We start from the raw sequence: 461373 nt of genomic DNA, 5'->3' as shown, positions 1-461373 counted from the left end.
AGCTGGACGCCGACGCGGCGCGCACACTGGTGCGCAACGGCGTCGCGGCGGTGGCGGAGGGCGCGAACATGCCCACCACGCCCGAGGCGGTCAAGGTGCTGCGCGAGGCCGGTGTGCTGTTCGCGCCGGGCAAGGCGGCCAACGCCGGCGGTGTGGCCACCAGCGTGCTGGAGATGCGCCAGAACGCGCGGCGCACGTCGTGGTCCTTCGAGCACGCCGAGGCCGAGCTCGCCGAGACGATGGCGGGCATCCACGACCGCTGCGAGGAGGCGGCCGAGCGCTACGGGGCCCCGGGCGACTACGTGCTGGGCGCCAACGTGGCCGGGTTCGAGCGGGTGGCCGGCGCGATGCTGGCCCAAGGCCTCATCTGACACGGACCGGTCAAGTAATTCCAGGAGAAGCCTCCGTTACGAGGAACCGTAGCGGAGGTTTTTCCTTTACTCCGAAGAAAAGGCCGTGATCCGGCCGGGGCAGCGACGTGCTCCGCCTTTGTTCCGGACGACTTGTGAAGAACCTGTGTGGGGTTTCGGAGGATATTGACTCTCCGAGCGCTGAGGGTGAAGGATGTGAACGCACTTCGTTCCGACATCTGGAGTTCGCGCGTGCCGAGAGACGTCGCCGTTTCCCTTCTGCCACACATGACCTCGCCGTTGTCCCCTCGCTATCCGGGCAGGAGCGTGTCTTCGGGGCAAGGCCGTGGAAGGGCGCGGCGGTCCCGCCGACACGGGCGCGGGGCGGGCCGCCACCCGTTCTCCGCCCGAGGAGGCACGGAATGCCGGACAGGGCTCACCGTGAAGTTTTCCCGCCGTATCGTCCGCCGTTCCCCGAGGTGAGAAAGCATTTCCGGAGAAAACGGCCGCGCTCGGCGAGCACGCGTGCCGCACGCCACTCGTCCCGTGCCGAAAACTCAAAAGCCAGCCAAACCGGAAGAACCGCACGACGGGCATCGGATTCCGGTGATCAGCCCCGCCGCGAACACTTGTTGACGCACTTCACCCGGGCCGTCGAAGGAAACGGAGGATGACCGGCGCCTCGGTGGTTTCGGCGCCGCCGCACACGACGCGCCCGTGACGCATCGGCTGGCAGGTCCCCGCTCCTTGGAATCCGGACCGCCCCCGACCTCCCCGCCCCGTCATCCGACCACAGGTCGTCCCATCACCATGAGGAGACGCGTATGTCCGCTGACCGCGCCAACACCGCCCCCCGCCGCAGGTGCACGGCCGCGGCGCTCACCGCGCTGATCGCCGCAGGGTCCGCCGTCGCCCTGCCCTCGGCGGCCGCCGCCGACATCCGGCCGGAGCCCGTCTGCGTCTCGCAGACCCACCCCGAGGTCGCTCGGCGCCTCGACGAGCGGATCCGCCAGGAGGTCGGCCAGCGCGCCGGGACCGTCGCCGTGGGAGTCTCCGCCTACGGGGGCGACCTCACCTGCGCGCTCGGCGCGGACACCGGGTTCGACGCCGCCAGCGTCGGCAAGGTGGTGGTCCTGGGCGCGCTGCTGCGCACCGCCATGGAGGAGGGGCGCGAACTCACCCCCCGCGAGGAGGAGCTCGCGACCGACATGATCACGGTGTCGGGGAACGACTCCGCGGTGGAGCTGCGCAACCAGCTCGGCCTGGAGCGCCTCCAGCACTTCCTCGACCTGACGGGGATGGACAACACGACGCTGCATCCCGAGGGGTACGTCGGGCTGATGAAGATCAACGTTCGGGACCAGCTCACCCTGCTCGACGTGATCGGCTCCGACAACGACGTGCTCGGAGCCGAGGAGCGCGCGTACGCGCGCGGCCTCATGGGCGACGTGGTCGAGTCGCAGCGCTGGGGTGTCCCCACGGGTGCGCCCGCGGGGGCACAGGTCTACCTCAAGAACGGCTGGCTGCCCTACGACGACACCGACACCTGGCGGATCAACAGCATGGGCGGGTTCAAGGACACGCCGATCGGCGACTACGAGGTCGTCGTCCTCACCGACGGCAACGACGGCATGCAGTACGGGGTGGACAGCATCGAGGCCGTGGCCGCCGGTGTGCACTCGGTGCTGACCGGCGAGAGCGCGAGGACCCTGGTGCGGCCGACCGAGATCCCCGAGGCGGTCTCCGACGGTTCCGACCGGGTCTGACCCGCTTCCCCGTCCGCCGGTGCACCGGCGGACGGGGAAGCGCGGGACCGGGGCGCGCGTCTGGGCCCCGGCCCTCGCGGACCTGGGGCGGTCACCCGTGCGTCACCACAGGTGGTGGACCCGGGGCCGGACGAGTTCGTCGTAGACCTCGGCCACCCGGGCGCGGACCCCGGGGTCGAGCGGGGCCAGCTCGGCGGCGGAGGCGTTGCCGCGCGCCTGGTCGGCGTTGCGGGCGCCGGGGATGACCACGCTGACCCCCTCCTGGTCCAGGATCCAGCGCAGCGCGAACTGGGCCATGGTCACGCCCTCGGGCACCAGCGGGCGCAGGCGCTCCACCGCCTCCAGCCCGGTGGCGTAGTCGATGCCGGAGAAGGTCTCGCCCTTGTCGAAGGCCTGGCCCTCGCGGTTGAAGTTGCGGTGGTCGTCCTCGCCGAAGGCGGTGTCGGCGGTGAACCTGCCCGACAGCAGACCGCTGGCCAGGGGCACGCGGGCGATGATGCCGACCCCGGCCTCGCGGGCGGCGGGCAGCACCTTCTCCAGCGGCTTGTGGCGGAAGGCGTTGAGGATGATCTGCACCGTGGCCACGTTGGGCCGGGCGATCGCCGTCAGCGCCTCGTCCACGGTCTCCACCGACACCCCGTAGGCGCGCATGCGGCCCTCGGCGACCATGGCGTCCAGGTCGTCGAAGACGGCGTCGGTGGCGATGACCCGCGGTGGCGGGCAGTGCAGCTGGACGAGGTCGATCGTGTCCACGCCCAGGTTCTGGCGGGAGCGGTCGTTCCAGGCGCGGAAGTTGTCGGGGTTGTAGTTGTCGGGGGTCTGGTCGGCGCGGCGGCCCATCTTGGTGGCCACGGTGATGCCGGGGCGCTCCTTGAGCAGCTGGCCGACGAGCCGCTCGCTGCGGCCGTCGCCGTAGACGTCGGCGGTGTCGAAGAAGGTGACACCGGCGTCGGCGGCCGCGTGCAGGGCGGCCAGGGCGTCGGTCTCGCTGACCTCGCCCCAGGAGGCTCCGATCTGCCAGGCGCCGAAACCGATGACGCCCACGTTGTTGCCGGTGCGGCCGAGTACGCGTGTTTCCATGGGTGCGATCCTAGGCCCTTGGGAGCGTTCCCATCTGCGCGGACTCCCCCTGATCGCGTTCCGCACCCCCAGGGCTTCGGGAGCACCTGGGCCAGAGGCCGTCGGGTTCGGGGACGACCAGTCCAGAGGCCACGGCACGGAACCGCCGGGTTCGGGGACTCTCGGCTTCGGAAGCCACCGATCCGGAGTGCCCGGTGAGGACAGCGCCGCGGGGCCACCGGCACGGGAGCCGCCGGTGACGGCGGCGGCCCGGTACCCTGCGCCTGTGACAGCGGTCACGCCAGGCGTTCACCATGCCGCGACGGAACGTCCCCGGGCGTTCACACCGCGTTGCGCGCGGGCGGCTACCTTCGCTGCATCAGCGTTCCCCCGGCAGAAAGGCGCCCCCCCGTGTCCCGCTTCGCCGCTCGCCCCGCTCCCGCCCTGCTCGGCACGGCCCTGCTGGCCCTGACCCCCGTCGTCGCCAACGCACCCGCCGCGTCCGCGGCCACCGCGCCCGAACGGGTGATCCTCTCGCCCACGGCCGACCCCGCCACCTCCCAGACCATCGCCTGGCGCTCGGACGGATCGGGCTCGCCGGTCATGCGGATCGCCCCCGCCACCGACCCCGGCCGGGTCACCACCGTCGGGGGCTCCGACACCGGCTCGGCCAACGGCACCTTCCACGCCGCCACCGCCACCGGCCTGACCCCCGACACCGCCTACCGCTACCGCGTGGGCGACGGAACCGCCTTCAGCCCCTGGCGCACCTTCACCACCGCGGCCTCCGGCGCCGAGGCCTTCACCTTCCTGCACTTCGGCGACGTCCAGAACGGCATCTCCACCGGCGGCGCCACGGTGGCGCGGGCAGCCCTGGCCGCCGAACCCGACGCCGAGCTGGTCGTGCACTCCGGCGACCTGGTCGACTCGCCCAACAGTGAGTCGCAGTGGACCGAGTGGTTCGACGCCTTCGGAGCCGAGGCCACCGGCACCGTCAACCACCTCGCCGCCCCCGGCAACCACGAGTACTCGCTGCTCTCCTTGAGCCGGTACTGGAACCCGCAGTTCCCGGGCGCGGGCAACGGGCCCACCAGCGGACGCCACCTGCCCCAGACCGTCTACCGCACCGACTACCAGGGCGTGCGCTTCGTCGTCCTCAACTCCAACTACCGCAACGCGGCGCCGCTGAGCACGGACTCCTGGCTGGACACCCAGCAGCGCTGGCTGGAGGAGGCCCTGGCCGCCAACCCCCACCCCTGGACGGTGGTCACCTTCCACCACACCGTCTTCTCCAACAGCCCCAGCCGCGACAACGGACCCCTGCGCGACTCCTGGCTCGACACCCTGGAGGAGCACGACGTGGACCTGGTCCTCCAGGGCCACGACCACTCCTACGGTCGGGGGAACCTGACCGCGAACCGCACCGACGACCCCGACGTGCAGACCGGCCCGGTCTACACCGTCGCGGTGACCGGCACCAAGATGTACGACGCCTCCGCCTCCAACTGGACCGACAACGGCGCCGAGGTGCGTGTGCAGCTGACCGGCACCTCCACCTTCCAGGCCGTGGAGGTGGACGGCGCCCGACTGCGCTACACCGCCCGCACCGCCGACGGCGCGGTCGTGGACTCCTTCACCATCGACAAGAACGACGGCAAGCGCGTGACCGACACGCTCTGAGCCCCGCCGTGGCGCCCCGGCCCCTCGCCGGGGCGCCAGGCGTGACGAAGGCCCCCAGCGCCGGTGCGGCCGGGCGTTAGGGTGAGGGCCCGCCACCCCGGCCCCCGAAGGAACCCCGTTGCCGTCCGCCTCCGTCTCCTCCTCGCCCGGCCTCAGCGCGGCCTTCCACCGTTTCTGGGCGGGCAGCGTGTCCAGCAACCTGGCCGACGGCGTCATGCTCACCGCCCTGCCCATGCTCGCGGCGGCGCTGACCAACGACCCCCTGGCCGTCGCGGGGCTGACGACGGCCCGCTACCTGCCCTGGCTGCTGTTCGGCCTGATCGCCGGGGTCCTTGCCGACCGTGCCGACCGGGTGCGGATGATGGTCGCCGCCAACCTGGCCCGGGCCGCGGTGATCCTCGTCCTGGCCGTCCTCATCGCCACGGGGCAGGCCACCGTCGTGCTGCTGTACGCGGTCATGTTCGCGGTGATGACCTGCGAGATCTTCTACGACGTGGCGGCGCGCGCGGTGCTGCCGTCCCTGGCGCGGGGTGCGCTGGACCGGGCCAACGGGCGTCTGGTGGGCGGGCGCGAGGTCGCCCAGGAGTTCGTGGGGGCGCCGCTGGGCGGGTTCCTGTTCGTGGTGGCCGCGTTCCTGCCGCTGGCGGTCAACGCCGGAGCCTGGGTCCTGGGAGCCCTGGTGCTGCTCGGCCTTCCCCGGGCGGCCCGGGTACCGGGAGCGGCGCCCTCCCCGGAGCCGCACGTGCGCGGTGGTCGCGCGGCGGCGGTGCGGTCGGTGCTCTCCGACCTGTTCGAAGGGCTGCGCTTCGTGTGGGGCGACGTGCCGCTGCGGTCGCTGGTGCTGTTCGTCGCGCTGGCCAATCTGGGCGCCGGGGCGCTGGCCGGGGTGTTCGTGCTGGTTGTCCAGGACCACTTCGGAGTGCCCGAGCACTTGTTCGGGGTGTTCCTGTCGGTGGCGGCGGTGGGGGCGATCGCGGGGGCCGCGCTGGCGGCGCGGGCCGGTGCGCGGTTCGGTCGCTTCCCCGTCCTGGCGGCCGGGTTCCTGTGCCAGGCGGCCCTGAGCCTGGCCTTCGCCTTCGCTCCGAACGCGTGGGTAGCGGCCGCGGTGTGGTCGGTCTTGGCCGGGGCGAGCACGTTGGCGGGCGTGCTGGCGGCGGGGGTGGTGCAGTTGGTCGTGCCAGAGCACCTGATGGGGCGGGTACTGAGCGTGAAGAAGATGCTGTCCTTCTCTCTGCTCCCGGTGGGCACGCTGCTGGGCGGTGTTCTGGGCCGGGTGGACCTGCGGGCTCCGGCGGTGCTGGGGGCTGTGGTGGTCGCTGTGGCGACGGTGTGGGTGTGGGGCCGCATGCGCGCGCTGTCGGCCCGCGCGGACCAGGTCGAGCGGCTGGCGCGCCGGAGCGATCCGGCGGAGGGGTGAGGCGCCAGGCGTGACGAAGGCCCCCAGCGCCGGTGCGGCCGGGCGGCGGGGGCCAGCCGTGGCGGGGAACGAGGCCGGTACGGCGGGTATCCGGAACGTCCTCGGAGCGGCCCTCAGCCGTCGAAGCCGGTCAGCGCGCCCCGGCCGTCGAACCTGACCACCGACGCCCAGGCGATCCCCCAGCGGTTGCCCTCGGGGGCCGCGACGTACGCGGACCGCCCTCCCCATGAGCGCTCCACCGGTTCGGCCACGACCGTGGCACCGGCCCGCACCGCGGCCGCGAGGGCGCTGTCCACTTGCTCGGGGCCGTCCACGTTGCAGGCGAGCGTGATCCCCGACCAGCCGCCGGGGCCTGGAGCTCCGTCCGCCGCCTCGGCGGCCAACTCCTCCACGGGGTACAGGGCCAACAGGACGCCGTCCAGGAGGAAGGCCGACCAGCCGTCACCGCTGGCAGGGACCTCCTCCCAGCCCAGGGCCCTGTAGAAGCGGCGGAGCCGGGGCAGGTCCCGGGCTGCCAGCGTGACGACGGACAAACGCACGGGCAGGTCGGACATGCCCGGAGGCTACGCGGTCGGCCTCGGCTGAGGGAAGGACCGCAGGGCCTGAAGTCCCGGCCGGCTGCCTCGGCCCGAAGCGCTCCCGGTAGGTGGAGGGGCTGACTCCGGTGTGGGCGCGCATGCTCGCGCGAAGGTTGGCGGTGCTGCCCAGGCCGCTGGCGCGGGCGACGGTCTCCAGCCCCATTCCGCCCGCCTCGATCAGGCGGCAGGCCAGCAGCACCCGCTCGGCGCGCAGCCAGGCCAGCGGAGTCGTGCCCAGCTCGGCGCGGAAGCGGCGGTGCAGGGTCGCGGCGCTGACCGACGCCCGGGCGGCCAGGTCGGCGACGGTGAGCGGGGAGTCCAGGCGCTCGCGCGCCCAGTCCAGGAGCGGGGACAGTGAGGTGTCGGCCGCCTCGGGGACGGGTCTGGGCACGAACTGGCGCTGCCCGCCCTCGCGGTGGGCGGTGAACACCAGTCTTCTGCTGACGGTGTTGGCGACCCCCTCCCCGTGGTCGCGGCGGATCAGGTGCAGTCCCAGGTCCAGGGCGGCGGCGCTGCCCGCCGCGGTGAGTACCCGGCCCTCGTCCACGAACAGCACGTCCCGCTCCAGCCGGACGCGGGGGTAGGTCCTGGCGAACAACTCCTCGAACCGCCAGTGTGTGGCGGCGCGGCGGCCGTCCAGGACCCCGGCCGCCGCAAGGGTGAACGCGCCGCTGCAGAAGCTCACCAGACGGGCGCCGCGCCGGTCCGCCGCGCGCACGGCCTCCACCACCCTCCGGGAGGGCGGCACCTCGGGGTCGGGCCGGTTGGGCACGATGACGGTGTCGGCTTCGGCCACCGCCTCCAGCCCGGCCAGGCTTCCGAGGGTGAACATGCCCAGGTGCACGCGCACCTCGGGCACGGCCGCGCACACCGTCAGGTCGTACCAGGGTCGGTCGATCTCGGGGCGGCGCAGTCCGAACAGCTCGGTGGCCACGCTCATCTCGAACGGGTTGGAGCCCTCGTCCACGACGAGGGCCACGCGGTGCGAGGATTCTTGCGGCATGTGCGATTCCTAGCACTTCCCCGGGCGGCGCGCCATCGCCAGGATGGCCCTCATGAGCGAACAGCCGATCAACCTGAACGACGCGCTGGACTCCTTCGAGCAGCTGTGGAGCCCGCGCATCGTCACCCGGGTCAACGACTACGACGTGCGCGTGGCCAAGGTCCGTGGGGAGTACGTGTGGCACGCCCACGACGACACCGACGAGTTCTTCCTGCTGCTGGACGGGGAACTGCGCATCCGGCTGCGCGAGCACGCCGGGGGAGCTGAACGGGTGGTCACCCTCGAGAGGGGGGCGGTCTTCGTCGTGCCGCGCGGGACCGAGCACCGGCCCGAGTCCGACGCCGGGGCCGCCATCCTGCTGTTCGAGCCGACGGGAACCCTGACGGTGGGCGACCGGCACGAGGAGGTGCCCGACCACGTGGACGCCACCACCGGACACGCCCTGGACGCGGGCTGACGCGGAGGGCCGTTCGCACAGGCCCGCACTCGGAACGCCTCATCGCGTCTGCCCCGTCCTCCTGCCTCCTGCGCTGACCCGGCGCGGGCCCCCTTTCGGAGCGGAGCGCGGACCCGCCTCGAAGGGTCCCGTGCCGTGGTCGCTCCGCGCCTCAGGAGCCGTCCCGCAGTTCGGCCAGGCGCTCGCCGGTGAAGCGGATGCGGTCGAAGGTGACGGCGCAGCCGTCGCCGGTGGGCGACTGGGCCTCGAACCCGATCCGGGCGCTCGCGGCGGCGTCGACGGCGAAGAACCGGATCATCCGCCAGGCCGTGCCGTCCAGGTCGGCGTGGCATGGCGCACTGCGCCCCTCCAGGCCGGAGCACACCGTGCCGGGACCGGGCTCCGGGCCGGTCCGCGAAGCTTGGCGGCCGTTTGCGGGGTCAGGGGCGGGTCTTGGACAGGTCCTGGACGATGGTCCGTTCGGGGACGAAGCGGACGAGCCGTGTGTCGTCGTCGAAGTCCTTGAAGTCTGTGGGCCAGGTGGTCTCGTCGTCGCCGAGGTAGCGGCGGAGCTTGCGTCTGGAGCGTTCCTCGTCGTAGGGCACGACCTCGGCCTTGCCCCGCATGATCACCTGGAGGAACTCCAGTCTCTCCAGGTCACAGGTGTCCACGACCAACGCGACCCGGGGGTCCTTGGCCAGGAACCGCGACATCCGCGAGTAGGCGCCGGTGATCCACCAGACCGCGCCCTCCTCCCACAGGAACCACACCGGACGCACCGTGGGCGCACCGGAGGAGTCGGAGGCGGCCACCCTGGCGACCAGGGGCCGGGCCAGGAAGGCGTCGACGTCGAAGGGGTACTCGTGCTGACTGAAGGTGCTGGGGGTATCGCTCACACCTTCAGGCTAGGCAGCCCGGGACGGCGGGAGAAGGCGCATTTTCGGGCTGTGGACAACCCGTCGCGGGGTGCGCGGCGGCGGGCCGGACGGAGCTGCGGCCCGCCAGCGGGAGGGCGCGGGAGCACCCTGAGGCCCTGGGGGCTCGGGAGGCCATGAGGCGGGTGAGCTAACGCCTCTCTTGAGACCCGGCGCCCCTGTGAGCCGGCGGCACCGCCGCGCACGGTGGTGCCGCCCGTTCGCACGGTCTGTCCGGACCGCCGCAACCGTGAGCGCCCCGCCGGACCCGGCTCCGCGCCCGGAGCCCGCCCGGTTCAGGGGTGAGGGGCCTGCCGCAGCTTGGTCAGCTCCTCCTCGTCGAAGTCCCCGGCGAAGCTCGGGATGGTCGAGGCGGCCCTGACGTCGGGCGCGGCCAGTTCGGGGTCATCGCGCTGGAGTGCGAACGCCGGTGCCCAACGGGCCATGTGGTCCAGGGCGTCCACCACGGAGTGGAAGTACAGGTGCTGTTCGAAGCGGTCGTTGGCGATGTGCATGAAGAAGGTCCTGCCGTCGTCGCCGACGAACAGATGGGCGTAGGAGAACGCGCAGGGCCCGCCGTACTCGGCGAACGGATGGTTGTCGAACCCGGCACGGGCCACGCAGTCCGTCCAGTCCTCCTCGACGGTCTGGGTGGCGCACGCTTCTTCGACGGGGTCGGGCCCCGGCGCCCACGCGCCGTCCCGGTAGTGCAGTGCGGTGGTGGTCATGGGGGCCATGCTCGCAGGTGGAGCCGGTTGGCGGGCGGAGTTGGCGGTATCGGCCGGGCCCGGACGACAGCCCGGGTCCGAGGGGGTCGCGGTGCTCCCCGCCCGGGCCGCAGTGCCGGAAACCGGTGGGTGTGGCGACCGGCCCGCACACCCTTGGGTAGCGTGCGGGAAATGACTCCCCACGTGACCATCCGCACGGTCCGGACCGCCGACGCGGACGGGCTCGTACCGCTCTACGCGGCGCTGTCGCACCCCGCCACGGCCGCTCGGGTGCGCAGTCGTCTCGAACGGCTGGCAGGCGACCCCACCTACGGCTTCTGGGTCGGTGAGGCCGCCTCGGGAGAGCTGCTGGGCTTCGCCGCCGGGCACCTGCTGTTCCCGGTGGAGGACGACAGCCCGGCCGCTCAGCTCATCGCGCTGGTCACCGCCGGGGACGCACGGGGGAGGGGCGTGGGCACGGCGCTGTGCGCCGCGTTCGAGGCCTGGGCGGTGGAGCGGGGTGCGGCCCGGGCCATGCTGAACTCCGCGACGGGGCGGACCGAGGCGCACGCCTTCTACACCCGGCGCGGCTACACCGCCTCGGGAGCGCGGTTCTCGAAGCCCCTGTAGCACCGATCGACCAGCAGGCGGCGAGGATCTCCACCGGTGGCGCTCCGTGTTCGCGGGCGCGCGAAAATCCGGTGACGGCGGGGGAGCGGTCGGCCACAATGGCCCGATGGTCGACCGACACTTCTCCCAGCCGGACCTGGCCGAGCTCTACGACTACTTCAACTTCTGGCGGTCCTCACCCCAGGACGACTTCTACCTCGACCTGGTCATGGACGCCCGCTGCGTCCTGGACGTGGGCTGCGGGACGGGCAAGCTCCAGCGGGTGGCGCGCGAGCGCGGCCACACCGGGCGCCTGGTCGGCCTGGACCCGGCCGACGCGATGCTGGAGGTCGGGCGGCGCGACCGCGACGACGTCGAGTGGATCCTGGGTGACCTGCTCACACGTCCCTTCGAGGGTGAGTTCGACCTGGTCGTCATGACCGGCCACGCCTTCCAGGTGTTCCTCACCGACGACGAGTTGCGGGAGTTCCTGGCGGCGGTGCGGCGCGCCCTGACCTCCGACGGAAGGTTCGTGTTCGAGACCCGCAACCCGGCCGCGCGGGGCTGGGAGGCGTGGACCCCCGAACGGGTGCGCACCGTGGACGGCCCCGGAGGGCGTGAGGCCACCTGTGTCCACCGGCTGGAGAGCGTGGAGGGCGACCTGGTCACCTTCACCTCCGACTACGGCGTCGAGGGGTGGGACCGGCCCAAGAGCAGCCGCAGCACGCTGCGCTTCCTGGACGCCGAGCCCCTGAACGGCTTCCTGGCCGAGGCCGGATTCGACGTCAGCGCGCAGTACGGCTATTGGGACCGCGGTCCGCTCACCGACGCGAGCACGGAGATCATCACCTTCGCTCGGCCGTGCTGATTCCCGGTACGTGCATCACTTTTGGATGCATCAATATGAGGCATGGAAACCGAGAAGGGGAAGTCCGTGCCGGTGCGGGCGAACGCCGCCTTCCCGGCCGAGCGGATCCAACACCCCGATACGCCGGAGCGCCGTCCCGCCTCCGGTCTCGTGGGCGGGCTGCCCGAAGGCGGGCTGTCCGAGAGCGCGGCCCCGGCAGCTCTGCTGGAGGCGGGTCGGACCGCTGTCGCCAGAAGGTCCTGGCCCAGGAGTACGCGGCCGTGGCCCAGGAGGACACCAGAGAGGACGGGGAGGCCAGAGCGGCCGTGCGCGGTCGTGTCAGCCGCCGCCAGCGGGCCGACTGATGGCGCCGCTGGTCCCGGTGCGCGGCCGGGTCTGCGCCGTCGGCATCGACTCCGGGCGCAAACCCTGGGTGGTGGTGTCCAACGACCACCGCAACCGGGCGTTGGGAGACTGCCTGGCGGTACGGCTGACCACGACACCGCGCACTCCCACCACCACGAACGTGGCGTTGGGACCCGCTGATCGCCCCTTCGTCGGGCGGATCATGTGCGACGACATCGCTCTGCTGGGCGGCGAGGATCTCATCGAGGACCAGGGAGCCCTCAGCTTCGCGACCATGACCTGCGTGGCGAACGGGCTCAGGGCGGCGCTGGGTCTGTGAGGCGCCCAACGCGCCACAGCACCGCTCGTCCGGTGGCTGTGGCGGGTGGTGGCCGCCTCCCCGGTGGTTCTCCGACCCCGGCCGCGCCGGCCGCCCGTCCCCGGACGGCCGAGGGGCGCCCGGCGGGCTCACCCGCGCGGGCCGAGGCTGGCCTGGAGCCCGTCCAACAGGGCGTTGAGCCCGAACAGGAAGGTCTCCCACGCCTCCTGTTCCAGGTAGGGCTCGTCCTGGTTCTCGTTGCTGAACGCCCCCTGCTCCGACAGCAGGGTCAGCACGGGGAAGCGCTGGCCGAAGTCGGGGGCGACCCGGTCCAGCTGCGCGGAGCGCTCGTACCACCACGCGTCCTCGGCCATGCCCGTGACCTCCGGAGCGCGGCGCGACTCCGAGGCGATCTGCACGGGTCCGCGCACGAGGGTGAACAGGTTGCCGTAGGCGCTGCGGATCTGCGTGGGGCCCAGCCCGGCGCGGTGCAGGACCACGGCCAGCGACTCGAAGAGCCGGTACTCGTTGGGGCCCAGCACCGGCCGGGCCTGGGAGACCTCCAGGGTCCAGGGGTGGTCCAGGTAGAAGTCCCACAGCCGGGTGGCCCAGGACGTCGTAGCCGTGCGCCAGTCCGGTTCGGCGTCGGCCTCGGCTGCGTCGGCCAGTTCCGCGAAGACGTGGTCGTACATCAGCTCCACGAGTTCGTTCTTGCTGGCCACGTAGGTGTAGAGCGACATGGCGGTGCGCCCCAGGCGCTGGCCCACCGCGCGCATGGACAGCGCCTGCATCCCCTCCGCGTCGGCGAGGGCGATGGCGGTCTCCACCACCAGGTCCACGCTGAGTTCGGGCTTGGGCCCGGGAGCCGTCCGGCCGCCGTCCCCGCCGCGCGAACGCCACAGCAGCTCCATGGCGCGACGGGCGTCACCCTGCCCGGCGTAGACCACCACTTGCATCTCCTTACGCCATAAACTAACGTTCTCCAGCCATCAGCTTACGCCATAAGGACTCCTGAGGAGCAGTGTGTCTTCCCACCCCACCACAGCGGACACCCACGACACCATCCAGGTCCGGGGAGCCCGGGAGAACAACCTCGCCGACGTCTCGGTGGACATCCCCAAACGGAGGCTGAGCGTCTTCACCGGCCTGTCCGGCTCGGGCAAGTCCTCCCTGGTCTTCGGAACGATCGCCGCCGAGTCCCAGCGCCTGATCAACGAGACCTACACGACCTTCGTCCAGTCGTTCATGCCCAGTCTGGGGCGGCCCGACGTGGACAGCCTGCGCAACCTCAGCGCGGCGATCATCGTCGACCAGGAGCGGATGGGCGCCAACTCCCGCTCCACCGTCGGCACCGCCACCGACGCCGCCGCCATGCTGCGGATCGTCTTCAGCCGGGTCGGCACCCCGCGTCTGGAACCCTCCAGCGCCTTCAGCTTCAACAACTCCGAGGGCATGTGCGGTGAGTGCGAGGGTCTGGGTCGCACCAACCAGATCGACGTGGACGAGCTCGTCGACCGCGACCTGTCCCTGAACGAGGGCGCGATCACCGTCCCCGGGTTCGCGGTGGGCAACTGGTACTGGCAGGTCATGGTCAACTCCGGCCTGCTGGACCCCGACCGCAGGCTGAGCGACTACAGCCCCGAGGAGTGGCGGGTCCTCCTCCACCAGCCCTCCACACGCGTCAAGACGGACAGCCACTCCTTCTCCTACGAGGGGTTGGTGGTCAAGGTCAAGCGGACATACCTGGCCAAGGACCGCGAGGCGATGCAGCCCCAGATGCGGGCCTTCGTCGACCGCGCGGTGACCTTCTCCACCTGCCCCGAGTGCGAGGGCGCCCGCCTCAACGCCCGGGCCCGGGCCGTCGAGGTCGCCGGACGCACCATCACCGAGTGCTCGGCCATGCAGGTCGACGAGCTGGCCGGCTTCGTGCGCTCCCTGGACGAGCCCTCGGTCAAGCCCCTGCTGGACAACCTCGGGCACACCCTGGAGTCCCTGGTGCAGGTGGGGCTGGGCTACCTGAGCCTGGACCGGGAGTCGGGCACGCTCTCGGGCGGCGAGGCGCAGCGGGTCAAGATGGTGCGCCACCTGGGCTCCAGCCTCAGCGACGTCACCTACGTCTTCGACGAGCCGACCACCGGCCTGCACCCGCACGACATCGAGCGGATGAACAACCTGCTGCTGAGCCTGCGCGACAAGGGCAACACGGTGCTGGTGGTCGAGCACAAGCCCGAGACGATCGCCATCGCCGACCACGTGGTGGACCTGGGCCCCGGCGCCGGGCCCTCGGGCGGACGCGTCACCTACACCGGTGACGTGGCCGGACTGCGCGCCTCGGGCACGCTCACCGGCGACCACCTGGACCACCGGGCCGCCCTGCGCGAGCGGGTGCGCACGCCCCGGGGACACATCTCCATCACCGGCGCGAACTCGCACAACCTCAAGGACGTCAGCGTGGACATCCCGACCGGGGTGCTCACGGTGGTCACCGGCGTGGCGGGCTCGGGCAAGAGCTCGCTCATCCACGGCGCCCTGCCCGGGCGCGAGGACGTGGTGGTGGTCGACCAGTCGGCGATCAAGGGGTCGCGGCGCTCCAACCCGGCCACCTACACCGGGCTGCTGGATCCGATCCGCACCGCCTTCGCCCGCGCCAACAACGTCAAGGCGTCGCTGTTCAGCGCCAACTCCGAGGGCGCCTGCCCCGAGTGCAAGGGCACCGGGGTCGTCTACACCGACCTGGCGATGATGGCCGGGGTCTCCTCGCCCTGCGAACACTGCGGGGGCAAGCGGTTCCGGGCCGAGGTGCTCACGCACAAGCTGCGCGGCAAGGACATCAGCGAGGTGCTGGCGATGTCGGTGGTGGAGGCGCGGGAGTTCTTCTCCGGCGGCAACGCCCGCACCGTCCTGGACCGGCTGCACGACGTGGGCCTTGGATACCTGGGCCTGGGCCAGCCGCTGACCACCCTGTCGGGCGGTGAGCGCCAGCGCCTGAAGCTGGCCATCAACATGGCCCGCGACGGGGCGGTGTACGTGATGGACGAGCCGACCACGGGCCTGCACCTGGCCGACGTGGACCGGCTGCTGGCGCTGCTGGACCGGCTGGTGGACGACGGGAACACGGTGGTGGTGATCGAGCACCACCAGGCGGTGATGGCGCACGCCGACCACGTCATCGACCTGGGGCCGGGAGCCGGGCACGACGGCGGCCGGATCGTGTTCGAGGGCAGTCCCGCCCGGCTGGTGGCGGAGGGCGACACCCTCACCGCCCGCCACCTGCGGGCCTACCTGGAGCGCTGACCGGCGTTCGCCGGGAGGGCCTGAGCGGCGGGCACGCGCGCCGGAGCCCCCACGTGCGGCGGGGACAGCCGCGCTGTCCCCGTGGCCGCCCCGGCGCCGCCAGTGCCGGGGCGGACGGGCCGTGCTGCCCGTCCGGGGGCCGGTCTCGGTGGGCCCCCGGCTCGACACCCGGGTCCTAGGCTGGTCCGGTGAGCGAACCGATCATCGTGGCCCGTGACGTGGACGTGGAACTGGGCGGCGTCCCGGTCCTGCGCGGAGTCGACCTCACGGTCGCGCCCGGGGAGGTGGTCGCGGTGCTCGGCGCCAACGGCGTCGGCAAGACCACCCTGCTGCGCTGCCTCGCGGGGCTCCAGCGGACCGCGGGCGAGGTCAGCGTACTGGGCCGACCGCCCGTGGACGAACCCGGGTTCTGGCGCGAGGTCGCCCTGGTCGGCGACGAGCCCACCTGGTACCCGGGGCTGACCGTGCGCGAGCACCTGGAGCTGATGCGGGCCGTGCACGGCCCCGGACGGCTGGAGGTGGCGGCGGCCGTGGAGCTGTTCGAACTGTCCGGCTGCGCGGACCGGGCCCCGTCGTCGCTCTCGACCGGGCAGCGTCAGCGGCTGTCCCTTGCCATGGCGCTGTTGCGGCCGAGCCGGTTGCTGCTGCTGGACGAACCCGAACGCGGGCTCGACACCGCCTTCCGGGGACGGCTCGCGGAACTGATAGCCGAATACGCCGCGGACGGCGGCACGGTGGTCATGGTGACGCACGACCCGCGGTTCGCCGAGGACGCCCGCCACGTCTTCCTGGAGGCCGCCGCGTGAACGGGACGACACGGGCGGGAGCGGCGCGCACGGGGGCGTCCCGGGTCCGGGCGTTCGTGCGGGCCCGCAACCTCCGGCACCGCAGCTGGTCCGACCGCTACGTCATCCTGCTGGCCCTGGGGCTGCTGGTCGTGACGGTGTCCCCGGTGGTCGGCCGCGCTGTGGCGGCCGTGCCCGACGCGGTCGATCCGGCGCGTGCGGGCGCGGGCTTGGCGCTGGTCGCGCTGCTGCTGGCGGCCTCCCTGAGTCTGGCGCGCGCGGTCGGTCCGGTGGCGGTGTCGGCGGCGGACGCGGCGTGGCTGGTGCTCTCGCCGCTGCCGCGCCGCGGAGTGCTGGCCCCCGCCCTGCTGGTCCTGGCCGTGGTGTGCGCCGTGGTCGGCGCGGTGTTCGGCCTGGCGCTGCTGAGCGCGCTCGGCGCCCCCGACGCCCTGGCGCTCCGGCTGCTGGCGTCCGTGGTCCTGGCCGTGTCGTGGACGATGGGCGGGACGGCGACGGCCGTGCTGGCACAGGCGTCGCAGCCCTGGGACGACCGGCTGAGCGCGCTGATCGTCGCCCTCGTCGTCGCGGCGGCCGCCGCGACGGTGATGGGCGCGGGCCCGGGTCGTGGAGCGCTCGTGGGCATCGCGTCGGCTCCCGTGTCGGCGTGGGGCGCGGCGGTGTGCGCTTCGGCCGGGGTGGCCGCCGCCCTGGTGCGGCGGGCCTGGCGGGCCCTGGCGCGCATCCCGGCCCGCGCTGTCCTGGAGGCCTCGTCCAGGGCGGAACTCGCGGCGGGTGCGCTCCTGGTCATGGACCCTGGTTCGCTGTCCTGGATCGCCGAGGACGCGCACTGGCGCTCACGCGTGCTGCGCTCGCGGGCGTGGCCGTCGCGGCTGCGCGGTGCGGCGGCGGTGGCCTGGCTGGACTGGCGGCGGCTGGTGCGACGGCCGGGGATCCTGGCGCTGGTGGCGGCGGCGACCGTCCTGCCCGTGCTGGCCGCCCGTGCGGGCGCCGGGGAGGCGGGCGCGCTGGTCGTCCTCGCCGTGGGCTCGCTGGCGGTCGCCGCCACGGGCACCGCGGGGGCGCGCCGGGACGCCGGGGACGCGGCGCTGGCGCGATTGCTGGGCGCCGGTCCGCGCGCGCTCCTGGCGGCGCGGGCGGTGCTGCCCGCCCTGCTCGGCGGCCTGTGGCTGACCCTCGCGCTGGCCGGGCTGGACCTCGCGGGCTCCGGGGGGCTCCTGTGGCCGCTGGGGTTGCTGTGCGCCCCGGCGCTGGCGGCGGGAGCACTGAGGCTGGCCCGGCGCCGACCCGTCGAGCACACGATGCCCGTCGTGGACACGCCCCTGGGCCCGGTGCCGCTGGGGCCGGTGGTGTGGGCGCTGACCGGTGCCGACATCGCCGTGCTCGGATGCCTGCCCGCGCTTTCGGCGTTCGCCGCCGGGGTGACCTGGCCGCTGCTCGCGGCGCAGGCGCTGTGGGGCGCGGCGGTGCTGGCGGCCTACTGCGCCGCCCCGAGGCGCGGGTAGGGGCGCGCACCGAAGAAGACGGTCGGGTCCTGCCGAGGCGCGGCCCCCGCACGCGGGGAGGGAGGCGGGGTCGGGGCGCGCGCGGAACAACGTGGTCGCGTCGCAGGAGCCGGGGCAAGGGCCGTCCCCCTCGCGGGCGACCGCTCAGGGTCCGGATTCATCGCCGTCCTGCCCGGCCGGGACCGCCGCGCCGGCCGACAGCAGTCTTCGCGCCATCACACGGCAGCGTCCCGCCAGCTCCGGGGGGTCGAGCACCTCGAAGTCGTGGCCCAACAGGAGCACGTGCATGAGCACGAAGTCGAGGTCGTGGCCGCCGCTGACCACCTCGCAGCGCCCGTCGTCCCGGCCCCGCACGACCGCCGCCGAGGCGGGGATCTGCGCGCGTACCGTCTGGGCCGACGCGCGCACGAGGAAGCGCGCCCGACGCGGGTAGACCCGGCTGGCCACGCCCTCCTGCACGTACGCCGCCGCGTCGGGGGCCGCGCGGGGGTGGAAGCGCCAGGTCCGCGCGACCACAGCGGTCATGCGGTCCACGCGGAAGCTGCGCCAGTCGTCGCGGTCGAGGTCGTAGGCGAGCAGGTACCAGCGCCGTTCGGAGGCGACCAGGCGGTGGGGCTCGACCCGCCGCCGTCGCACCCCGCCCCCGGACGGGTAGTCGAAACCGGCCTCGACCTCGTCGCGGCAGGCCCGGGCCAGCGTCATGAGCACCTCGGGATCGACCGGCGTGCGGCCCGAGCCGAAGGACTCCACCGAACCGGAGAGCGCGCGTACCTCGTCGCGCAACCGGGTGGGCAGCACCCGGTCGAGCTTGGTCAGCGCCCGCAGCGCGGCGTCGCCCGCGCCCCCTTCCGCACCGCCCGCTCCGGCGAGCAGCGAGACCACGGTGGCGATCGCCTCCTCGTCGTCCAGCAGCAGCGGCGGCAGGTCCTTGCCCGGGCCGAGTTGGTAGCCGCCGCCGACGCCCTGGCTGGCGTGCACCGGATAGCCGAGCGCGCGCAGGCGGTCGACGTCGCGCCGCACCGTGCGCGGCGTGACCCCGAGCCGGTCGGCGAGTTCGGGACCCGTCCACACCCGGCGCCGCTGCAGCAGCCCGAGCAGGGTGAGCACCCGTTCCGTCGTACCGCGTTCGTCGCCGCCTGCCGTGTCCATGCGCTCCACCCTGCCAGAGATAGCGGACCGATCCTGTCCGCCAGTGGTGCCAGGGTGGCTGCATGGACACGACAGAACCCGACTGGAACCAGACCCTGCGCGAGCAGTGGGAGTTCCACTGGAACCACCACATCCGGCCCCGCTTCGAGGGCCTCACCGACGACGAGTACTTCTGGTCGCCGGTGCCGGACTGCTGGAGCGTGTGGCCGCGCGGTGGCTCGGCGGCGCCCACGCAGGCGGGTTCGGGGGACTTCACGATCGACTTCGCCTTTCCGGAGCCGGACCCCGCGCCCTTCACCACGATCGCCTGGCGGCTCGGCCACGTCATCGTCGGCGTGCTCGCCATGCGCAACGCGGCGCACTTCGGCGCACCGGCGGCCTCGTACGAGACGTGGGAGTACGCCGGAAACGCGGCCGACGCGCTCGACCAGCTCCAGACCCAGGTCGACGTGTGGCTCGCCGGGGTGCGGGGCCTGGACGCGGCCGCGCTGCGGACCCCGGTCGGCGACAAGGAGCCCTACCCCGAGGCGCCCATGGCGGACCTGGTGCTGCACATCCACCGCGAGCTGATCCATCATCTGTCCGAGGTCTGCCTGCTGCGCGACCTCTACCTGCACACGGCGGCAGCCGCGAACGGAGCGAACCGATGAGCCTCGACGTCCAGATCACCTTCGACACGCACGATCCCCGGGCGCTGTCGTCCTTCTGGCGCGACGTGCTGGGCTACGTCCACCCCGGGCCGCCCGGGGCCGTCCTGCCCGAGGGCGCCGACCCGCTGGCCGCGTGGGACGCCTTCCTGGAGCAGGTGGGCGTGCCCGAGGACCAGCGCAACACGAGGTCGGCCATCGAGGACCCCGAGGGGCGCGGCCCGCGGCTGTTCTTCCAGAGGGTGCCGGAGGACAAGGTGGTCAAGAACCGCCTCCACCTCGACGTCCGCGTGGCGCCCGGGCTGCTGGGGGAGGAGCGGATGGCGGCGCTGGAGGCCGAGTGCGCGCGGCTCCTGGCGCTGGGGGCGACGCGGGTGCGCCGCCACGAGCCCGAGCCGCCCATGGAGACCGGCTTCATCGTGATGGCCGACCCCGAGGGCAACGAGTTCTGCCTGGACTGAGGCCCTCCGGCGTGGTCGTGGTGCCCGTGTCCCCCGGGGACGCGGGCACCCTTGTGCGTCCCCGCGGTGCTGTCCGCACGCCGTGTGGCGGACCCGGAGCAGCCGCGGGCTTCGGGCCCCGGCGTGCCGATCCCGGCGGAGGCGTCCTCCGGGGGACACGTGCCCTTGGGCCCCGACCTCATCCCGTACCCGGCGGCGACGGCTCCGGTCGCTGTCGGCGGGCGCCCAGGAGCCGGTCGAGGACCACCGCGACGCCCTCGTCGTCGTGGCCGGGCGCCACCTCGTCGCTCACCGTCTTGAGCTCGGGGTGCGCGTTGCCCATGGCCACCGCGTACCCGGCCCAGGTCAGCATCGGAGCGTCGTTCGGCATGTCACCGAAGGCGATGGTGTCCGCGCCGGACAGCCCGAGCAGACCGGCGGCGTGGGCCAGCCCGGTCGCCTTCGACAGTCCGAGCGGCAGGATCTCGATCTCGCCCGGTCCGGCCTTCGTCGTGGTCACCAAGTGCCCGGCGAGCCGCGACGCGATCTCGTGCAGCCGGTCCCCGTCCAGTTCGGGGTGCTGAACGTAGAACTTGCGCACCGGTGCCGCCCACAGGTGGTCGGTGTCCACGGGGACAGTCGGCAGACCGTCGAGCGGGTCGGGACGGTAGCCGGGACCGGCCAGGACGGCGCCCTCCAGACCGGCCCGGTCGGCGGCCAGTGACAGCGGTCCGGTCACCGCCTCGATCCCGGCGAGGGCCGACCGGGCCACATCGCGGTCCAGGACGTATGACGTGAGCTCGCGGTTCGCGTCAGCGTCGTACACCTGGCCGCCCTGACCGCAGACGGCCAGACCGGTGTAGCCCAACTCGACCAGCACCGGCCTGGTCCAGGCGACCGAGCGACCGGTGACGACGATGTGCCGACCGCCGCGCGCGGCCGCCGCCTCCAGCGCCGCCCGGGTGCGGGCACCGACCGTGCCGTCGGAGCGCAACAGGGTGCCGTCCAGGTCGGTGGCGATGAGCTTGTAGGGCAGGTCCGGCGGTGTGTCGCGTGACGGGCCCGGTGGCACGGCCGTCACCGCTGGTAGAGCTTGCTGAGCGTGCCGATGTCGGGAAGCTCGCCGGACAGGTCGGGGCGGTCCAGCGAGGCCATGGGGGTCTCCCAGACCTCCCTGGCCGGTGAGCGGTCCGGCGGCACCGGGGTGATCGGGGCCCAACCACCGTCGTCGGAACGCAGACCCAGCCGGGCCGCGACGGTACGTACCGCCTGCCGGGCGGCCAGCGGCGCCAGGGTGAGCTTGGACGGGCTGGCGACGACGGCCCTGCCGTCGAGCAACTCGGCCCCGAACTCGTGGGCCACGGTGCCGCTGCTCGGCAGCAGCCCGGACTTGACGGCCGGGTAACCCGAGACGGCTTCGACACGGGCCAGGATCGCCGCGTCGACGACCCTGCTCAGGGTCAGCAGCACCCGGCGGGCCCACCAACCCGCGAGCTGGCCGGGGTCCCGGCCACCGCTGTCGAACGACTGGAAGTCGGAGACCAACCAGGTGGCCCGCCCGTCGTCGTCGGCCCGGCTCGCGAGGAACAACCCGTGCTCCTCACGTTCCGGGAACAGTACGCTGACCGCGGGCAGACGGCCGCGCAGCACCAGCATGTACGCCCTGCGGAGCTGGACCGTGTCGGGCAGCCCTGAGCGGGCCAGCAACCCGGGCGTGCCCGCGCCCGCCGCGAGGACCGCGCTTCGGGCACGGACGACCGCTGTGCCGCCGTCCGGCTCGGTGATCCTGGCGCTGACGCCGTCGCCGGACCGTTCGACGCGCTCGACCGCGCCCGGCCACCTCTCGATCCCGGCCGCGGCCGCCTGCGCCCCCAGTCCACGCAGGATGTCACCGACGTTGTACGTGGGTTCGGCGCTGCCGAAGCAGGCGACTGGCGTCCCGGACAGCCACCCCGGGGTGGACCGCGGACGCACAGCGAGCCCCGATGCCCGCCAGTACCGTTCGGCTCGGAGCACCGCGTCCGGGTCGGAGAAGGCGATGGTGGAACCGGCTGTCACCGGCGGTATCCGCGTGAGCAGTTCCCGCCAGTGCTCGCGCGCGCTGCCCAGCAGGGCCGGCAGGCGCGGTTCGTCCGGGCCGTACGCGTAGCCACGGTGCAGATAACCGTGTGACTGCCCGGACTGGCCCGCTCCGTCCGCCAACGGCTCGACGAGCACCACGCGGGCGCCGCGGCGGGCCAGGCCCAGGGCTGACAGCAGACCGGTCACGCCCGCCCCGGCCACCATCACGTCACCGTCGCGCACCGGTCACCCCCGTGCGGCTCGGAGCGGACGCCGATGGCCGGTTCGACCGCGGCGACCAGTCCGGAGACCGGCGACATCCGCACCAGCCAGCGCTCGCCCGGCACGGTCTCCAGCAGCACCGTCTCCTCGTCGAAGCGGATCGCGAAGCGCAGCGGACCGAGCCCGGCCAGCAGCAACCGGTCCCGGCTGTTGCTGGCCTTGGCCATCAGATCACCGCTGAGCAGACTGACCCGTATCTCGGTGGCGAGGCCGACGACGACCTCCACGCCGTCAACAGTCATCTCCGGACGCTCCCATCACGGCCAGCGCGGCCAGTGTCGCCGAATCCTGGATGGCCCCCGCCGCGGCCAGTTCCCGCAGCTGCGACCAGGACAACCTGCGGACCTCCATACCGGCCTCGAACGCGTCCCGGTCGGGCTCACCGACATCCGAGACGTCGGCCGTGAAGGCGTGGCAGGAAGACGTCGCGAAGCCGCTGCTCTCCGCGAACGTGACGAGGTGCCGCAGGCCGGTCAGTTCCAGACCGGTCTCCTCGCGCACCTCGCGCCGGGCGGCCGCCTCGGGTGACTCGTCCCCGGCCAGAGCGCCCTGCGGGAACTCCAGGCTCCGCGCGCCGCCCATCGTGGGCCGCTCCAACTCGACGAGGACGTACCGGCCCTCCTGACGCGGGGCGACCAGTACCGAATCGGGCCTGCGGACCACGAAGTACGGATGCAGCGCACCGTCCGCCGTCTCGTACTGCCGGTGCTCGACCGCGAACCACGGGTTCCGGTGCGCCGTGCTCACACTGACCTGGCGCATGGCGGCCGGGCTCATCGAAGCGGGGACAGGTAGGCCGCCGCGAGCGGGCCCTCGCCCCGGCACAACCGGCTGTACCCGTCGTTCAGCGCGGCGACGGTGTCCGCCGCGCCGGTGTCGTCGGCCGCGCGTCCGTCCACGGTGTCCACCGTGCGCAGCCCCAGCAGCGTCCCGGCGAGCACCACCCGCGCCGTGTACAGCTCGTCCTGCTCGACCGGCCGCTCCTCGACCTGGTGGCCGAGTCCGCGGGCGAGGTCCAGCACGATGCGCTTGGTGATCGAGTCGAGGATTCCGGAGTCCACCGACGGCGTGGTCACCCGCCCGTCCCGCACCAGCAGGATCGCGGCGCCGTCGGCCTCGGCGACGTGACCGCGCTCGTTGAGGAAGAAGACGTGCTCCACGCCCTGCTCGACACGCTCACGCTCGAAGACGCGGAAGTCGAGGTAGGAGCCGCCCGTCTTGGCGTGCGGCCCGATCGGCCCGCCGAAGCGCCGGTGTCCGCTCACCGCCGCCCGGACCTTCGGCGGAGCGGTGGGGCGGAACGGAAACCCGCCGATGTAGGTTCCGCCCTCGCTGTTCGGCGCCAGCGCGGAACGACCCTGCTTGGCGTAGAAGGTCGGACGCAGGTAGACGTCCGAGCCGCCCAGCTGGGCAGCTACCTCGGCGAGCGCGCCGAACACCTCCGCCCTCGTCATCGGCACCGGGATGTCGGCCACCCGCGCGGATTGGAAGAGCCGGTCGAGGTGCGCGTCGCCGGCCAGCATCTCGTGCCGCTGCTCACGGGCGTTCCAGAACGCCGTGATGCCCTCGAAGACGTTGGCGCCGCGCAGCGCCGACTCGTCCCAGACGTGAACTCTCGCGTCCTCCCAGGGCACGCATGCCCCGTTGAACCACATCACGCGGTCAGACATCTTTCCCCTCTCCCTCGATCGGTTGTCGCACGGCCTCGTCGCCAGCGGTCGCACGGCGCCCGGTCACGGGCGCGCCGCGGTCCCGGTGCGGGGCGTGGGAGGCACGTCCACCGGTCCGAACGCACCGTTGCCGCAACCGACCCGCGAGGGCGACGAGGCTCGTCGGGCTGCGTAGGTCCGCGACCCCGATGCCCTCGAACCCGCTGTCCCGCAGAAGGGACAGCACGCGGGGGACCAGGTGGAGGCGCCCGCCGACCGTCAGATAGGTACCGGCCATCGTCGGGTCGGTCAGCTCGTTGGCCCCGGCGACCGCGTCCTTGAGCGCCTGCTCGGCCGCGCCTTCCGGCGCCAGCATCGGCCGGTCCACACCCGAACCGGCGACCGTGGCCGCGTCCGTCCGGCGAATGACGAAGCGGTGCGGACTCAGGACGGCGTTTCGGCCGTTGTCCGTCGAGAGCAGGAAGTCGCGAAGCTCCCATGGCTGGAGATCCGCGCTGACGTAGGCGGTGAGCCGGCCGTGTTCCTCGCGGACGTCCGCGTGGTGGACCGCGGGATGCTCCTGGAGGCGTTCGGTGAGGAAATCCAGATCCACCCAGACACCGTCGACCCTCACCCAGCGTGCGCCCGGCCGCCAGGGGTCGGTCGCCAACGCCTCGGCCTCCCCGAAAGCGAGGTCGCCGGACGCCGCGGCATGGACCAGGATCGCCTCCGTCAACTCGACGAGTCCGGCGCTGTCCCGGTCGCCCACGACGGACGCGTCGATGGCCGAGTCGATGTGCAGCCGCCCCTCGACGAGATAGGCGCGAAGGTACAGATTGCAGGCGTCCCAGGAATCGTTCGACCGGCTGGTGGACACCCGCGAGTCCGCCAGCAGGGCACGCGGATCACCACCCGGCTCCGCCGGTATCGATTCGATGCCTTCGAGCGTGCAGCTGATCGACTCGGGGCCGGGCAGGAAGGCGCCCCGCTCGGCCTCGACGCGTCCCGCGCGCTCATGGAACTCCAGGACGTCGAAGCTCATGTGCCGACCGGCGACGAGGACCGCCTTCTGCAACCGCCGCAGTACCTCGGAGAACGACGGCCTTCCTCGGAGGTCGACGATCAGCGGCATGTCCCGGAAGAGCGAAGCGACCATGCCACGGGTGGTGGGATGTTCCCGGAACGACCAGGTCAGGTTCAGCCCCAGTCGGTCCCGGTGGAACTGGATCGCCAGCGCGGTGTACGCGGCCGCGGTGAAGATCGACGCCGGGGCCGTGGCGAGTGTCCTCCGCAGGGTCGCCAGCGCCAGGCCCGCGGCGGGCGATTCGAGGTCCGCGCGCACCACGTCGGCTCCGGTCCGGCCGCGGCTCACGGGGAAGACCGTCACCGGAAAGTCCTGGAGCGCGTTTCCCCAGTGCCGCAGGGAGGACTCGACACGGGGCCGGCCGCTCTCCCGCTCGTGCCGGGCCTGGTCGACGGGCTGCGGCGCGTTCGAGCTCAGGCGGGCGGCTCGGTGCTGTGCCTGCGCGGCCAGCAGCTCGGTGAGATCGGTGACGAGGATCCAGGCCCCTCCCCGGTCGGCCACGATGTGGGGCACGACGAATACCAGGTCTCCCCGCGCGGTACGGCCGAACCGGATCGGGGGTTCGGACGCGACGTCGAAAGGGGTCTCGGTGAAGCGGCGCAGGGCGTCCTCGCCCTCGACGCGGGGAAACGCCACATGGACGCTCTCGTGCACGCTCTGCCGTGGCCGCCCTTCGCCGTCCGCGTCGAACCTGGTGCGCAGAACCTCGTGCCGGAGCAGTAAGGCGCTCACCGCACCGCTCACCGCGTCGTCCGACAAACCGTCCGGCACGGCGACGACCCAGGAGAAGATCGGGAACAAACCGGGGTCGCCGGTCTGGTACGCCAACCACTCCAGTTGGCAGAGCCCCGACTGCAACGGGCCCGTGCGCCGCACTCCCTCGGAAAACCTCACCAGCTCTTCTCCCACTCGGGCTCCCCCCGGTCGCAACATGGACAGCTACCTCCTCCGAGGCCCCAGACCCGCCGTACCTCTCAGACGAAGTACCGGGCCTGGAGGCGGAACAGCTCGGCGTAGAGCCCGTCGGCCCGGCTCAGCGTGTCGTGGGTACCGGTCTCCACGACCCGGCCACCGTCCATCACCACGATGAGGTCAGCCGCCCGGGCGGTCGTGAAGCGGTGCGTGACGAGCACGGTCACACCGCCCTCCTGACGGCTCAGGTCGGCGTACTGCTGGAACAGCCACTCCTCGGCACGGGCGTCCAAGCTCGCGGTGGGCTCGTCCATGATCCGCAGCAGCGGCGCCCGCCGCATCGACGCCCGGGCGTTGGCGACCGTCTGCCACTGGCCGCCGGACAGCCCCTCCCCGTCCCACGACCCGCGCCCGAGCCGGGTGTCCAGGCCCTCGGGCAGCGAGGCGAGGAGCCTGTCCCCACCGGCCGTCCGCAGCGCCTGGAGGATCCGCTCCGCATCGTCGCGGTCCTCCAGCCACCCCAGCCCGACCGCGTCCCGCAGGGACATCTCGATACGCACCGGGTCCTGGAAGGCCGCCGTGATCCGGGCGCGCCACTGGTCCGGGGCCAGGCGCGCGAGATCGGTCCCGTCCACCAGGACGCGCCCCTGACCCGGCCGGTAGAGGCCGCTGAGCATCTTGACCAGCGTCGACTTGCCCGCGCCGTTCTCACCGACCAGCGCCACCACCGAGCCGGCCGGGAGTTCGAGGTCGATGTCGCTCAACGCGGGCTGATCGCGGTTCCAGTACTGGAAACCCAGGCCCTCCACCCTGATGCCGCTCTCCAGGCGGGCGGGCACCGCCGCCGGAGCGGTCGGCACGAGGGCCGCGCGCTCCGCGTCGCCGTCCCGCACCACGTCGAGGAACGCCCGGGTCGCGCGGAGCGACTCCAGCGTCCAGAAGGACAGGTTCAGCAGGCTCTGCACCTGACCGGTGATCTGGCTGCTGACGGCGACGGCCGCGACGATGAGGCCGAGCGGGGCGTCGCCGACCAGTCCGGCCCGCACCATCAGGGCGACCGCGGTCGCGTACGCCAGCACGAAGAGCAGCCAGGCCAGTGCGACCGGGACCCGGGACAGTCCGTCGGTCCGGGCGATGTCGCGGCCCGCGGAGTCCCACTCCCGGCGGTGCCTGCGCCGCAGCTCGCCCGCCAGCCCGAAGAGACGGGTCTCGCGACCGGGCGCGGCCGCCGTGGCGAGCGTGAACAGGTGACCGGCCAGCCGGGTCCTGGGCGTGGCGCGCTCCTCGGCCCGGCCGCGCCTCCTGTCCGCCGCCCGGGTGGCCAGCACGGCGGGGAGGGCGAAGAGCGGCAGCAGTGCCAGGACGGGGACGACCGACGCCATCAGGGCGGCCGAGGCGACCAGGGCCAGCGCTGCTCCGGCCAGCCACATCAGCCGGTCGAAGCCCGGGCCGATCTCGCCCCGCGCCCCGCGTACCACCGCCGCCCTGTCGGAGCGGCTCGAACGCTCGTGGACCTCCAGCGTCGGCGTCGTGCCGACCGCGTCGACGAACCGGCGGTCGACGTGGCTCTGGATCTGCTCCTGGAGCCGGAGGCGGGTGAAGTAACCGGCGATGAAGGTGCCCTGGGTGAGCATGATGAAGACCGCCACGCACAGCGCGATCACCACCAGGCCGCTGGCCGAGCCTCCGCTCGCCGCCTCGCTGAACAGTCCGATCGCCACGGCGAGGCCGATTCCGGTGGCCTGTTCGAGGATCGCGATCGCCACCACGATCAGGGAGCGGAACCCGTCGACGCGGGGTCCTGTCGTGAGGACGAAGCGCAGGGCGCTGATCATGACGGTGCCTCCTCGAAACGCTTCGCCTGCAGGCGGAACAACTCGGCGTACCGGCCGTCGGCGCTGATCAGGTCCTCGTGTGTGCCGTCCTCGACGATGCGGCCCCGGTCGAGCACGACCACCCGCTCCGCCTTGCGCACGGTCGCGAACCGGTGGGAGATCGCGATGGTCGTGGCCCCCGCGGTGAGTTCGTGGAACGTGTCGTAGAGCCGTGCCTCGGCGCGGGCGTCCAGGCTCGCGGCCGGCTCGTCCATGATCAGCAGCCGGGCGCCGTGCCGCAGGCCGAACAGGGCCCGGGCGATGGCGATGCGCTGCCACTCGCCGCCCGACGCGTCGACCCCGCCCTCGTAGCCGCTGGACATCACCGTGTCCCAGCCCTTGGGGAGTCCCTCGACGAACTCCAGCAGTCCGGCCTGACGCGCCACTTCCCGCAGGCCCTCCTCGTCGTCGGCGTGGGCCAGGGAGCCGAAGGCGATGTTGTCCCGCACGCTCAGCTCGTAGCGGCCGAAGTCCTGGAAGACCGCGACCACCTGGCGCTGCCAGCTCCGGCGGTTGGCGTCCTCGATCGCGGTCGCTCCGACGCGCACGCGGCCCCCGCTGGGAGCGTCCAGGCCGGCGAGGAGCCGGGCCAGCGTCGTCTTTCCGGCCCCGTTGAGGCCCACGATGGCGAGCGACTGCCCCTCGGGTACGTCGAGGTCGATGCCGTGCAGCACCTCGTCGGCGGCTCCGCCGTAGCGGAAGCGCAGTCCCTCACAGGAGACGGTCGCGACCGGCTCGGTCCAGGAAGCGGTGTCGGGTGCGTCCGGCGGGTCCTCGGCCGGAAGGGCGAACGCCTCGGCGGCCGCCTTGGAGCCGAAGCTGGTGCGCAGGTCGTCCTCGTCCGCCCGGAGCACCTGGAGCAGGGCACGCAGGGCCAGGCCGCCCAGCGCCAGGTCGCCCACCGTCGTGCCTCCGGTGGCGGCCCGCTGCGCCAGGTAGTAGAAGACCGAGGCGACCGTGACGCCGGTGACCACGACGACCACGACGACGAACACGCGGTGCTCACGCCGTCGCCGCCAGACCTCGGTCATGTTCACGCGCCACTCGGAGTGGTAGGCGTCGCGGAAGAAGGCCGTGAGCCCGAAGAGGCGCACCTCCCGGGCCGCGTCCGCCGTGGTCGGCACGTCGCGCAGGTAGGACGTGCGGCGCAGCTTCTGAGTCTGGTTCACGGTCTCGATGACAGCGGTCCGGTAGTTGCGGACCAGCCGGAGGTGGAGCACCACGAAGACCGCGAAGACGATGAGCCCCAGTCCCCAGGTGACCTGGGTGAGCAGCGCCGCGGAGCCGACGGCGGTCACCCACAGCGAGGCCTTGGTCGACAGGCCGAAGACCGCTTCCCCCGGCGGCATGTCGATGGTTCCCTCGCCCCGCGCCCGCCCGAGCCTGCCCTGGTAGGACGGGTCCTCCAGGTGGCCGACGGTCGCCGGTCGCGAGGCGGCCGCCATCACGCGCTCGCTCAGCCGGCCGGTGACCCGGCGGCCCAGGGCCCGTCCCAGGGCCGTGCGCGCCGACTCGGCGACGTGGGTGAGGAGGAAGAGCACGGCGATGAGGGCGACCCAGCGGTAGCACTCCCGCGCCGCCGGGCTGTCCAGACCCTGGCCGGCGGCCGAGGTGAGCCCGTCCACCAGTGCGCCGACCCCGATGGTGATGCCGACCGGGGCCGCACCGGCGAGGACGGCCAGCGCCGTGGTCAGGGCGGCCGTGCCCGGTGCCACGGAGAAGGAGTACCGGACCAGGTCGGGAAGCACCCACCGCGCGGCCGGGGGCTGGAGGCGGTCGGTGTCCGCGGTCACTCCCGCCCCCGGTCGTCGAGGTTGCGGGCGGTCGTGCCCCGTGTCTTGCTGCTCGGCATGCTTTCCTCCTGGACGGCTGGGGGTGCTTCCTTCGCGGCCGGTTCCGGTATCCCGGACCGGCGAGGCGGCGTGTACCCGGGTGGTGCTACTGGTGTTCGTCTCACCGTGACGCGGTGTCGTGGGCTAATACGCTGGAGCGGACCACCCCTGTCCGTCCGGCTGAGCGGTAGCGGCCGCGTACTCCTGGCGGAGCCTGCGTTTGAGCACCTTGCCGGTGACACCGACCGGGACCGATCCGGCGTCCGTCGCCCGGAGGTCGGTCAGCGGTGGACGGCCCAGACCGTCGAGGGCCTCGTTGGCCCGGGCCAGCATTCCGTCGGTGTCGTGGCCGTCGCGGAGATGGACCAGCGCGATGGCGCACACCTCGCCCGCACGTTCGGCCGCCACCACCACGCAGTCGTCGATCTCGGGAAGACGGGCCAGCAGGATCTCCTCCGTGAGGACCGAATAGACCGTCCCGTCGGCGGTACGGATGGCGTCGACCGCCCGGTCGACGTGGTAGTACCGGTCCGCGTCATCACGGAAGACCAGGTCTCCGGAGAGCCAGTAGCCGCTCAGCAGGCTGCGGTAGGTCCTGTCCGAGTCGTTCCAGTAGCCCGGTGTCACCGTCGGTCCCCTCACACCGAGCAGCCCGACCTCGCCCGCCTCGGCCTGCGTGCCGTCCTGTCGCAGGACGGCGACCTCGGCGAACGGCTGCGGGACTCCGATACAGCGATGCGGCGCCGCGACCCCGGGGATGGTGGTCATGCTCAGCACGCCGCCCCAGCCGAGCTCCGAGGAACCGAAGCCGTCGACGAACACCGAGCCGGGCACCGGATCGGCACCGACCCAGTGCCGGCCCCGCTCGACCAGCCGGGCGACGTGTGCTCGGTGTGAGGCGTCACCGACGCTGACCCAACGCTCGACCAGGTCGAGACCGGTCGTGTCGGCCTCCCGCAGCGCCAGCTCGGAGAGCGTCACCGGGAAACCGACCACGATGGTCGCGCCGTGACGGCCCGCCGCGGCGGCCACCGCCCGGCCGCTGCGGTCGGACATGAGCACCAAGGGCACCCCGGAGAGCATGGCGAGCAGCGCATAACCGATCGCCGACCCGTGCGACTGGGGAAGGGCGGACAGGATCAGCGACCTCGGGTGGTCCCGGAACCGGGTCAGGTGCGCACGGATACCCGCCATCATCTGTGCGTGGGCCCAGATCACCGGCTTCGATGTGCCGGTGGTGCCCGAGGTGTGACAGATCAGGACGGGGTCTTCGGGGGAGTGCCGGAACGGCGGCGGCACCCGTGCGTCACCGGGTGGAACGGTCGCACCGATCGACGAAACCCAGAAGCGGTCGGCCTCGGGCTCCAAGGCACCGGTGATCCGCGCCAGCCTGACGTCGTCCGTCTGGAGGCCGACGGGTGCGGTCGCCCGGAGGTGGGCCAGAGCGAGGTCGGGGTCCATCTCACCGTTGACCAGCACGGCGATGGCCCCCAGGCGGCTGAGCGCCAGGTAGTGGACCAGGTCGTCGGCGCCGTCCCGGAAGTAGACCCCGACCCGGTCCCGGGGACCGACTCCGCGTCCGGCGTACCAGGCGCTCCACGCGCCGACGAGGTCTGCCAGCTCAGCCAGGCTCAGCTGGTCGCGCAGGGTCCCGTGGGCGTCGCGGACGGGCAGCTCCGCGTGGAGGTACGGAGCATGGACGTCCGGGCTGACCCGCAACGCGGTCTCCAGGGCGTTGCCCCCGCCCACCGCCGGGTCGGCGGCGATGTCGTGGCGTACGCCGGACGGGACAAAGGTGGCCCCCACGGTGACGTCCTCACTATTTGTCATCGGGTACTAGCTCGAGAAGTTGGTAGTCGACGCCCGGGACGAGGTCCTGGGAGGTGCGCAGAACCGTGATCCGGCGGCCTGCCCGAGCGGCCAGACGGCGCAGCGAGTCGTGGTCGCCGAGATCACTGAAGCCGAGCAGCAGCCGGCCGGCGGCGGTCAGCCGCGAGCGCGCTCCGGAGAGGTAGCGCTCGTGCGCCCGGTAGCCGGGGTCGAAGACGGCCCGCCGCAGCTGTCCGCGCTGTTCGTCGCGGTCCGGTCGTGTGGCCGACCCGGTGTCGGCGCTGGCGTCGATGAAGGGGGAGTTCCAGAAGATCAGGTCGAACCGCTTCTCCGTCCCGATCCCGTCGAACACGTCACCGCGGTGCAACTCGATCCGGTCGGACAGCCCGTGCCGCGCGGCGTTGTAGGCGGTGTTCGTGACGGCCGCGTCGTTGATGTCGGTGGCGACGACACTCCTGCAGCCCTTCGCCGCGGCCGTCACCGCGGTCACGCCCGCCCCGCAGCCCACCTCCAGGAACGATCCACCGACCGGGAACGGGATCGACTCGGTGAAGAACCCGGTCGAGACGCAGTGGGTCGGGGCGAAGACTCCCGGCAGCAGGTCCCAGTCCCGGCCGTGAAGCCGGAAGGTGGTCGGCTCGGTCACTCCGGCAAGGGTGCTGTTCACCAGCCAGGACCCCCGCACCACGGCAGCCTTCGAGGGCCCGGGCCCGCCCGAGGCCGTCACGGTGTCCTCCCGTCCGTCGGCCCGGGTTCCGATCGCACCAGGTCCGCTCGGGCGAAGGACTTCACCGGGACGGGATCCATCTCGACCGTGAGGCCGAGGACCCACTCGGCGCTCCCCTCGGCCAGGAGCAGACGGGACAGCTCCAGGACCTCCGCGCGGGCGTCACCGGTCACGGCCACACAGCTCACCGGGCCGGTGAGACGGTAGTCGCGGGCGATGTGGCCGAGGACGGCGGTAGGCACCACCTGGTAGAAGAGGATCGGGCTCACCCGGTCCTGGTCGATGTGTTCGACGGACAGCTCCAGGCTGGCCGTGTCGAACCTCTGCGAGCCGAGGACGATCCCGACCCGGCCGTCGGAGCCTTCGAGGAGGTGTCCGGACCGCGGGTCGCCGAGGCATTCCCGGACGGCGGCGTACACCAGGGGAGCGAAGTCCGACGCGAAGAATCCGGCCAGTGGCGGCAGTCGCGGGCCCGCGTGGGCTTGCGTGCTGGCGACGAGCTCGAAGCCGGGCGATGACGTCGTCATGCTCCCACCAGGAGAATCGCGGAGTTGACGCCGCCCACCGAGGAGTTGAGGCTCAACGCGGAGGTCACCTCCACCTCCTCCGGCACGCTGACGTGCCGGAGCGGGTGGCGTGTGTCCGGCCGGTGCAGGGCCGCGGTCGGCGGCAGCACCGAGGAGCGCATCGCCAGCAGCGTGATGACCGCCTCCAGGGCACCGCTGGCCTCCAGAGCGTGGCCCGTCGTGCTCTTCGTCCCGCTGACGAACGTCTTCTTCGTGTGCGGGCCGAGCGCGGTGTGCAGGCCAGCGGCCTCGGCGGTGTCGTTGAGGGGGGTGCCCGTGCCGTGGGCGTTGACGTAGGTGAGTTCGTCGGCGCCGATGCCGGAGCGGTGGAGCGCCTGGGTGACCGCGGCGGCGACTCCGGTCCCTGCCGGATGGGGCTGCGCCACGTGGTGGGCGTCGTCGGTCATGGCCCAGCCCGCCATACGGGCCAGGGGCGGGGCTCCGCGTGCCCGAAGGCTCTCACCGGACTCCAGCAGTAGCATCGCACCTCCGTCGCCGAGCAGCACCCCCTGCCGTTCCTGGTCGAACGGGCGAAGCCGTCCGTCGGCGGCCAGCGCCCGCGCGGAGTCGAAGAGGCTGAACGCCTGCCGGTCGACCAGGAACGCTCCACCCGCGAGCACCGCCGAACTGACACCGCTCCTGATCAGCTGCGCACCGTGGATGATCGCGTTCGCCGCGGCACAGCACGCGTTGACGAACGTGCGCCTCGGTCTTCCCAGACCGAGCCGGTCGGCCACCAGTTCGGTGAGTTCGGCGGGGGACTCCGGCTCGACAGAGGGCGCTCGCAGTTTGGTCGCCAGGACGATGGGAAGCGTCGCCGGGCTGGGCCAGCCGGCCATGTCGATCGCCTGGCTCGCGCAGGCGATCGCCACGTCGACCGTCCCCGGGGCGGATCCGGTGCCGTCCTTCTCCTGGTAGGTCGCCGCCTGGTCGGTGCGGCACCGGGAGACGTCGAAGCGGGTGACCGGGCCAAACGCCGGCGTACCGGAGAAGACCCCGTCGACGAGGGCCTCCTGGCCGAAGCCGAAGGCGCTGAACACGCCGAAGCCGCTGACATAGACCTCAGCGGTCATGCGTGCCCGTCCCCCAGATCACGGTTGACGAGGGACAGCAGGGCGCCGATGGAGTCGACTCCGGTCGTCTCTCCACTGATCTTGGCCACGACGCCGTGCCGCTCCTCCAACAGGTGCTGGATCCAGATCGCGGTGTAGGAGTCGATGACGAGCAGGGTGTCGTCGTCGACCGCCTCCGGCAGGTCGACGCCCTCACAGTCCGCCAGGATGTCGCGGATCTCGTCCCTGCTGACCGCCTTCGCCCGGGGCTGTTGTTCTCTGGTGGTGGATCGCGGAGAGGAGCTGTGCTCGGTCACGGACAACCTTTCCGGTTGGTGTCGCGGGAAGTTTCTCTTGCAGGTAGTACCGCTTGGGGGCCTTCAGGGAGCTCAGCCGTTCCCGGCTCCAACCCGCGAGCTGGCGGTCCGTGAGCCCGTTACGGGCCGCCACGTGAGCCTCGATCACGTCCTTGAACGTCACGACCGCGTGGGCGACGTCGGGGTGCTGTTGCAGCACCTGCTCGATCTCCAGCAGGTCGATCTTGATGCCGCCGATCGCGATCACGGAATCGGCGCGGCCTAGGACGCTGACCGAGCCGCTCGCCTCGTCGACCGTCGCGCGGTCGAAGGTCCGCAGCCAGCCGGCGGCGAACCGCGCCACGCCGTCGTCGACGAGGTAGGGCGTCTCGTCGAGACGGACGTACAGCTCTCCGTCCGTCTCCCGGACGGTGATGCCGGGAGCGGGCCGACCGACGTGGGGAGCGGGGAACCGGCCGGTGAGGTCGGCGGTGATGACGCCGACCTCCGTCATGCCGTACACCTGGCCCAGTCGGCATCCGCTGGCCAGCCGGAACCGCTCGGCCACGGCCGGACCGGTCGTCATCCCCGCGCTGGCGGCGACGCGCAGTCGCGGCAGCCGGGGAAGCTCCGCCGTGCTTCCGAGCAGTTCGAAGTGCGTGGTCACTCCGAAGATCGCCGTGGGTTCGAGCGCCACCGCGGCCCGGGCGATCCCCCGACCGTGCTGCGCGGAGGGAAGGAGGACCGGCATGCCCGTGGCCAGCCCGTACAGGATTCCGCCGATCAGACCCCAGGTGTGGACCGGCGAGCACAGCAGGAGGAGCCGGTCGTCCCCGCCCGGCATGTCGTCGATGGCGGCGTACCGGTCGATCTCTTCGTTCAGCGACGCGGCCGACCGCCCCACCACCTTGGACTGCCCGGTCGACCCGGAGGTGAACTGTACGAGGCACACCTTCCCCGGAAGGGCGGCCGCCCCGGTCAGCGGCACCACCTCCGGCTGGGACCGGCCGGTGAAGTGGGTCGTCCCGGTCGCGGCGCGCACGTGGAACGCCGGCGGGCACAGCCGTGTCAGGGAGGCGGACTCGGCCTCGGTCAGCCGGTGGTCCAGGAGCATCGCGCGGGCGTCCAGCTTCCAGATCGCCAGGAGCAGCGCGAACAAGGTGGCGTTGGGGGAGAGCTGCACCGCGACGCAGTCGCCCGGCCGGACACCGCTCGCCACCAGCAGGTCCAGGCACCGGTCGACCTCACGGTGCAGTGCCCGCCGGTCGATGGTCCCCGTTTCGTCGGTCCACAGCGGATCGTCCGAGCCCACCCCGCACAAGCGGTCGCTCAGCTCCCGCGCGGACAGCACGGGTTCCGGTTCCGTATCCCCGTGCATCGTGAATCCCCCTGAGAGATCGACAATCCGCTGATGAAGTGGTGGTCGACGCCGACACCAACCCGTCCTCCGCCCGGACAGCTGGTTCGATTGGTCGCTGAAGAGCCCAGTCGAAATCCAGCAATGCTTCGTCGGTGAAGCCCTCTTCGGTAGACCTCGGCGGAGGGGCGCAGGATCGGAAACTACCCGATCGAATCTCTCCGCGACAACCTGTTTTATTGGCCTAAAGTGGCCGCGGACCCCGGAAACGGGGCAGGACTCCGAGGAAGTCCGTGCTCCCGAAAGCTCTGCCTTTTGCGTTCCAGAAGCACCGCTGAACTGGCGGTTCACCGCCGGCGGGGCGTGACGCGACCGAGCCGGACCGCCGGGTGGCGAACGGGGCCCCGGGCCGGGAGGCGCTCTTTTGCGATCATGCGAACGCGTGTACCGTCAGGGCCGGAGATCTCGTACGCCGATGGGCTGTCAGCTCCGGAGGCCCTGATGAGGGGCAGCCACGCGGGGCCGTGCGTGTCCGGCGAACAGGGAATTGAACTGGTGTTATTCGAGATGGACGATATCGGGAAAGAGACCCGGAAAGGGCTGGGCCGCTTACGCGACCTCGGGTTTTCCACGCGGCCGCAATATTGGTGACCTCGCCCGCCATGTTCGTGTGACCGGTCCGGGTATTGGTGGCGAATCCCCATCGGCCATGCCGGCCGTCCAAATCTCACTGGCCCTACAAGGAGGGTGTGTGCGCACGGCAGCACGACAACGCGGGATGTCCGTCGTCATTCCGGTCAAGGGCCGGGTACAGCTGTTGCGGGCCCAACTGGCCTCGCTCCGCTCCGCCATGGACCGCAGTCCCGAACCCGCGGAGGTCATCGTTGTCGACGACTCGGAACCGGCCGACGCCGCCAGTCACCGAGCGAACTGCCGTGAGTTCGGCGCCCGCTACGTGACCGGCCCCCGCCACGTCGGCGCGAAACGCAATCTGGGCGTCGAACAGGCCGCGTACGACCTGATCCTGTTCACGGACTCCGACTGCCGGGTGCCGCCGGACGTCTTCGAACGTCATGTCAAGACCCTGCGCAGCGCTGACGACTCCGTCGGGGGCGTCACGGGCCCCACCTTCGTGGAACAGGGCCGGGCGCCGGCGAACCGCGTCATGCGCTGGTCGAAGTTGATCAACGACGACCTGGAACGCCCGCGTCGATGCGCGAGGGTCACCTGGGCGACGGCCACGAACCTCGCCGTGCGCCGGGAGGTGTTCGAGGAGGTCGGCGGTTTCCCCTCCGAGAGCCTCGACCACGTGGGCGGTGAGGACTGCGACCTCGGCCTCAAGATGTCCGATGCCGGATACGCGATCGTGTGCGACCCCGAGGCGGTCGTCGTCCACGACCACGCCATCACGGACTCCCTCGCCACCGCGGGCCGCCGGCTCTACGGCTACGGTCGCTCCGAGCAGTGGGTGTGCAGTGTCCACCCCCGCCGCCGTCGGCTCGTGGTGAACGCCTTCACCGTCGGAGCGGCGGCCACCGCGGTCGGTATGGCGCTGGCACCCCGCACCGGCGGGCGAAGCCTGCTGGCGGGGCCCGCGAGTCTCCTGGCCGTGGTGGGCCTGCGCGCCCGTCGGCTGCGCGATGACGACAGGTCCGTCAGCGGCTCCGTCGAACGCTTCGTGTGCGCGTCGGTCGACCTCATGTTCGACCTCGGCGGTTTCGTGGCGGCGCTGGAACTCCGCCGTCCGAGCATGTTGTTCACCGGCCTGGAACCGGCCGACGCCGACTGAGACCGGAAGCGCGGCCCGGCCGCCCGTCCCTTGGCCGGGAGGTGGGCGGGGCCGCGCGAACACGCGACGGCCGGAGCACGGCGGTCCCCGGGTCCGCCATGGCCGGTTGCCGTTGTCCGGCGGCGTTTCACCGTGAAGACGGGGATGCGAATAGATAATGATGACGAACGACGAAATGACCGCGATCATCGTCGAATGCACGGCCCTTCAGGCAATCGAGGGGCCCATCGGGTACGACACGAAGATATCCATCGACTCCTTCAGTTTCGTCTGGCTCCAGCATCTGCTTGAACAGCGCTTCGGATTCGACCTGGAGCAGCCCGGACAGGACGTCCTGGAGACACTGGACTCGGCGCGTTCCGTGCACCGGTACCTCGCCGGGATCAGCCCGGACCGCTTCGCCTCGGCGGACTGAGAAGAATCGTGGGAAGAATCCGCCACCCCGACAACGCGCGCAAGGACGTTCCATGATGCGAAGGGAGAATCATGTGCGCTCAGATGACGCACCCGCATTCCATGCCACAACAGAATTCTCGGCGGCTTTTCGTCGCACGCGAGAACCGTTCGCGAGGGACAGCGGGCTCCACGGCAGCGGGGAGGAACACCGGTGAGTGAGCAGCCTGCGGCCACCGCACTGAATTCCGAGTTCGAGACCGTGCTGCGCCGGTGCCTGGACGAACGGATCGACCCGGAAGCGCCGTTGCGGGAAGACAGCGACCTGACGGCTTTCGGTATGGACTCGCTCACCGTCGTCCGACTCCTGGTGACGATCGAGGACGTCTTCGGGGTGACGATTCCCGACGAGGACCTCGCGTTCGAGATCTTCGCCTCGCCCGGTGCCCTGTGGACGGTTGTCTCCGGTCTCCTGGAGGAAGCCAGGTGAACGCTGAGCTGCTCCGGGACGTCGCGGAAAGAGTACGGCTGGTTCCTGACCGGCACCGGGTCTTCAACCAGGGCACACCGACGGTCCTGAAGGTTTTCGGGATCGGCGCGCCGGTCCTGTCCGACCTGCTCGATCTCGGGCTCCCGCACCGTTCGTCGGGGGGTGAGCGGTACTTCGACAAGCTGGACCTGGAGAACGTCTCGCTCTCCCTGGGGCTGCCCTCGCCCCGCTACCTCGCGATGCGACGGTGGCCCGAGGTGCTCCGTGCCGTGGTGGAGCGCCGCCCGGTCCGCTACGACCTCGAAGTCGTCGCGGAATGCGATCCCGAAGCACCCGTCCATGTGTGCGACTTCCGCCTGCCCGCGGAAGTGCTGGCCCTGGGGACGGAGACGGACCCCGCTGTCCGCAGGCTCACGCTGAGCCGCGAGGTCGGGGCCACCGGCCGCCCCGGCGAGGCTCCTCGGGAACTGCAACGGATCTTCTCCGAGGTGTCCGGGTTCCGGTTCCACATCCTGCCCGAAGCCCTGTACGGCGACCTCGCCTTCGTCGCGGAGACCTCGCTCGCCGACTGCGAACTGGCCACCCGGTACCTGGCCCGGCGGGCGGCCGAAGAGGGTTGGGAGGCCCGGCGCAGCTTCGGACTGCTGCTGTCCAGCCCCTACTCACTGCCGCACTACTGGCCCGAGATCCGACTCGACGGGGTGTGGACCGCCTTCGACCCCCACCTGGTCAACAGCCTGGTCCGGTGGGGGGTGCTGGCGCCCTCCGCTGTCTCCAGCGCCCAGGTGCTGAACTCGGTCTTCTTCCGTGTCGCCGAGGACTGGATGCCCCTCGTCCAGGACGCGGGACGCCCCGCGCGGGTGTCCGTGCTCACCCGGCGCCGAGCCCTGACCGACGGCGCCGCGAGCACCGACCAGCCGGTGAAGGAGACCGCCGATGACTGAGCTCGGGGGCGTCACCGCCGTCGTCAGCGGTGACGCGCGAGCTCGTTCCGGGGCACGCGCATGACGACTCTCCTCATCGACAACTACGACTCCTTCTCCTACAACCTGGCCCACTACCTGGGCGAGGTGACCGGAACCGAACCCACGGTCATCCGCAACGACGAGCCCGGGTGGCGGGTGCAATACCTCGACGGTTTCGACAACGTCGTCATCTCCCCGGGTCCGGGGACACCCGGCGTCCCGGCCGACTTCGGCATCTGCCGGGACGTCATCGCGGCGGGCAGCGTCCCCCTGCTCGGTGTCTGTCTCGGGCACCAGGGCATCGCGATGCTCGGCGGCGGGTCGTTGGCACTGGCCCCGGAACCCCGGCACGGCCGAAGGTCTCCGGTCCTCCACGACGGCGCGGGGTTGTTCGCCGGGATCCCGTCCCCGCAGGAGGTCGTGCGCTACCACTCGTGGGCGGTCGACCGCCTCTCGGACGATCTCGAAGCGCTCGCCTGGACACCCGACGGGGTGCTGATGGCGCTGCGCCACCTCAGCCGCCCCCAGTGGGGGGTGCAGTTCCATCCAGAGTCCATCGCGACGGAGTACGGGCACCGCCTGCTGGCCAACTTCACGGAACTGAGCGCGGAATGGAACCTCCGACACGGCAGGCGCGTGCGCGCTCGGCCGCCGTCGACGGCCCTCCCGAGCGCCCCGGAGGGCCGAGGACGGGTGCGGTACCACCTGATGGTCGAGGAGTTCCCCACGCCGTGCGACGCGGAACAGATCTACGAGGCGCTGTTCCTCGACCAGTCGTTCGCGTTCTGGTTGGACAGCAGTCGTCCCGATCCCCGGCTGGGGCGCTTTTCGATGATGGGGGCGGCCGACGGCCCCCTGTCGGAGGTGGTCACGGCCGACGTCGCCGACGGCACGGTCACCGTACGCTCGGGGCGGCACGCCCGGACGGAGGTCCGGCCGCTCTTGGACTGGCTGGACGACCGTCTGCGCGCCACCGAGGTCGTCGGCGGCGATGGGCTGCCGTTCGACTTCCGGGGTGGCTGGGTCGGCTACCTGGGTTACGAACTGAAGGCCCAGTGCGGCGCCCGCATGGGCCACCGTTCCGATACGCCGGACGCGTCGCTGCTGTTCGCGGACCGGTGTGTCGTCCTCGACCACAGCACCTCCAGGACCTACCTGCTCGCCGTGCACGAAGGGGACGGGGCGTCGGCCCGGAGCTGGCTCTCGGCCACCCGGGCCCGTATCCGGGCCCTTGCCGGTGCTTCCCGCACCTCGGTGGCGAAGCGGGAGGGTGCCGCGGCGCCTGTGTCGCCGCGGCACGGCCGCAGCGCCTACCTGGAACTCATCGAGTCCTGCCAGCGCGCCATCACCGCTGGTGAGAGCTACGAGGTGTGTCTGACCAACATGCTCGACGTGGAGTGCGCGCTGGACGTGTGGTCCGCCTACACCTCGCTGCGCCGGGACAACCCCGCTCCGTTCGCGGCGCTGCTGCGCCTGGGGGACCTGTCCGTCCTGAGCACCTCCCCGGAGCGCTTCCTGCGCGTCGACGCCGACCGGCGCGTGGAGGCCCGGCCGATCAAGGGCACCCGCCCACGGGGCCGCTCGGCCGAGGAGGACCGAAGGCTCCGGGAGGAGTTGGCCTCCTGCGAGAAGGACCAGTCCGAGAACCTCATGATCGTCGACCTGCTCCGCAACGACCTGGCCAAGGTCGCGACGACCGGTTCCGTGGCGGTTCCGGAGCTGTTCGTCGTTGAGACCTACGCGACCGTCCACCAGTTGATCAGCACCGTGACGGCCCGGCTGCGCCCTGACCGCAGTCCGGTCGACTGCGTCCGTGCCGCCTTCCCCGGCGGCTCGATGACCGGAGCGCCGAAGCTGCGCACCATGGAGATCATCGACCAGTTGGAAGGCCGGCCCCGCGGAGTCTACTCGGGTGCCATCGGGTACTTCTCGCTGTCCGGAAGCGTTGACCTGAACATCGCGATCCGCACCCTCGTGGCGCAGGCCGGTCGGGTCGGTTACGGGGTCGGTGGCGCGATCGTGGCGATGTCCGACCCAGCTGAGGAGTTCGAGGAGACCGCGGTCAAGGCCGCACCTCTGCTCTCGCTGCTCGGCACCCGTTTCCCGGAACGCTACACGCAGACGGCGACGAGCGGAGTCTGAGAAGGCACCGGGGAGGGTCCGCGCCGCTCGCCGAGGGCCCTCCCCGACGACGGCCGTGACCGACCCCGCTGCCGACGGTCCTCGTCCCCGCGCACGCGGAAGCCAGGCGGGGCGGGGACGAGTTCACCGGCGGGGGAGGAACGGCCCCGGGGTGCCGGGACCGCCGCGAACAGCGGTCGCAGTCGGCACCGGGCGCTCATCCCAGGGCCTCCCGCACCTTCGCGGGCCAACTCCCGGGGTCGGTCCCGTGCTGGCAGAACAGCGCGTAGCCGATCCGTTCCAGGCCGATGCCCACACACGCCGAGTGCGCCGGCGAGCCGTCGGGCAGGCTGATCCGGAAGGGGCCGCCGAAGGTGGTCCCGTGCAGGTTGAACGAGCCCGCCGCGATGGTCCTGCCGGGTTCGACGGGGACTCTCAGCTCGTATTTCGTCTTGGTCAGGCGCTGGGCCAGAACCTGCTGCGGGCTGGTGTCGCTGCCGAAGAAGGGGTCGTTGGCGACCTCGACGTGCGCGGCGAGCGCCAGTTCGGCGGTCAGGTCGCAGACGGCCTCCAGGAACGCCTGACGCCGCCGGGCCACCGTCGCGGCGTCACCGAGGAAGACGATCTCACGGATGGTGAAGTCCCACAGCCGTTCCATCGAGCGGGCATAGGACGACTCGAAGCGGAAGGACTTGCCCCGGGAGGTGACCACCGCGTGGTCTTCCGGCAACGGCGCCCCGCGCAACTGGTGGTAGGTGTGGAAGCACATGGTCGGCGGCAGGCAGTACCCGGAGTGCGCCGAGTGCTCCTGCAGGTGCGCGGCGAGCCCGTCCGGGGTGGCGGCGTGGTCGGGCAGATCCGCGAGGAACGCGTCGTAGGTGTCGGTGTCCGCGTGCAGCCGACCGGCCGTGAACAGGTACTGCGGGAACGCCCCGAGATAGCCGCCCGTGTGCAGTGACCGGGTGGATATCAGGGTGGGGTAGCGGTACTCGACAGCGCCGAACCCCATGGCGACGGCCCTCACCCGTCGGTCCACGGCCTGCAGCACCCCGGTCATGGTCTCGCCCAGGGCCACCAGTCCGGGACCCATGTCCTGTACGGTGCCCGCCGCTTCGAGCCGTTCGTAGGTGTCCGGCGTCGTGCGGTCGGGATGCGGAGAGGTCCACACGACCTCGCCCGCGCTCAGCCGCTGCGGTGCCACCTCGCGCCTGGTGATCAGGTTGATCTTGCGGGACAGCTCAGCCTGGTCCGCGTCGCCGACCGTGGTCACGTCCAGACCGATGATCTGGTCTTGGTCCGTGATCAGTTCGAACGTCTCGATGGCTTCGGAGGTGTAGTGGACACGGGACGCGAGTTCACCGCCCCGGGCGACCGGAACTGCGACTTCGAGGGGGATGCGATAGGCCGGCACGGCCCTCCTTCGGACGGGTCTGATACGGCGACAGGGGTCCCCGGACCGGGCGCGGCGAGGTCCGTACAGGCTGCACCGGTGCGCCGGATCCGAAGCCGTCACCGTCCGGAGCGGGCCCCTCGAAACGGTCGTTCCCCTCCCCGGCGGCGCGGCGACACTCGAACAGCTCGGTGGGGTAAAGGGTACTCGAGCGGTCTGGTAGGGACTTCGCGGAGTCGGCGGTAACGGCGGTCCTGACGCCCCGGTCGGCATGAGCACGCCCTCACCAGCGGGATCCGTCCGAGGTGTCGGGCACGTGTCGGCCTCTTCGGCGCCCCGCACTTCCGACGCGACGCCCGCCGACCAACCCGTTCCACACCGGTCGCGCGGAACGCAGCCGTGCGTTCGTGGCGTGGGACGAGCCTTGTCCGATGCCCCGTCGGGCACGCGGCCGGGGTGGAGCCGCGGCTCCGGGGCCCTGGCCCGGCACCCCGAGCGGACGGCACCGGCCGTTCCCGAGCGCGACGAGTTCGACGTCGTGCGCGGCTGAAGGCAGGGTCGGGCCCCGGGGCGGGTGGGTGGCGGTCCGGGGTCGCGTCAGGGACATCCCCGATAGCTTCCTGACCGTGCGTGCTAGATTCTGGCCATGCGGTCAAAAAACGAACCAGGCGGACAGAAGCGGTCCTTCATCGAGGAGGCCCGCAGGGCGCAGATCACCGCGGCGGCGGTCGAGACCATCGCCGAGGCGGGCTACCCCAACGCCTCCCTGGCGCGGATCGCGCGCACGGCCGGGATCAGCAAGGGCGTGATCTCCTACCACTTCGCCGGAAAGGACGAGCTCATGGACCAGGTGGTGACCGACGTCTACACCGAGATCGCCGAGTCCGTCTTCCCCGGGATGCTGGATCAGGCCGACGCCGCCGACATGCTGCGCGCCCACGTGCGCGGCGTGGCCGAGTACGCGCTGTCCCACCCCGAGCGCATGGCCGCCCTGGGGCAGATCTTCACCCACGCGCGCAAGGCGGACGGCACCCCGCGGTACGGGGCGGCGGAGTCCGACGTGCTCTACGAGTCCCTGGAGGGCCTGTACCGGTCCGGACAGGAGAGCGGCGAGTTCCGCGACTTCGACGTGCGGGTGATGGCGGTGACCCAGCAGACGGCGATCGACGCGATGTTCGCCTACTGGAGCGCCCATCCCGGCCACGACCTCATGGCGCACGCCCGCGAGCTGGGCGAACTGCTCGTGCGCGCCACCCGCGCCGACCGCTCCCCACCCCAGGACGACTGACGAGGACACCATGACGCAGCACGCCGGCCCACCCCTACTCCCGGACCCCGCGCCGACCGCGCGCGGGCGCCTGCACCACGTCGACAACCTGCGGGGCGCGTTGACCGTGCTGGTCGTCCTGCACCACGTCGCGCTCACCTACGGCAACATCCCGGTGTGGTTCTACCTCGAACCGGCCCAGGACCCCTCCGGCGGTCTGCTGGACCTGCTCGTCTTCCTCAACCAGACCTACTTCATGGGACTGTTCTTCCTGCTCGCGGGCTACTTCGTGCCGGGAGCGGCCGACCGCCGGGGCGGGCGCGGGCTGGTCCGCGAGCGCCTGGTGCGCCTGGGTGCGCCGTTCCTGCTGTTCGTGCTGCTGGTCCGCCCGTTCCTGGTGATCCCCAACTACGCGCCGGCCGTCGAGATGTTCGCGGCCGGGGGCGGTGAGCTGCCGTTCTGGCTGTTCCTGATCGTGACCTACGACCCCGGGCCCATGTGGTTCGTGGAGGTCCTGCTGGTCATGACCCTGGCCTACGTGGCCGTGCGGAGCCTGCGCGAGCGCCGCGCCCCGCAGGCGGGCACGGAGGTCGAGCCCCCCGCGCGTCCCGCCGACACCGCTCCGCTGCGCTGGGCGGCGCCCGTCGCGGCCCTCACCCTGGGGCTGGCCCTGGTCACCTTCGCCTGGCGCTACCTGGCACCGGCCCCGTACTGGCCGATCGTGGGGCTGCCCAGCCCCGGCTACCTGCCGCAGTACGCCACCCTGTTCGTCCTGGGCGTGCTGGCCTACCGGGGCAACTGGCTGACCCGGCTGCCCGGCGCCGCCGGGTGGTGGGGCGCGGCCCTGGCCCTGACGGGCCTGGCGGCGGGGGCGGCGGTCACGATCCTGCTGGGCGAGATCACCCCGGGCACCTGGCAGGCGCTGGCGCAGATCACGTCCGAGTCCGTCCTGGCCACGGGCGCGGTGCTCACACTGCTGGTTGGCTTCCGGCGCTTCGCCAGCGGGAGCAACCGCCTCACGCGCTGGCTGTCCGACAACGCCTTCGCCGTGTACGTCCTGCACCCGCTGGTACTGGTGGGGCTGGGTGTGACCCTGAGCGGTTGGGAGGCCAGCGCGCTCGTGAAGTTCCTCGGCATGGGAGCGCTCGCGGTTCCGGCCTGCTGGGCGCTGGCCACCGCCGTGCGAGCGGTTCCCGGAGCCCGGCGGATCCTGTGAGGGACCGGCCGGGGCCCGTCTCCGGATTTCGCGGAGACGGGCCCCGGCCCGCGTGCGCGCCGGGCTAGGGTCGGAGCGCGACCGACACGAAGGGACCGTGGTGACCAGCCAGAAGGAACGCATGCTCGCCGGTGAGCTCTACCAGGCGGACGATCCCGACCTCCAGGCCGACCTCGTCCGGGCGGAGAGGCGCGCGGAGGCGTTCAACAACGCCTCCGTGGACGACCCGGACCGCCGAAATCTCCTGGCCGACCTGGTGGGCGAGCTGGGCGAGGACGCCTGGGTCCGGCCCCCGCTGCGGGTGGACTACGGCTCCATGATCACCATCGGCGCGCGCACGTTCGTCAACTGCGGCGCGGTGATGCTGGACGTGGCCCCGATCAGCATCGGCGCGGACGTGCAGATCGGCCCCAACGTCCAGCTGCTCACCCCCACCCACCCCGTGGACCCCGAGCAGCGGCGCGACAAGTGGGAGGCGGCCGTGCCGATCACCATAGGTGACAACGTGTGGCTGGGCGGCGGGGTCATCGTCTGCCCGGGTGTGACGATCGGGGAGAACACCGTGGTGGGCGCCGGGGCGGTGGTCGTGCGCGACCTGCCCGCCAACGTGGTGGCCGTCGGCAACCCGGCCCGCGTGGTGCGCCGGATCTGACCCCTCTCCGGCCTCGGCAAGGGCGGCGCTGAGGCCTCCGATGAGGATCCCCCCGTCATCTGACCCGTCCCGGCCTCGTGAAGGGTTCCGGAGCGTCGTCAAGGGTCGTCGCGGCGCTGCGCGAGCTGCTCGGGAAGCCTGCACCAGTGTCCTGGCGTGCACGGAGAACCGTCCCCCGGTGTGGCGCCACCGGGGGACGGGGTCTGTGGCGGCGGAAACGGCCCTCTTCGGGGACGCCCGCCCGAAGACGGGGGGAAGGCTCCGTCCGGGCCTTCCCCCGCGACTCCTCTAGGACGCCGCGCGTCCGGCCGGAACCGCCGCGGAGTCGTCGGCCGCGAACTGGGTCCGGTACAGCTCGGCGTAGCGGCCGCCGCGGGCCAGCAGTTCGGCGTGGGTGCCGCGTTCCACGATCCGTCCGGCCTCCACGACCAGGATGGCGTCGGCGGCGCGGACGGTGGAGAGCCGGTGGGCGATGACGAGCGCGGTCCGACCCTCCAGCGCCTCGGCCAGGGCGGCCTGCACCGCGGCCTCGGAGGTGGAGTCCAGGGCCGAGGTGGCCTCGTCCAGGATGACCACCTCGGGTCCGGCCACCAGCAGGCGGGCGATGGTCAGGCGCTGGCGCTCACCGCCGGAGAAGCGGTATCCGCGCTCGCCGACCACCGTGTCCAGCCCGTCGGGCAGGGCGGCGACGAGATGGTCCAGGCGGGCGCGGCGCAGCGCGTCCCACAGCTCCTCCTCCGTCGCCCCGGGCCGGGCCAGCGACAGGTTGGCGCGCACGGTCTCGTGGAACAGGTGCCCGTCCTGGGTGACCATGCCCAGGGTGGCGCGCACGGAGGCGAAGGACAGGTCGCGCACGTCCACCCCCGCCAGGCGCACGGAGCCCGAGTCCACGTCGTACAGGCGCGGGGCCAGCTGGGCGATGGTGGACTTGCCCGCGCCGGAGGAGCCCACCAGGGCGACCGTCTGCCCGGGTTCGATCCGGAAGGACACCCCGTGCAGGACCTCGCGCGGCTCGGCGGTGTCCAGGACGGCGACATCCTCCAGGGAGGCCAGCGACACCCTGTCCGCGGAGGGGTAGGCGAAGGAGACGTCGTCGAACTCCACCGACACCGGCCCGGCGGGGACCTCTCGGGCATCCTCCCCCTCCTCCACCAGGGGCCGCAGGTCCAGGATCTCGAAGACCCGGCTGAAGCTGACCAGCGCGCTCATCACCTCCACCCGGGCGCTGGCCAGGGAGGTGAGCGGGGCGTACAGGCGGGTGAGGAGCATGCCCATGGACACCACGGTTCCCGCTTCCAGGCGTCCAGTCAGGGCGTAGAAGCCGCCCAGGCCGTAGACCAGGGCCAGGGCGAGTGCGGAGACCAGGGTCAGGGCGGTGAAGAAGACCTCCTGGACCATCGCGGTGCGCACGCCGATGTCGCGGACCCGTCCGGCGCGGCGGGCGAACTCGGCCGATTCCTCCTCGGGGCGGCCGAAGAGCTTGACCAAAGTGGCGCCCGGAGCCGAGAAGCGCTCGGTCATCTGGGTGCCCATGGCCGCGTTGTGGACGGTGCGCTCGCGCTCGATCCTGGCCAGGCGCGCGCCCATGCGGCGGGCGGGCACCACGAACAGCGGCAGCAGCACGAGCGCGAGCAGCGTGATCTGCCAGGACAGGGCGAGCATGACGGCCAGGGCCAGGAGCAGGGTGACCAGGTTGCTGAGCACCCCGGAGAGCACGTCGCTGAAGGCGCGCTGGGCGCCGATGACGTCGTTGTTGAGGCGGCTGACCAGGGCGCCGGTGCGGGTGCGGGTGAAGAAGGCGACCGGCATGCGCTGGACGTGGTCGTAGACGGTGGTGCGCAGGTCCAGGATGAGCCCCTCGCCGACGCGGGAGGAGAGCCAGCGCACCCCCAGCCCCAGGGCGGCTTCGAGGACCGCGACGGCGGCGATGAGCCCGGCCAGGAACAGCACGGGTTCCAGCGGGCCGCCCTCGGTGATGGCGGTGACGACCCGTCCGGCCAGGAGCGGGGAGGCCACTGTCAGGACGGCGGTGACCACGCTCAGGGCCACGAACCAGGCGATCTGGCGCGCGTGGGGCCGGGCGAAGGCGGCGATCCGGCGCAGGACGGGCAGTGAGAAGGGGCGCTGGTCCTCGCGGGCGTGCATGGCGTGGTACATGGAGTTCCACGCGGCCATTTCCATACTCATGGTCGTCCACCGGATCTGTCGGAGTTGATGCCATGAACCGTAGAACCTCAACAAATATTGAGGTCAAACTCCCGCCCGCCACCACCCGGAGGCCGCTGCGAGGAGAAGGCGTCAGGAGGAGGTGCGGGCGATGGTGCCCGCGGTGAGTGTGGCCAGCATGTCCTGCAGGGCGGCGACGAAGTCCAGCTTGAACGCGGTGAGTGACGGGTCGGCCCGGTAGGCGGCGAGCATCGCCTCGGAGGGGTGGGCGTGCGTCCACACGGCGCCGATCGCCATGATCATGGCCGCGGTCAGGCGCGGGGCGTCCTCGCCCAGTTCGGGCAGGTGGCGGCCGGTCAGCGTGGCGACGGCGGCGACGTTGGCCACGGCCGCGCGCTTGTAGCGGGCGGCCGCCTCGGCGGAGACGTTGTGCTCCAGCACGCCCGCCTGGGAGCTCAGCAGGTCGCACAGGACCCGGCGCCCGGCGAGGGAGCGGGCGACGGCGGCGGCGAACTGCTCCGTGCGCCGCTCCACGGGCGCCGCCCGGTCGATGCCGGCGTCGAGGAGGGCGGGCAGGTCGGCGATCCACTGCCGCCAGGCGCGGTCCAGCAGCTCCAGCAGGATCGCTTCGCGGGATTCGAAGTAGCGCAGCACGTTGGACTTGGCCAGCCCGACCCGGCGGCTCAGCTCGTTGAGGCTGACGTCACCGGCGGGAGCGGCGGTATCGGACTGGAGACCGCTCGCGTCCTGGCCCGGCACGGCGCCCGTGTCATCCTGGCGGGACGCAGCCGGAACAGACTGGACCAGGCCGCCGAGACCGTGCGCGCCGCCGCGCCCGGGGCCCGGACCGACACACTGGTACTCGACCTCGCCGACCTCTCGTCCGTCCGTGACGCCGCCACGCGAATCGCCGAGACCGAGACGATCGACCTGCTGTTCAACAACGCCGGCGTGATGAACCTGCCCGAGCGGCGGCTGACACGCGACGGTTTCGAGATGACGGTCGGCACCAACCACCTCGGTCACTTCGCCTTCGACGCCCGGGTCTGGCCCGCCGTACTGCGTTCCCCCGCGCCGCGCGTGGTCACGGTCAGCGCCATCGCCGCACGGTGGCGTATGGGCGGACTCGACGACCTGATGAGCGAGAAGGGATACCGCGCCATGGGCGCCTACGCGAAGTCCAAGCGCGCCAACATCGTCTACACCCTCGAACTCGCCCGCCGGACCGCGCACAGCCCCCTCGCGGCACTCGTCGTCCACCCGGGATCAGCGATGACCGGACTCCAGCAGCACGGCACCGGGACACTGAGCCGCATCGTCACCCCGGTCGCCGCGCGCCTGCTCATGGGATCGGCGGACGGTGCCGCCTGGCCCCTCCTGTACGCGGCGACCAGTACGCACGTCAGCTCCGGGCAGTTCATCGGCCCGGCCGGCCGCGACCAGACCTCCGGCGCCCCCAAACCCGCCAGACTTCCCACGGGAGCGGACGACGCCGATGAGGCCGGGCGGCTGTGGACGGTGAGCGAACGGCTCACCGGCGTCCCCTTCGACACCGGGACCGGAACAGCTTCCTAGCCCCCGCCAGTCGGCACCCGGAGAGCACACACCCTCGGCCGGCACCCCACCCACGCAAGGAGACGGACTTGAACACCGGACTGATCCTCGGCGGAGGCGGCTGGGGCGGCATCGCCTGGGCGACCGGCGTACTCGCCGCCCTGGGCGAGCACGCGGGGTTCACCCCCTCGGCCTGCTCGGTCACCGTCGGCACGTCGGCCGGCGCCCACGTCGCGGCGATGGCCATGGGCGGAGTCGACCTGGCCGAGCCCGCCCGCGCCGAACAGAGCGGCGCCCTGCTCACGTCACTGGCACCGCGACCCGAACCGACCCGCGACACCACCGCCGACACCGGTGGCGGCACCAGCGCGGTGCCGCCGGAGATCATGCGCCTGATGCCCTCCCCCGAAGGACCGAGCACCGAGCGGGCACGCGCCATCCGTGACGGGTGGGCGGTTTCCCCACGTCCGGAACTCCCCGGTGCGGCCTGGGCGCCCGCCCACCAGGTGGCGGTGAGGCAGGAGCCGACCACGGACACGGGCGGCAGCACCAGGCGTCCAGCCAGCTCTGCGGGCAGGCCAGCGGAGTCAGGGGCCGACGCGGGGACCGGCTCCTGGATCGGGGGAGCGGTAGGGGCGGCGCGGCACCGGTCGGCGGCCAGGGCCGTCAGGACGACCGCGAAGGCGATGGGGGCCAACGGCAGGCCCAGGAGGATGTGGCGGGTGTCGGCGAGGAGCCGGGCGACGGGGTCGCGGGTCGTGTCCATGGCCCCGAAGTCACGCCCGGCCGGGGCCGGAGTCAGGGCGGTACGGGTGCGGGCCGGGGGTGGCGCCGCCCCGTCCGGGGCCTTCTGTCACAGGGCGTCCAGGAAGGCGACGGCCCCGTCGAGGATCCCCGTGAGCCACAGCCCGTGCCGCAGGACCAGGAAGCCGACGATGCCGATGATCCAGCCCAGGGCCTCCCGGGAGCCGGACTCGACCTTGGCCCGCCAGCGCTCCATCCGGGGCCGCAGCCGCTCACCGGAGGCGCGATAGGCCAGGTAGAGCAGGATCGGCGGGAGCACCATGACGACGTTGTAGGCGGCGAGCAGCGGCACCCAGGCCGTGGCGGAGAGACCGGCGGTGGTCATGATGCCGACGGCGCCGAAGTAGGGCAGCGCGGTGCCGCCCTCCAGCAGGCCGGTGGCCAGGCCCAGCGCGACCATCGCGCCGGTGCGCAGCGAGGCGGGTCTGCGCTGCCGGCGCGGCCCGCTCGGCATGAACAGGGCGTAGGCGAGCGTGCCCCCGCCCAGCACCACCATCACCCAGCCCAGTACGGGGCTGTCGGCGAGGTCGTCCAGGGCCTCGAACGCGAAGCCGAGGCCGAGCATGAGCGCGCAGCCCAGGGCGAAGTAGAAGGCGGCGACGGTGGCCAGGTAGACGAACAGGGGACGGGCCACCGACCGCGCCCCGCTGAGTAACACGTACAGCGAGACCCCGATGGTGGCGGGGCTCAGGGTGTCCAGCAGCGCCAGTCCGGCGACCGGCAGCAGCACTTCCGGGGACGGCATCGGGATCTCCTCCGCTATCTTTTTCATACGCCTGTGCCAAATAAAATAACACAGATGTGTTAGAAAGGTGGGGTGCCCAAGATCGTCGACCACGAACAGCGCCGCCGGGAGCTGGCCGAGGCCCTGTGGCGGGTCATCGCCGAGTCCGGCCCGGCCGCCGTGTCCATCCGCTCCGTGGCCGCCGAGGCGGGCTGGTCCCCCGGAGCCCTGCGCCATTACTTCCAGACCCGCGAGGACCTGCTCGTCTTCGCCATGAACCTGTCCGAGGAGCGCGTCACCGCGCGCGTGACGGCCCTGAACGGCGCCCAGGACCCCGACACCCCGTTCCTGGACCGCCTGGCCGAGTACGCCGAACAGCTCCTGCCCCTGGACGCGACCCGCCGCGCGGAGTACCGGGCCTGGGAGGCCGCCGGGCTGCTGGGGGAGTACGACCGCGACCGGGAGCGGCGCTGGAACAGCCAGCGCAGGCTCTACCGGCTCCTGACCGCCGCCCTCGCCCAGCAGCCGGTGGAGGACCCCTTCCAGCCCCACCCCGACCCGTGGGTCGAGGAGTGGTCCGGCTACCTGCACACCCAGGTGGACGGGCTCGCCCTCCAGCTGATGGTCACCCCGGGCATGAAGGGCCCCGAGGGGGCGCGGCGGGAGCTGCGCGCCTTCCTGGCCCGCACCGAGGAGGCCTGGCGGCACCACCAGGCCTCCTGAGCGGTCGGCGTCCGGGGGACGTAGTGGCCCACCGCGCCCCGGCCTCCGTGTCCACAGCCTCTCCCGGCGGGGCTGGGCGGCGCCTCCGTGCTGACCACGGAAACCACCACGGACCGCGGGCCCCGTACCCACGCGGCGCCGGCTTCCGGACGTCCCTTGAGTCCCTCTTGCCCCAGGGGTCCGTGTTCTTCGCTATGTCCGGTGGTCGATACTGGGGGTGCCAGCGGCCGGGACCAACGGGGGAGATGCGTGTGACCACCAGCAGTGAGACGGCTTCCGGGCCCTGGACCGACCTGGCCTACAGGACCGCCGTCACCGATGACGTTCCCGCGCTCGTCGAGCTGGTCAACTCCTGCTACCGCGGCGACTCCTCCAAGCAGGGCTGGACCACCGAGGCCGACCTGCTCGACGGCCAGCGCGTGGACGCCGGGGGCATGGCCGAGCTGCTGGCGCGCACCAACACGATCGTGCTGGTCGCCGAGGCCGAGGGTCGGATCGTGGCCTGCTGCGAGCTCCAGCGCGGCGTCAACGGCGCCTACTTCGGCATGTTCTCGGTGCGACCCGGCATCCAGGGCGGGGGCCTGGGCAAGCGGGTCCTGGCCGAGGCCGAGGACACGGCGGTGCGCGAGTGGGGCTGCCGCCTGATGCGGATGAAGGTGCTCAAGCAGCGCCCGGAGCTGATCGCCTGGTACGAGCGCCGCGGCTACACCAACACCGGCAAGACCGAGCCCTTCCCCTACGGTGACGCGACTTTCGGTCTGCCCAAGCGCGCGGACCTGGCCTTCGTCGAGCTCACCCGGGAACTGCCCGCCCCCTGACCGGAGCGCGGTCGGGCGGGGGCCGGCCGCGTCAACCCTGTTCGAGGTTGGCCGACATCCGCTCCAGCACGTCGACCGCGGTCCGGTACTCCTCGTCGCTGATCCCCCGCGAGATACGGCGGCGGGCCTCGTCGACCCTGGCGAAGAGGGCCTCGTGCGCGTCCTCTCCCGCCGCGCTGAGGTTCAGGGAGACCAGGCCCTCCACCCAGCCGCGCCGGCGCAGCTCCTCCACCACCGGGGTGACGCTGTACTCGTCCTCGTCCAGGAACGCGGCGAGCCTGCGGTCCAGGTCGGCGATCGTGCCCGGTTCGGTGTGCAGGGAGTTGAGCACCTGCCAGTGGCGGCGCCCCAGCGACTCCGCGGCCAGGGTTCGGTCCAGGTCGTTCTCGATGAGCCGGTCCAGGTGCTTGAGCCAGTAGCCGATCGGCAGGTCGGACATGGTGCTCCTTCCAGCGGGGACTGCGCGGGCGTCCACTCTCCGAGACACGTCGAAGATAGATCGCCGCACCGCGCACCGCCAACGACCGGCGGCGGTGTCGGCGCGGGGGCCCGGGCCGCGGATCCCTCGTGGCGGGTCAGGCCCGGCACAGGATCGCGCCGCGCGGGACCACGAACACCCCGTCGGGGTCCTGGCTCCAGGCCGTCCAGCCCGCCGAGACGCGCTCCAGCTCCTCCCGGGTGGCGTGGCCCTCCGCGACCGCCTGGCGGCCCATGTCCGACTCCAGGATGCGCCGGGACCACATGCCGCCCCACCAGGCGCGGCGCTCGGGGGAGGAGTGGTTCCACACCTCGGCCACGTAGGTGACGTCCTCGAACCCGGCCTCGCGGGCCCAGGAGGCCATGCGCCGCCCCGCGTCGGGCTCGCCGCCGTTGGCGCGCGCGACGCGCTGGTACAGGTCCATCCACGCGTCCAGCTCGGGCAGGCGCGGGTACCAGTACATGCCGGAGTAGTCGCTGTCGCAGGCGGCCACGACCCCGCCCGGCCTGGCCACGCGGCGCATCTCGGCCAGGGCCCGGACCGGGTCGGCCACGTGCTGGAGGACCTGGTGGGCGTGGACGACGTCGAAGGCGTCGTCGGGCAGGTCCAGGTCGTGGACGTCGCCGACCCGGAACTCGATGTTGTCCGCTCCGGCCTCCCGCGCGCTGGCGCGGGCCAGTTCGACGGCCTCGGCCGAGGCGTCCACGGCGGTGACCCGCCCGGGGGCGACCCTGCGGGCGAGGTCGGCGGTGATGCTGCCCGGGCCGCAGCCCACGTCCAGCAGCGAGCGGCCGGGGACCATCCGGTCCAGGGCGTAGGCGGCGGAGTTCTCCGCGTTGCGCCAGCGGTAGGAGTCGGTGACCGTGGGGTGCTGGCCGTGGGTGTAGCGCGTCATCGGAACGCCCTCTCGTGGGTCGCAGGCGGGAGCGAACACCTGGGACCCTACACCGATATCTCTTTGAGTGAGATTCCATTCTCGCAATATGAGACAAGGGGTGGGGTGGCCTGTTCGGAGTGTCCCTCCCGGGGCCGCGGAGGCGACCGGCCACGGAACCGGCGAGAGGGGTGAAACTCCTGGGAAAAACCCCGCCCGGGCCGATGAGTTCCGCCGCCCGGACGCGTCATCACGGATAGGGCGGACGCGCGCAGGGCCGCGCCGCGCACCGAGAGGACCAGACCATGACACGGCTCAACAAGATCACCCCCTGCCTGTGGTTCGACACCCGCGCCGAGGAGGCGGCCCGCTTCTACGTGGGCCTGTTCGACAACTCGCGCATCCTGCGGGTGCGGCACTTCGGCCCCGACGGGCCCCGGCCCGCCGACATGGTGCTGACCGTGGACTTCGAGATCGACGGCCAGCAGATCACCGCGCTCAACGGGGGCCCGGAGTTCACCTTCTCGGAGGCGGTCTCCCTCCAGGTGGTCTGCGACAGCCAGGAGGAGTCCGACCACTACTGGGCAAAGCTCGGCGAGGGCGGCGAGGAGGGCCAGTGCGGCTGGCTCAAGGACCGCTTCGGCTTCTCCTGGCAGGTCTTCCCGGCCGAGTTGGACGACCTGCTGGCCGACCCCGATCCCGGCCGGGCCGGACGCGCCATGCGGGCCATGCTCGAGATGGGCCGGATCGACCTGCCCGAGATCCGGCGGGCCGCGGACGCGGCCTGACCCACGGCGGCCGTCCGCGCCGGGAGACGGCGGCGCGGACGGCCGCGTCCGGTCTCAGACCCGGGCGAGGGACAGGTAGGCGAAGCCGAGCGTCTCCCGGGCGCCGCGCAGCCAGAAGTGCCGGTGCCGGTCGGGCCTGGCCCGGACCTCGCCGGCATCGGGGGAGTCGGGGTTGCGCTCCAGCCGCTCCTCCCGTCCCCGGGCGTGCCGGGACTCGAAGTCGTCCCATTCCTCAAGGGTGGCCTGCGACCGCGCCCGCAGCCGGAAGCCGTGGGAGAGGGCGGGGTCCACCAGGTCGGGCAGCGACCGGTACTGGGCGCGGGGGATGTCGGTCATGGCCTCCCGCTCCCCGGGCGTCGGAGAGCGGGCCGTTGAAGCCGACGTCGCGGTACAGGGGAGGCACGGGCGGTGTGGCCGTCCGAACACCCTGGCGGGGGAGCCGCTGCCCGTCCATCGGTTTCCGGCGCCCCGCGAGGACCCTGTAGGCGCGCCGGGCCCGCCCGTCATACCCGGGTCTGACGCCTGGATCCAGCCCCCGCTCCGACGCCGAGGACAGGCCCGGCGGGGCATCGTCGGGGCATGACTCCTCCACCACGCACCACCCACGGCACCCCGCACGCCGCGAGCGGCCCGGGCCGCGTACTCCCCGTGGAACGCGCGGACGCCTTCCCCGGCCGCCGGGTGGGCGGCGTCGCCATGGTTCTGGGCCCCTGCTGATGCTGGCCGGGGCCCTGTTGCGCGTCCGCTTCGACTTCTTCTTTCCGGGGCAGCTCGCCGCGTACGCCCTCTTCGCGGTCGGCAGCCTGCTGCTGTGGCCCGCCGTGGCCGTGCTCGCCGCCCGTGTCGGCGCACGCGGTCCGGGATGGGGACTGTGGGGCGGGCTGCTGGCGATGTCCGGCCTGTTCGCCCGTACCTTCCACGCCGGAGCGGACCACATGGCCTTCCGGCTGGCCGCCGCCGGTGTGGCCCTGGCCGCCTGGCGGTCCGGCCGCGCCTGACCAGTGCCGCCGCCCCTCCGGGGCCGCCGCGTGACGGGCGGCCCCGGAGGGGATCCGACCGCGGTCAGATGTGGCGGGCGCCGCTGGACCCGTCCGCGGAGCCGGGGCGGTCCACGTAGTTCATGACCACGTCGCAGCTGTACTGGAACTCGTCCATGAGCCGCTGCGCCTCGATCAGGAGCACGCCGTAGGGCAGCCGGAGGTCGTCGAAGGGCGGGGAGTCCTCGGCCTCCTTGATCCGCACGAGGTCGTCGTGGTGCTCTTGGGCCTCCTCCGCGAGCTGACACAGCCTCCGGGCCTGGGAGCCGAGGCGGTCCTGGTCCAACCCGCTGAGCTCGCGGGTGATCTCGGCGACCGAGGCGAGGAAGTTCCCGTAGAGGCGGAGGAAGTCCTGGTAGACGGAGCGCTCCTCGTCACGGCTCCACAGGTGGATGCTGCGGGCCAGGGAGCCCAGCTGGTGGGTGGTGCGCTCCAAGGCATCGACGAGCTGCTGGTAGCCCTCGAAGGCGACGTGGTGGCGGTGCCTGCGCAGGAGCCTGGCCGGGTTGAGGTAGACGCTCTCCCAGGCGGTGTCCACCGCCGAACGCGTCTGCTGGACGGTGGACGCGAGCCGGTTGGCCCGCCGCCGCCAGTCCTCGGCCTCGTCCTCGGTCAGGTTCCCCCGTTCCATTCCGCGCCGGATGTCCCCGATCAGGTCGCACTCGGAGTGCGCGAGGGAGCGGATGGCGTACTCCGCGCTGCGGAAACGCATGGGTGGCAGAACGAGGACGTTGACCGCGGTGCCGATGGCGCAGCCGATGAGCACCAGCAACAGGATCTGGGAGAGGTCCACCAGGCGCCCGGTGTAGCCCTGGGAGGTCAGGAAGGTGGAGAAGGCGAAGAACGCGGCCGTGACCACCTGGGAGCCCTGGCTGCCCAGGGGCCTCCACCGGCCGATGATCAGGGCGATGAGCGTGACCACGACGAAGGTCAGCATGTCCGGGCCCGCGGCGAAGCCCAGGACGGCCTGCACCGTGATCCCCAGCGCCACCGCGCCGACGTAGCGCAGCGACTGGACCACCGACTGGTAGACGGTGACCTGCATCATCAGGACCGCGGTGAAGGGCGCGAAGGCCGGGGAGCTGGCCTGGATCAGGTGCTGTGCGACGAACCACGCCAACGAGGCGGCAAGGGCGCTCTTGCCGATGGACAGCGCCGTGTGCCGTTCGTGCCCGTCCGAGCCCACCGCACGGCTCACCCACGCGCGTGCGCGGGCCACGGCCCCGTCCGCGCCCGTCCTGTCCCGACCCGCCACTGGTTCCTCCTACCGGTTCCTTCGCCGACCTTCTTCCACGGCCCCAGCTACCCCGGGCCGGGGGCCGCGAAGCGCGGTCGGGGAGACGGGCGTGGGTCACTCAGCGGCGCAGGGCGCAGTCCCCGCAGTACCCCCCGTCCGGAACCCGGTAGTACAGGCAGCACGTGGTGCGCCGGAACACTCCCAGCCCGGAGGCGTCCACTCCGGTGTAGCCCCCCGTCCCGGCCAGGGACGCGCGCCCCAGCAGGTCCGCGGCCACATCCCCGGCCCGCGCGCGCACCGCGGGCCGGTCCGCGCCCAGGGCGCGCACGGCCCCGGCCAGGGCGGCGGCGGTGTTGCCCCGCAGCAGCCCCGGCGCCACCCCGCCCGCGCCGGCCAGTCCGCGAGCCGCACGGGCCAGGACGCCGAGGACCACGGTGCGCTCGACCCAGTCGGCGAGTTCCGCCGTCCCCCCGGTCACCGCCGCGGCCTCCTCCTGCGAGGTGCGCAGCACCACCGGCCCCTCCCTGTGCGGGTTCCAGTGGAACCGCGCCGCGTCCACCAGCGCCCCGTGGCACAGCCCGGCCGCCAGCACCGGCGAGAGCAACCGCGTCGCCAGCCCCTGCTGGAACACCGACGCCGCCACCCGCCACTCCACCACCGCCTCCGGCCGCCCCGCCAGCTCCGCCAGGCGGTTCCGCGTCCGCTCCACCTCGGCCGCGAGGACGCGGGGCTCCAGAGCCCCGCCGCCTCCCAGCGGCAGCCACCCCGGGCCGGGAGGGGCCGCCTCCACGGCGAACAGCGTGTTGACCCGGCCGACCTCCGCCAGAACCGGCCGCACCGCAGTCGTCCCCGCTCCGTCCACCCCGCACCCGTCCTTCCCCTCGACCGGAAACACGCGAGTGGTGCCAGCACCACCGGCACTCCACGTGCTGTTGGGTTCGTGCTCCGGGGCCGCCGAACCTAGATTGGTCGCGTGACCGGTCAGAGCACGCGCGCCAGCGCCAGGAACGGCGGGGGAGGGGGGTTCCTCACCGCCCTCGCCGCCCTGCCCCGCGTGGCCGAAGCCTACGGGTCCGGCTGGCGCGTGCGCGCGGTCGAGGTCCTGCACCTGATGACCTCGCTGGCCCTGGCCCTGTGCTACCTGGTGCCCGCGTTCATGCTGGTGGTCTCGGCCACCTGGATCGGCTTCGCGGTCTCCGGCCCCTGGCTGCCCGAGGTGTCCCGGCTCGTCCCCGACCGGATGCTCTCGGACTCGCTCGCCTTCCTGGTCGGTCTCCCGGCCCTGGCGACCCTGCTGGCCCGCCTGTCCTGCCGGGTCCAGCGCAACCGGCTGGACAACGTGTTCGGGATCGTGGAGACCAGCCCGCCCGACCCCCTGGCCCACGACAAGCCGCTCGTGCGCACCTGGCGGTTCGTGTTCGGCCGCGACGCGTGGTCGGCGGTCGTCTACAGCACCGTCGCCGGACTCCACGGCCTGCTGGCCGGGGGCGTGGTGGTGGTGCTGGTGGTGTGCGGCGGGGCCTCGGTCGCGGGCGCCCTGATGGGGATCGTGTTCGTGCTGGTGATGGGCTCTCCCGGCGACCTGGTCGGCCCCCTCGTCCTGGTCGTGTTCGGGCCGTTGTGCGCCCTCGTGGGCCTGCGCCTGGCCCCCTACATGGTCGCCACCGAGGTCCTGCTGCACCGCAGACTGCTGTTCGAGGCGCCCGAGGTACGCATCCGCCGCCGACTGCTCCACGTCCAGGACAGCCGCCTGCGCATGGTCGACGCCGCCGAGGCGGAGCGCCGCCGCATCGAACGCGACCTGCACGACGGCGCCCAGCAGCGCCTGCTCGCCCTGACCATGACCCTGACCAGGGCGCGCTCGCGCGTGGCCACCGACCCCGACACGGCCCTGGAGCTGATCACCGAGGCCCAGCGCGAGTCCCGGGAGGTCATGGACGAACTGCGCCAGGTGGCGCGCGGACTCCACCCCCGGGTCCTGACCGACCACGGACTGGGCGCGGCCCTGCCCGTGGCCGCCGGACGCGCCCCGGTCCCCGTGCGGGTGGACGTCGAGCTGGGGGAACGCCCCTCCCCGCGCGCCGAGGGAGTGGCCTACTACGTGGCCTGCGAGGCGCTGAACAACGTCGCCAAGCACTCCGGGGCCACCGGGGTCACCGTGGCCGCGGAGCGGGTGCCGCGCCCCGCGCGCGGCGGCGGCGACCTGCTGCGGCTCACCGTCACCGACGACGGCTCCGGAGGGGCTGCTCCACGGGCGGGCACGGGCCTGAACGGCCTGTGGGACCGCGTGGACGCGGTCGACGGCGTCCTGACCATCCACAGCCCGGCCGGCGAGGGCACCGTCCTGACCGCCGACATCCCTTGGGAGGCATGACCGTGTACACCGGTGCGAACCCCGTCCAGCCCGCGGAGAGGGGGCCCAGGGTGGTCATCGCCGAGGACTCGGTGCTGCTGCGCAGCGGGATGGCACGCCTGCTGGAGGACGCGGGGGTGGAGATCGTCGCACAGGTCGGCGACGCCGACGCGCTGATGCGGGCGGTGGAGGAGCACCCCGACGTGGACCTGTGCCTGGTAGACATCCGGATGCCGCCCACCTACTCCGAGGAGGGCATCCAGGCGGGTATCGCCATCCGCCGGAGTTATCCGGAGGTCGCGGTGCTGCTGCTGTCCCAGCACGTGGTCAGCCGCTACGCCGCCGACCTGCTCGGCAGCGGGGCCAGCCGGGTCGGCTACCTGCTCAAGGACCGGGTCGCCGACATCGACGAGTTCCTCACGGTGCTGCGCCGCGTCGCCGGGGGAGGCGCCGCCATCGACCCGGAGGTGGTCTCGCAGCTGCTCAGCCGCCGACGGGACAACGCCCTGGCCCGGCTCACCCCGCGCGAGACGGAGGTGCTGGAGCTCATGGCGCAGGGGCTGAACAACGCGGGCGTGGCCTCGCGGCTGACCGTCACCGAACGCGCCGTGGAGAAGCACATCCGCTCGATCTTCACCAAGCTGGACCTGGGCCACGACGACCACGACCACCGCAGGGTGCAGGCCGTGCTGCGCTACCTGCGCGGCGCGGACCGGGACTGACCGCGGACACCAGAGGGGGCGCGAGCCCAACGAGGAAGGAAGAACAGTGACATTCAAGGCACGGGGCCTGTACGCCTCGTCGAGCAAGGAGCCGCGCGGGTTCCGCGTGGGTCCGTGGCTGCTCCTGGGCGCGGTGCTGGTGCTGGGCGTGGTGGTGGCGACCGCCTTCTCGGTCCTGGGCAACGTGGGAGTGGACCGCGGTACCCGCAGCGACGCCTACGACGCGCCCCAGGCCCTGGAGATCGAGAACGGCACCGGCGGCGACGTCGTCCTCACCGGCGGGGCCGAGCGGGTGCAGGTGGACCGCACCCTGCGCGGGACCCCCCTCACCGAACCGGAGGAGGACATCGAGGAGGACGACGGCGCCCTCCAGGTGGAGGCCGAGTGCCTGGGAGTGCCGTTCTTCGACGGCTGCCGGATCGACTACGAGGTCGCGGTCCCGGTGGGGACCGCGGTGACCGTGGAGACCATCAGCGGCCGGATCAGCGTGGAGAACGTCGACGGCGAGCTGGAACTGGGCAGCACCAGCGGCGAGGTGCGGGTGGACGGCAACAGCGGCGACGTCAGCGCCGAGTCCCTCAGCGGCACGATCGACGTGACCGGGGTGGAGGGTTCCGTGGTCGCGGAGACCACCAGCGGCCGGATCATCGCCGAGGGGGCGGGGGAGCACCTGCAGGCCGCGAGCACCTCCGGTGACGTGGACGCGTCCGGGTTCGACGCGCGCACGGTCGTGGCCGAGTCCACCAGCGGCGACGTCCGGGTGGGCGGCGGCTTCACCGAGGCCCAGGTCTCCACGGTCTCGGGGGGCATCGGGGTCGCCACCGACGAGGCCTTCGACCTGCTGAGCCTGGAGAGCGTCAGCGGCGGGGTCGACGTGCGGGTGCCCGAGGGCGTCTACGAGGTCACCGGAGAGTCCGCGTCCGGGGAGCGCCGCGTGGACGTGGACACCTCCCCGGAGGCGGAGGCCCGCATCCAGGCCGACACCGTCAGCGGCGCACTCAGCGTCACGTCGGGTTAGACCGGCCCGCTCCGGCGCGCTCGAAGCGCAGTGCCGCCCAGTCCGAGTCGATCGGCACCTGGGCGGTACCGCGCCACCCCGAGTCCAGGAGCGGGCCCCAGCCCCGGTCCGCGGCCAGGTCGGTGATGATGGTGCCGCCGCGCCGGGGGTAGCACGCCCACAGGCGGGTGTCCGGTCCCACCGCATCCAGGACGCGGGGAGCCTCGCGGCCCACGGTGCCCCGGTCCAGGGCGAACAGGTGCACGTCGTCGTAGTCGGCGCCCTCGATGGGGCCCAGGTCGATGTGGATGTCGGGGGGCGGTTCCAGCAGCCGCAGGTAGCGCTCGGGGGCGTTGAGGACGAGCAGCCGGTCGCCGGGGCGCACCCCGAGCCGCTGGGCGAGAGTGCCTGGGTTGTCCGACATATCCCCCTCCGTTCGTGGCCTGCGGGCGCCCTCGCCCGTCTCCTGGCCACCGTACGGTCCGCGGCCGCGGAAACCGAGCACCTTCCCCGCCCGCACCCCGACGGGACCCTGTTTTTTAGGATGCCCCCATGACAGATGAAAACGGCGTACTGCGCTGGGGCGTGCTCGGGACCGGCGGCATCGCCCATTCCTTCGCCGAGGCGCTCGGGTCCACCCCCACCGCCCGGCTCACCGCGGTCGGCTCGCGCACCCCCGAGCGCGCCGAGGAGTTCGGCCGGGCCTGGGACGTCCCCGAACGCCACGGCAGCTACGAGGACCTGGCCCAGAGCCCGAACGTGGACGCCGTGTACGTGGCCACCCCCCACCCCTGGCACCACCCCAACACCCTGACCTGCCTCAGGGCGGGCAAACACGTCCTGGTCGAGAAGCCCATGGCGATGAACGCCCTCCAGGCCTCGCAGATGGCCGAGGCGGCCCGAGAGGGCGGCCTCTTCCTGATGGAGGCGATGTGGACGCGCTACCTGCCGGCCTCCCGCCTGGTGCGCGACCTGGTGGAGGACGGCGCGATCGGCGAGGTGCGCTGGCTCTCGGCCGAGTTCGGCTTCAACGCCCCCTACGACCCCGACCACCGCCTCTTCAACGCCGACCTGGGCGGCGGCGCCCTGCTCGACCTGGGCGTGTACCCGCTGGCCTTCGCCTCCCAGCACCTGGGCGAGCTGACCGTGGTGGGCGCCACCCGCCACCTGTCGCCCGACCGGATGGTGGACACCGCCACCACCGTTCTCGTGCGCGGCGAGAACGGGGGCACCGGCTCGCTGTCGTGCGCCTCGCGGACCACGCTGCCCAACCGGGGGGTGCTGGCCGGGACGAAGGGCCGGCTGGAGATCCCGAACTTCTGGATGGCCACCGACGTGGTGCTGCACCGGGACGGCCACGAGCCGGAGTCCTTCTCCCGCCCCTTCCGCGCCAACGGCTACGAGTACGAGGCCGAGGAGGTCGCGCGGTGCGTGGCCGCCGGTGAGCTCGAGAGCCCCGACATGCCCTGGGCCGAGAGCCTGCGCCTGGCCCGGATCATGGACCAGATCCGCGACGTGGGCGGCCTGGTCTACAGCCCGGCCACGGTCAAGGCCGTGCCCCTGGCATGATCCCGGCCGCTCCCTGCCTCTCCTTCCTGGGAGCGGTCCCACGCTCGAGTTCGGCGGCTCCCGCGGGAAGGTCCCCGGCCTGCTGCGGGCGCCGCCGGGCGTGCAGAAGACGTGCCGCGCTGGCCCGCGCCAGGGCGGGCACGCTCATGCGGACCACCATCAGCAGGGCGTCGCGGGGGCCGACCTCGTGGGCGAAGTAGTCGTCGAGCGCGAGATGGCCGCTGCGGGGCCGGGTGCCGTAGATCCGGCCGTCGAACACGCGATAGGCGTCGTGGATGAGCAGCGTGTCGGGGTCCAGGTTCGGCTTGTCGCCCAGCCACTCGGCGGCCTCGCCAGCGACGCGCCGGACCCGAGCGGGGAGGGACCGGAGCTCATTGGGGAAGACGCGCGCGTCGCCCAGGCTCTGCCGCCACGCGGCGTAGACGGCCGGGTGGCGGGTGCGCAGGACGACGTAGGTGGTCCGCAGCGGGTGGGCGAGGACCTCACGGGTCAGGAAGTGGATCATCAGGGCCGCGGACAGGCCCGAGCGGCGGTGGGCGGGGACCACGCCCGCCGCGTCCAGGTACACGGCGCGCCGGGAGGCGAAGCGGCGGCGGTGGTAGCCGCCCCAGCCGACGGGGGAGCCGTCCGGCCCCAGGATCAGCGCCAGGGAGGAGACCTGGTCGAAGAAGCCCGCGTCGATCCGGGCGCGCCAGTAGGACGAGTGGTCGGCTCCGAAGGCCCGCGCGGCCAGGTCGCGCAGGACGCGGTGCAGGCGTTCGCGGCAGCGCGGGGACAGGGTCGCCGGGGAGTCCCAGCGGGCGAGGCGGTAGCCGGGGCACAGGTCCCGGACGGTGGGCGGCGCGCTCAGGTCGCGCAGTTCGGGGCCGTGGTCGTGGACGGTCACCTGCACCACTACTTTCACTACTCTCCGGAAAGAAACGACTCCCTAAAGTAGTGGTTTTGGCGCGCGTTCGGGCGAACTCCGCTCGAACGGGAGGGGGTCGGGCTACGATTGCCACACAGGTGTCCTCCCACGAGGGGTAGGCGGGTATGTGCGGACAACCGGTACCGGACTGGCTCTTCCCCCGGACAGAGGCTTCGGAGCCGAGGACCTGGACTCTATACCTGATCTGCCCCATACAGAACTGATCGACGGAAGCCTCGTTCTCGTTAGCCCCCAGAAGGTGTTCCACAGCGCATTGCTGGATGTGCTCGTGGCCGGACTGTACTCCTCGACTCCGTCCAGGTACCGCGTGCGCCGCGAGATCTCCCCGACCCTGGCACCCAGGCAAAGACCGGAGCCGGATCTCATGGTTGTCGAAGCCGAGAGTTCCACTGGCAAGGACCAGACGGGTTACACACCAGAGTCTGTGTTGCTCGTTGTCGAGGTGGTTTCGCCCGAATCAGCGGTACGTGACCGAAAAGCGAAAGCCCCTTCTGTATGCAGAAGCGGGTATTCCTCACTTCTGGCGCATTGAGGACAATGACGGCAATCCTGTTGTCTACGTCTATGAGCTGGATCAAGTGAAGACATGCTACGTCCCGATGGGAATCCACCACGGGCGCTTGAAGGTCGAACAGCCCTACCCCATCGACATCGATCTCAGCGAGCTACAGCGGCGCATCTGAGGCCCTCAGCCCGAGGCCGCCGCGCGGCCGAACCTCTCCGAGAGGCGGGACATGTGCCCGCGCAGCTCGGCGGGCTCCTCCACCTCCATCTCCACGTCGAGCATGCCCAGGTAACAGGCCATGTGGAGCAGCGAGTCCCCGGAGCACACCAGAACGCACGTGCGCTCGTCCAACGGCTCGATCCGCCCGAAGCCCGCCGCCGTGCGCTCGGCCTCCTCCGCCGGGACGAACAGCCTGATCCGCGCCCGCACGGGCCACATGTGCACGTCCATGCGCTCCCGCAGGTAGGCCGCGACCCCCTGCTCGGGCGGGTCGCGCGGGGGTACCCGCGGCCCGGTCGGCGTGAGCGGGCGCATCCGGTCCACCCGGAAGGTGCGCCAGTCGTCGCGCTCGGTGTCCCAGGCCACCAGGTACCAGCGCCGCCCGCGCGCGACCAGCCGGTGGGGCTCCACCACCCGGCGCGAGGCGCTGCCGTCGTGGCGCTCGTATTCGAAGCGCAGCCGCTCGCTGTCCCGGCAGGCGGCGGCCACCAGCGCCAGCACGTCGGCGTCCACCGTGGGCCCGTCGGAGGGCATGGGAACGGTGAAGGCGCCCAGAGCGTCCACCCGGCGCCGCAGCCGCGAGGGCAGCACCTGCAACAGCTTGGACAGGGCGCGCACCGAGGTCTCCTCGATCCCCGACACCCCGCCCTGGGCCGCGGTGCGCAGCCCCACCGCGACCGCCACGGCCTCGTCGTCGTCCAGCAGCAGCGGCGGCAGGGCGGCGCCCGCGCCGAGCTGGTAGCCGCCACCGGTGCCCATGGTGGCCCGGACGGGGTAGCCCAGCTCGCGGAGGCGGTCCACGTCGCGGCGTACGGTGCGCGGACTCACCTCCAGCCGGTCGGCGAGTTCGCCGCCCGGCCAGTCCTTGCGGGTCTGGAGCAGGGACAGCAGGCGCAGCAGGCGCGCGGAGGTCGCTCTCATCCCCGCAGTGTGTCAGGAGTGGAGGACGCTTCCGGCCCCGCACTCCTGACGCCGGCCGGTCGGTCAGGATGCCCAGTCCGGGGGAGGGGGCCTCAGCCGGTCACCGCGACCGCCTCCACCTCGACCAGCTGGTCGTCGTAGCCGAGCACGGCCACCCCGAGCAGGGTGCTGGGCGCGTCGTGCCCGCCCATGTGCGCGCGCACCACCTTCCAGGCCGCCACCAGGTCCTCCTGGCGGGCGGAGGCGACGTAGACCGTGGTCTTGACGACGTCGGCCAGGTCGGCTCCGGCGTCGTTCAGCGCGGTGCGCAGGTTGCGCATGACCTGCTCGGCCTGGCCCGCGTAGTCGCCGACCGCGACGGTGCGGCCGTCCTCGTCGAGCGGGCAGGCGCCCGCGGTCCACACCACGCGCGCGGGCTCCTGGACCGTGGCGGCGTAGGCGTAGTCCACGGCCTCGGTCAGGTTCTGGCTGCGGATCAGTCGGACGGCGCTCATCGTTCTCCCGTGGGCTTCGTCGGTCTCCGGCACCCCGCCAACGACCGCTCGGGGGCCGCGGGTTCCGGTTCTGCCCACGGCAGAGGACCCGCCCTCCCAGCAGGAGGGGGCGGGCCGCCGACCTTTCAGGCCCGGTCCGGGACCAGGACGCTCAGACAGGTCACGCACGCCTCCAGCTTCTCGAACTCGGAGATGTCCACCGGCAGCACCCGCCACCGGTCCGCGCTCAGCCGGTGGATCGTCTCGTGCGCGGCGGCGCTGACCAGCACGTCGCGCCCGCCCAGGGGCAGCACGTGCGCGCCCTGTTCCTCGGTCGCCCGGCGCACCGGAGGCAGCGCGTCGGCCTCCACCAGCTCGGGCAGGCCCACGAGCGTGCCGTCGGGCAGCGCGGTCACCGCCGACTTCAGGTGCAGCGCCGCGCCCAGGCCCACGCGCACGACCTCCCGGCCCAGCGGCTTGAGCAGCTGTTCGAGCTGGGCGGCGCCCTCGGCGTCGGTGCGCCCGCCCACCCCCACGTAGACGGTCGACCCCACCTGGAGCACGTCACCGCCGTCCAGGGTTCCAGGCGCCTCGATCCGCGCCACCCGCAGGCCGAGCGTGCGCGCCACCACCTCGACTCCCTCCACCTCGCCGCGGCGCTCCTGCGCGCCGGGGCGGGTCAGGACCGCCAGGTCCTCGCACACCACCACGGTGTCCTCCACGAACACCGCGTCGGGGTGCTCGGGCGCCGGTTCGACCTCGCACACCCGCCACCCGGCCGAAGCGAGGGCCTCCTGGTAGATCGTGTACTGGCGCGCGGCCAGGACCGGGTCCACCTCCGCGCGGGGAACGTGGGTGACGATGCCCCGTGCCAGGTCGGGGCCGGGGCGGCGCATCAGGGCGACCCCGTAGTAGGTGTATCCGTCCACGTACACGTCCTCCAGGGGTGCGGCACCGGGATCTGGGAAGAGCACAACCTATCGCGCACCCGTACCCGTTTCCCGGACGCGGCACGCGGGTCTTTCGGCTTGTTCGCCGGTACGGGCGGGGGCAGGCTGGTGGCCATGGACGTGATCATTGTCGGCGGCGGGATCGTGGGGACGAGCGCGGCGTTCCACCTGGCCAGGAAGGGCGTGTCCACCGCGCTGGTGGACGCCCCGCACCCCGGGCGGGCAACGGACGCCGGGCTGGGGGTGGTCTTCCCCTGGCCTCTGCCGTGGGACGAGGCGCCGGTGTGGGACTTCAAGGCCCGAGCGGCCGAGCACTACCCGCGGCTGATGGCCGAGCTGGCCGAGGACGGCCAGGCCACCGGTTACGAGGTGGTCGGGGGCCTGTCCGTGGACCGGGAGGGCGAGGACGCCGGGTTCGACCTGCTGCGCAACCTGTCCGAGCGCCCGGAGTTCGCGACGATGGGCGCGGTGGAGCACCTGGCCCCGGGCGGGCCGCGCGAGCGGTTCCCGCTTCTGCCCGAACCCTACGGCGGGGTGTTCGTGGAGGGGATGGCCCGGCTGAACGGAGCGGCGGCGCGATCCGCCCTGTTCAACGCCGCCGAGGAACGGGGACTGCGCTACTTCAAGGGGGAGTGCCGCCTGCTGTGGGACGGCCGCCGGGTGAGCGGTGTGCGTGTGGGCGGTGAGGCCCTGGAGGCGCCCGTGGTCGTGGTGGCCGCGGGCGCGTGGTCGGCGGGGCTGCTGGCGTCCACCGGTGTGGACCTGCCCGTGCACCCGGTGCGCGGGCAGGTGACGCACTTCGCGCTGCCGGGGCGCGACACCCGCGCCTGGCCGGTGGTGCGGTTCGGCGAGCGCGGGTACTTCGTGTCGGCCTTCGGCCCCGACAGGGTGGTCACCGGCGGCACGTGGGAGCCGGAGGCCGGGTTCGACCGGCGGGTGACGGCGTCGGGTCTGCTGCACAACCTCTCCACCGCGGTCGAGGCGCTGCCCGCACTGGCGCACGCCACGGTGGTGGAGACGCGGGTGGGGCTGCGACCGTGCACGCACGACGGACGGCAGCTGCTGGGGCCCGTGGAGCGGGTGCCCGGTGTGGTGGTGGCGACCGGGCTGGGCGGTGAGGGGCTGACCTTCGGACCCTTCCAGGGGCTGGTCGCGGCCCGGCTGGCCATGGGGGAGGACCCCGGGGTGGACCTGTCCCCCTTCCGGCCCGACCGGCCCATGACGCCCGCCTGACCCCGTCCGCGCAGGCAGCGGAACGGACCGGTCGGGCCCTGGGGCGGGTACGGCGAGGAGTTGAGTAGCGGTACTCAGGCGTGCGAGCGGGGGAGCCGACAGCATGGACGCATGAACCCCTACACCCCCCAGCCCCGGTCCACCCCGCAGTTCTTCCTCCAGTCCGCCCTGTCCTTCGGCGCGGCGTCGGTCGGAGTCGGCGCGGGGATCATCTACCTCCCCGTCGACCTGTGGATCCGGGCCTTCCTCGGCCTGGGTCTGCTCTACGTGATCACGTCCACGTTCACCCTGGCCAAGTGCGTGCGCGACCGGCAGGAGGACGCGCTGGCCGCCGAGGCGGCCCAGAACTACCAGCAGATCCCCATCTGGAACGGAGAGCAGCCCGTCCCGCGCTCCTGAGCGGGACGGGTCGGCGCGGTGCGCGGGGACGGAGCGCGGCGCGCCCCGGGCCGCGCCGGTGTCAGGCGTTGGGCGGAAGAGCGGTTCCGGCGCCCCTCCGGCGCGGCCTGAGCAGGTCGTGGCGTTCCCCGGGCGGAGTGGGCTCGCCCGCGCCCTGCACGGTGAAACCGGCGTCCTCGATCATCTCCAGGTCGGCCCGGCCCGCCTGCCCCTCGCTGGTGAGGTAGTCCCCCAGGAACACCGAGTTGGCGATGTGCAGCGCCAGCGGCTGGAGCGAGCGCAGGTGGATCTCGCGGCCGCCCGCCAGGCGCACCTCCACGTCGGGGAAGACGAACCGGGCGGCGGCCAGGACGCGCAGGCACCGCTGCGGGGTCAGCTCCCAGGTGCCCTCCAGCGGGGTGCCCTCGAAGGGCATGAGGAAGTTGACCGGCACCGAGTCCGGTTCCAGCTCGCGCAGCGCGAACAGGGCGTCGACCAGGTCGTCGTCGCTCTCCCGCATCCCCGCGATCAGCCCGGAGCAGGGGGACAGCCCCGCGTGCTTGGCCCTGGTCACGGTCTCCACCCGGTCCGCGAACTCGTGGGTGGTGCAGATGTCGGCGTAGCGCTCCTCCGAGGTGTTGAGGTTGTGGTTGTAGGCGTCGGCCCCGGCCAGGCGCAGCCGGTCGGCCTGGCCCTCGGAGAGCAGGCCCAGGCAGGCGCAGACCTCCACGCCGGGGTGCTCGCTCTTGATGCCCTCGATGGCGGGGGCGAGCCGCTCCACGTCGCGGTCGGTGGGTCCGCGCCCGCTGGCCACCAGGCAGACCCGGGTGGCGCCCGCCCTGACCCCGTGGGAGACGGCCTCGCGGGTCTGGTCGGGCTTGAGCCAGGTGTACCTGACGATCCCGGCTTCGGAGCCCAGGCGCTGGGAGCAGTAGGAGCAGTCCTCCGGGCACAGCCCGCTCTTGACGTTCACGAGGTAGTTGAGCTTGACGCGGCGCTCGAAGTAGCGCTGTCGGACGCGGAAGGCCGCGGCGACCAGGTCCATCAGGTCGTCGTCGGAGCTGCTCAGAACCCCGAGGAGTTCGGCGCGGCTGGGCGTCTCGCGGCGAAGGGCCTTCTCGGCCAGGGGAAGGAATGTGGTCACGGGGACGATCCTGGTTCCCCGGACGCGGGCGGCACAGTCACCGAACCAGCCAAAAACGCGGCGGAAGTCTTGTGCGGGGCGGCTGTTTGTCGCCGCGTCCCGGCCGGGGCCGGGTGCCGCTACCGGCCGTGGGGCCGGGCGCCCCGCAGGAACTGCTCGACCGCGGTCTCGACCAGGCCGTCGAGCCGGTCCGCGTCGATCATGCCGCCGTTGACCATCGTCGCGATGCCCTGCACGGTCGCGTACAGGATGATCCCGATGCGCTCGGGGTCGCCGTGTTCGAGCGCGCCGCGCTCCTGACCCTCCTCGATCAGCCCGCTCACCTGCCCGAAGGCGGCTTCGGCCGCCTCGACGAGCCGTGTTGCTCCCGGCCGGTGCTTGCCGGAGTTCATCAGTTCGAGCAGCGCGGCGTTCTCGGTGGCGAAGCGTGCGAAGGCCAGCACTGCTCCGTGCACACGAACGTCGAACGCCTCCCCGGCCTCCGCCAGCGCGGTGCGCAGCGCGTCGCCGAGGCGGACGAACCCCGCCTCGGCCAGGGCGTCGAGGAGTGCCTGACGGTCGGCGAAGTGCCGCCGCGGCGCGGCGTGGCTCACGCCGACCTCCCTGGCCAGGTCCCGGAGTGAGAGCTGGTCCGCGCCGTGCTCGCGCAGTTGGCGCGCGGCCGCGTCGAGGATCGCGCTGCGGAGGTTGCCGTGGTGGTAGGGGCGCTGCCCGGCGGGTTGGGTCACGTCCGCCATCCTAACATGCGATGTTTGCATTGACATCATTGTTTGCAATGACTACATTCGGGGTTCATGTCAGCGTTCTGCGTCCAAGACGTCCCTTCCATGACCGGTCACACCGTCGTCGTCACCGGCGCGAACAGCGGGATCGGACGCGTCACCGCGCGCGTCCTCGCCGAACGGGGCGCCCGGGTCCTGCTCGCCGTCCGCGACCCCGACAAGGGCCGCGCCGCCGCCGCGACCATGACCGGCGACGTCGAGGTCGGCGAGCTCGACCTCGCCGACCTGTCCTCGGTCCGCTCGTTCGCGCGCTCGCTCACCGAGCCCGTCGACCTGCTCGTCAACAACGCCGGTCTGTCGCTCCCGCCGCTGTCCCGCACCGTCGACGGTTTCGAGTCGCAGTTCGGGACCAACCACCTCGGCCACTTCGCGCTCACGAACCTGCTCCTGCCGCGAATCCGGGGGAGGGTCGTCACGGTGGCATCGCTCGCGCACCTGATCGGCTCGATCGACTTCGCCGACCCCAACTGGGAACGAAAGCCCTACCGGGCCTATCCCGCCTACGGGCAGTCCAAACTCGCCAACCTCCTGTTCGCCTCGGAACTCCAACGGCGCCTCGACGAGGCCGGTTCCCCGGTGAGGTCGACGGCCGCCCATCCCGGGATCTCGGCCACGAACCTGATGAGGACCGAAGGGCGCGGCCCATGGCTGCGGGCGAGCCAGGCGCTGATCGGCCTGGTCACGCAGAGCGCGGAACTCGGCGCCCTGCCGACGCTCTACGCCGCCACGGCGGACGTTGCCGGCGACAGCTACGCCGGTCCCCGTCGCCTCATGGGGCTCCGAGGCGCCCCGAAGCTGGTCCGGCGCGCGGCGAAGGCGCGTGACACCGACGCCGCGCGCCGACTGTGGGAGGTCTCCGAGGAACTCACCGGAGTGGCCTTTCCGTTGAGGACGCCCCGCGCCGCCTGACATCCCCCGCGGCGCCATGAGGTTCACGGATTCCGCCGCCGTTGCCATCGTCGGGCCCAGGAAAGGAACGTCCGACGACACAGCCACACGAGACGCGGCCGCACGACACCGAGCTCCGGCGCCTTCTGGAGCGGGCCGAGATCAGCGAGGTCCGGACCCTCGACGTCACCGGAACCGGCTCCCGTGACCGGGAGCTGTTCCGTTCCTGCTTCACCGACGAGGTCGAGGCCGACTTCAGCGAGGGCGTGGGCCAACCGGTCATCCGCTTCCGATCCGCCCTCACCGGTGAGGACGCCGCCTGAGGCGGCACCGCCCGGACCGCGCGGCGGACGGGGCTCAGCCCGTGGGGGCGGAGCCCCGGCGCGCGAGGTCCTCGCGGAACCCGTCGGCGGTGGTGAACACGTGGCCGCCCATGCCCAGTGCCTCGGCGGCCCGGACGTTCTCCTCGCGGTCGTCGACGAAGAGGATCCGCCCGGGCTCCACGCCCAGGGCCTCCTGGCACCACCGGTAGGCGTCCGGTTCGGGCTTGGCGCGGCGGATGCGGCAGGAGAAGGCGCGCACGTGGAAGCGCTCGAGCCAGGGGTGGTGCGCCTCGTAGTGGGCGGCCAGCTCCTCGGGGATGTTGGACAGCAGCCCGATCCGCCGACCGGAGGCCGCGAGCTCCCCGACCAGGGAGACCATGGTCTCGTCCACGGCGCTCCAGCTGGCGACGTCGGCCTCGACGAGCGCGGTGACCCGCTCCCCGTCGAAGCGTGTGCCCAGGTCCTCGCCCACGCCGCGCCAGTACTCGGCGGCGCTCACGTCAGCGCGGTCGTAGGGCTGGCGCCGCGCCCAGTACGCCTTCCAGAAGGCGGGGGCGGGCGCGCCCGCGACCCGGACCAGCCGGTCCTTGCCCTCCTCGGACTGGTGGCGGGCCAGGACGCCGAACAGGTCGAAGAGCACGGTCAACAGGACACACCTTCCTCACGGCACCGTCGGGAACCCGACCAGATCGTACGCGGTCGGGCGGGGTGCGACCGATACACGTCGCGGGCCAAACGATGGACATCTTTTGGCCCTTGGGCGTTTTGTCCGTGACCCCCGGCTTCCCGGCGTGTCCACTCTGGGAACGGACGAGCACTGTGCGACGTGGAAGGGGCACCAGACGTGAGCGGAGCCACACAGGCCGGGGACGAGTCGGTTCCGGCGGGGGAGGGCAACATCGTCCACGTGACGATGATCGCCGCGGCCGCGGCGATGGGGGGTTTCCTGTTCGGCTACGACAGCGCCGTCATCAACGGAGCGGTACCCGCCATCCAGGAGTACTTCGGAGTGGGACCGGCCACGCTCGGCTTCACGGTGGCCGCCGCGCTCTTGGGCTGCGTGGTGGGCGCCGCGGTCGCGGGGGCCCTGGCCGACCGCCTCGGCCGCATCCGCACCATGCAGATCGCCGGTGTGCTGTTCGCGGTCAGCGCCATCGGTTCGGCGCTGCCGTTCAACGTGTGGGACCTGACCGCCTGGCGGATCCTGGGCGGTGTCGCCATCGGCCTGGCCTCGGTGATCGCCCCGACCTACATCGCCGAGGTGTCGCCCGCGGCCTACCGCGGCCGCCTGGCGTCGTTGCAGCAGTTGGCCATCGTGCTGGGCATCGCCGCCTCGCAGCTGGTCAACTACGGCATCGCCCAGATCGCCGACGGCACCGCGAGCGGCATGCTGGGACCGGTGCAGGCCTGGCAGTGGATGCTGGGCGTCGAGGTCCTGCCCGCGCTGGTCTACCTGGGGCTGAGCGTGCTCATCCCGGAGTCGCCCCGCTACCTGGTGCGCGTGGGCCAGACCGAACGCGCCCGCCGCATCCTGGCCGACGTGGAGGGCGGCGGAACCGAGCGGGTGGACAAGCGCATCGGGGAGATCCGCCAGGCTCTGGGCTCGGAGGTCCGGACCAGGCTGAGCGATTTGACCGGCCGCTACGGTCTGCTGCCCATCGTGTGGATCGGCATGGCCGTCTCGGCGTTCCAGCAGTTGGTCGGGATCAACGTCATCTTCTACTACTCCAGTTCGCTGTGGCAGTCGGTGGGGGTGGAGGAGTCGGCCTCGCTGCTGCTGAGCCTGTTCACCTCCGTAGTGAACATCGTGGGCACGTTCGTGGCGATCCTGCTGGTGGACCGGGTCGGCCGCAAGCCGCTGCTTCTGGTGGGTTCGGCCGGGATGACCGTGGCGCTGGCACTGGCCGCCTACGCCTTCAACCACGCGGTGGTGCGGGGCGAGGAGGTGACGCTGTCGTTCGGCTGGGGCGCGGTGGCGCTGACCGCGGCCAGCCTGTTCGTGCTCTTCTTCGCCCTGTCGTGGGGCGTGGTCGTGTGGGTGCTGCTGGGGGAGATGTTCCCGCTGCGCATCCGCGCGGCGGCGATGGGCGTGGCCACCGCGACCCAGTGGCTCACCAACTGGCTCATCACCGTGAGCTTCCCGAGCCTGCGCGACTGGAGTCTGAGCGGCACGTACCTGATGTACGCGTTCTTCGCGCTGGTGTCGTTCTTCTTCGTGCTGAGGTTCGTGAAGGAGACCCGGGGCAAGACCCTGGAGGAGATGCGGGGCTGAGGGCTCAGCGCTCCAGGTCGATCTTGCGCTGGAGGAACTCCTCCCGGTCGATCTGGCCGCGCGCGTATCTGAGCCGCAGTTCCTCCTCCGCCGCGTCCACGGCCTGCGGCGCGGGCGCGGCGGGGGCCCGGCGACGCCCCGGTCGGCCGAGGTCGGCGCGGGCCGCGCCCGCCACGGACGCCACCGTGACGACGAAGAAGACGCCCAGCGCCACCATCACCATGATGACGACCGCGGCCATGATGTAGGTCATCGTCTGCTCCCCACTCCTGGAAGAACCGCTCCTCTCCTTCCTGTGTACTCCTGCCCGGGGCGTTTCTCCAGGGCCCCTCACGTCTGTGGACAACTGCTCCGCCCGGATCCCCGTAATCTGGATTGTCGCGATCCGGACGAAAAGGGTGGTCATGCGCGTCCTCCTCGTGGACAACCACGACTCGTACACCTACAACCTCTTCCAGCTCCTGGCGCGCGTCCTCGGCCGGACCCCGGCGGTGCTCACCCACGACGACCCCCGTTGGGACCGGCTCGAACCGGCGGACGTGGACGCCGTGGTCGTCTCACCGGGACCGGGCCGTCCCCAGAACCCCCGCGACCTGGGCCGCGTCCCCGAACTCCTGGCCCGCACCCGGCTGCCCGTCCTGGGAGTGTGCCTGGGCCACCAGGCCATCGCCCACCTGGCCGGGGCGGACGTGGTCTCGGCCCCCCAGCCCCGCCACGGCCACCTGTCCCGGATCCGGCACACCGCCGCGGGCCTGTTCGCGGGCCTGCCCCAGGGCCTCACCGCCGTGCGCTACCACTCCCTGGCCGTCCCCGAGCCGCTGCCCGAGGCGCTGACGGCCACCGCCTGGGCCGAGGACGGCGTGGTCATGGGCCTGGAACACCGCGCGCTGCCCCGTTGGGGCGTGCAGTTCCACCCCGAGTCGGTGGCCAGCGAGCACGGCGCGGAGCTGGTCGCGAACTTCCTGGGCCTGGCCCGCCCGCACACCTCCCTCGCGGCCGTGCCCCCGGACCCGTCCCCGGAGCGGGACGCGGCCGCCCGGGTCGGGAAGGTCCCGGGGGAGAAGGCCCCGTCGACGCTGCCCGGAGAGCGTCCCGACGCCCCAGCGGCCGCGGCCGCCCCGACCGTCCGCCTGCGCGAACTCCCCCTGTCCGTGGACACCGAGGCCGCCTTCGCCCACCTGTACGGCGACGCCGAGTACGCGTTCTGGCTGGACAGCTCCCGTCCGGAGGGGCACGCGCGCTTCTCCTTCCTCGGCGCCGCCACCGGCGAGGTGCTCACCTACCGCGTCGGCGGACCCGTCACCGTGCGCGCCGCCGACGGCACCGAGCACCGCGAGCCCGGCAGCGTCTTCGACGCCCTCGACCGACGCACCCCCCCGCCCTCGCCCTCCGGCCTGCCCTTCGACTTCGCCGGCGGCTACGTCGGCTACCTCGGCTACGAGCTCAAGGCCGACTGCGGCGGCGACAGCGCCCACACCTCCCCCGAACCCGACGCGGTGTGGCTGCGCTGTGACCGGTTCGTGGCCGTCGACCACCACCGGAACCGCACCTACGCGGTGTGCGCCGACGACCTCCCAGACGGCGACGCCTGGCTCGACGCGACCCTGTCCGCCCTCACCGACCTGCCGCCGCCGCCCGCGCCCGCCCCGGCCGCCCCGCCCGCCGACCTGGCCAGCCTGCTGGAGCGCCCGCGCGAGGACTACGTCGCCGACGTCAAGGAGTGCCTGGCCGAGCTCACCGCCGGGGAGAGCTACGAGATCTGCCTGACCAACCGGGTCCGGGTCCCCCACGGCGGGAAGGACCTGGACTCCTACCGCCGCCTGCGCGCCGCCAGCCCCGCGCCCTACGCCGCCCTGCTGCGCCTGGGGTCCACGAGCGTGCTCAGCGCCTCGCCCGAGCGCTTCCTGCGCGTGGACGGCGAACGCACGGCCGAGAGCCGCCCCATCAAGGGCACCGCGCCGCGCCACACCGACCCGGCCGCCGACGCGCGCGCGGCCCGGGAGCTGCGCACGGGCGCCAAGACCCGCGCCGAGAACCTCATGATCGTCGACCTGCTCCGCAACGACCTGGGTCGTGTGTGCGGGGTCGGCAGCGTCGAGGTGCCCGCGTTCATGTACACCGAGTCCTACGCCACCGTGCACCAGCTGGTCTCCACCGTACGGGGCGTGCTGCGCCCGCGGGTGTCGGCCGTGGACGCGGTCCGCGCCTGCTTCCCCGGGGGGTCGATGACGGGCGCGCCCAAGGAGCGCACCATGCGCGTCCTCGACCGCCTGGAGACCTCCGCGCGCGGGATCTACTCCGGCGCGCTGGGCTACGTGTCCTCCTCCGGCGCGGCCGACCTCAGCATCGTCATCCGCACCGCCGTGCTCAGCGGCGGCGAGCTGACCATCGGTGCTGGCGGAGCGGTCGTGCTGGACTCCGACCCCGAGGAGGAGTACGAGGAGATGCTGCTCAAGGCCGACGTGCCCGCCCGCGCGCGCTGACCGGTCCCCGGCCGGGTCGGAAAACCGCTTGCCGCGCCCGGGTTCCCAGTACCACCCTGGGCTCCATGGACGTCCCCAAGCACCAGATCCGCGCGCTGCACACCGACACCACGGTCACCGTCTACCAGGCCTACGCCCCCTACCTCGGGCTGGCCGCCGCGCGCGGGGGACGCTTCCCCTCCGCTTGGAAGCGCGAACGCATGACCTGGATCAAGCCTTCGTTCCTGTGGATGATGTACCGGTGCGGGTGGGGGCTGAAGAAGGACCAGGAGACCGTGCTGGCCGTGGAGATCACCCGCGAGGGCTTCGCGTGGGCGCTGCGCAACGCGTGCCTGTCGCACCACACGCCCGCCGTCCACCCCGACCGGGAGACCTGGCGCGCGCGGCTGCGCGAGGCGCCGACCCGCGTGCAGTGGGACCCCGAGCGCGACCTGTACCTCGCCCCGCTGAGACACCGCTCCCTGCAACTGGGGCTGGCGGGTGGGGCCGCGCGGCGCTACGCGGACGAGTGGATCGTCTCGATCACCGACGTCACCCCGCTCGCGCGCCGGGTGCACGCCCTGGTCCAGGAGGGGGACACCGCCGCGGCGACCCGGCTGCTGCCCGCCGAGCGCCCCTACCCGGTCGCGCCGGGGGAGCTGGACCACCTGCGCCCCGCCCGCGAACACGACGCCGCGGTGTGACGACGCACCGCTCTGGTCGGTGCCGCCCTAGTCGGACGGTCCAGGTGAGGGGCAGGGTGTGTACGGAGCCGGAGGCGGGGCGGGCGAGGCGGTCCGGTGGGTGATCGAGGGTGAGCTGCGGCTGCTGGAGCCCCACGTGCGCGCCTCGCGCAGGCTCGCCGGGGAGCTGCTGGACCCCGAGTTCACCGAGGTGGGCAGGTCGGGCAGACGCTGGGACCGGGAGACGATGCTGGCCGAACTCCCCGCCATGGACGGCCCGGACACGACGGGGCCGCAACGGCGCCGGGTGCGGGTCACCGACATGGTGGGGCGGCTGCTCGCCCCGGACCTGGTACACCTGACCTACGCGACCGAGGCCGACGGGGCGCGGGCCCTGCGCAGTTCCCTGTGGCGCCGCAACGCGGACGGCGCGTGGCGGCTGTACTACCACCAGGGCACGCCCGCGCCCTGAGCACGGCGCCGAAGGGCCGGTTCCCCGGGGCCGGTGGGGCCCGGAAAATCCCGGCGGGGCGGGCGCGCGGAGCTGCACCATCGGGCGGCGCGTCCGGCGTCCGGCACCGTCCCTCGGCGGGCAGGGCGCGGGTGCGGGCGGGCGCCGCCCGCCCACGCGCACCACTTCCCGCGTACACGGAGAGAGGCGGCCAGACGTGAGCGAGCACGCCAGGGCGATCGCCCGGAACCGGGCGAACTGGGACCAGCGCGCCGACGTCCACGCCCGGTCCGCGATGTACGACGTCGACGGGCTGATCGCGGACCCCTCCCGCCCCTCCCCGGTCGTGCTCAACGACCTCGCGGTGCTCGCGCCCCACCTGGAGGGCGGCACGGTGGCGGGGAGGTCGCTGCTGCACCTGCAGTGCCACATCGGCACCGACACCGTCTGCTGGGCCCGGCTGGGCGCCGTGGACGTCCACGGGCTGGACCTGTCGCCGAACTCGCTGGCCCACGCCCGGCGCATCGCCGACGCCGTCGGCGCGGACGTCACCTGGGTCGAGGGCGACGCGCGTACGGCCTCCCAGGTCATCGACCGCGCGTTCGAGGTGGTCGTGACCAGTGCCGGGACGATCGTGTGGCTGCCCGAGCTGCGCTCGTGGGCCCGGTCGGTCCACGACCTGTTGGAGCCGGGCGGGGTGTTCGCGATCCGCGACGACCACCCGATCCTGGGCGCCATGGACTTCGAGCCGTGGCAGGTGAGCGGTGACTACCTCAGCGGCGGGGGCGCCAACGTCTACGACGACGCGGCGACCTACACCGACGGGCCCACGGACTCGATCACCCAGACCGTCAACTATGAGTGGCGCCACGACCTGGCGGAGGTGACGGGCGCGCTGTTGGAGGCGGGACTGGTCGTCGAGGCGCTGGGGGAGCACCCGTTCATGGACTGGCCCGCCTTCTCCGGCCTGGTGGAGTGCCCGCAGGGGTGGCGGCTGCCCGAGGGCGCCCCCAGGATCCCGCTGAACTTCTCGGTGGTCGCACGCCGCCCGGAGTGACCCCCCACGCGAGCCGTCCCCGCCAGGGCGTGGCAGGGGGCCAGCGGCACGGGGCGACCGGTCGGGGCTTCCCGGCGTGCCGGCCGCTCACGGGTCGGCCCGCCCGCTCCGCGGCGGCGCCGGTTCGGCCGTCGCGCCGACGCGTCCCAGCTCGGCCCTCAGCTCGCGGACCTGCTCGGTCAGCTCGCGCAGCTGCCGCGCGGTGTTCTCGTCGGCGGCCCGCTCGCGCGTCCCGTTGTCGTCCTCCACGCGCTGGACCAGCCACGTGGACAGCGTTCCGGTGATGACGCCGAGCAGGCCGATACCCATGACGAAGAGGAAGGCGGCGATCAGGCGGCCCGTGTCGGTGACCGGGTACAGGTCTCCGTAGCCGACGGTGGACACCGTCACCAGCGACCACCAGAACGCGTCGGTGAGCGTGGTGATGTTGGCGCCGGGGGCGCTCTGCTCCGCGCGCAGGACGCTCACCGAGGCCATGACGAGCATGACGACGGTGATGCCCGCGGTGTAGAGCAGTACGTGCCCGCGCAGGGACACCGACATATGCCGGTGCAGCAGGGACACGACGGTCAGGAGCCGGACCAGGTGCAGGGGGCGCAGCACCGGCAGTACCACGATCAGCAGGTCCAGAAGGTTCTGCCGTACGAAGGTCCACCGGTCCGGTGACAGGTACAGGCGTACGACGTAGTCGATGGCGAAGACCGCCCACACGACCGCGATGAGCACCCCGCACAGATCCCGCCAGCGCGGGGACAGCTCGGGGTCGACGGCGGGCCAGGTATAGGCACCGATGAACATCAGGGCCGCGAGGACCAGCGGCAGTTCGGTCGCGGACCGCCAGCGTTTCAGGCGGTCCGCGGCTGGGGAAGGGGATGTGCTGTGCTGTTCCACCCCTCGATTCGACCAAACCCCTTTCTCCCAGGTCGTACCCGGGTGCCCTTCCGCCCGCCCGTGTTGTCCACAGGGCCGATGCGCACATGGTGGCCGGTGAGCCGTCCGCGATACGGTTGGGGCCATGGACAACGCACCGACACGACCGTCCACGTCGGTTGAGGACTACGTGAAGGTCATCTACGACCTCCAGGAACGCGGCACCGGGCCGGTGACCATCTCCGGTATGGCCGAGCGCCTGTCGGTGTCCAACTCCTCGGTGTCGGGAATGCTGCGCAAACTCAGCGAACTGGGCCTGGTGGAGCACCGGCGCTACGGCGCGGTCAACCTCACCGAGCCGGGCACCAAGGCGGCCCTGTCGGTGCTGCGCCGCCACCGCCTGCTGGAGACCTACCTGGTCGCCGAGCTGGGCTACTCCTGGGACGAGGTGCACGACGAGGCCGAGATCCTCGAACACGTGGTCTCGGACAAGTTCGTCGACCGCATCGCCCACCACCTGGGCGATCCCGTGGTCGACCCGCACGGCGACCCCATTCCCACCCGCGACGGCCACATCGTCGAGCGCGAGAGCCTTCTGCTTTCGGAGGCGGAGAAGGGCGTCAGCGGCGTGATCGTGCGCGTCAACGACACCGATCCCGACCTGCTGCGCTACCTGGCCGACATCGAGATCGGCATCGGGATGCGCGTGGAGGTGGCCGAGCGCCGCCCCTACGCCGGGTCGATGCAGATCACCGTGGGCGCCGACGCGGGCGCTCCCCAGCGCTCCCAGGCCCTGGGTCTGGTGGCCGCCGAGGCACTGTGGATCAGCCCCGACGACCAGGGGTAGGACCTTCCCGGAAACACCGTCGCTACCCGAAGGACGTGGCTACCGTGGGTGACGAGAACGATCCGACCACCGGAGGCAGCGACATGCCCGTTTCCCCTGTGGCCGAACGCCAGCCCTCCACCGAATCCCGGTACGAGCCGCTGACCCCGCCTCCGGAGGGATTCACCGCCGACGACCTGGACAGCATCCCGGATCTTCCGCCGCACACCGAACTCATCGACGGAAGCCTGGTACTGGTGACCCCTCAACGCAACTTCCACACGGTCGTGCTCTCGGTCCTGGACACTCGCCTGTTCGAGCAGGCCCCCGACCGCCTGCGCGTGCGCAGGGAGATGACCCTCAAACTCGGTCCGCGGCAAAGGCCCGAACCCGACCTCGTCCTGGTACAGGCCCAGGCGACCGGGGGACGGAACAGACCTGGTTCGCACCCGAGGCGGTGGAACTGGTGGTCGAGGTGGTCTCTCCCGAGTCGGAGCTGCGCGACCGTGAGCGCAAACCGCAACTGTACGCCGAGGCCGGTATCCCCAACTTCTGGCTGATCGAGCAGGACCGGGGCGAAGTCGTGGTCTACGTGCACGAACTCGCGCCCACCGGCGGCTACACCAGGCCGACCGTCCACCGACAGCGCCTCAAGACCTCCCGGCCCTTCCCCGTCGACATCGACCTGACTGAGATCCAGCGCCGCTGAGCCGGTCGCCCCGTTGGTCCGGGCGGCGGTTGGCGCGCACCCGCCGCCCGGACCCGTGTCAGGGTTCATCCCTCGGCGCGCACGCCCGCCACACCGTCCGCGATCACGAACCGCGCCCGGTCGCGGATGGGCGAGCCCGGCTCGCTCACGCGGTCCACGACGCGGTAGTCGGCCGTCCACTCGGTGGGCGTGACGACGTTGCGCACGTAGCCCCGCTTGCGGTTGACGAACCTGATGTGCGGGTTCTCCCGCAGCTGCACCTCGTCTCCGGGGGCCTGTTCGGTGCCGTCGCCGCCGCTGGTGACGGAGGTGCCCACCAGCTCGGTGGCCACCGTCGGCGACTCGGGGGCGTCGAAGTCGGCCTTGACGTCGCACACGTAGTTGGCGTGCACGTCACCGGTGATCACCACCCCGTTGCGCGTGCGCGCCAACTGGTCGCGGACCTCGTCGCGGTCCACGAGGTAGTTGTCCCAGGCGTCGTTGCTGAAGTCGGTCGCTTCGCCCCCGGCGAAGTCGCGCTGGGAGAAGAACACCTGCTGGGCGAGTACGTTCCAGCGGGCACGCGACGAGGACAGCCCCTCCCTCAGCCACTGCTTCTGCCGGGTGCCGAGCAGGGTGCGCGAGGGGTCGCCGCGTTCGGCGTCCGACACCTGCGGGTCGCGGTACTGGCGGGTGTCGAGCAGGTGCATGTCCACCAGGTCGCCGAAGGCCAGTCTGCGGTAGAGCTGCATGTCGGGGCCGACCGGCGTCTGGGCGAAGCGCAGCGGCATGTGCTCGTAGTAGGCCTTGAGCGCCTGGGCGCGCCGGCGCAGGAACTCCTCGGGCGGGACGTCCTCGCCGTTGGAGCGGTCGTCGGCCCAGTTGTTCTCCAGCTCGTGGTCGTCGAAGACCACCGCCCACGGGAAGGCGGCGTGCGCGGCCTGGAGGTCAGCGTCGCTCTTGTACTGGGCGTGCCGCACGCGGTACTCGGCCAGGGTGCGGACCTCCCGGTCGGGGAGGTGGCCCCGGCCCAGGCTCCCCTGCCCGCCCGTCTCGTAGATGTAGTCGCCCAGGAACGCGACCAGGTCCAGGTCCTCCTCGGCCAGGTGCGCGTGGGCGTTGTAGTGCCCGGCGGTGTAGCTCTGGCAGCTGGTGAACGCGAAGGCGAACCGGTCCGTGCGGATCCCGGGGGGAGGGGCGGTCTTGGTGCGGCCGACCTGGCTGACCTCGTTGCCCGCGCGGAACCGGTAGAAGTACTCGGTGCCGGGCCGCAGCCCCTGCGCCTCCACGTGCACCGAGTGGGCGGCGTCGGGACCCGTCTCCACGGTTCCGGAGGCGGAGAGCAGGCCGAAGCCCTCCTCCCGCGAGACCTGCCACTCGACCTCCACCCGCCGGTCGGGCATGCCGCCCAGTCCGTCCTCCGCGAAGGGGTTGGGGGCCAGACGGGTCCAGAGCACGACGCTGCTGTGGAAGGGGTCGCCGGAGGCGACGCCCAGGGTGAAGGGCTCGGCGAAACCGCCCGAACGGACGGGGGCGTCGGTGCGGACGGAGGCGTCGGCCCGCACGCCGGGGTTCCAGGCGGTGCCCAGCGCGACGGCGCCCAGGGTGGCCGCACCGCCGACCAGGGCCTGGCGCCGCGTGGTGCTGCTGACGGTCTCGGCGGGGAGGGGAGCGGGGGTGCGGGGGGTTCCCGGCATGGGCGGTCTCCTGATCGGGTCGCGGGGGAGCCCGGCCCCGTGTCGGGCCGGGCGGGGGACCGTGCTCTATCCGGCCACGGCGGGCGGAACTCCCCAACCACCGGGCGGTGAACGTTGGACCCCTTAGGGTGACTAACAGGTGACAGCCCGTTGCGGCGCAGGTCAGGCCCGCAACACGCCGGAGGGTCGGAAAACTCGTCGCGCGGACCGCGGGGCCGCGGCCGTTGATCGGCGGGCTCTTCCGCGGCGCCTACCTCGACCCGGGGCGGATGGAGGCCGCCCCGGAGGCCAGCGGCGCCGCCTGGTCCGTCGTGCGCCGGCCCCAGCCGACCGACGCCCCGGCCAGGGGGAGTACCGCCTGGTCCTGGACCGCAACGCGCCCTCCGGTTACCGGATCTCGCGCGTGGGCCTGGCGCACGCGCTGCCGCGGCTCCCGGACGGCCCGGCCACCGTGCGCCGGGCCGTCGGCGTCGCCGACCGAGCCCCGAACGACCACGTCACACCCCGGTAGCATCGGCGCATGGACCACGGGGCGGGCCGGGAAGAGGCCGAGGACACGCGTGTGCCGGACCGCGCGGTGCTGGAGGGGGCGCTGCGCTTCGTGCCCCTCATCGAGACCTACTACCGCCGCGCCCACGCCGAGATGCCCGCCGAACTGCGGCGGCTGTTCACCGACCACCACCTCACCGCCCGGCACGGCGCGGTGCTGGCCCAGCTCGTCCACGGCCAGGAACTCGGCATGGGAGAACTCTCCTCCCGCCTGGGGGTGGGCCCCTCCACCGTCAGCGAACTGGTCGGCGACCTGAACCGGGTGGGACTGGTGGTGCGCCGTGAGGACCCCGCCAACCGGCGGCGCGCCCTGGTGTCACTGGCCGACGAGCACCGCGACCTCATGCGCGCGTTCGTGGCCAGCCGGGCCCGGACCCTGCTGCGGACCTTCGACCGGCTCTCACCGGAGCAGCGGGAGGGGTTCGCCGCCGGGCTGGAGGCCTGGGCCCGCGAGCTGCACGGGATCTGATCCGCGCCCCTTTGGAAGCGTCCGCCGCGGCGGGGTCTCCCGGCGCTCACGTCGGTTCGTACACGAGCTCGCGCAAGCGCGGTCCTCCTCTCGGTTCCCGCGGGGCGGTCAGGGCGTTGGTCAGCGGACACCGCCCGGCTTGGGCAGCGGCCTGGCGCGCCGCACCGAACGGGTCCTAGGCGTCTGGCCGCGGTGCCCGCGCCGGGGCTGGGGCGGGGTGAAGGGCGAAGTGATCTTGGGGCGGACCTCGGCGGACGGCGCGGCGGTCAGGTCCAGACGGATGGAATCGGCACGCATGGGTTGCCTCTCAGATTTACTTACTGCGTAGTACTCTGCTTGGAGTGGTAAGAACGTAGTACTACGATTGAAGTTATGTCAACTCGGTTCTGAGGAGAGATCTGGCATGAGGCAGAATCCGGCACGACGGGCGGCACTGCTCGACGCGGCCATCGAGGTGCTCGCCCGCGAGGGCGCGCGGGGACTGACATTCCGGGCCGTGGACACCGAGGCGGCCGTCCCCAACGGCACGGCGTCCAACTACTTCAGCAACCGCGACGACCTGCTCACCCAGGTCGGCCACCGCTTCTACGAGCGCCTGGACCCCGACAGCGACGTGATGGCCGCGGCCCAGGCGGGGCCGCGCGACCGCGACAGGGTCACCGAACTGATGCACGAGATGGTGGGACGCCTCACCGAGTTCCCCTCCGGCTATTTGGCCCTGCTGGAACTGCGCCTGGAGGCCACCCGGCGACCGGAGCTGCGCCAGTTGCTCACCGAGCGCGTCCGCGCCGACCTGGACGCCAACATCGCCTTCCACACCGGGTCCGGCATGCCCGGCGACGCGACCACCGTCGTCCTGCTCTACCTGGCGCTCAACTGGCTCATCCTGGAGCGGCTCACCCTGCCCGACCTCTTCTCCCAGGACCGGTTCCACGACCTGGTGACCGACGTGGTCGAGCGCATCGTCCCCGGCCCCGGCCGAGCGGACTGACCGCCACGCGCGCGGGGCCGACGGGGCCGCGTCCGCGGCCCTGCCCGACCCGTGCGGCGATCCGGCGCACCCGTGCACGACCTCCGCGGCCGGGTCGTCCACAGCCCCTGTCGCGGCGGCCGGCGCACGCCTATCCTGGAGGCATGTTCCAGCGACATTAAGTCCCCAGCCGGTCCTCGGTCCGAGCACGCGGTCCACCCCGGGCGGTCCCCGCCCCGGTGCCCGTTTCCGCTCGACCGAAAGACCTCCATGACCACCCTGTCCTCGCGTGCACCCGGCACGCGTCCGTCCCGTCTGACCCGACCCCTGTACGCCTACGCGGCCCTGGGGGAGTTCGTCCTCCTCTATCCGCTGTACGCGCTGCTGTTCGACGAGACCGGCCTGACCGTCGCCCAGATCAGCTCCCTGTTCGTGATCTGGTCGCTGTCCTCGGTCCTCGCGTCCGTCCCCGCCGGGGCCTGGGCCGACGTGGTGCCGCGGCGCTACCTGCTGGCCGCCGCCCCTCTCCTGGCCGCTTGCGCTTTCGTGCTGTGGCTGCTGTGGCCCGGTTACTGGACCTTCGCGCTCGGCTTCGTCCTGTGGGGCGCGGGCGGCGCGCTGTCCTCGGGCTCCCTCGAAGCCCTCGTCTACACCGAGCTCGCCCGTCGCGGCGCGTCCGACCGCTACGCCCGTGTCATGGGCGTGACCCGCGCCCTGGACGTGGCCGCCGTCGGCGCCGCCACCCTGCTGGCCATCCCCGTCATGGCCCACGGCGGCTACGCGGCGGTCGGCGCGGCCAGCGTCGCCGCCTGCGTGCTGTGCGCCCTGGCGGCCCTGGCCCTGCCCGAGCACCGCGCCGCCGCGGGCGGCTCCGCGGGGGCCGCAGAAGCGGAGGAGGCACCCTCCGGCTACCTGGACGCCCTGCGCGGCGGTCTGGCCGAGGCGCGCTCCAGCCGCCGGGTACGCGGCGCGATCCTGCTCGTGGTCGCGGTGACCGCGTTCTGGGAGGCTCTGGACGAGTACGTCCCCCTGCTCGTCGCCGAGTCCGGCGTCCCCGCCGCCACCGTTCCCGTGGCGGTGCTGGTGGTGTGGGCCTTCGTGCTCCTGGGCGGGCTGCTGGCCGGACCCGCCTCCCGGCTGCCCGTGCGGGCCCTGGCCGTCCTGGTGGGCCTGACCGCGCCCGCCATCGCCGCCGGGGCCCTGCTGGACGGCCCGGTGGGATGGGTGCTGATCGGCGCGGGCTTCGGCCTGTGCCAGACCGCGGGCGTGGTCGCCGACGCCCGCCTCCAGGACCGCATCACCGGACCGACCCGGGCCACCGTCACCTCCCTGGCCGGCCTGGGCACCGACGCCCTCACCACGGCCTCCTACCTGCTGTACGCGGGGGTGTTCGCGGTGACCGGGCACGCCCTGGCGTTCGCCCTGTTCGCACTGCCCTACCTGGTGGCGGCACTCGTCCTGGGCCGCGTCACCCGCGGGGCCCGTCCGGCCCGCCGCTCCCCTGACCGGAAGGGGGCGGCGCGGCGGTGAACCGCCTCCGAACCCGACGGCGTCCGGGCGCGTCTTCCCTGTAGCCGGGCGCCCCGCGCCCGGTACGGCGTGGCGGGCGCGCCCGCCACGCCGTACCGCGCCCGAGGACGGCGGGACGCGGTACCCGCGGGCCGTAGGTGTCGAGGGACCGCCTACGGCCCGGCCGCGACCCGGCTCTGGGGGCCCCTCGGTGGCCAGGGCCCTTGCACGCCTGAATAGCATCGGTTCCTGTGGCACACCAGACGACGAACACGGCGAGCAGCGAAGGCCCGCGCATCGCCTCCGTGCGCGGGATCAACGTCACCTACACCGACCGCGGGGCCGGGTACCCCGCCCTCCTGATCCACGGTCACCCCTTCGACCGCACCATGTGGGAACCCCAGGTCAGGGCCCTGGCGGGACGCGGTTACCGGGTGATCGCCCCCGACCTGCGCGGGTACGGGAACAGCACCGTCGTCCCCGGGACCACGACCCTGGACACCTTCGCCCGCGACCTGGACGCGCTCCTGGACCACCTGGGTCTGGACGTGGTGAGCGTGGTGGGGCTGTCGATGGGCGGCCAGATCGCCCTGGAGCTGTACCGGCTCTTCCCCGACCGCGTGGACTCGCTGACCCTGGCCGCCACCAACCCCAGCGCCGAGACCGAGCGGGGGCGGGCCGCCCGCGTGGCGCTGGCCGAACGGCTGCGCGCCGAGGGCATGCGCGGCTACGGCGACGAGGTGCTCGTGGGCATGATGACCGCCGCCAACGTGCGCGAACTGCCCGCCGTGGCCGACCACGTGCGCGCGATGATGTACGCCGCCCCGCCCGAGGGGGCGGCGGCCGCCCTGCTGGGCCGCGCCAGACGTCAGGACTACGCGCCCCTGCTGCGCCGGGTGTCCGCGCCGACCCTGTTGGTGGGGGGCCAGCACGACGTGTTCACCCCGCCCGACCTCGCCGAGTCCATGCACGTGCTGGTGCCGGACTCGGTCGTGGAGATCGTCGAGGGCGCCGGGCACCTGCCCAACCTGGAGCGGCCCGAGCGGTTCAACGAGGTGCTGCGCCGCTTCCTGGACCGCTGCCGCACCCGCGTCTAGGAGACGACCGCTGCGTCCGGTCCCGTCGGCGGCCGCGCGCGGTACCCGGCGGGTGGCGACTCCGCGGCGCCTCGGGTGCCGCGGGGCTCGTCAGACGCGCTCGACGGGCAGCCACAGCTCGGCCTCGGCGGTGGCGCCGTCCCCGGTGTAGGAGACCCGCAGGATCTCCGGACCCTCGGTGGCCCGGTAGGCCGTGTTGGAGGGGAACCACCGGCCGAAGGCGTCCGCCCACATGTGCTGCAGCCCCTCGGGGCACCGCGCCACGGGCACCGGCTTCGGGAAGACCACCCAGGTACCGCTCGGCACCTCCAGCGTCTCCATACCCTCCGCGCCCCTGGCGCAGGTCGCCGCGGCCTCGTAGTAGTCGATCAGGCTCCCCTCCCCGCGGTCGGGGGACAGGGCGGCGGTGACGCCCAGGACACCGCGCGGTTCCTGGTCGGAGAGCTCCGCGACGCGCGCCCGGACCTCCTGGTCCAGGCCCCTGACGAACTCCTCCATGGCGTGGTTGCGGCCCTCGTGGACGATCGGCACCCGCGCCTTGGGGCCCACGAGGCGGAAGGGCCCCTTGTCCACGATCCGGTAACGCATGGTGGTATTCCCTTCGACGGTCAGGCGGAAGGACATCCTCGGTTGTGCGGCGAGCACCGCGCCGGTCCGGCGGGCCTCGCCCGGCCCCACACCGTGCATGGCGCGAAAGGCCCGGGCGAAGGCCTCGGCCGACCCGTAGCCGTGGCGCACAGCGATGTCGAGCAGGCTGTCGCCGCTCCCGAGCACCTCGGCACCGGCGAGGGTGAGTCTGCGCCGCCGCACGTACTCCGACAGGGGCATCCCCGCCAGCGCCGAGAACAGACGGCGCAGGTGGTGCTCGGAGGTGAGCGCGATCCGCGCCATCTCCGCCACGTCCACCGGCCGTCCGGTGTCCTCCTCGACCTTCTCCAGGGCCCGGTTGAGCCGGTCCAGCATGGTGTCCTCCTTCTCCGGGTCACCGACGCTAGCGGCCCGGGCCCCTCCGCGCCCGACAGTCGGCGGCCCCCTTCCGTGTGTTCGTCGGTCCTCTCCACCCATGTCCTGCGGCCGACGGGGTAGGGGGCCCGTCCAAGGACGGGAAATCCTTGGGCAAGAAGCGCGTCTGTGCCGACGTGGCGTGCCCCGAAGCAAGCATCATGGGCCCGAGGATGGCCCGCAGACCGACCCCGAGAAGGAGGTGGGCGGGGCGGGGACACACGCCCCGCGGACACATGGACCTGGGTTTTCTGCGACCTCTGTACGAGAGCGACGCCCCTGTGGCCTCGGTGCACCTGGACACCAGCCGCGACAGGACCGACGCCGGCAAGGAACTCGAACTGCGCTGGCGCCACCTGCGGGACGAACTCTCCTCGCTGGGCACCGACAAGGCGACCCTGGACGTGCTGGAACAGGCGGTCAGGGACGGCTCCTCCCGGGCCTTCGGCAGCCACGGCCACTCCCTGTTCGCCTCCGAGGGGCGCCTGCTCGGCGCGTACACGCTCTCCGAACCGCCCGCGCAGAGCCGCGCCCTGCGCATGCCGGTCCCCGACCCCCTCCCCGTGGTCGTGGACCGGGGGCGCTACCTGCCCCACGTCCTGGTGGCGCTGGACCGGGTCAACGCCAAGGTGTTCTCCTACACCGGCCGGCCCACCAGCGGACCGGCCTCCGAGAAGGACTTCTCCGGCGCCGACCTGCGCAACATCGACCCGATGGGCCGGGGCGGGCCCGGCGTCCTGAGCGGGTACAACGGCCGCTTCGACGGCAAGCACTACCCGATGGAGACCTGGCGGGAGAACACCGCCCGGATCGCCCAGCAGGTGCGCGAGGCCGTCGCCGAGGTGGACGCCCGGATCATCTTCGTTGGCGGTGACGAGGAGGCCATCGCCTACCTGCGCGACAACCTGGGCGAGCGCAAGCTGAGCATCCCGGTCAGGCTGGTGGCCGGGGGTCGGGGCGGCCCCGACGCCGAGGAGCGCCTGCACGAGGCCGCTGCGGAGGCGCTGCGCGACTTCGTCATCGACGGCCACGACGACATCATCGCCGACTACCACCAGAAACTCGCCAACGACCAGGCGGTGCGCGGCACCGAGCCCACCCTGCCGATGCTGTCGGAGGCGCGGGTGCGCACCCTGCTGCTGGGCGCAGACCGCGACGGCGAACCCGATCTGTGGGGCTCACCGGGCGAGCCGGTGCTGGTGTCGAAGGATCCGGCGGACCTGGACGACCCCGACGCGGCGTTCCGGGCACCGGCCAGCGCGCTGATGCTGCGTTCGGCGATGGCCGCCGACGCCGGTTTCGGCGAGGTCCTCGACCACGGCCACACCAGCGCCGAGAACGGCGCGATCCTGCGCTTTCCCACGTCGCCGAACGAGAGGGTCTGACCGACCCCAGCGAGCCGCCCGCGTCCGTCTCCGGGCGCGGGCGGCCCCGTGCGCGGTACCGGCCGCGGGCGCACGGACCGGCGCGGTGCGGCACCCGGCGTCAGGCGGCCCCGGCCGGAAAACGCACGTCGGTGACCGCCGCCGTCCTCAGGCCCGCGGACGCGGGGCGCGTCCCGGTCAGGGGCGGGTGGTCATCCCCAGCAGGGCCAGCAGCTCGGCCTCGGTGACCAGGTCGATGCGCTGGCCCCGCTCGCGGTAGGTCTCGGCCCGCAGGTGCTTGGCGGTCTTGCCGGGGCCGCCGTGGCCCCCGAGGACGAGTACGTCGGTTTTCTTGGTGACATTCTTGGCGGGCCGCCCGCCCGCCTCGGCCACGCGCCGCCACACCTCGGGCTTGTCCATGGACGCCAGGTCCCCGGAGACGCACACGGTGCGCCCGTACAGCGGCCCGGTGGGATCGGCGTCCGGGGAGGGCTCGGGCAGCGGCGTCTGGGCGTCGCGCTGCCACCGTCCGAACCGGTCCTCGGGCGCGGCAGCTGCGGCGGACGCGGCGAACAGCGCGGGCTGGGCGGGCGCGGCGGCGGCCGGGACCGGAGCGGGTACCGCGCTCCCGGCCGAGGCCTCCACCCGGCGCAGGTCCGTGCGCGCGGCACGGGCCAGATCGGCCAGCGACGGGGTGCCGTAGCGCTCCATGGCGGCGATCACGATGCGCGCGGCGGCCTCGGCGTCGGCGTCGGCGCGGTGGTGGTGCGTCACCCGGTGCCCGATGTGGGCGCACACGGTCGGCAGCTTGTGGTCGGGCAGCCCGCCCCAGGTGCGCCGGGCCAGCGCCAGCGTGCACGCGTACTCCCACGCCGGGTGGGGCAGCCCGGTGTGCCCGCAGGCCTGGCGCAGCACCCCCATGTCGAAGGCGGCGTTGTGCGCCACCAGGGGGCTGCCGTCGGCGAACTCCACGATGCGCGCGTGCGCCTGTTCCCAGGAGGGGGCGTCGGCGACGTCGGCCGCGGTGATGCCGTGCACGGCGATGTTGTGGCGGGAGAAGAAGTCCACCTGCCTCGGCGGCCGGATCAGCGTGGTGTACCGGTCCACGACCGCGCCGTCGCGCACCCGCACCAGGCCGACCGCGCACGCGCTGCCGCGGTCGTGGTTGGCGGTCTCGAAGTCGATCGCGGTCCAGGTCCGGGACACCGCGCACCTCCTGCAAACGGGGAACGGACCGAGGCTATCCGGGCCCGGACGCCTTCGGGGACGAAACGGCCCCACCGGTCCGGCGCCGAAGGCGCTGCCCCGCCCGCGCCCTGAGGAAAACCCCACCCCCGCTCTGGCGCGCACCGCACCCGACCTGGCGGTACGCCCCATGGCCCGGCCGGGGTCCCCTTTCCTAGCGTGGTCACCGCCGCACGAACGACGAGACGAGGACCGCACGTGATCGGTTTCGTTGCGGTGCAGACTCCGTCCTTCAGGGCGGGGTGAGCCGCCCCCACCACAATGTCGTAGGGCCCGACTACGGTGTGTGCTGGTTCGAAGGGAGGTGTGCACACTGTGTTGACGGGGTTTCGGTACCGGCTCGCGCTCACCGACGAGCAGACCGAGTCGTGCCAGGTCTATGGCGATATCTGTCGGGCGGTGTGGAACACCGGCCTTGACCAGCGCCGCGAGGCTGTGTCCCGCTGGCGGCGGGGTCAGCGCCTGCCCTACTGCGGTTACCACCTCCAAGCCCGTGAACTGGCCGAGGCCAAGGCCGAGGAGACCTGGCTTCAGGCCGCCCCCTCCCACATCCTCCAGCAGACCCTGCGCGACCTGGACCGAGCCTGTCAGGACCACGGCACGTTCAAGGTGCGGTGGCGCGCCAAGGACCGGTGGAGGCCCTCCTTCCGCTTCCCCGACGGTGGGCGGATGAGCATCGAACGCCTGGGCCGCAGGTGGGGACGCATCAAGCTGCCCAAGCTGGGATGGGTGCGCTTTCGCTGGTCACGCGCGCCCCGGGGCACGGTGCGCTCGGCCACTGTCTCCCGGGATGGGGCCCACTGGTATGTGGCGTTGTTGTGCGAGGACGGCCAAACCACCCCCGAGGCGCATGAGCGCCCCGACAGCGCGGTGGGCATCGACCGGGGTGTGGCGGTAGCGGTGGCCACCAGCGATGGCGACCTGCTCGACCGCACCTTCCAAACCCCCAAAGAGGCCGAGCGCGAACGCCGTCTGCGCCGACGCCTGTCCCGCCAACGCCGGGGGTCGAACAACCGGGCCAGGACCAGGGCCGCTCTGGGCAAGTTGACCGGGCGGGTGCGGGCTCGGCGCGCCGATTTCGCCGCGCAGACCGCGCACGTGTTGTGCGCCGAGAACGCGGTCGTGGTGCTGGAAAAGCTCAAGACCAAGAACATGACCGCCTCCGCGAAAGGCACTGTTGAGGCACCTGGTGTCAACGTGCGTCAGAAGGCGGGGTTGAACCGGGCGATCCTGGCCAAAGGGTGGCACGGGTTCGCACTCGCCTGTCAGAACGCGGCCCGGCGAACCGGGAGTCGGATCGTGGAGGTCGATCCCGCGTACACGTCCCAGACCTGTCACTCGTGCGCATACGTCGCGGCGGAGAACCGAGAGAGCCAATCGGTCTTTTGCTGCGGCAGATGCGGGCACACAGCTCATGCGGACGTGAACGCGGCCCAGAACATTCTCACGCGCGGATGGACTAACCCTTCGGGGTGAACCGTGCCAGCCTGCCGAGACCTCTGGGATGCCATGTCGACGAAGCAGGAACCAGCTGCAGCCGCGAGGCGCGCAGCGCCACCGCCCCGTCGAGGGGTGGTCGGAATCTCCCTCGTTCACGAGGAAGAGGAAGTCAACGCTGACGACTCGGTCCTGCTCAGGGAGGGCCTGGTGCGGTTGTTGGAGGAGGAGGGGCACGAGGTGGCGGCGGCGGTGGGCGACGCCGAAGCGCTGCTGTCCGCGGTCGCCGAGCACGCGCCCGACGCCGCGGTGGTGGACGTGCGGATGCCGCCCACCCACACCGACGAGGGGCTGCGGGCGGCGCTGCGCATCCGCGCCGACCACGAGAAGGTGGCGGTGCTGGTGCTGTCGCAGTACGTGGAGCAGCGCTACGCCGCCGAACTGCTGGCCGGGGCCTCGGGCAGGGTCGGCTACCTGCTCAAGGACCGGGTGTCGGAGGTGGGGGAGTTCCTGGAGGCCCTGGAGCGGGTGCGCGCGGGCGGGGCTGCCTTCGACCCCGAGGTGGTGCGCCAGCTGCTGGCGCGCACCACCCGCACCGACCCGCTGGCCCGGCTCACCCGGCGCGAGCGCGACGTCCTGGAGCGCATGGCGCAGGGGCTGAGCAACGCCTCGATCGCCGAGCGGCTGTACGTGTCGCTGAGCGCGGTGGAGAAGCACGTCAACGCGATCTTCGACAAGCTGGGGCTCGGGCACGCCTCCGGCTACAGCCGCCGGGTTCTGGCGGTGCTGCGCTACCTGGGCAGCTGAGCCCGGCCTCGGCGGGGTCCGGGCGGCACGGGCCGCAAAGGGGCACCCGTACCGCGAAGTCCCTCGGGCGCCGGTGAGGGGCGCCGTTCTCCGCGGCCGGTCGCGCTCACCCGCTTGCCCACGGCCTAATTGTCAAGCTAAGGTTTACATGTGCAAGAAAGATTGACAGAGGCGCTGCGTGTCCTGAAGACGCGAACGGAAGCGTTCCTCGCCTCGCGCGTCCTGACGAGGGACGACGACTGGACCGACTCGCTGGGGCGTGCCGTGAGCATGCGCGCGGCCGCCGACGACGTCGTGCGCGCCGTCGTGGGGCAGGCGCGCCAGGACGGCGTCACGTGGCAGGTCATCGGTGACGCGCTCGGCGTGAGCAGGCAGGCGGCGTTCCAGCGCTACGGAAAACCGATCGATCCCAGAACAGGAGAGCCCATGAACACCACACCGCTCCCCGGAGCCGCCGAACTGGCCGTCTCGGTGATCGAGGACCTCGCGTCCGGGCGATGGTCGCACGTCACCGAGCGGTTCGATCCGGCCATGAGCGACGGCCTGTCGCAGGACGCGCTCGCGGCCGCGTGGGCGCAGATCATCGGTCTGGTGGGAGCCTTCGAGGGGCATGGGGAGCCGGAGGCCGCCCGGGCCGGCGACGTGACGGTCACGAACACGCCGCTCTCGTTCGAGGCTGGCGACTACACGGCACGGATCGCGTTCCGCGACGACCGCACCGTGGCAGGTCTGCACATCCTCGAAGGGAAGCCGTCGTGACCGGCGAATCCACGAACGTGTCGATGACGGCCACGACCCGGGGCGGATCCCGTATGAGCGGCCGCGACCTGCGCTCCATCGGCGTGTTCACCGCCCTGGCGTTTGCACTCGCCTGGCTCGTCGCGCTCCCGCTCTGGCTCGGCGACGGACTCACCAGCCCGTGGTTCCCGTTCGTGGCCACCGCCGTGATGATGACCCCCGCGATCGCCGCCCTCGTCGTCGTGTTCCTCGTGGAACGGCCGGAGCGGAAGGCGTGGACGCTCGGGCTGTGGCCGCTGCGACCGGTCCGGAGGCTGCTCGGCTACGCGGCGCTGGGGGTCGCCGTGCCCATCGCGCTCGTCCTGGCGGCGCTCCCCGTCGGCGCGCTGCTGGGGGTCTATCCGGCCGACTTCGCGAACTTCTCCGCGTTCCAGCGGGTCCTCGCCGAGCAGGCGGGCGACGCGGGAGCGGCCGAGATCCCGATACCGGTCGGCGCGCTGATCGCCGTCCAGCTCGCCGCGCTGCCGGTGGCGGCGTTGGTCAACCTCATCCCGGCGCTGGGAGAGGAACTCGGGTGGCGGGGGTGGCTGCTCCCGAGACTGATGCCGCTCGGCACGTTCCCGGCACTGCTGGTCTCGGGCGTGATCTGGGGCCTCTGGCACGCCCCGCTCATCCTCCTCGGGTACAACTACCCCGACGCGCCGGGCTGGCTCGGCCTGACCGCGATGGTCTGCATGTGCGTTGTGGTCGGCGCGGTCTTCGGCTGGCTGCGGCTGCGGTCGGGGTCGGTGTGGCCCGCGGCTCTGGCGCACGCCGCGTTCAACGGGGCGGGTGGGACCTTCCTCCTCTTCGCGAAGGCGGGCGAGCACGTCGACACCACGCAGGCCACGATCCTGGGCTGGAGCGGGTGGATCGTACCGTTAGTGCTCGTCGCGGTCCTGATCGCCACGGGACAGTTCTCCTCCGCGAGGCACCCGTCGGCCCCGCCGTCCGGGGAGGGGACCGCCGCCGACGACGGGCCGGCCGAACGGGTGGGCGGCCGGTAGGCACAGCGGACGCCGCGTCCTTCGCGAACGGGCGCGGTGGCGCTGTCCTTCGAACACCGGCCCCTCGCACGGCCCGATCCCGGGGCCGGCACCGGCTCAGGCCGGGTCGAAGGACTCCATGACGGCTGTGCGCTGGGCGTCCTGACCGGCCCACGAGGCGTCGGTGGAGGCCCAGGCCAGCGTGTAGTACTCCCCGGGCGCCACCGCGATGTTGCGGGTCAGTACGCGGCGCGTCTCGCCGGCCTCGTCCCGCCAGGTGAACTCCCACTCGGCGGCCGAGTGGAAGCCGGTGTCGCCGGTGACGTCCCCGATCCGCACCCGCTCGTAGCCCGGCAGCCGTCCCGAGCCGTACACGCCCTGCTCCTGGTCAAGGACGTGCTGGTACTCGTCGTCGGTGGGGTGCTCGGCCATGTCGACCTGGAGGTAGCCGGCGTCGGCGGGGGACTCGTAGAAGACGCTGCTGCCGTCCACCCGGCGGATCCAGCCCTCGGGGACGCGCAGGCCGAAACCCTCGGGGTCCTCGGTCCAGGACGTCCCGGGCACGGGGGCGCCGTCGGCGCCGTCCTCCGGGGGCGCCCCGGTCTCCTCGGGTTCGGTGACGTCTCCCCCGTCCCCGGTCCCGGCCTCCTGCTCGTCGGCGCCGGGGCCGGAGGGTTCCTCGGAGCCCGATTCCCCGGTCCCCGCACCGGAGGCCGCGACACTGGTGTCGGAGCCCCACGGATCGAGCACCACCACCAGCGCCGCCACCGCCACCAGCGAGGCCAGGCCCAGGGTGAGCACCACCATCGGCCAGGACAGCCGCCCGCCCCGCTGCGGTACCGGCGCCGTCGTGACCGTCGTCTGGGGCGGGAGCGCCGCGGGGGGACCCGGAACCGGCCCCGGGGCTTCGGGCCGCACCGGTCCCGGGGTGACCGCGTGCGTGGGGCCGCCCACCTGCCGCGTCGGCACGGACACGGTCGTGGCCGAGGGGGCCGTGAAGACCTCGGCGTCGGTGCCTCCCCGCACCTGCGCGGTCAGCAGCGCGCGGCAGCGGTCGGCGTCGATCCGCCCGGCCGGGTCCTTCACCAGCAGGCCCCGCACCGCCTGGGCCAGCGGACCCCGCCCCAGGACGTCGGGCGGCTCCTCGGAGGTGACGGCGTGCAGCGTCGCGGGGATGCCCTCACGGCGGAACGGGGAGTCGCCGGTTGCCGCGAAGTACAGGGTCGCGCCCAGCGACCACAGGTCGCTCGCAGGGGTCGCCGGGCTCATCGCCAGCCGTTCGGGGGCCAGGTAGGCGGGGGAGCCCATCACCCCGGCCGTCTGGGTGACGGAGGAGGTGTCGGCGATGGTGGCGATACCGAAGTCGGTGAGCACCACCCTTCCGGTGTCGGTGACCATGACGTTCTCGGGTTTGACGTCGCGGTGCGTGATCCCCTGCCCGTGCGCGGTGCTCAGCGCGCTGAGCAGGGCGAGCCCCCACTGGGCGGTCGCGCGGGCGCCGCGCGGGCCCTCCCGGCGGACCAGCGCGCGCAGGGAGCGCCCGCTGAGGAACTCCATGACGATCCACGGGCGCCCGTCGTCCTGGACGATGTCGTGCACGGTGACGATGTTGGGGTGTCCGCCCATCGCGGTGGCCTGCGCCTCGCGCCGGGCCCTGGCCGCCATCCGGTCGCGTTCGTCGTCGTCCAGGCCCGGGCCCGGGAGGATCTCCTTGACCGCGACGGTGCGGTTGAGCTCGGTGTCGTGGGCCCGCCAGACCCGGCCCATCCCGCCCCGGCCGATCTCGGCCAGCAACTGGTAGCGGCCACGCAGTGCGCGGTGCGGCTCGGCCCCAATCGGACTCCCTTGCGGTGCGGGCCCTCGTGACCCCGTGGACGTCGACAAGCCCGCAGGGACAGCGGTTTCCCATGCGCGCCGAGCGACCATGGTACTGAGGTACGACGGTGCTTCGACCCTGTGGAAGAGCCGTCCCCGGTCAGCCCGCCGCACCGGAGCCCGGGGCGGACCGCGACGCTCTCCGGGGGCGTGGACCGGTCAGCCCAGGCCGGCGAGTTTGCCTTCCAGCACCTCCCGCTCGCGCTCGTTGCCGCACCGGCGCACGGCCAGCTCCAGTTCGGTGCGCGCCTCAGCGGTGCGGCCCAGGCGCACGAGCAGCTCCCCGCGCACGCTCGGCAGCAGGTGCGAGTCCGCCAGCGCCCCGGCCGCCGCCAGCTCGTCCACGACCCGCAGCGCCGCGGCCGGTCCCCGGGCCATGGAGACCGCCACCGCCCGGTTGAGGTCCACCACCGGGGAGGGCGCCAGACGGCCGAGCGCCTCGTAGAGCAGCACGATCCGCTCCCAGTCCGTCTCCCGCACCGAGGGGGCGAGCGCGTGGCACTCGGCGATCGCGGCCTGGAGGCCGTAGGCGCCCAGCCCCCGGCCGGCGCTCCCGGCACGGGCCAGGGCGGCCCGCCCCCGGCGGATCGCGGCGCGGTCCCAGCGGCGGCGGTCCTGGTGCTCCAGCAGCACCGGCCGCCCGTCCGCCCCGGTGCGGGCGGGAAAGCGCGCCGCGGTCAGCTCCAGCAGCGCCAGCAGGCCGTGGACCTCGGGCTGGTCGGGGACCAGCCGGGCCAGAACCCGGGCCAGGCGCTGGGCCTCGGCCGCGAGATCGGGCCGGATCAGGTCGCCTCCTGAGCTGGCCGAGGAGCCCTCGGTGAAGATCAGGTAGACCACGTTGAGCACCGAGCCGAGCCGCTGGGCCCGCTCCCGGGCCGGGGGCACCTCGAAGTGCACCCGGGCCGCCCCGAGGGTCTTCTTGGCCCGGGTGATCCTGGCCTGCACGGTCGCGGTCGGGACCAGGAACGCCCTGGCGATCTCGTCGCTGGTCAGACCGCCGACCACCCGCAGGGTGAGCGCCACCCTGGCCTCACGCGACAGCGCGGGGTGGCAGGCGGTGAACATCAGCGCGAGCACGTCGTCGTCGATCCGGTCCGGATCCCACAGCACGTCGTCGGCCTCCCCCGCGGGGTCGCCGGGCGCGCTGCCCGAGGCGGCGCCGCCCTCGCCCAGGTCGCGGGCGAGGACGGCGTACCTGTCGTCCAGAACGGAGCGGCGGCGGAACGCGTCGATCGCGCGGCGGCGGCCGACGGTGAGCAGCCACCCCGTCGGGTTGCGTGGCACGCCCTCGCGCGGCCAGGTCACCAGTGCCTCGGCCAGCGCCTCCTGGCCCAGGTCCTCGGCCAGCGCGAAGTCGCCGGTGTAGCGCGCGAGCGCGCCGACGATCCGCGCCGAGTCGATCCGCCAGACGGCGGCTACGGCCTCGCGGCCTGCGGGGTCGGCCATCTCCGGTCGGTCCGCTCAGAGCTGGCCGGTGGCCTCACGCCAGGCCCGCTCCCTCTGGATCCACTCGTTGTCCTGCGGGAACTCGTCGATGGTGGTGACCCGGCGGATCTCGGTCTTGAACCCGGGACCTCCCATCGGCGCCCGCTTGGCCCACTCCACGGCCTCCTCCTTCGAGGCCACGTTGAGGATGTAGAACCCGCCGAACAGCTCCTTGGTCTCGCCGTAGGGGCCGTCGGTGACCACGGGCGGCTCGGAGGAGTAGTCGACGACCACGCCCTCGGCGGCGTCGTCGAGGCCCTCCGCGGCGACCAGCACCCCGGCGCGGATCAGCTCGTCGTTGTACCGGCCCATGGTCGCGAGCATCTCGTCGAAGTCGACCTCGCCCATCTTCGCGAAGGCCTCGTCGGTGGCGCGCATGATCAGCATGTACTTCATGGCTCTGTCTCCCCGGGTGTCGCGGGCCCCTTCCGGGCCCCTTCACCCCTAGGTCGAACGGGGGGTGCCGCGGATCGACACGTCCACCGGTCTCTTTCCGAGGAATTCTGACAGAGCCCGCCCGCGACCCGGTCCCGCGACCCGCCTACCGGGCCAACAGGTCGCGCAGCGCCCCGACCACCTCGGCCGGGGCCTCCTCGGCCATGAAGTGGCCGCAGGTCACCGTGCTGTGGTGCAGGTCGGGGGCCCAGGCCCGCCACACAGCGGCGGCGTCGTAGCCCAGCGCCGCGCCCCAGTCCTGCTGGAGCACCGTCACCGGCATGGACAGACGCCGCCCGGCCGCGCGGTCGGCCTCGTCGTGCTCGACGTCGATCCCGGCGGAGGCCCGGTAGTCGGCCACGATCGAGGGCACGGCCTCGCGGGAGGCCCGCAGGTAGGCGGCGCGCACCTCGGCGGGGATTGCCTCGGGGTCGCGCGTCCAGATGTCCAGGAAGTGTCCGAAGAAGGCGTCCGGGCTGGCGCCGATGAGCTGCTCGGGCAGGCCCGGAGGCTGGGCCATGAGGTACAGGTGGAAGCCCACCGCGGCCGACGCCCCGCGCATGACCTCCCACATGTCCAGGGTCGGCAGCACGTCGAGCGAGGCCAGGTGGGTGACGGCGTCGGGGTGGTCCAGACCGGCGCGGATCGCGACCAGGGCGCCGCGGTCGTGGCCCGCCAGGGCGAAGCGTTCGTGGCCCAGGGCGCGGGCCAGGGCGACGACGTCGGCGGCCATGGTGCGCTTGGCGTAGGCGTCGCCGTCGGTGCCGGCGGGCTTGTCGCTGTCGCCGTAGCCGCGCAGGTCCGGGCAGATGACGGTGTGGTCGGCGGCCAGGTCGGCCGCGACGTGCCGCCACATCAGGTGGGTCTGGGGGAAGCCGTGCAGCAGCACGAGGGGGCTGCCCGAGCCGCCGACGGCGGCGTTGAGCGCCACGCCCTCGGCGACGGGCACGCGCTGGTAGTCGAATCCCTTGATCCTGGGTTCCACGGTGGTCTCCTCGGTGGGTCGGAGCCGCGTCCCCGGCGGTCGCCGGGGATCTCGGTCGTCCACGAGCCTGCCGGGGCCCGATGAGCAGCTGATGAGCAACGGTTGAGCGGGGGCGTCGGCGTCCCCAGGCGGTGCGGACGGCCGGATAGATTTGCTGCCATGGAGGGGGAGGTGACACGGGCGGCGGTGTCCTTCCGCGTGCTGGGTCCCCTGGAGGCCGTCGGCGCGCACGGACCGCTCGCCCTCAAGGGGCCGCGACACCGCGCGGTGCTGGCCCGGCTCCTGGTCGCCGAGGGCCGTGCCGTGCCCGTGGACCGTCTCGTGGACGACCTGTGGGAGGTGCCCGCCGAGGGCTCCGTGGCTGCGGTGCGCACCTTCGTCTCGGCGCTGCGCCGGTCCCTGGAACCGGACCGGCCCGCCCGGCGGCCCGCCCGGCTGCTGGTGACCGCGCCGCCGGGCTACGCGCTGAGGGCCGACCCCGAGGCGGTCGACGCCCGGCGCTTCGCCGGGTCCGTGGCCCGTGGCGGCGCGCTGCTCGCCGAGGACCGGCCCGGTGCGGCGCTGGACGGCCTGGAGGAGGCCCTCGGGTGGTGGCGGGGCCCGGCCTACGCCGAGTTCGCCGCCTACCCCTGGGCGCGCGCCGAGGCCGACCGGCTGGAGGGGCTGCGGCTGCTGGCGGTGGAGCGGCACGCCGAGGCCCTCCTGGCGCTGGGGCGTGCGGGTGACGCGGTGCCCGCCCTGGAGGCGCACGCCCTGGCCCATCCCCTGCGCGAGAACGCCTGGCGGCAGTGGGCGCTGGCCCTGTACCGCTCGGGCCGTCAGGGTGACGCTCTGGCCGCGCTGCGCCGCGCCCGCCGGACCCTGGCGGAGGAGCTGGGGGTGGACCCCGGCCCCGAACTGCGGCGGCTGGAGGCCGACGTCCTGGCCCAGGCGCCCCACCTCACCCCGCGTGCCGCCGCCACCGTCCTCCCGGCACGGGCGGTGGGCGCGCCCGACCCCGTCCGGCGCCCGTTCGTGGGCCGTACCCGGGAGCTGGAACTGCTGGAGGGGGCCGCGGCCTCCGCCGCGCCGCACGCTCCGGCCCGGGTCGCGCTGGTCTCCGGCGACGCCGGGGCGGGCAAGACGGCCCTGGCCGAGGAACTGGCGCGGCGGCTGGCCGGGCGCGGGTGGACCACGGCCTGGGGGCGCGGCCCCGAGCACGAGGGGGCGCCCGCGGCCTGGCCCTGGACGCAGATCGCCGCGGTGCTGGCGGAATCCGTGGACACCGGCCGGGACGCCACGGGCCACGGGGACCCCATCGGCCTCACCACGGACGACGACACCACAGCCCCGGCATCCAACACGAGCCCCACCGGGACGGACGGTCCCTCCCCGGGCACAGGCCGGGGTGCGGCCACCACGGAGCCCAGGAGCATCGCCGCCCCCGCCCGCGACAACGACACCGCAGCGCCGGGGGGTGCTGCCTCCGACCCCGCGGCGGCCCGGTTCGGCGTCCTGCGCCGAGCCGCCCGCCTGCTCGCCTCGGCCGCGCGGCGCGGTCCCGTCCTGCTGGTCTTCGACGACCTGCACCGAGCGGCGGAGGAGACCCTGGAACTGTTCACCTTCCTGGCCGCCGAACCGCTCCCGGGGCCCGTGCTGCTCGTGGGGACCCACCGGACCGGCGAGGTCCACCCCGCCCTGACCGCGACCCTTGCCCGGCTCGCCCCCCGCGAACCGGCCCGCGTCTACCTGGGCGGACTGGCCGAGGACGCGACCGAGGCGCTCGTACGGGCCCTGGTCGGCCGCGACGTCGGCGGGCGGGCGCTGCGCGCCGTCCACCGGCGCAGCGGCGGCAACCCCTTCTTCGTCCGTGAGCTGGCCCGGCTGCTGTCCGGCGGGGACGGCGCCGCGCTCGACGCGGTCCCCGCCGGGGTGCGCGACGTCATCCGCCACCGCCTGGACTCCCTGACATCCGGGGCCCGGGACCTGCTGCGCCGGGCCGCCGTGATCGGCCGCGACGTCGACCCCGACGTCCTGTCGGCCCTGTCCCCGGACGGGGACGCCCTACTCGACGCCCTGGACGAGGCGCTGGAGGCGGGTTTCCTCACCGACCGCGCCGAACCGGACGAGCCCGAGGGCGCACCCGGCCTGCGCTTCGCGCACGTGCTGGTGCGCGACACCCTCTACCAGGACCTCTCCCGGCCCCGCCGGGCGCACTTGCACACGGCGGTGGCCGAGGCCGTCGAGGCACTGCGTCCCGACCGGGCCGACGTGCTCGCCCACCACTTCGGGCGGGCGGGCACCCGCGCCACCGCGGCCCGGGCCGCGCACCACTCGCGCACCGCCGCCCTGCGGGCAGAGGAGCGCTTCGCCCCGCACGAGGCGGCCCGGCTGTGGCGGGAGTCCGTCGCCGCCCACGACCGCTCCGGCGAGGACCGGCCCCGCGAACGCCTGGAGGCGGTCATGGGCATGGTCCGGGCGCTGGCCGTCACCGGCCGTCTGGAGGAGGCCCGCCACCACCGCGCCCGGGCGGTGGCCGCGGCCGAGGGGCTGGGAGACGCGGAGCTGACGGCTCAGGTCATCACCGCCTTCGACGTGCCCGCCCTGTGGCCGCGCAACGACGACGAGGCGCTGGCCCGCCGGGTCGCCGGGGCCGCCGAACGCACCCTGGCCGCACTGCCCAAGGACCGCCCGGAGCAGCGCACCCGCCTGCTGTGCGCCCTGGCCCTGGAACTGCGCGGCGCCGCCACCGGCCGCGGCCCGGACGCGGCCCGCCTGGCCGAGGAGACCGCCCGCGGGCTCGGCGACCCCGCCCTGCTGTGCCTGGCGCTCAACGCCCGGTTCATGCAGTCCTTCCAGGGCGCCGGGCGGGCCCCGCAGCGCGTGGAGATCGGCGCCGAACTGGTCGACCTGGCCTCCCGACACGGCCTGGTGACCTTCGAGGTGCTGGGCCGCCTCGTACTGGTCCAGGCGTACTCCGCGCTCGCCGACTTCGGCGCCGCCGACGCCCACGCGGCCGGCGCCGACCGGCTGGGCTCGCGTTACGGGATCGCCCTGGTGGGGGTGTTCACCCGCTGGTACGAGGCGCTGCGCACGGCCGCGCGGGGATCCGTCGAGGAGGCCGAGGCCGCCTACCGTGCCGCGAGCGTGCGGCTCGCCGACACCGGCATGCCCGGGGTGGAGCAGGGCATCCTGCCCCTGGCGCTGCTGTGCCTGCGCCTGCGGGAAGGCCGTCCCGCAGAGGTGGATCCGCGTCAGGACTGGGGCCCCTACGCGCTCTGGGCCGACGCCCTGGCCCGGCCCGGATCAGCGCCCCTTCCGCCCGACGCTCCGCCAGGCCTGCTCGGGGAGGCCCTGACCTGCCTGGCCGCCCGGGCCGCCACCGCCGTCGGCGACCGCCCAGCGATGGAGCGCGCCCACCGCCTGCTCTCACCCGCCGCCGGGGAGCTGGCGGGCGCGGGCAGCGGTCTGCTGACCCTGGGGCCGGTCGCGCACCAGCTCGGCGACCTCGACCGCGCGCTCGGACGCCGCGAGCGGGCCGCGGAGCACTACCGGCTGGCCCTGCGCGTGGCCGCCCGGGCGGAGTCGCCGCACTGGACCGCCGCGGCCCGGGCCGCCCTGGCCGAACCGGACTGAGCCGCACGCGCCGTAGGGGCGGGCCAGCGGTGCCCGGGACACGAGACCCGGGCGACGACCGCGACACGCCACCGCGATGTGTAGTTTGGCCCTCTTGTGGTAAAAAGTTAGGCGTGCCGAACTTTCAAGATGAGGCTTCTTCACACTCCTGGTCGGCGAAGCTCCCCGCCGCCTCCCTCGCCCTTGTCCTGGGCCTGACCGCCTGCTCCTCCTCCGCCGGACAGGAGCGCGACGACGGACGGCTCCTGGTCCTGACCACGTTCACCGTTCTGGCGGACATGGCACGCAACGTCGCCGACGGGCGCGTGGAGGTCGCCTCGCTCACCCGGCCCGGAGCCGAGATCCACGGCTACGAACCCACCCCCGACGACCTCGTCCGCGGCCAGGACGCCGACCTGATCCTGGAGAACGGGCTCGGGCTGGAGGCCTGGTTCAGCCAGTTCACCGAACGCGTTCAGGCCCCCACCGCCGTGCTCAGCGACGGCGTCGAGACCATCCCCGTTTCCACGGGGGAGTACGAGGGCCAGCCCAACCCCCACGCCTGGATGTCGCCCGACAACGCCCCCGTCTACGTCGACAACATCCGCGACGCCCTCACCGAACTCGACCCCGAGGGCGAGCAGGTCTACGCCGAGGCGGCCGAGGCCTACAAGGACGAGATCAGCGAGGTCGGCGACTACCTGGAGGAGGAGCTCGCCGGGGTCCCCGACAGCTCCCGCGCCCTGGTCACCTGCGAGGGGGCCTTCTCCTACCTGGCGCGCGACGCGGGGCTGACCGAGATGTACCTGTGGCCGGTCAACGCCGAGACCCAGGGCACCCCCCGGCAGACCGCCGCCGTCACCGAGTTCGTCCGCGACAACCAGGTGCCCGCCGTCTTCTGCGAGAGCACCGTCAACGACGGCTCCCAGCGCTCGGTGGCGCGCGAGACCGGCGCCGCCATGGGCCGGACCCTCTACGTCGACTCCCTGTCCGAGGAGGGCGGACCCGTCCCCACCTACTTGGACCTGCTGCGCCACGACGCCGAGGCCATCGTGGCCGGGCTGCGGGGGGAGGAGCGGTGAACGCCGCCATCGAGGTCACCGACGCCACCGTCCGCTACGGCGACGTCCTGGCGCTGGACGGCGTGAGCCTGTCCGTCGCACCCGGCCGCGTCTGCGGTCTGCTGGGCACCAACGGGTCGGGCAAGTCCACCCTGTTCAAGACCGTGCTGGGCCTAGTCCCCACCGACGGGGGGCGTGTGCGGATCCTCGGGCGCACCGGGGCCGCCGCCCGCCGCCGCGGGCTGGTGGGCTACGTGCCCCAGTCCGAACAGGTCGACTGGGCCTTCCCGGTCCGTGTGCGCGACGTGGTGATGATGGGCCGCTACGGGCGCATGGGACAGCGCCGCCGCCCCCGCCCCGCCGACCGGGAGGCGGTCGAGCACGCCCTGGACCGCACCCACCTGGGCGACCTGGCCGACCGCCAGATCGGCGCGCTCTCCGGCGGCCAGCGCAAACGCGCCTTCGTGGCCCGCGCCATCGCCCAGGGAGCCGACGTGCTCCTGCTCGACGAGCCCTTCGCCGGGGTCGACAAGCGCTCGGAGGGGCGCATCACCGAACTGCTGCTGCAACTGCGCGGCGAGGGCCACACGCTGCTGGTGTCCACCCACGACCTGGCCCAGGTGCCCGCCCTGTGCGACGAGGCGGTGCTGCTCCAGCGCCGCGTCGTGGCGCACGGCGCACCCGAGGAGGTCCTGCGCCCGGAGACCCTCATGGAGGCCTTCGGGGTCCACACCGACGAGGAGGGAGCGGCATGGACGCGCTGACCGCGGTCGCGGAGTGGTTCACGGTGCCCCTGGGCTTCGACTTCGTCCGGCGCGCCCTGCTGGTCAGCGTGGTCGCCGGGGTGGCGTGCGCCGTCCTGTCGTGCTGGATGACGCTGGTGGGCTGGTCGCTGATGGGCGACGCCGTCTCCCACGCCGTCCTGCCCGGGGTGGTGCTGTCGTACCTGTTCGGGCTGCCCTTCGCGGTGGGCGCGCTGGTCTTCGGCGCCGGGTCGGTCGCTCTGATCGGGGTGGTCAACCGCACCTCCCGGGTCAAGGAGGACGCCGTCATCGGCGTGGTCTTCACGGCCATGTTCGCCTTGGGCCTGGTCCTGGTCTCGCGCGTGCCCAGCCAGACCGACCTGGGGCACATCCTGTTCGGCAACGTGCTGGGGGTGTCGGACACCGACATCTGGCAGGTGCTCGTCCTGGCCGGGGTGGTGCTGGCGGTGGTCTGGTACAAGCACCGCGACCTGACCTTGTACGCCTTCGACCCGGTCCACGCGCACGCGGTGGGCATCAACCCCCGTCTGCTGGAGACGCTGTTGCTGGGACTGCTGTCGGTCACGGTGGTGGTGGCCCTCCAGGCGGTGGGGATCATCCTGGTCGTGGCCATGGTCATCGTCCCCGGGGCGACGGCCTACCTGCTCACCGACCGCTTCGAGCGGATGCTGGTCGCCTCCGCGGCGGTGGCCGTGGCGGCGGCCGCGGCGGGGGTCTTCCTCAGCTTCCACCTGAACGTGTCCACCGGCGGGGCGATCGTGCTGGCCCAGTCGTCGGCCTTCACCCTGGCCTACCTGTTCTCGCCCCGCCAAGGCGTGCTGCTGCGGCGGCGCGCCGCACGAGGGGCCGGAGCCCGGGCGGTCGGCCGTGGGCGGGCCCGCCCCGCGAAGGAACCGTCCTAAGGTCTGTTTTCTTGCACCGGTCTCGGCTTGCGGAGGGTTGGTTCGGGCGCCCCCGGGGTTCCGGAGGTGCCGGAGACGGGTTCCCGTGGGGGAACCGCGCCGTAGGCGTGAGTTGGGGGTGGTGGCGGGCGACGGGTGGGCACGGGCGAATGGGGGTGGTGGCGGGCGACGGGTGTGAGTGCGGCGTTGGCGTGGGCAGTGCGGGACATCGAGGGCCTGCCGGTCCGGTGGTAGATGTCGCAATCCACACCGTTACCGGAGGCCCTCTCTGTGTGTGTCAGGTGGGGTGGGTGTCACCGACCTCAGTGGTCAATACACCTGATATGTGGGGTCCTTGCGTCAAGAGAGCAGCGTTGACCTGCGGTGATGCGTAGGGTCTCACCACCGCCGCCGACGGGCGCGGCCCGCCGCGTCGCCGCTACGGGCGCCGCACGTCGATGACGTACTTCCCGCGGACGCCGCCCGCCTCCAGCCTGCGGTAGGCCTCCGCGACGTCGGCCATGGGGAAGACCGTGTCGACCATAGGACGGATCTTCCCCTCCTCGGCGGCGCGGGTGAGCTCGGCGATGCGCTGCGCCGACGGGTTGTTGCTGAAGAGCTTGGTCCGGCCGGGCCGCACGACGGCCCGGAGTCCGGTGCCGAGCAGGGACCTGAGGACGCGGTCCGGGTCGAAGGCGAGCGCGACCATGCGCCCGCGCCGGTCCAGCCGCGCCTGGTAGGCGCCGAGGTCGGTGCCGACCAGGTCGAGGATGACGTCGAAGCGGCCGAGGTCCTGCGGCCGGGTCGTGCGGTAGTCCAGGGCCTCGTCGGCGCCGAGTCCCCGGATCCAGTCGAGGTTGCGGGCACCGGCGAGGGCGGTGACCTCGGCGCCGAGCGCCTTGCCCAGCTGCACCGCGACGCTGCCCACACCTCCGGTGGCGCCGCGGACCAGGAGCCGTTCACCGGGCGCGAGGCGGGCCTTGTCCGTCAGCGCGGTCAGGGCGGTGGTACCCGCGCCCGGAATGGCCGCGGCCTCCAGGAGGCCGAGGTTCCCGGGTGCGCCGGCGAGCCGCTGCTCTGGGACGACGACGTAGTCGGCGATGGCCCCGAAGGCGAAGTGCGGCATGACCCCCCACACCGCGTCCCCGGCCCGCCAGGCGCGCGCTCCCGCGCCCGCCGCCGCGACGCGGCCCGTGAAGTCGACGCCCACTCCCCGGGGGAACCGGGCACGGGTGATCCCGCTCATCCTGCCCGAGCGGAAGGCGACCTCCCCCGCGTCCACGCTCGCGGCGTGCACCTCGACGAGCACCTCGCCCTCTCCCGGATCCGGCGTGGGCACCTCGTCGACGCGCAACACCTCGGGCGGGCCGAATCGGTCGTACCGCACAGCGCGCATGGTCGTTCTCCCCAGTCTCGCGAAGAAAGTGGGGTGGCCCCCCACTTCGTTTCGCTAAGATAACCGGAGAGGCACCCCACTTAGCAAGCGCAGGAGGTCACGGTGGTCGAGAGCGCGGCGCGAAAGCCCCTGCGCGCGGATGCCAGGCGCAACTACGAACGCATCGTCGCCGTGGCCGAGGAGGCGTTCGCGGCCCACGGCGTGGACGCATCGCTGGAGGAGATCGCCCGCCGGGCCGGGGTGGGCTCGGCGACCCTGCACCGGCACTTCCCCTCCCGGCGCCGTCTGCTGGAGGTGGTCTTCCACGACCGCGTCGAAGCGCTCTGCGCCAGGGCGCGGGAGCACTCCCGCGCCAGCGGGCCGGGCCCCGCCCTCTTCGCCTGGCTGCGGGACCTCAAGGCCTACGCCGAGGCCAGCCGCGGTCTGGCCGCCTCGCTGCTGCGGGACGGCCGCGACGCCGACCTGCTGGAGCGCGACGACGGCTGCGCGGCGCTGATCACCGCCGCGGCCGGTGAGCTCCTGGAGCGCGCCCGTCGGGCGCGGGAGGTGCGCCCCGGTGTGCGCGCCGAGGACCTGGTCACACTCGTCAGCGCCATCTCGCTCGCCACGGAGGACCACCCCGACGGCGGGCAGGCCGGCCGTCTGCTGGACATCGCGTTCGCGGGCGTGCGCCCGCAGGCGCCCGCGGCCACCACCGGCGGGGATTCCTGAGACCGGGGCCGGACGCGGTCCCGCCATGACGCGGGGGCGGGCCGCCGATTCGGAGGGGCCTTCCCTCGCCGGGGGCGCGGGCCCGAAGGACACCGGTCGGCCGACGGCCGGGCGCGGGCACGAACAGAGACGGCGCGGCGGCACGGGGAGTGGTCCGTGCCGCCGCGCCCGGGAGGGGCCGGGCCGGAGTCAGCCGCGGCCCGCCTCCACCGGGGTGTGGTCCTTACGCGCGGCCCGTCGGGCTCGCAGTCGGCCGACGGCCACGACCAGGCCGATCGTCAGCAGCAGCCCGTAGATGCCCAGGGTGATCCCGCTGTCCACGAGCACCGACACGTCGCCCTGCCCCACGGCCAGGGCGCGGCGCAGCTCCGTCTCGGCCACCGGGCCCAGGACGACCGCGATCAGCACCGGGGCCAGCGGAATGTTGAAGCGGCGCATCATCAGAGCCACCAGACCCAGGAGCAGCATCAGCCACAGGTCCACCATGGACGACGCGGCCGCGTACACGCCCAGGGAAGAGAACACCGCGATCCCGGCGTACATGTACGGCTTGGGGACCAGCAGCAGCTTGGCCCACAGCGGCGCGAAGGGCAGGTTGAGGATGAGCAGCATGACGCTGCCGATGAACAGGCTGGCCAGCAGCGCCCACACCAGGTCGCCGTCGCGCTCGAACAGCAGCGGACCGGGCTGCATCCCGTACTGCTGGAAGGCGGCCAGCATGATCGCGGCGGTCGCCGAGGTCGGCAGGCCCAGACCCAGCAGGGTGCCCATCGCGGTTCCGGCGGTGGCGCTGGCGGCGGCCTCCGGCGCGGCCACGCCCTCGATGGCGCCCTCACCGAACTCGTCCTCGCCCTTGCCGCGTCGGGCTCGCCGCGCGGCGAGCTTGCGCTCGGTGCCGTAGGCCAGGAAGGTCGGGATCTCCGAGCCGCCCGCCGGGATGGACCCGAACGGCAGGCCGAACAGGGTTCCGCGCATCCAGGCCGGAAGCGTGCGCCGCAGGTCGCGTCGGCTCAGCCAAGGGGTGCCGCTGCGCCGTAGGCCGCCGCGCGCCGCGTCGCCCGCGTGGGCGGTGGCGGCCACGTGCAGCACCTCGCCGATCGCCAGCAGCGCCACGGTCACCGTGATGATGCTGAAGCCCTCGAAGAGCTGGGGCACGCCCAGGGTGAAGCGCTCGGCGCCGCTGAGTCCGTCGATGCCCACCATCGAGATGGCCAGGCCGATGCCCAGGGCGATCAGGCCGCGCACGGCCGAGTCCGAGACCACCGCGGAGGTGGCCACGAACGCGAAGACGGTGAGCGCGAAGTACTCGGCGGGGCCGAACTGCAGCGCCAGCTGCACGATGACCGGCGAGAAGAACGCCACCAGCGCCGTGGACACGATCGCGCCGATGAACGCGCCGATGGCCGCCGTGGCCAGTGCTTGCGGCGCCCGCCCGCGCTTGGCCATCTTGTGGCCCTCGATGGCGGTGGCGATGGCCGAGGCCTGCCCCGGCGTGTTCATCAGGATGGCGGCGGTGGAGTCACCGAACAGCCCGCCGTAGTACACACCGGCGAACATGATGAACGCGCCGGTGGGGTCGAGGTGGAAGGTGACCGGCAGCAGGAGCGCGACGGCCATGGAGGAGCCCAGGCCGGGCACCACGCCCACGGCCGTGCCGAGCATGACGCCCAGCAGCGCCAGGAACAGGTACTCGGGGCTCAGCGCGTTGGCGAACCCCGCCATGAGGTTGGTGAGAACGTCCATTTAGAGGATGCCCCCGAGGATTCCGGCCGGCAGGTTCAGGCCCAGACCGGCGACGAAGGCGAGCTGGATGACGGAGGAGAACACCAGCGACAGCACGGCGTCGAACAGGTACCGGCGGCTGCCCAGGGCGTGGGCGACGCCGAAGAACAGCAGCGCCGCGGACAGCAGCCAGCCCACCGGCTGGAGCAGCAGGATGAACACCGTCAGCGAGGCGACGACGATCCCCAGGCAGCGCCAGTCGATGCGCACGGGCCCCGCCTCACCGGCCGGGGCGCCCCCGTCGGTGTCGGCGGTGGCGGCCTCGGCGTTCTCCCCGGTGGTCGGCGCGTCGGCGGTGCGGGCCGGGCGCAGCAGGACCTGCGCGGCCAGGGCCACGCCCGTGGCGCCCATGAAGATCGCGACCAGGGTGGGGAAGAAGCGCGGGCCGGGCGGTTCGGTGCCCGGCGGCACCGGCATGGCGGCGGTCTGCACGGCGATGAACCCGGCGATGCCCAGCACCAGGGCGGCGACCAGCAGTTCTGACCTGCCCCGCCACCAGGAGGGGCGGGGCGGCGGGGCGGCGGGCTCCGTCGCCCGGGTGGGGGTGGTGGCGTCGGTACTCAAGACAGGCCCAGTTCCTCGGTGATGGTGGTGATGCGCTCGGTCTCCAGGGCGAGGAACTCCTCGAACTCCTCGCCGGTCTGGAAGGTGTCGTCCCAGCGGTTGCGCTCCAGCGTCTGCGCCCACTCGGGTGTGTCGTGCATCTCGGTGACGATCGCGGTCAGCTCGGCGCGCTCCTCCTCGGTGATACCGGCCGGGGCCACGAACCCCCGCCAGTTGGGCAGGACCGCGTCGATGTCCTGCTCGGCAAGGGTGGGAACGTCGATGCCCTCGACGCGCTCGTGCGCGGAGACGCCCAGGGCGCGCACGTTGCCCGCCTCGATCTGGTCGCTGAACTCGTTGTAGCCGCTGATGCCCACGTCGACGCTGCCCGACAGCAGCGAGGTCAGCGCCTCGCCGCCGCCGGAGAAGGCGATGTAGTTGACGTCCTGGGGGTCGACGTCGACGTCGGAGGCGATGAGTCCGGCCAGCAGGTGGTCGGTGCCGCCCAGGGAGCCGCCGCCGATCGCCATTCCGCCCGGGTCCTCGCGCCAGGCCTCGGCCAGGTCGCCCATGTCCTGGTACGGGGAGTCGTCGGGGACCACGACCACCTCGTAGTCGTCGGCGAGTCGGGCGATGGGGGTGACGTCCTGCAGGTCGTGCGAGGAGTTGTTGACGATGATGCTGCCGATCATGACCGTGCCGGTCACCATCAGCATGTTGGCCCGGCCCTCCTGGCGGACCGCCTGGGCAAGGCCGATGGTGCCGCCCGCGCCGGGCACGTTGACCACCTGGTTGTTGGCGACGATCTCCCCCTCGCGGAAGGCGTTCTGCGCCTCGCGTCCCACCAGGTCCCAGCCGCCGCCGGGCGCGGCGGGCACGATCGTGGTCAGTCGGCTGCGTACGGCCTCGGCGCCGTCGCCGCCGGTCGACGAGGCGTTGACCGCCGCGGCGCCGATGACGACGGCCGCGGCGACCGCGCCGCCGACGCGCAGAATGCGCTGGATGCTCATGGGGTGGCTCTCTCCGTTGCTGCAGGTCCGCGGTGCGGGCGGGCGCTCGCGGGCCGACGGACCGCCCGAGGCGGGAACGTGGCGGCCGTTACACCGCTCCGTGGCGCCGGTCGCATCCGCACCGGTTTCGAGAGCATGACCCACGGTTTGCCGACCGGTAAATCTTCTGGTCGTTTTGAACACAGAGATTGTTGTGGTCGCCCCGGGTTCCGCCCGGGGCCGCGGCCGCCGAACGCGTGCGGGCAACCACCCTGTCCCGCTCGCGGCGCGCGCAATAGCCTCGTTCCACCCGACGGGAAACGGCCGGTCAACGGCCTGGGCGGGCACGGTGCGGAAGCCGGGGGTCACCGGCCGCACGGGTTCAGTGCGCCCTCCCAGCGGCGGAACCGGCAGGTCCGCGCGGTCCCGGAGGGCGCAACGCACCCGCGACCGACGAAGGACGGCCATGACGCTCCTGCTCGCCCACATCAGCGACCTGCACCTGGACGGGACCGACCGCACCACCGGGCGCGCCGCCCGGACCGCTGAGTACCTGCGCGGCCTGGCCCAGGAGCCGGACGCTCTCCTGGTCACCGGTGACATAGCCGACCACGCCACCGCGGAGGAGTACCGTGAGGCTGCCCGGCTGCTGGACCTGCCCTTCCCGGTGCTGGTCTGCCCCGGCAACCACGACGACCGCGGGCGGATGCGCGCGTCGCTGCTGGGCCGGGAGCCGTCCGAGGAGCCGTTCAACCAGGTGCACGAGGTGGGCGGCGCGGCGGTGCTGACCTGCGACTCGACGGTTCCGGGCGAGGACGGCGGCCACCTGGACACGGCCACCCTGGTGTGGATCAACGACACGCTGAGCGCCCTGCCCGACGACCGGCCCGCCCTGCTGGCCCTGCACCACCCGCCCGTGCGGGTCCACCACCCGCTGCCCGACTCCATGCGGCTGGACAACGCCGACGACCTGTCCGGGCTGCTGCGGGCCCACCCGCGGGTGGCGGGGATCCTGGTCGGGCACGCCCACACCGGCGGGGCGACCACCTTCGCCGGTCGGCCCCTGCTGCTGGCACCCGGCGTTACGTGGACGCTGAGCATGCCCTGGGAGGCAGAGCCCGCGGCCGACCGCGACCAGCCCCCGGGGGTGGCCTTCCACATCCTGGACGAGGACCGGCGCCTGACCACGCACTTCCGCGCGGTGGTCTGACCCGGGCGCGGGGACGGCGGAACCGGCGTCGCGACCACCGGTCCCGCCGGTTCTGGCCGCTTCGTCGGCACCGGGAATCGCGCCGACGGGGAACAGACGGCGAAAACGGCTCCCGCGCGACACTTCCGTCGCGCGGGAGATCACGCCGCGGCCTCGTCTTCCCCGTTCTCCGGCGTATCTTGTCGGGCCCCGATCAAGGAATCGACCGGCGCGAACCGGCGACCCCGGACGGGGTAGGGCGTCACAGGAGCATGGCCAGCTGGCGGCACTGGGCGACCAGCGTGCCCGTGCCGTCCCAGATCTCCATGTCCTCCTCGTGCAGGCCGCCGGAGACGTGCTTGGTGAACACCCGGCAGGCCAGCCACCCCGGGGCGGGCCTGGCGCGCACGTGCACGCTCAGCTCGACGGTGATCGTGGCGAACTCGCCGATCTCCAGCACGGCCGGGGGAGCGAAGTCCACCATCGAGACCAGCGCGTGGGTGTCGGCCTCGCGCCCGTCGGCGAAGCGCATCCAGAACTCGGCGTACGGGCGGCCGTCCTTGCGGCCGTCCAGCCAGCCCGGCCGCCCGGGATAGCGGTACTCGACGCTGCGCGCGATGCCCAGGCCCTCGGGGTTGTCGAACTCGGGCGGAACGGGGCAGTCCTCGGGGGCGGGCAGGCGCGGCGGCTCGTCCAGGGTCAGGACGCGGGCCGAGGGGTCGGGGGACAGGTCGCCGTAGGTGGCGGTGGCGCGCACGATCTCCTTGCCGCCCTGCTCCAAGCGGACCTGGCCGGTGGCGGTGCGGCGCCCCTCGCGCACCACCTCGGTGCGCGCGGTGGCCGCGCCGGGGGCAGCGGGGCGCAGGAAGAACGCCGAGACGGCCAAGGGGTCGGGCTGGCTCAGGCTCTGGCGCAGCGCGTTGAGGGCGGCGCCCAGGACGTAACCCCCGTTGGGGTGGGAGGTGAAGGTGGTCCAGGCGTCGGTGAGGGTGGCGGCGAACTCGCCGTCGGCCAGCTTCTCGACACGGGTGTCCCGGTCGAACCGGAAGTCCTCGATGGTGGGGTCAGGGCTCATACCCCCAGATGTTACCGGCGAGTAAGGCCCGGTGGTGGACACGGGACACCCCGGCCGGGGAAATCGGTTGACCCTGACGCGGCGTCAGGCCCTAGCTTCGGGCACACGTCACCACCAGCGAGGAAGCAGCGGGACAGATGGGACACACCGTCGGCGAGGCCGCCCGGATGAGCGGGCAGACCGTCCGAACCCTGCACTACTACGACCGGATCGGACTGCTCGTTCCCGCCGGACGCACCCCGGCGGGCTACCGCAGCTACAGCTACGAGGACCTCGAACGGCTCCGGCAGATCCTGACCTACCGGGCACTGGGCTTCGGCCTGGACCGGATCGCCGCCCTGCTCGACGACCCCGACGCCGACGCCCGCGCCCACCTGGCCCGACAGCACCGGCTGGTGACCGAACGCATCGAACGCCTGCGCACGATGGCGCGCGGCATCGAACGCCTGATGGAGGCCGAAACCATGCAACTCGACCTGACCCCCGCCGAACGCCTCGAACTCTTCGGCGACTTCGACGTGGACGCCCACTCCGAGGAGGCCCGCCGGCGCTGGGGCGGCACCGAGGCCTACGCCCGGTCCCAGCGCAGGGTCGGCTCCTACACCAAGGCCGACTGGGAGCGGCTCAACGCCGAGGGCGAGGAGATCCACCTGGCCCTGGCCGCGGCCATGAACGACGGGCAGGCGCCCGACAGCCCCGCCGTGATGGACCTGGCCGAGCGGCACCGCGCCCACATCACCCGCTGGTTCTACGACTGCACCACCTGCGTCCACCGGGGACTGGGGCGGCTGTACGCGGACGACGAGCGCTTCACCGCCACCGTCGACGCCCACGCCGAGGGGCTGAGCGTGTACCTGCGCGACGCCTTCGCCGCCAACGCCGCCCGCCAGGAGGCGTGAGACGGCCCCGCGCACGCGGGGCCCGAGAGCGCCCGGCGCGGAGTCCGGGAAACGGCGGAGGCCGGTGACCGGACGCCCGGTCACCGGCCTCCGCCGGATGAGCATGCGAGAGCGGGGTTCGCAGGCTCCGCTGTCTGTCTAGGAGCGGTCTGTCACCAGAGGTGGTCCACGATGGTCTCGGCGTCGTCTACCTGGTGCTGGTACCGGTCGGGGTAGGCCGAGCGCTGCACGTCCTGGGCGACCTCGCCCAGCGGGGTGTCGTCCCAGCTGCCCTCGGGGTAGACGCGCTCAAGCTCGTCGAAGAAGGCGTTGGTGGCCCAGGTGGGGTCGAGACGGTCCTCCTGCGAGCCGTAGTGGTCGCGCTGCTGGAACAGGCCGACGCTGTCGCGGTCGCCCCAGTCGAGGTTGTCCAGGTGGGTCTCGACGATGGAGGTGGCCACCGCCATGGCGGCGGCGTCCTCGTCCAGGTCGCGGTCCTTGGCCGCGTCGACCATCGCGCGGGCGTTCTCGACGTGCTCCTCGGTCATGTGACCGGCCATGTCGTCGTTCAGCTTGTCGTTGAGGGTGTCGGCGATCTCCTTGGCGGAGGCCGTGTCCGCGGCTGCGGCGCCCGGCCCGGCCAGAAGCAGCCCGCCGGTGATGAGCAGGCTGGAGGTCGCGGTAAACGTCAGCTTGGGTATCGATCGCATAAAGTTCACCCGTGCAACGTATGCGCTGGTCAGGGCTTTGGAAAGTGTTTGAAACCACTTGGGGTGAGTGGGAAACGCAACACCAAGTCCGGGCAACCCCCCGGTCAGGCGGCGTGGGCCCGTTTCCGTGCCTCGTCGGCACCCCACCACGGGCCTGAACAGCGCGAACGTGACCGTGCCAACAGTGGGGCACGAGCCCGGGCACATCCGGACCACGGCATGAAGCCCGCGTAGCCGCGCTGCGCCGCGCTCGCGGGGGCGGGGCGGCCGGGTAACGGGCGGTAAACAGCACGCCAGCACCCGGCCGGGCCGCGTGGCCCGACTCCCACACGCGCGCACCTGACCCCGGCGGGCCCGCCCACGGCCGCCCCGACGGCCACGCGCACGCGCGCGAACGTGGGATTCTGGCGGTTCCGCTCTTCGCCAACGGAAAGGGTCGCCCGTGCGCTGGACCGTTCACTCCGAGAAGCCCCTGTACACCGATCCGTGGATCGACGTGCGGGCCGCGGACGTCGAACTGCCCGACGGGCACCGGTTCGACCACCGGGTCGTCCGCCGACCGCCCGGGGCGGGTGCCGTGGTGCTCGACGGTCGGGGCCGGGCGCTGCTGCTGTGGCGGCACCGGTTCATCACCGACACCTGGGGTTACGAGATCCCCATGGGCGGCGTGCACCCGGGGGAGAGCCCCGAGCGGGCCGCCGCGCGCGAGGTGCTGGAGGAGACCGGGTGGCGGACGGGGCCGCTGCGCCCGCTGGTCTACGTCCAGCCCTCCAGCGGACTGACCGACAGCGAACACCACGTCTTCGTCGCCGACACGGCGGAGAGGGTCGGCGAACCCCAGGACGCCTGGGAGGCCGAGCGCGTGGAGTGGGTGGCGCTGGACCGGGTCCCCGAACTGGTCAGGCGGCGCCAGCTGGTGAGCGGCACCTCCGTGAACGCGCTGCTGTACCTGTACGCCACCGGCCGGGACTGAGGGGCGCACCGGCGGCGCCCCCGTGCGCCGCGCCGGGCACGGCCTTCGCGGAACCGCGGGGGATCGCGGTCCGTGGCCGCGGCCCCTCGTCGTTTCGCTCCCGTACTCGTCAGCGCTGTGCCGTCACCGGGGCGCCACCGGCGTCCGATTCTCCCGAAGTAGCGCGGAGCCGAGAAGCGGCCTCGGGCCGGGTCCGGCGAGGGAGGCCTCCGGGTTCAGCCGCTCGAACGCTTCGAGCCGAGCGTCCCGCCCGTCGCTCCAATCGCGGCTCCCAGCAGCGCTCCGAACACGATCCCCAGCGCCAGGTTGTCGAAGACCGTACCCAGGACGATGCCCAAGGCGAGACCGATCGCGACCCCCGTGCCCGATGCGCGATGTCTGCCGTTCACAGATGAACCCTCCTTTGTGTTTGTCTTTAGACGCTTTGCCCACCTTTGGCGTTCCAGGAAGCACAACGCGCGAGGCGAAGAGGACGGGCACCTCCCGTAAATCCTTTCCGTCCGCGCGGACCCGTTTGTTACGGTTGCCGTATGCATCTGCCTCTGTACCTCTGATCCGAGCCCGAGCACCCGCCCCGCCTTCACGTTGCCGCGGGTGCCCGACGTGAGCACCGACCCGCTTCGCGGGTCTTTCCGTCAGCTCGAGGAGCTCCGCGCACCCCGCCGCCACCGCGCCGGGCGGAGCTCTGTTCGGAGGAACAGTGAACACCCTCAACCCCAGACTCGTGCTGCCCGCCGGTGAGCGGGCGCAACTGACCGCGAACGGCGTCCACATCGACCGCGGCGGCCGCACGGTCCTCTCCGGCGTCGACATGACCGTCACACCGCGATCCCGCTGGGGAGTCGTGGGCGAGAACGGCCGCGGCAAGTCCACGCTGCTGCACATCCTCGCCGGCGCGCTCGAACCCGACTCCGGGACCGTGCGGCGCATCGGCACCCTCGGCGTCGCCGAACAGGAGATGCGGGCGACCGGCGGCCGTACCGTCGGGGACCTGATCGACGTCGAACTCGCCGACGCCCGCGCGGCACTGGCCGCGCTCGACGCCAGCGCCGCGCGGCTGGCCGGGGGCGATCCCCTGGCCGCCGAGAGGTACGCCGCGGCCCTGAACGCCGCCGAGGTCCTGGACGCCTGGGACGCCGACCGGCGCGTCGACCTCGCCCTGGAGAACCTGGGCGCCGTCACCGACCGCTCCCGGCCGCTGGCGGAGCTGTCGGTGGGCCAGCGCTACCGCGTCCGGCTGGCCTGCCTGCTGGGCGCCTCGCACGACTTCCTGCTGCTGGACGAGCCCACTAACCACCTCGACGCCGCCGGGCTCGACTTCCTGACCGCCCGACTGCGCGGGCACGGCAACGGCGTGGTGCTCGTCAGCCACGACCGCGCCCTGCTCTCGGACGTGGTCACGACGGTGCTCGACCTCGACCCGAGCCGCGACGGCGCACCCCGCGTCTACGGCGGCGGGTTCGCCGGGTACCAGGAGGGGCGGCGCGCCGAACGCGAACGCTGGGCCGCCGAGTACGAGCAGCAGCAGGCCGAGCACGCCCGCCTCACCCAGGACCTGTCCGAGGCGCAGCACCGGCTCGTCAGCGGCTGGCGGCCGGACAAGGGCACCGGCAAGCACCAGCGGGCGACCCGCGCGCCCGGGCTCGTGCGCTCCGTCCACCGTCGGCGCGACGACCTGGAGGCGCACGCGGTCACCATGCCGCCGCCCCCGCTGCGGTTCCGGATGCCGGAACTGGCGGCACTGCCCGGCGTGACCCTGGTCAGGGCCGAGGAGGTCACCGTCGCGGGGCGGCTGGAGCAGCCGGTCACCCTGTCCCTCGACTCCGGTTCGCGGCTGGTGGTCACCGGAGCCAACGGGGCGGGCAAGTCGACGCTGCTGTCGGTGCTCGCCGGGCGGATCGGGCCGACCGGCGGCGGTGTGCGCACCGCGCGCACCGCACGGGTGCGACTGCTGACGCAGGAGTCGCCCCAGGCCGGAACGCGTCGTGCTCGGGAGGTTTTCAACGCCCACCTGGGACGCCTCGTCAGCGAGGGCGTGCTCGGGGAGGGCGAGACGGTGTCGTTGAGTTCTCTGGGGCTGCTCTCGTCGGCGGACGTGAACAAGCCGTTGCGTGAGCTGTCCATGGGGCAGCAGCGCAGGCTCGACCTGGCCCTCGCGCTGGCGTCCCGGCCGCACGTGCTGCTGCTGGACGAGCCGACGAACCACCTCTCGATCGCCCTGGTCGACGAGCTCACCGAGGGCCTGGGCGCCACCGGGGCGGCGGTGGTGCTCGCCACCCACGACCGGCAGTTCCAGCGCGACGTCGCCTCGTGGGACCGGCTGACGCTGGCACCGCGGGCGTCCGCGTCCGATCTGGTCGGCCGGTCGGCCGCGCCCGGCGGCGGCTGATCCGGACGGTCGACGTGACGGGGCCCGGCGGGTCGCGCCGGGTCCTCCGTGCGGCGAGTCGGATAGACCCCCGTCTCGAACCGGCTGACGGTGCCCATGGCCCGTTGGAGGTAGTCGGCGACCTCCTCGATGGTGCGACCGTCCGCCACCCGGTCTGAGCCGGGCCGGTTCGGTGACGGGGGAGGACCCGGTGGTAAGTGGAGGAGGGCGGGGAAAACTCATGGCACGCGACGGTACGACCGGGTTAGCGTGCAGCGCATGACACCCATCCGCGACGGCTGGCGCACCCCGGAACTGGCCGAGACGATGCGGCTCGTCCGCGCGGAGACCGACCGCGCCTGGGCCGAGGCGTGCGCGGAGTGGAACGCCGAGCCGGGCGGCGACTCCGAACGCGAACTGGCCGAACTCGTGCTCTCCGACCCAGGCCAGTTCGCCTGGCGGGTGGTGGACGCGGCCATGGACCGCCTGGTGTGCCCCGAGTGCGGCCGGGCCCTGGGCTCGGGTGACCCGGGTTGCGGGCCCTGCGACCTGGCCGACGGGCACCGCTACCTGGCCCGGGAGCCCGACCGCCCGAATGTTCCCCCGGGCAACGAGCACGCGCTCCGGGTCGGCTCGGTGGTCGTGCGCCAGTGGTACCGCTACCCGGCAAGGGCGGTGTGCGGCTGGGAGCTGGCCCTGCCCGAGATCCACCGGGGCCTCCTGCCGACCGGGGCGCAGGGGCGGGCGGCCAGGGCCCGGATCGACCGCCTCACCGAGCGGCAGGTACGCACCGTGTCCTCCTACCGGGAGCTGGAGGATCTCACCGGGGGCGTGTGACCGGCCCTGGAGTCCCCGCCCGTCCGACCCCGCCGATTCACCGGCCGCGAACGGCGCGTGCTCCTCCCGGGGCGGCGGGGCGCCGATCCCCCGATCCGCGCCCCGTCACACCACGACCACCGACGTCAGCGCATCAGCGCATCAGCGCCAGCTTCCCGGTGAGCTTGTTGACGGCGTTGCGCGCCCCGAAGACGGCCACCCCCACGTACTCGACGTCCTGCGGTTCGGTGGCCGCGAGGGAGTCCAGGTACTCCACGTAGTCGCGGGAGCGGCGTGCCACCTCGTTGAAGCCCACCACCGTCAGGTCGCGCTCGTCGGCCCCGGCCTTGAGCTGACGCAGTTGCTCCGCCGAGGCCACCAGGGTCGGCACCGGGTGCGGGTTGAGCCCGGCGTGCACGCCGCCGCCCGCGTCCTTGCCGTCGGCGGCCAGCGAGTTCTCCATCCGCCCGCCCAGCGCCAAGCCCAGCACCACCCCCGCGTTGGCGGCGAGAGGGGGCTCCAGGCCCTCGCGCAGGACGACGACGATCTTGGTGGACATTCCCATGGTTACCCCGTTCATATGGCTTGTGAACGGTGCAGAACCTAGCCATACGGTCGCACTCATGGTTGTGGGGCCGAACACTATTCGACCGAGGGGCTACCGTGGGGGCCATGGACGAACTTGATTCGGCGATCGTGCGCGAACTCCAGCAGGACGCGCGGCAGACCAACCGCGCCCTCGCGCACAAGCTCGGCGTGGCGCCCTCCACCTGTCTGGAACGGGTGCGCCTGCTGCACCGGCGCGGGGTCATCCGGGGCTACCACGCCGACATCGACCCGGCCGCGCTCAACCGGGAGGTGGAGGCCTTCGTTTCGGTGCAGCTGCGCCCGCCCAGCCGCCAGGTCATCGAGGGCTTCAAGGGCGCGATGTTCGCCCTGCCCGAGGTGCTGGCGGTCTACGTCGTGGCGGGGGAGCAGGACTTCCTGGTGCACGTGTCCGTGCCCTCCCTGGACGCGCTGCACAGCTTCCTCATCGACCGGCTCACCCAGCGCCGCGAGGTGGCCAGCTTCCGCAGCCAGATCATCTACGACAGCGCCCGCAAGCACGTCGCCGCACCCCTGGAGCCGCCGCAGTGAGCCGGAGCCCCGTCGCGGGGAACCGTGGACGGCAACCCCGCGTCCAAGAACCGACACACGGCCGCGAAGGGGACGCATGAACAAGGACAAGGACAAGGACAACCACCTCGCACTGGGGCTGGCGCTCGGCGTCTGCTTCGGCACCTCCTTCGGCCTGCTCATGAACAACCTGGCGCTCGGTGTGGCACTGGGCCTGTGTATGGGCGTCGCCTTCGGCGCGGCCGCCGGCAAGAAGACCACCGACAAGGGCGAATAGCCGTCGCCGGAGGCCGTGCACCCGGCCTTCGCCCCCGGGAGGGGCCGCGGCACCCCACGGCGACGGTGGCCCCCGCCCGGACCTCCTGACCGGTCGGGTCCGCCCCCTCACCCCTGGGCCGCGGAGTCCAGCAGCCAGTTGTAGCGCAGGCGCAGGGCGCGCTCCGTGCTGGCCGCCGCGGCGCCGAGCGAGAGCGCGGTGTTGAGCCACACGGGCAGGTCAACGGGTGAGGTGAACGTCCCGAAGCGCTCGGCCACGGGCGGCAGCTCGAAGGCCACCTCGACGAGCTGGGGGACGAGCAGCACCGCGGGCACGACGAGCAGGAGCAGTGAGAGGACTCCGATCCAGCGGCTCAGCGCGGGGTGCTCCCGCTCCAGGCGCGCGCGGCGCCCCTCGCCGGAGCGCGGGTCCGGAACGAGCCGGTGCTCGGTCCCCTCGTCGGTGACGTAGTGGCAGCGCCTGAGACCGAAGGCCGTCGCCGCCACCTCGATCACCCCGCCCCGCACGGGGAAGACGGCGGGGAGCCGGGACTCGGCGTGGTGCCTGCCGTCGAGGTACAGGTCGGCCCTGCCCTTGCCGTCCTCCGAGAAGAACCGCTGCGTGTGGTCGACGTGGACGGCGTAGACCGTCCGCCGACCGTCGGCGTCGCCCAGCGCGAGGTAGAACAGGGCACGGGAGGTCAGCTGCCACCAGCGGAAGGGCTTAAGCGCGCGCCCGTTCCCCGGCCCGACCCGCCGCACGGCCCGACGCCGACGCCGTTCCTCGAACATCTCGGGCTCCCTGTCGCCTCGTGGACCGCCGTTCCCTGCTTCGAACCTAGACCGGAGCAAGCCCGTGACTGAGTGCCACGGATCATGTGTTGCCCGTGCGGATCGCACGGTCCGGGCATGACGGATGTCATGCGGTGGGAGAGCGCGACCGTGCCGGTTCCGCGTCCGGTACGAACCCGTGCGTCCACGGACTTGCATCTCAAGCCGCTTGAGGTACCACAGTGGCTCCCATGCACGACCACGAGCTGTACCCCATCGGAGACGCCGCGCGCCGCAGCGGCCTGAGCGTCAGCGCCGTCCGCTTCTACGCCGACGCCGGAGTCGTCGAGCCCGCGCGCCTGACCGACGCGGGCCACCGCCTCTACGACATCGACACCATCGCCCGTCTGGAACTCGTCCGCACCCTGCGCGAGTTGGACACCGACCTGGAGGAGATCCGCCGACTGATCGAAGGCGGCACGACACTGCACGACCTGCTCACCACCCACCTGGAGGTGGTCGAGCGCCAGGAGCGCACCATGCGGGCCAGGAGGGCGGTGCTGCGGACCCTGATCAAGCAGGGTGCCACCACCGCGCGGGCCGACCTGATGCACAAGCTCGTCTCGATGACCGACGAGGAGCGCGAGCAGGTCATCGACGACTTCTGGAACGACGTCGGCGAGGGCCTCGACGTCCCCGAGGGCTTCGTCGACCGACTGCGCGAGATGCGCCCGGTCCTGCCCGCGGACCCCACGGCCGCCCAACTGGAGGCGTGGATCGAACTGGCCGACCTGGTGCGGGACCCGGAGTTCCGCGAGGCGGTCCGCACCTACCTGCGCGACACCTACTCCGCGGACGTGGGCAGGAGCATCGCCAGCCCGCGGTTCCAGGACTTCATGTACGGGAGCGGGACCGAGCTCATGAAGGAGGTCCTGGCCGCGCACCGCGACGGCGAGTCCCCCCGCTCCCCTCGGGCCCAGGAGGCCATCACGCGCTTCATGGAGGAGGCCGCGGGGGTGTCCGACACCTCGCTCACCCGCGAGGTCCGCGACCGGATGGCCGAGGCGTTCCGGCGGATCCCCGATATCGAGCGCCAGATCGCCGAGGAGGACGCCGCCTCCGAGGACCCCGTCTACGACGACACCCACGGCCGGTACCTGTCCCTGGTGGCGGCGGTCAACGGGACCCCGCCCGAGGAGGAGACGCTGCCCTACTCCTGGATCGCCGACGCCATGCGCGCCCCGGACGCCGACTCCTGAGCACCGCACCGCCCCGGGCACGGCGCCCGGGGCGGTGTCCCCACGTGTCAAGGAAGGCCGCGATCGCCGCGCCCGGCCCAGGACGGCGCGCGGGAGCCCCGCGCCGCCGGGTCCAGCGCGGTGGACCTGGTGACCGCCTCCAGCGCCGCATTGGACGTGCCGTAGCCGGTCTGGCAGGAAAAGGCCCGTGCGGCGTTCGCGGCCTGGGAGCCGGGGCGCGCCCGACAGACACGCGGGAGCGCGGCACCCACGGGGTCAGAGCAGGGGCCGCAGCTCGTCCTGGCACCAGGCGGCCAGGGTGGTCGGCGTCGTGGTCGCCGCGGTGCGGGGCTGCTCGGGTGTGAAGTCCTCACGCAGCCCGGTGGACATGCCCATGACCGCCTCGACGGAGCCCGGCCCCAGGCCCGCGTCCGCGAGCACCTCGCGCATGCGCTCGTCGGGAACGCGTTGGGCCCGCACGCGGCGCCCCGTCACCTCGGTGACCACCGCCGCGGCCCGCTCCCAGCTCAGGTCGGCGGGTCCGTGCACGGCCCGCACGGTCCGGCCCGCCAGGTCGGGGTTGAGCAGCAGGCCCACGGCCGTGTCGGCGATGTCGCGCGGCGCCACCCAGGGCATCGGACGGTCCACGGGCAGCACCACCGAGACGGTGCCGGAGCGGATGGCGTCCAGCTCCATCAGCAGGTTGGTGAAGAAGAAGCCGCACCGCAGGTGCGCCACGGTCGCGCCGGTCTCCTCCAGCAGCTGCTCGGTGCGGGCCAGCCCGTCGATCTCCCCGGCCCCGCCGCGCTTCTCCGCGCCGACGCTGCTCTGGAAGACGACGCGGGAGATCCCGTTGGCGGTGACGGCGCGGGCGGCGTGCGCGCCCATCCGGGCGTGCGCGGCGACCGGGTCCTCGGCCGGGACCGGCGGGCTCACCCAGTACAGCGCGTCCACGCCCGCGGTCGCGGCCAGGACCGCGTCCGGGTCGCGCTGGTCCACAGCCACCGGGTCGACCCAGTCGGCCAGCGCCGGGTCCAACCGGGCCGGATCGCGCAGCAGCACGAGCGGGCGCACGCCCGCGCGGACCAGACCGGCCACCACGTGGCGGCCGACGTTGCCGGTGGGCGTGGTCACGGCGATACGCTTGACTTCCTCTTCCTCGTGAACGCGGGAGATTCCGACCAGGCCTTGCGGCACGGTCGGTGCTGCGCGCCTCGCGGCCGCAGCTGGTTCCTGATTCACCGACATGGCACTCCAGAGGTCTCGGCGGGCTGGCACGGTTCACCCCGAAGGGTCAGTCCATCCGCGCGTGAGGATGTTCTGGGCCGCGTTGACGTCCGCATGAGCTGTGTGCCCGCACCTGCCGCAGCAAAAGACCGATTGGCTCTCTCTGCTCTCCGCCGCGACGTATCCGCACGGATGACAGGTCTGGGACGTGTACGCGGGATCGACCTCCACGATCCGGGTACCGGTGCGCCGGGCCGCGTTCTGACAGGCGAGCGTGAACCCGTGCCGTCCCTTGGCCAGGATCGCCCGGTTCAACCCCGCCGTCTGACGAACGTTGACACCCGGCGCCTCGACAGTGCCTTTCGCGGAGGCGGTCATGTTCTTGGTCCGGAGCTTTTCCAGCACCACGACCGCGTTCTTGGCACACAGCGTGTGCGCGGTCTGCGCGGCGAACGCCCCTTGGCACGCCAACGCACCTTGGCCTCGCGAAGCTGTTCAAGGCCGGTGTTCCACACCGCCCGACAGATATCGCCATAGACCTGGCACGACTCGGCCTGCTCATCGGTGAGTGCGAGCCGGTGCCGAAACCCTGTCAACACAGTGTGCGCACCTCCCCCTCGAACCAGCACACACACCGTAGCCACGCCCTGCGAAATTGTGCTGAGGGGAAACCGATCGCAAACTCCTCGTGCTCGACGGAAGGTGCTCCCACGCTATGAAGGAAAGCGGTCGGTTTCCGGCCACAACCCACGCTTCCCGTTCACCCGGCGGCACGGATGTCCGGTATCTTCCGGGGGCGGCGCCCGCTCACGGCGGTCCGCCGCACCCGGGAGCCCCGGGGCGGGAACGCCAGCGGGCGGCCTCCGCCACCGGCGGTGATCCGCGCCATAACGCCCACCAGGAGGTCCGCCGCGCCGTGAACGCCCCTACCCCCTCCCACCAGGAAGGACAGGGCTTCTCACCGCGGCCGCGCACTCCGGGTGAGCCGACTGTTTCCCGCGTGTTACGGCTGGACACCTCCAGGCAACGCGGGCTCCCTACCTTCGGTTTCGTCAGCAGCCGTCGAGCAGGAAGGCACGGCCGTGGCCTCTGAGACTGGCCCGCGCGCACCGCGCACCGGTAAGAGCTGGATCTCCGCCTGGGACCCCGAGGACGAAGGGTTCTGGGACGGCGGCGGGCGACGCGTGGCCCGCCGCAACCTGTGGGCCTCCATCGCCTCCGAGCACATCGGCTTCTCGGTGTGGAGCATCTGGTCGGTACTCGTGCTCTTCATGATCCCCGAGCACGGCTTCTCCACCACCCCCGAGCAGAAGTTCCTGCTCCTGTCGGTGGTCACCCTGGTCGGCGCGATCCTGCGCGTGCCCTACACCCTGGCCGTGCCCGCCCTCGGCGGACGCAACTGGACGGTCATCTCCACCCTGACCCTGGCCGTGCCCACCGTCGCCGCCTTCTTCCTGGTCCGCGACCCCGACACCCCCTTCTGGCTGCTGCTGGTCCTGGCCGCCACCGCGGGCGTGGGCGGCGGCAACTTCTCCTCCTCCATGGCCAACATCAACTCCTACTTCCCCGAACGGGAGAAGGGGTGGGCGCTGGGCCTGAACGCGGGCGGCGGCAACATCGGCGTGGCCACCGTCCAACTCGTGGGCCTGGCCGTCATCGCCCTGTTCACCACCTCCGCCGGGTACCTGGTCCCGCTGTTCTACGCGCCGCTGATCCTGCTGGCCGCCTGGTGGGCGCACCGGTCCATGAACAACCTTGTCCACGTGCGCAACGACCTCTCCGCGCAGCTGTCGGCCGTCCGCGACCGCCACTTCTGGATCATGTCGCTGCTGTACGTGGGCACCTTCGGTTCCTTCATCGGCACCGGTTTCGCCTTCGGCCTGCTGCTGCAGTCCCAGTTCGGGCTGGCGCCCGTGCAGTCCGCCGCCATCGCCGTGCTCGGCCCGGTCATCGGCTCCCTGATCCGCCCCGTGGGCGGCAGGATGGCCGACTCCCTGGGCGGGGCCCGCGTCACCCTGTGGGTCTTCCTGGCCATGGCCGCCTGCGCCGCCGTCCTGGTGCTCTCCGTCCAGGCCGCCCAGCTGGCCCTGTTCATCGGCGCGTTCGCGGTCATGTTCGTCCTCACCGGCCTGGGCAACGGCTCCACCTACAAGATGATCCCCTCGCTGTACGCCGCCCGCGCCGAGGACGCCGTCGCCGCCGGGGAACCCCGGGAACAGGCCCTGGCCCGCACCAAGCGGGTGGCCTCCTCCGTGCTCGGCCTCATCGGCGCGGTCGGCGCCCTGGGCGGGGTGGGCGTCAACATCGCCTTCCGCGAGTCCTTCGCCGCCACCGGCTCCACGGCCCCGGCCTTCGTCGCCTTCGGCGCCTTCTACCTGGCGTGCGCCGCCGTCACCTGGGCCGTCTACCTGCGCCGCCCCGCCCCCTCCCCGGTCGGCGCCGCCAGCGTGGAGAGCGCCGACCGATGACCACCACGCACTGCCCCTACTGCGCGCTCCAGTGCGCCATGCACCTGGAGGCCGGCCCCGACGGGCGTCTGGCCGCCCGCCCCGCGCCCTTCCCCACCAACCGCGGCGGACTGTGCCGCAAGGGCTGGACCTCCGCCGAGGTCCTCACCGTCCCCGACCGGCTCACCCGCCCCCTGGTGCGCAAGGACCGCGGCGCCGACCTGGTCGAGACCGACTGGGACACCGCCCTGGACCACGTCGCCGAACGCCTGCTGGCCCTGCGCGCCGAGTCCGGACCCGACACCGTCGCGGTCTTCGGCAGCGGCGGCCTGACCAACGAGAAGTCCTACACCCTGGGCAAGTTCGCCCGCCTGGCCCTGGGCACCTCCCAGATCGACTACAACGGCCGGTTCTGCATGTCCTCGGCCGCCGCCGGGGGCACGCGGGCCTTCGGCCTGGACCGGGGGATGCCCTTCCCGCTGACCGACGTCGGCGAGGCAGAGGTGGTCCTGCTGGCCGGGGCCAACCCGGCCGAGACCATGCCGCCGATGATGGGCCACCTGTCCGCGCCCACACTCATCGTCATCGACCCCCGCCGCTCGGCCACCGCCCAGGTCGCGCTCTCAGGCGGCGGCACGCACCTGGCCCCCCGCCCCGGCACCGACCTGGCCCTGGCCCTGGGACTGCTGCACGCCGCCCGCGTCCAGGGCTGGTGCGACGAGGAGTACCTCGCCGAGCGCACCACCGGGTTCGAGGCCGCCTGGGAGCACGCCGCCGCCTGGTGGCCCGAGCGCACCGAACAGGTCACCGGCGTCCCGGCCGCCCGCATCCGCGCCGCCGCCGACCTGCTGGGCCGGGCCGCCCGCAACCGCTCCGCCTACGTCCTGACCGGACGCGGCGCCGAACAGCACTCCAAGGGCACCGACACCGTCTCGGCCTGGATCAACCTGGCCCTGGCGCTGGGCCTGCCCGGCCGCCGGGGCTCGGGGTACGGGTGCATCACCGGCCAGGGCAACGGCCAGGGCGGGCGCGAACACGGCCAGAAGGCCGACCAGCTCCCCGGCTACCGCAGGATCGACGACCCCGCCGCCCGCGCCCACGTGGCCGGGGTGTGGGGCGTGGACCCCGACGCCCTGCCCGGCCCGGGCCGCTCGGCCTTCGAACTCCTCGACGCCCTGGGCAGCGGCGGCGGACCGCGCGCCATGCTGCTGCTGGGCTCCAACCCCGTCGTCTCGGCCCCCGACACCGCGCGCGTGCGCGCCCGCCTGGCCTCCCTGGACCTGCTGGTGGCCGCCGACTTCGTGCTCTCCGAGACCGCCGCCATGGCCGACGTCGTGCTGCCCGTGGCCCAGTGGGCCGAGGAGAGCGGCACCATGACCAACCTGGAGGGGCGCGTCCTGCGCCGGACCCGGGCCGCCGACCCGCCCGAGGGGGTGCGCACCGACCTGGAGGTGCTCTCCGCGCTGGCGGTGCGCCTGGGACAGCCCGCCGACCGCTTCCCCGCCGACCCCGACGCCGTCCTGGCCGAACTGGGCCGCGCCTCGGCCGGGGGCGCCGCCGACTACTCCGGCGTCACCCCCGAACGGCTGGCCTCGGGCGAGGCCCTGCACTGGCCCGTGCGCGCGCAGGAGCCGCCCACGCCCCGGCTGTTCCTGGACGCCTTCGCCCAGCCCGACGGGCGCGCCCGCCTCGTCCCGGTCGCCCACCGCCCGCCCGCCGAGGACACCGACGCCGACTACCCCCTGGTGGCGACCACCGGACGGCTGATGGGCCACTACCAGTCCGGCGCCCAGACCCGCCGCGTCGGCGAACTGGCCCGGGCCGAACCGGAGGCGTACGTGGAGGTGCACCCCGACACCGCCGCGCGCGCCGGACTCGCCGCGGGCGACTGGGCCCGCGTCACCTCCCGGCGCGGCCACACGCGCGCCCGGGTGCGCCTGGCGCCCACCGCCCGCCTGGACACCGTGTTCCTGCCCTTCCACTACGCGGGTGCCCAGTCCGCCAACAACCTGACGAACCCGGCGTTGGACCCCACCAGCCGCATGCCCGAGTTCAAGGTGAGCGCGGTGCGGCTGGAACCCGAGGACACGCACACACCAGGAGGCAGTAGTTGAGCACCGTGCAGGGAGCGTCCCCGCGTCGGATCGTGGTCGTGGGCAACGGGATGGTCGGCGCCCGCTTCGCCGAGGAGACCGCACGCCTGGACCCGACCGGAGAACGGGTCCACGTGAGCGTGGTCGGCGCCGAGCACCACCCCGCCTACAACCGGGTACTGCTCTCGGGCGTGGTCGCCGGGGACTACACCCCCGAGCAGATCCGCCTGCCCGTCCCCGACACCCCGGGCGTCACCGTGCGCACCGGCACCACCGCCACCGCCCTGGACACCGAGCGGCGCACCCTCACCCTGGACGACGGCAGCGCGCTGGGCTACGACGAACTCGTCCTGGCCACCGGGGCGCGCGCCTCCTTCCCACCGGTCACCGGGGTCGCCGGACCCGACGGCGCGCCCGGCGACGGGGTGACGGCCCTGCGCGACCTGGACGACTGCCGGAGGCTGCTCGCCCTGGCCCGTCCGGGCGCCCCCGTGGTGGTCCTGGGCGGGGGCGTCTTGGGCCTGGAGGCCGCCCGCGGCCTGGCCGGACGCGGCATGCGCGTGTCGGTGGTGGAGTCCTCGCCCTGGATCATGCGCCGCCAGATCGACCAGCCCGCCGCCCGCATCCTGGCCGAACGCTACGCCGCCCTGGGCGTGACCGTGCACTCCTGGCGGGTGGCCGCCCGCTGGGTTCCGGGCACCGGCTTGGAGCTGGACGACGGCCGCGTGCTGCCCGGCGACGCCCTGGTGGTCACCGCCGGGGTGCGCGGCAACATCGAACTGGCCAAGGACGCCGGTATCGAGGTCGAGCACGGCGTCATCGTGGACGACCGCCTGGCGACCTCCGACGCCCGCGTGCACGCCATCGGCGACTGCTCCCAGCACCCCGGCGGCGGCGCCGGACTCATCCAGCCCGGCTGGGAGCAGGCCGCCGTGCTGGCCCGGCGCCTGACCGGCGCCGCGCCGCACGCCCTCTACTCCGGAGCCAGGCCGCTGACCCGGCTCAAGGCGGAGGGGATCGAGCTGACCGCGTTCGGGCGTGTGCACGAGGAGGACGCCGACGACTTGGAGACGGTGACCATCAGCGACCCCTACGGCGGCCGCTACGCCAAGCTGTCGGTGTGCGAGGAGAAGGTGGTGGGCGCGGTACTGCTCGGCTTCCCCGAGGCCGCCGCGACCCTGGCCCAGCTCTACGACACGGGCGCCCCGGTGCCCGCCGACCGCCTGGCGCTGCTCCAGGGGCTGCCGACCGCAACCGCGGAGGAGGCCGACGGTGCGGCCGCCGAGGCGCTGGTGTGCCGGTGCAACGCCGTCAGCCGCACCGAGATCGAACAGGCCTGGCTGGACGGGGCGCGCACCCGCGAGGCCATCGCCGACCGGACCCGGGCCACGACGGGCTGCGGGGGGTGCGTGCGGGACGTGCGGGCGCTGCTGTCGGGGATGCAGGGCCAGGCCACTGCGGGGGTCTGACCCCCCGGGGGGGGACGCGGCCCGGAACTTCGCCTGGGCCGGACCGGACGGCTGGTCCGTCCGGCCCGGGGGAGCCGGACGCGCAGGCCCCGGCCGCGCCCGGGCGGAGCGTCCGGCCCCGAGGGGGCGGGAGGGGAGGGCCGGGTTGTCGCGGCGCCCGGGCCGGGAGCCGTAAGTGTCCGGCCTGGTCAGCGCAGGGCCAGGACCGTGCACAGGAGCGCGGTCAGGGAGGTCAGGGTGCGCACGTTGTTCCAGCGCACCCACACCGGCTCGAAGGCGGCGCGTACGGCGGCCGGGTCAGCGATCCGCTCGGCCGGGCCCTGCCGGTCCAGGACGTTAAGGTGGACACCAGGGCCGCCACCAGGCAGAGCAGCGCCGCCCCCGACCACACGGCGGAGGCGGTCGCGCCGACGCTGGCGTAGAGCACGGCGCAGGCCAGCACCGCCACCGGGGCGCCGATGAAGACCACGGCGAAGAACGGGTTGAGGATGGCGACGTTGATCCCCTGCATCGCCTCGATCATCACCCGGTCCCCGGATCTGCGCAGACCCGGCATCACCGCGATCGAGAACGCGAAGAACAAACCGGCGAACAGACCGGTCGCCACCACGGCGAGCACAGGAACGACCACGTGCACCATCTCCGCCACGCCACACCCCGGATTCTGTTGTCCTGCCCGCGTGTTATGGGCGGATTCTACGTGTCGTGCGGAGCGTCCACGGCCCGGCGACCGCGCCCGGCCGCCGCTGCGGACACCCGTAGCCGCGCGAGCCGGAGACCACCGCGCTGGCCGCGAGGGGCACACCAGCCGGGAGACCGCCGACCTGCCGCGCCTGTCCCCGCGCAAAGCGGGGACCCACGCGGCCAACGCACCGGCCGAAATGGGGCCGCGCTCACGACGGGAACTCCAGGTCAGCCGCGCCACTCGCAGAAGAGCACCGTGGCGTCGTCCTCGAGCCTGCCGTGGTGGTAGGCCATCACAGCCTGGATCAGGCGCCGCAGCGTCTCGGGGACAGGCAGGTGGTCGGCCTGGTGGCGGATGACGAAGTCCACGAACCGTTCCAGACCGAACTCGCGGCCCTCGGAGTCGCGGGCCTCGATGATGCCGTCGGTGTACAGCAGCAGCCGGTCGCCGGGTTCGAGCTGCTTGCGGCACACCGTCACCGGCAGCCCCAGGTCCATCCCCAGAGGGTGGGAGGGCTCGCACTCCAGTTCGTGCGTGCCGCCTCCCCGGATGAGCACCGGCGGCAGGTGCCCGCAGTTGACCCAGTACAGCTCCCCGGTGGCCATGTTCAGCTCGGCCAGGATCGCGGTGGCGAAGCGGCTGCGCACGAACTCCTCGGTCAGGATGGCCTCCACCGCCCCGGGGATCTCGTGCAGTTCGGTGCCGCTGCGGCGCTGGTTGCGGAAGGCCCCCACGGTCAGGTTCGCGACGAGTCCGGCGGCGGTGTCGTGGCCCATGGCGTCGAACATCGCCAGGTGGATGACGTCGCCGTCCAAGGCGTAGTCGAAGGAGTCCCCGGCGTTGTCGTAGGCCGGTTCGGTGGCGGCCGAGACGGTGACCCTCTGGTTGGCGAAGGTGCCCGGCGCCATCAGCGTCCACTGCATCTCGGCAGCGACCGACATGGGCTCGGTGCGGATCAGCCGGGCGTAGGCGTCGCTGTTGGAGCGCTTGTCGACCACCAGAAGGCCCACCATGGAGGCCAGGGTCCTCACCGCCAGAACGTCCTCGACCGATCCCACGTGCAGCACGCCCAGGCGTTCGGTGCCGTCCAGGACGGGCATCCAGTAGCGCGGCTCGTCGCCGATCCGCACGGGCTCGCTCTTGGTGTAGGCCAGGCCCGCCACCGTGCCGTCCACGCGCATCTCCCGACCGCCCCGGTGCGCGTCCGGCCCCTCACCGGTCACCTCGCGCAGGACCCGCTCCTGGCGGTCGGACAGGTAGACGCTCACGTCCGTCAGCCCCACCCTGGCGGTTTCCTGGGACAGGAGCGCCGGCAGCTCCGCGAAGGAGCTCAGATGGCTGGCGACCGCCAGAGCCGACACCACGCCGTCGATTTCCGTCTGTGCTGACATACGGGTACCTGGGATTCGTCTCGGTTGCGCCGTCCTTACCGTTTCGCCCCTACCCCGTCCGCTTCCCCGGCTCAGCCGTGCCACTCGCAGAAGAGCACCGTGGCGTCGTCGCCGAACCTGCCGTGGTGGTACTCCAGCACCGCGTGCACCAGGCGCCGCAGGGTCTCGGGAACCGGCATGTTGTCGGCCTGGTGGCGGATGACGAAGTCCACGAACCGCTCCACGCCGAACTCGCGGCCCTCGGAGTCGCGGGCCTCGATGATGCCGTCGGTGTACAGCAGCAGCCGGTCCCCGGGTTCGAGCTGCTCGCGGCACACCGTCACCGGCAGCCCCAGGTCCATCCCCAGAGGGTGCGAGGGCTCGCACTCCAGGTCGCGGACCTCCTCGCCGCGGATGAGCACCGGCGGCAGGTGCCCGCAGTTGACCCAGTACAGCTCCCCGGTGGCCATGTTCAGCTCGGCCAGGATCGCGGTGGCGAAGCGGGTGCGCACGAACTCCTGGATCAGGGTGTTCTCCACCCCCCGGCAGATGTCGGCCAGCGGGGTGCCCTTGCGGCGCTCGTTGCGAAAGGCCCCCACGGCCAGGTTCGCGATGAGCCCGGCGGCGGTGTCGTGGCCCATGGCGTCGAACATCGCCAGGTGGGCGGTCTCCCCGTCCAGGGCGTAGTCGAAGGAGTCCCCGGCGTTGTCGTAGGCCGGTTCGGTGGCGGCCGAGATCGTCACCCGCGAGTCGGCGAAGGTGCCCGGCGGCATGAGCGTCCACTGCATCTCCGCCGAGACCGACATGGGCTTGGTGCGGATCAGCCGGGCGTAGGCGTCGCTGTTGGAGCGCTTGGCGATGACCAGCAGCGCCACCATGGAGGCCAGGTCGCGCATCGCCGAGCGGTCGGGGTCGCCCGGATAGCTCACGTGCAGCACGCCCAGGCGCTCGGCGCCGTCCAGGACCGGCACCCAGTAGCGCTGTTCGTCCTCCATCCGCACGGCCACGCCCGTGACGTAGGCCTGACCGGCCGGGGAGTCGTCCACCAGCAGGTCCTCACCGCCCCGGTGGGCGTCGGTGCCCTCTCCCGTGACCTCGCGCAGGACCTGCTGCTGGTGGTCGGCCAGATAGATGCGCGCCTGGGAGAGCCCGGCGCCGTCGGCCTTCTTGGCCACGAGGGCGGGTAGCTCCTCGAAGGTGGCCAGGTGTCCGGCCCGCACGAGGGAGACCATCAGCTCGTTGGACGCGTGTTGCACCGACATGGCAGCACCCCGGAATCCGGCACGACAGCCGTTCGTCTCACGAATCCCTACCCGCCGTGCCATCTTTCGACCAGAAAATACATCTTCGCACGTGAGAGCCCGACCGAACAGGCCACGGCCCCCACCGAAACCTCCCTCGCGGCGCACGGTCCGAAACCGCTTCTGCGACCGGGAAGGGCACTGACCCCGCGCCCGCTCACCGGCCGGCGGTGCGTTCCGCGCGTTCCTCCACCGGGCGTTCCTCCACCGCGCGGGCGTCCGGCGCGTGGGGGACGGTGTCCGCGAGGGCGAGTCCGGGGGACGTGCGCTCCGGGGGCCGCGGACGCCCTTCGGCGGGGCCGACCGCCTCCCGCGCCCGCGGGCCGTCGAGTGAGCGGAACACCGGGGCGACCAGGGCGGCGACCGCCGTGACGCCCGCCAGCACGGCCAGGACGGCTCCGGCCACGGGCAGCCCGGCCGCGGTGGCCACCGCCGCGAGCGGGGCGCTGGTGAGGGCGGGCGCGGCGAGCATGACCGTGTTCTGCGCCCCCAGGACCCGGCCGCGCATGTGGTCCGGGGTGGCCTCGACGGTCAGGACGCCGAGCACCGCCGAGGCCGGCGCGAAGGTCAGCCCGACCAGGGCGGCGGCGCCCAGCACCAGCCACGGGGAGGCCATCGTGCCGACCGCGCCGAACCCGACCAGGGTGCCGCTCATACCGAGGACGAACCAGCTGCGGCGGCGGACCCGCCCGGCGGTGGCGGCGTAGAGCGCGGATCCGGCGATGCTGCCCGCAGCGAGCGCGCTCAGCGTCAGCCCGGTGAGCCCGGGAAGCCCCTGACCGGTGAAGTAGGCGGGCATGAGGGTGGTCTGCAGCGAGCTCAGGACGGCGACGAGCACCGCGCTGATCAGCGTGGTGCCGAGCAGGAGCCGGGTGCGGCCCAGGAACCGCCACCCGTCCAGCAGGTCGGTCACCGCCCGGCGCACCGGGCCGCCGACGGCGGCCGCACCGGAGGCCCCGGCCGGGTCCGGGTGCCCCCGGACGACCCGGCCGGCCCGCGGATCGAGCAGCAGGGTCATGGCCGCGGCGAGCAGGCTCGTGGCGGCGGTCACGAGCAGCAGCGCCGAGGACAGCCCGAGCACTCCCACGAGCAGCCCGCCCAGGCCGGGACCGGCCAGCAGCAGGACGTTGCCCATGGTCTCGCGGGTGGCGATCATCCGGTCCAGCCTCCCCGGCCCGGCGGCCCCCGACCGCCCGCGCCGACCGCCTCGCCCGCCCGGCCGGTCGGCTCCGAGCCGGGCCAGGGCGGGCAGCAGCGTCTCCTGGGCCGTCATCCCGGGTACGCGGATCAGCGCCCCCACGACGGCCAGGGCCAGGAACCAGCCCATGTTCAGGCCCCACAGGGCGTCGACGACCGGCAGCGCCGCCACCGACAGGGCGGCGAGCAGGTCGGAGACCACCGAGACCCGGCGGCGGTCGATCCGGTCCACGATCAGACCGCAGACGAGCCCGGCCAGGGCGGAGGCCGCCGTGGACGCGGTCGCGAGTACGCCCGCCGCCAGGACGTCGCCGGTGCGGTCCAGGACGAGCAGCGGCATCACGACGCCGGCGATGCCCTTGCCCAACAGGGACAGCCCGTACGAGGCGAAGTAGACCGTGGCGCTGCGGCGCATGACCGTCTGGCCTCCCATCGGTGTTCGGGTCGGGTGGTGGCGTTCCCCCCGGCCCGTGCCGGGGACGCGGGGTGAACCGCGTCCCAGCAAAGGCCGTGCCGTAGCGGCACACTCAAGGCCCCGGTCCTGTGGCGTGGGCCACTCCACGGGGGAGGAGTCGACCGGACCGGACGCGCGAAGAGGGCCCGCGCCCGGCGTGAACCCGGACACGGGCCCTGGTCGGGACCGCGACGCGCCGTCTACCCCCGGCCGGCCTGGTGGGCCTTGTCCAAGGCGGACAGCACCACCTCAACCGACTGGGCCCCAGAGATGCCGACGGCGCGGTCCACGACGAAGAAGGGCACCCCGGTCGCACCCAGCCGGCGGGCCAGGGCGATGTCCTCGCGCACGTCCTCGGCGTGCTCCGCGCCCTCCAGCACCCGCCGCACCTCCCGGGCCTCCAGACCGGCCTCGGCCGCCACCTCCACCAGGGCGGCGGTGTCGCTGAGGTCGCGGGCCTCCACCAGCTGGGCGCGCATGAACCGCTCCTGCGCCCGGGCCTCCAGGCCGCGGGTCCGGGCCAAGTGGATCAGGCGGTGGACGTCGAAGGTGTTGACCATGACCCCGCCCGCGAAGTCGTAGTCCAGGCCCTCCTGGGCGGCCACCCGCGTGACCTGCTCGGTCATCGACCGCACCTGCTCGCGGGGCGCCCCCATCTTGCGCGAGAGCGAATCGTAGACCGGCTCGCTCACACCCGGCGGGAAGGAGGGGTCCAGCTGGAAGCTGCGCCAGCGCACCCGGACCCGGTCGGCGTGCTCGAACAGCTCCAGCGCCCTCTCCAGGCGCCGCTTGCCGATGTAGCACCACGGACAGACGACGTCGGACCACACCTCGACCTGCACAGGCCAACCCCCCACTCACCCACACGTTCCCCAGACGCATTCGCCGCTCCGGCTCCGAGCCACCCTAGCCGGGACCCGGTACCGGCAGCCGCGCCCGGCCCAGCGGCCGCCCGGTGGCGGCGCCGTAACCGCGGTCGGCGTCGCGGTCGCGGGCTAAGGAGAGCGCCAGCCGGTCGGAGTCCACCCCTTCGCCGCGCACCGCCTCCGCGTGCACCGCCTCCGCGTGCGCCGGCACCGCCGTCTCGGACCCGCGCCGCGCCCCCGGTGTGACCAACCACCCAGAAGCGGCCCGCCCGGCACCCACCCTGGCGCTTCACCCCGCATCACGCACCCGCCACCTGGGGTGGCAGCACATCGAAACAAGCGCGACACATACGGCTGACCGTCGGGAAACACCCGGGAGGTTGCCTGAAACCCGTCCGACCCCGCAGCAGGAGGAGCCCATGGAAGAACTCGTCGTCATCGGCAACGGCATGGTCGGCCACCGCCTCGTCGAGGCCCTGCGCGACCGCGACACCGCCGGGCACTGGCGCATCACCGTCGTGGGCGAGGAGCCCCGCACCGCCTACGACCGGGTGGCCCTGTCCTCCTACTTCGACGGCGCCAGCGCCCAGGACCTGTCCCTGGGCGACCTGAGCGGCCCCCACGTGGACGTGCACGTCAACGAACGCGCCGTGGACGTGGACCGCGCCAACCGCACCGTCACCACGGCGAGCGGACGCGTCCTTCCCTACGACCGGCTCGTCCTGGCCACCGGCTCCACACCCTTCGTGCCGCCCGTGCCCGGCCACGACCTGCCCGGCTGCCACGTCTACCGCACCATCGAGGACCTGGACGCCATCACCGCCTCCGCGCGCGGCGCCAGCACCGGCGTGGTCGTGGGCGGCGGCCTGCTGGGTCTGGAGGCCGCCAACGCCCTGCGCCTGCTGGGCCTGCGGGCGCACGTGGTCGAACTCGCCCCCCACCTGATGCCCGCGCAGATCGACGAGGGCGCCGGAGGCCTGCTGCGCACCCTGATCACCGACCTGGGCGTGGGGGTCCACACCGGTTCGGCCTCCACCGCCGTGGAGGCGGGCCCCGACGGCCGCGTGGCCCGCCTGAGACTGGGCGAGGGCTCCCTGGACGCCGACCTGGTCGTGTTCTCCGTGGGCATCCGCCCCCGCGACGACCTGGCCCGCGCGATCGGACTGGAGGTGGGCGAGCGCGGCGGCATCGTCGTCGACGACACCTGCACCACCAGCGACGCCCACATCCACGCCGTGGGCGAGGCCGCCAACCACCGCGGCACCGTCTACGGCCTCATCGCCCCCGGCAACGCCATGGCCGAGGTCGTCGCCGACCGGCTCGTGGGCGGCCGGGCCACCTTCACCGGCGCCGACACCTCCACCAAGCTCAAGCTCATGGGCGTGGACGTGGCCAGCTTCGGCGACGCCCACGGCCGCACCCCCGGCGCCCTGGACGTGGTCGTCAACGACGCCGCCAGCGGCCGCTACGCCAAGCTCGTGGTCTCCGACGACGCCGCCACGCTGCTCGGCGGCGTCCTGGTCGGCGACGCCTCGGCCTACGCCACCCTGCGCCCCCTGGTCGGCTCACCCCTGCCCGGCGACCCCTTGTCGCTCATCACCCCCGAGGGCGCCGCCCTGGGCGCCGACGCCCTGCCCGACACCGCCCAGATCTGCTCGTGCAACGCCGTCACCAAGGGCGAGTTGACCGAGGCCATCTCCTGCGGCAACCACGACGTGCCCGCGCTCAAGGCCTGCACCAAGGCGGGCACCAGCTGCGGCTCGTGCGTTCCCATGCTCAAGCAGATCCTCGCCCAGGCGGGCATCGAGCAGTCCAAGGCCCTGTGCGAGCACTTCCCCCAGTCGCGCGCCGAACTGGTCGAGATCGTGCGCGCCACCGGTACCACCACCTTCTCCGGGCTCATCGCCGCCCACGGCACCGGGCACGGCTGCGACGTGTGCAAGCCCGCGGTGGCCTCCATCCTGGCCTCCCTGGGCAACGGGCACATCCTGGAGGGCGAACAGGCCACCCTGCAGGACACCAACGACCGCTACCTGGCCAACATGCAGCGCAACGGCACCTACTCGGTCGTGCCGCGCATCCCCGGCGGCGAGATCACCCCCGACAAGCTCATCGTCATCGGCGAGGTCGCACGCGACTTCAACCTCTACACCAAGATCACCGGCGGCCAGCGCATCGACCTGTTCGGCGCCCGCCTCGAACAGCTGCCCGTCATCTGGAAGCGGCTGGTCGACGCCGGTTTCGAGTCCGGACACGCCTACGGCAAGTCCCTGCGCACCGTCAAGTCGTGCGTGGGCACCACCTGGTGCCGCTTCGGCGTCCAGGACTCGGTGGGCCTGGCCATCCGCCTGGAGGAGCGCTACCGGGGCCTGCGCTCACCCCACAAGCTCAAAGCCGCCGTCTCCGGGTGCGCCCGCGAGTGCGCCGAGGCCCGGGGCAAGGACTTCGGCGTCATCGCCACCGACAAGGGCTGGAACCTGTACGTGGGCGGCAACGGCGGCTTCACCCCCCGCCACGCCGAACTCCTGGCCTCGGACCTGGACGAGGACACCCTCATCCGCTACGTCGACCGGTTCCTGATGTTCTACGTGCGCACCGCCGACCGCCTCCAGCGCACCGCCCCCTGGATCGAGTCGCTGGACGGCGGACTGGACCACCTGCGCGACGTCGTCGTACAGGACTCCCTGGGCATCGCCGCCGAACTGGAGGAGGCCATGGCCCGCCACGTCGACGCCTACGGCGACGAGTGGGCCGCGGTCCTGGCCGACCCCGACAAGCTCGCGCGCTTCGTCTCCTTCGCCAACGCCCCCGACACCCCCGACCCCACCATCGCCTTCACCACCACCCGCGACCAGCCGGTCCCCACCGCTCCCGTCAGCCTGGGCATGCCCGCCCGCCGACCCCAGGAGGCCACCCGATGACCGTCACCACCCCAGCCCAGCCCACCACCTGGATCGACGCCTGCGCCCCGGCTGGCCTGCGCGTGGAGGACGGGGTGGCAGTGCTGCTCCCCGACGGCCGCCAGGTCGCCGTGTTCCGCACCCGCGACCAGCACCTGTACGCCGTCGACAACATCGACCCCTACACCGGCGCCGCCGTCATCTCCCGCGGTATCGTCGGCGACCGCGCGGGCGAGCCCACCGTCGCCTCACCCATGCTCAAGAACGTCTTCTCCCTGCGCACCGGCCAGAGCCTGGACGACGAGCACGTGCGCCTGACCACCTGGCCCGTGCGCCAGACCGACACCGCCGTGCAGATCGGCGCGCCCGCCCAGGAGGGCACACCGTGAACACCTCCCTGGACGACGACACCACGGCCCCGCCCGCCCGGCGCCCGGCCGAACCCGCCACCACCGCGCCCCTGGCCGGGTTCACCGTCGCCGTCACCGCCGCCCGCCGCGCCGAGGAGATCAGCGCCCTGCTGCGCCGCAAGGGCGCCCAGGTCCTGGCCGCACCGGCCCTGCGCATCGTGCCCCTCAGCGACGACCAGCGCCTGGCCGCGGTCTCCGAACAGCTCGCCCGCCGCCCCGCCGACGTCGTCGTGGCCACCACCGGCATCGGCTTCCGCGGCTGGGTGGAGGCCTGCGAGACCTGGGGCACCGTCGACCCGCTCCTGGCGAGCCTGCGCACCTCGCGCCTGCTGGCCCGCGGCCCCAAGGCCAAGGGCGCCATCCGCGCCGCCGGGCTCACCGAGGAGTGGTCACCGCCCTCGGAGTCCTCCGCCGAGGTCCTGGACTACCTGCTCGCACGGGGCGTGCGGGGGCTGCGCGTGGCCATCCAACTGCACGGCGAACCCCTGCCCGACTTCACCGCCGCGCTGCGCCTGGCCGGAGCCGACGTCGTCGAAGTCCCCGTCTACCGCTGGACCCTGCCCAAGGACACCGCACCCCTGGACCGCCTCATCGAGGCCGTCACCAGCGGGGGAGTGGACGCGGTCACCTTCACCAGCGCCCCGGCCGCGGCGGGGCTGCTGTCCCGCGCCCACACCACCGGCCACCACGCCGCCCTGGTCCGGGCCCTGCGCGGAGACGTCCTGGCCATGTGCGTGGGGGCGGTCACCGCACGCCCCCTGATGGCCCACGACATCCCCACCGTGTGGCCCCAGCGCGCCCGCGTCGGCGCCCAGGTCCGCGCGCTCGCCGAGGAACTGCCCGCACGCTTTCCCACCCTGTCCGTGGCCGGACACCGCCTGCGCCTGCGCGGCCACGCCGTCCTGGTCGACGGCACCGTGCGCACCCTCTCGCCCACCCTGATGCGGGTGCTGCGCGAGCTGGCGCGCAGGCCCGGCCAGGTCTTGGACCGCACCCGCCTGCTCACCTGCCTGGGCGAGGACGCCGACGCCCACGCCGTGGAGACGGCCGTGGCCCGGCTGCGCACCGCGCTGGGCGCCCCCAGGATCATCCAGACCGTGGTCAAACGCGGCTACCGGCTGGCCCTGGACCCGCCCGAACGCGCCCTCTGACGAGCGCACCGGCCCATCCGACCGAGGGAGAGGAAGAAGCGGACCACCGGCCCCGGCCGTCCGCGCCAAGCGATGCACCGACACCCCACCCTGCTGCTGGCCGTCCACGGCACCCGCGACCCCCACGGCGCCGCCGTGGCCCACTCCCTTGCCCTGCGCGTGGCCGAGGTGACGGGCCGACCCACCCGCCTGGCCTTCGCCGACGTGCTCGCGCCCAGCGTCGGCGAGGTCGCCGCCAGCACCCCGGGTCCGCTGGTGGTCGTGCCCGCGTTCCTGGCCTCGGGCTACCACGTGCGCACCGACATCCCCCACCAGCTCGCCCGCGCCGGACGCGCCGACGCCGTCATCACCCCCGCCCTGGGCGGGCACCCCGCCGTCCTGGACACCGCCGTGCGCCGCCTGGTCGGGGCCGGGTACCGGCCCGGGGACGCCGTGGTGCTGGCCTGCGCCGGGACCTCCGACCCCTTCGCGGGCGCCGAACTGGAACAGGCGGCCCAGCGCATGTCCCAACGCCTGGGCGCCCCCGTGGAGCTGGGGTTCATCGCCACCGGCGAACCCACCGTGGCCCAACGGGTGGCCCGCCTGCGCGAGCGGGGGCACCGCAGGGTGGCCGTGGCCAGCTGGCTGCTGGCGCCGGGACTCTTCCACGACCGTCTGGCCGGGGCGGGCGCGGACGTGGTTGCCCGCCCGCTGTGCCCGGATGCGGCCCTGGCCGACGCCGTGGCCGCGCGCTACGACCGGGCCGCCATCGCCCAGCCCGTCTGACCCGGGGGGGTGCGACACCGGCGCGGGGGAGCGGCGCCCCCGCGCCGGGCACCGGCCCGCCCGCGCGCTGCCCGGGCATGGCCACAACCGGCCTCCGGGTGCGCCGGGTCACCGGGCGGGGAAGACCATCCGTGGGTTCCCCACCCATCCCGGTCCGCACCGCCCCGAGGACGGCCATGCCCGCAGTACCCGCCCCCCTGCTCGACTTCCACCACCCCGCCAGCGACCGGGCCGTCGGCGCCCTGTTCGGCGCCCCGGCCGCCGCCGCCCTGGTCGGCGCCTCACCCTCCCTGACCGCGCACACCACCGGACCCGGCACCGCCCACGCACGCCTGGTCCGCGCCGCGCTCACCGACCTCGGCGGATCCGAACAGCCGCCCCGACCCCCCGAGAACCCCGTCGAGCGCGCCTGGGCCGCGGCGCTGCGCACCGCCGCCCGCACCGCCGCCCTGCCCCGCTCCGCCACCGCCCTGGAGCACACCGCAGCCGAGGACCCCCTGGGCGCCTCCTGGCGGGCCCTCACACGCACCCCCCGCCCCGCCGAGGACCCCGCCCGCGGCTCCTTCGCCTGCACCCACCTGGTCGACTCCGTCTGGTCGGCCTACGCCGCCGCCGGGGACCGGGCCGCCCTGTACACCGGCACCCTGGCCACCGCCCTGTGGGGCGCCTCCGCCCTGCCCCTGCACGCCCTGCGCCGCCTGTCCGAGACCACAGACCCCCACACCCTGACCACCACCGCCCTGACCACCGCCCGCGGCCCCCACCCCACCCTGTGGCCCGAGCACCCCGTCCTGGTCGCCGAACCCCGCCGCCTGCCGCCCTTCGCCGTCCCCCACCCCTTGGACCCGGGCGTCCTGCTGGGCAACCTCGACCACCTGCGCGCCCGCCCCGACACCGTGGACGCCGCGGTCTCGCTGTGCCGCACCCATCCCAGCGACGCGCCCCACCTGCCCCCAGCCGACTGGGTACGGGTGTGGCTGCACGACCGCAGGGGCGCCAACTCCCACCCGCACTTCACCCTGGACGAGGCCGCCGCCGCGGTCGCGGCCCTGCGCGCGGAGGGCAAACGCGTCCTGCTGCACTGCTGGGCGGGCGCCTCGCGCACCCCGGCCGTGGCCACCCGCTACGCCGTCGCCGCCCTGGGCGCCCCCGTCCTGCCCACCCTGGCCGCCATGATCCGCACCGTGGGCGGGCACTTGGACAACCCCAGCCTGTCCACCGCCGTCGCCCGGCTCAGCGGCGTGGACCTGCCCGACCCGGCCGCCACCCTCTTCCCCGAGGGCGTGCCGCCCCGGCGCCCCGAACTGCCCGAACCCCACATCACCGGGTGACGAACACCACCGGCCCCTGAGGTGACAAGTTCCACAAACCCTCCCTTTCCGGTACCGTTACCCTCGCGTTACCCCTAGGATCTGCGCCCAGAACCCCGCGCACCACCCGGCGGCCCGCTCCAGGCGCCGCGCCCTCCCGTGACCCGGGGCGCCGCGCCACCCGCGCACCCCGCCACGGCAACCGCGCGCCCCGCCCCGGAGCACCCGCGCCGCCACGCCCTGTTCCCGTTCGAAGGACTATCCGTCGTGGGCACACACCAGCCCCAGAACCCGCCGGCCGAAGAAGAGGCCACCCGCGCCGACGCGCCCGTGGGTCCCCGCGTGGCCGCCAAGCGCTCCCGCCGCAAGCGCACCCTGATCCTGGCCTCGGCCACCGGGGCCGCACTGCTGGTGGGCGGCACCGCCGCCGCGGCCGTCATCGCCACCGGCGCCGACCCGGGCAGCGCCACCAACGCCGCGGGCGCCCCCCAGGCCGACCCGGACCCGCTGGTCGCCGACGACGCCACGCCCAACGCCGGGCAGGAGCAGCGGCAGCTCGCCGAGGAGGCCGTCGGCTCCGCCACCCAGCGCTCCAGCACCGACGCCTCCGACATCCTCGAAGAGCCCGAGGAGGAGGAGACCGAGGAGGCCGAGGAGCCCGCCGCCGACACCGGCTCCGAAACCGAGTCCACCGGCCAGGGCGGCTCCTGCCAGGCCTCCTACTACGGGGCCGACTTCGCCGGACGCACCACCGCCAACGGCGAGACGTTCGACCCCAACGCCATGACCGCCGCGCACAAGACCCTGCCCTTCGGCACCCAGGTCCAGGTCACCAACCCGAACAGCGGCGCGTCCGTGACCGTGCGCATCAACGACCGCGGCCCCTACGTCGACGGACGCTGCCTGGACCTGTCCACCGCGGCCTTCGACCAGATCATCGGCACCGGAGCCGGTGTGGGCCAGGTCGAGTGGCAGGTCGTGGGCTAACGCCCCCGCCGCGCGTGTGAGCCCCCACACGTCACCGCTTCATGGCACAATCCCCAGCACCCACACCAACACCACACAGGGGAGCAGGGGCGTGTTCCGCACCACCACCGGCTGGGTCGTCTCACCCACCGACCTCGTCGACACCCTGGAGTGCGACCACCGCAGCGCCCTGAAGACCGCCCTGGCCGCCCGCGTCGAAGGCGCACCCGCACCCGCCGACATCGACCCGCTCGTGGCCCAGCACGGCCTGGCCCACGAACAGGCCGAACTCGAACGCCTCAGCGCCCTGGTCGAGGTCGCCCGCATGCCCGACCCCCACCCCGATGACGCCTCCCTGGCCGCGGCCGCCCAGGCCACCGCCGACGCCATGGCCGCCGGAGTCCCCGTCATCTACCAGGGCAGCTTCCACCACCGCCTCACCGAACCCGACCCCGACGGGCGCACGGTGTCCTTCCACGGCCGCGCCGACTTCCTCATCCGCTCCGACCTGGACCCCGCCACCGGCCGCACCCGCACCCCCGCCCCCGAAGACTGGACCTACGAACCCTGGGACACCAAACTCGCCCGCCGCCCCGGCCCCGGCGCCGTCGTCCAGCTCGCCGCCTACGCCCACGCCGTCAGCGTCGCCACCGGTCGCACCCCCCAGCACATGCACCTGCTCACCGGCGACAACCACACCCACACCCTGCCCACCGCCGACTTCACCCCCATCCTGAGCACCGTCACCACCCGGCTGCTCACCCTCCTTGCCAGCGAACCCGCCCTGCCCGCCCCCACCTGGGGCCAGCCCCGCCCCGCCTGCGAGGGCTGCGGCTACCAGGCCTGGTGCTCCCAAGGGCGCACCGCCGCCCGCCACCTGTCCCTGGTCGCCGGACTGCGCACCGACCAGGCCGCCAAACTCACCGACTCCGGCCTGGACACCATCGACGCCCTCGCCCGGGCCGACGACGACCAGCGCCCCGCCACCCTGCCCCGCCGCTCCTTCGACCAACTGCGCGCCCAGGCCGCCCTCCAGGTCCGCCAGGACCGCACACGCACCCCCGACAACCCCCAGGGCACCGTCACCGCCGAGGTCTTCGCCCCCGACGGCCTGGCCAGCCTGCCCGCCCCCAGCCCCGGCGACGTCTTCTTCGACATGGAGGGCTACCCCTACCACTCCCGCGAGGGCGAACGCGGCCTGGAGTACCTCTTCGGCGCCACCACCGAGGACGCCCACGGCGCCGAGACCTTCCACGCCTTCTGGGCCCACGACCGCGCCCAGGAGAAGAAGGCCCTGGAGGACTTCGTCGACTTCGCCACCGCCCGCGTGGACTCCGACCCCGGCGCCCACGTCTACCACTACGCCTCCTACGAGGTGGACCGCCTCAAACACCTGAGCTCGGAGTTCGCCACCCGCGAGGAGGAGGTCAACAGGCTCCTACGAGAGAACCGCCTGGTGGACCTGTACACCGTCGTGCGCAAGAGCCTGCGCGTGTCCCAGCGCTCCTACTCCATCAAGTACCTCGAACCCCTCTACCTGCCCGCCGCCCGCTCCGGCGGCGTCACCACCGCCACCTCCAGCATCGACGCCTACGCCGCCTACCTGGCCGCCGCCGAGGCCGACGACCACGACCGGGCAGCACGGATCCTGGCCGACATCGCCGCCTACAACCGCGACGACTGCCACTCCACCGCGCGCCTGCGCGACTGGCTGGAGGACCACCGCACCCACCAGGGCATCACCGACCGCCCCCTGGTCCAGCTCGAACTCACCGAGGCCGAGGCCGAACGCGCCCGCAAACGCCAGGAGAAGGCCGCCCGCCACGCCGCCCTCACCGAACCCCTGCTCGACCAGGTTCCCGACCAGGCCCAGGACCGCGAACCCGACCACCACACCCGCGCCCAACTGGCCGCCCTGGTCGGCTACTACCAGCGCGAGAACCTGCCCCCCTGGCGCGAGCACTACCGCCGCACCAGCGCCCCCCTGACCGACCTGGAGTCCGACACCGACTGCGCCGTGCCCTGGCAGGTGCGCGCGGGGGAGTGGATCGAACCCGCCGGCCGCCAGCGCAAGTCCCGCCGCGAACTCTCCCTGCGCCTGGACACCGCCCACCCCCACCCCTTCACCTCCGGCCAGGACGTGCACCTGCTCTACCCCGGCGCCCCCGGCCAGCCCGCCACCACCACCCAGGCCAAGGTCGCCGAGGCCGACGCCGACACCCTGGCCGTCACCGAGACCTGCGACCCCGACTCCACCTACTCCCGGCCCCCCGTCGCCGTCCTGCCCGGCTCCCCGGTCAACCCCGCCCCCAAGGACGGCGCCCTGGAAACGGTGGCCCGCACCGCCCTGGACACCCTGCCCCAGTGGCCCCACCACCCCGGCCTGGACGTGCTGCGCCGCATCCCGCCGCGCCTGAACACGCCCGGCCCGCTGCCCGACCCCGCCGACCACGACGGCGACCTCATCAACGCCACCATCGCCGCCGTGGACCGCCTGGAGGGCTCCTACCTCGCCGTGCAGGGCCCTCCCGGCGCGGGCAAGACCTACCTGGCCGCCCAGCTCATCACCCACCTGGCCCGCCAGGGCAAGAGCGTGGGCGTGTGCTCCACCGGCCACAAGGCCGTGGAGAACGTCATGACCGCCGCCCTGCGCGCCGCCGAGGCCGCCGGGGTGGAGGTGGCCGCCGCCAAACGCGCCAAGGGACGCGGCAAGGACACCGACCGGGACCTGCCCTGGGAACAGCCCTCCAGCCCCCAGGCCCTGGCCAGCTGGCGCGACAAGCACACCGCCCAGGGCCACCCCGTCCTCATCGGCGGCACCGCCTGGGCCATGTCCAACGCCGCCATGCTCGCCGACCCCCTGGACGTGCTCATCATCGACGAGGCCGGACAGTTCGCCCTGGCCGACACCCTCGCCGTCTCCGCCGCCGCCCGCAACCTCGTCCTGCTGGGCGACCCCCAACAGCTGCCCCAGGTCGTCCAGGGCACCCACGGCGAAGGCGCCGACGCCTCCGCCCTGCAGCACCTCATGGCCGGACGCCAGATCATCGACCCCTCACGCGGCTACTTCCTCGACCAGACCCGCCGCATGCACCCGGACGTGTGCGCCACCGTCTCCGCCCTGTCCTACCAGGGCCGCCTCCACGCCCACCCCAGCACCGCCGACCGGGCCCTGGCCGCCCTGGCGCCGGGCGTGTACACCCTGCCCACCCCCCACCAGGGCCGCACCACCCACAGCCCCGAGGAGGTCCAGGCGGTGGTGGAGGTGGCCACCCACCTGGTCACCGACAAGGTCACCGACTCCGCCGAGGCGCACCCGCGCCCCCTGACCGGCCACGACATCCTCGTGGTGGCCCCCTACAACCTCCAGGTGCGCGCCCTGCGCCGCGCCCTGGCCCAGGCCGCCCGTACCCGCCCCGCCCTGGAGGGCGTGCGCGTGGGCACCGTCGACAAGTTCCAGGGCCAGGAGGCCACCGCCGTCATCTGCTCGATGACCACCTCCAACGCCGCCGAGGCCAGCCGCGGCACCGCCTTCGTCCTGGACCGCAACCGGCTCAACGTGGCCCTGTCGCGGGCCCAGCTGGTCGCGGCGGTGGTCTTCTCACCCGACCTGCTCACCACCGCCCCCCGCAGCATCGACGAACTGCGCCTGCTCTCCTCCTTCACCCGCCTGACCGAGGGCGCCCGCCCCTGGCCCGCCGCGCGCTGACCCGCCAGGCGCCGCGACCGCGCTCACCCCCGACCGCCGCCCCAGCCCACACGCACCCCCACCCCCAGTTCAGGCCCGGTACGGCGGCCGGGACGACGCCGCACCGGCCCCCACCGCGCGGTTTCGGACGCCTCGCGAGTGGAGTACGTTTTACACAGCACCGCACGCGCCCCGGACCTCACCGGCCAGGGGCGGTGCCCTGCGTCTTCTGACGGCAAGAACCACCACCCGCACCCCGGTGCGGGCGTGCCCCCGCCCGCCCTGGACCGCCACCCGTTCTCGAAAGGCACCACGGCCCCCGTGTCTGACCGTCCCTCCGCCCCCGGCAACGGCCGCAACACCCGCCACCCCACCGGCATCCGCGTCGTCATCGCCCTGTTGGCACTGATGTGCCTGGTGCTGGGGCCGGCCGGCTACCTCCGAGGGCTCAGCGTCCAGGCCCACGCCGGCTCCGCGGCCGAGTGGTTCACCCTGGCCTTCGGCGCCGCCGTGGGCATCCCCCTGCTGGCCGCCGCCGTGGCCACCGTCGCCGGGGACCGCAGGGCCGCCCTGTGGTCACTGGCCCTGCTGGTCTGGCCGGTGGTCTTCGTCGTCGCCATCCACCTGGCCCAGGCGCTGTGAACCCCGCCCGTCCGGCGGGACCCGGCCCCCGCCCGAACCGGCGGTAGGCTACCCACGTGTCACCCAAGAAACGCAAGCGCCGCAAGGCCCAGCGCCCCGACACCGCCCCGCACCAGCAGGAGGGCGCCGCGGAGACCGGCCCGCCCCCGCCCTCGGCGAGCGTCAGCCGCACCCCGGTGGTCGTCGCCGACCCGCCCGACCGCAGGATCACCGCCCTGTGGGTGGTACTGGCCCTGGTGTGGCTGCTGGGCACCCCGCTGGCCCTGGCCAACCTGCTGTTCGTGTTCATGGACCTGCAGGAATCGGTCGTCTACGCCGCCCCCGACGCCCCGGTACCCCCCGAGAGCCTGGACCCGGTGGGCAACGCCCTGGTCTGGGTCCTGGTCCTGGCCCTGGCCGTCCCGGCGGCCTCGGCCGTGGCCGCCCTGGTGCTGCGGCGCAGGATCGCCGCGATCGGCTTCACCGCGGCCCTGGTCGTCTCGGCCCTGCCCCTGCTGTGGGTGATGCCCCCGGCCCAACTGTGGGACGCCCTGACCACCCACCTGTTCGGCTGACACCCCGCCCCGCCCGCTCCGCCGCCCCCGGGCGCCCGCGCCGCCTCACGCCTTCGCGCGGGCCCCTGGGCCATCATGGATGACCGTGAACACACCCCAGCCCACCCCCGACCCCGAACCCGCCCACGAGATCGCCCTGCCCGGGGCCGTGCGCGCCCGACTGGAGCAGGCCACTCCCAGCGTCCTGGTCGACACCCGCGCCCTGGCCCGGGTGCGCGAGCGCTTCGACACCGAACAGGCCCAGACCCTGGGCCGCTACCTGGCCAGCGCCCAGTCGCCCAACACCCTGCGCGCCTACCGCGCCGACTGGACCTCCTTCACCGCCTGGTGCCTGGCCCAGGAACGCCAGTCCCTGCCCGCCGACCCGGTGGACGTGGCCGTGTACCTGGCCGCCTGCGCCCAGGAGCGCACCCCCGACGACAACGGCTGGGCCCTGGCGCCCTCCAGCATCGAACGGCGCGCCGCCGCCATCGCCGCCGTGCACGGCGCCCACGGTCTGGAGTCGCCCACACGCGCCGAGGTCGTGCGCATGACCCTGCGCGGCATCCGCCGCACCCGCCGGGCCCGCCCGCGCCGCAAGGAACCGGTCGTCCTGCCCGTCCTGGAGGCGCTGCTGTCGGTGCGCCCGGGCCCCGAACACCCCCACGGGGTGGCCCGCAGACGCGACACCATGCTGCTGCTGACCGGGTTCGGCGGGGCCCTGCGCCGCAGCGAACTGGCCGCGCTGACCTTCGACGACCTGACCCTGCACACCGACCCCGCCACCGGCGCCCCCGCCCTGGTGGTGGCGCTGGGCGCGACCAAGACCGACCAGGAGGGCCGCCACGGCCACAGGGTCGCCCTGCCCCGGGGCAGGAACCGCCAGACCTGCCCGGTGTGCGCCTACGCCGACTGGGCCGCCCTGGTCCGGGCCCACCGCGCGGGCGGTGAGGAGGCGGCGGCCGCCCTGCTGGAGCGCCCCCGGCCCGAGAGGGACCTGGCCCACCTGTGCCAGGACTGGCCGGGCACGGACCTGGCCGACGGCTCCGAGCGCCCCCTGCTGCCCACCGTGGACCGCCACGGCCACCTCGGGTCGCGCCCGATGTCGGGCCGGGCCGTGGGGGAGCTGGTCAAACGCTACGCCCGCCGCGCCGGACTGGACCCCGACGACTTCGGCGGGCACTCCCTGCGGGCGGGGTTCGCCACCCAGGCCGCGCTGGGAGGGGCCAGCGACCGCGAGATCATGCGCCAGGGCCGCTGGACCAACCCGCGCACGGTCCACGACTACATCCGCACCGCCAACCCCTTGGAGGACAACGCCGTCACCCGGCTGGGCCTGTGACCCCGCACCCTGTGGCCCCTTGGGCATCTCAGCTTGCCAACAAACACACCAGCAGTACTCGAAATCACCAGTTAAAGTGCGATCCTTCCCTGATGAGACATTAGGTTGGTTCCGTAAGAAAGGGGACGGGCCCATGGTCGACGAGTTTCGCGCGGCGTTCCAAGAACTGATCGACGCCTCCGTCGCCACCGACCCCCAACACTTCCCCCCAGCCGTCCACAAGGTCTACGTGCTGGCCTCCCAGATCCCCGCCTCCGAACGAGAACTCGCCCTGGAGGCCCTGGCCCCCCTGCTCTCGGGAGACCACGCGGCCCCAGGCATCATCGCCGACCTGTCCCTGGTCGCCGGAGCCCTGGTCGAGATGGGCACCGAACCCGGCCCCACCGGCATCGAGGTCCTGCGCCGCCTGCGCACCATGGGCCGGGGCGCCATCGTCTTCGTCCGCGCCTGGGAACGCACCGGCACCGACGCCCCACCCGACCCCGACGCCGTCACCGCCGACGCCGAGGCCCGCGTGACCGCCGACCTGGGCAACGACGCCCCCGGCGCCACCATGTGCTGGTGGACCATCCGCCGCCACGGCCTGGCCGCCAGAACCATGCTCAGCGAGGCCCCGGTCCGCGCCCACATGCGCCGCGACCCCGCCCTGCACGCCGAGCTCCTGGCCATCGCCAACCAGCTCTCCGAGCTGCTCACCGAGTTCGGCCAGGTCCACGACCTGCTGCGCATGGCCGAGGCCACCGACACCCTGGTCCTGGACCGCGCCTCCCAGCGCGCCTTCCGCGTCCGCTTCGAAGGCGTGGGCGACAACGCCCAGCTGCACACCCTGCTCGCCGACGCCCTCATCGGCCCCCACCGCCAGGGCCTGCCCGGCGACCCGCCCGACCCGCGCTGGGTCGCCGCCTTCCGCGACAGCGCCCCCGACCCCGCCGCCCAGACCGTGCGCGGCTGGTGGAACCTGGTAGCCCACGACGGCACCTGGGTGTGGAACGAGGGCCTGCCCGCCGATATCCCCACCCTGGAGGGCGAACACCTGCTGGTCCTGGACGAGCAGCCCTACCCCCGCTCCTGGAACGCCGCCAGGCGCCACCCCCAGGTACGCGGCTGGCTGGAGGTGGAGGCCGAACTGCCCCCCGAGGAGGCGGCGCTGTGGTGGAAGCGCGTCGCACCGGCGGAACCGGCCATCCCCAGCGCCGACGAGGACCAGCACCCGCCACTGCCCGAACCGGTCGTACTCGGCAACGAGGAGGCCGAACCCCTGCGCGTGCGCGGCTTCCTGCCCGAGGAAGCCCCCGCCCCCGAACCGGCGGCCCCACCGGAGACGCACAGCGCACCCCGCCCCGAACCCGCGCAGCCCTCCACCCGCCCGCAGCGGCCCGAACCGCCCCGCGCGCCCGGGCCCCCCGCCGAGCCCGGCGGCGGCAACGGCATCCTGCCGCCCCTGCCGCCCGGGGTGTCCAACAGCTCGGGCTGGGGACCCGCCTGGCGCTGACGGCCCGCGCCGCACCTCACCCGACCCCACACCGGCGTCCCGGGACCCCGCGAGGGGCCCGGGCCGCCTTGCCTCAGGCCCGGTGCCGGGGGGTGTGGGGCACCGACTCGGTCGCGCTCCGCGTGCGCCGGGGGTCGCGCTCCTCCTCGTACAGGCCCTCGAAGTACTCCTCCTCGCCGGGACCCTCATCGTCCTCACGGCGCCAGCGCTGCCCCACGAACACCGGGGCCACCAGCACCACCACCAAGGGCACGAACACCCCCAGCGGCAGCAGCACCAGCGCGCCCTCGGTCCCGGGCAGCTGCGGCAACCGCTCCAGCAGGTACATCCGCCACACCGACAGAGCGCTCAGCGAACCCACGGCCAGCGCCGCGCCCAGGGGCAGCATGGGCGTCAGCCGCGGCGGCACCGCCACCATCGCCACCAACAGCCCCGCACCCACCAACCCGGCCACCGCCAGGGGACCCGAGCCCTGCAGGACGCCCAGACCGACCGCGTGCAGGCCGCGCAGGTGGGTGAACGCCCACCCCACCAGCAGGATCAGCAACGGACCCAGTATCAGACCGGACAGCAAGCCGACGAAGTGACGCACGGGGGTGCTCCTCTCAGAGGTTGCGCAGCACCCTAGCGACAAAAACCAGAAACGGCATCACATCACCTCAAGACTGGCACTCGTTCCAGGGAGCGGACAAGATGCGCCCGAAAGGGGGCGACGACCTCCCCCGTATCCTCCGTATCCGCCACCGCGGCGTGTTTCCACGGCGTGTACCGGCCCCAGGCGCGCACCCGGGGCGACGTCCCGCTGCCCCGCTTCCGCTGGCGGGTGCCCACGTTCCAGAGCCCCAGGGCGCGCCGCCGCGGGTGTGTGACCCGGTGTCGGCGGGACCGACCGCGCTTGCCCCCCAGATCATCGGTCCTGCCGTGCGGGCCCCTGTCCGCCCGCGAACCCCCGAGGACCCCGGTTTGTCGCTCCCGCCCGGTAGAACCGGTGTGACCGTACACCGCGACCCCGAAGAGGCGCCCTGATGTACCCAACCCTGCCCCCGCCCCCCGAGGGCGAGACCGAGCACGTGCCCGGCGCGCTACTGATCCGCGGCGACTGCGACGACACCGCCTGGAACGACGTGCTCTCCCGCATGGGCGAACTGCCCGGCATGGTCGCCCACACCCCCGGACAGCCCCTGCCCCCGGCCCAGGGGCCCATCCTCCGGCGCCTGCTCGTGGCCGGGGACCCCGCATGGCGGGGCGCCACCCCGGTGGAGGTGTCCCGGGCGCTGAGCGACGAGGACGCCTGGGTTCCGGACCTGGTCCTGATCGCCGACGGCGGCACCAGCCGCGACCCCCACCTGCGCCCGCTCACGGCCTTCCTCCCCGGCGACGACGACCTCTACCGGTTCCGCGTCACGCCCCGCCAGGCGGCCATGACCTACCTGGTCGCGCACCGCCCCAGCATCGAGGACACCCTGGAGCACCACAAGGAGCACGGTGCCGCCGAGGTCGAACTCGAACCCGGAGAGTCCTACGAGGACTGGTTGGACGGCTCCCCTGACGTGGTGGGCGAGGTCCTGGAGACAACGGCCAACCCGCCCCGTTACCAGCCGCCCGCCGCCCCCCTGCCCGTGATCACCCAGAACAACTGGGGGTTGCTCGTGCGCACCGACTTCAGCGACGACCGCGCCTGGGCCGCGCTCACGGCGGACGCGGACCGCCTCGACCCACGGATCGACACCCCCGAGGACTACCAGCCCTACGTGCAGATCGTGGACGATCCGGCCTTTGCGGGGGCCACACCGGAGCAGGTGATGGCAGTCGTCCGCCCCAACGATGACGAGGACGGCGAAGAAGAGGAGACGGGCGAGGAAGTGGTGGCGATCGCCGACCAAACCTCCATGGCCGGCTCCGAGCCCACCGTCCTGGTGGTGCCCCTGGCGGACGAGGTCGGGTGGTCCTTCCGCCTGCCCTCGTACAAGGTGCGGAGCATGGCCGCCAACCTCTTCGTCGCCAACAATGACATCTTGGACTGGATCAACCAGGGCTTGCCGGACGGGCCGGCGGTCATGATGGGGGAGCAGGGGTAAGCCTGGCGGCCCCGGCGACCGGGCATCGCCGCTGGGTTGCGGAGCAGGGCACCCGTGGAGCGGCAGGGCCCGGCGGACACGGGCCCGAGGACCGAGCCGGCGCCCGTCGGGTACCGCCCGTGTCTACACGGGTGCCGGGTGAGGAGGATCGCTCCGGGACCCGGCGCCGGAATCCGCCCGAGGCCGCGCACCGGCCACAACAGCCCCCGCACGACGCCGCGTCGCGCGGGGGCTTGCTCGCACCGGATGCCGTCGCACCGGGGCGGGCCCCCTGATGAGGTTCACCCATCCTGCCCGGTCGGGACCCGCTCGCGGACGAGGTTCGCCGCCGCGCACCCCTTCCCCGGGCAGGAGCGGACCTCATCGTCGAGCAGCGGTGGCCTCCCTCGTCACACCCCGCTGCGGCATCCGGCCAGGAGGAGCGCGACCATGCCCTTGGCATCAGCCTGGCCGTAGTCGGGCCCGGTGATACAGAGGTTTCCGATGGCGCGCAGGAGCGTGTAGGCGGTGACACCGGGGCGAAGTTCCCCGGTGGCGGCGCAGGCGTCCAGCAATGACGCGCAGGCCGGGACCAGGGTGTCGAGCATGAGGGCGTGGAGGTTCTCCAGCCCCGGGTCACCGGACCCCAGCGCCGCGCCGAGGCCGTGCTTGGTCACGAGGAAGTCCACGAACGCGTCCGTCCACAGGGCCAGGGCGGTGAACGGCGAGGCGGATTCCTCGAGAAGCCGGGGCGCGAGAGCGGTGCAGGCGTCGATCTGGTGCCGGTAGACGGCAGTGACGAGATCCGCGCGGGTCGGGAAGTTCCGGTAGACCGTGCCGACACCCACGCCGGCGCGTTCTGCGATATCGCGGACGGGCGCCTGGACGCCCCGCTCCACGAAGACCGCCGCAGCGGCCTCCAGCACACCACCGCGGGTGCGCTGAGCCTGTGCCTGGCGTACCCCGACCGACTCGGGCACGGATGCCTCCCCTTGCTAGCGGAACAATGTTCCGTTATTTTGGCGGAACGACGCTCCGCCAAATTATGGCATCCCGGAACCCACAGAAAGCGCAGGACCCCCATGTCCTCGTCCCACTCCCTCAGCCAGCAGATCGTCTCGGTCAAGCCCATCGTCGTCCCCTCGCCAGGGCGCGGCATCGACCTTCAGGTGAAGGTCACTGCGCCCCGATCCGGCCACAACCTGCCCGTGATCGTTTTCTCCCACGGGAACGCGTGGTCACTGGACGGGTACGGGCCGCTCGTCGACCGGTGGGCCGCCGCCGGATTCGTCGTGGTACAGCCCACCCACCTGGACTCCCGCCGCAACGCCATCACCTGGGACGACCCGCGCTTCGCCACCATCTGGCGCGTGCGGATCAACGACCTGCACGCGATCCTCGACCACCTCGCGCACGTCCTGGCCCAGGCCGGCCTGGAGACCCGCGCCGACCGCGGGCGCACCGCAGTGGTCGGCCACTCCTGGGGCGCGCAGACCGCGGGCGCACTCCTCGGCGCGCGCGTGCTGGACGCCGAGGGCACCGCGGGAGAGGACTTCTCCCACCCCGCCGTTTCCGCCGGCGCGCTGATCGGGGCGACGGGAACCGGCGACACCCTCACCCCGTTCGCCGCCGAGAACCTTCCCTTCATGAAACCCGACTTCTCCACCATGACCACCCCGACCCTGGTCGTCGCGGGCGGCAAGGACGACTCACAGCTCTCCACCCGCGGGCCGGAGTGGTTCACCGACGCCTACCACCTCAGCCCGGCGCCCAAGAGCCTGCTCACCATCACCGAGGCCGAGCACACCATGGGCGGAATCGCCGGCGAGAAGGTCGCCGAGACCACCGACGAGGACCCCGCCCGCGCCGCCCTCACAGCCGACGCGATCTCCGCCTACCTGCGCGCGGCCCTGGACCTCGACGACACCGGGTGGAACACCCTCCACGACACAGCCCAAGGCAGTGACGGTACGTGGAGCCTCGCCAGCAAGTGAGACCAGCCAGACCGCCGGGGCACGCCCGGCGGTCACCGGCGGGCGGGGCCACGTCCTGGCCGGGGCCTTCGGCCACGAGCTTTCGAGCATCTGCGGTACGGGTCGGGATCGGTACCCAGCACGGCCATGTCGGCCCAGACCGACAGAGCGCCCATGGGGGAGTGGGCGTGGCACTGGCGAAACCCGTCGTCGGCCACCAGCCCTGGCTTTGCCCCCGCCGGAGGGAGGGGACCGTATCCACGACGAACGCCCCCAACGGGTGAAAAACCCCCACAAGCACACCGCGTCACCCCGACAAGCGCTACCGGAACACCACCGCGCTAGTCGACGCCCTGGTGACGGCGCAGCGCCTCCGCGTCGGGCCGGTCCGGCACCGCCAGCACCCGGTCCGTGGGCGGCGTACGCCCCCACCGGCGCCGGAACTCATAGGCCACCAGCGCCACCAGCACCGACCCCACCGAAGCCAACAGCGCCTGACGCTGGTCGGGGATGACCACCATCGCCACGAAGATCGTCACCAGACCCCCCAACACCACCCACGTCAGGTACGGAAACGCCCACATCCGCAGGGTCAACCGCTGCGGCTCACGCCGACGCACCCGCGCCCCCACCACCAACTGCGAGGCGCAGATGGTCAGGAACAGCACCAACAGGATCGCGCCGATCGAGGCCACCAGGAACGGGAACACCCGGTCGGGCCACAGGTAGTCGGCCACCGCCGCCCCGTACCCCACCACGGTGCCGAGCAGGATCGCCCGCACCGGCACACCCCGCCGGTTGGCCCCGCGCAGCACCCGCGGAGCGTCCCCCTGCCGGGTCAGCGTGAACAGCATCCGCGAGGAGGTGTACATCGCCGCGTTCAACACGCTCAGCACCGCGACGAAGACCACGATCTCCATGATCAGCGCCGCCCCGGGCACACCCACGTGCTCCATCACCGCCACGAACGGGCTGCGCCCCGGATCCACGCTGCTCCACGGCAGCACCATCACCACGACCAGGATCGAGGCCACGTAGAACAGACCGATCCGCCAGAGCACGTTGGTCACCGCCGAGGCCACACCGCGCTCGGGCTCGGAGCTCTCACCCGCGGCCACGGTGATGATCTCCACCCCGCCGAAGGCGAACAGCACCACCACCGTGGCCGCCAGCACCGCCACCCAACCGTTGGGCGCCACCCCGCCGTGCTCCCACAGGTTGGCCACACTGGAGCCGCCCGAACCGCTCCACAGCCCCAGCGCCCACAAGCCGCCGATCAACAGGAACGCCACGATCGTGGCCACCTTGACCAACGAGAAGAACGACTCGGTCTCGGCGAACACGCGCACCGAGACCAGGTTGGCCACCGTCATCGACGACAGCACCAGCAGCGCCAGCGCCCACCCGGGCACACCCGGCACCCACTGACCCAGGATCGCCGCACCGGCCACCGACTCCGCCGCCACCAGCACCGCGTACATCCACCAGTACACCCACCCGATGGTGAAACCGGCGCGGGGACCGAAGGCCAGCCGGGCGTAGTCGGAGAAGGAGCCCCCGGCCGGAACCGCCACCACCATCTCGCCCAGGGCGCGCAGGGTGAAGAACACCAGCGCGCCCGCCAGGACGTAGGAGAACACCGCCGCCGGGCCCGCCATCTGGATGACCGACCCGGAACCGATGAAGAGCCCGGCGCCCACCGAACCGCCGATCGCGATCAGCGCCATGTGGCGGCGCCGGAGCGAGTGGGCCAGTCCGGCACCGGAGGTCTGCGTTTGGTTGGCCGCGCTCGGAGGCGGCGTCGCACTGCTTGTCACCTGGCCAACCTTAGGGAGCATCCCACTCCTTGGACAGTCCAGAACCCACCGAAAACAGCGGATGACCCGATCATGTGCAATATGTAACAAACACCGACCGGCCATCACCCCCGCACCGGCCCCACCCACCGCCCGCCCAACGCGCACCGCGGCCCGGCCCCGCACACGACGACACACCCACCCCCAGGTGAACACAAGGCGACAACACTGCTACTTTCAGCAACCACACCGTGTCAGCGCCACACCCGGGGAAACCACATGCCCACCACCATCGACCTCGACCACATCCGCCACCTCTACCGCACCCACCGCGACGACCTGGCCCGCGTCCGCGACCAGATGCGCCACCACCACACCGCCGACCCCCGCCTGCGCCCCTGCACCGACGACATCGAAGCCGAGATCACCTACCTCCTCCTACGCGAGAACACCCCCGCCCACACCGTCCAGATCGGCACCGACCACGGCTGGTCCACCACCTGGATCCTGTCCGCCCTGCGCGACAACGGCACCGGCCACCTGCACTCCTTCGACACCCGCGACCACGCACCCCGCCACGTCCCCACCGACCTGTCCCACGACCGCTGGACCTTCACCCACGGCGACATCCGCACCAGCACCGCCCACCTGCCCCCGCGCACCGACCACCTGCACATCAACGCCACCCACCAGGGCTGGTTCGCCCGCTGGTACCTGCACCACCTGCTGCCCGCCCTGCCCCCGCACACCACCGTCACCGTCCACGACGTCTTCCGCCGCCACTCCACCCCGCCCTTCACCGAAGGCGCCCACGTCATGGCCTGGCTCACCGCCCACACCACCGGCTTCTTCACCGCCTCCTCCGCCCGCGCACCCCACACCCACCGCGCCCTACGCGAACTCAAGGAAGAACTCGGCCTGACCGCACCCCTGCGCCCCGGCCACCACAACCCCGCCATCTACTTCCGCCTGCCAGCACCCACCCCTTGACACGGCGAAGGGGGCGAAGGCACACCAACCCCCGCCCCCGTGACCGCCGCGGCCTCAGCCCTCCCCGGCCTCCAGCGCACGCCGCGCACGCTCACGCCCCGACACCACATCAGCCGCGTCCGCGACGATCCGCGAGAAATTCACCGGCTGGTCCAAACTCACCATGTGCCCCGCCCTCGGCACGTTCACCAACCGGCCGTCCGCACACGCGTCGAAGAAACGCTTCTCATGGATCCGGAAGTGGTCCCGCGCCCCGTTGATCAACCACACCGGCCCCTCGTACGCCGACAACGCCGCCAACACGTCCATCTCCGAGACCGCGTCGATCACCGCCGTGGCCGCCTCCACCGCCAAACCACCCCCCAACACCGCCTCCGCCGCACCATCACGCAACGTCAACCGGTGGAACCGCTCGTTGACCGCCGCGCCCTTGTCCGGCAACCGGTCCATCAACACCGCCGGAATCCGGTACACCTGCGCCAACAACTGCGCCGGCTTGGCCGTACACCCGGCCGCCACCAACCCCGCCACCCTCCCCGGAGCCGCGGCCGCCGTCGCGATCGAGACGAACCCGCCCAGGCTCAGCCCCACCACCAGCGCCCGACCGCCCACGCCGTCGACCGCTGCCAACACCGCGTCCACCGCACGCCCCAGCGAGAACTCCTCCCCCCGACGCGACCCGTGCCCCGGAAGGTCGGGGACCACCACCGTGCGCCCCTCGCTCTCCAACAACTCCACCTGCGGACGCCACATACTCCCCGACACCCGCAACCCGTGCACCAGAACGATCGGCACACCCATGACCGCCTCCTCCTACCGCACCCGGTAGCGCACCGTCACCGGAGCATGATCCGACCAACGCCCAGCGTGCTCAGCAGCACGCTCCACCCGCGCCTCCACCGCACGCCCCGCCAACCCCGGCGTGGCCACCTGGAGATCGATCCGCCACCCCGCGTCGTTGTCGAAGGCACGACCACGGTAGGACCACCACGTGTAGGGCCCCTCCTGATCCGGACGCAACGACCGCACCACGTCCACGAACCCCGCCTCGCCCAGGACCCGCGACAACCACTCCCGCTCCTCGGGCAGGAACCCCGCGTTCTTGCGGTTGGCCCGCCAGTTCTTCAGATCCACCTCGGCATGGGCGATGTTCCAGTCACCGCACACCACCAGCTCACGACCGCGCTCCTCCACCTCGGCCCGCCGCTTGACCAGATACGGCAGGAACGCCTCCATGAAGCGCTCCTTCTCCTCCTGGCGCTCGGTGCCCACCTCACCCGAGGGCAGGTACAGGCTCGCCACCGTCACCTCACCCAGGTCCACCTCCACATACCGGCCCGCGTCCTCGAACTCGGCATGCCCGAACCCCACCCGCACCTCGTCGGGCTCACGCCGCGAGTACACCGCGACCCCCGCACGCCCCCGCGCCGCCGCCGGAGCCAACACCACGTGCCACCCCTCAGGCGCCACCACACCCGCCGGCAACTGCTCGGCCTCGGCCCGCGTCTCCTGAAGGCACACCACGTCGGCGTCGGTGTCCGCCAACCACCCCACGAACCCCGGATCCTTCTTCGCCGCGGCCCGCAACCCGTTCACGTTCACCGATGACACAGTCAAGTAAGTCGTATCCACAGGCAAAGCCTAGCCACACCCCGGCTCAGCCGCCCCCGCCCTCGGCCACCAGACGCCGCAGCACCCCGTACGTACGGTTCGACGACGCCGCCTCCCGCTGCGCCCGCGCCGTCACCTCGATGTAGGCCTGCGACGACGCCACCGACGCGTGCCCCAGCAGGTGCATGATCTCCGACACCGACGCCCCGTCCTCCGCCAACCGCGTCGCGAAGGTGTGCCGCAACGCGTGCACCAGCGTCCCCCGCGCCACCCGGTCGTGCACACCCGCGTGCCTGTAGCACTGCTGCACCAGGTACTGCAGACCGCCCCGGCGCAACCCCTCACCCCGGTTGTCCACCAACAACGGATCCGACCCGCGCACCACCCCGAACCGCTCACGCCGCGAGACCAGATAGGCCTCCAACAGCGCCTCCAACGGCACCTCGATCGGCAGGACCCGCTCACCCCCGCCCTTGCCCACCACCCGGATACGGCGCTCACCCGAACGCCCGCCCACCGACTCCACCCGCAGCGACAACATCTCCGCCGACCGCATCCCCGTCAGCAGCGCCAACGCCAGCACCGCCAGATCCCGCTCCGGCCACGGATCACGCGCCTTGCGCGCACCCCGCGCCAACGCCTCCAACAACCGCTCCGGCGTGTCCTCACCCATCAACGGCTTGGGCCCCGAAGGACGCACCCGCGGCCGCGGCACCGCCGACATGGGGTTGCCCGCCACCACCCCCTCCGCCACCCAGAACCCGAAGAACCCGTTCCACGTCGACCACGCCCGCACCACACTGGAGGCCGCCCGCTCCCCGGCGAACTCCGCGAACGCCGCCCGCAGCACCCCCGCCTCCAAGTCCTGCCACCCCACCCGCTCGGGTTCCACACCCACCACCTGCGCCACACACCCCAGCACCCCGCACAGATCACGCCGGTAGGCGGCCACCGTGTGCGGGGAGGGCTTGGCCGCCCGACGCGCCACCAGGTACTGCTCCACAGCCTCGGCCACAGGCCCCGTCTGAGCACTCATACCCCCAGCATCCCCGATTCCGCGGGCGCTGCCACCGCCTCCCTCCACCGCGTCCGAACGCGTTCGACACCGGACAGCGGGGGAGAGGACGCCACGACGCACCCGGCAACCGCGCGGCGGCGGGGAAGAGGAGGAGGAACCCGACGGCGACGGCACCCCGACACCCCGCACCCACCAAGAACCCCTGAAGCGAAACCGCACGAAGAACACAGACAAGGCGCAGGAACCGGGGGAGGGGTACTCACCCCCCGCCCAGCACCCGCCGCACCCCCGCCGCGATCTCCACGTCCTCACGCGAGGGCACCACCAACGTGCGCACCCGCGCACCCGCACCCGTCACCTCCGCCTCACCCTCCACAGCCGCATTCACCGCACCGTCCACACCCACCCCCAGGAAACCCAGCCCCAGCGCCACGCGCTCACGCACCGGAGCCGCCGCCTCGCCCACACCACCGGTGAACACCAACGTGTCCACCCCGCCCAGCGCCGCCGCCATCGACGCCACACCCGCACACAACCGGTGCACGTACACCCCCAGCGCCAACCGCGCCCGCGCGTCCTCGCGCTCCAACACCTCACGCATGTCCTCGGTCCCCGCGAGCCCCAACAACCCCGACTCGCGCTCCAACCCCCGCTGGACCTCCTCCACCGACAACCCGCCATGGCGCACCAACCACAGCACCAACCCCGGATCCACACTCCCCGAACGCGTGGCCATCACCACCCCCTCCAACGGGGTGAACCCCATCGTGGTGTCCACACACCGCCCGCCCGACACCGCCGCCAACGACGCACCCGACCCCAGATGCGCGCTCACCACACGCTCACCACCGGTCAACTCCGCCGCCCGCCGCGACACATAGGCGTGCGAGAGCCCGTGGAACCCGTACCGGCGCACCCCCCACTCCCGCCGCCACCGCTCGGGCACCGCGTACGCCGACGCCACCTCCGGCAGGTCGGCGTGGAAGGCGGTGTCGAAACACGCCACCGCCGCACACCCCGGCAACGCCCGCCCCACCGCCTCGATCGCCTCCAACGCCTTGGGCTGGTGCAGCGGCGCCAACGAACCCCACGCCCGCAACCGCTCCACCACCGAGGCGTCCAACCGCACCGGATCGACGAACTCACCGCCGCCGTGCACCACACGGTGACCCACCGCGTCCACCTCGGGCACACCCTCCAGCGCCCGGCTCAGCTCCCGCGGGTCCCAGTGCCCCCCGCGCGCCGCGAGCGACTCCGAGGCCAGCACAGCACCGTCACCGTCCACCACCCCCAGCTTCAGGCTGGAGGACCCCGCGTTGACCACCAGAACACGCATCAGTACGGCCACACCCACTCACGGATCTCCGCCGGATCCTCACCGAACTCCCGGGTGTGGGCCCGGTGCCGCAACCGCTCGTCCGCCATCCGCTGACGCACCTGCGCCGCTCGCTGACCCAACCCCGGAACCCGGTCGATCACGTCCATCACCAGATGGAACCGGTCCAGGTCGTTGAGCATCACCATGTCGAACGGTGTGGTCGTCGTGCCCCGCTCCCGGTATCCGCGCACGTGCAGGTTCGCGTGGCCCGACCTGCGGTAGGCCAACCGGTGCACCAGCCACGGATACCCGTGGAAGGCGAAAACCACCGGCTTGTCCGTGGTGAACAGGGCGTCGTACTCGGCGTCGGGCAACCCGTGCGGGTGGTCGCTGTCGGGCAGCAACCGCATCAGGTCCACCACGTTGACCACCCGCACACGCACCTGCGGCAGCCACCGGCGCACCAGGTCCGCCGCCGCCAACGCCTCCAACGTGGGCACGTCCCCCGCACACGCCAGCACCACGTCCGGTTCCGCCCCACCGTCGGTACTGGCCCACTCCCAGATCCCGATCCCGCGCGCACAGTGCGCCACCGCCTCGTCCATCGACAGGTACCCCAGCCCCGGCTGCTTGCCCGCCACCACCACGTTCACGTAGTCACTGGAGCGCAGGCAGTGGTCGGCCACCGACAACAGCGTGTTGGCGTCCGGCGGCAGGTACACCCGCACCACCTCCGCGGGCTTGTTGAGCACCACGTCCAGGAACCCCGGATCCTGGTGGGTGAACCCGTTGTGGTCCTGACGCCACACGTGCGAGGTCAACAGGTAGTTCAACGACGAGATCGGACGCCGCCACGGCAGATCCCGGGACACCTTCAACCACTTCGCGTGCTGGTTGAACATCGAATCCACGATGTGCACGAACGCCTCGTAACAGCCGAACAGCCCGTGCCGCCCGGTCAACAGGTAACCTTCCAACCACCCCTGGCACAGGTGCTCGCTGAGCACCTCCATCACCCGGCCGCCGGGCCCCAGGTGCTCATCGGTCGCCAGCCGCTCGGCCTGCCACTCCTTGTCCGAGGCCTCGAACACCGCGTCCAACCGGTTGGAGGCCGTCTCGTCCGGCCCCACCAACCGGAACGTCCGCGGATTGGCCCGGATCACGTCCCGCAGGAAACCTCCCAGCACCCGCGTCGCCTCACCGGTCTGGGTCCCGTTCCGGCCCACGTCCACCGCGTACCCGCGAAAGTCCGGCAACACCAGTTCCCGCCGCAGCACCCCGCCGTTGGCGTGCGGACTCGCGCTCATCCGCCGTTCGCCCTCCGGCGCCTGTGCGCGCACCTCGGCCACCGGAGCGCCCGACTCCTCGAACAGCTCCTCTGGCCGGTAGGAGCGCATCCACTCCTCCAACTGCCTCCGGTGCCCCTCGTCCGAACGCACCTGGTGGGAACGCCACGTCCCCTCCACGGGCTCGCCGTCCACCTCCGCCGGCCCCGTCCACCCCTTGGGCGAACGCAGGATCACCACCGGCCACACCGCTCGCTCGCGCACACCCGACACCCGCGCCCGGTGCTGGATCCGCGCGATCTCCTCCAGCGCCTCGTCCACCGCCTCGGCCATCCGCCGGTGCATGTACTCCGGATCCTCACCGCTGACCAGCAGCGGGCAGTACCCCAGCCCCTCGAAGTAGGACAGGAGTTCCCGCTCGGGGATACGCGCCAGCACCGTGGGATTGGCGATCTTGTACCCGTTCAGGTGCAGGATCGGCAGCACCGCGCCGTCGTGCACCGGGTCCAGGAACGCGCTGCCGTGCCAGCTGCCCGCCAGCGGGCCCGTCTCGGCCTCACCGTCGCCCACCACGCACGCCACCACCAGGTCGGGGTTGTCGAAGACCGCCCCCTGGGCGTGCGCCAGCGAGTACCCCAGCTCCCCGCCCTCGTGGATCGACCCCGGCGTCTCGGGCGCCACGTGGCTGGGCACCCCGCCGGGGAAGGAGAACTGCCGGAACAGCCGCCGCATCCCCTCCACGTCCTGGCTCACGTGCCGGTACACCTCGCTGTAGGTGCCCTCCAGCCAGGCGTTGGCCACCGCCGCGGGACCGCCGTGCCCCGGCCCCATCACGTACATCATCTCCAGGTCCCGACCACGGATCGCCCGGTTCAGGTGCGCGTAGCAGAAGTTCAGCCCCGGGGTGGTACCCCAGTGCCCCAGCAGGCGCGGCTTGATGTGCTCGGGCCGCAGTTCCTCACGCAGCAACGGATTGTCCAGCAGGTAGATCTGCCCGACCGACAGGTAGTTCGCGGCCCGCCAGTAGGCGTCCACGCCTCGCAGTTCGTCCTCTTGCAGGGCCATGCCTCGTCCTCCCAGGAGGGTGCCTTCGTGCGCTGAGGGGGAGCGGCGGGCCGGTGGACCGGGGGAGTGCGCACCCGACCCGACCACGCTGACCCTGTGTGCTCTCCCGATCACGGCAGGCGTGCCGCGGGGCCGTCCGGCCCGGGCGGGGAACCGTTGTTCGCCACGCCGCCCTCCTGCCCGGGGAGGGGGAGGCAAAACGCGGGGCGCCGCCTCGCGGGCGACGCCGGACCCGGAGGTCGGGACGGGGGAGGGGGAGCGGGCGGGGTGGGACGAGCGCACACGGGCCAAGGAGCGCGGCGGGGCACGGGAAGCGCGTCGAGCACGGGAGGGGGCGGAGGTCGCCGGTGAACGGCTCGACGGCCAACCAACCGCCACGAAACTTCGCATAGAAGTACAAAACCCTACAAAATCATGCATAACACTGTTTATGCATGAAACATGGAGGAGTCGGGAGAGGAGTGCCTTCGCAGGGGGACACCCCGCCACCCACCGGCGCCTTCTCCCCGGACCCGACCTGCCGCACCGGGGCGTCACGCCCCGCCCGGATGGCCAGCCACGGCGCAAAGGCACCCAGGTCACGCGTGACCGCAGGTGAGGCCCTCGGGGCGCCCGCACAGCGGCCCCGACGCCGAGGCCGACCCGGACGGGGCGAACCCGTCAGCGCGCCCGAAGGAATGGGGCCTTGCGGCAGACCAGCACGCAGACGCTCCAGGCGTCCGGCGGCTGGCCACGCCGACCGCGCGACGGCGTTCTCAGCGCCGAACCCGGACCGGCGCGCACCGCCACCCGGCGGCCCGGCCGCCCGACCGCGCCGGCGCGGCCAGCCGCCGGACGCACCGACGCACATCCCGGCCGCGCACGTCCCGCAGACCCGAGAACCCCTTCCCCGCAGGCTCTCCCATATCGCCGATAATGCACATTATGTAAAGTAGAGGTGATCAGCCCCTCCTCCGCCCGCCCTCTCGTGCCACCAGGGCCGAACGGCGCCTCTCAGCCGCAAGGCCCTTCGGCCCGCCCCGGCAGAACCCTACGGGCCCTCTCCCTCCGCTCCGGCACCCGCAGGCCCGCCTTCCCCGGGGCCCGCGCCGCCGAGCCCCGGGAAACCCGCGCACGAGCCCTACTCGGGCAGCCGCAACCACCCCGTGCGCACCTGCCACGCACCCCCCGACTCCAGCCGCTCCACCACCGCACGCTCCAACCGCGTACGCCGCCCGGCCGCCGCCACGTCGACCACCGGCATCCCGAACACGAACCGGAACACGTCCGACTCCCCCGGCTGCCCGCGCCCCACCAGCGTGAACCTCCGCTGGAACCCCACGATGTTGGAGTCCTGCCCCAACACCTCCTCCCACTGCGGGTCCAGCAACCACGACGTACACGTGGCCACCACCGGATCGAACCCCAGGTGCGCCCGCGCGAACCCCCGCGCCCGCCCCAGCGCGTCATCCACCGACGCCGGGTCCAGGCCTCCCGAAGGGATGTGCAACCGCAGCGCCAGGTCCCCGCGCCCCATACCCGGACCCAGCCGCGCCGCCTCCCGCTCGGCGTACCACTCCACACCGCCCTGGTCGGTCAGCACCCCCGGCTCCAGCTGCAACCCGCCCACCCAGTACAGGCGCCCCCGGAACTGCGCCGCCACCCACGAGGCCGTCTCCACGCTCAACCGGCCGAACATCCGCCGCGACCGCGCCACCTGCACGCCCACGTCGGCCAGCGTCGCCGCCGTCACCGCCGGGTCCACGCCCAACTTCGCGTGCGCCTCGAACTGCGCGGGCACCCGCGCCGCGAACGCCCACAGCGACGCCGCGCGCACCCGCGCGTCCTCGGCCTCCACCAGCGACGGCCAGTCCCGCCACTCCCCCAGCGCCAGGTCCGCGTCCGCGCACAGGCGCCGGTACATGCACTCCACCAGGTACCACAGCTGCGGCGGCCACTCCCCCAGCTCAGAGCCCGAACCCGGCCAGAGCGCCGCCACCTCGGCCCGGTCCACCGCCTCCAGCGCGAACAGGTCCAACACCCGCTCCGCCTCAGCACCCACGGGAACCTCCAGAGCCCTCACCGGCTCCGGCAGCCGCTCCGCCTCCTCCAGCCACAGGCGCGCATCCGCCCCCAGACCGAACCATTCCACCACCGCGACGCTATCCATCCCCACATCATGTCCCAGCGCCCACGCGACGCGCGAGTGAGGCCAGGCTCACAGGTGGGCATAGTGTTGACGTAACCCGCGAAAGCCCCACACCAACCGAAAAAGAGGACCGTCACCGATGCCCGTGCCCGACCCGGAGCACCACGTCCGCGACTGGCTCGCCACCTACGACACACCCACCACATCGGTGGCACACCTCCTCTGCGACCGCCACGACCCCCACGCCACCGCCACCACCGAGATCGGCCCCACCCTGGAGGCCACCACCCTCACCTTCGGCGAACTCACCCAGCGCTCCCGCGACCTGGCCACCGGCCTCGCCGACCTGGGCGTCACCCGCGGGGACCGCGTCGCCACCCTCATCCCCAAGGGCGTCGACCTGACCGTCACCGCCCTGGCCGTGTGGCGTCTGGGAGCCGTGCTGGTCCCCCTGCTCTCCTCCTTCGCCCCCTCGGCCATCAACGAACGCCTCACCGACTCCGGCGCCCGCCTGGTGGTGTGCGACGCCGAGTACCGCGCCAAGCTCGTCCCCGGCGCCGACCGCCCCTGGCACATCGTCACCACCGCCGCCGAGCCCGCACACGAGGGCGACCACACCCTCACCGGGCTGGCCGCCCGCGCCGCCGCGGCGCCGCCGGTGCCCGACGCCGCCGTGGGCGGGGAGGGTCTGCTGGCCTTCGTCTACGTCTCGGGGGTCATCGGTCCGCCCCGGGGCGTGCGCGTGCCCGTGCGCGCCCTGGCCGCCATGCACGCCTACCACCACTACGGTCTGGGCGTGCGCGAGGACGACGTCTACTGGAACACCGCCGACCCGGGTTCGGCCTACGGCCTCTACCACGGGCTCGTCTCGCCGCTGCTGGCCGGGCACAACTCCCTGGCGCTGCGGGCCGGGTTCTTCGATCCGGAGCTGACCCTGGACGTGCTGGGCGTGCACGGCGTGACCAATCTGGCCGCCGATCCGACCACCTACCGGACGCTGCGCGCGGCCACCAAGACCCTGCCGCCCGAGGTGATGGTGCAGAGTCTGGCCAGTGCGGGCGAGCCGTTGGCCCCCGACGTCATCGACTGGGTCACCGACGTGTTCGGCGTCCCGGTGCGCGACCACTACGGGCAGACCGAGTTGGGCTGGTGTGTGGGCGTGCCCAACGGCGAGACCGGTCAGGAGCCGGCCGATCCGCCGCCGGGGGCGATCGGTCCCGCCCTGCCGGGCTGGCGGGTGCAGATCCTGGAGGCGATCTCCGACGACCCCGCTCCCCTGGGCGCCTACGGGCGTGTGGCGGTGGACCTGGCGCACAGTCCGCTGGCCTGGTTCGAGGGCTACGTCGGCCAGGAGGGGGCCTCGCAGGTCCGGTTCACCCCCGACCGCGCCTACTACCTGACCGGGGACACCGGTATCCAGGACCGTCAGGGGTCGTTGTTCTTCTCCACCCGTGACGACGGCGCCATCTTGACCTACGGGTACCGGATCGGTCCGAGCGAGGTGGAGTCGGTGCTCAACGCCCACCCCGCGGTACAGGAGTGCGGGGTGTACTCGATCCCCGACGAGTTGGCGGGACAGGTGATCGGTGCGCGGGTGGTTCTGGGCGCCGACCGTGAGGCCGATCCGGAACTGGCCGAGGAGCTGAAGGGGTGGGTGCGCGAGCGGTTCGCGGCGCACGCCGCTCCGCGGGTGGTGGACTTCGTGGAGGAGCTGCCGCGCACGGCCTCGGGCAAGATGCGCCGGGCGCGGCTGCGCTGACGGTGGGCTGCGTCCTGTGGTCCGGGTCGGTGGGGCGCTCCCCCTCCGGGACCGGGCGCCGGGGCCGCGGTGTCAGGGGACGAGTTCGTCCACGCGTGCGGCCAGGGACATGTCCTTGTCGGTGACGGCTCCCTCGGAGTGGGTGCTCAGCGCCAGGTGCAGGGTGTCGTAGCGGATGTCGATGTCGGGGTGGTGGTCGACCTGTTCGGCGGCCTGGGCGATCTCGTTGACCAGGGCGATGGCGGCCGGGAAGTCGGGCAGGCGCACGGTGCGGCGGATGGCGGGTGCGGCGGGGTCCAGTTCCCAGTCGGTGAGGCGGGTCAGGCCGTCGCGGATCTGTTCCTCGGTGAGTCTCATGGCGGGTCCTCTCCCCCGGTGGCGGTCGCGCGCGCCGGTGCGCGTGCGGGTGGTCGCTGGGGGCTACGTACCCGTGTGCGGGGCGGGGGTCACATGCGGCGTGCGTGTCCCCCGACGTGTGAGCCTGTGGTGGTCGGTGCGGCGGAGCCGCGCCTTCTCTCTCTGTTCTCTTGTTTCGTAGAAAACTGAAGGCCCGGCTGTACGACGTAGATTTTAATGTACTTAGTAGCTTCGCAGTTCGCGTTACCAAGCTGAGGCCAGACCTCCCACCTGCACCGATCCTGCCCGTATGGGCCACGATGTCCCCCTCAGGCTTGCGCAATCCCCCGTTGAGCGGTTCACTCTGGGGAACTCCGGCCCTCCCCCACACCGGTGGACGCCCCCGCAGGTAGCGTCCACCGCCCTCCCCCAAGAGCGAGCCCATGCAACACAACAAGCGCCGTTCGCTTCGCGCCCGCATGATCACGCTGGTCCTGTTCCCCAGCACCGTGCTACTGGCCCTGTGGGCCGCCTTCACCGCCCTGCTCGTCGGCGACATCGGAGAGCTGCGCACCACCGCCACCTTCACCGAACAGGTCGGCGTCCCCGTCGAGGAGACCATCGGCGCGCTCCAGCGCGAACGCCGCGCCACCATGGACGCGGCCTGGGGCACCGAGCGCACCGCCCTGTACCTGACCTACTCGCGCCAGCAGACCGACGAGGCCGTGGACGCCCTGAGCCGGAGCCTGGACGCCTTCGACGTCCAGGACCTGCCCGAACAGGCCCTGGCATTCCGCGCCGCCGTCAACCGCGTCGACACCCTGCGCGCCCGGGTGGACGCCTCCTCCCCCACCGAGATCGACTTGGAGGAGACCTCCGCCGTCTACGACGAGGTCATCGAACAGGGCCTGCGCGTGTGGGACGGCCAGGTCGAGCGCGCCGACCCCGCCCAGGCCCCGCACCTGCGCTCCCTGACCTCGCTGATGCGCACCCGCGAACTCCTCAACCAGCAGGACACCGTCCTGGCCCACGCCGTGGCCACCAACTCCTTCCCCGTCCAAGCCCACGCCCAGTTCGCCGCCGCGGCCGGGGCCCAGCACTACACCTGGGAACGGGTCGTGGTCGAGATGAGCGAGGAGGACAGCCAGGACTACATCGAACTGGAGTCCTACACCGAGCTGCAGCGCATCTACCAGCTACAGGAGAGCATCATCTCCATGCCCGTACGGGGCGGGGCCACCGTGCCGGTCAACGCCACCGCCTGGCAGGGCGCCGCCGAGGCCGTGGACGCGCGCATGCGCGACGTCGAGCAGGGACAGATCGACCTCGTCATCGCCTTCAGCCGCTCGCAGTCGGCCGAACTGCGCACCAGCGTCCTGCTGGTGAGCGTGCCCGCCCTGGTGGCCGCCCTGGTCTCCTCCGCGGTCGCGGTGGGCGCCACCCAGCGCCTGGGCAGGCGCCTGCAGGACCTGCGCACCGCCACCCTGGAGCACGCCCGGGTACGCCTGCCCGAGGTGACCGCCCGGCTGCGCGCGGGCGGCAGCGTGGACGTGGACGCCGAGGTTCCCCGGCTGCGGGTGGAGAGCAACGACGAGGTCGGACAGGTGGCCGAGGCCTTCAACGACGCCCAGCGCGCGGCCGTGGCGGCGGCGGTGGAGGAGGCGCAGGTGCGCGCGGGCGTGCGCAACATGTTCCGCAATATCGCCCGGCGCACGCAGGCGCTGGTGCACCGGCAACTGGGGCTGTTGGACGCGCTGGAGCGCGCCGAGACCGACCCCAAGGTGCTGGAGTCGCTCTTTCGCATCGACCACTTCAGCACCCAGATGCGGCGCAACGCCGAGAACCTGATGCTGCTCAGCGGGGACGCACCGGTACGGCGGGGGCTGGCTCCGGTGCGTCTGCACGAGGCGGTGCGGGCCGCGGCCAGCGAGATCGAGGACTACGTACGGGTGCGGGTGCTGGCGGTGCCGGGAGTGGCGCTGCGCGGCGAGGTGGGCGCGGACACCGTGCGGCTGCTGGCGGAGCTGTTGGAGAACGCCACGTCCTTCTCGCCCCCGGGCACGGAGGTGACGGTGCACGGCCGAAACGGCGAGGCCGGCGGATGCGTGCTGGAGGTGCGCGACCGGGGCCTGGGGATGACGCGGGAGCAGGTGGAGGCGGCCAACGCGCTGCTGCGCGACCCGCCGCGCTTCGACCTGGCCCGGATGCGCGAGGACTCCCAGCTGGGGTTGTTCGTGGTGGCCACCATCGCCGCGCGCCACGGCCTGGAGGTGACGCTGAGCGCCGGGCCCGAGCACGGCACGTGCGCGGTGGTGACCGTCCCCGCCGACGCGCTGGCGGACCGGGACACGGGCGCCGAGGGGCCCGAGCCGACCGGTGACCCGAAGGCCGCGCCCGCGCGGGAGAGCGCGCGCCCGCAGCGGCTGGTCCTGGCGGGCGGCTCCCCGGCCGCACCGGGCGGCGCCGGGGAACGGGCCGCGCGCGAGAGCGGCACCCAAACCCCGCGAGGTGCGGCGGACCAGGACACGGGCGACACCTACAAGGGTCTGCCCCGGCGTCGGCGCAAGGGCGTGCGGCCCTCCCCCGCGCCCGCACCGGCCGCGCCCGGGGAGTCCGGGGGCCGGGAGGCGGCGGCCGAGAGGTCGCTGACCGAGATCCGGTCGATGATGAGTGCTTTCCAGTCCGGGAGCCTGCGCGGGCGCGCACAGCCCCCGGACGGGGATGGAGACGGCGTGCGCGGTGCGCGCCCCGGTGAGAGCTCGGAAGGGTGATGTCGATGACGGCGGACGCTGCGGCGGGAGGCCGGACGGCCGAAGCGGCGGAGGAGCAGTCCCCGGCCAGGACGCTGGACTGGCTGCTGGGCGACCTGGTGCGGCGGGTGGCGGGGGCGCGGCACGCGCTGTTGCTGTCGGCGGACGGGCTGCTGCTGTCGTGCTCGGACGACCTGGGGCGTGAGCAGGGTGAGCGGCTGGCCGCGATCGCGTCCGGTTTCGCGAGCCTGGCCCGTGGCGCGCGGGGGCAACTGGGCGCCGCGGAGGTGCGTCAGACGGTGGTGGAGATGGACAACGTGTTCTTCTTCGTGCTGGCCGCCGGTCAGGGCGCGTCGCTGGCGCTGGTGGCCGAGTCCACGTGCGACATGGGCCAGGCGGCGTTCGAGGTGAACCGTCTGGTGCGCCAGGTGGGCCCGCACCTGTCGGCGCTGCCGCGGCGCGGGAGCGTGAGGAGGTGAGGGCGTGGACGCTGAGCCGTCCAGTGGGGAGTCGGGACGGGAGTGGTCGTTCGAGTCGAGTCTGATCCGGCCGTACTCGTTGACGGGTGGGCGCACACGCCCTTCGCGTACGGACTTTTCGATGACCTCGCAGGTGGTCGCGGTCGCCTCGGCCGCCGGGGCGCGGTTGGACCCGGAGCTGGAGCTGATCCTGTCGCTGTGCGCGCAGCCGGTGTCGGTGGCCGAGGTGGCCTCGCGGTCGGGGTTTCCGCTGGGAGTGACGCGGATCCTGCTGGCGGACCTGTTGGACCAGGGCCGTGTGGTGGTGCGCACCTCCGACTGGGAGCGGCACCGGCCCGACGCCGGGACTCTGCGCTCGGTGCTGGAGCGCATCCGTCAGCTGTGAGGGGCAAGGTGGTGTCGAGGTGGAGTGGATGTGTCGTTGGTCGTGATGGACGCCGAGGGTGCGGGACCGGTTCCCGACACCCTCAAGATCGTGGTCGCGGGGGGCTTCGGGGCGGGTAAGACCACCCTGGTCTCGGCGGTGAGCGAGGTGGAGTCGCTGCACACCGAGGAGGTCATGACCTCCGAGAGTGTGGGCGTGGACGATCTGGACGGGGTGGAGGCCAAGGCGACCACGACGGTGGCCCTGGACTTCGGCCGGATCACGCTGGACGGGTCGACGGTGGTGTACCTGTTCGGTACGCCGGGTCAGCGGCGGTTCTCGTTCATGTGGGAGGAGTTGACTGAGGGCGCGCTGGGGGCGGTGGTGTTGGCCGACACCCGGCGGTTGGCGGACTCCTTCGACGCGATCGACTTCTTCGAGTCGCGCGGGGTGCCGTTCGTGGTGGCGGTGAACTGCTTCGACGGGCAGCGCACGCACCGGGCGGACGACGTGCGGGTGGCGCTGGACCTGGAGGAGCGGGTGCCTTTGCTGTTGTGCGACGCCCGGGACCGGGAGTCGGTCAAGGAGGTGTTGGTGGAGCTGGTGGCTCTGGTGTTGCGCCTGGAGCTGTCGGGCGCCTGAGAGGGGACGCCCCGAGGGAGGGGCGCGGTGGGGCCCGGGTCGCGTGGTGCGCCCCGGGCCCCACCGTATTGCCCGCCAGCCTGGGGACCGCGTGCCCCTCCCCCGCCTGGGCCTGCGGCGGCCGAGCAGGTCGGCGGCGGTCGTGGGGTCAGCGGGTGGCGCCGCGGCGGTCGAGGGGCACGATCATCGGGGTGTCGGTCTCGGGGTCGGGGATGATGCGCACGGGCAGGCCGAAGACCTCCTCGACCAGGGTCGCGGTCACCACGGTGGAGGGGTCGCCCTCGGCGACGATGGCGCCCTCCTTCATCACGATCAGGTGGGTGGCGTAGCGGCAGGCGTGGTTGAGGTCGTGCAGGACCGCGACCAGGGTGTAGTCGCGTTCGGCGTGCAGCTGGGCGCACAGGTCGAGCATGTCCATCTGGTGGGCGATGTCGAGGTAGGTGGTGGGCTCGTCCAGCAGCAGCAGGGGGGTCTGCTGGGCCAGGACCATGGCCAGCCACACGCGCTGGCGCTGCCCGCCGGAGAGCTCGTCCACCGACCGCTCGGCCAGTTCGGCCACACCGGTGGAGGCCATGGCCTCGGCCACGACCGCCTCGTCCTGCTTGGACCACTGGCGCAGGAACCCCTGGTGGGGGAAGCGGCCGCGGGCCACCAGGTCGGCCACGCCGATGCCGTCGGGGGCGATGGAGGTCTGCGGCAGCAGCCCCAGGCGGCGGGCGACCTCCTTGGCGGGGTAGGAGCTGATGGCCTTGCCGTCCAGGTGCACGTGGCCGTGCGCGGGCTTGAGGGTGCGCGACAGGGCCCGCAGCAGGGTGGACTTGCCGCAGGCGTTGGGTCCCACGATCACCGTGAAGGAGTTGTCGGGGATGGTGACGGCCAGGTTCTGGGAGATGACGCGCTGCTCGTAGGCCAGGGTGAGGTCGCGTCCGTTGAGGCGGGAGGCGGAGTGGTCGGCGATGGTCATCGTTCTTCCTCGGTTTCGGTCAGGCACGTCCGCCGCGCCATTCGGTGTAGAGCAACCAGATCAGGTAGCTGCCGCCGATGACGGCGGTGACCACGCCCACGGGCAGCTGGGTGGGGGCCAGGGCGCGCAGCGCGACCAGGTCGGCCACCGCCAGCAGGGCGGCGCCCATGAGCGCGGATCCGGCCAGGGTGGTGCCGCCGGTGCGGGTCAGGCGCCGGGCCAGCTGGGGCGCGGCCAGGGCGACGAAGCCGATGGGGCCCGAGACGGCGATGGCGGCACCGGTCAGGGCGCTGGCGGCGGCCAGGGCGATCAGCTGGGTGGAGCGGGTGGGCACGCCCAGGCCGCGGGCGGTGTCCTCCCCCAGTTCCATGAAGCGCAGGCGCTGGCCCAGGCAGAGCAGGATGGGTGCCAGCAGGGCCAGGCAGATCCACACGGCCGCGACCTCGGCCCAGCCGCGGCCGTTGAGGCTGCCGATCATCCAGATCTGGGCGCTGAGGGCGTCGGTGAGTTCGGCGCGGGTGAGCAGGTAGTCGCGGACGGCGCCGAGCATGGCGGCCATGCCGATGCCGACCAGGACCAGCCGGTAGCCCTGGACGCCGTTCTTGGTGGAGAGCAGGTAGACGGCGGCGGCGGTGAGCATGCCCCCGGCGATGGCTCCCAGGGACACGCCCAGGCGTCCGGCGCCGAAGAGCAGGATGACGGCGACGGCTCCGGTGGCGGCGCCGCCGGTGAAGCCGATGATGTCGGGGCTGCCCAGGGGGTTGCGCGACAGGCTCTGGAAGACGGCTCCGGCCAGCCCTAAGGCGGCGCCCACGCCGATGGCGGTCAGGGCGCGGGGCAGGCGCACCCCTTGGACGAAGAACACGTCCAGGCGTTCGCCGTAGCCCACGATCGCGGCGGGCACGGCGCCCAGCGGGATCTCGTAGTCGCCCACGGCCACCGAGACGATGAGGGCGCCGGTGCTGAGGGCGGTCAGGACCGCGGCGACGACGAGGGTGCGCGGGCGCACCAGCAGGGACAGGCGTTCGCCGAACAGGCGCAGGGCGAAGGAGCCGCGGGGTGTGGTGCGGGCGCGCTCGCGCGGGCGGTGCGGTGTCAGGGTGCGGCTCACGGTTGGGCCATTCTCGTGCTGCGGACCAGGGCGATGAACAGGGGGGCGCCGACGAAGGCGGTGATGATGCCGACCTCCAGTTCGGCGCCCGGCACGATGACGCGGCCCAGGGTGTCGGCGGCGGTGAGCAGGACGGCGCCCAGGACCGCCGAGTAGGGCAGCAGCCAGCGCTGGTCGGGTCCGGTGACCAGGCGTGCGGCGTGGGGGATGATGAGGCCGACGAACCAGATGGGGCCCGCGGCGGCGGTGGCCGCGCCGCACAGCAGGATGACGCCCACGGCGGTGGCGGCGCGGATGAGGGGGATGTTGGCGCCCAGGGTGGCGGCCAGGTCGTCGCCCAGGGCGACGGCGTTGAGGGAGGGTCCCAGGCACAGGGTGAGGACGATGCCCGCGATCAGGAGGGGCGCCACCTGCCAGAAGACGTCCAGGTCGCGTCCGACCAGGGAGCCGACCTGCCAGAAGCGGATGCGGTCGAAGACGAACTCGTTGAGGACGAACACGCCGTGGACGAGGCCCTGCAGGACGACGGCGACGGCGGTTCCGGCCAGGGCCAGGCGTACGGGGGTGGCGCTGGAGCGTCCGCGTGAGCCCAGGGCGTAGACGGCGACGGCGGCCAGGGCGGCGCCGAGGAAGGCCGGCCACACGTAGCCGGTGCCGGTGGCGCCGAAGGCGGTGACGGCGATGACCACGGCCGCGGCGGCGCCGGAGTTGACGCCGAGGATGCCGGGTTCGGCCAGGGGGTTGCGGGTCAGGGCCTGCATGAGGGCTCCGGCCAGGCCCAGGGCGGCGCCGACGAAGACGCCGATGACGGTGCGGGGTGCGCGCAGGCTGCGGATGACGTCGTGGTCGTAGGAGCCGTCGTAGGCGGTCAGTGCGGCCCACACGTCGGCGGCGGGGATGGGTTTGGTGCCGATGGTGACGCTGAGCAGGGCGCACAGGGTGAGCAGGACCAGGGCGGCGACCAGCCCGATGGGGCGGACGATGCGCCTGGTGAGGGTGGGGCGCGTGAGTGTGGGGGCGCGCAGGGCCACGGCTTCCCCGTTCGTTGTGGCGTGGGTGGTGGACGCGGCTGCCCTGGTGGGGTGCAGCCCGGAGGCGGCACCGGTGCACCGCGCGCCGCCTCGGACAGGTTAGCCTTACCTTCATCCCGTTCGCACGGAAGGGTGCCCGTTATGCCCGAGTTGTCGCGTCCTGTGTGTGCCCTGGCCACACTAACCGCCCTGGCGGCGCTGACCCTGTCCGGCTGCGCCGCACCACCCTCCCCCCGAGCCGACCAAGACGGGCCCACCCGCACCGTACAGGCCGCCAACGGAGCGGTGGAGATCCCCGCCACACCCCAGCGCGTCGCCGTCCTGTGGCGCCCGACCCTGGCCGCCGCGACCCTGCTGGGACACGACGTGGCCGCCACCATGGGCACCCCCGGCGCACCCGAACAGGGCCTGGCCCCCTTCCTGCCCCCGGGCGCCGACGGCGACGCCCTGACCCTGGTGACCAACTCCCCCGCCGAGGACGACATCCGCATCGAGGCGCTGGCCGACACCGCCCCGGACCTGATCATCGGCGTCCGCACCCAGTCCGGCGCCCAGGCGCAGATGCTGGCGAACCTGGAGGCCATAGCGCCCACGGTGCTGCTGGAGTGGGAGGGAACCGGCTCCTGGCGCGAGCACCTGCACCAGGTCGCCGAGGTCCTGGACTCCCCCGAACGGGCCGAGCGGGCCGTGGCCGAGTACGAGACGGCCCTGGAGCAGGCGCGCGAGCAGATCACCGAGGCCGGGGTGGAACCGGCCGCCACCGAGGTCTCGCTCCTGCGGCTGCAGAGCCGGAGCGAGATACGCCTGGAGACGCCCGCCTCCTTCCCCGGACAGATCGTCCAGGACCTGGGCCTGGCCCGCCCCCGGGGCCAGCACCAGCCCCAGGGCGCCACCGACTTCGTCTCCCTGGGATATGAGCACCTGGAGCGCGCCGACGGCGACGCGGTCTTCGTCCTGACCGGCTCGGGCTACCCCGACGCGCCCCGCACCTTCTCCGAAGGGGTGTGGTCCAACCTGCGCGCGGTGCGCCACGCACGGGTCTACCGCATGGACCACGACGTGTGGGGCGCGGCCAACCACCACGCCGCCCACCGCATCGTCCAGGACGTGACCCTGGCCCTGACCGGACGGACCGCACCCGCGGTGTGAGAACCCGGGTCACGAAACAGGCGAACCCGCCGGTAACCCGGGGCGGGCCCGCCATCGTGGGAGTGCACGCCAGGCGCCGTGCCCCGGCCCGCCGCGGCCCGGGGCACGGCGCCCACCGGGCCCCACCGGGCCCCACACACCGAAGGGGCCTGATGAGGGACCGCGCCGCGTCGATCGAGTCGATGCAACAGCTCACCCGGGTCTGGCGCTCCCTGGTGCTGGACCGCGACCCCAGCGCCGACGTAAGCGACCTGCCGGGCCTGGCCGTGCGCTGGGCCGACTGCCGCTTCGCCTTCTGGAACTGCCTGACCCTGACCGGCCCGGACGTGGACGCGGCGGCCCTGGAACGCGACCTGCGCCGGGCAGCGCGGGTGATGCGCGCCAAGAGGCACCCCGGTCTCCTGTGGCTCTTTCAGGACCTGCTCGACCAGGGGGCGCGCGAGCACCTGCGCGAGGCCGCCCACCGGGCGGGCCTGGAGCGCGCCTTCGGCGGTGTCGGCATGGCCGCGGACCTGGCGCACCTGTCCGAGCCCTCCCACCCCGACCTGACGTTCGTGCGCGTGAGCACCGAGGCACACCTCGCCTCCTACGCCGACCTGAACTCACGCGCCTACGGCTTCGCACTGGAGGAGGGCCGCGACGGACTGGCGGGATCCACCCTGTGGAAGGACGGCGTCCACGCCTACCTGGGCATGCGCCGGGGCGAGGCGGTCACGTGCGCCGCTACGGTGCCCGCCCGGGACTGCCTGTTCGTCGTGCTCGTGGCCACCGCGCCGCGGTGGCAGCGCAGGGGCTACGCCGAGGCCGTCACCCGCAAGGCCCTGCGCGAGGGCGCGCGGGCCAGCGGCCTCAGGCGCGCCGTGCTTCAGGCCACCGAGGCCGGAGCCCCCGTCTACCCGCGTATCGGCTTCACACCCAACTCGCCCGTCCACTTCTACCGGCTGCGCGGCTGAACGCGCCGCGCGCTCAATCGCGCGTGGGGCGGGTTCAGGTGAGGATGTCCCAGCCCATGCGCACCAGCAGGGCGATGACCACCACCAGCAGCACCGCGCGCACGAACCCCGAACCCCGCCGCAGGGCCATCCGGGCGCCGATCTGGGCGCCGATGATGGTGCACACCGCCAGCCCCAGGCCCAGCAGCCAGTCGATGTGGCCGCCCAGACCGAAGACGACCAGCGCCCCCAGGTTGGTGCACACGTTGACGATCTTGGCCGAGGCCGAGGCCTCGACGAAGTCCATGCCGACCACGGCGGTGAAGGCGATGATGAGGAAGACGCCGGTGCCCGGGCCGATGAGGCCGTCGTAGAAGCTCACGCCCAGGCCCGCCAGGGCCACCACCGCCAGCGCCCGGTTGCGGGTACGCAGAGCCCGGTCGGAGGCCACACCCATGGCGGGGCGGAAGTAGACCATGAGGGCGACACCGGCCAGGACCACCATGATGACGGGTTTGAGGACGTCGGCGGTGAGCGCGACGGCCATGGCCGCGCCCAGCCCCGAGCCCAGCAGGGCCAGGCCGGCGGTGGGCACGACCACGCGGCGGTCGATCCCGACCTTGCGGGCGTAGGCCAGGGCGGCGGAGGTGGTGCCGAAGACGGCGCCGAGCTTGTTGGTGCCCAGCAGGGTGGCCAGGGGTGCGGTGGGCGCGGCGACCAGCAGGGCCGGCAGCAGGAGCAGGCCGCCTCCGCCGACGACGGCGTCGACCCAGCCCGCTGCGACGCCGACCAGCAGGAGCAGGCCGAGGATCTCGGGGTCCATCTACCGCGCGCGCCCGAGGGAAGAGGTGATCATGGGTTCTTTTCGTGGCGGGGATGGCTGACGCACGAAGCCTACTCTTCACCCCGCTGGAGGTTCGGCCCCAGGGTGTCCCCGGCCCGCGCGCGAGCGGCGGCTCCGCGCCGCCGGGCGTGATCGGGGGGCCGGGGGCGGGTTCACGAGGGAAGGGGTGAACCCGCCGTGCGTGGCCGTGCCCGCTGGACCCCGCTCCTGGCACGTGCGCCCAAGGCAGGGACGGCGCCGTGGGCCTGCGGTCAAGGCGGCGGTCAGACCCGCGGGGTCAGCGCTCAGACGGTGATGGTGATGTTGTCGATGATGTCGTCGAGGAAGCCCTCGTCACTGAAGAAGTGCAGGGAACGGGAGAAGCCGGTGGCCACGGAGTCCGCCGAGGCCGGGGAGGCGCCGACCAGCAGGACGGTGGCCAGGACGACACCAGCGGCGGTACCAGCCAGGAAACGGTGCATCAAGCACATGAAAACCACTCCATGTCACTTTGGGTGTGCATTTCGCTGCTGATGGTATCCATGTTGGTGAGTGTCCCGCTGGCTTTTTCACGATGAACAGCGCTCGCACGGCCCACGGCGCGCCAAGCGGCGACGCCCGGGGTCAGGGGGCGCCGCCGCAGCCTGAAGAAAAACCCGGGTCAGAACCGGGAACGGGCGAACCAGTCGCGGGCCTGCTCCAGCACCTGGGGCGCCACCTGGTGCCCTCCGGGGTGCTCCTGGGCCCGCACCCGGGCCCCGCGTTCACGCAGCTGGTCGGCGAGCAGGCGCGCCTGGTCCACGGTGGTGATCGGGTCGGCGGCGCCGAAGCCCAGGAACACCCGCACCCCTGACAGGTCCACCGGATCGGGCCGGCGCCCCTGCAGGGGCGCCCCGGCCGCGAACAGGGCGGCGCCCCGCAGCAGGTGCGGGTGGAGCAGCAGCAGGGCGGCCCCGGTGTTGGCGCCGTTGGAGAACCCGCTGACCACGACCCGCTCCGGGTCCAGGTCGTAGGCGCGCACGGCCTCGGTGACGAAGGCGGCCAGCTCGGCGGTGCGCTCGATGAGGTCCTCGACGTCGAAGACGCCCTCGCGCAGACGGCGGAACCACCGGTTCATCCCGTTCTCGTCCACCGTGCCGCGCGGCGAGAGCAGGGCCGCGCCCGGAGCCAGGGCCCGCCCCAGCGGCAGGAGGTCGTGCTCGTCGGCGCCGGTGCCGTGGAGCAGCAGCAGCGTGGGCGCGTCCGCGGCGGTGGCCGGGGTGAAGACGTGGACGAGGTCGTCGGCGCCGCTCACCGGCCGGTCTCCAGGGCGGGCAGGTGCGCGGCGATCTGCTCGCGGTCGGGCTCCAACCACGGCGGGAGCCTGAGCGAGCGGCCCAGTTCCAGCAGCGGCTCGTCGTAGTCGAACCCGGGGCCGTCGGTGGCGATCTCCAGCAGCACCCCGCCGGGCTCACGGAAGTAGATGGAAGTGAAGTAGCGGCGGTCGCGGACCTCGGTCACGCCCACGCCGTCGGCCTCCAGGCGCTGACGCCAGGACTCCTGGACGGGGCCGTCGGGGGCGCGGTAGGCCACGTGGTGGACGGTTCCGGCGGCGACCAGTCCGCGCGACGCGCGGGGGTCGGCCACCACGTCGACGATGGTGCCCACGCCCTGGCCGGAGGCGTTGGTGTGAAAGCGCGTGCGCTCCCCGCTCTCACCCGCCAGGTGGAAGCCGAGCTGATCGCCCAGCATCTGCACGGTGCCCTCCACGTCCTGCTCGGTCAGGGTCACCGCGCGGATGCCGCGGATGGCGTGTTCGGGCGGTACCGCTCCCCCGTCCCAGGGATCGGTGTCGTGGTAGTCGGCGCTGGCGGCCAGTTCGATGACCAGGCCGTCGGGGTCGCGCAGGCTCAGCACGTCCTCCTCACCGCGCTCGGTGGGACGGGTGACCTCCACGTCCAGGGCCGCCAGGTGCCGGGCCCACCAGCCCAGGGAGCCCTCGGGAACGGAGAAGGTCGTGGTGGTGGCCTGACCCGCGCCCACCCGCCCGCGGGGCGCACCGGGCCAGGGGAAGAAGGTCATGATGGTGCCGGGGTTGCCCGCGCGGTCGCCGTAGTAGAGGTGGTAGGTCTGGGGCGAGTCGAAGTTGACCGTGCGCTTGACCATGCGCATGCCCAGGGCGCGCAGGTAGAAGTCGGCGTTGGCCTGCGGATCGCTGGCGATCGCGGTCACGTGGTGGATTCCCGCGGGGCGCACGTCCATGTCCCTCACCCTTCGTCGAGTTCGCCGGGGCGCCTGCCAATATAGTTTAAATTTAAACTACCACGGCGGCGCGCTCCCTTTTCACACTCCCCCCAACGCGACCCCGCGAACAAGCACACCGCCCGCGCGGCGCCGGCACGAAACCCCCGGTCGGCCACAACCCCTACCGCAGACGCCGCAGACGCAGACCCGCCGCGGCGGCCGCCGCGCACAACCCCAACGCGAACACCACCGACCCGCCCCAGCCCACACCGTCGTAGACCAGACCGCCCACCCAGCCGAACAGACTCGACCCCAGGTAGTAGGCCAAGGTGTACACCGCCATGGCCTGGGCCCGACCCCGCACCGCCCGGGTACCCACCCACGCCGAAGCGGTGGCGTGCGCGCAGAAGAAACCGAAGGTCATCACCAACAGGGCCGCCAACAGACCCGGCAGCGCCGTGGCGAACATCCCGCCCAACCCGACCGCCATCAACACGGTCGCCGTGGTGAGCACCGCGTACCCGCCCCAGCGCGCGACGGCGCCCCCCGCCACCGCCGAACCCACCATCCCGGCGGTGTAGGACAGGAAAAGCAGCGAGGCCGCGGCCTGGGACAACCCGAACGGCTCGGCCATCAGACGAAAACCCAACAGGTTGTAGACCGTCATGAAGGCGCCCATGAGCAACAGCGCCTGGGTGTACAAGGCGATGAGCCCGGGCGTGGTCACCGCCGCGCGCACACGCCCGCCCATCCCGGCCCCACCCGCCCCTGGCGACGGTGACGCCTCCTCCCGCGCCGCGGCGGCGCGCGAGACGCCCGCCCGCCGGGGCAGGACCAGCGCGAACACGACCAGCGCGACCAGGGCCAGCAGCGTGTTGGCGGCGATCCCCCACTGCCAGCCGCCCAGGTCCGCGGCCAACCCGGCCAGCAGACGCCCGCCCATCCCGCCCAACGGGTTACCCGCGATGTACAGGCCCGTGGCGCGCGGAGCGTCGGCCGGGTGGACCTCCTCCGACAGGTAGGCCACGGCCGCCGCGGGCACCCCGCCCAGGGCCGCGCCCTGCAGCGCGCGCAGCACCAGCAGCGGCCACAGATCGGCGGCGAAGGGAATAGCACAACCCAGCAGGGTCGCGGCCAGCAGGGAGACGCCGATGACGCGCGCACGACCGAAACGGTCGGCCGCCCCGCTCCAGACCAGCGTGAACCCGGCCAAGCCGCCGGTGGCCAACGAGACCGCGAGCGCGGCCTGGGAGGCCGAGGCACCGAAACCCTCGGCGATCGCGGGCAGGATCGGCTGGACCGACCACAACTGGGCGAAGGTCGCCACCGCGGCGGCCACCAACGCGATGACCGTGCGCCGGTAGGCGCCGGTGCCCGCACGGGGACGCGTGTCGTGATCGGACGGTGAGGCGCTGGTCAGGGTCATACCGCCCACGCTAGGAATACCGCTTTCATACGTCCAATGCATGCGTTGGCGCTCATTCATACTGGAACGCATGGAACACCGTGAGCACGGCGCGGACCTCGACGCCGACACCCTGGCCCAGGTACTGGCGCCGCGGCTGCGGATGGTGGCCGCGGTGGCCGCCACCGAACACATCACCCAGGCCGCCGAGGCACTGGGAACCCCCCAACCGACCCTGAGCCGGGCCCTGGCCCGCACACAGCAGGAACTGGGGATGGCCCTGATCGAACGCACCGGACGCGGGGTCCGGCTGACCCGCGCCGGAAGACTGCTGCTGCCGCACGTGGAACGGGCCCTGGCGGACCTGCGCCAAGGCCTGGCGGAACTGACCGGCGCCGAGGAGGGCCGCGTGGCACTGACCTTCCTGCCCACACTGGGGGTGGAGGTGGTCCCGGCGCTGCTGCGCGGCTTTCGCGCCCAGCACCCGGGGGTGCGCTTCTCCCTGACCCAGGAACCCTGGTCGGAGTCACTGCACAGGCTCACCGCGGGCGGCGCCGACCTGGCACTGACCTCACCGCTGCCCTCGGGCCGGGGGCTGGCGGCGGCCACGCTGCACACCCAGGTACTGCGCCTGGTGGTACCCGAGCAACACGCGCTGGCACGGGGACACCAGAGCCCGGACACCGGGGCGCAGGACCACACCGCGGGCACGGCGGTGGCGGTGACCGCCGCAGCACACGAGGAGTTCATCCTGCTCAAACCGGGACGGGGCGTGCGCCACCTGACCGACCGCATCGTGCAACAAGCGGGATTCACCCCCCGGGTGGCCTTCGAGGCCGACGACATCGCCACCGCGCGCGGCCTGGTCGCGGCCGGACTGGGGGTCTCGGTGCTCCCCGCGCGCCCCAAGGGAGCGCTGAGCGGAACGGTGGAGCTGGGCATCGAGGGCGTGGACGCCCGCCGCCCCATCGGGGTGGTCTGGCCCCAACAGGGGTCGGGCGGCGGCTACGAACCCCCCGCCGTGGCACTGTTCCGCGACCACGTGCGGCGGGTGGGACCGCGCGTGATCCCCGACCTGACCGGATGAGAACGCACCCGCCCCCGCCGAAAACCACTGGCCAGCCCTGCCGGGCCTGGGCGACCATCACCCCATGACCCACACACCGCCCTCCCGCCCCCTGGCCCTGGTCACCGGGGTCGGCCGCACCACCGGTATCGGCTCCGCCGTCGCCCTCCGCCTGGCCGCCTCGGGCTGGGACGTGGCCTTCACCCACTGGAGCGCCTACGACGCCCGCATGAGCTGGGGCGCCGAACCGGGCGCGACCCGCACCGTCCTGGACGCCCTGACCGGGCACGGCGCCCGCGCCATGGCGGTCGAGGCCGACCTGGCCGACACCGCCACCGCCGCACACGTCTTCGACACCGTCCAGGAACGGTTGGGCCCGGTCACCGCACTCGTCATGTGCCACTGCGAGTCGGTCGACTCCGGACTGCTGGAAACCACCGCGGACAGCTTCGACCGGCACTTCGCGGTCAACGCGCGCGCCACATGGCAGCTGGCGCGCGAGTTCGGCCTGCGGTTCACCGCAGAACACGGCACAGGACGAATCGTGGCCCTGACCAGCGACGACACCGTGGGCAACCTGCCCTACGGCGCGAGCAAGGGCGCCCTGGACCGCATCGTGCTCTCCTGCGCCCGCGAGCTGGCCCACCTGGGAGTGAGCGCCAACGTCGTCAACCCCGGCCCCGTCGACACCGGCTGGATGTCACAGCGGACCAAGGCCGACTGCGTCCGGCACACCCCGCTGGGGCGCCTGGGCACCCCCCAGGACACCGCGGACCTGGTGGAGTTCCTGTGCTCACCCCGGGGACGGTGGATCAACGGCCAACTCCTGACCAGCGACGGCGGCATCTCCGCCTGACCCGCCCCCGCCACGCGCGGGCACGGGCGTCCAGAAGGGGGAGCGGGCCGGACCGGCGCGCATCGTCACCCACTCGGTCTCGGTGAACGCCTCCCGGGCCCAGGCCGGGGCGTGGACCTTCGCCCGGTCTCCCGCGCGGCGCAGGACGGCGACGCGTTCCTCGAAGGAGGCCGCCGCCCAGCCGCGTTGGGCGCGGGCGGCCCGGGCCACGTCGAAGATCCACCGGGACCGATGAGCGGACAAGCGGTGTCAGGGGTCGGGCCACCAGCACCCCGGTCGTGGAAGGATCGCCCGATCACCCTCACCTCGCACGACTTCGACGGCGAGCACTCGTTGACGCTCACCGCCGGCGGCCTGGACGCCGATGCCGCAGTAGTCGCCACCGGACACGAGCCGAACGGGCACTTCTGGCAAGGTCTGGTGCGCTTCGCCTGGCCGGATGCCGCCGAGCGCCTCGCCTTCGACAGCGAGGGTGCGATGTTCTGCGCGCTCGGAAGCCCAGACGACCTCGCACGGCTGAAAGCCGCCCTCGAACCCGTGGTCTCAAGCCCCAGCGCAGTTCGCGAGCCCCTCGCCCGTGCGGAGGGGTCGGACTTCGAGTTCGACGACTAGCGCCGTGACCGCAGAGCCGCCGGACCCCGCACCCGCTCCGCCCAAGACGGGCACCGCCAAGCCCCGGACCACGGGCCCCGCACTCGGCGCCTCATCCTGGGACAGGCCTCCCCCGCCTGTCAACAAAGCCGAACCGCGGCCGACACGCCCGCGAACCCCGCCACCACCCACACCCACCCGAGACCACACCCCAGCCGGGGATCAGCCCCAAAAACCGAAGCTGTACAACAGGCCGTTGGTCGCCGCGATCGCACCCAACCCCAACACCGCACCCGTGACGAACGACGTCCGCAACGACCTGACCAGGTACTCCAACGACACCAGGTTGTTCAAGATGAAGTACCCCAGCATCATCGCGTGCCAGAAGGACTCCCACCGGAAAGGCTCGAACGCGTACGGCGCCCCCGTCCACACCTCGGTCTCGGTCGTGAACCACGCCCACGCCAACGCCGCCCCGTACCCCAACGGCACCTGGATCAGCGGAATGACCAGCAGCGGCAACAGCTTGACGAAACCCCACAAACCCGGCTGGTCGGCATGGCGCGCCTGGCTCTGGGCACGACGCGCGGCCTCCTGCTCGGCCCGCACCCGCTCACGGTGGGCCCGCTCGGCCTCCTGACGGCGCCGGTGCTCCAACCGCTGCTCCTGCTGGTGGCGCTGCTGCTCCTCCACCCGCCTGCGCTGCTCCTCCTGCTCCTGCATCCGGCGCTGGCGCTGCTCCTCCTGCTGACGCAACTGCTCCTGCTGCTGGCGGCGCTCGTCCACGGCCGGATCACGCCGCTCGCCGTACAGGTCGGCGTAGGCGTCCTCCTGACTGGGCCGCTCCGGCTGCCGATACCCCGAAGCCCCCTCACGCCCGTAGGAGGCAGCGCCCTGACCGTACTGCGCGGTCGGCGGAACCTGCTGCCCCGACGGGAAACGGGCCGTGGCCCCATACCCCTGCTGCTCGCCCAGCACCGAGGTCGCACCGCCCTCGTGCCCCGGCACCGACGGCGTGACCCGGGTAGCCGCCTCATCACCGAACACACCCGCACCAGCCGCCCCGGCCGCAGCTCCCGCCGCACCCCCCACAGCAGCGGCACCACCCTGCCCCAACACCTCCGTGCGCTGGTGCTGACCGGTGGCACGCCCGTCCCCGGCAGCGGCCGCCAACGCCCCGTTGACCTTGGCCACCTGCTCCTGAACCCCGCGCATCACCGCCGCGGGCAACCAGGTCGGCCCCGTGGCCACATCACCCAGGTAGTCCAGGATCTCCCCCGGCCCCGGACGCCCCTGCGGGTCCTTGGACAAACACGCCGCCACCAGATGACGCAACGACTCGGGCACACCCGACAGATCCGGCTCACGACTGATGATGCGCATGACCATGGTGGGCATACTGCCCTCACCGAAAGGCCCCGTCCCCGCCGCCGCGTAGGCCAGCACCGCACCGTAGGCGAACAGGTCACTGGCCGGGGTCAGCGTCTCCCCCTGCACCTGCTCCGGACTCATGAACCCCGGCGTGCCGATCACCGACTGCGTGGCCGCCGTACCGTCGGTGGCACGGGCGATACCGAAATCGATCACCCGCGGCCCGTCCTCAGCCAACAGCACGTTGCCGGGCTTGAGGTCACGGTGGATCAACCCCACCCGGTGGATGTCGGCCAACGCCTCGGCCAGACCCGCCGCGAGCACCCGCACACTCGCCTCCGGCAGCGGCCCGTGATCGTGCACCGCCGTGTCCAACGGCAACGAGGGCACGTACGAGGTCACCAGCCAGGGCACCTCGTCATCGGGACCCGCGTCGATCACCGGCGCGGTGAACGCACCGCTCACCTGACGGGCCGCGTTGACCTCACGGGCGAAACGCTCCCGGAAGGAGGCGTCGGCGGCCATGTGCGGATGGACGCGCTTGACCGCCACCGCACGCCCCCCGGCCGAACGGCCGAAGAACACCTGGCCCATGCCGCCAGAGCCCAAGCGGCCGATCAGCCGGTACCGGCCGATACGTTCCGGGTCACTGGGATCGAGCCTAAGGGACACTACAGCCTCCACACACGACGTTCCGCCACCCCCGGGTGCCAGAGGATGACCACCGCCTCCCCCGGTGCCCGAGCACCCGCCGGAAAGACGCCTGCCCCCAACCTATCGGCGGACGCACCCCCAGACTCCCCCGCGAACCCCGGCGCGTGCACCGCCGCGGGCCCCCACACCCCCCCGACACGGCCCCCACCAGGCACCCACCCGCACCCGCGACGCCCCCGGGCCCGCCCCACCCCGAACCACCACACCGACCACCCACACCCACACAACCCACCACAACCCCAACCACCTGCGACAACCCCACCACCACACCCCGCCCGCCAACGCCGCACCCCAACGACGAACCACCCCGCAAAGTTCCCCCCTGACCGCACACGGCCAAGTCACCAACCCGCATGACCAGGCACCCCCCACCCGCCTAGGGTCGAAAAAGCACGCGACCAGGAGGACACACCATGCACATCCCCGACACCCTGCGCATCGACGCCCGCCTGCGCCTGGCCAACGCCGCCTCCTGGACCGCCGCACAGACCGCAGACCACCCCAGCAGACTCCTGCACCACCCCTGGCGCGGCAACCCCTACCCCACCTACCAACGCCTGCGCGACCAAGGCCACTTCACCACCAGCAAACTCGGCTTCCGCACCGCCAACACCTACCAAGCCGTCAGCGCACTCCTACGCGGACGCGAATTCGGCGTCCAACCCCCCGACGGCACCGCCCCACCCCAACAGTTCGACATCATGGACCTGTCCTTCCTCATGAAGGACCCGCCCGAACACACCCGCCTGCGCCAACTCGCCCGCCCCGCCTTCAGCCCACGCCGCATGGGCGAATACGAAACCCAGATCACCAAGACCACCCACGAACTCCTGGACAGGGCCGCCGCCAAAGGCCGCTTCGACCTCATGCGCGACTTCGCCCAACCCCTGCCCATCGCCGTCATCAGCCGCCTGCTCGGCGTCCCCGCCGACCAGGACGCCGAATTCGTCCGCATCGGCCACGCCCTGGGCAGCGCCCTGGACGGCGCCCGCTCGGCGAGTCACCTGCGCCGCATCCACCAGGCCACGGCACAATTGGACCAGCTGTTCACCCGGCTCATGCGACAGCGCCGCGCCGACCCCCGCGATGACGTGGTCTCCACCCTGGTCACCCAGGCCGACGACGGCCACCTCACCGCGACCGAACTCAGCACCATGTGCCGCCTGCTGCTCGTCGCCGGATTCGAGACCACCGTGAACCTGATCGGGAACGGGGTGATGGCCCTGCTGCGCCACCGCCACCAGTGGGAACGCCTCATCGCCGACCCCGACCTGGCCCCGGGCGCCGTCGAGGAGATCCTGCGCTTCGACTCACCCGTCCAGATGACCAGCCGCTGGGTCCACACCGACACCACCGTCCAACACCAACCCCTGCGCCGCGGCGGCTACGCCATGTGCCTCATCGGCTCCGCCAACCGCGACCCCGCACGCTTCACCGACCCCGACCGCTTCGACATCACCCGCCCCGACGCCGCCGACCACCTCTCCTTCTCCAGCGGCGTCCACTACTGCCTGGGCGCACCCCTGGCCCGCCTCGAAGGCCGCATCGCCCTACGCGCCCTCGCCGAACGCCTCCCCCACCTACGCCCCACCGCCCCACCCACCCGCCGACACACCACCGTCGTACGCTCCCTGTCCGCCTTCCCCGTCACCACGGGCACCCGGTAGAAGGCGAGAACCGACCAGATGCGCAGCACGGCCTCCTCCCCATGGCGCTCGCTCACCCGCGGACGCGGAGCCCTGCTGACCGCCGCCGCCCTGTGCGCGGTCATCTTCCTGGTCACCGCGGTCCTGACCCTCACCCTGCCCACCCAACCAGAACCCTCCGGCCCCGACCGACTACCCCGACTCGCCCACCAGAGCGACATCGACCTCGGCGTCGCCGTGGCCGTCAACCCCCTCGTCCACGACCGCGAGTACCGCTCCGTGGTCACCGAGCACTACACCTCACTGACCGCCGAGAACACCATGAAATGGGAGTACGTCCAACCCCAACGCCACACCTTCGACTGGAGCGGCCCCGACACCGTCGTCGACTTCGCCGAACGCAACAACCTCACCGTCCACGGCCACACCCTGCTCTGGCACAACCAACAACCCGCCTGGCTCGCACAAGGCACCTGGACCCCCGACGAACTACGCCAGATCATCCGCGAACACATGCAGGCGCTCATGGGCCGCTACCAAGGACGCGTCACCTCCTGGGACATCATCAACGAACCCTTCGAGGACAGCGGCCCCCGCCTACGCGACAACCTCTGGCACCAGATCCTGGGCGAGGACTACATCGCCGAGGCCCTCACCACGGCCCACGAGATCGACCCCCGGGCCCGCCTCTACATCAACGAATTCGGCATCGAGGGCGGCGGCCCCAAGACCGACGCCCTCTACGAACTCGTCACCACCCTGCTCGACCGCGGCGTCCCCCTGCACGGCATCGGCTTCCAGAGCCACTTCATCCACGGCCACGTCCCCGACGACCTCAGCCGACAACTACGCCGCTTCACCGACCTGGGACTGGAGGTCAGCATCAGCGAACTGGACGTACGCATCCCCGAACCCGTCCCCAACGGCGCCCTCCAGGACCAGGCACGCGAATACGCACAGGTCGTCCAGGCCTGCCTGGACGTACCCCGCTGCGTACGCGTGTCCGTGTGGGGAGTCAGCGACCAGCACTCCTGGATCCCCGAATGGTTCCCCGGCTACACCGCCGCACTGCCCTTCGACGACTCCTACACACCCAAACCGGCACTCAACGCCATGGTCCAGACCCTCTCCCGCAGACCCCCGCACACCCCGACGCGATAGGCACCCGCGCCCACACAGCAACGCGCGCCCGGCACGGACCGCACCAGTGACACCACGTCACAGCCGAAAGATGACGTGACAGCACTGCCACACAGCGCAGCGCCCTGGTGGAATCAGAACACGACCTCGACGACCGCGACCGGCACCCACAACCCGGCAGACGGCACCGAGGCCACGAAGTCGCCGACCCGCGACACCACAACGCCACCCATCGCATCGGAGGCCGAGATGACCACCGCCGAGCGCACCCGCACCGACCTCCCCCCCACCCCCCAGCACAACACCACGCCCGGCAACGAGCACACCGGCACCCCCGACAACACCCACCCCGAACAGCCCGTCGACCTCAAACAGGCCCTCGTCGACGGCGTCGGCGGCCCCTGGGGCATGCTCTACTCCACCCTGCCCGTGGTCGGCTTCGCCGCCGCCGTACCCTTCGTCTCCCTGCCCACGGCCATCGGAGTCGCCATCGCCGCCGCCCTGGCACTGGGCGCCTTCCGCATGTGGCGCGGCGAAGCCTTCATGAGCGCCATGGGCGGCGTCTTCGGCGTCGCCGTCGCCGGAGGCGTCTCCGCCTGGACCGGATCAGCCAACGACTTCTTCCTCATCGGCATCTGGGCCTCCCTGGCCGGCGCGATCCTCACCCTCCTCACACTGCTCACGCGCCGCCCGATCACCGGACTCATCTGGAACGCCCTGCACGGCAACACCCACCCCTGGCGCGACGACGCCCCCACCCGCTTCGCCCACGACCTGGCCACCCTCGCCATCACCGCCGTCTTCGCCGCCCGCTTCACCGTGCGCCAGTGGCTCTACCTCGCCGACTCCACCACCGGACTCGCCATCGCCGACACCGTCACCGGCTTCCCCCTGACCGCCGCGGCCGCCGTAGCCGTCGTCTGGGCCTTCCGCCGCTCCACCAAACGCCTCATCAAGAACACCCCCCACACCTGACAAACCACCCCTCGACCCCGCCGCGGCGCCCCGACCACACCGGTCGGGGCGCCGCCGCACACGACCGCCAGACGACACACCCCACACCACATGCGCCACACCCACCCCACCCGCTACCGTCGAACCCCAACACCGACAACGAACGAGGTGTTCGGTATGCGTTAGACCCGCGGTCCCCCAACGCTCCTTCGTCACCACCCAAACCACAACGACGAAGGACACACCACATGCACGACGACACTCCCCCCATCCGCGTCCCCGACGCCCTGGCACCCTTGCTCGACCGCTTCTTCGGACCCCAGTGGACCCAAGGACTGCCCGAACTCACCCGGCGCCAGCTCAAACGATGGAACCTGCGCCCCACGGGCACGCCCATGCACGGCATGGTCGCCCTCGTCGTCCCCGTACGACTCCCCCACGGCGACTCCGCCGTGCTCAAGATCCAACCCGTGGACGAGGAGAGCCGGGGCGAACCCGACGCCCTGCGCACCTGGAACGGCGACGGCGCCGTACGCCTCCTCCGACACGACCCCGACACCGGCGCCATGCTCCTCGAACCCCTCGACCCCGCACGCACACTCGACACCGTCCCCATCGACCAGGCCCTCACCACCATCGGCACCCTCCTGGCCCGCCTCACCGCACACCCGGCACCACAGGGCATGCGCACCCTGCAGGAGGCCGCACACACCATGGCCGCCCGAGCCCAACACCTGGCACCACGCCTGCGCGCCGCACACGAACGCGACCGCATGAACGCACTCGCCGCCCGCGCCCGCGAAATGGCACCCCAAGCCGGAGACCGCCTCCTGCACTGGGACCTGCACTTCCAGAACGTGCTCGCCCCCCTGCCCGGCACCGACCGCGACCCCTGGCTCGCCATCGACCCCAAACCCCTCGCCGGAGACCCCGGCTTCGACCTCTTCCCCACCCTGCACAACCGCTGGGACGAAGCACTCGCCACCGGCGACCCACGAAAGGAGACCCGCCGCCGCCTGCACCTGGTCTCCGAGGCCGCCCACGTCCCCCGCGACCGCGCACGCGCCTGGACCCTCGTCCGCGTCCTCCAGGAATGCGTCTGGGCCGTCGAGGACGGCGAACCCGCCCTGCCCCGCGTACCGGTGACCATCGCCGAAGCCCTGGGCGCATAACCACCACCGCCCCCGGCCCACCCCGCCCCCGGGGACCGCCGGGGGCGGACCGAGGACGGCCACCAGAGCACACCCCGCCGTGCGGCGGCACACACCCGCCACACGGCACTGCCCCGCACCCGCATCCGCCCCCGACAATGGTGACGCACCGCACACCACCGACGGAGGCACCCGTGACCACACCACCCCGGCCCGCACTCGACCCCGAACTCGCCGCCGCCCTCACCCTCCTCGGCGACGAGATCACCCCCTCCATCACCCCCGACATGATCCCCGCCCTACGCCGACGACGAGCCCGCCTCCTACCCGCCGACACCACCCTCCACCCCGCCTACACCGAAACCCCACACCACGCCCCCAGCCACGACCACACCCCCATCCCCCTCCTGCACTGGCACCCCACCCACACCACCACCCCCGTCGGCGCCCTCTACTGGATCCACGGAGGCGGCATGATCATGGGCACCCACCGCGGCCCCGAGATCCCCCGCCTCCTCGAAACCGCACACGAACTCGACCTCGCCCTCATCTCGGTCGACTACCGCCTCGCCCCCGAACACCCCCACCCCACCCCCGTCGAGGACTGCTACACGGGCCTGACCTGGATCACCGACAACGCCACCGACCTCGGACTGGACCCCACCCGCATCGTCATCGGCGGAGGCAGCGCGGGCGGCGGACTCGCCGCCGCCACCACCCTCCTCGCCCGCAACCGCGGCGGCCCCGCCCTCCAGGGACAACTGCTCCTGTGCCCCATGCTCGACGACCGCAACGACACCGCCTCCTCCCACCAGATGGCCGGAACCGGCGTATGGGACCGCACCTCCAACGCCACCGGCTGGACCGCCCTGATCGGCCCCCACGCGGGCGGCCCCGACGTCTCCCCCTACGCCGCACCCGCCCGCGCAGAGGACCTGTCCGGCCTGCCCCCCGCCTTCCTGGACGTGGGCTCCGCCGAGACCTTCCGCGACGAGGTCGTCGACTACGCCTCCCGCATCTGGCAGGCGGGCGGATCAGCCGAACTGCACGTGTGGCCCGGCGGCTTCCACGGTTTCGACGGCGTCGCCCCCCACGCCGCCCTCAGCCGCAGCGCCCACGCCCAACGCCTGCCCTGGCTGCGCCGGATCACCGGAGCCTGAACCCGAGGCACCATGAAGGCATGAGAGAGCTCCTGGGCAGGATCTCCGCACTGGACCCCGAAGCGGGCGCCGCCGTCAAGGTGATCGCCTACTTCGACGAACTCACCGGAGCCGGAATCGAACCCGTCATCCGCGGCGCCGCCGTCCTCACCGGCATCCCCGCCGGGTTCACCCGCCCCGGACGCGGCCCCGCACTGAGGGCCGACCCCGCCGGACAGGTCAGGCGCACCGCCGCCGACCCCGACCCCTCCTGGTGCTCGACCCGGGTCGGTGACGGCGTGCTGTGGCTGGAACGCGCCACTGCCACCCCCGGCCCGGTGGAGGCGATGGTCCTCGAACGCGCGGCCGCCGCCCTGCGCACCCGGATCGAACCCGCCCCGGACGCGGCCAGCGGTCGCACCGCGCTGGCCCGGGCCCTGGTCGACGCCGACCTGTCCGAGGAGCAGCGCGTCCTGGCCGCCCGCCGATGCGGGCTCGCCCCGCAGGCCCGGGCCCGCGCGGTGGCCGACCACGGCGGCGGTGTGCGCGTCCTGGCTCCCGACGATCCCCCGGGCGCGCGACAGGCGGGAGTGGGACCGGTAGTGGAGGCGCTGGCCCTGCCCTCCTCCTGGCACGACGCCCGCCGGGCGCTGCGCTTCACCGCCCGGGGCACCGGCGCCGACCCGGGCCCGCGCGTGGTGTTCGCCGAGGAGCTGGGCGGGCTGCTTCTCCTGGCCGACACCGTGCGGCCCGGCGGCGAACCGGTGCCGGACGTCGCGGCACTGGAACGGGTGGCACGCGAGGCGCCGCCGCTGCTGGCGGCCCTGGACGCGGTGGCCTCCTCCTCCAGCCTGCGGGCGGCGGCCCGGGCGCAGGGTCAGCACCACTCCACCCTCCAGGAGAGCGTGGGGCGGGCCGAACGCCTGCTGGGCTGGCCCGTGCACGAGGTGTCGGGCCGGCTGCGCCTCCAGGTGGCGCTGGCCCTGCGCAGGTTGTACTGCAATCTCTGATTGTCGTTCTTGTTTTTCTCCCCCTCGGGAGAAAACTGTTAAGAACAGGCACCTTTACGACGTAGATTCAAAGAAGTGGTTCCACGCAGACGGCGTCTACTCCATGACGGTGATGCCCAGGGCGGCCAGGATGGCGCCCGCCTGCACCGGGCTGATGCTGGCCCCCCGCAGGTACCCGGCCTGCTCCAGGGTGGGCTCCCCCAGATCGGCCCCGCGCAGGTCGGCCCCCGCCAGCTTCACGTTGACCAGGTTGGCGCCCCGCAGCCGCGAGTCCGTCCACACCGTCTCGCGCAGGTCCGCGCTGGCCAGGTCGGCCTCGTCCATGCGCAGCCCCTCCAGGGTCTGCCCGCGCAGCACCAGGCCCTTGCAGCGGGCCAGCATGAGGTTGCAGTGCGCGAAGGTGTAGCCGATCCCCCGCAGCGAGTTCAGCGCGGCCCCGGTCATCCGGCAGCCGGTGAAGGCGGTGTCGGTGAGCAGGGCGCCCTGCCAGCGGGTGTTGGCCAGGTCCACCCGCTCGAACCTGGTCTCGGTGCACTCGGCGTGCGAGAACACCGCCCCCGAGGCGCTGCCGCCGGTGACCACCGCGCCCTCCAGGACGGCCCGCTCCAGGCGGGCACCGTCCAGGCGGCAGTCGCGGAAGACGGCGTCGACCAGGTCGGCGTCGCGCAGGTCCGCCTCGGTCAGGTCGCAGCGGGTGAACACGCGCGGCGCGTCCAGGGGCCGGGACAGCTGGTCGCGCAGGTCGGCGCCGTTCAGGTCGGCGTCGACGGTCTCGGGGAGAAGGAGGTCGTTACTCATCGCCAGCACCCTAGCGGTGACCGACGACACGTGTGGTGTGCTCCGGCGCGCCCGTCCCACGACGCGAACCGCCCGGCGCGACCGCTCCCCCGCCCCGCGGCCCCTGCCCCGGCCGGATCAGTCCCGGAGCTTGAGCGCCAGGAACAGGTCCACCCGGTGCTCCAGGCTGCTCAGGTCCCGCCCGGTCAGCTCCTCCACTCGGCCGATCCGGTACCGCAGCGTGTTGACGTGCACGTGCATCGTGGCGGCGCAGCGCTGCCAGGACCCCGAGTGGGCCAGGAACTGCTCCAGGGTCCGCACCAGCTCCGAGCGGTGGTCGCGGTCGTAGGCCAGCAGCGGGCCCAGCAACCGCTCGCGGTAGGAGGACTGCACCTCCTCCGGGACCGAGGCCAGCAGCAGTTCGTGGGAGTCGATCTCGGCCCCGGCGATCACCCGGGAGCGGCCGCCGCGCAACTCGGCCAGACGGCGGGCGTGGCGGGCCTCCACGGCGGCGCCGCGCAGGTCGGGCACGCCCCGCACGGCCGAACTGAGGCCGATGGCCAGCCGGTGGTCGAGCAGGCCGCCCTCCAGGACGCGGGCGCGGTGCAGCAGCGCGGCGCGGACCTCCTCGGCGCGGGCGCGGACGTCGGTCCCGGCCACCGGGACGACGGCCAGGGCGTCCTCGTCACCGGTGACGACGGCGCCGGGGCGGTCGGCGACCAGTTCGGAGAGCACGCGCCGGGCCAGGTCGGGCACGCGGGGCTCGGGCAGCATGACGGCGCTGACCACGACGTGGCTGCCCTGGCCGCCGGTCGGGTCGGTGCCGCGCAGGAGTTCGGTGACCTCGTCGAAGCGCTGGGCGGCCAGCAGCCGGGGCAGCCCGTCCAAGTGGCGGGCGTCGGTCAGGGCTCGCTCCTCGGCGCGGCTGCGGGCGAGCCCGGCGATGGAGACGAGTTCGGCCACCGACTCGTGCTCCTCCTCGGTCCAGGAGGCGTGGTCGCCCTCGCAGACCACAAGCCAGGCGGCCAGGGGGTGGGACCCGCGGGCCTGGACGGGCAGGAGCGTGAGGGCGCGGTCCTCCCGCTGGGGGGTGCGGACGGTGTGCGGCAGTGTGGGGCCGGTCAGGGCGCGGGCGGCGATCCACTCGCGCTCGTCCTCGGCCAGGGGTCCGCCGGAGGCGGCGATGTGGCGGCCGGTGCAGGACAGGACCCAGGCGGCCCGCCCGGTCTGCGCGGCGGCCTCGGCGAAGGCCCGGGGAAAGTCGGCCCCGGCGGCGACGTCGGCCATGATGCGGCGGTGGCGGTCGCGGGTCTCGGCGATGGTGGTGAAGCGGCGCTGGGTCAGGGAGCGCAGCACCTCCTCGGTCACCGCGCCGAAGGAGGTCTCCGGGGGCACCTCCACCAGCGGCAGGTCGTGCTCGCGGCAGGCCTGGACCAGGTCGGCGGGGACCTCGCCCAAGGCGGTCCCGGCGCCGACGGCGACCGCCCCGGCACCCGCGACGGAGGCCACGAAGGTGCGCGAGTCCTCGGGGCGGGTGCGCCACATCATCCCGGTGAGGACGAACTCGCCGCCGCGCAGGTAGCGGGCGGGTTCGAGCAGGTCGGTGGTGTAGGCCCACCGCAGGGTGCGGTGCGCGTGCTCGGACCCCGACAGGAATCTCAGGTGCAGCCGTGTGACCGCGAGCAGCTCGCTGATCCGCATGAACGTCCCTCTGTCGCTCGTGTGGGCGGCGGGCGCCCCGGGTGGTGAGGCGGTGGATGTTACTCCGGTGACGCCACTTGTAGGAAACGCCCAACGATAACCGTTCGTTCCGCGGACACTTCATGTCATCACTTGCTGGTAGCGGCCGCGCTCCCAGTGGTGTACTTCACAGCATCGGCGAGAACCACCAGGGAAGACGCGACCGACAGACCGCGCCGGGCCGCGAGCGAGCGGCGGCACGACCATGGCGACAAGAGGACCGAGCATGGAGTTCCTGAGCCCCTCCACACTGGAGGAGGCCCTTGAGGCGAAGAGCGCCCTGCCCGAGGCGGTGCCCATCATGGGCGGCACCGACGTGATGGTGGAGCTCAACTTCGACAAGAGGCGGCCGCCCGCCCTGATCGACCTGACCCGGATCCCGGAACTGGCCGAGTTCGGGCCGGACGGGGGGCACACCCGCCTGGGCGCGGGCGTGCCCTACACCAAGGTGATCGAGCACCTGTCGGAGCGGGCCCCGGCCCTGGCCAGGGCCTCGCGCTCGGTGGCCTCCCCGCAGATCCGCAACCGCGGCACCGTGGGCGGCAACCTGGGCGGCGCCTCGCCGGCCGGGGAGTCCCACCCGCCCCTGCTGGCCACCGACGCGGTCATCGAGCTGGCGTCGGTGCGGGGCAGGCGCCGGGTGCCCGCCCGCGAGTTCTACCTGTCGCTGCGCACGACCGCGCGGCAGGCCGACGAACTGATCACGGCGGTGCTGCTGCCCGAGCCGACCGGCCCCCAGCAGTTCGCCAAGATCGGCACGCGCAACGCGATGGTCATCGCGGTGACCTCCTTCTCCCTGGCCCTGGACACCGGGCGCAGGGCCGTGGGGACGGGCGTGGGCTCGGCCGGACCCACACCGCTGCGCGCGGAGGCCGCCGAGAGGTTCCTGGCGGCGGAGTTCGACTGGGAGGACGGCCGCCCGCTCGCGGAGCCGGTCGTGCGCGAGTTCGGCGCACTGGTGGCCGCGGCCGCCCGCCCCATCGACGACCAGCGGGGCAGCGCCGAGTACCGCAGGCACGCGCTGTCGGTGATGGCGCGCCGCGCACTGAGCTGGTCGGTCACCGACTACCGGAAGGGAGCCACGCGATGCGCGTGAGTTTCAGGGTCAACGGCGAGGACGTCACCGCCCACGACGTGTGGGCGGGCGAGAGCCTGCTGTACGTGCTGCGCGAGCGGCTGGGGCTGCCGGGCAGCAAGAACGCCTGCGAGCAGGGCGAGTGCGGCTCGTGCACGGTCTACTTCGACGGCGTGACGGCGTGTTCGTGCATGATCGCCGCCGGGCAGGCTCAGGGGCGCGAGGTGCGCACCGTGGAGGGCCTGTCCGAGGGCGAGGGGGCCGAGCGCGAACTGGGCTCGGTGCAGGACGCCTTCGTGGAGGCGGGCGCGGTGCAGTGCGGGTTCTGCACGCCGGGCCTGCTGGTGCAGACCGACGACCTGCTGGAGCGCACGGTGGGCGCGGGGCTGCCCGCGCCGGAGGACGCCGAGATCCGTGAGGCGCTGGCGGGCAACCTGTGCCGGTGCACCGGGTACGAGAAGATCCTCGACGCGGTGCGCCTGGCAGCCTCGCGGCGGGTCGGGAGCGGTTCGTGAACGCGGTGGAGGGCTTCGTCATCGAGGGCGCCCACGTGGTCACCGTGGACGGGGCGGAGTACGCCGACGGCCACGTGGTGGTGCGCGCGGGCCGCATCTGGGCGGTGGGCGCGGGACCGGCCCCCGGGGCCGAGGGGCTTCAGCGCGTGGACGGGCGCGGGTGCCTGGTCACGCCGGGCCTGGTCAACACGCACAACCACCTCTACCAGTGGGCGACGCAGGGGTTGTTCGCCGACGGCACGCTCTTCGAGTGGCTGGTGGGCTCCTACGAGATCTGGGGCCGCCTGGACGCCGACGTGGTGTCGGGGACGACCTCCGCCGGTCTGGCCCACCTGGCGCTGTCGGGGTGCACGACCGCCTCCGACCACCACTACGTCCACCCCTCGGGCCGCGGCGACATCGTGGCCGCCGAGGTGGAGGCCGCCCGCGAGGTGGGCGTGCGCCTGGACCTGGCCCGCGGGTCGATGGACCGGGGGCAGAGCCAGGGCGGGCTGCCGCCGGACGCCGTGGTGGAGTCGCTGGAGCAGGCGCTGGCGGGCACCGCCGAGGCCGTCGACGTCTACCACGACACCGCGCCCGACGCGATGACGCGGGTGGCGGTGGCCCCGTGCTCGCCGTTCTCGGTCTCGCGCGCGCTGATGGTGGAGAGCGCGGAGCTGGCCCGGGACCGGGGGGTGCGGCTGCACACCCACCTGGCCGAGACGCTCGACGAGGAGCAGCAGTGCCTGGAGGAGTTCGGGTGCACCCCCGTGGAGTACGCCGAGAAGCTCGGCTGGCTGGGTCCGGACGTCTGGTTCGCGCACGCCGTGCACCTGTCGGACGCGGCGATCGAGCGGATCGCGTCCACGGGTACCGGGGTGGCGCACTGCCCCACCTCCAACGCGCGCCTGGGCGCGGGGATCTGCCGGGTCCCCGAGCTGCTGGAGGCGGGCGTGCCGGTGGGCCTGGGCGTGGACGGCCCGGCCTCCAGCGAACTGACGCCGCTGGCCGGTGAGATGCACCAGGCACTGCTGATGGCCCGCGCCCGCAGGGGCCCCACGGCGCTCAGCGCCCGCCAGGCGCTGGAGATGGCCACCCTGGGCGGCGCCCGGGTGCTGGGCCGCGACGCCGAGCTGGGCTCCCTGGCGGTGGGCAAGCTGGCCGACATCGCCCTGTGGCGGGTGGACGGGTTCGGCTACGACGTGATCGGGGACCCGGTGGTGGCGGCCGTCTTCGGCCCCACCCCGCCCCTGGAGCGGCTCTGGGTCGGCGGGAACACCGTCGTCGACCGCGGTGAGCTGCGCACTCTGTCCGCCGAGACCGCCGCCGCGCGCGGCCGTGCGGCGCATCGCGCCCTGACACAGGAGGTGAGCCGCTGATGGCGGCGACGACCCGTACCGTGACGGACCTGAGCAGCACGACCAGGGACGGGGTGGGCTCCAGCCCGCGCCGCCCCGACGGAACCCTGAAGGTCACCGGCGAGTTCGCCTACTCCTCGGACATGTGGATGGAGGACATGCTGTGGGGGGCGACCCTGCGCAGCCCCCACCCGCACGCCGAGATCCGCGGCATCGACGTCACCGAGGCGCTGAAGGTGCCCGGGGTGCACGCGGTGCTCACCCACGAGGACGTGCCCGGGAACAAGCGCTACGGGCTGGAGTACCAGGACCAGCCGGTGCTGGCCTTCGGCAAGGTGCGCTACAAGGGCGAGGCGGTGGCGATCGTGGCCGCCGACCACCCCGAGACCGCCCGGCGGGCGATGGAGCGCGTCCGCGTGGACTACGCGGTGCTGGAGCCGGTCAGCGACTCCAGGCGGGCCGCGCTGGACCCCGACTGCCCGCCGGTGCACGAGCCGGGCGCGGTCCCCGACCACCCCGAGTACAACCCGCGCGGCAACCGGCTGCGCTACCAGCCGGTGCGCACGGGCGCGTTCGCCGCGGTGGCGGGCTCGGCCGAGCGCGAGGGCGAGGTTTTGGAGCGGCTGCGCGCCGAGGCCCACGCGGTGGTGTCCTCCGAGTACGAGGTCGGCATGCAGGACCAGGCCTTCCTGGGCCCGGAGTCGGGCATGGCCGTCCCGGCCGAGGACGGCGGGGTGGACCTGTACGTGGCCACGCAGTGGCTGCACGTGGACCAGCGCCAGATCGCCCCGGCGCTGGGGCTGCCCGAGGACAAGGTCCGGCTGACCCTGGCAGGGGTGGGCGGGGCCTTCGGCGCCCGCGAGGACCTGTCGATGCAGATCCACGCGGCCCTGCTGGCGCTGCGCACGGGCAGGCCGGTCAAGTTCGTGTACAACCGCGAGGAGTCCTTCTACGGGCACGTGCACCGGCACCCGGCCAGGATGCGCTACGAGCACGGGGCGCGCGCGGACGGCACGCTGCTCTACGCCACGGCGGAGATCATCGTGGACGGCGGCGCGTACGCTTCGGCGACCCCCGCGGTGGTGGGCGTGGCCTCCTCCCTGGGCATCGGCCCCTACGAGGTGGAGAACGTGCTGGTGGACGCCTACGGGGTGTACACCAACAACCCGCCGTGCGGCGCGATGCGCGGGTTCGGCGCGGTGCAGGCCTGCTTCGCCTACGAGTCGCAGATGGACAGGCTCGCCGAGGAACTGGGCATGCACCCGGTGGACCTGCGGATCAGGAACGCCATGTCGCAGGGCTCGCGGATCATCACGGGCCAGGAGATCGACATGCCGCTGCCGATGGCGGAGATGCTGGAGCGCTGCCGCGCCCTGCCGATGCCGCCCGAGCGCGACGCGCTGGCCGACCCCGCCGACCAGCGCACCCTGCCGGGCGGGGTGGCGGGCACCACGCGCGGCGAGGGCGTGGTGCGCGGTGTGGGCTACGGCCTGGGGTTGAAGAACCTGTGCTTCTCGGAGGGGTTCGACGACTACTCCACCGCGCGGGTGCGGTTGGAGGTCGTGGGCGGTGAGCCGGTGGTGCTGGTGCACACGGCGGCGGCCGAGGTCGGCCAGGGCCTGGTGACGGTCAAGGGGCAGATCGCCCGGACCGAGCTGGGCGTGGAGAAGGTGGTCATCGCCCCCGCCGACACACGGGTCGGCTCGGCGGGCTCCTCCTCGGCCTCGCGGCAGTCGTACATGACCGGCGGCGCGGTGATGACCGCGTGCGCGTCGGTGCGCGCCGAGGTGCTCGCGCTGGCCCGCGAGCGCGGGATCGTGCCCGAGGCGCTGCCCGACACCGACCTGTCCCTGGACGGGGGCAAGCTGGTGTCGGCCACGGTAGGCGCGCTGGTGTCCCTGGCGGACCTGCTGGGGGAGTCGGCGCGCGGCGGCACGGTGGTCGAGCACACCCGCGAGTACCACCACCGACCCACCGAGATGCTCGACCCCAAGCTGGGCCAGGGCTCCTCGCACAACCAGTTCGGGATGTGCGTGCACCGGGCCGTGGTGGACGTGGACGTGGAGCTGGGCCTGGTGAAGGTGGTCGCGCTCGACGCGGTGCAGGACGTGGGCCGGGTGCTGCACCCCCAGCAGCTGGCCGGGCAGATCCAGGGCGGCTCCACGCAGGGTCTGGGCCTGGCGCTGATGGAGGAGGTGCAGGTCAGGGACGGGAAGATCCTCAACCCCTCGTTCACCGACTACCTCATCCCCACCATCCTGGACACGCCGCCGATGCGCATCGACGTGCTGGAGCGCCCCGATCCGCACGCGCCCTACGGGCTGCGCGGTGCCGGTGAGCCGCCGACGCTGTCCTCGACCCCGGCCGTTGTGGCCGCGGTGCGCGCGGCCACCGGCAGGGCCCTGACCCACGCTCCGGTGCGTCCGGAGGACATCGTGGGCATCGACCTGTAGCCGCGACCGGCGGCGCGGTCACCCGCCGCGCCGCCCCCATGAACCGCCCGCCCCGGCCTCGTCGGCGCCCCGACACCGGGGCGGGTGCCCAACGGCAGGACAGCGCCGTCCTGCGCACACCCTCGACCCAACACCCAGAGTTACGACCCCCCTACACATGGCGATGAACGCCATGCTCATCTCCCTCCAGGAGGGGACATGACCCAACTCAAGGACTCCGGCCCGCACTCGGGGGCCCGGAAGCCCACGGCTCGATCCTGGCTCGACCGCTTCTTCTTCGTCAGCGAGCGCGGATCCACCTTCGGGCGCGAGGTCCGCGGCGGACTGACCACCTTCATGGCGATGGCCTACATCATCGTCCTGAACCCGATCATCCTCAGCGGCGTCTCCGACGTGAACGGCGACGTCCTGTCCGCGGACCAGCTGACCACCATGACCGCCCTGTCCGCGGGGCTGGTCACGATCATGATGGGCGTGGTCGGCCGGGCGCCGATCGCCTGCGCCGCGGCCCTGGGGGTGATGGCGGTCGTGGCCTACCAGGCCGCGCCCGTGATGGCCTGGCCCGAGGTGATGGGCCTGGTCGTGTGGCAGGGCGTCGCCATCATCCTCATGGTGGTGACCGGTGTGCGGACCGCGGTGATGAACGCGCTGCCGCACAACCTCAAGATGGCCATCGGCGTGGGCATCGGCCTGTTCGTGGCCCTCATCGGGCTGGACAACGCGGGCTTCGTCAGCGCCGGGGAGGGCGGCGGCCTGCTCCAGATCGGCGCGGCCGGGGCCGGGGGCCACCTCGACGGTTGGCCGATCCTGGTCTTCGTGTGCGGCCTGGTGCTGGCCAGCGTCCTGCTGGTGCGCGGGGTGCCCGGTGCGATCTTCTACGGCATCGTCGGCGCGACGGTCCTGGCGATCGTCGTGCACTACGCGGCGGGCCTGGAGGCCGGGGACTGGGGCGGAGCCAGCCCCGAACTGCCCGGCAACCCGTTCGCGGTGCCCGACTTCGGCCTGCTGTTCCAGGTGGACGTGTTCGGCGCGTGGACCTCGGCGGGCGCGACCACGGCGGGCGTCATCCTGTTCACCCTGGTGCTGGCCGGGTTCTTCGACGCCCTGGGCACCATCCTGGCCATCGGCACCAAGGCCGACATCGCCGAAGCCGGCGGGCACATGCCCCGGGTCAACCAGATCCTGGTGACCGACGGCGCGGGGGCCGTGGCCGGGGGTCTGACCAGTTCCTCGGCGACGCTGGTGTTCGTGGAGTCCACGGCGGGGGTGAGCGAGGGGGCCCGGACCGGTCTGGCGAGCGTGGTGACGGGGCTGTTCTTCCTCGCGGCGATCTTCCTGGCCCCGGTGTTCGGTGTGGTCCCGGCGCAGGCGGCGGCGGTGGCGATGGTGCTGGTGGGCGCCATGATGATGATGCACATCAGGGAGATCGACTGGTCGGACATCGCCGTGGCGATCCCGGCCTTCCTGACCATCGCGATGATGCCGTTCACCTTCGACATCGCCAGCGGGATCGGCATCGGGATCATCTCCTACACGCTGGTCAGGTCGGCCCAGGGGCGCGTGCGCGACGTGGGCTGGCTGATGTGGGCGCTGTCGGCAGTGTTCGCGTTCCACTTCTCCATGCACGCGCTGGGATTGTGAGCCGGATCCGCCTCAGGGGGAGGCCGGGCCGCCGAGGGGCGGCCCGGCCTCCCCCCTTTTTTTCACCGCGGACCGGGCGGGGCCGCGCGTGCCCGGAGCAGCCACGGAGCCGTCCCGGGCGGAAGGGGCGGGCGCGGGGGGCGCGGTACCTCGTTGACAGCGGTCGGCGGCGCGCCTAAGTTGACAATGTCAACTTCGTATCGAGGGAAGCCACCCCATGAACGTTCGAGTCAACGGCGTCTCCTCCCCCGCCCCCGACTCCCCCGACACCACGGCTGCCGAGCACATCCGCGACCGCCTCGGCCTGACCGGTACCAAGATCGCCTGCGGCACCGGGGTCTGCGGCGCCTGCACCGTCCTGGTGGAGGGCGCGCCCACCGCCTCGTGCCTGCTGCCCGCCGACCGGCTGGAGGACCGCGAGGTCACCACCGTGGAGGGCCTGGGCGGCGACCACCCCGTCCAGCGCGCCTTCGCCGCCCACGACGGTATGCAGTGCGGCTACTGCACGCCCGGGTTCGTGGTGGAGGCCTCCGCCTTCGTCGACTCCTGGCGCGCCGAGCACGGTGACGTCCGCCCCGGCCGCGACCGCGTGGCCGACGCCCTGGCCGGGCACCTGTGCCGCTGCGGCGCCTACGAGGGGATCTTCGCCGCCGTGGACGCCGCCTGCGCGGGCGAGTTCGACACCGAGCCCGAGCAGGCGCCGCCGCGCGCGGACGCCCTGGCCAAGGTCACCGGCCGGGCCCGCTTCAGTGCAGACCTGGCCCCCGAGGGCACCTGGGAGGGGGTGATCGTGCGCTCGGCCCACGCCCACGCGCGGGTGCGCGCGGTCGACCCCGGCGGGGCGCGGAGCGCGGCCGCCCGCCGTCCCGGGCCCGGACAGCCCGTGGACCCGCACCCGGTCTTCGTCGACCTGCTGGGTCAGGAGCGCACGGTGCGCTACGTGGGACAGCCCGTCGCCGCGGTGGCCGCGCCGACCGCGGCCCTGGCGCGCGCCGCCGCCCGCACCGTGCGGGTGGACTACGAGCCCCTGCCCGCCGTACTCGGTGTCGAGGAGGCGCGGGCGGAGGACGCCCCGCGGGTCTATCCCACGCGCGCCGAGCGCCTGACCGCCCCCTCCAGCGCCGAGGGTCCCGGTCTCCCGGGCCGCTGGGACGGCAACACACGCGGTCCCACCACCGTCGGCTGGCGGGGCGCCACCGCGGTGCGGCGCCTGCGCACGGCCGCCGAACGCCGGGATCCGCGCCTGGTGGCCCAGGAGTACACGACCGCCGCGCAGGTGCACAGCCCGCTGGAACCCCACGTGTGCGTGGCCTCGTGGGACCGCGACGGCTCGCTGACCCTGCGCGCGTCCACCCAGGCGGTGTCCAAGGTCGCCCGGAAGGCCGCCGAGCGCTGGGAGCTGGCGCCGGAGAGGGTGCACGTGCTCAGCGAGTACGTCGGCGGCGGCTTCGGCGCCAAGGCCAAGCTGTCGGTCGACATGGTCGCCGCGACCGAACTGGCCAGGCTGGCCCACGCTCCGGTGCGCGTGTCCTTCGACCGCGCCGAGGAGCTCACCGACGCCGGGCACCGCCCCGGAACCCGCACCCGGGTGGCGCTGCTGGCCGACGGCTCCGGGGACCTGGCGGCGCTGACCGTGGACTCCCACGGCGACGGCGGCGTCTCGGTGGGCTCCACCACGGCCGTCTTCGGGCTGTTGATGTACGGGCGCTCGCCGCGCCGGGCCCGCGACTTCGACGTGGTCACCCACCGCCCGCCGGGCCTGCCCATGCGCGCCCCCGGCGGCGCCCCGATGTCCTGGGCCGTGGAGCAGGCCGTGGACACGATGGCCCACCGGCTGGGCGAGGACCCCCTGGCCCTGCGCCGCCGCTGGGACGGCAACCCCAAACGCCGGGCGCTGTACGACCGGGCCGCCGCCCTGGACCTGTGGCGCGAGCGCCCGCGCGGGCCGCGCACCGGCCGGTTCCGGCGCGGGGTCGGCGTCGCCGCCTCCAACTGGCTCTACCTCATGGGCCCGGGCGCGAGGGTCGAGCTGTCGGTCCGCGACGGCGCGGTGGTGGTGCGCTCGGCCACCCAGGACATCGGCACCGGTATCCGCACGGTCCTGGGCGAGGTGGTCGCCGAGCGGCTGGGGATGTCCGCCGCCGACGTGCGCGTGGAGATCGGCGACAGTTCCTCTGTGCACGGCACCGGTTCCTTCGGCAGCCGCACCACCACCTCGATGGGCCCCGCCGCGGCAGACGCCGCCGACCGGCTCCGCGCCGAGCTGCGCGAACGCGAACCGGGGGTTCCCGCCTCGGGGCCGATCCCCGAGCACGTCCTCAAGGACGCCCTGGCCGCCGCCGAGGGAGTGCGGGTGGTCGGTGAGCGCGGCCGGGACCGCCGGGGCGCTCTCACCCCGAACATGGACGACCTGGCCGTGGGCCGGGGCATGACCGGCGCCGTGCACGTGATGGAGGTGGAGGTGGACACCCTGCTGGGCCGGGTGCGACCCACCCGCTGCTGGGCGGGGCTGGCCGTGGGCCGCGTCTACGCCGAGCGGCTGGCCCGCAACCAGGCCGAGGGCGCCGTGGTGCAGGGTGTGGGGTACGCGCTCTTCGAGGAGCGCCGCCACGACCCGGCCACCGGGGTGGTGCTCACCGACAACCTGGAGGACTACCGGCTCCCGGGCATGGGCGACGTCCCCGAGACCGAGGTGCACTTCCACCAGGAGGGCTTCGAGCACGCCGCGGGCGCGGGGGTCGGCCTGGGCGAGATCTCACTGGTGGGCGTGGCCGCGTCCGTGGCCAACGCCGTGCACGACGCCACCGGCTGGCGCCCCCTGGACCTGCCCATCCGCCCGGACCGACTGCTGGAGGGACTGCGTTGACCGCGACCACACGCCCCGCGGGGCTGGAGGAGGCCCTGACCCGGTTGGAGGGTACGGGCGCCCGCCCGCGCGCCGGGGGCACCGACCTGACGGCGTGCCTGGCCTCGGGGGTCCTGGAGCCCGCGCCCGTGGTCGACCTGACCGGGGTGCGCGAGCTGCGCGGGGTGGAGTGGCGCCCCGACGGGTCGGCCCGGGTCGGCGCGCTGACCGGCGTCGCCGAGTTGTCCGCGGACCCCGCGCTGGCCGCGGCCTATCCGGCGCTGGCGGCCACGGCGCGGGCGCTGGCCACGCCGCAGGTGCGCAACGCCGCGACGCTGGGCGGCAACCTGCTCCAGCGCAACCGGTGCTGGTACCTGCGCAACCCGGCCTTCGACTGCTTCCAGACGGGCGGGGACTCCTGCCCGGCGCGCGGCGGCGACCACCTGTACGGGGTGGTCGTGGACCGGGGCCCGTGCGCGGCCCCGCACCCGTCCTCGCTGGCGGTGGCGCTGCTGGCCCACGACGCGTCGGTGCTCGTGGCGGGCGGGGAGCGGACCGAGATGGCGGTGGCCGACCTCTACGACGCCGCCGACCCGACCCGCGACCACGTGCTGGAACCGGGCCGGGTGCTGGTGTCGGTCGGGCTGCCCGTCCCGGCTCCGGGTGAGCGGTACGCCTACCGCCGTGCCACCGGGCGCTCGCGCGCGGAGTGGCCGCTGGTGGAGGCGGTGGTACGCCTGGCCATGGCGGACGGGGGCGCGGTGACCTCGGCGGCGGTGGCCGTGGGCGGGGTGGCCCGCACCCCGCTGCGGCTGCCGGAGGTGGAGGCCGCCCTGGTGGGCGCGCGTGCGGGCCTGGAGCTGGACGGGGGCGTGGCCGCGGCCCTGGAGGGCCTGGCCGACCTGTGCTCGCCGCTGCCCGCGACCGGGTACAAGGTGGAGCTGCTGGGCGCCACCGTGCGCGACGCCCTGGAGCGTGCCCTGGACGCCCCGGCCGGCTGAGGCCGGTGGTGGACACCCCGGGAACGGGGCCGGGCCGGGCCGCCGGGGAACGGCGGCCCGGCCCGGACGCGTCGGCGGGGTCAGCCGCGCAGCAGCGCCTGGTGGGCCAGCTCCCGGCACGCGACCGCGAAGTCCAGCCCCGCGGCGGCGGCCCCCATCGGGAAGGTGGAGGTCTCGGTCAGGCCCGGGGCCACGTTGGTCTCCAGGAAGGTGACGCGGCCGTCGGCCCCCACGATGACGTCGGTGCGGGACAGGTCCCGCAGTCCCAGGACGCGGTGCGCGGTCAGCGCCACCTCGGTGGCCTCGGCGACCGTGGCGGGGTCCAGTCGCGCCGGGCAGAAGAACTCGGTGCGCCCGGCGGTGTAGCGGGCGGCGTAGTCGTACACCCCGCCGTCGGGCACGATCTCCACCGGCGGAAGCGCCACCGGCCCGTCGCCGGTGTCGAGGACGCCCACGGCCAGCTCGGTGCCCTGCACCTGCTCCTCGACCAGGGCAGAGTCGCTGTAGGCGAAGCAGGACACCAGGGCCGCCGACAGCTCCTGCACCGAGCCGACCGGCGCCGCGCCGAACGCGGAGCCGCCCCGGTCTGGCTTGACGAACAGCGGCAGGCCCAGCCGGTCGGCGAGCCGCTCCATCAGCGCCGGAGCGCCCAGGTCGTGGAAGGCCGACTTGGGCAGGGCGGCACCGCGCGGCACCCGCACGCCCTCGGCGGCCAGCAGCGCCTTGGCGGCGGGCTTGGAGTAGGCCAGGCGGCAGCCCCCCGGCCGGGCGCCCACGTAGGGCACCCCGACCAGTTCCAGGACCTCCCGGATGGCGCCGTCCTCGCCCGCGGCCCCGTGCAGGACGGGGAAGACCACCTGCGGCGGGTCCTGGACGAGGCGGTCCAGCAGGGTGGAGTCCACGTCGGCGACCTGGACCTCCACGCCGAGCCTGCGCAGCGCCTCGGCGACGCCGCGCCCGGAGTGGACGCTCACCTCGTGTTCGGGGGACAGGCCCCCGGCCAGGACGAGGACCCGGTCAAGGTCTGCCACGGCGCGGACCTCCTTCTGTGCTGCTGTCATGATGGGGTGCCCTCATGGGGTGTCAGGGCAGGTCCGGAGCGGGGGCCTGTGGGCCGTCGGTGCTCGGGGCCAGGGTGGTGCCGAACGTATCACGCAGGTCGATCTCACCCTCGATGGCTCCGACGAGGCGGCGCACGCCCTCACGGATCTGCTCGGGTGTGGGGTAGCAGAAGCTCAGGCGCATGTCGGCCCGGCCGCGTCCGTCGGCGTAGAAGCCGGTGCCGGGCACGTAGGCGACCCGTTCGGTGACGGCCCGGGGGAGCATGGCCTTGGAGTCGATGCCCTCGGGCAGGGTGGCCCAGACGAAGAATCCGCCCTGGGGGCGGGTCCAGGTGCAGCCCGCGGGCATCATCGCGGTCAGCGCGTTGAGCATCGCGTCGCGGCGTTCGCCGTACATGGTGTTGAACGACTTGATCTGCTCGCGCCAGGGGAAGGTGTTGAGGTAGCGGCGCACCACCAGCTGGTTGAAGGTGGAGTGGCTGAGCATCGCCGACTCGGCGGCCAGGACGAGCTTGGCGCGCACCGCGGCGGGTGCGAGAGCCCAGCCGATGCGCAGGCCCGGGGAGAGGGTCTTGGACAGCGATCCCAGGTAGATGACGTTGCCCTCGCTCTGGGAGTAGAGGGTGGGCTCGGGGTCGCCGTCGTAGCGCAGCAGGCCGTAGGGGTTGTCCTCGACGATGAGCACGTCGTGGCGTTCGCAGGCCTCGGTGACCCGCGCGCGCCGCTCCGCCGTCATGGTGATCCCGGCGGGGTTCTGGAAGTTGGGGACGGTGTAGAAGAACTTCACCGGCCGCCCGTCCAGCTCGGCGCGGACGAGCGCCTCCTCCAGCTCCTCGGGGATCACGCCCTGCTCGTCCATGCCGACGTGGCGGATGTCGGCCTGGAAGGCGGCGAAGGTGTTGATCGCGGTGACGTAGGTGGGGGCCTCGGTCAGCACGATGTCGCCCGGGTCGACGAAGACGCGGGTGATCAGGTCCAGGGCCTGCTGGGAGCCGACCGTGACGATGACGTCGTCGGGGCTGGCGGTGATGCCCTCCAGCGTCATGTAGTCGCAGATCTGCTCGCGCAGTACGGGGTCGCCCTGGGCGGAACCGTACTGGAGGGCCGCCGCGCCCTCCTCGGAGACGACGTCCTTGACCAGTTCGCCGATCTGCTCCAGGGGCAGCGCCGCGACGTTGGGCATGCCCCCGGCGAGGGAGACCACCTCGGGGCGCGAGGCGACGGCGAACAGTGCGCGGACCTCCGATGCGACCATGCCCTGTGCTCGGCGTGCGTAGCGGCCGAAGTGCGGGTCGATACGCGAACCCTGTTGGCTGGGCTGCTGCTCTCGGTGGTCAGCGGACACGGTCCACCTCCGAAGGAAGGTCGTTCTGTGGGGCAGGGCGGGGGGCCGTCCGGGAACTCTCGGCGTTCCCGGGTTCGACGCCCTCGCCGTCCCCGCGGTTCACACCCCGTCCACGGGAGCGGGCGCGCTGCCCGGGGTCGTGGACGGGATGGTCGGGTGGGCTGGGTCGCGGGTGAACACGACCCGGTAAATGCACCGAGTCTAGCCCAGCGTCGGAGGGCGGGCACGGAACGGGCCTCCGCGTGCTGTTCGCCACACCGGTCACACCCGCTCCCCTCGTCCCGTCCCTTCCGGTGGACTACCCGTCCGCGGCGGGGTTCACGGGGAGGGAGGACAGAACATGGTCCGCTCTTTCCCCTGTCGTCGGTCGGCGCCCGCGGGGCGGGGTCGCGGGGCGGCGCGGATCGCGCGCGGGCCGGTGGGGGCGGACTCCCGTAGAACCGTCCCGGCGGAGCCCTGTCCGCCCGCCGGGACGGCGGCTCACCTCGGGGAACACGGCGTGGGGGCGGGTCCCCCTGAACCCGTCCCCCACGCATCGGCACGTCCCGGGGAGCCGGACTCCCGCGGGGGCGTACCGTCGGCGCGATGGCCCCAGGGGGTTCCCCCGAATCCCCGTGGTCGGCCATCCGAGCCCGGTGGCGCCTCTGCGTTACTCTCCCCCGGAACCCCCCTCAAGGTCCCAAGGCCGTGGACGCGCCACGCGTTGCGTCCGCGGTCCGCCGCCGGGCCCTCTCTTGCCCCGCGGCGGCCACCGACTCTGGGCCGCGCACGCACAGTCCATCGCACGCCGCACGACACGGCAACGGTTGCACTAGGTTGCGGTGCCGTCGCGCAGAGCCATGGGGCAGTCGCCGTCGCGGAGCGCGTCCCGCACCGCGCGCACCCCGGGGGCCACCGATCCGGGCAGCAGGTCCACGGGCGAGGAGGGCCGCACCACCCGCACCCGCACCTCCCCGCTGAACCGGTAGGGACGGCTCTGGATGATGCCGCCCAGGTGGCGGCGCACGCGCGAGAGCTCGGCGCGCACCGTCACCACGTGCCCGCCCGTGCCGAACACGTCCTGGGACAATTGCGCGCCGGTGCGCCCGCCCCGGTGCACGGCCAACAGCAGCAGCAGCTCCGCGTGGCGCGGGGTGAGCCGGTGCGCCCACTCCCCGCTGGGCCCGGCGACCACCATCCTGGGCGAGGGCCGGGTCAGGTCCAGCGTGAGCGTGGAGGGCGCGCTCTCCGACGCCGGACGCGGGCGCAGCAGCCATCCGCCGGGAAGGGGCTCCAGGGCGCACTCCCCCAGGGCGGGCAGCCAGGCGGTGCCGCTTTCGCGCTGTTTGGGCAGCAGCACCCTGCGGACCGGCTCCATGTGGACGGCGGCGGCGGTCCACCCGGCCTCGTCCACCACCAGCGCGCGCTCGCTCATACCGGCCAGCAGGGGCGCGGCCACCGAGCGCAGCCGCTCCAGGTGGGTGTGGTGGATGCTCTGCAGGTGGGCCTCCGCCAACTGGGCCACCGCGCTGACCAGGGCCAGGGTGGAGGGGTGGATGGTGGAGACCGGGCCGGTGACGTCGACGGCGCCGAGCAGGCGGCCGTCCCGGGGGTCGTGGATGGGGGCGCAGGCGCAGGTGAGGGCGTGCAGGTTGCGCACGAAGTGCTCGGCGGAGTAGACCTGCACGGGCCGTCCCACGACCAGGGCGGTGCCGATGGCGTTGGTTCCGGTGCTGCCCTCGTTCCAGAAGGCGCCCTCGACGAGCCCGACGCGGTCGCCGAGGGAGCGGATGCGGTGGGAGCCGTCGCGCCACAGGATCTGGCCGGAGGCGTCGGTGACCAGCATGATGTGGTCGGCCTCGTCTGCGACCGAGACGAGGGAGCGGCGGATCAGCGGCATGACCTCGGCGATCGGGGAGGCGTCCCGGTGCCGTTGGAGCTCGTCGAGGCGAGCCGTGCGGGGCGGCGGGGCGCTGTCGGGGTCGATCCCGAAGCGTCGGCTGCGGGACCAGGAGTCCTCGATGACCGGTCGCAGGGCGGCCGGCGCCGGGCGGCCGGAGAGCGAGGCCTCGTGCACGCGCCGCAGCAGGCGGGCGTGCTCACGGGCGTCGGCCCCGGCCGACAGGGCCGTGTCCAGCGGCGGAAAAGACATGCGGTCCCCTGAGCTCGCGTTCGCAACGGCGTTCATTAATTTTCTCGGTTCGGCTTCGACAGGGTTGAGGGAACGGAAATACACCCATGTTTCGGAGGCCGCTCTCGCTTCCGCTTCCGTTTCATCACCGGATTATGCCCCATCGCGCGCCCAGAAGCGGACGGGGATCCCGTGGGCGCGGGGAAGCCGCAAGCCCCGTGGCGCCCGCGCGTATCCGACGCGGCGCCCGGCTCGGCGACCGCCGAAAGGCCGTGGACACGTCTTCGAAAAGGGGACCGGGTTCGAACGGAACAGCGGAATTGCCGAAAACGGCCGGTAATGCCGCAACGACACTTTCCAGGACACATGTCCGCGCCCCGCGCGGGCCGCTCGGGGCCGCGCCCGGGCCCGGCGGGGACGGGAGGGGCGGAGCCCGGGTCAGCGCCGCCAGCGGGTGAGCGCGAACCACAGCCGCATGCGCTGCTCGGCGTCGGCCAGGTCCACGCCCAGGTCGCGCTCGACTCGTCCGATCCGGTAGCGGACGCTGTTGCGGTGGGCGCCCAGGTCTGCGGCGGCCCGGTCCCAGTTGCCGTGCCGGGTGAGCCAGACCCGCAGGGTGCGGCGCAGCAGGCGCGCGGAGTCGGTGTCCTCGGCCAGCGGTCCCAGGACGCTCCGGGCCAGGTCCTCGCCTCCCCCCGGCGCCAGGAGGGCGTCGAAGGGGTCGGCGGGCTCCTCCAGCAGCGGACCGCCGACCGCGCGGGCGCGGGCGAGCAGGGCGGCGGCCCGGCGGTCCGCGGCGGCCAGCTCCGCCGGGTCCGCCGGCCCGCTCAGCGCAGCGATCCAGCCGTGGTCGAGCAGCCGGTCCAGGTGGGCCCGGTGCGCGTCCTCGCCCCGGTCGGCGAGGACGGCGCGCAGGTCCTCACCGGGACCCGCGTCCAGCAGCCGGGTGCCCAGGGCCAGCGCGGCGGGGGCGGTGTGGCGGCCCCGCCCGGCGGGCCGGGCGCGCAGGACCCGGTAGGCGCCGGGGAGGGCCGCCCCGGCGGGAGCGTCCGTCGGGGCGGTGAGTTCGGCCAGCAGCGGCACGGCCGCGTCGGTGAGCCCGCCGTCCAGGAGCAGGCCCGTGATCAGGCGGCCCGGTGCGGGCGGGGCGCCCCGGGAGGCGCGGACGAGCAGTTCCAGCAGGGCGGTGGCGGTGCGCAGGACGGCCCGGTCGGTGACGCCCAGCGGCTCGGGGCGGCCGACCAGGACCACGCCGTGCTCCCCCGGCGGGGCGCCGACGGTGTGCAGGAAGACCTCGTCCCCCCGCACCCGGGCCTTGGCGCTGCGCGGCCCGCGCGGCCGGGTGAGCCTGTCCGCGAGCCCGTGCAGTTCGGGGTCCAGCTCCGCCGGGGCGCCCGCGGTGCGGTGGGCGCCGCCCGGCGGGGCGGGCGACGGTCGGGTCAGGACCGCCCAGCCGCCCAGGGCCTCGGCCAGGACGCGCAGGACCCGGTCGACGGGGGCGTCGGCGGTGACGGCCAGGGCCAGGGCCTGGTGCGCCTCACCCAGGCGGCGCAGGTCGCGCAGGTGCAGCTCCTGGAGTTCGGCGCCCACGGCCTGGCTGACGGCGGCGAAGGGCGTGGGGCGGGGCACCTGCACCAGGGGCAGCCCCCGTGCGCGGCACTGCTCGACCAGCCCGGCGGGGACGGTGTCGTGCACCGGGGTGACGCCGAAACCGAGGGCGCTGACCCCCGCGCCTACCAGGGAGTCCACGTATCCGCGCAGACCGGCGGGGGCGGCGGGCAGGTTCACGCCCGCGGTGAGCAGCAGCTCGCCGCCGCGCAGGTAGGCGGCCGGGTCGGCGAGCTCGCTGGCCACCGCCCAGCCGATCCCCGGGTCCCCGGCGGCCACGAGGGTGGTCAGCCCCAGGTCGCGGCGGCCCACGACGGCGCTCAACGGGACCGTGTGTCCCTGTGCCCGGCTCTGTCCCGCCACCCCGCGGACCCCCTTCGCGAACCGGCCCGCGTCCTCGCCCGGCGGAGCGGAGAGGACGCGGGCCCCGTGCGGACGCGCTGACCGCGTGTTCTGGATACCTCACCCAGTACAACGCACCTTCGTGGATGGTTCGTCCACTGGAGGAGACCGCGTCGGCTGCCTAACCTGACCGGGGTTCGTGTGATCCGCACCGACGACGAGAAGGACACCCGTGAACGCACCGATCGGCCCCACCGACTCCAGCCTCGTACCGCGCTTCGCCGGACCGGCCACCTTCGCCCGGCTGCCCCGCATCGACCAGGTCGGGCACGCCGACATCGCCGTGGTCGGCGTCCCCTTCGACACCGGCGTGTCCTACCGCCCCGGCGCGCGCTTCGGCCCCTCTGCCATCCGTGAGGCCAGCCGTCTGCTGCGCCCCTACAACCCGGGCCTGGACGTGTCCCCGTTCGCCTCCGCGCAGGTGGTCGACGGCGGCGACATCGCGGTCAACCCCTTCTCGATCGGCGACGCGGTGGAGACCCTGGACCAGGGCGCCTCCGAGTTCGCGCGGGCGGGCACCCGCCTGGTCACCCTGGGCGGCGACCACACCATCGCGCTGCCGCTGCTGCGCTCGCTCCACCGCCGGCACGGGCCGATCGCCCTGCTGCACTTCGACGCCCACCTGGACACCTGGGACACCTACTTCGGCGAGCCCTACACCCACGGCACCCCGTTCCGCCGCGCCGTGGAGGAGGGGATCCTGGACACCGAGGCCCTGTGCCACGTGGGCACCCGCGGCCCGCTCTACGGCAAGAAGGACCTTGACGAGGACCGCCGCTTCGGCTTCGGCATCGTCACCTCCGCCGACGTCATGCGCAGGGGCGTGGACGAGGTCGCCGACGCGCTGCGCCAGCGCATCGGCCGCCGCCCGCTGTACGTGTCGGTGGACATCGACGTGCTCGACCCGGCGCACGCGCCCGGCACCGGCACCCCGGAGGCGGGCGGCCTGACCAGCCGCGAACTGCTGGAGATCCTGCGCGGACTGGCCTCCTGCAACCTGGTGGGCGCCGACGTGGTGGAGGTCGCCCCGGCCTACGACCACGCGCAGATCACCGCGACCGCCGCCTCGCACGTGGCCTACGACCTGGTCAGCGTCCTGGCGCTGAACCACGGGCGCTGATCCCGCGCGCCTCGACGGAGGCGGACGCACGTCCGTCGGCACCGACCCGCCCCGCGGGCGGCACCGCCGCGCCGCGCGGAGCGCCGGGGGTCAGACCTCGGCGCCCTCGCGGCGCGCGCGCAGGTGGGCCCAGGTCAGGTCGGTGACGTGCCGGGCCATGGTCTCGGGGCTCTCCTCGGGGTGCTCCAGGAACCAGTCGGCGAAGGCGTCGGCGGTGCTGACCGCGATGCGCGCCAACAGCTGGGCGTCCTTGGGGGCGAGGTCGCCGTAGCCCCGGCGCGTGCACTCGGTCACGAGGTCGGCCACCTCGGCCGTCACGCGGTCCCTGAGCCGCACGGCCTCCCCGGCGAAGGGCTCGCCCCGCAGGTCCGCGTGCCGGTACAGCACGGTCCAGCTCGCCCGGTTGCCGGTGACGAAGACGAAGAAGGCGCGCATGCCCCGGTGCAGGGGGTCCTCCCCCGCGGGGGCGTGCGGATCGTGCGCCGCGGCGCGCACGGCCTCGATGAGCCGGTCGGTCTCACGGCGCACGCAGGCGGTGAAGATCCGTTCCTTGGAGCCCAGGTACTGGTACACGGTGGGCTTGGAGGTCCCGGCCGCCTCGGCGATCTCCTCGACGCTCACGGTGTGGTAGCCGCCGCGCGAGAACGCGGTGACGGCGGCGTCGATCATCTGCTCTTCCCTGAGCTGACGCGGGAGTCTGCGCTGTGTGCTCTTCACCGTGTCCCCCGGAAGCTGCCCCGTCCTCCAGGGCTGGGAGGAATCCAGGGCACACGACCACCACATTTCCGTTCTGCCTTACCCATGATCCCCCTTGGTGTGATCTTTGCCGTACGCGGACGGCGTACAAGCGCCGGACCTGCCCGGGCCCCGAACAAGCGGCCCGACTGGGCCGCACGTTCGGACGCGGGCGCCTGGTCTGGAACGAGACCCTCGCTGACCGCCGCACCGCCTACCGCAAGGTCCGCCACACCCGCGCCGACTTCCTGCGCAAGACCACCACGCGTTTGGTGCGCGAGCACGACCCGATAGCGATCGAGGACCTGAACGTGCGGGGCATGACCTCCTCCGCACGCGGCACCGTCGTCCAACAGGGAAGGAACGTCGCGCAAAAGCGCGGCCCGAACCGGTCGGTGCCCGATGCCGCTCCGGGTGGGTTCCGCCGCCAATATGGAGTATGAGGCCGAACGCTACGGTCGAGCCCCCGTGGTGGTCGACCGGCGGCGCCCCTCCTCGAAGACCTGCTCCGCGTGCGGGCACCTGCCGGCTCGGCTTTCGTCGGGCACCCGGTCGTGGACGTGCCCTTCCTGTCGCACCCGGCATGATCGGGACCTCAACGCGACCGGGAACGTTCTTGCGGCTGGTCGAGTCGCAGCCCGAGAAGCAGTTCCGGGTGACGCCTGTGGAGCTGGTGTGGGTCGGCAGGGGGCCTCCCTTCCGCTGTCGGCTGCGAAGCAGGAAACCGGACCCGTGAGGGTCGCCGCGCGAGCGGCACCAGGCTTTTGGACTCGGTCGGAAGCTCCCTCTCCTTCGAGGAGGGGGAGGAAGTCAAGTACTCAGACTTTATTGCGGCGGGGGCGCCCGGCCAGGGGCGGTGGTCCCCCGTGCGCGCGCCCGGGCACGGTCCGCGGCGGGCGCGCGTGCCTGACCTGTGGCGTTGGCCCGTCGACCCCGTTTCGCGGTGGTATTTCCCACACCGTCCCGGCACCGGGGCGGACCGGGCGGCGGCGGGTCCACTCGTCGGCGGGTCCGGGCCTCCCTCACACGGGGGCGTCGCGCAGCACCAGGGTGCAGCACTTGGCGCCGCCCCCGGCCCGGCGCAGCTCGTCCAGCTCCACGGGGTGGACGGCGTAGCCCAGGGCCCGCAGGCGGTCGGCCAGGGCGGTGGCCTCAGCGGCGATGACGACGTTGCGGCCGTCGCACACGGCGTTGAGGCCGAGCACCGCGGCGTCCTCCTCGGTGGCCAGGAGCGCGTCCGGGAAGAGCGAGCGCAGCACCCGTCGGCTTCCGGCCGAGAAGGCACCGGGGTAGTAGGCGATCTGGTCACCGGAGAGGGTGAACAGCGCGGTGTCCAGGTGGTAGAAGCGCGGGTCGGTCAGCTGGAGGGTGACGACGGGGCGGCCCAGGAAGCGCTCGGCCTCCTGGTGCGCGGCGGCCTCGGTCCGAAACCCCGTGGCGGCCAGGACCACCTCGTCCAGGGTGAGGAAGTCGCCCTCGCCCTCGTTGACGTGCTTGGGCTCGCGGGTCTCGGTGTAGCCCGCCTGGCGGAACCAGTCGAGGTAGGCCGGGCCCTCGGGGGTGCGTTCGGCGCTGGCGAAGCGCGCCCCGTAGACCCTGCCGTCCACGACCAGGGCCCCGTTGGCGGCGAAGACCATGTCGGGCAGGCCGTCGACGGGGGCGATCTCGCTGACGCGGTGCCCCAGGGAGAGGTACAGGTCGCGCAGCCCCTCCCACTGGCGGATGGCGCGTGCGCGGTCGACACCCGCCGCCGGGTCCATCCAGGGGTTGATCGCGTACTCGACCGCGAAGTAGGTGGGGCGGCACATGAGGTAGTGCCGCGGAACCGCCGCCGGACCGACCGGTCGAGCCATGGGACCTCCCGTACACCGCGCGGGACACTGGGCGGCCCCGGTGGCGCGTGGGTTCACTGCGCCGCGGGTCCGCACGGACGAAAGGGGACATACCCCTCTACGGCACGAGTGCAACGCGGCGCGGCCCTTCCGGAGGGGCCGCGCCGCGCCGGATCAGGCCGGGGAGCAGGCCGCGCCGTTGAGGGCGAAGCCGGTCGGTCCGCCGGAGTCGCCGGCGTGCGCGGCCTGGTAGCCGATGCCCACACTGGCGCCGGGGGCGATGACGGCGTTGTAGGAGGCGTTGGCGGCGGTGACCGCGCCCTGGCGCGGACCGTAGGAGGCGTTCCAGCCCGAGGTGATGCTCTGGCCCGCGGGCAGGGTGAAGTCCAGGGACCAGCCGTCGACGGGCTCGGTGCCGGTGTTGGTGATGGTCAGTGAGGCGGTCAGGCCGGTGTTCCAGGCGTTGGTGGTGACGGTGACGGCGCAGTCCCCGTCACCGGGCTCGGGATCCGGACCGGGTCCGGGGTCGGTGTCCTGGTCGAGTCCGAAGAAGGTGATGGCGTGGGCCGCCATGCCGTTGGCCATGAGGTTGTGGCCGACGCCCTGCATGCTGACGGCCTCCACCGGGGCCCGGTCGCCGGTGGCGCCGTAGCGGGTGCGGGTCCAGCCGGGCTGGGGCTGGTCGGTGGCTGCCGGGCTCCGGCCGAGGCCGTGGACGTCGGTCCACTGTTCGATCTCCTCGGTGAAGTTGGCGTAGCGCAGGACGTCGTCCTCAGTCCCGTGCCACAGCTGCATACGCGGCCGCGGTCCGGTGTAGCCGGGGTGGGAGGCGCGGACCAGGTCGCCCCACTCCTGCGGGGTGCGGTCGATGGCGCCGGTGGAGCAGGCGTTGTTCCAGCCGGAGCCGTCGGTGGTGGCGAAGCAGCCGAAGGGCACCCCGCTGAAGGCCGCTCCCGCCGCGAACACGTCCGGGTAGTTGGCCAACATGACGTTGGTCATCATGGCTCCGGAGGAGACACCGGTGACGAACACGCGCTCGGCGTCGGCGTCGTGGGCGTCGACGACGTGGGCGACCATCGAGCGGATGCCGACCGGGTCGCTGCCGCCGCCCCGGGTCAGCGCCTCGGGCGAGGACACGTCGAAGCACTGGCTGGCGCGCGTGACGGAGGGGTAGACGACGATGAAGCCGTACCGGTCGGCCAGCGAGGCGAACTCGGTGTTGGCGTGGAAGACGGGTCCGGTTCCGGTGCACCAGTGCTGGGCGACCAGGACCGGGGGGTTCTCGGTGACGCTGTCCGGCACGTAGAGGTACATGCGCAGACCGCTGGGGTTGGGGCCGAAGTCCTCGACCTCGGTCAGGGCGGCGGCCGAGGCCGGGGGCGCGGCGAACAGGAGCGCGGCCAGCATGGGCAGGACGGCGGCGGCGAGCGCGCCGACCGCCCTGCTGAGGGGGTTCGCGGGGATCTGGGTCACGTGCGGGCCTTCCCGACGGCGGGGGGTGGGGGACTGCGGTGCCCGCGCGCACGCCGGTCGCCTCGCGTGGCCGTTCCCGGCGGGCCCGGCTCCGCGTGCGTCGCTTCGGCCGCGGTGGCGGCCCGGTCGGCGGCGGGCGGTCGCCCGACCGGCGGGCTCGGCCGACGGCGGGGTCGGCCGACGGCGGGGTCGGCCGACGGCGGGGTCGCGGAGCGCCCGGGCGGGGTCTCCGCCTGTGTTGGGAGCGCTCCCAATACTGTCCGGCCGCACGGGCCGTCCGTCAACCCCGGTAAGCCCTCCGACGCGGCGGCGGGGGCCGTCCGGCGCGGTCCTCAGCGGCGGACTTCGGAGCCGTTCAGCCCCACGGCCTCCTCCAGTTGGTCCCGGCTCATCTTGGACCGGCCCGGCACGTCCAGTTCCGAGGCCCGCTGGAGCAGTTCGCGCTTGGTGACCCTGCCCTCGCTCCGCCGCTCGACCCGGGTACCGCGTGCTGCGGTCCCCCGGGGCTCGCGGGCCCGCCGGGCCCCCTCCGCGCCGGTGGACGCGCGCGGGCCGCGTGACCGCGTACCCCGGGTGCGCTGGGCGGGCAGGCTCTGGCGCAGTGCCTCGCCGAGGCCGTCCGCGTCCTCGGTGGGCGCGGCCTGCTCGGGCCGGTGGGTGAACGTCCTGCCACCGGCCTTGGCGCGCACCAGTTCGGTCAGGCGCTGGCCGTAGCTGTCGGAGTAGTCCTCGGGGTCCCACTCGATCGACAGGGACCTGACCAGCTCGCGTGCCAGTTCGAGTTCGCTCTTGGCCAGCGCGGCGCGGGGCACGGGCGGCATCACGTCGTCGGGTTCGCGGACCTCGTCGGGCCACCACAGGGTGGAGGCCGACAGCACGCCGCGGTTCGGTTCGATCAGGACGGGGTACTCGCGGTCGCGCAGGACGATGGTGGCCACGCCCGTGCGGCGGGTCTGCTCCAGGGCCGTGTACAGCAGTTGGTAGGCCTTGGCGTCGACCGCGGCCCGGGGCGCGACGTAGTAGGTGGAGGCGTACCACAGCGCGTCGACGGCGCCCTGGGACAGGAAGCCGGTCAGCTCCATGGTGCGCGAGCCGTGCGGGAGGATCTCCTCCAACTCCTCCGGCTCCAGGACCACGTACTCGTCCTCGACCCCGGTGCGCGCCCCGCGCACGACGTCCTCGCCGGCGACCTCCTCACCGGTGCGCTCGTTGACGCGGACGTAGCGGATGCGATCGGCCGTGCCCCGCTCGAACTGGTGCAGCACGGGACCCCTGCGTTCGCGCGCGCTGTAGAGGCGCACGCCGACGGGCACCCTGCCGAACATGAGGGTTCCCACCCAGACCGGATTGACCATGACCCCTCCTTCTGCCCCCATCATTACCGTTACCAGGCAAAATGTCGGTCGACAACGGCAAAGGACCCCCAAGGCGGGAAGGAGCGGGCACGTCCGGGAGAACACGGGTCCGTGCGCCCCGGGTCCTTGACCGACCGGTCGGTATTGCTACTGTCGCGGCAGTACGTGATTGGAGCCTCCCATGAGTACGACCGTCAGGGCCGCCGTCTTCACCGAGCGCGGCGCCCCTCCCCGCATCCGCGACCTGGTCCTGCCCGACCCAGCCCCCGGCCAGGTGCGGGTGCGCCTGGCCGCGGCCGGGGTGTGCCACTCCGACCTGTCCCTGTCCAACGGCACCCTGGCCCAGAAGTGGCCCGCCGTGCTGGGCCACGAGGGAGCCGGAACCGTCGACGCCGTCGGCGAGGGCGTCACGGAGGTGGTCCCCGGCCAGCAGGTGATCCTGAACTGGGCCCCCTCCTGCCGCGAGTGCTGGTTCTGCCGCCAGGGCGAGCCGCACCTGTGCGAGCACGCGCTGGACCGCACCGCGCAGCCCTACGCCGGGCTCTCCGACGGCACGCCCGTCTACCCCGGCCTGGGGTGCGGCGCGTTCGCCGAGGCCACCGTGGTGCCCGCCTCCGCCGTCGTGCCGCTGCCCGACGGGATCGACCCGGCGGTGGCCGCCGTGCTGGGCTGCGCGGTGCTCACCGGCTGGGGCGCGGTCAACAACTCCGCGGGCGTTCGCGAGGGCCAGTCAGCCGTGGTGCTGGGTCTGGGCGGGGTGGGCCTGTCGGTGCTCCAGGCCGCGCGCCTGGCCGGAGCCGACCCGGTGGTCGCGGTGGACGTCTCCCCCGCCAAGGAGGAGCTGGCCCGCTCACTGGGCGCCACCGAGTTCCTGCTCGCTGACGAAACCCTGGTCAGGGCCGTGCGCGCGCTGACGGGCAGGCGCGGCGCCGACCACGCCTTCGAGGTGGTGGGGTCGGCGAAGGCGGTGCGCTCGGCCTGGGACGTGACCCGGCGCGGCGGCACGGTCACGGTGGTGGGCGTGGGCAGGGTGGACGACGAGGTGTCCTTCAACGCGCTGGAGCTGTTCCACCAGGCGCGCACGCTGCGCGGGTGCGTGTACGGCTCCAGCGACCCGGCGCGCGACGTCCCGCTCATCGCCGAGCGGGTGCGGTCGGGGGAGCTGAAGCTGGCGGCCATGGTCACCGACGAGATCCCGCTCGAAGGCGTGCCCGAGGCCTTCGAGCGCATGGCCGGAGGTCGGGGCGGCCGGTCGCTGGTGCGCTTCGGGGCCTGAACCCGGCGGGCTCCGGCGGCGCCGCGCTGACGCGGTGCCGCCGGAGCCCGTGGTGTGCGGTCAGTGCGGTTCAGCGCCCGGGCCGCCGGACGGGGTTGCCGTCGGAGTCGAGCATGGTGACCTCCATGGGCGCCGCCTGGAACATCTGGAGGCGCTGTCGGCGCAGCGAGCGGCCGTAGGCGTAGGCGAGGGCGCACCAGAAGACCACGGGCACGAACAGGGACCCGGCGGACAGGAAGGCGTGGCACAGCGCCGTCAGCGCCCCGTACGCGGTCAGGACCAGCGTCTGCTGGTACCCGTTCCCCCACTGCTGTCCTCCCAGCAGCAGCGCGACTGCGGCGACCGCCGCCAGGGGGCCGACGAAGACCGTGACCAGCGGGTAGACGACCACGAAGAGCGCGACCGTGGTGGCCAGACCGCCCAGGGCGAAGGACCAGGGCATCCATTGCCACTCGGCGTCGGTGAGGTCGGGCAGGCGGACCCTCTGCCCGGGAGGGTTCTGCCCGCGGACACCGTCCCGGTGCTTCTGTACCAACAGGGCCGCCACGAACAGTGCGGTCCACACCAGGACCGCGGCCGTCCCGGCCCAGGCGACGGGGTCGTCCGCCAGGATCGGGGGCGCCTCGGGGTCGTACCCGTGCAATCGGGGCGGGACGAGTCCGATGTCGGCCGGGGTGAGGACCCGCGCGGATCCGACGAACGCCGCGGCCAGGAGGACCTCGGCCGTGGACGCCCACACCGTGACGCGTTGGAGGCGCGTCAGGGGCGAGGGGCGGCCGGGTTCGGCGGGTTCTCCCAGGCGGCGGATCAGTGGCCACAGGATCAGGGGCTGGGCGAGGAGGAAGAGCAGGGTCGCGAGCCCGATGAGGGTGGCGAGCCAGCCGGGGTCGAGGGTCGGGGGATGGAAGTACACGCGGAGTCCTTCGTCTTGAACACGGTGTGACCAGCGCGAACGGGGCCGGAAGGGGACCGGCGCGCGTGGGTCGCACGATTGTGGCCGAGCCGGAATGGTTTGTCACCTCCTGACAAATCCTGTGGCGCACGGCACACTTCGCCCTTGCCGTGCCGCCGCGGCGGCGGCACAGTCGTCACCAACACGCACGCCGTGCCCCGGGCACGGCCGACCGGAGGGGAACAGCATGGGTGGCAGCGGAGACGACAGCGCCGACGTCATCGTCGTCGGCGCCGGGCTGGCGGGCCTGACCGCGGCGGCCGAACTCGCCGACGCGGGCAGGCGCGTGCTCCTGCTGGACCAGGAGCCCGAGCAGTCCCTGGGCGGGCAGGCGTTCTGGTCCTTCGGCGGGCTGTTCCTCGTGGACTCCCCCGAGCAGCGGCGCATGGGCGTCAGGGACTCCGCCGAGCTGGCCATGCAGGACTGGACGGGCACCGCGGGGTTCGACCGCCCCGAGGACGCCTGGCCCCGCCGGTGGGCCGAGGCCTACGTGGACTTCGCCGCCGGGGAGAAGCGCTCCTGGCTCCACCGGCAGGGGATACGGTTCTTCCCCCTCGTGGGCTGGGCCGAGCGCGGCGGCTACCTGGCCGACGGCCACGGCAACTCCGTGCCCCGGTTCCACATCACCTGGGGCACCGGCCCGGGCGTGGTCGCGCCTTTCGAGCGGCGGGTGCGCGCGGCGGCCGAGCGCGGCCTGGTCTCACTGCGCTTCCGCCACCGGGTGGACGAGCTGGTGGTCACGGGAGGGACGGTCACCGGCGTACGCGGCGCGGTCCTGGCCCCCAGCGGCGTCAGGCGGGGCGAGGCCAGCGGACGCGGGGCGGTGGGCGACTTCGAGTTCTCCGCCCAGGCGGTGATCGTCACCTCCGGCGGGATCGGCGGCGACCACGACCTGGTGCGCCGCAACTGGCCCGAGCGCCTGGGCACCCCGCCGCGGCACATGCTCTCGGGGGTGCCCGAGCACGTGGACGGGCGCATGCTGGCCATCACGGAGCGGGCGGGCGGGCGGATCGTCAACCCCGACCGCATGTGGCACTACACCGAGGGCATCCAGAACTGGGACCCCGTCTGGGCCCGGCACGGCATCCGCATCCTGCCCGGGCCCTCCTCGCTGTGGTTGGACGCGACCGGCAAACGGCTGCCCGCGCCCTACTTCCCCGGGTTCGACACCCTGGGAACCCTGGAGCACATCATGCGCGGCGGCCACGAGTACACGTGGTTCGTGCTCTCGCAGAGGATCATCGAGAAGGAGTTCGCCCTGTCGGGGTCGGAGCAGAACCCCGACCTGACCGGGAAGGACCTCGGGCTCGTCCTCAAGCGGGTGCTGCCGGGCGCGCCGGGGCCGGTGGAGGCCTTCAAGCGCAACGGCGCGGACTTCGCCGTGGCCGACCGGCTGCCCGAGCTGATCCGGCGGATGAAGGAGATCGCGGGCGACGGCGAGCTCGACGCCGACACCGTCACCCGCGAGGTGGTGGCCCGCGACCGGGAGATGGTCAACACCTTCACCAAGGACCTCCAGGTGACGGCGATCCACGGGGCGCGCAACTACCGGGGCGACCGCTTGGCCAGGGTGGCGTCCCCGCACCAGATCCTGGACCCCAAGGCGGGCCCGCTGATCGCGGTGCGCCTGCACGTGCTCACCCGCAAGTCCCTGGGCGGCCTGCACACCGACCTGGACGCCCGCGTGCTGCGCGCGGACGGTACGCCGCTGCCGGGGGTGTACGCCGCGGGCGAGGTCGCGGGGTTCGGCGGCGGCGGGGTGCACGGCTACCGGGCGCTGGAGGGCACCTTCCTGGGCGGCTGCCTGTTCTCGGGCCGCACGGCCGGTCGGGCCGCCGCGGCGGCGCTGGGCTAGGCAGTGTCTTTGGACCTCCGCTCCGCTTCGTCCCACCCGTCGCCCGCCACCGCCCCCAGCGGACGCTGCGCGCAGCCCTTCTCGTGTTCGGGCACCCGGAGGACGGGAACCCTCGGTGTCTCCGGCGGCGCCGTCACCTCCCCGGGCCCTCGTCCTCCTGTTCGGCCTCCGGCTGCTCCGGCTCGGGTCTGCGCGGTCGGCCGCGGCGGGGGATGGCCCCCGCCTCCTTGGGCATCCGCCCCGCGTCGTCCAGCGCGCGGCGCAGCAGGAACTCGATCTGGGCGTTGGTGCTGCGCAGCTCCTGCCCGGCCCACCGCGCGAGCGCGTCGTGGACGGCGGGGTCGAGGCGCAGCAGCACCTTCTTGCGCTCGGGCACTGCCACCTCACGCGGTCACTGGTACAGGGTTCCGGCGTTGACGACGGGGCTGGCGGGGCGGTCGGAGCACAGCACCACGAGCAGGTTGCTGACCATGGCGGCCTTGCGCTCCTCGTCCAGTTCCACCACGCCCTCCTCCGACAGGCGGGCGAGCGCGCGGTCGACCATGCCCACGGCGCCCTCGACGATCTCCTGGCGGGCGGCGATCAGCGCGCTGGCCTGCTGGCGCTGGAGCATGGCCTGGGCGACCTCGGAGGCGTAGGCCAGGTGGGTGAAGCGCGTCTCCACGATCCGCACGCCCGCCGCCTCGACCCGCTCGCCGACCTCCCGGGACAGCTGCTCGGTGATGAGGTCGGCGCTGCCGCGCAGGGAGCGGCTGGTGTCGGTGTCGTAGGAGTCGTAGGGATAGTTGCCCGCGATGTGGCGCACCGCGGCCTCGGTCTGGATGGAGACGAACTCCACGAAGTCGTCCACCTCGAAGGAGGCGCGGGCGGTGTCCTCCACCTGCCAGACGATGACGGCGGCGATCTCGATGGGGCTGCCGGAGGCGTCGTTGACCTTCATCACGGAGGTCTCGTGGTTGCGGATGCGGGTGGAGACGCCCTTGCGAACGGTGAAGGGGTTGACCCAGCGCAGGCCGTCGGTGCGGACGCTGCCGACGTAGCGGCCGAAGAGCTGGACGACCTTGGCCTCGTTGGGCGCGACCATCTCCAGCCCGATGAAGAACAGGAAGCCGACCACGGCGAGGACGACGCCGACGGCCACCAGGGGCACGGGCAGTCCGACGATGGGCGACAGCGCGACGGCGACGCCGAGGAGGAAGAGCAGGACGCTGACCACCGCCATCACCATGCCGTTGATGCTGGCGGCGGGGTGTTCTCGGTACTGGGGAGCAGGGGCGGGGGGCTGGCCGGTAGCGGTCATCTGAGGTTTCCGTTCTCCGTTGGGTGATGACGTGAGAATAGCATTGTGATATCACTTTTAAAAGACACCCGGCCCGCCAGGGCCCCGAACCGAAGGAGGCGTGGACGCGATGAGCGCCGACACCCCCCGCCTGCGCCCGCCCCGCCACCGGGTGGACGGACGTGCCGTCCGCTGGTGGACGACCCGGTCCCTGACCGTGACGGTCCTCCTCACAGCCGTCCCCGTGGTGCCCGCGATCATCTGGGAGCCGCCGCGCGCCTGGTTCCTGGCCGCCGCCGCGGTGATCGGCGGGATAGGGCTGCTGATCACCGTGGTCATGCCGCGGTGGCGCTACCGCGTCCACCGCTGGGAGGTCACCGACACGGCCGTCTACACCTCCAGCGGCTGGCTCTGGCAGGAGTGGCGTGTGGCCCCGATGTCGCGCATCCAGACCGTGGACACCGCGCGCGGCCCCCTCCAGCGGGCGTTCGGGCTCTCCAGCGTCACCGTGACCACCGCCTCCGCCGCGGGCCCGATCGAGATCACCGGTCTGGACCACGAACTGGCCACGCGCGTGGCCGACCAGCTCACCGACACCACCCAGGCGACCCCGGGGGACGCGACATGAGCGACGGACACCGACCCGGCCCCGAGGAGTTCCCTCCGGCGCCCGGACAGGGCGGACGGCCCGCCCCGCGGGCCGAGGGCGTCCCGGCCGACACCGCCCCGGGCCCCGTCCCGGCGGGCGCCGGAGCCCAGGCGGCTCCCGCGCAGGGGACCGCCCCCGCCGGGGAGGCCCCCGTCACCGACTGGCAGCGGTTGCACCCGCTCAGCGTGTGGGCGAGCGCCGTCGTCGTCGGGCTGTTCCTCGTCCCGAGCGCGATCGTGGCCAGCGTCGTGCTGGTGGTGGCCGGACAGCACCTGTGGGCGCTGCTCCCCGTCCCCGCCGCGCTGGCGTTCGTGGCGCTCATGACCTACGTCGACCTGCTGCGCCTGCGCGCGACCCGCTACCGGGTCACCGACGAGCGCATGGAGATGCGCTCGGGCGTCGTCGCCAAGTCCTACCGGTCCATCCCGCGCGAACGCGTGCGCAGCGTCGACGTGGCGGCGCCGATCTACGTGCGGATCTTCGGACTGTGCTCGGTCACGGTCGGCACCGGCGAGAAGGTCGGGGCCGGGGCCGACCAGCTCCAGCTGCTCTACGTCACCGCCGGGCAGGGCGAGTGGCTGCGCCGCGACCTGCTGCGCCGGGGCGCGCCCGCCGCCGGCGCCGTGTCCGGTGCCGGGGAGACCGCCGAGGACGGCGCGGGCGAGGAGGACGAGACCGAACTGGCCCGCCTCGACCGCCGCTGGTTCGCCTACGCACCCGCGACCACCGCGACCCTGGGCGTGGGCCTGGGCGCCATCGCCGGTCTGCTGGGCCTGAACGCGCAGACCGGAGGCGTGGGGTGGGACTGGCTCTCCGGCCAGGCCGGCCTGCCCAGCGTGGAGGAGGTGTCCTCGTTCGTGATGGGGCAGCTCCTGATCGTGGCCCCCCTGACGCTGCTGGGTCTGCTGGTGTCCGGTGTGGTGGTCCTGACCGCCGTGGCCGTGGAGACCTGGTGGGACTACCGCCTCACCCGGGAGTCCGACGGGACCGTGCGGCTGCGCCGGGGCCTGCTGACCAGCGTGTCGCTGTCGGTGGAGGGGCGCCGCCTCAACGGGGTCACGCTGCACGAGCCTTACGTGCTGCGGCTGTCTGGTGGAGCGGACGTGCGCGCGGTGGCCACCGGGCTGGCCGCGGCCGACGACCAGAAGACCAGCGCCAAGAGCCGCCTGTCCCCGGGCATGCCGCGGGAGCGGGCCAGGAGGCTGGCCGCCGACCTGATGGGCACGCCGGACTCGCCCCTGGACGTGGCGCTGGCCGTGCACCCCCGGACCGCGCTGCGCCGCCGCTTCACGCGGGCCGCCGTGGTCACCGTGCTGGGCGCGGTGCTCTCCGGGGCACTGGCCTGGCTGCACACGCTGATCGCCGAGGCCTGGTGGGACGTGGTGCACGAGGTGGAGCGCGAGATCATCCTGGTGCCGCTGGCCACGAGCACGGTGGAGGTCACGCCGAGCTGGGCGTGGGCGGTGCTGGCGGTGGCGATCGCGGCGGCGGCGTTCTGGTACGCCGTGGGCTCCTACCGGGGCCTGGGCCACGGGTTGCATCCGCGCTACCTGGTGGTGCGCAAGGGGATGGCGGTACGCGACACGGTGACCCTGGAGCGGTCGGCGGTGATCGGCTGGCGCATCAACCGCTCGCCGTTCCAGCGCAGGCTGGGCCTGGCCGACGTGGCCGCCACGACGGCGGCGGGGCAGGGGATGTACGCGGCCAGGGACGTGGGGCTGGGCCAGGGCCTGGCCTGGGCGGACGAGGCCGTCCCCGAGCTGCTGGCGCCCTTCCTTGTGCGCGACGGGCGGGAGGAACAGGAGGAAGAGGCCGGACGGGACGCCGACGGCGGGGCGTTCCGCCCCTGAGGCGGGGCCTCCCGCGGACCGCGGTCCCGGCCCCTCCCCCTCACGGGGCGGGGGCCGGGGACCGGTCACGGGAGTTCGGGCACCGTGTTGCGGATGGGGTCGCCGTCCACCCGCAGGCCGCTGGTGTGCGTGAGCGCCATCTCCAGGAGCGGGTAGATCTCGAACACGCGCCCCATGCCCAGCGCCTCCAGCACCCGGGCGGCGATGGGCGCGGGCTCGGCCAGGACGACGTGCCGCCCCTCGCGGGTGAGGCTCTTGTAGACCGCGACCAGGGCGCTCACGCCGCTCGCGTCGAAGAAGTCGAGCCCGGACATGTCCACCACCAGGCAGTCGCAGTGCGAGGCGTGCGCGGCCTGGAGCAGCCGATCACGCAGGCGGTCGGCGGTGGCGAGGTCGACCTCGCCGTGGACGGGCACCACCGTCACACCCGTACAGGGGAAACGCTCCTGGGCAGAGAACCGGGCATTCCTCGCCACGCGGGCCACCTCTCACCGGACGTAACCTTTCCACTACGCAACCGCGTACGAGATCGTAACCTCTCCAGAGAGACGGTGGGGGCTTTTCGTGAGAAAAACCCGCGAAATCTCGCCGATGTGGCTGTGGGGACAGTCCCGTGTCACCCCGTCCGGCGGGTGGCGGGACGCACCGCGCGCGACCGCGGTCCGGACCCCTCACTTCTCCTCTCGGACACTCCGGGCCCGCCCCCGCGCGTGGCCTTCCGCGCCCGAGTGCGGTAGAAGCGGTACAGGTGGCATCCCCGCGTGCCCGCGCCCACGGGCCGGGCCCGGGGCCGACCCCAGGGACAGCCCACGAGAAGGGAGGGAGCGGCGGGCCCCGGCCGACGGCCGCGGCGCTCCGCCGCGCACCCGATGACCGAAACCGCCGACACCCAGCCCGGCTGGTTCTCCCCCGAGGAGCTGGAGAGCATCCGCGGCCGCATGCCCGTCCTCTACGTCCAGGCGGTTCCCGTACGGGTGGACGAGGTGGGCCAGGTGACCCATGTCGGCCTGCTCATGCGGGCCGCGCCCGACGGCAGCTTCCACCGCTCGGTGGTCTCGGGCCGCGTGCTCTACCACGAGCGGATCCGCGACGCCCTCCTGCGCCACCTGGAGAAGGACCTGGGCCCGGTGGCCCTGCCGCGCGTCCCCGTCTCGCCGCAGCCGTTCACGGTGGCCGAGTACTTCCCCACGCCGGGGATCACCCCGTTCCACGACGCCCGCCAGCACGCGGTGGCGATGGCCTACATCGTCCCGGTCTCGGGCGACTGCCAGCCCCGCCAGGACGCCCTGGACCTGGTGTGGTTCACGCCGGAGGAGGCGGTCGGCGCGCACCTGCGCGAGGAGATGACGGGCGGCCAGGACGTGCTGGTGCGCCAGGCGCTGGCCCACGTGGGCCACGTCCCCTGACCGGGGCCCCGGGCCCGCCGGGTCCGCCCCGGCGGGCCCGGCGGGGCGGACCCGGGCACCGCCTCGGCACGGGGCGCCCCCGGGTGCGTAGGCTCGTGCCATGTCCGAACCGCTCGTCGCCGACGCCCTCGCCCTGGCCGCAGCCACCGGCCCGCACCGCCGCCGCGTGCTCGGCCTGGTGGGCGCCCCCGCCGCCGGGAAGTCCACGCTCGCCCGCCACCTGGTGGCCGGGATCGACGCCGTGCTGGGCCCGGGCACGGCCGGGTACCTGCCCATGGACGGCTTCCACCTGTCCAACGCCCAGCTCGACCGGCTGGGGCGGCGCGACCGCAAGGGCGCGCCGGACACCTTCGACGCGCACGGGTACGCGGCCCTGGTGCGCCGCCTGCTCGCCGAGACCGACCACCCCGTCTACGTGCCCGACTACGACCGCGTGCTGCACGAACCCGTCGCCGCGCGGCACGTCATCGAGCCGCACACACGGCTGGTCGTGACCGAGGGCAACTACCTGGCGGGCGACGAGGAGCCCTGGGCCGGGCTGCGCGGGGTGTTCGCGCAGCTGTGGTACGTGGAGGCCGAAGACGACCTGCGCGAGCGCAGGCTGCACCGGCGCCAGCTCGCGGGCGGGGCGACCGCGGAGGCGGCCCGGGAGTGGGTGGAACGCAGCGACCGCCCCAACGGGGAGCTGGTCAAGCGCTTCCGGGACAACTGCACGCGGGTGGTGCGCCCGGGTCCCCTTCCCGAGGGCTGAGACCCGCCCGCGCGCCGTCCCGGGCACGTCCCCCGTGCCGCCGCCCCCGCCACCGCCCGCGGCCGGGCCCCGGGTGCGCGGGGCCCGGGGAGGCGGGGGCCCGCGCGCGGGTTCCGGGCTCCCCGACCCGGGGAAAACCCCAGAAGGACACAGAGGTCACATATGTCCACATAGTGAGACAAATGTTTCATACAGTGGCGAGCGGAGCTAGCATCCAGCCATCCGCACCCACTGACCTGGAAAGAAGTCCCATGACGGACGTCGCCCCACGCGCACCAGAAGAGGCCGAGCCACCGGCCAATCCCAAGAGGAGGGTCCTCACGGCCAGCCTCGTGGGGACGTCCATCGAGTTCTACGACTTCTACATCTACGCGACGGCCGCGGTCCTGGTCTTCCCCGCGCTGTTCTTCCCCGAGGGCGACATGCTGGCGGCGCGGCTGCAGTCGCTGGCCACCTTCGCCATCGCCTTCGTCGCACGCCCCATCGGCTCCTGGGTGTTCGGCCACTTCGGCGACCGCGTCGGGCGCAAGGCCACCCTGGTGGCGTCCCTGCTGACCATGGGCATCGCCACCGTCGGCATCGGCGTGCTGCCCACCTACGCGCAGGTGGGCGTCCTGGCCCCGCTGCTGCTGGCGGTGTGCCGCTTCGGCCAGGGCCTGGGACTGGGCGGGGAGTGGGGCGGCGCCGCCCTGCTGGCCACCGAGAACGCCCCTCCCGGGAAGCGCGGCTTCTACGGCTCGTTCCCGCAGCTGGGCGCGCCGATCGGGTTCTTCCTCGCCAACGGCGTGTTCCTGGCCCTGAGCCAGTTCATGAGCGACGAGACCTTCCTGGCCTGGGGCTGGCGCGTGCCGTTCCTGCTCTCGACCCTGCTGATCGTGATCGGCCTGTGGGTCCGCCTGACCCTGCACGAGACGCCGGCCTTCGCCAAGATCGTCGCCTCGGGCGAGCGGGTCAAGTCGCCGATGGCGGAGGTGTTCCGCACCAACTGGCCCGCCGTGGTACTGGGCACGCTGATCATGCTCGCCACCTACGTGCTGTTCTACCTGATGACCGTGTTCTCGCTGGGCTTCGGCACCGACCCGGTGGCGGGCCTGGGCTACGACCGGTCGCAGTTCCTGGTGTTCCTGCTGGTGGGCGTGGTTTTCTTCGGGGTGTTCACCCCCGTCGCGGGCCTGCTCGCCGACCGGTTCGGCCGCAAGCCGGTCCTGGTCTGGGTCACCGTCGCGATCATCGTCTTCGGCTTCGCCATGGGCCCGCTGATGGGCGGCGGCGGCACGGTCGGCGTACTGGCGTTCCTCATCGTGGGGCTGAGCCTGATGGGCCTGACCTTCGGCCCGATGGCCTCCGTGCTGCCGGAGCTGTTCCCGACCAAGGTGCGCTACACCGGCGCCTCGGTGGCCTACAACCTGGCGGGCCTGCTGGGCGCCTCGTTCGCCCCCTACATCGCGACGTGGCTGGCGGGCACCCTGGGACTGAACTGGGTCGGCGGCTACCTGGTCCTGGTCGGCGTGATCACCCTGGTGGCGCTGCTGATCAGCCGTGAGACGCGCGACGACTCCCTGGACGACACCCCGGTGCGGGTGACCGGCCGCTAGGGGGTCCGTCCCCTGTGGGACGGGCCGGGCGAGCGCGTGCCGCCCGGCCCGTCCGCGTCCTCACACGATCCGGTTCGGCAGCTCCCGGCCCTCGACGAAGGCCGCCACCGCGGCCGCCCACACCCCTCGGCGCCGTTCCTGGCACTCGCGCGTGTTGGCGGCGAACCGGGAGCTGAGCACCAGGTTGTCCAGCGGCGGGTAGGGGTTGCGCTCACCGACCAGGTCCAGCCCCGCGCCGCGCAGGCGCCCCTCGCGCAGCGCATCCGTCAGCGCCCCGGAGTCGATGACCTCGTTGGGCGAGATGCTCACCAGGACCGCAGAGGGCCTCATCAGGGCGAGTTCGGCCGCGCCCAGCAGGCCGCGGGTCGCGGTGTCCAGCGGCAGGGTGAGGAAGACCGCGTCGGACACCGCCAGGAGCTCGTCCAGCTCCACCTGGACCGAGCCCTCGGTCCGGCGCGGACTGCGGTTGGCGTGGACGGCCTCCATGCCCAGGCCGCGCACCATGCGCGCCACCCGCGCGCCGATGCCGCCCATGCCCACGATCCCCGCGGTGCCGCCCGCGAGTTCCATGCCCTGTTCCCCCGCGCAGAGCAGGTCGCCCGACCGGACGCGGGCGTGGACGGGCACGATCCTCTTGGCCGCTGCCATCATCAGCGCGACGGCGTGCTCGGCCACCGCGGGGCCGGTGTACCCGGCGGTGTTGCACACGGCCACGCCGCGCTCGCGGCAGTACTCCAGGTCCACGTACTCCACGGCCGTGGTGGTGGCCACCACCAGTTCCAGGTCGGGCAGCAGGCGCAGGTTCCGCGCGCCCAGGTCCGCGTAGGTGGTGACCAGGACCCGCGTGTCCGGGCGGCGCCGGAACTCCTCGGCCGGGTCCAGGCCGCCGTCGGAGGTCTGGACCCAGTGCGCCTCCAGCGCGTCGGACAGGTGGTCCAGGGTGTCGGTGGGGAGGGGGTGCCGGTCGTTGAGCACGAGACAGCGGACGGGCCGGGTCAAACCGTTCCTCCAGGGGGTGGTGGGATGCGCGGCCGCGACCCGGACCGGGGCGCAGCCGACGGGGTGTTCAGGGCCGGGGAGCCGACGCATCGCCCAGGACCTCCCCGACCTCCTTGTAGCGTTTCCAGGCCAGGCCGCGCAGGAACTCGCCGGCCCCCTCGCCGTGGGCCTCCCAGACGTCGGGAGCCCACTCCTGTTCCAGGTTGCGCCAGCCGGTCAGGGGATACAGGTGCTGGAAGGGCGGCGGCGGGGGCATCTCCACCGCCACGCGCTCGGCCAGGGAGGCCAGGCGCGGGCGGTCCACCTCCCCGACCAGGGCCAGGGCCTCGGCCAGGTCGGTGTTGCCGCCGCCCAGGCCGTACCCGTGGAGGGAGCCGTCCACGAGGTCGAAGCCCGCCTCCAGCGCGATCCGGGAGTTGGCGACGGCGTGGCCGAGGTTGTCGTGGCCGTGGAAGCCCGCCGGTCCGGGCCAGGCGGCCCGCACCCCGGCGAAGAGCTCGGCGGCGTGCTCGGGCAGCAGCGCGCCGCGGGAGTCGGCCAGGTAGAGCCAGTCGGCGGCGCCCGCCCGTGCGACGCGCTCGGCCGCCTCGGCCAGTTCCCCGGGTTCGTAGGCGGTGACGCTGATGAGGTTGATGGAGCAGGTGACGCCGGTGGCGCGCACCGCCTCCGCCGCGGCGAGCACGTGGTCCAGTCTCTCCAGGAGGCAGGTCAGGCGGACCACGTCGAGCACCTCGGCGCGGGGCCGCAGCAGGGCGGCGACCTCGTCCGGCCTCCTGCCGTTCACACCGAGCATGGCGACGACGCGGGCCGGTCCGGCGTCCTCGCCGACCTGGCGCAGCAGGTCGGGCGTGCACCGGAGCGTGGGTCGGCGCCCGGGGTCGTCGCTGATGTAGCCGACCTCCACGTAGGGCACGCCCACCTCGCCGAGGACCTTGGTGTGCTCGCGCACGGTGGCGTCGGTGAAGCGCCAGTCGTTGAGGTAGCCCCCGTCGCGCAGGGTGACGTCCAGGATCCTGGGTCGCCGGGGTTCGGCGTCGGTGTGTCGAGCGGGCAAGTCATGCCTCCTGACAGGCGCCGGGGTTTCACCCTAAGTAAGTTGACCGCTACCCAGGGGAATCAAACATCCCGCCCCGCCCGGGAACGCACCCGGCCACCGCCTCCGGAGCCCGAGGGGCCGACCAGCTGTTTGCGCTGGTCGCTCCGTGGGGTAGTCGGGGAGCGGGGACCTTCGCCGACGGCGCGCGGGCCGCGTCCCCGGGCCCGCGAACCGCGCCGGGGCGGAGGAAGGACACGGGGGCACTCTTCTCGGGGGAGCTGGCGATGGCTGGATCAGAGGGCGCCGACCGGATGAGACCGCCGCCGGTGTCGGTCACGGGACCGGTCGCGCCGCCGGAGCAGCGGGGACCGTCCGACGAGTACGCGGGGACCGACCGCCTCGCCGACGGGCAGGAGCTGCTGGAGGGCGCAGACATCATCGAGGGCGACGACGGGGCCAACTTCACCGTCCTGGAGCGCCAGACCTGCTTCAACCTGCTGGCCACGCGCGACATCGGACGCGTGGCCTTCACTATCGAGGGGGACGCGGCGCCCACGGTGCTGCCGGTGAACTACGCGATGGTCGACGGCGGCATCGTGTTCCGCTCCACGCTGGCCGGGACCATCATGCGCCACGCGCGCGGATACGCCGCCTTCCAGGTGGACAGCCTCGACGAGGAGCGCCGCGAGGGGTGGAGCGTGCTGGCCAGCGGGCCGTGCGCGTGGATCCGCGACGCGGCCGAGCTGGCGCGGCTGCCGCAGGGCGGCCTGCCCCGGCCCTGGGCCGAGGGGGCGCGCGACCAGGTCCTGAGGATCACGCCCGGCAGGCTGAGCGGACGGCAGATCCACCGGCGCTGACCCGGCGGCCGGGCCAGGAACCCGCCGCCGCGCGGCCCGCGCGGCGGTCAGTCGGCGGGTCGGTGCAGCAGGAACGCGCCGGAGTAGAGGGGCCGGTCCGCGCGCTGGTCCTCGGTGGCCACGTACTCGTCCAGGACGGCGACGATGCGGCGGTCCAGCTCCGACACGTCCTCGTCGGACAGGTGCAGCACGAAGCGGGAGTAGGTGCGCACCGACTCCGGTCCGGCCTCGCGCAGCTCCTGCTGGAAGGCCTCCACCGGCGCGACGGCGGAACCGGCGTCGGTGTCCAGAAGGGGGCCGTCCAGCCACCAGGTCTCCCCGGTGGCGCGGTAGGGCTTCTCCAGCGCGCCGCTGGTTCCGGTGCGCACCGGCGCGGGCAGCAGCAGGCCCGCGTCCACGAGCTGGCGGACGTGGTAGAGGACCGTGCCCGGGGTGACCTCCAGACGGTCGGCCAGCTCCTTGTTGGTGAGCTCCCGGGTCAGGCAGAGCCGCAGGATGCGCACCCGCAGCGGGTGGGCCAGGGCCTTGGCCTCCTGGACCGTGGCCGGTCGTCGCGTGCGCGGGCTGCGGGCGGTCCCGCTCTGTTCCGGTTCTCCCATGTCCTGAGGGTAACAACGGTCGGTTTCCGACAATCGATTGAGTTTCATCAATCGATCTGTCATTCTCGACCGCATGACGGACACCGGCCCCCCGCACACCCCTCCCCCTCCGCCGCCTCGCCCGCGCGCCGCGCCGATGGGCGCCGCCTTCTGGAACCTGTGGACCTCCTCCGCCCTGTCCAACCTCGCCGACGGCGTGCTGAAGACGGCACTGCCGCTGGTGGCGCTGCGCTTCACCGACTCCCCCGCCCTCATAGCCGGGGTGACGTTCGCGCTGACCCTACCGTGGCTGTTCTTCGCGCTCCCGGCGGGCGCCCTGGCCGACCGGCTCGACCGGCGCCGGACGATGCTCGGCGCCAACCTCGCCCGGGCGCTGCTGCTCGGCGTCCTGGCGCTGTCCCTGGCCCTGGACCTGGGCTCGGTCTGGCTGCTGTACGCGGTGGCGCTGTGCGTCGGGGTCACCGAGACCCTCTACGACACCTCGGCCCAGTCGATCCTGCCCCAGCTGGTCGGCCGCGACCGGCTCCCCCGGGCCAACGGTCGGCTGCACGCCGCCGAGCTGACCGCGAACCAGTTCCTCGGGCCTCCGCTCGGCGGCCTGTTGGTGGCGGTGGGCGCGGCGGCGGCCTTCACCGCCCCGGCGTCGCTGTGGCTGGTCGCGGTGGGCGCGCTGCTGCTGGTGCGCGGGCGGTTCCGGACCGGGCGGGCCGCGCCCGCGACCCTGCGCGCCGACATCGCCGAGGGGCTGCGCTTCCTGTGGCGCGACCGGATCCTGCGCTCGTTCGCGGCGATGGTGGGAGCCAGCAACTTCGCCAGCAACGCGGCCTTCACCGTCTTCGTGCTCTTCGCGGTGGGCCCCGACTCGCCCATGGGCCTGTCCGAGCCCGCCTACGGCCTGCTCATGACCGCCGTCGCCGCGGGCAGCGTGATCGGCGCCCTGGGCGCCGGGCGGATCGAGCGACTGCTGGGACGCACCCGGGCGCTGCGGGCCTGCGTGCTCACCTTCGCCGTGCTCGTGGGCCTGCCCGCGCTGACCGCCGACCCCGTCCCGGTCGCGGCGGGCTTCTTCGCGGGCGGGCTGGGGATCGCGGTGTGGAACGTGGTCACGGTGTCGCTGCGCCAGCGGATCACCCCCGATCCCCTGCTCGGCCGGGTGAACAGCGCCTACCGGCTGCTGGCCTGGGGCACCATGCCGCTGGGCGCGGCCGCGGGCGGCCTCCTCGCGGAGTTCCTCGGACTGACCTGGGTGTTCGCCTCCATGGGGCTGCTTTGCCTGGGCCTGCTCGCCGGACTGGCCAGGTTGGACGACGCGTCCCTGGCCGCCGCGGAGCAGCGGGCCGACGAGGGCCGGGAGGCCCTCGGGGACCGGTGAAAACCGGTGTACTCCCCCGGCCGCGCGGTGAAGCATGGGGGACCATGACCCCACCCGAGGAAGAGGTCCTGGAGGGCGGCAACGTCGCCGACCGGGTGGTGCGCGTGGGCCGGACCGTGCGCAAACCGTGGCGGCGCTCCTCCCCTTCCGTGCTGCTCCTGCTCACGTACCTGCACGCGCACGGCTACGAGGCGTCCCCTCCCGCGGTCGGCAGGGACGAACGGGGCCGCCAGGTGCTCGGGTACGTGCCGGGGACGATGGCGGACCGGATGGCGCCGATGACGCCGGGGGAGCTGCGTCGGCTGGGCGGGATGATCCGCCGCCTCCACGACCTGACCGCCGGGTACCGGCCCCACGAGGAACCGGTGTGGGAGGTGCCCATCCCGCACGAGCGCGAGGAACTCGTCTGCCACAACGACCTGGCGCCGTGGAACCTGGTGCGCGACGGCGACGCCTGGACCTTCGTGGACTGGGACGGCGCCGGACCGGGTACGCGCATGGGCGACCTCGGATACGCCGCGCACGGTTTCGTGCCGCTGCACGAGGGCGGGGACCCCCGGCGCGACGCGCGGCGGCTGCGCGCCCTGGCCGACGGGTACGGGTGCGACGCGGCCCAGCGCCGCGAGCTGCCCGACGCGGTCCTGCAACGCGTGCGCGGCATGTACGACCTGCTGACGGAGGGCGCGAGGACGGGCGAGCAGCCGTGGGCGCGCCTGTACACCGAGGGGCACGCCGACCACTGGGGACCGGCGTCGGAGTACGTGGGGCGCAACCGCCAGCTGTGGCGGGAGGCGCTGCTGGGCTGACGGCGGCCCCGCGTGCCGCCTCGCGCCTCATGGACGCGAGCGCGCCCCCTGCGCACTCCGGGACACGGCGGGCGCACGGGCGCCCCGGGCCCGCCGGAGCCGGGCCCTAGGGAGCGGTCCACACGAAGGCCGCCGAGATCGGGTGGCCCCGGAACCTCTCCCACTTTGGCTTGGCCGCCACCCAGGTGTCGTCCACGGTGCCCTCCGCCATCTCGGCCAGCCGCCACCCCGCGGCCGAGGCGGCGCGCACGTGGTCGCTGATGAGGTGGACGTGGGTGGCGATGGCGATGTCCTCGCCGGAGGCGTCGGTGTAGTGGGTCGGCATCCCCGAGACCATCGAGAACTGCGGGTGGTAGGCGACCAGCACGCACGTCCCCCCGGGCCGGACCAGCCGCCGGGCCTCGGCGTAGAAGGGCGCCAGGTCCGGCAGGTGCTCGTCGATCAGGGAGGCGATGACCAGGTCGTAGGCGGCGCCGGGCAGGCCGGTGTCGCGCACGTCGCCCCGGGTGAGGCTGTCATGGGCGCCGCGCCTGTCGGCCAGCGCCAGCATGCCGGAGCTGAGGTCGACGCCGTCCACGCGCCCGACCCCGCGGCCGCGCAGCCACGCACCGGTGCGACCGGTACCGCATCCCAGGTCGGCGGCGCGGGCGACGGCCGACCAGTCGGGGACGGCCAGGCCGTCCAGGAGTGCGAGGTCCATGGCGTCCAGGACGGAGTCCTCGTAGGTGCTCGACCAGCCGTCGTAGCCGGTGGTCACGTCGACGGTGCGGTAGTGGCGGGCGTCGAAGTCCGCGAAGTCGGGCATGGGGGCGAGTATGGCGTGGTCGGCCCGGGGAGGGCGAACCCTTTTTCGGGCGGGTCCGCAGCCGGGAAAACCGGTTGCCGCCGACGTGCGAGGGCTTCTAGGTTGTTCGCCATGTGCTGCTTCCAGGCGATCGTCCGCCGGGCCCACGCCTGGCCGGTGAGCTGCCACACCCGCGTCGTCCGGCCCCGGTCCCCGCGCCTGGGCCGGTAGTCCGCCGTCCCGGCCGCCGCGGACCCCGCAAGCGGGGTCCGTCCGACCCGCCGGGAGCCACGCACCCCCTCCGCTCCGCTCGCGTGCCCCCCACCGCGTGCTCGGACGGCTCGGGAGGGGTGCGCCGCACGCCGCCGTGCGGCGACGACCGCGGACGACGCCTCCTCCTTCCCGTGTGACCCTCCGGTCCAGGCACAGTCGCGTCCCTTCTTCCCTCGGACGGGCTGCCCGGACCCCCTTTCGCGCTGTCGCGCGCCGTGTGGCGCGCCCGTCCGTGCCGCCCGTCCCCGTCGGCCACCGCAGGGTGGCTGGAACGGACCTTCCGTGGCACGTACCGAACGCTCCCGTCGCACGGGTGCCGGTGACAACCGGCGCCGCTTCTCCCAGAACTTCCTCGCCGACCCGGGCGCCGCACGCCGCGTGGTGGCGGTGTCCGGGATCGGCCCCGCCGATCTGGTGGTGGAGGTGGGACCGGGTGAGGGCGCCCTCACCCGCTTCCTGGCCCCGGCCGCCCGCCGGGTCCTGGCCTACGAGATCGACCCGCGCCTGGCCGAACGGCTCTCCGCGCGCTACCGCGACCCCGCGAGCGGGGTGCGGGTGGTGCGGGCCGACTTCACCCGGGTGCGCCCGCCGCGGGGCGAGTTCCACCTGGTGGGCAACATCCCCTACGCGCGCACCGCGGACATCGTGCGCTGGTGTCTGGACGCGCGGGGCCTGGCCTCGGCCACCCTCGTCACCCAGCTGGAGTACGCGCGCAAGCGCACCGGCGGGTTCGGGCGGTGGAGCCGGTTGACGGTACTGACCTGGCCGGAGTGGTCGTGGTCGCTGGCCGGGCGGATCGACCGGCAGCGGTTCCGGCCGGCGCCCCGGGTGGATTCGGGCATCCTGGTGCTGCGCAGGCGCCGGACGCCCCTGGTGGACCCGGGGCGGATGAGCGGCTACCGGCGCCTGGTCGAGCTGGGCTTCGGGGGCGCGGGCGGATCGCTGGGCGCGTCGCTGCGCCGCGCCCACCCCGCCCGGCGGGTGGACCGGGCGCTGGCCCGGGCCGGGATCTCGGCCCGCGTCCCCGTCGGCCACGTGGCCCCGGGGCAGTGGCTGGAGGTCTTCCGGGCGCTGGAGGACTGAACGGCCCGGGCGCCCTCAGCCCAGGAAGTCCAGGAGGGCGGCGGTCAGCTCGGCCGGTGCGTCCTCCTGGACGAGGTGCCCGGCCCCGGGCAGGACGCGCAGCCGCGCCCCGGGGATCGCGGCGGCGAGCCGTCGGCCGCGGTCGAGGGGCAGCCAGGTGTCCTCCCCGCCCCACACCACCAGCACCGGCAGGTCCAGGTCGGCGTAGGCGTCCTCGACCTCGGCGGTGTAGCGCTCGTCGGCCTGGGCGATCTGCCGGTAGAACGCGGGCTGCCCGTCCTCGCCCAGCCAGGGGCGCACGAGCGCGTCCAGGACGCCGGGGCGGGGCTCGCGGTGCGCGGCCGAGGAGACGTAGGCGCGCACCAGCGCCTCGTGCAGGTGCGGGGGCAGCGCGGCGAACACGTCGGCGTTGGCGTTGACCAGGCGGAAGAAGTCGCTGCCCCAGGGTCGGACGCTGACCGCGTCGACCAGGGCGAGGCGGTCGTAGGCCGCCCCGTCCAGGACGGCCGAGCGCAGGGCCACCGCGCCGCCGAAGTCGTGCGCCACCACGGCCGGGCGCTCCAGCCCCCAGTGGTCGAGCAGGGCGGTGAACGCGGCCTGCTGGGCGGCCAGCGACACGTCCTGCCCCTCGTGCTTGGCCGAGGCCCCGTAGCCGGGCATGTCCCACACGTGGACGGTGTACCGGGCGCTCAGGGCGCGGGCGACGTGGCGCCAGACGTGGGAGGAGAAGGGCGTGCCGTGCAGCAGCACGACCGGATCCCCGTCCCCGGACCGGGTCCAGCGCACGGTTCCGTTGGGCGCCTCGAAGCTCCGGTCGAGGGTCCAGGCGTCGCCGCTCATGTGGTGCCTTTCCGTCAAGGGGTCGCGGGCCGTACCGAGGCTAGGGGGTCGCGGTGACGTTCCGGTGCTCCGGAGCGGGTCCGCGCGCGGGGCGGGCCCCGCCCCGCGCTGCTCACACCCTCAGGACGGCGAAGCACTCCCCCGGCACGGTGACGGTGCTCCCCGCGGTCCTGGGCTCGCCGTTGGCGAGCAGGAGTTCGCGCGGGGCCGCGTCCAGCTCAACCTCGGCGCCGTGGGCGTCCAGATTGCACACCACGCGCAGGTCCCCCCGGACCAGGACGAGCTGGCGTCCGCCGCCGCCCGCCTCGACTGCGGAGCGGTCCAGGCGCGGGTCGGACAGTTCCGGTTCCACGCGCCGCAGGGCGATGAGCGCCCGGTAGGTGTCCAGGACCAGCCCGTGCGGTTCGCGTCCGGGCTCGGACCAGTCCAGAACGGCGCCGTCGCGGGTGGCCGGGTCCATGGGGTCGGGTATCTCCTCCTCGGCCCACCCCAGCGCGGCGAACTCGCGGCGGCGGCCCTCGCGCACGCCCCTGACCAGGTCTGGATCGGTGAAGGAGGCGAAGAACGGCCAGGGCGTGGCGGCCCCCCACTCCTCCCCCATGAAGATCATGGGGGTGTAGGGGGAGCACAGCACCAGCGCGGCGCCGCAGGCGAGCAGGCCCGGGGAGAGGTGTTCGCCCATGCGGTCGCCCCTGGCCCGGTTGCCGATCTGGTCGTGGGTGCTCAGGTAGGCCAGGAAGCGGCTGCCGGGGACGCGCGCGGTGTCCACGGGCGCGCCGTGGGTGCGGCCGCGGAAGCTGGAGCGGGTGCCCGCGTGCCAGAACGCGCGGGTGAGCGCGGCGGGCAGCGCCCCGGGGTCGGCGAAGTCGGCGTAGTAGCCGTGCGTCTCCCCGGTGAGGGCGACGTGCAGGGCGTGGTGGAGGTCGTCGGACCACTGGGCGGTCATGCCCAGGCCGCCCGCCTCGCGGGGCAGGACGGTGCGGGGGTCGTTGCGGTCGGACTCGGCGACCAGGGACAGCGGCCGGTTCAGGGCGGCGGCGAGGGCCTCCACCTCCTCGGCGAGTCCGGCCAGCAGCGGGGTGGCGCGGTCGTCGCGCAGGGCGTGCACGGCGTCCAGGCGCAGTCCGTCCAGGTGGTAGTGGCGCAGCCAGTCCAGGGCGTTGTCCAGGACCGCGCGGCGGACGGGATCGGAGTCGGGGCCGTCCAGGTTGAGGGAGGGTCCCCAGACGTTCTCGCCGCGGAAGTAGGGGCCGAAGCGGGGCATGTAGGCGCCCGAGGGGCCGAGGTGGTTGTAGACCACGTCGAGCAGGACGGCCAGGCCGCGGCGGTGGCAGGCGTCGACGAGGGCCTTGAGGGCGTCGGGGCCGCCGTAGGGGTCGTGGACGGCCGCCCACAGGACGCCGTCGTAGCCCCAGCCGTGGGTGCCGTCGAAGGCGTTGACCGGCATGAGTTCGACGTGGGTGACGCCGAGGTCGACCAGGTGGTCGAGGCGGTCGGCGACGGCGGCGAGGGTGCCCTGGGGGGTGAAGGTGCCCACGTGGAGTTCGTAGACGACGGCGCCCGCGAGGGGACGCCCGGTCCAGTCGGCGTCGGTCCAGGCGAAGGCGGCGTGGTCGTAAACGCGGCTGGGGCCGTGGACGCCGTGGGGCTGGTGGAGCGAGCGGGGGTCGGGCAGGGGCTGTGGGTCGTGGTCCAGGAGGTAGGCGTACTCGGTGCCGGGCCCGGCGTCCTCGACGCGGACGCGCCACCAGCCGTCGTCGTCGCGCCGCATGGGGACGTCGCGATCCGCGGCGCCTTCGCGCTGTGCCGTGCCGTACAGGCGCAGGCGGACGCGTTCGCGGTGGGGCGCCCACACGGCGAAGTCGCCGCGGACGCCGACACCCGGGACGGCGGGGGCGGCGAGGGCGTCGGACGTGGTCGGGGTGGTCTGGGCTCGGTTCACGCAGGGTGGTCTACCCGGCTCGCCCGCCCGCCATCCGCGGCTGCCGGTGTTGCCCGGACCTGCCCGTTTCGCTCAGCGGAGCGGGCGGTAGACGTGCAGGCGCACCGAGGCCGTGACGGCCACGGGTTCGGGCAGGGCGGCGATGCGGGCGCGCAGGTCCCCGGCGTCGATGTGGCGGGCGCTGGGTCCCATGCCGACGACGGTCGCGGCGTCGGCGCGGTCCAGGTCCATGGTGAAGCGCAGGTCCTCGGCCTCGGCGGGGGCGAAGTGCCCGTGCAGCGAGTCGGCGAGGCGCTCGTCCTTGCGCGGGTCCACCTCCAGCAGGCCCAGCGGTCCGCGCAGTTCGGCGAGGTGGTCGGCGGCGGGCACGAGGACCAGCAGCACCCCGTCGGCGCGCAGGACGCGGTGGAACTCGGCGGCGTTGCGCGGCGCGAACACGTTGAGCAGGGCGTTGGCGGAGCCGTCGCGCAGCGGCAGGCCCCGCCAGGCGTCGGCGGTCACGGCGCCGCCGCGCTCGTGCGCCCTGGCCGCCTTGCGGGCGGCGAACTTGGAGGCGTCGGCGGTCAGCCCCACGGCGTTGGGCAGGGACTCCAGCACCCGGGTCAGGTGGCGCCCGGTACCGCCGCCGATGTCGGCGACCAGGGGCGCGGGCGCGGTGAGCTCGCGGGCCAGGGAGGTGGCCAGGGCGTCGGAGATCGGGTCGTGGTGCCCCGCCTCCTGGAACCGGAGGCGGTCGGCGACCATCTCCCGGCTGTCCCCGGTCCCGGGCGGCGTGGCTCCGGTGAGCAGGCTCGCGTACCCCTCCCTGGCCACGTTGAAGCTGTGCCCGGCGCCGCAGGAGAGCCCGCGCTCGACCGGGTCGAGCCCGTTGCCGCAGGTGGGGCAGGCCAGGGCCGCCGCGACGGCCGCGGGCATGCGCAACCTGGGGCCGGTGGTGTGTGGGATGTCGGTACGCGCCATGATCGCGGCAAGCCTACCCGCCGCCGCGCACCGCCGGCCGCGACCGGGGCTCCCCTCACTCCCGGGTCAGGACAGCCACCGGGTACCGGTCGAGGACCTGGGCCAGGTGCGCCAGGGTGAGCCCGTCGGCGCTGTCGGGCGCCACGGCCCGGCCCGTGAGCCGGTCGGTCCAGGTCCCCGGCCCCGAGGGCAGCGCCAAGACCGTGTCCGCCCAGCCCCCCGCGTCGGACAGCCCGATCGGCAGCCGGGTGGCGACCACCGCCAGGTCGGGCCGGTCGGCTCCGGCCGAGGTCCGCGCGAAGGCCAGGGCGTGGTCCCGGGCCGGACCGGAGGCGGTGAGCGGCAGGTAACCCGTGGGGCGCAGGTCGCGGCGCGCGCGCAGGCACGCGCGGACCAGGTGGAGCTTGGCCGCGCCGGTGGCGTCCACCGGCGGGCGCCAGCCGTCCTCGATCCGGGTCAACAGGTCCGCGCGGGCCTGGTGGTCCACGGGCCTGCGGTTGTCGGGGTCGACCAGGGACAGGTCCCACAGCTCGGTGCCCTGGTACAGGTCCGGGACTCCCGGGCCGAGCAGCTGCACGGCCTTCTGGCCCAGGGAGTTGCTCCATCCGGCCTCGCGCACCGACTCCACCACGGAGGCCACCTCCCCGCGCAGGGTCATGTCGCCCAGCACCCGCGCGGGCCAGGAGCGGACGCGGTCCTCGAAGTCGGGGTCCGGTTCGGTCCAGGAGGTGCCCAGCCGCGCCTCACGGGCGGCCTTGAGCAGGTAGTCGGCCAGGCGGTCCTCCCCGATGGGCCAGGCGCCGACCAGGGTCTGCCACCCCAGGAGGTTGAGCGCGGGTTCGGGCAGGGCGCACCGCCCGGTCCAGCGGCGCACGGCCTCGGCGAAGGGTTCGGCCACCTCCGACAGGGCGGCCAGACGGGCGCGCACGTCCTCGGAGCGCTTGGTGTCGTGCGTGGACAGGGCGGTCATGGTGTGCGGCCGGGCGGCCTCGCGGCGGGCCGCGCCGTCGTGGAACTCGAGCGGTGCGACGGCGAAGTCGGCGGGGTCCCCGCCCACCTCGTTGAGGGCGACGAACCTGGTGGTGCGGTAGAAGGCCGTGTTCTCGGTGCCCATGGCCACGACCATCCCGCTGGTCTGCTGGATGCGCCGAGCGGCCTCGCCCCGGGGGTCGCGGCGCACCCGCAGGTCGATGGCCTCCAGGTCGTGGGCCAGGTCGGGGCGGTGCTCCACGGCGGTCTCCACCGCCCGGGCCCAGTCGCGCTCGCCCTCGGGCAGGTAGGAGCGGTACACGTCGAAGGCGCACAGCAGCTCGGCCACGGCCTCCTCGCGGCGGCGCACCGCGTCGGGCGAGGGCGCCTCCCGTCCGCGTTCGGGCCGGGGCGGCAGCAGGGCCGCGATCCGCCGCACCTCGGTGCGCAGCAGCTCGGCGGCGGCTTGTCGGCGGGCCCGCAGGTCGGCCTCGGCGACGTCCACCTCCACCCCCTGGTCGAGGGCGAGGGTGGTGAGATCGGCCTCCCCGGAGGGGTCGACGAACACGCCGCAGAGCTCGCGCAGGGCGTCGTACCCGGTGGTTCCGGCGACCGGCCAGGACTGCGGCAGGCTCTCGCCGGGGGCGAGGATCTTCTCCACCACGACCCAGCCGCCGAAGCGCTCGGCGAGGCGGCGCAGGTAGCCGCCGGGGTCGGTGAGCCCGTCCACGTGGTCCACCCGCAGACCGTCGAGCTGGCCGAGCTCGGCCCAGCGCAGGATCTCGGCGTGGGTGGCGTCGAAGACACCGGGTTCCTCCACCCGCACGGCGGCCAGCTCGCTCACGTCGAAGAAGCGGCGGTAGGTGAGTTCGCCGTCGCCGCGCCGCCAGGACACCAGCCGGTAGTGCTGGCGTTCGTGCACCGCCTCGACGGAGTCGCCGGGCTCGTGGGTGCCGGGGGCGAGCGGGTAGCGCTTGTCGTGGTAGGCCAGGCAGCCGTCGGCGAGGACGAGGTCGGACAGGGCGGCCCGTCCGCCGTCGCCGTCGTCGCCCAGCACGGGGATGAGCACGGGTCCGGCGTCGAAGTCGATGTCGAAGCAGCGCGCGTACACCGAGTCCCGGCCGTGGGCGAGGACGTCCCACCACCAGCGGTTGGCGTCGGCGCGCACCACGGACATGTGGTTGGGGACGATGTCGGCGACCACGCCCATGCCCAGCTCGTGCGCCTTGGCGGCCAGTGCCTCGCGGGCGGCGTCCCCGCCCAGTTCGGGCGAGACCCGGGTGGGGTCGACCACGTCGTAGCCGTGCTGGGAGCCCGGCGCGGCGGCGAGTACCGGGGACAGGTAGACCGCCCCGGTTCCCAGCCGGTCCAGGTAGTCGAGCAGGTCCGCGGCGTCCTCCAGGGTGAAGCCGGGGCGCAGCTGGAGGCGGTAGGTTGACGTCGGAGCGGTGGACGTGTCGTGCGTGCTCATCACGCATCTACCCGTGCCCGTACCGTCCGCGTGTCATGCACGCCGGTCCGCGTGAGCGCCATGCCACACGGGGCCGCCTTGGGGGTGGTGGTCCGCCGATGGTTAAATTCTTCGGCGGTGCTCCATCACCAGCGACGACGCTCCCGTTCGGGGACGCGCGGCGGTGAACGCAGACCAGGACCACCGACACCGACGAAGGGGATAGAAGCAGTCGTGCTCCCGTCCAACAAGCGCACCAAGACCGGCGTCCTCCGCCACGGCGGAGCCTCCAGGGGAGTCTCAGCGTCGGCCGCGCTGGCCGGCCTGCTGCTGGCAGTGACCGCCTGCGGCAGCGACCAGGCCGTTCCGGACAGCGCCGCGCCGGAGGTTCCCGAGGGCCTGGAGTGCTTCTCCGGCAGCCTCTCGGGGGCCGGTTCCAGCGCCCAGGAGAACGCGATGACGACCTGGATCGCCGGTTACCAGTCCGCCTGCGACGACGCGCGCGTCTACTACAACTCGATCGGCTCGGGCGGCGGGCGCAGCCAGTTCATCGACGGCGCGGTGGCCTTCGCAGGTACCGACGCGGCGATGGACCCGGACGAGAACGCCGACGCCGGGGAGCGGTGCGGCGGCTCGGACGTGATCAACCTGCCCGCCTACGTGATCCCGATCGCGGTGGTGTTCAACCTGGAGGGCGTGGACTCGCTGAACCTGCGCCCGCAGACGCTGGCCAAGATCTTCGACCAGGAGATCACCCGGTGGAACGACCCCGAGATCGCCGAGGACAACCCGGACGCGGACCTGCCGGACATGGCGATCACCCCGGTCAACCGCTCCGACGACTCGGGCACCACGGAGAACTTCGCCAACTACCTCAGCGCTGCGGCGCCCGACGCCTGGCCACACGAGCCGAGCGGGCAGTGGCCGCTCACCCCGCGCGAGTCGGCGCAGGGCAACAGCGGTATCGCCGACACGGTCGAGCGGGCCGAGGGGTCCATCGGCTACGTGGAGATGTCGCACGTGCACGGCATGTCCACGGTGGACATCGGCGTCGGCGGCGAGTTCGTGGAGATCTCCCCCGAGGCCGCCGCCCAGGTGGTCGCCGAGTCCCCGCAGCGCGAGGACAACCCCAGCGAGTACGACCTGGCTCTGGACCTGAACTACGGCACGACCGAGGCGGGCAGCTACCCGCTGGTCCTGGTCAGCTACGAGGTCGTGTGCCTGGACTACCCCGACGACGGCCAGGCCGAGCGGGCCAAGTCCTTCCTGCGCTACGTGGTGAGCCCGGAGGGGCAGTCGGCCGCCTCCGAGGAGACCGGGTCGGCCCCGGTCAGCGACGCCCTGCGCGAGAAGCTCCTGGAGTCGATCGCCGCCGTCAGCTGAGCGGTTCCGCCCGCGCGGCGGCGACCCCGCGGTCCGGCCGGTCCCGGGCCGCCCGAACCGCGGGAACGGACGTCACGGGCACGCCGCCTCGGCGGCGTGCCCGTCGCACGCACGGCGTCGGGTACCTTGAGTACCGGCCGCATCGCCCTCGGTCATCCCCGGGATGCGGGGGCGCTCGGCGGGGTCCGCCCGCTCTCCGGGTCGATGTCTTCCCCCATCTGCCCGGTCGCGGTCGGACCCCGGGAGGCGGTCAGCCGCGCTCGCGGCGCAGCCTCCGGCGGGCCCGCGCCCATCCCGAGCGCAGCCAGCCGCCGGACCGCGCGGCGCCGGTGGGCTCCCGCCCCGTCTCGTGCTCCCGTGTGCCGCCCTCCCCCGCCGGGCGCTCCTCCGTCCCGGGCCTCGGGGAGGGGGCGGCCACCTCCGCCGGTTCGGGTTCGGTGCGCGGGGGCGGCGGCACCGAACGGTACAGCGACAGGTCGGTCAGCGTCTCCTCCCCGGCGTGGATCCGGTAGCGGCCGTGCAGGGCGGCGACCACGTCGCCCAGGTCCTCGTCCTCCTCGCGGACCCGCAGGGCCCGGGCCAGCGCGCGGGTGCGCCACAGCCGCACCCCGGCGTCGCGGGTGGGCGAGGCGGCCGGGAAGAGTTCGGTGAGCCCCGCGCGGGCGCGCTCGGCGCTGGCCAGCAGGCGCGACAGGGCCACCTGTCCCAGTCCCCAGGAGACCGGGACCTGGAGCAGGAACGGTGAGGGGAACCCGGTGCGGGGCGCGGACGTGGCGAAGGAGATCCGGGGTTCGCGCAGGTAGTTGGCCTGGATCAGCCGCAGGTCAAGATGGGGTCCGCCGATGTCGCGCCGGGCCCGGCCGTCCACCGCCCGCAGCCGCCGCGCCCCGTGCACGGCGGTGCCGCCCTCCTCGGCACCGTCCCAGTCGGCGACCAGGGTCAGGGCCAGGTCGGTCTCGGCGCTGTCCAGAAGCCGGTCCACGCAGCCGCGGACCAGGTCGTAGGGCGCACCGGAGACCTCGACCACGGCGTGCACGAGCGGGATGCGGCGCCGATGGGCCGGCACCCGCTCGCGGTAGGCGTGCGGGTGCGGCATGAACTCGGCGAGGACCTCGGTGCGGAAGCGTTCGGAGGGCAGCCGGGTGCGCGCGGTGCCCGCGCGGCCCACGTGCCAGCCGGTGGCGGCGGGTTCGGGCAGCAGGACGGCGCCCGCCTGCCAGAGGCGGTAGCCGAACTCGGTGTCCTGGCCCAGGTCGAGGTCGGGGTCCACTCCCCCGGCGGCCTCGTACAGGCTGCGGCGCACGGCCGCCGCAGCGCCGACGTAGGCGTGGAAGCCCAGGTGGTCGGCGTCGCGCAGGCCGTCGCTCCCGGTGAGGACGCGCTCGACCCACGCGTGGTGGCGGCCGGTGTCCAGGGCGGTGTGCAGGGCGTCGGTGCGTGCCAGGGCCAGGACGTCGGTGGGGCTCTGGGGCCCGGTGTCGGCGAAGCGGACCCGGCCGAGCGTGACGGCCTCGGCGTGGACGTGGTGCCAGCGCGCCTGGGCCTCGACGAACTCGCGGCACACCACCATGTCGGAGTCCATCCACAGCAGGACGTCACCGGTGCTGGAGTGGGCGCCGTAGGCGCGGGCGTACCCGGCGCCCCAGCCGCCGTCGGGGACGGTCAGGACGCGGCAGTGGGCGGGGCGCAGTTCGGGCAGGCGCAGCGCAGGAGAGGAGTGGTCGTCCACGACCACGACCTCCATCAGGTCCTCGGGGTAGGTCTGCGCGGCCAGTGAGGCCAGGGCGAGGTCGAGGCGGCGCTGCCCGCCGCGCGCCGGGATGACGACGCTGACCCGCAGGTCGGGGGTCCAGCGTCCGATGTCGGGCGGTGTCAGCGCACTCCAGTCGTTGCGGAAGACGCGGGTGAGGACGCGTTCCACCCGGCCACGGTGAGACACTCCGTCAACATGAGACCCTACGTGCTTATTCAGTGACACATAGTAACCATACCCTCGCTCGGCTCCACCGCGGAGGCCTTCGCCCATGTGTCAGGAAACGGGTCCGCGGCGAACGGACCGGGCACACGGACGGGAGCGCGCCGCACGGGTTCCGGCGGCGCGCCCCCGACAGCGGGTGCGCGGTCAGCGGTCCCGGCCGCCCTGCGCCCTGAGCATCCGGACGCCGAGGCAGACCACGCCCACGAGCAGGGCGGCCATCAGAAGCCAGATCAGGAGGCCGACCACCACGGACAGGAGCCAGAAGAAGGCGATGACGACCGCGACCGCGGCCGCGACCCTGAACACGAGACGTCCCATGGGCGGAAGAATACGCGGAGCGCACCGCCGGCCGGAACCCGCGGCCCCGCCCCGCTTCCGGGAAGGGCGCGCTGTTCGGCCCCCTCCGGCGCGGCCTTGCACCCACGGCGCGTCCGATGCGTCGGCACCGGCCGTGAGCACCAGGCCGTCGCGGGCCGCAGCCCTCGCGTCACACGGGCGACGGTTCAGGCCGGTCCGCTAGCCGACGCGGACGGCGACGGTGAAGACGCTGTCCCAGTAGGCGGCCAGGGAGACCTCCTCCAGCGGCTTGGACGGGTTGGAGCCGTGGATCATGTTGCCGTTGCCGGAGTAGATCCCCACGTGGCTGGGTGAGGACTCGCTGTAGAAGAACAGCAGGTCCCCGGGCTGGACCTCGTCGCGCGAGATCCGGGTGCCGGCGTTGACCTGGTCGTAGGTCGTGCGGGGCAGGTTGACCCCCGCCTGGGCCCACGCGGCCTGGACCAGGCCCGAGCAGTCGTAGCCGTCGGGGCCGGTACCGCCCCAGACGTAGGGCTTGCCGATCTGGGCGCGGGCGAAGTCCAAGACGGCCTGGACGTCGCCGGAGGCCGCGACGGCCTCGCCGCCGCCCGTGGAGGCCTCGGAGGCGGTCGGGTCCTGCCCGTCCAGGCTCTCCAGGACCTCGGACTGCTCGTCCAGGGCGGCCTCGCCCTCCTCCTTGGCCGTCTCGGCCTCGGAGAGCGCGGTGGAGGCGTCGGCCTCCGACTCGGCGGCCTGGTCCCGCAGGCCCTCGGCGCGCTCCACCTGGGCGACGTAGTCGTCCAGGACGGCGTCCTGACCCATGGACAGGAAGTTCAGGTCGGCGATGTTCTGCAGCGACGCGTCCGGGTCGCCCCGGAACAGGACCGTGAAGAGGCTGTGCGTGGACCCGGTGTAGGCGGTCTGGGCGATCCCGGCGACCGTGTCGGACATGGTCTCCAGTTCCTCCTGGGCCCTGGCGAGCTGCTCCTCGACCTCCTCCAGCTCGGCCTCGGCGGCCGCGTGGTCCTCCTCGGCCTGGTTGTAGGCCTCGTTCAGGGTCGAGAGCTCCTCCTGGAGCTGCTCGTAGCGTTCGCGGGCCTCCTCTGCGGTGGGCTCGGCGAAGGCCACGCCCGAGGACAGGACGACGGCGCCCAGGGTGGCGCAGCCGACCGTCGCGACACGGCGCCTGCTGCGCCTTCCGGGCTCGGGGTTGCGAGTCAAGGGACCGACTGCCTTTCTCCCACACCCGCCTACCAGCGCAGGGCATCCCGAGGACGCGCCCGGGTGAGGGCGCGTGGGAACGCGGTGAGGGGGATCCCGGCGGGCGGCGCTCGAGGGGGCCGAGGGAGGTGTGCCGGAGTTCTGCGTTGGCCTCTGCTCATGGGAAAGGACTGCTCGTGAGCGAGAGTGCGACGGAAACCGGACGCCGTCACCCTTGTGGTGACTAACGGGGGCGTTCCGGCCTGAGGGAACACTAATCCACCACCGGAACCGGTCGCGACCCTTTCGTTACCTCCCCTTGGGCAACCCTCTGACCAGCGGTTCCATAACAAGAGGGCCGAAAAGCCCGCCCGAGCGGGCGTGACGGGCACTATTTGTCCCCTTTGAGGACAACCCAAAACTGGGCAAAGCCCGCCAAAAAAGTGGTGTGTATCACGCGAACCACCGGAAGGGGGCGGGGACGGACCCCGCCCCGGCACGCGTCACAGGTGTCGCTGCCACCAGTCCAGGACCGCCTCGAAGCGGGCGACGCGGTGGCTGGGCAGGCCCGAGCGCGACAGCTCGTGCCCCTCAGCGGGGAAGAGCAGCATCTCCACCTCCCGGCCGCGCAGCTTCAACGCCACGAACAGGCGCTGCGCCTGCTCCACCGGGCAGCGCCAGTCCTCCTCGGAGTGGATGATCAGGAACGGGACGTGGATGCGGTCGGCGTAGGTGAGCGGACTCTCCTTGGCCCAGGTCTGCGGCGGCCCGTACAGCGGTCCGGGGAAGAACGAGCCGATGTCGGAGGAGCCGTGGAAGCTCTCGATGGCGTTGACCGCGCGCTCGCTGATCGCAGCCCGGAACCGCTCCCCGTGGTGGGCGGCGATCCAGGTGGTCATGAACCCGCCGTGGGACCCGCCCATGACGCCCACCCGCGAGGAGTCCAGCCGCTCGTCCTCCAGCGCCGCGTCCAGGAAGGCCAGCACGTCGATGGCGGTGGTCGCGCCCACCGAGCCGATGACGGCCCGGCCGTGCTCGTGCCCGTAGCCCGAGGAGCCGCGCGGATTGCACATCACCACGGCGTACCCGGCCGCGGCGTAGACCTGCGTCTCGTCGAAGAGCTGGTGGCCGTACTGGGCGAAGGGACCGCCGTGGATCATCAGCACCACCGGGTGCGGACCCTCACCCTCGGGCACGGTGACCCACCCGTGCACGGGGTAGCCGTCGGCGGTGTGGGCCGTCAGCTCCCTCATCGGCAGGGGGTCCAGGGCGCCGGCGAACTCCGTGAGCGCCCGTGTGCCCCCGTCGCCGACCACGACCAGTTCCCCGCTGCTGCGGCCGTCGGCTACCACAGCGACGGTGACGCCGCCCGCGCTGTCGAAGGACTGGACCTGCACCGGGCCGCCGACGACCGTCTCGGGCTCGCCGCCCCCGAAGGGCACCAGGACCAAGTCCACCGCGCCCCGGTTCTCCGCCAGGCCGAGCAGGCCGCGCTCGGTGGCCTTGGGGGCCCCGGCCATCCGCGGGTTCTGGGCGGGGGTCAGCCGGACGGGCGCCGCCGATGCGTCGGCGGGCACCGACCACAGGGCGCTGGTCTGACCCACGAAGTCGTCGAGGTCGGGGCCGAGCTCGTCACCGAGGAAGTAGACGGTGGCGCCGTCCCCGGAGAAGTCGCTCCCCGCGGCGTCCAGGTTCCCGGCCGTGACCCGGCGCGGCTCGGCGCCCTCCTCCGGAGCGCACGCCCACAGGTCCTCCACCAGGTCGGTGTCGCGGGTGGCGTGGCGCGCGGCGGCGAAGACCAGTTCGGCGCCGTCGGGTCTCCAGGTCACGGACCGGTGCTCGAAGTCGCCCCGGGTCACCCGGACCGGCTCCCCCGCCTCACCCGAGGGGTCCAGGGGCGCGGAGACGAACACGTGCGTGCGCCGGTCGTTGGCGAAGCCGAGGTCGTCCAGCCGGTACTTGAGCTGCGTGATGCGCCGGGGCGGCTCCTTGCCCGGCTCGCGGCCCACGTAGCGGTCGGCCTCGGGGACGCGCGCGGTGTAGGCGATCCGGGTGGAGTCCGGGCTCCAGCGGGGGGCGCCCGCGCCCAGCGGGTGGGAGGTGATCTTCCAGGGCTCGCCGCCGTCGGCGGGCAGGACGTGGATCTGCGGGCGCTTGTCCTCGTCGGGGCGCAGGAAGGCGATCCACCGACCGTCGGGGGAGAACACCGGGCCGTTGTCCCTGGTGCCCCGGGTGAGCCGGGCGGGCGGCGCGGAGCCGTCGGTGGGCACGGACCACAGGGAGCCCAGGTAGGCGTCCTCCTCCAGGTCCGGGCGGGTCACGGCGAAGACCGCGCGGCGGCCGTCGGGGGACAGGGTGGGCGCGCCGATGCTGTGCAGATGGACGATGTCAGCAGGTTTCATACAACGGATGGCCGTCCCGGCGCGGGGAGCGCCGTGACCGCCCCCTCCTTTTCGCTTGGCGGTGGACCCGTCGTTCGGGACCACCGCGTGCCGGGAACGGTCGGGCCGCGTCACGGACGCCGCCGTTCGAAGACGGGGTCAGCGCTCCGGTCCGGAGAACACCCCACGGGGACCTTATCCAGGCTCCTCACCGGAAATCCAGGTGCTCTCCGTGCAGCGGAACCCGCGTCCGCGCCGGGCCCGGGCGAGCGGAGGAGGCCCTCCCGGGGCCGGCGCGGCGGTCTCCGCCGGGACGCGGGCGTGGGCACCAGCGGGAGTATGATGGACGCCGGCCGGGCCGCGTGGGCCGCGGCCCGGTGTTCGTCCCGCGGCCCGGCGCGGCGGTCTCACCCGGTCGGCTCGACGGGCATCCCGCCCCGGCCGCGCACGGCGCCGTCGGTCTCCAGCCGGGTGCACACCCACCGGCCGTCCCCTCGGCGCTGGGCGCGGAAGGCGAACACCCGGGATCGGCGGTCGCAGCGGATCACGGCGTTGGCCTCCACACCGTCGGCGTCCACGGGCTGGTGGTAGACCTGTGTCAGCCGCGGCGCCAGCTCGCAGGAGACCGTGCCCCGCAGGCGGCGCAGCTCCTCGCGGACCGGGACGGTCACCTGGTCGCGCAGCGCCTCGGGGGTGCGGCGGCCGACCAGGACCTCGGCCACCCGCTGGGCCAGCATGTGGACGGGGCCGGGGGTGCGGTGGCCCGCCAGGAGCGGGGTCCCGCACCGGCGCACGGGAGTGTGGCGCGGCGGCAGGGGCGTGCGCGCGGGGGTGCGGACCGGCCGGTGGTACTCGGGGGCGCCGTGGGCGCACAGGGGGCGGGGGCAGGGGTGGCGGTGAGGGGTGTACGACATGAACAGGTCCCTTCCGGGAGGATGACGTTCCGCCTTCACCCTGCACAGAGGCGGCGCCGCCGTCCCCGTGCCAGCTGGCATTCCAGGTTTCGGGAATGTTCCGCCGCCCCCGGGCGCAGGGCGCACAGTCGCCCGAAACCGGCATACTGCATGCGTGACTTCCGCCTACCTCTCCTCCCCCGCACCCGTGGCCCTCGCCCACCGCGGCGGGTGGCTCCTCGACGACCAGGGCGTGCGCCGCACCGAACTGGAGAACACGGCCGCGGCCTTCCAGTACGCCGTCGACCTCGGCTACACGTACCTGGAGACGGACGTGCACGCCACAAGCGACGGCGTCCTCATGGCCTTCCACGACCCCACCCTGGACCGCGCCACCGACATGAGCGGTGCGATCGGGGACCTGCCGTACCGCGAGGTGGCCCGCGCCCGGGTGGCCGGACGCGAGCCGGTCCCGGTGCTGGAGGACCTGCTGGGGACGTGGCCGGAGGCGCGGTTCAACATCGACGTCAAGGCCGACGCCGCCGTCGTACCGATGCGTGAGGCGCTGCGCCGCACCAACGCCTGGGACCGGGTGTGCGTGGGCTCCTTCGACCAGCGCCGCCTGGACCGGGCCCGGCGGCTGTTCGACCGTCCCGTGGCCACCTCCTGCGGCCCCCTGGACGTGGCCCGGCTGCGGGCGGCCTCCCTGTCCCCGCTGCTGCGCTCCCTGGCCAGCCGGGTCCCCGTCTGCGCGCAGATCCCCCTGCGCCACGGCGCCCTCCCCCTGCTCAGCCGGGACCTGATCGCCACCGCGCACCGCCTGGGCATGCAGGTGCACGTGTGGACCATCAACGAGCCCGGGACGATGGAGCGCCTGCTCGACGCGGGGGTGGACGGCATCGTCACCGACAACACGAGCGCCCTCCGCGAAATCCTCTTGCGGCGGGGCCAGTGGCCCGGCGAAACCCCCTCCGCCTCCACCAGTACCTCCGGCGACTCCGGCGACTCCCCAACCGCCACCTCCGGCAACTCTCCCACCGACTCCCCCCAGCGGAACGGATAGCCCCATGGCCAGCACACCACCGGAGACGGACGCCACCGGCGCCCCCTCGGCCGACCCCGCGCAGCGCAGGCGCGAACAGCGCGGCTGGTACCTCTACGACTGGGCCAACTCGGTGTTCACCACCTCGGTGGTGACCGTGCTCATCGGCCCGTACCTGAGCAACCTGGCGTGCGTCTCGGCCGGAGCCCCGGACGCCGCGTCCTGTCTGGACCCCGCGCTGTCGGTCAGCCCGCTGGGCCTGGACTTCCTCTCACTGCACCCCAACGCGCTCTACCCGGCGCTGACCACGGTGGCGATCCTGCTCCAGATCCTGTGCCTGCCGATCGTGGGATCGATGGTCGACCACTCACGGCACAAGAAGCGGTGGCTGCTCTGGCTCGCCGTCAGCGGGTCGGCGTGCACGCTGGGGCTCTACTTCGCCACCGGCGGCTACCTGGTGGCCTCGGTGCTGTTCGTGCTGGCCAACCTGCTGTACGGGCTGGCGGGCGTGGTCTACAACGCGTTCCTGCCCGAGGTGGCCACGGCTGAGGAACGCGACCGGGTGTCGGTCACCGGCTGGGGCATCGGCTACCTGGGCGGGGCGCTGCTGCTGGCCGTCCACCTGGGCCTGGTGGTCGGCGCTCCGTCACTGGGCCTGGGCACGGACGACGCCGCGCGCATCGCCTTCGCCTCCTGCGGCCTGTGGTGGGCGGGGTTCACCGTCCTGGCGCTGCGGCCGCTGCGCGACCGCTACGGCGCCCTGGCGGCGCGCGCCCAGGGCCGCCCGAAGGTGGGACGGTCGCTGCGCCAGTTCGGACACACGCTCAAGGACATGCGCAAGTACCCGAACACGATTCTCTTTCTCCTGGCGTTCATCCTGTTCAACGACGGTGTGCAGGCGGCCATCCGCTACGCGGCCCCCTTCGCCACCCAGGATCTGGGGTTGGACGAGAACATCCTCATCGTCACCATCCTCATCATCCAGTTCGTGGCCTTCGGGGGCGCCTTCCTCACCGGTCGGGTCGCACGGGTCCTGGGCACCAAGAACACCGTGCTGGCCACGCTCGCGGTGTGGAGCTCGCTCGTGGCGGCGGCCTACTTCCTCCCGGTCGGGAACGTGCCGCTGTTCGTGGCCATGGGCGTGGGCATCGGCCTGGTGCTGGGCGGCACCCAGTCGCTGGCCCGGTCTCTGTACTCCCAGCTCATCCCCCGTGGGCGCGAGGCGGAGTACTTCAGCCTGTACCAGATCTCGGACAAGGGATCGAGCTTCCTGGGATCGCTGACCGTGACCGTGGCCGTCTCGCTCACCGGCGGCTACCGGATGGCGATCCTGTCGCTGATCGTGTTCTTCGTCATCGGCGGTCTGCTGCTGTGGCGCACGCGCATGCGCGAGGGGATCCTGGCGGTGGGCAACGAGGTGCCGCGCAACCTGTAGATCGTTGGGCCGCTGGAGTGCGGGGCCGTGGGACTGCCGACTGCCGACTGCCGACTACGGACTGCGGGGCCGTAGTGGCGCTGACGTGCGGACGCGTTCTGAGTCGGTGGTCATAGGTGTTGAGGAGGCATGGAGTGTCGTCTCCTAGGGGCGGCTACGTTTTCCACAGGTGGGAATTGGGGCTGTTCGTGGGTGGTGCGGTGATGGTTTCCTGGAAATAGGGGGGATCCCACCCAGTAAGCTTTTCGGCATGCCCTCAAGCACCCAGCAATCAATAAGGATAATGAATTAATGGGCAGGAAGGGGACGTCCACAGGTTTCTCCCCTACCCGTTTCTTGGCGGGGGTTTTGGCGGCAACGAAAGCGCGCCAGCTTCTGCGAAAGGGCACGGACGGCGGGGAACGGCCGGGGCCGGATGGAGGGTGTGGGCGACCGACGAAAACCGGCACCAAAGGCAGGAGCGACCACCGGAGGTCGACCAACGCCCAGGTGTAGGGATGGTCGGGCTCTGCTGCGTCGGCACCAACAGCAAGCGGACCCTCCGGCCTCGGGCAACGATCCCGGCCCCTGCGGTTGGGGCGGGCGACGGCAACACCAATGCCAGCCGTCATTCCAGGTGCGCATTTTCGGACACCTTTTGAGTGCGCCTTAAATATGGAGCCCCAATGAGGATCGGGCCCCAGAAAGAAAGACTTCATATTCGCTCTGTGAATGGTGGAGGAAAGGGCGGGTGCTGGCCTATAATAAGAAGTATGGAGATGATGATCGCAGCGCCCGAGTCGGCTCCCGGGGGATGTTCCCCGGCCGTGGCCGCGCTGGCCGGTGCGCGCGAGATCATCGACCGGGCGTTGAACACCGAGGTCCCGCCCGGGGCGGACGAGGCGGCCGCTGAGGAGATCGCGGCGCTGTGGGCCCAACTGGACCAGATCCGCTACCGGGCTCTGGCGCGGATGGCGCGTTTGTACGCGCGTGGTGCGGTGGCCCGCTACAGCGGTTACGCCACGTTGGACAAGTGGATCACCCATCGGTGCAAGGTCCCTACCGCCCAGGCCAAGGATTTGGCGCGTCTGGCCCAGCACGTGCACGAGGAAACCCTGCCCGCCACGGTGGAAGCGGTGGAGAAGGGGCGGGTGGTGTTGGGTGAGGCGGTGGTGATCGCCAAGGCCACCGACAAAGCCGTCCAGGCCCGTGACGAGGACCATTTCCCCGATCAGGGGGAGTACCGGCAGGGGTTCGAGTCGGCTCTGGTGGCGGCGAAGGCGGAGCGGCCCGCGTTGTCGGTCAACCAGCTCCAGTCGGTGGCCCGTCAGGTCGCGCATCGTTTGGACCCCCACCGTTTGGACCGCGACCACGAGGCGGCTCATGCCGCACGCGGCCTGACGGTCCATGACACGTTCCAGGGCAGCTACCAGTTGCAGGCCTGGGGCGGATCCGGGGATGCGTTGGTCGTGCGCGCGGCCATCGACACCTTCACCGCCCCACCTTCGGAGGAGGACACGCGCAGTCGTTCGCAGCGTGAGCACGACGCGCTGATCGCGGCGCTGCGTTTTGCCACCACCCACACCGGATGCGGCAACACTCCCGCCCCGCTGGCGCAGATCCGCATCGTCGTACCCGTACAGACCTACCTGGACGCTCAAGGTCAGGAAGTTCCGGCGCTGGACGAGCACGGCCGAGTGATCCCGGTCGGGCTGGTGCACGAGTTGGCCGCCGATTCTGAGGTGGTGCGGATGCTCACCGCCCCACCCACCGGGCAGGTGCTGGACGTGGGGCCCGGTCGACGGTTGGCCTCAGCGCGGCAACGGGCGGCCGCCTTCCACGGGCACACCACCTGCGCCCACCCGGGCGGGTGTGAGGTACCGGTGGCGTTGTGCCAGGCCGATCACGTGCGGTCGTTCTCCCGGGGCGGGCGCACCGTGGTGGCGAACCTGCAACCGTTGTGCGGGCCGCACAACCGGGCCAAGTACCAACGCGAACTACGCACACACCAGCAGAGGAAACGGCACCATCCGCCCGACAGGATTCCGGTTCCACCGCCCCGGGAATGACCCCCGGGTCGTGCCGGTCCCCGGCATGTCCGTGTCCGGCACGCCCGCGCCCGACAGGCGGCCCGGGCCCCGCGCCCACCCTCGTCGCTGCCACCGTCGCCCACCCCACCCCAGGGGCCGGTAGCGCTGCCCGAGGCCCGCCAGCCCCACCGCCTTCGCTGCCAACGCAGCAGAGCCCCACCACCCCCGAACCCCCACCGTTGGACGCCATCCCGCAGCAGAACCCCCAGCAGAACCCGCAGCAGCGCCCATGACAGCGCCATGGCCGCACCCATGGCCGCTCGACGGGCTCCCAGACAAGAACCTGACACTGGGCGAGATGTGTTCCTCCCCAGCTCGCGTCACGGTCTGTCGTCCTCCCCGGCCATACTGGGGCCGATGATCGGCGAGGACGCGGGAGGTGCGGTGCGGGTTCTGCACGGCGTGTGGGCCGGGGACGCGCTGGCGGTGTGGGCCGAGTCCGTTCCCTCCACCCCGCCCCCGGACGAGACCGCCGTCTGCGCACCACCCCCGGCAGAGCGCGCCCACGGCCGGGCGCGCCCGCACCCGTTCGCCCTGGAGGCCCACGCGCTGCGCGCGCTCCTGTCGGACGCGGGGCTCAGGGTGGACACGGGAACCGAAACCGGCGCGGTCACGCACGGAACCCTGGACCTGTCCCTGCCCGGGGACACCTCCGCCCCCTTCTCCTCCACACGCGCACCCGGCGCCGCCCCGGCCGCCTTCCACCCCTGGCGGGTGCCCGCCCTGCGGCTGGACGCCGCATCCGCCGAGGCCCTCCTGGCCACACCCGCAGGCGACATCCCCGACACCGCTTCCGGACCCTCAATGGCCCACCTGCGCGCGATCCGCGACTTCGCCGAACTCCTGGTCGCCTCCGGGTGCGTACTGCCCGACCTGGTGGGCGACCCCGGCCGGGCCCGCTGGCGGCCCGCACCGCTGGACTGGGCGGAGGAGCACCTGTCGGCGCTCACCGGCGCCCTGCCGCCCTCCGCCCGCGCCCACCTTCCCGGGGAGCCGCCCGACGCTGTCGCCCGGGCCTGCGTGCTCGCACCCCTGGAACTGCTCACTGACGCGGCGGCACGCCGCCTGGCGCGTTCCCGCCGCGCTCACCGAGCCCGGACCGGCCCGGCACGGACCGCCGACGACGGGGAGGCCCCCGGTCAGCGGCTGGCCGCCGCGCTCACCGGCGACCCGCGCGGGATCGACACCGAGACCGCCGCCCGGCTGCGCGGGCCCCTGCGCGAGTGGCGTTCGCGGGTGCGCGGTGCGGGGCGGGCGGTGCTGCTGTTCCTGCTGCGCGAACCGGACCGCGCGGGGCCGTGGACGCTGGAGTTCTGGGTGCGCTCGGTCAGCGACCCCGGCCTTCGCCTGCCCCTGGAACAGGTGTGGCAGGGCGAGGGCGCCGCCTGGCTGCCGGCCGACGTGGGCGCCACCGCCCTGGCCGACCTGCGCCGGGCCGCGCGCCACCACCCGCCGCTGCGCCGCGCGCTGCGCGACCTGGCCCCGGCCCGGCTGATGATGGGCACCGAGGACGCCGAGCGGTTCGTCGCCGAGGGGGCCGCCCGGCTGAGCGGTGCCGGGTTCGGGGTGGTCCTGCCCGAGTGGCGCGGCAGGCCCGCGCTGGGCCTGCGGGTGGCGGTCGAGGAGGCGCCCCGCAGACGCGGGGGCGGCGGGGTGGGCCCCTCCCAACTGGTCAACGTGTCCTTCGAGGCACTGCTCCGGGGGCGCGACGGCGAGGAGTCCGTACCGCTCGGCGAGGACGAGCTGGCCGAACTCGCCGAGCTGGCCCGCCTCAAGCGTTCGCTGGTGCGCGTGCGCGGCCGGTGGCTGGAGGTGGACCCCGAGCGGATCAGCGCCACCCTGGACCTGGTCAAACGGCGCGGCGGCCACTGGATGCGCACCGACGAGGCGCTGCGCACGGCCATCGGGGTGGAGGGCACCGCCCCCCTGCCGGTGACCGACGCGGTCGCCTCCGGTCCGTTGGGCGCGCTGCTGGACGGGGGCGCCAAGGCCGAGCCGCGCCCGATGGGCACGCCGTCCGGCTTCCAGGGTTCGCTGCGCCCCTACCAGGACCGGGGCGCGTCGTGGCTGCGCTTCCTGGGCGAGCTGGGCCTGGGCGCGGTCCTGGCCGACGACATGGGGCTGGGCAAGACCGTGCAGCTGCTGGCCCTGCTCACCGACGAGCGGCTGCGCGAACCCGCGCCGGGGCCGACCCTGCTGGTGTGCCCGGTCTCGCTCGTGGGCAACTGGCGCCGCGAGGCCGAGCGGTTCGCGCCCTCGCTGCGGGTGCACGTCCAGCACGGCCCGGACCGGCCCTCGGGCAACGCTCTGGCCCGTCTGGTGGGCTCGTGCGACCTGGTCGTCACCACCTACGGTGTGGTCACCCGTGACAGCGAGGAGCTGGCGGGCATGCCCTGGCACCGGGTGGTGTGCGACGAGGCGCAGGCGCTCAAGAACCACGGCACCCGGCAGGCGCGTGCGGTGCGGTCGCTGCCCGCGTCCACGCGGATCGCGCTCACCGGGACCCCGGTGGAGAACAACCTGGGCGAGCTGTGGTCGGTGATGGAGTTCGCCAACCCGGGGCTGCTGGGCACGGCGGCGGCCTTCGAGCGGGCGGTCGAGGGCGAGGAGGGGCCCGACACCGCGCTGGTGCGCCGCATGACCGGGCCGTTCGTGCTGCGCCGCCTCAAGACCGACCGGTCGATCATCTCCGACCTGCCCGAGAAGCTGGAGATGCGCACCTGGTGCACGCTCACCCCGGAGCAGGCCTCGCTGTACAAGGCGGTGGTGGACGAGATGGGCGAGCGGCTGGCCGAGGCGACCGAGAAGGAGCGCAAGGGGCTGGTGCTGGCGACGATGTCGAGGCTCAAGCAGATCTGCAACCACCCGGCGCAGTTCCTGGGGGACGGTTCGGCGCTGTCGGGGCGCTCGGGCAAGCTGGAACGGGTGGAGGCGATCCTGGCCTCGGCCGCGGCAGACGGCGACAAGGCCCTGTGCTTCACCCAGTACGCGCGCTTCGGGGAGCGCTTGGCCCCCTACCTGCGTTCGCGTCTGGGGGTGCCGGTGCTGTGGCTGCACGGGGGCACGCCGCGGGCGGAGCGGGAGGAGATGACGCAGCGCTTCCAGGAGATGGAGGGTCCCGCGGTGTTCCTGCTCTCGCTCAAGGCCGCCGGGACGGGGCTGAACCTCACCGCGGCCAACCACGTGGTGCACGTGGACCGCTGGTGGAACCCGGCGGTGGAGAACCAGGCCACCGACCGGGCGTTCCGGATCGGCCAGCGGCGGGACGTGCAGGTGCGCAAGATGGTGTGCGTGGGCACGGTCGAGGAGCGGGTGGACGAGATGATCGAGCGCAAGAGCGCGCTGGCCGACGGCGCCGTGGCCACAGGCGAGGCGTGGCTGACCGGGTTGTCGGTGCGGGACCTGCGCGAGGTCGTGCGGCTTTCACCGGAGGCGGTGGCCGAGTGAGCGCGTGGTCGCCGCTGTTCGCGCGGGCCCTGGGGGAGCCGGGCCGGGCCGCCGGGAGCGCGCGGGTGGAGCGGTTGTCGGTGCGTCCGGGCGAGGTCACGGGGCGGGTGCGCGGCCCGGGCGCGCACGAGGTGAGCCTGATCCGCACGGTGCCGCCGGAGGCAGAGTGGGAGCGCCTGTGCGCCGCGCTGGCCTCCCAGCCGGTGTTCCGCGCCCGGGTCCTGGCCGGTGAGCTGCCGGTGGCGGCGGCCCGGGTGTTCTCGTTGCTGGGGTGGGACCTGGTGCCGAGCGGGTGGGACGCGCTGGTGGCGACCTGCTCCTGTGACCGATGGGACGCCAGGTGCGCGCACCTGGTGGCGGCGGTGGCGGAGCTGGGTGCCGAGGCCGACCGCGACCCGTTCGTGCTGATCCGGTGGCTGGGCCGGGAGCGGCGCGCGCTCGTGGCCCAGGTCAAAGCGTTTTCCACGGCCACCGCAAAAGGATTTTCGGGCGAAGAGCCGACAATCGGGGAAAATGACGGAGAAGCGGCAGTGGATACCGCCGCCGAACCGACTCCCACGGCGGGCGGGGCGGATCCCGGCTCGGCCGCCGCGTTCTGGTCCGCGCCGCCGCTTCCCGCCCGGCCGAGTCCTCCGGAGGGCTCCGGCGAGCGCGTCATGGCCGCGGCTCCCGGGATCGTGGCCGATGATCTGCCCGGTTTCGGACAACCGCGAACAGGGACCGGAACGTGAGCGTATAGGACACCGAATACGTACTTCGAACTTTGTTGTGGAAAACTCCACAAGGCCGTGGGATCACGGTTACCATTCGGCCAGAGAACTCGCCTCGTCACTTCTTCGGATGGGTATCCTTCATGGCCGATCACTTCCCCCCCAACATCGACATGGAAACCCCCAGCATCGCACGCATGTACGACTACCTCCTGGGGGGAAAGGACAACTTCGAGGCCGACCGCAAGGCCTGTGAAGCGATCGCGGACGGCGTCCCCGAACTGGTCGCCTTCGCCAACGACAACCGCGCCTACCTCTCGCGCGCGGTGGAGCACGTGGCGGCCCAGGGGGTGGAGCAGTTCCTCGACCTGGGGGCAGGGCTGCCCACCGCCAACAACACGCACCACGCGGCCCAGCAGGCCAACCCGCGGGCCCGGGTGGTCTACGTCGACCACGACCCCATCGTGCTCGCGCACGGCCGGGCGCTGATCAGCGACAGCGGGCAGACCTCGTTCCTGCTGGCCGACATCCGCGAGACCGACGAGATCCTGAACTCCCCGGAGACCACCAGGCTCATCGACACCGACCTGCCCGTGTGCGTGATGCTGGTCTCGCTGCTGCACTGCATCCCCGACGACAGCGACCCCTTCGGCATGGTGCGCGCCCTCATGGACCGCCTGGCCCCGGGGTCGTGCCTGATCTCGTCCCACATCGTCTCCGACGACCCGGCCTCCGCCGCGTGGATGACCGACAAGATCCTGTCCTTCGGCACCCCCTGGGGCCGGGTGCGCAGCCCCGAGGAGGCCTCGGCGGTCTTCGACGGCCTGGAGCTGGCCAGCCCCTGGATCGACGGGCGCGACGGGGGCCCCCGCGCGGTGGACTGCGCCACCTGGCGCCACCCGGAGACCGACCCCGTCTACCGCCCCGCCGATCCCAAGATCAAGCTGTGGGAACTGGCGGGCGTGGCCTTCAAGCGCTGATCCGGCGGCCAGGCGCGCCGGGGCCCGTACCCGACCGGGTGCGCCCGGGTGGAGGACCCCGGTCGGCGTCGGGCCGCAGACCCCGGGCCGGGTGCGCGGGGGCGCTGGTCAGCGCACGACCCTGACCAGCGCTCCTCACCACTACCCGTCCTGTCGGGCGAAGACCTCCTGGGCGGTGCCGAAGGGCCGGTTCGCGGCGGGCAGCCCGCAGTAGACGGCGGTCTGGAGGATCACCCCGCCGATCTCGTCGGGCTCCCAGCCCCTTGCGCAGGGCGGCGCGCCCGGCTTCACGATCCGTGGCGGTCCTCGGACGCGAAGTGCTGGATGAGCAGGGTGTTGACCTCGGCGCCGCGCTGCCAGGACAGCAGGTGCGCGGCCTCCTCCAGGACCACCAGGCGGGCGTCGGGCACGCGCTCGGCGATCAGCTCGGCGTTCCCGGCGGGCGGCGTGGAGGCGTCGTCGGCCCCGGCGACGACCAGCGTGGGCGCGCTGATCCGGTGCAGGTCCTCGCGCACGTCGTGGGTCCCGATGGCCTCGCAGCAGCCCGCGTACCCCTCCGGCGCGGTGGCGGCGACCTGGTCCCGCAGCACGGCGACCTCGGCCGGGCGTTCCTCGGCGAAGGCCGGGGTGAACCAGCGCTCCACCACCGAGTCCGCCACGGCCCCGGTGCCCTCGGCGCGCACCAGCGCGGCGCGGTCCCGCCAGTTGCGGGCCGGGCCCATGTGGGGGGAGGTCGCCAGCAGGGCCAGGCGGTCGACGCGTTCGGGGTGGTGGACGGCCAGCCACTGGCCGACCATGCCGCCGATGGACAGTCCCGCGTAGTGAACGCGTTCGAGGCCCAGCCGGTCCATCAGCGCGATGACGTCGCCGCCCAGGTCGGCCATGCTGTAGGGCCCCCGGGGGACGGGTGAGTCGCCGTGTCCGCGGTGGTCGAAGCGGATCACCCGGAAGACGGTCGAGAGTGCCTCGACCTGCGGGTCCCACATCCGCGTGGTGCTGCCCAGGGAGCCGCCGAGCAGCAGGGGCGGCGCGTCGGCCGGACCGCTCTCGGTGTGGTGCAGGTCAACGCTCATCGGATCCTCGTGCTCCTTCGTCTTCGCCGGTGGTCCGCGTGCGGCCGGTGTCCGCCGTGGGACCGTCGCCTCCCCGCGGACGTTACCCGCCGCGCGCTCGGTCCCCGCGACCCGGTGCCCTCCTCGGGTCTGGTGTGGGCCGCCTTCGCCGGTCCTACCCGATCCGGCACCGGTGACCCGGTCGGTGAACACCGGAGCCGAGCCCGGCTACCCGGCCGGGTCGGGCAGCGCGCGGACCCGCTCACCGCCGCGGACCCCGTCGAGGCGTCGGGTGAGGGCCCCGGCCGGAGTCCACGGCCTCCCGGCAGGCGTCGGCGACCAGGCGGTGGGCCTCCGCTCGGTCGGATTCGCCGGTGACGGGGCGGGTTGGAGCACGGCGGGGTCGGCGGTCACCCGCACCGGACCGGCGCCGTGCAGGCCCGGGCGCTCGCGGCCGCCGGGGCCAGGGCCAGGGCCAGGACTGGGCGGAGCGGCAACGGAGCCCGGCCAGAGGGGAGTCCGGTCAGTTCACCGGTTCGCCGCGTCGCCAGCTCTCGTGCTTCGCGCGCATCTCCTCGGTGTCGTTGAGGCGGGGGAAGGGCTCGTCGGGGACGTCGGCGCCCAGGAAGGCGCACAGGCGCTCCCACCCTCCCCAACCCGGTACACCAGCAACCGGTCGGCCGGGACCTCCGCGACCACGCGGGCCGTGTGCCGCTCGAAGGTTTCCACCGCGGTCGCCTCGTCGGGGATCTCGCCGGGCGGCACACCGAAGTGCGCGAGCCACATGCGTTGGAGTAGGAGCTCGATCGTGTCCATCTGGGGCGGTACCCCCGCCACACCGGGGTCGGTCCCGATCTCGCGCACCATCTCGAAGATGGTCGCGCGCATGCTCTCGTACCACCGGTGCGGGTCGCGGACGGTGAGCAGGACCCTCGCGTTCGGAAAGACCTCGACGAGCTCGCCCCAGAAGAAGGACAGCGGCCAGTCCACGCCCGAGCGCCAGCCCTCCAACAGGCGGGTCCAGTCCACCTCTCCGGCCGGCGTGTCCGTGATCGCGGCCCAGCGGCCCGCGAGTTCGGCGGAGGCCATCACCTCGGACATGTGGTGGCAGGGGCCGAAACCGAGCCGTTCCAGCGCCGCCTTCACCGACGTCGTTCCGGTGCGCGGGAAGCCCGCTCCGATCACGTCCACCTTCGTCCCCCTCTGTCGTCCCAGGGTTCGGCGCCCAGAGCAGGCCCACCTCTGATCACTCTCCGTTCTAGCACGCACACACTGGGCATGGGGGGCGTCTTCCGGTATCCGGACGGCGGCGGTCCGGCGATGCACCCGTGAACGGGCCCCGCCGCTCCGTCCGACGGGTGTGAGAACCTTTGCGGGGGCCGCGGCCGGCCGCCCCCGCAACCGAACCGGGAAGAGCAGATGCCGACCGAAGAAGAAGAGGCCCGCGGCGCCCACTTCGTGCAGTCCCTGGAGCGCGGCCTGACGGTCATCCGCGCCTTCTCCGCCGAGCGGCGCTCCATGACTCTCAGCGAGGTCGCGCGCGAGACCGACCTGACCCGCGCCGCCGCGCGCCGTTTCCTGCTCACGCTGGTGGACCTGGGCTACGTGCGCACCGACGGCAGGCTGTTCTCGCTCACACCCCGCGTGCTGGAGCTGGGTTACGCCTACGTGGCCTCCGCCGGGCTGCCCGACGTGGCCCAACCCCACCTGGAGGACCTGTCCGCCCGGGTACACGAGTCCGCCTCGGTGTCGGTGCTGGAGGGAGACGACGTGCTCTACGTGGCGCGTGTGGCGACCTCGCGAATCATGGCGGTGGCCGTCCGGGTGGGCACCCGCTTCCCGGCCTCGGCCACCTCGATGGGCCGGGTGCTGCTGGCCGGGCACGACGACCGGAGCCTGGACGCCTACCTCGCGCGGGTGGAACTGGCCCCGCTGACCCGGTTCACCATCACCGACCCGGCCCAACTGCGCGCCGAGCTGGAGCGGGTGCGCGAGCAGGGGTACGCCATCGTCGACCAGGAACTGGAGGAGGGCCTGCGCTCGCTGGCCGCGCCCATCCGCGACGGGTCGGGCCGGGTGATCGCGGCCGCCAACGTGTCCGCCCACGCCAACCGGGCCTCGATCGAGGACGTGCGCCGCGACCTGCTGCCCGCGCTGCTGGAGACCACCGCGCGCATCGAGGCCGACCTGGTCTCTGTGGCGCGCCGCGACGCGGGCTCCTGAGCCTGTCCCCTCCTTCCGGTTCCCGGCCGCCCGGCGACGCGGGCGCCCTCCCGGCGAGGACCCGCCCGGTCGCGTACGCCGCGACGCGGGTTCCGGCCTCGCCGGGGCAGGGGCGGCGGGCCGGTCCACCTCACCCGCCCCGGGCCGCGCTTCAGGGCCGGGCCGCCCGGGCGCGGTGACGCCGGACGGCGTCGCGGTTGCCGCAGGCGGGCGAGCAGTAGCGCTGGCGTCCGCCGCGCGAGAAGTCGGCGTACACGCGGTCGCAGCCGTGCGCCGCGCACCGGCCGAGCCGGTCCATGCCCCGGCCCGTCAGGTGCAGGGCGGTGCCGACGGAGACCAGCGCGGCCACCTGACGGTGGGCGGGCAGCAGGTCGGGCCGGTAGTGCAGGTGCCACCCGGTGCCCGCGTGGTCGGTCAGGCGCGGGGCGGCGGAGAACTCGATGAGCAGCGGGTTGAGCCGTTCCGCGCGGGCGGGCGCGTCGGCGGCGTCGACCACCCGCGTCCAGCGCTCCAGGAACTCGCCGACGGCGGCCACGTCGTCCTCGCCCACCGGGCGTTCGAGGAGGAAGCCCACCTCCGCGCAGCGGCGCTCCAGGTCCGCCGCACCGCGCAGCGGCCGGTTGACCAGGTCCACTGCCAGGGTCACCGGATCCCGGCCGTAAGGGTTGAGATGCATAATGCCATTACATCAGACTGGCCCGATGCACACACGGCACGAACACCACTGGACCACCGAGTCGGACCACACCACCAGCGAGGGCGTCGTCGCCTACCAGCGCTGCGCGTGCGGGGGGCGCAGGGTGATCCTGACCCGGGCCTTCGGGCTGCTCCAGGACGACCTGGCCTCGGTCGGCCCCGGGCGGGCATGAGTCGGCGCGGTGGCGGGGGCTCAGCCCCCCTCTGAGCCGAGGAGGGCCCGCAGCACCGCCACCGCCCGCTCCTCCGCCTCCTCGGGGACGAACACGTGGTCGTGGTGGAAACCGGACACCACGTCGCACGGCAGACCGGCTCCGGCCAGCGCGGCGGCCACCGCCGCCACCAGCGCCGCCGCCCGCGCCCCGGCGGGGGCCTCCAGCGTGATCCAGGCGGCCGCGCCGTCGTAGGGCAGCCCGGCGGCGTCGGCCTCCTCGCGCGGGCACACCACGGTCAGGGCCTCGTCCTCGGCCACCGTGACCACCGGACGCACCCCCTCGGGCAGGGACGCGCGGTCCGGCACGGTGGTGAGGACGTAACCGCCCGGCCGCGTTCGGACCCGCGTTCCCGACAGCAGCCGCTCCAGCTCCCCGCCACCCGCTTCCCCCTCCCCCGCGCACCCGTGGCGCCTTGCGGGCGCGCGCCCCCTCCTGAGATCCTGCCCGCAACACCGCCGGGGACGCCAATCCGCGCACACGGGGACCGTGCGGCGGCCCTCCCCCGGCCTGGAATCCTGAGCACACGGCCCCAGAGCCGTCCGGAAGGGACACCGTGACCGACCTACACGCCACACCACACATCGCCCGGGAGTCGGGGACCTTCGCCATCGGCGGTGATCTGCCGGTGCACCGCCTGGGCTTCGGGGCGATGCGCATCGTCGGCGAGGGGGTGTGGGGTCCGCCGCGCGACCGCGACGAGGCGCTGTCGGTGCTGCGGCGCGCGGTCGAGCTGGGCGTGAACTTCATCGACACCGCGGACTCCTACGGACCCCAGATCAGCGAGCAGCTGATCCGCGAGGCGCTCTACCCCTACACCGACGACCTGGTCATCGGCACCAAGGCGGGTTTCGCGCGCACCGGCCCGGCGCAGTGGCACAGACTGGGCCGACCCGAGTACCTCAAGCAGCAGGTGGAGCTGAGCCTGCGCAACCTGGGGCTGGAGCGGATCGACCTGCTCCAGCTGCACCGGATCGACCCCGAGGTGCCGCTGGCCGACCAGCTCGGCGCCCTGGTGGAGCTGCGCGAACAGGGCAAGGTCCGCCACATCGGGCTGAGCGAGGTGACGGTGGACGAGCTGTCCGCCGCCCGCGCGATCACGCCGGTGGCGTCGGTGCAGAACCAGTACGCGCCGTCGTTCCGCCAGTCCGAGGACGTGCTGGAACAGTGCGAGAAGGACGGAACGGCCTTCCTGCCCTGGGCGCCGGTCGGGCGCGGCGAGCTGGCGGGGCCGGGTTCCCCGCTGACCGCGATGGCGGCGGAACACGGGGTGACCCCGGTGCAGCTGTCCCTGGCCTGGCTCCTGCACCGATCGCCGGTCATGCTGCCGATCCCGGGCACGTCGCGGGTGGCGCACCTGGAGGAGAACACGGCCGCCGCCGCGGTGCGGCTGACCGAGGCCGAGACCGAGCGCATCAGCCAGTACCTGGGCACCTGATCCGGGCTGCGCCGGGACCGTGTCGCGGACCCCGGGTGCGCGGGCGCCACGGGGTCCGCGTGCACCGGGCGCCGGGCAAAAGCACCGTTGGCGGACTTCCTCCCCCACGGGTGCCGCACGGAGTCAGGATCGGGCCCCGACGCGCCCCGTGGTTGCTTGCGACGGGTCCCACCTGCTGAGATTCTTCCCGGGACACCGCCGGAGGCCAGGTCTCGCGCGTCGCCGCCCGGGTTGCGCCCCGGCTCCGCATGTTCGGCCCAGCGCCGTCCGGAAGGAACCCTCGTGACCGACGTACACACCACACCGCTCAACGCCCGGGAATCGGGAACCCTCGTGATCGGCGGCGACCTGCCGGTGCACCGCCTGGGCTACGGCTCGATGCAGCTCGTCGGCCGGGGGGCGTGGGGCCCGCCCCGCGACCGCGACGAGGCCCTGGCCGTGCTGCGGCGCGCGGTCGAGCTGGGCGTGAACTTCATCGACACCGCCGACTGCTACGGACCCCAGATCAGCGAGCAGCTGATCCGCGAGGCGCTGCACCCCTACACCGACGACCTGGTCATCACCACCAAGGTGGGCTTCGCGCTCACCGGGCCGGGGCAGTGGCACCCCCTCGGCCGACCCGAGTACCTCAAGCAGCAGGCGGAACTGAGCCTGCGCAACCTCGGCGTGGAGCGGATCGACCTGCTCCAGCTGCACCGGATCGACGCCCAAGTGCCGCTGGCCGACCAGCTCGGCGCCCTGGTGGAGCTGCGCGAACAGGGCAAGGTCCGCCACATCGGGCTGGCCGGGGTGACCCTGGAGCAGCTCTCGGCGGCCCGTGCGATCACGCCGGTGGCGTCGGTGCAGAACTGGTACGGCCCGATCGCGCGCAAGTGCGAGGACGTGCTGGAACAGTGCGAGAGGGACGGGACGGCCTTCCTGCCCTGGGCGCCGCTGGGGCGCGGCGAGCTGGCGGGGCCGGACTCGCCGCTGGCCCCGCTGGCCGCCGAGCACGGGGTCACCCCGGCGCAGCTGTCGCTGGCGTGGCTGCTGCACCACTCGCCGGTGATGCTGCCGATCCCGGGCACGTCGCGGGTGGCGCACCTGGAGGAGAACACGGCCGCCGCCTCGATCAGGTTGTCGGATTCCGAGACCGAGCGCATCGCCAAGTTCCTGGACGGCTGAGCCCATAAACGCGCGCGGCCCCGCCGTTCTCGGCGGGGCCGCGCGCGTCCGGGGCGTCCGCTGCCGCATGGGGGCCGACGGCGGGACGTTCGCACCGTTCAGCTCGGACGCATGCGGAACACCTGGAGTCGCATGCCGTAGTACTTCTCGGTCTCACCGACCCACTCCATGCCGAGTCTGCGCGCCACGGCGATCGCCCGCTCGTTGTTGGGGCGCGCGACCGCGAAGACCTCCTCGATGCCCTGTCTGAACGCCCACGAGATGATGGCCTGGCTGGCCTCGGTGGCGTAACCCTGGCCCCACACGTCGGGGCGCAGCACCCAGGACAGTTCGAAGTCCTCCTCGAAGGGCGGCAGGAGCTTGAGCGAGAGCCCTCCCACGAGCTGGCCGTCCTCCTTGCGGACGATGGCCCAGCGTCCCGCGGGCGGAATCAGGTTGGGCCCCGCCTCGACCCAGGCGTGCAGCACCAGGCGCATCGCGCCGGTGTCGTGCACCGGATGCCATTCCGGCGTCAGCCAGTGCGCGACCTCATCGGCCCCGTAGATGCGCAGGGCCTCCTCGGCGTCGTCCAGCTGCCACTCCCGGATGAGTAGTCGGTCGGTCGGCAACTCAAGGCTCATGGCACCACCGTAACCCGCGACAAACCACCACGACAGGGGGGAAGGGCAACAGACTCGGCGTCCGGCAGGAGGGGCGTGCCCGGGCCGTCGCCCGGCCGCCGCCCCGGGCACCGGTCCCCGCGAACAGGCCGCGAACCGGTCCGTCACGACCCCTTTACAGCGCGTATCACGGCCGTTAGGGTGTCCAGCATGTCTGGGAGCGCTCCCAGACATATGGACTCCCAGAGAGCTCGCCGGCCCCGCCCACGGAGCCGTGCCCGCCCCCTCGGACCGAACGCGCGGCACACCGCCGGGGAACAGCTCGCGACGAAGGACCCGGGCTGGTGCAAAAGGATTCGCGACGCCCGACTCCCGTTGCGATACTGACCAGTCCGGACCGGACCCCGCCGCCAGCGCGGCGGGGTCCGCTCACGTGTCAGCACCCCGCAGCCCAGGAGCCGCCCCCATGAAGTTCGTCCGCGACCCCCACCACGACGGATCCCCCGACCACGTCACCGTCGCGGAGGGCCGGGCGAGGCTGCGCGTGCGCGTGCCCGGGGACGCGGACGCGGTCTACGCCCGCGTGGTGGAGGACGGCGAGGCCGTCACTCTCCGTGCCGAGCGGACGCACGCGTCGGACGGCGCCGTCTGGTTCGAGGCGGATGTGCCGCTGCGCCCGGTGGTGACCAACTACCGGTTCGCGATCGTGCGCGGCACCGAGTACACCTGGCTCAACCAGGAGGGCGTCCACGGGCACGAGGTGACCGACGCGGCGGACTTCCGGCTGATCGACGGGCCCCCGCCGCCCGGGTGGGTCACGGGCACGAGCGTCTACCAGGTCTTCCCGGACCGCTTCGCCCGCGACGACGACTCCGTCGAACCCCCGGCCGAGCACCCCGACTGGGCGCTGCCCCGCTCCTGGGACGACGAGCCCTCCGCCTTCGGGCTGACCGCTACCCGCGAGTACTTCGGCGGCACGCTCGACGGGGTACGCCGGCGCCTGGACCACCTGGCCTCGCTGGGCGTGGAGGTGGTCTACCTGACGCCCGTCTTCCCGGCGCGCTCCACGCACCGCTACGACGCCGCCGCCTTCTCCGAGGTGGATCCGCTGCTGGGCGGCGACCGGGCCCTGCGGGAGCTGGTGCGGGCCGCGCACGAACGCGGCATGCGGGTGATGGGCGACCTGACCACCAACCACACCGGGGACGCCCACGAGTGGTTCCTGGCGGCGCGGGCCGACGCGGACTCCGCCGAGGCGGGGTTCTACCACTTCACCGACCACCCGGACGGCTACGTGGGCTGGCTGGGGGTGCCAAGCCTGCCCAAGCTGGACTACTCCTCGGCCGAGCTGCGGCGCAGGGTCTACGGCGCCGACGACTCGGTGCTCGTTGGCTGGCTGACCGGGCCGGACGCGCTGGACGGATGGCGCGTCGACGTGGCCAACATGACCGGGCGCAACGGCGCGCAGGACCTCAACCGCGAGGTCTCCGGGGAGATCGCGGCACGGATGCGCGAGGTGGACGACCGGCGGGGCGGCGACGGTTCGTGGCTGCTGGCCGAGCACTTCCACGACGCGGGCCCCGACACCCACCACGACGGGTGGCACGGGGTGATGAACTACGCCGGGTTCACCCGGCCGGTGTGGACGTGGCTGAACACCGGGCCCGAGCACGTGCGCTACCTGCGCACGGACTCGCCGCTGCCGCGCGGCGGCGCCGAACAGGCGGTGCGGGCGATGCGGGCGACCAACGCCGGGCTGCCGTGGCGGGTGCTGACGCACAGCGTGAACGCGCTGAGCACGCACGACTCGACGCGCTTTCGGACCGTGGTGGGCGGCGACGCCGACCGGCACGAGGTCGGGGTGGCGGCGCAGGTGACGCTGCCCGGCGTGCCGTTCGTGTTCGCGGGCGACGAGATCGGGATGGAGGGCCTGGACGGGGAGAACGCGCGCAGGCCCATGCCCTGGCACCGGCCCGAGGCGTGGGACACGGGGACGATGGAGGCGCACGCCCGGCTGCTGGCCCTGCGCCGGGGGCTGCCCGCGCTCCAGACCGGCGGCCTGCGCTGGTTGGACGCGGGACCGCACCACATGACGTTCCTGCGCTCACTCGGCGGCCGGACGGTGCTGGTGCACCTGGCCGACGGCCCGCACGCGGGGTTGTCGGCGGCCCTGGCCGACCTGGACGTCTCGGGCCTGGAGGTGCTCGCCCGGGGCGGCGGGGCGCGGGCGGCCCTGGAGGACGCGGAGCGGGTGGAGCTGGCGGCGGACGGGCCCGGCTACGTCATCGCGGCCGGGGGCTGACGCACCGGACCGGGGCGGCGTGACGGGTTCCGCGCCGCCCCGGCAGGAGCTGGGGAGAGGGGTGGAACGGGTGGCGGGGCGACCTGGCTCGGGAACGGGCGGCGACGACGGCCGTGCGTGGGACGCGCGGTTGGGCTGGGCGTACGGACTGACGGCGGACGATCCCGCCGAACGCGCCGCGGCCCTGCTCCGCCTAGGTGAGGCCCGGGAGAACGTCAGGGCGGCCTTCACCCGGTTCAACGAGTGGTTGCGGACCCCGCTCCCCGGGGGCCGGGAGGGGTACCGGAGGGCGGAGTACCTCAAGGCCTACGCGCCGGTCCAGGAGTCCCAGGGGTGCTTGCTGCCCGATGCGTTGTGGAACCGTCCCCGCGGGGACGTCCGGGCATGGCCCGGCCTCCCGTACGCGCTGCTCTACCTGGAGTGGGAGGCGAAGTACCCGCGGGAGTGGACCCGGCACGCCAAGAAGTGGGGCACGAAGGAGCGCCTCGTGCGCGACGTGGCGGTGGCCGGGCACGACGAGGCGGTCGGGGCCAGGCTCAGCGACCTGGTCGAGACCGTCGTCCGGCGGCGTTACCGCTGCAAGGACCGCGAGTACGTGCGGGTGGCCCGCGTCCTGGACGGTGAGGACCTGCGCGCCAGGCTGACGGCGGCCGCCGGGTCGGACCGTCCGTGGGCGCGCCGCCACGCCGCCTACGTCCTCTGGCTCCTCGACCGCCCCGGGGTACCCAACACGCGCAGCGTCTGGCGGACGTGGAACACCGAGGAGTTCCGGGGCTGAACCGGCGACGCACGCCGCGGGACAGCGTGTCTAGACCTCCTGGGACAGGGCGGCCTGGACGTCCTTGACGATCCGGGCGACCGCGTCGCCGGTCCGGCCGACGAAGTAGAAGTGCTCGCCGGGCAGGATGTGGCGCTCCACCGGCCCCGAGGCGCGGCCCTCCCAGGCGGCGAGGCGCTCGGGCGTGACGCCGGGGTCGTCCCGGCCGCCGAAGACCGACAGCGGCGTCCGCAGCGGCGGGGCGTCCGGATCCGGGCGCCAGGTGTCGACGAGTTCGAGGTCGGCGCGGATCAGCGGCTCCACGAGCTTCCACTGCTCGGGGTCGTCCAGGGAACCGACGGCGGTCCCGCCCATGCGGGCGATGCTCCGACGCAGCCGCTCGGAGGACAGCAGGTGCCGGGGATCTTCGTGTTCGGGGCCCGGAGCCGGGCTCCACGCCGACACCCCGAGCCAGGCGGGGTCGGCGGGGCCGTCGGCGGCCAGCAGGGCGGTCAGTTCGTGCGCCAGGAGCGCGCCCATGCTGTGGCCGAAGAACCCGAAGGGGCGGTCCAGTTCGGGGGCCAGGTGCGCGCGCAGGTGGCGGGCGAGTTCTCCGGCGTCGCGGAAGGGTTCCTCCTCCGCCGTCCGGCCGCGTCCGGGCGCCTCCACCAGGCACACCTCCCAGTCGGCCGGGAAGTGGCGCACCCAGGGCCGGTAGCCCAGGGAGGATCCGCCCGCGTGGTGCAGCAGGAAGATCCGGAAGCCCGCCCGGGGAACGGGTCGGGGCCGGATGAGGACGCCCTCGTGCACTGCCTGTTTCCTCGCTGTCCGTGTCCGGGTGCGGCCGTACGGCCACCGCAACAGGGCAAAGCTACCAGTCGGTAGTACCAGTGGGTAACAACGCGCCCCGTCCCGGGCACGCTCCCCCCGCCCTGGAACACGGCCCCCTACCCGCGCAACACGCGGGAACACCCGGCTCCTCCGCCGCCGGAGAGGCCGCGAAGAACACCGTCACCGTCCCGCGTCCGCCGGAAAACCACTCGCCGGGACACGGGGGCCACCGGCACGGGCTTCATGCTCCTGGGCGTGTACTGGTACACCGCCCCGCAACGGGCGATCCCCCAGGACCTGCTCAACGTCGTGATCAGCGTCGACGAGGTGGGCAGCTTCGCGCTGGAACCGGTCGGGTACGCGCTGGCCGGGGCCCTGGCCCCAACCGTGGGGCCGCGCCCCGTGCTGGTCGGCGCGGCCGTGGCCGGGCTGTGGTGACCACGCTCGTACCGCTGGCCGTTCCCGGCGTCTCCCGCCTGGCCGGCCCGGACCCATCGGCCGCCGCGCTCTGACGGCACACGGGACACACCGGCCACACGCTTTCCCAGTCCGCCGCGGGAGGAGGCTTTACGCCGGTCCTCCCCCGCCGGGCCGCCTCAGACCGAGCGGTCGACGCGGCCCCGCAGCAGCCCCAGGGCCGCCGCCGCGGAACGCCGCACCCCCGCGGCCAGCCCGGTCAGCCGACGGCGCCACACGGGCACGCCGAGGTCGTGCCCCGATTCCACGGCGGTTCCGGTCGTCCCCGCCGCACCGTCCGTCCCGGCGACCTCGGCCCGGGCGACGCGCTCGCGCAACCGGTCCCTGACCTGTTCGGGGGTGTAGGCACGGCGCTGCCGCTGGTCCCGCGCGATCACCGCGCCGGTCGCCGCGACGCCCACGAAAGCGGCCACTCCAAGGGCCTTCCACCAACGCATGTTCCCTAGGCTAGCGGTGTGGCAGACACGAGCATGTCCCTGAACGAGGCGCTGGAGCTCACCCGGACCGGTGACGTCTGGGTCTTCCGCGGCACGAGCGCGGCCGACCGCGCCATCCAGATCACCACCAACAGCCCGGTCAACCACGTCGGCATGTCCATCGTGGTCGAGGACCTGCCGCCGCTGATGTGGCACGCCGAACTCGGCAGGTCCCTGCCCGACGTGTGGACCGGCAGGCACCAGCGCGGCGTACAGCTGCACGACCTGCGCGACGCCGTCCTGGTTTGGGGCCGCAAGTACGGTCAGCGCGGCTGGCTGCGCCAGCTCGACCCCCTGGCGGACGGCGCGATGGAGGACGCAGCCCTGCGCACGGTCGCCCGGCTCAACGGCACCCCCTTCCCCTCCACCACCCAGATGGCCGCCCGCTGGGCGCGCGGACGCCTGCCCCTGCGCAAGCTTCCCTTCGGGCGGGGCGCGCGCGAGCGCGCGCTGGAGACGGCCTACTGCGCCGAGGTGATCGCCCTGACCTACGAGGCCATGGGGCTGCTGCCCCCGGGGCGCCTGCCCGGGTACTACGACCCGGGGCGGTTCTGGAGCGGCGACGACCTGGAACTGGAGGGCGGCGCGTCGCTCGGCGGGGAGATCCGCGTGGACCTGCCCGCCGAGTGACCACGGACGGACGGCGGGCCCCGTCAGGCGAGGTGGAAGACCTCGGTCAGCGGCACCATGCCCTCGTCGGGACTGCCGGGCAGGTCCTCGAAGAACGGTGCCATCTCGGCCTGCCAGCGGGCGTTGACCTCGGTCCGGGCCATAGCGGCGCGGGCGGCCTCGAAGTCCTCGGTCTCCAGGTAGCCGACGACCACGCCCTCCTCGGTGCAGAACAGCGAGTAGTTGTGCCAGCCGGTGGCGCTGAGGGCCTCGCGCATCTCCGGCCACACCTCGGCGTGCCGTTCGCGGTACTCGGCGAGGCGTTCCCGGCGGACCTTGAGGATGAAGCAGACGCGCTGCACGGAAGTCCTTCCTGTGGGACGGATACGGATGAGACGCAACAGACCATGACGGTTCTGCACGAAGTTGTACGGATTGCGGCACGTCGGGCCGGGCGGAGTCGCCCCGGCCCGGTTTCCGTGTGCGGGACGCCCCCGAAGAGGCTCGGCCCCCGCGGGAACGGCTCCGGAACCGGGGAGTGTGCCCGACCGCGGAGGGCTCCCCGTGCCCGGGTGCCGCCCCCGGGGGCGGCACCCGGGCACGGGCTCAGAAGTCGAAGTCGTCCACGTTCCCGGCGTCGAAGACCTGCGGCGGGCCGAGCACGATCTCCCCCTCGGTCTCGAACGTGAACTCGCCCAGGCGTCCGGCCGTGAAGGTCTCGCCCTCGGCACCGGTGATCTGCCCGGCCCTGAGCGCAGCGCCGGTGTACCCGGCCAGGTAGCCCAGGTCGAGCGGGTTCCACAGGGCGAACTGGCCCACGGTGCCGTCGTCCACGAACTCGCGCATCTGGTTGGGCGTGCCCAGGCCGGTCACGGCCACCTCGCCCCGGTACTCGGAGTCGCTGACGTAGCGGGCCGCCGCGGCGATGCCCACGGTGGTCGGCGAGACCACGCCGTCCAGGTCGGGGTGGGACTGCATGAGGCCCTGCATCTCCTGGAAGGACTCCAGGTCGTCGTCGTTGCCGTAGACGGTCTCGACCAGCTCCAGGTCGGCGTACTCCTCCTCGGCCAGCACCTCCTCCATCGCCGCTATCCAGGCGTTCTGGTTGGTGGCGTTGGGAGTGGCCGAGAGCACCGCGAAGGTGCCCTCGCCGCCCAGGTCCTCGGCGATCATCTCGACCAGGGTGCGGCCGATGAGCTCGGTGGAGGACTGGTTGACGAACACGTCGGTGCAGTTGGCGTTCGAGTCGTAGCCGACGATGGCCGCGCCGTTGTCACGGGCCTCGTTGAGCGCGGGGCAGACCGCGTCGGGGTCGTTGGCGGCGATCACGATGACGTCGCTGCCCGCCTGGCTGGCCGCGTTGACGTACTCCACCTGGGAGTCGGCCGTGGCCTCGGTGCCCCCGCGCTCGGTGGCCGTGCCGCCGACCTCCTCGACGGCCTCGGTGCCGCCCTGGTTGACGATCTCGAAGAAGGGGTTGTTGAGCTGCTTGGGCAGGAAGTCGATCTTGAGGCCCTCGGGGATAGGCGCGTCGGGGTCGGCGTTGCCGGTCGGCCCGGCCCGGTTCTCCTCCTGGGCGTCCCCGATGGTGGTGCCCCCGCCGCAGGCGGCGGTCGTCAGCACCGCGAACGCGGACGCGGCCAGGAGCAGGTGGCGTGGGCGGCCCTGGGTCATGAGTGTTCTCCCTTGGTGGGGGCGGGCGCGGCGGACGGTGCCGCGGCCGGGGGTGAGGAGGGGCTGGGTCCGGACGCGCGTCTGGCGCGCAGCCGGGCCACGAGGTTGGGGGTGACGACGGAGGCGATGAGGATGAGGCCGGTGACGATCTGCAGGACCTCGCTGCTGATGCCGAACAGCTGGAGGGCGTTGCGGATGGCGCCCAGCAGCACGACGCCGCTCAGCACGCCCGGGATCGAACCGACCCCGCCGAAGATGGACACCCCGCCGAGCAGGACCGCGGCCACGACCTGGAGTTCGAGGCCGAGGGCGGTGTCGGCGCGGGAGGTGCCGTACTGCAGGGTCCAGAAGACCCCGGCTCCGGAGGCCACCACACCGCTGAGCGTGAACAGCCAGAACCTGGTCCAGCGCACCGGCACCCCGGTGAAGCGGGCGGCCTCGTCGTTGTTGCCGATGTCGAACAGCGAGCGGCCGACGGCGGTGGCGTGCAGCAGCACCCCGAACAGCACGGCCAGGACCAGGACCGCCACGGCGATCCACGGCAGGCCCTCCACGCCCAGGAAGGGCGCCCTGGCTCCGCTGACCCAGCTCGGGGGGTAGCTGGCCACGGCGCGGTCGCCGAGCAGCACGTAGGCCAGCCCCCGGTACAGGGCCATGGTGCCGATGGTCACGGCCAGGGACGGCAGTCCGCAAACCGTGACCAGGAACCCGTTGAGGGCGCCCAGCAGCGCGCCCGCGGCCAGGCAGATCCACAGGGCCGTCTCGATGGCGACCCCGGCCTCCCACAGCACGCCCAGGGTGGCGCTGGTCAGCGCCAGGGTGCTGGCCACCGACAGGTCGATCTCGCCGGTGATGACGATGAGCGTCATCGGCAGGGCCATCAGGGCGATGGCGGCCACGCTCAGCACCAGGAAGTCGATGTTGCGCGCGGTGGCGAACATGTCCACGAACAGCCCGGCGGCCAGCAGGGTGACCACGAGCGCGCCCACCACGGGCGCCTCGCGGGCCGAGAGCAGCGACCGGATCCGGCCGGGGCCGCCGGGCCCCCGCGCCGGGGCGCCCTCGGGCACACGGTCGGGGGCGGGGGCGGTGACGGTGCGTTCAGGCGCCACGGGCACCTCCTCCTCGAAGCCTGCGCGCGGTACGCACCGCGAGCAGCCGGTCCAAGCCGATGGCGGCCAGGATGAGCGCGCCCACCACCGCCTGGTGCCAGAACTGGTCGACCCGCCAGATGGGCAGGGCGGCGGTGATGGTGGTGAGCAGGACGGCGCCGAGCGCGGCGCCGTAGACGGTGCCCACACCGCCCGCGATGGCCACGCCGCCGACCACGGCCGCGGCGACGACCTGGAGTTCCATGCCGGTGCCCACGGTGGAGTCGACGGTGCCGTAGCGGGCGGCGAAGAGCACCCCGGCCAGCCCGGCCAGGGCCCCGTTGGCGGCGAAGGCCCAGGTGACGCGGCGCGCGGCGGGGATGCCGGAGAGCCGGGCGGCGTCGGCGTCGGAGCCGATGGCGTACAGCTCGCGGCCCGAGCGGTAGCTGGCGAGGTAGAAGCCCACGACGGCGACCACGACGATGGCGACCGCGGCGGGCAGGGGCACCCCCAGGACGCTGAAGCGGCCCAGGAGCAGGAAGGAGTCGGGCATGTCGTGGGCGTTGACCTGCTCGCCCCCGGCCCACCAGTGGTTGAGGCCGCGGTAGGCGTACAGGGTGCCCAGGGTGACGACCAGGGCGGGCACCCGCACGGTGGTGACCAGCAGCCCGTTGAGCAGTCCCGCGGCCAGGCCGACGCCGACCCCGGCGAGCATCGCGACGGGCACGGGCAGGTCGGGGAAGGTCACGAACAGCAGGCCGGTGCCGAAGGCCGACAGGCCCATGACCGAGCCGACCGAGAGGTCGACGTTCCTGGTGATGAGCACCAGGGCCTGGCCGACGGCGAGGACGGACAGGACGGTGGCGCCCAGGAACAGGTCGCGCACGCCCTGGCTGGACAGGAAGCCGGGGTTGTACAGCCAGGTGGCGGCCACGAGGACCACCACGGCCAGGAGCACGCCGAGTTCGCGGAACTGGAGCCTGCGGCGCGCGGCGGGGACGGAGGCGGGTGCGGGGGCGGTACTGGCCGTGTTCGTCACGCGGCCTCGCTCGGTCGCTGTCCGGTGGCCGCGTACATGACCGACTCCTCGTCGGCCTCCCCGCGGTCCAGGTGGGCGGTGACCCGGCCCTCGTGCATGACCAGGACCCGGTCGGCCATGCCCAGCACCTCGGGGAGTTCGCTGGAGACCATGACGATGGCCAGTCCCCGGCCCGCGAGGGCGGACAGCAGGCGGTGGACCTCGGCCTTGGTGCCCACGTCGATGCCGCGTGTGGGCTCGTCCACGAAGAGCACGCGGGGTTCGGTGGACAGCCACTTGGCCAGGACGACTTTTTGCTGATTGCCGCCGGAGAGGGTGGAGACGGGGTCGGTGAGGCGGCCGAACCTCAGGTTCAGGCGCTCGCCCCACTCGCGGGCGGAGTCGCGTTCGACTCGGGGGCGCAGCAGGCCCAGGCGGCTGAGCGGTCGGCGGCGGGTGGCGGTGGCGTTGCGCTCGATGGAGGACTCCATGACCAGGCCCTGCTGGCGGCGGTCCTCGGGGACCAGTGCCAGTCCGGCGGCCATGGCGGCCCGGGGCCGCCCCGGAGCCAGCGGACTGCCCGCCACCCGCACGGTGCCCGTGTCGTAGCGGTCCACTCCGAACACGGCGCGGACGACCTCGCTGCGTCCGGCGCCGACCAGCCCGGCCAGGGCGACGATCTCCCCGGCGCGCACCGAGAAGGACACGTCGGCGAACACGCCGTGGCGGGTCAGGCCGCCGACCTCCAGCAGTACCTCGCCGCGTTCGGCCTCCTCCTTGGGGTAGAGGCTGCTGACCTCGCGGCCGACCATGCGGCGCACGACGGTGTCCACGTCCAGTTCGCCGGTGGGATCGCAGGAGACGAACGCGCCGTCGCGGACCACGGTGACGCGGTCGCACAGGGCGAAGACCTCGTCGAAGCGGTGGGATATGAACAGCAGGGCCGCGCCGGAGTCGCGCAGGGTGCGGGCGACGGTGAACAGGCGCTCGGCCTCCACCCCGGACAGGGCGGCGGTGGGCTCGTCCATGACCAGGACCCGCGCCCGGCGGGTGAGGGCCTTGGCGATCTCCACGAGCTGCTGGTCGGCGATGGACAGCCCCCGGGCGGGGCGGTCGGGGTCCATGTCCACGCCCAGGCGCGCGAAGACCTCCCGGGTGTCGCGGCGCATGCGGCCGCGGTCGATGGTGCGCAGGCGGGTGCGGGGCTGGCGGCCGACGAAGATGTTCTCGGCCACCGACAGGTCGGGGAACAGCGTGGGTTCCTGGTAGATGACCGCGACCCCGGCGCGCTGGGCGTCCACGGGCGCGGCGAACTCCGCGGGGCTGCCGTCCACGAGCACCCGCCCGCCGTCCGGTCGGTGCACCCCCGCGATGGTCTTGACCAGGGTGGACTTGCCCGCCCCGTTCTCGCCCACCAGTGCGTGGATCTCTCCGGAGCGCAGTTCCAGGGACAGCCCCCGCAGGGCCCGGACGGTTCCGAAGGACTTGGTGACGTCGACCAGGGCGAGGGGTGGGGGGACCTCTGCTGGGTCCACGTGCGCCCTCCTTCTCTTTGCCGTGCCTGTTTGCCGTGACTGGCAAAAACGTTTTAATATGAAGTGGATGTTAAGTGCCCCACATCACACCGTCAAGGGGATCAACCGAGAATTCGCAGGTCTCACCCCGATAACGACCTCCCTGGCGGCAAGCCCTTTCCAGCAGGCGCGAGTCCGGGGGCACTCCGCCACGAGCAACGGATTTACACGTTTCAATCGGGGTGTGAGTACGATGCTTCGCATCGCCCTCCGCACACGCACGGGAGAAGCCCCTTGTCCACCAGGTCCCCCAACGCACGCCGCGGCGTGGGTATCACCGAGGTCGCCCGGCGCGCCGGGGTCTCGCCCGGAACCGTGTCCAACGTGCTCAACCGCCCCGAGCGCGTCGCCGAGGCCACACGCCTGCGGGTCGAGGCGGCCATCACCGAGCTCGACTACGTGCGCAACTCCTCCGGCAGCAGCCTGCGCTCGGGCCGCAGCGAGTCCGTGGGGCTGCTCGTGCTGGACGTGACCAACCCGTTCTTCACCGAGGTCGCACGGGGTGTGGAGGACGAGGCGGCCGGGTCCGGACTCGCCGTGGTCCTGCTCAACTCCGCCGAGAAGCGCGAGCGCCAGCAGCGCAACGTTCGCCTGCTGGCCGAGCAGCGCGCGGCCGGGGCCGTGGTGATGCCCGTGGACGACGACCTGTCGGACCTTCTGTGGCTGAGCCGACAGGGGACCTTCTGGGTGGCCCTGGACCGGGGTGACGTCGCCGAGGACGTGGGGTGCAGCGTCAGCGTGGACAACCACGCGGGCGGGATGGCGGCCGGGAGGCACCTCATCGGGCTGGGGCACGAGACGGTGACCTTCCTGACCGGGCCGTTCGCCATCGAGCAGGTCAGGCGCAGGCACGAGGGGCTGCGCGACGCCTTCACCGAGGCCGGGCTGGATCCGGACTCCTGCGTGCGGGTGGTCGAGCAGCCGCTGCTCAACCCCGAGCAGGGCGAGCGGGCGGTGGACGCGGTGCTGGCGGGGGGACCGAAGCAGCGGCCGCGGGCGGTGTTCTGCGCCAACGACCAGCTCGCGCTCGGTGTGATGAAGGGCCTGGGCCAGCGGGGCCTGCGGGTGCCCGAGGACATGTCGGTGGTGGGCTACGACAACGTGGACTTCGCCGACCTGGTGCACCCGGGGCTGACCACGGTGGCCCAGCCCAAGTACGAACTGGGCCGGGCGGCGATGCGCCTGCTGGAGTCGGAGCTGAACCACGGCGAGCACGTCCACGAGCGGGTGCTGTTCACCCCGGAGCTGGTGGTGCGGGGTTCGACGGCGGTGTACCGCCCCTGATCCGTATTCCCTCGGTCCCGGGCACCGTGTTCGCGGCCGTGGGAAAGCCCGGGCAAAAGCCCTGCTCAGGGTTGTAGCGGTCCGGCGGGAGGGGTAGTCGGCCCACATGGGCAAGGACAAGGGCAAGGACGCGGACGACTACCGCAGGGACTACACCGATCCGGAGTTACGGGAGAGGCTCAAGGAGCGGATCAAGGCCTCGGACAAGGGCGGGGCCGCCGGGAAGTGGTCGGCGCGCAAGAGCCAGCTGCTCACCCAGGAGTACGAACGCCAGGGCGGCGGCTACCGGCACCCGGACCGCAGGAGCGGCGAACAGCGCGACCTTCGGAAGTGGACCGAGGAGGAGTGGCAGACCGCCTCCGGCGACGCGCGGGCGCGCGACAGCGGTTCCGAGGAACCCGGGGGCACCGACCGCTACCTTCCGCGCCACGCCTGGGAGCAGCTCAGTCCCCGGGAGCGGCGGCAGGCGCAGCGCACCAAGCGCCGTGACGACGGGCGGGGCAAGGGGCGTTCGCCGAACCCTCCGGCCGCGAAGTCGGCCCGCAGGTCCGTCGAACTGGACCGGCTGCCCGCCGCCGAGGCCGCCAAGAAGGCGCGGGGGATGTCCTCGAAGCAGGCCCGCAGCGCCGCCGAGCACGAGCGCGGGCACAAGGCCCGCAAGACCGTGTTGCGCGTGCTCGACAGGCGCGCCGAGGGCTGACCGCGCAGGCGCGGGCACAGGCCCAGGCGGAGGCACAGCCGCACCGGGGGCTGGCCGGGGAACGGACAACGGGGAGACGGGGCGGGGACATGGACGAGAAGCAGCGGCGGCAGGTGAGGCAGGAGTTCGGCGAGGCGGTCAACATGACGCCCAAGGAGCTGGAGCGGTGGCTGGAGACCGACGAGTCGAAGTCCGTGGGCGAGGGCGACGGGGAGTCCAAGGGCCACCGTTCGGGGCGGCGGATCGTGGACATCCTGCACGCTTGGCAGGGTGATCTGAAGGAGGAGGACTACGAGCACATGCGCAAGGTCACCGGTTACGTGCACCGGCACCTGGCGCAGAAGCCGTCCGGGGACCCGAGCGAGACCCCGTGGCGGTACTCGCTGATGAACTGGGGGCACGATCCGCTCAAGGGCTGACGCGCCGCGCTGAGTGGACTGTAGGTGCGAGGCCCCGTTCCAGGAGGCGGAACGGGGGTCTTGCCGTCTCGGGGGGAGAGCGCCGGGAACGCCGGGAACGCTGTCGCTAGCGGGGGGACGAAGCCAGCAGGGAGAGGAGGGAGGTCCACTCGCGGCGGTCGAAGCTGAGGTGGCCCAGCTCCCGGTTCTGGGTGTCCCGCACGAGGGTGTCGCGGCCTTCGCTGACCTCCACACAGTTCCCGCCCGACGTGCTGTAGCTGGACTTGTGGAAGTCGCGTCGCTCGTTCACCGTAGCTCCTCCAGAAGCTTTCGTGACTGGGTGGCGGGGAGAGCGCTACCCAGTGCTTGTTTCACCAGACCATGCAAGCGGTCGTACACCTTCGTGTCCTCATACAAGGTAGCGCCGTCCACATGGTCGCTCACAGCCGCTTTCCCACCATCACGAAGATGGAACAGCAGCAGCATGGACGTCACCCCGAGCAGGATGGAGTCCTCCGGGACCAGATGGAAGCGCATCCTGCCCATTTCAGCAATGGACAAAAGGTGTGAAGCCTGCTCTTTCCGAACCCGGTCAGGGACGCAGGTCACCGCCGTCACAGGGAAGACCGCGATGGTCCGAGGGTTATTGAGCTTTCGCAACTGCTCGTACCTGCCACACCTCAGTTCCACCAAGCGTTCAAGGTCACCCGGCTCGCGTCCCATCAGCGACTCCTCGAACACCAGTCGCGCGTAACTCGGAGACTGCAACAACCCGGGCACCAGCAAGGGAGATATGAGGTCTATCGCCTCGGCTGCCTCCTCCAGTCGCGAGACGCTGTGCATCCACTGCGGGAGCCCTTCCGCCTTCGCGAACTCCCACACGCTGACAAGCCGCCCCTGCAACTCCAGTGCTTTGTCCACTTTATCCACTTCGCTCCGAAGCGGAACTACGTGGTTGTTCTCCCATCGGGAGATGGTCGACGGGCTCAGGTTCACCAGCGCCGCAAGCTTGCGGAGGGTGTAGCCAGAGTTATTGCGCTCTTCGGACAGATATGCACCGAAATCGTGTTGCACCATGACCCAAAGCTATCCTCGGCGTTCCTCTTGGGGCCATCCCTTTGTAGATACAACTCACTCACTGGAGGAACAGATATCCCCAGTCGGATGCTGAGGGCATGAACGAAACACGGAAATCCTCCGGCGACATGTTCGCCGCCGCGATCACCGCCTTCCAGAGCCAGCGGGGCCTGACCTTCACCGTCGAGTGGCGACGCTTCCCCTGGACCCACGGCCCCGACGTCGAACGCTCCCTCGTCGGCCCCTCCTACCTGGGCAACGTCGACATCGGCCTCAAGGACGACTTCTCCTGGAGCTACCAGGACCGGTACGGCACCTGGAAGTACGTGCAGCGCGACAGGCTCGACCTCCTCGTGGAATCCGTGGTCGAGGACAGGGCCGGGTTCCAGCCTCCGCTGCCGAACCGTTCCGCCTACCGTCAGGTTCGCGGAACGCAGTGAGTACCGGAAGACAAAAACTGCGATATCGCCACCAGATCTGGAGGAACCTTCATTCTCCATGTTCCATCCGAGAACTGACACCTCGGTTATCCGCGCCTCTCGCCCCACCCGTCACATGCCTCCGGCCGGGCACGCGAAAGCTCTGGCGAGCGGAATCAGCGCCCCCAGAGCACGGCCAGCACTTAAAAAACCCTCAGAGAAAAAGGACGCCGACATGGCCATTGTGCCGCAGGCCCCCTCCCCCGTTGCTCATCGTGGCCAGGTCCCACCCCGGCCGCCAGTCGGGTGTGAATTCGTGCTTGCGGTAGCGGTTGTCGGGGGCGATGAGGAACTCCAGCAGCGCCGTCCTGCGGGACAGGACGCGCAGGGCGGCGGGTTCGGGCAGGCGGAGGGCGGTCTCGGGTGCGTTCATACGGGCATCGAAGCACACGCCCGCGACAGGAAGCGGCCGCACCCTCGCAGGGTGGTGGCCGACGCCGTCGCAGCTCCCACCTGCGCCTAACCTGAATGACGTGGTCAGACCAGACACCCGACCGCGTCCCGCCGGGCCCCCGCGGCGCGAGGCGATCGACAGCCGCAGACTCCCGTCCTACGCCGCCGGTGAGATCGAGGTGCCCTTCGTCGTCATGGGCAGCGCCGAGATCATCCCCCGGGACACGCTCTGGGAGGAGCACTCGCACCCCACGCACGAACTGCTCTGGAACCAGCGGGGCGCCTCCTCCGCCACCGTCGGCGCGCGGGTCTGGACGATCACCCCCACGGTCGGCCTGTGGCTCCCGGCCGGGACGCGCCACTCCGGGTGGACCCCAGCGGGGACCTGGCACCGCGCCGCGCAGTTCGGTGTCCACGCCGTGCCCTCGATCTCCGACGAACCCGTGGCCATGGAGGTCACCCCCCTCCTGCGGCTCCTGCTCGACCGGCTGGACGCCCAAGGGCTCACCGCGGACGAGCGCTCGCGGACCGAGGCGATGGTGCTGGACGTCCTCGCCCCGGCCCGCCGCGAGCTGATCCTGCACATCCCCGAGTCGCCGCTGCTGGCCCCCATCGTCGCCGCCGTGCGCGAGGACCCCGCCGACACCACCACCCTGGCCGTGTGGGCGGCGCGGCTGGGCGTGAGCACCCGCACCGTCACCCGTGCGTTCCGCGCCGAGACGGGTCTGGGGTTCAGCCAGTGGCTGACCACCGCGCGCGTGCAGCACGCGGTGACGATGCTCGCGCGGGGGGACGAGATCGACGAGGTGGCGGTGTGTGTGGGCTACCACTCGGCGAGCGCGTTCGGCGCGGCCTTCCGCCGGATCACCGGAGTGAGCCCGGGACGCTTCCGCTCCCTGTGAGCCCTGCGGGGACAGCGTTTCAGCTTTCGCGACAGGACCGGCAACACAGGCCCCATCCAGCTCTCCAGTCTCCCCCGCCACACCCCGCTTGTCCGAATCGCTATAAAAGATGTCGCATCTACGCGATTGCGAACCCACCAAGGACACCCTAAATTCGGTTAGGCAAACCTAATCTCTCGGCATCGCCGCGGTCGGGTCGGCGTCGCGCACCCCTGGACCCCTGTCCCCACGCGACCCGCCCCCGACCGGTCCCCTCCCGGACGCACACCCCCGTGTGCGCGCCGGGGCGGTGCGGGAGCCGGACCATGGCACCGCCATGGCTGAGGCCCGAGGGCCGCCAGAGGCCCCACGGCCACGATGGGAAGGAAACCATGCCCCGCGTTTCAAGGCTGGCCGCGCTCTCCGGCGCCGCGCTGCTCACCGTCGCGCTCGCCGCCTGCTCCTCCGACAGCTCCTCCGACTCCTCCGGCGGGGAGGACGGCGGTTCCGGGGACTGGACCCCCGTCACCATCGAGCACGCGCTCGGCACGACGACGATCGAGTCCGAGCCCGAGCGGGTCGCGACGGTGAACTGGGCCAACCACGAGGTCCCGCTGGCCCTGGGGGTCGTGCCGGTCGGCATGGCCTCCGCCGACTTCGGCGACGACAACGGCGACGGCGTGCTGCCCTGGGTCGAGGAGAAGCTCACCGAGCTGGGCGCGGAGACCCCGGTCCTGTTCGACGAGACGGACGGCATCGACTTCGAGGCCGTCGCCGACACCGCGCCGGACGTGATCCTGGCCGCCTACTCCGGTCTCACCCAGGAGGACTACGACACGCTCAGCGAGATCGCCCCCGTCGTCGCCTACCCCGAGACCGCCTGGGGAACGCCGTGGCGGGAGATGATCGAGCTCAACAGCCAGGCCCTGGGCATGGCGGCCGAGGGCGAGGAGCTGATCGCCGGCCTGGAGCAGGAGATCGAGGACTCGGTCGCGGAGTACCCGCAGTTCGAGGGCCGGTCCGCGATGTTCCTGACCCACGTGGACACCACGGACCTGAGCGAGGTCAGCTTCTACACCACGCACGACACGCGCGCCCTGTTCTTCGAGGACCTGGGTCTGCAGACCCCGGAGAGCATCGCGACCGCCTCCGCCGAGACCGACCAGTTCTCCCTGAGCCGGAGCGCCGAGCAGGCGGACGCGTTCAACGACGTGGACATCATCGTCACCTACGGCGGCGAGGAGCTGGTGCGGACCCTGGAGGGCGACCCGCTGCTGTCGCAGATGCCCGCCGTGGAGAACGGCTCCGTCGTCAACCTCCCCGGTGACGACCCGCTGGGCACGGCCGCGAACCCGACCCCGCTGTCGATCTCGTGGGTCCTGGACGACTACCTGTCGCTCCTCGCCGAGGCCGCTGACGAGGCCCAGTAGTGGCGACGGACACCTCGACCGCCGTCTCGGGCGCCGCCGTCGTGCGGCGCCCGAGACGCGGCAAGGCCCTGTGGCTGCTGGTGGTGCTGGGCGCACTGTTCGCGCTCATGTTCGCCTCGGTCGTGGTCGGCTCGCGCGACGTGCCCTGGACGGCCGTCGTGGCGGCCTTCGGCGGCGCGACCGAGAACTTCGACCAGGCCGCTGTGGCCAAGCGCATCCCCCGCACGCTGCTGGCCGTGCTCGCCGGAGCCGCCCTGGGCGTGGCGGGGGCGGTCATGCAGGGCGTGACCCGCAACCCGCTGGCCGACCCGGGCATCCTGGGCGTGACCATGGGCGCCTCGCTCGCCGTCGTCGCGGGCATCGCCTACTTCGGCCTGGCCTCCGCGACCAGCTTCGTGTGGGTGGCGATCGTCGGCGCGGGGCTGACCACGGTGTTCGTCTACACCATCGGCTCCTTGGGCCGGGGCGGGGCCACACCGCTCAAACTCGCCCTGGCCGGGGCGGCGACCACCGCGGCCCTGGCCTCCTTCATCAGGGCCGTCATGCTCCCGCGCGCCGACATCGCCGAGGGGGCCCGGTCCTGGCAGATCGGCGGCGTGGGCGGCGGGACCCTCGACAGCGTCTCGCAGGTGCTGCCCTTCCTCCTGGCCGGATTCGTCGTGTGCCTGCTGTCGGCGCGCGCGCTCAACCTCCTGGCCCTGGGCGACGAGCTGGCCGCGGGCCTGGGCGAGCGCGTCGCCCTCGCGCGGGGCGCGGCCTTCGCCGGCGCGGTCGTGCTGTGCGGCGCGAGCACCGCCGTGACGGGCCCGATCAGCTTCGTCGGCCTCGTCGTCCCCCACGTGTGCCGCCTGCTCGTGGGCGTGGACCACCGGTGGCTGATCCCGTTCTCGGCGCTCACCGGCGCCGCCCTGCTGACCGCGGCGGACGTGGTCGGCCGCATCGTGGCGCGCCCCGCGGAGATCGACGTGGGGATCGTGACCGCGCTGATCGGCGCACCGTTCTTCATCTACATCGTCCGCCGTCAGAAGGTGCGTGCACTGTGAGCGCCTCCACCGTCGAGACCGTCGCGCGCGGCCGGACGCGCCGCGCCTACCGGCGGCGCGTCGTGATCGCCGCCCTGGCCGTGGCGATCGTCCTCGTGTTCGCCCTGTCCCTGATGGTCGGGCAGACCTTCTACCCGCCCGGCGACGTCGTGCGGGTGGTCCTGGGCCAGGACGTGCCGGGCGCCTCGTTCACCGTGGGGCGGCTCCGGCTGCCGCGGGCCGTGCTCGCGGTGGCGGCGGGGCTGTGCTTCGGGCTGGCGGGCGTGACGTTCCAGACCATGCTGCGCAACCCCCTAGCCAGCCCGGACATCATCGGCATCAGCGCGGGGGCCAGCGCGGCGGCCGTGTTCGCGATCGTGGTGCTCTCGCTCGGCGAGGCCGGGGTGTCGGCCTTCGCGATCGCGGCGGGCCTGCTCGTGTCCCTGGCCGTGTACGCGCTGTCCTTCAAGGACGGGGTCGCCGGGACGCGCCTGATCCTGGTCGGCATCGGCATCGCGGCCATGCTGACCAGCGTCACCGACTACATCCTGGACCAGGCCGCCCAGTGGGACCTGCAGGAGGCGATGCGGTGGCTGACCGGCAGCCTCAACGGCGCCAGCTGGGATCAGGCCGTCCCCGTGCTGGTCGCGCTGGTCGTCCTCGCCCCCGTGCTCCTGTCCCAGTCGGGCAACCTGTCCGCGCTCCAGCTGGGCGACGACACCGCCTCGGCCCTGGGCGTGCGCGTGGACCTGACCCGGCTCGTCGCGATCGTCGGGGCGGTGGGGCTCATCGCCTTCGCGACCGCGGCGGCGGGGCCGGTGGCCTTCGTGTCCTTCCTGTCGGGGCCGATCGCGGCGCGCCTGGTGGGGCCGAACGGCTCGCTGCTGGTGCCCTCGGCGCTGGTCGGGGCGCTGCTGATCCTGGTCGCCGACCTGTGCGCGCAGTACGCCTTCGGGACCCGCTACCCGGTCGGGGTCGTCACCGGCGTGCTCGGCGCCCCCTACCTCGTCTACCTGATCGTCCGCACCAACCGCGTGGGAGGCTCGCTTTGACCACGGCCCATTCGCTGCTCGTCGAGGACCTGACGCTCGGCTACAAGGACCGCGTCGTCATCGAGTCGCTGGACCTGACCGTCCCGCCCGGCAGGATCACCGCGATCGTGGGCGCCAACGCGTGCGGCAAGTCCACACTGCTGCGCTCGATGTCGCGGCTGCTCGCGCCCCGGGTCGGGCACGTGCTGCTGGACGGCAAGGAGGTGCACCGCCTGCCGTCCAAGGAACTGGCGCGCACGCTCGGGCTGCTGCCGCAGTCGCCGATCGCCCCGGAGGGCATCACCGTGAGCGACCTCGTCGGGCGGGGCCGCCACCCCCACCAGAGGATGCTCTCGCGGTGGAGCCGGGAGGACGACGAGGCCGTGGCCGAGGCGCTGGAGGCGACGCGGACGGTGGACCTGGCCGACCGGCCCGTGGACGAGCTCTCCGGCGGGCAGCGCCAGCGCGTGTGGATCGCGATGGCCCTGGCCCAGCGCACGGACCTGCTGCTGCTGGACGAGCCGACCACGTTCCTGGACGTCAGCCACCAGGTCGAGGTGCTGGACCTGCTGACCGACCTCAACCGCTCGCTGGGGACGACGATCGTGCTGGTCCTGCACGACCTCAACCTGGCCGCGCGCTACGCCGACCACCTCATCGCGCTCGCCTCCGGTCGGTTGCACGCGGCGGGCGCGCCCGAGGAGGTGCTCACCCCCGAGACGGTGCACGCCGTGTTCGGCCTGCGCAGCGAGGTGATCACCGACCCCACGTCGGGCAGGCCCCTCATGCTGCCCCTGGGCCGCTACCACAGCGCCCGGGCCGAACGCGGGGAGGAGCAGCTGGCGGAGTGATACCTCCGCCGCCCTGAGGCCGGTGTCGCGTGCCCGGTCGCGGAGGCGCCGCGCACCTCACAGTGCCCACGCGGCTCGCGTGCCTCGCGGTCCACACGCGGATCCCCCGCGCCCCCGCCCCTCCGGGCGGGGGCGCGGCTGTGTGTGCACCCGAATCTTGTCCGTCCCGGCCCGGGCCCCTCCCGGACGCCGACCGCGCGGCGCTGACGCGAGGATGTACCGGCCGGCACCGGCCTCCACCGGTGTCCCCCTCGGAACCCCCCGTACACCGGGTGAACACCGGGCGTCCAAGGCGTGCTGCCGATCGTGCCCACGACCTCGGGAAAAGCACCCGCCCGGGCCGCCTGCGGACCCGGGCCTATTGGATGACCGGACTCCAGCTATTGCCACCTGCACCGACAACTTCTGCTTGACGATCGACATAAGCCCGGCGTACGGTTCGAGGCAGCAGGTGAGGCAGGTCACAAGGGTTGGGCGATGTGGCGTCTTCGGACCGTCGGCATGGCCTCTCCCGGTTACGAAGAGCTGCCCCGCCCGCACCAAGTGAAGTCCGGCGGCGGCGACCCGCCGGGCCTCCCCCTCCGAGACGTGGACGGAGCGCTGACGGGCCGGGCGGCCCCGATCCCCGACCACCGCGTCGTCCGCCTCCGGCAGCGCCAGCGAGGAAAGGAGCCGGTATGGGCTGAGACCGATGAGGCGGCACCCCCGCTTCCCGCACCTGATAGCAGGAACTCCCCGTCAGCCCACCGGTCGCAGCCGCTCGGCCCCCGCCGGGCCGCACGACCACCGGGCCGCCCCTGCCGTCGGCGCCGGCACGCCGCACGGACTCATCGATTCACTCCCACCCCCCAGGTGAGGTTCCGTATGAAGAAGAGACCTCTGGTGACACTCGGCGCGCTCGCGTCGGGCGTCGCCATGGCGCTCACGCTGACCGCACCGGTCGCGTACGCCGACGAGACCGGCGAGGACGCGTTCAACACGCTGATCTTCTCCAAGACCACCGGCTTCCGGCACGACTCGATCCCCCACGGCGTCGCGCTCATCGAGGCGCTCGGCGAGGAACACGGCTTCCAGACCGCGCACACCGAGGACTCCTCGGTGTTCAACGACGAGGAGCTGGCCGCCTACGACGCGGTGATCTGGCTCTCCACCACCGGCGACGTGCTCAACGAGGAGGAGCAGGGCGCCTTCGAGCGCTACGTCCAGGGCGGCGGCGGCTTCGTCGGCGTCCACTCCGCCTCCGACACCCACTACGACTGGGAGTGGTACGGCGACCTCGTCGGCGGCTACTTCGCCAGCCACCCGCCTGGCACGCAGGACGCCCAGGTGGTGGTCAACGACAGGGTCCACCCCTCCACCGAGCACCTCCCGGCCAGCTGGGAGCGCCACGACGAGTGGTACGACTTCGACCTGTCCCCGCGCGGAGACGTGCACGTCCTGGCCGGACTCGACGAGGACTCCTACGCCGACCAGGTCGAACCCGGGGGCCAGATGGGGTGGGACCACCCGATCGCCTGGTGTCAGGCCTACGACGGCGGCCGGTCCTGGTACACCGGCGGCGGCCACACCGTCGAGTCCTACTCCGAACCGGAGTTCACCCAGCACCTGCTCGGCGGGCTGCGGTGGGCGGCCGGGACCGCCGAGGGCGACTGCGGCGCCACGCAGTGGGACAACTTCGAGAAGGTCACCCTCGCGCAGGGCGAGGACTCCGTGGGCGAGCCCATGGGCCTGGCGGTCCTGCCCGACGGCCGCGTGATGCACATCACCCGCGGCGGCGACGTGCGGCTGTGGTCCCCCGAGACCCACACCACCGAGCTGATCGCCCGGGTCCCGGTGTACAACCACGACGAGGACGGGCTGCAGGGCGTCGCCCTGGACCCGGACTTCGAGGAGAACGGGTGGGTGTACCTGTACTACGCGCCCGTGATCGAGGGCGTCCCCGCCGGTGAGGCTCCCGCGGACGGCGCACCGGAGGACTTCGAGCCCTACGAGGGCCACAACAACCTCTCCCGCTTCCAGTTCACCGACGGGGAGACCCCCGCCCTGGACCTGGACAGCGAGCAGGTCCTGCTGGAGGTCGGGACCGACCGGGGCATGTGCTGCCACGTCGGCGGCCACATCGACTTCGACTCCGAGGGCAACCTGTACCTGGCCACTGGCGACGACACCAGCGCGTTCGGGTCGGACGGCTTCACGCCCATCGACGAGCGCGAGTCGCGCAACCCCGCCTTCGACGCCCAGCGCAGCTCGGCCAACACCAACGACCTGCGCGGCAAGCTGCTGCGGATCACGCCCACCGACGACGGCGGCTACGAGATCCCCGAGGGCAACCTCTTCCCGCCGGAGGAGTACAGCGGCGAGCAGACCCGGCCCGAGATCTACGCCATGGGCCTGCGCAACCCGTTCCGGTTCACGGTGGACGAGGAGGACGGGACCGTCTACCTGGGCGACTACGGGCCCGACTCCAACGAACCCGACCCCGAACGGGGACCGCAGAACACGGTCTCCTGGCACGCCATCACCGAGCCCGCCAACATCGGCTGGCCCTACTGCATCGGCGACAACAGCGCGTTCGTCGACTACGACTTCACGACGGGAACCTCCGGCGAGGAGTTCGACTGCTCCGCGCCGGTGAACGACTCCCCGCGCAACACCGGCCTGGCGGAACTGCCCCCCGTCACCCCCGCCTCGATCTGGTACAGCTACGAGGAGTCGGAGGAGTTCCCGCAGCTGGGCACGGGCGGCGGCGCCCCGATGGGCGGCCCGGCCTACCGGTTCGACCCCGAACTGGAGTCGGACACCAAGTGGCCCGAGTACTACGACGGCATCCCGCTGTTCTACGAGTGGGACCGCGACTGGATCAAGCAGGTGCACCTGGGCGACGACGGCCGGGTCCTGGACATCACCGAGACCGTGCCGAACATCGCCCTGGCCAACCCCATGGACATGGAGTTCGGCCCGGACGGCTCCCTGTACGTGCTGGAGTACGGGTCCGGCTACTTCGGCGGGGCCGACGACTCGGCGCTGTCGCGCATCGACTACACCGGCGGCGGGAGCACCCCGGTCGCCGACATCAGCGCCTCCACGACCTCGGGGCCGGCCCCGCTGGAGGTGGAGTTCTCCGCGGAGGGCTCCAGCCATCCCGGCGGCCTGCCCATGGAGTACGCGTGGTCCTTCGGCGACGGCCAGACCTCGACCGAGGTCTCGCCCGCCCACACCTTCGAGGAGGCGGGCCAGTACACCGTCGTGCTGACCGTCACCGACTCCGAGGGCCGCACGGGCACCGCCACCACGACGGTCACCGCGGGCAACACCGCGCCCGAGGTCTCCTTCCAGACCCCGCGGGACGGCCAGTTCTTCCACTGGGGCGACCAGATCCCCTTCAGCGTGGACGTGGCCGACGCCGAGGACGGCTCCGTGGGCGAGGGCATCGAGTGCGGCGACGTCGCGGTCACGGCCTCGCTCGGCCACGACCGGCACGCCCACCCGTGGACCCAGTACGACAGCTGCGAGGACGTCAGCGTCACCGAGGTCGACGGCGGCCACGGGCACGACATGAACATCTTCTGGGTGCTGGAGGCCGAGTACACCGACTCCGGCGGGGACGGGGCGCCCGGCCTCACCGGAAGCGACGGCGTCACCCTCAAGCCCGCCCGCACGCAGGCCCAGCACTTCACCGCCAGCGAGGGGGTCCGGACCGAACCCACCACGGACGCCGAGGGCGGCCTGGTCAACGTCAGCCACATCGGCCACGGCGACTGGACGGCCTACGACACGACCAACCTGTTCGGCGTCGAGCAGATGGAGTTCCGGGTCGCCTCCGCGGGGACGGGCGGAACCATCGAGGCGCGCGTCAACGCCCCCGACGGCGAACTGATCGGCAGCGTCGACGTACCCTCCACCGGCGGTTGGCAGGAGTGGACCGACGTGACCATGGACGTCACCGACCCCGGGGAGACCTTCACGCTGTACCTGGTCTACGACGGTGAGGGCCCCGCCGTCGAGGACGGCCTGTTCAACGTCAACTACTTCGAGGCGGTCCTGGACGGCCACGGCGAGCACGGTCCCCAGACCGAGCTGACCAGCCCGCAGGACGGCGCGGTCTTCGAGGAGGGCGAGGACGTCCCCCTCTCCGCCGAGGTCACCGACCACTCCGAGGCCGGTGTGGAGAAGGTGGACTTCCTCGTGGGCGGGGAGGTCGTCGCCACGGTGACCGAGGGCCCCTACACGGCCGCCTGGCAGGGGGCCGCCGCGGGCGAGTACGAGGTCAGCGCCGTGGCCACGGACGGCGACGGCAGCACCGGAGCCTCCGAAACCGCCACCATCACGGTCGAGGCGGGCGGCACCGAGCCGCCCGAGTGCGCCCCGGCCGGGGCCGAGGACGGCTACACCCCCCTGTGGGACGGCCGAACGCTCGACGGATGGGCCATGGCGGGCCCGGGCGGGTTCGGCGTCGTCGACGACGGCGAGGGCTGCGCCTTGGAGACCCAGGGCGGCATGGGGCTGCTCTGGCACGAGACGGAGCTGGAGTCCTACCGGCTGAAGCTGGACTTCCTCGCCTCCGAGGAGACGGACAACTCCGGTGTCTTCGTCGGCTTCCCCGATCCCGGGAACGACCCCTGGGTGGCCGTCGACGAGGGCTACGAGATCCAGATCGACGGCTACGGGGCGCCCGACGGCGACCCGATCCACCAGACCGGCGCCGTCTACGACTTCCAGGCGGCCGACTCCCACCCCGCGCGGGTCGGCGAGTGGAACGAGATGGAGATCGATGTGGCCGACCCGATGATCCGCGTGTGGATCAACGGGGAGCTGGTGAACGAGTTCGAGAGCACCGACCCGGCGCGTGACCTGTCCTCGGGCCACATCGGGTTGCAGAACCACGGCGACGCCGACCGGGTGCTCTTCCGCGACGTCCGGGTCCAGGAGCTGGACGCGGTCGAACCGGTCACGTTCGCCGAGGTCCAGGAGCGCGTCGACGCCCTGGAGGCCGACGGCGCGCTGACCGTGTCCGAGGCGCGCCGGCTGACCCCGCAGCTGGAGCTGGCCGAACACCACCTGAACGTCGGGCGGAACGGGCAGGCCACGCTCGCCCTGGACCGGTTCGTCGGGGTGGCCGAGGCGGTGGCCGACGAGGCCGCCAGGGAGGAGCTGCTGGAGCTGGCCGACAGGCTGCGTCCGCTCATCGACGACGAGTGACGGGACGCCTCCGGCGCGCGCCCGCCCCCCGGTGGGGACGGCGTCCGCCGGGGGTCCCGTGACCACGGCGGGGCCGGTCGCGGCCGGCCCCGCCGCCCCCCGCGGTGGCGCCCCGCCGGAGAGGAGCGCGACGTCGCGGCGTCCGGCCCCCAGGTACGACGAGAAGAAGGTGTCACGGTGTCCGCCAAGAAGGCCCCCTCCTCCCCCGACCCGTCCCGCGGGACGCAGGCTCCCCCGCCCAGGCTCACCTGGTGGCTGACCGCCGGATCCCTCCTGGTGGTCGCCGCCCTCGTCGGCGTCCTCGTCCTCACCTTCACAGGTGACGACCACACCGCCCCCGACCCGGCGCGCGTCGCCGAACTCCAGGCCTCCGCGCAGCAGCGCGACCGCGCGCAGGTCGACCAGCTCGTCGAGCGCACCACCGCCGCGCACGAGCAGTTGGTGCCCGTGGTGGAGGGCCTGGACGCGGCCGTGCCGCCCGACGGCTCCACCCCCGCCGGGGAGACCCCCGACGCGGGGGAGGTCGACTCCTGGCTGGAGACCGTCCAGGAGGCGGCGGCCCACTTCGAGGACGCCCCCTCCGGCAGCAGCGGCCACAACGTCGCGCACGCGGGGCTGTCCAACGCCGTGGACCTGCTGGGGTCGGCGGTCGTCGCCTACTCCAACGCCGAGCGCGCCCAGGACGGACAGCGGGCGGAGCTGCTCGAACTCGCCGGAGACCTGCGTACCCAGGCGGTGCGCGGCTGGTCGGTGGCGGCCACCCAACTGGACATGGTCAGCGTCGAGTCCGGCCACGGCCACGTCCACCTGTACCTGCCCTCGGCGCCCGGCAGCGGCGCCCTGGGACCCGACGGGGCCGCGCCCGGCGAGGGCGGCGCACCCGCGGAGGGCGGCGCCGACAGCGGCGACCAGTGACCAGTGACCAGTGACCACACGGTTCCGGAACACCCGGAGGCACGCAGAGGGGAGCATGCGTTGACGCGAGTCGGAGTATGGCTGATCGGGGCGCGGGGGTCGGTGGCGACCACCGCCGTCCTGGGGGCCCTGGCGGTGCGGTCCGGGGCGTCGGGGCGTACGGGTTGCGTGACCGAGCGCCCCGAGTTCACCCGGGCGGGCCTGCCCGGGATCGGCGACCTGGTCTTCGGCGGCCACGACGTCTCCGAGATCCGCCTGTGCAAGAACGCCGAGCGGCTGGCCCGGGCGGGGGTGCTGCCCGCGCACCTGCCGCCGGCCTTCGCCGACGAACTGGACCGGACCGAGCACCGTCTGCGCCGGGGCCTGCACACCGCCACCGCCGGGGTGGGGCGCCGCGACGTGGACCGCCTGGAGGCGGACCTGCGCGAGTTCGCCGAACGGGAGGCGCTCGAACGCGTCGTGGTGGTGGACCTGTCCAGCACCGAGCCCCGGCCCGAACCGCGCGCCGAGCACACCGACGCCGACGCCCTGGAGGCGGCCCTGGACGCCGGGACCGCGCGGATCCCGGCCAGCTCCGCGTACGCCTACGCGGCCCTGCGGGCGGGATGCGCGTTCGTGGAGTTCACGCCGAACACCGGGCCCCGGCTGCCCGCCCTGGCGCGGCTGGCCGAGCGCTCGGGCGTGCCGTGGGCCGGGTGCGACGGCAAGACCGGGGAGACCCTGGTCAAGAGCGCGCTCGCGCCGATGTTCGCCGCCCGGGCGCTGCACGTGCGCTCGTGGTCCTCGCTCAACCTGCTCGGCGGCGGCGACGGCGCCACCCTGGCCGACCCGGCCAACGCGGAGAGCAAGCTCGCGTCCAAGTCGCGGGGTCTGGAGCACATGCTGGGCCACGGTCCGGACGGGCCCCTGCACATCGACTACGTCCCCGACCTGGGCGACGCCAAGGTCGCCTGGGACCACGTCTCGTTCGAGGGGTTCCTGGGGGCGCGGATGACCCTGCAGTTCACCTGGTCGGGCTACGACTCCGCGCTGGCCGCGCCCCTGGTGCTGGACCTGGCGCGGCTGACCGCCCACGCCCACCGGCGGGGCAGGGTGGGGCCCCTGCCGGAGCTGGCGTTCTTCTTCAAGGACCCCGTGGGCACCCGCGAACACGGCCTGGCCGAACAGTGGCGGGCCCTGACGTCCTGGTGCGCGGCACCGGAGGAGGAGGCCGAGTGAGAGCGCGCGACCTGACGAGGCTGGTGCGCCTGCCCGCCGCGCTGAGCGTTCCCGGCGACGCCCTGGCCGGTGCCGCGGCGGCGGGGGGCCTGCGCGGCCCCGGGGCCTGGGCGCTGCCCGCCGCCTCGGTCTGCCTGTACTGGGCGGGCATGGCCCTCAACGACTACGCCGACCGGGAGGTGGACGCGGTCGAGCGGCCCGAACGCCCCATCCCCTCGGGTGCGGTGCGCCCCGGCGAGGCCCTGGCGGTCGCCGCGGGGCTGACCGCGACGGGCGTGGGCCTGGCCGCGGCGGCGGGCGGACGCCGGGCGGCGGGGGTGGGCACGGCCCTGGCCGCCACCGTGTGGGGCTACGACCTCCTCCTCAAGAGGACGCCCCTGGCCCCGCTGGGCATGGCGGCGGCCCGGGGGCTGGACGTGCTGCTGGGCGCGGGCGCGCGCCCCGCCGACGCGGCCAGGCCCGCCCTTGCGCTGGCCGTCCACACGCTCGGGGTGACCGCCCTGAGCCGGGGCGAGGTGCACGGGACGCGGCCCCGCGTGGCGGCGGGGGCGCTGCTGTGCACCCTGGCCAGTGCCGCGCTCGCCGCCGCGCCCGCCCGGCCCCTGCCCGGGCGGGCGGCGGGCGACGCCTCGGCCAAGGCCCTGTCGGGGGCGCTCGCGGGGGTCTTCGCGCTGGGGGTGGGGTCCGCGCAGGCCAGGGCGCTGGTCGAACCCGCGGCGCACCACGCGCGCGCGGCGACGGGCGCGGGCATCCGGGGGATGATCCCACTCCAGGCGGCCCTGCTGGCCGGGTACGGCGCGCCGGACGCGGCGTGCGCGCTCGCCGTCGGCGCGCCCGTGGCGGCGCGGGCGTCCAAGGCGGTGTCGTTCACTTGAGGTTCGGATACGGCACCAACGGCTTCTGGGACCACCGGCTGGACGACGCGCTCGCCGTCATCGCCGACCTCGGCTACGAGGGGGTGGGGCTGACGCTGGACCACCCGCACCTGGATCCCTTCGCGCCGGACGCCTTCGCGCGCACCGCCCGCATCGGTCGGCGGCTGTCCGAACTGGGTCTGGCGGTGGTCGTGGAGACCGGCGCCCGCTACCTGATGGACCCGCGCCGCAAGCACGAGCCCACCCTGGTATCCGACGAGGGCGCCGAACTGCGGGTGGACCTGCTGCGCCGCGCGGTGCGCGTCGCCGACGACCTGGGGGCCGAGGCCGTCTCCTTCTGGTCGGGCATCCTCCCGGCGGGGGTGAGCCGGGAGCAGGGCTGGTCGCGGCTGACCTCGGGCGTGGAACGGGTCCTGGCCACCGCCGACGACCTGGGCGTGGACTGCGCGTTCGAGCCCGAGCCCGGCATGTTCGCCGAACGGGTGGCCGACGCGCTGGAGCTGCGCGAGCGGCTCGGCGGTCCGCCGCGCCTGCGGGTGACGGTCGACGTCGGGCACGGCGTGTGCAACGAGCCGGACGGCCCCGGAGGCGCGGTCCGGCGGGCCGGGTCCCTGATCGCCAACGTCCAACTGGACGACATGCGGCCGGGCGTGCACGAGCACCTGGAGTTCGGTGAGGGCGAGATCGACCTGCCCGGGGTCCTGGGCGCCCTGGAGGAGGTCGGATACCGGGGGCTGGCGTCGGTGGAGCTGCCCCGCCACGGGCACGCCGCCCCCCTGGTGGCCGAGCGGTCGATCCGCGCGCTCAGGCGGGCGCTGGCCGACTCGCGTGCGCGGAGGGCGGAGGTGTGAGCGGGGAGTACGCCTTCCTGGACACGGACGCGGCGCGCGGGGCGCTGGCCGCCCAGGTCGCGCAGGTGCGCGAGCGGCCCGCGCGGATAGCCGTGCTCTTCCCCGCGGCGGCCAGGAGCGTGGCGCGCGGGGCCGGTCCGTCGGGCGACCCCGACGGGGTGGCCGGGCCGACCCTGGAGGACATGGCGCGCGTGGAGCTGCTGTCCGCGCTGGCCGGGGCCCTGGCCCCGCCGGAGCTGGCCCGCGAGGTCCGCGACCTGTACCACCACGGTGACGCGGGAGAGCGGCGCGCCGTCCTGCGCGGCCTGGACGCGCTCGACGCTCTCGGCGGCGGCCGGGAGGCGGTGGCCGGCGCGGCGCGCGAGCTGCTGGCCGACGCGATGCGCGCCAACGACACCCGGCTGGTCGCGGCGGCGGCCGCCAGCGCGGCGACGGCCCTGCTCGACGCCGACTCCTGGCGCCAGGGAATCCTCAAGTGCCTGTTCACCGGGGTGCCGCTGGGGTCGGCGGCCGGGCTGCCCGACCGCGCCGATGAGGAGCTGGCGCGCATGTGCGCCGACCACGCCGAGGAACGGGTCCTGGCGGGGCGGCCGGTCCCCGGCGACGTCCACCTCGTGCTGCGGCACTTCCCCGGGCAGGCCGCCCGCCTGGACACCCACCGAACGGAGGCGTGATGCGTATCTTCGACCCGCACATCCACATGACCTCGCGCACCACCGACGACTACGAGGCGATGTACGCCGCCGGGGTGCGTGCGGTGGTCGAGCCGTCGTTCTGGCTGGGCCAGCCCCGGACCGGCGTGGACTCGTTCCGCGACTACTTCGACGGCCTCGTGGGCTGGGAGCGGTTCCGGGCCGAGCGGTTCGGGATCCGCCACCACTGCACGATCGCGCTCAACCCCAAGGAGGCCAACGACCCCCGTCTGTCGGGGGTGCTGGACCTGATCCCCCGCTACCTGGCCAAGGACGGCGTCGTGGCGGTCGGCGAGGTGGGCTTCGACTCCGGCACCGCCGAGGAGGAGAGGGCCTTCCGCCGCCAGCTGGAGCTGGCAGGGGAGTTCGGGCTGCCCGTCCTGGTGCACACCCCGCACCGCGACAAGGCGGCCGGGACCCGCCGCACCCTCCGGCTGGTCGCCGAGTCGGGGATCGCGCCCGAGCGGGTGCTCGTGGACCACCTCAACGAGGCCACCGTGGCCATGGTGCACGAGTCCGGGTGCACGCTGGGCTTCTCCATCTACCCCGACACCAAGATGAGCCCGGAGCGCATGGTGCGCGTCCTGTCGGAGTGGGGACCGGAGCGGATGGTGGTCAACTCGGCGGCCGACTGGGGCCGCAGCGATCCGCTCGCCACCCTGCGCACCGGCGAGGCCATGCTCGCCGCGGGGTTCACCGAACGCGACGTCGAACGCGTGCTGTGGGACAACCCCGTGGAGTTCTACGGCCGCAGCGGACGCCTGCTGCTGGACGACGTGCACGGGGCCGACCGCACCGCGACCTACTCGGGGAACTCGGTGCTGCGCGGCGAGCGCGCGGGCGGAGGCGCCGCGTGAGGCTGCGCCACCCCGACGGAACGGTCGTCCACCTCGCCTACTGCACCAACGTGCACCCCGCCGAGGACCTGGACGGCGTCCTGCGCCAGATCCGCGTCCACGGCGGCGGCGTGCGCCAGGCCCTGGGCGCGGACCGGCTCGGCCTGGGCCTGTGGCTGCCCGCCCCGCTGGCCCGGGAGCTGGCGGCGGACCCGCGCCTGACCGACCGGCTGCGCGCGGAGCTGGAGGCCGCCGGGCTGGAGACGGTGACCCTCAACGCCTTCCCCTACACCGGGTTCCACGCGCCCGTGGTCAAGCGGGCCGTGTACCGCCCCGACTGGACCGACCGGGCCCGGCTGGACTACACGGTGGACTGCGCCCGGGTGCTGGCGCGGCTGCTGCCCGACGACGCCGCGCGGGGCAGCGTCTCCACCCTCCCCCTGGCCTGGCGCGAACCGTGGGACCCCGGCCGCCTGTCCGCCGCCCGCGCGCACCTGGCCGAACTCTCCGACGCCCTGGAGGACCTGGCACGGCGGGGGCGCCCGGTGCGGGTGGGGCTGGAGCCCGAACCCGGGTGCGTCGTCGAGACCACCCGGGACGCGGCCCGCCTGCTCGGGGACCCGCCGCCGCACCTGGGCGTGTGCCTGGACACCTGCCACCTGGCGACGGCCTTCGAGGAGCCGGGGGCGGCCCTGGACCGGCTCTCCGGCGCGGGCCTGCCCGTGGTCAAGACGCAGGCGTCGGCGGCCGTGGAGGTCCCCGACCCCGCCGACCCGGCCGCACGCGGGGCCCTCGCCGCCTTCACCGAGGACCGCTTCCTGCACCAGACGCGCGCGCACGGCCGGGACGGGGCGCGGCAGGGCCGCGACGACCTGGACGAGGCCCTGGGCGGCGCCGACCCCCTGCCCGACGGCGCGCCCTGGCGCACCCACTTCCACGTGCCCCTGCACGCGCCCGCCACCGCTCCGCTGCGCGGGACCAACGAGCACCTCGCCCGCACCCTCGAATTCCTCCTGGGGCCCGGCGGCGCGCGCACCGACCACGTGGAGGTGGAGACCTACACCTGGTCGGTGCTGCCGGAGGAGCGGCGCCCCGCCGACGGGAAGGGGCTCACCGAGGGCATCGCCGCCGAGGTGGCCTGGGCCCGCGACCGGCTGACCGACTTGGGCCTGACCCTGCTCTGACACCCCGCGAACCGAAGGGACACCCCCATGCCGACGGAGGAACCGCGCCTGCTCGTGGTCGACGCGGTCGGGCTCACGCCCCGGCTGCTGCGGCACGCGCCCCGGCTGCGCGCCGTGGCCGAGAAGGGCTGGCAGGCCCCGCTGGAGACCGTCCTGCCCGCCGTGACCTGCACCGTCCAGTCCACGTTCCTGACCGGCCGGACCCCCGCCGGGCACGGCGCCGTCGGCAACGGCTGGTACTTCCGTGACCTGGGCGAGGTGTACCTGTGGCGCCAGCACAACCGCCTGGTCCAGGGCGAGAAGGTGTGGGAGACCGCCCGGCGCCACCGGCCGGGCTTTCGCACCGCGAACGTGTGCTGGTGGTACGCCATGGGCGCCACCACCGACTGGACCGTCACGCCCAGGCCGGTCTACCACGCCGACGGGCGCAAGTCCCCCGACTGCTACACCCGGCCGCCCGCCCTCCACGACGAGCTGACCGCGGAACTGGGGCCGTTCCCGCTCTTCCAGTACTGGGGGCCGACCGCGTCGATCCGCTCCACCGAGTGGATCGTGGCCGCGACCCGCAGGCTGATGCCGCGGGCCGACCTGACCCTGTGCTACGTCCCCCACCTGGACTACGACCTGCAAAGGTACGGGCCCGACTCCGAGCAGGCACGCCGGGCGGTGGCCGACATGGACGCGGCCCTGGCGCCCCTGCTGGAGGACGCCGAGCGCTCGGGCACGGCCGTGATGGTCCTGAGCGAGTACGGCATCACGCCCGCCGACAGGCCCGTGCACGTCAACCGGGTGCTGCGCGAGGCCGGACTGCTGGAGGTGTACGCCCAGCACGGGATGGAGTACCTGGACCCGTGGGAGTCGCGCGCCTTCGCGGTGGCCGACCACCAGTGCGCCCACGTCTACGTCCGCGACCCCGGCGACGTGACCGCGGTCGCCCGCCTCCTGGCCGGTGTGGAGGGGGTGGACCTGGTCCTGGACCGCGACGGGCAGGCCGGGCACGGGCTGGACCACGAGCGCTCCGGCGAGCTGGTCCTCGTGGCCGACCCGGGCGCCTGGTTCACCTACTACTACTGGCTGCGCGACGCGGCGGCGCCGGACTTCGCGCGGGGCGTGGACATCCACCGCAAGCCCGGCTACGACCCCGCCGAACTCTTCCTGGACCCCGCCGACCGGCTGGTCAGAGCGCGCGCGGCGGCCAACCTCGCCCGCAAGAAGGTCGGCCTGCGCTACGCCATGAACGTGGTACCGCTCGACCCGGGCTGTGTGCGCGGCACCCACGGGCGCGCGCACGCCGACCCCGAAGACGGTCCCCTGGTGCTGTGCTCCGACCCCGGCTCCGCCCGGGAACGCGTCGCGGCCACCGAGGTACGCGACCTCATACTCGGTCTCGCCGGTGTGCCGGCACCGGCGGGGCCGTCCACCTCCTGCGGCTGAGCGGGCCGCGGACGCCGCCGGCGCGGTGGCGGGGGCGTCCCCGCCACCGGCGCGGGCGGCGGCACGGGCGGGCGCCGCGCGGCGCCCGCCCCCGCGGTCACAGATCCCAGTCGGTGCCGTAGCGCCCGGTCAGCTCGCGCACGTCCTCGGGCGAGAGCACGGAGAACTCGCTCCCCCGCAGCGACACGACGATGCGCGAGGCCTCCTCCAGCTCGACGGCGCCGTCCAGTGCGGCCGCCGGACCGGCCGCGGCGACGATCGAACCGTGGTTGGCCAGCAGGGCCGCGCGGAAACGCCCGGACAGGCGGGAGAGGTTGTCGGCGAGCCTGTCGCTGCCCGGCGCCGCGTAGGGCACCAGGGGCGCCTGGCCGACCCGCATGACCAGGTAGGGCGTGACGGGCGGCAGCGCGGAGGCCTCCGACCAGGCGGGCAGGCACGAGGCCGCGCAGGCGTGCGGCGAGTGCAGGTGGACGACGGCGCCCGCGTCCGCGACCCGCCGGTACATCGCCTGGTGGAGCGGGAACTCCTTGGAGGGGGGCGGACCGGCGACGTGCTCACCCTCCCCGTCCAGCACGGACAGTCCCTCGGGGTCGAGGTCGCGCAGGGAGACCCCCGTGGGGCTCATCAGGGTCAGTCCCCCGGCCCGCGCGGACACGTTGCCCGAGGCGCCCGGACTGAGCCCCAGTTCGACGGCGCGGCGTCCGACCGCGCACAGCTCCCGGGCCGCCTCGCGCGCTTCGCGGTTCACTTGTCCCCCTCCCAGGCGCGGACGAACAGGTCCTCGCGGCCGAAGTTGCCGGACTTGAGCATGAGCTGGACGTCCTCGCCGTCGCTGTTTCCGAGCGTCCACGCGACGCCCGGGTCGACCTCGGGCCCCAGCGCGAGCGAGGCCACGCCCAGGCGCCGCACGACGGCTCCGCTCGTCTCGCCGCCCGCGACCAGGAGCGCGCGCACTCCCGCGCCGACCAGGAGTGCGGCGATCTCGGCCAGCGCCTCCTCGATGAGCGGCGCGTCGGCGGTGTCCACGACGTGTTCGGGTGCGGCGGTCGCGTACACCGCGAACGGGGACTCACCGCCCTCCAGGGCGCGCTCCACGGCCAGCGAAACCGTCGCCCCGAAGTCCCGGCGCAGGTCGGACGGGAGCAGGTGGTGTCCCCCTCCGTGGGCGAGGGCGTAGCGCACCTGGCCCTGGGTCGCCCGCGAGGCGCTGCCCGAGAGCACGACGCGCGGCCCCGGGGGCGGGGTGAGCGGCAGGTGGCCTGTCCCGTGGGGGCCGGTGAGCCCCTGGGCCAGGGCGCTGCCGCCGGTCAGCAGGCGCAGGTCCCGCGTCGCGTCGGCGAGCGTGCGCAGGTCGGCGTCGGTCAGGGCGTCCACGACCACGAACCGGGCCCCCTCCTCGCTGGCGGACGCGATGGCGCCGCGCACCGCGTCGGCCCCTCGGGCGACCACCGGCCAGGGCACCAGCGCGACGTCGTCCGCGCCGCCGCTGACCTGGGGGGCGAGCAGGCGCGGGAGGCTGGAGTCGGTCATGGGCGTGAGCGGGTGGTGGCGCATCGGGGACTCGTCGAGGGGGTCGTCCCCCACGAAGAGGTGGCCGCGGTAGACGGTGCGCCCGTTGGCGGGGAAGGCGGGTGCGACGACCGTGACCTCCTCTCCGAGGGCGTCGAGCACCGCCTCCGCGACCGGGCCGATGTTGCCGTCCGGGGTGGAGTCGAAGGTGGAGCAGTACTTGAGGTAGAACCGCTCGCACCCCGCGCTCCGCAGCCGGGCGAGGGCGTCCAGCGAGGCCGCGACCGCCGCGTCGGCGGGCGTGGTGCGCGACTTCAGGGCCACGACGACGGCGTCGGCCCCCTCCGCCGCGGCGGCGACGGGGTCGGCGCCGCCGGGGTCCCGCGAGTCCAGGACCACCGTGGTCCGGTGGCCGGACGCGGTGAGGGCGATCGCGACGTCGGTCGCTCCGGTGAGGTCGTCGGCGATCACGCCGAGGGTCGCCATGTGAGGTACTCCCTGTGGTCGGGGCGGGTCGGTCGGACGGAGGGGTCCCGGCGCACCGTGCGGCCCGGTGGCCGGGTGCGCCGGAACTCCCCCGCGAAAAACGCGGACGGGGCTGGGCGACTGCTCCTCAGACCGTCCTCAGCCCGCGAGGGCCGGTTCAGGCAGAAACGAAGCGGGGCCCGAAGGAACACTGCTCAGACGAGGCCGGTCGCGATCATGACGTTGAGCACGAGGAACCCGGTGACGCCCGAGAGGAACGAGGCGACGCCGATCGACCGGATCCCCTGGCCCACCGTCATGTTGGACAGCGTGGTGGTGACCCAGAACCCGGACGAGTTGGCGTGCTTCATGACCTGCGCGCCGGTCGCGCAGGCCAGGTACACCACGATCGGCGCCAGGCCGAGGTCGTCCATCAGGGGCTGCATGATGGCCGCCGAGGTCATCACGCCCAGGATGTTGGAGCCGGTGATCGTGCAGACCGCCGCGCCGACGAGGAAGGGGATGACGACCGGTGACATACCGGTGCCCTCGATGCCCGCGGCGACGTTCTCGGCCACGCCGGTCTCCCGGATGATGGTGGCCAGCGCTCCGCCGACGCCGGTCAGGGCCAGGGGCATCGCGGCGATGCGCAGGCCCGCCTCGAACAGGTCGTTGAGGGTGGCCTTGTCCTTCCACCGCCCGCGGAACAGCGGCAGTGCCAGCAGGCAGGCGAGGAAGAGCGCCACCGTCGGCTCGCCGACGAACAGGACGGCCTCGGTGAACCAGGCCCCCTCCGGGAGCACCGGACCGGCCAGGGAGGCGACGATGATGAGGACGATGGGGGCCAGGATCGGCACCAGGGAGCCGAACAGGCCGACGCTGGCGGGGGCCGCGGCTCCGTCGGAGGCGGTCTTGGGGCCGGTGCCGTCGGAGGTCCCCGGGGCGCCGCCGGAGGGGCTGCCCGGGCCGCCCGCGCCCGCCAGGTGTTCGACGAACTCCGGCTTGGGCGGCACGTAGGTCTTGATGAAGGACAGGTAGACCGTCGCGGCGATGACGCCGGGGACGCCCACCATCAGGCCGTAGAGGATGGCCTCGCCCATGCTGACGCCGAGCAGGGAGGCCGACGCGAGCGGGCCGGGGCCGGGCGGGACGACCGAGGTCATGATGTAGGCGCCGAGGTAGAGGATCGGGCCGAGCTTCATCATCGACATGCCCGTGCGGTAGGCCAGGGCGGAGACGATCGGGATGAGCATGACGACCGCGGTGTCGGCGATGAGGGGGATGCCCAGCACGGTCGAGGCCAGGGCGATCGCCCAGGGCACCCTCTTCTCCGCGAACATGTTCAGGGCGGTCTCGGTGATCTTGGTGGCCGCGCCGCTCAGTTCGAGCATCCTGCCGAGCACGCAGCCGAAGATGACCAGAAGGCCGACGCTGGCGAGGGTGCCGCCGAAGCCCTCGGTGACGAGTTCGATGGTCTCGGTGCCGCCCATGCCCAGGACCAGGCCGAGCGCCACGACCACCATGAACAGCGTGGCCACGGGGTGGACCTTGAAGCGCGCGATGAGCAGTACGAGTACCGCGATGGCGGTGAGGAACGCCAACAGGGTGTAGATGTCCGACATGTCAGTGGGTCCGATCGTTCACAGGTGCGTGCGGGCGTGGCGCCAGGCGTCCAGGAGGGGGGCGCTGGCGTCGGCCAGGTCGTCCAGGCGCACCAGTGCGCCCGCCGCGACGTCGCGGCCCAGGGCGGCGTGGGCCGCCAGGTAGAGCGGCGCGACGTCGTCGGGGGCGTCGGCGGCGTCCAGCAGGACGGGGGCCACCCCCTGGACGTCGTGGTGGTGTCCGCCCATGTCCAGCCTGGTCCCGGCGGGGAGGTCGCGCCGGGCGCGCCCGGCCAGGACCGCGTGCGGGGCCGGGTGCCGGTGGGTCACCGCGCGGCGGCGGTCCACGGCGTCCAGCAGGCTCAGCGGGGTCTCCACGCCCATGAGGTGGTAGGGCAGGTACAGGCAGGCGTAGCGCCCCGAGCGCGAGACCACGTGGCCCTTCTGCGCGAGCAGTGCCCAGGAGACGGGGTCGCCGGTGCGGACGACCACGAAGACCCCTCCGGCGAAGGAGGCCTCCTCGGGCAGGCGGAGCACGCTGAAGACGTCCACGGCGCCGGACCGGGAGAGGATTCCGCCGTCCTCTGCGAGGGAGTAGACGTCGGCGAGTTCGGCGACGCGCGCGACGGGGTAGTGCAGCGCCTCGGTGTCGGGCACCAGGCCCGTGTGGTTGGCGACGACCCCCATCTCGCAGTAGTCGGCGGCGGCCGAGCGCGACAGGCCCGCCACCGCGCGGGCGCGGGCGGCGAGCGTGGCGGGCACGTCCTCGCCCAGGGTGAGCAGACCGGCCAGGCCGGGGGCGTCGACCTCCTGGTCGAGCTGGCGCACGCGGCCAGTGTCCGGGTCGAAGACCAGGTCGTACTCGCCCGACTTGCCGATCGCGACGACGTCCAGGCCCAGCAGGCGGGTCCGCTCGTACCACTCGATGAGGTTGGCGGGCTGGTCGCCGATCCCGGGGGTGTAGACCACGCCCCGTTCCCGGGCGAGGTCGGCCAGCGCGATCCCGGAGACGGAGTCGACCTCCTTGGAGACCATGACCACGTGGCGTCCGGCCGCGATGGCGGTCCGCGCGGCCCGGGTGCCCGCCTCGGGGCTGCCGGTGGCCTCGACGAGCACGTCGTAGTCGGCGTGTTCGAGGAGGGCGGCGTCGGCGATCACCGCGATCCGCCCGTCGGCCAGCGCGGTCACATCGTCCGCGCTGGAGCACACCGTCAGCTCGTCGGCGGGGTAGCCGAGCTCGGCGCACAGCGCGATCGTCCCCTCTGTGTCCAGATCGCACAGGACCGAGGGCCGCAGCCGCTCCATCCGCGGGGTCTGGGCGAGCAGGGTGCGCGCGAAACCGCCGCGGGCTCCGGTGAGCGCGTAGCGCACGGGCGGTGGCGGCGCCGTGGTGGCGTCGGTGGCTTGCATGGGTTCTCCTTCTTCCGGCCCCGCGGGGGGCACGTGTGTGCCAGGCCGCTACGGCAACGCGCCATGTTTAACACCAGCGGAACATTAGAGTCAACAATTATCACGACTGGTACCATCTGAGAACACTCGTTACCATGATGCCCATGAGCGGAACCGAGGGAGAGCGATGATTCCGGCGCAACGGCGTGAGCTGCTCGTGCGGGAGTTGCGCGGTACGGGCGTGCTGAGCGTGAAGGAGCTGTGCGAGATCCTCGACGTCTCGCACATGACGGTGCGCCGCGACATCATGACGCTGGAGGAGGAGGGGCGGGTCCGCTCGGTGCCCGGCGGCGTCGAACTGGTCTCGCAGGTGCGCTCGGAGCCCTCCTACCGCGACAAGTCGCGGGTGGACGTGGCAGAGAAGCGGGCGATGGCCCGTGCGGCGGCGGCCCTGGTCGGCGAGGGGCAGACCGTCTACCTGGACGCGGGCACGACGCTGGGGCACCTGGTGCCGTCGCTGTGGAGCGTCACCGGCCTCACCGTCATCACCAACGACATCACCACCGCCGCCTCCCTCACCGACCACCCCGACGTGACCCTCTTCCTCATCGGCGGGCAGATCGACCGCGAGAACCGCTCCTCGGTCGGCGACATCGCGGCCGCCACCATCGAGGAGTTCAACATCGACGTCGCCTTCGTCTCGACGAGTTCGTGGGACCTGAGCCGGGGCACCACCACGCCCTCGCGCGCGAAGGTCGCGGTCAAGCGCGCGGCCATGGCGGCGGCCTCGACGTCGGTGCTGGTCGCCGGGGCCGACAAGTACGGGGCCTTCGGCACGTTCAAGGTCGCCGCGCTCACGAACTTCGCCTCGGTGATCACCGACGACCGCCTCTCCGAGTCCTCCGTGCGCGCGATCCGGGAGCTGGGCGTGGGCCTGGAGGTGGTCACGCCCCAGCGGGATGCCGACGAGGAGGCGGAGGCCCCCACCGCCTGACCCCCGCTCCGCCGGGGATCCCCCGCGAACCAGGCGCGCACGTGCGCGCGGCCGGGACGGCACCCGCTCCGCCGGGGCGCCGCCCGGCCCCTCGGCGTGCCCTCCGGCCCTCCTCCTCACGGGGTCGCGCCCGCCCGTGTCCCGCTCCGTTCGGGCGCCCGGACCGTGCGCCCGGAAAAACCCTGGACAAAAATCTTCCAATGTAAGAATCTGGGTGAGCGGCCCCGCCCCGCACCCCCGGGGGCGTGCCGCGATGTGAGCGACAGGGCGATGCCCGAGCGAACGAAGGAGCCCCCCGTGCCGACAACATCCGTGCAGCTGTACTCGGTCCGTGACGAACTCGCCGACGGCTTGGAGAGCGCCGTGGCACGCCTGGCCGAGATCGGGTTCGCCCACGTGGAGCCGTACGCGTTCCACCTGGACACCGAGGAGTACCGGCGCGTGTTCGCCGCGACGGGCGTCACCGCGCCCTCCGGCCACGCCCCCGTCATCGACTCCCGGGCCCCCGAGGCGGTCTTCGACGCGGCCGCCGAACTGGGCATCGCGACGGTCATCGACCCGCTGGTCCCGGCCGAGCGGTGGCAGACCGCGGACCAGGTGGCCGGACTGGCCGAGCGCGTGAACCGGCTGGCGGAGCTGGCCGCCGAGCGGGGCCTGGAGTTCGGCTACCACAACCACGCCTGGGAGCTGAGCACCCGCATCGGCGACAGGCACGCGCTGGAGGTGTTCGTGGAGCACCTGGAGCCGCGGGTCGTGCTGGAGGTGGACACCTACTGGGCGGGGGTCGGCGGCGCCGACGCCGCCGCGCTGCTGCGGGCCTTCGGCGACCGGGTGCGGCTGATCCACGTCAAGGACGGCACCCTGGACGGCGACGTGACACGGCAGCGGCCCGCGGGTGAGGGCGAGGTCGACGTCCGCGCGGTCCTGGAGGCCGCGCCGGGGGCGATCCGCGTGGTCGAGTTCGACGCCTACGCGGGCGACGTGTTCGACGGCATCGCGCGGTCGCTGGCCTGGCTCGGGGAGAACGACCGATGACGCGCACCGGGGCCGCCGGGGTCGGCGTCATCGGCGCGGGCAACATCTCGACCCAGTACCTGGAGAACCTGACCCGGTTCCCCGACGTCGAGGTCCGCTTCGTCGCGGACCTGGACCTGGCGCGCGCCGCCGCGCAGGCCGACGCGTACGGCGTCCCGGCCTCCGGGACCGCGGCGGAGCTGCTGGCGCGCGAGGACGTCGAGGTGGTGGTCAACCTGACCGTCCCGGCCGCGCACACCGAGGTCGGGCACCGGATCCTCGACGCGGGCAAGCACGTGTGGAGCGAGAAGCCCATCGCCCTGGACCACGACGCGGCCGCCGCGCTGCTGGCCAGGGCCGGGGAGGCGGGGCTGCGGGTCGCCTGCGCGCCGGACACGGTTCTGGGGGCGGGGACGCAGACCGCGCTGCGCGCGATCGCCCGCGGCGACATCGGGGAGCCGCTGACCGCGACCACGATGTTCCACGTGCCCGGGCCCGAGTCCTGGCACCCGGACCCGGACTTCCTCTTCGCCCACGGGGCGGGGCCCCTGTTCGACATGGGCCCGTACTACGTCACCGCGCTCGTGCACGTCTTCGGCGCCGCGACCCGGGTGCAGGCGGTGGCCTCCACCGGCCGTGCGACCCGCACGATCGCGAGCGGTCCCCGGGCGGGCCAGGTGTTCGAGGTGCAGGTGCCGACGCACCACGCCGCGCTGGTGGAGTTCGGCCCGGGCCGCTCCGCCCAGTCCACGTTCTCGTTCCAGCACGCGCTGCCCCGGGCGGGAATGGTGGAGGTCAACGGCACCGAGGGCACGATCGTCCTGCCCGACCCCAACACGTTCGGCGGGGACACCACCCTGTGGCGGTACGACCGGGAGGAGCCGGTCACCATGCCCGCCGAGGGGCCCGCGTACGGGCGCGGGGCCGGGGTCGTCGACCTGGTCCGCGCCCTACGCGCGGGCGGGACCGAACGCGCGTCGGGGGCCGTGGCCTCGCACGTGCTCGACGTGCTGCTGGGCATCCGCGACGCGGCGGCCGGCGGAACGCCGGTGGAGATCACCTCCGCCGTGGCGCCGGTGGCTCCGCTCCCGCAGGGGTGGGACCCGGCCAGCCCGACCCTCTAGTCGGCACGGGCCCGACACGGAGAGCCCCGGGGGCCGTCACCGCTCGCGTGCGGTGACGGCCCCCGGGCGCGTTCACGTGGCCTGGGCCGACGCGCCGCCACCGGTCCCGCCGCTCTCGCTCCCGGCGCCCTCTCCCCCGCCGGGCAGCAGCCGTTCCAGGACCTGGAGCGAGCGGTAGACGTCCACCTCCTGCGGGTCGAGCAGCCACTGCAGCTGCAACCCGTCGGACGCGGCGATCACCAGGGCCGCCGCGTCCTCGGGGTCGATGTCGGCCGCGATCTCACCGGAGCGCTGACCGGCGCGGACGCGCTCGGCGAGGTCGGCGCGCAGCGCCCGGAACCGGGCCCGGACGAACTCCCGCGTCGCGGGGTGCCGCTGCTCCTGCAGCGCGTCCGTGGTCAGAGTCGCGTACAGCTCGACCAGGCCGGGGATGGAGCGGTTGCGCTCCGCGCTGCGCTCCATGACCGCGACCGCGGAGACGGTGTCCTGGTCCGAGGGCTCGCGCCCCGTCGCCTCGTGTTCGCGGTAGACCTCCACCAGGAGTTCGTCGCGGGAGGCGAAGTAGTAGCGCAGCGCCGCGTGGGACACTCCGATGGCCTCGCCGATCGCTCTCAGCGACGCGCCCACCCCGTGCTCGGCGAACACCTCGATCGCGCGCGACAGGATCTGCGACCGCCGCTTCTCGGCCTTCCGGTACGTCCGGCCGGAAGCACCCGCACCGCCCACCCCATCCGCGCCATTCGTGCCGTCCGCACCACCCGCGCCACCGTTCACCACGCCCTCCTTAGACCCGGACCGCACGGTCGGCCGCCGCTGACGCGCGGCGGGACCGGTGCGGTTCTCTCCCTCGTGGACGCCTACCAGTGTGTCGGCATCGGCGGCGCGGCTCGTCCGTGCCCGGGTGCCGGTCGGGGTCCACTCCGTTCACCGGAGGGCGGAAGCCAGGCCCAGGATCAGCAGCAGGGGCGCGACCAGCGCCACGACGCGGACGACGGCTCCCGCGGCGGAGGAGAAGGTGACCGCCAGGCAGGCCCGGTGGACGAGGTAGCCGAACAGGCCGATGAACAGGGAGGTGGCGACGACGAAGGCGTCGAGGCCCTCGGTGAGGATCAGGGACGCGGGTAAGAGGGCGTAGAGCAGGGCCGCGACAGCGGAGGGGGCGGCCTTCGTGGCGCGGAGCGTGGGGGTCCCGCGCGCGGACGCGCGCCTGCGCTCCAGGAGGAAGGCGATCAGTCCGGGAAGCGTGGTGACCGCGAGGAGGACGGCGTAGGCCGACGTGAGCACGGTGAGGGCGAACCCGAAGGTGAGGTGGTCCGAGATCGAGAAGGGCATCAGGAGGATCAGGAAGGCGTGGATCCCGCCGCCGGAGGCGATCCTGGAGACCGCTTCGGCAGCGGTCTCCACGCGTAGGGCCCCCGGATCCGGGGGCCTCGGCGCGCTACGAATGGTGTACGACAGCGGACGCGCGTTCTCGGGGGGCTTCGACCGCGGAGCCATACCGACATCCCACCACGCCGGAATCCGCTGTCGCCTCCGGCCCCCGCGGTGGGGCTAGGGACCGCTGGGAGGGTTCCCCCCGCGGTTCGGAGCCGCGCACGGGAGGAGACCCGACACCCCTGACCCCGCCGACGCGGCGACGCCCCGCGCAGGAGGAGGCGGATACGACCACGGTCAGAGGCCCTCGACGCGGGCGAGGAAGCGCAGCAGCCCCGCGTTGAAGGCGCCCGGCCGCTCCATGTTCACGGCGTGCCCGGCCTCGCGCACCACGGCCGCACCGGCACGCGGGTTGGGCTTGGCTGCGGCCGCGGCGTGCTCGGCGGGCCACAGCTCGCTCTCGGCCCCGGCCACGAACAGGGCGGACACGTCCAGCCCGGCGACCGCGCCGCGCCAGTCGCGCAGGGCGTGGTCGCCCAGCAGCTCCAGTTCGGCCGGGGTGAGCCCGCGGTCTGTGCCGCGCATCGCGCGCAGCGTCCTGACCAGGCGCACGCCGCGCCGCCACAGGGGCGTGCCGTGCCCGGTGGCGGGGATGCCGGCGGCGAAGTAGGTGTCGGCGTTGCCCTCGTCGTAGCCGTAGAAGCCGTACGGCCAGTCCGCGGTGTTGAGCATCTTCGGCGTCTGGTCCACCGACACCGCGCCCGCCAGGCGGCCGGTGCCGTGCCCGGAGGTGTACGCCCAGACGGTGTTGGCGCCCATGGAGCCGCCGACGAGCACGACGCCCTCCAGGCCCAGCCGCTCCAGGAGGGCGTGGACGCAGTCGCCGCGCCGGTCCATGGTCATGCCCGGCGGCAGGGGCCCCGCGGCGCCGTGGCCGGGCAGGTCCACGGCGAACACCCGGTACCCGGCGTCCGTGAGCGCGGGGACCTGGTGGCGCCAGGAGGTGGCGGGGGCCTTGAACCCGGCCAGGAGCACGACCGGGCGCCCCCGGGAGTCACCCTGTTCGGTGTACTCGATGCCAAGCCCGTCGTCCGTGGTGATCAGCGTCATCGCCCCTCCCGAAATCCGGGGCCATCCTCGCACACGGCCTCGGGGGCGGGGCTCCGAGACCCGGGAGCCCGCGCGCTCCGCCCGTGGAGCGTGTAGGATTTTGGGAACGATAATCGTTTTCAGTCACCACGGGCGGCGGCGGAGGGGAGGAGGACGCGCACCCGCGGCCCGGCGGAGAGGGGGCGCACGGGCCGTGCGCCCCCGGGAACGCGAATACCAGAAAGGTGGACATGCCCTATTCAGCACACCGTCCGGGCAAGCGCGAGCCCACGCGGAGTTTCGCCAACCCGCTGGGAGACATGGACTACATCGATTACAAGGACACCACGCTTCTGCGCAAGTTCATCTCCGAGAAGGGGAAGATACGCAGCCGCAGGGTCACGCGGGTGACCGCACGCCAGCAGCGGCTGATCGCGGCGGCGGTCAAGAACGCGCGCGAGATGGCCCTGCTGCCCTACCCGTCCAACACTCCGACGCACAGGTCCTGAGGACCCGCCGAACCCGTCCGGGGACCCCCCGGACGGGCCGTCGCGGTCAGGAGCGGTCGGGAGCGTGCTCGTCCCAGTGGCCGTCGTGCTCGCGGTGCAGGTGACCGTCGTGGACGTAGTCCACGTGGTCCTCGTGCGGCACCGCGACGTGCCCGCAGCCGTGACCGTGCTCGTGCGCGTGCCCCTCGTGGACGGCGTGATCCCCCGCGGAGCACTCGTCCCAGTGGCCGTCGTGCCCATGGTGCAGGTGACCGTCGTGGACGTAGTCCACGTGGCCCTGGTGCGGCACCGCGACGTGCCCGCAGCCGTGACCGTGCTCGTGCGCGTGCCCCTCGTGGACGGAATGCTGTGCGGCCATCTCTCCCCCTCGAAAACGACCAGCAGAAAAAACGGGAACACATCCAGGACTATTCGATCGGCGATTGCGCATCAAGCGCCGACGGGGCGGCGCGCGGAGAATTTATCCGCCTCCCACCGGGATTTCGCACCGGACCCCGGAGAAATGATTGTGCTTTTCATTTCCGCCGCAGCGGCGAGGACTGCTACGGTATGGCAATGATTATCATTCTCTCCATCCGCCACGGCGAGGAGGCCCGCCATGCCTGAGTACGACGACCCCTACGCCCGCTCCGGGCAGTACCTGGACCTGATGATCGCCGGGTGGTGGGAGCACCACCGGGCGGTCCTGACCGAGGCACTGGCCTCCCTGCCCGGGGACTCCGGCCCCGTCGTGGACGCGGGTGCCGGCGGCGGCCACGGAACCCGGCTCGTCGCCGCGGCCCTGCCCACGGCCCGCGTTCTGGCCGTGGAGCCCTCCCTCCTGCTGCGGACGGTGCTGCTCTCCCGGATCGCCGACGACCCCGGCCTGCGCGGGAGGGTGACCGTGGACGGCGACGACCTGCTCTCGGCCCACCTGCCCGACCGGATCGGCGGCATGGTGATGGCCAACCTGATCGGTCACTTCAGCCCCCACGAGCGCGACCGCCTGTGGGAGGACCTGGCCCCGCGGCTGGCCCCGGGGGCCTTCGTCCTGCTCAACCTCGCCGCCCCGCTGGAGCCCGAGCGGGTGGAGCGGGCACGGATGAGCGAGGTCGGCGTCGGCGACCGCTCCTACGTCGGCTGGGCCGCCGCCGAGCCCAGCGGACCCGAACGGGTCGAGTGGCACATGACCTACGAGGTCCACGAGCGGGGCCGGGTCCTGGCCCGCGACGAGGTCCGCTACGACTGGTGGACGCTCACCGAGGACGCGCTGCGCGCCGAGGCGGAGCCCCACCGCCTACGGGTCCTGCCCCACGGCCCCGCCGGGGCCGGACTGTACAAACTCCTCGCGTAGAACCGACCGCCGCGCTCAGGAGGGGGCCGGCGGGGCGCTGCTGCGTCTGACCACCAGGTCGGTGGCCAGGTCCAGGCGCAGGTTGGCGGGGGTGCCGCCGCGCGCCAGGGTGAGCGCCATCCGGGTCGCCTCCTCGGCCATCTCGGTGAGCGGCTGGCGCACGGTGGTCAGCGGCGGCCCCATCCAGCGGGCCACCGGCAGGTCGTCGTAGCCGACCACGCTCAGGTCCTCGGGGATGCGCACGCCCAGCTCGCGGGCGGCCTCGTACAGGCCCATCGCCTGGAGGTCGTTGCCCGCGAAGACGGCCGTGGGCGGGTCGTCCAGCCGGAGCAGCTCCCGGCCGCGGTCGCGCCCGCTCTCGACGTGGAAGTCGCCGTAGCGCACGAGCGCGGGGTCGGCCGCCAGCCCGGCCGAGTCCAGCGCGGAGGCGTAGCCGTCGATGCGGGCCTTGCTGCACAGCACGTGCCGGGGACCGCCTATGACGCCGATGCGCCGGTGGCCGAGCTCGATGAGGTGGCGGGTGGCGACCAGGCCGCCGTTCCAGTTGGCCGAGCCCACCGAGGGCATGTCCGGCCCCGGGTCTCCCGCCGGGTCCACCACGACGAAGGGGATGCCGCGCGCGGTCAGGCGGGTGCGCTGTTCGGGCGCCAGGTCGGAGAAGACCAGGATGACGGCGGTGGACTGGCGGGCGAGCACGGCGTCGACCCAGTCGTCGCGGGGGGTCTGGGCACCCCCGGACTCGGTCAGCACGACGCTGAGTCCCTCCGAGCGCGCCACGCTCTCCACGCCCCGGATGACCTCGACCGCCCAGGCGCTGTCGAGTTCGTGGAAGACCAGGTCGACCATGGAGGAACGGCCTCCGCCCGGGCCCCGGCGTCGCCGGTAGCCGTGGCGGCGGATCAGCTCCTCCACGCGCGCGCGGGTCTCGCTGGCCACGTCGGCGCGTCCGTTCAGCACCTTCGAGACCGTCGGCACCGATACGCCTGCGGCTTCCGCAATTTTCGAGATGGTGACCGGCTCCGAAAGGGTGCTCCGGGCGGGGTCGGGGGTCGGGTCTGCACTCACGACGCCTGATCCTACGCGGTCATGGCAACTCCGCGCGGCCACGGGTGACCCAGCTCTCATCCTCCTATTGACGCTCGGGGTGACGCCGCGTACATTCGGGCGCAAATATTTCGAAATACTTACCGATAGTTTCGAACGAGGAGTGGCCATGAGAACCCCCCGCCTGGGCTCCGCCGCCGGAGCGACGGCGCTCTGCCTGCTCGCCGTCACCGCCTGTTCCGGTGGCGGCGGCGGAGACGACCGCATGCACGTGTGGATGTACCAGGACACCCTGGTCGTGGTGCAGGAGGGCGCCGTCGAGAGGTTCAACGGGGCCTCCGAGACCGAGGCGGTCATCGACGAGGTCCCCGGGGACAGCTACGAGGAGCGCCTGCGCACGGCGATGGGCTCCAGCGAGAAGCCCGACGTGTTCTTCAACTGGGGCGGCGGCAGCATCGAGCCCTACGTCGAGCAGGACATGCTCATACCCCTGGACGACATGCTCGCCGAGAACCCCGAGTTCGCCGACTCCTTCATCCCCTCCATCCTGGAGGCGGGCAAGGTCGACGGCGTGCAGTACGGCATCCCCCTGCGCGGCACCCAGCCGGTCATCCTCTTCTACAACGAGGCGGTGTTCGAGGAGGCCGGAGCGGAGCCCCCCGAGACCTGGCAGGACATCCTGGAGCTGGTCGACACCTTCACCGAGGAGGGCGTCACCCCCTTCGCCCTGGCCGGGGCCGACCCCTGGACCGAGCAGATGTGGCTCCAGTACCTCGTGGACCGCATCGGCGGGCCGGAGGTGTTCGCGCGCATCGTGGAGGGCGACTCCGAGGGCTGGCGCGATCCCGCCGTGCTGGAGGCCGCCCGGATGGTCCGGGAACTGGTGGACCAGGGCGCGTTCGGCAACTCCTACGCCTCGGTCAGCTACACCGAGGGAGCGGCCTCCGCGCTGCTGTCCGAGGGCCGGGCCGCCATGCACCTGATGGGCTCGTGGGAGTACTCCACCATCCTGGACCAGAACGAGGAGTTCGCGACGAACGACCTCGGGTACGTGGCCTTCCCACCGATCGAGGGCGGCGAGGGCGACCCCGCCAACGTGGTCGGCAACCCGACCAACTACTTCTCCGTCTCCGCCGAGACCGAGTACACGGACCAGGCGATGGAGTTCCTGACGTACATGTCCCAGGAGGAGTACGTCGCCGACATGGTGGAGAACGGCGAGGTGCCCACCACCACCAACGCCGAGGAGGTCGTCGCCGACAGCCCCAGCCCGGACTTCGCCACCTTCCAGTACGAGATGGTGCGCGACGCGCCGCACTTCCAGCTCTCGTGGGACCAGGCGCTGCCCCCGGAGGTGGCCACGCCGATGGTCACAGAGATCGAGTCGCTGTTCAACGGTGAGCGCACGCCCGAGCAGTTCGTCGACGCGCTGGCGGCCCTGTGACCGGCCGCACCGACAGCCAGGCGACCGGTGCCACCATGACCGGCGACCCGGCGGCCGGGGGCGCCGCGGCGGGCGGCCCCGCCCCCGCGGCCCCCGGCCCGGCCTCACGCGCGGCGGAGCCGCCGCGCGGGGCGCCGCCCCCGCACGGGGCGGCCCGGCCCGCTGTGGGCGGTGCCCGGCCTGCTGTACTTCGGGCTCTTCGCCGCCCTGCCGATGGTGCTGGTGGCCTACCTGTCCCTGACCTCCTGGGGCGGGCTGGGCTCGCCCCGCTTCATCGGCCTGGAGAACTGGTCGCGCCTGGCCGGCGACCCGCTGATGCACAACGCCGTGTGGCTGAGCGTGCTGCTGACCGCGCTCTCCTGGATCGTCCAGACCCCCATCAGCCTGCTGCTGGGAGTCTGGGCCGCCGGTCAACAGCGCAACCGCGCGGTGCTCTCCGCCGTCTTCTTCCTGCCGCTGCTGCTGTCCTCGGCGGCGATCGCCCTCGTCTGGCGGGCCCTGCTGGACCCCAACTTCGGCCCGCTGGCCTGGCTGGGGCCCCGCCTGGGACTGTCGTCGGTGGACGTGCTGGGCGGTTCCGACAGCGCGTTCCTGGTGATCGTGTTCGTCAGCGCCTGGCAGTTCATCCCGCTGCACATGCTGCTCTACCAGGGCGGCGCCCGGCAGATCCCGGCGACGCTGTACCAGGCGGCCGAGATCGACGGGGCGGGAAGGCTGCGGGCGTTCTGGCACATCACGCTGCCCCAGCTCAGGCACACCGTCACCACGTCGTCGGTGCTGATGGTGGTGGGCGCGCTGACCTACTTCGACACCGTGCTCATCATGACCGGGGGCGGGCCCGGCACCAACACCACGATCGTCCCGTACCTGATGTACCAGGCCGGTTTCCAGAGCTGGGAACTGGGCTACGCCAGCGCCGTCGCTTTCACCCTGGTGGTGACGGCGACGCTGATCGCCCTGCTCCTGGTCCGCTTCACCGGTTTCGGCGACATGCGCAGCACCCGGGAGGGAATTTGACCGCCAGTACGGCCGAGAGGCCCGCCGCACGGCGGCTCCCGAGCGGCGGCCGCCCCGCCCTCCCCCGGCGGCGGCCGGGCCGCCGCCGACCCAACGTCCTGGCCGGGCTGGGCGCCCTGGTGTGGCTGGCCGTCGTGGGGGTGCCGCTGTACGCGCTGCTCGTGGCCACGGTGCAGCGCTCAGAGAACTACACCTCCGCCGGGCCGCTCACCCCGCCCACGGACCCGACCCTGGACAACTACGTCAAGGCGGTCGAGAACGGGGTGCTGGGCTTCGTGCTCAACACCGCGATCGTCACCGTCGCGGTGGTGGCGATCGTGCTGGTGCTCGCCTCCATGACCGGGTTCGCCGTGGTGCGCTCGCGCACCCGCTGGACCACGGGGGTGTTCCGGATGTTCCTGCTGGGGCTGGCGATCCCGTCCCAGGCGGTGATCATCCCGGTGTACCTGATCATCATCGAACTGGGGCTGTACGACACCCTGACCGCGATCGTGCTGCCCACGGCGGCTTTCGCGCTGCCGGTGTGCGTGCTGATCCTGGTGGGGTCGATGCGCGACATCTCCGAGGAGCTGTACGAGGCCATGGCCCTGGACGGCGCGGGCCCGGTGCGCACCTTCCTCCAGCTGGTGGTGCCGCTGTCGCGGTCGGGGCTGAGCACCATCGGCGTGTACGCCGCGCTCCAGGCCTGGAACGGGTTCCTGTTCCCGCTGATCCTCACCCAGTCCTCGGACAACCGGCTGATCACCATGGGCCTGTTCGAGTTCCAGGGCGAGTACCGCGTGGACGTGCCCGGCATGCTGGCCGCGGTCGTGCTGGCGACCCTGCCGCTCTTCCTCGTCTACCTCTTCGCGCGCCGCTCCCTGGTGCGCGGCATGATGGGGGTCGGTGGAAAGTAGCCCCGGACCGCTCCACTCCCGCCGGCGGCCGAGGCCCCGCCGACCCCTCCCCCGGTGCCCGTCCTCTGCCAGGGCCCTACCCCCGAGACGGGCACCGGGCGCACGTCCGCCTACTCCCCGTTCCGGGGCAGCAGGGACCCCAGCGGGCCCAGGTCCAGGTTGAGGTCGGCGGCGGAGAGCCCGTAGCGCTCGCGCAGCTCGGTCATGCGCTCCTCCAACAGCATCAGCGTCATACCGATGCGCTCCTCCTGGTCCTCGGTGAGGTCGCCCCGGTCCACGCGCCGCAGGGCCTGGCGCTCCATGAGCTGGCGCACCAGCTCCACCACGGTGAGCACCAGCTTGATCAGGTCGCGCTCGACCGTGTCGGGCTCGGTCTCGATCCGGTGGCGCAATCCCTGCGTCTCGGAGTCAGGAGCCCCCTGGCGGGACCGGTCCGGGTCCGCCGTCCCGTCCAGGGCGTCCTGAAGCCGTCCCAGGATGTCGTTCCCGCCTCCCGGAACCGTGTCGGCGTCGGCCACGCGCACGGGCGCGGGCCCCTCGGGACCCCGCGCCGCGCGGAGCGGGTTCCCGTTCACCTCCGGCATACCTCCTCCTTCCCCCTCCCTCCGGGACCGGTCCTCACTCCTGCCGGATCCATCCGCTCAGGGGGTGACCGTGCTCCCAGGGCGAGGGCACGTTCTCGTTGATCGACGACACCAGGGCGTGCAGGGAGACCCGGACCAGGTCCACGTCGGCGATGGAGACGGTCAGGTCCCCCGAGACCACCACCCCCTTGGCCAGGACCCGGTCGAGCAGGTCGACCAGGGAGATCTCCCGGTTGGCCAGGGGGTGGTCCTCGTCCAGCATCGTGGTCAGGGAGTGGGCCTGGCCGGGGAAGCCGCCGGTACCGGGCGGACCGCCCCCGGCGGGGCCGGTTCCGTTCACCGCGCTCATGCGCCCGCCTCCACAGCTCGGGGGGAGGAGAAGGAGTAGGGGGCCCACGGCCCGGAGACCTCGATCCTGGTGCCCTCGGGCGCGCGGGAGTTCAGCTCGTCCACCGCCGTGAGGAACTCCGCCACCCGGTCCCCGTCCACGAGGTAGGCGTTGTTCATGACGTTCTCGCCGGGGGCCTCGGACAGCGCGGCGCTCTGCGTCTGGTGCCGGGCGCGCGCCCGGGCCATCGCGACCAGGATTTCGTCGGCCCGCTCGCACAGCGCGGAGGCCCGCTGCCAGGTGTCGTCGCGGCGGTCGCGCTGCTCCCTGCGCCTGCGCAGGTAGGCCTTGCCCGGGGTCTCGTCGGCGGGGGCCTGCGGCTCGGGCTGCGCGGCGGTGCGTACGCCCGCCTCGGCGTAGACCTTCACGCCGACCTCGACCCGGTCCACGAGTTCGTCCAGCGTCGCCGCGAAGACCTGCGCGTTCTCGCGCAGGACTTGGCGGACCCGTTCGTCCCCGCGGTAGACGGTGGCCAGCCGCAGCGGCAGGGCCACGGACCGCAGCGCCACCGCGTCCACGACGCCGTGGTGGGCGCGGGCCACCTCCTCCAGCCAGCGCATGTCCTCCAGCTTGGCGTGGAGCGCCTGCTCGTCGAACTCGTCCAGGGGGACGGTGCTGACCGCGGCGGCCAGATCGTCCTCGACGACGAGGTGGACGGGATGGTCGCCCACGCCCCTCAGGCCGTCGGTGGACGCCAGGCCGAAGGGGCGGCACACGGCGTAGACGTAGCTCGCCTGTTCAGGCGGTTCCATGGTCGCCCTCCTCCCGGGTCCGCTCGGACGTGCGCCGGGCACCGGAGCCCTCCTCGGCGAGGGGGTGCTCCTCGGCCGCGGTGACCTGCGCGGCGCGGTGCTCCTCCAGGGCCTCGATGCGCTCGCGCAGGCGCCGGTTCTCCTCGGCCAGCTCGTCGTCCTCGCGCCGGGAGGCGCGGGAGGACAGGGCCGGGTCGTGCTCCCACCAGTCGATGCCCATCTCCTTGGCCTTGTCCACCGAGGCGACGAGGAGCCGGAGCTTGACCGTGAGGAGTTCGATGTCCAGCAGGTTGATCTTGATGTCGCCCGCGATCACGACGCCCTTGTCGAGAACGCGTTCGAGCACGTCGGCGAGGTTGGCGGAGGAGGATCCGCCCGAGGAGCGGATCGGCCTCGGCTCGCCCCGCCAGGGCGTGGGTTCACTCATGCGTACCAGTTCCCTCCCGGTCCCGCGGAGCCGTCACGGCCACGGATCACGCGCGCACCGCCGTCGCGGTGGCGGCCCCCGGCTCAGGAGCGCTCGGCCGCGGCCCGCTCCTCCTCGTCGGGGTACTCGTCCTCCTCTGCTTCCAGGTCCTGCTCGTCCGCCTCATCAGCGTCCTGGCCCTCAACCTCGTCACCGGGGAACTCCTCTTCTTCCTCTTCGCCCTCGTCGTCCTCGGGCTCTTCCTCAAGCTCCTCGTCGTCCGCGGCCTCGGGGTCGTCCTCGGGCTCCTCCTCGAACCCGTCCCCGGGCTCGTCGTCGGAGATCCGGTCCTCGGGCTCGTCGTCCGCGGCCTCCGCGCTCCCGTCGTCGAGGTCGGCGAGCTCCGCCCGCTCCTCGGGGTCCAGGTCGGCGAGTCCGGCCCGTTCGTCGGGGTCCAGCTCCTCCAGCCCGGCCCACTGCTCCCCGGTGAGGTCCGCCTCCTCCAGGGCGACGGCGTCGTCGTGGGAGAGGACGACCTCCCCCTCGCGGACCTCGCCGCGCCAGCCGCGGAGTTCGGCCGCCTCGTCCCGGGGCAGCATCATGACCTGGCGCCGGTAGTGCTTGAGGTCCAGGCGCAGGCGTCTGCCCTGGGCCCGCCAGATGTTGCCCGTGCGCTCGAAGAGGCCCTTGGGGTAGTACTCCACCACCAGCAGGACGCGGGTGAGGTTCTCCCCCAGGGGATGGAAGGTCACGACGCCCTTCATGGTGCCCTTGGCGGCCTCGGTCGACCAGGCGATCCGCTGGTCCTGGACCTGCTCGGTGACCTCGGCGCTCCAGCTGCGGCTGGACCAGAAGACCTTGCCCCTCCAGTGGGAGGAGGTGTCCCCGGTGCGCTCCGCGCTCTGCACGCCCTTGGCGAAGGAGCCGAAGTCGGGGAAGCGGGTCCACTGGTTGTAGGCCACGCGGACCGGGACGCCCACGTCGACGTCCTCGACGATGTTGACCATCTTGCCGGGCTTGCCGCCCCCTCCGGAGGAACCCGTGCCCAGGCCCTGGCCGACCTTGTCCTTGAGGCCCTTCCTGGCCTTGTCCTTCAGGCCCTTGGCCCCGCCGGTGACCACGGCGTCGACCGGGTTCTTGCCCTGGGCGAGCTTGCCGCCGACACCGGCCGCGACGGGGGCGGCGGAGGCGCCATCGCCGGTGAGGCGCTCCACCGTGGCCCCGAGCCTGCGGGCCGCGCCGTCGACCACGCTGGTGGCCTTGGCGCTGAGGTAGTCCTGGAGGGCGTCGGCGAGCTTGGAGGTGCCCTCGTTCCTGTCCGCGGCGGACCGCAGCCGGGCCAGCGGCCCCTGGGACTCAGTCGTCGCGGCCATCGTCACCCCCCTTTCCGCCGGTGTCCGAGGCGCGCTTGCTCCGGGTGCGCTTGGCGGTGCCCTTGGTCCGCGCGGCGTTCGCCTTGGCCCGGGTGGTACCGCCCGAGGCGGCGCTCCGGGACGCCCTCGCGGCCTTGGTCCCGGACCGGCGTCCGGAGGCGGGGGCCTCACTCGGCTCCGGCTCCTGGCGGCCCTCGGCGTCGCCGTCGCCCCGGGGTCCGTCCGCGTCCTCGTCGGCCCCGTCCCCGTCGGAGCCGGAGGTGGCCCCGGCCGCGCCCTCGCGCAGGCGTTCGGTGCGGCTGTCGAGGGAGTCGGCCAGGCCGCCCGCCCACTTGCCGGCGATGTTGCCCGCCGCGGTCCTGCCGACGTTGAGAAGCTGCTCGCGGGACCGGCCCTTGAGCTCACCCGCCACCGGAAGCGCGGAGACCTCCTTGAGCAGCCCTTGGGCGAGCTGTCCGGGTTTGATGTCGAGCTTCTTGGCTCCCAGGTAGAGGCCCAGCCCCAGGGCCAGTTTGAACTTCTTCCTCCGGCCCAGGACGTAGCCGCCCACTGCGGCGGCCACGATTTTCGCGGTGTCCCCCACGGGATCTCACCTCAATATCGTCTATCGAAGACCTTGTCGGTACCGCTCGGCTTCCTCCAGCTGGTCCAGCAGCTCGTCCTCCGCCCGGTCGAACTCGCTCTCGGACAGCTCTCCGGCGTCGAAGCGCTCGGACAGTTCCGCCAGCTGCTGTCGGATGCGTGAGGGGTCGTACATCTCCCGCTCCGCCGCGTCCAGGACCTGGCGCGCCGTCCAGTCGACGAACCGGACCGGCGCGGCGGGAGCGGTGAGGATCATGCTGAGGAGGCCCATGCCCCTGACTCCTGTTCGGTGTCCCCGACCGGCGGGGTCACTGTTGGGGGGACGCCACGAAGCTGTAGGGCGGCAGGGGTCCGTTGACGCGGACCTCCATGTAGGAGGCCAGCTCCTGTTGGATCCGGGCCGCCTCGCGCAGGAACCCCTCGGTGCGGTCCCGGTGCACGAGGAAGGAGGCGTTGGCCAGGCCGCCGTCCGCGGCTGGCCGGGCGGACACGCGCTCGGCCAGGCCTTCCAGGGGCTTCAGGACGGTCTCGGCGTCGCGGCGCCTGAGCTCCTCCACCGCGTGGGAGACCTGCTCGCCGAAGGCCATCCGCTCGGAGGGGGTGCCGCCTCCGGCCGCCTTGAGCTCCTCGTTGCGGGCCCGCAGCCCCTCGTCGGCGCGCAGCACGGCGCGCAGGGCCGCCTCCTCGTTGTGGCCGGCCTTGACGTTGAACTCCACCCGGTCCTGGAGCTGGTCAAGGAGGACGGAGTAGTGGTCGGCGAAGCGGGCGAGCTCGGCGGCGACCGCGTCGTCGTCCTCGCTCACCGCGCCGAAGCGCAGGGGCAGGACGCCGTGGCCCAGGGCCAGGTCCTGGAGGACGTTCTGGTGCGCGGTCAGGTCGCGCCGCTTGGCGCGCAGGCCCTCGGGGGCGTCGCTGACCGCGGCGGCCACACCGTAGGCGCGCACGAAGCGCACCGGCGCCGCGTCCTCGCCCACACCGGACAGCTTCATGGCGTCGAGGGACTCGTCGTCGCGGACGATCCCGTAGACGTAGGTGCTCACTCCTCGCCCTCCTTCTTGGCGGAGGAGCGGCGGCGGGCGCGCGCGGGCTGCTTCTCCTGCTCGTCGGACTGCCCCTTGGAGAAGGACTCGGAGATGGCCTCGGCCGCCCCGGAGAGCGCGCCCTTGGACTTGCTGCGCGCGCCCTTCTCCATGCCGCTGTCGAGCAGGTCGGGGAGTCCGGCCCCGCCGCTGCTGGTCAGGTCGAGGCGGTTGCAGGCCTCGGCGAAGCGCAGGTAGGTGTCGACGCTGGCGACCACGATGCGCACGTCGACGGTGAGGAGTTCGATGCCCACGAGGGAGACCCTGGCGAACACGTCGATCACCAGGCCCTTGTCGAGGATGAGGTCGAGGACCTCGTAGAGGTTGCCGGAACTGCGGCCGCCTCCGGATGACTGCTGCTGCATCACCGTCATCGGAATCATGCTCCTTTCGTCGGTGAGGTTGCGGAGGGCAGGCGCCCCGTCCGTCAGGGGTCGGCAGGGCTCAGCCGTCGGAGCGGCCGCGGGTGTAGCGCTTGGTGCGCTTGTATCCCTCGATCTCCCCGTCGGCGTCGAGTTCCACGGAATACGTGGCCAGCAGGCTCACCGTGTCCGGAACCCGGCGCAGTTCGAGTACTTCGAGGGTCAGGTCCCAGCCGTCTCCGGATCGTTGGAACCCGGAGACGCCCTCGACCTCCAGCCCGGTCACTTCCTCGAACTGCTCCCGGGCCTCGCGCAGACGCTGCATCATCGTCTTGCGTCGTTCCCCGTGCGGAGGGGAACCGTCGTCCTTGCTGTCCTGACTCATGGATCTCCTGGCCGTCGGCCATTATCCGATTTCTCTTGCCATGCCCTTGGCTTGACCCACTACCGAGAAAGACCGCGACAAAACCTTGCCGAGGTCAAGGCGGGCACGAACGGGCCGGACGGGAACTCCCGCAACCGGGAATCAGGGGAACGCGAGAACGCCGGGACGCCCGGGGAGCTCCGGGGCGCCGGGTGTTCCACGGGGCGCGGGAAAACCTGGAACGGGGGGGGCGTCCCGGCGCGTCGGCCCCGGAGAACACGGCACGGGAAAACGCCCGCGAGAATGTTCAGGGCAGCAACCTCTTGGCAGGAAAGCAAAACCGCGCGGCGACGCGGCGGAAAGGCCCTCACCCCGCGCGCAGGAGGCGGAGCAGGGCGTGCGCCTCGGCCGCCAGCGCGTCCCGGCCGGGTGCCAGGTACGCCCGCGGGTCGGTCAGGTCGGGCCGTTCCTCCAGCCGCTCGCGCAGCGCCCCGGAGAAGGCGTCGTTGAGCCGGGTGGCGATGTTGACCTTGGTCATACCGCTGTCGACGGCCCTGACCAGGTCGGCGTCGGCGACACCCGACGACCCGTGCAGTACCAGGGGCACCGGGACCGCCCGGCTCAGGCGGCCGATGAGGTCGTGGTCCACACGGGCGTCGCGGGTGCGCATCGCGTGCGAGGTGCCGACCGCGACGGCCAGCGAGTCCACTCCGGTCGCGCGGACGAACTCCGCCGCCTCCTCGGGACGGGTGCGCGCGCCCGGGGCGTGGACGCCGTCCTTGCCGCCGACCTCGCCGAGTTCGGCCTCCACCGCTACGCCGCGGGCGTGGCAGTACCCGACCACCGCGCGGGTGGCCGCGACGTTGTCCTCGTAGTCCAGCGCGGAGGCGTCGAACATGACGCTGGTGACGCCCAACTCGACCGCCTCGCGCACGAGCGGGACCTCGGTGGCGTGGTCCAGGTGGACGGCGGTCGGCACGGCCGCCCCGCGGGCGGCGGCGAGCGTGGCCAGGGCGAGGGGCTCCAGCGCCCCGTGGTAGCGCACGCAGTTCTGGCTGATCTGCAGGACGACGGGGGCCGCGGCGCGCTCGGCTCCGGCGATCAGCGCCTCGACGTGCTCCAGCAGGACGACGTTGAAGGCGCCGACGCCCCCGCGCCGGGCGGCGGCCCGCTCCAGCAGCGTGGTGATCCCAACGAGTGTCATGCGTACTCCTCGACGTGCACGGTGGGCAGGAACGCCCTGTAGGCCCGCGGGTCGGCCTCCCCCGCGGTGGGGGCGAGCACGGCTGCGGCGCCGAGTGCGGCGGCGCGTGCCAGCGTCCGGGGCCAGGGGTCGGCGGCGGCCGTGCCCAGGGCGATCGCGGCGGCCGCGGCGTCCCCGGCTCCGGTCGGGTTGCCGGTCACGCCCGGGACCGCGTCCGCCCGCCACCCCCGGTCGCCGTGGAAGGCCAGCAGGCCCCGGCTCCCGAGTGAGACGACCACGCTGCGGGCACCGGCCCGCAGCAGTCGGCGGGCGGCGTCGGCGCCGCACCCGCCGGTGGCGGCGCGCAACTCGGCCGCGTTCGGTTTGACCACCGCGGCACCGGCCGCCGCCGCTGCCAGCAGCGCCGGACCCGCGGCGTCGACGACGGCGGGCACGCGCGCCCGCCCGGCGACGCGCACCAGCTCCGCGTACAGGTCGTCCGGCGCTCCCGGGGGCAGGCTGCCGGAGAGCACGAGCGCGCGGGCCCCGGTCAGCGCGTCGCGCACCGCCTCCGTCAGCGCGGCCAGCTCCTCGGTGCTCAGCCGCGGGCCCGGTTCGTTGAGGACCGTGGTGTCGGTGCCCACGACGGTCAGGGTGCGCCGGGTCGTGCCGTCGACGGGCACCGCCCGCAGCCGGTGCCCGTCCCCGGCCAGGGAGCGGGCGATCCACCGGCCGGTCGGTCCGCCGAGGGGGGCGACCGCGAGCGTGGGCTCGCCGAGCCCGCGCAGCACCCGGGACACGTTGAGGCCCTTGCCGCCCGGACGCTCCCACACGCGCGAGACCCGCAGGGAGCGGCCCGGCACGAGGGCGTCGACCTCGTAGGTCACGTCGACGGCGGGGTTGGCGGTGACGGTGACGATCACGTGCTCCCCCCCGGGCCCCGGGGTCCGCGGCCGGGGGCGGCCCGGAGCGCGGTCAGGGCGCGGTCGCGGTCGCAGGTCCCGTTCACGTGTACTCCAGCAGTTCCCGGGCCAGCAGCGCCGCGCCCAGGCACCCGGCCCCGTCGCCCAGCGCGGCGGGGACCACGTCCGGGCGCCGGTGGAAGGTCAGGCGGGCTTCGAGCCGTTCGCGCAGCGGGGCGAGCAGCAGTTCGCCGGACCGGGCCAGGCCGCCGCCGACCACGATGACCTGCGGGGCGAGTACGGCGCTGATCCAGGAGAGGCCGAGCGCCAGGGCGTCGACGGCCTCGTCCCACACCCGCCCGGCGTCGGGGTCGCCCCGCACGAGGAGGTCGGCCACGTCGCGGGCCTCCCTGGTGGGTCGGCCCGTGCGCTCGGAGTAGCGGCGGGCGATGGCCGCGGCCGAGGCGATCGCCTCCAGGCACCCGGTGGCGCCGCAGGCGCACGGCCCCCCGTGGCCCACGTCCACGTGTCCCATCTCGCCGGCGAAGCCGCCCGCGGTGTGCGCCCGCCCGCCCAGGAGCAGGGCCGCCGACAGGCCGGTGCCGATGGGGACGAAGACGGCGTCCTCGTGGCCGCGCGCGGCGCCGAGCCGCTGTTCGGCCAGCCCTCCGGCGGCCACGTCGTGCCCGAGGGCGACGGGCAGCCCGCAGCGCTCGGCGAGCAGGTCGCGTACCGGCACGTCGCGCCAGAGGAGGTTCTCCGACCACACCGCCACCCCGCGCCCGACGTCGACGATGCCGGGGACGACCACCCCGACCGCCGCGACCGGGGCGTCCCGGGACGCGGAGCGCAGCTCCCCGACGAGGGCGGCGGCGGTGCCGACCACGGCCTCTGCTACGCGGGGACCCGTGGGCGTGGGCGTCCTGCGGGTGAGCAGCACCCCGTGGTCGGCGTCCACGAGGGCCGCCTTGGTCAGGGTTCCGCCGACGTCGACGGCGACGACGGCGCTCACGCCCGCTCGTCCGCGAGGACGACCGAACGGGTGAGGTTGCGGGGCCGGTCCGCGTCGAGCCGCCGCCGCCCGGCGAGGGCGACGGCCAGGCGCTGGGCCACGACGAGGTCGGCCAGCGGGTCCAGGTCGCTGGCGCGGAAGGCGGCGCCGGTGGCCACGACCTCGGCGGCCAGGCCCGCGGGCGGCTCGCCGAAGGACCACACGAGCCGTCCCGGCTCGGCGATGGTGAGGGGGCCGTGGCGGTACTCCATCGCGGGGTAGGACTCCGTCCACATGCGCGCCGCCTCGCGCGACTTCAGGGCCGCCTCGTGCGCCAGGCCCACCGTCCACCCCCGGCCGAGGAAGGTGATCTGTTCGGCGCGGACCAGGTGGTCCAGCGGGACCTCCAGGGCCCGCTCGCCGTCGCGGGCGAAGCGCTCGACGTCGTGGCCCAGGTGGGCGCGCAGCAGGGCGAGCGCCGTCGTGGCGTAGCGGGTCTGCACCACCGACCTCTCGTCGGCGAAGTCCAGCAGCACGCTCAGGTCGGCGAGTTCGGTGACCGGCGAGCCGGGCACGGCGGTGATCACGGTGGTGGGCACGTCCCGGGCCGCCCTGAGCAGGTCCGTGACCTCGGTCGTCGTGCCGGAGCGGCTGATGGCCACGACGCGGTCGTAGGAGCGGCCGGGCGGCACCTCCGAACCCGGGAACGCGTCGGTCCCGCCCTGCCCTGCCCGCTCGCGCAGGGCGGCGTAGGACATCGCGACGAACCAGGACGTGCCGCAGCCGACGACGGCCGTGCGCTCCCCCGGACGCGGCAGTGCGGGTTCCGCGGACGCCAGCGCGTCCGCGACGCGCCGCCAGCACTGCGGCTGGCTGGCGATCTCCGCGGTGACATGGGTGTTCATCTAGGATCTCCCTTGCTGGCTGCGGGGCCCTCGCGCCCGCCGCGGGGAGCGGCCCGGCGCCCTCGTCCGGACTCCGGATCCCCGCCCCCGCCCGCGGCCCCGTTCGCGGCGTGTCCCGCCGTGCGCCCCGCTGCCGGGTCGGGTAGGAGTGCCGCGACGGCCCCTCCTCCGCGTGCGGTGCGCGACGACGCGCACGAAGCATCGTTAGTCTGATTGATTTTGATCGATATAGTCGGTTACCAGTCAGATCGGATCAATAGTTTGTCCTTGGGGGACGTCATGGACCGCCACCAGCGTTTGACGGCTGTGCTCGAACTGCTCTCCGAGCGCGGGTCCCTCTCCGTCGACGAGGCGGTGGAGGAGCTGGGGGTCTCCCCGGCCACCGTCCGGCGCGACCTGGACCACCTGGAGCAGCAGCAGCTCCTGACCCGCACGCGCGGCGGGGCCCTGGCCTCCTCGGTCTCCTACGACCTGCCGCTGAGCTACAAGGCCGCCCGGCACGCCGAGGAGAAGGAGCGCATCGCCCAGGCGATCACGGACCTGGTCCCCCCGGGCTCGGTCGTCGGCCTCAACGGCGGCACCACGACCACCCAGGTCGCGCGCGCCCTGGCCCTGCACGAGAGCTTCCGCGGCGACGGTCCCGGGCGCGGCCTGACCGTGGTGACCAGTGCGCTCAACATCGCCACCGAACTGCTGGTGCGCCCCCACATCAAGGTGGTCGTGGTGGGCGGGGTCGTGCGGCCCCGCTCCTACGAGCTGGTGGGGCCGCTCGCCGAACGGGTCCTGGAGGCGCTCTCCCTGAACGTGGCCGTGATCGGGGCCGACGCCGTGGGCGCCGACGTCGGCGCCATGGCCTTCGACGAGGACGAGGCCGCCGCCAACACGCTGCTCGCCCGGCGCGCCGAGCGGGTCATCGTGGCCGCGGACAGCCACAAGATCGGCCAGCGGGCCTTCGCGCGGATCCTGCCGGTCGCCGGGATCGACGTCCTGGTGACCGACAAGGACGCGGACCCCGACGTCGTGGACGGCTTCACCAGGGCCGGGGTCGAGGTCGTCCAGGCCTGAACCGCGGCCCGGGTCCGGGGCCCTCACGGATCGTTCCTCCCGTCCAGCGGCCGGTAGCCGACCCCGAGGGCCTCCAGGCGCTCCAGGTGCACGCGCAGCCGGGCGAGGAAGTCGGCGCGGTCGTGGCCGCGCTCCTCCGGCTGGCGCCAGACGGCCTCGGCGAAGGCGCACAGGCGGGGGAAGGGCATGTACTCGGTGTGCTCCTCGGTGGCCGCGTACCCGGTCCACATCTGGGCCTCGGCGCCGACGACGCGCCGGGCGGCCTCCCCGTCCAGAGCGGCGGACAGCGGCACGAAGCCGCCGCCGAAGGCGAGGGGTTCGGCCGCGGCGTCCTCGTCCTGGTAGTAGTCGAGGTACACGTGGCTGGTGGGCGCCATGACCGTCTCGTGGCCGAGCCGGGCCGCGGCCTCGCCCCTCTCCCGCTCGCGCCAGGCCACCACCGTCACGTCGGCGGGGAGCGCTCCCCCGTCCAGGACCTCGTCCCCGCCGCAGTGGACGTACCTGCCGGGGAAGACGTCCATCACGTGCGCCAGGACGTCGCGGCAGAAACGCGGCGCGGTCTCGTCCACGTTGAGCAGGCGGGTGCCCGCCCCCCAGCGCTCGCGCACGATCGTCGGCGCGCCGGTGTTGCCCAGTTCGGGGTAGGCGGTGATGGCCTCCTGCATGTGGCCGGGCATGTCGATCTCCGGGACCACCTCGACGCACCGGTCGCGGGCGTGCGCCACGATCTCGCGCAGATCGGCCTCGGTGCAGCAGACGCCGTGCGGGGTCTGGTCGCAGACAGGGTCCGGGCTCGTGCCGAGGTCGTTGCCGACCACGGTGCGCGCCCGCCACGCGCCGACCTGCGTCAGCCGGGGATAGCCGGGCACCTCGATCCGCCAGCCCTGGTCGTCGGTCAGGTGCAGGTGCAGGACGTCGAGCTTGTGCAGGGCGAGCAGGTCGATCAGGCGCAGGACGAAGTCCTCGGGCAGGAAGCGCCGGGCCACGTCCAGCATGAGGCCGCGCCAGCGCAGCCGGGGGTGGTCCTCCACCCGCGCGCAGGGGATGCCCGCGCCCCGGGCGGCTCCGCCCGTCCTCCACAGCCGCGCGGGCAGGAGCTGGCGCAGGGTCCGCGCGCCGTGGAAGGCCCCGACCGGGTCCGCGCCGACGATCTCGACGCGGTCGGTGTCCACGGTGAGCGCGTAGCCGTGTTCACGGGCCCGTCGGGGGTCCACGCGCACGGTGACGGGGGCCGGATCACCGCCCGGTCCGCCCCCGGCCTCCGGTTCGACGCGCAGGGAGAGTCCGCGGTCCAGCCGGAGGGCGCCCGGGCGCGGCTGCGTCCGCGTCGGCACCGGGATGATCGCGGGTCGGTCGGCGTCGTCGGGCATGCTCGCTCCCCCCTTCCCACCGCCCCGCGGCCGAGGCCGTCGCGGCGGCTGCTCGCCTGCTCCGGCGGACGGGCGCGGCGCCCGGTCGGGTCCGGGCTCGGGCCGGTCGCACTCAACGATCATTACATGAGCGCATGATGATTACTAGTGAACAGAAGGAGGACATAAAGCTTGACACCAATCAGGCAGAACGTGACGATAGTCACTCATCGACTACCGGAGGAAGCGCCCACCATGGTTCTCGCGTACGCCCCGAACGGACATGGCTGACACCGCGCGGCCCACCGGCCGGGTCGGTGCGGAGCACGAACGCGCCCCGGCCACTTCGCCGGACCGCCCGGGCGGTCCCGGCCGCCCCGACGGCCGCTCCGGGGACTCCCCGGTCCGGCCCGACCGCGGCCTGTGGCGGCGCGCGTCGGCGACGCGCTGGCTGCTGCCCGCCACCGCCCTCATCGGCCTGGTCATCGTCTTCCCCGCGCTCTACATGGTCTGGCTGTCCTTCCTGGCCGTGGACCGGATCGGGCAGATCCGGGGGTTCACGGGGCTGGACAACTACCGGAGGCTGCTGGCGGAGCCCGCGCTGGCCGGGGTCGTGGCCAACACGCTGGTGTGGCTGGTGGTCGTCCTCGCGGCCACGATCCTGGTGTCGCTGGCCCTGGCCCAGTTCCTCACCAAGGAGTTCCGCGGACGCCGACTCGTACGGCTCTCCGTCGTCGTGCCCTGGGCGGCCTCGCTGGTGATGACCGCGACGGTCTGGCGATTCCTGCTGGAGGGCGGCAACGGCCTGCTCAACCGCCTGCTGATGGACCTGTCGCTCCTCGACGCCCCGCACGAGTGGTACAAGGACCCCGCCACGGCCTTCGCCTCGATCATGGTCGTCGGCGTCGTCACGTCGGTCCCCTTCACGACCTACGTCCTCCTGGCCGGCCTCCAGACGATCCCCGCAGAGGTGCACGAGGCGGCCAGGATCGACGGCGCCGGGGCCTGGAGGCGGTGGCTGCACGTCACCCTGCCGCTGCTGCGCCCCTCTCTGCTGGTCGCGTTCGTGCTGAACATGCTGCACGTGTTCAACGCGTTCACGCTCATCTGGGTGATCACCGGCTCGATCGCCGGGAACCACGCCGACACCACGGTCACGTGGATGTACAAGATCGCCTTCAAGGAGCAGCTGGACCCGGGCGAGGCCGCCGCGCTCGCGGTGCTCAACGTGGCGTTCCTCGTCGGGCTGATCGCGTTCCTGGCCTGGCTGCTGCGGCCGGGCCGCCGCGACCGGGCGGGCCGCGCCCTCGCCTCGGCGGTGCCCGGCGGCGTCCGCTCGCTCACCGGCCGGGCCGCGCGCTCGTGGTCGTCCCTGCGCGGGCGCGCGGCGGGCGCGTGGGCTCCGCTCCTGCACCCGGCGGCCGTCGCCGGCGGCCGTGTGTGGCGCCGCGTCAGGAGCGCCGTCCTCCCGCTGATCGGGGCGCTGGTCGCCCTGTTCTTCCTGGCCCCCTACGCCGCGATGTTCCTCGGCTCGCTCAAGACGGACGCGGAGCTGTTCGCCGTCCCCGCGACCTACCTGCCCCGGGACTGGGCGTGGTCGAACTACGTCGAGGTGTGGAGCCGGATCCCGCTGGCGGAGTACTTCCGGGTCAGCCTCACCGTCGCCGGGACCTCGACCCTGGTCGTGCTCGCCGCGGCCGCGCCCGCCGCCTACGCCGTCGCCCGATCCGACTTCCGCGGCAGGGGCGCCTTCCTCGGCCTGATCCTCATCACCCAGATGTTCCCGGCGGTGGCGCTCATCATCGGGCTGTACCGGGAGGCGCTCTTCCTCGGCGCGGTGAACTCCTACTGGTTCATCATCGCCGTCAACTCCGCCTTCAACATCGCCTTCGCGGTGTGGATCCTCAACACGCACTTCCGGGCGGTCCCGAGGGAGACCGAGGAGGCGGCCATGATGGACGGCCTCGGCCGCTTCCGGACCCTGCTCAGGATCATCGTCCCGCTGTCGGCGCCGGGGATCATCACGGTGGCCGTCTTCACCTTCATCCAGGTGTGGAACGAGTTCATCGTCGCGCTGACCCTGTTCAACGACCCCTCGCGGGGCACGGTCCCGCTGACCGTGGGGGTCCAGCAGTTCATCGGCCTGTACGAGACGAACTACCAGTACCTCTTCGCCGCCGGGCTGATGGCCGTCGTCCCCACGGTGGTCCTCTTCGCCCTGATCGAGAAGTACCTGGTCAGCGGCCTGACCACAGGCGGTGTTCGATGACGGGTCACCGCCGGCAAGCGGAAGGGAAGGGCAGCGGATGAGGAAACCGAGGCCGCGGGCCACCGCCTGCGCCGCCGCGCTGTCGGCGGCCGCGCTGCTCGCCGCGGGGTGCGGTGGGGACGGGGGCGGGGACCCGCGCACCATCGAGCTGGTCGTGGCGCAGTACACCGAGGGGACGCAGCCCTACTGGAGCGGCCTGATCGAGTCCTTCGAGGCCGACCACCCCGGCACGAGCGTGCGGCTGCGGGTGATCGGCTGGGGCAACCTCCAGAACCAGGTCAACACGATGGTGCAGACCCGGCAGTTCCCCGACGTCCTCAACACGAACCTCTTCGCCGACTACGCCGAGGCGGGCCTGCTGCACCCCGCGCGCGACGTCCTGCCCGAGGACAAGTTCACCGACTTCGTCCCGGTCCTGGCCGAGAACGCCTCGCTGGAGGGTGAGCAGTACGCCCTGCCGTTCGTCGCGACGGTGAACGCGATGTACTACAACCGGAGCATCTTCGCCGAAGCCGGGATCAGCGAGCCCCCGCGGACCTGGGACGGGTTCCTGGAGGCGGCGGAGCGCATCAGGGCGCTCCCCGGCGACCACGTCCCCTACGCGCTGGCGCTGGGCTTCGACGGCGGCGACTACGAGTTCGGCACCTGGGCGCGCTCCAACGGCGGCGGCTGGAAGCAGGACGGCGAGTGGACGGTCAACAGCGACCGCAACGTCGCCACGCTGGAGTTCCTCCGGGACCTGGTGGTGGAGCACCAAGCCACCCAGCCCAACCCCGGGCAGACCAACCGCCCCGACGGCACGTGGCCGCTCTTCGCCCAGGGCAGGGCCGCCATGGTGTACGCGCCGCTGGGCGGCAGCGCGTTCCTGGACCCGGTGCACGAGGCGGGCGTCGACTACGGCACGACGACCCACCCGACCAACGGCGGCGCCGAGCCCTCCACCCACGGCATCCAGGACTACCTGGTGGCCTTCGACAACCCCGGCAACCAGGAGCTGGTCACCGAGTTCCTGGACTACTTCTACGAACCGGAGAACTACACCGCCTACCTGGAGGTCGAGGGGCTGCTGCCGACCACCGAGTCCGGAGTCGAGGAGTTCCGCGACGACCCCGACGTGGGACGGTACGTCGAGCAGATCCCCGAGGCGCGGCTGGACCCCACCTACGAACCGGTCTGGGCCCAGCTGCGCGGCACGATGGCCGGGGAGCTGGGCACGGCCGTGGCCCCGGACGGGGACCCGCGCGCCGTCCTGGACAGGGGCCAGGAGATCGCCGCCTCCGGCCCGTGACGGGCGGGGGCGCGTGGCGGCTGGTCGCTCAGCCCAGCGCCCGGGTCCCGATGACCGACAGCAGGTGCAGCCTGTCGTGGCTCTCGCTGCCGGGGACGGCGGTGTAGACGAGCAGCGAGTGGGCCTGGCCCGGATCGACCAGCCTCTGGCAGTTCAGCTCCAGGGGTCCGACCTCGGGGTGCACGAAGCGCTTGACGTGGTGGGGGCGCACACCGATCTCGTGGTCCTCCCACACCCGCCGGAACTCCTCGCTCCGCCCCAGGAGGAGGTCGGCGAGGTGGGCGGCCCGCGAGTCGGGGCCGCGCAGGGTGACGAGCTCGCGCAGACCCGAGGCGTACATGCGGGTGAGGAACGCGTGCTCCTCGGGCGCGTAGAGCCGCCGGGAGTCGGGGTCGGTGAACCACCGGTACCCCGCGCTGCGTTCGGGCCCGGTGTAGACGGTCGTGTCGCCGGTGAGCGCGACGCCCATCGGGGACTGGCGCAGGGTCTCGCCGAGTTCGGTGACGATCTCCGCGGGCGTGTCGTCCAGGCGGTCGAGGACCCGCTGCAGTCCGGGACTGACGTGGTCGCTGACCGTGCCGCGCGGAGGCGGGTTGTGTCCGGCGAGGCGGAACAGGTGGTCCCGCTCGTCCAGTGACAGGTGCAGCCCCTGGGCGATGGAGGAGAGCATCTGGCCCGACGGCCGCGGTCCGCGCTCCCGTTCCAGCCGGGAGTAGTAGTCGGTGGACATGTGGCACAGCGCGGCGACCTCCTCCCGCCGCAGGCCGCTGGTCCTGCGGCGCTGCCCGCGCGGCAGGCCGACGTCCTCCGGTTGCAGCGCCTCCCGGCGGGTGCGGAGGAACTCGGCCAGCCCGGTGCGATCGATCACGGCACTCCCTCTTCACAGTGGTGCTGCTCCGTGTCTACCTTGCGGGCGCGGCGGTAACCACGGACCGCCGATCCCCCCTTTACGGTGAGCTCATCTCATTTGGATTCTCGGTAGCCTGACCGCGTGTCGATGGTTGAACGTCCTGTGCCTGATGAGCTGTGGGAACTATTCCAGCGAGTGGTGCCCGAACCGCCCACACGTCCCCAGGGCGGCGGCAGGCGCAGACACGGCGATCGCGAGGTGCTGGCCTCGATCATCTTCGTCGCCACCAGCGGCTGCACCTGGGCGCAACTCCCGTCGGTGTTCGGCCCGTCCGGGCCTACTGCACACCGGCGCTTCACCGAGTGGACCCGCGCCCGGGTCTGGGCCAAGCTCCACCGACTCGTGCTGGACGAACTCGGTTCCCGCGGTGAGCTGGACTGGTCGCGGTGCGCGATCGACTCGGTGAACATGCGAGCCCTCAAAGGGGGGACCTGACGGGTCCGAATCCTGTCGATCGGGGCAAGAAGGGGTCGAAGATCCACTTGATCACCGACCGGGCCGGTCTGCCCCTGTGCGCGGCGATCTCCGGGGCCAACACCCACGACAGCCAGGCCCTGCAACCCCTGGTGCGAGGAATACCCCCGGTCCGGTCCCGCCGTGGACCACGACGTCGTCGCCCGGCCAAGCTGCACGGAGACAAGGGCTACGACTATGACCACCTGCGCCGATGGCTGCGCCAACGGGGGATCGTTCACCGCCCGGCCCGCAAGGGAGTGGAGTCCTCGCAGCGGTCGGGGCGGCACCGGTGGCAGGTCGAGCGCACGATGGCCTGGCTGGCCGGATGCCGCCGCCTACACCGCCGCTACGATCTCAAGACCGACCTCGGCCTCGCTTGGCATCTATAGGACCGTCCCGGTACGAGACAGTGATTCCCCACCGCCGCGCGAACGGCCAAGCCGAACTGCCGGGCTGGAAGCAAGAGCACGACCGCTCCCGCAAACAGGTCAGGGCCCGTGTCGAGCACGCCTTCGCCCGCATGAAGGGGTGGAGGATCCTGCACGACTGCCGTCTCAGGGGCGACGGCGTGCACCACGCGATGCCCGGCATCGCGCACCTGCGCAACCTGGCCCTTGTGGGCTTAGAGGGCGTTCTTTCTCCGACCTCCATGTGTGGTTCTCGCTGGTCAGACATGAGGTCGAAGCTGGAGGCCCTTCAGGCCGATGCCCCGGGCGTGAAGCGTTGCCGACGGACTACCAGGCGTTTGTGAGCGGCGGAGCAGTTGCCGTGACGGGTCAGGAGGTGAGGGCGTACTCGGTGAAGTGGCCGCTGACAGTGAACCCGAGGCGGCGGTAGACGGGTTCCCCGTCGGTGGATGCCTGCAGCACCGCGGTCTCGTAGCCCGCGTCGCGGGCGGTGCGCAGGGTGGCCGCGGTGACGGCGCAGCCATAGCCGCGGCGGCGGTCGGTGGCGAGGGTGGCGATGTTGTAGATCCCGGCGACGCCCGCGTGCAGGAAGACCTCCGCCGAGCAGACGGGCCGACCGTCGACGTGCGCGTCGGGGAGGGGGTCGCACAGGTCCTTCCACATGCCCGCCTCCGTTTCCGACGCATCCAGACCGGCGGACTGAAGATGCTCGGCGAGGTTGCCCGGCCTGGAGGCGGGGCCCACCCACCAGGAGAAGGGGCGACCGGTGGCGGCCGGTGTCCGGGCCGTCTCCGCGGCGCGGGCCGGGGCGGTGCCCGGGGTGAAGCGGGCCCCCGCGACGATGTTGAAGGTGTCGTCGTCGAGACCGCTGTCGGCGATCAGCAGGTCGTCGGTATCGGTAACGGACGCACCCTTGAGGGTTCGGTGCAGGTGGCAGGCGTGCTCGGCGAGATTCAGCTCCATCGCGATCGGAAGGTCGGATTCATTGACGGACGGGATGTGCATGCGGTTCGTGATGATCCATCCCAGCATGGCGTCCGGGGTGCTCGCAGGTGCTTTTTCCGTACCTGTGAACGGGCCGTCCAAGAGCTGTCCGCTGGATCACGTGGCGTGTTGGCAGCGAAGACACGGTGTCCGGGCGGTCAGTCCGTGAGCCTCGTGCCTCACGCCTCGCACGCAGTCCCCACCCAGGGCGCCACAGTGACCACACAACCCGTTCCGGAGCAGGTACGGCAAACAGCGTCGTCTCGTCCTTTCCGGCCACCCAGCCAGCCCCCGCTGCCCGTCGGATCAGCTCTGACAGGTCGGACACGACTTCGGGACAACCCTTAGCCGTTCGCATAGTCCGAAGTACGAGCTTCCGCCGCGAGAAGGGTGAGCAGGCCAGGAAAACGTCGGTCGATGTCTGCGCGGCGTAGCCGAATACCCTTCCGATTGCCGTAGTCGATCTCGCAGATCAGCCCGGCTTCCCGAAGTGCCCGGAAGTGATGCGTCTGGGTTTGCTTCGAGATCGGAAGGTCGAAAGAATTACAGGTGCGCTCGCGATCCTCCCCGTCCGTGGCGAGTTCGATCATCACCGCTCGACGGTGCTCGTCCGAGAGCGCCCGGAGCACCACGCCGAGCTCCATCTGCGCGGCCGTCGGGCCCGAAATCGGTTCCTTCGCCATTTGCTGCCACACCTTTCAAGTCTGGCTAGCATCGTACCTTAGCGATGTGCTTTCGCGTAGGCACGGCAGCCTTAGCACCAAGGAGGAGCTCTGACGTCGGCCCCGCACGCCACGGCCGACCACTGATCGCCGTCGCGGCTGCTGCTGCCGGTTGTGCCGTGGAGCGTCTTCGTGATCCCCGATGGCTTCCCCGGGACTGCGATTGCGCTTCCCGACGTCTCGCGGGAACTCGGCAGTGACCCGGCCAAACTGCGAGGAGTCGTCAACGGCTTCAACCTCGCCCTGACGATCTCGACGCTCTTCTGGCGATGGACCGGCGATCGGGTCGGGCTGCGACGGACCGTCGCGGTCGGTCTCGCCACGGTCCTGCTCGGAGGGGGCTGGAGCGCGCTTGCCGGGAGCCTCGCATCGCACGGACCGTCACCGACATAGGCGCTGCTTCCATCGCGACCGGAGGCACCTCGATCCTTTCCCACGCCTACGAAGGCAAGCGGCGCACCCGTGCCCTGGCTCTCCTGGGCACGGCCGTGGGGGATGCGAACGCATGTGTTGCTCCTCTGCGCGAGCCATGATCCGGGGCGAAGCGCTCAAGTGTGCTCCGGGAATGGGGCTCGGGACCCGTCGGCTCGAGAGCTGTGACCACACGGGGCGACAACGTTACGCATCAAGCCCGTCCATCTCGATGTGCAGGTTTTCGCGGTGCTGGAATGCGAGCGCTCGCTCGGTCGTTCCGAGCACCGCGGGGACCTCCCGATGCCGGGGTGCCGCCAGAACAGCTGCGCCCGTGGGTGCTCCCGTGCCCCCGGTGCGGGGCCGATCTGACGCTGAGTCCCGTCAGCATGGACGAGCTGAGTCTTCTCCACGCGATCACGTCCTCCCTGCACCGTCTCAGGGACGCGCACCCGCCCGGCTGAGCGCCTCGTGTTGCCATGGTCGTCCTCACCGGACCGATCGAGAGTGCGAGGCGACCCCCTGCGGGCTTCGTCGGGATACTCCGAGCGGCGATGGCACATCTGACGTCGGACTCCTGGACGCCGAGCAGCCGGCAAAGTTCGGAGACCCTCACGGACTCGAATCCTTACAGCGCACGGCCCCGCAGAGCGCCGGATGAGCAATGTGGACGCACGTCGACCACTGCATGCCTTGGATCGGACCTTCTCACTACGCGGCCCGGGCGACGCCGAGCTCTCCGACGGTCCGCATCACCTGAGAGTCAGCACCGGACGGTTGGTTGTTACCTTTACGGTTACACCGACGGATCGCAGGCGGCCCCGGAGGAGAAGAGATGAGCGCGAACAGCAGGCTGACGGTGGCAGCCCACGCCCTGACCTGGATCGGGCTGTACCAACGCCGTGGTCACCAGGTGGCCACCTCTGAACAGATTGCGACGAGCGTCAACACGAACTCCGTGGTGATTCGCCGTCTGCTGGCCCAGTTGCGCAGGGCAGGATTGGCTGACTCACGAAGAGGCGCGGGTGCGGGATGGGTGCTCTCTCGGGACCTGGCCTCGATCACGCTGCTCGACGTGTATCGCGCCATCGAGCCTGGGCACGTCTTCGGCCTGCACCGCTCGACGCCCGATCCCGAGTGTGTCATCGGTCGCGGTATCAGGCCGGCGATGACAAGGGTGTACGACAGGATCGAGTCCGCCCTGAACGACGAGCTGTCGAAAGTCACGCTCGAGGACGTCCTGCGCGAGGTTCTCACACCGACCCAGCCTGCCGTTGCTGCTTCGAACCCCTGCCCACAGATGTAACATAAATAGTTACTTCCAGTCGCTTGAAGGTGCTGACCGGACTGACCGAGAGGAACAGGGCCCATGGAGTTGAGAACGATCGCCGCTCACGCCCTGCGCGCCGGGCACCGAGTACTGCTCAGCGACGGCCGCGATCCCAGGTCGGTGCGTGCCGTCGCCGACGACGGCGGCCTGAAGCATCGATGGCCGCGTTCGAGGGGGCGGTGGAGGTCGGCGTGATGTTGTTCGCCGTCCCCTTCGGCCACGCCCCCGTGGTCGGACGGCGTCTTGGGGCCGGACCGGTCGCATCATGGTTGACATGACCAACCAGCCCGCCGAGTCCAAGCCCTACCGTGGCTTCGCCGACGGCGCGCCGCCGATCGGAAGCCAGTGGGGCGAGCATCAGATGGCCGGGGTCACATTGACCAAGGCGTTCAACGCGATGTTCGCCGGCTTCACGACGCCTGACCCTCGCCACACCGAAGGCCACCAGGCGGTCCTCTGCGCCCGGGACGACGAGACGGCCAGGATCGCCATCGGGCAGATGCCGACAGGATTCGGCTTCGCGCCCGTCGCTCTCGGCGGCTTGGGTGAGGGCGGCGCACTCGTGCAGCTCCGGGGACCCTGAGCGGCAAGCACGTCCTCCTGCAGCACCAACACGACGAGACGGCGGCCGCGCTTCCTGCGGTGGCGACTACATGACGCACGAGAGCGAAAGAGGAAAAGACGATGGCAGCAGACACCAAGAGCCCCCGTGCCGTGGTCGAGCAGTTCGTGGAGCGCCTGGTCCGGCAGGATCCGGAGGGCATCCAGAAGCTGTTCGCGGACCAGATCGACTGGTACGTCCCGGGCAGCGACACCCTGCCGTGGACGGGCCGTCGTACCCGGCGGGCCGACGTCGCCTCCTTCTTCACCACCATGTGGCCCCACTACGCGCCGGGTGAGAGTGAGGTGACCCTCGAGCGATTCGTCGTCGACGAGACAGACGTGATCCTGTTGGGGACCTTCACGCACGTGATCGCATCATCCGGCAGGAAGTTCACCACGCCGTCGGCCCTGCACCTGGTGGTCGAGGACGGCCGAATCGTCCGGATGCACCTGTACGAGGACACCCTCGTAATCGAACAGGCGTTCGCCGCCGTCTGAGCTCCGGGCGGTCGCGCACTCGCGAGGGCGAAGAAGCGGGTCGGGGCCCGACGCTGTTCGTCGTCCGGCCCCGGACCGCGGTCGACGAACGTTCCTTCCCGGCGCAGCAACCGCACGACGTCAAGAGATCACCGAGAGGACTGCCGATGAAGTTGTCAACCCCGAACGGTAACCGACCGCGAGTGGTTCAGGCCGCCGCGGACAGCCGTGTGACAGGCGAGGCCACGTAGGGACGACCATCGCGGAGCATCGCCCAGAGCACGTTGACCCGACGCCCGGCCAACGCGAGCACTGCCCGGACATGCCGTTGGCACTCAGCCCGCTTGCGCTCGTAGAACGCCTTCGAGGCCGGGCAACAGCGGGTGCTTACCTGGGCGAACGTGTAGAAGACTCGCAGCAGGCGCCGGCTGTAACGCCGCGGCCGACGCAGGTTGCCGATCCCCGGCATGGCTGGTGATCATCGCAGCTTGTTCGTGCTCGCAGAACCGGCCCTCGATGGCCGTACCGGTCTGGGCGAACTCGGTCTCAAGGGCGATCACCTCCTCCGTGAGCTTGGAGACCACCGCGGCGGCGGTCTTCTCGCCCTTGACGGTGGTGCGCTGGGACTGGGCGACCTCGACCGCGGCCTAGGCACTGTTTTGCAGAAGTGGGTGTGTGGTGGGGCCTGCTCTGACAGGGTCGTGTCATGGCCGGTCGTCATGAACTCTCCGATGCCGAGTGGGCCCTGCCCGCCCCGCTCATGCCCGCCGACCCTCACAAGGGCAAGAAGTGGGCCGACCACCGCAAGGTCATCAACGCCATCCTGTTCCGCGCCCGCACCGGCATCCCCTGGCGGGACCTGCCCGAACGCTACGGCCCCTGGGAGACCGTCGCGGGCCGCCACCGCCGCTGGTCCATCGACGGCACTTGGCAGAGAATCGCCGACCTGCTGCGTATCGACGCCGACAGCGGCGAGGAACTCATCGTCGGCATCGACTCCACCGCGGGGCGGGCCCACCAGCACGCCGCCGGAGCGGCGAAAAAGGGGAGATAGCGCGGGACGAACCGGACGGGGCCCAGGCCCTGGGCCGCCCCCGGGGCGGGCTGACCACCAAGGTCCACCTGCTCGCCGACTCCTGCCCGCGGCCCCTGGTGCTGGCCACCACGCCGGGCCAGCGCGGGGACGGCCCGATGTTCGAGCCGTTGATGGCCGCGTTGCGGTTGGCCCGCAGCGTGGGCAGGCCCAGGACCCGCCCGGACCGGGTCCTGGGCGACAAGGCCTACTCCAGCCGCGCCAACCGGGCCCACCTGCGTCGGCGTGGGATCAAAGCGACCATCGCCCACCGCGCCGACGGCACCGTCTTGGATCTGACCGGCATGCGGTGGGCTCGGGTAGACGCCGACAGGCGACACGCCCCCATCGGAGGTGGGGCGTGGCCCTCGGATGTCGTCTCCACCGACGAGAAGGTGGGGCCCACTGCCGTCACGAGCACGGTGGGAGCCGTCGGCGGGGTGTGGTCAACGGCCGACTCCGTCATCAGGGCACGGCGATGCCCGTCCGCCGAAGGGTGAAGCACCACGCCCAGATCAAGCGCATCGACCCCCAGGCCGACGCTGTTCTTACTGGCCACGAACGGCTCCTTCAGGTACGACTTGCATCGAACCTCGGGACGTGCTCTACTCGACCAAGGTACGAAAACAACCGTACCTTGGGCGGCTGAACGATAGCCGTCAACGATCAGAGGAAGGTGTGGTCATGAAGAAGCCCGAGGTGTTGATACTCGGTGCCGGAATCGCAGGGCCGGCGCTAGCCTTCTGGCTCGCGCGGAATGGATACAGGCCGACCGTCGTCGAGTACGCCCGACAACTGCGCTCCGGCGGCAGTGCGATCGTCGTGAAGGGGCCCGCGTCACCGGTCGCCGAGCGTATGGGGATTCTTCCGCAGCTCCGCCAGCTCGCCACCCGCAACCGGTCGTTGACCCTGCTCGACCCAGCCGGCGAACGAGTCCTCAGGCTCCCCTATTCCGGGGGGTCGCCGACAGTCGAGGTGACCCGGGCCGACCTGTCCCAGGTGCTCCACCGAGCGGCGCAGGGCGATGCGGAGTTCGTGTTCGACGACACCGTGACCGCACTCGAACAGGACGAAGGCGGAGTCGACGTCGTCTTTAGGCGGTCCGCGCCACGGCGTTTCGACTTGGTGGTCGGTGCCGATGGGACGCATTCCACCATGCGGCGTCTCGTGTTCGGACCCGAACGGCAGTTCGTGAGCGATCTGGGTCTCTACGGCGCGACGGTCCCTCTGGAACCGGACGCCGTGGACGACCCGAGCGAGCTGACAATGCTGACCGTGCCAAACCGGATGCTGGTCATCCACCCTTCCCGCGATACCCCACTAGCGATATTCACCTTCCGGGCCACAGGACAGGGGATCCACGACCGCAAGAACATCGCCCTTCACAAGCAGACCGTGGCCGAGACGTACGCCGACGTGCGATGGCGGGCGCCGGAATTCGTAGCGGCCTACCTCGACCACCCAGCCCCGTTCTTCGACTCCCTGACGACCGTCCGGATGCCCTCGTGGTCCCGCGGACGAGTTGTACTGCTCGGAGATGCGGCGGCCGCCACAGGCCTGCTCGGCGACGGCTCCAGTATGGCGATGGCGGGAGCGTATGCCCTCGCGGAAGAACTCGCCTCCCACCGTGGAGACCACGCCCGTGGCTTCGCCGCCTACGAGTCGCGGCTCCGCCGCGAAGTGCGACCGCGGCAGCGACGCGTCGGCCGTGTCTCCAGAATCATGGTGCCCAGTACCCGCGCAGGCCTCATGATTCGGAACACGATGGGCCGCGCGATCGGTCACACGAACCGAATGACCTCACGCGAAGCGGCCTGACGCGTGACCGATGTCGACCTTCACGATCGATTCGTCACCAAGATTGGCCGTGAACCGCGTGCGCTGCAATGAGGGGATGTACGAAACGGAGGGAACTCCGCCCCTGGAGCCGGGGTAGACCCGCCACTCCTCCTCCGAGCTCCCATCGACTGGCGCGAGCCCCCACAGGCCCCGCGGTGACTGGTCATCTGCGGGATGGCACGGCCGTTCACGATGCACACCCACAGGTCGCCAACGGAAGGCGTACTCTTTTCAGCATTTTCATGCTACAAGCCCGGCATGCTCATGTTAGTTTCGGCTAAACTGGGGGCGTGCCCAAACGAGTGGATCCTGACGTACGCAGGGAAGAAGTCGCCGACGCGGTGATCGAGGAGATCGCCGCGCACGGCCTCCGGTCCGTCACCCTCGCGCGGATCGCTGCCCGGAGCGGCTTCGCGATCGGGAGCATTCGGCACTACTTCGGGGACGCCTTGAGCGAGGTGATGCGGTTCACACTGAGCGTCCTGATCCAACGCGCGCAGAATCGCGCCCCCCAGTTGTCCAGCGACCCGGCGATCCGGATCGTCGACTTGATCACATTCACCGCGCCGACGACCGAGCAGGAACTCAAGGAGAACACCGCCCTTGTCGAGTACCGAGTACTGGGGCGCACCGACCCGGAGATCGGAGCTGAGATCGCTGCGACATCTGTCGCGGCAGGCACGGCGATCCGTTCCATCCTGCGTGAGGTCCTGGCCGACCGCGCCATCGACGAGGAAGCACTCCAACGGGAAGCATCCCTCCTGGTCACCCTCGTCGAAGGTTTCTCGCTTAGCGCCTCACTGCGCTCAGCGCCTTTGCAAGAGTCCGATGTGCGCGCCGTGGTGACATCCACCGTACAGCGTCTCCGCGACGCCTATCCGCATGTCAACGGAACCGCCTCGAACCCTTGACGGTCCGGCTCCATCAACGGTGACCCACCCCGCGGCGAGGCATCCGTATCTCCTTGGCTGGCGACGAACAAGACACACAAGAACAGCAGGAGAGGACAGGGCGCTGGCAACAGACAAACCGAAGCCACGCCCTGTGGTTGAGTAGTTCGTGGGTCGTTTGGGAGGACAGGACGCGAATGGGCTCCAATAGCCGTTCGGGGACCAGATCGACTGGTAAGTCCCGGGTAGCGACACATTGCCTTGGACCGGCCGCCGTTACCGTCAGCAGGAGGTTGCCTCCTTCTTCGCCGCGATGCGGCCCCATTACTTGCCAGGCAAGAGCTGATTGATTCTGGAGTAATTCCTGGTCGACGAGGGTGACGTGATCCTTCCGGGGACCTTCACGCACACGATAGCGTCGTCCGGCAGAACGTTCACCACCCCGTCGGCCATGCACCTTTGGTTGAAGACGGCCAGATCTTACGGATGGACCTGCACGAGGACACCCTGGCCGTTGACCAAGCGTTCGCCACCGCCTGCCCCGACGGGATCGCGCACCCGTGGCTGGCAGTGGGGCGAGAACGGGTCAGGCGGCGGTTCGAACGCCGTACCACAGGTCGCGAAATAAGCACTTTCCTATATCAGCACCATGCGGTCCGGAAGGTGGAAACTATGGGTGTCCTCCCGCTGCCTAGTGCTGTGACCGGGAAGGTTCAGCGGGTTGAGGATCGGGCCGCGAGGTCGACCGGCCCTCCTTCCCAGCGGACGCCTTCCTCACTGCGTACCCGGGCGCGCTCGTGGCGCTGGGCCGCGAGCACGTCCGGATGGCGGGCGTTGGCGTTGCGCCACCGCAGGTAGGCGTGCAGGACCCGGGTCTGCAACGTGCGGTTGGGTCGGGGGGAGTTGGCAATGGTGAACTGGCGCAGCGGCCCGAAATGCGCCTCGATCGGGTTGGCCCAGGAGGCCTAGGTCGGGGTGAAGCACAACTCGACCTTGTTCCTGGCCGCCCGGGCGCGGATCTTGGGGTCCTCCTTGTGCGCGGACAGGTTGTCCAAGAGGACGTAGACGGGAGCACCGTCGGGGCGGGCGGCGCGGATCGACTTGAGCGCGGTGATTGTGCTGTTCGCGCCGTTGCGCCGTTGGTTGGTGCCCCACAGGGTTTCGGTGCCCACGCAGTAGCAGCCGTGGAAGCAGGTCACCCCGTGGGTGCGGTGGTAGGCGGCCGGGATCCGGTCCGGGGGTTTTCGCGGAGCCCAGTCGGCGCCGTGGTCGGGGCGGATGCCGAGCGGGCCGAACTCGTCAAAGGCGAAGATCCGGTCGGGGAAGTGGGTGGTGACGCGCTAGATCCGGTCGGGTTTGGCGTCCAACTCGGGGAAGGGCGTCACCTTCCAGGTGCCGGTGGCGCAGGGTGCGCAGGGGCTCGCGGCCGATGCGGACGGGGTGTGCGCGTCTCGTGTTCAGGTAGGTGGCGAGCTTGCGCAGCGACCAGCGGGTAAAGGGTTGGCCGAGCTTGGTGGGGCCGGTGGTGGCCGTCTGGACGACGAGTTTTTCGTCCTCGCGGGTGAGTAGGCGGGGACGGCCTCCCGCCCAGTTCGGGTACAGGCAGTCCATGCCGATCCGTTTGAAGCGGTGGATCACCTCGCGCACGGTGTCCTCGTGGGCTTGGACCAGGCGGGCGATCGCGGGGACGGTGTCGCCGCTGGATGAGGCCAGGACCATCATCGCCCGCCGGTAGCGCACGGTGTCGGTGCTGACCCGGCGGACGATGCGCTGGAGTTCTCGTCCTTCGGATGGGGTGAGTCTGCGGGCTCGGACGGGCTCGGCCACCGGGTGCCTTCTGGGGGCGGAGGCGCAGTGTCGGGTCTAACCCTGGCAGGTGCCACCAACCCGGTGAACCTTCCCGGTCACAGCACTAGCGGTTATCCAGGGCCCGGAGACCGATGAGCTGTATTGGCGATGCGCTGGCTGCCAAGCTGGACGCTATGTAGTAGCTCCTTGCGGTATGTGGGTCCGAGCCGATGAATGCACCCCAGGAATTCACTCGCCTGTCGGGTGGTCACCGAACGGATCAGCGGAGCGGGCGATACCGCGGCGCCGCGCCCAGAGCCAGACCCCCGCGGCGGCCAGCACCATCAGAAGGATGCCGGGCACCATCGCCTCGCCGTGTCCGGAGCTGCGGTCGATGGTGACCTCGCTGGAGAAGAAGGAGGCGACCAGGAGCAGGATGGTGTTGTTCACTGCGTGAAGCACGACGGCCCCTTCGACTCCACCGGTGCGCCAAGTGATCACCGCGCACGCTAGCCCGGATGTGAAGGTGTAGACGAACAGCCAGGGGTCTGCCAGACCGTGGATCACGGTGAACATCAGGTTCGGCGCAAGCAGGGCCAGCAGTAGGGCGGGTGCGGGCTGCGTGGTGAAGGAGCCGAAGCTGCGTGCCAGCAGACCGCGCGCGGCGTACTCTTCGCCGGCGGCCTGCAAGGGACTGGTGAATAGCACGATCACGAACAGAGTGAAGGTGCTCACCAGCGTGGCCGATGGCCCGCTGACACCGGCCGCCTCGGGATTCAGCATCGTCCAGACGATGCCGTATACGGTCCACACCGGTACCAGCGCGCCTGCCAAGGTCAGCGCCAGCTTCCACCGGAAGCGGCCGTGCACTGAGTGCATCCATCGCCCGGATTGCCCGAACAGGAGCCGCTGCAGGCCGAGGGAGACTGGGATCAGCAATCCGATCGCGAGATTACTGGCGAGCAGCCGAGCCGGGCTCATCGTCACCACTCCGTCGCCCGGCGTCTCCGGCGGCACCAGGCTGAGGTCGAACGACTCGGAGACGAAGGTCAATCCCCAGGTAAGCGTCAAGGTGCTCACGACATAGGCGACGGGGATCAGCACGATCGCCAGCACGGCTTTCCACCAGCGGTACCCAGGAGCACGCAGGAACTGGTGGTATTCGGTCGGCCCCGGTGGCAGGACCGCCGTGCCATCGCGATTGCCGTTGCCGGCGCTCCCGATCGTCGAAGGCCTGGATGGGCTGGAGTGGTGATCTCGTGGCATGTGTTTCTCCTCGACCCACACGGCGTTCACCGTGCGAGCTGGTGGATGCGCTGTCGTGGAGCCGGCGATGAGGGAGGCGAGCGCTCTTTCCATCCCCATAGGCCCAGCTACTGGAGTCGGTCGGTTCCTTCGGGCCGGGGGTGGTGCTGGCTGCGTGCAGCACGGTCATCAGACCCCTCGGTGATCCGCACGCCAGGCATGTTAGCATAGCCATGCTAGATAAAGATTCGATGGGCCCATGTCCAAACGAGTGGACCCGGAAAATCGTCGTGAGCAGGTTGCCTCGGTTGAGGAGCAGAGCTTTGCCTGAGGAGGAGAGGGCGGACGACACACCGACTCGCGGCGATCGCACCTCACGATCGTTCATCACTCGTCCTGGAGAACCCGTGCATTCACATCACCCCGATCCTTTCGGCCGGGCATTGGCCGAACCGAAACTTGCTGCTCAGTTGCACGCCACCGTTGGCACCGGCTCGGTCCACACAGCGGGCCCTGAATTCAATCGGGCGATCACGCTGTTCAACGCCGCTGCGGAGTCCATTCCGCGCGTCGTTGTCCGGTGTACGAGCACGGCCGATGTGCAGGCCGTTGTGCGAGCCGCCCGCGACCATCAGGTTCCGTTATCGGTACGCGGCGGAGGTCATGACTTCTGGGGACGTGCGGTCCGGCCTGGTGGCATCGTTCTGGACCTGACCGGCATGCGTGGTATCCGTATCGACGCTGAGAAGCGGCACGCTGTAATAGGGGGCGGAACATTGTCCTCGGATGTCGTGTCCGCTGCTGAAGGAGTCGGGCTCACGGCTGTTACGGGCACAGCGGGGGCGGTGGGCATAGTCGGGCTGACCCTCGGGGGCGGGTACGGTCCGCTCATCGGGCGCTTCGGACTCGCGGCGGATAACCTGCTCGGTGCCGACGTCGTACTCGCCGACGGATCGCTGGTACACGCCGACGCTGAGCACCATCCGGACCTGTTCTGGGCCTTGCGTGGTGGGGGAGGCAACTTCGGTGTGGTCACCTCAGCGAGGATCCAATTGCATCCGGTGCCGACAGTGGTCTCCGGCACCATCTTGTATTCCGGTACGCACAGTCGCCGACTACTGGCTGACCTCAGCGAGGTCCGGCAGGAGAGCGCGGATGAGCTGTCGGTGGACGTCGGTTTCCTGCCCGGCCCGAGTGGGTGTCCCGTGGTCTACGTGGCACCCACCTGGTCCGGTGACATCGCGGCGGGAGACGCCGACGACGGCCCGGTCCGCACGCTGGCCCGGCTCGGGACACCACTGAGTGCAGAAATCGGGCCGGTCGCTCGCTCGGCGACCCTGGCGGCGACGGACGCGATGTTCCCCGTCGGTCGAAGGGGAGCCATCCGGACAAGGACAGTGCAGGACATCTCCGAAGACATCGTCGCCCGCCTTGAAGACGCTGCTGGCAGATTCACCTCACCCTTCTCTGCGGTCCTCGCACACGACTTCCACGGAGCTGCGACACTGCCTGACCTCGCATCGACAGCGTTCGGTTTGCGCCGACCTCACCGGATGGTCGAACTCATCGCACTGTGGGAGGGTGATGGCCGCGGCGACGAAGAACATCTTCGATGGGCCGAGGCCGTGCACGAGTCGCTGGCTCAGCACTCATTCCCGGGCGGATACGTCAACTTCCTCGGGCCTGAGCACCAGGAGCAGGTCACCGAGGCCTACGGCACCAACACGGAACGGCTTCTTGCGGTCAAGTCGGTCTTTGATCCAGATTCAGTCTTCAGCGCAACACCCCTCCCGCGGAACACCCAAGCCGGAGGACTCTAGGCAGCTTATGAGGGCTCACTGGCACCACGGCAACCGGTCAGCTGCCACAACCCGAGCCGATCACAGCGCGACGCACGACCACGCCCACACGGGCAGGGCGCCGTTGTGCTGTATCCGCAGAGCGGCGCAGCCTTCTTCGTCACTTTGCGTGGTCAAGAAGGAGACGGTCTTCCGACCCGCTCATCCCGGTGCTGGAGGAGCCAGACCGAGGGGGCGGGGCCCTCGGCCCGACGTAGTGCAAGGCTCCCGTCTCCCATCCGGAAGTGGGAGATTCTTGGGAGACGGGAGCCCCTCCCAACGGCTCTCAACGGCTCTCAACGGCTGCGAAGCTCTCTCAACGGATCGTCACGCACCGCTCGGGCACGGGTTCGTGCAGGTCACGCCAGGGCATGGGAAGAGGCGTGACCAGCCCTTCGCGCGGTGAGGGCGAGCCCGGCGATGAGCGCCACCTCCCCCGTGTTGCCCACCGCCAGCGGTGCCGTGGGCACGGCAGAGACCGCGAACATGACGGCGGCGCCCAGCAGCATCCACCCGCTGCGCGCACGCACCAGCAGCGCCGCACCGACCACGAGCAGCACGAGGACGGTCGCCACGGCCGGGACCGGCGGGGCCGACTCGGCGGCCGAGTAGCGCAGCGCGTCGCCCTCGCGGCCGGGCACCAGGGCGAGCCCGACGAGTTCGGTCACGACGCCGTAGACGATGAGCGCGGCCGTCAGCAGCCAGAACCCGGCGCGCACCGCGCGCGGGCGGGCCCAGGCGAGCCCGGCGTCGCGGGCCGCCCCGGCGGCGAAGACGATCAGCAGCGGCGTGACCAGGGCGTGCACCACGAAGCGCGGCAGGTTCAGCGCGAGCAGGAGGTCCCCGGCGCCGATGGTGGAGCCCAGCGCCACGATCCCGTTGTCGTAGACGAGTCCGGCGGCCACGGCCGCCGCCGACCAGATGTGCGGGGAACGTCGGGAGAGCGCCAGCCGGACCAGCCAGACGGTCAGGCACAGGTGGGCCAGCGCGAAGGCGGCGAAGAGGAGGGATGTCATGCGCGTCCTTCTATCTCGCTTTTCGAGAAGACAGTTTTTCGAGGGTTACCTCGGCAGTCTGCCCCATCGGGGAAGCGCCATGCGCGCGGATCGGCCCCGCCTTCGACCCCTCCCCCGCCGCCGAGGGCCCCTCCTCGGGACAGGCATCCAGCTGGAACCGGCCCGAAGGACGCGGCACGCGGGCGCGACGGCGCTCCGACCAGGGGTGGCGCAGGCCGCAGGTCGGCAGTGGGCGCGCCAAGGGGCGAGGGGGCGGGACGGAACCGAGCGCCCCGGCGCACGGCGCGGACATTCCCGGGGACGGATGTCGCCTTTCCCACGTTTGGCCAGCCCTCGGATCGCGGACCCGGTGATATTCTACAGTGGGTGCAAAAATTCCTCTTCTGCACATTTTTGGCCACCCACGGCAACCCAGTAGTCCAGCGGCCCCGGCGCCGCCCCGTCTTCTCCCCTCAGAGGTCCATCCGTGCGCACTTCCCGTCCCTTACCCGACACCGGGCAACCCTCGATCCTGCGCTCCCTGAGCGGCCTGCTCATAGTGCTGGGCGTGACGATGCTCAGCAGCACGATCGTGTCGGTCGCCCTCCCTCAGATCGTCGGGGCGCTGGACGGCAGTCAGTCGCAGTACACGTGGGTGGTGACCGCGACCCTGCTGGCCTCCACCGCCTCCACTCCGGTCTGGGGCAAGCTGGCCGACCTCTTCGACAAGAAGAAGCTGCTCCAGCTCTCGATCGGGCTGTTCATCGTCTCGTCGCTGCTGTGCGGTTTCGCGCAGACCACCGGCCAGCTCATCGCGTTCCGGGCCGTGCAGGGTCTGGGCATGGGCGCCTCGCAGGTCCTGGTACAGGTGATCATCGCCGCGATGGTCAGCCCCAAGCAGCGCGGCACCCTCAACGGCTACATCGGCGCGGTGATGGCCGTGGCCACCGTGGGCGGACCGCTGATCGGCGGTCTGCTGGCCGACCTGCCGGGCCTGGGCTGGCGCTGGTGCTTCCTCATCGGCGTGCCGTTCATGCTGGTGGCCCTGGTGGCGCTGAGCCGCACGCTCAAGCTGGTGGACGTGCGCCGCCCCGACACGAAGGTGGACTACGCGGGCGCCGCGCTGATCGCGGCGGGCGTCAGCCTCCTGCTGCTGTGGGTCACCTTCGTGGGCAACGACTTCGCGTGGATCTCCTGGCAGTCCGGGGCCATGGTCGCCGGAAGCCTGCTGCTGCTCGGCCTGGCCGTGTGGGTGGAGGCGCGCGTGTCGGAGCCGGTCGTGCCCCTGCACCTGGTCATGCGGCGCGAGACGGCCATCGCCATCCTGGCCAGCTCCGCGGTCGGCATGGCGATGTTCGGCGGCGCGGTCTTCCTGGGCCAGTACTTCCAGCTGGCGCGCGGCTACTCCCCCACCGAGGCCGGTCTGCTGACCGCCCCGCTCATGCTGGGGACGATGATCTCCTCGACCGTGTCCGGGCGCATGGTCTCGCGTTCGGGGCGGGTCAAGTCCTACGTGGTCACCGGCATGGTCACGCTGACCCTGGGCTTCCTGGTGCTGGCCACCATCGACGCGACCACGCCGCTGCTCATCGTGTGCGGGGGCATGGTGCTGATGGGGCTGGGGGTCGGCATGTCCATGCAGAACCTGGTCCTGGTGGTGCAGAACTCCGTCCCGCTGCGCGAGATCGGCGCGGCCAGCGGCACGGTCGCCTTCTTCCGCACCCTGGGCGGCACCATGGGCGTGTCCGTGCTGGGCGCCTTCCTGGCCAACCGCGTCTCCACGAACATCTCCGACGGACTGTCCGAGTCCGGGGTGAGCGCCACCGCCGGAGGCGGGGACGCCGGCACCCTGAACCTGGACGCCATGCCGCCGTTCCTGCGCGAGATCGTCGAGGGCGCCTACGGCACGTCCACCGGCGACCTGTTCCTGCTCGCCACGGGCATCGCCCTCGTCGGCCTGGTGCTGGCGGTGTTCCTGCCCCGGGTCAAGCTGCGGGACAGCCTGGACCTGCCCGATCCGGCCGCGGAGGCCGAGGGGGCCGGGAGGGCCGGGAGGGCCGAGGAGCTCGCACAGGCCCCGGAGGCCGGGGCCCCGACGGAGCCGACGAGCACGGTCGGCACCGCGGGCACGGCGCGGACCGGCCGGGAGCCGTCCGCCGACTGACCGACCCCGCACAGGAGAGGCCCTTCCCGGAATCGCCCCCGGGAAGGGCCTCTCGCGTTCGCGCCCGGAACCGGCGGCTCAGACCCCGGCGTCGGCGCCGACGCCCGCTCCGGGCCGCCGCCAGATCCCCAGCACCCGCGCGAGCACGTACACCGCCGCCGCGGCGACGAGCGCTCCGATGCCCAGCGCCCAGGGGCCGTGGTTCACCGCGATCAGCGGCAGCAGCGCGGTCAACATGCCTCCCCCGGCGATCGGGCTGAAGAAGGGCGCGCGCAGCGCGTAGGCCCGCGCGGCGTCGGTCCTGAGCTCCGGGTCGGCCGTGCGCAGCAGCATCAGGCCGACCGAGGCCACCGCCGTCAGCGTGCCGAAGTTGACGATGGAGTGCTCGAACCAGGAGTCGCGGAACATCCGCGGGCCCGCCCAGTAGAAGAAGCCCACGCACACCAGCGCGGCGACCCCGACCAGCACCAGCAGCGGCACGATGTTGCCGAGCACGACGGGCACCGCGATGGACGCGACGGCCGAGACCACCAGCAGGTCGAGCGCGACCCCCTGGACGGCGCGCAGGCTGCCGGGGTCCACCGCCTCGCCCAGCCGGGTGCGCGCGATGACCGCCTGTACGACGCCGCCGCCGATCATCGCCAGCGGGAACAGGGGCATGCCGGGGATCACGAGTCCGAGGAAGTACTGGAGCACCCAGCCGATCAGCACCGCCGCGGCGATCAGCGCCCCGTGGAAGGCCAGTCCGTCGACGAGGTCCTTGTTGAGGGTCACGCGCCCCATCGAGGACCGCGCCTCCTCGGGCAGGACCTCGGGTGCCTCCTCGCCCCGGCCCGCGCCGACGTGGCGCAGGTGACCGCGGCGGGCGCCGATGTTGATCAGCACCATGCCCATCACGATCCCGAACACCAGCCCGGCGGTGGCCGCCGCCAGCGCGAGCGCGCCGCCGTCGGCCCAGCCCAGTTCGGCGTAGACCGGCCCCATCCCGGCGGCGGTGCCGTGCCCGCCCGGCCAGCCGACCTCGATGACGGTGCCGAACATGGCGTTCACGTCCCAGAAGGGCATGAGCAGCGCGGCGCACACCAGCACGGGGACGCCGATCATCAGGAAGTCGCCCATGTAGCCGAAGAGGAGCTGCGGCGCGACGAGGTGGTAGCTCCTGCGCGGGTCGGGGATGCGCACGCCGATGAGCATCGGGGCGAAGACCACGGTGATCAGCACCCCGGGCAGCGCGGCCCAGGTGCCGATCATGCCCTCGGGGAACAGCCCCGCGCCGTAGGGCCCCAGCGCGGCCCCCAGGACGCCGCCGATGAGTGCGGCCGGGACGAACAGGCGGCGCAGCGGGGCGATCAGCAGCCGCAGCACGACTCCGGCGAGCACGAGCAGGCCGAGGACGGTGACGGCGAACAGCAGGGTGGTGACGGCGTCGCCGCCGACTTCGTCTGTGGGGAACATGCCGCTCCTTCGTACGCGCGGATCGGGGAGTGGGGTCGTCGGCCGCCTGGGCGGCCCGGACCGGCGGTCCCGCGCGGACCCCGGTCCCGCGCCGCGGTTAGAACCTGGCGAACGAGAAGGGGGCGAGGTTGTCGGGGCGCGATCCGGTGCGCGCCCAGAACGCGAGCGACTCGGCCACGGCCGGTGCGATGGCGAAGCCGTGCCCGGTCCAGCCGGTGCCGACCAGCGCGTTGGCGGTTCCCGGGATCCGGTCGATGACGGGTATCTCGTCGGCGCTGCACGACTCTGGCCGGGAGGCGTCGGCGTGGTCGAGTTCGGCCTCGGCGAGGTCGGCGTAGACCTCCGCGGCGGCCCGCATGTTGCCGCGCACGTTCTCCTCCACGGTCCGGCCCCGGCCGTGGTCGGCGTCCCAGCGGCCACGCCACCCGCCGCTCACCATGACGCCGCCGTCGGGCAGCGGCTTCAGCGACAACGAGCGGTGGTCGTGGCCGACGAGGTGGGTCATGGGTGGAGTGGAACGGGGGGTCAGCCGCAGCGCCTGCGGCAGGATCCGCCACACCGGCAGCTCCACGTCGAACTCCGTGCGCAGCAGGTCGGCGGCCCCGGCGTTGTTGAGCACCAGCAGCGCCTCACCCACCTCGTGGCGCTCCCCGCTCGCGGTGCGCACCGCGGTGACGCGGTCCCCGGAGCGCTCCACGGCGGTGACCGGGCTGTGCTCGGTGATCACGGCGCCGCGTTCGCGCGCCGCGTCGGCGAACGCCCTGGTCGTGGCGGTGTGGTCGGCGGTGCCGTCGTACGGGCAGTACAGCGCCGCCCGCACGGACTCCGAGACTCCGGGTTCCCGCGCCAGGACGCCCTCGCGGTCGAGGACCTCGGTGGGTACACCCAGGCGCCGCTGCACCGCCGCGTGGGTGTGCGCGGCGACCAGCCCGCCCCTGGTACCGGTGGTCTCCTGCTCGATGAGGAACATCCCGCCCGTGCGCTGGTAGCCCGTGGCCGCGCCCAAGCGCTGGTCGAGGGTGGGCCAGATACGGTAGGCGGCCCGCATCAGCGGAAGTTCGCGCAGGTCGCGCCGGTTGGCTCGCACACCGCGGCGGCCGAAGCCGCCCGAGGCCCCCGAGGCCACCTCGCGGGCCTCCAGGAGCAGGACGTCCGCCCCGGCCTCGGCGAGCTGCCACGCGGTGGCGCAGCCGTGCACTCCGCCCCCGATAATCACAAACTGGTAGGTCATCGGCCACTCCCTCACTGTGTGGTCGGTCTCACAGAAGCGTAGTTTTAACTACATGATTAGGTCAATGACGAAATGAAAACTTCACCAGAGGAGGGTGGCGGGTTCCGTGAGCGGGTGGGCGCCCGGCTCGACTCGCTCTCCCCCCGCGAGCGTGCGGTCACCGACTTCCTGCTCGACCGCCCCTCGGAGGCCGTGACCGCGTCGGCCGCCGAACTGGCCGCCCGCACCGGCACCAGCGACGCCACCGTCGTGCGCACGGCCCGGTCGCTGGGCTACGGCGGCCTGCGCGAACTCAAGCGCGCGGTGATGGACATGCTCACCACCAGGCGCGACCCCGCCCTGGTCCTGGACCAGCGGCTGGAGCGCCTCAGCGGCACGCGCGTGTTCGACCAGGTCCTCTCCGACAGCGTCGACCTGCTGCGGGGGCTGCCCGAGGTCCTCGACGCCGGGGCCTTCGACACGGCGGTCCGCCTGGTCGAGGGGGCCGGTCGCACCGTCGCCTACGGCATCGGACCGGCCTCGGCGACCGCCCGCTACTTCGCGGTCGAACTGGGCCGGATGGGCCGCCGGTGCACCGTCCTGGAGGCGACCGGGTTCCGGCTCGCGGACGACCTGCTGGGCATCGGCGGCGACGACGCCGTGGTGGTCTTCGCCCCGCTGCGGCTCTTCCGGGAGATCGACGCCCTCCTGGACCACGCGGCCGAGGTCGGGGCGCCCGTCGTCGTGGTCACCGAGGCCGTGGGCGAGGCCGTGCGCGACCGGGTCGAGGCGGTCCTGACCACCCCGCCCTCCACCTCGGGGGCCGCGAGCGAGAACCTCGCGAGCTGGCTGGTGGCCCACGCCCTCACCATGGAGCTGGCCGCCCGCGACCGCACCGGATCGGTCGCGGCCCACCAGCGCCTCAACCGCCTGCGCCGCGCCGTGGCCGGTGCCGAGATCGACACCGACGTCACCGACCGGGGCGGGGCCGCGGAAGGACCGGGTGGAGCGGGACGCCCTTCATGACGGCGTTTTTTCGGGTTGCGGGCGGGTCGTGGGACGCATGAGACTGCGCGTACCGCTTGTTACGGTCCGCCCCCACCCGAGAGGCCACCATGACGGACATCCCCATCGACACCCGCGTCGCCCACACCGCGCGGGTGCGGGACTACTGGCTCGGCGGCAGGGACAACTACCCGGTGGACCGCGAGATGGGCGACGCCGTCGGAGGGCTGGCGCCCCAGATCGTCGAGGCCGTCCGGGGGGACCGGCTCTTCCTGCGCCGCGCGGTCGGCCACCTGGCCCGTGAGGAGGGCGTCCGCCAGTTCCTCGACCTCGGCGCCGGACTGCCCGCCGCCGACAACACCCACGAGGTGGCGCGGGCGCACGCCCCGGACGCGCGCGTGGTCTACGTGGACAACGACCCCATGGTCCTGGCGCACGCGCGCGCCCTGCTGGTGGGCGCCGTTGAGAGACGGACCCGGTTCTTGGGGGCGGACCTGCGCGACACCGACCGGGTGCTGGAGGGCGCCGGCGCGACCCTGGACCTGGACCGCCCGGTCGCGCTGTCCCTACTGGGGACGATGGGCCACTTCGGCGACCTGGAGGAGGCCCTGGGCATCGTACGCGCCTACACGGACGCGCTGGCGCCGGGCAGTTTCCTGGCCGTGTGCGACGGCGTCCTCGCCCACGTGGAGGCCGTCACCGACGAGCGCGCGCTGGAGGCGCTCCGGCGCTGGCGGGAGAGCGTCGCGCAGCCGTACCACATGCGCACGGTGGAGGACTTCACCCGCTTCTTCGACGGGTTGGCGCTGGTCGATCCCGGGGTCGTCTGCGTCACCCGGTGGCGGCCCGAGCCGGTCGAGGTCGGAAGGGCGCGCGACATCCCCGAGTACTGCGGCCTGGCCCGCAAGAACTGAGGCGGACCCCGCGCGTACGCGGCCCGAGCTGGACCCGCCCCGTCCGCGAGGGGGCGTCCGGGCCGGTCCCCGGCCCGCGGCCCCCGTTTACGGCCTCGCGGCCCGGGTAGCCGCCGCACCCGACGGAGAACCACCGTTGCGGGACGCGTCGACGCGTCCCGCCGCTGTTGGGAGGAAGACCATGAAGGCCGTCGTATGGCACGGCATCGGTGACATCCGCCTGGATGACGTGCCGGAACCGCGCATCGAGCACTCCCAGGACGCCATCGTGCAGATCACCACGAGCGCGATCTGCGGCACCGACCTGCACATGATCCGGGGCACCATGCCGGGAATGGTGCCGGGCACCGTCCTGGGCCACGAGGGTGTCGGCGTGGTGACCGAGGTCGGTTCCCAGGTCCGCAACTTCCAGCCGGGCGACCGGGTGGTCATCCCCTCCACCATCGGGTGCGGGGCGTGCAGCTACTGCCGGTCGGGCTACTTCGCCCAGTGCGACAACGCCAACCCCGGGGGCCGACGCGCGGGCACGGCGTTCTTCGGAGGACCGGAGGCGACCGGTTCCTTCCCCGGACTCCAGGCCGAACGAGTGCGCGTCCCCTACGCCAACGTGGGACTCGTCAGCATCCCCGAGCGTGTGAGCGACGAGGAGGCCGTCCTGGTCTCCGACATCTTCCCCACGGCGTGGTTCGGGGCCAAGCTCGCCGAGATCACCCCTGGCGACACCGTCGCGGTGATGGGGTGCGGGCCCGTGGGGCTTTTCGCCGTCCTGAGCGCCTTCCTCCAGGGAGCGGGGCGCGTACTGGCGGTCGACGGGGTCGGAAGCCGGTTGGAGCAGGCGCGCCTGCTGCACGCCGAGGTGATCGACTACACCGAGGAGGACCCGGTGGCCGCCCTGGTGGAACTCACCGGGGGCATCGGCCCGGACCGCGTGATCGACGCCGTCGGGGTCGACGCGGAGCGGCCCAAGCAGGGACCGGCCGCCCGGGAGGAGATGAAGGAGCAGTTCGCGACGGAGGTCTCCGAGCTCGTGCCCGAGCCCCGGTCCCAGGGGGGCACCTGGGTTCCCGGCGACGCGCCGTCCCAGGCCGCGCGGTGGGCGGTGGACGCGATCGCGAAGGCGGGGACCCTGTCCATCATCGGCGTCTACCCGCCGACGATGACGCACTTCCCCATCGGTGCGGCGATGAACAAGAACCTCACCCTGAAGATGGGTAACTGCAACCACCGCACCTACATCCCCGAGCTTCTGGAGATGGTGGCCAGCGGCAGCGTGGACATCACCTCGGTCCTCACCCAGGAGGTGCCGTTCGACGAGGTGCTGGACTCCTACCGCGCCTTCGACCACCGCGAGCCGGGCTGGACCAAGGTGGCCGTGACCACGGCCTGATCCGACGCGCCGCCTACCGGCCGGAGGCCTCGGCGTTCGTCCTCGTGTGGAAGACGCCCCTGCCCGCCTCGACGAAGCCGAGCGAGTCGTAGAGGGGGCGGCCGTCCTCGGTCGGGACGAGGACCACGTCACGCCCCCGGTGGTGGAGCAGTACCCGCGACAGCACCGCACGCGCGATTCCGCGCGACCGGTGCTCGGGCGCGGTCACCAGCCAGTAGAGGGCGACCACGCCGCCGTGGTCGAAGGTCAGGCAGGCCGAGGCGGGCGAGTCCCGGTACGTGGCGAGCCAGGCCCGCCAGCCTCCCGCGTCCAGAAGACCGACGGGAAGGAAGCACTGAGGCGTGTGCGGCTGGCGCGACGGCAGCGGAAAGCCGTCCACCACGAGCCGCTCCACCGCGAGCAGGGCCTCCTCCCCGCCCACGGCGGCGATCCCGACCTCCGGGCGGGTACGGGGCGCGGGCACGGGCGCCGCGGTCCCCCCGCGCACCATGACGGGCCGCGGGGTCCGCGCGAACCCCTCCGGGAGCCTGAGCTTTCCGAAGGGATCGTCCAGGCTGACGCGGCCCGGTGCGGACAGGGCGGACGACACCCGGTCCGGGACGCGTGCCGCGGCACGCGTGAGGTGCACCCTCGTCTCCCGGGGGTCCGCCGTGCGCAGGACGCTGAACCCGTCGTGGGCGCCGGCCTCCTCGGTCCGGCCCGCCAGAAGGTGTCTCCACGCCTCGGCGTGGTTCCGCGCGTACGCGTCCACCGCGTCCATGTGCCTCCTTCCGCCGCTGTCCGACCCATCTGAGTGGTGTCCGACCACGGGCCCGGTTCGCCCTTGATCGAACACGTTCGCGGGCTGCGGCGCCATCGCTTTGTCACGGCACCTGTTCGCACACCGTACTGTCCGTAACCGGTCAGGGAGCCGGTGGATGCCGGGGAGTGCGGTACCGGTTCCCGCGCGGTTCCCGGATCGCGGGGAGGCCGCAGGAAACGGGCCCCGACGGCTTCCGGGCCGGTGAGCGCGGTCCGGACGGCGGACCCGGAAGCGTCGTAGGCCGGGCCTAGAGTCGTCCTCGACCGCACGGCGGACGACACACTGTTCTCCCTGGGGTTTCAGAGGTGATCACACGGGCACCTTGCAGAGACATCGGGTCGTCGGTGCGGAGGGCGCAGCGGCCGGGGTGAGCGATCAACGGCCGCGGCCGTCCGGGGAAAAGGGGAGCGGGGGAACATGACGCTGGCGATTTTCGTAGCGGTTGCGGTCACGGTGGCGGTGGTCGTGGACACCCTGGCCCCGATGGGGTCCAGAAGCGGGCTGGGAGTCCGCAGGGGTGCGGCGCGCAGGGCGCTCACGGCACTGCGGCGCGGTCTCCAGGCCCCGCGGGTGCCCGCGCCAGCCGTGGAGGTGCAGGAGCCCTCCGTCAACCGGGCGCCGGAGCCGAGGCGCGAAACCGAACCGGCCGGACTGGGCATCACCGTCGCGCCGTCCCGAACTCGCCGTACCCGGACCCCGGGGCCCGCACGGACCGGCCGACCGCGCCGCGCCGCCGCGAAGGCCTCCCTCTCCTGACAGCCGCCTGACAGCCGAACGAACGGGGCCGGTGCTCGCCTGCGAGCACCGGCCCCGCCGTCGTGTGTGGTCCGGTCTCAGCCGTGGAGCAGACGCTCGGCGGCCTCCCACGGGGCCCGCGGCCCGCTCGGGCGGTACCGTCCGACCCCGGTGGAGTCGGCCACGATCCGGCGCAGGTCGGCCAGGCCGCCCTCCACCGCTCCGACAGCGCGGGCCTGCACCAGCAGGTTGCCGATCGCCGCCCCCTCGGCGGGTCCGGCGACCACCTCCAGCCCGATCGCGTCCGCGGTGAGCTGACACAGCAGCGCGTTGCGCGAGCCCCCGCCGACCACGTGGACCACCTCCACGTCCGTCCCGCTCAGCTCGGCGGCCCGGCGCACCGCCCGGCGGTAGGCCAGCGCCAGGGAGTCCACCACGCACCGCGCCACCTCGGCGTCGCCCTCCGGCGGGCGCTGCCCGGTCTCGGCGGCGAACGCGGCGATCCGCGCGGGCATGTCCCCCGGCGGGAGGAACCGGGGGTCGTCCACGTCCACCACGCACGACAGCGCGGGCACGCGGGCGGTCCGCGCCAGCAGGTCGGCCAGGTCCACCTCCCGGCCCCGCTCCCGCCAGGTGCGCAGCGACTCCTGGAGCAGCCACAGTCCCGCGACGTTGCGCAGGTAGCGCACCGTGCCGTCCACGCCCAGCTCGTTGGTGAAGTTGGCCGCCCGGCTCGCCTCGGTGCGCACCGGAGCGTCCAGCTCCACTCCCACCAGCGACCACGTCCCCGAGGAGACGTAGGCGAAGCTGCGCGTGGCCGCGGGCACGGCCACCACGGCGGAGGCGGTGTCGTGCGAGCCCACCGCCACCAGCGGAGCGCCCGCCGCGGCGCCGAGGCCCGCGCCGGGTTCCGGGCCGCCCCGGAGGGCGCCGACGACGGTTCCGGGTTCGACCAGGCCGGGCAGCAGGTCCCGCGCCGCGACGCCGAAGCCGGTCTCCAGCAGGTCCAGGCAGGCGTCGGCCCAGCGGCGTTCGCGCACGTCGACCAGGCCGGTGGTGGAGGCGTTGGTCAGCTCCGCGACCCGCTCGCCCGTCAGCCAGTACCCGAGCAGGTCGGGCACGAGCAGCAGATCGCGGGCCGCTGCCAACTGGGCGCCGCCGGAGGCGGCGGCGAGCTGGAACACCGTGTTGAACGGCTGCACCTGCAACCCGTTGACCGCGTACATCCGCTCGGCGGGCAGGTGCGCGAACACCCGCTCGGGCACCCCGTCGGTGCGCCCGTCGCGGTAGTGCACGGGGTTGCCGAGCAGGGCGCCGTCGGCGTCGAGCAGCCCGTAGTCGACCGCCCAGGAATCCACGCCGACCGAGGCCAGGGCGTGGGGTCCGGCGGCCCGCCGCAGTCCCCCGACCACGCCCGCGTACAGGGACAGCACGTCCCAGTGCAGGCTGGTGCGACCGTCCGCGGGCACGGCGACCGGCCCGTTGGGGAAACGGGCCACCTCCTCGGTGCGCAGCCGCCCGTCCTCGAACCGCCCGGCGATGACCCGGCCGCTGGAGGCGCCCAGGTCGACGGCGGCGTGGACGGCGCCCCCTCCGGCGGAGCTCATCGCAGGAACGCCGCGGCGACGCCGCTGTCCACGGGGATGTGCAGGCCGGTGGTGTGCGACAGCTCCCCCGCGGTCAGCGCGAACACCGCGTTGGCCACGTGCTCGGGCAGCACCTCGCGGCCCAGGATGGTGCGCTGGGCGTAGAACGCGCCCAGGTCCTCCTCCCTGACCCCGTACACCTTGGCACGCTGGGCGCCCCAGCCCCCGGCGAAGATCCCCGAGCCGCGTACCACCCCGTCGGGGTTGACGCCGTTGACCCGGATGCCCTCGCCGCCCAGTTCGGCGGCCAGCAGCCGCACCTGGTGGGCCTGGTCGGCCTTGACCGCGGAGTAGGCGACGTTGTTGGGACCGGCGAACACGGCGTTCTTGGAGGCGATGTAGACGATGTCGCCGCCCATGCCCTGGGCGGTCATCGTCCGGGCCGCCTCGCGCGAGACCAGGAAGGACCCCTTGGCCATGACGTCGTGCTGCAGGTCCCAGTCGCGCTCGGTGGTCTCCAGCAGCGGCTTGGAGATGGACAGCCCGGCGTTGTTGACCACCAGGTCCACGCCGCCGAAGGCCAGGGCAGCCTCGGCGAAGGCGCGGGCCACCGCGCCCGAGTCGCTGACGTCGCAGGCCAGGCCCACCGCCGTGTCGGCGCCGCCCAGCTCGGCCGCGGCGGCGGCCGCCTTGCCCCCGTCCAGGTCGGCCACGACCACGCAGGCGCCCTCACCCGCCAGGCGTGCGGCGATGGCCTTGCCGATACCACTGGCCGCGCCCGTGACCAGGGCGACCCGGGCGGCGAGCGGCTTGGGCCCGGGCAGGCGGGCGAGCTTGGCCTCCTCCAGCGCCCAGTACTCGATGCGGAACTTCTCCGACTCCTCGATGGGGCGGTAGGTGGAGACGGACTCGGCGCCGCGCATCACGTTGACGGCGTTGACGTAGAACTCGCCCGCCACGCGCGCGGTCTTGGCGTCCTTGCCGAAGGAGAACATGCCCACGCCGGGGACCAGCACGATCGCCGGGTCGGCGCCGCGCATGGCGGGGCTGTCGGCGTCGGCGTGGCGCTCGTAGTAGGCGCGGTACTCGGCCCGGTACTCCCGGTGCAGTTCTCGCAGGCGCTCCACGGCCCGCTCCAGCGGGGCGTCGGCGGGCAGGTCGAGCACCAGGGGGCGGACCTTGGTGCGCAGGAAGTGGTCGGGGCAGGAGGTGCCCAGCGCGGCCAGGCGGGGGTGCTCGGCCCCGGCCAGGAAGTCCAGGACCACGTCGCTGTCGGTGAAGCGGCCCACCTGGGGGTGGTCGGTGGAGGCCAGGCCGCGGATCACCGGGGCCAGGGCGGCGGCGCGCTCGCGGCGCTCGGCCTCGGGCAGGGCGCCGTAGCCGTCCAGGGCGGGGCCGAAGGGCTCGGGGCGGCCGTTCTCCTCCAGGAACCTCTCGGCGGTGCGGATGATCTCCAGGGAGTTGGCCTGGCACTGCTCGCTGGTCTGGCCCCAGGCGGTGATGCCGTGGCCGCCCAGGATCGCGCCGATGGCGTCGGGGTTCTCCTCCGCCACGCGGGCGATGTCCAGGCCGAGCTGGAACCCGGGGCGGCGCCAGGGCACCCACACCACGCGGTCGCCGAAGCACTCGCGGGTCAGGCGCTCTCCGTCCGCGGCGGTGGCCAGGGCGATACCGGAGTCGGGGTGCAGGTGGTCCACGTGCGCGGCGCGCAGCAGGCCGTGCATGGCGGTGTCGATGGAGGGCGCGGCGCCGCCCCTGCCGAAGAGGCAGTGGTCGAAGGCGGCGACCATATCGTCCTCGCGGTCCTCGCCGGGGTAGACGTCCACGAGGGCGCGCAGGCGGTCCAGGCGCAGTACGGCCAGGCCGTCCTCGGTGAGGGTGCCCAGGTCGCCGCCGGAGCCCTTGACCCAGAGCAGGTCGACGTCCTGTCCGGTGACGGGGTCGGTGCGGGTGCCCGAGGCGGAGGTGTTGCCCCCGGCGAAGTTGGTGTTGCGCGGGTCGGCGCCGAGGGTGTTGCTGCGGGCGAGGAGCTGTTCGACCACGTCGGACACGGTTTCTCCCTGTTCGGTGCTGCTGTGCTGGGTCGGCGGCCGGTTCACGCGCCCCACCCGGCCTGGGCGCCGCCCTTGCGCTCCTCGGCGACGCGCTCGACGTAGCCGGAGCGGGCGTGCGCGGCCATGGGGTCGGGGTCCAGTCCCTGCTCCCGGCGCAGGTCGGCGAGCATGGGCCGCACGTCGGTGTCGTAGGCGTCCATCAGGGCTGCGTTGGCGGCCAGGACGTCGCCCTCGCGCTGGGCGGCGGCGAGCGCGTCGGCGTCCACCAGCAGGGCCTTGGCGGTGGCCTCCTGCACGTTCATGACCGAGCGGATCTGACCGGCGATCTTGGGTTCGACGTTGTGGCACTGGTCGAGCATGAACGCGACCCCGCTGTCGGCGGCCAGGCCGCCGCCGCGCACGACCTCGTACATGACGCGGAAGAGCTGGAAGGGGTCGGCGGCGCCGACCATGAGGTCGTCGTCGGCGTAGAAGCGCGAGTTGAAGTCGAAGGCGCCGAGCTTCCCGGCGCGCAGCAGGAACGCGACGATGAACTCGATGTTGGTGTGCGCGGCGTGGTGGCCGGTGTCCACGCAGACCACGGCCTTCTCCCCCAGCTCCAGGCAGTGGGCGTAGGCGGTGCCCCAGTCGGGGACGTCGGTGGCGTAGAAGGCGGGCTCGAAGAGCTTGTACTCCAGCAGCAGGCGCTGGTCGGGGCCGAGCCGGTCGTAGACCTCGGACAGGGCCTCGGTGAGACGGTCCTGGCGGGCGCGCAGGTCGTCCTGGCCGGGGTAGTTGGTGCCGTCGGCGAACCACAGCTTGAGATCGCGCGAGCCGGTGGCGTCCATGACGTCCACGCACTCCAGCAGGTGGTCGATCGCCTTGCGGCGCACGCCCGGGTCCGGGTTGGTGACGCTGCCGAGCCGGTAGTCGTCGTCCTGGAAGACGTTGGCGTTGACGGTGCCGACGCCGATGCCCAGGTCGCGTGCGTGGGCGGCGAGCGCGGCGTAGTCGTCGACCCGGTCCCAGGGGATGTGCAGGGCGACCGTGGGGGCGACCCCGGTGAGGCGGTGGACCTCGGCGGAGTCGGCGACCTTCTCCCAGGGGTCGCGGGGGACGCCGGGCTGCGCGAACACCTTGAACCGGGTACCGGAGTTCCCGAAGGCCCAGGAGGGGAGTTCGATGTGCTGGCGCCGCAGGACGGCCAGGGCGTCCGCGCCGCGTTCGGGGAGTGCTGCCACGGTGGGGCTCCGTTCGGGGAGGGCGCGCCCGCCGGTCCGACCGGCGAGAAGACCCATTGAATCGTTTCACTCAGGTTGCGCCGAAACTACCGCCAGCTCTTCTAATGTGTCAAGGTTCACTTATCCTTACGCCTGACCATGCGGTCCTTCCTTGATTGAAACGTTTTATGGACAGAGGACGCACAACCCCGGGAAGTAGACCCGCGTCATGCCGGGGCGACGGCGGCGGGAGCGGCCCGGAGAGAACGGCTCCGGCGCCCGGAGCCCGCCGGGTCGGGCACCCGCCCGGCCCGGCGAAGGCGCCGCGGCTCAGGCTCCGAGGGCCATCCGCACGCCCAGGGTGAGCATGACGGCGGCGATGAGCGCGTCCAGGACCCGCCAGGCGCCCGGGCGGGCGAAGACCGGGCGCAGCAGGCGGGCTCCGAAGCCCAGACCGAAGAACCACACGAGGCTGCCCGTGACCGCACCCGCCGTCCACCACCAGCGCGCGTCACCGCCCTGCTGGTTGGCCAGCGAACCCAGGAACACCACCGTGTCCAGGTACACGTGCGGGTTGAGCCAGGTGAGTACCAGCGCCGTGGTCACCGCCGCCCCGCGTCCGCCGGAGAGCCCGCCGCCGACCACCAGGGAGCCTGGACGCAGGACGCGGCGCGCGGCCGACAGGCCGTAGACGACCAGGAAGCCCGCGCCGAGCAGGCGGACCGCGGTGACGGCGAGGGGCGCGGCCTCGACGACGGCGCCGACACCGAGGACCCCGGCCGTGATGAGCACGGCGTCGGACAGGGCGCAGACCAGCACCACCGGCAGGACGGTTCCGGTGCGGCCCTCGATGCCGACTCGCAGGACGTGGGCGTTCTGGGCGCCGATGGCCACGATGAGCGCGAGCCCGGTACCGAGGCCGAGCAGGGCGGGAAGGAGTGTCTCGTTCACCCCGAAAAGCTAGGCCGGAGACCTGTGTGCAGTAAAGCTAAACTTTCTTAGTATCCCTGAGGGAGTCTTAACATGCCGTTCCAGTTCGACCATCTGCGCACCCTGACGACCCTGGTGGACGAGGGCACGTTCGAGGCCGCCGCGCGGCGGCTGCACGTGACGGCCTCGGCGGTGTCCCAGCGGGTCCGGGCGATGGAGCAGACCGCGGGCCGGGTCCTGGTCCAGCGCACGAACCCCGTGCGGACCACCGCCGCAGGGGACGTGGTGCTGCGCTACGCCCGCCAGGTGCTGCTGCTGGACGAGGACGCCGACGCGGAGCTGCGGCTGAGCGAGCGCGAGCGGGGCCGGGTGTCGGTGCCGCTGGCCGTCAACGCCGACAGTCTGGCCACCTGGTTCCTGGAGGCGCTGGCGGACCTGCCCGCCGGCCCGGGCGCGGTGTTCGAGATCCACCGCGAGGACGAGGAGCACACCACGTCCCTGCTGCGTTCGGGGGCGGTGATGGCCGCCGTGACCTCCACCCCCGAGGCGGTCCAGGGGTGCACGGTGGCGGGGCTGGGCGCGATGCGCTACCACGCGGTGTGCAGTCCGGACTTCGACCGGGAGCACCTCGGCGGCCGGGCGGACCCGGAGCTGCTCGCCCGGGCGCCGGTGGTCGACTTCGACCGCCGCGACGACCTCCAGGACCGGTTCCTGCGCGAGTCCGTCGGCGGCGAGCCCTCAGGCCCCCGGCACTACGTCCCCGCGTCGGAGGACTTCGCCCGGGCCGTCCTGCTCGGGTTCGGGTGGGGGGTGGTGCCCGAACCGCAGTGCTCGGAGCACATCGCTTCGGGGCGGCTCGTGGCCCTGGCCCCGGACCGCCCCGTGGACGTGCGCCTGTACTGGCAGCGGTGGAACCTGCGCTCTCCGGTCCTGGACCGGGTCTCGGAGGCCGTGCGCGCGGGCGCGGCCGAGCACCTGCACCCGCTGCGCCCCGACCGGGGGCGCTCGGTCGGGGCGCGAGGTGGGTAGGTCCCCCCGTGCCCGATCGGCGGGTCGCCGGGGGCGACACGCCGACACCACCGTCAAGGAAGGCACGTCATGAGCCTGAACGCCACAACCGTCGACCTGGGGACCTACGGAGTGTGGGTGAAGAGGACCGACCTGACCGCCGACGCGGCCGCCGAGATCGAACGGCTGGGTTACGGCGCCGTCTGGGTCGGCGGCTCCCCCGGAGCCGATCTGGGGGAGGTGTCCACGGCGCTGGCCGCGACGTCGCGGCTCGCGGTCGCGACGGGCATCGTCAACATCTGGACCGCGGACGCGGAGGCGGTGGCCGACTCCTTCCGCCGGATCGAGTCCGAGCACCCCGGCCGGTTCCTGCTCGGCATCGGCGCGGGCCACCGCGAGGCCGACGGCCCCGAGGCGGTCAAGCCCTTCGGCGCGGTGGTGGACTACCTGGACGCCCTCGACCGCGGGGGCGTGCCCGCGCACCGGCGGGTGGTCGCCGCCCTGGGGCCGCGGATGCTCCGCCTGTCCGCCGAGCGGGCCGCCGGAACCCACCCGTACCTGGTCAACCCCGAGTTCACCAGCGGCGCCCGCGGGGCGCTCGGCGAGGGCCCGCTGCTGGCGCCCGAGCACAAGGTGGCCCTGGGCGGGGACCGCGAGGAGACCCGGCGCACCGCCAGGAGGGGGCTCAGCGTCTACGTCGACAACCGGCTGACCAACTACCTCGCCAACTTCCGGCGCCTGGGCTTCTCCGACGAGGACTTCGCCGACGGCGGCAGTGACGCGCTGGTGGACGCCATGGTCGCGCAGGGCGCACCGGAAACGGCGGCGGCGGAGCTGCGCGCGCACCTGGAGGCGGGCGCGGACCACGTCGCGGTGCAGCCGCTGGCCGAGGACGACGACATCCTGCCGGTGCTGGCCCGGCTCGCCCCGGCTCTGGGGCTCACCGCCCGGAGCTGAGTCCTCCCCCGAAGCGCCTCCGCCCGAGACGCGCGGGGTTGCGCGGCGGTCTCGCTCCCAGCGTCGTTCGCGGCGTTCACAGTGAAGCCGGGAGCGAGGTCGCGGCGCATGGGCCCGGCCCTGCCGGTCAGCGGACTCCCGAGCGCAGGTGGTCGCGCAGCTCCCGCGCCACGCGCGCCATGAGCGCCTCGGCCCCGGGCTGGTGGTAGGCGGGCACGCGCGACTCGGTCAGCACCGCGACGGCGAAGGCCTGGCCGTCGGCGTGCTCGACCACACCGACCTCGTGGCGCAGGTTGAGCAGGGTTCCGGTCTTGGACGACCACCGGGAGAGGTCGGAGGTGAAGTCGGGGGCCAGCCGGTGGCGCAGCAGGTTGTCGCCCATCAGCTCCCGCACCCGGGCGGCCACGTCCGGGTCGATCACCCGGGGCCGCCACAGCGCCTCCAGCAGGTCGGCGAAGGCCCGGGCCGACCCGGAGCTGGCCCGGGTGACGTCGAGCTGCTCGATTCGGTGCCCCCGCCCGGCGGTGCCCTCGCCGATGGCCAGCGAGTGCGCCAGGTGCGCGCCCTCGGGGCCGAGCCGGTCGGCGGGGGTGTCGCTGAGGCCGCGCATAGTGTGCCGGACGGTGACGCCGCGCAGCCCGGCCGCGCGCAGCGATGCGGCGACCCGCTCGGGAGGGGTGATCTCGAACAGGGCGTCGGTGGCGGTGTTGTCGCTCAGGCACATGCTGAGGTAGAGCAGGTCCTCGACGCTGACGCGGGCCGGGTGGCGGAACCGGCTCATCCCGGTGGGCCCCGGGGTGGTGACCCGGCCCGGCTGCACGAGGACCTGTTCGGCGCCGTCGATCTCCCCCGCGCGGATCCGTTCGAGCGTGGCGACGGCGAGCGGAACCTTGACGAGCGAGGCCGTCGAGAACTCCAGGTCGGGTTCGATGCCCAGTTCCTCGCCCGTGCGCAGGTCCCGTACCAGGAAGGAGCCCCGCAGTCCGCCCTCGTCGAGTTCGCGGCCCAGGTCGCGGACCAGGGCGGTGGCGCTCACGCGGTCCCCCGTCCGACGCCGGGACGTCCGGGCGGCCCGTCCGTGCGGGGTCTCCCCTCCGCCTCCGGGGCACCCAGGCACCGGGCGATCGCCCGCCCCAGGAGGGCGCGCAGCCGCTCGGCCTCGTCACCGGTCTCGGCGGCCACCTCGTAGCCGCGGGCGAGGCGGACCTCGCCCGTGGGGCGCCAGTACAGCCCCAGGTCCTCGGCCTGGCGTGGAGAGCACAGCAGGAGGTCCCGCGAACCCAGGACCTCGGCGGCGGCGGAGGCCAGGGAGGCGGCGAGGACCACCTGGCCGGGCCGCAGGCCCACGGCGTCGCGCAGGCGGTTGAGGGGGTCGCGCACGTGGGGCACGTCGTCCTCGGGCTGGAGCCAGACGCGGCGGCCGCGCGAGGACGAGCGGTCGCGGGGCAGGCGCAGGGTCTCCAGGTAGACCGCCCCGGCGCGCGGCTCCCCGGTGCCCGCCAGCCCCAGCGGGACCGTCCACGCGGCCTCGCCGGGAGGCACCCCCGCCAGGGCGGCGCGCACCTCGCGGGCGCCCAGCAGTTCGGTCCGCGCCGCGGGCGCGGCGGAGCGGAAGTCCAGGTGGATGCCCTCCTCGCGGGCCTCGGCGCCCAGGAGGGCGAGGTCGCGCGTGGCACAGGTGTCGGGCACGGCCAGACGCAGCGGGCGCAGCGCCGCCCTCTCCGCGTCGTGCTCCATCTCCTCGGCCAGCCGGACCAGGCGCCTGGCCGAGGGCAGCATGTCGCGGCCGAACTGGGTGAGGGTGGCCCGGCGGGTGGAGCGGTCGAACAGGCGGGCGCCCAGGTGCCGCTCCAGGGCGGCGATGCGCCTGCTGGCGACCGGCTGGGGAATGCGGGCGGCGGCGGCTCCGAGGGTGAAGCTGCCCCTCTCGCTCACGTTCACGAACGCCTTGCAGGCGCCGACGAGGTCCATGACCCTCATGGTATGCCGTTTTGGCATGTAACTGGTCGTTTCTGTCTTGGACAGCATCAGTGCCAACGGTCAGACTGCTGGTCGAGGCCGCCCGGCAGGGCGGCGCGTGCGGGTTCCCGCACGGCTGACCGGGGGTCCTTCCGTGTCCGGGCCGCCTTCGGGCCCGGCCGAGGGCCCGCGCACACCCAGGACAGGAAGAGCAGGCACACATGGTGTTCTCATCCCACCGGCGCACCGGACTCGCGGCCCTGGCCGCGGTCCTCCTCGTCCCCGCCACCGGCTGCGCGGCGGCCGACGGCGCCGCGAACCCCGAGGCGGAGCAGTCGGCCTCTCCGGCCGCCTCCGGGGGGCCCGCCCGGGAGTTCGAGCGGCTGGAGGAGGAGTTCGACGCACGGCTGGGCGTCTACGCGGTGGACACCGGCAGCGGCGAGGAGGTCGCGCACCGCCCCGACGAGCGGTTCGCCTACGCCTCGACGCACAAGGCCCTGACCGCGGCACTGGTGCTCCAGCAGAACACGCCCGAGGAGATGGAGGAGGTCGTCACCTACACCGAGGAGGACCTGGTCGACTACTCGCCGGTCACCGAGCAGCACGTGGACACGGGCATGACGCTGATGGAGGTGGCCGACGCCGCCGTCCGCCACAGCGACAACACCGCCGCCAACCTGCTGTTCGAGGAACTGGGCGGACCGGACGCGTTCGAGGACGAGCTGGAGGGGATCGGCGACGACGTCACCGACCCGGAGCGGATCGAGACCGAGCTGAACGACTGGACGCCCGGGGACACCAGCGACACGAGCACGCCGCGCGCCATGGCCGGGAGCCTGCGCGAGTTCACCCTCGGCGACGCCCTGCCCGAGGACCGGCGCGAGGTACTCAACGACATGCTCGTCAACAACACCACCGGCGACGAGCTGATCCGCGCCGGCGTGCCCGAGGACTGGAGGGTCGGCGACAAGACCGGCGCCGGAAGCCACGGCACGCGCAACGACATCGCCGTCATCTGGCCCCCGGAGGGCGACCCCATCGTCCTCGCCGTCATGTCAAGCCGCGACGAGGAGGACGCCGAGTACGACGACGCGCTGATCGCCCGGGCCGCCGAGGTCGTCGCGGAGGAACTGGCCTGACGCCGCTCCGTTCCGACCGGGCACGGAGACCGGACGTCCCCAGGACAGAAGGAGCAGGGAAGATGTTGCTTTCACCCCTACGGCGTACCGGACTCGCGGCCCTGGCCGCGGTCACCCTCGTTCCCACCGCCGCATGCGGGGCGGACGGTTCCGGACCGGCTCCGGGGACGGAGCCCTCCGCCGAGGGCTCGGCCGGGCGGTCGGCCCCGGCCGACCCCTCCGCCGGGTTCGCCGACGAGTTCGCGGACCTGGAGGAGGAGTTCGACGCGCGGCTGGGCGTCTACGCGGTGGACACCGGCAGCGGCGAGGAGGTCGCGCACCGCCCCGACGAGCGGTTCGCCTACTGCTCCACCCACAAGGCCTTCAGCGCGGCGCTGGTGCTCCAGCGGCACACGCCCGAGGAGATGGAGGAGGTCGTCACCTACGGCGCCGACGACGTGTTCGGCCACTCACCGGTCACCGAACAGCACGTCGACACCGGGTTGCCCCTGGCGGAGGTGGCCGACGCCGCCGTCCGCTACAGCGACAACACCGCCGCCAACCTGCTCTTCGACGAACTCGGCGGACCCGACGGGTTCGAGGAGGCGATGGAGGAGATGGGAGACGACGTGATCGAGGCCGACCGCGTCGAACCCGGCCTGAGCCGGTGGGCGCCCGGGGACACCCGGGACACGAGCACGCCGCGCGCCATGGCCGGGAGCCTGCGCGAGTTCACCCTCGGCGACGCCCTGCCCGAGGACCGGCGCGAGGTGCTCACGCGGATGCTCCTCGACAACCTGACCGGGGACGAGCTGATCCGCGCCGGCGTGCCCGAGGGCTGGGAGGTCGGCGACAAGACGGGGAGCGGGAACTACGGCACGCGCAACGACATCGCCGTCCTGTGGCCCCCGGAGGGCGATCCCATCGTGGTGGCGGTCATGTCCAGCCGCGACGAGGAGGACGCCGAGTACGACAACGCGCTGATCGCCGGGGCCGCCGAGGTCGTGGTGGAGGCCCTGGGCTGACGGCGCCGGCTGGGGCGACGCGGTCGCAACGGCCCGGCCGGAAGGGCTCGGTCGAAGGAGCCCGGACGAAGGGTCCGGGCCGGGGACCCGGGGGCGCGTGCCCCCGGGTCCTCCGTCTCCTCCGGCCCGTGCCCCGACCGCGACGGTCCGGACCGGAGAGGACGGTCACCGGTGCGCGCGGGACGTCCGAACGTGCTTTCTCGCATCTTCCGCCCCGGATTCGGCCACTCGAAAACGTGTCCTAGCCTGGGAGCGGCCCGGGCCCGGCGGGCGCCGGACAACTCCCCTCCTGTCCAGAACCGAGCGAGTCCGAGGAACAGCGTGAGCATCAGTCCCCGTGTCACAGCGACCGTCTTCCGCGTGGTGGCGGTCATCGAGGCCCTGACCTGGATCGGCCTCCTGGGCGGCATGTACGTCAAGTACCTGGGCAGCGGCAGCGAGGCTGGCGTGCACCTCTTCGGCCCCCTGCACGGGGGCGCCTTCGTGCTCTACGTGGCGGTCACACTGGCCGCCGCTCTGCACCTGCGCTGGAACCTGTGGGCGGCCCTGGTGGCCCTGGCCGCCTCCGTGCCTCCCCTGGGCACCCTGGTCGCGGACTGGTGGCTGCACCGCACGGGGCGTCTGGCCCCCCGCGCCGAGGAGCGGGACCGCGCGCCCGAGCCCGTGGCCTGAACCCCCGGGCTCCACGGGCCCGACGGGACTTCATCCTCCGTTGGGCCCCGCGCCACCTTCCGGAGCATGACCCTTTGCGCACGAGCGGTGACCTGTGGTTGATTGACCACCAGTCAGTGACCCCCAGCGCCGAAGGACCCCCATGCCCTCCGCCCGCACCGCCGCGCTGACCTGCGCCGCACTCGCCCTCGCCCTGACCAGCGCCCCCTCCCCCGCCTCAGCTGCCGAGCAGGCCCTCTCCCGGACCACCTCCGTGGGCGTGCACAACGCCTACGAGACGGCGACCTTCCCCCACTTCGCCGACGCCCTCGACTCCGGTGCCGGACTCCTGGAACTGGACGTGTGGACCGACGAGTGGTTCGGCAACTGGCGGGTCAACCACGAACTGGTCGGCCAGCACAACAACTGCGCCGGGGCGGCGACGGCGACCTCGCCGACTGCCTGCGCGACGTGCGCACCTGGCACGAGGCCAACCCAGGCCACCCGCCACTGCTGCTCAAGGTCGAGATGAAGAAGGGCTACCACGCCGAGGCGGGCCTGGGCCCCGCCGAGTTCGACGCGCTCGCCGACCAGGTCCTGGGCGACGCCCTGTTCCGCCCGGACGACCTGCTGGCTGGCGCGCACGCCACCCTGGACGAGGCGGTGCGCGCCGACGGCTGGCCCACCCGTCTCCCACCACCGCCCGGAAGCCGCTTCGGGGAGGGTGGGACACCCTCGACGGACGCCTCCGGCACAGCGCTTGCCTCCCGGGAGACCCTGGCCGGGAGGGTCGTCGTCTACCTGACCCCGGGCACCTTCGAGCAGGGCAACCCCTTCGACGACCTGTGGACCGACGAGGAGCAGGCGTCGCGCCTGCGCGACCTGGCCGCCGAGGGCCGCCTGGACGAGGCGGCCACCTTCCCGGCCGTGCTGGGCGCCGGGGGCGGCGACCCGCGCGAGCGCTACGCCGAGGACCTGCGGCCGTGGTTCGTGGTCTTCGACGGCAGCGCCCCGGCCTACACCGGGGGCATCGACACCTCCTGGTACGGCGAGAACGGCTACCTCCTGGTGATGACCGACGCCCACGCGGTGTCCCCCGCGATCGACGCGCGCACCCCCTCCCCGGAGGAGGCCGCCGCCCGCGTGCGCGAACTCGCGCGGGCCGGGGCCACCACGGTGACCAGCGACTGGGCGGGCCTGCCCGGGGTGCTGTCCATGGTCGTCCCGCACGGTCAGGGCACCGGCTGACGCCGGGGCCGTCCGCCGCAGCGCCTACTCGGCTCGCGCCCCGCGCGAGAAGTAGGCGTTGGACGCGGGCAGGAACAGCAGCACGAGGGCGGACAGCCCCAGCAGCCCCGGAACGGTGTAGCCGAGGACGTCGTAGGCCGACATCCCGGCCGGCGGCCGCACGATGGCGTCCATGTTCGCGGTGGCCAGGTCCATGAGCACGACGAGGGCAGCGGCGGCGGCGATCAGGAGGCGCGCCCAGTTGCGGCCCCGGCGCACCAGGACGGCGAGGAGGACGCCCGCCGCCGCGAACAGCAGCGCGGCGGCGCCGGACACGGCGGCCTGGCGCAGGCCTCCCTCCTCGCCCGCGGCCGCGCGCATACTGTCCAGCCCGGTGGGGGCGACGACGAACACGTTCAGCACCCACAGCACGAGGTCGACGGCGATCAGTGCGAGCAGGAGCAGGAAGGCCGCCTCCACCGTCCCGGGGCGCCCGGTCCTCTCGGCGGTCGTACTCGTCATGGGTCCTCTTCTTCCGCTGGTTCTCCGGGTGGGGGGAGAAGGAGCCCGGGGGCACGGGACGCCTGAGTAGTCAGGAACTGTACAGCAAACTCCCGGGGCCGGGCAGCGGCGCAGGCAAGGGCGTAGGCGGCGCTCCGGGAGACACCGCCCGGCCCCGACGGGGACCGGCGCCGGGCTCGGGCACCGCGGTTCGGAAAAGACCTGTCGAGGACGACGGAAAAGACGCGCAAAGAGGCGGGGATGGAACAGCGGAAAACGCGCATTCCCGCTCTATCGTTTCTCCGCCGTCTTGTACACCAACGACCTACTTCTACCCATGGGGTCAAAGAGTGGCGTTCTGGCCGGTCACGGCCGTTAAAATTCACCGCGTCACACTTTGTGCACCGTGGGTGGTCCGTGTTCTCTTATGGACTGGCAAGTCATGACACGAGCCGAAGGATCACCCATGACCAGAACCCACCGGTCAGGTCCGGACAGACGCACCGTCCTGCGCGGGGCCGCGTTGGCATCCGGCGCCGCCGTCCTCGGCGGGGCGCTCACCGCGGGTGGCGCGAGCGCCTCCGCGGGGGTGGCCGAACCGCCCCTGCACACCCGGGCCGACTGGGGAGCGCGCTCACCCGCGGGCCGGGTCCAGATCCTGACCACCGCACCCAGCTACATCGTGGTCCACCACACCGCGACGGCCAACAGCACCGACTACTCGCTCAGCCACGCCTACTCCCTGTCCAGGGCGATCCAGAACTACCACATGGACTCCAACGGCTGGCTCGACACCGGCCAGCAGCTCACCATCAGCCGCGGCGGACACGTCATGGAGGGCCGCGACCGCAGCTTCGCCGCCATCCGCGAGGGCAGCCACGTCGTGGGCGCGCACGTGGCCAACAACAACAGCACCTGCATCGGCATCGAGAGCGAGGGCCTCTACACGAGCGTGAGCCCGACCGGGGCCCTGACCGAGGCGTTGGTGGCCACCCTGGCGTGGCTGTGCGGGGCCTACCGGCTCGATCCGTACAGCGCGATCCTGGGCCACCGCGACTTCAACGCCACCGCCTGTCCCGGCGACGTGCTGTACGCGCTGCTCCCGGAGCTGCGCGACGCGGTCGCCGACGCCATGCTGGCGCCGGTACTGGGACTGGCAGCCCGCCGCGCGCCCGCCGGGAACGGCCCGACCTACCCGACCGTGCCCGCGGACGAGCCGGACCGGCTGTTCTACCACGGTCCCGCCCGGGGCCCCGACGACTTCACCCGCTGACCCGCCCGCCGGAGCGGTCCGGGTCCCGCGCCGCCCGCGGCGCTTCGGGCCCGGCACCGCTCAGGGCGCGTCGCCGACCGCGGTGCCCGTCGCCTCGCGGCGGGCACCGCCCGCACCGCTCCGTCCGGTAATCCGGCCCACGTCCCAGCGCTCGACCGCCGCCAGCGGCGCGCCCGCCTCCTCGCGCAGGGCCGCGGCCCGCTCCAGCAGCCGCGTCGCCCGATCGTGCCCGCCCGCCAGCGCGTGCGCTCCGGCCAGCCCCCCAGCGCCGGGGCGACCGCACGCGGGTCGCCGCTGCGCTCGGCCTGGTGGAGTGAACGGCGCGCCCGGCGCGGGTGCGGCGCGTCCCCGGCCTCCTCCAGCCTTTCGAGGGCGTAGGCGGCCACCGAATCCCTCAGCAGGTGGCGGGCCTCTCCGGAGCGGTCGGCGGCCGCGACGAGCGAGCGGTGGCGGACCAGGGAACGGGCTCCGGGCTCGGCGCGTTCCAAGGCCCCGCGCGGTTGGGAGACCCGGGCCTGGAGGACGGCGGCGGGACGGGCCAGGAGTGTCGCCCCACAGGTCCCGCACGAGGCGGTCGGCGGGCACCGGGCGCCCCCGGGCCCGGGGCGGGGAGGTCAGCGGGGCGCGCACCCCGGTGTCGCGGATCCGGACGGGTCGACCGTCGTCGGTGCGCACCGCCAGCGGACCCGGCACCCCCAAGCGCATGCGGACAACCGTGTCGGCCGCCGCCACCGTGGTCCCGTGCGGGGCGGTGAGGTGACGCCCCCGGACCGAAGCGGGGTGACCGGTGACGGGGGACCACGCGGGCAAGCGGGCCGTGGTGATCGGCGGGACGCACGGCATGGGGACGGGCGTGGCAGAGGCGCTGCTCGCCGGAGGCGCACGGGTGCTGCTGGCCGGGCGCAGCGAGGAGAACCCGGAGGAGGCGCGCGGCCGCCTGGGTGCGGAGGCGCACGTGGTGCGCGCCGACGTGGCGGACCTGGCGGGCGGCGGGCCGGTCGTGTCCACGACCTCGGTGACGAACACGACCGGTACGCCGGGGATGAGCGTGTACGCGGGCGCCAAGGCGGCCGTTCTGGGCTTCAGCCGGGTGCTCGCCTCGGAACTGCCGCCGCGCGGCATCCGGGTGAACACGGTCGCGCCGGGCTTCACCGGCACCTCCACGATGGGGATCGTGGGCGTCGGGGCCGCCGAGCGCGAGGAGTTCATGCGGGTGGGCGACGCGGCCACGCCGATGGGCCGCCACGGCGCCGTCGACGAGGTGGGCCGCGCCGTGCTCTTCCTGGGGTTCGGGGCCGCCTTCACCTCGGGCGCGGAGATCCCCGTGGACGGCGGGCTGGGCCTCGGCCCGAGCACCGGCGTGCAGCCGTACGGGGCCCTGGCCCGGAGGCTCCCGCGCGGGGCGGATCCGCCCCGCGCGGTGGGGGAGCCGCGCTCGCGCCCCTCCGCCCTGGCTCGGGGGCGTGACCGGCGCTCCCCGGCCGCACCCCGGGGAACCGGTGGGAGGGCGTCCGGCGCAGGAGGAGGCCCCGGGACCGGGATAGGTGTGACGCGGGTGGGGAATGGTGCCGGAAGCGGCGCACACCCGCGCCGCCTCCGGCCACGTGTGGGGGTAAGCGAAGATGTCTCAGCGGGTACAAGGGGTGGTCTCCCGGTCCAAGGGGGCTCCGGTGGAGATCACCACGGTCGTCGTGCCCGATCCGGGGCCCGGCGAGGCCGTGGTCAGGGTGCAGGCGTGCGGGGTGTGCCACACCGACCTGCACTACCGCGAGGGCGGCGTCAACGACGAGTTCCCCTTCCTGCTCGGGCACGAGGCCGCGGGCATGGTGGAGTCCGTGGGCGAGGGCGTGACCACCGTCGCGCCGGGTGACCACGTGATCCTGAACTGGCGCGCGGTGTGCGGGAACTGCCGCGCCTGCCGCCGGGGGCGGCACCAGTACTGCTTCGACACGCACAACGCCGAGCAGCGGATGACGTTGGAGGACGGCACCGAGCTCTCGCCCGCCCTGGGCATCGGCGCGTTCGCGGAGAAGACCCTGGTCGCCGCGGGGCAGTGCACCAAGGTGGACCCGCAGGCCTCGCCCGCCGCGGCCGGTCTGCTGGGCTGCGGGATCATGGCCGGGATCGGAGCCGCCCTCAACACCGGCGGCGTGGGCATCGGGGACTCGGTCGCCGTCATCGGCTGCGGCGGCGTGGGCAGCGCGGCCGTCGCGGGCGCGCGGCTGGCCGGGGCGGGACGGATCATCGCCGTGGACCTGGAGGACCGCAAGCTCGAATGGGCTCGCGGGTTCGGCGCCACCCACACCGTCAACGCCTCCTTCACCGACCCGGTCGAGACCATCCGCGACCTGACCGGCGGTTTCGGCGCCGACGTGGTGATCGACGCCGTGGGCACGCCCAGGACCTACGAGCAGGCCTTCTACGCGCGCGACCTGGCGGGCACGGTCGTGCTGGTGGGCGTGCCCACGCCGGAGATGCGCCTGGACCTGCCGCTGCTGGACGTGTTCGGCCGCGGCGGGGCGCTGAAGTCCTCCTGGTACGGCGACTGCCTGCCCTCGCGCGACTTCCCGGTGCTCATCGACCTCTACCTCCAGGGGCGCCTGGACCTGGACGGCTTCGTCACCGAGGAGATCGGCCTCGGCGAGGTCGAGGAGGCCTTCGCCAGGATGGAACGCGGCGACGTCCTGCGCTCGGTGGTGATCCTGTGAGCGGCGCGCGGGTGGAACACCTGACCACCTCCGGGGTATTCGCCCTGGACGGCGGGGAGTGGGAGGTCGAGAACAACGTCTGGATCGTGGGCGACCGCGACCAGGCACTGGTCATCGACGCCGCGCACGACGCGGGCGCGATCCTGGGCGCGGTGGGCGACCGCGAACTCGTGGCGGTGGTGTGCACGCACGCGCACAACGACCACGTCAACGCGGCCCCGGCGCTGGCCGAGGCCACGGGTGCGCCCATCCTGCTGCACCCGGCCGACCGGGTGCTGTGGGACATGACCCACCCGGACCGCGCGCCCGACGCGGAGCTGTCCCAGGGACAGGTCGTCACCATCGCCGGGACCGGGCTGACCGTCCTGCACACCCCGGGCCACGCCCCGGGGGCCGTGTGCCTGTACGCGCCCGACCTGGGCGTGCTGTTCAGCGGCGACACCCTGTTCCAGGGCGGCCCGGGGGCGACGGGACGGTCCTATTCGGACTTCCCGACGATCGTGGAGTCCATCCGCGACCGGCTGTTCAGCCTGCCGGAGGAGACGGTGGTCAACACCGGGCACGGCCCGTCCACGACGATCGGCGCCGAGGCGCCCCACCTCCAGGAGTGGATCGACCGGGGGCACTGAGGGCCGCGGTGCGCGGCCCGCGAGCCGGGCCGCGCCGTCGGCGCCGCGGGCCGCGGCCGGGGACGCACCGGCGCGGCCGCCCGCTCAGGAGGGGCGGGCGGAGGTGAGGCGGGCCCCGTACTCCATGGCGGCGAGCACCGCCGGTACGAACCGCCCGGAGAGCCGCGCGAGCCGGTCCGGGTCGAGGACGACGCGTAGCGCGCCCGGCGCGAAGGTGGCCAGCGCGCGCCCGACCAGGGGATCGTCCCGGCGGGCGCGCAGGCCCGCCACCGTGCCGGGCCAGTGCCGCTCCTGGACCGCGCCGAAGGCGGCGGCGGTGGTCCAGAGCGCGAACAGCGGCCCGGAACCGGTGCCCAGGTGCTCGGCGCAGTCCCGGCTCAGCTCCCCCGGCGACGCGCCCCACTCCTCCAGCACCCGCGGTGTGGGCCGGTGGGCCTCGGGCACGTCGTCGCCGGTGTCGATGACCACGGCCTCCCCGGTGTTCCAGCGCAGGAACGGCAGCAGCGGGGGCAGGTCCAGGACCGGCCCGTCGAAGCGTGCGCCCTCCGCCGCGAAGCAGGCCGAGTGCCGGAGGCCGTGGCCGTCGTTGCCCTTGATGCTGGGCAGGTCCTCGTGCTCGACCAGGTTGGGCGCCGCGACCAGGGCGGGGGTGCCACGCTCCCGCAGGAACCGCAGGGCGGCGCGGTCGTCGGAGCTGCCCCCGGCGCCGTGCAGGTAGCGGCCCATGTCCAGGGCCAGCTCGCGGGGCAGGAGCAGGGCCGGGGTCGGCATGTACGGGTTGGTCACCGGTACCGCTCCGGCTCCGGTGAACACCGCCCACCGGGCCAGGTAGGCGGTGCGCGAACCCCATTCCACGAAAAGGGAGAGCGCGGCCTCCGGACGTCTTTTCACCGCGTCGCGCACGGAACCGGTGAAATCCGCGCAGACGCGGACGTCGTCCTGGAGGACGAGGTGGTGGGTGGAGTCGAAGCATTCGGCGCTGGAGAAGGCGACCCGGGAGGCGCGCAGGGAGCTGGGCGGCCCGTCGGGCTCGGGGTCCACGGCCAGGCAGGCGTCCGCGATCCCGAGGGAGTCCAGGACGCGGCGCGCGGCGGAGATCCGGCGGGGGTGGGTCATGACGGACGCGGACAGCACGACGGGAGAAAGGGGGCTCGGCATATGCCGAGAATAACTGGAAAAAGGTCGAACACAAGACCGGGGGAAACTTTTTTTCTTTCCCCATAAACTCTTACCCGGCCAGATTATCATACGCCTTGGGGCAATTTCCGTTCCCCGGGTCGCGGCGCGCGGCCGCCGGAGGGCGGAACCCCGGCCCCGGGGGCCTGTGAGCTCCTGGGGCGCGCCTCCCAGGTCCGCTCTTTTCTTCACAGAACACGCTACTGAAAGGCGTGTTTCGCCCAGCGGAACTACCACCGGGTAACCAGGGGAATCGAACGGCATACGGCCGGGGAATGAGCGGAACACGACGGCCAGAGGGCTCCCGTCCCCGCATGGGCGTCGTCACAGCGGGCCGAATCCCTTTACCAGCAGGGGTTTCCAGGACCGTAATTCGGATCACTCGACGTGTTGGGTAAAGCGGGGATTGCCTGCTCCTAGCCTTGTGTTGGAGGCGGAAGTGATCCCGGGACCCTCTGGTCCCGCCACGGGACTTCTGTCGGCGCCCCGCCCGAAGGCGGTTCACGGCGCCCCCGCGTACCGCGCACCGCTCGTTGTTACTTCTCCCTGCGTTGGAGCCCCGGTGACCCTTGCTTCCGCACGCCCGAATCGCCGTGCCCAGATCACCCCGGACGTCCAGGTCGTCCCGGACACCCGGAACATCCCTACCGCCGACAATCCCCTGAACCACCAGGACGTGCCGCAGCAGGCCGGACCGTCCCGCCGGGAGGCCACGGCCGCCACGGCGCGTACGCGCCGCCGCACGCTGCTGCTGGTCCTGGTCCTCGGCGTGCTGTCCGCGATCGGCCCGCTCGCCACCGACCTGTACCTGCCCGCGCTGCCCCAGATCGCCTCCGACCTGGGCACCAGCGAGGCGAGCGTCAAGCTCACCCTGACCTCGGTGATGGCCGGTCTGGCCCTGGGCCAGCTCGTCATCGGCCCGCTCAGCGACCGATGGGGCCGTCGCGCGCCGCTGCTGGTCGGCATCGGCGTGTTCACCGCCACCACCCTCGCCATCGCGGCGGTCGACAGCGTGGAGATGTTCAGCCTGCTGCGCTTCGGCCAGGGGCTGTCGGCCGCGGCCGGACTGGTCATCTCCCGTGCGATCGTGCGGGACGTGTTCGACGGCGACGCCGCCGCCACCTTCTTCTCCCGGCTGGTGCTGCTCTCCGGCCTAGCCCCGATGCTCGGCCCGATCCTGGGCGGTCAGCTGCTCTTCTTCGGGCCCTGGCAGCTGCTCTTCGCCGTGCTCGGCGCCACCGGACTGGCGACCTTCGCCCTGGTGCTGTTCGGCCTGCCCGAGAGCCTGCCGCCCGAGCAGCGCGAGCGAGTCAGCCCGCGTGCGCAGCTGCGCGTGTTCGGCCGCCTGCTGCGCGACATCCGCTTCACCGCTCCCACGCTCACGCTCGCGCTGAGCTTCGGGATGAGCTTCACCTACATCTCGACTTTCTCGTTCGTGGCCCACTCTCGCTTCGGGGCCAGCGCCCAGGAGTTCAGCCTGGTGTTCGCGGTGACCACGCTCGGCATGATCATCGGCAACCAGCTGAACGCCTACCTCATCCGCCGGGTCGAGATCCACCGCCGCCTGTTCATGGGCCTGGCCGGGTCGATCGCCTCGGTGGCCTCGCTGGCGCTGCTGGGGTCCGCGGGCGGGGCGAGCCTGGTGACGGTGACCATCGCGCTGTTCGTGATGATGGTGTTCACCGGGCTGGTCTCGCCGAACGCCACCGCGCTGGCCCTGGACGGGCAGCCGCCGAGGATCGCCGGAAGCGGCTCGGCCCTTCTGGGCACCCTCCAGTTCGGCATCGGCTCCGGCCTGGCCTCGACCGCCGGGTTGACCGGCCCGGTGACCCTGTCCAGCATGACCGCGGTCATGCTCGCCACGGCCGTGGCCGCCGCGGTGGTGTTCACCGCTTTCACGGTGCGCACGCGACACACCGCGCCGGCCGCTGCCTGAGTGTCGGTGCGCACGGCTAGTGTGATTCGCTCGTTCAGGCCAGACCCGAGGAGCGCGACGTGTTCCCCAGCCCCCAGGCGCAGTCCCTGACCAGTGAGGCACCCGGCGTGTGGGAGGAGGTGCTCCCCCACCTGACGGAGTCGGCAGCGACGTGCTGGCTGACCGCGACGCGCGCGGACGGTCAGCCGCACACCCGGCCGCTGCTGGCGGTGTGGGTGGACGGACAGCCCTTCTTCGCGTCGGGCGGGGGCACCGCCAAGTCCCGGCTGCTGGCCGCGTCCCCACAGGTCAGCCTGGCCTTCACCACCGGCGTCATGGACGTGGTGGTGGAGGGCGCCGCCGAGCGGGTGCTGGACCCGGACCTGCTGGACCGGGTGGCCGCGGGCTACGCCGAACGCCACGGGTGGGCCCCCCTCGTCGGGGAGGGAGGGCTGACCGGCCCGGAGGGGGCGCCGACCGCGGGCCCGCCGCCCTACCGGGTGTTCACGATCCCCCCGTCAACGGTGTTCGCCTTCCCGGTCTCCGAACTGCCGCACGGGCCCACCAGGTGGCGGTTCGACGTGTGGCCCTGAGCCGGGGAGGACGGGCGTTCCGTGAAGCGGGGGGCTCGGGAGAAGCGGGAGGCGGCACCGGGTGAAACGTCGCGTCTCGCGGGTATAGGTCTGCCGCGAAGACAACCGATCCACCACCCCCATCCCCTGGAGGCAGAGCGTGCGAGTACGCATCGTTCTTTCGACCCTCGTCGTCCTGTGGCTGCTCATCGGGCTGATCGCCGCGTTCCAGCGCGGTCTGTTCAGCGACGACGAGACCTCGTGCTCGACGCTGGGCCACACCGTCGGAACCATCTTCGTCGGGCCGTTGAACTACATGGGGGTCAACCCGACCATCGAGTGCCCGCCCCTGCCCGAACCCTCCGAGTAGCGGATCCGGCGCCGTGTCCCCGCGGGGGCGCGGCGCCGCTCAGCGCCCGCCGTCCGAGGAGGCGCGCCCGAGTTCGGGCCCCAGCGCGTCCGCCAGTTCCGGCCGGACCCACGCGACCTCGGTGATGAGCAGCGCCGTCAAGGCCTCCAGAGCCCGGAGCAGTTCCTCCCCTGTGAGCGCGCGGACCAGCGTGGCCCCCAGGGGGTCGGTGACCTCGGCGGGCAGCAGGTGCGCGCCCTTGTTGAACGCCGTTGGGCTGCCCAGCCGCAGACACGCCAACGCCACCGTCTGTTCGCGCAGGCGGCCGATCCAGTGCTCGGCCTGCCACAGGCGTCCGCGCTCGACGCAGACACGGGCGTGCAGGGCGTGGTGCCAGGAGTGGCCGATCAGCGTGTCCGGGTCCGGTTCCGGGAAGGGCTGGAGCTCGCGCGCCTTCCCGAAGACCGTCCGCCACTGGGGGCCGCGGGGGCCGAACTCACCTTCGGGGAGGAAGGCGAGGTCTACCTCCAGGCACCCGGGCAGGAGGAACACGCGGACGAGGCGGGGGCCGGGCACGGGCAGGTCCCAGTGGTGCAGCGCGCCGAACTCCCGGTGGAGCCACTCCGTCCAGTCGGCGGGCACCCCGTCGCGGCCCTCGCGCACGGCGAGGACGAGGTCGATGTCGGACCACCGGTCGGCCGTCCCGTCGGCGCTGGAGCCGGTGAGCGCGGCTCCCACCACGGAGTCGTCGGTCCCGGCACGCGCCAGCAGGCGCTCGCGGAGCCGGTCGCGCTCGGTGTCGGGGGGCATGGCATCGTTCCTCACTCGTTCGCCGGCGCGTTCACAGGGAACGGTAGTGGGCGCGCCGGGAGGGGTCGAGCTTCTCGATCGCGGCGCGCAGCAGGGGGCGCGGGGCGCGGGCGGCGTGGTCGTCGAGGAAGACCAGCAGCCGGTCGCGGTCCTTGTCCCCGGCGGTGCGCAGCATCCACCCCACCGCCTTCTGCACCAGTTCGTGGTCGTCCTCCAGGAGGATCTCGGACAGGGCGAAGGCGTCGTCGAGGTCGTCGTGGGCGATGAAGCGCGCCGTCGCCACGATGGCGGTGCGCCGCCGCCAGGGGTCGTCCGAGCGCGCCAGGGTGTACAGGACCCCGCGGCGGCGCTTTCGCAGGTGGCGGCCGAGGACGTGGTGCGCGGCCAGGTCCACCAGGTCCCAGTTGTTGACGCGGTCGTGGCGGCGCAGGTACAGATCGGCGAGCGCGGCTACCCGTTCGGGCGTGCTGCGCCGGTGGCGGGCCTTCTTCTCCATGATGCTCATCGCCCCGGCCCGGGCCTCGTGCACGGGGCTGTCCATCAGCTCCTCGACCTGGTCGAGGAGCATGTCCACGAACTCCTTGGCCAGGGCGAACACCGTGCCCATGCGCACGCCGACGAAGCAGTCGTCCTCGGGCCGGCGTCCGGCCTCGAAGCGGAAGTAGCGCTGGTACTTGCGGAGTTCCCCGTCGCTGCGGTGCCCGTCGAGGCGCGCCAGGAAGGCTCGGGCGGTCAGCGGTGCGGTCGCCATGGCGGCACGGTAGACGTTCCCGGTGACATTCGGCGTGAACGCCGCCGGGAGGACGGCCCCCGGCGGCGCGGTCCGCCTCACCCCCGAGCGCGCCCGTCCTGCTCCATCTCCTCGCGCAGTTGCGCCAGGACGCCGTTGAGAAGCCGGGACACGTGCATCTGCGAGTAGCCGAGGCAGTCGGCGATCTCGGACTGGGTGTGGTCGCCGAAGAAGCGCAGCATGAGGATCTCGCGCTCGCGCTCGGGCAGGCGGGCCAGGGCGGGCTTGAGCGACTCGCGCTGGACCACGAGTTCCAAGCCCTCGTCCTCGCTGCCCAGGTGGTCCTCCAGCCGGGTGCCCTCCTGGCCCTCGGAGTCGGAGGCGTCCGGCGCGTCCAGGGACAGGGAGCGGTAGGACTCCGAGACCTGGATGAGCTCGCTGACCTCGGCCTCGGGCAGCCCCATCTCCTCGGAGAGTTCGTGGATCGTGGGCGTGCGCGCGTGGGCCTGCTGGAAGTCGTTGAGCGCCTGGCGCAGCTTGATCCGGTTCTCCTGGTGGCGCCGGGACACGCGCACGGCCCAGGTGTGGTCGCGGAAGTGCCGCTTGATCTCACCGGTGACCGTGGGCATCAGGTAGGAGATGAACGGCTTGCCGCGGTCGGGGTTGAAGCCGTGGATGGCCTTGACCAGCCCGAGCATGGCGGTCTGCTGCAGGTCGTCCAGCGGTTCGCCCCGGCCGTTGTAGCGGCGGGCGAGCTTGTTGACCAGCGGCTGGTAGAGGACCACGACCCGTTCGCACAGGTCGTCGGCCCGCGGGTCGTCACTGCCCAGGGCGTGGAGTTCGGCGAGCATGTCCTCGGCGGTGGGGTCCTCGTCCCAGACCGGTCTGCGCGGTCCGGGGACGGCTGGTGTGCGGTCGAAGGTCTCGTGCGTCGCGTGGGGAACGTTGATGGACAAGAGGAAGCCCCCGGTTTCGTGTCCTGTCGGATGCCTGATGTCTGCCTGGACGGCAGTTGGCGGACGGCGGGCCCGCACTGCCGATCGAGGTGGGCGGCCGGGATTCGGCGGGGGATGATCGCGATGTGAGGAGTACGTTCCCTAAGAAATGGCCCCAAAAGCCGCCGGGAGGAAATTTTCGACCACGCTCCATAAATCGGACCGCCGTACACACGCGGCGGCCGGAAAAGCACGGGAAAAGTACACGCACCCCGCAGGACGCACGAACCCCCACCGGAGGCGGCGACATGTTTCCCCTGTTCAGGGGCGACACCGGCATCGGATTCGACTGCACACCCCGCGAGGGGACCACGCGCTTCCGGGCAATGTTAATTTTACTCGAACACGGGTTCGCTTCATTTTTCCAGCGGAAATAAGAGCTGTCTAAAAAGCCAGCGCACAGGGCTGGGCTCCCCCGGAGGGGATTCCCCGGTCCTCCGGGCACGGCCCTCGCGGTCGCGGGGCGCCTCAGTCCGCGGACCGCGTGCGCAGCAGGTCGGGTTCGATGTAGATGATCGTGGCGATGGGCACCGCCTCGCGGATCCGCCGCTCCGCCTCGTCGATGGCGGCGGTGACGCGGCGGGCGTCGTCCTCGGCGTCCACGGCCACCTTGGCCGCGACCAGGAGCTCCTCGGGGCCCAAGTGCATCGTGCGCATGTGGATGACGGCGTCGATGTCCGCGCAGCCCAGGATGGCCTCGCGGATGAGGCGGATGTGCTCCTCACTGGCCGACTCACCGATGAGCAGGCTCTTCATCTCCACCGCCAGGACCACCGCGAACACCATCAGCAGCAGTCCGATGGCCCCCGATCCGAGCCCGTCCCAGACGCCGTTGCCGGTGATCAGGGTGAGGCTGACACCGGCCAGGGCGAAGGCCAGGCCGATGAGGGCTCCGGTGTCCTCCAGCAGGATCACCGGCAGCTCCGGGGCCTTGGTGCGGCGGATGAAGCCGAACCAGCCCACCCGGGCGCGCGCCGTCCTGGTCTGGCGCATCGCGGTGCGCAGCGCCGTCGACTCCAGGGCGGCGGCCACCAGCAGCACCACGACGGGGACCCACTGCCAGGAGGTGATCGGATGCGGGTCGCGGATCTTCTCCCATGCCTCGTACAGGGCGAACAGCCCGCCGAGGGTGAACAGCACGATCGCCACCAGGAAGGCGTAGACGTAGCGCTCGTGGCCGAAGCCGAAAGGGTGTTCGCGGGTGGCCGTGCGTCTGGCCCGCCGCCCGCCGACCAGCAGCAGGAGCTGGTTGCCGGAGTCGGCCACCGAGTGCACCGCCTCGGCGAGCATGGCCGACGAGGCGGTCAGGAGGTAGGCGACGAACTTGGTCGCGGCGATCCCGAGATTGGCCGCCAACGCCATGACCACGGCCTTCGTGCTGTCCTCGCCACTCACCGCGTCGCCTCCTCGTCAGCCGTTGACCGCGCGGCCCGGGGACACGGGGCGGGCGGTCGGCGCGGCCGCACCGGCCGGGGTCGCCCGAGGCGGTCGGGTCCGCGCCCCGGACCGTCCCAGGTTCGGGGGAGCCCGGTGCCCGCGCAAGCACCCCCTCGGCCGTGTCGGGCCGCGGGGACCGGGCGGAGCGCTAGGAGTGTTCGGCCTCGCGGGAGCGCACGCGAAGCTCTATCCCGTCCAGGAGCCAGTCCAGCCCGCGCGAGAAGGCCTCCTCCGGGGTCGGGCCCGCGGTGGTCACGCGTCCGACTGCCGGGTAACGCCCCGTCGTACCAGCGCGGGCGGCCAGGAAGGCGTCCTGGACCGTGTCCCACGTGCGACCGTCGGGAGTGGTCCAGGCCTCGGCCCGGTCGGCTTGGACGACCAGGGCGACGTGCCCGCGGATGTAGCCGTCCACGGCCTCCACGACGGTGAACACCTCGTGGTCGCTCAGCCCGGTGCCGTCGAAGATCCGCACGGCGGAGTCGACCCAGGCGAAGGTGTGCGGGCCGACCGGCTGCCCGGCGCCCGTGAGTTCGACGAGCCAGGGGTGCTCGCGGTAGGAGCGCAGGTCCTCGTGGGCCCATGCCCGGACCTTCTCCCGCCAGGTGCCGGCGCGGGTGTGCGGCAGGACCGCCTGGCCGACCATCGTGTCCACCATCAGGGCGATCAGGGCCGACTTGTCGGGGACGTAGGTGTAGAGCGTGGCGGCGCCCACGCCGAGCCGGGAGGCGACCCCGCGCATGGACAGCGCGCCGACGCCCTCCTCCTCCACCACCAGCATGGCGGCCTCGACGACGCGCTCCACCGTGAGGTTGTGCCGGGGGCCCCGCCGGGGCCGCCGGGGTCCGTCCCACAGCAGTTCGAGCGTGGCCGTGGGGTCGTGGACGTAGGCCACTCTCGCCTCCTCGGGAAAAATCCGTACACTGTTCGGAAACGTCGAACGCGGTACGGAGTTTATCCCGGGAAGGCGGCCATGCCGGACGAACCCCGATCCACGCCCCCATCCGACACCGCACCCCGCGCCCCGAGGGCCGCGCGTCTCCGGGCGAGCCCCGTGGCCTCGGCCGTCCTGGTCTCCGCCGCCGCAACCCTGGTCGGTGTGCTCGCCGTGACCGCCTCGACGTCGGTTCCGGGCCCGGCAGGGGACCCCGGCTCCCTCCCCGCCCTGGCCGTGCGGGCCGCGCTGTGCACGGCGCTGGTGCCGCCGCTGCTGTGGGCCGCCCGCCGCTTCCTGGACCGGGCGCCGACCCCCGCGTTCGGCCTCGTGCCCCGGGGATGGCCCGCCCCTCTGGCCGCCGCCCTCACCGTCCTGCTCGCCTCGGCGGTGCTCACGGGTGCGGCGTGGGCCCTGGGCGCGGCCGCCCCGGACACCGGCGCGGCCGGGGGCGCCGCCTCGGCCCTGGCCGTGGCCCTGCCCCTGCTCCTGGCGGCCCAGATCCTGCCCGAGGAACTGGTCTTCCGCGGCTACGCGCAGCACCACCTGGGTCTGCGGTTCTCCCCGTGGGCGGCCGTCGCGGGCCAGGCCGCCCTGTACACGCTCTTCGCCGCCGCGGTCACCGGCTCGGCGGCGCTCTCCGGCGGGGTGTTCCTCCTGGGACTGTTCCTCGGGGCCCTGAGGACGACCACAGGAGAGGTGTGGACACCGCTGGCCGCGCGAACGGCCCTGACCGCCGTCGGCGTGCTCTACGAGGAACTCGGCCCGCGTCCGTCCTCCGCCCCGGAACCCTGGCAGGCGGTGCTCTCCCTCGGCCCTGGCCTGGCCGCCTTCTGGGTCGTGTACGCTTTGCGCGCCCGCGGCCGGGTGGGCGACCCGTTCCCCGACGCGGGCGGGCCGCGCCGCCCCCTGGCGCAGAAGGGGATCCTGTACGACGTCGGCTCCAGCTACCTGCCCGGCCAGAACTCCCGGCCGCGGTGGCGCACGGATGTGGTGGACCGGGAGATGCGGGTGATCCGCGAGGACCTGCACTGCACGGCGGTCACCGTCTTCGGCGAGGACGTCGGGCGGCTGGAGGAGGCGGCCCGCCTGGCGCTGGGCCGGGGACTGTACGTGTGGGTCCAGCCCCGCCTGGTCGACGCCGCGCCGGGCGAGCTGACGGCCAACCTGGGCCGGGCCGCCGAGGCCGCCGAACGGCTGCGCCGCGACCACCCCGAACGGGTGGGCCTCAACGTGGGCTGCGAGATCAGCCTGTTCGCCACCGGGGTGCTGCCCGGCCGCGACCTCGACCGGCGCACGCGCGCGCTGGGATTGCTCTTCCCCCTGCTGCCGTGGTTCGACCGCAGACTCAACCGGCTGCTGCGCGAGATGGCGAGCACCGCGCGCGCGAGGTTCCACGGGCCGCTCACCTACGGCTCCGGCGCCTGGGAGACCGTGGACTGGACACCGTTCGACGTGGTCGGCGTGGACTACTACCTGGACGAACTCACCCGCCGTACCTACCGGCAGGGGCTGCGGCGGCTGCGCGCCCACGGCAAACCGGTGGTCGTCACCGAGTTCGGCTGCTGTTCGTACGAGGGCGCACGGGACAGGGGCGGCTCGGGCTCGGACATCCTGGACTGGAGCGACCTGGGGGACCGAAGGGTCAGGGGTGGCCACGTGCGCGACGAGCGCGTGCAGGCCGACCTCATCGGCGACCTGCTGGACGTGTTCGAGACCGAGGAGGTGCACGGGGCGTTCGTGTGCATGTTCATCGAGGGCGACTGCCGTTACTCCCCCGATCCCACCCGCGACCAGGACATGGCCAGTTTCGGGATCGTGCGCCCGCCGCCGCTGGAGTCGGGGCTGTCCCCCGACGACGGCCACTGGGAGCCCAAGCTGGCCTTCCGCACCCTGGCCGCCCGCTACGCCGAGGAGGCGCCCGACCGCGTGGACTGAGCCGCGGCCGTCCGACCGGGGCCTCGACTCCAGGCCCAGGCCCGGGTTCCGGTTCGGGTCCGGGCCGCTCCCGGAAAGGGCGGACGCCCCCTGGAGCGGGTTCGCCGCGGTCGGGGCGCGGTGCCGGTCAGGTCGTGCGGTCGCGCAGCTCGCGCTTGAGGATCTTGCCGGAGGCGTTGCGCGGCAGCCCGGCCACCACCCGCACCTCCTTGGGAACCTTGAACGCCGCCAGGCGGGCGCGCACGTGCTCCACCAGGTCGTCGGGCAGGGTCTCGGGGTCGGCCTCCCCGGTGGGCACCACGAAGGCGGTCACCGCCTCGATCCACTTCTCGTCGGGCGCGCCGACCACCGCGGCCTCGGCCACCCCGGGGTGGGTGTACAGGGCGTCCTCCACCTCACGGGAGGCCACCAGCACGCCGCCGGTGTTGATGACGTCCTTGATCCGGTCCACCACCTCGATGTAGCCCTCGGCGTCGGCGCGCACGAGGTCGCCGGAGTGGAACCAGCCGTCCCGGAAGGCCTCCTGGGTCTCCTCGGGTTTGTCCCAGTAGCCCTGGCACAGCTGTGGAGACCGGTACACCGCCTCGCCCAGCTCCCCGGGTGCGACGTCGCGGCCGTCGTCGTCCACCACCCTGAGTTCCACGAACAGGGCGGAGCGGCCCGCGGAGGCGGGGCGCGCGTCGTGCTCCCCGGGGCGCAGCACGGTCGCCAGCGGGCCGATCTCACTCTGCCCGAAACAGTTGTAGAAGCCCAGTCCGGGCAGGGCGGAGCGCAGCCTCTCCAGCACCGGGCCGGGCATGACGGAGGCACCGTAGTAGGCCTTGCGCAGGCTCGACAGGTCGCGCCGGGCGAAGTCGGGGTGGCCCGCCATCGCCACCCAAAGCGTGGGCGCGGCGAAGAAGGCCCGGTGCCCGGCCGTCTCGATCCGCTCCAGCAGGTCGGCGGGGTCGGGCGCCTCCACCAGGGTGTTGCGCGCCCCGACCGCCAGCCACGGCATGAGGAAGACGTGCATCTGCGCGCTGTGGTAGAGCGGCATGGCGTGCAGGGGCTCGTCGTCGGCGGACAGGTCCAGGCCCACCACGCAGGACAGGTACTCGTGGACGAGCGCCCGGTGGGTCATCATCGCGCCCTTGGGGCGGGAGGTGGTACCGGAGGTGTACAGCAGCTGCACCAGGTCGGTGTCGCGGACCCCGGCGTCCAGTTCGGGCACCGGCCCCTCCAGGCTGTCCGCGAGCAGCGAACCGGGGCCCTCGCGCAGCTCCAGCACCTGTTCCACACCGGTCCCGTCGCGCAGCGCGTCCACGGCCGGGCGCAGGACGGGATCGGTCAGGACGACGGTGCTGCCCGACTGCTCCAGCAGGTAGGCCAGCTCCTCCCCCCGGAGGGCGAAGTTGATCGGCACGTGGACCAGCCCCGCCCGGGCGCAGGCCAGGAACCCGATGAGGTAGGCGTCGGAGTTCCTGCCGTAGGCCGCGACCCGGTCGCCGCGGACGGCGCCGAGGCCGAGCAGGCGTGCTGCGGCGCGGGTGACCGCGGCGTCCAGGTCGGCGTAGGTCCAGACGCGCCCGCCGAAGACCAGTGCGGTACGCCCCGGGGCGCGTGCCGCGCTGCGCCGGAGGACGTCGTCCACGGTGCTGGATGTCGTCGAACCGGTCACGTCCTGCCTCCCGCGCGTCGGTACGGCCCCTGGAGCCGTCGGCAGCACCCATCCTGTGGCGCACGGGCCGCACTGGCAACACCCGGCGGGAGATCGGGGCCCCGGAGGGCGCCCGCGCCCTCGCGGTCCGGCAGCGCGCCCGCTCCTCACGGCCGCGTACGGCGCCCGCCGCGGCGGGCGGGTCCTGTCGCCATACCCCGCGCGGCCCCGCCCACCGGAGCAGGTCAGCTCTTGAGGAACTCCAGCAGGTCCTGGTTGAACCTCTCCTTGTCGCCCGGCACGAGGGCGATGCCGTGGGAGCCGCCCTCGTAGACCTTCAGGGTGGCGTCCGGGATGATCCGCGCCGACTTGCGGCCGGTGGCGTCGATCGGCACGACCTGGTCGTCGTCTCCGTGCACCACCAGGGTCGGGACGTCGAAGCGGCGCAGGTCCTCGGTGAAGTCGGTGTAGCCGAAGGCGTCCACGCAGCGCACACCTGCCTCGATGGCCTGGTGCATGGCCATGAACCAGAAGGCGTCCTTGTTGCCCTGGGTGACCTTGTTGCCGGGGCGGTTGGCGCCGAAGAAGCCCTCCGCGGTCTCCCTCCAGAACTGCGAGCGCTCCCGGAGGATGCCTTCCTTGATCCCGGTGAGGACCTCCTCGGGCACCCCCTCGGGGTTGGTGTCGGACCTGACCATGACCGGCGGGACCGCGGACAGCAGGACGGCCTGGCGCACGCGCCGGGTGCCGTGGCGCCCGATGTAGCGGGCGAGCTCGCCGCCGCCCATGGAGTGGGCCACCAGCGTGACGTCCTGGAGGTCCAGGTGGTTCATGAGGTCGTTGAGATCGTCTGCGAAGGTGTCGAAGTCGTAGCCGCTCCAGGGCTGGCCGGAGCGGCCGTGGCCGCGGCGGTCGTGGGCGAGGCCGCGGAAGCCGTTGTCGGCCACCCACTTCATCTGGTCCTCCCACGCGTCGGCGTTGAGCGGCCAGCCGTGGACGAACACGACCGGTCGGCCGCTCCCCCAGTCCTTGTAGAAGATCTCGACGCCGTCGCGGGTGGTCACGTAAGCCATGGGAACCGTTTCCTCCTCCTCGTGCGGACGGGGCGTCACCCCGGGTCGCGCCGTGCTCGCCCCCCGAACGGGGCACACGGGCCACGACCAGGTTGCCCTCCGCTCCGACCTGCGAAAACCGGGGTTCCCCAAGCATGGGACAGGCTTTGCGAGAGTGCGGCGGCACCGGGGACCCGGCCCTCCCCCGCCGCGCCCTTGCCAGGCGAGATCCCACGGTCCTAGGTTGTCCGTTGTCGTGCAATCACCGGGCGGGAGCAGCATGAGGATTCTTGTCGTGGGAGCCGGAGCGGTCGGTGGTTACTTCGGGGCGCACCTGGTCCGGGCCGGCCGTGACGTGGACTTCCTCGTCCGCCCCGCCCGAGCCGCGCTCCTTCGCGAACACGGTCTGCGCGTGCGCGACGTGCGAGGACGCGTGGAGGCGGTGCCGGTCCGCGCGGTCACCGCCGACCGGGTGGGCCCCGACTACGACCTGGTGATCGTGGCCGTCAAGTCGTACGGGTTCGACGACGCCCTCAAGGACCTGTCCCCCGCCGTGGGCCCGCGGACCGCGGTGCTGCCCTTCCTCAACGGCATGCGCCACGTCGACGCCCTGGTCGACCGCTTCGGCGCCGACCGGGTCTACGGCGGCGTGGCCATGGTGATGACGCGTCTGGGCGAACAGGGGGAGATCGTCCAGGTCGGCACCATGGGCCAGCTGGTCTACGGACCGCTGGGCGAACACCCCGTCGTCGCGCCGGAGGACGTGCACGCCGCTCTGGACACCGGGGACCACACCGCCACCTCCGCCGCCGACATCCGCCAGGAACTGTGGGACAAGTGGGTGTTCCTGGCGACCCTGGGCGCGTGCACGTGCCTGATGCGCGGCCCCATCGGCCGGGTCAACAGCGCGCCCGGCGGCCGGGAGTTCACCGCCGCCGTCTTCGCCGAGGCCATCGCCGTGGCCACCGCCTCCGGCCACCCGCCGGGCGGGGCAGCCCGCGAGAGGGCCGACGCGGTCATCGCCGACACCACGTCCTCGACCACGACCTCCATGTACTGGGACCTGACCCGCGGCAACCCGGTGGAGGCCGACCACATCGTCGGCGACCTGGTCTCGCGGGGCCGGGAGCTCGGCGTGCCCACGCCGCTGTTCTCGCTGGCTTACACGCACCTGAGCGTCTACGGGGCGGGCCGCGGGTAGGCTGCTCCCGTCCGCCGACCGCCCCGGTGGCGCTGGCCCCGCCCCGGCGCGGCCCGGCCCGGCCCCCGTCACGACCGCAAGTCCCATGGCCCCGCCGTCTCGTCCTGCTCCCCCGCGCCCTCCTGCTGTCCGCGTGCGGAGGCGCCCCGGATCCGGGTACGGGGGCGGAGACGGAAACGGCCGCCCCCGATGAGGCCCGGGAGTACGAGACGGCGCCCGTGCCCGAGGGGAGTGCAGTGCCGTGCCCGACGACGTCGACGGCGACGGCGCTCCGGCGCGCAACGGACGGTGGACGCCGGGGGCGGCGGGCTCTCCGCCGGAGACGCGGCCGGGCGGGTGGCCGGTCTCTTCTCCCGCGCCGACTACGACGCGGACGGCGCCGACGAACCCGCCCTGGCCCACGGCCCCGAAGGCACCCGGGACACGCCCGTGCGCTGGTGGATCACCGGTGACGGGGGAGAGGACGAGGCCTCCTTCGACAGCGCCGCGTTCCAGGGGGTGCTCCGGGCCCGGAAGCGGCGCACGAAGCCGGCGCGAAGCGGAACCGAAGCCGGATCGAAGCGGCCCGTGCCACAGTCCTTCCCGGCGTCCGCACGGAGCGGACGCCGGCAACCAGGACGGAAAGCTCCCCCATGTTCAAGAAGTTCCGTACCGCCGCACTGCTCACGGCGGCGCTGGCCACAGGCTCGCTGGCACTGGCCTCACCCGCGTCGGCGGCGGCTCCCGTGGCGGACTACAACGGTGTCTGCGGCAGCGGTTACGGCGTGGTCAACTACGCCAACATCGGTTCCAAGGGCACGGTCTTCCTCACCTACAACAACTCCAACGGCTACAACTGCGCGGTGACCGTCCGGGCCAACCCGGGCTCGGCGGTGGAGATGACGGTCGGCCTCAAGCGCACCAGCGACCCCGCCAGCGCGGCCGAGGTGGACAGCGGCCAGTACACGACCTACGCCGGTCCGGTCTACCGCAGCGCGGCCGGTTCGTGCGTGGACTGGTTCGGCAACATCAGCGGCACCAACGAGAACCGCAACGGGACCAACTGCGGCTGACCCCCCGCGCGCCGCGACGGGCGGCGCGCCGACGCACGACTGGGAGCACCATGCGCAACCTCCTGAAGAAGGCCGCCACCCTCGCCGCGGCAGGCGGGATCGCCGCGGCGGGCCTGATGGCCACCGCCGCCCCCGCATCCGCCGCCTCCTACAACGGGGCGTGCGGGTCCGGCTACGGGGTCGTCAACAAGGTCGAGTTCCCCGACAACCGCGGCACCACCTTCCTGACCTACAACAACTCCAACGGCTACAACTGCGTGGTCACCGTGCGCACGAACCCGGGCGCGGCCGCGCCGATGGAGGCGTTCGTCAGGGTCAACGGCACCTCGTCCTGGAAGAGGGACAGCGGCAACTACACGACCTACGCCGGTCCCGTATACCTGTCGGCGGCGGGCCAATGCGTCGACTGGGGCGGCACCATCGGCACGATCACCGAGACCGTCTACCGCACCAACTGCGGGTGAGCCCCCGCCCCGCTCCCCTGCCTCCGCACACCCCCGAACCATGATCGGACATGACATGAAGAAGCTCGCGCAGAGGGCCGCGGCCGTCGTCGCGGCCGCCGGTATCGGCCTGGGCGGTCTGCTCGTCAGCGCCTCACCCGCCGCCGCGGCCACCTACGGCGGCGAGTGCGGCTCCGGATACAGCGTCGTCAACCAGGACAGCATCGGCTCCAAGGGCACGGTCTTCCTGACCTACAACAGCTCCAACGGCTACAACTGCGTCGTGGCCAAGCGCAACAACCCCGGCTCGGCCGTGCTCATCGAGGCGGGCCTGTCGATCAGCCCCGCCGGAAACCACTGGGACGTCTTCGACGGCGGCTACTACACCACCTACGCCGGTCCGATCTACCTGAACGCGGCCAACAGGTGCGTGGACTGGATGGGGCGCATCACCGGCACCGAGGGCGGCAAGCGCGGCACCAACTGCGGCTGACCGGACCGTTCACGGGCGGCTCCGGCCGGTGTTTGCACCGGGGCCGCCCGACCCATGCCCGCCTCAGCAGCATTTGTGTCGGTTAACACAACGAGCCCGGCATGGGCCGAAACCCAAACCCCCAGGTCACCCCAGAGCCGATCCGGACACTCTCCGCACTCCTCCCCCGCACAGGTGGACGGTGCGCCGACGAGTGCCGTATGCTCCGCGACGTTGCGCAGCGGAGTGTTCATCGTGCGTCAGGGAGTTCATGAGTGGAGACCGATCTGTCAGGGATTCGGTATCGCATGCTCGGTTCTGTCGAGGTTCACTCCGAAGGACGTCCGGTCAGCACGGGAGGGCCCAAAAGGCGTACGGTCCTGGCCGCGCTCCTCCTGCGACCCGGCACCGTGGTCTCCGACAACCGGCTCATCGACCTGGTCTGGAGCGAACGCCCCCCGCGCAGCGCACGGTCCCAGCTCCAGGCGCACGTGCACGGGCTCCGCAAGGTCCTGGGCGCGGACACGATCGTCCGGAGCGCCTGCGGCTACCGGATGTCCGTGGCGGCCGACGCCACGGACAGCGGCGTGTTCGAGCGGCTGCTGGTGCGCGCGCACTCCGAGCGCGCCGCCCACCGCCCCGCCGAGGCGGTCCGGACCCTGCGCACCGCGCTCTCGCTGTGGACGGGCCCGGCGCTGGGCGGCGTCACACCGGCGCTGGCCGCCCACGCGCGCCCGGCTCTGGAGGAGAGGCGGCTGCACGCCCTGGTGGAGCTGTACGGCGCAGAGATCGATCTCGGCCGCGGAGCCGCCGCCGTCCCCGAACTGCTCTCGCTGTGCGCGGAGCACCCGACCCACGAACGCTTCGCGGGCCTGCTGATGTCGGCCCTGCACGCCTGCGGACGCACGGGGGAGGCGCTGGAGGTCTACGCGACGCTGCGCGAGAGGCTGGTCGACGAGCTGGGCACCGGCCCCGGCGCCCGGCTCCGGCGGCTGCACCTGGACCTGCTCACGGCCGAGCCGGACGGCGGGAGCACGCGCGGCGGCGCGTCCGTCGTCCACCGGGTCCGCCCCGCCGAACTGCCCTACGGCGTCGGTGAGTTCGTCGGCCGCTCGGCGGAGCTGTCCGTGCTCGACCAGGCACTGGACGACGACCGGGGGGCCGACCGCTGGCCCGCGGTGTTCCTGCTCACCGGGGTCTCCGGCGTCGGCAAGACCGCACTGGCCCTGCACTGGAGCCACACCGTCCGGGAGCGCTTCCACGACGGCCAGCTCTACGTGGACCTGCGCGGGCGCGACTCAGGGGAGGAACCCACCCGGCCCGAGGACGCGCTGCGCCAGCTGCTGCGCGGACTGGGCGCGGACCCCGGGGGCCTGCCGACCGGCGTCGACGAGCTCGCCAAGCTCTTCCGGTCGGTGACGGCCGACCAGCGTCTGCTGTTCCTGTTCGACGACGCCGCCTCGGTCGAGCAGCTCGCTCCCCTGCTCCCCACCGGCCGGGGCAGCGTCGTGCTCATCACCAGTCGGCACCCGTTGACGGGGCTCGTCGCGCTGTTCGGCGCCCGCCCCCTACCGCTCGACGTGCTGTCGGAGGAGTCCTCGGTCGAGTTGTTCCTTTCCGTGGCCGGAATGTGGGCCCGGGCCGCGGAACTGGCGCTGGTCACCCGGATCGCCGAGCGCTGCGGACGACTGCCGCTGACGCTGAGGCTGGCCGCGGCAGCTCTCGCCGCCGGGACCTCCGCGGTGGACCTGCCCTGGCCAGACGTCGTGGCCGACCCCGTTCCGGGTCCGTCCGCCGGGCCGCCGCTGACCCTGACCCCCTCCGACCCGGACTCCGGCTGAGGGGCGGCGGCTCCGGCCGCTCGCTGGACCGTCATCCCCGGCCGGGGGATGACGGGGCGCGGGTCAGGGCAGGGCGCGCAGGGGCTCGCCGACCGGGGTGGTCGGCCGACCGACGATACGGGACGGCTCACCGGTGGTGGCGGACAGTTCGCCGTCGCGCGTGTCGGTGTCCAGCGCGGCCACGAAGCGCGCGGTGTCCTCGTCCAGCCCGGCCCCGGTCAGGGCCGCCACGTGCTCCTCGGTGGTCAGTCGCGGTAGACGACCTCGCGGCCGAGCGGTTCGCCCGAGGGCGCGTCGAGGTCGTCGTAGGTGCACGAGGCGTCGCCGGAGAGCTCGTACACGGCGCCCGCGTGCGCCGCCGGGTCGCGCGGCACGACGGAGGCGGCCCCGGCCCGCGCCGCCGACGAAGGCGCCGGTGGCGCGGGCCCGGTCCAGCCGCCGCGCGAAGTCCTCGTCGTACCAGCCGTTGCGCACGATCGTGTACGCGAGTCCGGAGGCGGGGACCGGACCGCGTGCGTGCGGCCGTCAGCGGCGTCCGCCGTGCGTGCGCGGGTCGAACGAGCCGGAGACGTCGACGTTGAGGTCCTCGGCGGCGGAGAAGCCGCGGGCGGTGCGGACCACCCCGTCGGCGGCCTGTCTCTGCGCCACGGCAACGTAGTCGAGGAGCTGCCAGAGGATCTGCTCCGCCTCGCCCAGGGTCTCCTGCATCCGCTTCGAGTACTCCCCCTCGACCCCCCAGGGCGCCTCCTCGAAGGAGGTGATCACATCGCGCGCGTCGGACACCACCTCGTCCGTGAAGTCGGCGGCCTCGTAGACGAGCTTGTTGTGCCGTCCGATTCCGTCTACGTCGACGGAGAGCCGGTCGTGTGATGCGGACATGCCCCTCCTCCTGTTCGCTGTCCGATGGCTGCGACCGGACCGTCACTCCAGGTCGCGCGGGGCCTCGTCGACGTCCGTCCCGCCGCGCAGCACGGCGGACGCGTCGAGGCCTTCGGGGGAGGCGAAGTCGTGTGCCTGCACGGCCCGCTGCGCCATCCGCCGCTGGGCGCGGGCGATCACCTCGACGACCGTCGTCGACAGCTCGGCGGCGGCCATGCCCTGGTACCCGTCGGTGTGGAACACGAGCCCGGCGAGGTCACCGGTCGCGTCGACCTTCGCGGTTACCAGGCGGTTCCCGGACGTGGCCTCCTCGGTCTCCGACTCCAGTCCCCCGCCCGCCTCCATGAGCTCCCTCAGCGTCGTCTCGAGCCGCCGCAGTTCGGCCTCCATCTGCTCCCGTGTCGGTGAACTCATGCCGTCAGGATCTCCTTCAAGGTTTTACTCAGTTCGTTAACGACAGGAACAGCCCGCGAAAGCGCCCTGCCGACTGAACTTCGGGCGGCGACCCGAGCCGCCCGATTCCCGCTGTTCCCCGGCTGTACCCCGGACGACCGCCGAGCACCGCGGGGCACGACCGCCCGGGGGTCACGGAAACCGACACTCCGAAAATGCGGTCCCGGTCACACGACTCCGTGCGGCAAAGGACACCGCACCGGCATGCCCTCCGAATGGCACGAAGAACTCCGTTCGCGGTCGGAACCCACCCGGCTCACCGGGTGCGCGCTGCCGCCTCCGACCCCTGAGGACGGGTGCGCGCCCCGACGGCCCCGGACCGTGACCCCGATACCTGCGATCAGTCCGGCTCCCGACAAGAGGGCTCCTCCGGCTACGCACCCCGGAAAAAGAAACAGGAAAGCAATCAAGAGAAACGGAAAAGGGGACGAAGGAAGGGGAAGCGCCGCGCGGGACCGGGCCGCCCCGGCGAATCATCCCCATCCGCTCGACACAACAGGTACCGCACCGACCGAGGAGAATGCAACCCGCAGAGTCGTGACTATACACAGGAGACACCCCCTTCCACGTCCGGAACCCGATCGGAAAAAATCAGAAACACAGGCGCAACAAAATACCGCGACCATAACTGCGCAACACCTCGAAACAAGGGGGAGGATTCCACGGCTCGGCGCGCTGTTGTTACCTTTGCCGTCGCTTCGGATACGTGTGGTGAGGAAAGGGGGCGTTCATGCTGTTTGACCCCCAGAAAATGGGTGACGCAGCACACGACTCCGTCAAGGTGTTGCTGGGGATCGACCTCCCCAGGGCCAGCGCACCGGCCATGCGCGCCGCCTCGGAGGTCTACGAGCTCCTCGACAAGCGACTGCACGAGCTCTCCGACGTCATGGACACGACGCGCACCAACGTTCGGAGGCACTTCGGCGGAGCGGCCTCCGACTACTACAACCGCTCCCTGTCCGCCTTCACCAGCGGCGACAGGGACTACATCGGCAACGCGGCGAGCACGAGCCGCATGCTCTCGGCCGAGCTGCGCAAGGCGGCGGCGAACGTCGACTACATGGTCGCGATGGTCTGGGTCCAGGTGGCCCAGCTCATCGCCGAGATCACCTGGGCCATCGCGGCGGCCAAGTTCACCTTCGGCGCCTCCCTGAAGTGGATCCCCGTCTTCAAGGCGATCCGGAGCCTGGCCATCCAGCGGCTCATCGCCTGGTTCCTCGTCACCGTTCCCAGCCACCAGGTCGTCAGCCAGGTCTTCGCGAGCTTCGGCGCGCTGATCCAGCGCGTCCAGATCGCCAACGGCGACCGGGACGGGTTCAACAAGCGCCTGGCGCACGACGCGCACGTGGGGGCCGTGATCGAGGGTCTCGTCTCCGCCGGCATCTCCGGGGGCGTCGGGGCGTTCGTCAACAGCGGTTTCGCGAAAGCCTTCGCCCGCGGCATCGACGACCTGCGCGGCCTGCCGACCCCCGTACCCCCGCCGCCGGTGAGGAACGGCGTGCCGGACCCCGCGCTCCCGCCGGGCACGCTCAACGACGACCTCGCCGACCTCTTCACCCGCCACCGGGACGAGATGCTGGTCCCCTTCCACCCCAACTCCCCCACCGGGGCACGCTCCTGGGACAACGCGGTCGAACAGAACGCGTTCCGCGCGGAGACGGCGGACGTGTTCCAGCGCTCCTTCGCCGAACGCATAGGAGTCGACCAGGCACGGCGGCTGGGCGACGACTACGCCGAGACCCTGATCCGCTCGTGGGGCGGCGCCGACCTGGGCTCCCAGCTCTCCCGGACGATCGGCGACAGACTGCCCGCGCCCCTGCGCGAGCACCTGTCCGACGTCCCGCGAGACCTCGCCGGGGCACTGCACCAGAGCGCGCGGGGTTTCCTGCCCTACCTCCGGAGCCTGGGACTGGGCGCTGGAACCGGGGCCGCGGAGGGCTCCCTCAGCGAGGGCCTGGGCAATCTCGCCAGCGGCCAGGGGTTCGTCTTCACCCCCTGGTCCGCCACGTCCGGCGCGACCATGAACACGACCCACCAGCTGACCACCGACTCGGCGCTGGCGGGCATCGACGCGCTCAGCGGCCCCGACGGCGTCCTCCAACCCCCCGTCCTTCCCCCGCCCCCGGAGCCGGAGCGGCTTGCCCGGGAGGACCCGGCCCGGGGCGGGGCTCCCCCGGTGCGGCCCGCCACCGGCGACGGCGGCGGGGGCGGGAGGCCGACGCCCGTCGGCGGCCCCGATACCACCGTCGTACCGCCCCTCACCGTCGATGGACCCGCCCCCGCGCAGGATGGCGGAGACCACTCGCGCAGGGTGATGGTGCGGGCGCCGGAGAGCGGCGCGGACGCGCACCGCCCCGGCGGTTCCCCGGCAGCCGGAGACCAGGACGCCCCTGCGGCCCGAAGGCAGCGGGACCACGCCCCGGACGGGGCCGACGACGCGGACGCGCACGGGGCCGGGAACCCTTCCGAGGGGGTCGCCGGAACACCGGAGGCCCCGACCGCCCGGGCTCCGCGGAACACCGACCCGGACGGGGCGGCGGGCCACACCGACGCGCACCGTCGCGCGGGCGCCTCCGGCCCGTCCACCGGTGGCCATGACGCCACAGGCGCCGGGACTTCCCGTGACCGGACCCCGGCACCCCCGCACGAGGAGGGAACCGAGCTCCCTCCGCCGCACCCGGCCGCCGTGACGCCCCCGACCGGCGCCGACCGCGCCGCACCGCCGCAGGGCGCGGCTCCCCCCGGCCGTCCGTCCGGCGAGGCGGGCCAGCCCTCCCGCCCGGGAGCGCAGGAGACGGCGCGGTCCGGTCCGGAACCGGCCCCCGCCGGAAAGAGCGGCCCCGAGCGGAACGACTCCCCCGCCCCCGTCACCGCGGAGCCCTCCGCCCCGGCCAACATCCGGGAGACCGCGGCCCCGCCGGCGGAGAGCGCATCCGTCCGCCCCCGACCGGCCCCCTCCGAAGCCGAACGGTCGGGGACGAACGCGCCCCCCGCGCCGCGGTCGGACACCCCCTCCACCACGGACCGGGACGGGAGCGCGCCCCCGTACTCGTTCGACGCCTCGCTGAACCCCGCCGGCGGCGCCCCGGGCCTCCGGGACGACGCCGACGACAACTCCTCCCTCGGCGGGGACTCCGACACGTCGTCGCTGTTCGACGACGCCGCGTCCGACACGTCGAGCCTGGACACCGCTTGGCCGGACGCCGAGGACGCACCGCCCGGGGCCGACGCCCCTCACCCGGTGGTGAAGGACGCGAAGGCCCCGGAGGGCCTGCCCGACATCCCGGGCCAGGCCTCCGGGCCCGGCCTCCTGGCCTTCCCCGTGACCGAGGGCGGTCCGGCGGGGCCCGCTCCCAACGTTTCCGCCCCCTCGGAGGGACCCGCCCCGGCGGTCGTGCGCACCGAACCGCAAGCGCCCACGCCCGGGGCGGCCGAGCCCTCGGCGGACCGCCGCGACGCCACCGGGAGGAACGGGGACACCGGCACGGGCGGGGAATCCGGAACCGGACTCGGGCAGGGCGGCGGCGGTGCTCCCCCGGCCCGTTCCGGCACCGGGCCCGCACCGTCCGAGGAGGCCGCGCCCGGGACCGCGCCCCCGGAGACGGACGGCGGCGAGTCGGCCCCCGCCGCCGGCCCCGCGGACGCACGCGCCGAACGCGCCGCTGACCTGGTCGCACAGGCCCGACGGCACCTGGGTGACGGGGACGTCGCGCGTGCCCGGGCGGTGAGCGCGGACATCCAGAACCTGCTCTCCCCTCGCCCCGACGACGGCGCCCCGCAGAACCCCTCCGTACGCAGGGCCCGCAGCCTGGCGCTCGGGCTGGTCTTCACCCTGTCCGACCCGGCGAACCTGCGGGCACCCGCCGATCCGGACGCCTTCCCGGCGGACAAGGCCGAGGACGCCGCCACACTCCTGCGGGGCGTCGAACGCAACCTCCGGGACCGCCACGACCCGGTGCGCGCCCGGCTCTGGCTCCCGGGCGGACGGCTCACGACGGACTACGTCCGCCACGCGATGCGAGACCCCGCGGACAGGGGTCCCTTCCCCTACGGCGGACCGACCCCGGTGACGACCGTCAACACGGCGCTGCTGGAGGGGGACGCAGACCCACCCGCCTCGGAAGGACGAACCGGGGAGACGTCCACGCCGGACCGGACCGGGAACCCGGGAACGCGCGCGGGGGAGGGGGACACCGAGGACCCGCCGACCCCGCTCTCCCCCTCCGAGGCCGAGACCGTGGCGGAGCGGTCCAGGGGAACGGCCGAGAACGCACTGGGGTTGGCACGCGCGGCGGCGGACCGGGTGTCCGCGGCGGCCCGGACGGCGGCCGACGCCGCCACCGGGACCGCGGACGCCGTGACCGCCGCCGAACAGGCCGCCCGGGCGCGCGAGGAGACCGCCCGCGCGGCCGGAGCGGCACGGGACGCGGCGCGCCTGGCCGTCGAGGCCGCACGCGGGACGTCCGCCGCCCTCGAGCGCGCCGAACAGGCGGTCGGGGGGACGGTTCCGGGCACGGAGGCCCACCGCGCCGCCGTCGGCGCCGAGGCCGCCGTCCGGAGCCGCCACGAGGAGACGGTGCGGCTTCGGGACGGAGCGGAGCGCCACGCGCGGGACGCCGACGCCGCGCTCCGCGACGCCGAATCGGCCTCGGACGGTGCCCTGACCGCGGTCTCCCGTCGTGTCGCCGGGGAAGCCGAGCGGACCGCGGCCGCGGCGGAGCGTGCCGCCACCGGAGCCGCCAACGCCCTGCGCGTCACGCGCGAGGCAGCCGAGCGGGGGGCGCGGGCGGCGCGGGACGCGGCCGACGCGGACGACACGGCGTCCGCCGTCACCGAGGCGGAGCAGGCCGCCCGGGAACGGGACACCGCCGCCGACGGAGCCGGATCGGTGCGGCTGGCCGCGGACCAGGCGGAGGGGTTCGCCGGTCGGACCGCCGCGTCGGTCGCGCTGGCCGAGCGGCTCACCCGGGCGGCCGTCCCCGGCACGGACGCCCACCGCACCGCCGCCGACGACGAGGCGGCCGTCCGGTCCGGCCGCGACCGGGCGGACCGGCAGCGGACCGAGGCCCGGGCGCGCGCGGAGGAGGCCGCCACCGCACGCCACGACTCGACCACCGCGGCCGTCGAAGCCCTCACCGCCGCCGCGCACCGGGCGGCGTCCGACTCCGCCGGTACCCGGATGGCGGCCGACGACGCCTACCGGCGCTCCGGAATCGCGCGGAACCGGCTCGCGCGGGCGGAGGAGGCCGTCCGGGCCGCGGCCCTGGCCGACACCGCGCGCCCCCGCCGGTCGCAGGAGGCCGGGGACGCGGCCCGGCGCCTCGCCGACGCCGTCGGTGAGGCGCGGGAGGCCGCGGACGCCGCGCTGCGGGCGCGTACCGGCGCGGAGGCCTTCGCCGGGCCCGCGCGCGTGGCCGACACCACCGCCGCACTGGACTCCCTGGGCCGGGTGTCCGCCGCGCTGCTCTCGGCCCCGGACAGCGCCCACCCGGCGGCCGTGCGGGTCGAGACGGACCTGCGGCGGACGGACGCACTGGTGGTAGGCGCCCGCGACCTGCTCGGACGCACCGCGCAGGACCTCGCCGACGCCCGGCGCCACGCTCAGGACACCGTGCTCTCTGCCGACCGGGCCGAGGCGCTGCTCCCCCGAGACCTCCCGTCGGCGTCCCGCCTGCGCGCGAAGACGGACGCCCGGTACGACCTGGACTACCTCGTCACCTCGCGGCTGAGCGGCCCCGACCGCCTGTTCACCAGGGCGGTCCACCAAGCGGTCGCGGGCATCGTCGGACAGCGGATCACCGACCCGCCGCCCGGCCTGCCCCAGCTGGTCGACACGGCCCTGAACCGGGTGGCGCACGAACACGGGATGTCCGCCTTCTTCGCGCCCGGGGGCCGGGAGATCACCGTCACCGACCCCGGGACCGACGGCGCCGACCCCAGGTCCTGGACCGTGCGGGTCTCGCTGGCCTCCGAGGACCCCGCCGGGTACCGGCACCTGGACGTGGAGCACCGGAAGTCGGGATCACCCCTGGAGTCCCGGGAGGAGGAGCGCAGCCGCTCCGCCACCACCGGGGGCTCGTCCTCCTACGACCCGCGCCGTATCCTCGCGGCGCGTTTCACGGGAAGCCCGCTGCTGCTCGGCGACGTCACCGGGTCCGCGGCGGGACCGTGGGTGACGGCCGGCGGCAGCTTCTCCCGCGGGCAGCGCGCGGCGTCCCACGGCGGGACGACCACCGCCGCCTCCAAGATCGAGTACACGACCTTCGCCAAGCCCGAGTTCTACGCCAACGACCTGCGGGTGTGGGCCGAGGTGACCGCACAGCCCGAAGGGGCCGGGAGGGCGCCCGCCGCGGGCGACACCAGAGGCAGGGACACCGGCGGGGCCCCTCCGCCCGCCGTGGACCTCCCCGTCGGCTCCTCGGTGATCCGTGACGGCATGGTGTTCACCCTGGCCGGCGAGACCCAGGGGCGGCCCGACGGGATGCCGGAGCACATCGACCTCACCCGGGGCGCCGGTGAAGGGGACGGCCCCGGGCGCCGGCACCGCAACCTCGGCCCGACGGGCGGCCTGCCCATCGCCGTCCACAGCATCACGCCGAACGCCCCGGCCGAACGAAACCCGGCGCACACCGACCTGGGCTCCTGGATCGCCGACTACCTGGTTTCCGACGCCTACCGGCTGAACAGGGAGGCGACCAGCGCGAACACCGCGGTCCAGTGGATGAAGGACCTCACCGGGCCGGGCACCGGCCAGGACATCGCGCGGTGGCAGCACGAGATCCGGCACGTCCTCGACAACGACTCCTTCCAGGAGTACCTCCCCCACCTGGACCGGGGGCCGGTCACCGTGAGCGCCTCACACCCGCGTCTGGGCGAGGTGATGATGGAGTTCTCCGCGAGGCCGCGCGACTACCGGATCAAGGACCACAGCCCGCTGATCGACGACGCGACCTTCAAGGAGAGCATCAAGGACGGCACCAGCCTCACCCAGAGCCGCAACACGAGCTTCACCCTGACGGGGGGAACCGGTTTCGGCCTGGTGGCCGAGCTCCCCTCCGGAGGGACCCTGCGTGTCAACGCCCCCCATGTGGAGGCCACCTGGTGGCAGTCGCTCCACTCCGAGAGCCACAACGCCTCCGGCTCGGGCGAGCACCGGTCCCTCAGCCGCTACGTCTCCTCCACGGAGAAGTTCGCCGCCTACCAGGCTTCCCACGACCTGTCCGTTCACGTCCAGGGCGAAGCGGAACCCCACCACTTCACCGTCACCGGTGTGGAGCTGCTCCCCGGCGAGACCGCGGGCCGGCTGGACCGGGCGGCACGGGGCGAGGAGCCCGCCGACGACGGGGGCGGGGACGAGCGGCGCCCGCCCTTCCCGCACCTGGACGCCGACAACCCCGTCCACTTCCGCGGGTCCCACTTCCTCGGCCTGGAGTGGAGCGGTCCCGCCCCGCGCGACGGGAGCGGCGGTGAGCGGTCGGTCGGCCGGGGCGGCGTCGGGGCCGGGGACGACGGGGGCTCCGACGCCACCGGGGGGACCGGTGATCCGACACCCCCGGTCACGTCGGACGACCGGCGCGGCGTCCTGGAGCGGTACCTGGACGACGTGCTGGCCGGTATCGCGCGGGAGCACCCGGGCCTGGTCATCCCGGAGCTGGTCCGCGACCGGGACACCTACGCCCGCAGGCCCGGACGGGAGGGCGCCTCCTACTTCGAGCGTTCGTTCCGTGAGCGCTGGGGGTTCCGCCGCTCCTACGACACCGCCTACAAGAACACGATGCTGGTGCGGGACACCCTCCAGAGCACCCTGGGCAAGGACGACCTCGAAAGGCTCGCCCGCCCCGGGGAGGGCCTGCCCGTCCGGCTCCGGGAGTCGGCGACGGTGGACCCGACCCTGATGGCGAGGCTGCGGGAGTTCCTCCGCCCGAACACGGTCACCGTCCGGCTGCACGCGGAGTTCGGACGGCTGTCCCACGACGGGAGGAGCACCGCCGAGACGGGTCTCCGGGTGCGCGGCACCGCTTCGGCCGCCACCGAGTCCGCGATCGGGAGCGCGTTCACACTCGCCGCGTCCGCGGGCGCGGGCATGGTGCGATCGGCCGAGGGCGACGCCCGCGGGTTCGCCCGGCTGCTCGGCGGTTTCATGGCCTCTGCGGGCTGGAACAGGGTCGACCACTTCGACGCGGCGTACGGCCTGGAGCACAAGTCCGACGCCCGCCTGTTCTTCCCCGAGGGCTCTGACCGGTGGAGCGGCGAGGTGGTCCTCAGCGCCCGCCTGCACGACCACGACGCCGAGGAGCAGGCCGACGGCACCAGCCGGGGGACGGACCTGCTGGACCGGCCCATCAAGGCCGCCTACTCCGTGGTCACGCCCACCACCGTCGGCGACAACCTGGTCTCCGCGCGGCCGGAACCGGACCGGGCCGACCGGGAGCGGCCGGAGCTGACCCCCGAAGAAGCGCGGGAGATGCTCGACCCCCGCCCGGGGCACCGCGGTTCCCCCGGGGATGACGCCCCGGGGACCGGGGACGGGACCGGGACCGCACCGGCCGGAGAGGCCCCGCGGACCTCCGGGGCGGAGGGGGAGGCCCCCGCAGGCCCGCCGACCGACAACACGCGTGTCCTTCTGGACCACGGCGCGATCATCGAGCACGTCAACCCCCTGCTCCGGGAGGCGGGCGACACGGGACCGGGCCGCAACCTCCTGCGCCGCACCCTCGACGTGTTCTCCCGTCCGCGCCGGTTCTGGTCGGACGGGGGGCGGATGAAGCTCTCCTCCTTCCTGGACGGCGTCGGCGGATCGGCCCTCCTCTCCAACCTCATGTCCCCCACCGCCGTGGCCTCCGATCCCGCGTCCTTCTCGGAATCGGGCCGCCGCAGGCGGATCGAGATGCGGGGCACCTGGTTGTCCCCCAACGACATGCGGGCCACCGGGGTCACCAAGGTCACGGTCGGCGAGATCACCGACCTGAGGCTGACCAAGGCACAGGTCACCGTCCAGGCCGAGACGTCGTCGACGGCGTCCGCCGCCGTCACCAGGATCAGCGGCTTCTTCGGCCGGTTCACGGGCTTCGCCGGCGGGACCACCAACTCCATCGAGGAGGGCGGGGCCGAATCCGGCGCGGACCGGTCCACCGCCGACGGCATCGTCCCCATGGCCGGTCCCTCCCACAACAGGAGTTTCCTCCGCCGAGGCGAGACCACGGACTCGGGGGTCTCCTCCGCCTCGGGGCTCCTCCTGCTGCCCAAGGCGGCGGCCGTCTACGCCTTCACCGCCGAGGGCGCGATCGCGCAGGCGTGGGAGTTCAAGAAGCACCGCGGCCTCAACCTCCCCAACTGGTGGACCCACAGGTACGCCGGGTGGAAGGCCCGGGTCGCCGACCTCGTCTCGGGCTACATCACCGCCCGCGACGCCGAGCAGGCCGGCATCATCACCGACGCCGTGACCCACGGGGACGACGGCGCACCCGAACCCTCGACCCAGACCAACCCCGCACCACCGCCCCACGCCCGCGTCCGCGCCGGATTCGACAGCGCGGGCAGGCAGACCCTCCCCGTCGACCCGGCACGCGCCGTGGACGCGTTGGAGACGAGGCTGCGCACCCACGGGCTCACCCTCAGCCGCGGGGGCAAGGAGCGCCTGCTCGTGACCCTCTCCGAGCAGTTGGGGACCGCGACCGACGCGCTCCCGCCGATCCCCGTCAACGTCGTGTCGACGGACCGCAACGCCCACTTCTCCAAGCCCGCACGGGTCCTGGTGGAGTTGGACAGGACCAACCCCCGGGTCGACTACGTCACCTCGGCCGCCGCCACCGTGGAGACCCACTCCTGGCAGGCCGAGCACTCGCACCAGGATTTCCGGCCGACCTCGCACACCACGGGCCTGGACTTCGTCCCCTGGCAGCCCAGCGGCATGAACGGCGGCAGTGACCGGCCGTCGGACAGCAGCCTCCTCTTCGCCTCGCCCGCCGCGGGGGCCAGCGGCACCCGGAACGCGTCGGCGGGGTCGTCCTCGTCCTCGGAGACCACCCACACCATCGTGATGGAGTCCTCCGGCCCCTACGTGAAGATGACGGAGGACGCGTCCCTGACCCTGACCATCGAGGTCGACGGCGACGGGCTCGTGCCCACCGCGGGGGTCAGACGGGGAGAGAGGGCGCCGTACCTGGAGCACAAGCCGCCGGTCGTGGAGACGGCGACGGCGGACGGAGGACGGGTACGCACCTTCCACCTGGGTTCGTCGCTGGACTTCAGCCCGCCCGCGCCGCCCGCCGCACCGCTGGACACGGTGCCCGCGCCTCCCACCGTCGGCCCCCGCGCGGGCGACACCCTCGCGAGCGCCGTCACCACCGCCACCGGGGAGCTCACCCCGCCGCCGGACGCGCTGCGCGACGCCGTCATCATGCCCACCGCCGTCCACGGCCCCGACCTGCGCGACACAGCGCTGCGGACCGTCGCCGCGTCGCTGGGCTGGACGCCCCCGGCCGCACCCGACTTCGGGGCGAGCCCGACCGCCGAGCAGCTCGACCGCCTCCGCGCCCACCACGCCAGGACGACCGACGACGCCCGCCGCCACATCGCCGACCACCTCGCACTCGACCCCCGCTACACACCGATCGACAACTCGCTCAACCCCGTGGCCCTCAAGGGCCTCCTCTCGCACAGCCTGGGCCGCCCCTCCGGCACCGACATCCTGCGGATCGGGCGCACCCAGTGGCGTGTCGCCGCCACCCCCGACTTCAGCGGCGCCCGTATCGTCACCGCGCGCCCCGACGCCCGGCTCGTCCACAAGGAGGCCGAGGGGCGGAGCGTCTCCCACAGCCGCTCCCAGGGCGGCGGCGCCACCGCCACCGCGGCTTTCCGGCCCACCGGCCACCACACCGTGGACCCCGACGACAGCGACCGCACCGCCCAGCTGACGGGCTCCGGAGGGATCACGGCCCGCACCATCACCGGCGACTCGCCCACGGGCGACGGCCTGGCCAGCGCGGAGCCCTCCGACATGGAGCGCCAGCGGCTCGGTACGGCCTACCTGGTGGAGTTCGACACCACCTGGACGACCGGCGCGCGCACCGACGAGAAGACGTCCTTCGGCGGCACCGCCCCCCGGCAGTTCACCTCCCACCACACCAACAGGACCAGTGCCTGGATCTCCAGGAGCGACGCCGTCGCCCTGGGCGTCCTGACCACCGAGCAGGCCGACGCCGCCGACGCGCCCATCACCGCCGAGTACGACGCCGCCAAGGCCATGGCCGACGCCGAGGCCGCCTACACCGAGCAGCGCGCCGGACTCCCCGCGCTGGTCAAGGCCTACCTCGACGCGCACAGGGCCCACGCCGCCGACCCCGCCCCCGCGAACCGCGCGGCCCTCGACGGCGCCCGCACCGCCTACGAAAACCAGGTCACCGCCTACCGCACTGCCCTGGGCGCCTACAACGACGCCGTCACCGCCTGGACCACCGCGACCAACGCCACCGCCGCCCACCTGGCAGGTATCACCCCGCCCGGCTCCCCGCCGGCGGCGCCCCGCCCCGACTCCAGCGCACCGCTGGGGAGCCAGCTCAGCCCGGTGTTCGGCCTCACGCCCCGGGAGACCCCGACCGCGCCCGACGGAGGGGGCACGACGACGCGACCGGGAGCGCGGCCCGCGGCGGACTCGCTCCTGGAAGCGTTCCACAGCGCCCTGAACACGCAGCCCCGCCCCTCCGGAGCCGACCGGTGACCGATGAGGAGTCCTCCGGTCCCGAGACGGGACCGTCCGCGGCCGGTTCCGGACCGGTCGGCGCCCGTACCGAACACGGACGACGAGACCGCCGTGTTCCTGATGGAGATGACGGACCGGGGACCGGCCGAGGAGAACGGACGCCTCCCCGAACCCGGGTAGACGTGCGGCCGGGAGGACGGGATGGCCGACACCCTGCGGCTGGAGGCGCTCCGGTCCTGTGCCGGAAGGGTCGACGACCCCGGGGGACGGGGGCGGACGCCGACGCCCCGAGTCCCGTGCGGCGGGTCTGGAGGAACTGCGCGCCCCGCACGTAGCCGAGAAATCCACCGAACCCGCCCGCGTACGGTTCCTGTTGCGTTCCTGGCGTCGACTGACGCACCTGGCGTAGACAGTTCTCCGGGCTGCGTCTCGCCCCGCCCCCTGCCAGGACGAGGACGGGGACCCGCCACAGCGTCCCGGAACCGCTCTGGAGGGCGTCTGGCGCCGCCCTGAGCCGTGTGCGCGGTCGCCGGGCGAGACGTCCTCCGGGGATGCCCCGGAGAGGCCCCCGAAGGACGTTGCGCAGCACCCAACCGGACGGGCTCCATCCGGGAAACGCCTGTCACACGGAACTCTTGGCGCGCAGACGTCGGGTTTCAGTATTTCCCTGGTATGTCGGTCCAGGTGTCTCCCAGGGGCGCTCGGAACCACCCCGAGGAGTCTCGATGCCGCCCCACCCGAGTCCGACACGCCCCGCCGCCCGGACCGGGCACGGGCCCGGGCAGCCGTCGGGGCGGCGGGTGGAACGTCGTAGGGTCCCCAGGTGCGGCGGCCGAGCGCCCGGGGACTGCCCCGGCACCGCTCCGGCCGAACGGCGGATGGACGCGGCGGTCAGTTCCCGGACAGGGCGATCCTGACCAGCTCGTCGCGGGGCGGACCGTAGTCGCGGAAGATCCCGTCGAAGGCCGAGCAGGTCATGAGGGCCGGGGTCCGGATGCCCCGCATGGACATGCACAGGTGCTCGCCGCGACCGATGACGGCCACGTCGTTCGTGTGGGCCACCTTGGATACCTCCTCGGCGATGTCGCGTACCAGGCGTTCCTGGACCTGGAGGCGGTGCGCGTGGCGATGGGCGATCCGGGCGAACTTGGACAACCCCAGCACGCGTTCGTCCGGCCGGTACGCGATGGTGAGCACGCACGAGAAGGGCAGGAGATGGTGTTCGCACAGCGACCACACGGTGACGTCGGAAACCATGACGATCTGTCCGTCGGTGTGCAGCGGGAAACTGGTCTCGACCCGGCCGGCCTGGTAGTCGCTGAACTCCCTCCACCATCGGGCGAAGCGCTGCGGGGTGTCCCGCAGCCCACTGCGGTCCGGGTCCTCACCGATCTCGATGAGGAGCTGCCGCGCCACGTCCTCCAACGGATCGCGCACGGCGGAGTCATGGGGTAGGTCTGCCAGCGTCATACACCTCTCCGATCGCCCCACAGCATGATGTGCAGTCTGGTGGTCAGATTCCAGCCGCGGGCCATGACGGGATCCCGCAGCCGGACGAGGGACGTGTCCAGTGCCGCCCGGGTCCGCCCTTCCGGCATCACCCAGACCGGTCCGATGCCGTACCGTTCGACGAGCGTCCCGACCTCGTCGAGGTCGGCCTCGGTACGGCAGACGAACTTGAAGGCGGTTCCCGGCACCGCGGCGAGGGCCGCCAGGGCCGGTCCGACGATGCGTCTGTCCTCAGGGTCCCCCGAGTGGGCCAGTTTCGGTGACACGTTGAACCTGACCAGCTCCGCCAGACGGGGTTCGGGGATGATCGTCCCGTTGGTCTCGACCTCGATGTCGTGACCCGAGTCCCGCAGGTCCCGCACCAGCGGACGGAGCCTGGCCTGCTGGTTCAGCGGTTCACCGCCGGACACGACTACCAGGGGAACCTCGTAGGCGACCAGGCGGTCACGGACCTGCTGGTAGGGGACCGCTCTCAGCTCTTCCTTGGGGTCGTAGGCGACCTTGGTGTCGCCCAGACCGGTCCAGTCCCAGGTGTAGGGCGTGTCGCACCAACGACAGGAAAGGTTGCACCCGCCCAGCCGCACGAAGGCGCAACGGCGCCCGAGTGAAGGCCCTTCTCCCTGGATGGTTCAAGTAGGGCCGAATATCTCGTTCACTACAAGACTCGGCGTTCCCACGGCCTCACCTCCTTTCGCTTCGCATCCCGTAACCGCGCTCGCGGCCCACGCCCCGCCCCGCCCGAAGCCCGCCAGTCGCGGGAGCGCGCCGGTTGCGCGACGCACCCGTGGCCGTGCGAGCGGTGGGGCCGACGGGCGGGGCCGGGACGGCCGGTGCGGTGACCCGCCGAGGGGGCGGACCGTTCGGGGATGCCCGGGGCCGACGGGTCGACCCCCTTGTTCCCAGGTTCGCCGCGGCGGGCACGGAGCGCATCACGGTGGTCACCGAGATATCCGGGATCAGGGTGCCGAGAAGTGCGTGACGCCGTCGAGGTACTCGGTGGGGTCGGGGAGACCGGCCTCCTGGAAGGCCTCGCGGCGCTCGTAGCAGGTCCCGCACGTGCCGCAGTGGATGTCGCCCCCCTTGTAGCAGGACCAGCTGCGTTCCAGGGGCGCGCCGAGGCGCATCCCGTGCCGTGCGATGTCGGCCTTGGACCATGTCATGAAGGGGGCCTCCACGCGCGGCGCGGCGAACCCCTCGTTGGCCACACCCACCAGGTGGCGCAGCGCGTCGACGAAGGCGGGACGGCAGTCCGGATACACGAAGTGGTCGCCGGAGTGCATGCCCAGGGCCACGGTGCCCGCCCGTCCGGCCACCGCCACCGAAGCCGCGAGGTTGGCCAGCACGGCGTTCCGGTTCGGGACGACGGTGTCGCGCATGGACTCCTCCGCGTAGTGCCCGTCTGGCACGTCCACCCGGGCGTCGGTGAGGGCCGAGCCCCTGAGCAGGGGCCCGAAACCCGTGACTCCCAGAACGTGGTGCTCCGCGCCGTAGTGGCGGGCGACGGCCCGGGCCGCGTCGACCTCCTTCCCGTGCCGCTGCCCGTACTCCACCGTCACGGCGACCAGCCGGAACCGCAACGCGGCGAAGTGGGCGAGCAGCGTCGTGGAGTCCATCCCGCCTGAGAACACCACGACCACGGTGAAGGGGTCGCCCTCGGTCTCGTCTCGCGGTGTGTCCTGTCCTCGCATCGGCGTCTCCGTTCACGCATGGGGGCGATCCGGCAGTCAGCGCCCCGGTCGGGACGCCCGTCCTGTGGTCCACTCTCGTGCGCGCACGTCGGCGTGGCATCACGGACGGCGACCGAAGTGTTCGCGCGCCCCACCGCAGTCCCGGGCCCCGTTCAACCCCCGCCGACCAGGATCTCCCACCTTCCGGGGCTGCCGAGGATCTTGCCGAACTCCCCCCTGCCGGAGATGCCCAGCTTGCGGTAGGCGCTCGACAGGTGCAGCTCCACCGTGCGACGGGTGATGTGCCGACGGCCGGCGATCGTCTTGTTGGCCTGGCCGAGCAGCGCGTCGATGAGGATCTGTCGTTCGCGAGGGGTCAGGGCGAGGATGCCCCGCACGGAGACGTCGTGTGAGGTGCACGCCTCCAAGGCCACCAACTGGAGCCGTACCCGGTCGGCGAGGTCGCGCGCGCCCTGTGCGGCGGCCAGACCGGCCGAACGGCTAAGGGCCGCCACGGCCTCCCCGTGGCGGCCCATCCGCGCCAGCACCGTGCCCAGCTCCGCCGTGGTCCGCGCGGTTTCGAGGTCGTGTCCGGTGCCCTCGAGCAGGTCCACCGCCGAGCTCAGCGCCTCCGCCGAAGCGGGCTCCCGGGCGAGCGCGCCCCACACCCGCAGCGCGCGGGCCCGCTCCTGCGGCGAACCGGTCGCCTCCGCGAACTCCACCTGGCGGCGGGCGTCGCGCACCGCCTCGTCACGGGCGCCCGCCTTGGCCAAGAGGAGGGCGCCCTCGCTCCGCCAGCAGAGCGTGCCCGGCCCCCGGACCCCCGCCGCGTCCCGGCGTCGGACGACCTCCAACAGGTCCTCGAGCCCCTGGGACAGGGCGCCCGCCCTGATCCTCAGCCGCGCTCGGGCGAGTGGCAGGTCGGCGTCGTGCCACGCCGTCGGCGGGTGGCCGTCGTGGTGGTGTCGGCGCAGCAGCGCCTCCGCCGCCTCCGGGTCGCCCAGGTCGAGGTGGACGTTGGCCAGGAGGCCGACGAGGCGGGTCCGGAACCCGCTGTAGCCCTGACCACCGTGGGCGGGCAGTTCCGAGAGCTGTTTCGTGAGCGCGTGCCGGGCCGCGGACAGGTCGCCCGCGGCGTAGGACCCCGTCGCCTCGGTGAGCCGGACCGCCGTGCGCACCCAGCGGGGCAGCCGGTCCGGATCGGCGACGAGCGAGCGCCGACGCGTGGACGCCTCCGCCTGGTGACCACAGCCGACCAGCACGGACAGGGCGGCGGGCAGGGCGGGCGGTTGGAGCAGGAGCTCGTCGAGGCCGTGGTCCAGGGCCCGCCTCGCGTCTGCGAGCGCGGCCGACGGCGGCCCGCCCACGAGGTAGGAGGAGAAGGCGCTGACGGCCGTGGCGGCGGGAGAGCGCGGCACGTCGGCGGAGCCGGGAGCCCCTTCGGCCGACTGGGCGGCCGTCGGCTCCGGCGGCAGGGAGCGACCGTGGGCGAGGAAGGTCCTCGGCCAGGCCTCCCGCTCCGTTCCGGCGACGGCCTCCCCGACCGTCCGCAGGACGGCGGACGCGTCGTCGCCGCGTTCGCCCTCGCAGAGCGTCGCGCCGATCAGGCCGAGCAGGCGGCGACGGACCGCGGCGTCGGTGGTGCGACCGAGCGCCTCCACCGTGGCGCGCAGGCCGCCCCGCCGGTCGAGCGCGATCCGGGCGGCCGCGAGTTCAGGGGCGACACCGGGCCACGCGCCCGTTCCCCCGGACTGGACGGCGTGCTCCAGGTAGCGCACGCGGTCCCGCGCGGTCGTGTCGGGGAGCCGCGCGGCCGTGATCAGGGCGGCGGACGACCACGGGGCGTCCAGGGGCACCGTCGACTCCGTGAGGTGGCGGGCCACCCGCCGCTCCGCGCCGGGCCTGCGGCGCAGGAAGTCCGCGGCGGCCAGGTGCGCCGCGTTGCGGCTCATCACGGTCATGGAGCCGAGCAGCGCGGTGTGGAGCAGCGGGTGGCGCAGCGTCACCGCGTGGTCGTCGGTGACCAGGCGCATCCGCGCCAGGAGGTCGAGCGCGGCCAGCGTCTCCGCGAGTCCGGTTCCGCTCAGGTGCGCGACCAGAGCGGGGTCTGCCTGGCCGGAGGCCGTCGCGACCACGACCGCCTCGGCCACCGCCCGGGTCCGGGGGTGGAAGCGGTTCGCCCGGCCGATCATCGCGTCGGCCACAAAGGGGAGCGCGGCGCTTCGCAGCTCGGACGGTGAGCGCACCGGGGACTCGCGGGCCCGGATCCAGTCGCACAGGGCTCGGGTCAGGAACGGGTTGCCGACGGTGATCTCGTGGGAGGCCGTGACGAGGTCCGCGTCGAACCGGCGGCCCAGCCGGTCGCGCATCAGCGCGCCGGTCTCCTGCTCCGACAGCCCGCGCAGGGTGATGGTGCGGGCGCCGGAGAGCAGATCGGCGAGTTCGGTCGGCGCCGCGGCCGGTTCTCCGCTCCGGGCCGAGGCGACGAGCGTCACGGGGAGGTGGGCGACGTCGCGCAGGACGCCCCGCAACCGCACCAGTGACTCGGGCCCCGCCTGGTCGACGTCGTCCAGCGCGATCACCAGGGGGGCGTCCCGGGTCAGCGCCTCCACCAGCTCCCGGAGGCCGGTCGGCCCGCCTCCCGCTCCCCTGGCTCGGGGCGGAGCGGTGGTACCCCCTTCCTCCCCCTCCTCGGCGGGGTGTCGGTCGGCGGCCAGGCCGAGGGCGTCGGTGAGGGCGGTGACCAGGCGGTTCGCGTGCCGGGAGCACGCGATGTGCACCGCGGGTCCGATGCGGGACGGCGCGGGGCGGCACACCAGGGAGAGCAGGGTGGTCCGCCCCACACCGGGCTCTCCCGTCACCACGTGACAGGTGAGCCCCGTACGGCGGCTGTGCCGACGGGCCGAGAGCAGCCTCGCGAGCGGTTCGGACCTGCCCACGATCCCGCTGCGCCGTGTCCGGGGCTCGGGCATCCTCATCCTCGTCTTCGGGGGGAACTGGCCTCGGAGACGGTCCGGCCGCCCCGGACCGGTGCACGTCGGCGGACGTGCCGCGACGGCCCGGTCACCGGGGTCAGGCCCCCGGTCGGGCGACCAGGACCGCTGCCTGGTCGCCGATCGCGTGGGGCCTGAGCGCGAAGTGGCGGGTCAGGGCGGACTCCAGCGCGCTCCTGATCTCCTCGGCCCTGGGGTGCCGCTCGTACCAGAACCCGGTCAGGACGGCCGCCGCGGTCGCGGCCCGCTCGGCCGGTTCCTCCCCGTCGAACCGGATCGAGGACTCGGCGCGGTGCAGGGAGAAGTCGCCGAAGCCCCGGGCGGCGAGCGCACGGGCGGCCTGCGTCAGCAGGTAACCGTGATGGTCGTAGGGCTCCTCGGCGATCGGCACGCAGACCTCGTTGACCAGTCTCATGAGCTCGTTGCCCGACCCCGCGGCGAACAGCACGATCTTGGACTCCGGGTCGTCCGGGTCGCAGACCCGGACCATCTCCGCGACGGCCCGTTCGACGTCCTCGACGTACTGGAGGACCCAGGCGCTGTAGACGGCGTCGAACGAGTCGTCGGGGAAGGGGATGTCCTCCGCGGTTCCGGCGCGGACGTCCACCACACCGCGGGTGGCCTCGTCGCGGATCGCCTCCACCAACTGGGGGTGGGGCTCGATGGCCGTGCAGGAGCCCGTCCTCGCCGCGACGGTGCGCGCCATCTCCCCGATTCCGCCGCCGACGTCGAGCACGCGGCGGTTGGCTGCCGTGAGGCTCCGGATGAGGGCGAGCTCCTCACCGCGCTCCAGCCGGGTCGCGAACTCCACCCACCCGTCGCCGGTCACGGTCCGCGGCCCCCGGTACCGCGTGGGCATGGGGTCCGCGGGCCCCAGGGCGTCGTGCTCCAGGAGTCGGTCCAGGGACAGCCGTGAAGGGTCGCCGGCCCCCTCGCGCGCGTTGCCGGGTACCGGCGTTCGAGTTCGTGCTCGTGCCATGTCCGAATCACCTTCCGTGGTCGTGGGGAGGGGGCGTGCGGGGTGCGCCGTCGCCGGGCAGCCCCGTGCGCGCCGTCAGGGGTCGGTGCCCCGGGACGGGCTCCCGCCCGACGGCGGGCGGGGCGGCGGCCGTCCCGGCCCGGTGTGTCGGCCGCCGCGGTCGGTGCGGGCGTGCTGGGCCGCGCCGTCCCGGGGTCGAGGAGGGCAGGCGCGGAGATCGGTGGGCGTCGGCGTTCCCGTCCGCCGGAGCCCGTGTTCGCCGTACGCCTATCCGGACCGTGTCGGCTGTGGCCGGGTGTACGAAGCCGCTCTCATGGACAACAGGATCTACCGCCTCCTGGAATTCACCCTCGAAAAGATGACCCCAGGAGCATTACAGCGAAACCGCTAAGACGCCACCAGAGTACATTCCCGTGGAAACGATCTCCACCCCTCCAGGAAAAATAAAAGGCGCCCGGGGAGGACCGGCACGAAAGCCTCTGACCGTCATGAGAACAGGTCATAAAACAGCCTTTTGTGTGTCATTCAACGTCATCCAGCATGACCTTGCGACACACGCACCGACGCGACCGGCTCTCCCGCCGACGCGCTCAGCCGCCCCCACGGGAGCGGCCGGTCCCCGCGACACGGCCCCGGCCCAGGCCTGTCCGGCGTTCCTGCGCGACCGGAAAAGGGGGTTCCGCCCCTTGCGAAAATCCGGGAACCAGGAGCCCCGGTCCCCTTCTCCGCGAAGGACGTGCGCCCTGCGGAGCCACCGTACCGCGGGTGGACAGCGCCCCGGGCGCCTTCGGAGGCCGGCGCCGACACACTGCAGGGGACGTTCCTGACCTCGCGCTACACGTCCGCGGAGCCGCGCGGGCCCCGTCAGGCTAACTCGGACCTTTCACCCCGAATTTCCGTTCGTACGATTTTTCCCGACATTGTGATATTCGAAGAGGGCGGGACGGAACCCAACGGAAAAACGATCCCGAACACCCCTCCTGCTGCGCCGGATAATCAACTATGGTTTTCCCGGGAGCAGCGAGGAGATGTCATCGTGTCAGTCGTCGGTGCGAAGGACGAAACCGGGGCGGCACGAGCGCACGTGTCATGGAAATGGCCGGCCCGCCGGCTTTCGGACCACCGTCGGTGCCGACCCCGCTCCGCCGTACCCGAGCCGCCCGGCCGGAGCCGGACCCGCCGCCCGGACGGCCGCGTGCGGTGCGCTCGGCGCCTCACCCGCCCGGCCCGGCGCCACGCCCTCTCGGACGCCGGGGCACCCGACCCGACCGCGTACGCGAAGGAGAGTCCCGATGACGCACCGCATCCGAGTCCGGCACAACTTCGAGACGGCCCACCGGCTCCCCCACCTGAGCGGGAAGTGCATGAACCTGCACGGCCACTCCTGGTGGGCCGAGGTCAGCGTGAGCGCCCCCGCCCTGGGCGAGGACGGCACCGTCGTGGAGTTCGGCGCCTTCAAGAAGGCGCTGCGCGCCTTCGTCGACACCCATCTCGACCACGGGGCCATGCTCGGTGCCGGGGACCCGCTGGCCGCGGTCCTGGCGGAGCACGGCAGCAAGGTCTACCGGTTCGGGGCGGCCTCGCCCGGCGACACCGAGCGCTACGCCCGCGACCTGCCCTACCCGACGGTGGAGGCCGTCGCCGTGATGCTGGGCAGGGTCGCCCAGGACCTGCTGGACGGCGGGGACCGGGCGGCGGGCGCGCGGGTGACCGGTGTCGAGGTCACCGAGACCCACGTCAACACGGCGGCGTACCACCCCGTGGCCTCCTCGCAGGCCGGTGAACGCTCCTTCGAGCGCGTCCTGGCCGCCGACTGAGCGGCGGCGCGGCCCCGGACGCCGTGGCCGGGAGGGGGCGGCCGTCCGCGCGCAGGGCATGAAACCGGCGAGGGGCGCCGAGGAGCCGGTCCGCTAGGACCGGTCCCCCGACGCCCCTCCTGTCTTGTGTCCACGGCCCTCACGGGCCCCGCGGCCCCCAAGATCCGTCTTTTGAACCGGTCTCGGCTCGTGGGGGTCGGTTCGGGCGCCCACGGGGTTCTGGAGGCGCCGGAGACGGGTCCGCGGGGAACGGGCGAACCCGTCGCAGGCGCCGAAGGTTCCCGCATCGAAGGGCGCCCGAACACGTACCGGAGCGGAGCGGAGGTCCAAAGAACACTGCCTAGTGGGCCGGGGTGGGAGCGCCGCCCTCCGGGGCGGCGGCCTGCGAGCGCCGCACGAGGAAGGTCAGTGCGAAGGCCACGACTGAGACCACCGCGCCGACCAGGAAGGCCGCGTGGACGCCGCCCGCCTGGGCGTCGACCTCGGTGAGCCCGTCGGTGAGCAGGCCCGCCGACGTGCCGGACATGATCGCGACGAAGATCGCCGTGCCGGCCGCGCCCGCGACCTGCTGGACGGTGCCGACCACGGCGCTGCCGTGCGAGTACAGCTCGGGCCGCAGCGAACCCAGCGCGCCGGTGAGCAGCGGGGTGAACATGAAGCCGAGGCCGACGCTGAGCGCCATGTGGGCGGCGATGACGAAGCCGACCGGCGTCTGGGCGTCGAGCAGGGTCATGCCCCACAGCACCAGGGACACCAGCGCCGAGCCCGGGATGACCAGGGGGCGCGGGCCGACGCGGTCGTAGAGGCGGCCGACCACCGGGGCGAGCAGGCCCATGACCAGACCGCCGGGCAGCAGGGCCAGGCCGGTGACGAGCGTGTCGTGGCCCAGGACGTTCTGCATGTAGACCGGCAGCAGGATGAGGGTGCCGAACAGGGCCATGAAGCTGATCACGACCAGGCCGATCGAGACGCAGAACTGCCTGGAGCCGAACACCCGCAGGTCCAGCAGGGCGCGGTCGCGGCGCTGGAGGCGCAGCTGGCGCCACACGAACAGCACCAGCGCGACGGCGCCCGCCCCGATCGAGGCGAAGGGCGGGACCACGGCTGTGGCCGCGCCCTCGCCCAGGCCTGAGAAACCGTAGACGAGCCCGCCGAAGGCCACCGCCGACACCAGGAGCGAGAGGACGTCGATGCTGGCGGTGCGCGGCTCGGTGACGTTGCGGATGAAGAGGGCGCCCAGGACCAGGCCCATGATCGCGATGGGCAGGACGAGGCCGAACATCCACCGCCAGTCGAGCACGCTGAGGATGAGGCCCGCCAGGGTCGGGCCGACGGCGGGCGCGACCGACATGACGATGGAGATGTTGCCCATGGTGCGGCCGCGTCGATCAGAGGGGACCGTGTTCAGCACGGTGGTCATGAGCAGCGGCATCATGATCGCCGTTCCCGCCGCCTGGACCACGCGGCCCACGAGCAGGAAGCCGAAGCCGGGGGCCAGGAAGCACAGCAGCGTGCCGACGCTGAACAGGCTCATCGCGGTGATGAACACCTGGCGCACGTGGAAGCGCTGGAGCAGGAAGCCGGTAGCGGGGATCACCACGGCCATCACGAGCATGAAGGCCGAGGTCAGCCACTGTCCGGTGGAGACGGAGATGCCGAGGTCCCGGTTGAGCGCGGGCAGCGCCACGCCCATGATCGTCTCGTTCAGGATCACCACGAACGCCGAGACCAGGAGCAGGGGGATGACGAAGCGCCCCGCCCGCGCGCTCTCGTCGTCCTGCGGTGGGGCCGAAGCGGTCTCGGCCTTGGATGGAGTGGGCTGCCCGGTCACAGATGTCCTCAGATTGTGGTGTTCGAAAGGGTTCGTCCGGAGGGTTCGCGGAACCTCCCCAGAGGTACCCCAACGCTCCAGACCATCCGCCCGTTCCCGGAACAGCGGTGTGTTCTGGACCATAACCGTGCCGTCGGCGCAGCAAACCCGCCGCGGCGGCCCGGTGCCGGTTCCGGGTTCGTGACGTGTGGGGTGTGACCGGTCTTGATGTCGGATTCGACCCGACCGCAAACGGAGTGCGGCCGGATCGGGAGCCGGGTCCGGTCCGACGCCGGGCGGAAGGGGACCGGAGTGCGCGCCGGGAACGGCCGGGCGTCACGCGGGCCGCGGCCGGGGCGCGCGCCCCTCAGCCGCGGGTTCCCGGTCTCGGTCCCTCAGCGGCGGGCGGAGCCGTCCGCGGGCAGCCCCCTGCAGGCGGTGCGCGCCAGGGCGAGCGCGCAGGCGTCCTCCACGACGCCGCCGATCCAGGCCGGACGGCCCGTACCGCCCCAGTACCGTCGCCACCCCACCCCCGCCAGGGTGCCGACCGGCGCGGCCGCGGCGGCGAGGACGGTCGCCAAGACGGTCGACGTGCCCGCTCCCCGGGCCAGCAGGGCGCCGCCGGTGCCCGCGCTCACCACCCTGGCCGTCAGGCTCGGCGCGGCTGTGCGGCTGGGGATGCCGGGGAGCTTGTCCCCGGAGAACTCCCCGAGCGCGGCCAGCGCCATGAGCGCGCGTTTGCCCCTCCCCGCCGAGTGCCACAGCGGCGCACCCCCGAGCGTGCTCCGCGACCCCGCGGCCAGCCCCAGCAGCAGTGCGCGGCCCGCGCCCGATGATGCGCCCATGGTCGGTGTCCCCTCGTTCTTCGGCCGCCGCACGCGGCCGGGTGCTATCCCGGCTATCCCGTTCGGCCCCGGCGAAACCTCGGGGGACGGGGGACGCGGTCGCTCGCGGCCGCCGGAACCGCCGGACCGTCCGGGCCCCCGGGGGCGACCTCGGACGACGTCCGCGCGAAGGTGCACGTCTCCTCCGAAGGGCCGTTAGGGAGCGTCGACCAGAAATGTTGCCGATGTGACGTGAGGGGTTTCGCTCCGGTGGCCTTCCGGTCCCCAGCGGTGGTTTCGGCGCGGAGGCGGCCGCGAGCCAACCGGACCGTCCCGCGGGGTGGGGCCCGGCAGGACTAGGGTGCGGGCATGCCGCTCCCCGCCCCCGCCCCCGCCGCCGACCCCGACGACACCCTCATGGACGCGCTCGTGCGCGCGGCCTTCGGCGACGGTGCCCGCGTGCGCGAACGCGCGGTGCTCACCGGCGGCACCTACAACTCCGTGCACCGCGTGGTCCCGGCCGACGGCCGCCGGTCGGTGCTCAAGCTCGCTCCTCCTTCCGACCGGCCCCGGCTCACCTACGAGCACGGCGTCACCGCCACCGAGGCCCTGGTCCACGAGCGGGCACGGCCCGTGTGCGGCCCGCTCGTGCCCGAGGTGCTGCACCTGGGCGCGGTTCCCGGGGATCCGGGCCGCGCGTACCTGTTCCTCAGCCACCTGCCCGGGGTCCCCCTGGACGCGGTCCGCGCCGACCTGGGGCCGGAGCGGACCGCCGGGGTCCGCCGGGAACTGGGGAGGGCCGTGGCGGCGCTGCACACCGTCACCGGTGACGGGTTCGGCTACCCGGGGCGGAACGCGCTGAGCGCGCCCACCTGGCCGGAGGCCTTCGGCGCGATGGCGGAGGCGGTGGTGGCCGACGCCGACCGGTTCTCGGTCGCGCTGCCCGGCGGCGGCGCGCGGATCCTGCGGCTGGTCTCGGCCGACCTCGTGCACCTGGCCCCGGTGCGCACGCCGGTGCTCACCCACTTCGACCTGTGGGACGGCAACGTCCTGCTCACCGGAACCGGCGACGGCGGGGGCGCGCCCCGCCTCAGCGGGATCGTGGACGCCGAGCGCGCCTTCTGGGGCGACCCGGCGGCCGAACTGGTGTCCCTGGCGCTCTTCGGCGACGTCCGCGACGACACCGCGCTCCTGGCGGGCTACCGCGAGGCCGGGGGCCGCGTCGACTTCTCCCCCGGGCTGCTGCGCAGGCTCGCGCTCTACCGGCTCTACCTGTACCTGATCATGTTCACCGAACCCGCCCCGCGCGGGCACGCGCCGGACGAGGCGGCCCGGACCAGGGCGTTCCTGACCGGGCTCCTGGAGGCCGATCTGGCCCGGCTGGCCGAGCCGCTGGACTGAACCCGGCGGACCGGCCCCGCCGGGCAGAGCGGCGCCGGGGTGCGGTCAGCGGGCTCCGGGCGCCTGCGGCTCCCCGAGCCCGGCCTCGCGGCGGGCGCGGCGGCCCACCGCCTCCACCGCGCGCAGGGCGTCGCGCACGTCCCGGGCCGAGGGCGTGAACGCGAGGTTGTGGATGGTCTCCTCCGGCGCGGTCGCCGCGGCCACGACGCGGTCGAGCACCTCGTCGTCCGCGTCGCCCAGCCCAGCCTCCGTCAGGGTGGTCGGCAGGCCCACGCGCGCCGTGAACCGCGCGAAGTCGTCCACCTCCGAGGCCGGGGCGCCCTCCAGCAGGAGCTGGGTGAGCGAGCCGATGTTGACCTTCTCCCCGTGGGCGAGGTGGTGCGTCTCGTCCACCGCCGTCAGCCCGTCGTGCACCGCGTGCGCGGCGGCCAGGCCGCCGGACTCGAAACCCAGGCCGGACAGCAGCGTGGTGGCCTCCACGACGGCCTCCACGTCCGGGGTCACCAGGCCGCGGTCCACCGCCTCCAGCGCGGGCAGGGACGACTCCCACAGGATGTCCCAGGACAGGCGCGCCAGGGTCGTGCCCGCCCGGGTCGGCAGGCCCTCCACCATGTTGGTGCTGTGCGCCCGCTCCACCGCGCGCGCCTCGATCCAGGTGGCGAGGGCGTCGCCGACCCCGGCGGCCAGGAACCGGGTGGGCGCCTCGGCCACGAACTGCGTGTCGACCACCACCAGCGCCGGATTGCGGTCGTAGAAGCGGTAGGACTCGAACGCCCCCGACTCGGTGTAGACCACCGACAGCGCCGACGTGGGCGCGTCGGTCGAGGCCACCGTGGCCGCGCTGACCCAGGGGACCCCCGTGTTGTCCCCCGCGGCCTTGGCGGTGTCGATCGCGGCCCCGCCGCCCAGGCCGATGACCACGTCGTGGCCGCCGTCGCGGATCGTCCCGGAGACGCGTTCGGCCTCGGCCCCGGTGGGAACGCCGCCGAAGCGCTCGAAGACAGGGGGCAGGTCCGCCTCTCGGAAGGAGGCGGTGATGACGTCCTCGGTCAGCCCGCGGACGACGTCATCGACCAGGACGAGCGGGCGGGAGCCGTGGTCGGAGACGAGCGGGCCCAGCCGGGCCAGGGCGCCCCGTCCCTGGACGTAGCGTCCCGGCGAGGCGAAGACGCGCGGCCGGGTTCCGTGAGTGTGCTCTGCCATGGGGTGGAACCTCCTCCTCGGTGGATTTCCCTCCCCCTCCCGCTGGCCGCGCGCCCACCTGCCCAAACGTGCTGTGGCGAGGCATGGGCCACTCTTGGGCGCGGGAAGGGGCGCGTACGCGTTCCTCCCACCCGCCGCACACGACGGCGGGACCGCCCCCGAGGGGGCGGTCCCGTGATGTGTCCGGAAACCAGGGCCCGTTTCGGACGACCTCAGCCTGCGGGGGTCGGTCCGGGCGCCCACGGGGTTGCGGAGGCGGCGGAGGCGGGTTCCCGCGGAGGAACCGCGCCGCAGGCGCCGGTTGAGGGCGGCGGCGGGCGACGGGTGGGCCGAAGCGGAGCGCAGGTCCGCCTAGCGCGGCAGGCGCTCGGCCAGCCAGGCCTCCACGTCGGCGGAGGAGCGCGGCAGACCGGCCGACATGACCGTGCGGCCCTCCTCGGTGACCAGCACGTCGTCCTCGATGCGCACGCCGATGCCGCGCAGCTCCTCGGGGACGGTCAGGTCGTCGGGCTGGAAGTACAGGCCCGGCTCGACGGTGAGCACCATGCCCGGCTCCAGGTCGCCGTACAGGTGGACCTCCTGACGCGAGACCGCGCAGTCGTGCACGTCCATGCCCAGCATGTGGCCGGTGCCGTGCAGGGTGTACCGGCGCTGCAGGCCCAGCTCCAGGACGCGCTCGACCGGCCCCTCCAGCAGGCCCCACTCGACGAGGCCCTCGGCCAGCACCCGCTGGGACGCCTCGTGGAAGGCCACGAACGGCCTGCCCGGGGCGACGGCGGCGATACCGGCCTCCTGGGCGGCGTACACCAGGTCGTAGACGCGGCGCTGCACGTCGGTGAAGGTGCCCGACACCGGCATGGTGCGGGTGACGTCGGCGGTGTACAGCGTGGTGGTCTCCACGCCAGCGTCCAGCAGCAGCAGGTCGCCCTCGCGCACCGGGCCGTCGTTGCGGGTCCAGTGCAGGGTGGTGGCGTTGGCGCCGGAGGCCGCGATGGTGCCGTAGCCGACGTCGTTGCCCTCCACCCGGGCGCGGAGGAAGAACGTGCCCTCGATGAAGCGCTCGGAGGTGTCCTTGGCCTGCGGCAGCGCCTTGACGACGTCGCCGAAACCGCGCACGGTGGCGTCCACGGCCAGCTGGAGCTGGGAGATCTCCCACTCGTCCTTGACCAGGCGGTGGTCGGCCAGCGTGACGGAGAGGTCCTCGTCGAGCTGGGCGTACTTGGCCCGGGCCTCCTCGTCGGCGTCGGCGCGCAGCCCGTCGACGACCGCGTCGAGCTCGGCGTCGTGACCGCGCACGATGCGGGTGGTCGCGCCGCCCGCGCGCAGCGCGCCGGACAGCGTGGTCACGTCGGCGGTGGCCACGCCCAGCAGGTCGGCGGCCTCGGAGAGGCTGTTGCGGCGGCCGGTCCACAGCTCGCCGTAGCCGCCCAGCCAGAACTCGCCGTTGTCGCGGTTGGAGCGGGGCTTGAGGTAGAGGACCACGTCGTGCCCGCCCTCGGCGCGGGGCGTGAACACCAGGCAGCCGCCGTCGGAGGTGTCGCCGGTGAGGTAGGCGTAGTCGGTGGCCGCCCGGAACGGGTACTCGGTGTCGTTGGAGCGGGTGAGCAGCTGCCCGGCCGGGACGACCAGGCGGTCGCCGGGGAAGGCCGCGCTGAGCGCGGCGCGGCGGCGGGCGGTGTGCCCGGCCTGCTCGACGGGCTCCAGGTCGCGCCGCTCGGTGTCGGCCCATCCGGTGGTCATCCACGCGGCGAGCTCGTCGGAGACCGACTGCGCCTGCCCGTTCTTGCGGGGACTGAACACGGGGGCGTTCGTCTCGTCCTGGGGGCGCTGCTGCTCGCTCACGTCGTGCGTCTCCTCGCGGGTCCGGCGTCGTGGCCGCTTGTGGCGGCCCTGGCCACCCATCGTACGGGGAGGCCCCGGGGCGCGGCCGTCACGCGGACATACCGGAAGCCATAACGCGGCCGGCCCCGTCGGAGGCCGTGGACGCCCCCCGGCGCGAACCCCTCCGGCGGCCGGGCACCGGCCGCGGGCGCCGTCCTCGGGGAAGCCCCTCCGGTGGCCTGTCGCCCGCCTCCTCACACGAGGTCGTGGGCGAAGGGGATGGCGGTGCGGTGGGGCAGCTCGTCGATGTCGGCCGGGTCGACCGGCCGGTAGCCGATCCGCGTGTAGAAGGCGACCGCCTCGGGCTGGGCGGGGCCGGTGAACAGCAGGACCCGGGCGTAGCCGAGGTCGCGGGCGGCCTCCTCCAGCGCGGTCATCACCCGGCTGGCCAGTCCGAGGCGGCGGTGGCGCCCCGAGGTCCAGACGCGCTTGAACTCGGCGGTGTCGGCCATGGCCGCCCGGTCCTTCTTGTACGGTCGCACGGCCCCTCCGGCGACGATCTCCCCGTCCAGTTCGGCCAGCACGAGGCGGCCGTGGGGAGCGGCGAACTCGGTCACCGGGTAGCGCGCCAGCTCGTCGGCCGCGCCCTCGGCGCCGTAGCGCTCGGTGTACTCCTCCAGCAGCCCGTCGAGCAGCCCCCGCACGCGCGGGTCGTCGTGGCGCACGCGCAGCATGCGGACCGCGCTGGACCGCGGGTGCGCCGTGACGTCATCGGTACCGGTGCGGGTCACGCTTTCCTCCCCCTGGACGGCGGGGCACCCCGCAGCGGTGGCGGCGTGCGGTGCCCGATTCCGCCGGAATGATACGCGTCGGGTCATCGGGCCCGTGACGGGGGCCGGGCGCCCACGCCGATCCGGCGGGGGCGGTCAGTCGGCGTTGGGCCCGTACCTGTTGTCGCGGTCCTCCGGGTCGTCGGGGTCGGCGATGCTGCCCAGGGCAGCGGCCACCGGCGGCAGGACGGCCGCCACCGCGCACATGGCCACCGCCCATCCCGAGCCGAAGAGGTAGTAGACGGGCAGCGCACCGGCGAACAGGAGCAGGCACGCTCCCATGACGAGGCTGTACTGGCGTACGCGGCGCTTCATCGCGGCCCCCTCGGTCCACGGGAACCCCTCCACGCTACCCGGGACGCTTCCCCGGCCCGGGCCGCAGACCCGTCTCAGGCCTCCGCGGGGGCCGACGGCGCCCGGAAGAGGGTGCGGGCGCGCATCGCCCGGAACCCGTTCTCGACCCCGTACCCGGCCTCCAGCAGCCGCTGTCTGGCCTCTTCGGCGCTGCGCACGGTGGCCTCGTCGAAGAGGAGGTTGTAGTAGCGCTCGGGCACCCGGTTGAGCACCGCCCTCAGGGCCCGCAGCGACGCGGTGGCCGCCGCGTCCCCGCCGGGGGCCTCGGGCAGGATCCCGTAGGCGCGGCGCGCCCACGCGGGCAGGGTGGCGTAGGACAGCGCGCCGACCGGGAGCCACAGGGGCTTGAGCGGGGCCAGCCAGGACAGGCGCTCGGGCACCTTGGGCCACAGCAGGAAGCGCACCGCCTGGCGCGCCTCGGGGGTGGCGCGCAGGGCGGGCCGGACCGAGGCCAGGTAGCGGCGCAGGTCGGCGACCGAACGCGGCACGTCCTCGCGCGACAGCCCCACGTAGGCGGCGGTGCGCGACTGCTCGTCGAGGTAGCGGTCCGCGTCGCGGGCGGTCAGCTCCACGCCCGCGCGCACGGCGTTCTCCAGGTAGGAGGAGACCTCCGCGCAGTGCACCCACACCAGCAGGTCGGGCTGGTCCACCCGGTGCGTGCGGCCGGTGTCCGGGTCGGTGAAGGTCAGGGCGCGGTGCACCCGGCGGACGCGCTCGCCGAGCGCGTCGGCCTCGGCGGGGCTGCCGTAGGTGGTGACGGCCACGAAGTGGGCGGTGCGCATCAGGCGGCCGGTGGGGTCGGAGCGAAAGTCCGAGCGCTGCCACACCCCCCGCATGGCCACGGGGTGCAGGGCCTGGAGCATGAGGGCGCGCACGCCCGCCACCCACATCGACCGGTCCAGGTGGATCTTCCAGGTGACGCTGTCGGGGGCGGCGACGGTCGGCTGCATCCGGTCTCCTACGGGCTGCGGGGGGGGGAGTTCGCACCGTGACGGCTCTGCACCTCCACGATAGGTCCGGTGCTCCCCCGCCTCGCGGCGGGTCCGCGACGCGGCCGGGCGGACCCGCTCGCCCCGCACGCCCGGGAGAGCGCGGGCGCGGAGCACGGCAGGCGGCGGAGACGGCCTCGTTCCCGCGCGCTCAGGCGGGGCGGCCGCGCAGGTAGGCCAGGACCGCTTGGACGCGGCGGTGCACGCCCTCGTCCTGGGGCAGGTCGAGCTTGGCCAGGATGTTGCCCACGTGCTTGCCGACGGCGGCGTCGCTGACCACCAGCCGGCGGGCGATCGCCCCGTTGGAGCGGCCCTCGGCCATCAGGGCGAGGACCTCGCGCTCGCGCGGTGTGAGGCGCTCCAGCGGGTCGGCTCGGCGGCGCAGCAGCTGGCGGACCACCTCGGGGTCCACGAAGGTCTCGCCGTCCACCACCCGGCGCAGCACGGAGGCGAACTCGCGGACGTCGCCCACCCTCTGCTTGAGCAGGTAGCCCACGCCCTGGCCGCTGCCGGAGTCGAGCAGGTCGGTGGCGTAGCTCAGCTCCACGTACTGGCTCAGCGCGACCACCGCCAGGCCCGGGCGCTCGCGGCGCATCCGGACGGCGGCCCGCAGCCCCTCGTCGGTGAAGCCGGGCGGCATGCGGATGTCGGTGACCACGAGGCCGGGCTCGTGCTCGGCGACGGCCGTCACCAGCGCCTCGGCGTCGCCGACGGAGGCCATGACGGGGAAGCCGAAGCGCTCCAGGATTCCCGACAGCCCCTCTCTGAGCAGCACGCCGTCCTCGGCCAGGACGGTGGGCACCGGCGGCGCGTCGGGGGTCACGTCAGCGGTGTCGGGGGAACGGGTCCGCACGGAAGCTCCACTCGGATTCGGGTAGGTCCGCCCTCGGGACTGGACAGCTCCATTGTGCCGCCCATGACGGCGACGCGGTCCCCGAGCCCGGTGAGACCGGACCCGCGTGCGGGGTCGGCGCCGCCCGCGCCGTGGTCGGTGACCTCCACCAGCAGGGTGTCGGGTCGGCCCGGCCCGCCGGGGGCCGCGCTGGCGTGCACGGCGGCGGCGTCGGCCGCGGTGTGCTTGCAGACGTTGGTGAGGGCCTCGGCGACCACGAAGTAGGCGGTGCCCTCCACGTGCGCGGGCAGGCGTCCGCCGATCCGCGTGTGCACCGTGACGGGGACGGGGCAGCGGTCGGCCAGCTCCTCCAGGGCGGCGGGCAGTCCCCGGTCGGTGAGGACGCGGGGGTGGACGCCGCGCACCAGTTCGCGCAGCTCGGTGATGAGCTCGTCGGCCTTGGCCTGCGCGGCGACCACGCGCTGGTCGGCCTCGCTGCCCTCCTCCAGGTCCAGTCGGGCCACGCCCAGATCCATGGACAGGGCGACCAGGCGCTGCTGGGCGCCGTCGTGCAGGTCGCGTTCGATGCGCCTGCGCTCGTACTCGAAGGCGTTGACCAGGCGGGCCCGCGACTCGGTGACCTGGTTGAGCTCGGCGTGCAGGACGCCCTTGGGCGGGCCGACCAGCAGAGTGCGGGCCAGCAGTGAGTGCAGGCACGCCATGGCCGCCGACGCGTAGAGCAGGACGACCAGCAACGGCGGGGCCAGGAGGGTGTAGGGAGCCGCCTCGGCGCCGGAGGTGAGCCTCACGGGGCCGAGGTCGATGACGGAGCCGGGGCTGTCGTCCAGCAGGAGCGGACCGGAGGCCAGGACGATCGCGAACACCATCAGGAAACCGGTGATCGTGGCGGTGACCCCCGCCAGGGGGAGCATCAGCCCCGCGTAGGCCACCTCCCGCCAGGTGGCGGCCTCGGTGTAGCGGGTGCGCACCCACCCCCACAGCCCGGGGACCGGTTCGCGGTGCCCGCTCTCTCGGGGACCGCCCCCGACCAGCCCCAGGCGCCAGCGCTCCAGCGCGCCCAGGGGGATGGCGACCAGCGGGCCGAACAGGAACGTGGACGTCAGGCACAGGGCCAGCACCAGCACTATCCCGCCGTAGTCGTCGAAGGCCCCGACATCCCCGGTCCACACCATGAACAGGGCCGCCCAGGGGGCCAGGACGGGAGAGGCGGCGAAGAACAGGACGCAGGCCACCAGGACGGTGCCGCCGCTGTAGGCGAGGCCGCGCCAGGGCCAGGAGGTGAGCAGGAAACGCCTGGTGCCGAGCGCCCGGGACAGGGCGCGCGGCGCGTTCGGGGACTCCGCGGGAGTGGTCATGCCCCAAAGTTAGGCAGGTCCGGCGCACACCGGAATCGGCTGCGCCACCGGGTGGGGGGTGGGGCTGGCCCTACCTTCCGGGCCCCGGTCCGGACTCTCGCCGGGCTCCCCGCGTCGCCGCCGGTCGGAGCCCGGGGTCTTCGGGGGGAGTGGCCGCGCGCCCGTCGCAGCTCAGGACGATAGGGTCGGACGACGTGAGTGCGAAACCGCTGATCCCTGATGTCCTGGCTGCCCGCTACGCGTCCGCGGAGCTGACCCGGCTGTGGTCCCCCGAGTACAAGGTGGTCGCCGAGCGGCGGCTGTGGCTGGCCGTGCTGCGCGCCCAGGCGCGTCTGGGCGTGGACGTCCCGGCCGGTGTGGTCGAGGACTACGAGAAGGTCCTGGAGCAGGTGGACCTGGCGTCCATCGCCGAGCGCGAACGGGTCACCCGCCACGACGTCAAGGCCCGCATCGAGGAGTTCAACGCCCTCGCCGGGCACGAGCACGTGCACAAGGGCATGACCTCGCGCGACCTGACCGAGAACGTCGAGCAGCTCCAGGTGCGCGACAGCCTGCTGCTGGCGCGCGACCGGGTGGTGGCCCTGCTGGCCCGGCTGGGGAGGCTGTCGGCCGAGTACGGCGAGACGGTGATGGCGGGCCGCTCCCACAACGTGGCGGCGCAGGCCACGACGCTCGGCAAGCGGTTCGCGTCGATCGCGGACGAGGTGCTGGTGGCCCACGGGCGGCTGGAGGAGCTCATCTCCCGTTACCCGCTGCGCGGCGTCAAGGGCCCGGTGGGCACCGCGCAGGACATGCTGGACCTGCTGGGCGGGGACCGCGCCGCGCTGAGCGCGCTGGAGGACGAGGTGGCCTCCCACCTCGGGTTCGAGCGGCGCTTCACCAGCGTGGGCCAGGTGTACCCGCGCTCGCTGGACTTCGAGGTGCTGACCGCGCTGGTGCAGCTGGCCGCCGGTCCCTCGTCGCTGGCCAAGACGATCCGTCTGATGGCCGGGCACGAGCTGGTCACCGAGGGGTTCGCCGAGGGCCAGGTGGGCTCCTCGGCCATGCCGCACAAGATGAACACGCGCTCGTGCGAGCGGGTCAACGGGCTGACCGTGATCCTGCGCGGGTACGCGTCCATGGCCGGTGAGCTGGCCGGGGACCAGTGGAACGAGGGCGACGTGTCCTGCTCGGTGGTGCGCCGGGTGGCCCTGCCGGACGCGTTCTTCGCCTTCGACGGGCTGGTGGAGACGATGCTGACGGTGCTGGACGAGTTCGGCGCCTTCCCCGCGGTGGTCTCCGCCGAGCTCGACCGCTACCTGCCGTTCCTGGCCACGACCAAGATGCTCATGGCCGCGGTGCGCGCCGGGGTGGGCCGCGAGACCGCCCACGAGCTGATCAAGGAGCACGCGGTGGGCTCGGCCCTGGCCATGCGCCAGGAGGGCGCGGGCAACCGGCTGCTGGACCGCCTGGCCGAGGACGGGCGCTTCCCGCTGGGCCGCGGGGAGCTGGACGCGCTGCTGGCCGACCGGATCACCTTCACCGGTGCCGCCGCCGACCAGGTGGCCGCCGTGGTGGAGCGGATCGACGCGATCGTGGCCGCGCGCCCGGAGGCGGCCGCCTACTCCCCGGGGTCGATCCTGTAGGGGCTCGGGCTCGCCCGGCGAGGGCCCGGGACGGCACGTGGCGCCGTCCCGGGCCCTCGCCGTGTGCGGCGCGCGGAAGCGCGGACGCGTGTATATGACCCAGTTCACTTCCGCTAACAGTCGGTCTGAAAGTTAACGCCTATTACGGTTGTGCTGTCGGCACGTCCAACCCCCGAGCCCATCGGAGCACCCATGATCGACCCCGATTCCTTCGGTACCGCGCTGTGGACCGTGCTGATCGTCGCCGCCGTCGTCATCGCCTTCGGTCTGGCCGCCCTGTCGGACATGGCCATGCGCCGCCGCGAGGACCGCGCCGCACGCGCCGCCCGACGCGCGAACCCCGTGGCGGCGGGCGCGGACGAGCGGGAGCGGGTGAACGGGAGCGGGCCCGCCGGCGGCGGGGGCTCCCGCCCCTGAGGACGGCACCGCCCGGTCGGGCCCCGGCGGGCGGTCTCCGCCGCGTCCGGTCGCGCGGCTCACGCCACCAGGCGGGCGAACAGCTCCGGGTCGGCGTTGCCCCCCGAGACGACCGCGACCGTCTCCTGCGGGCGTCCGGGCGCGGTGGGCACCCGGCCCGCCAGGACCGCGGCCGCGGCAAGGGCCCCGCTGGGCTCGGCGACCAGACGCGCCCCGTGGGCGAGTGCGGCGACGGCGCGGGCGATCTCCTCCTCGGTCACGGTGACGACCTCGTCCAGGCGGGCGCGCAGGTGGGCGAAGGTCAGCTCGGACAGGCACACGCGCACCCCGTCGGCCATGGTGCGGTGGGTGCGCTCGGGCGGCCAGGCGACCAGGCTCCCGGTGCGCAGGCTCTCGGCGGCGTCGGCGGCCAGTTCGGGCTCCACCCCCACGACGCGGACGCGCCGCGGGCCCGCGGCGGCCAGCGCGGCGGTGGCCACGCCCGAGGCCAGCCCGCCCCCGCCCACGGGCACGACGACGGTCGCGACCCCGGGCGACTGCTCCAGGATCTCCAGGCCGACCGTGCCCTGGCCCGCGATGACGCGCGGGTCGTCGAAGGGCGGGACGAGGGCGAGCCCCTCCTCGTCCCGGAGCCGCCGCGCGGTGGCCTCCCGCTCGCGGGGGGCGACCACGACGATGCGGGCGCCGAGGGCGCGCATGCGGTCGACCTTCACCCCGGGCGCGCCCTCGGGGACGACGACGGTGCAGGGAGCCCCCTGCCGGGCGGCGGCGTAAGCGAGCGCCTGGCCGTGGTTGCCCGAGGAGTGGGTCACCACACCGCTGCGGCGCCGGGCGGGGTCGAGCAGGGCGACGGCGTTGGCGGCGCCGCGCAGTTTGAAGGCCCCGGTGGGCTGGAGGCTCTCGGGTTTGAGCAGGAACGGCGGCCCTCCGGCGGGGCCCGCCGTGAGCGGGGTGCGCACCACCTCCCCGCGCAGGCGCTCCCGGGCTGCGCGGACGTCCTCCACCGTGATGAGTTCCATGCGTTCCCTGTTCCCGGTCCCGGGCCGACCACGCGTGCGGTCCGGTGGTTCCCGGGACCGCGGCCCTCTGCCGGGAGGTGATCGGGTCTCGCGGAAGGGACCCGCGTGCACTACCGTGGCCGGTTGACTGTCAGCACAAGTCCATATCGTCGACGTCGCAGTGCACGGGAAGCCGGTGGAAGTCCGGCGCGGTCCTCGCCACTGTGACCGGAGGGCGCCTCCCGCACGCCACTGGGCCGGACACGGCCCGGGAAGGGCGGGGGCGCGGGGCCAGAGCCCGACTCCGGGAGCCAGGAGACCGGCTGCGACCGTCCGCGTCATCAGACCACGAAGGATGGTTTGTTCGTTGAAGCCCACCGGGGCACGCGCGGTCCGGTACCGCCTGCCCGTCTGCGCCGCCCTAGCCCTGCTCCTGGCCGCGACCGCCTGCGGCGGCACCGCCGCCCCCTCCCCCGAGGCCGCCGCGGGGGCGATCCGCAACTGCGGCGTCGACGTGGCCGCGGACAGCCCGCCCGAACGGGTGTTCGCCGCCTACCAGCCCGCCGTCGAGACCGCCCACGCGCTGGGCCTCAGCGACCGGCTGGTCGGGACGGCGTTCCTGGACGCCGCCGTCTTGGAGGAGTACGCCGAGGCCCAGGCCGGACAGGAGTACTACCCCAACCTGCCCAGCCGCGAGGAGCTGCTCGACCACAGGCCCGACTTCGTGCTCGCCGGGTTCAACGACGTGTTCACCGACGAGAACCTGGGTACGCGAGCCTCCCTGCGCGAGCTGGGCGTCGGCAGCTGGATCCCGGCGCCGCTGTGCCCGAGCGGGGACGGCCGCACCGACGCGACCATCGACCCGGCCTCGGTGACGATGGAGAGCGTCTACGCCGACCTGCGGGACCTGGGAACGCTGTTCGACGCGCGCGAGCGCGCCGAGGAGGTCGTCGCGGACATGGAGGTCACGGTAGGCGGGGTGGCCCGGGCCCTGGAGGGCCGCGTGTCCGAGGAGGGCCGGCCCACGGTGATGGTCGGCCGCCCCAGCGACCAGGGGTTCCGGGTGGCGGGCGGGCAGGACTTCTCCACCGAGATCATCCGGCTGGCCGGCGGCGTCAACGCCTTCGCCGACCTGGACGGCGGGCGCAACCACGACGTGGCCTTCGAGGACGTGATCGCGCGCGACCCCGACTTCATCCTGGTCGACGTGTGCTGCGACGCGCGGATGACCGCCGCCGACGCCGCCCCGGACGTGGAGCGGATCACGGCCGACCCCGTGCTGGCCAACCTGACCGCGGTCGCCGAGGGGCAGGTGGAGGAGTTCACCTTCGCCGACCGCTCCGCGGGTGTGCGCAGCGCGGCCGCGGTGGAGACGGTCGCCCGGATCCTGCACCCCGGCCTGTTCGGGTAGGCGGGCCGATGGCACCCCATGTGGCCGAGGGGCCCGTGACGACCGTGCCCTCGGGGGTCCGGCGCCGACTGCGGGCCGCCGCCGACGGCTCCGGGGTGCTCGTCGGCGCCCGCGCCCGCGCGGCCGGGTTGGCGGTGGCGCTGCTGGTCCTGGCCGCGACCCTGCTGGTGTCGGTCCTGGTCGGCTACGAGCGGCTGTCGGTGTCCGACGTGTACCTCGCCTACGCCGCTTTCACCGGTTCGGACACCGACCTGGTCGTGCGGCACCTGCGTGTGCCGCGCACCCTGGCCGGGCTGGCGGTCGGCGCCGCCCTGGGCGTATCCGGGGTCCTGGCGCAGGGGGTGACCCGCAATCCCCTCGGCGACCCCGGCGTGCTCGGCGTCAACGCGGGTGCCTCCCTGGCCGCGGTCCTGGCGATCAGCGTGTTCGGTGCGTCCTCGCTGCTGGGCTACGTCGGCTTCGCCTTCGCGGGCGCCGCGGCGGCCGTCTGCGCGGTGTACGCCGCCGGGTCGCTGGGCCGGGAGGGCGGCGGTCCGGTCAGGCTCACGCTCGCCGGAGCCGCGGTCTCGGCGCTGCTGGGCTCGCTGACCTCGGCGATCGTCCTGCGCGACCGCGCGAGCCTGGAGGAGTACCGGTTCTGGGTGGTGGGATCGCTGGCGGGCGCCGACGGCGCGGTGCTGCTCCAGGCGCTGCCGTTCCTGGCCGCGGGACTGGTGGCGGCGGTGGCGGCGGCCCGGTCCCTGAACGCGGTGGCGCTCGGCGACGAGCTGGCACGTTCCCTGGGGACACGGCTGTGGCTGGTGCGCGGGGCGAGCGCTCTGGCGGTGGTGCTCCTGGCCGGGACGGCGACGGCCGTGGCGGGTCCGATCGGCTTCGTCGGAGTCGCCGTGCCGCACGTCGCGCGGGTCCTGGTCGGCCCCGACCACCGCTGGGTGCTGCCCTGGTCGGCGGTGCTGGCGCCCGTCCTGCTGTTGGCGGCCGACGTCGCGGGCCGCGTGGTGGCGCGTCCCGAGGAGTTGCAGGTCGGCGTCCTGACCGCTCTCATAGGTGCGCCGTTCTTCGTCCTCCTGGTGCGCGGGCGAAGGGTGGCGGGGCCGTGACGGCGCGTTCCGGGCTCCTGGGCCCCCGGACTGGGGTGGCCCGGCTGGGCGGGCTGTCGGTGCGGGTGTACTGGCCCTCGGTGCTGCTCGGCGCCCTCCTCACCGCCCTGGCCGCGGCGGTGGCCCTGGTCTCGCTGACCCTGGGGGACTTCGAGCTGGCCGTGGGCGAGGTGGTGGACGCGCTCACCGGCCGTGCCGGTGTGATGGTCACCCACGTGGTGGTGCAGATGCGGCTGCCGCGTGTGCTCACCGCGCTGGGCGTGGGCGCGGCGCTGGCGCTCTCGGGGGCGCTGCTGCAACGGCTGGCGCGCAACCCGCTGGCCAGCCCGGACGTCATCGGGGTCAGCGCGGGCGCGACGACCGGGGCGGTGCTCGCCATCGTGGTCTTCGGCGGCACGGCGGCGGCTATCGCGGCCAGCGCGCTGGCGGGCTCCGTGGCCACCGCGTTCCTGCTGTACCTGCTCGCCCACCGGCGCGGTGTCAGCGGGCAGCGGCTGGTCCTGGTGGGGATCGCGGTCACCGCGATGCTGGGTGCGGTGACGTCGTACCTGCTGACCCGCACTGAACTCACCACGGCGCAGCGCGCCGTGCTCTGGCTCACCGGCAGCCTGGCGAACCGGGGCTGGCCGCACGTGGTGACGGTGGCGGTGGCGCTGGCCGTCCTGGCGCCGACCGCGTTCGTGCTGGCACGTCAGCTGTCCCTGCTCCAGCTCGGCGAGGACGCGGCGACCGCCCTGGGCGGCCGGGTGCGGCTCGCCCGGGGCGCCCTGCTGTTCACCTCCGCCGCGCTCGCGGCCGCGGCAACCGCCGTCGCCGGTCCCGTCGCGTTCGTCGCCCTGGTGGCCCCGCAGATCGTGCGGCGGCTGCTGGGCGGACGCGCTCTGGGGCTGCTGCCCTGCGCCGCCTGCGGAGCGCTCCTGGCGGCCGGTGCGGACCTGGTCGCGCGCACCGCCTTCGGCGGGAGCGAACTGCCGGTCGGAGTGGTCACCGGGGTGCTGGGCGCCCCCTTCCTGCTGTACCTGCTGGCGCGCGGCGAAGGGGCGGGACGGGGCCGGTGAGCGCCCGGGGCGCCGCCCCGGCGGGCCGCCGGGGGCGCTCTGCCGGTCAGGCGGCTCGCGGGGCCGGGGCCCCGCGGCCCCCCATCGCGAAGTGGCGCGAGCCGGGGGCGAGCGCCGCGGCCCCCGGGGCCAGGAAGCACAGGGCGGCGCACACGACCAGGACCGCCTCCGTGCCGAAGGCCTGGGTCGCCGGGGCGATGAGCGCGAGCCCGACCGGGGCCAGGCCGTAGGAGAACAGGAAGTCCAGCGAGGAGACGCGGGCGAGCTTGTCGGGCGCGACCTCGCGCTGGGCGGCGGTGAACCACGGGACGTTGAACAGCTCGATCCCGACCCCCGCCAGGGCGTAGGCGGCGAACACCGTCCACGGGCCCACGGGCAGGAGCAGGCTCAGCGGCGCGAGGCCGTAAAGGGCCAGTCCCGCCAGCGCCACCCACCCCTGGGAGGAGGGGTGCCAGCGCCCGATCAGCAGCGCCCCGGCCAGCGCGCCGCCGGTGTAGGCGGTCAGCGCGCCCGCCAGCACCGCCTCGGTGCCGTAGGTGTCGCGGCTGACCACGGGGAGCAGCACGCCCGTGGCGGAGTAGCCGGTGGCGATCACCGCCGTCAGGGCGCCCAGCCCCGCGAGGAACCACGTGTGGCGCCGGGCCTCGCGCAGCCCGTCGCGGAAGTCGGCGGCCAGGGAGGGGCCGCGCTCGGGCGCCGTCCCCGGGGCGGGGGCGCCCCGGCCCCCGGGCGGGGCCAGGGCGGCGACCGCCCAGAGCGCGGCGGTGACCAGGAGGAGGGCGTGCACGCCCAGGACCGTGGAGAGCAGCGCCGTGGCACCCGGGGCGACCAGGGTGGTGACCCGCACGGAGATGGTGAGCGCCGCGTTGGCGCGCTGGCGGCGCGGCTCGTCCACGACCTCGGCGGTCAGCGCCTGGAAGGCGGGTCTACAGGCTCCCTGTCCCGCGCCCACGGCCGCCGCGGCCACGGCCGCGAGCGCCAGGGCTCCGGTCGCCGCGCCCGCGGCGACCAGCGGCGTGGCCGCCGCCGCGAGGGCCCCGGCCCACAGCACCACCGCGCGGCGGGAGAGGCGGTCGGCCAGCAGGCCGCCGAGCGGCAGGGCCAGGAGGAAGCCGCCGGTACGGGTGGCCAGGAGCAGGCCGAGCCCCATGGCGGTGAGCGTTCCGTCCAGTACGGCCAGGCCGAGGATGAACGGCATGGCCCACGTGGCCAGTCCCGAGGCGGTGCTCCCCGACCACAGGCGCAGGAAGGCGGGGTCGAGGAGCACGTGCGCGCGCGGTGGGGCCGTGGGCACGGCGCCGGTCTGCTGGGTGTGGGCCACGTCTTTCCACGTCCTCTCCGCGGGTGGTCACCGGCGGGGCGCGGCTGACGCCGCCCTCGCCCGGGCGCGTCCGCCGTACCGCCCGCCCCGCCGGGCGGCGGGCGCGGTACGGGCCGGACGCACCCCGGGGACGCGAACTACGACCCCACTAATGACAATGGTTATCGTTTTATCTACAATAGCGCGCGGACTCCGGTACTCAGAACATTCCGGCGCTCCCCGTTGGTGTCCCGTGTTACTCCCGATCCCCTTTGGAAGGACGACCGTGGACCGCTCCCTCGTGGACCAACTGCCCCCGCCGCTTCCCGCCGAACAGATCCTCGCCGTCAACCCGCCGCGAGGGGACCTGCACACCACCCGCTCCTACACCTGGAACGGCTGGGGGTTCGAGGTGCCGCCCGGCGTCTTCCTCCCCGGCGGGACCAGCAGGATGATCCACCAGCGCATCCTGGACGACGACATCGACGTGCGCGGACGGCGCTACGCCGCCATGGGCGTGGGCCTGGGCGTGGAGGCCGTCGCCGCGGGGGCCCGCGGCGCCCGCCGGGTCCACGCCGCCGACGTCCACGCCCCCAGCGTGGAGGCCGCCGCCGACAACTTCGCGCGCCTGCTCGGGGACCGCACCGACACCGAACTGGTCCCCGTGACCGGCGACATGTTCGAGGGCTTCCCGGACGGGACCGCGCTCGACGTGGTCACCTTCAACCCGCCCGCGGTCAGCCGGGCGGTCAGCACCGACCCCGACGTCGTGCGCAACGTGTGCGTGGGCGCGCCGATCACGGAGAAGTTCTTCACGCAGTTGGCCGAGCGCCCGCTCCTGGCCCCCGGCGCGGAGGTCTTCCTCATCGCCTCCAACACCGCCGACCTGCGCCGCGTCGTCGGGCACGCGGAGGCCGCCGGCTTCCGGGCCGGGGTGCACCACCGGCACGACTGGGGCGACGGGGTCCTGACCTACCTGTTCCGCTTCCAGGAGGCCGGCAGATGAACCTTGACGACCTCCTGGGCGACACCGCCGACCGGGTCGGCGGCACCGTGGCCACCAGCGTCTTCTGGCTCCACCACGGCACCCGCCTGGCCGGGGGCGACACCACCTACCTCAACCACTACGTCGCCGTGCGCGTCGGCGGGGCCTTCGGGGCCTGCGCATTCGAGGACGGGCAGATCGCGCCGGAGCTGTGCCGCGAGGCCTCGGGCGCCCCGCTGGCCGAACTGATCGCACAGGGGCCCCTCCCCCTGCGGGTGGCCGCCCTGGACGCCTACCTCGCCCACACCGCGCCGCACCGCGAGGACCCCCGGGCCGAGCCGGTCACCCTGCCCGCCGGGACGCCCGAGCAGCGCGCGGAGGCCAGGGACGCCGCCGTCGCCGGCCTCGTCCCCATCACCGAGGGCGCGCGGATCGCGCTGATCGGCGTCGTCAACCCCCTCGTGGCCGCCATCCGCGAACGCGGCGGCGAGTGCCTGCCCTGCGACCTCAACCTGCGCACCACCCGCTGGGGCGACCCCGTATCGGAGTCCATGGAGGAGGTGGTCGACGCCGCCGACGCCGTCGTGGCCACCGGCATGACCCTGGGCAACGGCACCTTCGACCCGCTCCTGGAGCGGTGCCGCGGACGCGGCGTCCCCCTGTACGTCTACGCCCAGAGCGCGAGCGCGGTGGCGCGCGCCTTCCTCGGCCGCGGAGTCGACGGAGTCTCCGCCGAGCCCTTCCCCTTCTCCCAGTTCAGCGCCGACCCAACGCGGCTCTACCGCTACCGGGCGACCCCGGCGGCCTGAACACCACGCCCTCCTCCCCGGGCGCGCGCGTGCACCGTCGCGTTCCGGCGCACGCGCGCGCCCGCCCCAGCCACCAGTAAGGAGAACGACCGTGGACGAGCACGCCTCGGAAGCGATCGGCCGCCCCGACCTCATCGACCTGGGCGGGGGACTGCTGTGCCTGCGATTCGAGACCCTCAAGGCCCTCTCGGCCCTGGCCGCCGTCCGCCACCTCGTCGAGACCGGCGCCGTCCGTCCCGGCGACACCGTGGTGGACAGCTCCAGCGGCGTCTACGCGCACGCGCTGGCGCTGGCCTGCCACCGGTACGGGCTGCGATGTCACATCATCGGCTCCACCACCGTGGACCGCACCCTGCGCGTACAGCTGGAGGTCCTGGGCGTGCGCCTGGAGCAGATGGAGCCCAGCGACGACCTGCGCCTGGACCAGAGCCGCCGGGTGCGCCGGGTCCGGGAGGTCCTGGCCGCCCACCCGGACCACCACTGGATGCGCCAGTACCACGACCCCCTGCACTACCTGGGCTACCGCGAGGTCGCCGAGACGGTCCGCAGGGAGACGGCGGGCGCGGACCTCACGCTCGTGGGCGGTGTGGGGACGGGCGTGTCCACCGGCGCGCTGGGCACCTACCTGCGCGAGGCCGACCCGGGGACCCGCCTTGTGGGGGTGCAGCCGTTCGGCAGCGTCACCTTCGCCAGCGACGGCGTGCCCGACCGGGACATCATCATCGCGGGGATCGGCAGCGCCATCCCCTTCGGCAACGTCGACCACACCCTCTACGACACCGTGCACTGGACCGGTTTCACCGCGGCCCTGGCCGGGACGGTCGACCTGCTGCGGCGGCACGCCGTGTTCGCGGGGCTCTCCAGCGGCGCCGCCTACCTGGCCGCCCGATGGGAACTCGGGCTCTCCCCCGGCCGGACGGTGGTGTTCGTCGCCGCCGACACCGGCCACCGCTACACCGATTCGGTGTTCGCCCGCCACCGGGAGGCCGAGGCGGTGGAGGACCTCAAGCCGCTGGACGTCACCGGCACCTCCGAGCTGCGCCTGCCCTGGGCGCGCATGGAGTGGCGCCGGGCCGGGGCGCCGCGGCAGGCGGAGTTCGACCGCACCGCCTGAAGCCGGACGCGCGGGCGCGGGGCGGCGGTGGCCGCGCCCGCGCGCGGGCGGGATAATCGATGCCGATGCGTACCGAATGGACACCGCAAGACCTGCCCGGACGAGCGTTCTACCAGCTGATGACGGCCGTGATCCTGCCGCGCCCGATCGCGTGGGTCTCGACCACGTCGGCGGCGGGCGTGGACAACCTGGCGCCGCACTCCTTCTTCACCGTCGCGTGCACCCAGCCGCCGATCGTGCAGTTCACCTCGGTGCGGCGCAAGGACTCGCTGCGCAACGTGGAGGAGACGGGCGAGTTCGTGGTCAACCTGGCCCCGGAGCCGATGCAGGAACAGGTCAACGCCAGCGGCACCTCCTACCCGCCGGAGGTGAGCGAGTTCGAGGCACTGGGGATCGGGCGCGAGCCCAGCGCGTCGGTGCGCCCGCCCCGGGTGGCCGACTCCCCGGTGGCGCTGGAGTGCGTGCTGCACTCGACGGTGGGCCTGGGCGACTCGACGGTGGTGTTCGGCCGGGTGGTGCGGGCGGCCGTGGACGAGTCGGTACTGGTGGACGGGCACCCCGAGGCGACCCTGCTGCGCCCGCTGGCGCGGCTGGGCCGCAACGAGTGGTCCACGCTGGGCGAGGTGCGGGCGCTCGACCGGATCCCGTACCGGCCCTGACCGGCGGTCCCGGCCCTCGACCGCGGCCGTCCTCGCCCGCCCGAGGTCAGACCCGCAGGTCGGCCTCGGGGAGGGGGAAGGCCGACAGGCGGTACAGGACGCCGGAGGGGTCCCCGCTCCAGTCCATGGCGCGCATCTGGGCGGCGCTGCGGCGGCCGGTCACGGCGCGCACCAGTTCGAAGGCCGTGGCCGACCACTCCAGGTCGGTCCGCTCGCCGAAGGCCCACTCCTGGCCGGTGTCCGCGGCCGCCACGCGCACCCCGGGCAGTTCGGAGGACCACGCGCGGGCCGTCGCGCCCAGGACGAAGGCGGCCAGTTCGTCGGCGTGCCCGGTCTGGGCGGGCATCCCCAGCGCGCCCCGGACGTCGTTCTCGTGGTGCCACACGTCGATCGCGGGCAGGGAGTAGCGGGCCCGGGTCCTGGTGGCGAAGACCTCCAGCAGCGCCGGGGTGTCCGCGCGCCAGGCCGCGCAGAGCTCGGCGATGTCCAGGTGCTCGCGCTCGGCCACCTGGCGGGCGGTGACGGCGTCGTCGGCCGGGGGTGTGACCCGCTCCGCGGGGACGTCGGCGCAGAGCCCGGCCAGGTGGGCGTAGGTCTGCCGGACGGTCCACGCGGGCAGGGCGGGGACGGGCGCGGCGAGCTGCTCGGCGCTCAGACCGTCGGCGAGAGCGAGCATGCGCTCCTGGCAGGAGGTGTAGATCTTCGCGGTGTCCATGGCGCCACGGTACCGAACAGTGTTCGGTACCGTGGCGCCGGGACCGCGCGGGCCGGTGCGGCCCTCATGTGGGGGGTACGGTCCCTCCGGGATGGTCAGGTCACGGCTCCTGGCAGGACACCCTCGGCTCGATGTTCACGTTCCCCGAGGTGGCGGTGAACCCGAAACTGGCGCTCTCTCCGGCCGCGAGCGAGCCGTTGTGCGCGGCGTTCGTGGCCTCGAAGTGGGCGCCGTGGTTGACGAGCGAGGCGTTCCAGGCGCTGCTGACCGCCTGGCCGTTGGCGAACACCCAGTCCACCATCCAGCCGTCGGTCCCGTTCTCCCCCGCGGTGACCTCGACCTCGGCCTGGAAGCCGCCCTGCCACTCGTTGAGGACCGTGTACTCGGCCGTGCAGTACTCGCCCGTCGGCGGGTCCGTGGGCTCCGGCTCCGGTTCCGGCTCCGGTTCGGGCTCGGGCTCGGGCTCGGGCTCCGGTTCGGGGTCCGGGTTGCCGCCCGTTCCCCCTTCGAAGACCACGTCGGAGCAGTTGTAGAAGGCCTCGGGGCTGTCGGAGCGCTCCCACACGACGTAGATGACGTGCTGGCCCTCCTTGTCGGGCAGGTCCACGTCCCAGTAGTACTCCGCCCCGGCGACGCCGCCGCTGCGCAGCGGCGGGTCGGTGACCTCGTCGATGAGTTCCAGGGAGTCCCAGGTCAGCGCGTCGGTGGCGGGGTCGAACCCGTCCTCGGTGACGTAGGTGTAGAAGGTGCCCGGGTGCGCGGCCCAGGCGTTGTGGTGGAACTCCACCGTCGTGTTGGCGGGCAGGTCGGTGGTCGGCCAGTCGGCGCGGGCCGCGTTGAAGGCCGAGAAGCTGTCGGTGGGCCCGCACAGCTCGCCGTCGGCCACGAACTCCTGGTGGCGCCCGTCGGAGTTGCCGATGAGGTTGCCGAACCAGTTCCAGAACGGGTAGTCGCCGCCCTCGGCCAGCGCGTCGGCGCAGGCGTCGTTGGTCGGCTGGAGCGCGCCGCCGCTGCTGCCGCCGGTGGCGTCCTGGAAGCAGGCGTAGGTGCGGCTGGCCGGGTAGGTGAACGCGCCGTGGGCCTGGGCCGTGTCGGGCAGCGCGACGACGGTGGTGCCGACGGCGAGACCGCCGAGCGCCACGGCCATGGCGAGGGTGCTGCGTGACCGCATGGGCCACTCCAATCTCTGTGGGGGGTGCCCGGCCGCACCGGGGCGGTGCGGCCGGGGCGGGTGGTCTGTTCCCTCAGCGGGATCAGCGGTTGTGTCGGGTCACTGGTTCACAAGGGGCGGACGGGTCGGACGGGTCAGGAGCCGCTGCACGTCAGCTCGGGGGTCGAAACGCTGCCGCCGGAGTTGCCGACGAACCCGAACGAGGTCGACTGCCCCGCCGCGAGCGCGCCGTTGTAACCCGCGTTCGTCGCGGTCACGCTCCCGCCACTGCCCGACACCGAAGCGTTCCAGGCGTGCGAGACGCTCTCACCGCTACCGAAGGTCCACTCCACGGTCCACCCCGACAGAGCCGCGCCCGCCGTCACCGTCACCTGCGCCTGGAAACCCCCCTGCCACTGGTTCGTCACCGAGTACACCGCCTCACACTCACCCGACGGAGGGTCCGTGGGCTCCTCGGTGGGCGGGTCGGTGGGCTCCTCGGTGGGCGGGTCGGTCGGGTCGGGGCCGCCGCCGTAGACCGGGGCCTCCTCGGAGGTGGCGGCGATGCCGTTCGGTCCGTTGAAGATGCGCTCGCCCCAGGGGGTCAGGCTGTCGGCGTCGAAGCCCTCCACCATGTCCAGGTACTCCACGGGACTGCCGTTTCCGCTCCAGGACCAGCCGATGTAGCCCAGGCCCAGGCGCTCGGCGTGGGACATGATGGCGTCCTCGTCGGGGTTGCCGTCGGAGTGGTCGTGGCCGAACTCGCCGACGATCAGCGGCAGGCCCGCGTCGACGAAGTGCTCCAGGTAGGAGACGACCGTCGACTCCTGCTGGTAGACGCCGTACATGTGCACGGAGAAGACCGTGTTGGCGTGCGGGTCGGAGTCGAACACCGACTGGGCGTCCTCGCGCATGACGCCCGCCCAGTCCTGGCCCCAGTTCGGCGCGTCCACGACCAGGGTGTGGTCGAAGCCCGCGTCGCGCAGGCGGTTGACGGCGTCGCTGGTGTCGGCGGCCCAGTTCTGGTTGATCGCGGCGTCGTTGCCGTAGGGCTCGTTGCCGATGTTGACGAGGATGTGGTCCTCCTCGCCCTCGACGGCCTCCTGGATGCGCAGCCAGTAGTCGACGGCCTGGTCGAGCGTGGCGGCCCCGGCCTGCTCGCCGTAACCGGTGGTGTCGTGCACCTCCAGAACGCAGATCAGCCGGTTGGTCTTGCACTCGTCGACGACGTTGGCCACGTCGGCGGCGGTGTTCTCCGTCCAGCGCTGGCCGCTGCTGAGGACGACGCGGACGGTGTTGGCGCCCAGGGACTTGATGTCGGCGAACGACTGGGTCTCCTGGGCGTACCAGGTGTGGGCGTGGCTGACGCCGCGGATGACGAAGTCGTTTCCGGCGGCGTCGACCAGGCGGCCGTCGCTGACGCGGAAGCCGGTGTCGGCGTGCGCGGGCAGCGAGTGCACGAGCAGTGCGGCCACCAGGGTGATGACCGACCCGAGGGCGATCAGCAGGCGTTTGACCATGGGGGGCTCCAGGCAGAGGGGCGGACAACGTTGTCGTGTTGCGGGGTCCCGCCCTGGCGGGCGGGGACCGGGTGGGCGCCGGGGGACGGCGGCTGCGGTCCCCCGGCGCCCGGTCCTGACACAGGCGCGGCCTGTTCCGGGGCGGTCGCGTCAGCGTCGTTCGGTTCCGGTACTGCCCCGCGGACGGGGTCGGTCGCCGGTCAGGAGCCTCTGCACGTGAGTTCGGGCGTGGAGACACCTCCGCTGGAGTTGCCGACGAACCCGAACGAGGTCGACTGCCCCGCCGCGAGCGCGCCGTTGTAACCCGCGTTCGTCGCGGTCACGCTCCCGCCACTGCCCGACACCGAAGCGTTCCAGGCGTGCGAGACGCTCTCACCGCTACCGAAGGTCCACTCCACGGTCCACCCCGACAGAGCCGCGCCCGCCGTCACCGTCACCTGCGCCTGGAAACCCCCCTGCCACTGGTTCGTCACCGAGTACACCGCCTCACACTCACCCGACGGAGGGTCGGTCGGGTCCGGGTCCGGGTCGGGACCGGGGCCCTGGTCGCCGCCGAGCGCCTCGTGGATCGACCAGTAGGCGGGCTTGGGATCGTAGTTGTCGTCGATGGGCAGCGCCGCGCCCTCGCCCGGGAAGGTGCCGGGGACCCAGGAGTGGGCGTCGGTGACGCCCCAGACGATCACGCCGGAGCACTCGTCGACCGCGTAGCAGGCGTTGACCACCTGCTCGTAGTCCCTGCCCTGCTGCTCCAGCTTCTGCTGGGTGACCGGCAGCTGTATGCGGATGTCCAGCTCGGTGATCATCACCTCCAGGCCCAGGTCCGCGAAGCGCTGGATGTTCTGCTGGATGCTGGAGGGGATCTGTCCAGCGATGAGGTGGCCCTGGAAGCCGATGCCGTCGATCGGCACGCCCTGTGCCAGCAGGTCCCGGACCAGGTCGTAGTAGGCGTCGCTCTTGGCGTTGATCCCGTCGATGTTGTAGTCGTTGATGAACAGGCGCGCGTCGGGGTCGGCCCGGTCGGCCATCCGGAAGGCCTCCGCGATGAAGTCCTCCCCCAACGTCCGGTAGAAGACCGAGTCGCGGAACTGGGCGTTGTCCCCGATCGGCTCGTTGACCACGTCCCAAGTGGCGATGTCGTCGCGGTAGCGTCCCACTGTGGTGCTGATGTGGGTGTCCATGACGTCCAGCAGCTGGTCCCGGCTGAAGCTGCCGTCCCTCACCCAGGAGGGCAGCTGGCTGTGCCACACCAGCGTGTGGCCGTGGACCAGCTGGTCGTTCTGCTGGGCGAAGTCCACGATGCGGTCGGCGTTGGTCCAGTTGAACTGCCCGGGCTGGGGCTGGACGGTCTCCCACTTGAGGTCGTTCTCGTGGGTGACGGAGTTGAACTCGGTCGCGGCGGTCTGCGCGTAGGCCGCCTGGTTCAGGTGCTGCGGCGCGACCGCGGTGCCCATGCGCAGCCCGCGCTGGTCGGCGAGTTCGCGCAGGGTGGCCTGCTGGGCCCGGGCCGCCTCCTGCGCCGTGAGCGCGGTGTCCTCGGCGTGGGCGGCGGCGGTCAGTCCGCCCGTGACCAGGCTGAGGGCCAGGGCGACCGCGGCGGCGACCCCTCCCCGGAGCCGTCTTCGCCCCTTCGTGAGCGACATGGTGTTCCTTTCTTCTGTGGGGGTCGGGGGCGGGCGCCGACGGCGCCCGCCCCGTGCGGCTACGGCCGGTCAGGCGCCGTCGCCGAACAACTCGCCGTGGGTGGCGAGGGCTGTGGCCACGTCCACCTGCGCCCAGAAGCGGTGGTAGGTGAACTCGGGCACCGGCCCCCCGTTGAGGTACTCCTCGACCTGGGGCCAGTTCGGGTCGTCCTCGTAGAAGGACCGGATGGACAGGAACGTGGAGTCGGAGTCGACCGGGTCCCCGTTGGGCATCTGGCCGGTCCATCCCTCGGGGATGTAGAGGCCGCCGTCGGGGGCACCGAACTCGTCGTCGAAGCGGGCGTAGTCGGCCCGCGTCTCGGGAACGGCGACGCCCAGGTCGTCCTGGTTGGCCAGGAGGGCGTCGAGCAGGCCCTCGGCCGTCGCCCGGGAGTCGGCGTCACCGGTGGCGGCGGCGTAGTGCATGAGGGTCTTGGCCAGGCCCGCGGCGATGCCGACGTCCTGCCCGTGCGAGACGACCTCCACGCTCAGGTCGGGATTGCCCGTGGACTCGCCCGTCCAGGTGTCGGGCCGGCCGCTCCACTCCATGTCGGCGGGGATGGCGAACTCGCCGTTCTCACCGACGGTGGTGTTGGCGATCGCCCAGGGCACCCAGTCGTCCAGGATGTCCCCCGCGCGCTCGTCGCCGGTGATGCGGTGGTACTCGGCCACCCGCTCCATGTCCCAGACCTGGAAACCGAACCACCGGTTGGACGGCGGGTCGTGCCAGACGGGCTTCTCGTCGTAGAACATGCCGTAGAAGGTGGGCGTGCCCGAGGGAGGCTGGGTGTAGGCGCCCTCCCAGCTGTTGGTCGCCCCGCCCGCGATGGCGCCGTCGGAGGACTGGAGCCACTCCAGGAACTCCAACTGCCGGTCGAGGCTGGTGCCCCAGTCCTCGGTGCCGGTGGCCGACTCAGGCTGGAGCGCGGACACCTCCGAGAGCGCGTAGGCCGCCATCACGTTCTGGTAGCCCTGGTGGGCGGAGGATCCGCCGATGCGCCAGGCCCAGGGGTACTGGGCGCTCTCCAGCGCGCCGCCCCAGGAGTAGTACCAGGCCATGAGGTAGTGCGCGGAGTCCTTGCCCGATCCGGGCGGGCAGGACTGGGGGTCGACGCAGTCGCCGATCTCCTTGAAGTACTTGTCGAACATGGCGTAGCGCAGGTAGTCGCCCATCATCGCCGCGTTGGAGACGTTCTCGGCGATCGCGCCCTCGTTGCCCTGTTCCGAGGCCCACTCGTGCGCCAGGTAGGCCACCTGCACGGCGCGCGCGTCGGCGTCGGGGGCGTTGGTGTAGCGCCACTGTTCGGAGTAGTCGTCGTCGTCGGTGAACAGGTCGAGGAACCCGTTCTCGCCGCCGTGCTGGAAGGTCTCGCAGGACGGGTGCGGCACGGTCTCCCAGACCGACTCGTTGGAGCCGCGCTGGAAGGTGTTGACGTAGGCGGGCGCCTCGTCGGTGCCGTCGCCGCAGAACCCGTAGCCGTAGGTGTTGTCCACGTCCAGCAGCCAGTGCATGCCGTAGACCTCGTCGGTGCCGTAGGTGCTGCTCAGCTCCTGGGCGAGCGGGTCCTGCCCCGACTCGACCGAGTCGTCCAGCGGCATCGGGTAGTCGCTCGGGTCGAGCGACTCGGGGATGTAGGTGGCCGGGGCCGACGGGTCGTAGGAGCCGTTCGTGGGCTGGTCGGCCGTGCCCGGGATGATGAAGGCCTCCATGGACTCCCACGCGGAGTTGAAGGGCCCCCAGTCGCCGGTGATCCTGCCGTAGGTCGCCTCCAGCCACAGGTAGTAGCTGTAGGCCTCGGAGGTGGTGGCGTGGCCGTGGTCGGGCGCCTCCACGATCAGGGTCTCCACCGAGTGGTACGGCACGAGGAGGCCGTCGAACTCGCGGAAGTAGCCGCTGTCGGGGTCCTTGATCTTGTCGTACTGGGCGAGGAACTCCTCCTCGTAGGCGTTGGAGGCGCCGGAGAGTTCGCGCGCGGTGACGACCACGGGGTCGTAGCCCTCGGCGGAGACGGTGAACTCGGCCCGGGCGGGGTCGCCCGAGCCGTCGCCGGAGGAGGCGACCGTCACCTCCTGCGGGGTGTCCCAGTCGGCTTCGCCGAAGGCCAGCGAGGCCCCCGAGGCCACCGACAGGGTCGAGCTGCCGGAGGTGCGCTCCACGCTGACTGCCACGTCCTCGGCGGGCGCCTCGGACAGGGCCACGTCGAAGGCGGCCTCACCGCCGGGCTCCAGGGTGACCGAGTCGGGGTCCACGACCAGGGTCGGGTCCTCGGGCTCGGGTTCCTCGTCCTCGCCCGCGCAGTCCAGGCCGTTGAGGGTGAAGTCGGCGGGTACCTCGTTGGTACCGCTGTAGGTGGCCTGGAAGCCGAACGTGGCGGTCTGGCCGGAGGCGAGGCCGGGCGCCCAGGAGGGGCCGCTGGCGGTCACGGAGCTGCCGCTCTGGGAGACCTGCGCGCTCCAGCTGTTGCTGATGCGCTGGTTGCCGGAGAACTCCCAGCCCAGCGTCCAGTCGGAGACGGAGTCGGCCTCGTTGGTGACCGAGACCTCGGCCGTGAAACCCGAGCCCCAGTCGTTGAGCTGGTAGTCGACGGAGCAAATCGGTGCGGCCTGTGCGGGGGCGGCCGGTAGGAGGGCGGCTAAGAGCACCGCGCCGAGGAGCGCGGGCGCGGGTCTGCGCCAGCGCGCCGGGCGGCGCGGGCCGGGACGGGGGGTGGTCACGTGTCCTCCTCGGACAGGTTCTCCGTTCCCCTCCGCGGTCCCCAGCGCCGGAGGGCGGCGCCGGGGCGGAACTCTCCGAGGGGGGAGGCGGCGGGGTCGGAGTGCGGGTGCGGGGGGGAGGGAGCCGGGTACGTCGCTGTGATCTGCGGCTCGTTGCCCGGGTCGGGCCGGTGCGCGTCCGGTGGTTTTCCGGAATTCGGACGCCTGTTTTGCGCACACCTTGCGGGAGCGCTCCCAGGCATCGTGGGGCGAAGTTAACACCCACGACACACGGAGACAACGGGTGCAACCGTGGTGACTGCTCGTTAAGTTCCCGGGGCCCCGGGGCGGGCCGGACCGCCCCGGGGAGCCTCGGGACGCAGCGCGGAGCGGAGGTGCCCGCCCGTGGAGGACGGGCACCCCTCGTACTCACCGCGCCGGCGGGCGGCCGCCGGTCCTACTGGACGGGCGGGTAGGCGTTGGCCAACAGCTCCTGGAACTGCGCGGAGAACCAGTGACCCGAGACCGGCGCGTCGGGCAGCGCGCCGCTCATGTTGTAGCCGTTGCGCGGGTTGCCCTCATAGGTCGGGTCGCACATCCGGTCGAAACCCTTGCCCTCGTCGTTGTCGATCAACTCACTCGACCCGTCGGACTCACCCGGGGGCTTCATCCACACGTAGGCGTCGATCCCCGCCTCCGGAGCGGTCTGGGGCGCTCGCCCAACCCGGCCCCGGACTGGTTGCACCAGTTCCCGGACTGGATGCGGCGGTCGTAGCGGCCCCCGTCCACGTAGGCGTTCACGTCCGTGCTCGGCCCCGGCCCGTCCGGCCGGTCCGGTCCGCCCCACCCGTTGCGGGAGGTGTCGATGAGCATCCCGATCCCGGAATCGAAGCCCTGGCCCACCAGCTCCTCACGCAGCGCCTGGGCGTAGGACAACTCATCGGTGAACTGGTTCCAGTCCACCCAGTCCGACTGGCGCACCGGCGTGCCCGCCACCGTCTGGTCGATGGAGAAGTTCTCCTCCACCAGCGCCGAGTAGTTCGCGGTGTTGGCGATGAACCCGTGCACGTCGCCGGGGCTGGCCCCGGCGGCGTTGGCCGCCTCGTAGAACAGCGCCGCCGACGCGGTGAAGTTGTCCTGCCAGCCGATCCACCCGTGGTGGCCGGCGTCCACGTAGTTGTAGACGTTGGCGATCGCGCCCAACTGCGCCAGCGCGTAGCCCACCCCCTCCACGTAGTTGCCGTTGGCCAGCATCTCGTCGCAGTTCTCGGTCGCGGTCTCGCGCGGGGAGACGTTGGTGACCAGGTTGGGCAGCGAGTCGATCTCGACCGTGGTCACGATCCGCAGCTCGGTGTCCTGGTAGTCGGCCAGGATCTCGGCGATGGGGTCGATGTAGTCGTTCTTGTACCGGTCGATCTCGTCGGGGCCCAGCTCGCCGTTGGAGGCCAGCGCGGAGCAGTCGCGGCCGGGCAGGTTGTAGATGACCACCTGGAAGACCAGGGGCTCACCGTCGGCCTGAGCCAGGGCCTCGTCCAGGTGGTCGCGCAGGCCCATGCTGCCGGTGGTGGGGCTGTCATTGCCCTCGATGGCGCTGATGCGGTCCAGCCACACCCCGGTGGGCTCGTCGGCCACGGCGTCCCCGCCGGGCTCGGCGGCGGCGTTGGCCGACCAGATCGGGTTGACGTAGACGTCAGCGCCCACGTACGGGTTGTCCACCCGCTCACCCGTACCGGGGTCCGGGTCCGGATCGGGATCGGGGTCCGGATCGGGGTCCGGGTCGGGTCCGGGGTCGACCAGGCCCTCACAGGCCACACCGTTCAGGGAGAACTCGGCGGGGACGGCGTTGGCGCCCGAGTAGGTGGCCTGGAAGCCGAAGGTGGCCGTGCCGTCCGTGGCGATCGCGCCGTTGTACCCGGCGTCGGTGGCCGAGACGCTCTGTCCGCTCTGGGTGACGGTGCCGTTCCAGGAGTTGGTGACCTGCTGGTTTCCGGCGAAGTCCCATTCCAGGGTCCAGCCGTTGAGCGCGTCGCCGAGGTTGGTGATCTCCACGCTCGCGGTGAAGCCGGAGCCCCAGTCGTTGAGTTGGTAGTCGACCTCGCAACCGGCCGCGGCACTGGCGGGGGCGGGCACGGCCGTGGCCAGCGCGGCGCCGACGATCAGGGCCGATGTCGCGGCGAGGCCGCGCCGTGCGCCCGGACGTCTGTCCGGAGCGCGCAGGATTCTGCTCATCTCTTGCTTTTCCTCATGGTTGGGGGGTGGTGCCAGAGGGACGAGAGTGTCGGGGCGCGGGGCCGCCGACTGATGCGTGGAATCCGAATGGTTTGGAGGGTGGTGCGGGTGGTGCGCGGGGCACGTCGTCCTCCGGGGAGGGTGTGGCGACGCGGGGGGTGACCCCATGCTTGGGAGCGCTCCCAAAACAGGAGCGCGGAGGGCGGGATGGGATGGGTCGGGGATGCGGACACTCACGCTCCCCCTTGCGCAACCCGGATCGCATGTGATCCAGGTCATTCGGGAGCGCTCCCATGAGAATAACCACCACGGCTTCACATGTAAACACCCCGTAAAGAACAGCGTTCGACAGTGCGGCGCCACCTCGGCCAACCCCCGGCCGGACCGCGCACGCCCACCCTTCGCCCCGCGGCGGCCCTCCGGGAATAGCCGGGCCGGACGCACCGTTCCTCTGGTAGTTTCATCGCGAAACTACTTCTCAAGAAGCTTTTTACTAGGGGGACAGATGGCGACCCGTACACTGGTGACCGTCTCGGCGGGGATGAGCACGCCGTCCTCGACCCGTCTGCTCGCCGACCGGCTGACCGCCGCCGCCGAGGCGTCCCTGCGCGAGCGCGGCGACGAGGTCCGCACCCGCACCGTGGAGCTGCGCGAGGTGGCGCACGACATCGTGAACGCGATGACCACCCGGGTGCCCACCGGCGAGCTGCGCGGTGTGCTGGACGACGTCGCCGGAGCGGACGGGATCATCGCGGTGACCCCGGTGTTCAACGCCTCCTACAGCGGCCTGTTCAAGTCCTTCTTCGACGTGGTCGACCCCGAGGACCTGGACGGCATGCCGGTGCTGATCGGCGCGACCGGCGGCAGCCCGCGCCACTCACTGGTGCTGGAGCACGCACTGCGGCCGATGTTCGCCCACACCCGCTCGGTGGTCGCGCCCACCGGCGTGTACGCGGCCTCGGAGGACTGGGGCTCGGGCGAGGGCGGCGGCCGCGAGCTCACCCGGCGCGTCGAGCGCGCCGGACGCCAGCTCGCGGCGCTGGCCTCGGACCGCTCCCCCGCCGCCGCGGACCCCTACGAGGAGCCGGTCCCCTTCGCCGACCTGATGTCGGGCCTGGGCGCCTGACCGGCCCGCCGTCCGGCCGGGGGTCACCGGGGGACGGCGCCCTCGTCGTCGAAGAAGCCGCCGCGCCGTCCGTCCGTGCCCCACACGCGGACGGACGACGGGTGGACCTGAGCGGGACCGGGGCCGCTCCGGACGCGGCCCGCGGCGCCCCCGCCCGCGGTCAGTTCCCGTACTCGGCGCGGATGCGGTCGGCGAAGCGCGCGAAGTCGGCCCCGTGCAGGAAGGCCGAGCGCATGGTGCCGTGGTCGGCCTTCCCCCGGCCCGCGATGTCGAAGGCGGTGCCGTGGTCCACCGACGTGCGCAGGATCGGCAGGCCCACCGTCACCGAGACCGTCCCGTCGAAGTCGAAGGTCTTGGCCGCGATGTGGCCCTGGTCGTGGTACTGCGAGAGCACCCCGTCGTAGTGGCCGGTCAGCAGGCGGTGGAAGACCGAGTCCGCCGGGACCGGCCCGACCACGTTCGCGCCCGAGGCGCGCGTGCGCTCCACCGCCGGGGACAGGTGCCGGATCTCCTCGTCTCCGAAGGCGCCGTTCTCCCCGCCGTGCGGGTTGATCGCCGCCACCGCCAGGGTGGGTTCGTCGTGGCCGAACACGCGCAGCGCGGTGAGCGCCTCGGTGATCGCCCCCACCTGCTGCTCCTCGTTGATCATGTCCAGCGCGCCGCGCAACGAGACGTGCCGGGTGGCGAAGAAGACCTTCTTGCCGCGCACCACGAACATGGTGTTCTGGCGGGTGACCCCGGTCAGCTCGCCCAGCATCTCGGTGTGGCCGAGATGGCGGCTGCCCGAGGCCCAGATGGCCTCCTTGTTGACGGGCCCGGTGACGATCCCGTCGACCCGCCGCTCCATCGCCCCCCGCGTGGCCACCTCGATCGCGCGGACCGCGGCGGCGCCGGCGCGCGCGTCGACCACGCCCCACTCCAGTTCGGTGCCGCCGAGCGCGTCGATGTCGAGGCAGTCGATCACCCCGTCCTGCTCCGGCGGCAGGTCCCAGGAGGACAGGGCCCGCACCCGCACGTCCAGGTCCAGGACGGCGGCCGCGCGGCTCAGCACGGCGGGGTCGGCGACGACCACCCCGCGCGCGGGGGCCGTGGCGCCCACCTCGGCCAGGGTGCGCACGGTGATCTCGGGGCCGATGCCGACGGGGTCTCCGACGGTGACGGCCAGGGTCGGGCGTTCAGTCATCTTCTTGTCCTCCTCCGCTCGGGATCCGCGCGGACACCCCGCGCAGCCTGTCGTTGACCGTGTCGCGCAGCCGCGCCAGGCAGCGCGCGATGGTGTCCTGGTCCCCGACCAGCCCGCCCTTGGTGATGATCGGGGTGCCCTCCAGCGGCCCGCCGTCCAAACGGCCGTGCACGGCCAGCGGGACGAGTTCGCCGCCCACGTCCAGGGCGCGCACGTCCAGGGCGGCGAGCAGTGCGGAGGTGACGTCGCCGCCGCTGGAGAACAGCGCGCTGGGCCGGGCACGGGCGACGGCCCCGGCGACCAGCGCGGCCAGCATGCCGGGCATGGCGCGGCGCGCCTCGGCCGGAAGGCGCACGACGTCCTCGGCCGAGGCGCGGGTGCGCACGACCACGGCGGCGGGGAAGGAGGTCCTGGCCAGGGCCCCGGCCAGGAGTCGCGCGACCTCGTCGCGGTGCCCGGGGTCGGACGTGAAGCGCCGGGCGTCGACGTCGACGAACTCCGTCGAGGGGTCCTCGGCGACGGTGTCGAGCTGGCGCCGGGTCAGCTCGGTCGCGCTGCCCACCACCGCCAGGACCGGCCCGGGGTCGGGCGCGGTGCCGCGCAGCCCCAGCTCGCGGGCGAGCAGCGCCCCGAACGGGCCGGGGTCGGCGGCCACCCAGACGGTGCCGTCCCGGAGGGAGGCCGCGGCCGCCGCCCGGGCGATGTCGGCCAGGTGGTCCTCGGTCACGGCGTCGCACAGCACGACGGGTTCGTCGCCCGCGAGCAGCTCCCCGACGAGGTCGGCGCGGGTGACCCGGCCAAGGGACAGGTGCCGCACGGCCAGGGCGCTCTGCTCGGCGACGAGGTCGGCCACCACGCTGGTGCGGACCGGGTTCAGCGGGTCCAGGGCCAGCTGGGTGCGTTCCAGGGGGACCCCGTCGAGCAGTTGGACGCCGTCGACGGTGATCCGCCCGGAGGCGGGGTGGGCGGGCGCGAAGAGCACGCGGACGCGGGCTCCGGTCGGCGTGCGCTCGCGCACCGCCCGCCAGGCGGCCTCCAGCTCGGCGCCGACGTTGCCGCGCAGGGTGGTGTCGGTGCGCTTGACCACCAGGTCCACCGGCCAGAGCCGGTCCACGGTGGCGGTGACGAGCCCGGCGGCCTCGGGGGCGGGCAGGTGGCGGCTGTCCAGGTTGGCCACGACCGCGTCGTAGGCCGGGGCCGCGTGGTGGGCGTGCCCGGCGTCCACCGAGGCCACGCGCATGCCGGTCTGGGCGAAGCGCGCGCCGGTGGCGTTGGCTCCGGTGAGGTCGTCGGACAGGACGAGGATCTGCGCCACGGGCCTGCCCCTATCCCAGGACCAGGGCGGCGACGCACAGCAGCGGCAGGCTGGCCAGCCACAGCACGGTGGTCATCCCGCTCCACATCTTCATGGCGGCACCGCCGGACAGGCCGGTGAACCGGGTCACGACCCAGAAGTAGGAGTCGCTGACGTATGAGAAGACGAAGGAGCCGGCGCACGCGGAGGCCACGGCGAGCGCCGGGTTGATCCCCGTCGCCGCCACGATCGGGGCGCTGAGGGTGGCGGAGGTGATGATGGCGACGGTGCCCGAGCCCTGGGCCAGCCGGACGAAGGTGGCGATCACGAACGGCAGCAGGAACATCGGCACGGGCCAGCCGGAGACGGCTTCGGCCAGCGCGTCGCCCACGCCGGAGGCGCGCAGGACCTCGCCGAAGGCCCCTCCGGCGCCGGTGATGAACACGATCATCCCGGCCGAGGCGGCGGCCGCGGTGAGCCAGGAGACGACCTCCCGGCGCCCGGTCCCCCGGGGCGGCAGCGTGTAGACGGCGATGACCAGCCCGATGATCAGGGCGATGGCGGGGTTGCCGAGGAAGGCGAAGACGCCGGCGACCGCGCTGCCCTCGGCGAGCGCGCCGGTGAGGGTGTTGCCCACGATGAGCAGCAGGGGCAGCAGCAGCGGGACGGAGGCGGTCAACGCGCTCACGCCCGGGTCCGGGGGCTCCTGGCTGATGTCGCGTCCGGCTGCCGGGGCGGCGGCGCCGGTCCCGTCGCCCCTGCGGGTGGCCGCGCCCGGCCCGCCCGCGGCGGCGTTCTCGGGGACCAGACCCGACTCCACGCTCGCCTCCAGGCGGGGTCCCGTGAAGCGCGCGTAGGCCACCACGACGGGGATGAGCAGGATCGACATGGCCCCGCCGAGCAGGACGGTGGTGCCCAGGTCGGCGCCGAGGAGACCGACGGCGGCGAGCGGGCCGGGCGTGGGCGGGACCAGGTGGTGGGTGATGGACAGCCCGCCCGCCAGGGCCAGGCTCATCACGACCAGCGGCCTGCCGTAGCGCCTGGCCAGGGAGCGGGCGAGCGGGTGCAGGATGACGAAACCGGAGTCGCAGAACACCGGGACGGACACGACCGCGCCGGTGGCGGTCATCGCCACGTCCTCGCGGCCCTTCCCGGCCATGCGGACGAAGGCCTTGGCCAGGGCGTCGGCGCCGCCGCTGCGTTCCAGGACGGTGCCGATCATCACGCCCAGGGCGATGACGACGCCGATCCCGGCGAGGGTGTTGCCGAAGCCGGTGGTCAGGTGCTCCACCAGTTCGGCGGCGGGGACCCCCGCGACCACGCCGGTGACCAGGGCCCCGGCGAGCAGTCCGACGAACGCGTCCAGCCGGGACCACAGGATGAGGGCGATGACGGTGGCCACGCCCAGGAGCAGTGCCGCGAGGAGCTGTACTTCCATACCAGGTGCCTTTCAGGGGGTCATAGCGGTCGCGTGCCCGCGTCGACCGCGACGACGTGGGGGGTGCAGGCGGGATCGGCGTCGAGGGCCTCGCGCTCGCGGGCTCCGATCCCGTCGTCGGTGATCAGGCCGTAGGGTCCCGGGACGACCGCCCAGTACGGGTGGGGGCCGGAGCCGACCTTGGTGGAGTCGGCGACCACGAAGATCCGCCGGGCGCTGCGCATCTGGAGTTCCTTGGCGGCGGCGATCTCGGGGCTGGGGCAGTTGAGCCCCCGGCCGGGCAGGAGCCCGTCGGCGCCGATGAAGGCGATGTGCGGGGTGATGCGGTCCAGCACGCCGTGCGCGTAGTCGCCGACGATGGAGCCGCGCCTGCGCCGCACGCGCCCGCCGACGACGACGAGTTCGACGCCCTCGGCGTCGTGCAGCGCCGCCATGGGGCCGAGGCCGGAGGTGACCACGGTGGGTCCCGAGCGCCGGGCCAGGCGCTCGGCCACGAAGGTGGTGGTGCTCCCGGCGTCCAGCAGGACGACGTGGTCGTCCTCGACCAGCGCGGCGGCGTGGTCGGCGATGCGCCGCTTGGCGGGGGCGTTGCGCAGGCTCTTCTGGGTCCAGGACAGTTCGGCGCCCGCGGGCGCGGGGACCGCGCCGCCATGGGTGCGGACCACCTTTCCGGCCCTCTCCAGTTCGCCCAGCCCGCGCCGCACGGTGGAGGGGCTGATGCCGAGTTCCCGCGCCAGGTCCTCGACCCTCTGCACGCCGTCGGTGACGGCGTCCAGCAGCCCCTGGTGACGCATGACCACTCCTGCTCGTTTCGCGCATGTGAACAGGGACATACTGCGCGCTTTACGCAAGGAAAAGCAAGAGTTCAGCACCAACGTGCCCATAACACGCATACAACGTCCGGGAAGCGCTGATGCGGACACCGGACCGAGAACAGCGCGGCCGGGGACGTTTGGGCGGGGCGGCGCACGGCTATGTCGCATACGGCGCCGCAGGGGGCCGCAGCGATGACTACGGAGCGTGCCGATGCGAAGACAGTTCATCAACGAGCCGGGCGACGTGGTGTCCGAGGCGCTGGAGGGGTTCGCCGCGGCCTGGCCGCGGCACGTGCGCCTCAACGCCGACCCCGCCTACGTCGTGCGCGCCCGCCCGGCCGCGGACAAGGTCGCGGTGGTCTCCGGCGGCGGCTCGGGCCACGAACCCCTGCACGTGGGCTTCGTGGGCACCGGTATGCTCGACGCCGCCGTGCCGGGGGCCGTCTTCGCCTCCCCCACCGCCGTGCAGATCCGGGCGGCCTCGCAGGCGGCCGACACCGGCCGGGGTGTCCTGCACGTGGTCAAGAACTACACCGGTGACGTGCTCAACTTCCGCATCGCCGGTGAGCTGCTGGCCGACGCGGGCGTGCGCAGCGAGATCGTCCTGGTCGACGACGACTTGGCCACCGACACCGGCGACGGCGGTGGCCCGGGACGCCGCGGCACG

The 461373-nt window shown here is 73.1% G+C and carries 416 protein-coding genes, 8 pseudogenes and 1 riboswitch (2 of these 425 running past the window's edge); of the genes and pseudogenes, 216 read left to right on the top strand and 208 right to left on the bottom strand.

What is annotated here, in order from left to right; translation table 11 throughout:
- On the top strand, window positions 1-371 hold the end of the coding sequence (gene gdhA, locus KGD83_RS15340; protein ID WP_212639862.1) for an NADP-specific glutamate dehydrogenase. Its footprint begins 1000 nt before the window's first position; only the last 371 of its 1371 coding nucleotides appear in the window; its start codon lies beyond the left edge, outside the window; it ends in the stop codon at window positions 369-371.
- An 803-nt stretch (window positions 372-1174) separates the two neighbouring features.
- On the top strand, window positions 1175-2116 hold the full coding sequence (locus tag KGD83_RS15335; protein ID WP_212639861.1) for a serine hydrolase: 942 nt from the start codon (window positions 1175-1177) through the stop codon (window positions 2114-2116).
- A gap of 102 nt (window positions 2117-2218) precedes the next feature.
- On the opposite strand, the gene KGD83_RS15330 is transcribed toward KGD83_RS15335, so the two are convergent.
- Window positions 2219-3196 carry an aldo/keto reductase gene (locus KGD83_RS15330; protein WP_212639860.1) on the bottom strand — a complete coding sequence of 326 codons (978 nt, stop codon included), beginning with the start codon at window positions 3194-3196 and terminating at the stop codon, window positions 2219-2221.
- 390 nt (window positions 3197-3586) lie between these two features.
- On the opposite strand from KGD83_RS15330, the gene KGD83_RS15325 reads away from it, so the two are divergent.
- Complete coding sequence (locus KGD83_RS15325; RefSeq protein ID WP_212639859.1) at window positions 3587-4855, top strand: purple acid phosphatase family protein; 1269 nt, start codon at window positions 3587-3589, stop codon at window positions 4853-4855.
- A gap of 118 nt (window positions 4856-4973) precedes the next feature.
- The gene (locus KGD83_RS15320) at window positions 4974-6272 is read left to right on the top strand and encodes an MFS transporter (RefSeq protein ID WP_212639858.1); all 1299 of its coding nucleotides are present in this window, start codon (window positions 4974-4976) and stop codon (window positions 6270-6272) included.
- Window positions 6273-6385: 113 nt separating this feature from the next.
- Here KGD83_RS15320 and KGD83_RS15315 read toward each other — a convergent pair whose 3' ends face one another.
- Window positions 6386-6826 carry a VOC family protein gene (locus KGD83_RS15315; RefSeq protein ID WP_212639857.1) on the bottom strand — a complete coding sequence of 147 codons (441 nt, stop codon included), beginning with the start codon at window positions 6824-6826 and terminating at the stop codon, window positions 6386-6388.
- Complete coding sequence (locus tag KGD83_RS15310) at window positions 6714-7853, bottom strand: helix-turn-helix domain-containing protein (RefSeq protein ID WP_249351880.1); 1140 nt, start codon at window positions 7851-7853, stop codon at window positions 6714-6716. Before KGD83_RS15310 ends, KGD83_RS15315 begins: the two co-directional genes overlap by 113 nt.
- 52 nt (window positions 7854-7905) lie before the next feature.
- Here KGD83_RS15310 and KGD83_RS15305 point away from each other — a divergent pair, with 52 nt between their 5' ends.
- A complete protein-coding gene (locus KGD83_RS15305) occupies window positions 7906-8310 on the top strand; it encodes a cupin domain-containing protein (RefSeq protein WP_212639856.1) in 405 nt (134 codons plus the stop codon).
- 151 nt (window positions 8311-8461) lie between these two features.
- On the opposite strand, the gene KGD83_RS15300 is transcribed toward KGD83_RS15305, so the two are convergent.
- From KGD83_RS15300 to KGD83_RS15290, 3 genes are all read right to left on the bottom strand, one after another.
- On the bottom strand, window positions 8462-8674 hold the full coding sequence (locus KGD83_RS15300) for a DUF1349 domain-containing protein (RefSeq protein WP_256448777.1): 213 nt from the start codon (window positions 8672-8674) through the stop codon (window positions 8462-8464).
- Window positions 8675-8729: 55 nt separating this feature from the next.
- Window positions 8730-9185 (bottom strand): pyridoxamine 5'-phosphate oxidase family protein, encoded by a 456-nt coding sequence (locus KGD83_RS15295; protein WP_212639855.1) that lies wholly within the window; start codon window positions 9183-9185, stop codon window positions 8730-8732.
- A 314-nt stretch (window positions 9186-9499) separates the two neighbouring features.
- Window positions 9500-9931, bottom strand: coding sequence for a hypothetical protein (locus KGD83_RS15290; protein WP_212639854.1), 432 nt, complete (start codon window positions 9929-9931; stop codon window positions 9500-9502).
- A 171-nt stretch (window positions 9932-10102) separates the two neighbouring features.
- Here KGD83_RS15290 and KGD83_RS15285 point away from each other — a divergent pair, with 171 nt between their 5' ends.
- The 3 genes from KGD83_RS15285 to KGD83_RS15275 all read left to right on the top strand — a co-directional run bounded on the left by KGD83_RS15285 (window position 10103) and on the right by KGD83_RS15275 (window position 12051).
- Window positions 10103-10540 (top strand): GNAT family N-acetyltransferase, encoded by a 438-nt coding sequence (locus KGD83_RS15285; protein ID WP_212639853.1) that lies wholly within the window; start codon window positions 10103-10105, stop codon window positions 10538-10540.
- Window positions 10541-10646: 106 nt separating this feature from the next.
- A complete protein-coding gene (locus tag KGD83_RS15280) occupies window positions 10647-11387 on the top strand; it encodes a class I SAM-dependent methyltransferase (RefSeq protein WP_212639852.1) in 741 nt (246 codons plus the stop codon).
- 343 nt (window positions 11388-11730) lie between these two features.
- A complete protein-coding gene (locus KGD83_RS15275) occupies window positions 11731-12051 on the top strand; it encodes a type II toxin-antitoxin system PemK/MazF family toxin (protein WP_212639851.1) in 321 nt (106 codons plus the stop codon).
- Between the two features lie 128 nt (window positions 12052-12179).
- Here KGD83_RS15275 and KGD83_RS15270 read toward each other — a convergent pair whose 3' ends face one another.
- Window positions 12180-12980: a TetR/AcrR family transcriptional regulator gene (locus KGD83_RS15270; protein ID WP_212639850.1), complete on the bottom strand. Its 801-nt coding sequence runs from the start codon at window positions 12978-12980 to the stop codon at window positions 12180-12182.
- A 73-nt stretch (window positions 12981-13053) separates the two neighbouring features.
- On the opposite strand from KGD83_RS15270, the gene KGD83_RS15265 reads away from it, so the two are divergent.
- From KGD83_RS15265 to KGD83_RS15255, 3 genes are all read left to right on the top strand, one after another.
- Complete coding sequence (locus KGD83_RS15265) at window positions 13054-15324, top strand: ATP-binding cassette domain-containing protein (RefSeq protein ID WP_212639849.1); 2271 nt, start codon at window positions 13054-13056, stop codon at window positions 15322-15324.
- Window positions 15325-15512: 188 nt separating this feature from the next.
- A complete protein-coding gene (gene ccmA / locus KGD83_RS15260) occupies window positions 15513-16130 on the top strand; it encodes a heme ABC exporter ATP-binding protein CcmA (protein WP_212639848.1) in 618 nt (205 codons plus the stop codon).
- On the top strand, window positions 16127-17632 hold the full coding sequence (locus KGD83_RS15255) for a DUF6297 family protein (RefSeq protein ID WP_212639847.1): 1506 nt from the start codon (window positions 16127-16129) through the stop codon (window positions 17630-17632). Before ccmA ends, KGD83_RS15255 begins: the two co-directional genes overlap by 4 nt.
- A gap of 144 nt (window positions 17633-17776) precedes the next feature.
- On the opposite strand, the gene KGD83_RS15250 is transcribed toward KGD83_RS15255, so the two are convergent.
- The gene (locus KGD83_RS15250; protein ID WP_212639846.1) at window positions 17777-18781 is read right to left on the bottom strand and encodes a helix-turn-helix transcriptional regulator; all 1005 of its coding nucleotides are present in this window, start codon (window positions 18779-18781) and stop codon (window positions 17777-17779) included.
- 62 nt (window positions 18782-18843) lie between these two features.
- On the opposite strand from KGD83_RS15250, the gene KGD83_RS15245 reads away from it, so the two are divergent.
- Complete coding sequence (locus tag KGD83_RS15245) at window positions 18844-19431, top strand: DinB family protein (protein WP_212639845.1); 588 nt, start codon at window positions 18844-18846, stop codon at window positions 19429-19431.
- Complete coding sequence (locus tag KGD83_RS15240; RefSeq protein ID WP_212639844.1) at window positions 19428-19889, top strand: VOC family protein; 462 nt, start codon at window positions 19428-19430, stop codon at window positions 19887-19889. Before KGD83_RS15245 ends, KGD83_RS15240 begins: the two co-directional genes overlap by 4 nt.
- A gap of 178 nt (window positions 19890-20067) precedes the next feature.
- On the opposite strand, the gene KGD83_RS15235 is transcribed toward KGD83_RS15240, so the two are convergent.
- The 14 genes from KGD83_RS15235 to KGD83_RS15170 form a co-directional block, all read right to left on the bottom strand.
- Entirely contained in the window at window positions 20068-20949 is an 882-nt protein-coding gene (locus KGD83_RS15235) for an HAD family hydrolase (protein WP_212639843.1), read from the bottom strand.
- On the bottom strand, window positions 20946-22172 hold the full coding sequence (locus KGD83_RS15230) for an NAD(P)/FAD-dependent oxidoreductase (RefSeq protein WP_212639842.1): 1227 nt from the start codon (window positions 22170-22172) through the stop codon (window positions 20946-20948). The genes KGD83_RS15235 and KGD83_RS15230 overlap by 4 nt, the downstream gene beginning before the upstream one ends.
- On the bottom strand, window positions 22154-22453 hold the full coding sequence (locus KGD83_RS15225; RefSeq protein ID WP_212639841.1) for a hypothetical protein: 300 nt from the start codon (window positions 22451-22453) through the stop codon (window positions 22154-22156). The genes KGD83_RS15230 and KGD83_RS15225 overlap by 19 nt, the downstream gene beginning before the upstream one ends.
- Window positions 22443-22973, bottom strand: coding sequence for an NUDIX domain-containing protein (locus KGD83_RS15220; RefSeq protein WP_212639840.1), 531 nt, complete (start codon window positions 22971-22973; stop codon window positions 22443-22445). The genes KGD83_RS15225 and KGD83_RS15220 overlap by 11 nt, the downstream gene beginning before the upstream one ends.
- Window positions 22974-22984: 11 nt before the next feature.
- The gene (locus KGD83_RS15215; protein WP_212639839.1) at window positions 22985-23881 is read right to left on the bottom strand and encodes an aminotransferase class IV; all 897 of its coding nucleotides are present in this window, start codon (window positions 23879-23881) and stop codon (window positions 22985-22987) included.
- Window positions 23874-25838: a condensation domain-containing protein gene (locus tag KGD83_RS15210; protein ID WP_212639838.1), complete on the bottom strand. Its 1965-nt coding sequence runs from the start codon at window positions 25836-25838 to the stop codon at window positions 23874-23876. Before KGD83_RS15210 ends, KGD83_RS15215 begins: the two co-directional genes overlap by 8 nt.
- Window positions 25839-25918: 80 nt before the next feature.
- Entirely contained in the window at window positions 25919-27691 is a 1773-nt protein-coding gene (locus tag KGD83_RS15205) for an ABC transporter ATP-binding protein (protein WP_212639837.1), read from the bottom strand.
- A complete protein-coding gene (locus tag KGD83_RS15200) occupies window positions 27688-29523 on the bottom strand; it encodes an ABC transporter ATP-binding protein (RefSeq protein WP_212639836.1) in 1836 nt (611 codons plus the stop codon). The genes KGD83_RS15205 and KGD83_RS15200 overlap by 4 nt, the downstream gene beginning before the upstream one ends.
- A gap of 183 nt (window positions 29524-29706) precedes the next feature.
- The gene (locus KGD83_RS15195; protein ID WP_212639835.1) at window positions 29707-31392 is read right to left on the bottom strand and encodes a class I adenylate-forming enzyme family protein; all 1686 of its coding nucleotides are present in this window, start codon (window positions 31390-31392) and stop codon (window positions 29707-29709) included.
- Window positions 31382-32038 carry a methyltransferase gene (locus KGD83_RS15190; RefSeq protein ID WP_212639834.1) on the bottom strand — a complete coding sequence of 219 codons (657 nt, stop codon included), beginning with the start codon at window positions 32036-32038 and terminating at the stop codon, window positions 31382-31384. Before KGD83_RS15190 ends, KGD83_RS15195 begins: the two co-directional genes overlap by 11 nt.
- A gap of 77 nt (window positions 32039-32115) precedes the next feature.
- Window positions 32116-32646, bottom strand: coding sequence for a beta-ketoacyl-[acyl-carrier-protein] synthase family protein (locus tag KGD83_RS15185; RefSeq protein WP_212639833.1), 531 nt, complete (start codon window positions 32644-32646; stop codon window positions 32116-32118).
- A complete protein-coding gene (locus KGD83_RS15180; RefSeq protein WP_212639832.1) occupies window positions 32643-33758 on the bottom strand; it encodes a beta-ketoacyl-[acyl-carrier-protein] synthase family protein in 1116 nt (371 codons plus the stop codon). The genes KGD83_RS15185 and KGD83_RS15180 overlap by 4 nt, the downstream gene beginning before the upstream one ends.
- Window positions 33755-34054, bottom strand: coding sequence for a hypothetical protein (locus tag KGD83_RS15175; protein ID WP_212639831.1), 300 nt, complete (start codon window positions 34052-34054; stop codon window positions 33755-33757). Before KGD83_RS15175 ends, KGD83_RS15180 begins: the two co-directional genes overlap by 4 nt.
- Window positions 33951-35411, bottom strand: a complete 1461-nt coding sequence (locus KGD83_RS15170) for a class I adenylate-forming enzyme family protein (protein ID WP_212639830.1) — start codon at window positions 35409-35411, stop codon at window positions 33951-33953. Before KGD83_RS15170 ends, KGD83_RS15175 begins: the two co-directional genes overlap by 104 nt.
- A 730-nt stretch (window positions 35412-36141) precedes the next feature.
- Between KGD83_RS15170 and KGD83_RS15165 the strand changes: the two genes are divergently transcribed.
- The 5 genes from KGD83_RS15165 (at window position 36142) to pabB (KGD83_RS15145) (ending at window position 41169) form a co-directional block, all read left to right on the top strand.
- Window positions 36142-37179: a glycosyltransferase family 2 protein gene (locus tag KGD83_RS15165; protein ID WP_212639829.1), complete on the top strand. Its 1038-nt coding sequence runs from the start codon at window positions 36142-36144 to the stop codon at window positions 37177-37179.
- Window positions 37180-37339: 160 nt separating this feature from the next.
- Window positions 37340-37594, top strand: a complete 255-nt coding sequence (locus KGD83_RS15160) for a hypothetical protein (RefSeq protein ID WP_212639828.1) — start codon at window positions 37340-37342, stop codon at window positions 37592-37594.
- 192 nt (window positions 37595-37786) lie between these two features.
- Complete coding sequence (locus tag KGD83_RS15155) at window positions 37787-38062, top strand: acyl carrier protein (protein WP_212639827.1); 276 nt, start codon at window positions 37787-37789, stop codon at window positions 38060-38062.
- Window positions 38059-39006 carry a hypothetical protein gene (locus tag KGD83_RS15150; protein WP_212639826.1) on the top strand — a complete coding sequence of 316 codons (948 nt, stop codon included), beginning with the start codon at window positions 38059-38061 and terminating at the stop codon, window positions 39004-39006. The genes KGD83_RS15155 and KGD83_RS15150 overlap by 4 nt, the downstream gene beginning before the upstream one ends.
- 60 nt (window positions 39007-39066) lie before the next feature.
- Window positions 39067-41169: an aminodeoxychorismate synthase component I gene (pabB, locus tag KGD83_RS15145; protein ID WP_212639825.1), complete on the top strand. Its 2103-nt coding sequence runs from the start codon at window positions 39067-39069 to the stop codon at window positions 41167-41169.
- 196 nt (window positions 41170-41365) lie between these two features.
- Here the strand turns inward: pabB (KGD83_RS15145) and KGD83_RS15140 are convergent, their stop codons facing one another.
- A complete protein-coding gene (locus KGD83_RS15140; RefSeq protein WP_212639824.1) occupies window positions 41366-42559 on the bottom strand; it encodes a class-II aminoacyl-tRNA synthetase family protein in 1194 nt (397 codons plus the stop codon).
- 403 nt (window positions 42560-42962) lie between these two features.
- Between KGD83_RS15140 and KGD83_RS28960 the strand changes: the two genes are divergently transcribed.
- The 4 genes from KGD83_RS28960 (at window position 42963) to KGD83_RS15125 (ending at window position 45673) form a co-directional block, all read left to right on the top strand.
- Window positions 42963-43088: a hypothetical protein gene (locus KGD83_RS28960; RefSeq protein WP_256448776.1), complete on the top strand. Its 126-nt coding sequence runs from the start codon at window positions 42963-42965 to the stop codon at window positions 43086-43088.
- 96 nt (window positions 43089-43184) lie between these two features.
- The gene (locus tag KGD83_RS15135) at window positions 43185-43826 is read left to right on the top strand and encodes a TetR/AcrR family transcriptional regulator (protein WP_212639823.1); all 642 of its coding nucleotides are present in this window, start codon (window positions 43185-43187) and stop codon (window positions 43824-43826) included.
- A 10-nt stretch (window positions 43827-43836) separates the two neighbouring features.
- On the top strand, window positions 43837-45021 hold the full coding sequence (locus KGD83_RS15130) for an acyltransferase family protein (RefSeq protein WP_212639822.1): 1185 nt from the start codon (window positions 43837-43839) through the stop codon (window positions 45019-45021).
- A 121-nt stretch (window positions 45022-45142) separates the two neighbouring features.
- Complete coding sequence (locus tag KGD83_RS15125) at window positions 45143-45673, top strand: sugar O-acetyltransferase (protein ID WP_212644444.1); 531 nt, start codon at window positions 45143-45145, stop codon at window positions 45671-45673.
- Window positions 45674-45961: 288 nt separating this feature from the next.
- Here KGD83_RS15125 and KGD83_RS15120 read toward each other — a convergent pair whose 3' ends face one another.
- A complete protein-coding gene (locus KGD83_RS15120) occupies window positions 45962-47860 on the bottom strand; it encodes an ABC transporter ATP-binding protein (RefSeq protein ID WP_249351878.1) in 1899 nt (632 codons plus the stop codon).
- A 111-nt stretch (window positions 47861-47971) separates the two neighbouring features.
- Complete coding sequence (locus KGD83_RS15115; RefSeq protein ID WP_249351877.1) at window positions 47972-48598, bottom strand: TetR/AcrR family transcriptional regulator; 627 nt, start codon at window positions 48596-48598, stop codon at window positions 47972-47974.
- On the opposite strand from KGD83_RS15115, the gene KGD83_RS15110 reads away from it, so the two are divergent.
- Complete coding sequence (locus KGD83_RS15110) at window positions 48563-49414, top strand: SDR family NAD(P)-dependent oxidoreductase (RefSeq protein ID WP_249352452.1); 852 nt, start codon at window positions 48563-48565, stop codon at window positions 49412-49414. The genes KGD83_RS15115 and KGD83_RS15110 overlap by 36 nt on opposite strands.
- On the opposite strand, the gene KGD83_RS28655 is transcribed toward KGD83_RS15110, so the two are convergent.
- Together KGD83_RS28655 and KGD83_RS15100 are read right to left on the bottom strand one after the other, a co-directional pair.
- Entirely contained in the window at window positions 49371-50159 is a 789-nt protein-coding gene (locus KGD83_RS28655) for a hypothetical protein (RefSeq protein ID WP_249351876.1), read from the bottom strand. The genes KGD83_RS15110 and KGD83_RS28655 overlap by 44 nt on opposite strands.
- 87 nt (window positions 50160-50246) lie before the next feature.
- On the bottom strand, window positions 50247-50942 hold the full coding sequence (locus KGD83_RS15100; RefSeq protein ID WP_212639821.1) for a GAP family protein: 696 nt from the start codon (window positions 50940-50942) through the stop codon (window positions 50247-50249).
- 72 nt (window positions 50943-51014) lie between these two features.
- Between KGD83_RS15100 and KGD83_RS15095 the strand changes: the two genes are divergently transcribed.
- Together KGD83_RS15095 and KGD83_RS15090 are read left to right on the top strand one after the other, a co-directional pair.
- Entirely contained in the window at window positions 51015-51644 is a 630-nt protein-coding gene (locus KGD83_RS15095) for a TetR/AcrR family transcriptional regulator (protein ID WP_212639820.1), read from the top strand.
- A gap of 245 nt (window positions 51645-51889) precedes the next feature.
- Window positions 51890-52462: a GNAT family N-acetyltransferase gene (locus KGD83_RS15090; protein ID WP_212639819.1), complete on the top strand. Its 573-nt coding sequence runs from the start codon at window positions 51890-51892 to the stop codon at window positions 52460-52462.
- Between the two features lie 31 nt (window positions 52463-52493).
- On the opposite strand, the gene KGD83_RS15085 is transcribed toward KGD83_RS15090, so the two are convergent.
- Window positions 52494-52901, bottom strand: a complete 408-nt coding sequence (locus KGD83_RS15085; RefSeq protein WP_212639818.1) for a MarR family winged helix-turn-helix transcriptional regulator — start codon at window positions 52899-52901, stop codon at window positions 52494-52496.
- A gap of 136 nt (window positions 52902-53037) precedes the next feature.
- The gene (locus KGD83_RS15080) at window positions 53038-53835 is read right to left on the bottom strand and encodes a methyltransferase domain-containing protein (RefSeq protein ID WP_212639817.1); all 798 of its coding nucleotides are present in this window, start codon (window positions 53833-53835) and stop codon (window positions 53038-53040) included.
- 284 nt (window positions 53836-54119) lie between these two features.
- Between KGD83_RS15080 and KGD83_RS15075 the strand changes: the two genes are divergently transcribed.
- Window positions 54120-54602 carry a VOC family protein gene (locus KGD83_RS15075; protein ID WP_212639816.1) on the top strand — a complete coding sequence of 161 codons (483 nt, stop codon included), beginning with the start codon at window positions 54120-54122 and terminating at the stop codon, window positions 54600-54602.
- A gap of 54 nt (window positions 54603-54656) precedes the next feature.
- On the opposite strand, the gene KGD83_RS15070 is transcribed toward KGD83_RS15075, so the two are convergent.
- The gene (locus tag KGD83_RS15070) at window positions 54657-54938 is read right to left on the bottom strand and encodes a hypothetical protein (RefSeq protein WP_338036902.1); all 282 of its coding nucleotides are present in this window, start codon (window positions 54936-54938) and stop codon (window positions 54657-54659) included.
- 243 nt (window positions 54939-55181) lie between these two features.
- Here KGD83_RS15070 and KGD83_RS15065 point away from each other — a divergent pair, with 243 nt between their 5' ends.
- Window positions 55182-55319, top strand: a complete 138-nt coding sequence (locus KGD83_RS15065; RefSeq protein WP_212639815.1) for a hypothetical protein — start codon at window positions 55182-55184, stop codon at window positions 55317-55319.
- Entirely contained in the window at window positions 55319-55600 is a 282-nt protein-coding gene (locus KGD83_RS15060) for a hypothetical protein (protein ID WP_212639814.1), read from the top strand. The genes KGD83_RS15065 and KGD83_RS15060 overlap by 1 nt, the downstream gene beginning before the upstream one ends.
- 64 nt (window positions 55601-55664) lie before the next feature.
- Here KGD83_RS15060 and KGD83_RS15055 read toward each other — a convergent pair whose 3' ends face one another.
- The gene (locus KGD83_RS15055; RefSeq protein ID WP_212639813.1) at window positions 55665-56894 is read right to left on the bottom strand and encodes an aromatic acid exporter family protein; all 1230 of its coding nucleotides are present in this window, start codon (window positions 56892-56894) and stop codon (window positions 55665-55667) included.
- Between the two features lie 100 nt (window positions 56895-56994).
- Window positions 56995-57714 carry a (2Fe-2S)-binding protein gene (locus KGD83_RS15050; protein WP_212639812.1) on the bottom strand — a complete coding sequence of 240 codons (720 nt, stop codon included), beginning with the start codon at window positions 57712-57714 and terminating at the stop codon, window positions 56995-56997.
- A 216-nt stretch (window positions 57715-57930) separates the two neighbouring features.
- Between KGD83_RS15050 and KGD83_RS15045 the strand changes: the two genes are divergently transcribed.
- Genes KGD83_RS15045 through KGD83_RS15035 form a run of 3 tightly spaced genes read left to right on the top strand, consistent with a single transcriptional unit; the run spans window position 57931 to window position 60969 of the window.
- Window positions 57931-59250, top strand: a complete 1320-nt coding sequence (locus KGD83_RS15045) for a sensor histidine kinase (RefSeq protein ID WP_212644440.1) — start codon at window positions 57931-57933, stop codon at window positions 59248-59250.
- Window positions 59247-59951 carry a response regulator transcription factor gene (locus KGD83_RS15040; protein WP_212639811.1) on the top strand — a complete coding sequence of 235 codons (705 nt, stop codon included), beginning with the start codon at window positions 59247-59249 and terminating at the stop codon, window positions 59949-59951. The genes KGD83_RS15045 and KGD83_RS15040 overlap by 4 nt, the downstream gene beginning before the upstream one ends.
- A 46-nt stretch (window positions 59952-59997) precedes the next feature.
- Window positions 59998-60969 (top strand): DUF4097 family beta strand repeat-containing protein, encoded by a 972-nt coding sequence (locus KGD83_RS15035; protein WP_212639810.1) that lies wholly within the window; start codon window positions 59998-60000, stop codon window positions 60967-60969.
- Here KGD83_RS15035 and KGD83_RS15030 read toward each other — a convergent pair.
- Window positions 60956-61372: a hypothetical protein gene (locus KGD83_RS15030; RefSeq protein WP_212639809.1), complete on the bottom strand. Its 417-nt coding sequence runs from the start codon at window positions 61370-61372 to the stop codon at window positions 60956-60958. The two genes, KGD83_RS15035 and KGD83_RS15030, sit on opposite strands and share 14 nt — an antisense overlap.
- A 128-nt stretch (window positions 61373-61500) precedes the next feature.
- On the opposite strand from KGD83_RS15030, the gene KGD83_RS15025 reads away from it, so the two are divergent.
- A complete protein-coding gene (locus KGD83_RS15025) occupies window positions 61501-62517 on the top strand; it encodes a Gfo/Idh/MocA family protein (protein WP_212639808.1) in 1017 nt (338 codons plus the stop codon).
- Here KGD83_RS15025 and KGD83_RS15020 read toward each other — a convergent pair.
- Window positions 62495-63412 carry a GNAT family N-acetyltransferase gene (locus tag KGD83_RS15020; protein ID WP_212639807.1) on the bottom strand — a complete coding sequence of 306 codons (918 nt, stop codon included), beginning with the start codon at window positions 63410-63412 and terminating at the stop codon, window positions 62495-62497. The two genes, KGD83_RS15025 and KGD83_RS15020, sit on opposite strands and share 23 nt — an antisense overlap.
- A 137-nt stretch (window positions 63413-63549) precedes the next feature.
- Here KGD83_RS15020 and KGD83_RS15015 point away from each other — a divergent pair.
- Window positions 63550-64128: pseudogene (locus KGD83_RS15015) on the top strand (Uma2 family endonuclease).
- A 5-nt stretch (window positions 64129-64133) separates the two neighbouring features.
- Here the strand turns inward: KGD83_RS15015 and KGD83_RS15010 are convergent.
- The 3 genes from KGD83_RS15010 to ddaH (KGD83_RS15000) form a co-directional block, all read right to left on the bottom strand.
- A complete protein-coding gene (locus KGD83_RS15010; protein WP_212639806.1) occupies window positions 64134-65090 on the bottom strand; it encodes a helix-turn-helix transcriptional regulator in 957 nt (318 codons plus the stop codon).
- 92 nt (window positions 65091-65182) lie between these two features.
- Window positions 65183-65584 carry a RidA family protein gene (locus KGD83_RS15005; protein ID WP_212639805.1) on the bottom strand — a complete coding sequence of 134 codons (402 nt, stop codon included), beginning with the start codon at window positions 65582-65584 and terminating at the stop codon, window positions 65183-65185.
- Window positions 65585-65709: 125 nt separating this feature from the next.
- Window positions 65710-66492: a dimethylargininase gene (gene ddaH, locus KGD83_RS15000; RefSeq protein WP_275956912.1), complete on the bottom strand. Its 783-nt coding sequence runs from the start codon at window positions 66490-66492 to the stop codon at window positions 65710-65712.
- A 135-nt stretch (window positions 66493-66627) separates the two neighbouring features.
- Here ddaH (KGD83_RS15000) and KGD83_RS14995 point away from each other — a divergent pair, with 135 nt between their 5' ends.
- Both KGD83_RS14995 and KGD83_RS14990 read left to right on the top strand, forming a co-directional pair.
- Window positions 66628-67746, top strand: a complete 1119-nt coding sequence (locus tag KGD83_RS14995; protein WP_212639804.1) for an NAD(P)/FAD-dependent oxidoreductase — start codon at window positions 66628-66630, stop codon at window positions 67744-67746.
- 111 nt (window positions 67747-67857) lie between these two features.
- On the top strand, window positions 67858-68145 hold the full coding sequence (locus KGD83_RS14990) for a YiaA/YiaB family inner membrane protein (RefSeq protein WP_212639803.1): 288 nt from the start codon (window positions 67858-67860) through the stop codon (window positions 68143-68145).
- Between the two features lie 61 nt (window positions 68146-68206).
- Here KGD83_RS14990 and bioB read toward each other — a convergent pair whose 3' ends face one another.
- Together bioB and KGD83_RS14980 are read right to left on the bottom strand one after the other, a co-directional pair.
- Window positions 68207-69268: a biotin synthase BioB gene (bioB, locus tag KGD83_RS14985; RefSeq protein WP_212639802.1), complete on the bottom strand. Its 1062-nt coding sequence runs from the start codon at window positions 69266-69268 to the stop codon at window positions 68207-68209.
- Between the two features lie 119 nt (window positions 69269-69387).
- Window positions 69388-70005, bottom strand: a complete 618-nt coding sequence (locus KGD83_RS14980) for a TetR/AcrR family transcriptional regulator (protein WP_212639801.1) — start codon at window positions 70003-70005, stop codon at window positions 69388-69390.
- Window positions 70006-70062: 57 nt separating this feature from the next.
- Between KGD83_RS14980 and KGD83_RS14975 the strand changes: the two genes are divergently transcribed.
- Both KGD83_RS14975 and KGD83_RS14970 read left to right on the top strand, forming a co-directional pair.
- On the top strand, window positions 70063-70959 hold the full coding sequence (locus KGD83_RS14975) for an oxidoreductase (protein ID WP_212639800.1): 897 nt from the start codon (window positions 70063-70065) through the stop codon (window positions 70957-70959).
- Window positions 70960-71000: 41 nt separating this feature from the next.
- Window positions 71001-71261, top strand: coding sequence for a hypothetical protein (locus KGD83_RS14970; protein WP_249351873.1), 261 nt, complete (start codon window positions 71001-71003; stop codon window positions 71259-71261).
- 34 nt (window positions 71262-71295) lie between these two features.
- Here KGD83_RS14970 and KGD83_RS14965 read toward each other — a convergent pair whose 3' ends face one another.
- A complete protein-coding gene (locus tag KGD83_RS14965; RefSeq protein WP_212639799.1) occupies window positions 71296-71907 on the bottom strand; it encodes an HAD family hydrolase in 612 nt (203 codons plus the stop codon).
- A gap of 198 nt (window positions 71908-72105) precedes the next feature.
- On the opposite strand from KGD83_RS14965, the gene KGD83_RS14960 reads away from it, so the two are divergent.
- Entirely contained in the window at window positions 72106-73533 is a 1428-nt protein-coding gene (locus KGD83_RS14960; RefSeq protein ID WP_212639798.1) for a sugar porter family MFS transporter, read from the top strand.
- A 4-nt stretch (window positions 73534-73537) separates the two neighbouring features.
- Here KGD83_RS14960 and KGD83_RS14955 read toward each other — a convergent pair whose 3' ends face one another.
- A complete protein-coding gene (locus KGD83_RS14955) occupies window positions 73538-73786 on the bottom strand; it encodes an SHOCT domain-containing protein (protein ID WP_212639797.1) in 249 nt (82 codons plus the stop codon).
- Window positions 73787-73937: 151 nt separating this feature from the next.
- On the opposite strand from KGD83_RS14955, the gene pabB (KGD83_RS14950) reads away from it, so the two are divergent.
- The 4 genes from pabB (KGD83_RS14950) to KGD83_RS14935 all read left to right on the top strand — a co-directional run bounded on the left by pabB (KGD83_RS14950) (window position 73938) and on the right by KGD83_RS14935 (window position 78186).
- Window positions 73938-76016: an aminodeoxychorismate synthase component I gene (gene pabB / locus KGD83_RS14950; protein WP_212639796.1), complete on the top strand. Its 2079-nt coding sequence runs from the start codon at window positions 73938-73940 to the stop codon at window positions 76014-76016.
- A gap of 65 nt (window positions 76017-76081) precedes the next feature.
- Entirely contained in the window at window positions 76082-76699 is a 618-nt protein-coding gene (locus tag KGD83_RS14945) for a DUF4291 domain-containing protein (RefSeq protein WP_212639795.1), read from the top strand.
- Between the two features lie 58 nt (window positions 76700-76757).
- Window positions 76758-77150: a nuclear transport factor 2 family protein gene (locus KGD83_RS14940; RefSeq protein ID WP_212639794.1), complete on the top strand. Its 393-nt coding sequence runs from the start codon at window positions 76758-76760 to the stop codon at window positions 77148-77150.
- Window positions 77151-77346: 196 nt separating this feature from the next.
- Window positions 77347-78186: a class I SAM-dependent methyltransferase gene (locus KGD83_RS14935; protein ID WP_212639793.1), complete on the top strand. Its 840-nt coding sequence runs from the start codon at window positions 77347-77349 to the stop codon at window positions 78184-78186.
- 87 nt (window positions 78187-78273) lie between these two features.
- Here the strand turns inward: KGD83_RS14935 and KGD83_RS14930 are convergent, their stop codons facing one another.
- On the bottom strand, window positions 78274-79077 hold the full coding sequence (locus KGD83_RS14930; RefSeq protein ID WP_212639792.1) for a potassium channel family protein: 804 nt from the start codon (window positions 79075-79077) through the stop codon (window positions 78274-78276).
- Window positions 79078-79201: 124 nt separating this feature from the next.
- Here KGD83_RS14930 and KGD83_RS14925 point away from each other — a divergent pair, with 124 nt between their 5' ends.
- Window positions 79202-79903, top strand: a complete 702-nt coding sequence (locus KGD83_RS14925; RefSeq protein ID WP_081642913.1) for a metal-dependent transcriptional regulator — start codon at window positions 79202-79204, stop codon at window positions 79901-79903.
- Window positions 79904-79986: 83 nt separating this feature from the next.
- A pseudogene (locus tag KGD83_RS14920) lies at window positions 79987-80591 on the top strand (Uma2 family endonuclease).
- A 65-nt stretch (window positions 80592-80656) separates the two neighbouring features.
- Here KGD83_RS14920 and KGD83_RS14915 read toward each other — a convergent pair.
- Window positions 80657-82267 (bottom strand): alkaline phosphatase D family protein, encoded by a 1611-nt coding sequence (locus tag KGD83_RS14915; RefSeq protein ID WP_212639791.1) that lies wholly within the window; start codon window positions 82265-82267, stop codon window positions 80657-80659.
- A gap of 520 nt (window positions 82268-82787) precedes the next feature.
- On the opposite strand from KGD83_RS14915, the gene KGD83_RS14910 reads away from it, so the two are divergent.
- Window positions 82788-83285 carry a MarR family winged helix-turn-helix transcriptional regulator gene (locus KGD83_RS14910; RefSeq protein ID WP_212639790.1) on the top strand — a complete coding sequence of 166 codons (498 nt, stop codon included), beginning with the start codon at window positions 82788-82790 and terminating at the stop codon, window positions 83283-83285.
- Window positions 83286-83405: 120 nt separating this feature from the next.
- Here the strand turns inward: KGD83_RS14910 and KGD83_RS14905 are convergent, their stop codons facing one another.
- A complete protein-coding gene (locus KGD83_RS14905; protein ID WP_212639789.1) occupies window positions 83406-83582 on the bottom strand; it encodes a hypothetical protein in 177 nt (58 codons plus the stop codon).
- A gap of 106 nt (window positions 83583-83688) precedes the next feature.
- On the opposite strand from KGD83_RS14905, the gene KGD83_RS14900 reads away from it, so the two are divergent.
- From KGD83_RS14900 to KGD83_RS14890, 3 genes are all read left to right on the top strand, one after another.
- The gene (locus KGD83_RS14900; protein WP_212639788.1) at window positions 83689-84276 is read left to right on the top strand and encodes a TetR/AcrR family transcriptional regulator; all 588 of its coding nucleotides are present in this window, start codon (window positions 83689-83691) and stop codon (window positions 84274-84276) included.
- A gap of 249 nt (window positions 84277-84525) precedes the next feature.
- Window positions 84526-85785, top strand: a complete 1260-nt coding sequence (locus KGD83_RS14895; RefSeq protein ID WP_212639787.1) for an MFS transporter — start codon at window positions 84526-84528, stop codon at window positions 85783-85785.
- Window positions 85786-86069: 284 nt separating this feature from the next.
- Window positions 86070-86861, top strand: coding sequence for an alpha/beta fold hydrolase (locus KGD83_RS14890; protein WP_212644438.1), 792 nt, complete (start codon window positions 86070-86072; stop codon window positions 86859-86861).
- A 90-nt stretch (window positions 86862-86951) separates the two neighbouring features.
- Here KGD83_RS14890 and KGD83_RS14885 read toward each other — a convergent pair whose 3' ends face one another.
- A complete protein-coding gene (locus KGD83_RS14885) occupies window positions 86952-87824 on the bottom strand; it encodes a helix-turn-helix domain-containing protein (RefSeq protein WP_212639786.1) in 873 nt (290 codons plus the stop codon).
- 275 nt (window positions 87825-88099) lie between these two features.
- Between KGD83_RS14885 and KGD83_RS14880 the strand changes: the two genes are divergently transcribed.
- On the top strand, window positions 88100-89248 hold the full coding sequence (locus KGD83_RS14880; protein WP_212639785.1) for a baeRF2 domain-containing protein: 1149 nt from the start codon (window positions 88100-88102) through the stop codon (window positions 89246-89248).
- 177 nt (window positions 89249-89425) lie between these two features.
- On the opposite strand, the gene KGD83_RS14875 is transcribed toward KGD83_RS14880, so the two are convergent.
- On the bottom strand, window positions 89426-90433 hold the full coding sequence (locus KGD83_RS14875; protein WP_212639784.1) for an exonuclease domain-containing protein: 1008 nt from the start codon (window positions 90431-90433) through the stop codon (window positions 89426-89428).
- A gap of 345 nt (window positions 90434-90778) precedes the next feature.
- On the opposite strand from KGD83_RS14875, the gene KGD83_RS14870 reads away from it, so the two are divergent.
- The 4 genes from KGD83_RS14870 (at window position 90779) to KGD83_RS14855 (ending at window position 94500) form a co-directional block, all read left to right on the top strand.
- Window positions 90779-91948: an RNA-guided endonuclease InsQ/TnpB family protein gene (locus KGD83_RS14870; RefSeq protein WP_249351872.1), complete on the top strand. Its 1170-nt coding sequence runs from the start codon at window positions 90779-90781 to the stop codon at window positions 91946-91948.
- A gap of 96 nt (window positions 91949-92044) precedes the next feature.
- Window positions 92045-92716 carry a response regulator transcription factor gene (locus KGD83_RS14865; protein WP_249351871.1) on the top strand — a complete coding sequence of 224 codons (672 nt, stop codon included), beginning with the start codon at window positions 92045-92047 and terminating at the stop codon, window positions 92714-92716.
- 162 nt (window positions 92717-92878) lie between these two features.
- A complete protein-coding gene (locus KGD83_RS14860; protein ID WP_212639783.1) occupies window positions 92879-93475 on the top strand; it encodes a DUF3887 domain-containing protein in 597 nt (198 codons plus the stop codon).
- Window positions 93476-93528: 53 nt separating this feature from the next.
- On the top strand, window positions 93529-94500 hold the full coding sequence (locus KGD83_RS14855; RefSeq protein ID WP_212644435.1) for a CPBP family intramembrane glutamic endopeptidase: 972 nt from the start codon (window positions 93529-93531) through the stop codon (window positions 94498-94500).
- 96 nt (window positions 94501-94596) lie between these two features.
- On the opposite strand, the gene KGD83_RS14850 is transcribed toward KGD83_RS14855, so the two are convergent.
- The 4 genes from KGD83_RS14850 to KGD83_RS14835 all read right to left on the bottom strand — a co-directional run bounded on the left by KGD83_RS14850 (window position 94597) and on the right by KGD83_RS14835 (window position 99259).
- Window positions 94597-96315, bottom strand: coding sequence for a serine/threonine-protein kinase (locus tag KGD83_RS14850; protein WP_212644434.1), 1719 nt, complete (start codon window positions 96313-96315; stop codon window positions 94597-94599).
- 198 nt (window positions 96316-96513) lie between these two features.
- Window positions 96514-97800: an RNA polymerase sigma factor gene (locus tag KGD83_RS14845; RefSeq protein ID WP_212639782.1), complete on the bottom strand. Its 1287-nt coding sequence runs from the start codon at window positions 97798-97800 to the stop codon at window positions 96514-96516.
- A 15-nt stretch (window positions 97801-97815) separates the two neighbouring features.
- On the bottom strand, window positions 97816-98235 hold the full coding sequence (locus tag KGD83_RS14840) for a YciI family protein (RefSeq protein WP_212639781.1): 420 nt from the start codon (window positions 98233-98235) through the stop codon (window positions 97816-97818).
- A 145-nt stretch (window positions 98236-98380) separates the two neighbouring features.
- The gene (locus KGD83_RS14835) at window positions 98381-99259 is read right to left on the bottom strand and encodes an alpha/beta fold hydrolase (protein ID WP_212639780.1); all 879 of its coding nucleotides are present in this window, start codon (window positions 99257-99259) and stop codon (window positions 98381-98383) included.
- A gap of 159 nt (window positions 99260-99418) precedes the next feature.
- Between KGD83_RS14835 and KGD83_RS14830 the strand changes: the two genes are divergently transcribed.
- The 4 genes from KGD83_RS14830 to KGD83_RS14815 all read left to right on the top strand — a co-directional run bounded on the left by KGD83_RS14830 (window position 99419) and on the right by KGD83_RS14815 (window position 105580).
- Window positions 99419-102874: an AfsR/SARP family transcriptional regulator gene (locus tag KGD83_RS14830; RefSeq protein ID WP_212639779.1), complete on the top strand. Its 3456-nt coding sequence runs from the start codon at window positions 99419-99421 to the stop codon at window positions 102872-102874.
- 113 nt (window positions 102875-102987) lie between these two features.
- On the top strand, window positions 102988-103935 hold the full coding sequence (locus KGD83_RS14825) for a metal ABC transporter substrate-binding protein (protein WP_212639778.1): 948 nt from the start codon (window positions 102988-102990) through the stop codon (window positions 103933-103935).
- Window positions 103932-104678, top strand: coding sequence for a metal ABC transporter ATP-binding protein (locus KGD83_RS14820; protein ID WP_212639777.1), 747 nt, complete (start codon window positions 103932-103934; stop codon window positions 104676-104678). Before KGD83_RS14825 ends, KGD83_RS14820 begins: the two co-directional genes overlap by 4 nt.
- On the top strand, window positions 104666-105580 hold the full coding sequence (locus tag KGD83_RS14815; protein ID WP_212639776.1) for a metal ABC transporter permease: 915 nt from the start codon (window positions 104666-104668) through the stop codon (window positions 105578-105580). The genes KGD83_RS14820 and KGD83_RS14815 overlap by 13 nt, the downstream gene beginning before the upstream one ends.
- A gap of 418 nt (window positions 105581-105998) precedes the next feature.
- Here the strand turns inward: KGD83_RS14815 and KGD83_RS14810 are convergent, their stop codons facing one another.
- Window positions 105999-106955: an NAD(P)-dependent alcohol dehydrogenase gene (locus tag KGD83_RS14810; protein ID WP_212639775.1), complete on the bottom strand. Its 957-nt coding sequence runs from the start codon at window positions 106953-106955 to the stop codon at window positions 105999-106001.
- Window positions 106956-107057: 102 nt separating this feature from the next.
- Between KGD83_RS14810 and KGD83_RS14805 the strand changes: the two genes are divergently transcribed.
- Entirely contained in the window at window positions 107058-107666 is a 609-nt protein-coding gene (locus tag KGD83_RS14805) for a TetR/AcrR family transcriptional regulator (protein WP_212639774.1), read from the top strand.
- 189 nt (window positions 107667-107855) lie between these two features.
- Here the strand turns inward: KGD83_RS14805 and KGD83_RS14800 are convergent, their stop codons facing one another.
- Genes KGD83_RS14800 through KGD83_RS14790 form a run of 3 tightly spaced genes read right to left on the bottom strand, consistent with a single transcriptional unit; the run spans window position 107856 to window position 111001 of the window.
- Window positions 107856-109409, bottom strand: coding sequence for a tripartite tricarboxylate transporter permease (locus KGD83_RS14800; protein ID WP_212639773.1), 1554 nt, complete (start codon window positions 109407-109409; stop codon window positions 107856-107858).
- Entirely contained in the window at window positions 109410-110012 is a 603-nt protein-coding gene (locus KGD83_RS14795; RefSeq protein ID WP_212639772.1) for a tripartite tricarboxylate transporter TctB family protein, read from the bottom strand. It lies immediately after the preceding gene.
- Window positions 110009-111001 carry a Bug family tripartite tricarboxylate transporter substrate binding protein gene (locus KGD83_RS14790; protein ID WP_013153177.1) on the bottom strand — a complete coding sequence of 331 codons (993 nt, stop codon included), beginning with the start codon at window positions 110999-111001 and terminating at the stop codon, window positions 110009-110011. The genes KGD83_RS14795 and KGD83_RS14790 overlap by 4 nt, the downstream gene beginning before the upstream one ends.
- Window positions 111002-111446: 445 nt before the next feature.
- On the opposite strand from KGD83_RS14790, the gene KGD83_RS14785 reads away from it, so the two are divergent.
- A complete protein-coding gene (locus tag KGD83_RS14785) occupies window positions 111447-112190 on the top strand; it encodes a metallophosphoesterase (protein WP_212639771.1) in 744 nt (247 codons plus the stop codon).
- 241 nt (window positions 112191-112431) lie between these two features.
- Here the strand turns inward: KGD83_RS14785 and KGD83_RS14780 are convergent, their stop codons facing one another.
- On the bottom strand, window positions 112432-113244 hold the full coding sequence (locus tag KGD83_RS14780) for a thioesterase family protein (RefSeq protein WP_212639770.1): 813 nt from the start codon (window positions 113242-113244) through the stop codon (window positions 112432-112434).
- Between the two features lie 137 nt (window positions 113245-113381).
- Between KGD83_RS14780 and KGD83_RS14775 the strand changes: the two genes are divergently transcribed.
- Window positions 113382-114143, top strand: a complete 762-nt coding sequence (locus KGD83_RS14775; protein ID WP_212639769.1) for a MerR family transcriptional regulator — start codon at window positions 113382-113384, stop codon at window positions 114141-114143.
- Between the two features lie 152 nt (window positions 114144-114295).
- Here KGD83_RS14775 and KGD83_RS14770 read toward each other — a convergent pair whose 3' ends face one another.
- Window positions 114296-114832, bottom strand: a complete 537-nt coding sequence (locus KGD83_RS14770; RefSeq protein ID WP_212644433.1) for a hypothetical protein — start codon at window positions 114830-114832, stop codon at window positions 114296-114298.
- Window positions 114833-115274: 442 nt separating this feature from the next.
- On the opposite strand from KGD83_RS14770, the gene KGD83_RS14765 reads away from it, so the two are divergent.
- Window positions 115275-115805, top strand: a complete 531-nt coding sequence (locus tag KGD83_RS14765; protein ID WP_212639768.1) for an NUDIX hydrolase — start codon at window positions 115275-115277, stop codon at window positions 115803-115805.
- 215 nt (window positions 115806-116020) lie between these two features.
- Here KGD83_RS14765 and KGD83_RS14760 read toward each other — a convergent pair whose 3' ends face one another.
- Complete coding sequence (locus KGD83_RS14760; protein WP_212639767.1) at window positions 116021-116194, bottom strand: hypothetical protein; 174 nt, start codon at window positions 116192-116194, stop codon at window positions 116021-116023.
- 311 nt (window positions 116195-116505) lie between these two features.
- On the opposite strand from KGD83_RS14760, the gene KGD83_RS14755 reads away from it, so the two are divergent.
- Window positions 116506-118194, top strand: a complete 1689-nt coding sequence (locus KGD83_RS14755) for an ABC-F family ATP-binding cassette domain-containing protein (RefSeq protein ID WP_212639766.1) — start codon at window positions 116506-116508, stop codon at window positions 118192-118194.
- A 258-nt stretch (window positions 118195-118452) separates the two neighbouring features.
- A complete protein-coding gene (locus KGD83_RS14750) occupies window positions 118453-119010 on the top strand; it encodes a hypothetical protein (RefSeq protein ID WP_249352517.1) in 558 nt (185 codons plus the stop codon).
- Between the two features lie 133 nt (window positions 119011-119143).
- On the opposite strand, the gene KGD83_RS14745 is transcribed toward KGD83_RS14750, so the two are convergent.
- The gene (locus KGD83_RS14745) at window positions 119144-119554 is read right to left on the bottom strand and encodes a DUF2000 domain-containing protein (protein ID WP_212639765.1); all 411 of its coding nucleotides are present in this window, start codon (window positions 119552-119554) and stop codon (window positions 119144-119146) included.
- Between the two features lie 107 nt (window positions 119555-119661).
- Here KGD83_RS14745 and KGD83_RS14740 point away from each other — a divergent pair, with 107 nt between their 5' ends.
- A complete protein-coding gene (locus tag KGD83_RS14740) occupies window positions 119662-120126 on the top strand; it encodes an Lrp/AsnC family transcriptional regulator (protein WP_036552214.1) in 465 nt (154 codons plus the stop codon).
- Between the two features lie 76 nt (window positions 120127-120202).
- Window positions 120203-120382 carry a hypothetical protein gene (locus KGD83_RS14735; protein WP_212639764.1) on the top strand — a complete coding sequence of 60 codons (180 nt, stop codon included), beginning with the start codon at window positions 120203-120205 and terminating at the stop codon, window positions 120380-120382.
- A 107-nt stretch (window positions 120383-120489) separates the two neighbouring features.
- Here KGD83_RS14735 and KGD83_RS14730 read toward each other — a convergent pair whose 3' ends face one another.
- Window positions 120490-121152 carry a hypothetical protein gene (locus KGD83_RS14730; protein WP_212639763.1) on the bottom strand — a complete coding sequence of 221 codons (663 nt, stop codon included), beginning with the start codon at window positions 121150-121152 and terminating at the stop codon, window positions 120490-120492.
- 230 nt (window positions 121153-121382) lie between these two features.
- Here KGD83_RS14730 and KGD83_RS14725 point away from each other — a divergent pair, with 230 nt between their 5' ends.
- On the top strand, window positions 121383-122390 hold the full coding sequence (locus KGD83_RS14725; RefSeq protein WP_212639762.1) for a MerR family transcriptional regulator: 1008 nt from the start codon (window positions 121383-121385) through the stop codon (window positions 122388-122390).
- A 255-nt stretch (window positions 122391-122645) separates the two neighbouring features.
- Here the strand turns inward: KGD83_RS14725 and KGD83_RS14720 are convergent, their stop codons facing one another.
- The 3 genes from KGD83_RS14720 to KGD83_RS28645 all read right to left on the bottom strand — a co-directional run bounded on the left by KGD83_RS14720 (window position 122646) and on the right by KGD83_RS28645 (window position 124195).
- Complete coding sequence (locus KGD83_RS14720) at window positions 122646-123503, bottom strand: NAD(P)H-binding protein (protein WP_249351870.1); 858 nt, start codon at window positions 123501-123503, stop codon at window positions 122646-122648.
- 147 nt (window positions 123504-123650) lie between these two features.
- Window positions 123651-124004, bottom strand: coding sequence for a transposase (locus KGD83_RS28650; protein ID WP_249351869.1), 354 nt, complete (start codon window positions 124002-124004; stop codon window positions 123651-123653).
- A complete protein-coding gene (locus KGD83_RS28645; protein WP_249351868.1) occupies window positions 123971-124195 on the bottom strand; it encodes a helix-turn-helix domain-containing protein in 225 nt (74 codons plus the stop codon). Before KGD83_RS28645 ends, KGD83_RS28650 begins: the two co-directional genes overlap by 34 nt.
- A 483-nt stretch (window positions 124196-124678) precedes the next feature.
- On the opposite strand from KGD83_RS28645, the gene KGD83_RS14710 reads away from it, so the two are divergent.
- Genes KGD83_RS14710 through KGD83_RS14700 form a run of 3 tightly spaced genes read left to right on the top strand, consistent with a single transcriptional unit; the run spans window position 124679 to window position 129605 of the window.
- The gene (locus KGD83_RS14710) at window positions 124679-126064 is read left to right on the top strand and encodes an MFS transporter (RefSeq protein WP_212639761.1); all 1386 of its coding nucleotides are present in this window, start codon (window positions 124679-124681) and stop codon (window positions 126062-126064) included.
- Entirely contained in the window at window positions 126061-128157 is a 2097-nt protein-coding gene (locus KGD83_RS14705; RefSeq protein WP_212639760.1) for a molybdopterin oxidoreductase family protein, read from the top strand. The genes KGD83_RS14710 and KGD83_RS14705 overlap by 4 nt, the downstream gene beginning before the upstream one ends.
- A complete protein-coding gene (locus KGD83_RS14700; protein ID WP_212639759.1) occupies window positions 128154-129605 on the top strand; it encodes an FAD-dependent oxidoreductase in 1452 nt (483 codons plus the stop codon). Before KGD83_RS14705 ends, KGD83_RS14700 begins: the two co-directional genes overlap by 4 nt.
- 188 nt (window positions 129606-129793) lie before the next feature.
- On the opposite strand, the pseudogene KGD83_RS14695 reads toward KGD83_RS14700, so the two are convergent.
- The 6 genes and pseudogenes from KGD83_RS14695 to KGD83_RS14670 all read right to left on the bottom strand — a co-directional run bounded on the left by KGD83_RS14695 (window position 129794) and on the right by KGD83_RS14670 (window position 135689).
- Window positions 129794-130254 (bottom strand): annotated as a pseudogene (locus tag KGD83_RS14695) (anthrone oxygenase family protein).
- A gap of 263 nt (window positions 130255-130517) precedes the next feature.
- Entirely contained in the window at window positions 130518-131681 is a 1164-nt protein-coding gene (locus KGD83_RS14690; RefSeq protein WP_212639758.1) for a PP2C family protein-serine/threonine phosphatase, read from the bottom strand.
- Between the two features lie 71 nt (window positions 131682-131752).
- Entirely contained in the window at window positions 131753-132922 is a 1170-nt protein-coding gene (locus KGD83_RS14685) for a PP2C family protein-serine/threonine phosphatase (RefSeq protein WP_212639757.1), read from the bottom strand.
- Between the two features lie 196 nt (window positions 132923-133118).
- Window positions 133119-134591, bottom strand: a complete 1473-nt coding sequence (locus KGD83_RS14680; protein ID WP_212639756.1) for an MFS transporter — start codon at window positions 134589-134591, stop codon at window positions 133119-133121.
- Window positions 134592-134812: 221 nt separating this feature from the next.
- Complete coding sequence (locus KGD83_RS14675) at window positions 134813-135454, bottom strand: DsbA family oxidoreductase (protein ID WP_212639755.1); 642 nt, start codon at window positions 135452-135454, stop codon at window positions 134813-134815.
- Between the two features lie 64 nt (window positions 135455-135518).
- Window positions 135519-135689, bottom strand: coding sequence for a hypothetical protein (locus tag KGD83_RS14670; RefSeq protein WP_249351867.1), 171 nt, complete (start codon window positions 135687-135689; stop codon window positions 135519-135521).
- 208 nt (window positions 135690-135897) lie between these two features.
- Between KGD83_RS14670 and nirB the strand changes: the two genes are divergently transcribed.
- The 11 genes from nirB (at window position 135898) to KGD83_RS14615 (ending at window position 150677) form a co-directional block, all read left to right on the top strand.
- On the top strand, window positions 135898-138399 hold the full coding sequence (gene nirB / locus KGD83_RS14665; RefSeq protein WP_212639754.1) for a nitrite reductase large subunit NirB: 2502 nt from the start codon (window positions 135898-135900) through the stop codon (window positions 138397-138399).
- Complete coding sequence (nirD, locus tag KGD83_RS14660) at window positions 138396-138767, top strand: nitrite reductase small subunit NirD (RefSeq protein WP_212639753.1); 372 nt, start codon at window positions 138396-138398, stop codon at window positions 138765-138767. The genes nirB and nirD overlap by 4 nt, the downstream gene beginning before the upstream one ends.
- Complete coding sequence (locus tag KGD83_RS14655) at window positions 138764-139939, top strand: uroporphyrinogen-III synthase (RefSeq protein WP_212639752.1); 1176 nt, start codon at window positions 138764-138766, stop codon at window positions 139937-139939. The genes nirD and KGD83_RS14655 overlap by 4 nt, the downstream gene beginning before the upstream one ends.
- A gap of 72 nt (window positions 139940-140011) precedes the next feature.
- A complete protein-coding gene (locus KGD83_RS14650) occupies window positions 140012-140704 on the top strand; it encodes a sirohydrochlorin chelatase (RefSeq protein ID WP_212639751.1) in 693 nt (230 codons plus the stop codon).
- 176 nt (window positions 140705-140880) lie between these two features.
- Window positions 140881-142035: a protein-tyrosine phosphatase family protein gene (locus KGD83_RS14645; RefSeq protein ID WP_212639750.1), complete on the top strand. Its 1155-nt coding sequence runs from the start codon at window positions 140881-140883 to the stop codon at window positions 142033-142035.
- 246 nt (window positions 142036-142281) lie between these two features.
- Window positions 142282-143001, top strand: coding sequence for a septal ring lytic transglycosylase RlpA family protein (locus tag KGD83_RS14640; protein WP_212639749.1), 720 nt, complete (start codon window positions 142282-142284; stop codon window positions 142999-143001).
- Window positions 143002-143092: 91 nt separating this feature from the next.
- Complete coding sequence (locus KGD83_RS14635) at window positions 143093-146689, top strand: TM0106 family RecB-like putative nuclease (RefSeq protein WP_212639748.1); 3597 nt, start codon at window positions 143093-143095, stop codon at window positions 146687-146689.
- A gap of 300 nt (window positions 146690-146989) precedes the next feature.
- Window positions 146990-147310, top strand: a complete 321-nt coding sequence (locus KGD83_RS14630; protein WP_212639747.1) for a hypothetical protein — start codon at window positions 146990-146992, stop codon at window positions 147308-147310.
- A gap of 56 nt (window positions 147311-147366) precedes the next feature.
- Window positions 147367-147864, top strand: coding sequence for a hypothetical protein (locus KGD83_RS14625; RefSeq protein ID WP_212639746.1), 498 nt, complete (start codon window positions 147367-147369; stop codon window positions 147862-147864).
- Between the two features lie 79 nt (window positions 147865-147943).
- The gene (locus KGD83_RS14620; RefSeq protein ID WP_249351866.1) at window positions 147944-149185 is read left to right on the top strand and encodes a site-specific integrase; all 1242 of its coding nucleotides are present in this window, start codon (window positions 147944-147946) and stop codon (window positions 149183-149185) included.
- A 133-nt stretch (window positions 149186-149318) separates the two neighbouring features.
- On the top strand, window positions 149319-150677 hold the full coding sequence (locus tag KGD83_RS14615) for a hypothetical protein (RefSeq protein WP_212639744.1): 1359 nt from the start codon (window positions 149319-149321) through the stop codon (window positions 150675-150677).
- Between the two features lie 73 nt (window positions 150678-150750).
- Here the strand turns inward: KGD83_RS14615 and KGD83_RS14610 are convergent, their stop codons facing one another.
- Window positions 150751-151269 (bottom strand): hypothetical protein, encoded by a 519-nt coding sequence (locus tag KGD83_RS14610; RefSeq protein ID WP_212639743.1) that lies wholly within the window; start codon window positions 151267-151269, stop codon window positions 150751-150753.
- A gap of 433 nt (window positions 151270-151702) precedes the next feature.
- On the opposite strand from KGD83_RS14610, the gene KGD83_RS14605 reads away from it, so the two are divergent.
- Complete coding sequence (locus KGD83_RS14605; protein WP_212639742.1) at window positions 151703-152755, top strand: DUF6924 domain-containing protein; 1053 nt, start codon at window positions 151703-151705, stop codon at window positions 152753-152755.
- 389 nt (window positions 152756-153144) lie between these two features.
- Here the strand turns inward: KGD83_RS14605 and KGD83_RS14600 are convergent, their stop codons facing one another.
- Window positions 153145-153714: a TetR/AcrR family transcriptional regulator gene (locus tag KGD83_RS14600; protein WP_212639741.1), complete on the bottom strand. Its 570-nt coding sequence runs from the start codon at window positions 153712-153714 to the stop codon at window positions 153145-153147.
- 102 nt (window positions 153715-153816) lie between these two features.
- On the opposite strand from KGD83_RS14600, the gene KGD83_RS14595 reads away from it, so the two are divergent.
- On the top strand, window positions 153817-154728 hold the full coding sequence (locus tag KGD83_RS14595) for an alpha/beta hydrolase family protein (RefSeq protein WP_212639740.1): 912 nt from the start codon (window positions 153817-153819) through the stop codon (window positions 154726-154728).
- A gap of 320 nt (window positions 154729-155048) precedes the next feature.
- Here KGD83_RS14595 and KGD83_RS14590 read toward each other — a convergent pair whose 3' ends face one another.
- A complete protein-coding gene (locus tag KGD83_RS14590) occupies window positions 155049-156434 on the bottom strand; it encodes an amino acid permease (RefSeq protein WP_212644430.1) in 1386 nt (461 codons plus the stop codon).
- Window positions 156435-156782: 348 nt separating this feature from the next.
- On the opposite strand from KGD83_RS14590, the gene KGD83_RS14585 reads away from it, so the two are divergent.
- A complete protein-coding gene (locus KGD83_RS14585; protein WP_212639739.1) occupies window positions 156783-157493 on the top strand; it encodes a class I SAM-dependent methyltransferase in 711 nt (236 codons plus the stop codon).
- Window positions 157494-157547: 54 nt separating this feature from the next.
- On the opposite strand, the gene KGD83_RS14580 is transcribed toward KGD83_RS14585, so the two are convergent.
- From KGD83_RS14580 to KGD83_RS14555, 6 genes are all read right to left on the bottom strand, one after another.
- A complete protein-coding gene (locus KGD83_RS14580) occupies window positions 157548-158294 on the bottom strand; it encodes an alpha/beta fold hydrolase (RefSeq protein ID WP_212639738.1) in 747 nt (248 codons plus the stop codon).
- 12 nt (window positions 158295-158306) lie between these two features.
- Window positions 158307-159125, bottom strand: a complete 819-nt coding sequence (locus KGD83_RS14575) for an exodeoxyribonuclease III (RefSeq protein WP_212639737.1) — start codon at window positions 159123-159125, stop codon at window positions 158307-158309.
- Between the two features lie 25 nt (window positions 159126-159150).
- On the bottom strand, window positions 159151-160140 hold the full coding sequence (locus KGD83_RS14570) for a tyrosine-type recombinase/integrase (protein ID WP_212639736.1): 990 nt from the start codon (window positions 160138-160140) through the stop codon (window positions 159151-159153).
- 241 nt (window positions 160141-160381) lie between these two features.
- Entirely contained in the window at window positions 160382-161458 is a 1077-nt protein-coding gene (locus KGD83_RS14565; RefSeq protein ID WP_212639735.1) for an acetate/propionate family kinase, read from the bottom strand.
- The gene (locus KGD83_RS14560; protein ID WP_212639734.1) at window positions 161458-163791 is read right to left on the bottom strand and encodes a phosphoketolase family protein; all 2334 of its coding nucleotides are present in this window, start codon (window positions 163789-163791) and stop codon (window positions 161458-161460) included. The genes KGD83_RS14565 and KGD83_RS14560 overlap by 1 nt, the downstream gene beginning before the upstream one ends.
- 1120 nt (window positions 163792-164911) lie before the next feature.
- Window positions 164912-165940, bottom strand: a complete 1029-nt coding sequence (locus tag KGD83_RS14555) for an acyltransferase domain-containing protein (RefSeq protein WP_212639733.1) — start codon at window positions 165938-165940, stop codon at window positions 164912-164914.
- A gap of 118 nt (window positions 165941-166058) precedes the next feature.
- Between KGD83_RS14555 and KGD83_RS14550 the strand changes: the two genes are divergently transcribed.
- Window positions 166059-167678 carry an AMP-binding protein gene (locus tag KGD83_RS14550; protein WP_212639732.1) on the top strand — a complete coding sequence of 540 codons (1620 nt, stop codon included), beginning with the start codon at window positions 166059-166061 and terminating at the stop codon, window positions 167676-167678.
- A gap of 72 nt (window positions 167679-167750) precedes the next feature.
- On the opposite strand, the gene KGD83_RS14545 is transcribed toward KGD83_RS14550, so the two are convergent.
- The gene (locus tag KGD83_RS14545) at window positions 167751-168035 is read right to left on the bottom strand and encodes a 4a-hydroxytetrahydrobiopterin dehydratase (RefSeq protein ID WP_047871301.1); all 285 of its coding nucleotides are present in this window, start codon (window positions 168033-168035) and stop codon (window positions 167751-167753) included.
- A gap of 422 nt (window positions 168036-168457) precedes the next feature.
- Here KGD83_RS14545 and KGD83_RS14540 point away from each other — a divergent pair, with 422 nt between their 5' ends.
- Genes KGD83_RS14540 through KGD83_RS14525 form a run of 4 tightly spaced genes read left to right on the top strand, consistent with a single transcriptional unit; the run spans window position 168458 to window position 172249 of the window.
- Entirely contained in the window at window positions 168458-170785 is a 2328-nt protein-coding gene (locus tag KGD83_RS14540; RefSeq protein ID WP_212639731.1) for a sensor histidine kinase, read from the top strand.
- On the top strand, window positions 170785-171243 hold the full coding sequence (locus KGD83_RS14535; protein ID WP_212639730.1) for a roadblock/LC7 domain-containing protein: 459 nt from the start codon (window positions 170785-170787) through the stop codon (window positions 171241-171243). Before KGD83_RS14540 ends, KGD83_RS14535 begins: the two co-directional genes overlap by 1 nt.
- 4 nt (window positions 171244-171247) lie before the next feature.
- A complete protein-coding gene (locus KGD83_RS14530; RefSeq protein ID WP_212639729.1) occupies window positions 171248-171628 on the top strand; it encodes a DUF742 domain-containing protein in 381 nt (126 codons plus the stop codon).
- Between the two features lie 45 nt (window positions 171629-171673).
- Window positions 171674-172249, top strand: a complete 576-nt coding sequence (locus KGD83_RS14525) for a GTP-binding protein (protein WP_036552209.1) — start codon at window positions 171674-171676, stop codon at window positions 172247-172249.
- 148 nt (window positions 172250-172397) lie between these two features.
- Here KGD83_RS14525 and KGD83_RS14520 read toward each other — a convergent pair whose 3' ends face one another.
- Genes KGD83_RS14520 through KGD83_RS14510 form a run of 3 tightly spaced genes read right to left on the bottom strand, consistent with a single transcriptional unit; the run spans window position 172398 to window position 175355 of the window.
- Complete coding sequence (locus tag KGD83_RS14520) at window positions 172398-173213, bottom strand: ABC transporter ATP-binding protein (protein WP_212639728.1); 816 nt, start codon at window positions 173211-173213, stop codon at window positions 172398-172400.
- A 19-nt stretch (window positions 173214-173232) separates the two neighbouring features.
- Entirely contained in the window at window positions 173233-174324 is a 1092-nt protein-coding gene (locus KGD83_RS14515) for a FecCD family ABC transporter permease (protein WP_212639727.1), read from the bottom strand.
- The gene (locus KGD83_RS14510; protein WP_212639726.1) at window positions 174321-175355 is read right to left on the bottom strand and encodes a FecCD family ABC transporter permease; all 1035 of its coding nucleotides are present in this window, start codon (window positions 175353-175355) and stop codon (window positions 174321-174323) included. The genes KGD83_RS14515 and KGD83_RS14510 overlap by 4 nt, the downstream gene beginning before the upstream one ends.
- Window positions 175356-175496: 141 nt before the next feature.
- Between KGD83_RS14510 and KGD83_RS14505 the strand changes: the two genes are divergently transcribed.
- Window positions 175497-176504 (top strand): ABC transporter substrate-binding protein, encoded by a 1008-nt coding sequence (locus KGD83_RS14505; RefSeq protein WP_212639725.1) that lies wholly within the window; start codon window positions 175497-175499, stop codon window positions 176502-176504.
- Window positions 176505-176656: 152 nt separating this feature from the next.
- Window positions 176657-177457 carry a GNAT family N-acetyltransferase gene (locus KGD83_RS14500; protein WP_212639724.1) on the top strand — a complete coding sequence of 267 codons (801 nt, stop codon included), beginning with the start codon at window positions 176657-176659 and terminating at the stop codon, window positions 177455-177457.
- A 34-nt stretch (window positions 177458-177491) separates the two neighbouring features.
- Here the strand turns inward: KGD83_RS14500 and KGD83_RS14495 are convergent, their stop codons facing one another.
- The 5 genes from KGD83_RS14495 to KGD83_RS14475 all read right to left on the bottom strand — a co-directional run bounded on the left by KGD83_RS14495 (window position 177492) and on the right by KGD83_RS14475 (window position 181908).
- Window positions 177492-178259 carry a sulfite exporter TauE/SafE family protein gene (locus tag KGD83_RS14495; RefSeq protein ID WP_212639723.1) on the bottom strand — a complete coding sequence of 256 codons (768 nt, stop codon included), beginning with the start codon at window positions 178257-178259 and terminating at the stop codon, window positions 177492-177494.
- Between the two features lie 305 nt (window positions 178260-178564).
- Window positions 178565-178741, bottom strand: a complete 177-nt coding sequence (locus KGD83_RS14490; RefSeq protein WP_249351865.1) for a hypothetical protein — start codon at window positions 178739-178741, stop codon at window positions 178565-178567.
- A gap of 179 nt (window positions 178742-178920) precedes the next feature.
- A complete protein-coding gene (locus KGD83_RS14485; protein ID WP_212639721.1) occupies window positions 178921-179553 on the bottom strand; it encodes an alpha/beta hydrolase in 633 nt (210 codons plus the stop codon).
- Window positions 179550-180500 (bottom strand): ring-cleaving dioxygenase, encoded by a 951-nt coding sequence (locus KGD83_RS14480; protein WP_212639720.1) that lies wholly within the window; start codon window positions 180498-180500, stop codon window positions 179550-179552. The genes KGD83_RS14485 and KGD83_RS14480 overlap by 4 nt, the downstream gene beginning before the upstream one ends.
- Before the next feature lie 163 nt (window positions 180501-180663).
- Window positions 180664-181908, bottom strand: coding sequence for an MFS transporter (locus KGD83_RS14475; RefSeq protein WP_212639719.1), 1245 nt, complete (start codon window positions 181906-181908; stop codon window positions 180664-180666).
- A 70-nt stretch (window positions 181909-181978) separates the two neighbouring features.
- Here KGD83_RS14475 and KGD83_RS14470 point away from each other — a divergent pair, with 70 nt between their 5' ends.
- From KGD83_RS14470 to KGD83_RS14460, 3 genes are all read left to right on the top strand, one after another.
- Window positions 181979-182974 carry a LysR family transcriptional regulator gene (locus KGD83_RS14470; protein WP_212639718.1) on the top strand — a complete coding sequence of 332 codons (996 nt, stop codon included), beginning with the start codon at window positions 181979-181981 and terminating at the stop codon, window positions 182972-182974.
- Window positions 182975-183038: 64 nt separating this feature from the next.
- Complete coding sequence (locus tag KGD83_RS14465) at window positions 183039-183809, top strand: SDR family oxidoreductase (RefSeq protein WP_212639717.1); 771 nt, start codon at window positions 183039-183041, stop codon at window positions 183807-183809.
- Window positions 183810-184040: 231 nt separating this feature from the next.
- Entirely contained in the window at window positions 184041-184421 is a 381-nt protein-coding gene (locus KGD83_RS14460; RefSeq protein ID WP_212639716.1) for an Imm51 family immunity protein, read from the top strand.
- A gap of 201 nt (window positions 184422-184622) precedes the next feature.
- Here KGD83_RS14460 and KGD83_RS14455 read toward each other — a convergent pair whose 3' ends face one another.
- On the bottom strand, window positions 184623-186443 hold the full coding sequence (locus KGD83_RS14455) for a serine/threonine protein kinase (protein ID WP_212639715.1): 1821 nt from the start codon (window positions 186441-186443) through the stop codon (window positions 184623-184625).
- Window positions 186444-186898: 455 nt separating this feature from the next.
- On the opposite strand from KGD83_RS14455, the gene KGD83_RS14450 reads away from it, so the two are divergent.
- From KGD83_RS14450 to KGD83_RS14425, 6 genes are all read left to right on the top strand, one after another.
- Entirely contained in the window at window positions 186899-188152 is a 1254-nt protein-coding gene (locus KGD83_RS14450) for a cytochrome P450 (protein WP_212639714.1), read from the top strand.
- An 18-nt stretch (window positions 188153-188170) separates the two neighbouring features.
- Window positions 188171-189292 (top strand): endo-1,4-beta-xylanase, encoded by a 1122-nt coding sequence (locus KGD83_RS14445; RefSeq protein ID WP_212639713.1) that lies wholly within the window; start codon window positions 188171-188173, stop codon window positions 189290-189292.
- Window positions 189293-189367: 75 nt separating this feature from the next.
- Window positions 189368-190246, top strand: coding sequence for a DUF3159 domain-containing protein (locus KGD83_RS14440; protein ID WP_249351864.1), 879 nt, complete (start codon window positions 189368-189370; stop codon window positions 190244-190246).
- A 227-nt stretch (window positions 190247-190473) separates the two neighbouring features.
- Complete coding sequence (locus KGD83_RS14435; protein WP_212639712.1) at window positions 190474-191397, top strand: aminoglycoside phosphotransferase family protein; 924 nt, start codon at window positions 190474-190476, stop codon at window positions 191395-191397.
- Window positions 191398-191570: 173 nt separating this feature from the next.
- The gene (locus tag KGD83_RS14430) at window positions 191571-192536 is read left to right on the top strand and encodes an alpha/beta hydrolase fold domain-containing protein (protein WP_212639711.1); all 966 of its coding nucleotides are present in this window, start codon (window positions 191571-191573) and stop codon (window positions 192534-192536) included.
- A 20-nt stretch (window positions 192537-192556) separates the two neighbouring features.
- Complete coding sequence (locus KGD83_RS14425; RefSeq protein ID WP_212639710.1) at window positions 192557-193525, top strand: helix-turn-helix domain-containing protein; 969 nt, start codon at window positions 192557-192559, stop codon at window positions 193523-193525.
- A 96-nt stretch (window positions 193526-193621) separates the two neighbouring features.
- On the opposite strand, the gene KGD83_RS14420 is transcribed toward KGD83_RS14425, so the two are convergent.
- Window positions 193622-194323, bottom strand: a complete 702-nt coding sequence (locus KGD83_RS14420) for a pentapeptide repeat-containing protein (RefSeq protein ID WP_212639709.1) — start codon at window positions 194321-194323, stop codon at window positions 193622-193624.
- Window positions 194324-194440: 117 nt separating this feature from the next.
- Window positions 194441-196003, bottom strand: a complete 1563-nt coding sequence (locus KGD83_RS14415; protein ID WP_212639708.1) for a PucR family transcriptional regulator — start codon at window positions 196001-196003, stop codon at window positions 194441-194443.
- Between the two features lie 265 nt (window positions 196004-196268).
- Here KGD83_RS14415 and KGD83_RS14410 point away from each other — a divergent pair, with 265 nt between their 5' ends.
- From KGD83_RS14410 to KGD83_RS14380, 7 genes are all read left to right on the top strand, one after another.
- Window positions 196269-197138, top strand: coding sequence for an FAD binding domain-containing protein (locus KGD83_RS14410; RefSeq protein ID WP_212639707.1), 870 nt, complete (start codon window positions 196269-196271; stop codon window positions 197136-197138).
- Window positions 197129-197632 (top strand): (2Fe-2S)-binding protein, encoded by a 504-nt coding sequence (locus KGD83_RS14405; RefSeq protein ID WP_212639706.1) that lies wholly within the window; start codon window positions 197129-197131, stop codon window positions 197630-197632. The genes KGD83_RS14410 and KGD83_RS14405 overlap by 10 nt, the downstream gene beginning before the upstream one ends.
- Window positions 197629-198990 carry an 8-oxoguanine deaminase gene (locus tag KGD83_RS14400; RefSeq protein WP_212639705.1) on the top strand — a complete coding sequence of 454 codons (1362 nt, stop codon included), beginning with the start codon at window positions 197629-197631 and terminating at the stop codon, window positions 198988-198990. Before KGD83_RS14405 ends, KGD83_RS14400 begins: the two co-directional genes overlap by 4 nt.
- A complete protein-coding gene (locus tag KGD83_RS14395; protein ID WP_212639704.1) occupies window positions 198990-201422 on the top strand; it encodes a xanthine dehydrogenase family protein molybdopterin-binding subunit in 2433 nt (810 codons plus the stop codon). The genes KGD83_RS14400 and KGD83_RS14395 overlap by 1 nt, the downstream gene beginning before the upstream one ends.
- 198 nt (window positions 201423-201620) lie before the next feature.
- Complete coding sequence (locus KGD83_RS14390) at window positions 201621-203063, top strand: NCS2 family permease (RefSeq protein WP_212639703.1); 1443 nt, start codon at window positions 201621-201623, stop codon at window positions 203061-203063.
- 217 nt (window positions 203064-203280) lie between these two features.
- On the top strand, window positions 203281-205929 hold the full coding sequence (locus KGD83_RS14385; protein ID WP_212639702.1) for a molybdopterin-dependent oxidoreductase: 2649 nt from the start codon (window positions 203281-203283) through the stop codon (window positions 205927-205929).
- Entirely contained in the window at window positions 205926-206909 is a 984-nt protein-coding gene (locus tag KGD83_RS14380; RefSeq protein ID WP_212639701.1) for an FAD binding domain-containing protein, read from the top strand. Before KGD83_RS14385 ends, KGD83_RS14380 begins: the two co-directional genes overlap by 4 nt.
- Before the next feature lie 80 nt (window positions 206910-206989).
- On the opposite strand, the gene KGD83_RS14375 is transcribed toward KGD83_RS14380, so the two are convergent.
- The 4 genes from KGD83_RS14375 to KGD83_RS14360 form a co-directional block, all read right to left on the bottom strand.
- Window positions 206990-207940, bottom strand: coding sequence for a D-alanine--D-alanine ligase family protein (locus KGD83_RS14375; RefSeq protein ID WP_212639700.1), 951 nt, complete (start codon window positions 207938-207940; stop codon window positions 206990-206992).
- A gap of 52 nt (window positions 207941-207992) precedes the next feature.
- Entirely contained in the window at window positions 207993-209225 is a 1233-nt protein-coding gene (locus KGD83_RS14370; RefSeq protein ID WP_212644428.1) for an aminotransferase-like domain-containing protein, read from the bottom strand.
- Between the two features lie 901 nt (window positions 209226-210126).
- A complete protein-coding gene (locus KGD83_RS14365; RefSeq protein ID WP_212639699.1) occupies window positions 210127-211446 on the bottom strand; it encodes a GAF domain-containing protein in 1320 nt (439 codons plus the stop codon).
- A gap of 417 nt (window positions 211447-211863) precedes the next feature.
- Window positions 211864-213357: a PucR family transcriptional regulator gene (locus KGD83_RS14360; protein WP_249351863.1), complete on the bottom strand. Its 1494-nt coding sequence runs from the start codon at window positions 213355-213357 to the stop codon at window positions 211864-211866.
- A gap of 250 nt (window positions 213358-213607) precedes the next feature.
- Here KGD83_RS14360 and speB point away from each other — a divergent pair, with 250 nt between their 5' ends.
- Window positions 213608-214555, top strand: a complete 948-nt coding sequence (speB, locus tag KGD83_RS14355) for an agmatinase (protein ID WP_212639697.1) — start codon at window positions 213608-213610, stop codon at window positions 214553-214555.
- A gap of 90 nt (window positions 214556-214645) precedes the next feature.
- On the opposite strand, the gene KGD83_RS14350 is transcribed toward speB, so the two are convergent.
- Window positions 214646-215272: a TetR/AcrR family transcriptional regulator gene (locus KGD83_RS14350; RefSeq protein ID WP_212639696.1), complete on the bottom strand. Its 627-nt coding sequence runs from the start codon at window positions 215270-215272 to the stop codon at window positions 214646-214648.
- On the opposite strand from KGD83_RS14350, the gene KGD83_RS14345 reads away from it, so the two are divergent.
- Window positions 215260-215733, top strand: coding sequence for a transposase (locus KGD83_RS14345; RefSeq protein WP_212639695.1), 474 nt, complete (start codon window positions 215260-215262; stop codon window positions 215731-215733). The genes KGD83_RS14350 and KGD83_RS14345 overlap by 13 nt on opposite strands.
- Window positions 215693-216406: a zinc ribbon domain-containing protein gene (locus tag KGD83_RS14340; protein ID WP_338036899.1), complete on the top strand. Its 714-nt coding sequence runs from the start codon at window positions 215693-215695 to the stop codon at window positions 216404-216406. Before KGD83_RS14345 ends, KGD83_RS14340 begins: the two co-directional genes overlap by 41 nt.
- On the opposite strand, the gene ddaH (KGD83_RS14335) is transcribed toward KGD83_RS14340, so the two are convergent.
- From ddaH (KGD83_RS14335) to ku, 3 genes are all read right to left on the bottom strand, one after another.
- The gene (ddaH, locus tag KGD83_RS14335; protein WP_013153273.1) at window positions 216313-217143 is read right to left on the bottom strand and encodes a dimethylargininase; all 831 of its coding nucleotides are present in this window, start codon (window positions 217141-217143) and stop codon (window positions 216313-216315) included. The genes KGD83_RS14340 and ddaH (KGD83_RS14335) overlap by 94 nt on opposite strands.
- A 153-nt stretch (window positions 217144-217296) precedes the next feature.
- Window positions 217297-218595 (bottom strand): extracellular catalytic domain type 1 short-chain-length polyhydroxyalkanoate depolymerase, encoded by a 1299-nt coding sequence (locus KGD83_RS14330; RefSeq protein WP_249351861.1) that lies wholly within the window; start codon window positions 218593-218595, stop codon window positions 217297-217299.
- A 332-nt stretch (window positions 218596-218927) separates the two neighbouring features.
- Window positions 218928-219950 (bottom strand): non-homologous end joining protein Ku, encoded by a 1023-nt coding sequence (gene ku, locus KGD83_RS14325; RefSeq protein WP_212639693.1) that lies wholly within the window; start codon window positions 219948-219950, stop codon window positions 218928-218930.
- Window positions 219951-220131: 181 nt separating this feature from the next.
- On the opposite strand from ku, the gene KGD83_RS14320 reads away from it, so the two are divergent.
- Window positions 220132-221226, top strand: coding sequence for an alcohol dehydrogenase catalytic domain-containing protein (locus KGD83_RS14320; protein WP_212639692.1), 1095 nt, complete (start codon window positions 220132-220134; stop codon window positions 221224-221226).
- A gap of 70 nt (window positions 221227-221296) precedes the next feature.
- Here the strand turns inward: KGD83_RS14320 and KGD83_RS14315 are convergent, their stop codons facing one another.
- The gene (locus KGD83_RS14315; RefSeq protein ID WP_212639691.1) at window positions 221297-222139 is read right to left on the bottom strand and encodes a hypothetical protein; all 843 of its coding nucleotides are present in this window, start codon (window positions 222137-222139) and stop codon (window positions 221297-221299) included.
- A 226-nt stretch (window positions 222140-222365) separates the two neighbouring features.
- Between KGD83_RS14315 and KGD83_RS14310 the strand changes: the two genes are divergently transcribed.
- Entirely contained in the window at window positions 222366-224033 is a 1668-nt protein-coding gene (locus tag KGD83_RS14310; RefSeq protein ID WP_212639690.1) for an FAD-binding dehydrogenase, read from the top strand.
- A gap of 133 nt (window positions 224034-224166) precedes the next feature.
- Here the strand turns inward: KGD83_RS14310 and KGD83_RS14305 are convergent, their stop codons facing one another.
- Together KGD83_RS14305 and KGD83_RS14300 are read right to left on the bottom strand one after the other, a co-directional pair.
- Window positions 224167-224409: a hypothetical protein gene (locus tag KGD83_RS14305; RefSeq protein WP_212639689.1), complete on the bottom strand. Its 243-nt coding sequence runs from the start codon at window positions 224407-224409 to the stop codon at window positions 224167-224169.
- Window positions 224410-224424: 15 nt separating this feature from the next.
- On the bottom strand, window positions 224425-225333 hold the full coding sequence (locus tag KGD83_RS14300) for an SPFH domain-containing protein (protein WP_212639688.1): 909 nt from the start codon (window positions 225331-225333) through the stop codon (window positions 224425-224427).
- 109 nt (window positions 225334-225442) lie between these two features.
- On the opposite strand from KGD83_RS14300, the gene KGD83_RS14295 reads away from it, so the two are divergent.
- Both KGD83_RS14295 and KGD83_RS14290 read left to right on the top strand, forming a co-directional pair.
- A complete protein-coding gene (locus tag KGD83_RS14295; RefSeq protein WP_212639687.1) occupies window positions 225443-225940 on the top strand; it encodes a PH domain-containing protein in 498 nt (165 codons plus the stop codon).
- Window positions 225937-227811, top strand: coding sequence for a PH domain-containing protein (locus KGD83_RS14290; protein ID WP_212639686.1), 1875 nt, complete (start codon window positions 225937-225939; stop codon window positions 227809-227811). Before KGD83_RS14295 ends, KGD83_RS14290 begins: the two co-directional genes overlap by 4 nt.
- Before the next feature lie 65 nt (window positions 227812-227876).
- Here KGD83_RS14290 and KGD83_RS14285 read toward each other — a convergent pair whose 3' ends face one another.
- Window positions 227877-228236 carry an STAS domain-containing protein gene (locus tag KGD83_RS14285; protein WP_212639685.1) on the bottom strand — a complete coding sequence of 120 codons (360 nt, stop codon included), beginning with the start codon at window positions 228234-228236 and terminating at the stop codon, window positions 227877-227879.
- 444 nt (window positions 228237-228680) lie between these two features.
- On the opposite strand from KGD83_RS14285, the gene KGD83_RS14280 reads away from it, so the two are divergent.
- From KGD83_RS14280 to KGD83_RS14270, 3 genes are all read left to right on the top strand, one after another.
- Entirely contained in the window at window positions 228681-229217 is a 537-nt protein-coding gene (locus tag KGD83_RS14280) for an NUDIX hydrolase family protein (protein ID WP_071622153.1), read from the top strand.
- Between the two features lie 100 nt (window positions 229218-229317).
- A complete protein-coding gene (locus KGD83_RS14275) occupies window positions 229318-229968 on the top strand; it encodes a nucleoside/nucleotide kinase family protein (protein ID WP_212639684.1) in 651 nt (216 codons plus the stop codon).
- A 251-nt stretch (window positions 229969-230219) separates the two neighbouring features.
- Window positions 230220-231563 carry an MFS transporter gene (locus tag KGD83_RS14270; RefSeq protein ID WP_212639683.1) on the top strand — a complete coding sequence of 448 codons (1344 nt, stop codon included), beginning with the start codon at window positions 230220-230222 and terminating at the stop codon, window positions 231561-231563.
- Between the two features lie 60 nt (window positions 231564-231623).
- On the opposite strand, the gene KGD83_RS14265 is transcribed toward KGD83_RS14270, so the two are convergent.
- Window positions 231624-232562 (bottom strand): 2-hydroxyacid dehydrogenase, encoded by a 939-nt coding sequence (locus tag KGD83_RS14265; RefSeq protein WP_249351860.1) that lies wholly within the window; start codon window positions 232560-232562, stop codon window positions 231624-231626.
- Window positions 232563-232629: 67 nt separating this feature from the next.
- The gene (locus tag KGD83_RS14260; RefSeq protein WP_212639682.1) at window positions 232630-233616 is read right to left on the bottom strand and encodes a beta/alpha barrel domain-containing protein; all 987 of its coding nucleotides are present in this window, start codon (window positions 233614-233616) and stop codon (window positions 232630-232632) included.
- A 266-nt stretch (window positions 233617-233882) separates the two neighbouring features.
- On the opposite strand from KGD83_RS14260, the gene KGD83_RS14255 reads away from it, so the two are divergent.
- Window positions 233883-234455 carry a pyridoxamine 5'-phosphate oxidase family protein gene (locus tag KGD83_RS14255; protein ID WP_249351859.1) on the top strand — a complete coding sequence of 191 codons (573 nt, stop codon included), beginning with the start codon at window positions 233883-233885 and terminating at the stop codon, window positions 234453-234455.
- A gap of 47 nt (window positions 234456-234502) precedes the next feature.
- Here the strand turns inward: KGD83_RS14255 and KGD83_RS14250 are convergent, their stop codons facing one another.
- A complete protein-coding gene (locus tag KGD83_RS14250) occupies window positions 234503-235054 on the bottom strand; it encodes an ArsR/SmtB family transcription factor (RefSeq protein WP_212639681.1) in 552 nt (183 codons plus the stop codon).
- A 136-nt stretch (window positions 235055-235190) separates the two neighbouring features.
- On the opposite strand from KGD83_RS14250, the gene KGD83_RS14245 reads away from it, so the two are divergent.
- Both KGD83_RS14245 and KGD83_RS14240 read left to right on the top strand, forming a co-directional pair.
- Window positions 235191-236426 (top strand): MFS transporter, encoded by a 1236-nt coding sequence (locus tag KGD83_RS14245; protein ID WP_212644424.1) that lies wholly within the window; start codon window positions 235191-235193, stop codon window positions 236424-236426.
- Window positions 236427-236470: 44 nt separating this feature from the next.
- Window positions 236471-237232: a phosphotransferase gene (locus KGD83_RS14240; protein WP_212639680.1), complete on the top strand. Its 762-nt coding sequence runs from the start codon at window positions 236471-236473 to the stop codon at window positions 237230-237232.
- Between the two features lie 106 nt (window positions 237233-237338).
- On the opposite strand, the gene KGD83_RS14235 is transcribed toward KGD83_RS14240, so the two are convergent.
- Window positions 237339-238037 (bottom strand): class I SAM-dependent DNA methyltransferase, encoded by a 699-nt coding sequence (locus KGD83_RS14235; RefSeq protein WP_212639679.1) that lies wholly within the window; start codon window positions 238035-238037, stop codon window positions 237339-237341.
- 534 nt (window positions 238038-238571) lie between these two features.
- Between KGD83_RS14235 and erm the strand changes: the two genes are divergently transcribed.
- Window positions 238572-239372 carry an ErmE/ErmH/ErmO/ErmR family 23S rRNA (adenine(2058)-N(6))-methyltransferase gene (erm, locus tag KGD83_RS14230; RefSeq protein ID WP_212639678.1) on the top strand — a complete coding sequence of 267 codons (801 nt, stop codon included), beginning with the start codon at window positions 238572-238574 and terminating at the stop codon, window positions 239370-239372.
- Between the two features lie 15 nt (window positions 239373-239387).
- Here erm and KGD83_RS14225 read toward each other — a convergent pair whose 3' ends face one another.
- The 4 genes from KGD83_RS14225 to treY form a co-directional block, all read right to left on the bottom strand.
- Window positions 239388-240212, bottom strand: a complete 825-nt coding sequence (locus tag KGD83_RS14225; protein ID WP_212639677.1) for an alpha/beta fold hydrolase — start codon at window positions 240210-240212, stop codon at window positions 239388-239390.
- 112 nt (window positions 240213-240324) lie between these two features.
- Window positions 240325-242154, bottom strand: coding sequence for a malto-oligosyltrehalose trehalohydrolase (gene treZ / locus KGD83_RS14220; RefSeq protein WP_212639676.1), 1830 nt, complete (start codon window positions 242152-242154; stop codon window positions 240325-240327).
- A 72-nt stretch (window positions 242155-242226) separates the two neighbouring features.
- The gene (locus KGD83_RS14215) at window positions 242227-243114 is read right to left on the bottom strand and encodes a putative RNA methyltransferase (RefSeq protein WP_212639675.1); all 888 of its coding nucleotides are present in this window, start codon (window positions 243112-243114) and stop codon (window positions 242227-242229) included.
- A 55-nt stretch (window positions 243115-243169) separates the two neighbouring features.
- Window positions 243170-245554 carry a malto-oligosyltrehalose synthase gene (gene treY / locus KGD83_RS14210; RefSeq protein WP_212639674.1) on the bottom strand — a complete coding sequence of 795 codons (2385 nt, stop codon included), beginning with the start codon at window positions 245552-245554 and terminating at the stop codon, window positions 243170-243172.
- A gap of 213 nt (window positions 245555-245767) precedes the next feature.
- Here treY and pstS point away from each other — a divergent pair, with 213 nt between their 5' ends.
- On the top strand, window positions 245768-246916 hold the full coding sequence (pstS, locus tag KGD83_RS14205) for a phosphate ABC transporter substrate-binding protein PstS (RefSeq protein WP_212639673.1): 1149 nt from the start codon (window positions 245768-245770) through the stop codon (window positions 246914-246916).
- A 250-nt stretch (window positions 246917-247166) separates the two neighbouring features.
- Here pstS and KGD83_RS14200 read toward each other — a convergent pair whose 3' ends face one another.
- The 5 genes from KGD83_RS14200 to KGD83_RS14180 form a co-directional block, all read right to left on the bottom strand.
- Window positions 247167-248837, bottom strand: a complete 1671-nt coding sequence (locus KGD83_RS14200; RefSeq protein WP_212639672.1) for a glycosyltransferase — start codon at window positions 248835-248837, stop codon at window positions 247167-247169.
- A gap of 201 nt (window positions 248838-249038) precedes the next feature.
- The gene (locus KGD83_RS14195) at window positions 249039-249212 is read right to left on the bottom strand and encodes a hypothetical protein (RefSeq protein ID WP_212639671.1); all 174 of its coding nucleotides are present in this window, start codon (window positions 249210-249212) and stop codon (window positions 249039-249041) included.
- Window positions 249213-249410: 198 nt separating this feature from the next.
- The gene (locus tag KGD83_RS14190; protein ID WP_212639670.1) at window positions 249411-250412 is read right to left on the bottom strand and encodes a C40 family peptidase; all 1002 of its coding nucleotides are present in this window, start codon (window positions 250410-250412) and stop codon (window positions 249411-249413) included.
- Between the two features lie 482 nt (window positions 250413-250894).
- Window positions 250895-252793, bottom strand: a complete 1899-nt coding sequence (locus KGD83_RS14185; RefSeq protein ID WP_212639669.1) for a S9 family peptidase — start codon at window positions 252791-252793, stop codon at window positions 250895-250897.
- 386 nt (window positions 252794-253179) lie between these two features.
- Window positions 253180-253686, bottom strand: a complete 507-nt coding sequence (locus KGD83_RS14180) for an Rv3235 family protein (RefSeq protein ID WP_212639668.1) — start codon at window positions 253684-253686, stop codon at window positions 253180-253182.
- Window positions 253687-253840: 154 nt separating this feature from the next.
- Here KGD83_RS14180 and KGD83_RS14175 point away from each other — a divergent pair, with 154 nt between their 5' ends.
- The 6 genes from KGD83_RS14175 (at window position 253841) to KGD83_RS14150 (ending at window position 263348) form a co-directional block, all read left to right on the top strand.
- Complete coding sequence (locus KGD83_RS14175) at window positions 253841-254728, top strand: glycerophosphodiester phosphodiesterase (protein WP_212639667.1); 888 nt, start codon at window positions 253841-253843, stop codon at window positions 254726-254728.
- 4 nt (window positions 254729-254732) lie between these two features.
- A complete protein-coding gene (locus KGD83_RS14170; RefSeq protein WP_212644199.1) occupies window positions 254733-256142 on the top strand; it encodes an MFS transporter in 1410 nt (469 codons plus the stop codon).
- Between the two features lie 761 nt (window positions 256143-256903).
- Window positions 256904-258190, top strand: a complete 1287-nt coding sequence (locus KGD83_RS14165; protein ID WP_212644423.1) for an HNH endonuclease signature motif containing protein — start codon at window positions 256904-256906, stop codon at window positions 258188-258190.
- A gap of 378 nt (window positions 258191-258568) precedes the next feature.
- Window positions 258569-261658, top strand: coding sequence for an SNF2-related protein (locus KGD83_RS14160; RefSeq protein WP_394358110.1), 3090 nt, complete (start codon window positions 258569-258571; stop codon window positions 261656-261658).
- Window positions 261655-262389: an SWIM zinc finger family protein gene (locus tag KGD83_RS14155; protein ID WP_212644198.1), complete on the top strand. Its 735-nt coding sequence runs from the start codon at window positions 261655-261657 to the stop codon at window positions 262387-262389. The genes KGD83_RS14160 and KGD83_RS14155 overlap by 4 nt, the downstream gene beginning before the upstream one ends.
- A gap of 122 nt (window positions 262390-262511) precedes the next feature.
- Window positions 262512-263348, top strand: a complete 837-nt coding sequence (locus KGD83_RS14150; protein ID WP_212644197.1) for an SAM-dependent methyltransferase — start codon at window positions 262512-262514, stop codon at window positions 263346-263348.
- A gap of 141 nt (window positions 263349-263489) precedes the next feature.
- On the opposite strand, the gene KGD83_RS14145 is transcribed toward KGD83_RS14150, so the two are convergent.
- From KGD83_RS14145 to KGD83_RS14135, 3 genes and pseudogenes are all read right to left on the bottom strand, one after another.
- Entirely contained in the window at window positions 263490-263639 is a 150-nt protein-coding gene (locus KGD83_RS14145; protein ID WP_212644196.1) for a carboxymuconolactone decarboxylase family protein, read from the bottom strand.
- Entirely contained in the window at window positions 263636-264421 is a 786-nt protein-coding gene (gene pcaD / locus KGD83_RS14140; RefSeq protein WP_212644195.1) for a 3-oxoadipate enol-lactonase, read from the bottom strand. Before pcaD ends, KGD83_RS14145 begins: the two co-directional genes overlap by 4 nt.
- A gap of 502 nt (window positions 264422-264923) precedes the next feature.
- Window positions 264924-265591 (bottom strand): annotated as a pseudogene (locus KGD83_RS14135) (sulfotransferase family protein).
- Between the two features lie 228 nt (window positions 265592-265819).
- Between KGD83_RS14135 and KGD83_RS14130 the strand changes: the two are divergent.
- Window positions 265820-266623, top strand: coding sequence for an IclR family transcriptional regulator domain-containing protein (locus KGD83_RS14130; protein ID WP_212644194.1), 804 nt, complete (start codon window positions 265820-265822; stop codon window positions 266621-266623).
- A gap of 151 nt (window positions 266624-266774) precedes the next feature.
- Here KGD83_RS14130 and KGD83_RS14125 read toward each other — a convergent pair whose 3' ends face one another.
- A complete protein-coding gene (locus tag KGD83_RS14125) occupies window positions 266775-267299 on the bottom strand; it encodes a CGNR zinc finger domain-containing protein (protein ID WP_212644193.1) in 525 nt (174 codons plus the stop codon).
- Window positions 267300-267324: 25 nt separating this feature from the next.
- Here KGD83_RS14125 and KGD83_RS14120 point away from each other — a divergent pair, with 25 nt between their 5' ends.
- Window positions 267325-267492 carry a hypothetical protein gene (locus KGD83_RS14120; protein WP_212644192.1) on the top strand — a complete coding sequence of 56 codons (168 nt, stop codon included), beginning with the start codon at window positions 267325-267327 and terminating at the stop codon, window positions 267490-267492.
- A 20-nt stretch (window positions 267493-267512) separates the two neighbouring features.
- Here the strand turns inward: KGD83_RS14120 and KGD83_RS14115 are convergent, their stop codons facing one another.
- Window positions 267513-267902, bottom strand: a complete 390-nt coding sequence (locus KGD83_RS14115; protein WP_212644421.1) for an ACT domain-containing protein — start codon at window positions 267900-267902, stop codon at window positions 267513-267515.
- 185 nt (window positions 267903-268087) lie between these two features.
- Between KGD83_RS14115 and KGD83_RS14110 the strand changes: the two genes are divergently transcribed.
- Window positions 268088-268969, top strand: a complete 882-nt coding sequence (locus KGD83_RS14110) for an aldo/keto reductase (protein WP_212644191.1) — start codon at window positions 268088-268090, stop codon at window positions 268967-268969.
- A 282-nt stretch (window positions 268970-269251) separates the two neighbouring features.
- Window positions 269252-270133, top strand: a complete 882-nt coding sequence (locus KGD83_RS14105; protein WP_212644190.1) for an aldo/keto reductase — start codon at window positions 269252-269254, stop codon at window positions 270131-270133.
- 98 nt (window positions 270134-270231) lie between these two features.
- On the opposite strand, the gene KGD83_RS14100 is transcribed toward KGD83_RS14105, so the two are convergent.
- Window positions 270232-270753 carry a GNAT family N-acetyltransferase gene (locus tag KGD83_RS14100; protein WP_212644189.1) on the bottom strand — a complete coding sequence of 174 codons (522 nt, stop codon included), beginning with the start codon at window positions 270751-270753 and terminating at the stop codon, window positions 270232-270234.
- Window positions 270754-271198: 445 nt separating this feature from the next.
- Here KGD83_RS14100 and KGD83_RS14095 point away from each other — a divergent pair, with 445 nt between their 5' ends.
- The gene (locus KGD83_RS14095) at window positions 271199-273034 is read left to right on the top strand and encodes a glycoside hydrolase family 13 protein (protein ID WP_212644188.1); all 1836 of its coding nucleotides are present in this window, start codon (window positions 271199-271201) and stop codon (window positions 273032-273034) included.
- Between the two features lie 70 nt (window positions 273035-273104).
- The gene (locus KGD83_RS14090; protein WP_249352364.1) at window positions 273105-273812 is read left to right on the top strand and encodes a hypothetical protein; all 708 of its coding nucleotides are present in this window, start codon (window positions 273105-273107) and stop codon (window positions 273810-273812) included.
- A 30-nt stretch (window positions 273813-273842) separates the two neighbouring features.
- On the opposite strand, the gene KGD83_RS14085 is transcribed toward KGD83_RS14090, so the two are convergent.
- Window positions 273843-274601, bottom strand: coding sequence for a thioesterase II family protein (locus KGD83_RS14085; protein WP_212644186.1), 759 nt, complete (start codon window positions 274599-274601; stop codon window positions 273843-273845).
- Between the two features lie 276 nt (window positions 274602-274877).
- Here KGD83_RS14085 and KGD83_RS28630 point away from each other — a divergent pair, with 276 nt between their 5' ends.
- Window positions 274878-275060: a hypothetical protein gene (locus tag KGD83_RS28630; protein WP_249352362.1), complete on the top strand. Its 183-nt coding sequence runs from the start codon at window positions 274878-274880 to the stop codon at window positions 275058-275060.
- Window positions 275061-275218: 158 nt separating this feature from the next.
- Here the strand turns inward: KGD83_RS28630 and KGD83_RS14075 are convergent, their stop codons facing one another.
- Window positions 275219-275512, bottom strand: a complete 294-nt coding sequence (locus KGD83_RS14075) for a hypothetical protein (RefSeq protein ID WP_212644420.1) — start codon at window positions 275510-275512, stop codon at window positions 275219-275221.
- Between the two features lie 57 nt (window positions 275513-275569).
- Between KGD83_RS14075 and KGD83_RS14070 the strand changes: the two genes are divergently transcribed.
- On the top strand, window positions 275570-276205 hold the full coding sequence (locus KGD83_RS14070; RefSeq protein WP_212644419.1) for a hypothetical protein: 636 nt from the start codon (window positions 275570-275572) through the stop codon (window positions 276203-276205).
- A gap of 23 nt (window positions 276206-276228) precedes the next feature.
- Here KGD83_RS14070 and KGD83_RS14065 read toward each other — a convergent pair whose 3' ends face one another.
- From KGD83_RS14065 to KGD83_RS14045, 5 genes are all read right to left on the bottom strand, one after another.
- Window positions 276229-276546, bottom strand: coding sequence for an L-rhamnose mutarotase (locus KGD83_RS14065; protein WP_212644185.1), 318 nt, complete (start codon window positions 276544-276546; stop codon window positions 276229-276231).
- 244 nt (window positions 276547-276790) lie between these two features.
- The gene (gene rhaS / locus KGD83_RS14060; protein ID WP_212644184.1) at window positions 276791-277858 is read right to left on the bottom strand and encodes a rhamnose ABC transporter substrate-binding protein; all 1068 of its coding nucleotides are present in this window, start codon (window positions 277856-277858) and stop codon (window positions 276791-276793) included.
- Window positions 277855-278976: an ABC transporter permease gene (locus KGD83_RS14055; protein ID WP_212644183.1), complete on the bottom strand. Its 1122-nt coding sequence runs from the start codon at window positions 278974-278976 to the stop codon at window positions 277855-277857. Before KGD83_RS14055 ends, rhaS begins: the two co-directional genes overlap by 4 nt.
- Window positions 278960-279988 (bottom strand): ABC transporter permease, encoded by a 1029-nt coding sequence (locus KGD83_RS14050; protein ID WP_212644182.1) that lies wholly within the window; start codon window positions 279986-279988, stop codon window positions 278960-278962. The genes KGD83_RS14055 and KGD83_RS14050 overlap by 17 nt, the downstream gene beginning before the upstream one ends.
- Window positions 279985-281502, bottom strand: coding sequence for a sugar ABC transporter ATP-binding protein (locus tag KGD83_RS14045; RefSeq protein ID WP_212644181.1), 1518 nt, complete (start codon window positions 281500-281502; stop codon window positions 279985-279987). The genes KGD83_RS14050 and KGD83_RS14045 overlap by 4 nt, the downstream gene beginning before the upstream one ends.
- Before the next feature lie 273 nt (window positions 281503-281775).
- Here KGD83_RS14045 and KGD83_RS14040 point away from each other — a divergent pair, with 273 nt between their 5' ends.
- From KGD83_RS14040 to KGD83_RS14030, 3 genes are all read left to right on the top strand, one after another.
- Window positions 281776-282825, top strand: coding sequence for a LacI family DNA-binding transcriptional regulator (locus KGD83_RS14040; protein WP_212644180.1), 1050 nt, complete (start codon window positions 281776-281778; stop codon window positions 282823-282825).
- Between the two features lie 106 nt (window positions 282826-282931).
- Window positions 282932-283525, top strand: a complete 594-nt coding sequence (locus KGD83_RS14035) for a hypothetical protein (RefSeq protein ID WP_212644179.1) — start codon at window positions 282932-282934, stop codon at window positions 283523-283525.
- Between the two features lie 89 nt (window positions 283526-283614).
- Window positions 283615-283944 (top strand): DUF3140 domain-containing protein, encoded by a 330-nt coding sequence (locus KGD83_RS14030; RefSeq protein ID WP_212644178.1) that lies wholly within the window; start codon window positions 283615-283617, stop codon window positions 283942-283944.
- A 106-nt stretch (window positions 283945-284050) separates the two neighbouring features.
- On the opposite strand, the gene KGD83_RS14025 is transcribed toward KGD83_RS14030, so the two are convergent.
- On the bottom strand, window positions 284051-284233 hold the full coding sequence (locus KGD83_RS14025) for a DUF397 domain-containing protein (RefSeq protein WP_013153337.1): 183 nt from the start codon (window positions 284231-284233) through the stop codon (window positions 284051-284053).
- On the bottom strand, window positions 284230-285000 hold the full coding sequence (locus tag KGD83_RS14020; protein ID WP_212644177.1) for a helix-turn-helix domain-containing protein: 771 nt from the start codon (window positions 284998-285000) through the stop codon (window positions 284230-284232). Before KGD83_RS14020 ends, KGD83_RS14025 begins: the two co-directional genes overlap by 4 nt.
- A gap of 98 nt (window positions 285001-285098) precedes the next feature.
- Between KGD83_RS14020 and KGD83_RS14015 the strand changes: the two genes are divergently transcribed.
- Window positions 285099-285440, top strand: coding sequence for a hypothetical protein (locus tag KGD83_RS14015; RefSeq protein ID WP_212644176.1), 342 nt, complete (start codon window positions 285099-285101; stop codon window positions 285438-285440).
- 193 nt (window positions 285441-285633) lie between these two features.
- On the opposite strand, the gene KGD83_RS14010 is transcribed toward KGD83_RS14015, so the two are convergent.
- Window positions 285634-285852, bottom strand: coding sequence for a hypothetical protein (locus KGD83_RS14010; protein ID WP_212644652.1), 219 nt, complete (start codon window positions 285850-285852; stop codon window positions 285634-285636).
- A 100-nt stretch (window positions 285853-285952) separates the two neighbouring features.
- Here KGD83_RS14010 and KGD83_RS14005 point away from each other — a divergent pair, with 100 nt between their 5' ends.
- The 14 genes from KGD83_RS14005 (at window position 285953) to KGD83_RS13940 (ending at window position 304291) form a co-directional block, all read left to right on the top strand.
- On the top strand, window positions 285953-286774 hold the full coding sequence (locus KGD83_RS14005; protein ID WP_212644175.1) for a helix-turn-helix domain-containing protein: 822 nt from the start codon (window positions 285953-285955) through the stop codon (window positions 286772-286774).
- A gap of 371 nt (window positions 286775-287145) precedes the next feature.
- Window positions 287146-288183 (top strand): iron-siderophore ABC transporter substrate-binding protein, encoded by a 1038-nt coding sequence (locus KGD83_RS14000; protein WP_212644174.1) that lies wholly within the window; start codon window positions 287146-287148, stop codon window positions 288181-288183.
- On the top strand, window positions 288183-289226 hold the full coding sequence (locus KGD83_RS13995) for a FecCD family ABC transporter permease (RefSeq protein WP_212644173.1): 1044 nt from the start codon (window positions 288183-288185) through the stop codon (window positions 289224-289226). The genes KGD83_RS14000 and KGD83_RS13995 overlap by 1 nt, the downstream gene beginning before the upstream one ends.
- Window positions 289223-290257: a FecCD family ABC transporter permease gene (locus KGD83_RS13990; RefSeq protein ID WP_212644172.1), complete on the top strand. Its 1035-nt coding sequence runs from the start codon at window positions 289223-289225 to the stop codon at window positions 290255-290257. The genes KGD83_RS13995 and KGD83_RS13990 overlap by 4 nt, the downstream gene beginning before the upstream one ends.
- Window positions 290254-291087: an ABC transporter ATP-binding protein gene (locus KGD83_RS13985; RefSeq protein WP_212644171.1), complete on the top strand. Its 834-nt coding sequence runs from the start codon at window positions 290254-290256 to the stop codon at window positions 291085-291087. Before KGD83_RS13990 ends, KGD83_RS13985 begins: the two co-directional genes overlap by 4 nt.
- An 864-nt stretch (window positions 291088-291951) precedes the next feature.
- Window positions 291952-296286, top strand: coding sequence for a ThuA domain-containing protein (locus KGD83_RS13980; protein WP_212644170.1), 4335 nt, complete (start codon window positions 291952-291954; stop codon window positions 296284-296286).
- Between the two features lie 177 nt (window positions 296287-296463).
- Window positions 296464-297201, top strand: coding sequence for a hypothetical protein (locus tag KGD83_RS13975; protein WP_212644169.1), 738 nt, complete (start codon window positions 296464-296466; stop codon window positions 297199-297201).
- Window positions 297202-297261: 60 nt separating this feature from the next.
- Window positions 297262-298419 carry an inositol-3-phosphate synthase gene (locus KGD83_RS13970; RefSeq protein ID WP_212644168.1) on the top strand — a complete coding sequence of 386 codons (1158 nt, stop codon included), beginning with the start codon at window positions 297262-297264 and terminating at the stop codon, window positions 298417-298419.
- Window positions 298416-299294, top strand: a complete 879-nt coding sequence (locus tag KGD83_RS13965; RefSeq protein ID WP_212644167.1) for an SCO3242 family prenyltransferase — start codon at window positions 298416-298418, stop codon at window positions 299292-299294. The genes KGD83_RS13970 and KGD83_RS13965 overlap by 4 nt, the downstream gene beginning before the upstream one ends.
- On the top strand, window positions 299291-300145 hold the full coding sequence (locus tag KGD83_RS13960; RefSeq protein WP_212644166.1) for a sugar phosphate isomerase/epimerase family protein: 855 nt from the start codon (window positions 299291-299293) through the stop codon (window positions 300143-300145). The genes KGD83_RS13965 and KGD83_RS13960 overlap by 4 nt, the downstream gene beginning before the upstream one ends.
- Window positions 300142-300819: an EboA domain-containing protein gene (locus tag KGD83_RS13955; protein ID WP_212644165.1), complete on the top strand. Its 678-nt coding sequence runs from the start codon at window positions 300142-300144 to the stop codon at window positions 300817-300819. Before KGD83_RS13960 ends, KGD83_RS13955 begins: the two co-directional genes overlap by 4 nt.
- Window positions 300819-301694 (top strand): TatD family hydrolase, encoded by an 876-nt coding sequence (locus tag KGD83_RS13950; RefSeq protein ID WP_212644164.1) that lies wholly within the window; start codon window positions 300819-300821, stop codon window positions 301692-301694. Before KGD83_RS13955 ends, KGD83_RS13950 begins: the two co-directional genes overlap by 1 nt.
- Complete coding sequence (eboE, locus tag KGD83_RS13945) at window positions 301691-302857, top strand: metabolite traffic protein EboE (RefSeq protein WP_212644163.1); 1167 nt, start codon at window positions 301691-301693, stop codon at window positions 302855-302857. The genes KGD83_RS13950 and eboE overlap by 4 nt, the downstream gene beginning before the upstream one ends.
- Before the next feature lie 27 nt (window positions 302858-302884).
- Complete coding sequence (locus KGD83_RS13940; RefSeq protein ID WP_212644162.1) at window positions 302885-304291, top strand: alkaline phosphatase family protein; 1407 nt, start codon at window positions 302885-302887, stop codon at window positions 304289-304291.
- A 97-nt stretch (window positions 304292-304388) separates the two neighbouring features.
- Here KGD83_RS13940 and KGD83_RS13935 read toward each other — a convergent pair whose 3' ends face one another.
- The 4 genes from KGD83_RS13935 to KGD83_RS13920 form a co-directional block, all read right to left on the bottom strand.
- A complete protein-coding gene (locus KGD83_RS13935; RefSeq protein WP_212644161.1) occupies window positions 304389-305039 on the bottom strand; it encodes a class II aldolase/adducin family protein in 651 nt (216 codons plus the stop codon).
- On the bottom strand, window positions 305036-306286 hold the full coding sequence (gene otnK / locus KGD83_RS13930) for a 3-oxo-tetronate kinase (RefSeq protein WP_212644160.1): 1251 nt from the start codon (window positions 306284-306286) through the stop codon (window positions 305036-305038). The genes KGD83_RS13935 and otnK overlap by 4 nt, the downstream gene beginning before the upstream one ends.
- Before the next feature lie 194 nt (window positions 306287-306480).
- Window positions 306481-307887 (bottom strand): GntP family permease, encoded by a 1407-nt coding sequence (locus KGD83_RS13925; protein ID WP_212644159.1) that lies wholly within the window; start codon window positions 307885-307887, stop codon window positions 306481-306483.
- An 18-nt stretch (window positions 307888-307905) separates the two neighbouring features.
- The gene (locus KGD83_RS13920) at window positions 307906-309276 is read right to left on the bottom strand and encodes a homoserine dehydrogenase (RefSeq protein ID WP_212644158.1); all 1371 of its coding nucleotides are present in this window, start codon (window positions 309274-309276) and stop codon (window positions 307906-307908) included.
- Window positions 309277-309442: 166 nt separating this feature from the next.
- Between KGD83_RS13920 and KGD83_RS13915 the strand changes: the two genes are divergently transcribed.
- From KGD83_RS13915 to KGD83_RS13905, 3 genes are all read left to right on the top strand, one after another.
- Window positions 309443-310249, top strand: a complete 807-nt coding sequence (locus KGD83_RS13915; protein ID WP_212644157.1) for a DeoR/GlpR family DNA-binding transcription regulator — start codon at window positions 309443-309445, stop codon at window positions 310247-310249.
- A 297-nt stretch (window positions 310250-310546) separates the two neighbouring features.
- Window positions 310547-311284, top strand: a complete 738-nt coding sequence (locus KGD83_RS13910; protein WP_249352360.1) for a sugar phosphate isomerase/epimerase family protein — start codon at window positions 310547-310549, stop codon at window positions 311282-311284.
- Window positions 311281-312387, top strand: coding sequence for a Gfo/Idh/MocA family protein (locus KGD83_RS13905; protein ID WP_212644156.1), 1107 nt, complete (start codon window positions 311281-311283; stop codon window positions 312385-312387). Before KGD83_RS13910 ends, KGD83_RS13905 begins: the two co-directional genes overlap by 4 nt.
- A 72-nt stretch (window positions 312388-312459) precedes the next feature.
- Here KGD83_RS13905 and KGD83_RS13900 read toward each other — a convergent pair whose 3' ends face one another.
- The 3 genes from KGD83_RS13900 to KGD83_RS13890 form a co-directional block, all read right to left on the bottom strand.
- Window positions 312460-313161 carry a TetR/AcrR family transcriptional regulator gene (locus KGD83_RS13900; protein WP_249352358.1) on the bottom strand — a complete coding sequence of 234 codons (702 nt, stop codon included), beginning with the start codon at window positions 313159-313161 and terminating at the stop codon, window positions 312460-312462.
- Window positions 313162-313311: 150 nt separating this feature from the next.
- Window positions 313312-313791 carry a hypothetical protein gene (locus KGD83_RS13895; RefSeq protein ID WP_212644155.1) on the bottom strand — a complete coding sequence of 160 codons (480 nt, stop codon included), beginning with the start codon at window positions 313789-313791 and terminating at the stop codon, window positions 313312-313314.
- Between the two features lie 267 nt (window positions 313792-314058).
- Entirely contained in the window at window positions 314059-314871 is an 813-nt protein-coding gene (locus KGD83_RS13890; RefSeq protein ID WP_212644154.1) for an alpha/beta fold hydrolase, read from the bottom strand.
- Between the two features lie 230 nt (window positions 314872-315101).
- On the opposite strand from KGD83_RS13890, the gene rpsR reads away from it, so the two are divergent.
- Window positions 315102-315359 (top strand): 30S ribosomal protein S18, encoded by a 258-nt coding sequence (gene rpsR / locus KGD83_RS13885; RefSeq protein ID WP_212644153.1) that lies wholly within the window; start codon window positions 315102-315104, stop codon window positions 315357-315359.
- 46 nt (window positions 315360-315405) lie between these two features.
- Here the strand turns inward: rpsR and KGD83_RS13880 are convergent, their stop codons facing one another.
- On the bottom strand, window positions 315406-315717 hold the full coding sequence (locus KGD83_RS13880; RefSeq protein ID WP_212644152.1) for a threonine dehydratase: 312 nt from the start codon (window positions 315715-315717) through the stop codon (window positions 315406-315408).
- A 240-nt stretch (window positions 315718-315957) separates the two neighbouring features.
- On the opposite strand from KGD83_RS13880, the gene KGD83_RS13875 reads away from it, so the two are divergent.
- Entirely contained in the window at window positions 315958-316692 is a 735-nt protein-coding gene (locus tag KGD83_RS13875) for a class I SAM-dependent methyltransferase (protein ID WP_212644151.1), read from the top strand.
- Between the two features lie 15 nt (window positions 316693-316707).
- Here KGD83_RS13875 and KGD83_RS13870 read toward each other — a convergent pair whose 3' ends face one another.
- The gene (locus KGD83_RS13870; RefSeq protein ID WP_256448856.1) at window positions 316708-317757 is read right to left on the bottom strand and encodes a LacI family DNA-binding transcriptional regulator; all 1050 of its coding nucleotides are present in this window, start codon (window positions 317755-317757) and stop codon (window positions 316708-316710) included.
- 148 nt (window positions 317758-317905) lie between these two features.
- Here KGD83_RS13870 and KGD83_RS13865 point away from each other — a divergent pair, with 148 nt between their 5' ends.
- From KGD83_RS13865 to KGD83_RS13855, 3 genes are all read left to right on the top strand, one after another.
- Window positions 317906-319180, top strand: coding sequence for an ABC transporter substrate-binding protein (locus KGD83_RS13865; protein ID WP_212644150.1), 1275 nt, complete (start codon window positions 317906-317908; stop codon window positions 319178-319180).
- Between the two features lie 171 nt (window positions 319181-319351).
- On the top strand, window positions 319352-320197 hold the full coding sequence (locus tag KGD83_RS13860) for a carbohydrate ABC transporter permease (RefSeq protein WP_249352355.1): 846 nt from the start codon (window positions 319352-319354) through the stop codon (window positions 320195-320197).
- Entirely contained in the window at window positions 320194-321093 is a 900-nt protein-coding gene (locus tag KGD83_RS13855; protein ID WP_212644149.1) for a carbohydrate ABC transporter permease, read from the top strand. The genes KGD83_RS13860 and KGD83_RS13855 overlap by 4 nt, the downstream gene beginning before the upstream one ends.
- A 110-nt stretch (window positions 321094-321203) precedes the next feature.
- Here the strand turns inward: KGD83_RS13855 and KGD83_RS13850 are convergent, their stop codons facing one another.
- The 14 genes from KGD83_RS13850 to KGD83_RS13785 form a co-directional block, all read right to left on the bottom strand.
- Window positions 321204-321677, bottom strand: a complete 474-nt coding sequence (locus KGD83_RS13850; RefSeq protein WP_249352353.1) for a gas vesicle protein K — start codon at window positions 321675-321677, stop codon at window positions 321204-321206.
- A gap of 34 nt (window positions 321678-321711) precedes the next feature.
- A complete protein-coding gene (locus KGD83_RS13845; RefSeq protein ID WP_212644148.1) occupies window positions 321712-322026 on the bottom strand; it encodes a gas vesicle protein in 315 nt (104 codons plus the stop codon).
- A complete protein-coding gene (locus tag KGD83_RS13840) occupies window positions 322023-322817 on the bottom strand; it encodes a GvpL/GvpF family gas vesicle protein (protein ID WP_212644147.1) in 795 nt (264 codons plus the stop codon). The genes KGD83_RS13845 and KGD83_RS13840 overlap by 4 nt, the downstream gene beginning before the upstream one ends.
- Complete coding sequence (locus KGD83_RS13835; protein WP_212644146.1) at window positions 322804-323244, bottom strand: gas vesicle protein; 441 nt, start codon at window positions 323242-323244, stop codon at window positions 322804-322806. Before KGD83_RS13835 ends, KGD83_RS13840 begins: the two co-directional genes overlap by 14 nt.
- An 83-nt stretch (window positions 323245-323327) precedes the next feature.
- Window positions 323328-324596 (bottom strand): SRPBCC family protein, encoded by a 1269-nt coding sequence (locus KGD83_RS13830; RefSeq protein WP_212644145.1) that lies wholly within the window; start codon window positions 324594-324596, stop codon window positions 323328-323330.
- Window positions 324580-325179 carry a hypothetical protein gene (locus KGD83_RS13825; RefSeq protein ID WP_212644144.1) on the bottom strand — a complete coding sequence of 200 codons (600 nt, stop codon included), beginning with the start codon at window positions 325177-325179 and terminating at the stop codon, window positions 324580-324582. Before KGD83_RS13825 ends, KGD83_RS13830 begins: the two co-directional genes overlap by 17 nt.
- Before the next feature lie 21 nt (window positions 325180-325200).
- Window positions 325201-325449, bottom strand: a complete 249-nt coding sequence (locus tag KGD83_RS13820) for a gas vesicle protein GvpG (RefSeq protein WP_212644143.1) — start codon at window positions 325447-325449, stop codon at window positions 325201-325203.
- Window positions 325450-325486: 37 nt separating this feature from the next.
- Window positions 325487-326218: a GvpL/GvpF family gas vesicle protein gene (locus KGD83_RS13815; RefSeq protein WP_212644142.1), complete on the bottom strand. Its 732-nt coding sequence runs from the start codon at window positions 326216-326218 to the stop codon at window positions 325487-325489.
- Complete coding sequence (locus tag KGD83_RS13810; protein ID WP_212644141.1) at window positions 326215-326631, bottom strand: gas vesicle structural protein GvpA; 417 nt, start codon at window positions 326629-326631, stop codon at window positions 326215-326217. Before KGD83_RS13810 ends, KGD83_RS13815 begins: the two co-directional genes overlap by 4 nt.
- A gap of 70 nt (window positions 326632-326701) precedes the next feature.
- On the bottom strand, window positions 326702-327004 hold the full coding sequence (locus KGD83_RS13805; protein ID WP_212644140.1) for a gas vesicle protein GvpO: 303 nt from the start codon (window positions 327002-327004) through the stop codon (window positions 326702-326704).
- Between the two features lie 346 nt (window positions 327005-327350).
- Window positions 327351-328187 (bottom strand): class II fructose-bisphosphate aldolase, encoded by an 837-nt coding sequence (locus KGD83_RS13800; protein WP_212644139.1) that lies wholly within the window; start codon window positions 328185-328187, stop codon window positions 327351-327353.
- A complete protein-coding gene (locus KGD83_RS13795) occupies window positions 328184-329089 on the bottom strand; it encodes a 1-phosphofructokinase family hexose kinase (protein ID WP_212644138.1) in 906 nt (301 codons plus the stop codon). Before KGD83_RS13795 ends, KGD83_RS13800 begins: the two co-directional genes overlap by 4 nt.
- Before the next feature lie 82 nt (window positions 329090-329171).
- A complete protein-coding gene (locus KGD83_RS13790) occupies window positions 329172-330080 on the bottom strand; it encodes an ROK family protein (RefSeq protein WP_212644137.1) in 909 nt (302 codons plus the stop codon).
- A complete protein-coding gene (locus KGD83_RS13785; protein ID WP_212644136.1) occupies window positions 330077-330964 on the bottom strand; it encodes an SIS domain-containing protein in 888 nt (295 codons plus the stop codon). Before KGD83_RS13785 ends, KGD83_RS13790 begins: the two co-directional genes overlap by 4 nt.
- Window positions 330965-331243: 279 nt before the next feature.
- On the opposite strand from KGD83_RS13785, the gene KGD83_RS13780 reads away from it, so the two are divergent.
- Window positions 331244-332029 carry a DeoR/GlpR family DNA-binding transcription regulator gene (locus tag KGD83_RS13780; RefSeq protein WP_212644414.1) on the top strand — a complete coding sequence of 262 codons (786 nt, stop codon included), beginning with the start codon at window positions 331244-331246 and terminating at the stop codon, window positions 332027-332029.
- Between the two features lie 23 nt (window positions 332030-332052).
- Here KGD83_RS13780 and KGD83_RS13775 read toward each other — a convergent pair whose 3' ends face one another.
- A complete protein-coding gene (locus KGD83_RS13775) occupies window positions 332053-333399 on the bottom strand; it encodes a beta-N-acetylhexosaminidase (RefSeq protein ID WP_212644135.1) in 1347 nt (448 codons plus the stop codon).
- A gap of 262 nt (window positions 333400-333661) precedes the next feature.
- Between KGD83_RS13775 and KGD83_RS13770 the strand changes: the two genes are divergently transcribed.
- Together KGD83_RS13770 and KGD83_RS13765 are read left to right on the top strand one after the other, a co-directional pair.
- Window positions 333662-335647: an ABC transporter permease gene (locus tag KGD83_RS13770; protein WP_212644134.1), complete on the top strand. Its 1986-nt coding sequence runs from the start codon at window positions 333662-333664 to the stop codon at window positions 335645-335647.
- A gap of 37 nt (window positions 335648-335684) precedes the next feature.
- Window positions 335685-336935: an extracellular solute-binding protein gene (locus tag KGD83_RS13765; protein WP_212644133.1), complete on the top strand. Its 1251-nt coding sequence runs from the start codon at window positions 335685-335687 to the stop codon at window positions 336933-336935.
- A gap of 28 nt (window positions 336936-336963) precedes the next feature.
- Here KGD83_RS13765 and KGD83_RS13760 read toward each other — a convergent pair whose 3' ends face one another.
- Complete coding sequence (locus tag KGD83_RS13760; RefSeq protein WP_212644132.1) at window positions 336964-337803, bottom strand: helix-turn-helix transcriptional regulator; 840 nt, start codon at window positions 337801-337803, stop codon at window positions 336964-336966.
- Between the two features lie 129 nt (window positions 337804-337932).
- Between KGD83_RS13760 and KGD83_RS13755 the strand changes: the two genes are divergently transcribed.
- A protein-coding gene (locus KGD83_RS13755; RefSeq protein ID WP_152691962.1) for an IS5 family transposase occupies window positions 337933-338690 on the top strand; the annotation gives its coding sequence in 2 pieces (ribosomal slippage) (window positions 337933-338268 and window positions 338271-338690; 756 coding nt in all).
- 20 nt (window positions 338691-338710) lie between these two features.
- Window positions 338711-338923, top strand: a pseudogene (locus KGD83_RS13750) (transposase); the annotation flags it as partial.
- A gap of 154 nt (window positions 338924-339077) precedes the next feature.
- Here the strand turns inward: KGD83_RS13750 and KGD83_RS13745 are convergent.
- Window positions 339078-339740 (bottom strand): GNAT family N-acetyltransferase, encoded by a 663-nt coding sequence (locus KGD83_RS13745; protein WP_249352351.1) that lies wholly within the window; start codon window positions 339738-339740, stop codon window positions 339078-339080.
- Window positions 339741-340036: 296 nt separating this feature from the next.
- Window positions 340037-340375 (bottom strand): ArsR/SmtB family transcription factor, encoded by a 339-nt coding sequence (locus KGD83_RS13740; RefSeq protein WP_047867550.1) that lies wholly within the window; start codon window positions 340373-340375, stop codon window positions 340037-340039.
- A 171-nt stretch (window positions 340376-340546) separates the two neighbouring features.
- On the opposite strand from KGD83_RS13740, the gene KGD83_RS13735 reads away from it, so the two are divergent.
- From KGD83_RS13735 to KGD83_RS13695, 10 genes are all read left to right on the top strand, one after another.
- A complete protein-coding gene (locus tag KGD83_RS13735) occupies window positions 340547-340807 on the top strand; it encodes a hypothetical protein (protein ID WP_212644131.1) in 261 nt (86 codons plus the stop codon).
- Between the two features lie 853 nt (window positions 340808-341660).
- The gene (locus tag KGD83_RS13730; RefSeq protein WP_212644130.1) at window positions 341661-342131 is read left to right on the top strand and encodes an Rrf2 family transcriptional regulator; all 471 of its coding nucleotides are present in this window, start codon (window positions 341661-341663) and stop codon (window positions 342129-342131) included.
- A 63-nt stretch (window positions 342132-342194) separates the two neighbouring features.
- Window positions 342195-342350 carry a hypothetical protein gene (locus KGD83_RS13725; RefSeq protein ID WP_212644129.1) on the top strand — a complete coding sequence of 52 codons (156 nt, stop codon included), beginning with the start codon at window positions 342195-342197 and terminating at the stop codon, window positions 342348-342350.
- A gap of 79 nt (window positions 342351-342429) precedes the next feature.
- Entirely contained in the window at window positions 342430-342738 is a 309-nt protein-coding gene (locus KGD83_RS13720) for an NAD(P)-binding domain-containing protein (RefSeq protein WP_212644128.1), read from the top strand.
- Between the two features lie 101 nt (window positions 342739-342839).
- Entirely contained in the window at window positions 342840-343256 is a 417-nt protein-coding gene (locus KGD83_RS13715; RefSeq protein ID WP_047867552.1) for a nuclear transport factor 2 family protein, read from the top strand.
- Between the two features lie 495 nt (window positions 343257-343751).
- On the top strand, window positions 343752-343886 hold the full coding sequence (locus tag KGD83_RS28955) for a hypothetical protein (RefSeq protein ID WP_256448875.1): 135 nt from the start codon (window positions 343752-343754) through the stop codon (window positions 343884-343886).
- A gap of 55 nt (window positions 343887-343941) precedes the next feature.
- A complete protein-coding gene (locus KGD83_RS13710) occupies window positions 343942-344289 on the top strand; it encodes an IS5 family transposase (RefSeq protein WP_212644127.1) in 348 nt (115 codons plus the stop codon).
- Window positions 344286-344807 (top strand): transposase, encoded by a 522-nt coding sequence (locus KGD83_RS13705; protein ID WP_256448868.1) that lies wholly within the window; start codon window positions 344286-344288, stop codon window positions 344805-344807. Before KGD83_RS13710 ends, KGD83_RS13705 begins: the two co-directional genes overlap by 4 nt.
- Window positions 344808-344991: 184 nt before the next feature.
- A complete protein-coding gene (locus tag KGD83_RS13700) occupies window positions 344992-346125 on the top strand; it encodes an FAD-dependent monooxygenase (protein WP_047867554.1) in 1134 nt (377 codons plus the stop codon).
- A 311-nt stretch (window positions 346126-346436) separates the two neighbouring features.
- Window positions 346437-347057 (top strand): TetR/AcrR family transcriptional regulator, encoded by a 621-nt coding sequence (locus tag KGD83_RS13695; RefSeq protein ID WP_047867555.1) that lies wholly within the window; start codon window positions 346437-346439, stop codon window positions 347055-347057.
- Window positions 347058-347749: 692 nt separating this feature from the next.
- Here KGD83_RS13695 and KGD83_RS29125 read toward each other — a convergent pair.
- Together KGD83_RS29125 and KGD83_RS13685 are read right to left on the bottom strand one after the other, a co-directional pair.
- Window positions 347750-348863 (bottom strand): annotated as a pseudogene (locus KGD83_RS29125) (IS630 family transposase).
- Window positions 348864-349073: 210 nt separating this feature from the next.
- Entirely contained in the window at window positions 349074-350111 is a 1038-nt protein-coding gene (locus KGD83_RS13685; protein ID WP_160313067.1) for a CPBP family intramembrane glutamic endopeptidase, read from the bottom strand.
- 281 nt (window positions 350112-350392) lie between these two features.
- Between KGD83_RS13685 and KGD83_RS13680 the strand changes: the two genes are divergently transcribed.
- Entirely contained in the window at window positions 350393-351889 is a 1497-nt protein-coding gene (locus KGD83_RS13680; protein WP_212644126.1) for an FAD-binding oxidoreductase, read from the top strand.
- Between the two features lie 377 nt (window positions 351890-352266).
- Here the strand turns inward: KGD83_RS13680 and KGD83_RS13675 are convergent, their stop codons facing one another.
- Window positions 352267-352923 (bottom strand): hypothetical protein, encoded by a 657-nt coding sequence (locus KGD83_RS13675; protein WP_047867556.1) that lies wholly within the window; start codon window positions 352921-352923, stop codon window positions 352267-352269.
- Between the two features lie 553 nt (window positions 352924-353476).
- On the opposite strand from KGD83_RS13675, the gene KGD83_RS13670 reads away from it, so the two are divergent.
- On the top strand, window positions 353477-355066 hold the full coding sequence (locus KGD83_RS13670; protein WP_249352444.1) for an MDR family MFS transporter: 1590 nt from the start codon (window positions 353477-353479) through the stop codon (window positions 355064-355066).
- A gap of 78 nt (window positions 355067-355144) precedes the next feature.
- On the opposite strand, the gene KGD83_RS13665 is transcribed toward KGD83_RS13670, so the two are convergent.
- Both KGD83_RS13665 and KGD83_RS13660 read right to left on the bottom strand, forming a co-directional pair.
- On the bottom strand, window positions 355145-356521 hold the full coding sequence (locus tag KGD83_RS13665; RefSeq protein WP_212644125.1) for a sodium/glutamate symporter: 1377 nt from the start codon (window positions 356519-356521) through the stop codon (window positions 355145-355147).
- Window positions 356522-356618: 97 nt separating this feature from the next.
- Complete coding sequence (locus KGD83_RS13660; protein ID WP_212644124.1) at window positions 356619-357752, bottom strand: NAD(P)/FAD-dependent oxidoreductase; 1134 nt, start codon at window positions 357750-357752, stop codon at window positions 356619-356621.
- Window positions 357753-357824: 72 nt separating this feature from the next.
- Between KGD83_RS13660 and KGD83_RS13655 the strand changes: the two genes are divergently transcribed.
- The 3 genes from KGD83_RS13655 (at window position 357825) to KGD83_RS13645 (ending at window position 361037) form a co-directional block, all read left to right on the top strand.
- Window positions 357825-358757 carry a MurR/RpiR family transcriptional regulator gene (locus KGD83_RS13655; RefSeq protein WP_249352342.1) on the top strand — a complete coding sequence of 311 codons (933 nt, stop codon included), beginning with the start codon at window positions 357825-357827 and terminating at the stop codon, window positions 358755-358757.
- Window positions 358758-358846: 89 nt separating this feature from the next.
- Window positions 358847-359650 (top strand): SAM-dependent methyltransferase, encoded by an 804-nt coding sequence (locus KGD83_RS13650; protein WP_212644123.1) that lies wholly within the window; start codon window positions 358847-358849, stop codon window positions 359648-359650.
- A 181-nt stretch (window positions 359651-359831) separates the two neighbouring features.
- The gene (locus tag KGD83_RS13645; protein WP_212644122.1) at window positions 359832-361037 is read left to right on the top strand and encodes a zinc-dependent alcohol dehydrogenase; all 1206 of its coding nucleotides are present in this window, start codon (window positions 359832-359834) and stop codon (window positions 361035-361037) included.
- 13 nt (window positions 361038-361050) lie between these two features.
- Here KGD83_RS13645 and KGD83_RS13640 read toward each other — a convergent pair whose 3' ends face one another.
- Window positions 361051-361797, bottom strand: coding sequence for a GNAT family N-acetyltransferase (locus KGD83_RS13640; RefSeq protein ID WP_212644121.1), 747 nt, complete (start codon window positions 361795-361797; stop codon window positions 361051-361053).
- Window positions 361798-362256: 459 nt separating this feature from the next.
- On the opposite strand from KGD83_RS13640, the gene KGD83_RS13635 reads away from it, so the two are divergent.
- The gene (locus tag KGD83_RS13635; RefSeq protein WP_212644120.1) at window positions 362257-362595 is read left to right on the top strand and encodes a hypothetical protein; all 339 of its coding nucleotides are present in this window, start codon (window positions 362257-362259) and stop codon (window positions 362593-362595) included.
- A gap of 77 nt (window positions 362596-362672) precedes the next feature.
- Here the strand turns inward: KGD83_RS13635 and KGD83_RS13630 are convergent, their stop codons facing one another.
- The 4 genes from KGD83_RS13630 to KGD83_RS13615 all read right to left on the bottom strand — a co-directional run bounded on the left by KGD83_RS13630 (window position 362673) and on the right by KGD83_RS13615 (window position 368364).
- Complete coding sequence (locus KGD83_RS13630; RefSeq protein ID WP_212644119.1) at window positions 362673-364181, bottom strand: rhamnulokinase; 1509 nt, start codon at window positions 364179-364181, stop codon at window positions 362673-362675.
- The gene (locus KGD83_RS13625; RefSeq protein ID WP_212644118.1) at window positions 364178-366268 is read right to left on the bottom strand and encodes a bifunctional aldolase/short-chain dehydrogenase; all 2091 of its coding nucleotides are present in this window, start codon (window positions 366266-366268) and stop codon (window positions 364178-364180) included. The genes KGD83_RS13630 and KGD83_RS13625 overlap by 4 nt, the downstream gene beginning before the upstream one ends.
- Window positions 366256-367434, bottom strand: a complete 1179-nt coding sequence (gene rhaI / locus KGD83_RS13620) for an L-rhamnose isomerase (RefSeq protein WP_212644117.1) — start codon at window positions 367432-367434, stop codon at window positions 366256-366258. Before rhaI ends, KGD83_RS13625 begins: the two co-directional genes overlap by 13 nt.
- 309 nt (window positions 367435-367743) lie before the next feature.
- Window positions 367744-368364 carry a LysE/ArgO family amino acid transporter gene (locus KGD83_RS13615; RefSeq protein ID WP_212644116.1) on the bottom strand — a complete coding sequence of 207 codons (621 nt, stop codon included), beginning with the start codon at window positions 368362-368364 and terminating at the stop codon, window positions 367744-367746.
- Window positions 368365-368436: 72 nt separating this feature from the next.
- Here KGD83_RS13615 and KGD83_RS13610 point away from each other — a divergent pair, with 72 nt between their 5' ends.
- Together KGD83_RS13610 and KGD83_RS13605 are read left to right on the top strand one after the other, a co-directional pair.
- On the top strand, window positions 368437-369372 hold the full coding sequence (locus tag KGD83_RS13610; protein ID WP_212644115.1) for a LysR family transcriptional regulator ArgP: 936 nt from the start codon (window positions 368437-368439) through the stop codon (window positions 369370-369372).
- Between the two features lie 69 nt (window positions 369373-369441).
- Window positions 369442-370308 carry a TIGR03620 family F420-dependent LLM class oxidoreductase gene (locus KGD83_RS13605; RefSeq protein WP_212644114.1) on the top strand — a complete coding sequence of 289 codons (867 nt, stop codon included), beginning with the start codon at window positions 369442-369444 and terminating at the stop codon, window positions 370306-370308.
- Window positions 370309-370435: 127 nt separating this feature from the next.
- On the opposite strand, the gene KGD83_RS13600 is transcribed toward KGD83_RS13605, so the two are convergent.
- Window positions 370436-371344, bottom strand: a complete 909-nt coding sequence (locus tag KGD83_RS13600) for a serine hydrolase (protein WP_212644113.1) — start codon at window positions 371342-371344, stop codon at window positions 370436-370438.
- On the bottom strand, window positions 371341-372279 hold the full coding sequence (locus tag KGD83_RS13595; protein ID WP_212644112.1) for a LysR family transcriptional regulator: 939 nt from the start codon (window positions 372277-372279) through the stop codon (window positions 371341-371343). Before KGD83_RS13595 ends, KGD83_RS13600 begins: the two co-directional genes overlap by 4 nt.
- 209 nt (window positions 372280-372488) lie before the next feature.
- On the opposite strand from KGD83_RS13595, the gene bla (KGD83_RS13590) reads away from it, so the two are divergent.
- From bla (KGD83_RS13590) to KGD83_RS13575, 5 genes are all read left to right on the top strand, one after another.
- Window positions 372489-373406 (top strand): class A beta-lactamase, encoded by a 918-nt coding sequence (gene bla, locus KGD83_RS13590; protein WP_212644111.1) that lies wholly within the window; start codon window positions 372489-372491, stop codon window positions 373404-373406.
- A 62-nt stretch (window positions 373407-373468) separates the two neighbouring features.
- A complete protein-coding gene (bla, locus tag KGD83_RS13585; RefSeq protein WP_212644110.1) occupies window positions 373469-374410 on the top strand; it encodes a class A beta-lactamase in 942 nt (313 codons plus the stop codon).
- A gap of 321 nt (window positions 374411-374731) precedes the next feature.
- Window positions 374732-375082, top strand: a complete 351-nt coding sequence (locus KGD83_RS13580) for a DUF3817 domain-containing protein (protein ID WP_212644109.1) — start codon at window positions 374732-374734, stop codon at window positions 375080-375082.
- 142 nt (window positions 375083-375224) lie between these two features.
- Window positions 375225-375593: a PI-PLC domain-containing protein gene (locus KGD83_RS28605; RefSeq protein WP_249352340.1), complete on the top strand. Its 369-nt coding sequence runs from the start codon at window positions 375225-375227 to the stop codon at window positions 375591-375593.
- Window positions 375533-376309 (top strand): PI-PLC domain-containing protein, encoded by a 777-nt coding sequence (locus KGD83_RS13575; protein ID WP_249352339.1) that lies wholly within the window; start codon window positions 375533-375535, stop codon window positions 376307-376309. The genes KGD83_RS28605 and KGD83_RS13575 overlap by 61 nt, the downstream gene beginning before the upstream one ends.
- A gap of 24 nt (window positions 376310-376333) precedes the next feature.
- On the opposite strand, the gene KGD83_RS13570 is transcribed toward KGD83_RS13575, so the two are convergent.
- Window positions 376334-376810: a hypothetical protein gene (locus KGD83_RS13570; RefSeq protein WP_212644108.1), complete on the bottom strand. Its 477-nt coding sequence runs from the start codon at window positions 376808-376810 to the stop codon at window positions 376334-376336.
- A 445-nt stretch (window positions 376811-377255) separates the two neighbouring features.
- Between KGD83_RS13570 and KGD83_RS13565 the strand changes: the two genes are divergently transcribed.
- The 4 genes and pseudogenes from KGD83_RS13565 (at window position 377256) to KGD83_RS13550 (ending at window position 381399) form a co-directional block, all read left to right on the top strand.
- A complete protein-coding gene (locus KGD83_RS13565; RefSeq protein ID WP_212644107.1) occupies window positions 377256-378062 on the top strand; it encodes a peptidoglycan recognition protein family protein in 807 nt (268 codons plus the stop codon).
- Between the two features lie 787 nt (window positions 378063-378849).
- Window positions 378850-379389 (top strand): annotated as a pseudogene (locus KGD83_RS13560) (SDR family NAD(P)-dependent oxidoreductase); the annotation flags it as partial.
- 295 nt (window positions 379390-379684) lie between these two features.
- Window positions 379685-380770 (top strand): S-(hydroxymethyl)mycothiol dehydrogenase, encoded by a 1086-nt coding sequence (locus tag KGD83_RS13555; protein WP_212644106.1) that lies wholly within the window; start codon window positions 379685-379687, stop codon window positions 380768-380770.
- Window positions 380767-381399, top strand: a complete 633-nt coding sequence (locus tag KGD83_RS13550) for an MBL fold metallo-hydrolase (protein WP_212644105.1) — start codon at window positions 380767-380769, stop codon at window positions 381397-381399. Before KGD83_RS13555 ends, KGD83_RS13550 begins: the two co-directional genes overlap by 4 nt.
- An 84-nt stretch (window positions 381400-381483) precedes the next feature.
- Here the strand turns inward: KGD83_RS13550 and KGD83_RS13545 are convergent, their stop codons facing one another.
- Window positions 381484-382557: a hypothetical protein gene (locus KGD83_RS13545; RefSeq protein ID WP_212644104.1), complete on the bottom strand. Its 1074-nt coding sequence runs from the start codon at window positions 382555-382557 to the stop codon at window positions 381484-381486.
- Window positions 382558-383137: 580 nt separating this feature from the next.
- Between KGD83_RS13545 and KGD83_RS13540 the strand changes: the two genes are divergently transcribed.
- The 3 genes from KGD83_RS13540 (at window position 383138) to KGD83_RS13530 (ending at window position 385432) form a co-directional block, all read left to right on the top strand.
- Window positions 383138-384511, top strand: coding sequence for a multidrug effflux MFS transporter (locus KGD83_RS13540; protein ID WP_212644103.1), 1374 nt, complete (start codon window positions 383138-383140; stop codon window positions 384509-384511).
- A gap of 59 nt (window positions 384512-384570) precedes the next feature.
- Window positions 384571-385083 carry a pyridoxamine 5'-phosphate oxidase family protein gene (locus tag KGD83_RS13535; RefSeq protein ID WP_212644102.1) on the top strand — a complete coding sequence of 171 codons (513 nt, stop codon included), beginning with the start codon at window positions 384571-384573 and terminating at the stop codon, window positions 385081-385083.
- A 139-nt stretch (window positions 385084-385222) separates the two neighbouring features.
- The gene (locus KGD83_RS13530) at window positions 385223-385432 is read left to right on the top strand and encodes a hypothetical protein (RefSeq protein WP_017567061.1); all 210 of its coding nucleotides are present in this window, start codon (window positions 385223-385225) and stop codon (window positions 385430-385432) included.
- Window positions 385433-385471: 39 nt separating this feature from the next.
- Here the strand turns inward: KGD83_RS13530 and KGD83_RS29030 are convergent, their stop codons facing one another.
- From KGD83_RS29030 to KGD83_RS13505, 5 genes are all read right to left on the bottom strand, one after another.
- A complete protein-coding gene (locus KGD83_RS29030) occupies window positions 385472-386221 on the bottom strand; it encodes a nucleotidyltransferase domain-containing protein (protein WP_212644101.1) in 750 nt (249 codons plus the stop codon).
- Between the two features lie 31 nt (window positions 386222-386252).
- Window positions 386253-386972 (bottom strand): DNA alkylation repair protein, encoded by a 720-nt coding sequence (locus KGD83_RS13520; protein ID WP_212644100.1) that lies wholly within the window; start codon window positions 386970-386972, stop codon window positions 386253-386255.
- A gap of 77 nt (window positions 386973-387049) precedes the next feature.
- Entirely contained in the window at window positions 387050-387907 is an 858-nt protein-coding gene (locus KGD83_RS13515; RefSeq protein WP_212644099.1) for a SigB/SigF/SigG family RNA polymerase sigma factor, read from the bottom strand.
- Between the two features lie 507 nt (window positions 387908-388414).
- On the bottom strand, window positions 388415-389341 hold the full coding sequence (locus tag KGD83_RS13510; protein WP_212644098.1) for a cation diffusion facilitator family transporter: 927 nt from the start codon (window positions 389339-389341) through the stop codon (window positions 388415-388417).
- 190 nt (window positions 389342-389531) lie between these two features.
- Window positions 389532-390275: a TetR/AcrR family transcriptional regulator gene (locus KGD83_RS13505; RefSeq protein WP_212644097.1), complete on the bottom strand. Its 744-nt coding sequence runs from the start codon at window positions 390273-390275 to the stop codon at window positions 389532-389534.
- A 159-nt stretch (window positions 390276-390434) separates the two neighbouring features.
- Between KGD83_RS13505 and KGD83_RS13500 the strand changes: the two genes are divergently transcribed.
- Entirely contained in the window at window positions 390435-392252 is a 1818-nt protein-coding gene (locus tag KGD83_RS13500) for a CPBP family glutamic-type intramembrane protease (RefSeq protein ID WP_249352337.1), read from the top strand.
- 127 nt (window positions 392253-392379) lie between these two features.
- Here KGD83_RS13500 and KGD83_RS13495 read toward each other — a convergent pair whose 3' ends face one another.
- Together KGD83_RS13495 and KGD83_RS13490 are read right to left on the bottom strand one after the other, a co-directional pair.
- Window positions 392380-393909 carry an acyl-CoA synthetase gene (locus tag KGD83_RS13495; RefSeq protein ID WP_212644095.1) on the bottom strand — a complete coding sequence of 510 codons (1530 nt, stop codon included), beginning with the start codon at window positions 393907-393909 and terminating at the stop codon, window positions 392380-392382.
- A gap of 224 nt (window positions 393910-394133) precedes the next feature.
- Window positions 394134-394961, bottom strand: coding sequence for an alpha/beta fold hydrolase (locus KGD83_RS13490; RefSeq protein WP_212644094.1), 828 nt, complete (start codon window positions 394959-394961; stop codon window positions 394134-394136).
- 259 nt (window positions 394962-395220) lie between these two features.
- Between KGD83_RS13490 and KGD83_RS13485 the strand changes: the two genes are divergently transcribed.
- The 5 genes from KGD83_RS13485 to KGD83_RS13465 all read left to right on the top strand — a co-directional run bounded on the left by KGD83_RS13485 (window position 395221) and on the right by KGD83_RS13465 (window position 399949).
- Complete coding sequence (locus tag KGD83_RS13485; protein ID WP_212644093.1) at window positions 395221-396141, top strand: ketopantoate reductase family protein; 921 nt, start codon at window positions 395221-395223, stop codon at window positions 396139-396141.
- A gap of 632 nt (window positions 396142-396773) precedes the next feature.
- Window positions 396774-397193, top strand: a complete 420-nt coding sequence (locus tag KGD83_RS13480) for a spore-associated protein A (RefSeq protein WP_212644092.1) — start codon at window positions 396774-396776, stop codon at window positions 397191-397193.
- 50 nt (window positions 397194-397243) lie between these two features.
- On the top strand, window positions 397244-397657 hold the full coding sequence (locus tag KGD83_RS13475) for a spore-associated protein A (RefSeq protein WP_212644091.1): 414 nt from the start codon (window positions 397244-397246) through the stop codon (window positions 397655-397657).
- 55 nt (window positions 397658-397712) lie between these two features.
- A complete protein-coding gene (locus tag KGD83_RS13470) occupies window positions 397713-398129 on the top strand; it encodes a spore-associated protein A (RefSeq protein WP_212644410.1) in 417 nt (138 codons plus the stop codon).
- A 287-nt stretch (window positions 398130-398416) separates the two neighbouring features.
- Window positions 398417-399949: an AfsR/SARP family transcriptional regulator gene (locus KGD83_RS13465; RefSeq protein ID WP_212644090.1), complete on the top strand. Its 1533-nt coding sequence runs from the start codon at window positions 398417-398419 to the stop codon at window positions 399947-399949.
- A 63-nt stretch (window positions 399950-400012) separates the two neighbouring features.
- Here the strand turns inward: KGD83_RS13465 and KGD83_RS28595 are convergent, their stop codons facing one another.
- The 3 genes from KGD83_RS28595 to KGD83_RS13450 all read right to left on the bottom strand — a co-directional run bounded on the left by KGD83_RS28595 (window position 400013) and on the right by KGD83_RS13450 (window position 401242).
- Window positions 400013-400180 (bottom strand): hypothetical protein, encoded by a 168-nt coding sequence (locus KGD83_RS28595; RefSeq protein WP_249352335.1) that lies wholly within the window; start codon window positions 400178-400180, stop codon window positions 400013-400015.
- A 294-nt stretch (window positions 400181-400474) separates the two neighbouring features.
- Complete coding sequence (locus tag KGD83_RS13455) at window positions 400475-400828, bottom strand: hypothetical protein (RefSeq protein WP_212644089.1); 354 nt, start codon at window positions 400826-400828, stop codon at window positions 400475-400477.
- A gap of 42 nt (window positions 400829-400870) precedes the next feature.
- On the bottom strand, window positions 400871-401242 hold the full coding sequence (locus KGD83_RS13450; protein WP_212644088.1) for a hypothetical protein: 372 nt from the start codon (window positions 401240-401242) through the stop codon (window positions 400871-400873).
- A gap of 790 nt (window positions 401243-402032) precedes the next feature.
- Between KGD83_RS13450 and KGD83_RS13445 the strand changes: the two genes are divergently transcribed.
- Window positions 402033-413000, top strand: coding sequence for a hypothetical protein (locus tag KGD83_RS13445; RefSeq protein WP_212644087.1), 10968 nt, complete (start codon window positions 402033-402035; stop codon window positions 412998-413000).
- 873 nt (window positions 413001-413873) lie between these two features.
- On the opposite strand, the gene folE is transcribed toward KGD83_RS13445, so the two are convergent.
- The 5 genes from folE to KGD83_RS13420 form a co-directional block, all read right to left on the bottom strand.
- Complete coding sequence (gene folE / locus KGD83_RS13440; protein ID WP_212644086.1) at window positions 413874-414452, bottom strand: GTP cyclohydrolase I; 579 nt, start codon at window positions 414450-414452, stop codon at window positions 413874-413876.
- Window positions 414449-415117 carry a 7-carboxy-7-deazaguanine synthase QueE gene (locus tag KGD83_RS13435; protein WP_256448867.1) on the bottom strand — a complete coding sequence of 223 codons (669 nt, stop codon included), beginning with the start codon at window positions 415115-415117 and terminating at the stop codon, window positions 414449-414451. Before KGD83_RS13435 ends, folE begins: the two co-directional genes overlap by 4 nt.
- A 330-nt stretch (window positions 415118-415447) precedes the next feature.
- A complete protein-coding gene (queC, locus tag KGD83_RS13430) occupies window positions 415448-416179 on the bottom strand; it encodes a 7-cyano-7-deazaguanine synthase QueC (RefSeq protein ID WP_212644085.1) in 732 nt (243 codons plus the stop codon).
- Between the two features lie 152 nt (window positions 416180-416331).
- Entirely contained in the window at window positions 416332-419130 is a 2799-nt protein-coding gene (locus tag KGD83_RS13425) for an AAA family ATPase (protein ID WP_212644084.1), read from the bottom strand.
- A 100-nt stretch (window positions 419131-419230) separates the two neighbouring features.
- Window positions 419231-420130 (bottom strand): class I SAM-dependent methyltransferase, encoded by a 900-nt coding sequence (locus KGD83_RS13420; RefSeq protein ID WP_249352331.1) that lies wholly within the window; start codon window positions 420128-420130, stop codon window positions 419231-419233.
- 1292 nt (window positions 420131-421422) lie between these two features.
- Here KGD83_RS13420 and KGD83_RS13415 point away from each other — a divergent pair.
- Complete coding sequence (locus KGD83_RS13415) at window positions 421423-421947, top strand: 6-pyruvoyl trahydropterin synthase family protein (RefSeq protein ID WP_212644083.1); 525 nt, start codon at window positions 421423-421425, stop codon at window positions 421945-421947.
- A 340-nt stretch (window positions 421948-422287) separates the two neighbouring features.
- Here the strand turns inward: KGD83_RS13415 and KGD83_RS13410 are convergent, their stop codons facing one another.
- Both KGD83_RS13410 and KGD83_RS13405 read right to left on the bottom strand, forming a co-directional pair.
- Window positions 422288-423778 (bottom strand): MDR family MFS transporter, encoded by a 1491-nt coding sequence (locus KGD83_RS13410; protein WP_212644082.1) that lies wholly within the window; start codon window positions 423776-423778, stop codon window positions 422288-422290.
- A 374-nt stretch (window positions 423779-424152) separates the two neighbouring features.
- Window positions 424153-424602, bottom strand: coding sequence for a hypothetical protein (locus KGD83_RS13405; RefSeq protein ID WP_212644081.1), 450 nt, complete (start codon window positions 424600-424602; stop codon window positions 424153-424155).
- Between the two features lie 348 nt (window positions 424603-424950).
- On the opposite strand from KGD83_RS13405, the gene KGD83_RS13400 reads away from it, so the two are divergent.
- Window positions 424951-425982 (top strand): phosphotransferase family protein, encoded by a 1032-nt coding sequence (locus tag KGD83_RS13400; protein ID WP_212644080.1) that lies wholly within the window; start codon window positions 424951-424953, stop codon window positions 425980-425982.
- Window positions 425983-426027: 45 nt separating this feature from the next.
- On the opposite strand, the gene KGD83_RS13395 is transcribed toward KGD83_RS13400, so the two are convergent.
- From KGD83_RS13395 to KGD83_RS13365, 7 genes are all read right to left on the bottom strand, one after another.
- Entirely contained in the window at window positions 426028-427185 is a 1158-nt protein-coding gene (locus tag KGD83_RS13395; protein ID WP_212644079.1) for a glycerol dehydrogenase, read from the bottom strand.
- A gap of 351 nt (window positions 427186-427536) precedes the next feature.
- A complete protein-coding gene (locus KGD83_RS13390) occupies window positions 427537-429027 on the bottom strand; it encodes an aminopeptidase P family protein (protein ID WP_212644078.1) in 1491 nt (496 codons plus the stop codon).
- 233 nt (window positions 429028-429260) lie between these two features.
- Window positions 429261-429740, bottom strand: a complete 480-nt coding sequence (locus KGD83_RS13385) for a GNAT family N-acetyltransferase (protein WP_394358116.1) — start codon at window positions 429738-429740, stop codon at window positions 429261-429263.
- Between the two features lie 192 nt (window positions 429741-429932).
- On the bottom strand, window positions 429933-430151 hold the full coding sequence (locus KGD83_RS13380) for a DUF3099 domain-containing protein (protein ID WP_212644076.1): 219 nt from the start codon (window positions 430149-430151) through the stop codon (window positions 429933-429935).
- 74 nt (window positions 430152-430225) lie between these two features.
- On the bottom strand, window positions 430226-431140 hold the full coding sequence (locus tag KGD83_RS13375; protein ID WP_212644075.1) for an oxygenase MpaB family protein: 915 nt from the start codon (window positions 431138-431140) through the stop codon (window positions 430226-430228).
- Window positions 431141-431330: 190 nt separating this feature from the next.
- Window positions 431331-432032, bottom strand: coding sequence for a response regulator (locus KGD83_RS13370; protein WP_212644074.1), 702 nt, complete (start codon window positions 432030-432032; stop codon window positions 431331-431333).
- Window positions 431999-433387, bottom strand: a complete 1389-nt coding sequence (locus KGD83_RS13365; RefSeq protein ID WP_212644073.1) for a sensor histidine kinase — start codon at window positions 433385-433387, stop codon at window positions 431999-432001. Before KGD83_RS13365 ends, KGD83_RS13370 begins: the two co-directional genes overlap by 34 nt.
- Before the next feature lie 194 nt (window positions 433388-433581).
- Here KGD83_RS13365 and purB point away from each other — a divergent pair, with 194 nt between their 5' ends.
- The gene (gene purB, locus KGD83_RS13360) at window positions 433582-435012 is read left to right on the top strand and encodes an adenylosuccinate lyase (protein WP_212644072.1); all 1431 of its coding nucleotides are present in this window, start codon (window positions 433582-433584) and stop codon (window positions 435010-435012) included.
- 192 nt (window positions 435013-435204) lie between these two features.
- Window positions 435205-435429 carry a histidine kinase gene (locus KGD83_RS13355; protein ID WP_212644071.1) on the top strand — a complete coding sequence of 75 codons (225 nt, stop codon included), beginning with the start codon at window positions 435205-435207 and terminating at the stop codon, window positions 435427-435429.
- A gap of 59 nt (window positions 435430-435488) precedes the next feature.
- Here the strand turns inward: KGD83_RS13355 and KGD83_RS13350 are convergent, their stop codons facing one another.
- Window positions 435489-436448 carry a threonine ammonia-lyase gene (locus KGD83_RS13350; protein WP_212644070.1) on the bottom strand — a complete coding sequence of 320 codons (960 nt, stop codon included), beginning with the start codon at window positions 436446-436448 and terminating at the stop codon, window positions 435489-435491.
- Between the two features lie 141 nt (window positions 436449-436589).
- Window positions 436590-436769, top strand: a riboswitch (cobalamin riboswitch).
- A gap of 25 nt (window positions 436770-436794) precedes the next feature.
- On the opposite strand from KGD83_RS13350, the gene KGD83_RS13345 reads away from it, so the two are divergent.
- From KGD83_RS13345 to KGD83_RS13335, 3 genes are read left to right on the top strand one after another with little or no spacing between them, the layout of a single operon-like run.
- Complete coding sequence (locus KGD83_RS13345; protein ID WP_212644069.1) at window positions 436795-437838, top strand: ABC transporter substrate-binding protein; 1044 nt, start codon at window positions 436795-436797, stop codon at window positions 437836-437838.
- A gap of 8 nt (window positions 437839-437846) precedes the next feature.
- Entirely contained in the window at window positions 437847-438938 is a 1092-nt protein-coding gene (locus KGD83_RS13340) for a FecCD family ABC transporter permease (RefSeq protein WP_212644068.1), read from the top strand.
- Window positions 438935-439996 (top strand): FecCD family ABC transporter permease, encoded by a 1062-nt coding sequence (locus KGD83_RS13335; protein WP_212644067.1) that lies wholly within the window; start codon window positions 438935-438937, stop codon window positions 439994-439996. Before KGD83_RS13340 ends, KGD83_RS13335 begins: the two co-directional genes overlap by 4 nt.
- 46 nt (window positions 439997-440042) lie before the next feature.
- Here KGD83_RS13335 and KGD83_RS13330 read toward each other — a convergent pair whose 3' ends face one another.
- On the bottom strand, window positions 440043-441317 hold the full coding sequence (locus KGD83_RS13330) for an MFS transporter (protein WP_212644066.1): 1275 nt from the start codon (window positions 441315-441317) through the stop codon (window positions 440043-440045).
- A gap of 265 nt (window positions 441318-441582) precedes the next feature.
- Here KGD83_RS13330 and KGD83_RS13325 point away from each other — a divergent pair, with 265 nt between their 5' ends.
- The 4 genes from KGD83_RS13325 (at window position 441583) to KGD83_RS13310 (ending at window position 444863) form a co-directional block, all read left to right on the top strand.
- Window positions 441583-442302 carry a class I SAM-dependent methyltransferase gene (locus KGD83_RS13325; protein ID WP_212644065.1) on the top strand — a complete coding sequence of 240 codons (720 nt, stop codon included), beginning with the start codon at window positions 441583-441585 and terminating at the stop codon, window positions 442300-442302.
- Window positions 442299-443090: a Rossmann-like domain-containing protein gene (locus KGD83_RS13320; RefSeq protein ID WP_212644064.1), complete on the top strand. Its 792-nt coding sequence runs from the start codon at window positions 442299-442301 to the stop codon at window positions 443088-443090. Before KGD83_RS13325 ends, KGD83_RS13320 begins: the two co-directional genes overlap by 4 nt.
- A gap of 91 nt (window positions 443091-443181) precedes the next feature.
- Window positions 443182-444204: a pyridoxal-phosphate dependent enzyme gene (locus tag KGD83_RS13315; RefSeq protein ID WP_212644063.1), complete on the top strand. Its 1023-nt coding sequence runs from the start codon at window positions 443182-443184 to the stop codon at window positions 444202-444204.
- A 65-nt stretch (window positions 444205-444269) separates the two neighbouring features.
- Window positions 444270-444863, top strand: a complete 594-nt coding sequence (locus KGD83_RS13310; protein WP_212644062.1) for a flavin reductase family protein — start codon at window positions 444270-444272, stop codon at window positions 444861-444863.
- A 46-nt stretch (window positions 444864-444909) separates the two neighbouring features.
- Here KGD83_RS13310 and KGD83_RS13305 read toward each other — a convergent pair whose 3' ends face one another.
- The 7 genes and pseudogenes from KGD83_RS13305 to KGD83_RS13280 form a co-directional block, all read right to left on the bottom strand.
- Window positions 444910-445578 (bottom strand): maleylpyruvate isomerase family mycothiol-dependent enzyme, encoded by a 669-nt coding sequence (locus tag KGD83_RS13305; RefSeq protein WP_212644061.1) that lies wholly within the window; start codon window positions 445576-445578, stop codon window positions 444910-444912.
- A 100-nt stretch (window positions 445579-445678) separates the two neighbouring features.
- Complete coding sequence (locus KGD83_RS13300) at window positions 445679-446749, bottom strand: lytic polysaccharide monooxygenase auxiliary activity family 9 protein (RefSeq protein ID WP_212644060.1); 1071 nt, start codon at window positions 446747-446749, stop codon at window positions 445679-445681.
- Between the two features lie 134 nt (window positions 446750-446883).
- Window positions 446884-448248, bottom strand: coding sequence for a cellulase family glycosylhydrolase (locus KGD83_RS13295; protein WP_212644059.1), 1365 nt, complete (start codon window positions 448246-448248; stop codon window positions 446884-446886).
- 200 nt (window positions 448249-448448) lie between these two features.
- The gene (locus KGD83_RS13290) at window positions 448449-449888 is read right to left on the bottom strand and encodes an endo-1,4-beta-xylanase (protein ID WP_212644058.1); all 1440 of its coding nucleotides are present in this window, start codon (window positions 449886-449888) and stop codon (window positions 448449-448451) included.
- Window positions 449889-449957: 69 nt separating this feature from the next.
- Window positions 449958-452642, bottom strand: coding sequence for a glycoside hydrolase family 48 protein (locus KGD83_RS13285; RefSeq protein WP_212644057.1), 2685 nt, complete (start codon window positions 452640-452642; stop codon window positions 449958-449960).
- 436 nt (window positions 452643-453078) lie between these two features.
- The gene (locus KGD83_RS29240; RefSeq protein WP_394358128.1) at window positions 453079-453297 is read right to left on the bottom strand and encodes a hypothetical protein; all 219 of its coding nucleotides are present in this window, start codon (window positions 453295-453297) and stop codon (window positions 453079-453081) included.
- A gap of 3 nt (window positions 453298-453300) precedes the next feature.
- Window positions 453301-454850, bottom strand: a pseudogene (locus tag KGD83_RS13280) (glycoside hydrolase family 6 protein); the annotation flags it as partial.
- Between the two features lie 505 nt (window positions 454851-455355).
- Between KGD83_RS13280 and KGD83_RS13275 the strand changes: the two are divergent.
- On the top strand, window positions 455356-455976 hold the full coding sequence (locus KGD83_RS13275; RefSeq protein WP_212644056.1) for an FMN reductase: 621 nt from the start codon (window positions 455356-455358) through the stop codon (window positions 455974-455976).
- 160 nt (window positions 455977-456136) lie between these two features.
- Here KGD83_RS13275 and pdxA read toward each other — a convergent pair whose 3' ends face one another.
- The 4 genes from pdxA to KGD83_RS13255 are packed head-to-tail and all read right to left on the bottom strand — an operon-like array spanning window position 456137 to window position 460685.
- Complete coding sequence (gene pdxA, locus KGD83_RS13270) at window positions 456137-457159, bottom strand: 4-hydroxythreonine-4-phosphate dehydrogenase PdxA (protein ID WP_212644055.1); 1023 nt, start codon at window positions 457157-457159, stop codon at window positions 456137-456139.
- Window positions 457152-458474: a four-carbon acid sugar kinase family protein gene (locus KGD83_RS13265; protein ID WP_212644054.1), complete on the bottom strand. Its 1323-nt coding sequence runs from the start codon at window positions 458472-458474 to the stop codon at window positions 457152-457154. Before KGD83_RS13265 ends, pdxA begins: the two co-directional genes overlap by 8 nt.
- Before the next feature lie 10 nt (window positions 458475-458484).
- Window positions 458485-459891 carry a GntP family permease gene (locus tag KGD83_RS13260; protein WP_212644053.1) on the bottom strand — a complete coding sequence of 469 codons (1407 nt, stop codon included), beginning with the start codon at window positions 459889-459891 and terminating at the stop codon, window positions 458485-458487.
- 20 nt (window positions 459892-459911) lie between these two features.
- On the bottom strand, window positions 459912-460685 hold the full coding sequence (locus tag KGD83_RS13255; RefSeq protein ID WP_212644052.1) for a DeoR/GlpR family DNA-binding transcription regulator: 774 nt from the start codon (window positions 460683-460685) through the stop codon (window positions 459912-459914).
- A 232-nt stretch (window positions 460686-460917) separates the two neighbouring features.
- On the opposite strand from KGD83_RS13255, the gene KGD83_RS13250 reads away from it, so the two are divergent.
- Window positions 460918-461373: the beginning of a dihydroxyacetone kinase subunit DhaK gene (locus KGD83_RS13250; protein ID WP_212644051.1), read on the top strand. It continues 543 nt past the right edge of the window; 456 of the gene's 999 nt are visible here — the first part of the coding sequence; it begins with the start codon at window positions 460918-460920; its stop codon lies off the right edge, out of view.

The organism is Nocardiopsis akebiae, from assembly GCF_018316795.1.
Lineage (GTDB): Bacteria > Actinomycetota > Actinomycetes > Streptosporangiales > Streptosporangiaceae > Nocardiopsis > Nocardiopsis dassonvillei.
The sequence above is the reverse complement of the archived record's forward strand: the minus strand, read 5'-3'. Positions and strand labels throughout refer to the sequence as shown.

Coding starts and splice junctions, on each gene's coding strand:
- KGD83_RS15335 (WP_212639861.1), top strand. CDS start 1,175: ATGTCCGCTGACCGCGCCAACACCGCCCCCCGCCGCAGGTGCACGGCC.
- KGD83_RS15330 (WP_212639860.1), bottom strand. CDS start 3,196: ATGGAAACACGCGTACTCGGCCGCACCGGCAACAACGTGGGCGTCATC.
- KGD83_RS15315 (WP_212639857.1), bottom strand. CDS start 6,826: ATGTCCGACCTGCCCGTGCGTTTGTCCGTCGTCACGCTGGCAGCCCGG.
- KGD83_RS15310 (WP_249351880.1), bottom strand. CDS start 7,853: ATGCCGCAAGAATCCTCGCACCGCGTGGCCCTCGTCGTGGACGAGGGC.
- KGD83_RS15305 (WP_212639856.1), top strand. CDS start 7,906: ATGAGCGAACAGCCGATCAACCTGAACGACGCGCTGGACTCCTTCGAG.
- KGD83_RS15290 (WP_212639854.1), bottom strand. CDS start 9,931: ATGACCACCACCGCACTGCACTACCGGGACGGCGCGTGGGCGCCGGGG.
- KGD83_RS15285 (WP_212639853.1), top strand. CDS start 10,103: ATGACTCCCCACGTGACCATCCGCACGGTCCGGACCGCCGACGCGGAC.
- KGD83_RS15280 (WP_212639852.1), top strand. CDS start 10,647: ATGGTCGACCGACACTTCTCCCAGCCGGACCTGGCCGAGCTCTACGAC.
- KGD83_RS15275 (WP_212639851.1), top strand. CDS start 11,731: ATGGCGCCGCTGGTCCCGGTGCGCGGCCGGGTCTGCGCCGTCGGCATC.
- KGD83_RS15250 (WP_212639846.1), bottom strand. CDS start 18,781: ATGGACACGGCAGGCGGCGACGAACGCGGTACGACGGAACGGGTGCTC.
- KGD83_RS15245 (WP_212639845.1), top strand. CDS start 18,844: ATGGACACGACAGAACCCGACTGGAACCAGACCCTGCGCGAGCAGTGG.
- KGD83_RS15240 (WP_212639844.1), top strand. CDS start 19,428: ATGAGCCTCGACGTCCAGATCACCTTCGACACGCACGATCCCCGGGCG.
- KGD83_RS15225 (WP_212639841.1), bottom strand. CDS start 22,453: ATGACTGTTGACGGCGTGGAGGTCGTCGTCGGCCTCGCCACCGAGATA.
- KGD83_RS15220 (WP_212639840.1), bottom strand. CDS start 22,973: ATGCGCCAGGTCAGTGTGAGCACGGCGCACCGGAACCCGTGGTTCGCG.
- KGD83_RS15215 (WP_212639839.1), bottom strand. CDS start 23,881: ATGTCTGACCGCGTGATGTGGTTCAACGGGGCATGCGTGCCCTGGGAG.
- KGD83_RS15205 (WP_212639837.1), bottom strand. CDS start 27,691: ATGATCAGCGCCCTGCGCTTCGTCCTCACGACAGGACCCCGCGTCGAC.
- KGD83_RS15195 (WP_212639835.1), bottom strand. CDS start 31,392: ATGACAAATAGTGAGGACGTCACCGTGGGGGCCACCTTTGTCCCGTCC.
- KGD83_RS15185 (WP_212639833.1), bottom strand. CDS start 32,646: ATGACGACGTCATCGCCCGGCTTCGAGCTCGTCGCCAGCACGCAAGCC.
- KGD83_RS15180 (WP_212639832.1), bottom strand. CDS start 33,758: ATGACCGCTGAGGTCTATGTCAGCGGCTTCGGCGTGTTCAGCGCCTTC.
- KGD83_RS15170 (WP_212639830.1), bottom strand. CDS start 35,411: ATGCACGGGGATACGGAACCGGAACCCGTGCTGTCCGCGCGGGAGCTG.
- KGD83_RS15160 (WP_212639828.1), top strand. CDS start 37,340: ATGACGAACGACGAAATGACCGCGATCATCGTCGAATGCACGGCCCTT.
- pabB (WP_212639825.1), top strand. CDS start 39,067: ATGACGACTCTCCTCATCGACAACTACGACTCCTTCTCCTACAACCTG.
- KGD83_RS15135 (WP_212639823.1), top strand. CDS start 43,185: ATGCGGTCAAAAAACGAACCAGGCGGACAGAAGCGGTCCTTCATCGAG.
- KGD83_RS15130 (WP_212639822.1), top strand. CDS start 43,837: ATGACGCAGCACGCCGGCCCACCCCTACTCCCGGACCCCGCGCCGACC.
- KGD83_RS15125 (WP_212644444.1), top strand. CDS start 45,143: ATGCTCGCCGGTGAGCTCTACCAGGCGGACGATCCCGACCTCCAGGCC.
- KGD83_RS15120 (WP_249351878.1), bottom strand. CDS start 47,860: ATGAGTATGGAAATGGCCGCGTGGAACTCCATGTACCACGCCATGCAC.
- KGD83_RS28655 (WP_249351876.1), bottom strand. CDS start 50,159: ATGGACACGACCCGCGACCCCGTCGCCCGGCTCCTCGCCGACACCCGC.
- KGD83_RS15100 (WP_212639821.1), bottom strand. CDS start 50,942: ATGCCGTCCCCGGAAGTGCTGCTGCCGGTCGCCGGACTGGCGCTGCTG.
- KGD83_RS15090 (WP_212639819.1), top strand. CDS start 51,890: ATGCGTGTGACCACCAGCAGTGAGACGGCTTCCGGGCCCTGGACCGAC.
- KGD83_RS15085 (WP_212639818.1), bottom strand. CDS start 52,901: ATGTCCGACCTGCCGATCGGCTACTGGCTCAAGCACCTGGACCGGCTC.
- KGD83_RS15080 (WP_212639817.1), bottom strand. CDS start 53,835: ATGACGCGCTACACCCACGGCCAGCACCCCACGGTCACCGACTCCTAC.
- KGD83_RS15075 (WP_212639816.1), top strand. CDS start 54,120: ATGACACGGCTCAACAAGATCACCCCCTGCCTGTGGTTCGACACCCGC.
- KGD83_RS15070 (WP_338036902.1), bottom strand. CDS start 54,938: ATGACCGACATCCCCCGCGCCCAGTACCGGTCGCTGCCCGACCTGGTG.
- KGD83_RS15065 (WP_212639815.1), top strand. CDS start 55,182: ATGACTCCTCCACCACGCACCACCCACGGCACCCCGCACGCCGCGAGC.
- KGD83_RS15060 (WP_212639814.1), top strand. CDS start 55,319: ATGCTGGCCGGGGCCCTGTTGCGCGTCCGCTTCGACTTCTTCTTTCCG.
- KGD83_RS15040 (WP_212639811.1), top strand. CDS start 59,247: ATGACCGTGTACACCGGTGCGAACCCCGTCCAGCCCGCGGAGAGGGGG.
- KGD83_RS15030 (WP_212639809.1), bottom strand. CDS start 61,372: ATGTCGGACAACCCAGGCACTCTCGCCCAGCGGCTCGGGGTGCGCCCC.
- KGD83_RS15025 (WP_212639808.1), top strand. CDS start 61,501: ATGACAGATGAAAACGGCGTACTGCGCTGGGGCGTGCTCGGGACCGGC.
- KGD83_RS15010 (WP_212639806.1), bottom strand. CDS start 65,090: ATGAGAGCGACCTCCGCGCGCCTGCTGCGCCTGCTGTCCCTGCTCCAG.
- KGD83_RS15005 (WP_212639805.1), bottom strand. CDS start 65,584: ATGAGCGCCGTCCGACTGATCCGCAGCCAGAACCTGACCGAGGCCGTG.
- KGD83_RS14995 (WP_212639804.1), top strand. CDS start 66,628: ATGGACGTGATCATTGTCGGCGGCGGGATCGTGGGGACGAGCGCGGCG.
- KGD83_RS14990 (WP_212639803.1), top strand. CDS start 67,858: ATGAACCCCTACACCCCCCAGCCCCGGTCCACCCCGCAGTTCTTCCTC.
- KGD83_RS14980 (WP_212639801.1), bottom strand. CDS start 70,005: ATGGCGGACGTGACCCAACCCGCCGGGCAGCGCCCCTACCACCACGGC.
- KGD83_RS14975 (WP_212639800.1), top strand. CDS start 70,063: ATGTCAGCGTTCTGCGTCCAAGACGTCCCTTCCATGACCGGTCACACC.
- KGD83_RS14955 (WP_212639797.1), bottom strand. CDS start 73,786: ATGACCTACATCATGGCCGCGGTCGTCATCATGGTGATGGTGGCGCTG.
- pabB (WP_212639796.1), top strand. CDS start 73,938: ATGCGCGTCCTCCTCGTGGACAACCACGACTCGTACACCTACAACCTC.
- KGD83_RS14945 (WP_212639795.1), top strand. CDS start 76,082: ATGGACGTCCCCAAGCACCAGATCCGCGCGCTGCACACCGACACCACG.
- KGD83_RS14925 (WP_081642913.1), top strand. CDS start 79,202: ATGGACAACGCACCGACACGACCGTCCACGTCGGTTGAGGACTACGTG.
- KGD83_RS14915 (WP_212639791.1), bottom strand. CDS start 82,267: ATGCCGGGAACCCCCCGCACCCCCGCTCCCCTCCCCGCCGAGACCGTC.
- KGD83_RS14910 (WP_212639790.1), top strand. CDS start 82,788: ATGGACCACGGGGCGGGCCGGGAAGAGGCCGAGGACACGCGTGTGCCG.
- KGD83_RS14905 (WP_212639789.1), bottom strand. CDS start 83,582: ATGCGTGCCGATTCCATCCGTCTGGACCTGACCGCCGCGCCGTCCGCC.
- KGD83_RS14900 (WP_212639788.1), top strand. CDS start 83,689: ATGAGGCAGAATCCGGCACGACGGGCGGCACTGCTCGACGCGGCCATC.
- KGD83_RS14895 (WP_212639787.1), top strand. CDS start 84,526: ATGACCACCCTGTCCTCGCGTGCACCCGGCACGCGTCCGTCCCGTCTG.
- KGD83_RS14885 (WP_212639786.1), bottom strand. CDS start 87,824: ATGCTGGACCGGCTCAACCGGGCCCTGGAGAAGGTCGAGGAGGACACC.
- KGD83_RS14880 (WP_212639785.1), top strand. CDS start 88,100: ATGGACCTGGGTTTTCTGCGACCTCTGTACGAGAGCGACGCCCCTGTG.
- KGD83_RS14855 (WP_212644435.1), top strand. CDS start 93,529: ATGAGCGGCCGCGACCTGCGCTCCATCGGCGTGTTCACCGCCCTGGCG.
- KGD83_RS14845 (WP_212639782.1), bottom strand. CDS start 97,800: ATGGCCGACCCCGCAGGCCGCGAGGCCGTAGCCGCCGTCTGGCGGATC.
- KGD83_RS14840 (WP_212639781.1), bottom strand. CDS start 98,235: ATGAAGTACATGCTGATCATGCGCGCCACCGACGAGGCCTTCGCGAAG.
- KGD83_RS14830 (WP_212639779.1), top strand. CDS start 99,419: ATGGAGGGGGAGGTGACACGGGCGGCGGTGTCCTTCCGCGTGCTGGGT.
- KGD83_RS14815 (WP_212639776.1), top strand. CDS start 104,666: ATGGACGCGCTGACCGCGGTCGCGGAGTGGTTCACGGTGCCCCTGGGC.
- KGD83_RS14810 (WP_212639775.1), bottom strand. CDS start 106,955: ATGCGCGCTGTGCGGTACGACCGATTCGGCCCGCCCGAGGTGTTGCGC.
- KGD83_RS14800 (WP_212639773.1), bottom strand. CDS start 109,409: ATGGACGTTCTCACCAACCTCATGGCGGGGTTCGCCAACGCGCTGAGC.
- KGD83_RS14790 (WP_013153177.1), bottom strand. CDS start 111,001: ATGAGCATCCAGCGCATTCTGCGCGTCGGCGGCGCGGTCGCCGCGGCC.
- KGD83_RS14785 (WP_212639771.1), top strand. CDS start 111,447: ATGACGCTCCTGCTCGCCCACATCAGCGACCTGCACCTGGACGGGACC.
- KGD83_RS14780 (WP_212639770.1), bottom strand. CDS start 113,244: ATGAGCCCTGACCCCACCATCGAGGACTTCCGGTTCGACCGGGACACC.
- KGD83_RS14775 (WP_212639769.1), top strand. CDS start 113,382: ATGGGACACACCGTCGGCGAGGCCGCCCGGATGAGCGGGCAGACCGTC.
- KGD83_RS14770 (WP_212644433.1), bottom strand. CDS start 114,832: ATGCGATCGATACCCAAGCTGACGTTTACCGCGACCTCCAGCCTGCTC.
- KGD83_RS14750 (WP_249352517.1), top strand. CDS start 118,453: ATGACACCCATCCGCGACGGCTGGCGCACCCCGGAACTGGCCGAGACG.
- KGD83_RS14745 (WP_212639765.1), bottom strand. CDS start 119,554: ATGGGAATGTCCACCAAGATCGTCGTCGTCCTGCGCGAGGGCCTGGAG.
- KGD83_RS14740 (WP_036552214.1), top strand. CDS start 119,662: ATGGACGAACTTGATTCGGCGATCGTGCGCGAACTCCAGCAGGACGCG.
- KGD83_RS14735 (WP_212639764.1), top strand. CDS start 120,203: ATGAACAAGGACAAGGACAAGGACAACCACCTCGCACTGGGGCTGGCG.
- KGD83_RS14730 (WP_212639763.1), bottom strand. CDS start 121,152: ATGTTCGAGGAACGGCGTCGGCGTCGGGCCGTGCGGCGGGTCGGGCCG.
- KGD83_RS14725 (WP_212639762.1), top strand. CDS start 121,383: ATGCACGACCACGAGCTGTACCCCATCGGAGACGCCGCGCGCCGCAGC.
- KGD83_RS14705 (WP_212639760.1), top strand. CDS start 126,061: ATGACCACCACGCACTGCCCCTACTGCGCGCTCCAGTGCGCCATGCAC.
- KGD83_RS14690 (WP_212639758.1), bottom strand. CDS start 131,681: ATGTCAGCACAGACGGAAATCGACGGCGTGGTGTCGGCTCTGGCGGTC.
- KGD83_RS14685 (WP_212639757.1), bottom strand. CDS start 132,922: ATGTCGGTGCAACACGCGTCCAACGAGCTGATGGTCTCCCTCGTGCGG.
- KGD83_RS14680 (WP_212639756.1), bottom strand. CDS start 134,591: ATGGGAGGCCAGACGGTCATGCGCCGCAGCGCCACGGTCTACTTCGCC.
- nirB (WP_212639754.1), top strand. CDS start 135,898: ATGGAAGAACTCGTCGTCATCGGCAACGGCATGGTCGGCCACCGCCTC.
- nirD (WP_212639753.1), top strand. CDS start 138,396: ATGACCGTCACCACCCCAGCCCAGCCCACCACCTGGATCGACGCCTGC.
- KGD83_RS14650 (WP_212639751.1), top strand. CDS start 140,012: ATGCACCGACACCCCACCCTGCTGCTGGCCGTCCACGGCACCCGCGAC.
- KGD83_RS14645 (WP_212639750.1), top strand. CDS start 140,881: ATGCCCGCAGTACCCGCCCCCCTGCTCGACTTCCACCACCCCGCCAGC.
- KGD83_RS14620 (WP_249351866.1), top strand. CDS start 147,944: ATGACCGTGAACACACCCCAGCCCACCCCCGACCCCGAACCCGCCCAC.
- KGD83_RS14615 (WP_212639744.1), top strand. CDS start 149,319: ATGGTCGACGAGTTTCGCGCGGCGTTCCAAGAACTGATCGACGCCTCC.
- KGD83_RS14605 (WP_212639742.1), top strand. CDS start 151,703: ATGTACCCAACCCTGCCCCCGCCCCCCGAGGGCGAGACCGAGCACGTG.
- KGD83_RS14595 (WP_212639740.1), top strand. CDS start 153,817: ATGTCCTCGTCCCACTCCCTCAGCCAGCAGATCGTCTCGGTCAAGCCC.
- KGD83_RS14590 (WP_212644430.1), bottom strand. CDS start 156,434: ATGGCGCTGATCGCGATCGGCGGTTCGGTGGGCGCCGGGCTCTTCATC.
- KGD83_RS14585 (WP_212639739.1), top strand. CDS start 156,783: ATGCCCACCACCATCGACCTCGACCACATCCGCCACCTCTACCGCACC.
- KGD83_RS14580 (WP_212639738.1), bottom strand. CDS start 158,294: ATGGGTGTGCCGATCGTTCTGGTGCACGGGTTGCGGGTGTCGGGGAGT.
- KGD83_RS14570 (WP_212639736.1), bottom strand. CDS start 160,140: ATGAGTGCTCAGACGGGGCCTGTGGCCGAGGCTGTGGAGCAGTACCTG.
- KGD83_RS14565 (WP_212639735.1), bottom strand. CDS start 161,458: ATGCGTGTTCTGGTGGTCAACGCGGGGTCCTCCAGCCTGAAGCTGGGG.
- KGD83_RS14560 (WP_212639734.1), bottom strand. CDS start 163,791: ATGGCCCTGCAAGAGGACGAACTGCGAGGCGTGGACGCCTACTGGCGG.
- KGD83_RS14555 (WP_212639733.1), bottom strand. CDS start 165,940: ATGGATAGCGTCGCGGTGGTGGAATGGTTCGGTCTGGGGGCGGATGCG.
- KGD83_RS14550 (WP_212639732.1), top strand. CDS start 166,059: ATGCCCGTGCCCGACCCGGAGCACCACGTCCGCGACTGGCTCGCCACC.
- KGD83_RS14545 (WP_047871301.1), bottom strand. CDS start 168,035: ATGAGACTCACCGAGGAACAGATCCGCGACGGCCTGACCCGCCTCACC.
- KGD83_RS14540 (WP_212639731.1), top strand. CDS start 168,458: ATGCAACACAACAAGCGCCGTTCGCTTCGCGCCCGCATGATCACGCTG.
- KGD83_RS14535 (WP_212639730.1), top strand. CDS start 170,785: ATGTCGATGACGGCGGACGCTGCGGCGGGAGGCCGGACGGCCGAAGCG.
- KGD83_RS14525 (WP_036552209.1), top strand. CDS start 171,674: ATGGACGCCGAGGGTGCGGGACCGGTTCCCGACACCCTCAAGATCGTG.
- KGD83_RS14520 (WP_212639728.1), bottom strand. CDS start 173,213: ATGACCATCGCCGACCACTCCGCCTCCCGCCTCAACGGACGCGACCTC.
- KGD83_RS14505 (WP_212639725.1), top strand. CDS start 175,497: ATGCCCGAGTTGTCGCGTCCTGTGTGTGCCCTGGCCACACTAACCGCC.
- KGD83_RS14500 (WP_212639724.1), top strand. CDS start 176,657: ATGAGGGACCGCGCCGCGTCGATCGAGTCGATGCAACAGCTCACCCGG.
- KGD83_RS14495 (WP_212639723.1), bottom strand. CDS start 178,259: ATGGACCCCGAGATCCTCGGCCTGCTCCTGCTGGTCGGCGTCGCAGCG.
- KGD83_RS14490 (WP_249351865.1), bottom strand. CDS start 178,741: ATGCACCGTTTCCTGGCTGGTACCGCCGCTGGTGTCGTCCTGGCCACC.
- KGD83_RS14480 (WP_212639720.1), bottom strand. CDS start 180,500: ATGGACGTGCGCCCCGCGGGAATCCACCACGTGACCGCGATCGCCAGC.
- KGD83_RS14475 (WP_212639719.1), bottom strand. CDS start 181,908: ATGACCCTGACCAGCGCCTCACCGTCCGATCACGACACGCGTCCCCGT.
- KGD83_RS14470 (WP_212639718.1), top strand. CDS start 181,979: ATGGAACACCGTGAGCACGGCGCGGACCTCGACGCCGACACCCTGGCC.
- KGD83_RS14465 (WP_212639717.1), top strand. CDS start 183,039: ATGACCCACACACCGCCCTCCCGCCCCCTGGCCCTGGTCACCGGGGTC.
- KGD83_RS14460 (WP_212639716.1), top strand. CDS start 184,041: ATGAGCGGACAAGCGGTGTCAGGGGTCGGGCCACCAGCACCCCGGTCG.
- KGD83_RS14450 (WP_212639714.1), top strand. CDS start 186,899: ATGCACATCCCCGACACCCTGCGCATCGACGCCCGCCTGCGCCTGGCC.
- KGD83_RS14445 (WP_212639713.1), top strand. CDS start 188,171: ATGCGCAGCACGGCCTCCTCCCCATGGCGCTCGCTCACCCGCGGACGC.
- KGD83_RS14435 (WP_212639712.1), top strand. CDS start 190,474: ATGCACGACGACACTCCCCCCATCCGCGTCCCCGACGCCCTGGCACCC.
- KGD83_RS14425 (WP_212639710.1), top strand. CDS start 192,557: ATGAGAGAGCTCCTGGGCAGGATCTCCGCACTGGACCCCGAAGCGGGC.
- KGD83_RS14420 (WP_212639709.1), bottom strand. CDS start 194,323: ATGAGTAACGACCTCCTTCTCCCCGAGACCGTCGACGCCGACCTGAAC.
- KGD83_RS14415 (WP_212639708.1), bottom strand. CDS start 196,003: ATGCGGATCAGCGAGCTGCTCGCGGTCACACGGCTGCACCTGAGATTC.
- KGD83_RS14410 (WP_212639707.1), top strand. CDS start 196,269: ATGGAGTTCCTGAGCCCCTCCACACTGGAGGAGGCCCTTGAGGCGAAG.
- KGD83_RS14405 (WP_212639706.1), top strand. CDS start 197,129: ATGCGCGTGAGTTTCAGGGTCAACGGCGAGGACGTCACCGCCCACGAC.
- KGD83_RS14395 (WP_212639704.1), top strand. CDS start 198,990: ATGGCGGCGACGACCCGTACCGTGACGGACCTGAGCAGCACGACCAGG.
- KGD83_RS14390 (WP_212639703.1), top strand. CDS start 201,621: ATGACCCAACTCAAGGACTCCGGCCCGCACTCGGGGGCCCGGAAGCCC.
- KGD83_RS14385 (WP_212639702.1), top strand. CDS start 203,281: ATGAACGTTCGAGTCAACGGCGTCTCCTCCCCCGCCCCCGACTCCCCC.
- KGD83_RS14370 (WP_212644428.1), bottom strand. CDS start 209,225: ATGGTCGCATCGGAGGTCCGCGCACTGTTCGCCGTCGCCTCGCGCCCC.
- KGD83_RS14365 (WP_212639699.1), bottom strand. CDS start 211,446: ATGTCTTTTCCGCCGCTGGACACGGCCCTGTCGGCCGGGGCCGACGCC.
- KGD83_RS14340 (WP_338036899.1), top strand. CDS start 215,693: ATGCCGCTCCGGGTGGGTTCCGCCGCCAATATGGAGTATGAGGCCGAA.
- ddaH (WP_013153273.1), bottom strand. CDS start 217,143: ATGGCTCGACCGGTCGGTCCGGCGGCGGTTCCGCGGCACTACCTCATG.
- ku (WP_212639693.1), bottom strand. CDS start 219,950: ATGGTCAATCCGGTCTGGGTGGGAACCCTCATGTTCGGCAGGGTGCCC.
- KGD83_RS14320 (WP_212639692.1), top strand. CDS start 220,132: ATGAGTACGACCGTCAGGGCCGCCGTCTTCACCGAGCGCGGCGCCCCT.
- KGD83_RS14310 (WP_212639690.1), top strand. CDS start 222,366: ATGGGTGGCAGCGGAGACGACAGCGCCGACGTCATCGTCGTCGGCGCC.
- KGD83_RS14300 (WP_212639688.1), bottom strand. CDS start 225,333: ATGACCGCTACCGGCCAGCCCCCCGCCCCTGCTCCCCAGTACCGAGAA.
- KGD83_RS14295 (WP_212639687.1), top strand. CDS start 225,443: ATGAGCGCCGACACCCCCCGCCTGCGCCCGCCCCGCCACCGGGTGGAC.
- KGD83_RS14290 (WP_212639686.1), top strand. CDS start 225,937: ATGAGCGACGGACACCGACCCGGCCCCGAGGAGTTCCCTCCGGCGCCC.
- KGD83_RS14280 (WP_071622153.1), top strand. CDS start 228,681: ATGACCGAAACCGCCGACACCCAGCCCGGCTGGTTCTCCCCCGAGGAG.
- KGD83_RS14275 (WP_212639684.1), top strand. CDS start 229,318: ATGTCCGAACCGCTCGTCGCCGACGCCCTCGCCCTGGCCGCAGCCACC.
- KGD83_RS14270 (WP_212639683.1), top strand. CDS start 230,220: ATGACGGACGTCGCCCCACGCGCACCAGAAGAGGCCGAGCCACCGGCC.
- KGD83_RS14255 (WP_249351859.1), top strand. CDS start 233,883: ATGGCTGGATCAGAGGGCGCCGACCGGATGAGACCGCCGCCGGTGTCG.
- KGD83_RS14250 (WP_212639681.1), bottom strand. CDS start 235,054: ATGGGAGAACCGGAACAGAGCGGGACCGCCCGCAGCCCGCGCACGCGA.
- KGD83_RS14245 (WP_212644424.1), top strand. CDS start 235,191: ATGGGCGCCGCCTTCTGGAACCTGTGGACCTCCTCCGCCCTGTCCAAC.
- KGD83_RS14240 (WP_212639680.1), top strand. CDS start 236,471: ATGACCCCACCCGAGGAAGAGGTCCTGGAGGGCGGCAACGTCGCCGAC.
- KGD83_RS14235 (WP_212639679.1), bottom strand. CDS start 238,037: ATGCCCGACTTCGCGGACTTCGACGCCCGCCACTACCGCACCGTCGAC.
- KGD83_RS14225 (WP_212639677.1), bottom strand. CDS start 240,212: ATGAGCGGCGACGCCTGGACCCTCGACCGGAGCTTCGAGGCGCCCAAC.
- KGD83_RS14215 (WP_212639675.1), bottom strand. CDS start 243,114: ATGGCGCGTACCGACATCCCACACACCACCGGCCCCAGGTTGCGCATG.
- treY (WP_212639674.1), bottom strand. CDS start 245,554: ATGAGCACGCACGACACGTCCACCGCTCCGACGTCAACCTACCGCCTC.
- KGD83_RS14195 (WP_212639671.1), bottom strand. CDS start 249,212: ATGGGACGTCTCGTGTTCAGGGTCGCGGCCGCGGTCGCGGTCGTCATC.
- KGD83_RS14185 (WP_212639669.1), bottom strand. CDS start 252,793: ATGAAACCTGCTGACATCGTCCATCTGCACAGCATCGGCGCGCCCACC.
- KGD83_RS14180 (WP_212639668.1), bottom strand. CDS start 253,686: ATGTCGTACACCCCTCACCGCCACCCCTGCCCCCGCCCCCTGTGCGCC.
- KGD83_RS14170 (WP_212644199.1), top strand. CDS start 254,733: ATGGCCAGCACACCACCGGAGACGGACGCCACCGGCGCCCCCTCGGCC.
- KGD83_RS14165 (WP_212644423.1), top strand. CDS start 256,904: ATGATCGCAGCGCCCGAGTCGGCTCCCGGGGGATGTTCCCCGGCCGTG.
- KGD83_RS14160 (WP_394358110.1), top strand. CDS start 258,569: ATGATCGGCGAGGACGCGGGAGGTGCGGTGCGGGTTCTGCACGGCGTG.
- KGD83_RS14150 (WP_212644197.1), top strand. CDS start 262,512: ATGGCCGATCACTTCCCCCCCAACATCGACATGGAAACCCCCAGCATC.
- pcaD (WP_212644195.1), bottom strand. CDS start 264,421: ATGAGCGTTGACCTGCACCACACCGAGAGCGGTCCGGCCGACGCGCCG.
- KGD83_RS14130 (WP_212644194.1), top strand. CDS start 265,820: ATGCCGACCGAAGAAGAAGAGGCCCGCGGCGCCCACTTCGTGCAGTCC.
- KGD83_RS14125 (WP_212644193.1), bottom strand. CDS start 267,299: ATGCATCTCAACCCTTACGGCCGGGATCCGGTGACCCTGGCAGTGGAC.
- KGD83_RS14120 (WP_212644192.1), top strand. CDS start 267,325: ATGCACACACGGCACGAACACCACTGGACCACCGAGTCGGACCACACC.
- KGD83_RS14100 (WP_212644189.1), bottom strand. CDS start 270,753: ATGAGCCTTGAGTTGCCGACCGACCGACTACTCATCCGGGAGTGGCAG.
- KGD83_RS14095 (WP_212644188.1), top strand. CDS start 271,199: ATGAAGTTCGTCCGCGACCCCCACCACGACGGATCCCCCGACCACGTC.
- KGD83_RS14070 (WP_212644419.1), top strand. CDS start 275,570: ATGTCCCTGAACGAGGCGCTGGAGCTCACCCGGACCGGTGACGTCTGG.
- rhaS (WP_212644184.1), bottom strand. CDS start 277,858: ATGACCCAGGGCCGCCCACGCCACCTGCTCCTGGCCGCGTCCGCGTTC.
- KGD83_RS14035 (WP_212644179.1), top strand. CDS start 282,932: ATGGGCAAGGACAAGGGCAAGGACGCGGACGACTACCGCAGGGACTAC.
- KGD83_RS14030 (WP_212644178.1), top strand. CDS start 283,615: ATGGACGAGAAGCAGCGGCGGCAGGTGAGGCAGGAGTTCGGCGAGGCG.
- KGD83_RS14020 (WP_212644177.1), bottom strand. CDS start 285,000: ATGGTGCAACACGATTTCGGTGCATATCTGTCCGAAGAGCGCAATAAC.
- KGD83_RS14015 (WP_212644176.1), top strand. CDS start 285,099: ATGAACGAAACACGGAAATCCTCCGGCGACATGTTCGCCGCCGCGATC.
- KGD83_RS14010 (WP_212644652.1), bottom strand. CDS start 285,852: ATGAACGCACCCGAGACCGCCCTCCGCCTGCCCGAACCCGCCGCCCTG.
- KGD83_RS14000 (WP_212644174.1), top strand. CDS start 287,146: ATGCCCCGCGTTTCAAGGCTGGCCGCGCTCTCCGGCGCCGCGCTGCTC.
- KGD83_RS13980 (WP_212644170.1), top strand. CDS start 291,952: ATGAAGAAGAGACCTCTGGTGACACTCGGCGCGCTCGCGTCGGGCGTC.
- KGD83_RS13950 (WP_212644164.1), top strand. CDS start 300,819: ATGCGTATCTTCGACCCGCACATCCACATGACCTCGCGCACCACCGAC.
- KGD83_RS13940 (WP_212644162.1), top strand. CDS start 302,885: ATGCCGACGGAGGAACCGCGCCTGCTCGTGGTCGACGCGGTCGGGCTC.
- otnK (WP_212644160.1), bottom strand. CDS start 306,286: ATGGCGACCCTCGGCGTGATCGCCGACGACCTCACCGGAGCGACCGAC.
- KGD83_RS13925 (WP_212644159.1), bottom strand. CDS start 307,887: ATGTCGGACATCTACACCCTGTTGGCGTTCCTCACCGCCATCGCGGTA.
- KGD83_RS13920 (WP_212644158.1), bottom strand. CDS start 309,276: ATGCAAGCCACCGACGCCACCACGGCGCCGCCACCGCCCGTGCGCTAC.
- KGD83_RS13915 (WP_212644157.1), top strand. CDS start 309,443: ATGATTCCGGCGCAACGGCGTGAGCTGCTCGTGCGGGAGTTGCGCGGT.
- KGD83_RS13905 (WP_212644156.1), top strand. CDS start 311,281: ATGACGCGCACCGGGGCCGCCGGGGTCGGCGTCATCGGCGCGGGCAAC.
- KGD83_RS13890 (WP_212644154.1), bottom strand. CDS start 314,871: ATGACGCTGATCACCACGGACGACGGGCTTGGCATCGAGTACACCGAA.
- rpsR (WP_212644153.1), top strand. CDS start 315,102: ATGCCCTATTCAGCACACCGTCCGGGCAAGCGCGAGCCCACGCGGAGT.
- KGD83_RS13880 (WP_212644152.1), bottom strand. CDS start 315,717: ATGGCCGCACAGCATTCCGTCCACGAGGGGCACGCGCACGAGCACGGT.
- KGD83_RS13875 (WP_212644151.1), top strand. CDS start 315,958: ATGCCTGAGTACGACGACCCCTACGCCCGCTCCGGGCAGTACCTGGAC.
- KGD83_RS13865 (WP_212644150.1), top strand. CDS start 317,906: ATGAGAACCCCCCGCCTGGGCTCCGCCGCCGGAGCGACGGCGCTCTGC.
- KGD83_RS13850 (WP_249352353.1), bottom strand. CDS start 321,677: ATGCCGGAGGTGAACGGGAACCCGCTCCGCGCGGCGCGGGGTCCCGAG.
- KGD83_RS13845 (WP_212644148.1), bottom strand. CDS start 322,026: ATGAGCGCGGTGAACGGAACCGGCCCCGCCGGGGGCGGTCCGCCCGGT.
- KGD83_RS13840 (WP_212644147.1), bottom strand. CDS start 322,817: ATGGAACCGCCTGAACAGGCGAGCTACGTCTACGCCGTGTGCCGCCCC.
- KGD83_RS13835 (WP_212644146.1), bottom strand. CDS start 323,244: ATGAGTGAACCCACGCCCTGGCGGGGCGAGCCGAGGCCGATCCGCTCC.
- KGD83_RS13830 (WP_212644145.1), bottom strand. CDS start 324,596: ATGGCCGCGACGACTGAGTCCCAGGGGCCGCTGGCCCGGCTGCGGTCC.
- KGD83_RS13820 (WP_212644143.1), bottom strand. CDS start 325,449: ATGGGCCTCCTCAGCATGATCCTCACCGCTCCCGCCGCGCCGGTCCGG.
- KGD83_RS13810 (WP_212644141.1), bottom strand. CDS start 326,631: ATGACGGTGATGCAGCAGCAGTCATCCGGAGGCGGCCGCAGTTCCGGC.
- KGD83_RS13805 (WP_212644140.1), bottom strand. CDS start 327,004: ATGAGTCAGGACAGCAAGGACGACGGTTCCCCTCCGCACGGGGAACGA.
- KGD83_RS13800 (WP_212644139.1), bottom strand. CDS start 328,187: ATGACACTCGTTGGGATCACCACGCTGCTGGAGCGGGCCGCCGCCCGG.
- KGD83_RS13785 (WP_212644136.1), bottom strand. CDS start 330,964: ATGAACACCCATGTCACCGCGGAGATCGCCAGCCAGCCGCAGTGCTGG.
- KGD83_RS13780 (WP_212644414.1), top strand. CDS start 331,244: ATGGACCGCCACCAGCGTTTGACGGCTGTGCTCGAACTGCTCTCCGAG.
- KGD83_RS13775 (WP_212644135.1), bottom strand. CDS start 333,399: ATGCCCGACGACGCCGACCGACCCGCGATCATCCCGGTGCCGACGCGG.
- KGD83_RS13770 (WP_212644134.1), top strand. CDS start 333,662: ATGGCTGACACCGCGCGGCCCACCGGCCGGGTCGGTGCGGAGCACGAA.
- KGD83_RS13765 (WP_212644133.1), top strand. CDS start 335,685: ATGAGGAAACCGAGGCCGCGGGCCACCGCCTGCGCCGCCGCGCTGTCG.
- KGD83_RS13745 (WP_249352351.1), bottom strand. CDS start 339,740: ATGCTGGGATGGATCATCACGAACCGCATGCACATCCCGTCCGTCAAT.
- KGD83_RS13740 (WP_047867550.1), bottom strand. CDS start 340,375: ATGGCGAAGGAACCGATTTCGGGCCCGACGGCCGCGCAGATGGAGCTC.
- KGD83_RS13730 (WP_212644130.1), top strand. CDS start 341,661: ATGAGCGCGAACAGCAGGCTGACGGTGGCAGCCCACGCCCTGACCTGG.
- KGD83_RS13725 (WP_212644129.1), top strand. CDS start 342,195: ATGGAGTTGAGAACGATCGCCGCTCACGCCCTGCGCGCCGGGCACCGA.
- KGD83_RS13720 (WP_212644128.1), top strand. CDS start 342,430: ATGACCAACCAGCCCGCCGAGTCCAAGCCCTACCGTGGCTTCGCCGAC.
- KGD83_RS13715 (WP_047867552.1), top strand. CDS start 342,840: ATGGCAGCAGACACCAAGAGCCCCCGTGCCGTGGTCGAGCAGTTCGTG.
- KGD83_RS28955 (WP_256448875.1), top strand. CDS start 343,752: ATGGCCGTACCGGTCTGGGCGAACTCGGTCTCAAGGGCGATCACCTCC.
- KGD83_RS13710 (WP_212644127.1), top strand. CDS start 343,942: ATGGCCGGTCGTCATGAACTCTCCGATGCCGAGTGGGCCCTGCCCGCC.
- KGD83_RS13700 (WP_047867554.1), top strand. CDS start 344,992: ATGAAGAAGCCCGAGGTGTTGATACTCGGTGCCGGAATCGCAGGGCCG.
- KGD83_RS13675 (WP_047867556.1), bottom strand. CDS start 352,923: ATGACATCCCTCCTCTTCGCCGCCTTCGCGCTGGCCCACCTGTGCCTG.
- KGD83_RS13670 (WP_249352444.1), top strand. CDS start 353,477: ATGCTCAGCAGCACGATCGTGTCGGTCGCCCTCCCTCAGATCGTCGGG.
- KGD83_RS13665 (WP_212644125.1), bottom strand. CDS start 356,521: ATGTTCCCCACAGACGAAGTCGGCGGCGACGCCGTCACCACCCTGCTG.
- KGD83_RS13660 (WP_212644124.1), bottom strand. CDS start 357,752: ATGACCTACCAGTTTGTGATTATCGGGGGCGGAGTGCACGGCTGCGCC.
- KGD83_RS13655 (WP_249352342.1), top strand. CDS start 357,825: ATGAAAACTTCACCAGAGGAGGGTGGCGGGTTCCGTGAGCGGGTGGGC.
- KGD83_RS13650 (WP_212644123.1), top strand. CDS start 358,847: ATGACGGACATCCCCATCGACACCCGCGTCGCCCACACCGCGCGGGTG.
- KGD83_RS13645 (WP_212644122.1), top strand. CDS start 359,832: ATGAAGGCCGTCGTATGGCACGGCATCGGTGACATCCGCCTGGATGAC.
- KGD83_RS13640 (WP_212644121.1), bottom strand. CDS start 361,797: ATGGACGCGGTGGACGCGTACGCGCGGAACCACGCCGAGGCGTGGAGA.
- KGD83_RS13635 (WP_212644120.1), top strand. CDS start 362,257: ATGACGCTGGCGATTTTCGTAGCGGTTGCGGTCACGGTGGCGGTGGTC.
- KGD83_RS13630 (WP_212644119.1), bottom strand. CDS start 364,181: ATGAGCTCCGCCGGAGGGGGCGCCGTCCACGCCGCCGTCGACCTGGGC.
- KGD83_RS13610 (WP_212644115.1), top strand. CDS start 368,437: ATGCCGTTCCAGTTCGACCATCTGCGCACCCTGACGACCCTGGTGGAC.
- KGD83_RS13605 (WP_212644114.1), top strand. CDS start 369,442: ATGAGCCTGAACGCCACAACCGTCGACCTGGGGACCTACGGAGTGTGG.
- KGD83_RS13595 (WP_212644112.1), bottom strand. CDS start 372,279: ATGGACCTCGTCGGCGCCTGCAAGGCGTTCGTGAACGTGAGCGAGAGG.
- bla (WP_212644111.1), top strand. CDS start 372,489: ATGGTGTTCTCATCCCACCGGCGCACCGGACTCGCGGCCCTGGCCGCG.
- bla (WP_212644110.1), top strand. CDS start 373,469: ATGTTGCTTTCACCCCTACGGCGTACCGGACTCGCGGCCCTGGCCGCG.
- KGD83_RS28605 (WP_249352340.1), top strand. CDS start 375,225: ATGCCCTCCGCCCGCACCGCCGCGCTGACCTGCGCCGCACTCGCCCTC.
- KGD83_RS13570 (WP_212644108.1), bottom strand. CDS start 376,810: ATGACGAGTACGACCGCCGAGAGGACCGGGCGCCCCGGGACGGTGGAG.
- KGD83_RS13565 (WP_212644107.1), top strand. CDS start 377,256: ATGACCAGAACCCACCGGTCAGGTCCGGACAGACGCACCGTCCTGCGC.
- KGD83_RS13555 (WP_212644106.1), top strand. CDS start 379,685: ATGTCTCAGCGGGTACAAGGGGTGGTCTCCCGGTCCAAGGGGGCTCCG.
- KGD83_RS13545 (WP_212644104.1), bottom strand. CDS start 382,557: ATGCCGAGCCCCCTTTCTCCCGTCGTGCTGTCCGCGTCCGTCATGACC.
- KGD83_RS29030 (WP_212644101.1), bottom strand. CDS start 386,221: ATGCCCCCCGACACCGAGCGCGACCGGCTCCGCGAGCGCCTGCTGGCG.
- KGD83_RS13520 (WP_212644100.1), bottom strand. CDS start 386,972: ATGGCGACCGCACCGCTGACCGCCCGAGCCTTCCTGGCGCGCCTCGAC.
- KGD83_RS13490 (WP_212644094.1), bottom strand. CDS start 394,961: ATGGCTTACGTGACCACCCGCGACGGCGTCGAGATCTTCTACAAGGAC.
- KGD83_RS13485 (WP_212644093.1), top strand. CDS start 395,221: ATGAGGATTCTTGTCGTGGGAGCCGGAGCGGTCGGTGGTTACTTCGGG.
- KGD83_RS13480 (WP_212644092.1), top strand. CDS start 396,774: ATGTTCAAGAAGTTCCGTACCGCCGCACTGCTCACGGCGGCGCTGGCC.
- KGD83_RS13475 (WP_212644091.1), top strand. CDS start 397,244: ATGCGCAACCTCCTGAAGAAGGCCGCCACCCTCGCCGCGGCAGGCGGG.
- KGD83_RS13470 (WP_212644410.1), top strand. CDS start 397,713: ATGAAGAAGCTCGCGCAGAGGGCCGCGGCCGTCGTCGCGGCCGCCGGT.
- KGD83_RS13465 (WP_212644090.1), top strand. CDS start 398,417: ATGCTCGGTTCTGTCGAGGTTCACTCCGAAGGACGTCCGGTCAGCACG.
- KGD83_RS13455 (WP_212644089.1), bottom strand. CDS start 400,828: ATGTCCGCATCACACGACCGGCTCTCCGTCGACGTAGACGGAATCGGA.
- KGD83_RS13450 (WP_212644088.1), bottom strand. CDS start 401,242: ATGAGTTCACCGACACGGGAGCAGATGGAGGCCGAACTGCGGCGGCTC.
- KGD83_RS13445 (WP_212644087.1), top strand. CDS start 402,033: ATGGGTGACGCAGCACACGACTCCGTCAAGGTGTTGCTGGGGATCGAC.
- folE (WP_212644086.1), bottom strand. CDS start 414,452: ATGACGCTGGCAGACCTACCCCATGACTCCGCCGTGCGCGATCCGTTG.
- queC (WP_212644085.1), bottom strand. CDS start 416,179: ATGCGAGGACAGGACACACCGCGAGACGAGACCGAGGGCGACCCCTTC.
- KGD83_RS13425 (WP_212644084.1), bottom strand. CDS start 419,130: ATGCCCGAGCCCCGGACACGGCGCAGCGGGATCGTGGGCAGGTCCGAA.
- KGD83_RS13420 (WP_249352331.1), bottom strand. CDS start 420,130: ATGGCACGAGCACGAACTCGAACGCCGGTACCCGGCAACGCGCGCGAG.
- KGD83_RS13415 (WP_212644083.1), top strand. CDS start 421,423: ATGACGCACCGCATCCGAGTCCGGCACAACTTCGAGACGGCCCACCGG.
- KGD83_RS13405 (WP_212644081.1), bottom strand. CDS start 424,602: ATGGGCGCATCATCGGGCGCGGGCCGCGCACTGCTGCTGGGGCTGGCC.
- KGD83_RS13400 (WP_212644080.1), top strand. CDS start 424,951: ATGCCGCTCCCCGCCCCCGCCCCCGCCGCCGACCCCGACGACACCCTC.
- KGD83_RS13395 (WP_212644079.1), bottom strand. CDS start 427,185: ATGGCAGAGCACACTCACGGAACCCGGCCGCGCGTCTTCGCCTCGCCG.
- KGD83_RS13385 (WP_394358116.1), bottom strand. CDS start 429,740: ATGCTGCGCGTGCGCCACGACGACCCGCGCGTGCGGGGGCTGCTCGAC.
- KGD83_RS13380 (WP_212644076.1), bottom strand. CDS start 430,151: ATGAAGCGCCGCGTACGCCAGTACAGCCTCGTCATGGGAGCGTGCCTG.
- KGD83_RS13375 (WP_212644075.1), bottom strand. CDS start 431,140: ATGCAGCCGACCGTCGCCGCCCCCGACAGCGTCACCTGGAAGATCCAC.
- KGD83_RS13365 (WP_212644073.1), bottom strand. CDS start 433,387: ATGACCACTCCCGCGGAGTCCCCGAACGCGCCGCGCGCCCTGTCCCGG.
- KGD83_RS13355 (WP_212644071.1), top strand. CDS start 435,205: ATGATCGACCCCGATTCCTTCGGTACCGCGCTGTGGACCGTGCTGATC.
- KGD83_RS13350 (WP_212644070.1), bottom strand. CDS start 436,448: ATGGAACTCATCACGGTGGAGGACGTCCGCGCAGCCCGGGAGCGCCTG.
- KGD83_RS13340 (WP_212644068.1), top strand. CDS start 437,847: ATGGCACCCCATGTGGCCGAGGGGCCCGTGACGACCGTGCCCTCGGGG.
- KGD83_RS13320 (WP_212644064.1), top strand. CDS start 442,299: ATGAACCTTGACGACCTCCTGGGCGACACCGCCGACCGGGTCGGCGGC.
- KGD83_RS13310 (WP_212644062.1), top strand. CDS start 444,270: ATGCGTACCGAATGGACACCGCAAGACCTGCCCGGACGAGCGTTCTAC.
- KGD83_RS13305 (WP_212644061.1), bottom strand. CDS start 445,578: ATGGACACCGCGAAGATCTACACCTCCTGCCAGGAGCGCATGCTCGCT.
- KGD83_RS13300 (WP_212644060.1), bottom strand. CDS start 446,749: ATGCGGTCACGCAGCACCCTCGCCATGGCCGTGGCGCTCGGCGGTCTC.
- KGD83_RS13295 (WP_212644059.1), bottom strand. CDS start 448,248: ATGGTCAAACGCCTGCTGATCGCCCTCGGGTCGGTCATCACCCTGGTG.
- KGD83_RS13290 (WP_212644058.1), bottom strand. CDS start 449,888: ATGTCGCTCACGAAGGGGCGAAGACGGCTCCGGGGAGGGGTCGCCGCC.
- KGD83_RS13275 (WP_212644056.1), top strand. CDS start 455,356: ATGGCGACCCGTACACTGGTGACCGTCTCGGCGGGGATGAGCACGCCG.
- pdxA (WP_212644055.1), bottom strand. CDS start 457,159: ATGACTGAACGCCCGACCCTGGCCGTCACCGTCGGAGACCCCGTCGGC.
- KGD83_RS13260 (WP_212644053.1), bottom strand. CDS start 459,891: ATGGAAGTACAGCTCCTCGCGGCACTGCTCCTGGGCGTGGCCACCGTC.
- KGD83_RS13255 (WP_212644052.1), bottom strand. CDS start 460,685: ATGCGTCACCAGGGGCTGCTGGACGCCGTCACCGACGGCGTGCAGAGG.